Here is a 452,473-nt window from a genome sequence, read left to right on the forward strand (position 1 = left end):
TGCTCGTGCTCTCCAACTTCACCTACCTCTGGGTCGAGATGCCGGGGTCGCGGTTCGTGCTTCGGCTCTTCAATCGCCGCCCCGTTCCCGCTGTGGTCGCGGCGGAGTGACGGGCATGTCCAGCAACTCTTCGGCTCTACCGAGGTCGGACTGGCGCATGGTCGATCCGGTGGCCTTGCCCCGGCATTACCAGCAGGAGGGCAGTGCATTCTTCAGTCTCGAGGCAATCGCGCTCTTGCTTTATTTCTACCGCGATGCGCTCGCAGGCGCGCTGCGCTATTATCTGGCCGTTCTCAAGATCAGCCCGCTGTGGTTCCTGCCTGACATTTTCGCGCTGGTCTGCATTTTTGCCTTCGTGCAGCGCTACATCCTGATGGGACGTAACCTCGTCGCGATCCTCACGCTGTTCTACATCTGCTTTGCGCTTTACCTCGGATACGTGTTCCTGGGGTATTTCAGCGGCATGATGTCGTCGTTCAAGATGATCGCGCCGGTGTTCGTAGGCTTCTGCTTCTGCGGGCGCAATTTCGGCGACTACGATCGACTGCTACGGTGGCTTCACCCGATCTTCTACCTGACGCTCGTCGGGATCATATTGTCGTCCCGCATGCAGTTGCCTTGGGTGGGATATGCCTACGAGACTTTCGGCACGACGCGGCAGGCGACGCGGCTGTGGTGGTCGGCGTCCGAGACGCGCCTGGCGGGGCTGGCCGCCGACAGCACGATGGCCGCATTCTTCGTGTTCATTTCGTTCGTGATCAGCTCGGTGCGCCGGAGCCTGCTGTGGTGCCTGTTCTGGGCGCCGATCGGTCTCTACGCCATCAAATTGACCACGAACAAGACGTCGCTGGGCGTGATGGTGATCTACATCGCTTGCCTGATCATCGTTCGCCTCGTTCCCGAGCGTGAGAAGTTTCCCATGCTCCGGCGCATGGCGCTGCTGTCGTTCCTGTCGATCCTCGTGCCTGCGGTGCTGATCGCGCTGTTTTCCGGCAACGGGCTTGTCAGCATGTCGCGCGGTCTGTTCAGCCTGCAGGACCGCGTCAACAACAGCTGGCAGTTGCCGTTCGTCTACATGGCTGATCTCATGCCGGTCGGCTTCTTCGTCGGCTGCGGCCTCGGTTGCTTCAACTATCCGCAGCTGCTGTTCTCGAACAAGCTCAGCTATTACGTTCCGGTGGACAATTTCTACCTCGGCACCTACCTGATGTTCGGGCCGATCTTCGTGTTGTTCATGGTCATGGTCATCCTCGCGGTCGCAAGGACCAGGGACATCTACAAGCTGTCTTTTGCGGTGGCCATGAATCTCTTCACCATCACCGTTCTGGCCTATGGTCCGGCAAGCGGCCTGATCATGCTTGGCGTCGCCTTCAGCGAAGTCTTCGCCCGAGAGAGACGTGACGAGACCGTCGCGGACGCGGCGCCGCTCGCGCCTGACGTCGACGATCTGGTTTCGCGGCCGGCATGATGGCGATGTTGCCGCACGCAATGAGCTGCAATGCGCAGCACGGGCTCTGGTCCGCAACTTTCCTTCATCTTGATATCGGATCGCGGCGGTGAGCGCAGACAGCAAGAATTTCGTGGAGGCGATCCAGGGGCTGCGCGGCGTCGCCGCGCTCACCGTGTTGATCGTCCATCTTCAGGACATGCCGCTTCTGGCAGGTTTCCTGCCTCCGATCTGGCCGTGGCTGGAATCGACGGTCAACATGGGCGGGCACGGCGTCGAGCTGTTCTTCATGATCAGCGGCTTCCTGATTCCGGCGAGCCTGATGCGTCACCGCAGCGTCGGGAAGTTCTTTCTCGATCGCGCCCTGCGAATCCTGCCCGTGTTCGTGATCCTGCACCTGATCCTGTTCACGGCAGGCCCCCTGGTTGGCTACAAGTTCTTCAAGGGGATCGATCTGCCGACGTATCTCAAGCTGTTCTTCGTCAATCTGGCGTTCCTGCCGGACGCGTTGGGATTGCCGATCGGCCAGCAGAATGCGTGGACACTGAGCTACGAATGGGCGTTCTACATTCTGTTCGCGGTGATCTTCGTGATGTTGGTGCAGCGGAGGAACTGGTTGCTGGCGGCGCCATTCATCCTGCTCGGTCTCGCGGGCATCGCCTTTCGGCCGATCGCCGCGTTCTTCCTGGTCGGGCTGTTGTTCAGCCTGATCGATTTGCGGATCCGCGTCGTCGGCTGGCCCGGATTGCTGGCGGGCATCCTTTGCGGGATCGCGATGTACGTGTCGATCGAATATGCGCATCCGCTGGTCGGGCTGCTGCCGGGCGCGCTGCTGTTTGGAATGGTCCTTGCTCCGGACTCCGGTATTGCCGCCGCTTTGAGCGGCAAATTCCTGCAGTTCCTCGGAAAGATCAGCTATAGCCTCTATTTGGTCCATCCTTTTGCGCTATTTCCGTTGCAGGTCATCGGAGTGAAGCTGGCCGCGCATGGCGTCAATCTCTGGCTCCTCTGGGCCGGGTTCGCGGGCCTCGGCCTGATTGCCGCACTGATAGCGGGAACTGTCAGTTACGAGCTGATCGAAGTGAGACTCCGCCGCTTGCTCGATCCGGCACTGCGGGGCCTGTTGTTCGGAGTGCGCCGTGAAGCCCGCTATGTCGCCTGAGCGCATCCCTTCGCAATCTTTTCAGCCGGATCACGTACGAGAGACGTCATGATCATCAAGAATCTGCTCTCGATGTCGAGCGTGAACGTCGTGAAGTCGGCCGTTCAGTTCCTCATCACGCTGCTGATCACCTATTTCGTGACGCCCACGGAATTCGGGCTCGTGGCGTTTTCGCTACCGTTCATCGCCTTCATCTCCATGCTGACCGACCTTGGGCTGTCGAGCGCGATGATTCAGCGGACCTCGCTCACCAGGGAGGAAGCCGGCGCGGCGACGACTCTGATGGTCGCGATCGGGATCGGTTGTGCCCTGGTGCTGGCCGCCGCCTCGAAACCGCTGGGGGCTGCCGTCGACATGCAGGGGCTGCCGGCCGTGCTGGCTGCTCTCTCCGGTTCGGTCGTCTTGTCCATTTCCGCGATGGGGCCGCGCGCGGTCCTGGAGCGCTCCCTGCAATATCAGACCATCGCCTTGATCGAAGCCGGCGCGGCTCTGGCTTCCGCGACGGTGGGCTTGGCCGGAGCCCTGCTCGGATGGGGGATCTGGGCGCTGATCGCATACTATGTCCTGATGCAGGCGGTGCGCGCCGTCGCCTTCTATGTGAACACCAGACGCCACATCCATCTGTCCTTCAAATGGCGCGGCGTCGCGCTGATGCTGTCGTTCGGCGGTTGGGTGCTGGCCTCGAACGTCCTCAACTTCACTGCGAGAAACGTCGGCAATCTCATGATCGGCGCCAAGCTGGGCGCGGCGGCGGTCGGCCTGTTCGGTCTCGCCTTCCAGTTCATGACGCTTCCGCTGATGATCCTGTCGTGGCCTGGCGGCGGAGTTCTGATGGCCACCCTGAGCCGAATGAACGGCGAGCGGGAACAGGAACGGCGCAGGGCGGCGATCTGCGCGGTGCTCGGCATGACCGCGATGATCACATTCCCGGCGATGATCTATCTGACATTCGGGCTGAAATATCCCGTTGCGACGTTCCTCTCGCCGCATTGGCAGGAAGTCCTGCCGCTGATTGCCATCCTCGCGCCCGCAGGCGCGGCGCAGTCGATTGCGGCCTATGCGGGACCGATTCTGCTGGCTCACAACAAGGCCCGGCTCCAGTTCTGGGTGAGCACCGCCAACAGTGCCAGCATGATCCTTGCCTTCGTCGTGGCGTTGCCGTTCGGGCTCACGGCCGTGGCTGTCGTGTACCTGATCGTATCGATCCTGGTTTGCGCCCTCATGCTGATGATTGGAGCCCGCAACTGCGAGGTCTCCTATGCCTCTTTGCTGGGCGCCCTGATGCCGGCCACCGTCGCCACCGCGCTCGGCGCATTGTGCGCGCTCGTCGCCACGAAGGCAGACGTCGCAAGTCTGTCACATTGGCTGTTGGCGACGGTCGTCTATGCGCTGATCGTGCTTGGCAGCTACGTGATATTCAGGCGTCGCATCTGGAACAGCATGCAGTCGCTGCTCGGCGGGTCGGTTCCGTCGATACAGGCGAATGTTTCCTCGGCAGGTTAGTAGAGATCGTTTGATGTCATCAGTTGAGGGAATGAGCGGCAAGTCCCAAGCGGGATTTCCGTGGCGCGAGGACCTGATGGCAAACACCGGCAGGTCCGGTGTGGGTGCCGCTTTCGTCGCCATGCTGACGAGCCCGGGCTTTGCCGTGATCACGACCTGGCGCATCGCCAGGATGCTGCGATTCCAGACACGCTGGGGACATCAGATCACCTGGCTGCTCGTGCGGGCGCTGATGCGGCGCGGCTGCTACATCTCGGTTCTCGCGGAGATCGGTCCAGGGCTGATCTTGCCGCATCCGACCGGCGTCGTGATCGGCGAGGGGGCGCGGATCGGTCGTTCCGTGATGCTGTATCACAACGTCACGCTCGGCCGGCGTGCCTGGGATGAACCGGGTTGCCCGACCATCGGCGACGGCGCCGTCATCTACACCGGTGCCGTGATCGTTGGCCCGACTTCGATTGGTGCGGGAGCAAACGTCGCCGCCAACGCGGTCGTGACGCGTGACGTCCCGCCGCATTCCGTCGCCGCGGGAGCACCAGCGCGGATCGTGCGCTCGGATGCACCAGGTCGCTTGCGCGCCTGACGGACCGCGAACCGACGGCGAGGTTCCCGGCGATCCGCGATCCGCGTTTCGTCAGCCGGCGCAACCCGGTCACAATTCTGATTGCTTGCCATGTATAGTTGTGTCCGGAAACGTCTCAGACACAGGAAGCAAGCCCATGTCGTCGATCATTACCGATTTTTCGCAAGTCTATCCCTATCTCGACGGCTCGAAGTTCAAAGACACCATCGTCGTACAATATCGGGGCGACGGCGACGTCAGATACAGATGCGACGTCCTCGTGGACATCTGTCGGGGCAAGCGCGTCCTGCATGTCGGATGCTGTGACCATCTGCCGCTCATCAAACGAAAGATCGAGAACCGGGACTGGCTGCACGGGCTGATCACCGAGTGTTCCGAATACACCGTCGGCGTCGACATCGATGCGGATGCGGTGCGGGAGGCGTCGCGGATTTCCGGGCTCGACAACATGGTCGCGGGCGACGTGACGTCCGGCCAGAAGATCGACGCAATATCCGGCCGGAAGTTCGACATCGCCGTGTTTGGCGAAGTCGTCGAGCACATTCCGAATCCGGTCTCGTTCCTGTCGCGCTTCAGGGAGAATTACGGCGACGTCGTCGATCAGATCGTGATCACCGTTCCGAACGCCTTCAGGGGTGGCAACATCAAGGGCATCTTGAAGAACGTCGAGACGATCAACAGCGATCACCGGTTCTTCTTCACGCCCTACACGATCGCCAAGGTCGCAATCGACGCCGGCTATGCGCCGGTCGAGGTGAAGATGGCGACCTTCATGCGCGCCGGAAAGCTGAAGTCGATGCTGCTGCGGCAGCTGCCGCTGCTTGCCGAGGATATCATCTTCATCGGTGCGGCCACACCCGCGCGGCCGCACTGACGTTGCTTCCCCCGTCGTACTGTTCAGCTGGCAGGGGGACCTGCCAGCTGGTTCGGCATCAGACGAACAGGAAGTTGCCGTGATCCAGGTTGGCCGAATTCACATTCTTCAACAGGATGGAATCGGCCGAGGTGAGCTGGATCAGCGTGTCGGACCCTGATTGCGAAATCTGCAGGTGGCTGTAGTCGGCCACCAGTGATTTCAGGATTTCGATCGTGTCGTGATTCGCCGCGGTCCCGGCGTGGAAGCTCTTGATCTGGTCGTTGCCGCCGTCGAACATGACGGTGGTCGTGCCAGGCGCCGCGGAGAAGATGTCGTTGCCGCTGCCGCCGGCCAGTGTCAGTCCCGCAGTCACCGCCGTGACGGCGTGGGTCCCATCGGTATTGAGGACGTCGATCGAGAGCAGCGAGCCGCTGGTATTGTAGCTGTCGTGCTCGACGGCGCCCGGCAGGCCGGCGACCTTGAACTTGAAGACGTCGGACGTTCCATCGGCGTTGTTGATGGTTTCGGTCGTCTTGACCCCGGTGCTGTCGTAGACGTCGGAGACCTTGCTGCCGTCCGACTTGATGACCTGCGTGTAATCGAGCGTGCCGTCCGCGTGCGACCGGGTGATCGAGGTCATCTTGCCCGCGGCGTCGATGTGCTGCTGCTCCGTGACGTAGCTCTTGCCGGTGATGTTGTAGATCGTGTTGTCGTGCGAGCCGTCGGCGTTATTGGCGTAGACCGCGGTCTTGACGCCCGACGTGAACACCGTGGTCGAGTTTGAGCCGTCCTTGTTCAGCACGTAGTCGCTGGTGAGGCTGCCGCTGCCGTCGAACAGCTTCGTTTCCTTGGTGCCGTCGGCGTTGACGACGTAGATCGACGAGTTCAATCCGTTCACGTAATTCGTCGTCGTAACGTCACCGCCCGCCGTCTTGTGAACGTCCTGGACCAAAGCTCCCGACGAGTTGTACGTGTCCGTCGTGGTCGATCCATCGGCGGCATTCAGGATCTCGCTCGTCTTGTGGCCGGTGCTGTCGTAGAGGTCGGTGACCTTGCTGCCGTCGCTGTTGATCACCTGCTTGTAGGCAAGCGTGTCATCGGCATGAAGGCGGGTGAGGGCCGTAAGCGCGCCGGCGGCGGTGAGGTGTTGGATCTCGGTCGTGTAGCTCTGGCCCGTGATGTTGTAGAAGGTGTTGTCATGGCTGCCGTCGGCATGGGTGACATAGAGCTTCGTCTTGACGCCGGAGGAGTAGACTGTGTTCGAGGACGAACCGTCCTTGTTCTGGATGAGGTCGCTGGCGATGATCCCGCTGGAATCGTACAGCTTGGTATCCTTTGACCCGTCGGCGTTGACCACGTAGACCGACGCCAGCTTTGCGCCGTTGTAGTTGGTCGTCGTGGTGTCGCCGGAGCTCGTCTTGGAGATCTCCTGCTTCAATGCGCCGGTCGATGCATCGTAGATGTCGGTCGTCGTGCCCGACGATGTGACGGTGATGACCGAGATCTTGTGGCCCGTGGAATCGTACTGGGTCGTGACCTTGCTGCCGTCGCTGTTGATCACCTGGCTATAGGCCATCGAGCCGTCGGCATGGGTACGGCTGACCAGAAGCAGCTTTCCGCTCGGATCGATGTGGTCGTGCTCGTTGGTATAGGACTGGCCGGTGATGTTGTAATAGTAGTTGTCGCGGCTGCCGTCGGCATTGGTGCCATAGACCTTGGTCTTGACGCCGGCCGTGTAGAGCGTGTTCGAGGACGAGCCGTCCTTGTTCTGGATCAGGTCACTCGCGATGATGCCGTTGGAATCGTACAGCTTCGATTCCTTCGACCCGTCGGCGTTGACCACGTAGACCGACGCCAGCAGCGAGCCGTTGTAGTTGGTCGTGGTCACGTTGCCGGAGGTCGTCTGCACCACCTGCTGCTTGAGCGTGCCCGCGGTGGTATAGAAGTTGGTCGTGGTGGCCGTCGACGTTATGGTGATGGCCGAGGTCTTGTGGCCGGTGGAGTCGTACTGGGTGGTGACCTTGCTGCCATCGCTGTTGAACACCTGGCTGTAGGCCATGGTGCCGTCCGCATGGGTGCGGCTGACCGACAGCAGCTTGCCGCTCGCGTCGAGATGATCGTGCTCGCCGGTATAGGACTGGCCGGTGATGTTGAAATAATAGTTATCGCGGCTGCCGTCCGCGTTGGTGACGTAGGCCTTGGTCTTGACACCCGCCGAATAGAGCGTGGTCGACGACGAGCCGTCCGCGTTCTGGACCACGTCGCTCGCGATGACGCCCTTGGCGTCGTACAGCTTGGAGTCCTTCGACCCGTCGGCGTTGACGACGTAGACGGACACCAGCAGCTCACCATTGTAGTTCGTGGTGGTCACGTTGCCGGAGGTCGTCTGCACGACGGTCTGCTTGAGAACGCCGGCTGTGGTGTAGAAATCGGTGCTGGTCGCCGTCGACGTCACGGTGACGACAGAGGTCTTGTGGCCCGTGGCGTCGTACTGGGTCGTGACCTTGCTGCCGTCGCTGTTGTAGACTTGGCTGTAGGCCATGGAGCCGTCGGCATGCATCCGGACGACTGACAGAAGCCTCCCGCCCGCGTCGAGCTGGTCGTGCTCGCTGGTATAGGACTGGCCGGTGATGTTGTAATAGTAGTTGTCGTGGGTGCGGTCGGCATTGGTGACGTAGACCTTGGTCTTGACGCCGGCCGAATAGAGCGTGTTCGAGGACGAACCGTCCTTGTTCTGGACGAGGTCCGCGATGAGATTGCCGCTCGTATCGTAGGTCTTGGTGTCCTTGTCGCCGATCGCCGAGACGGTGACGTCACGCACCATCTTGCCGCCGGTATAGGCGATGTTCTCCGACGAGCCGTCGGTATTGAGCGTCACCTTGCTGGTGATGACGCCGTCGGTGAAGTTGGACGTGCTGGTCGACAGAAGCTTTGCGGAGGAGTCGTAGACCCTGGTCACGCTCCAGGTGTCGGTCGAGTTGGTGACGGAGAACTGGTAGCCGCCCTGGATGGCTGCGAGCGCCTTCCCGTAATGCGAGATCATGTACTCCATGGTGGCATTGGAGGCGACCGGAAGCACGTGGGTGTCGGTGAGCGTGATGGTCTTAAGCGAACCCGAGGCGTTCAGGTCGGACATCTGCGACACGATGTCGGCGGCGGTTCCGCTGACGTCGGTCACGGCGGGCGGTGCAGTGCCGCCTCCTGCCGGAGCGTCGATCTCGATGACGAGCGGGTGGTCCGTGATCGGAACCACGATCTGGCTGACATCGGTGTAGGTCGCGATCGGCGAGCTGCCCTTTAGCGGGTCATAGACGTTGATCAGGTGGTGGACGCTGCCCAGGTTGACGGTAACCGACGTCGTCGGATTCGCGATCTCGGTGTCGGTGGCGTCGTTCCAGACCTTGGGTTCCGCCCAGACCACGAGCTCATAGGCGCCGTTGCTCTTGCCGAGAACCATGCTGTTCCCGCTCGCCGGCATGTCGTCGAGCGTATAGTTCAGCGAGGCAGTCGGCGTGTGGCCGCCCTTGCCGTCGTCGGCCAGGATCGTCGTCAGATTGTGGACTGCAGTCGCCGCGAGCTTCGGGGTTCCGTCGGCGTTGAACAGGCCCCAGTGCGATTCGGGATCCGTAGGGTCGTTGCTCGCCGAGGCGTCGAGCAATTGATAGAGATAGGTGGTGCTGACGCCGTCCTTGTAGGCATCGACCAGCGTGTTCAGGATCGATTTCGCCTGTACGTTCTCGCTGGCGCCGACATACGGGGTATCGCTCTTGGTCGTATAGCCGGTCTCGGTGATCACGACCGGTTTGCCGCCGGTGACCGACGTGGCGTTACCGAGCAATTGCTCGAGAGCGGTTTCGGGTGTCAGGCCGGTGCTGACATAGGCGTGAGAGTTGGCGTAGTCGGTCGACCCCGACATGTTTCCGAGATTGGCGTAGTCGGCCGAGTCATTGTAGCCGATCGACAAATTGTAGACGGGGATGTCCTTGAGCGCGGCGTCCGCCTTGATGGCGCTGTAATAGACAGCCTGGAACTGCGCTGCGGCCGAGACGCTCGAGCTCCCATTATAGCTGAAGCCCTGGATGTTGACCTCGTTCAGGCCTTCCAGCGCGATGACGCTGCCGGGATGGCTGGCCGCGAACTCCTTGACGGATTCCAGATAAGACTGGAGCGCAGCCGCGCCGCCGGCCGGAACGCCCGACGGAACCACGAGGTCGAATTTGTAACCGTCCCTCGCAAGTCCCTCGACGATCGGTTGCGCTTCCGGGCTCGTGGCGAGTCCGCCCCGCAGTTTCGTCACCCCGAGATATTTGAGATTGTCCTCCACGAGGGCGAGGTTGTCGTAGGCGCCCCAGGAATATCCAACGTGAACATTGACGCCGATGGAACTGACAAAGGTGCTCGCCGACAGGATCGTCTGATCTGGTGATGCGGTAGTCATCGGTATTTCGGAGCCTTTTCTGAAACGCGAGAGTTCGGTGCCGCCTGCGTCTGTCGTATCGGCCAATCTCTGTTTTTCGAGTTGGTGAGATCGGTAAAAATGGAAGCACCCGGAGATTTTCTCACCGACGCTTCCTGCGCGACGCCCACAGCGCACGAATCTGCGTGGACTGAGATTGATCGATGAAGACCACGGCAATGTGCTTGCAGCGTGACGTTCGAATGGCGATGCAACGACGATGTTCGATCGATGTTGTGCCGGTGCCTAATCGAAACGCATTTGCTTGTCGCGCGAGCAGCCTTGCTTCGAATCTATTGTGCTTCGAATCTATTGTGTTAAGCGCCGTTAAGCCTGTGGCGTGGGCGGATCGAGTTGCCTGAGAGTCACGATCGCAAAAAATATCGATCGAATTTCGAATGTGACAGTTGTTCGGGCGTTGAAGGCTTGCAGCGCGCTTCCGAATTTTCCCGCGTGCAGTCGGGAAACGAGAAAGTACATCTATGGAACTCGCTACCGGAGTTTTGTTTTCTCTCCTGGTCGCTGCGACATTCGTGTCGACGTCAATGCAGAAGGATATCGAGTCCGTCTTTGGCCGATGAAGAGACGCCTCGTCGAGGTGCAGGGTCAGTCGAACGAACGACACCGACGAGATGAGAGGTCCAATCTTTGTGCACGAGGTGCGGCGATCGGTGCGTTAACGGCGGGACAATCGGTCGCGGACTCGGCGGGCAAGGGGCCGGGGACGTTTCAACCGGGCGTTGCTTGCGGAATTTGAAGGGAACGCCGACTTCGGACGGAGGCGCCGAACCCGAGAAGCGGAGTTTTGGACGTCGCCCGCGGTGCCGGTGCGGAGTGTCGCAGATCCGCAACGTCAATATGTTAGGCGCGCAACGCTGTTGCGGGCAAACCGCTGGCACGGCATGGAATTTGCCGCTAAGCACTGACCGAAATGTCGTCGATTGAACGGAGTAAGGCCATTCTCATGCAAGATCCCGCCCCGAATGTCATGTTTCTGGTTGAGGTCGTGAATTGCAATGACGGGATTGCATCCTATTGCGAGACCCTGGCCACGGGATTGCATGGCCGGGGCGTGCAGATCCACCTGGTCTCCGGTGCCGTGCGCTCGGACGAGAAGTCCGAATACAAGCGTCAGAAGCTGGCGGCGGCCGTCAAGGAATGGCACGTCATTCCGGGACTTCGGAAGTTGCCCTCGCTGTCGATCTTCATGCAGCTGTTGAAAGTGATCCGGAAGAACAACATCACCGTAATCAACGTCCACGGGCTGGGCATGCTGATGTGGGGCAGGCTGCTCGCGCTGCTCACCGGCGCGCGCTGCGTTGCGACCTATCATCCCTCGGTGCTCGGGAACATCGAGAAGGTACAGAATGCGCCGCAATCGACCTTCAGCCCGGTCCAGGTCCTGTTCTTCAACCTCTTCTTTCCCCACACCCTCATCCTGATGTCGGAGGAATCGCTCCGGCATCTGCGCCGCTACGTGCTGTTCGGCAAGAACCGGATCGCCAAAGTCTATGGCGGCGTCGACACGGTTCATTTCCGGCCGCCCTCGGATGCCGAGCGCCGCGATGCGCGCGCGAAATTCGGCGTTGCCGACGGTGAGTTCATGTGCCTGCTGGCGGCCCGTCTCGCCTGGGTGAAGGGCCACGACCTCCTCATCAAGGCGGCGCGCAAGATCCGCGACGGCGCCAGTTCTCCGCCGATCGACATCAAATGCTACTTTGTCGGCAGCGGCGGAGCCGAGCGCGAGAAGGAAATCAAGTCGTTCGCTCATGCCGGCGAGAAGGACAAGGACACGTTCAAGTTCCTCGGGTTCATGGGCGACGTCCGCGAAATTCTCTGGGCCGCCGACGTGTTCGCGCTGCCGAGCCGGTTCGAGGGATTCCCGCTCGGCGTTGCCGAAGCCATGGCGACGGGCCTCGTTCCGGTCCGGACTCCGGCGGGCGGCGCGACTGATCAGATCATCCAGAGCCAGACCGGCTTCATCGTCCCATTCGAGGACGTCGACGCGCTCGTCGGTGCGCTCGAGAAGGTGGCCGACCCCGCGATGCGCGCCGCGCTGTCGCGCAATGCCCTTGCGCGCGCCCAGCAATATTTCGGTGTCGGGCCGATGGTCGACGAGACCCTCAGGATCTACGGTTTGACCGGCGATACCAGCGGCAACCCGCTGGCTCACGCGGTGAAGGCCTGATCTTAACTGCGTGCCGAGGCCAGCAGATCGCCTCGCCACGTCACCAGAACGACGGCGAGGCCGGCAAAGACGATCTTTGCCGCGAGCCAGGTCAGGGAGTCCGACGGAGCTGCCGCGAGCATCGCGATCGCGGCGGCCGCGACGGTAGCTTCCAGGATCAGCAGCGCCCTTGGCGCCGCCCTGAACCGGATCAGCGGACCGCTGGCGAAGAGGATGATGAGCGCGGTGGCCAAGGCCGCGCTCGCGATCTGTCCCGCCACCGATATGTGCAGCAACGCGCCGATCGAAGACGCCGCCGACACCAGCAGCAGCTGGCACGCCGCGACGACCACCAGCCTCGTCGCCGATTTGGTCAGATGCGGCACGATCGCGAGCGTGGCCTGAAGGTGGGTGTGGAGGAAGTAGAAGATCGCCGCGACCGGCGCCGCGTTGAGGAAATCGACCAGCAGATCGGCGGGCACGAACAGATGCGCCGCGTCGGGCAGGAGGCCGATCAGCCCGCCCAGCATCACGATCGTCGCGCAGAGGATGAATTCGAGCATGCGGGCGGTGGCCCTGCGCGCTTCGCCGTCGACGCCGCGCTCGAACCGGACCACGACGTTGGGATAGCAGACGGTGTGAATGGCGGCCACCAGGACCGAGAACGGGCGTTGCAGAAGGTCGATCGCCATCGAGAAGCCCGCCGCTCCGGTCGACGCCCGGCCGAGCGTGGCGATCACGATCAGGCGCAAGGTGACGGGTACGGAGAGATGAATGACGGAGGCGGCCGCAGCCATGATGCCATAGCGGCAGAAATTGCCCCAGTCGGTCAGCATGGCGTGTCGCGACGCGCGCCGTAGCGAGGTGCGATGCACGACCAGGCTCAGGAGAAGCACCGCGCCGTAGCTCGCGGCCATGCCGCACAGCGTCGCTGCAGCCGTGCCGTGGAGCAGCGCGCCCGCGACGGCGCCGGCCAGAAGCACGCTGGCACGCAGGATCAGGAGGACGGACGCGGTCCCCAGCCGGTCGGACACGCGGACGATCATGAAATAGAGGTCGGTGGCGCCTTGCAGCACGGCCATCGCCAGCGCGAGGGCGACGACGCTCGTCTCGAGCGTGCCCAGCAGTCCCGCCACGCCGCCGACGAGCAGCAGCACCAGCGCGCTGAGCAGCCCGGCGCTGAACAGCGAGAACCGCAGGCGCGCGGCCTCTTCTCCGGAAGCTGCGGCGAGGAAACGAACGCCGGCCAGTTGCAGCCATTCGAACACGAAGACGCAGAACAACTGGCTCGTCGCCAGCGCCAGCGAGAACGAGGTGTACTGGGCCGGCGAGAGAATATGGCTGACGGCGAAGATCAGAATGATCGCGGACGCACTCTGGTAGATATAGCTGCCGAATGCGAGCAGGCTGATCATGTCTGGCGATGCGTGAGAAAGAACATGGTGGGATGGTTGAGGGCCATTGGCGGCATCTGCGTCAGCGCTACGTGCGAGGCGTGCCGCGGCCGCGCGTGAGCTCGTCGTAGACGCTACGATAGCCGGCGACGACGTCGTCAAAAGCCCATTTGTCGATGCCGGACTTCAATCGCTCGCTCATCTCCACGATCTGCTGCGGCGCTTCGATGATCGCCGAAATGCTCTTGGCGATCGAGGCGGGATCGGGCGACGTCAGCCAGCCGGTCACGCCGGGCTTGATCGCTTCCTGAATGCCGCCGAACGGCGTGCCGAGCAGGGGTTTGCAGGCGGCCTGCGCGTCGGCGACGACGAGCGGGCAGGGATCTTCCCAGACCGAGGGTACGACCACGACGTTCACCTGTTCGTAAAACTGCTTCGGCTGTACGAAGCCGAGAAATTCGATCCGTGCATTCGGAGCGAGCGCCTTGAGCTGCTTCTGCTGGCTCTCGGTCGTGTGGCCTGCGATGACAAGCCGAAACCGGTCAGGCGGAATCGTCGCGATGGCGCGAACGAGATTGTAGATGCCCTTCTCTTCGGTCAGACGTCCGATGAAGCCGAACGTGACGGTGCCGTCGACCATCGCGGCGTCCGCGTTGCCGACGTCGGCGGTCGAGGCGTTTCGAATGACGATCTTCAGCGGTGTCTGCGTGAACAGGCCGAGCTGCGTATGGATGTCGAGAATACGCTGGCTGACGCCGACGACGGCGTCCAGATGTCGCGTCGCCCCGCGACGGCGAAGAGTCAGGATCTGACAGCTCATGCAGCTCGACTCGCAGGCATGTCCGTCCGAGAAGCGCGAGCAGCGCGGGCAGGTGAGATAATAGTCGTGAAGCGTGTGCAGGACCGGAATGCCGAGCTGGGCGGCGGTCCGCCACACCGCGGTCGTCAGGCCGGAGAGATTGTTCGAGTGCAGGATGTCAGGCTTGAAGGCCTTGATGCGCGCCGCAACGAGCTCCGACATTGTCTGCCAGTCCTCGATCGCGTGCCAGATGCCGCGCACCGGCGAGCTGTGCTGCTTGGCGAAAGGGAAATAGATGTTGTGTACGGGCGCCGAATACACGTCGATGCCGTTGCAGGTCTCCATCTGCTGGTTCGATGCGGATGCGGCACGTATCACTTCCACGCCGTCGTTCTGCCCCACCAGGGTCTCGGCGAGGCGGCGGACGAACGTTTCCGCGCCCCCGACCACTTTCGGTGCCAACGGCGTCGGATAGAGGGATGACGTGATAAGGATCTTCATCGAAAAGGTCTGTCCAGCTATCCTGCCAAAGGGCTTTGCTGAAATCTCCGTTTCGGCTTATTGCCGGTTGGTTCGATTGTTGTTCAAATAGACGTCCAAATATTGTCCTGTCACTGAATCCGCCGAAAACCTCTCGGCAAATCCTGGCTGCGGAGGCCGGGCGATTTTCCAGCGCGACCTCTCGTTGACGGCCTTCAGCATCAATTCTCCCAGTCGCTTATGATCGCTGGGCTCGTAGGACCCAACCATATTGGAAAACCCCGCGATCTCGGGAATCCCGCCGGCCGTCGAGCAAATCGTCGCCCGGCCGGCGTTGATGCTTTCGATCAACGTGCGCGGCAGCGGCTCCGGCCAGACCGAACTCACCAGGCAGACGTCGATGCTGGCATAGAATTCAGCTGCCTTGGCAAAGCCAAGCCATTCGACCTTCTTTCCGCTGCGGCTTTTTAGCCCCCGCACGTAATCCTCAAGCCCCTTTCCGGCAATTTTCAATTGCCAGCCCTCGTCGGGAAGCTGCTCGGCCGCCTTGAGGACTACCTCGATACCTTTTTCGGCCTCAAGCCGCCCGATGAACCCGAATATCAGGTCATCCGAGCTCGAAGCTGGTGAGGGCACCACGGAGCTCGGATCGGCGATGTTGAAGATGACGCGGCCATCGGTGCCGGGGAAATATTTCAGCCTGGTGTGCTGGTCGAGCACGAATTGGCTGTTCGAGACCACCGCATCGACCATACGCGAGGCCAGCAGATAAGGCGACGTCATGGCGGCGCAGACGGTGCAGCGCTGCGCGCAGGTCGCATCGCCCCGAAACAGCGTCGAGCGTTTGCAGAGCAGGGAATAGTCGCGCAGGGTGTGCACGATCCTGATGTTGCGCCGCCTGGCTTCCGACCACAGCGAGACCGAGAAGCCCGTGAGGTTGTTGGTGTGGACGACGTCGGGCTTCTCAATGTCGAGAATTTCGGCGAACCGCGCCGCGGATTTGCGATTCCATGTGTCCTTGAGATGCCACTTCAGGCGTTGGACCGAGGAGGGCTTCCTGTCGTTGCCGAACGGCCAGTAATCGTTGTCCATCGGCACACGGTATACGCGCACGCCCTTGAGCTCGTCGATCGTACGTTCCTGCTTGTTCTGAAGGCAGACCACCGACACCTGATGGCCGCGCTGGACGAACGCCTCCGCGAGCAGCGACACAGACACTTCGGCGCCCCCGATGATCTCGGGCGGATAGAGCGTGTTAACGATCAGTATTTTCAAGGATAGCCTCGGATTAGCAGCCCGCCGCAGCGTCAGTTCGATGGCCGGATCTCGAAATCCGGCACGGCCGTGCCCTTGACGCTGACAAGCAACGGCGTTGTCGACAACGCCGTCCAGGCGCCGGCGGCAGGGCCCGGCGCTTGCTGACATACATAGCTGATCTCGGCATTAGGTTCCGCATTTTTTAATCGAACTTCGAAGCGCTTCGACGCAGTCTCCGACCAAAGCGCGAGTTTCGTTTCCGATCCACTGTCACTGCGGATCTGCACGACGCCGGGCGCCGGCGTGGTTCGTGTTGCCTTCAGGCTGGTGCGGATGAAGGCCCAGCTTTCGCGAATGGAACACACGGCAGGCTTCGGCGAATTGTCGAAATGATAGATGCCGAAATTGTCCTCCAGTTCACCAGGCTTCGTCCCGCTGTCCTTCAGCTCGTAGAGCCATATCCCCTTGAGCCACGGACCGGCGGTCGAGGCCCAGAGGATGATCTGCGCCATGTTGTCGGCGGCAAGCTGCTCGGTCACGCCGCATTTCGCGGTTGGTGTGGGCCAGCCCGTTTCGGTCAGATAGATCGGATAGTCGGGATTGCCGGTCGCCTGTGCGACGCGTTGATGAAGATTTTGCAGTCGTTCGATCGCCTCAGCTGCGGTCCGCCCGGCCGGTGATAAGCAATGGTTGTAGATGTGAATGGACATCCCGTCCGCGATACGAAGCAGGTCGGTCTTCAGCAGGGCGTCGGTCCATTTCCAGCCGGGATCGTCGCCCAGCGCTCCGACCACGAAGGGCGCGGACGGCGCCGCCTGCTTGACCGCGGGCTGCACCGATCGGGCGAGCGTCACATAATTTTCGACGGTGAACAGCGCCTCCGCGCGTGCTCTGAGATTGTACTCGTTCCACAATTCGAAGATCGGCTGCCGTGATGCGACCGCTTGCGCGGCTGCCGCGGCATAGGTGACGAATCTTTGGCGCGCTTCGTCGGTCGTCGGCGGATCGGAATTCGGGACGAGATGATGGCCGGTCCCGAGAATGAGCAGCGGGATTCCGACACCGGACCTGATCTGGGTCTCGAGGCGGCCGTTCAGGGCATTGAAGCCGAGCCGCTTGCCGGGCAGCTCGAAATCCGACCAGGGGAAGTCGTCGCGGAACGAGGTGACCCCCAGCTCCTTCATCTGCTTGACGGCGGTCGCGGGCACATAGCCGCGGGCGCTGGTGACGCCGCCGAGGCCCTGGTGGGTGCCGACGCCCAGCAGGAAGCGCTGATCGAGCGGCTGCGCATTCTGTGCGTTGGCAGGATATGAGAGGCCGGCCGCGACGCAGAGCCCGCACATCAACATCCGGAAACGACGCAAGGCGCGTTTCCTGTTTTGCTCGGTCACGCTCGTGTCCACTCCTGCTCGCGTCAACCCGACAAGGCTAATACTCTTCTGTGGCCCCAATGGGGTGGGGCCGCCTTGTCTGCGCGCTCGTCATTGAGCGCGCTGAGTTGGGCTATTTGGAGTTCACGACCACCGAGCTGATGTTGTCCGCGTTGGCGGTTGCCGCGTTCAACGGGAGCATGAGCTTGATGAATTCGGTCGACGGCGATTCCGCCACCGAAATCACGTCGTGATCGCGCATCCTGAACGTATCAGCCTGGAACCAGCCGTCCGGCTTGCTCATGTCGAACTTGTAGACGGCAGGGACCGACTTGGTCGGGAACTGGGATACGGCGATGCCGATCTTCTCCAGCAGCGGCTTGGGCTCGAAACGGTAGACGTAGATGGACTTGGAGTCCGCACGGGCGCCGTCGAGACCGCCTGCCTTCGCGATGGCTTCAGCCAGCGACATGTTGTCGTTCTCGAACGAGAAACGACGGTTGTTGGTGCCGCCGATCGATCCCGGCGACGGCGTCGAACCGAACACCATGTAGACGCGCGGAATGCGGGTCAGGAAGACGACATCACCTGGAGCGAGCAGCGCGTCCTCGTTGGGGTTGTGCACGACCGAGGACATCGTCTCGCTGTAGGTGCGGCCCTCGCGCTTGATCGTGATCGTGCTCTCGTAGGACGGATATTTCGGGCCGCCGGCGCGTGCGATCGCGCCCATCAGGCGAATCCCGCCTGGATCGATCGGGAAGCGGAGCGGCGAGTTGACTTCGCCGAGCACGCTGATCTGGTTGCCGCGCTGTTCCGCCACGCTCACGACGGCCTGCGGGTCGATGGCGCGGTCCTTGAGACGCTCGCGGATGATGTTCGAAACGGCGCGCGGCGTTAGGCCTGCGACCTTGATCGATCCGGCGTAGGGGATGTTGATGTTGCCGGACTGGTCGACCTGCTGTCGCGGAATGTCGACGAAATTGCCCGGTCGCACGCCTGCTTCGCGCGGAATGAACAGGCCGCCTGCCTGCGCTTCGTACACGGTCACGGTCACGATGTCGCCGATGCCGATGGTGACGTCGCGGTAGTTGCCGCCGGGAAGGCGGGAGAACATCATTCCGGCGGAGTCCGTGAATGCGTTGGTGGCCTGCAGGATCGCCGGATTGACCGGCATCAAGGCATAGGCCAGCGGCGCGCTCGGCTCGGTGATCAGCGCCGCATTTGTTTGCGTTGCGACGGCATCAGGAGCGTCTAACGGAATGAAGCTACCGCAACCCGCCAAGGAGACGCTGATCGCAGCAACGGCCAGGATTCGGCTAATACCGAAATCAAAATTCAATAGTTCGGTCTTAGCCACTGGAATTCCCTCGTACTCATCTAAAATCGGAATCACCGTACAAATCCCGTGCTGCGGAGTCACTGCTACGTCTTCGACTTTATGGTAAAGCACTTGTGGCTGTGACCTTATTGCCACTTGTGAACGTGGATACACGCCGAAATCGCTGTCCAAAATTTGTGCGGAACATCCTCTTAAATAAGCAGTTCGCGAACCGGACATACACGTGTCAGATCGTTGTCACGATTGGGGCCCGCGATCGAACCAGTGAGCAGCGCGCAGCGATGGACCGCAGATGCGACGGCGTCGTCGCGAGATGATGTCGCAATAAACTTCAAGTGATGGATCTCGTCCTGAGTGATCCTGCGTTGTGTTTTCGTCGTCGTGCGGCGGGCATGGCGCCCGAGCGGACGTTTTCGCGGGGTCATCGGACCAATGTTTCTGCGACGGGATTCCACCTCCGTTAACGCTTAGATTTGGAAGCTGGCGTCACGCTGGCGTCCGTAAGGTCTTCCTAATCCTGATCCGGCTAGTGGTCCGCCAAACAAAAGGAAGGCGAAGACGATGTTGCACACCGGATCACTGCTGTTCGCGGCCGGCTTTCTCACCTGCGCGATGATCGTCGCATCGGCCATTGCGTGGTCGTTCTCCGATAACCGCGTGAATGATGGCGAGTTCGCGCAGGGCGATGTCCGCCGGCTGGCCTGATCGGCCGGTCGCTACGATCGCAGATTGTTCGGCAAATCGGACTGCAACTTCGCCTGCTGTCCGGATTCGCTCATCCGCACATGCAGGACGTCGGCATAGACCTGGCTGAGCGTACGGTGGGTCTGTTCGATGTCGTAGAGGCGGGTGAAACGCTCATATCCGGCACGGCCGACCGCAGCCAGGTCAAGCCCGGTTGCGCGTTGAAAACCTTCAACCAGCTTTTCGGCCGAGACCTCGTCGCATAGCACGCCCGTCGCATTGTCTTCGACGATTTCTGGCAGGGCGCCGATGCGGAAGGCAATGATCGGCTTGGCCGCCCGCATCGCCTCGATGGCGACCAGGCCAAACGCCTCCCAGCGCGAGGGAATCGCGACCATGTCGGCCTGGTCGAGCTCGGCCTCGATCTGGTTGCGGTTCATCCAGCCCAGAAAAGAGACGTTGGCGGGCAGATCGCTTCTGCGGAATTTGCTGACGACGGAGGCGCCGATCAGGCGCACGTCGAGCTTGTCTCCGAGTGTGCGCGCGGCCTCGATCAGGAGATCGTAGCCCTTCTGACGGTCGAGGCGCCCGATGAAGAGGACCTTGATCTTCTCCGACCGCCACTGCGCTGCGCCCTTGTCGAGCGCAGGACGCTGCTTGGAAATCCCGTTGTGCACAAGAACCAGGCGATTCGCCGCGATTCCGACCTGCTTGGCGTCGGCCTGCTCGCTTTCCGAGATGCAGACGATGCGATGGGTGAATTTCGACAGCACGAGCTCGGTGAACTTCGTCACCTCGCGGCTGAGGCGGCCGGTCTCGCGGCCGAAGGCCCAGCCGTGCGGGCAATAGACGATGCGCGAGCGCCGATAGGTGAGCCAAAGCACCGGGCGCACCACGAGCCCGGCGAACGACGAGTGCAGGTGGATGATGTCAGGACGAAGCTGCCGGACCGCGCGCATGGTTGCAAACAGCATGCGAAACAGGCCGACCGCGTTGCGTCCGTCGCGCGGAAACGTGGTGACCGCGTCGTCCTCGATGTTCACCAGGTCGCTGCGATGGTCGGAGGGAACGACATAGTTGACGTTGCCGGGGCCGAAGCTCGCGCTCTGGTGCGGATGCAGCTCGTTGAGGTAAGTCGCGATGCCGCCACGGACCGTTTCGGCGACGTGCAGAATCTTCAGGCCGCTGGACAACGGTCATTCCTTCCTTGTCTTGAAGGCGCCAGATCTTGGAGACGCACGTCTAACCTCGCTAAGCAGCAATAATCGGGCCGCGTCATTGTTTCGCACGGTCGGATGTGGATCGGGATGCCGGTTTGGCGAGGAATTCGAGCATCGCTGCGGCGGACTTGGCCCAGGAATATGTCATAAGGCGCTGCCGCTGCTTCTCCTGTTCCACCGGCGAGATCCTGCCGAGTTCGATTCTTTCGCGCATCCGTGCCGACAGTTCGTCCGCGTTGAGCGGATCGAAATAGACGGCGGCATCGTCGCAGGTCTCGCGCACGGCATCGGCGGAACTCGCGATCACCGGACAGGCGAAGAACATCGCCTCCAAGGGAGGCACGCCGAATCCCTCATAAAGGCTCGGAAACACGAATGCCGCGGCCTGGGAGAACAGCGCGGCAATCTCCTCGTCCTTCAGCCGCCCGGCGATGACGACGCCGACCCTCGATTCCGTGGCCGCGCCCCCGAACACTTTGCTGTTATCGCCGCCGACCACGACCAGCGGAAAGTCGGCGCGGCCAAGCTGCTCGGCGGCGCGAATGGCCGTATCGACATTCTTGTTCTTCGTCATCGAGCCGACGAAGAGGAAGAATTGATGGGGCGCAAGACACAGCTTGTCGATGATCGAGACGTCGGGCGCGACGGTCGCGAAATGTTCCGCGCTGTTCGCAATGACGGGGATCGAAGCCGGATTCAGCGACAGCACCTCGGCAAGTTCGTTGCGTGAAAACGCCGAAACTGTTGCGATCGTTGCCGTGCGCGCCAGCAGATGGCCGAGCGTCCGGTGCAAGGCGAGGTAGCGCCAGCTGAAGAAGTCCGGCCGCCGGAAAACCTGTGCGTCGTGAATCACGACGAGATGGTCGCGGTGGAGTACGGGGCCCGAATTGGCGAGGCTGACGAGACGGGTGCCGGCCGCGTCGCGCGCCAGATCGATCTGGTCCCACGCGTGCCCCTGCAAGGATCCTATCTGCTTGATGGCGATGCGGCGAAGACCTGGAAGCGTCTGCGCATTCGGCGGCGCAAGGATTTGCCACTCTGCATCCAGCAGTTGCCGCGGAGCCTCTCCGCTCGCGAGCAAGCGGTCCATCGCCTTGACGATCTCGGCGGCGTAGCGCTGCACGCCCGTGAGCGATTGTGACAGGAACCTGCCGTTGATGGAGAGTTTCAAAGTCGATCTTTTTCTTTGCGGGTTCTTGCGCGAACAATGCCCGAAGACTGAGCATCAGGCGCCGAATATACGTTCTATGACGTCTAGCACATGTGGCGCTATCGTCCGAGCATCCTTGCAGGCGGATAGCATGCGATGGTGCATGACGCCATCATGTTTCCTACACATTTCGATGCGCTTACATGGGCCGACTGATTTGATGATGTCGTGACTGTCCAAACCTTGCCTCTCATGTCCTGGTCTGGCAATGCTCCGCGGAATGAATGAGATGACAACTTTGCGGCCAGTGATCGTTACCGGTGCTGCCGGCTTTATCGGAATGCACGTTTGTGAACGGCTGTTGGCGCGTGGCGAGCAGGTCGTTGGCATCGATGCAATCACTCCGTATTACGATCCCGCGCTGAAGCGCGCGCGTCTCGCAACGCTCGAACACCATCCAGGGTTCAAATTCCACAAGATCGATCTCGCAGACTTCGCCGCCGTGACGCGCGTCTTCGACGAGGTCTCGCCCGATCGCGTCGTGCATCTGGCGGCGCAGCCCGGCGTGCGCGCGTCGATCGACGATCCCATCACCAGCATCCGGGCCAATTGTGACGGCTTTGTCACCGTGCTCGAAGCCGGCCGGCGCCATGGTCTGGCGCATCTCGTCTACGCTTCTTCGAGTTCGGTGTATGGCGCCAACCGCACCTTGCCGTATTCGACCGAGCATTCGGTGAACCATCCGGTCAGCCTTTATGCCGCAAGCAAGAAAGCCAACGAACTGATGGCTCATACGTTTGCACATGTTCACAAGCTGCCGGTGACCGGGCTTCGCTTCTTCACCGTCTACGGCCCGTGGGGCCGGCCCGACATGGCCGCCTATCTGTTCACGCGCGCGATCTTCGCGAATGAGCCGATCAGGATTTTCAATAAAGGCGACATGTGGCGCGACTTCACCTATGTCGACGACATCGTCGAAGGGGTGATCCGCACCCTCGATCGGCCCGCGGCGCCGAATCCCGCGTGGAATGCCGAGCGGCCGGAAAATTCGTCGAGCTATGCGCCGTATCGCGTCTATAACATCGGCAACAACAGGTCGGTCAACCTGATGGAGTTCGTCGAGACGCTGGAGAAGATCATCGGCAAGCCGGCGATCCGCCAGCTGTTGCCGATGCAGGCCGGCGACGTCCTGGAGACGCGCGCCGACATTTCCGCGCTCCAGCGCGACGTCGGTTTCTCGCCGTCGACGTCGATCGCGGATGGCCTCGGCCGCTTCGTCGAATGGTATCGGATGTACCACTGCGTCTGATCCCGCGGGCGGCGGCACCTGCGTGTCGCCCGGGGAACGCCGGTTCTTCAGCCGGTTCTTGCGCTGGTTCTTGCGCTTTTGACCGCCGGCGGCCTTGTCAGCGGGCGCGAACGGTGGTTATCCCGTCCCTCTGAACCTCTTTGACCCCGAACCAGGCGCGGGCCCATGGCTGAGCGGATCGCTCTCATCACCGGCGTGACCGGTCAGGACGGCGCCTATCTCGCCGAATATTTGCTGTCGCTCGGCTATGTCGTGCACGGCATCAAGCGGCGTTCGTCCTCGTTCAACACCGCGCGCGTCGATCACCTCTACCAGGACCCGCATGTCGGCAACGTTCCGTTCCTGATGCACTATGGCGACATGACGGATTCGACCAATCTGATCCGCCTGGTGCAGCAGATCCGGCCGACCGAGATCTACAATCTCGCCGCCCAGAGCCACGTCGCCGTCAGCTTCGAGAGCCCGGAATACACCGCCAACGCCGACGCCATCGGCGTGCTGCGCCTGCTGGAAGCGATCCGCATCCTCGGCATGGAGAAGGAGACGCGGTTCTACCAGGCCTCGACCTCCGAGCTCTACGGCCTGGTGCAGGAGATCCCGCAGAAGGAGACGACGCCGTTCTATCCGCGCTCGCCCTACGGCGTCGCAAAACTCTACGGCTACTGGATCACGGTGAACTACCGCGAAGCCTACGGCATGTTCGCGTCGAACGGCATCCTGTTCAACCATGAGAGCCCGATCCGCGGCGAGACCTTTGTGACCCGCAAGATCACCCGCGGCGTCGCGCGTATCGAGGTCGGGCTGGAACAGACGCTCTATCTCGGCAATCTCGAAGCCAAGCGCGACTGGGGCCATGCCCGCGATTATGTCGAGGGCATGCACAGGATCCTGCAGGTCGACAGGCCCGACGACTTCGTGCTCGCCACCGGCGAGATGCGCTCGGTGCGTGAGATGGTCGAGCTGTCGTTTGCCCATGTCGGCCGCCGCATCGCCTGGCGCGGCAAGGGCGTCGAGGAGACCGGCGTCGACGAGACGAGCGGCAAGATTGTGGTGAAGATCGATCCGACCTATTTCCGTCCGACCGAGGTCGATCTCCTCGTCGGCGACGCCAGCAAGGCGCGCGAGGTGCTCGGCTGGACGCCGAAGCGCAGCTTTGCCCAGCTCGTCGAGGAGATGATGGCAAGCGATCTGGCGGAGGCAAAACGGGATGCGGCCAGTGGCAAACGCACCGTTTGAGCTGAGGGGCAAGAGCGTCTATGTCGCCGGCCATCGCGGCATGGTCGGAGCCGCGCTGGTGCGCCGGCTGGCGCGGGAGGATGTGCGGCTCGTCACGGTCGACCGGCGCGAGGTCGATCTCTGCGACCAGGCCGCCGTGTTCGACTGGTTCGCCAAGACGCGGCCGCAAGTGATCTTCCTTGCCGCGGCCAAGGTCGGCGGCATCGTCGCCAACGACACGCTGCGCGCCGAGTTCATCTACGACAACATTGCGATTGCCGCGAACGTGATTCAGGCCGCGCATCAAAACGGCGCCGAGAAGCTGATGTTTCTGGGCTCGTCCTGCATCTATCCGAAGCTGGCGCCGCAGCCGTTGCGCGAGGATTCCGTGCTCACCGGTCCGCTGGAGCCGACCAACGAGCCCTATGCGATCGCCAAGATCGCCGGCATCAAGATGGCGGAGGCCTATCGCAGCCAGTATGGCAGCGACTTCATCAGCGTGATGCCGACCAATCTGTACGGCCCCGGCGATAATTATCACCCTGAATTGAGCCACGTCGTCGCCGCCCTGATCCGCCGCTTCCACGAGGCGAAGGTTTCGGGGGCAAAGAGCGTCATCGTGTGGGGCACCGGCACGCCGCGGCGCGAGTTCCTCTATGTCGACGACATGGCGGATGCCTGCGTGCACCTGATGAAGACCTATTCGAGCGCGGAGCTGGTCAACATCGGCACCGGCGAGGACATCACCATCGCCGAGTTCGCGCGCGTCGTGGCCGACATCGTCGGCTACGGCGGCGAGATCGGTTTCGATACCTCGCGTCCCGACGGCACACCGCGCAAGCTGCTCGACGTCAGCCGTCTCGCCAAGCTCGGCTGGCGCGCCACGACCTCGCTCGAGGACGGCGTGAGACGCGCTTACGCGGCGTATCTGTCGCATACGTAGAATGCAACCAATGCATGTCGCGTATTTCAGGAGATGACCGCAACGCCTGTCACGCGCGGCGGTTAAGGTTTATTCGGTTCGCGAAGCAACCTGCCCTAATGTTGGGCGTGCGGCCGGATACAGAAATGGTCTAGGGTGTTCAGTGGAGCATCCGTCTTCAACGGAAAGAGTTTTTCATGCGAATCGCGATGATCGGAACGGGCTATGTGGGACTGGTGTCCGGAGCCTGCTTTGCGGATTTCGGTCACGACGTCACCTGCGTCGACAAGGACGAGAAGAAGATCGCGGCGCTTCATCGCGGCGAGATTCCGATCTACGAGCCCGGGCTCGACGAGCTGGTCGCGACCAATGTGAAGGCCAAGCGGCTCGACTTCACCACCGATTTGTCGAAGCCGGTCGCGGACGCCGATGCCGTCTTCATCGCGGTCGGCACGCCCTCGCGCCGCGGCGACGGTCACGCCGATCTCTCCTATGTCTACGCCGCCGCGCGCGAGATCGCGCAGTCGCTGTCGGGCTTCACCGTCGTCGTGACCAAGTCCACCGTCCCGGTCGGCACCGGCGACGAGGTCGAGCGCATCATCCGCGAGACCAACCCCGCGGCCGACGTCGTCGTCGCCTCCAACCCCGAATTCCTGCGCGAGGGCGCGGCGATCCGCGACTTCAAGTATCCCGACCGCGTCGTCGTCGGCACCTCCGACGAGCGGGGCCGCAAGGTGATGGGCGACGTCTATCGCCCGCTGTCGCTGAACCAGGCCCCGCTGATGTTCACGGCGCGCCGCACCGCCGAGATGATCAAATACGCCGCGAACGCGTTCCTCGCGACCAAGATCACCTTCATCAACGAGATCGCGGACCTCTCGGAAAAGGTCGGCGCCAACGTGCAGGAAGTCGCGCGCGGCATCGGCCTCGACAACCGCATCGGCACCAAGTTCCTGCACGCGGGTCCCGGCTTCGGCGGCTCCTGCTTCCCGAAGGACACCAAGGCGCTGATCAAGATCGCGCAGGACTATGACGTGAGCCTGCGCATCGTCGAATCCGTGCTGGCCGTCAACGAGAACCGCAAGCGCGCGATGGCGCGCAAGGTCAGCCAGGCGCTCGGCGGTAGCTTGCGCGGCAAGACCATCGCCGTGCTCGGCCTCACCTTCAAGCCCGACACCGACGACATGCGCGATGCGCCGTCGATCCCGCTCGTCACCGGCCTGATCGACATGGGCGCGACGGTCAAGGCTTTCGATCCCGTCGGCATGGAGCAGGCCAAGGGCGAGTTGCCGAACATCACCTATTGCGAGGACGCCTATTCCTGCGCGCAAGGCGCCGATGCGCTCGTCATCGTCACCGAATGGGTGCAGTTCCGCGCGCTCGATCTCCACCGGCTGAAGGCGGCCATGACCCAGCCCGTCGTGGTCGACCTCCGCAACATCTACCCGCCCGAAGAGATGGAAGCCGCCGGCTTCACCTACGAGAGCATCGGGCGATCGTCCCAGGCTTAAGCCAGTCGTTTGAAGTTCGGCTTCGCCCGCCTCATCCTGAGGTGGGCGAAATCGTCTCTGATGCGATATGATCCGGTCGCATCGGGTCGCAGCGTTTGGCCTCGTTGCCGCGATGGAGATTGTCATGACCGACGACACGCACACGATCCGCAGTGGCGGGCTCAGCGCGACCGTCAAGGCACACGGCGCCGAGCTGTGCTCGTTGAAGGACGGCCGCGGTGTCGAATTTGTCTGGCAGGCGGGGCCGGCCTGGCCACGCCACGCGCCGCTGCTGTTTCCGATCGTCGGGCGTCTCGCCAATGACGAAATGCGGCACCGGGGCAAGACCTACCGGATGACCCAGCACGGTTTTGCGCGCGACAGCCGGTTCGCATGGGCAGAGCGCGGCGAGAACCGTTGCACGTTAGCGCTCGAAGACAGTGAGACAACGCGCGCACTCTATCCGTTCGCATTTCGCCTGACGGCCACCTATGCGATCGACGACGCCGGTCTCGATCTCTCGCTCACGATTGTGAACACTGGCAAGGAGACATTGCCGGTGTCGCTTGGTGGCCATCCCGCCTTCAACTGGCCGCTTCAGGCCGGAGTGTCGAAGGAGAGCTACGCGCTGACGTTCACGAACGAGGAGCCGTCTCCGGTTCGCCGTGTCGAGGGCGGACTCCTGCTCGCGGCAACGGATCCGAGCCCCGTCAGAGGCACCGTGCTTCCTTTGTCGGAATCCCTGTTCACCAATGACGCCGTCATCCTCGATCCCGTCAACAGCCATGCGGTCCGGTATGCGGCCGGGCAGGGGGCCGGGCCCTGGCTCAAAATGTCATGGCGCGGTTTTCGCGAGCTCGGCGTCTGGTCGAAACCGACAGGCGCGCCGTTCCTCTGCATCGAGCCGTGGCGCGGCTATGCCAGTCCCGTCGGTTTCGATGGCGAGTTCAGCGACAAGCCGGGTCTGATGCACATCGCGGCCGGCGCGAACGAAGAACTGTCGTACCGGATCGAGGTCGGGTCGTCCTGAGGCAGGCCTTCGCGCGCCTGTGGCCCTCAGACCTCGATCCGCGTGAGGTCCTCGCCGAGCACGACAGGACCTGCGTAGTCTCGGCGGACGTCCGCGAGAAGTGCGTTCAGCATGGAATCGTCAGTGCGCGGCCGGTGATGGGTCAGCGCGAGCTTCTTGACGCCGGCCTTGGCGGCGACCTTGCCGACCGTATCGCCGCAGGCGAGCGTATATTTCGCGAGCCGGCGGAGGTGGTCGTTGGTGATCTCAGGCGTCGCGAGAAAGCAGCACTGGACCAGCAGGTCGGCTCCCTGTGCCAGCCGCTCGAGACCGGGGCAGGGGACCGTGTCGCCTGAGATCGCTATGACCTTGCCCTCGGCTTCGAAGCGGAAGCCGAGACACATCCAGCGCGCGATAAACGCCGGCGACATGTCGAGACCGTCGCCATGTGAGACGAACTCGGCGCTGATCTTCCAGCGACCGGTGTCGAGGATGGGGCCGGGAATGATGTCCGTCGCGACGACCGGCTTCCAGCCGCCAAAGGTCGGCTCGCCCTGATCCCGCCAGGCGATGTCCTTGTCGTAGACCTGCGTGATCAGCGTGTTGACGAGCCGTTCGGTATCGGGCGGGCCGTAGATGCGCAGATCGTCTTTGCGGCCATGCATCCACGAATTCAACATCACATCGTAGAGGTCGCCGATGTGGTCGAAGTGGTGATGGGTGAGAAAGACCGTGTTGATGGCGCCGAGCGGCACGCCGGCTTTGTGGAGCTGCACCATGACGCCGCGGCCTGCGTCGAACAGGATGTTCTCCTCGCCGAGCCTGATCAGCGTGGTCGTCGCCATGCGGCGCGGGTCCGGGCGTGGGCCGCCGGTGCCGAGCAGTATGACTTCCATGGCGCCTACTCCAGCGTGAAGCCGGTCGACCTGATCACGCCGCCCGGGCGTGTCTGAAGATCTTTCGTGGCGTACTTTAGATTCGAAGGCGTCAGCTAGACAAGTCGCGCGTCAGTGCAGACCGGCCGCAGTGGCAGCGATGGTCGGCCGGATCGGCGAGCGGTCCGATCCCTTGGACGTCAGGCGATGCGCAAAATCCTGCGCGCGCCGCTCGACCAGATGCCAGGTCGCGCGCGCGACGAGATAGCTGAGCGCGGCGGTGACGGCATAGGCGATCAGCAGCGAGACCAGTCCGTCCGTAAGCGGCCAGATCTGGCGCAGGCCGTAGATCACCGCGAAGTGCGACAGGTACATCGAATAGGAGTTGCGGCCCAGCGCCTCGATCGGCCGGCAGCGGATCGCGAGGCGGATGCAACCTGCAACCAGCGCACCGAGCACGAGGTTGATCATCAGGTAGTTGAATTCATGCGAGCCGGTCGCGCGGTCGGCGATGAAGGAGAGCGCGATGAAGACGGCGAAGATCGCGGCGTCCGACTTCGCAAAGCCGTCGCGCAGCGAGAAGAACAGCGCGCATCCCACGAGGAAGACCGGCAACTGGTTCAGGAAGCTGATGTGCAGCGCATTCCAGACGAAGGCCTCGTGGCCGGGCCCGTAATAGGCCGAGAACAGTGCGAACGCCCATGGCTTGAACAGGCAGACATTGACCAGATGCAGCACGATCGCGAGCGCAAGATAGAGATGGCGGCGCGATCCGAAGGCCGTGATCACGAAAGGGAAGACGAGATAGAACGTCATTTCCGCCGCGATCGACCAGTCGCCCGGCACGACGCTGTTGACGCTATCCGGCCAGAAGCCGTGCAGGAACGTCGCGGTCAGGATCACCTGGAGCGGCCCGATGCCGTTCGGCGCGTTGTAGCTGGGACCCGTGCCGTTGATGATGAGGTAAACCGGGATCGCGAGCCAGAACAGCGGCGCGATGCGCAGGAAGCGCCGGATGTAGAATTTGCGCGTCGGATCGGTTTCGGTGCGCTGCGTCCACATCAGGCACATCGTCATGGCGCTGACGAAGTAGAACACGTTGACGCCGGTCCAGCCGCACATGAAGGCGAAGTCGACGGGCTGGATCTTTGAAGGAAAAGATTGTGAAACGTGGATCGCCATCACGCCGACGATGGCGAGGCCGCGCAAGACGTCGAGCGTGTGCGAACGACCGAAAGGCGTTGCACCTTGCTCGGGTCGTTCGGCGGCCAACCGGGCCTGCCCCTGCATCACGCCTGCTCCGTGGTTTCGCATCTGCAAGCGGAGACCATAGAGGCGCGGCCGGCTGTTTCGAAGCCGAAGCCTTTCTTTACGTTAACCAGCGGTTGAGTCCGATGCCGAATGTACGGGATCGGCGGTGTCGAGGAGGCCGGTCGGCGCTCGAAAGAGCCACGCCGGCGTGATGATGCGCGCGATGAGAATTGTGGGGCAATTCATACTTAATGCGCCAATACCATGACCAATATTGTTCGGGCAGCACAACACGCCTAGTATTCCAGCAGGCAATTTCGGGGGCTCGAATAAGTCGTGAATGTTCGTTCACAGGACAGTGCGCTGCGCGACGACTTGAACTTTCAAGCCGCGCCACAAGCACACAGGACATCCAACAACGTGGTTGATTCCGGACGTCAGGAATTGAGGCCTGCCGGCCGCGAGCGGCTGATCGTCGTCGAAGACGATCCCGTGACGCGGACGATGCTGGTCGGCTATTTCAACGAGAACAATTTCGACGTGGTCGGCGCCGGCTCCTGCGCGGAATGCCGCCAGGCGCTACGCTCGCGCACCGATCTCGTCTTCCTCGACGTGCAGTTGCCCGACGGCGACGGCTTCGAGCTCGCCAAGGAGATCCAGGCGACCAGCAACGCGGGCATCATCTTCGTGACGCGCCGCGACACCGACGTCGATCGCATCCTCGGCCTCGAGATCGCGGGCGACCATTACGTCACCAAGCCGATCAATCTGCGCGACCTGCTGGCGCGGGCACGCAGCGTGCTGCGGCGGCGCTCGATCGACCGCAAGGCGGCGCGCAACCACAATTCGATTGCCTTCGGCGACTGGATCATCGACCTGACCCGGCGCGAGCTGCTCGGCAGCGACGGCAAGCCGGTGGCGTTGACGCGCGCCGAATTCGACCTGCTCGCGGCGCTGGTCGGCGCCGACGGCCGGCCGCTCAGCCGCGACTATCTGATCGAGGTCGTCAGCAACCGCCAGGCCGAGGTCGATATCCGCACCGTCGATGCGCTGGTGGCGCGGCTGCGCCGCAAGCTCGTCGGCAGCGGCACGCCCGTGATCGCGACCGTCACCGGCGTCGGCTACAAGCTCGCGCTCAGCGAGCGGCTCTAGTCGTTCCGGCCAGCCGATCGTCGACCGCATACAGCGTGCAGGTCGGCGACCATTTCATGCAGGCGCTAAGCGAATCGCGCCGGGCGTCGTCGGCGGTGGTGCGCCCCGAGCGCCAGCCGTAACTGCCGTTCGGCGACACCGCAAAAGCCTTGTGCGGCATGGTGCTGGCGAGATAGCGCGAGAATTCGGCGCGCGCGGCCTCGTTGAGCTGGCCCGGCGGCGGCAGCGGATCGGGAGGGCTCAGGATGTCATGGCCGAGCCCGCGCTCGCGCAGAAAGGCGTCGAGATAAGGCGTCCATTGCGGGCGGCCCACCACCGAATAGAGATAGTGGCCGTCGTCGCCGTAAGGCGGCGCCGCAATGAATTTCGCGTGACCGCCATTGCCGCGAAATCCGTCATAGAGGCGGCGCGCGAGATCGGGACCGAAGAACGAATCATTGGCCGCATAGACCCATAGCATCGGCACGCGCGAGGTCTTGCCGAACGTGGCGAAGGCCTGCCCCAGCCCATCCTTGTTGCAGACGTCGTCGTCATCGCGCGAGCCGCGGCCGCCGGCAAAGCTGATCGCGGCGACGAGACCCGGCGGTGCCTGCGCGGTCAGCGCGACGGTGGCGAGCCCGCCGGCGGAATGGCCGGCCGCGATCATGCCCGATGTCGTGACGTCGGCCCTGCGCCCCATCGCGTCGATCGCGGCGCGCAAGTCCGCGACCGCAACTGCCGCCGCCGGCAGATAGGCGGCATTCGCGCAGCCGCCGACGCTGTCGACGCGCCCGCCGGGCGAGGTGCCGTAGCCGCGTCGCATCACGATCAGCGCGGCAAAGCCGCGCCGGGCATATTCGAGCGCGATCCCGTAATATTTGTGCGCCGACATGGTCGCGCGGTCGTCGAAACTGCGCGGTGAGCCGTGGCTGAGCAGCGCGAGCGGATAGCGCTTCGTTCCGGCCGGCCGGACCAGAAAAGCCTCCAGCCCCTGCGGCCCGGCCTCCGTCATCGGGATGCGTAGGTCTTCCGTGTAGAACTCCGCGGCCATCGCATCGGGCACGATGCCAGCCGTCGCAAGCCAGGCCATCAGAACAACCAAGAGCCTGTGAAACAACGTCATGCCCCGACTCGAAAAAGCCCCGATCTGAAAGACCATAGCATGATCTCAGGAACGGCCAGCCCGCCGCGCGTGTTGCTCTTGGCGGGGACCCGGCCGATGCTATGGTATTCCACAAACTCTGCACGACAGGACGAGGATATTTCAGTGGCTGATGTTCATCCCGCGGCGGGCAAGCTGGTCTCGCCGGACGCGCTCACCAACGTTCCGCGGCTGGTGACAGCCTATTTCGCCGGCAAGCCCGATGTCGGCGATCCCGCGCAGCGGGTGGCGTTCGGAACCTCCGGCCATCGCGGCACGTCGTTCAAGAACAGCTTCAACGAGGGCCATATCCTCGCGACCACGCAGGCCATTTGTGACTACAGAACGGAAAAGGGCCTGACCGGCCCGCTCTTCATCGGCATCGACACCCATGCGCTGGCCGAGCCGGCGCTGGTCAGCGCCGTCGAGGTGTTCGCCGCCAACGGCGTCGACATCATGATCGACAAGGACGGCGGCTACAGCCCGACGCCTGTCATCTCGCACGCGATCCTGACCTACAACAAGGGCCGCGCTAGCGGCCTTGCCGACGGCGTCGTCGTCACGCCCTCGCACAATCCCCCCGAGGACGGCGGCTACAAATACAATCCGCCGCATGGCGGCCCGGCCGACACCGACGCGACCTCCGTGGTCGAGAAGCGCGCCAACGCCTATCTCGCCGACGGCCTGAAGGGCGTGAAGCGCATCGACTACGCCAAGGCGCGCAAATCCGCGAATGTGCACGCCTACGACTTCATCACGCCCTACGTCGCCGATCTCGGCAATGTCGTCGATCTCGATCTCGTCAAATCCGCCGGCATCAATATCGGGATCGATCCGCTCGGCGGCGCCGCCGTGCATTACTGGCATCCGATCATCGAGCGCTACGGCCTGAAGGCCACGGTCGTGAACGAGGCGATCGATCCGACCTTCCGCTTCATGACCGTCGACTGGGACGGCAAGATCCGCATGGATTGCTCCTCGCCTTACGCGATGGCGAGCCTGATCGCGATGCGCGACCGCTTCGACGTCGCCTTTGCCAACGACACCGATGCCGACCGCCACGGCATCGTGACGCGCACCGGCGGCCTGATGAATCCGAACCATTACCTTGCGACCGCGATCGCCTATTTGTTCGCGAACCGCCCGAACTGGGGCAAGGATGCCGCGATCGGCAAGACCGTGGTGTCGAGCTCGATCATCGACCGCGTTGCCAAGAAGCTCGGCCGCAGGCTGGTCGAGACGCCGGTCGGCTTCAAATGGTTCGTCGACGGCCTCCTCACGGGCGGCTTCGGCTTCGGCGGCGAGGAGAGTGCAGGGGCCTCGTTCCTGCGCCGCGACGGCGGGGTGTGGACCACCGACAAGGACGGCATCATCCTCGGCCTGCTCGCAGCCGAGATCATGGCCAAGACCGGCCGCGACCCCAGCCAGCTCTTCAACGATCTCACTGCCGAGCTCGGCGTGCCGCACTATGCGCGCATCGACGTCGCCGCTACCGCGCCCCAGAAGAACATCCTCAAGTCCGTCACGCCCGAGCAGCTCGGTCTCAAGGACCTCGCCGGCGATCCCGTCCGCGCCACGCTGAGCAAGGCGCCGGGCAACGGCCAGCCGTTCGGCGGCATCAAGGTCGAAACCGATTTCGGCTGGTTCGCCGCAAGGCCGTCGGGCACGGAGGACGTCTACAAGATCTACGCGGAAAGTTTCCGCAGCACCGAGCACCTGAAGCGGATTCAGGAAGAGGCCCAGGCGGGCCTGAAGAAGGTGTTCGGGGCGTAGCTGCGGGGCCAAAGCGCCGTTTGCACTGTCCCGGTCCGAGGGGGGGGGCGCCGTATTGGTGTCATCACCCGCGAAAGCGGGTGATCCAGTACTCCGCGGCGCGAGTTGCGTGGACCAATGACTGCCGCGGAGTACTGGATTCCCCGCCTTCGCGGGGAATGACAGCAGAGTTATTCTTGTATACATAACATCTCATATAGGTAATATATTACGGCACTTTTCGCTCTTGAACGATTCTATCGCTCCGCTATTGTATACATAACGTATTCATAAGCCTTGGGAGAGCGACCCGTGACAAAACCCTTCCCGATGAACGCCTGGTACGCCGCGGCCTGGGACGCGGACGTCAAGCCGGCGCTGTTGCCGCGGACGATCTGCGGCAAGCATGTCGTGATGTATCGCAAGGCCGACGGCTCGGTGGCCGCGCTGGAGGATGCCTGCTGGCACCGGCTGGTGCCGCTGTCCAAGGGCCGGCTGGAAGGCGACACCGTCGTCTGCGGCTATCACGGCCTGAAATACAATGCGCAGGGGCGCTGCACCTTCATGCCCTCGCAGGAGACCATCAATCCGTCGGCCTGCGTCCGCGCCTATCCCGTGATCGAGCGGCACCGCTACATCTGGCTCTGGATGGGCGACCCCGCGCTCGCCGATCCTGCGCTCGTTCCTGACATGCACTGGAATCACGATCCGGCCTGGGCCGGCGATGGCAAGACCATCCACGTCAATTGCGACTACCGCCTCGTGCTCGACAATCTCATGGACCTCACCCACGAGACCTTTGTGCACGGCTCCTCGATCGGCAACGATGCGGTCGCCGAGGCGCCGTTCGACGTCACCCATGGCGAGAAGACGGTGACGGTGACGCGCTGGATGCGCGGCATCGAGGCGCCGCCGTTCTGGGCCAAGCAGCTCGGCAAGCCCGGCCTCGTCGACCGCTGGCAGATCATCCGCTTCGAAGCCCCGTGCACGATCGCGATCGATGTCGGCGTGGCGCCGACGGGCACCGGCGCGCCGGAAGGCGACCGCTCGCAGGGCGTCAACGGTTTCGTGCTCAACACCATCACGCCGGAGACCGAGAAGACCTGCCACTATTTCTGGGCGTTCGTCCGCAACTACCAGCTCGGCGAGCAGCGCATCACCACCGAGATCCGCGAGGGCGTCTCCGGGATCTTCCACGAGGACGAGCTGATCCTCGAGGCGCAGCAGCGCGCCATGGACGAGAACCCTGACCGCATCTTCTACAACCTCAACATCGACGCCGGTGCGATGTGGACGCGCAAGCTGATCGACAGGATGGTGGCGAAGGAAAACCCGCCGCAGCACCTCCAGGCCGCGGAGTAGGCCAGGTGAAAGCAGCGCCCGAGCGAGAGGTCGACCGCTCCGTCTCGCAGACCGTGAAGGCGCAGCTCGCGCTGCGCGACCAGATCCTGTCGGGTCGCTTACGGCCCGGCGAGCGCATCTCCGAGTTGCAGGCGGTGGAGACGACCGGCGCCTCGCGCACCCCGGTGCGCATGGCGCTGGTGCGGCTCGAGGAGGAAGGCCTGCTGGAGGCGATTCCCTCCGGCGGCTTCATGGTGAAGGCGTTTTCCGAGCGCGACATCTCCGATTCCATCGAGCTGCGCGGCACGCTGGAAGGACTCGCCGCGCGCTTCGCCGCCGAGCGCGGCGTTTCGGCGCGCGAGCTCGAGCCATTGAAGGAGTGTTTGGCCGCGATTGACGAGTTGCTGCGCCAGGTGCCGATCTCGGTCGACGCGTTCTCCTCCTATGTCACGCTGAACGCGCGCTTCCATGCACTGCTCACGGAATTGTCGCGCAGCCCGCCGCTGATCCGGCAGATCGACCGCGCTTCGGCGCTGCCGTTCGCCTCGCCCAGCGGTTTCGTGATGGCGCAATCGGCGTTGCCCGAGGCGCAGCAGATTCTGATCATCGGGCAGGAGCACCATCGCGTCGTGATCGACGCCATCGAGAACCGCGAAGGCGCCCGCGCCGAGGCCGTGATGCGCGAGCACGCGCGGCTCGCGGTGCGAAACTTGCGGCTTGCGCTGCGCAACCGCACCCATCTCGACCTCTTGCCGGCGCTCGCGCTGATCAAGACCGCAACCGACTAGGGCCGTCACCATGCGCTTCATCGAAACCTGGATTCCGGCAACGCTCGTCGCGACGCGCGATCTTGCGCCGGGCATCCGCGAATTCCTGATCTTGCCGGATCAGTTCGACGGCTCAGCCTATCCGGTCGGAAGCCACATCAATGTCAGCGTGACCATCGACGGCCTGCCGGAGACGCGATCCTATTCGCTGGTCGGCGAGGCGTCCTCGCGCGGTTTCAAGATCGCGGTGCGCCGCACTGATGATTCCCGCGGCGGCTCGCGCTATATGTGGCAGCTCGCGCCAGGCGCCCGGCTCGACATCACCCGGCCGGCTTCGCTGCTCGCGGTCGACTGGACGCGCGAAAATTATTGCCTGATCGCCGGCGGCATCGGTATCACGCCGATCCTCGGCGCCGCACAGGCGCTGGCGCGTCGCGGCGCTGATGTCACGCTGCATTATGCCGTGCGCTCGCGCACCGATGCCGCCTATCTCGACGATCTCGCCAATATGCTCGGTGAGCGCCTGGTCGTTCACGCGAGCGACGAGGGCCGGCGGCTCGACCTCGATGCGCTGTTCGGATCATTGCCGCAAGGTGCGCTGGCGCTGTTCTGCGGCCCGATGCGGATGCTGGATGCCGCGCGCCACGCCTGGATCGGCGCCGGCCATCCGCTTCCCGATCTCCGCTACGAGACCTTCGGCTCCAGCGGCACGCTGCCGACCGAGACGTTTCGCGTGCGCCTGAAGGGGACCGATGTCGAGCTCGAAATCCCGCGCGAGCGCTCGATGCTTGATGTGCTCAATGCCAGCGGCCACGACGTGATGTACGATTGCAAGCGCGGCGAATGCGGCCTGTGCGCCATCGACGTGGTCGAGGTCGACGGCGAGATCGACCATCGCGACGTCTTCTTCAGCGACCACCAGAAGCAAAGCAACCAGAAGATCTGCGCCTGCGTCTCCCGCGCCCGCGGCACCATCACCGTGGACACGCTGCTGCGGGCGGACGCGGTCTGACCGCGGCTGGAAGGCGTACTCGGAAAACGCGATCAGCCTGAGCGCATGCGCATCCGCTTTTCTCTCGGGAGCGGACAGGTGCAGGTTGTCCTGGCGAGGCAGCTAAGGGCGGTGACGAAGCGGGCTTCGTTTGCTGCGTCAACGGGCCGGCAAGAGTGCTTCGTGCGGTCCACCAATCATGATAGGTTTGCTCTCGGCAATAAAAGTGTTCAGCCGGTCTTGGACAGCAAGGGTGGAGATTCTGCCATGAAATCCAATTCTGTCTCGCTGGGAGTCGATGCGTTCGCCACAGGGCGAGCTGACGCGCTGATTTTGATCGGCCGCATTCTCCTCGCGTGGGTATTCGTCGGAAGCGCGTATGGAGCAATATCCAACTTCAGCGGCTCTGTCGGTTATTTCAGGTCCCTGAACCTTCCAGCGCCTGAGCTGTTCACGATGACGACCATCGTACTGGAAGTACTGATATCCGTTGGCTTGATATTGGGCGTCGGTACGCGCTACTGCGCAATCCTGACGTTTGTGTTCGTATTGGCGGCAACGGCTATTGCGCACCGCTACTGGGAGTATCCCGCGGGTGCGCAGCAGATCGGTCAATACAACCACTTCTTGAAGAATATCTCGATCATGGGAGGCGCGATGTTGATCTTCGTCACCGGAGCAGGCCGGTTCAGTTTCGATCGGGCATCGTAGCCGGCATCACTTCAAGTCGGGCTTGAAAGCTTCCTCTATCGCGCGTCGGATGCTCTTTGAGAGCTGCTTCAGGGTCTTGCTCACGAGGGCGAAGAGAAGCATCAGCCATGTCGCAAGCGCGGCACACCACAGTACGACTTCCAATATCTCAGGCATGATGTGCCCCTTGAAAATATCTACTCTGAAATGCGGCAAGTGTTGCTTAATGGGGCCGACACGGCAAGCCGTCTTGAGAGTGGTAGCGCGCCGAAACACTCGGAAAAGCGCGCTCAACAGGCGGGCAGCCTTAGGTCAGGGAGGCAGACCAACTCTATGGCCGCGAAGACTGGCGCGGGACGCAGAACCTGCCCGGTAGCGATCATTTGCAAAGGCCGGCTTGAGGACATTCTGCCTTGCGCGAGTCTGCTTCACCGCTGGAAGCGGACCCCCTCACACTTGCGAGTATTGCCCTACGCCGCGTAGGTCGCCCGCAGCTTCCTCGTGTTCAGCAGCGCCAGAACGCCATCGACCGACACCGGCCGGCTGATCAGATAGCCCTGCGCTTCGTCGCAACCGAACTGGCGCAGAAATTCGAGCTGGTCGACGGTTTCGACGCCTTCGGCAACCACGCCGATGCGCAGGTCGCGCGCCAGCGAGATCACAGACTTCACGATTGCGGCGCAGTCGGGCTGCACCAGCATGTCGCGGATGAAGGACTGGTCGATCTTGATACGGCTGAACGGCAGCTTGCGCAGATAGGTCAGCGAGGAGAAGCCGGTGCCGAAATCGTCCAGCGCCACCGTGATGCCGAGCTCGAGCAGCGCGTTCAGGATCGACGCCGCGGAGCCGTATTTCGACAGCAGCATCGATTCCGTGATCTCGATCTCGAGCCGGTGCGGGGCGACCTCCGCGTCCGCGAGCGCCTGCACGATTGTCTGGAGGATGCCGGTGCTGTGAAACTGCGCGGCAGAGAAGTTCACGGCGACCCTGACGTCCTCCGGCCAGTCCGAAAGCGTCGCGCAGGCACGCCGGATCACCCATTCGCCGATCTCGTGGATCAGCCCGGTCTCCTCGGCGATCGGGATGAATTCGCTCGGCGGCACCAGTCCGCGCCGGGGATGCTGCCAGCGCAGCAGCGCCTCGAATCCGGTGATGCGGTTCTCGCCGAGATCGAGGAACGGCTGGAACACCAGGAACAGCTCGTCCCTGGCGATGGCGCCTTCGAGGTCCGCCTGCAGCGCCTTGCGATCGCGTGACACCCTGTCATCGGCTTCCTCGAAGAAGCAGACCGTGCCGGGACCTGCCTTCTTGGCGCGATACAGCGCGGCGTCGGCATTCTTCATGATGTCGAGCTGCGTGGTGCCGTCGCGCGGCGCCAGCACGATGCCGACGCTGGTTGCGCCGACGATCTGGCGGCCCTCGATCTGGAACGGTTCGTCGAAGGCCGCGACGAAGCGTTCGGCGATCTCGAGCGCATCCTCCGGCCGCGCCAGATTGGCCATCACCAGCGCGAACTCGTCGCCGCCAATTCGCGCGGCGTGCTCGGCGGCGCGCGTGCAGCGTTGCAGCCGGCTTGCGACCTGGACCAGGAATTCGTCGCCGGCGGGGTGGCCGAACTTGTCGTTGACCTCCTTGAAGCGGTCGAGGTCGAGCAGGAGCACCGCGAACTCCTCGCCGGACAGGGCCAGCCGCCGGAGCGCCGCTTCGAGCGTCTCGTTGAAGGCGAAGCGGTTGGGCAACAGCGTGAGGGGATCCTGCCGGACCGTGCGCTCGGCCTCGATCTGCCGGATCACGCGCCGTGCGAACGCGAATGAATTGACGAACACCGCGCGCAGCAGCACGCTGCCGTAAACCACCACCAGGATGGCCATCAGCACATAGGCGGGATCGCCGTCGCGGCCGAGGCAGATGGCGATGCCGACGAAGATGGGGCTCGTGAAGGCGATGGCCGCAATCGGGATCGTGGCGAAGGCCAGCGCGCCGCCGGCCAGCATTCCCGAGCAAAGGCAGGTGATGACGAGCTGGCCGCCGGTCGCGGCATTCGCGAAGAAGGCGACCGGGACGATGCCCCAGGCGACGCCGAGCACGAAGGCGTTGCGCACCAGCCGGTGCATCGCCCGGCGCGAAACGAATTGCGGTTTTGTGATCCGGCGCGAAGCATGGGATTGCAGGCCGAATGCAATCGCGGCGCCGGCCACGATCGTGGCCCAGGCCAGCGCAAATTTCCAGTCCGGCGAATGCCAGAGCGCGATGGCGAGCACGGCCGCGTTGCAGGCATTGGCCAGCATGATGCCGACGGAATAGCCGAGCACCAGTGACATCTGGTCGGCGCGGATATGTCCGGCGACGGCCTCGTCGGTTGCAGGACCGCCAAAGGCCGACAGATCGCCGGCGAACAGCCGCGCGACATAGCTGGTCAGTTGAGTCCGCATTACAGGGCCTAGCAGCATGGGCCGTTCTTGTTCGGCTCGATCGGGAGAATTCGCCGCAAACCTTTGACGAACTATGAATTATCCCCGTTCACCACGCCCGCCGTGACCACTTCTGCGTGTTCGCGCGCAGTATCGATAACAAATCGATACAAATGCGGCGCCTCGCGTTACGGCTGTAACGAGAGGCGCACGTTCGCCACGAGCTCGCTGTCATGCCCCGGCTTGACCGGGGCATCCAGTATGCCGCGGCCTATCAAGGATTCACAAACGTCTCGGAGTACTGGATCGCCCGCCCCAGTGCGCAAGCGCGCACAAGGCGGGCGATGACACCTGTATTTGGGAGGCGCAGTGACCACCCCGGCTGCTTCGAGCCGCAGCCGCTCCTCGATCCGCTCATCGCAGCGCCAAGCCTGTCACGGTTCTCACTGAGCGCACGAACGTCGCTTCATCGCCGCCTTGTGCGACGAAATACAGCGGTTGGTATCCGATTGCCGCCCAGTGTTGCTCATCGGACATAGTGTGAACTTAAGGTTCCCTTTACTCTATCTCAGCGCGAATTTTTGCAATTTTGGAATTGCCGGTGGTTGGAATGGGAATGAAGCGTCTGCTGCTCGCGAGCTCAGCCTTGGCGAGCTGCCTGTTTTCAGTTTCGGCTCAGGCCCAGAGTGTGTGGCACGGCTTCGGCAACTCGACAGCCACCAGCGATTATAATCTCGACACGAACTGGTCGAATCCGCCGGCGGGCGCTCCGCCGATCAATGCCGGCCAGTCCGCTCAATTCAACGGAGGGGGCAGTGCGACCATCACGGTCACTGCCGGCCCGATCACCCCGGATTCGTGGACGTTCGGAGCAAACGCCAGCAACTATGCCGTGTCGGGCTCCGACGTGAACTTCAACGGCGCCGGACCGAACCTCGTCAACAACGCCAATACCAATCAGAGCATCTCGATCAGCAACAACATGACGGGAGCGGGCATCTCACAGGCCGGCGCCAGCACGCTGACCCTGAGTGGGACCAACTCGTTCACGACGACGAGCGTCAGCGGTGGCACCTTGGTCAACAGCGGCACCCTGACATCTGCCGTGTCCGTTACGAATATGAGCGCGACCTACGACAACACCGGCACGCAAAATGGCGGCCTCGCCAACAATGGCGTCACGCATAATTCGGGCACGCTGAACGGCGGTCTGACCAACTTTTTCGGCTACATCCAGACGGCCGGTTCAACCAATGGCGGGGTGACCAACATCGGCTCGATCGGTGCCCATGCCGGCGCGTTCAACGGCGCGATCGACAACAGCACCGGCGGCCTCTTCGAAATCTTCGGCACGGTCACCAGCGACAGCACGTTCAACAACAGCACCGCCACGTCTGTCCTGTTTTTTTCCAGCGGCTCGTACACCGTCGCCGGACTGATCACGAATTCGGGCACCGATCCGGCCGGAGGCATCGTGGTCAACGCGGGCACGACCCTCAACGCCAACGGCGGTCTGACGAACAATGCCAACGCGACCATCGTGAACAACGGCGGTACCGTGACCGGCAACCTGAGCAACGCCGGCATCGTCACCAACACCGGCGCCATGGGGCCGGTGACCAACACCGGGACGTTCAACAACAACAGCGGCGGTTCGATCACGACGCTGAGCAACAGCAGCGGCACCTTCACGAACGCGAGCGGCGCAACGGTCTCCGGCGCGGCGACGATCTCCGGCGGCACCGTGACCAACGCCGGGACGTTCTCCAGCACGATCGGCGTAACGGGCGGCTCGTTCACCAACAACACCGGCGGCCAGGTTCAGGGCACGACCACGAACAACGGCGGCACGGTGGACAACTTCGGGACGATGGCCGCCGTGATCAGTACGTCGGGCACGTTCGGCAACAGTGGGACGATCACAACGCTGAACAACAACGGCGGCTCGTTCATCAACGCGGCGAGCGGCACGGTGTCGGGCGCAGCCACGATCTCGTCCGGCTTCATCTCCAATGCCGGCACGCTCTCCAGCACGCTTGGTTTGACTGGCGGTACGTTCCAGAACAACCCCACCGGCCAGGTGCAGGGGACGACCACCAACAATGGCGGCCTGGTGAACAACGGCGCGGCCATGGCCGGCGTCGTCAACCAATCGGGGACGTTCAACAACAACAACTTCGGATCGGTGACCACGCTGAGCGTCAGCGGCGGCACGTTCGCCAATGCGTTTGGTGCGTCGGTCACCGGCGCGACGACGATCACCGGCGGCACGGTTACGAACAGCGGTGGCACGTTCGCCGCAGTTGGCAACAGCGGCACCGGCACGTTCAACAACACCAGCGGCACCGCGGGTGCGGTGAGCAACTCGGCGACCGCGACCAACAACGGCACGATCGCATCGCTGACCAACACCGGGGGCACGTTCGGCAACACCGGAACCGTCTCGGGCGCGTCGTCGATTTCGGGCGGCACCGTGACCAGCGCCGGCACGTTCTCCAGCACGCTCGGCCTGACGGGCGGCACGTTCACGAACAACGCCGGCGGCCAGGTCCAGGGCGCGACCACCAACAACGGCGGCACGGTGAACAACAATGCCGCGATGGCCGGCGTGACCAACACGACAGGCATCTTCAGTAATAATAGCGGCGGTTCGATCACGACGCTGAACAACAACGGCACCGGCAGTTTCAGCAACGCTATCGGCGCAACGATCTCCGGCGCCGCGACCGTCTCGGCGGGTACCTTGACGAACTACGGTACGGTAGCCAGCACGGTCAACCTGACGGGCGGCAACCTCAACAACTTCAACGGACAGATTCAGGGCACCACCACCAACAACGGCGGCCTTGTGAACAACAACGCTGCCATGGCCGGCGTGATCAACACCTCCGGATCGTTCAGCAACAACAATCTCAGTTCGATCACGACATTGAACAATAATGGTGGCAGTTTCTTCAACTCTGGAACGGTCTCCGGTGCGGCGACGATCTCTGCGGGCAGCGTGATTAACGGGGCCACGTTCTCCAGCACAGTCAGCATGACAGGCGGCACGTTCAACAACGGCGGCACGATCGGTGGAGCGGTGACGATCGCGGGCGGCACGATGTCCGTGACCGGCAGTGGCACCATCGGCGGCGCGGTGAGCCTCACCAATGCGGCGGGCACGCTCGATATCTCCGGCGTCACCACCGGGCTTTCGGTTGCAGGCCTCTCGGGTGTCAGCGGCAGCACCGTGAACCTCGGCGCCAAGACGCTGACGATCTCGGGTGGCACGCAGGTCTTTGCCGGCGCGATCCAGGGCAGCGGCAATCTGATTATTTCCAGCGGCGTCGCAGAGGGGTTGACGGGCACCAGCGGCTACACCGGGACGACCACGATCAACGGCGGCCTGCTCATGGTCAATGGCTCCATTGCCAGTTCGTCGATGACGACATTGAACAGCGGCTCACTCCTGGGCGTCGGCACCGTCGGGAATCTCACCGTCAACGGTGGCCTCTTCACGCCTGGCGGCGGCGTGGTCGGTGGGTCCATGACCGTCTCCGGAAGCCTCGTCTTGGCGGCGGCCGCGACCTACCTCGTGGAAGTGACCCCGGCGACGTCCACCTCCGGCATCGTGACTGGCAATGCGAATCTCGGCGGCGCGACTCTCGGTGCCAACTTCGCGGCCGGCAGCTACGTCGCGAAGCAATACACGATCCTCACCGCGGGCAGCATCACCGGCGCGTTCAATCCCACCGTCCTCAGCCTTGGCCTGCCTGCGGGCTTCAGCATCAGCGTGAGCAATGACACCACCCACGCCTATCTGAACCTCGTGCTGAACTTTGCGCCGCCATCCGGCAACTTGAACGTCAACCAGCAGAATGTCGGCAACGCGATCGTCAACTTCTTCAACACGACCGGCGGGATCCCGATGGCGTTCGGCGGCCTGACGCCATCAGGGCTGACGCAGCTCTCGGGGGAGGTCGGCAGCGCGCCGCAGCAGACGACGTTCAACGCGATGACCCAGTTCATGGGCGTGATGACGGATCCGTTCGTCGCCGGACGCGGCGATCCCGTCAGCGCAGGCGGCGCGCCGAATGCGTATGCCGAAGAGAGCATGGCTTACGCGGCGACCGGGAAGGGCCGCTCGGCGAGTGCACGCGATGCCCTGGCCGCCTACACCAAGGCGCCGGTCGCGCAGTCCTTCGAGCAGCGCTGGAGCGTCTGGGCGGCCGGCTTCGGCGGTTCGCAGCAGACCGACGGCAACAATGCGCTCGGCTCCAACACCACCACGAGCAGCCTCTATGCGACCGCGGTCGGCGCGGACTATCGCCTGTCGCGCGACACGCTGCTCGGCTTCGCGCTCGCCGGCGGCGGCACCAATTTCTCCGTCGCCAACAATCTCGGCGGCGGGCGCTCGGACCTGTTCCAGGCCGGTGCGTTCTTCCGTCACAATGCCGGTCCCGCCTACATCACGGGTGCGCTGGCCTATGGCTGGCAGGACATCGTCACCGACCGCACCGTGACCGTTGCCGGCGTCGATCGCCTGCGCGCCGAGTTCAACGCCAATGCCTGGTCGGGCCGGCTCGAAGGCGGCTATCGCTTCGTCTCCCAAGGCATCGGCCTGACGCCCTACGCGGCGGCGCAGGTCACGGCGTTCGACCTGCCGGCCTATGCCGAGCAGGCGATCAGCGGCAGCAACCAGTTCGCGCTCGCCTATGGCGCCAAGAGCGTCACCGACACCCGCAGCGAGCTTGGCCTGCGCACCGACAAGGCGTTCGCTCAGAATGACGGCATCGTCACGCTGCGCGGGCGTGTCGCCTGGGCACACGACTTCAATTCCAACCGTGCGATCGGGGCCACGTTCCAGACCTTGCCCGGCGCCAGCTTCGTCGTGAACGGCGCCGCGATGGCATCGGAGACGGCGCTGGTCACCGCATCAGCCGAGAAGAAATGGCTCAACGGCTGGGCGGCGGCTGCGACGTTCGAGGGCGAGTTCTCCAACGTCACGCGCAGCTATGCCGGCAAGGGCGTGGTGCGTTACGCCTGGTGAGGCGCATCTCGGGGCGCTACCGCCCGAGCTGCTTCGGATCGTAATAAAACCGCTCCTCGATCAGCTTGTCGCCTTGCCAGGTCTGCCAGGCGATCTCCTCCAGCCTCCAGGTGACGCCTTCGGCGTTGGTGAAGCTGAAGATCCAGCGCGAGGCGACGTGATCGCCCTCGATCAGGCTCGGCCCGATGCGGACAGCCTTGACCTCCCTGGATGCCGCCAGCACGCCGCGCTCCTTGGCGACGAGCTTGTCGCGGCCGACCGTCGGGGCGGCGTTGTTCTCATAGGTCGCGGCATCGGGCGTGTAGTACTGCTCGATCGCTTCGACAAACTCCCCGTTCTCCAGCCGCTTGGCAAAGGCTTCGACGACGTCACGGCTCGGCATGGATCACCTCGCGATTAAAACCGACTGATAGTCGGTAAATACTGACCAGTAGTCGAAAAGTCAACTGGCCGCCTCGCCTGAATTCGATTAGACGAGACCCATGGCAAAGCAGGCGGAGCGGCGGGCAGCGACATCGGAGGCGATCCTGACGGCGGCGCGCCGCCTGTTCGGGACGCAAGGATTTTCCGCGACCACCATGGACGAGATCGCGGAAGGCGCCGGCATCGCCAAGGGCGCGGTCTATCATCACTTCAAGACCAAGGAGGCGGTGTTCGAGGCCGTGTTCGACCTGGTCTCGCGCGACCTCGTTGCCGAGATCGACAGTACCGCGCGCGCAGAGAAGGACGTGCTCGCCGCGATGGTCGCCGGCACCCAGCATTATTTCGCCGCGACCGCGAAAGGTCCGACCGGCCAGATCATCCTTCGGGACGGCCCCGCGGTGCTCGGGTGGGAACGCTGGCGCGAGATCGACGCAAAACACTTTGGCGGCAAGCTGCCGCGTGCGATTGCGGCGGCGATGGAGGCCGGTCTCATCGCAAAACAGCCGGTCGAGCCGCTGGCGCGGCTGCTGCTTGGCGCGGTGACGGAGGCGGCGGTCGCCTGCGCCGGGCGCGCGGATATCGCAAGGGCAGGGGCCGAATATGCCCGTGCGTTCAAGTCGCTGGTCGAGGCGCTGCGTCTGCGCGCATGATTGTGCTAGTGACGAACTGGAAACGCCCACACCAACAAGAAGAACAGTAGCGCATGAACGCAAATTCCCTTGCTCCGTCCGATCCTGAGTTCGACTACATCATCGTCGGCGCCGGTTCCGCCGGTTGCGTGCTCGCCAACAGGCTCTCTGCGAACGGCAAGCACAGCGTGCTGCTGCTCGAGGCCGGGCCGAAGGATTCCAACATCTGGATCCACGTGCCGCTCGGCTACGGAAAGCTGTTCAAGGAAAAGACCGTCAACTGGATGTACCAGACCGAGCCGGAGCCCGAATTGAAGGGGCGCCAGGTGTTCCAGCCGCGCGGCAAGACGCTGGGCGGATCGAGCTCGATCAACGGTCTGCTTTATGTCCGCGGCCAGCACGAGGATTACGATCGCTGGCGCCAGCACGGCAACGCCGGCTGGGGCTATGACGACGTGCTGCCCTATTTCAAGAAGGCCGAGAACCAGGCGCGCGGCGCCGATCAATATCACGGCAGCGGCGGACCGCTGCCGGTCTCCAACATGGTCGTGACCGATCCGCTGTCGAAGGCTTTCATCGACGCCGCGGTCGAGACCGGTCTGCCCTACAATCCCGACTTCAACGGTGCCACGCAGGAAGGCGTCGGCCTGTTCCAGACCACGACGCGCAACGGCCGCCGTGCCTCGACGGCGGTGGCCTATCTCGGCCCCGCGAAGACGCGCGGCAATCTCAGGATCGAGACCGAGGCGCTCGGCCAGCGCGTGCTGTTAGAGGGCCGCCGGGCGGTCGGCGTCGAGTATCGGCAAGGCACAACCCTGCGCCGCGCCCGTGCGCGCAAGGAGGTCGTGCTGTCGAGCGGTGCCTACAACTCGCCGCAGCTTCTTCAGCTCTCCGGCGTCGGCCCTGCCGATCTCCTGCGCAAGCACGGCATCGATGTCGTGCTGGACGCGCCGGGCGTCGGCCACGATCTCCAGGACCACATGCAGGTCCGCATCGTGATGCGCTGCTCGCAGAAGATCACGCTGAACGACACCGTCAACAATCCGTTCCGCCGCACGCTGGCCGGTGCGCGCTATGCGCTGTTCCGGAAGGGCTGGCTGACGATCGCGGCCGGCACGGCGGGCGCGTTCTTCAAGACCAATCCGCGGCTGGCGTCGCCCGACATCCAGGTGCATTTCCTGCCGTTCTCGACCGACAAGATGGGAGAGAGGCTGCATGATTTTTCCGGGTTCACGGCGTCGGTGTGCCAGGTCCGGCCCGAAAGCCGCGGGACCTTGCGCATCAAGAGCGCGGACCCGACGGTGCCGCCGGAAATCCGCATCAACTACATGTCGACCGAGACCGATCGCACCACCAATGTCGAAGGTCTGAAGATCCTGCGCAAGATCCTGAATGCGCCGGCGCTGAAGCCGTTCGTGGTCAATGAGTACGATCCCGGCGCGAAGGTATCCACGGATGGAGAGCTGCTCGATTATTGCCGCGAGCGCGGCAGCACCATCTACCATCCGACCTCGACCTGTCGTATGGGCAATGACGCGCTGGCGGTGGTGGATCAGCGGCTGAAGGTGAGGGGGCTCGAAGGCCTTCGTGTGGTCGACGGCTCGATCATGCCGGACCTCGTCTCGGGAAATACCAACGCGCCGATCATCATGATCGCCGAAAAGGCCTCCGACATGATATTGGAGGATGCGCGCTAAACGTTGCGCTGAAAGGACATTCGACTTGGCTACGCGACTGAAGATCGGCACACGCAAGAGCGCGATGGCGCTGGCGCAGACGGAAGAGATTGCGCGCCGCCTGACCGCCGCCATGCCCGATCTCGATGTCGAGATCGTCAAGTTCGACACCACGGGCGATCTCGATCAGACCAGCAAGCTGCTGCCGCATGGCGGAAAGGGCGGCGCGTTCGTGGCGCAGATCCGCGCTGCCGTGCTCTCCGGCGAATTGCAGGCGGCGATGCATTCGCTGAAGGACATGCCCGGCAACGAGGACACGCCCGGTCTCGTCATCGGCGCCACCCTGTCGCGTGATCCGCCCAGCGATGCGCTGGTACTGCGCGATGGGGTGACGCTGGAAGCGCTGCGCCAGTCGCGCGGCAAGGGTTTCAAGATCGGCACCAACGCCGTGCGTCGCGCCGCCTATGCGCGGCGGCTGTTTCCCGATGTCGAAGTGATCCACTTCCGCGGCGCCGCCGACACCCGCGTGCGAAAACTCGACAATGGCGAGAGGCAGAAGTTGCCGGATGGCGGCGCGGTTGGTCCCGCCGATGCGCTGATCATGGCGCGTTCCGGCCTTGACCGCGTCGGCCTCTCTCACCGGATCGCCTATGAATTCTCAGCGGCGGAGATGCTGCCCGCGGCAGGGCAGGGCATCGTCGCCGTGGAATGTGCTGCTCAGGACTGGCAGACGCGGCAGATCCTGGCATCGATCGACGATCCCTCCGCGCACGCTTCTGCCGATGCCGAGCGCGAGGTGCTGTGGGTGCTCAACGGCCACTGCAATTCGCCGGTGGCGGGTTTTTCGACCATCGCAGGCGATCGGATGTCGCTGACGGCGTCCGTGCTCGACCTCTCCGGCAACACCATCATCGAAGCCTCGCACACGGGCCCCGCCAACCGCCCGCGCGAGCTCGGCCGTGCGGTGGGACTGGACCTGCTGACGAAGGGCGCCGCCGAGATCATCGAGCGCAGCCGGCCGCGCTAGCTGGCCTGTGAAATCGCAATCGGCGGGATGATGCCATCCTGCTCCTGTTTTGCCCGACGTGTCAAACGTCGGCGCAATCTAGCGCGATGACCGCGCATCTGATTTCAATGCCCTCTAAGTCATTGATCGGGCGTGGTCTCCCTACTGTGCATGGGGTTGTTTTCGCGTTTTTTGTTTGAGCCGACCACAAGAGGCCGTCATGCCCGGGCTTGTATCCACGTTCTTCGTGCTGCGTGGTTAGGCGTGGATGGCCGGGACATAGGCTAGCGGAAGCAACGCCGTCCTTCGGACGACTATGCCCGGCCATGACACTGTGGAGAGACCGCTCGTCCCTCAGCCCCGCACGCGCTTCAGCATCTGCTCGACATGGGCGATCGGCGTTTCCGGCTGGATGCCGTGGCCGAGATTGAAGATGAAGCGCCCGGCAGCAAAGTTCGCCAGCACGTTGTCCACCGCGCGATCGAGCGCAGCGCCGCCCGTGATCAGCACCAGCGGATCGAGATTGCCCTGCACGGCGACGCGGCTCTGCACGCGCTCGCGGATGAAGGCCGGCTCGGCGGTCCAGTCGATGCTGACGGCATTGACGCCGGTCGCTTCGACATAACCGGGCAGTTGCGCGCCGGCGCCGCGCGGAAAACCGATGATCTTTGCGTCGGGCACTTTTGCGCGCACGCCTTCGACGATGCGCCGGGTCGGCTCGACTGACCAGCGCGCGAACTCGGCTGGCGGCAGCACGCCAGCCCAGGTGTCGAAGATCTGCAACGCATCGGCACCGGCCGCGAGCTGCGCCAGCAGATATTCGATCGAGTTCTCCACGAGCACGTCGATGATTTTCGCAAACGCCTCCGGGTGCCGGTAGGCCATCATCCTTGCCGGCGCCTGGTCGGGCGTGCCTTGGCCTGCGACCATGTAGGTCGCCACCGTCCACGGCGCCCCGCAGAAGCCGATCAGTGCGGTCTTGGGATCGAGCGCACCGCGCACGATTCTGAGCGCCTCGAACACCGGCTTGAGCTTGCCGAAGTCGGCGTGCGCGGCGAGTGTCGCGACTTTTGCGGGATCATCCAGCGGCTCCAGCCGCGGACCCTCGCCAACCTCGAACCGCACGGAACGGCCGAGCGCGTAAGGGATCACCAGGATGTCGGAGAAGATGATCGCCGCATCGAAGCCGAACCTGCGGATCGGTTGCAGCGTCACTTCGGCGGCAAGCTCCGGGTTGAAGCAGAGATCGAGGAAGCCGCCGGCCTTGGCCCGCACCTCGCGATATTCCGGCAGATAGCGCCCGGCCTGCCGCATCATCCACATGGGCGGGGTAGCCTGGCGCTGGCCGGAGAGCACGTCGATGAAGGGCTTTGTCGCAGACTGGGGCACGGACGGTCCTATCAAGATTGAGGTTCCTGATACACCGCCGGGAGCCGGAGCGGAACAGTGGAACCAGCGCAAATGCGCCGCGTTGACCTCCCAATCGAGGAGGACTCCATGGCTGAGACATTCAATCCCGCGCCGCACGACAAGCACGCTGATGATCTTGGCAAGGCGCTGGCTGCCGACCGCCATACCAAGCTTGAAGCCGGGCTGGAGGACAGCTTCCCTGCGTCCGATCCCGTCAGCGCTGCGCAGCCGACACCATCGAAGGCCGATGCGGATGCCGACAGTCCCTCGCTCTGGGACAAGGTTAAGTCGATCTTCAGCTAAGGCCGATGTTCGGCGAGCGCAGCGGCGCCGGTTTCCGATAGCGTCGCTAACGCATTGTTAGCGATCCAGCGACGCTCCAGTCCGTAGGAGTACGGGAAAACCCGCATAACGCTGCGAATGTCGGCAAGCGTTTCAGGGTTCAATAACAGAAGCGGTGGAAGTTCCGGCGATCGGAGATTTTCTGCCGCATGACCGTCGCCTCACAAAGAGCCGGATGGAGCCGTCTGCCGTTGCGCGCGGCGGCGTTCGTCGTGCTCACTTGCGCGACCATCCTCGGCGTCAGCGGCTGGCGTGAATGGGCCGCGCGCGATGCCGTGCTCAAGGGCGCCGAGACCGAGATGGCGAATGTCGCGCGCTCGCTGACGCAGCATGCGGAGGACAGCCTCGACCTGCTGGATTCCGGCGTCGTCGGCGTCGTCAGCCGACTGGAGATGGACGGCGCCGAACCCGCCACGATCGCCAAGCTCAGGAACCTGCTGGAGGCGCGCAAGAAGGCGATCGCGCGCATTCACAGCCTCGCCATCATCGACGACCAGGGCAATTGGTTGACCTCGCCGGGCACGATCGGCTCGACGCTCAGCGACGACGCCTTCTTCCGTCATCACCAGCTCTCCCCGAAACGGGAGCCTCATGTTGGCCATCCGGTGCGGAGCCAGCTCGATGGCGAATGGGTCGTCACCCTGTCGCGCCGCTTCAACAAGCAGGACGGCAGTTTCGGCGGCGTCGTGCTTGCGACCATCAGCGCCAACTACCTCGCGCATTTCTACGAGCAGTTCGAGCTCGGCCGCAACAGCTCCGTGGCGCTTGTGCATGGCGACGGCATGATCATCGCGCGCAATCCAAGCAACGACAGGTTCGTCGGCCGCAGCGTCGCCGACACCCCGCTATTCCGCGACGCGAGCCTGCAGCAGCCGGGCGGCGCATACCATTTCAGGTCGCCGCTGGACGGCGCCGAGCGCGTCAGCTTCTTCAAGCGCTCTGGCCGTTATCCGCTCGTCCTGCTTGCCATGGTCGACAAGGCCGAGCTGCTGGCGCCCTGGCGCGCCGCGGCGATCTCCCGCATGCTCTACGTGCTCGCGCTGGTCGTGCTGATCGCGGTCATCGGCGCGGTGCTGGTGCGGCAGTTGCAGCGGGGCCAGCGCATGGCCGCGGCCCTGGTCGAGAAGGAGGCCCATTTCCGCCTGCTCGCGGAAGGCTCCAGCGACATGGTGACCCGCATCGGGCTCGACGAGCGGCTGCGCTATGTCTCGCCCTCGTCGGTCCGCGTCGTCGGCTGGCGGCCCAATCAACTGATCGGAACGCCGGCGCTCGCCGGCATCCATGCGGATGACCGGCCGCAGGTCCAGGCGCTCGTCGATGCCATGAAGCGTGGCGAAAAGGACGAGGCGCGCGTCACCTATCGCAACGCGCATCGGCAAAACTCGGAAGTCTGGCTCGAATCGACCATGCGGGTGACGCGCAAGGAAAACGGCAACGTCGACGGGGTGGTCGCGATCTCGCGCGACATCACCGAGCAGAAGAAGCTGGAGACCAGGCTCGAGACGCTCGCGATCGAGGACAGCCTCACCGGGCTCGCCAACCGCCGCCGCTTCGACGAACGGTTGAAGGAGGAATGGGCGCGCGCCTATCGCGACCGCTCCAGCCTCGCCTTGCTGATGATCGACGTCGACCACTTCAAGGCCTACAACGACGAGTACGGCCACCCCGCAGGCGATGCCTGTCTGCGCGTGGTGGCGAAGGTCATCGCGGCCGAGATGCAGCGCGCCGGAGATCTGGCTGCGCGCTACGGCGGTGAGGAATTCGCCATGCTGCTGCCGAACACCGATGCCGCCGGCTGCGCGCGGATCGGCGAGCGGATCCGCCGGGCGATCCGCGAGGCGGGCCTCGTCCACAGCACCCATCACGCGTCGGGCTGCGTCACAGCTTCACTCGGCGGCGCGGCCTGCCGGCCCGCGCTGGAACGCACCGCCGGCGTGGGCTCGCTCGTCGAGGCTGCCGATCAGGCGCTCTATGCGGCGAAGCAGCGTGGGCGCGACCGCCTGATGATGTCGGTCGAGGTGGCGAGCCTGCTGCCGAAGGCATCAGGGCTGTAGCTCATCATCCTCAATAATGCGGCGGGGGCTCGTTGGCAGGCCCCGGCGCATTCGTCTCGGCTTCCTGAAGTCGCTCGCCGAGCTCCGCGATCTTCCGCGTCAGCGCGTCGATCTGCTTCCACTGCGCGGTGATCGTCTGGTTGAGCGTCTCGATCGTATCGTCCTGATAGGCGACGCGTGTCTCCAGCGTGTCGATGCGCTCGCCCAGCGTCTTGATGTCACTCGTCACGGCCGTGCCCCAATTCTTGTTCGCGTAGGCCCCGTTCGCGCAAGCCATGACCGAGTGCGACGCGCTCGTCGAATACAAAACATTCGCCGCGCCAGCGGCTCTGCGCCTCAGGCACCTCTTCCAGATATTTGAGAATACCGCCCTTGAGGTGATAGACCTCGGCAAAGCCGCGCGCGAGCAGATGCGCGCTCGCCTTCTCGCAGCGGATGCCGCCGGTGCAGAACATCGCGATCCTGCGGTGCTTCGCCGGATCGAGCTGCTCGGCGGCAAAATCCTTGAACTGGCCAAAGCTCTTGATCTCAGGGTCGACCGCGCCCTCGAACGTGCCCATCGCAACCTCGAAGGCGTTGCGGGTGTCGAGCACCAGCGTGTCGGGTGCTGCGATCAGCGCGTTCCATTCGGCGGCCGCGACGTAAGTGCCGACCTGCCGCGTCGGATCGGCGGCCTCGTCGCCGAGCGTGACGATCTCCTTCTTCAGCCGCACCTTGAGCCGGCCGAACGGCATCGCCTCGGCGGTCGAGAATTTCAGCTCGAGATTGTTCAGCCGGCCGCCGAACAGGGTGCCGTGCGCGAGCTCACGGACGAAGGCGTCGATCGCCTCGGGCGCCCCCGCAATCGTGCCGTTGATACCTTCCTGGGCGAGCAGCACGCTGCCCTTGAGCGCGAGGCCTGCGCAGAACGCGCGCAACGGCTCGCGCAGCGCGCGGTAATCGGGCAGGGCGGCGAATTGGTAAAAGGCGGCGACCTTGTGGATCATGGCGGCTCGTTTAGCAGGCGGCCGCCGCCCAGAAAACCCGCATGGTCCCGGACGGCAAAAGGTCTATACGCCCAGCGGATGGCAGCTATTTCGCTGGTATGCCAGCATTGCCCCGGCGGGCTGGAATGTGTCATGTAGGCGCGGTTTTTCCGAGACGGCGCGCCCTCCGCGCCGACGGCCCAAGAGAGCCCCCCAAGAGAGCCCTGAGAGAGCAGAACTTCGATGAGAAACTTCCATTTCCCCGGCAGGTCCACCGTCCACGCCACCAACGCGATGGTCGCGACCTCGCATCCGCAGGCCTCCCTGGCCGCGATCGAGGTGCTGCGCGAGGGCGGCACGGCGGTGGACGCGGCGGTGGCGGGTTCGGCGCTGCTCGGCGTGATCGAGCCGCAATCGACCGGCATCGGCGGCGATTGCTTTGCACTGATCCAGCCGCGCGGCGAGGGCAAGATCATCGCCTATAACGGCTCCGGCCGGGCCCCGAAGGCGGCGAACGCCGACTGGTATCTCGAGCGCAAGATCAATTCCGTGCCGCTGACCTCGGCGCATGCGGTCTCGATCCCCGGCGTGATCGACGCCTTCGCGACCGTGCTGCGCGATCACGGCAAGTTCGGCTTCGACCGCCTGCTCCAACCCGCGATCAAGGCGGCGGAAGAGGGCTACGTCGTCGCCCCGCGCATCGCCTTCGACTGGAAGAACCAGTTCGAGAAGTTGAAGGGTGGCACCAACACCGTGCGTTACCTGTTGCCGGGGGGCAAGCCGCCGGTCGCCGGCGACGTCATCCGCCAGGCCGAACTCGGCAAGACGTTGCGCGCGATCGCCAAGGACGGCCGCGATGCCTTCTACAAGGGCGCGGTCGCGGAGGACATGGTCGAGACCCTCAGGGGGATCGGCGGCCTGCACACGCTCGACGATTTCGCCGCCCACACCACCGAGACGACGACGCCGATCGGCACGAATTACAAGGGCTATGACGTCTGGCAGTGCCCGCCGAACGGCCCGGGCGTCACCGCGCTCTTGATGCTCAACATCCTGTCGCGGTTCGACCTGACCAAGTATGCGCCGCTCAGCATCGAGCGCTTCCATCTCGAAGCCGAAGCCGCGCGCATCGCCTACATGAATCGCGAGATGCATGTCGCCGATCCCGAGCATATGAAGATCGACGTCGCCGAAATGCTCGCGAAGGGCTTTGCCGACGAATACATCAGCAAGATCCGCATGGACGGCATGCTCGACCTGCCGAACGTCGCGCCGCCGATGAATCCCTCGACCATCTACATCACGGTTGTGGACAAAGATCGCAACGTCTGCTCGTTCATCAATTCGATCGCGCATTCCTTCGGCTCGGCGATCGTCTCGAACAAGACCGGCGTGCTGTTCCAGAACCGCGCCGGCGGTTTCCGCATCCAGCCCGGCCATCCCAACTGCATCGCCGGGGGCAAGCGCCCGCTGCACACGATCATGCCGAGCCTCCTCACCAAGGGCGGCCGCTCCGTGATGCCGTTCGCGGTGATGGGCGGACAATATCAGCCGGTCGGCCAGACCCACGTCGTGACCAACATTCTCGACTACGGCTGTGACGTGCAGGAGGCGATCGACATGCCGCGCGGTCTGCACTACGAGGGCCAGTACCAGCTCGAGGACAGCGTGCCTGCCGATATCGTCGAAGGGCTGAAGAAGCTCGGCCACAAGACCACCAGCGTGGTCGGCCCGCTCGGCGGTGCGCAGGCGATCTGGATCGACTGGGACAAGGGCACGCTCACCGGCGGTTCCGATCCGCGCAAGGACGGCTGCGCGCTGGGCTATTAAGGGCCGAGGGCTGGAAACGATTGCTTCGTTGCGCTAGACACCTTCCGCCTCAAACGGAAGGTCTCCTATGCAGCGTTTCCAGCGCGCACTCCTCGCCATCATGTCGGCACTCGCGATCACCGTGATCGGCAGCGTGTCGACATTCGTCTCCACCACGGCATCGGCCCAGACCGCAGGAAAACCCATGACAACAGCTTCAGGCTTGCAGACCATCGACAGCGTCGTCGGCACCGGCGCTTCGCCAAAGCCCGGCCAGATCTGCGTGATGCACTACACCGGCTGGCTCTACGAGAACGGCCAGAAGGGCAAGAAATTCGACTCGTCGGTCGACCGCAACGAGCCCTTCGAGTTTCCGATCGGCAAGGGCCGTGTCATCGCCGGTTGGGACGAGGGCGTTGCCACGATGAAGGTCGGCGGCAAGCGCACGCTGATCATCCCGCCGCAGCTCGGCTACGGCGCCCGCGGCGCCGGTGGCGTGATCCCGCCGAACGCGACATTGATGTTCGACGTGGAATTGCTCGCGGTGAAGTGAAGTTCGTTCTCTCCACATCGTCATGCCCGGGCGTGGGCGTCCACGTTTTTTTGCGCAGCAAGGCGTGGATGGCCGGGACAAGCCCGGCCATGACGGAGAGTTCAGCAAACAAAAAGACCGGCCTCGCGGCCGGTCTTTTCGCTTTCAGATTGACGCGCGTCACTCCGCCGCGCGCTTTGCCGCAGCCGCGGCGCGATCGATTGCTTCCTTCGCGGCGTCCTTGGCGTCGCCCATGGCCTGCTGGCCCTTGCCCTTCACTTCCTGGACCACACCTTCGCCCTTCAGGCGATCGGAACCGGTGGCTTCGCCGATGCCCTGCTTGGCCTTGCCGATGGCCTCGTTGGCGGTGCCCTTGATCTTGTCGCTCGTGCTACCCATGAAACTCTCCTTCCAGTTGGCTCGCGAAAACAACGCCTGCCGACTACGAGAGTTCCGATTTTGGGTATGGCCTGATAGGCCCGCTTTGGTTAGCTTGCCGCGCACGGAACCAACAGAAAGCAAGTCCCATGACCGGCCATGACCACACGCATTCCCACCATGACCACGATCATGATGATCGCTGGAAACATGACGGCGTGCGCGTCATTCCCGGCAATCAGCTCGATACCAACGTGCCGTCGACGGCGGGCATGGACCGCGCGGCCGCGATCAATTTCGCGCGCGTCGGCGCGCAGAAATTGTGGGCGGGCACGGTCAGCATCAAGCCGGACGCCAAGACCGGTGCGCATCACCACGGCCATCTCGAAAGCGTCATCTACGTGGTGAAGGGCAAGGCGCGGATGCGCTGGGGCGAGAGCCTGCAATTCACCGCGGAGGCCGGCCCCGGCGATTTCATTTTCGTCCCGCCTTACGTGCCGCATCAGGAGATCAATGCCAGCCCCGACGAGGTGCTGGAATGCGTGCTGGTGCGCAGCGACGGCGAGGCGGTCGCGATCAACCTCGACATCGAGCCGGTTGAGAAGCCCGAGACCGTGCTGTGGATCGATCCCGTGCACCGGGATCCCAACGAGAAGAAGTAAGGGCCTGAAAGCCTGCTGGTTCTGTGCGACAGAACCACGCAGGCACAGCCTTCAAAAAATATCCGGAAGCGGTGTCGGATGGCTGTCGGGCCATCCGTCCTTGGGCAGAACCCCGCCCAAGGAGCCTCCGATGCCCAAAATGATCTTCGTCAATCTGCCGGTGACCGACCTCAAACGCGCGACGGCCTTTTACGAGGCGGTCGGCGCGGTCAGGAACCCGCAATTCAGCGACGAGACGGCGAGCTGCATGGTCTTCTCCGAGACCATCTTCGCCATGCTCCTGACCCACGACAAATTCCGCAAGTTCACGCCGAAGCCGATCGCGGATGCCAAGACCTCGAACCAGGTGCTGCTCTGCCTCTCGGCCGACAGCCGCGACGAGGTCGATAACGTCGTCGGCAAGGCCGAGGCCGCGGGCGGTGTGGCCGATCCCAGCCCGAAGGATGAGTACAGCTTCATGTACGGCCGCAGCTTCGAGGATCCGGATGGTCATATGTGGGGCGTGAACTGGATGGACATGGCAGCCTTCGCCGCGCAGTCCGACATGGCGAACGCCTGATCGAAGCCAACGAACATCGACCATCTGAAGAGGAGCATCCACGATGTCCAAGCTCATGCCCTGCATGTGGTTCAACGGCGATGCCGAGGAAGCCGCGAAGTTCTACGTCTCGCTCGTTCCGAGTTCGGAGATCACGCACGTCCAGCGCAACGTTTCGGACGGTCCGTCCGGCAAGACAGGCTCCGTGCTCGTCGTCGAGTTCACGGTGGCCGGGCAGCCCCTGGTCGCGCTCAATGGCGGCATGAAGGTGGAGTATACCCACGCAATCTCGCTGATGATCCATTGCGACGATCAAGCTCAGGTCGACAGCGTCTGGAGCGCGTTCCTTGCTCATGGCGGCAAGGAGCAGCAGTGCGGCTGGATCAGCGATCGCTGGGGCGTATCCTGGCAGGTGGTGCCGAAGGTGATGTTCGAATTCCTGTCGAGTCCTGACAAGGCTGCGGCCGCGCGTGCGATGCAAGCCATGATGAAAATGGTCAAGCTGGATGTGGATGTCTTGCGTCGCGCGTTCGAGGGCAAGTCGGCGGCGTAGTGCGGAAGCCGTAGGGTGGGCAAAGGCGCGTTTGCGCCGTGCCCACCATCTTGCAATCAAGAGAGAGAAGTGGTGGGCACGCTTCGCTTTGCCCACCCTACGAGACTGTGCCCGGCGAGGCGTCTCAATAATTGATCCTCAGCCCCACGCCGCCATGGATGGTGTTCCCCACCGGCTGCGGGCCCAGCGTGCCGTTGGCGAACAGGTCCACGATCCAGCCCTTCTGCACGCGGAAGCCGAGGCGGCCGCCATATTCGAACCAGCCCTGGTTGCCCATGGTCGGCACCACTAGGCCGTCGCCGGTCACGGTGGCGACGATGCCGCTATGGCTGGCGAAGGACTGCACCCAGCCGCCATTGATGTTGGTCTCGATGTTGCTGCCGAAGAGGTGCGTCCACTGGCCGCCGATCTTGACCAGGCTGGTACGGTCGGTGCCGGTCGCAATGGTGGCGTCGAACGGATTGAACGCGACCGCGCTATCGCTGTAGCCGGAGACGCGCTGCCAGAGCTGCCAGACTTCGATCGAGGCCGCGAATTCGTCGCGCGGGGACACGCGGCTCATCCAGCCGGCACGGCCATAGACGGCGTAGTTCGACGCGTTGGTCGAGCCCGTGACGCTCACCGGCCCGAGGCTGGTGTTGTAGCTGCGGGTGTAGCGCGCCTTCTCCCACGGCGTCAGGATGGTGCCGACGTCGAAGAACGGGCGCGACGAGCCCCAGTCGGTGAAATCATAGCGCAGAGCAAAGGCGCCGATCGGCGCGCTGGTGATGCTGTAGCCGCCCTCGCTGTAGTGCGTGTAGGCGATGCCGGCGAGCAGCGACAGGTTGTTGGTCAGCTCCTTGCGGCCATGAATGCCGGCCGAGAACGAGCCGGCCGAGCCGAATGCGCTGATGCAATCGCTGCAATTGACCTGCTCGTTGACGCCGAGCAGCACCGTGCCGAGCACCCGGTTGGTGATCATCTGGTTGAAGCGCTGGTTGGCGAGGCCGCCGATCGAATTGCCGCTGGAGTCCGCGCCGGTCGGGCCCGAAGGTGGATACGGGCTCGGCGAGGACGACGGATAGGGGCTTGGCGAAGGGGAGGGGGTCGGTGTGGGTGTCGGCGACGGTGAATAGGTCGGTGACGGTGAGGGCGTCGGCCCACCGCATTCGGACTCGCAAGCCGCCTGCGCTGCTGCCGGCCGCGCATCGAACGCGAAGAACGCAAACGCAGCGGTTGCGGTCAGCGCGGCGGCGAGGACGAGGCGTCTCACGTCGAGTTTCGCCATCATCACCGCCCGCACAGCATGCCATCGTCGTGGACGGCAGGCGTGATGGTCGGAGAGGCGTCCGCATACTGGTTGACCGAGCACAGCCCGGCGCTTGCGGCGCAGTTGGCGGCAAAGGTCCAGGGCGGCGTGTTGGTCTTGGTGATGCTGACCTTGCCGCCGGCCGAGGTGATGATTGCGGTGTCGCCGGGCTGGGTGAGCTGCACGCACTGGGAGCTCGTCGTGCAGACGCTGGCGGCGCCGTCCTGGAGCACGACGACGGAGCGGCCGCGCTGGGAGAGGATGTCGAGCGTGGTGCCGCGCACGCCGATGGTCGCGAGCGGTGTCGTGATCTTGTAGGCAGTCTTTTCCGAATGTCCGGTGACGAAACGGAATGCGCCCGTGGTCATGCGGATCGCGACGTCGCGATAGCTGTGCTCGTCGTTGAAGACGGTGCGGTCGAGCTTCAGCGTGGCGCTCGGGCCCAGCGAGAGGTTGGTGCTGTCGGCCATGACGAAGCGCGCAGCGCTGTCGGCGCCGGTGCGCACGGTCTCGTCGCGCAACATGCTGTCGCCGACACTGATCGGCGTCGTGGTCGCGGCCACGCGCACCACGTCGTTCTGGATCACGACGGCTTCGCCGACGCGCGTCTGCGCCTGCGCGCAGGGCGCCGCGCACAACGCGGCCGACAACAGAGTGGGGAAAAGCCAGAAACGCAAATTCATTTCGCAACCGATCGATATGTCCCTGATCGTACCGGATCGCGCGCGCTTCTGATGTGGCGAAATTATCACAAGCGGCGCTGGACGTGCGTTATGCTTAGTGACAGTTGCGGCAGAATGCGTTCAATGAAAAGTGCCGTCTTTGTTTTTCTCCGCGGTGAAGCAGATTTGCCACGCAAAATAGCCCCACAGCAGCCGTTCGAATTGCCCGCGGTTCCGAAGGTGTCGCAGAGCGCAGTGATCGCTGTCGCGATTTTCCTGGTCGCGCATCTCGCGCTGCTGATCGGCCTGACGTCGCCGGAGAAGTTCGTCTTCGACGAGGTGCATTACGTGCCGGCGGCAAGGCAGATGCTGGCACCCACGATGTCGCAGCCGATGCTCAACCCGATGCATCCACCGCTGGCCAAGGAGCTGATCGCGGCATCGATCGCCGTCTTCGGCGACAATGCGCTGGGCTGGCGCTATCCGTCGACCTTGTTCGGCGCACTCGCGATCGTCGCGATCTATCTGTGCGGGCTCGCGCTGTTCTCCGCGCAAGGGCCGGCGATCGCCGCGGCGGCGATCGCCGGCTTCAACCAGATGCTTTACGTGCAAGCGCGCATCGCCATGCTCGACATCTACGCGCTCGGGTTCGGCCTGCTCGCGATTGCCGCCTTCATGCACGGCTTTCGAAGAGAGCGCCCGCATGCGCTGTTCGCGCTCGCGGGCGCTCTGTTTGGTCTCGCCGCGGCTTGCAAATGGAGCGGCCTGTTTCCGCTGGGCATCTGCATCGTGATGGTTGCGGTGATCCGGCTGATGCAGGGCTGGCGCACGCTGTTCGCCGACGCGAAGCCGAGCGACTGGTATCGGCCCGATCTCTGGCCCGATCTTCGCGTGCAGCATGTCGCGCTCTGCTTCGCCGTGCTGCCGGCGATGACATATCTTGCCGCTTTCGTGCCGCTCTACGGAGCGTCGCTGCCGGATCTGATCGAGGCGCAGCGCCGGATATTCGCCGACAACACCACGACCGCGATCGCCGGCCACACCTATATGAGCGCGTGGCCATCCTGGCCGCTGCTCGCGCGCCCGGTGTGGTTCCTGTTCGACAAGACCTCGGAGAACAATGTCTCCGCGATCGTCTTCCTCGGCAATCCGCTGGTCGCGTGGCCGGCGCTGCTCGCGCTCGCCGTCGTGCTGCGCGACTTCATCGTCGCGCGGCGCTGGGATGCGTTCCTGATCGCGACGTTCTATTTCGGCTCCTGGCTCGCCTGGGCTTTGCTGCCGCGCACGCTCGGCTTCCTCTACTATTATCTGCCGGCCGCAACCGTGGCGTCGCTTGCGCTGGTCTATGTGCTGCGACGAGAGGGGCTGCCGCGCTGGCTGCTGTGGGCCTATGTCGGGGTCGCGGCGATCGGCTTTGCAGTGATGCTGCCGATCTCGGCGGCCTTCCTCGGCACGTCCATGCAGACGTTCAACCGGTTGATGCTGTTCCAGAGCTGGATATGAATTCGCCGCGTGTCACGATCGTGGCAGGCGGCGTCTTTCACGCGGCGATGACGTGAAGCTCACTTGGACGCCGTCGTCTTGGCTTCCATGTTCACGACCTGGACGCGGCGGTTGATCGGGTCGGCGCCGTTGGCGGTGTCCTTCAGCTTGGACTTGCCGTAGCCGACGGTGACGAGATCGGTGCCGTTGAGACCATAGTTCTGCACCAGGTACTTCTTGATGGTGTCGGCGCGCCGTTCGGACAGTCCTTGATTGTACTCTTCGCCGCCGATCGCATCGGTGTGGCCGGCGACCACGAACGTCGAGCCCTTCAGCGACGGATCGGACAGCGCCTTGCCGAGCGCCTGCACCGACGGCACCGAGGTCTTGGCGATGTCGGCCGAGTTGTAGTCGAACTGGATCTCCAGATCGATCTTCGGCTTGGTGGCGGCGAGCTCGGCGATCTGCTCGCGCTCGCCGGTCGAGAGCGACCGAGTCGAGCGGTTACGCACGGTATTCAGGAACGTCGCTTCCTTGGTCTGTGCGGCCGGATCGGCCTGCGGAGCGACGGACAGGCCGCGGGTCGCCGGCTTCGGCTTCAGCGCATCCAGGATCTGGTTGGCAGAGACGTTATCGCCGGCGAAAGCCACGCCCGCCGTCATCGACAGTGCGGCCGTGATTGTGATCGCCTTCAGTCCAAAAAATTTATCAAAACGGGTCATTGTCGTATCCTCGCTGTTACGCCTGATGGCGATTTGATGTTGCGAGCGTAGGGAAGGTTCAAAGGCCTCGATGTGATGCGAGTCACATTCCAGATGGCCGAAATGACCCGTGCATCCTAGCGCCGGCGCCGGTCGGCATCCATGGCGTGTCGCGCCAGTGGCGGTGCCCTGCCACCGGGAAGAAGCGCTATCTCATTCGGTATCGACAGAGGATTGCTGAACCGGCTGGACTCGGGGCCCGAGCAGGTACAATCTTTCGGTTATTGTTCGTCACCAGCCGTATTGCCCGCTGCGTCAGCAGCCCGAAAAGCGACCGTCGCAGCGACTCTCAGCTCGGTTCGAGCATCAGAAATCCCCGAGTGATCCAGATCACAGTGCGTCGTTGTGAACTGGATCAGATTGCTCTCATCGGATCGGCTCAGGCCGAACCGAGAGCAGCGAGGAAGTTTGGATCAGGGGAGAATGATCATGCGCTTCTTGATCGCAGCAATTTCAATCGCAGTATTTCTCGTCAGCGGCGACGCGGCGTTCGCGGACAAGCGCGTCGCCTTCGTGGTCGGCAATGCCGCCTACAAGAATGTCCCGCAGCTGCCCAACCCCGCGATCGATTCCAAGGCGATGGCCAGGGTGCTGCGCAATGTGGGCTTCGACGTCGTCGAGGGCGCCAACCTCACCCGCGATGCCATGACCGCGAAGCTTCTGGAGTTCGGCAAGAAGAGCGAAGGCGCCGATGTCGCGGTGTTCTTCTATGCCGGCCACGGGATCGCCGTGAACGGCGTCAACTACCTGTTGCCGGTCGACGCCGACCTGAAATCCGAGATGGACGTCAAGCTCGGCGCGGCGATCAATGTCGACCTCACGCTCGATCAGACCATGTCGGACGCCAAGGTGAAGCTCGTGTTCCTGGACGCCTGCCGCGACAATCCGTTCGCGGCGAAGATCCGCTCGGCCAAGGCCACCCGCTCCGTCAACGTCCAGACCGGTCTTGCCGAGATGAAATCGGGCGAGGGTACGCTGATCGCCTTTGCCACCGGCCCCGGTCAGACCGCGCTCGACGGCGAGGCCGGCACCAACAGCCCGTTCACCCGCGCGCTCGTCGCCAACATTGCCCAGCCTGGGATCGAGATCCAGCAGGCGATGACCAAGGTCCGTGCCCAGGTCAGCGACGAGACCAGCAAGGGGCAATTGCCCTGGGGGCACACCAACCTCACGGGCAACGTCTATCTCAATCCGGTTGGCGCGCCGGCTGCGGCCACGACCGATCCGTCGAACGCACCGGTGTTGGCCGCGAGCAAGCAAGGCTCCGACGTCGAGCTCGAGTTCTGGCGCTCGATCAGGGACTCCAACAAGGTCGAGGAGCTCAACGCCTATCTCACCAGCTATCCCAACGGCACGTTCAAATCGATCGCGCTCGCCCGCATCGCGGCGCTGCAGGATGGCCCATCCATCACCACCCGCAACCTCTCGGCCGGGATCGATCCCGCGACCTTTACGGAAGAAGCCAACCAGGTGTCTGAAGACCAGATCGGTCTGGACAAGAACCAGCGCCGCGACGTGCAGCGCCGCCTCACCGGGCTCGGCTTCGACGTCAAGGCGTCGGGCAAGTTCGACGATGAGACCCGTTCCGTGATGAGGCGGTGGCAGGCTGCCCGTGGCTATCCTGCGACCGGTTATCTCAACAAGCTCCAGCACAAGGCCTTGCTGTCGGAGATTGTCTCGACCCGCGCCGCCTCCTCCGAACAGGCAGACGACGAGCCGGCGCGTCGCCGGTCCTCCGGCGGTGGCGGCCGGCGCCATTACGGCGGCGGTGGTGCCGGTCCGGCGGGCGGCCCCGGCGGTCTGTTCGGCGGTATGATGGGCGGGTTGTTCGGCCGCCGCTGAGCCGGTAGGCAAGCAACAGGCGGTCCGGTCCGGGCCGCCAATTTGTTCCGGAAACCCTTGCTCACCGTTCGTCGCAAAGCCGTCGCGTGATGGCCCGCGTGCGAACAAGAATTCGGCCAGTTGCGCGCCTAGCAGGACTCCGCGTCCAATAACCGCCGAGGAAGGGAGCCGAGTTCAGTCCAGTGCCCAGGCCGAGTGATTACCAGTTCTATCGTGGCGGCCCGCCGGATCGGACAGTCTTTCTGAACTCAATGCCCATCTATATCGGTGCGGCGATGATCGCGGTGGCGATCCTGCTGTCTACGCTGATCACCGGGCTGACCAGCCGATATGTCGGCCTCGACGGTCCGAACGACGAGAACATGTGGCTGGTCGACCGCCTCACCGGCAGCGTCTATCGCTGCCAGGCGGAGGGGCGTGGCAGGGCAACCTGCGAGCCTGACGTTGCCACCGGCAGCCTCGGTGACCGACCCAAGCCGCAAAAGAATGGCCCTTGAGGAAATGGCCATGGCCAACACCGACATGAGCAATGGCAAGATGAAGAGTGCCTGCATGCACTACATGAAGTCGCAGAAGGCCATGTCGATGAAGTGAGGCGCGCGGCGCGCACGGTTCGGCCGCGCTGTCAGCAGTTGGCAGTGCGGCTTTTTCTTGCGAAAGCTTCTTTGGCGTCTCTCTTTTTCCTGGCGCGAATCCGGCTACATTGCCTCTTGCAATGTCACGCGCGCCCAAACCTTTTCCGATCCCCACGACACAGGCCCGGCAGATCTGGCTGCATGCCCAGCGGCTGGACGAGCGTGCGCCGTTCGGGGAGGGGGCGCCCGCGGTGGCGGATGCGATCGCCCATCTCGGTTATGTGCAGATCGACACCATCAACGTCATCGAGCGCAGCCACCACCACATCCTGTTCAGCCGCATCCCGTCCTACCGGCGTGCCGATCTGCGCCAGGCCCAGAGCGTCGACAGGAGCGTGTTCGAATACTGGACCCATGCTCTGTCCTACGTGCCGGCGATCGATTTTCGCTTCTTCCTGCCGGCGATGCGCGAGCACCGGCGCGAGGGACACAAATGGTACGCCTCGGTCAAGCCGGCCGATACGCGCAAGGTGATGCGGCTCCTGCGCGCCGGACCGCTGACGATCCGCGACATCGAGGACGACGTGCTCACCGAGAAGGAGCATCTCTGGCAGAGCCGAAAGCCCTCGAAGCGGGCGCTACAGCTCGCTTTCTACACCGGCGTCGCGACCGTCAGCGCGCGCCAGGGCATGCTCAAGACCTATGAGCTGATGACGCGGCACTTTGGCTGGGACAAGCTGCCGAAGCCGGCGTCGGCGAGGGACATCACGGCCTATCTGCTCGACCGCGCGCTGCGGTCGCAGGGCGTGGTCAGTCTGGATTCGATCTGCCACCTCGATGCGCCGAGCAAGAAGGCGATCGCTCAGCTGGTCGCCTCACGCGTCCGCCGCGGTGAGCTCGTGCCCGTTGCGATCGAGGGCGCCGGCAAGCAGGAGCATTGGGCCGCGCCCGCGGCGCTGGAGCCGGGTGAGGGCGCCGCGCCCGATCTGGTTCACATCCTCTCGCCGTTCGATCCCCTGATCATCCAGCGCAAGCGCACCAATCTGTTCTTCGGCTACAACCATCTGTTCGAAGCCTATGTGCCGAAGGCCAAGCGCAAGCTCGGCTATTTCGCGTTGCCCGTGCTTGTGGGCGACGAGATCGTCGCGGCGCTTGACCTCAAGACCGACCGTCAGGCGAAGAAGCTCTTGATGCAGAAATGGACCTGGGTCGGGCAGGGGAAGAAGACGGCGGGGCGCAAGGAGCTGAAGCGCGTGATCGAGGAGGAGCTCGACCGCTTCGAGCGGTTTCAGCTCGCGGAGTGAGGATCGTAGGGTGGATTAGCCGAAGGCGTAATCCACCACTGTTCATATCCACAGAGACAGAGAGGTGGATTACGCTTCGCTAATCCACCCTACGCATCGCGACGAGACGATCGATCCAAACGCCGAACGCAATCCCCACCCCATACGCCACCAGATTCCACACCGAGAATATCCGTCCTAACAGCAGCGCGCCCGCAGTGGTGAGCCGAAACGCATCGAGCCAGGGCAAATGCACCAGCCGGGAGAACTCGACGGCGATCGCGATCGCCACGGCGGTGGCTGCAAGTCGGCTCCGCGACATCCCCGGCAGCAAAACCCCGACCAGCAGAAACACCATCGTCGCCCACAGCAGCGAGCCGCCATATTTCACGACGAAGGCGGGAAGGCCAAGCGGAAAGCCGTACCAGCGCAACGACAGCCCGCAGACGATGACCGCAAGGGCAAGGCCGGCGCGGATCAGCGATGTCTGTAGCGGCGCAACAGGTTTATCCGGTTGCGCCCCGTGCATTGCTTGCTCCATTGACTCTTTCGCGGCGATGCTGAAAACCCCGGATCAGCCCATAAAAGCAACAACCCCGGGGGGAAGCCATGAGCCAGACCACGACCTATGCCGGTTCCGCCGGCTCAGCCAAGTCGGAAATCGAGACCTCGACGATCCGCGCCATCTCCTGGCGGCTGATTCCGTTCCTGGTGCTGGCCTACTTCTTCTCCTATCTCGACCGCGTCAATCTCGGCTTCGCCGCGCTGACCATGAACGCCGAGCTCAAGTTCACGCCGCTGATCTTCTCCTGGGGCGCCGGCATCTTCTTCATCGGCTATTTCATTTTCGAGGTGCCGAGCAATCTGGCGCTGGAAAAGTTCGGCGCGAGCCGCTGGATCGCCCGCATCATGGTGACGTGGGGCATCATCTCGGCGCTGATGGCGCTGGTCAGCGGGGTGACGAGCTTCTACGTGCTGCGCTTCCTGCTCGGCGTCGCCGAGGCCGGCTTCTTCCCCGGCATCATCCTCTATCTCACCTACTGGTACCCGGCCGAGTATCGCGCCCGCTTCCTCGCCGCCTTCGCCATCGCCGTCCCGGTCTCCACCGTGATCGGCGCGCCGGTCTCGGGCCTGCTGCTCGGGCTCGACGGCGCGATGGGGCTGAAGGGCTGGCAGTGGCTGTTCATCATCGAGGGCATCCCCTCGGTGCTGCTGGGCATCGTCACTTGGTTCTATCTCACCGACAAGCCGGAGAAGGCGGACTGGCTCTCGGCCGATCAGAAGGCCTGGCTCAAGTCCAGGCTCGATTCGGAAATCGCGGCCAAGCAGGCGGTGAAGCATCTGTCGCTCGGCGAGGCGCTGTCGTCGCCAAAGGTGATCATGCTGAGCCTGGTCTATTTCGGCTTCGTCGGCGCGCTCTATGGCATGCAGTTCTGGCTGCCGCAGATCGTCAAGGCGTTCGGCCTCACCAACGCGCAGACCGGCTTCGTCACCGCGATCCCGTATCTGTTCGGCACCATCGCCATGATCCTGTGGGCGCGGCATTCCGATGCGACGCGCGAGCGCGTGATGCATGTCGGCGCGCCGCTGCTGCTCACCGCCGTCGCGCTTGGCGTCTCCTCCTATCTCACCGATCCCACCATGACGATGGTGGTGCTCACGGTCGCGGCGATCGGCGTGTTCTGCTGCTTCGGCGTGTTCTGGACCCTGCCGACCGCCTGGCTGTCCGGCACGGCGGCGGCCGGCGCCATCGCGCTGATCAACTCGATCGGCAACCTCGCCGGCTTCGGCGGGCCGTACCTGATCGGCTGGGTCAAGGAAGCCACCGGCCAGACCTCGACCGGCCTGCTGGTGCTGGCGGTCCTGCCCCTGATAGCCGGCATCCTTGTGTTTGTCGGTGGCCACGAGAGCAAGCACGAGTTCGCCGGGCAGGGGCGGTAGTCTCTCCAGCGTAGCCCGGATATCGCTTCGCTGATCCGGGCTACGGGCTAATCTGCGCTGGCGCTTCTCTGCGGACCAGCCAGTCCAAGGAACACCAGCATAGCGCGGTTGAGACGCAAGAGGTCGTCATCGTCCAGGCGTCCCACCAGCGTTCCCACTTCGGCTTTCGGCACGGTGGTAATCTTGTCGACCATCAGCCGGGACGGCACTCGAAGGCCGTTGTCGTCGTTTGGCTCGACCTTGAGCCGGAAAAGCGGCGCCTCGGTTTCGTCGGTTGTGAAAGCGCAGATGGTGACGGAGTTCGTGGCGTCGAAGCTGTCGTCCTGCACGATGACGACGGGGCGCGGCTTGGCCGCATAGTCCTTGCCGCCCGCCACCGTCCAGATCTCACCTCGCTTCATTCATCCGTCCAATCGGATACGGCGTCGATGAAGCCCTGGTCTTCGGATGCATGTACACTGGTCGCGACCGCAAGCGATTGGCGATGGGCTTCCGATCGGAAGGACGGGGAGCGGATATCCGGCACCCAAATCTGAATCGGCCGCAGGCCTTGTGCACGCAATCGATCACGGTGGGCCTGCACCTTCAGACGAGACGGCTTGGGCTTTGAAGGGCTCATATGTGCTCTCGTTGGTTACATGTAACCCTATCAAGAAATGTCCCAAGTTACCAGCGGGAGGTGGGCAGCAATCCTTACCGCCCCTTAACGATCACGCTTTCCTGATGACTGACGATTATTGACTTTTATCAGTGATTAGTTGACATTCCTCTCATTGCAGTCGCGGGAGTGTCCTCCGATGTTCGTTCGGTCAGTTTTGTCCAGCTATTCCAAGCTCTTGGCGGGTGTCTCGCTGGCCCTGATGGCCGCGGCGCTGGCCGGGTGCAATGACACCGTCGCTGAAAAGGCCGAGCCGCCGCGGCCGGTTCTGGTCGCAGCCGTCCACTATGATGCCGAGACGCCGGAGCGCAGCTTCGTCGGCACCGTCAGGCCCCGGATCGAGAGCGATCTCGGTTTCCGCGTGGCCGGCAAGGTTGCCAAGCGCCTGGTCGAGGTCGGCCAGACCGTCGAAATCGGCCAGCCGCTCGCGACCCTCGACGAGGTCGATCTGAAGCTCCAGGCCGAGCAGTCCGTCGCCGAGCAGACCGCCGCGACCGGCGTTCTGGCCCAGGCCGCTGCGGCCGAGCAGCGCGCCAAGGATCTGAAGGCCAAGGGCTGGACTACCGATGCGGCGATGGATTCGAGCCGCGCCGCCGCCGATGAGGCCCGCGCGCGTCTGGACCGGGCCGTGCGCTCGGTCGAGCTGACCAAGAATTCTCTTTCCTACGCGACGCTCAACGCCGACGCCCGTGGCGTCGTCACCGCAACGCTGATCGAGCCCGGCCAGGTGGTCGCCGCGGGCCAGGCTTCGATCCGTGTCGCCCGCTTTGCCGAGAAGGAAGCGGTCGTCGCGATCCCTGAGACGCTGGTTGGACGTGCCAAGTCGGGCGCCGCCAGCGTCACTCTTTGGTCGGAGCCGGACAAGAAGTATGCGGCCAAGCTGCGCGAGATCGCGCCGGCGGCCGATCCGGCCACGCGCACCTATCTTGCAAAGTTCTCGCTGCCCGAGGCCGACGACAAGGTTTCGCTCGGCATGACCGCGACGCTGACGCTGTCGGATGCCGCGACCGAGCGCGTCGCGCGGCTGCCGCTGTCGGCGCTGTTCAACGAAGGCGGCAAGCCCTCCTTCTACGTCGTCGACGACAATGGCGCCGTCGCGCTCAAGCCGGTCGTGGTGAAGTCCTATGAGAGCAACGACGTCATCATCACCAGCGGTGTCGAAGAGGGCGCCAAGATCGTGGCCCTCGGCGTCCAGAAGCTCGATCCGAGCCAGCGGGTGCGGATCGTCTCGTCGCTGTCTTTCTAGTTTACGAGTTACGTCGTGTGAGGTGAGTTTCGGCCAAAGCGCAAATGCTGGGGCTGAAGCGGCGAAGCGATCCAGAATCTGCCCAGCCCCCTGGATTGCTTCGCTGCCTCGCGACGACGGTTTGAACAGAGTGGCTGTGGTTTTTTTGCAATTGGATCATCTTTGGAGAGTGCGATGAAGCGCTTCAATCTTTCGGCCTGGGCCGTCAGCCATCCGACGCTGGTCCTGTTCCTGATGATCATACTCGGCGTCGCCGGCTTCTTCTCCTACCAGAAGCTCGGGCGAGCCGAGGATCCGTTCTTCACGGTGAAGGTGGTCAACGTCTCCGTGATCTGGCCGGGTGCGACCGCGCAGGAGATGCAGACGCAGGTCGCCGATCCCATCGAGAAGAAGATCCAGGAGCTGCCCTATTTCGAGAAGGTGCAGACCTATTCCAAGCCGGCCTTCACCGCGCTCCAGGTGACCTTCCGCGATTCCACGCCGCCGAAGGACGTGCCGTATCTGTTTTACCTGCTGCGCAAGAAGCTCGCCGACGTGCAGGGCCAGTTGCCTTCGGGCATTCTTGGACCCGTCGTCAACGACGAATTCTCTGACGTCGATTCCATCCTCTACATGATGACCGGCGACGGCGCCGACTATGCCCAGCTCAAGAAGGTCTCGGAAGGCTTCCGCCAGCGCCTGTTGAAGGTGCCGGGCGTGACCAAGGTCGACGTCTACGGCAACCAGGACGAGCGCATCTTCGTCGAATTCTCGCACGCCAAGCTCGCCACTCTCGGCATCACGCCGCAGGCGCTGTTCGATTCGCTCGCCAAGCAGAACAACGTGACCCCGGCCGGCACGGTCGAGACCTCGTCGCAGCGTGTGCCGCTGCGCGTCACCGGCGCGCTCGATGGCGCCAAGGCCGTCGCCGAAACGCCGGTCGAGAGCAACGGCCGCGTGTTCCGTTTGGGTGATATCGCCACCGTCACCCACGGCTATGTCGACCCGCCGAGCTTCGTCGTGCGCCAGGAAGGCAAGGCCGCGATCGGTATCGGTGTCGTCACCGCCAAGGGCGCCAACATCCTCGATCTCGGCAAGGAGGTCGAGAAGGCCACCGCCGAGTTCATGAAGGCGGTGCCGCAGGGCATCGACGTCAAGCTCATCGCCGACCAGCCCAAGGTGGTCGAGCACGCCGTCGGCGAGTTCGTGCACTCCTTCATGGAAGCGCTCGTCATCGTGCTGTTCGTGTCGTTCCTGGCGCTCGGCTGGCGCACCGGCATCGTGGTCGCGCTGTCGGTGCCGCTGGTGCTCGGCATCGTCTTCGTCGTCATGAACACGATGTCGCTCGATCTGCACCGCATCACGCTCGGCGCGCTGATCATCGCGCTCGGCCTGCTGGTGGATGACGCCATCATCGCGGTCGAGATGATGGTGGTGAAGATGGAGCAGGGCTGGGACCGTTTCCGCGCGGCCTCCTTTGCCTGGGAATCCACTGCGTTTCCGATGCTCACGGGAACGCTGGTCACGGCCGCTGGCTTCCTCCCCATCGGCTTTGCCAATTCCGCGGTCGGCGAATATGCCGGCAGCATCTTCTGGATCGTCGCGATCGCGCTGGTCGCGTCCTGGTTCGTGGCGGTGATCTTCACGCCCTATATCGGCGTCATGCTGCTGCCCAACATCAAGGTGCACCACAATCACGATCCGCACGCGGTCTACGAGACCCGCATGTACCGCGGCCTGCGCGCCATCGTGCAATGGTGCGTCAACCATCGCATCACCGTGGTGGCCGCGACCGTCGGCGTCTTTATCGCCTCGATCGTCGGCTTCGGCCATGTCCAGCAGCAGTTCTTCCCGCTGTCGGAGCGGCCCGAGCTGTTCCTCCAGCTCCGCCTGCCCGAGGGCACCGCCTTCAACGTCACCGAGAAGGCGGTGAAGAAGGCCGAGACGCTGCTCAAGGACGACAAGGACATCGAGACCTATACGTCCTATGTCGGCCAGGGCTCGCCGCGCTTCTGGCTCGGCCTCAATCCGCAGCTTCCGAACGAGGCCTTTGCCGAGATCGTCATCGTCGCCAAGGGCGTCGAGGCGCGCGAGCGCATCAAGGCCAAGATCGAGAACGCGGCTGCGGAGGGCATGCTGACCGAGGCGCGCGTGCGCGTCGACCGCTTCAACTTCGGTCCGCCGGTCGGCTTCCCCGTCCAGTTCCGCGTGATCGGCCCCGACGCCAACAAGGTGCGCGAGATCGCCTATCAGGTCCGCGACGTCATGCGGCAGAACAAGAGCGTCAAGGACGTCCAGCTCGACTGGAACGAGCAGTCGCCCTACCTCAAGCTCGTCGTCGACCAGGATCGTGCCCGCGCCATGGGCCTGACCCCGCAGGACGTCTCGCAGGCGCTGTCCATGCTGATCTCGGGCGCACAGGTCACGACCATTCGCGACGGCATCGAGAAGGTGGCCGTGGTCGCTCGTGCGATCCCGTCCGAACGTCTCGATCTCGGCGGCGTCGGCGATCTGACCATCACCTCGAAGAACGGCGTCGCCGTGCCGCTCCAGCAGATCGCCAAGATCGAGTATGCCCATGAGGAGCCGATCATGTGGCGGCGTAATCGCGACATGGCGATCACCGTGCGCTCCGATGTCGTCGACGGCGTGCAGGCGCCCGACGTCACCAGCCAGATCACGCCGAAGCTGAAGGCAATCAAGGACAATCTCGAGCCGGCCTACCGCATCGAGCCGGGTGGGGCGTTCGAGGAATCCGCCAAGGGCAACGCCTCGATCTTCATCCTCTTCCCGCTGATGGTCATGGTGATGCTGACGCTGCTGATGTTCCAGCTGCAGAGCTTCTCGCGCCTGATCCTGGTGTTCCTCACCGCGCCGCTCGGCATCGTCGGTGCCTCGTTCGGCCTCAACGTCGCCAATGCCCCGTTCGGCTTCGTGGCGCTGCTCGGCCTGATCGCACTCGCCGGCATGATCATGCGCAACACCGTCATCCTGGTCGACCAGATCGAGACCGACGTTTCCCACGGCCTGACCCGTCGTGAGGCGATCGTGGAGGCAACCGTCCGCCGCGCCCGGCCGGTGGTGCTGACGGCGCTCGCCGCGATCCTGGCCATGATCCCGCTGTCGCGCTCGGCGTTCTGGGGCCCGATGGCGATCACGATCATGGGAGGCCTGTTCGTCGCGACCTTCCTGACGCTGCTGTACCTGCCGGGTCTCTACGCCCTGTGGTTCAGGAAGAGCCTGGACGAGGCGGGCACCCCCGAGCAGCCTGCCGCGCCGCAGCATGGGAGCGATGACCAGCACGCAATTCCGCTTGCTGAAGCGGCTGAATAAATGAGAAGACTGCTGACGGACGAGTCCTGACACATGACACTGGTTGCGGAACATATCGAAGGCGACACCCGGGATCGTATCCTCGAGGTGGCCGAGCGGCTGTTCCGCCAGATCGGCTACCAGAAGACCACGGTCGGGGACATCGCCAAGGAGCTCAGGATGAGCCCCGCCAACGTCTATCGCTTCTTCGAATCGAAGAAGGCGATTCACCAGTCGGTGGCGCGGGCCTTGATGGGCGAGGTCGAGATCGAAGCGCAGCGGATCGTGGCGCGGCCCGGTCCGGTGCTCCCGCGCTTCCGCGAGCTGCTCACCACCATCCATCGCATGAACACCGAGCGCTATGTCGGCGATAACAAGCTGCATGAGATGGTCGAGATCGCGATGCAGGAGGACTGGGACGTCTGCGTCGCCCATATGGAGTGCATTGCCGGCGTCATCGGCCAGGTGATCGCGCAGGGAGCCGCGTCCGGCGAGTTCGAGGCGCCGGACCTGCAACTGGCCTCGCTGTGCGCCTGCACCGCGATGATGCGCTTTTTCCACCCCCAGATGATCGCCCAGTGCGCCACCAAGCCGGGCCCGACCATCGACCAGATGATCGATTTCGTCATCGCGGGTCTGTCCCCGCGCCACTGACGGGCGCTGGAATTTCCCCTATAAACTGCTTGGCGCCGCCCTCAACGGGTGGATGGCGGGCAATGACGAAAAGGAAGCAGCGCGTGACCGACAAAGACCTCTATTTCTACGAGCCCTCCAAGGGCCACGGCCTCAAGCACGATCCCTTCAACGCCATCATCGCGCCGCGGCCGATCGGCTGGATCTCGTCTCGTGACACCAAGGGCCACGTCAACCTCGCGCCCTACAGCTTCTTTAACGCGTTCTGCTACGTGCCGCCGATCATCGGCTTCTCCTCCACCAACTGGAAGGACACGGTCTCGAACATGGAGCAGACCGGCGAGTTCGTCTGGAATCTCGCCACCATGGACCTCGCCAGGCACATGAACGCGACCGCCGCGCATGTCGCCCCCGAGGTCGACGAGTTCGAGATCGCGGGCCTCACCGCCGTGCCCGGCAAGCTCGTCAACGTGCCGCGCGTGGCTGAGAGCCCCGTCGCCTTCGAGTGCAAGGTCTCCGACATCGTCCGGCTCAAGGGTGCCGACGGCAAGGAGGCCGACGCTTGGCTGACGCTGGGCGAGGTCGTCGCCGTCCATATCGACAAGGCCATGATCAAGGACGGCGTCTACCAGACCGCCGCCGCCCGCCCCATCGTCCGCGCCGGCCGCCAGGGCGACTATTTCGAGATCAAACCGGAAAACATGTTCGAGATGGTCCGGCCGGATTAAGGCCCGGCCACCGCTCTCTCGTCATTCCGGGGCGACGCGTAGCGTCGAGCCCGGAATCCATAACCACCATCGCGAGTATGGATTCCGGGCTCGCGCCAAGAGGCGCGCCCCGGAATGACGTGGGGAGACATCTAGCACTCATCATCCCCGGAACTGCCCCCGCGCCCCGGCCGTTATGGCCCCCGGGGCGGCCGCCCGGCCGCGTCAATTCGCTTCTTTTTGCTCGCGAAGTGTTCCCTTACCCCGGCCACTTTCCGCTAAAATGCCGATAACCGCGCCGATGCATGAGGTCAGCCATGAGCTTCCGCCGCGACAAAATCACAAAGCCGATCTTCTCCTGGGCGCGCGGCGTGCTGCCGGCGATGTCCGACACCGAGCGCGAGGCGCTGGAGGCCGGTGACGTCTGGTGGGATGCCGATCTCTTCACCGGCAACCCCGATTGGTCGAAGCTGCTGAAGGTGCCTCAGGCGACGCTCACCCCCGAGGAGCAGGCCTTCCTCAACGGCCCGGTCGACGCGCTCTGCGCCATGCTCGACGAGTGGAAGATCTTTTGGGAATGGCGCGACCTGCCGCAGGAGGTCTGGCATTTCGTCAAGCGCGAAAAATTCTTCGGCATGATCATTCCGAAGGAGTTTGGCGGCCTCGGCTTTTCGCCCTATGCGCATTCGGAAGTGGTGCGAAAAATCTCGACCCGCTCGATTGCGGCGGCCGTCACCGTGATGGTGCCGAACTCGCTCGGGCCGGGTGAGCTTCTGATGCGCTTCGGCACGAAAGAGCAGCAGGAGCGCTGGTTGCCGCGCCTTGCCGACGGCCGCGACATTCCCTGCTTCGGCCTGACCAGCCCCGAAGCCGGCTCCGACGCCGCCTCGATGGTCGACATCGGCATCATCTGCAAGGGCGATTTCGAGGGCCGCGAGGTCATTGGCCTCAGGCTCAACTGGCACAAGCGCTACATCACGCTCGGCCCGGTCGCGACGCTGCTCGGCCTCGCCTTCAAGGCCTATGACCCCGACCACCTCGTGGGCAGCCAGGACGAGCTCGGCATCACCGTCGCGCTGATCCCGACCAATCTGCCGGGCGTCAAGATCGGCCATCGTCATCTGCCGTCGATGCAGGTGTTCCAGAATGGCCCGAACTGGGGCCGCGACGTCTTCATCCCGCTCGACTATGTCATCGGCGGCAAGGAGAGACTCGGGCAGGGCTGGAAGATGCTGATGACGGCGCTTGCCGCCGGCCGCGGCATTTCCCTTCCATCGTTGTCGGCGGCCGGTGCCGCCTATGCCGCCCGCACCACCGGCGCGTATGCCCGCATTCGCGAGCAGTTCGGCATCTCCATCTCCAAATTCGAGGGCGTCGAGGAGCCGCTCGCGCGCATCGTTGCGACCGCCTACCAGCTCGACGCGGCGCGCCGGCTGACCTGCGCGGCGCTGAACGCCGATGTCCACCCTGCCGTCATCTCCGGAATCATGAAGCTGCACGCGACCGAGCGGATGCGCACCGCAGTCGACGACGCCATGGACATCCATGGCGGCAAGGCGGTGATCGACGGTCCGCAAAACTATCTCGGCAATCTGCACCGCGCCGTGCCGGTCGGTATCACGGTCGAGGGCGCCAACATCCTGACCCGCAACCTCATCGTGTTCGGGCAGGGCGCCATCCGCGCGCATCCCTATCTGCTCGACGAGATGAACGCGTTGGCCGACACCGATCGCGAGCGCGGGCTCGCCGCATTCGACAAGGCGTTCTGGAAACATGTCAGCCATAGCTTCCAGACGCTGTTGCGTGCGTTCGGCCGGAGCTGGAGCTTCGGCGCCTTCGCGCTTGCGCCGGATGCGGGCGATGCCACGCCATTCTATCGCCAGCTCGCGCGCTACTCCGCGGCGTTCGCGCTCTGCGCCGACATGGCGCTGCTCACGCTCGGCGGCGCGCTCAAGCGCAAGGAGATGCTGTCGGCGCGCTTCGGCGACATCCTCTCCGAGCTCTACCTGCTCTCGGCCGCGCTGAAGCGCTGGCAGGACGAAGGCCGGCAGAAGGAGGATTTTGCTGCGCTCGAATGGTGCATGGCGACCGGCTTCAAGACCATCGAGAACCGGCTTGCCGAGATCCTCGCCAATCTGCCCAATCGTTTTGTCGCTGTCATCCTCAAGCTCATCGTCCAACCCTTCGGCGCGCGGGTGCTCGGCCCGTCCGACCGTGTCGTGCACCAATGCGCCAGCCTCGTGCTGGAGCCGTCGGCCGCGCGCGAGCGTCTCACGCCGGATCTCGCTTATGTCGATGACGACTGCGGCTTTGCCCGGCTGGAGCGCGCGTTCAAGCTGGTTGCGGGCTCCGATGCCATCGCCAAGCGCATGCGCGCGGCGCATGTCCGGGACTGGAAAGATGGCGTCGCCAAGGGCGTGATCACGCAGGCCGAAGGCGAGCAGCTTGCGGCCGCTCATGAAGCCGTCACAAAAGTGATCGAGGTTGATGATTTTGCGCCGGAGGCGCTGTCGCCGATTTACAAGAAAACCGGAGATGTGCATCAGTTCTTCCAGGAACTCGGTGAACAGAGGGCGGCGAGCTGATGGCACGACCGGTTTTCATCGTCGACGGCAGCCGGACGCCGTTTCTCAAAGCGCGTTCGGGGCCGGGACCGTTCACGCCGGTCGATCTCGCCGTGCAATGCGGCCGGCCGCTGCTGGCGCGTCAGCCGTTTTCACCCGATGATTTCGATCAGGTCATCCTCGGCTGCGTCAACGTGATCGCGGACGAGATGAACCCGGCCCGCGTCGCCGCGCTCCGTCTCGGCATGGGCGAGGACATGGTCGCCTTCACCGTGCAGATCAATTGCGGCTCCGGCATGCAGTCGATCGACACGGCCTACCGCTACATCCGCGAGGGCCATGCCGACATGATCCTCGCCGGCGGCACCGAGGCGCTGAGCCACGCGCCGCTGGTCTGGCCGAATTCCGGTGTGCGCTGGTTCGCCGGCCTTGCCACCGCCAAGGGCGTGGCCGCGAAGCTGGCGGCCGCCTTCAAGCTGCGGCCGCGCTATCTCAAGCCGATCATCGGCCTTGAGCGCGGCCTGACCGATCCCATCACCGATTTGAACATGGGCCAGACCGCCGAGGTCGTCGGCCATCTCTTCGGCATCACGCGGGCACAGTCCGACGCCTATGCCGCCGAAAGTCATCGCCGGCTCGCGCATGCGCAGGCCGAAGGTTTCCTCAAGGGCGAGGTCGAGACCGCGTTCTCTCGCGATGGAAAATTCTTCGACCATGACGACGGCGTGCGGCCGGACTCGACGGCCGAGACGCTGGCAAAGCTCCGGCCGGTGTTCGAACGCCCCTGGGGCCAGGTCACCGCCGGCAATTCGTCGCAGATCACCGACGGCGCGTCCTGGGTGATCCTCGCCTCCGACGCGGCGGTCGCAAAACACAAATTGATGCCGAAGGCTGTGATCGTCGACAGCAATTGGGCCGCGCTCGATCCCAGCATTATGGGGCTGGGTCCCGTGATGTCGGCGACGCCGCTGCTTCAACGCAACGACCTCACCGTCAAGGACGTCGAGACCTGGGAGCTGAACGAAGCCTTCGCGACGCAGGTGCTCGGGTGCCTCGCCGCCTGGAACGACGACAAATTCTGTCGCGAGATCCTGGGCCTCGACGGCGCGGCCGGCGAGATCGACCGTGACAAGCTCAACGTCGATGGCGGCGCCATCTCGCTCGGCCATCCCGTCGGCACGTCCGGCAACCGCATCGTGCTGCATCTCGTCAATGCGATGAAGCGGCTCGGCACGCGCCGCGGCGTCGCGACCGAATGCATTGGCGGCGGGCTCGGCGGCGCCATGCTGATCGAGGCGGTGTGACCATGGATTCCAGGATCATGACGGCGCTCGGCGACCGCGTGCTGGAGCTTGGGCCCAAGCCCGCGACCGACAGCCCCTACAAGCACTTCAAGCTGACGCACGATGCCGACGGCGTCGCCTGGCTGCTGTTCGACCGCGCAGATGCTAACGCCAACACGCTGTCCTCGGATGTGATGGAGGAGTTCGATGCCGCGCTCGCGGCGATCGAGACCGAACGTCCCGCAGGCCTCGTGATCCGCTCGGCAAAGCCGTCCGGCTTCATTGCCGGCGCCGACGTCAACGAATTCCGCGGCGCCAGCGATCCCGAGATGGTTGAGACACGCATCCGCGCGGCGCATGCGGTGGTCGATCATCTGGAGGCGCTGAAGCTGCCGACGGTCGCGGTCATCCACGGCTTCTGCCTCGGCGGCGGGCTGGAGGTCGCGCTGGCCTGCCAGTCGCGCATTGCGATCGATGGCGCGCGCTTCGGCTTCCCGGAGGTGATGCTCGGCCTGCATCCCGGCCTCGGCGGCACCGCGCGCTTCACCACACTGGTGAACCCGACCCAGTCGATGGCGCTGATGCTGACCGGCCGCACCATCGATGCGCGCCGCGCCAGATCGCTCGGCCTCATCGATACCGTGACGCAGGAGCGGCACGTCCGCAACGCGATGAAGGATGCGCTGTTCGGCCGTCTGAAGCGGGCGCGTCCGGGCCTTCTGACTCACGCCGCGAATTTCGGTCCCGTGCGCTGGCTGCTGGCCAGGCGCATGCGCTCGGAGGCGGCGAAGGCCGCGCCCCGCGAGCATTATCCGGCGCCCTACGCACTGATCGATCTCTGGGAGACCCATGGCGGCAGCAAGGCCGCGATGCTGAAGGCCGAGCAGGCCTCGTTCGCCAGGCTGATGGTGACGCCGACGGCGCAGAATTTGATCCGCGTGTTCTTCCTGCGCGAGCAGATGAAGAAAACGGCCGGCGTCGGCAATTCGGTCAAACATGTTCACGTCATCGGTGCCGGCGCCATGGGCGGGGATATCGCGGCCTGGTGTGCGGGGCAGGGGCTGCGCGTCTCGCTCGCGGACATGAAGGCGGAGCCGATTGCCGGCGCGGTGAAGCGCGCCGCCGAGCTCTACGGCAAGATCATCCGCAAGCCGACCGAGGTGCGCGACGCGCTGGATCGTCTGATCCCCGATATGGACGGCGAGGGTGTCCGCAATGCCGATCTCTTCATCGAGGCGGTGCCGGAAAAGCTCGAGCTGAAGCAGAAGGTCTATGCGGGCCTCGAGCCGAAGATGAAGCCGGGCGCGATCCTCGCGACCAACACGTCGAGCATTCCGCTCCAGGATCTGCGCACCACGCTGGCGCGGCCGGAGCGGCTGGTCGGCCTGCACTTCTTCAACCCGGTGTCGCGGCTGCAACTGGTCGAGGTCGTCAGCCATGACGGCAACGACCCGCAGGTGCTCAAGGAGGCGCTCGCCTTCGTCGGCGCGATCGACCGTCTGCCGCTCTCCGTGAAGAGCTCGCCCGGCTTCCTCGTCAACCGTGCGCTGACTCCCTACATGCTGGAAGCGATGGTGATGCTGGACGAGAAGATCGACCAGCGCCTGATCGACGCCGCGGCCGAGCAGTTCGGCATGCCGATGGGACCGATCGAGCTCGCCGACCAGGTCGGGCTCGACATCTGCCTCGACGTCGGCGACATGCTGCGTACCAAGTTCGGCGATCTGCTCCCGCCGACGCCAGCCTGGCTGCGCGAGAAAGTCGCCAAGGGCGAGCTTGGCCGCAAGTCGGGCAAGGGATTCTACACCTGGAAGGACGGCAAGGCGGAGAAGGCGCCGTTGCCCGAGGCCGGCCCGCGCGTCACCGACCAGATGATCGACCGCCTGGTGCTGCCGATGTCCAATGTCTGCGTCGCGGCACTCCGCGAAGGTATCGTCGACGATGCCGATGCGGTCGACGGCGCCATGATCTTCGGCACCGGATATGCACCGTTCCGCGGCGGTCCGCTGAACTACGCGCGCACGCGCGGCGTGGAAAATGTCATATCCACCCTGCGCGCGCTGGCCGAGCGATTCGGCGGGCGCTTTGCGCCCGATCCGGGCTGGGACAATTTCAAGTGAGACCGACATGACCGAAACGTCCGACATCGAGCCGCGCGGCGATCTCTGCATTCGCACGCTGGCAATGCCCGCCGACACCAATGCCAACGGCGACATCTTCGGCGGTTGGCTGCTCAGCCAGATGGATGTCGGCGGCGGCGTGTTCGCATCGAAGCTCGCGAGGTCGCGTACGGTCACCGTGGCGATCGAAGCGATGAATTTTCGCAAAGCGGTCTATGTCGGCGATCTCGTTTCGGTCTATGCCAATCTCGTCCGCGTGGGCCGCACCTCGATGACCGTGCATCTCGAAGCCTGGGCGCTGCGACGCAGGGAGCTCCAGCCGATCCTCGTCACCGACGGTCATTTCACCTACGTCTCGATCGATGATGACGGCCGTCCGCAAGCGATCCAGCGCAACGATCCGCCGATCGCGACGTAATCGCGCGCGACGCTCTGCCCCATCTCACGAAAACTTGCGGCACGCCAAACGCGGCGCGGCTGAGTCATCGCGTCGCGGCTTCGCCAAGAACAAGTCATAAAACGGATGAGGTCCCGGCGTACTCAATTGCGTGTCGATTCGGGGTGGAAACGGCCTCAAATGCTCAGGAACCTTTGGGCAGGACTGCCGTTATTTGCCCGCACTGAGGAATCCACGGACCATGCCGGACAGCTACATTATCGAAGTCGACTCGCAAACCGCAGGTATCGTCGTTCGTTCTCAGGGAGGCTATTGCTTCTTCGCCTCGTCCGACCGCTTCAATCGCCTTGAAGGCCAGCTTTTCCGCAACGCCCGCGAAGCCGAGCGCGCCGCGCGCAAGCTGGTTAACGGCGATGTGAAGGAAGCGGCGTAGGCGCCGCTGTCATTCCGGGGCGCGCGGAGCGCAGGTCGGAATCTTTTTCCGGGCACTCTGCTCTTCTCTCCACCCGTCTCGCCGCTGTGCGGCGAGCCACCCTCTCCCGCAAGGGGAGAGGGTGGATAGTCGCATCACAGCTTTGTCGCGGAGCGCGACAACAGCTTCCAATCGTCGCCCTGCTTCAGCCAGTTCATCAGGATATGAAGGCTGTTTGCCACTTTCTGTCCGCCGGTCATCATCTCGGCCAGCCAATGGAAGCGAACGATCGCGGCAGGGCCGACGATCTTGATGGTCGGGTCCTTGTACGTAATCGACAGGAATTCCGTCTTGCCGTCGGTGGCGTTGGCGACGAAGGCCGCCTTGTCCTCGAGGAAGCCGTTGGAGTGGCTGTAGCTCAGATCATCCGCGCAGAGCGCGCTCAGCGCCTTCGGGTCGGCCGCGATCTGGGCGAGACGAAATGCCTCGACGTTTCTTGCCACCGCCTCGTGGTCCGTCGTGGCGGCATGATCGCGATTCAGTGTCATCGTATCCTCCGTTCTTTATCTTGCGCGAACTGTTGCAGCCGCACCTGATTTTGTCGAGCGTCAGTCGCAATACGCTGCATTGCGCCAGCAGGCGCGAATTCTGACGCGCAAAGCATGGTCGGAATTTTTTGCAGCCCTTGATACGGCTGCCTTTTTCCTTCTCCCCTTGCGGGAGACGGTGGCATAGGCCGCCCCCGGCGGCCATTCTTAAGAGAACGCCGAAGCAAAGCTTCGGCTATGGCGCCGGATGAGCGGTATCTCTCCGCGCATTCCGATCGAAATGAGTTCTGGGAGACATACCCTCTCACCCGCCTCGCCGCGATGCGGCGAGCCACCCTCTCCCGCAGGGGGAGAGGGTCAGCAGTCGCATCACAACTTCGTTGCGGCCCGCGACAGCAGCTTCCAATCGTCGCCCTGCTTCTGCCAGTTCATCAGGATGTGAAGATTGGTCGATACTTTTTTCCCATCGGCCGCCATTTCCTGTTCGCCCATCCAGTGGAAGCGCACGATCGCGGCCGGGCCGACGACCTTGATGGTCGGGTCCTTGTACTCGATCGACAGGAATTTTGATTTGCCGTCGGTAGCGTTGGCGACGAAGGTCGCCTTGTCCTCGACCTTGCCGTTGGAATGGCTGTAGCTCACTTCGTCGGCGCAGAGCGCACCGAGCGCCTTGGGATCGGCCGCGATCTGGGCGAGGCGGAAGGCCTCGACCTTCTTCGCCACGGCTTCCTCGTCCGCCGCGGCCGCCAGCGCCGGTGTGAGAGCAAGCGCAGAGACCGCAAGGCTTGAGACAGCAAGAGTCGAGAGAGCCAGATCGCGTCGGTTGATCGTCATCGTTTCCTCCTTTTTGATCTTGCGCGGAGTGTTGCAGCCGCGCGCGACTTTGTCGAGTGTCGCGTGGCGGTCATGTCGATGCGTCATTGCGCGATCGGGGCTGCATTGATACGTGTTTCGCATTGATGCATCGTGCATTCGGGAAAGTACGGAAATGATCGAGGCCAAAGGGCAAGCGCAGGGGCAAGTGACGGGGAGGGCGCTGCTGTTCGACATCGACGGCACGCTGGCCAACACCGACCCGCTGCACCTCAAGGCGTTCAACCAGGTGCTTGGGCCGCGCGGCCATGTGTTCGATCACGCGCGCTTCTCCAGGGAGCTGCAAGGCTTCGCCAATGCGTCGATCGGCGAGCGCTTTCTGCCCGACGAAACCGTGGAACGGCGCGCCGTGATCCTTGGAGAGAAGGAGGTCGTCTTCCGCACACTCGTCGCCGGACAGATCGAGCCGCTTCCGGGTCTGATGGCGCTGCTCGACCGCGCGGATGCCGCCGGCATTCCCATGGTCGCCGTGACCAACGCGCCGCGTCCGAATGCCGAGCTGCTGCTCTCCGGTCTCGGCATCACGCACCGCTTCAGGGCGCTTGTGATCGGCGATGAGCTGCTGCACGGCAAGCCGCACCCGCTGCCCTATCAGGAGGGGCTGCGTTTCGTTGGCGGGAGCGCGACGGCTTCGATCGCGTTCGAGGATTCCCGCTCCGGCGTGCAGTCGGCGACGGCCGCCGGCATTCCGACCATCGGCATCCGGACGAGCCTCAGCCATGCCGACCTTGTTGGCGCCGGCGCGGTCGCCTCCGCCAGCGCGTTCGACGATCCGGAACTGCTCGCGCGTCTCGCCGCCGCGATGGCATGGTGAGAGGCTTTGTCCGTTAACCGTGATCGCCGAGCGCATTGACCGAACGTGCGAACCGCCGCACCATGGACCTTCCTGATTTGAGGCCATCGCCGTGACCGGATTGACCCATCGCCAAGCCGAAATCCTCAACATCGCGCGCGCCTCGGGGCGCGTCATGGTCGAGGAGCTGGCGCGCCGGTTCGAGGTATCGGCGCAGACGATCCGCAAGGATCTCAACGATCTCTGCGAGCGCCGCTCGCTGACCCGTATCCACGGCGGCGCCATCATCGCCTCCGGCGTCGAAAACCTCGCCTACGAGGCGAGGCGGTTCGTCGCCGCCGACGAAAAGAAGGCGATCGGGGCTGCTGCCGCCTCGCTGATCCCGAACGGCTGCTCGCTCTTCATCAATATCGGCACCACGACCGAGGAGGTGGCGAGCGCGCTGACCTCGCACGAGGACCTCCTCGTCATCACCAACAATCTCAACGTCGCGATGCTGCTCTACCGCCATCCCCGCATCGAGGTGGTGGTCGCCGGCGGCACGGTGCGGCGGGCCGACGGCGCCGTGGTCGGCTCGACCGCGACGCAGCTCATCGGCCAGTTCAAGGTCGACTACGCCATCATCGGGGCGTCCGCGATCGACGAGGAGGGCGCGCTGCTCGACTTCGACTATCGCGAGGTGCAGGTGGCGCAAGCCATCATCGCCAATGCCCGCAGCGTCATGCTGGTTGCCGACTCCACCAAACTGCGCCGCAGCGCGCCGGTGCGCATCGCCCATATCACCCAGATCCAGACCTTCGTGACCGACCAGGAGCTGCCCGAGCGCCTCGCCACCATCTGCCACAGCAAGGGCATCGAGGTGATGGCGGCGATGCCGAAGGGGGCGGATATCGATGATGCGACGGCCGATGCTCAGGATGCGGCACCGGAAGCCGCGCCGGTGGTGCGGCTGAGATAGCGGCTTAGGCGTCGCTCCATGGGTTGAGCAGCGGAACGCCGAAGGCCGCGAAATCCTTCACATTGCGTGTGACGAGCGTGAGATTGTTGGCGAACGCGGTGGCCGCAAAGAAGCCGTCCATCACGGATAACGCAACGCCGGTGCGACGGCTCTGCGCCATCAGGTCGCCCCACCGCTCGGCGACCGCGTGGTCGATCGGCAGGATACGCTGCGCGAACCGAGCCGGCAGGTCGTGGGCGAGCCAAGCGGCCAGCGCGGCGCGGCGACGGCCATCATCCAGCAGGGCGATGCCGCGGCGCAGCTCGGCGATCGAGGCAATGCTGATGAACGCGCGATCCTCATCGACCGTATCGAGCCAGGCCAAGACTTTCGAGGAAGGCGCCGGCCGCTGAACCTCCGACAGCACGTTGGTGTCGAGGAGCAGGTTCACGGCATCTCGTCGCGCGGTTCGTCCGGCACACGCTCAAGTTCGAGCTCGACACCGCGCAGCGGCGAAGCCAGCAGGAATTCGGCCAGCGTGCCTTTGCGCACCGTCTTTCGCGCCCATTCATCCGCGGAAACGACCACGGCATTGGGCCTGCCGTGTCGGGTGATGATCTGCGGGACAGTTTGGGCGCGATCGACCACCTCGGACAGGCGTGCCTTGGCATTGGCAAGCGTCCACGTGTCGGTGGGCGACGAATCGGGAGCGGTACTACGGTCTGTCATGCTGATGTAACCATAGTGACCATTATGACTAATTATAGCCCCAGGGATGATTGTTCAAGTTCGATACTGCGGTTCGAATCGACATCCGAAGCGCCCATTTCGATGGCAGATTGCCCACGAGAAAGTTCCTCTTTCACTTCCTTTCGCCTCTCTTTCATCTTGCTTTCGTTTTTCGGTGTGATCTAATCAAAAACGAAAGTAGTCGCTCGAAGGAACGAGCGGTCGCCGGGGGATGCGTCTGTTGGAGCGTATTTTCGACCTCGCCATTATCGGAGGCGGTGTTAACGGCTGCGGCATCGCGCGCGACGCGGTGGGTCGCGGCAACACGGTCTTCCTGTGCGAAATGAACGATTTGGCGAGCGGGACCTCGTCCTGGTCGACCAAGCTGGTCCATGGCGGCCTGCGCTATCTCGAATATTACGAGTTTCGCCTGGTCCGCGAGGCGCTGATCGAGCGCGAGATCCTCTGGGGAATCGCGCCCCATATCATCCGTCCCCTGCGTTTCGTTTTGCCGCATCACGCCGGCCTGCGCCCGGCCTGGCTGCTGCGCCTCGGCCTCTTCCTCTATGACCATATCGGCGGCCGTCATCTGTTGCCGGCGACGCGTTCGGTCGATCTCAGGCGCGACGAGGTTGGCCGTCCGCTGATCCCGAACCGCTACAGCCGCGCGTTCGAATATTCGGACTGCTTCGTCGACGACGCCCGTCTCGTCGTGCTCAACGCGCGCGATGCCGCCGACAAGGGCGCCGAGATCCGCACCCGCACTCGCGCGACGGATATCAAGCAGTCCGGCCGCATCTGGACCGTCGGCATGGTCAACACGCTGACCGGCGAGCGTTCGTCGATCCAGGCCCGCGCGCTGGTCAATGCCGGCGGCCCCTGGGTCGAGGATGTGCTCGGCCGCGGCGCCGGCGTGAACGCGAAAGCCAAGGTGCGCCTGGTGCAGGGCTCGCACATCGTGGTCAAGAAACTCTACGACCACGACCGCGCCTACATGTTCCAGAACGCGGACGGCCGCATCATCTTCGTGATCCCGTACCAGGACGACTTTACGCTGATCGGCACCACCGATCGCGATTATGACGGCGATCCCTCCAAGGTGAAGGCGACGCCCGAAGAGATCGAGTACCTCTGCGCCGCCGCGAGCGAGTATCTGGCCAAGCCGGTGACTTCAGCGGACGTCGTCTGGACCTATTCCGGCGTGCGACCGCTTTATGACGACGGCGCCAGCGAAGCCAAGGCCGCGACGCGCGACTACGTGTTCGAGCTCGACACACCCGGCGGCGTGCCGCTGCTCTCGATCTATGGCGGCAAGATCACGACCTACCGCCGGCTCGCCGAAGAGGCGCTGGAACGGCTCGCGCCCTATCTTCGCAGTGCAAAAGCGCGCGAAGGTTGGACCGGCAAATGGCCGCTGCCCGGCGGCGACATGGGCGTGTCCGACGTCGACGGCCTGATCGCCGAGCTCCAGCGCGGCTATCCCTTCCTCAGCCTCGAGCACGCCCGGCGTCTCGCCCGCGCTTACGGCACCCGTGCGATCAAGCTGCTCGGCGACGCGAAATCGTCGGCCGATCTCGGCCAGGCCTTCGGCGCGACGCTGACCGAGCGCGAGGTCCGCTACCTCATGGTCAATGAATGGGCGGTCACGGCGGAAGACATCGTCTGGCGCCGCTCCAAGCTTGGCCTGCGACTATCTGCCGATGAGATCGCTGCATTGAACGACTGGATTGCAACCCATACTGTGCCGCAAAGTCCCCTGCTGGAAGCGGGAGGACGCCCATGACCGTGACGCTCGATCATGTGACCCGAACCGTCGAGGGGATACCGCACATCCGCGACGTCTCGCTGACGCTCGAGAGCGGCACGCTCAACGTGCTGCTCGGGCCGACGCTGTCGGGCAAGACCTCGATCATGCGGCTGCTGGCCGGCCTCGACAAGCCGACCTCGGGCAAGGTGCTGGTCAACGGCAAGGACGTCACCGGTGTCGACGTGCGCCAGCGTTCGGTCGCGATGGTCTATCAGCAGTTCATCAACTACCCCTCGCTCTCGGTCTACGAGAACATCGCCTCGCCTTTGCGCGTGCAGGGCAAGTCGCGCGAGGAGATCGAGAAGCGCGTGGCGGAAGCCGCGCGGCTGCTCCGGCTCGAGCCGTTCCTGAAACGCACGCCGCTCCAGCTCTCCGGCGGCCAGCAGCAGCGCACCGCGATGGCGCGCGCGCTGGTGAAGGGCGCCGATCTCGTGCTGCTCGACGAACCGCTCGCCAACCTCGACTACAAGCTGCGCGAGGAGCTGCGTACCGAGCTGCCGCGCATCTTCGAGGCGTCCGGCGCGATCTTCGTCTATGCCACGACCGAGCCGACCGAAGCGCTGCTGCTTGGCGGCAACACGGTCTGCATGTGGGAGGGGCAGGCGCTCCAGATCGGCGAGACGCCGAATGTCTACCGCCGCCCGCAGACGCTGCGTGTCGCTCAGGTGTTCTCCGATCCGCCGCTCAACCTCGTCGGCATCGAGAAGAAGAACGGCTCTGTGCAATATGCGGGCGGCATCGCCGCGCCGGCCTCCGGTCTCTATTCATCGCTCGCAGACGGCGCCTATCGCGTCGGCTTCCGCGCCCATCAGCTCGCCCTCGCCAATGGCGAGGCCGACCGCCACGCCTTCCATGCCACGGTGACGGTGACCGAGATCACCGGTTCGGAGAGTTTCGTGCACCTGACCCGCGACGGATCGAACTGGGTGGCGGTGCTGCACGGCGTGCACGAGTTCGAGCCCGGCCAGACCATCGATGCCGTGCTCGATCCCAACGACGTTTTCGTGTTCGACGCGGCCGACCGCCTGGTCGCGGCACCCGTAGCGTTTTCAAGCGAAGCGCGTAGCGGTTCGCGTGAAGAAAACGCGTCAACAAGTAAAAGCTCTTGAGGGAGATGCGACATGGCCCGCATTGACCTCGTCGATCTCGCCCACTCCTACGGCGGCAATGATGCGCCGCAGGAAAGCTTTGCGCTGAAGCCGGTGACCATGACCTGGCGGCAGGGCGGTGCTTACGCGCTGCTCGGTCCGTCCGGCTGCGGCAAGACCACGCTGCTCAACGTCATCTCCGGCATCATCACGCCGTCGCGGGGGAAAATCCTGTTCGACGGCCGGGACATCACACCGCTGTCAACCCAGAAGCGCAACATCGCCCAGGTGTTCCAGTTTCCGGTGATCTACGACACCATGACGGTGGGGCAGAACCTGGCGTTTCCGCTGAAGAACCGCGGCGTGCCGAAGGCCGAGATCGACAAGCGCGTCGCCGAGATCGGCCGCCTGCTCGACCTCGAGCCCTATCTCAATCGCAAGGCCACGCGCCTCACGGCGGATGCCAAGCAAAAAATCTCGCTCGGCCGCGGCCTGGTCCGCTCCGACGTCGCCGCCGTGCTGTTCGACGAGCCGCTTACCGTGATCGATCCCGAGCTGAAATGGCAGCTCCGCTCCAAGCTGAAGGCGCTGCATCGCGAGCTCGACCTGACGATGATCTACGTCACCCACGACCAGACCGAGGCGCTGACCTTCGCCGACACCGTTGTCGTCATGCATGACGGCCGCGTGGTGCAGAGCGGCACGCCGGCCGAGCTGTTCGACAAGCCGGCGCACACCTTCGTGGGCTATTTCATCGGCTCGCCCGGCATGAACATCCTGCCGGCCGAGGTGAGGGGTCGCGAGGCCCGCATCGGCGGGAATGTCATCGCGCTCCACCGCAGCTATGACAACCTGCCGGCCGGCGCCAAGATCGAGATCGGCGTGCGTCCGGAGTTCGTCGATGCCGTCGCGCCCGCACCCGGATTGCTTACAGCGAAGATCGATCGCATCGACGACCTCGGCCGCATCCGCTTCGCGCGCGTCCGCATCGGCGAGGCCAAGATCGCGGCGCGCGCGCCGGCGGGCTTCACCAGCGCGGACGGAACCGCCGGGCTGAAATTCGATCCGTCGCATGTCCACGTCTATGCCGACAGCCTTCTGGTGGAGGGAGCCGCCTGATGGACAAGACCGTCAACCAAAAAGCCTGGTTCCTGGTGCTGCCGGTGTTCCTGGTCGTGGCCTTCTCGGCGGTGCTGCCGCTGATGACGGTCGTGAACTATTCGATGCAGGATACCTTCGGCAACAACCAGTTCTTCTGGAACGGCGTCGGCTGGTTCAAGGAACTGCTCGATCCCTCGACCGATCTCGGCGGCCGCTTCCTCGCCTCGCTCGGCCGCAATCTGTTCTTCTCGCTGGTGATCCTCGCGATCGAGGTGCCGCTCGGCATCGTCATCGCGCTGTCGATGCCGCGTCAGGGCTGGACGGTGGCGGCCTGCCTCGTCATCCTCGCGCTGCCGTTGTTGATTCCGTGGAACGTGGTCGGCACGATCTGGCAGATTTTTGGCCGGCCCGACATCGGTCTGATGGGCTATGTGCTCAACCACATCGGCCTCGACTACAATTACGTCTCCAACGAAGTCGACGCCTGGGTCACCGTCATCGTGATGGATGTCTGGCACTGGACCAGCCTCGTCGCGCTGCTTTGCTATGCCGGCCTGAAGTCGATCCCGGAGGCCTATTATCAGGCTGCGCAGATAGACGGCGCCTCGCGCTGGGCCGTGTTCAAGGCGATCCAGCTGCCCAAGATGAACCGCGTGCTGTTGATCGCGGTGCTGCTGCGCTTCATGGACTCGTTCATGATCTACACCGAGCCGTTCGTCGTCACCGGCGGCGGACCCGGCAACTCGACCACCTTCGTCTCGATCGAGCTGGTCAAGATCGCGCTCGGCCAGTTCGACCTCGGCAAGGCCGCCGCGCTGTCGCTGGTCTACAATCTGATCATCCTGATCGTCTGCTGGATCTTTTACACCGTCATGACCAATGCCGGCGTCGAGCGTAAGGCACAGGCGGAGAAGGAGCCGGCGGCGGAGCCCAAGGCCGCAGGCGCGCTCCAGCCCGCGCCCGCGCTCAAGCCGAAGGAAGGAGTGGCCTGATGCATTCGATTCCCGGCCGTCGCGTCATCATGGCGCTGTTCTTGATCTTCCTGCTGTTGCCGATCTACTGGCTCGTCAACATGAGCTTCAAGACCAACGCCGAGATCGTCTCGACGATGACGCTGTGGCCGCATTCCCCGACGCTGCAGCATTACAAGCGCATCTTCACCGACGAGAGCTGGTATTCCGGTTACATCAATTCGCTGGAATACGTCGTCCTCAACACCATCATCTCGATCTCGGTGGCGTTGCCGGCGGCCTACGCGTTCTCGCGCTACCGCTTCCTCGGCGACAAGCATCTGTTCTTCTGGCTGCTGTCGAACCGCATGGCCCCGGCGGCGGTCTATGCGCTGCCGTTCTTCAATCTCTATTCGGCGATCGGGCTCTTTGATACTCCTTGGGCCGTTGCGCTCGCGCATTGCATCTTCAACGTCCCGCTGGCGGTGTGGATCCTCGAAGGCTTCGTCTCCGGCGTGCCGCGCGAGATCGACGAGACCGCCTTCCTCGACGGCTATTCGTTCCCGCGCTTCTTCATCAGGATCCTGGTGCCGCTGATCGCGAGCGGCATCGGCGTCGCCGCCTTCTTCTGCTTCATGTTCTCCTGGGTCGAGCTCCTGCTCGCGCGGACGCTGACCTCGGTGCAGGCAAAACCGATCGCGGCGATCATGACGCGTACGGTGTCGGCTGCGGGCATGGACTGGGGCCTGCTGGCCGCAGCCGGCGTGCTCACCATCATCCCAGGCGCCCTCGTGATCTGGTTCGTCCGCAATTACATCGCGAGCGGTTTCGCGCTCGGTCGGGTCTAGGGAGGCATCGATGGAATCTATTGCATGGATGGCCTGGACGCTGCCGACCGCGATCTTCTTCGTGGCGCTCGCTAGCACCCTCGCGGTCATGACGTACCTCGCCGCGGTCTATCCCGAAGCCGAGCGCGTCGGCGTGCTCAGTATTCCGACGACGCGGGGCGACCGCCTGTTCATCTCCCTGATCACGGCGGCCGTGATCCACCTTCTGTGGATCGCCTTCGCCGGCACCGATACACTCGCCACCCTGCCGATCGGCGAGGAAGGTTTTGAGATTTCGAGCCTGTGGCTCGCAAGTGGGATTTCGCTGGCCACGGCCGTGCTCATTTTTCGCACGGTCTGAAGCTCGCGAAGGGACGGCCAGATCCGGGGGCAACCCGGGCCTGTATAAAATTTTGTCGCTGCAACGGAGGAACAACATGCGACAGTTTAGGAGAAGGAAAGGTCCATTGACCAAGAATAGCTTTCTGACCATGTCCAGCGCCGCCGCCATCGTTGCGGTGTCGTTCGCCGTCTCGGCGCCGGTCCGCGCCGCGGACGACGCCGCGATCCAGAAGTGGATTGCGGAATTCCAGCCCTCGACGCTGTCGAAGGACGAGCAGAAGAAGGAGCTGGAGTGGTTCGCCAAGGCCGCCGAGCCCTTCAAGGGCATGGAGATCAACGTCGTCTCCGAGACCATCGCGACCCACGAATACGAGTCGCAGACGCTGGCAAAGGCGTTCTCCGAGCTCACCGGCATCAAGCTCAAGCACGACATCATCCAGGAAGGTGACGTCGTCGAGAAGCTGCAGACCCAGATGCAGTCCGGCAAGAACGTCTACGACGGCTGGATCAATGACTCCGACCTGATCGGCACGCACTTCCGCTACGGCCAGACCATCGCGCTGTCGGACTACATGACCGGCGAAGGCAAGGACGTCACCGATCCCCAGCTCGACGTCAACGACTTCATCGGCAAGTCGTTCGGCACCGCGCCGGACGGAAAGCTCTATCAGCTGCCCGACCAGCAGTTCGCGAACCTCTATTGGTTCCGCTACGACTGGTTCACCAACCCGGACTACAAGGCCAAGTTCAAGGCCAAGTATGGCTACGAGCTCGGCGTGCCCGTGAACTGGTCCGCTTACGAAGACATCGCCGAGTTCTTCACCAACGACATCAAGGAGATCAACGGCGTCAAGGTCTACGGCCATATGGATTATGGCAAGAAGGACCCGTCGCTCGGATGGCGTTTCACCGACGCCTGGCTGTCGATGGCCGGCAACGGTGACAAGGGCATTCCGAACGGTCTGCCGGTCGACGAATGGGGCATCCGCATGGAAGGCTGCCGTCCGGTCGGCTCCTCGGTCGAGCGTGGTGGCGACACCAACGGCCCGGCTGCGGTCTACTCGATCACGAAGTATCTGGAGTGGATGAAGAAGTATGCTCCGCCGCAGGCCCAGGGCATGACCTTCTCCGAGTCCGGTCCCGTGCCGGCTCAGGGCAACATCGCCCAGCAGATGTTCTGGTACACCGCCTTCACCGCCGACATGGTGAAGCCCGGCATCGCCGTGATGAACGCGGACGGTACGCCGAAATGGCGTATGGCTCCGTCGCCGCACGGCTCGTACTGGAAGGAAGGCATGAAGCTCGGCTACCAGGACGCCGGCTCGCTCACGCTGTTGAAGTCGACCCCGGCTGACCGCCGCAAGGCGGCCTGGCTCTATCTCCAGTTCATCGTCTCCAAGACGGTGTCGCTGAAGAAGAGCCATGTCGGTCTCACCTTCATCCGTGAATCCGACATCTGGGACAAGTCGTTCACCGAGCGTGCGCCGAAGCTCGGCGGCCTGATCGAGTTCTACCGCTCGCCCGCGCGCGTGCAGTGGACCCCGACCGGCAACAACGTGCCCGACTATCCGAAGCTCGCGCAGCTCTGGTGGCAGAACATTGGCGATGCGTCGTCCGGTGCGAAGACGCCGCAAGCCGCGATGGATGCACTCGCAGCCGCTCAGGACTCCGTCATGGAGCGCCTCGAGAAGTCCGGCGTGCAGGGCGCCTGCGGTCCGAAGCTGCACAAGAAGGAGACCGCCGAATACTGGTACGCCAAGGCCCAGAAGGACGGCACCATCGCGCCGCAGCGCAAGCTCGCCAACGAGAAGCCGAAGGGTGAGACGGTCGACTACGACACGCTGATCAAGTCGTGGCCGGCGTCCCCGCCCAAGCGCGCGGAAGCGAAGTAAGCGGCGCGTAGCGTCATCAAATACGAAAGGCCGGGAGCGATCCCGGCCTTTTTTCTTTTGGTGAGTTAGGCGCTGTCCCCACATCGTCATTGCGAGCGCAGCGAAGCAATCCAGAGTCTTTCCGCGGAGGCAGTCTGGATTGCTTCGTCGCTACATTGCAAAATTGCTTTGCAATCTTGTCACGAGCTCCTCGCAATGACGGAGGATGGAGCGACGGCGCAGCCTTACTCCGCCGGCTCGGCCGCGAGCGTCGGGTAATCCGTGTAGCCCTTGGCGCCGCCGCCGTAGAACGTGTTCTTGTCCCAATCGTTCAGCGCGGCGCCCGTCTTCAGCCGTTCGACGAGGTCGGGGTTGGAGATGAACGGCTTGCCGAACGCGATGAGATCGGCGGCGTTCGCGTCCAGCACCTTGGTCGCGAGATCGAAGTCGTAGCCGTTGTTGGCGATGTAGGCGCCGGAGAAGCGCTTGCGCAGGCCCGCATAGTCGAACGGCGCGATGTCGCGCGGACCGCCGGTGGCGCCTTCGACCACGTGCAGATAGACCAGCTTGAGCGCGCTGAGGCCGTCGACGATGTGATCGAACAAGGCCTGCGGATTGGAGTCGGAGAGATCGTTGGCCGGCGTCACCGGCGAGATGCGGATGCCGGTGCGGTCGGCGCCGCCCTCGGCGGCAACAGCCCTGGAAACCTCCAGCATCAGCCGCGCGCGGTTTTCGATGGAGCCGCCGTAAGCATCGGTGCGCTTGTTGGCGCCGTCCCGCGCGAACTGGTCGAGCAGATAGCCGTTGGCGCCGTGGATCTCGACGCCGTCGAAACCGGCTTCGAGCGCATTCCTGGTGGCGCGCTTGAAGTCGTCGATGATGCCAGGAAGTTCGGAGAGCTCGAGCGCGCGGGGCTCGGAGACGTCGGCGAAGGTGCCGTTGACGAAGGTTTTGCCCTTGGCGCGGATCGCGCTCGGCGCCACGGGTGCTGCGCCATTGGCCTGGAGATCGACATGCGAGATGCGGCCGACATGCCAGAGCTGGATGAAGATCTTGCCGCCGCGCTCATGGACGCGGTCGGTGACTTCGCGCCAGCCGGCGACCTGGTCCTTGCTGTAGATGCCGGGCGTGTCCTGGTAGCCCTGGCCCTGCTGTGAGATCTGGCTCGCTTCGGTGACCAGGAGACCTGCGGAGGCGCGCTGGCCGTAATAATCGGCGGCAAGCGGGCTCGGCACGAACGTGCCGGGCGCGGCGCGGTTGCGCGTCAGCGGCGCCATCACGAGGCGGTTGGCCAGCGTGATCGGGCCGAGCTTGTAAGTCTCTAGCAATTTGGTCGGGCGGCTCATGGGAATGCTTCCAGGCGGTGAGAGATCTGGAACACTTGTGCATCGCGGCAATCAGCGCAAGTGAGGAGCCATACGGAAAGTGCAAGCGAGCTGCGCGGCAAGGCCCGCGCAGCACAATTGATGCGCAATTTTGGCCGCGGCAGCAGAATTCCGCTACGCGGCCGTGCGATTGCGCAAATCAGTTCAGGCCCATGAAATCGCGCTTGCCGACCTCGACGCCGTTGTGACGCAGGATGCCGTGGGCGGTCGCGCAGTGGAAATAGAAGTTCGGCAGCGAGAACGCGCTGAAGAACTGCTGGCCCTTCAGGGTCGTGGTCTTGTCGGGTCCGGTCGGGAAGGTGACGTCCTTGGCATCGGCGCCCTCGAACTGCGCGGGCTTGAACGACTTCACATAGTCGATGGTCTTGGCCAGGCGCTGCTTCAGCTCTTCGAAGGTCTTTTCGGTGTCGGGGTTGGAGGGCACTTCGCTATGCGTCAGCCGCGCGCAACCCTTGGTGGCGAAATCGCTGACCAGCTGGATCTGCTTCGACAGCGGCAGCATGTCCGGGAAGAGGCGGGAGCCGAGCAGCACGCTCGGGTCGATCTTCTTGGCCGCGCAATGCGCCTCGGCTTTGGTGAGCAGGCCGGTCAGGCTGTTCAGCATTTGCAGATACGCGGGGACGACGGCGTCGTAGAAGGACATGTGATGCTCGCTTCAATGGTGGGAATTTTCAGGAGAAAACCTGAGCCACACACATGGGAGCCTGATGGGAAAATACAATCGCGAAAGCGGCTTGTGCGGTGCGAAAATTCTATCGCGCCACCCTCCGCTGTCGTCGCCCGGCTTGACCGGGCGATCCAGTACGCCGAGGCGGCTGTGATTGGACCGAGACGCCGCGGAGTACTGGATGCCCCGCCTTCGCGGGGCATGACAGAGGGACTTAGCGCACCACCGCCCCCGGCTGCGCCTGGGCCGTGCCGCCACGCATCCGCGCCAGCAGCTCCGCCGTCGGCCAGGAATCGGCGGGCAGGCCGTATTTGATCTGCATCGCCTTCACGGCGGCGCGGCTCTGCTGCCCGAGCACACCGTCGACCTTGCCGACATTGAAGCCGGCCTGGACCAAAAGCTGCTGCAATTGCTTGAGCTCATTGAACGGCAGTTGCGCGACCGGTTGGGCCGGCTTGCGCATCGGCGCCGCGCCCGCGATGCGGGTGGCGAGATAACCCGCGGTGGTCGAATAGATCAGCGAGTTATTCCACTCGGTGTAAGCCGCGAAATTCGCATACGCCATGAAGGCAGGTCCGTTGCGTCCCATCGGCAGCAGCACGGACGCCGCGAGATTGTCGTTCGGCAGCGGACGGCCGTCGGGATAGGTGACCCCCAACTGCGACCATTTCGAGCGCGGCTGCTGCACCGTGAGGTCGGTCTGATCCCAGGGCAGGTTTTGCGGCACCTTGATCTCTTCGAGCCACGGCTCGCCGCGCCGCCACTTCAATCCGTTGGCGATGTAGTTCGCGGTCGAGCCGATCACGTCATCCTCGCTGCGCAAGAGATCGCGCCGTCCGTCGCCGTCATAGTCGACGGCGTAGTTGACGTAATGCACGGGCAGGAATTGCGTCTGCCCGAGCTCGCCGGCCCAGGAGCCAACCATCTCGTCGGGCGTGAGATCGCCACGGTCGATGATCTTCAGCGCGGCGATGGTCTCGTTCACGAACATCTCCGAGCGGCGGCAGTCATAGGCCAGCGACACCAGCGATTTCAGCGTCGGCAGATTGCCCATGTTGACGCCGAAATCGCTCTCGAGGCCCCAGAACGCGGCGATCACCGCCGGCGGCACGCCGTATTCCTTTTCGGCGCGCGCGAACGCAGCCGCGTGGTGCTTGATGTGCTGCTGGCCGTTCTGCATGCGATAGGGCGCGGCCATGCGGCCGGCAAATTCGGTGAAGAGCTGGCCGAACACGCGCTGGCCGCGGTCGCGGTTGACGATGCCCTGGTCGTAGACGAGATAGGGCGAGGCCTCCGATATCGTCCGCTGCGACACGCCGGCGGCGACCGCCTGTTGCTTCACGTCAGCCAGGAAGCGATCGAAGCTCGCGCCGTTGTGGCACGACGCTGCGCGCGGCGACGGCGCGGTGGCCCTGGGCGCTGCAGGCTTGGCGGGTGGTGGTGCGAACTGGGCGGAGGCGGTCGCGGAGCATGCGAGGAGCGCGACGATTGCGATCGCAAATCGGGTCTGGAGCATAGGGGTTCCGGCGGGGAGGGCAGGCGTGGATTCGCCCGAAGTCTAGGTGAAGTGACGGCCTCAGGCCATCCTTTCCATGCCATGCCAGCGGAGGGATTGCGAGCGAGCAGATGTCGCGCCGGCCTAGCCGAACAGACGCATCAGCAGCGCCTTTCCGACCGGAAGCGCTCTGACGCCGCGATAGGCGCGGACATATTCGCCGGCATAGAACGCCCTGATCGCATGCACGCGCGTGTCCATGCCTTCCTCGAAGCGGACTGCGAATCCATCCGTCGTTCGCCGCACCACGATGGCCGCGATCGAGCGGCCGTAGATCCGGCATTCGATCGTGCTGCCGGGGAGCGGCGGATCGGGATCGATCAGCCGGGCGCCGGTGATGGAGATGTCGGCGAGCCGCGCGAGATGCGACTTGCCGTCCTGACGCAGCAGCACCGCTTCACTGCGATTGAAGCGTTCCGCCTTGCGCTTGCGCGGCTGCTCGATGCAGACGAAGCAGACCACGGTGAGGATGAGCGCGTTGTAGAGGCTCCAGGCCAGGGCCAGTCCGCCATAGGCGATGTTCTCGCCGCGCTGGTGCAGGATGAAGGCATAGGCGATGGCTGTGAGCGTGATGAGAAGCGCGCAGCCATAGATCCGCAGCAGCGGCCATTCGACGAATCGCCTGTCGCGGTCGCCGCCCTTTGCCGTGACCTTGAATTTGTGTCCCTTCGGCTTCGCCAGGCCGGCGACCATCGCCCTGAGCACCGCGGGCGCGGCGATGAGTTGCGAGACGTCGGTCATCATGGCGAGCGAACGGCCGTGCGACAGCCAGGCCATGCTGAGACTGTGCCAGACGTAGAACGGCAGGAAGAAGCGTAATAGCTCGGTGAGATCGGCCTGCACCGCCTTGATGCCGAACAGCAGGAACAGCCAGGGCACGACGAGACCCGCGACCTTCGATGCGTAAACCGCACTCCAGCTCATGAAGGAATCGACCAGCGAGAGCCGGTCGATGAAGGAGAGTTTTGATTTCTGCGAGAACGGTCCGCTGCGGCCACGGATGATCTGCATGAAGCCGAGGCACCAGCGGGCGCGCTGGGTGATGTATTCCTTCAGCCCCTCCGGCGCGAGCCCGATCGTCAGCCGCTCGTTGAGATAGATCGTGGTGAGGCCGCATTCCTTCAGGCGCAGCGTGACGAGATAGTCTTCCGTCACCGAGTCGGTCGGAAAGCCGCCGATCTGCATCAACCCTTCGTAACGAATGAGGGATGAGGTGCCGCAGCAGAAGGCGACGCCCCAGGCGTCCTTCGCCGGCATCAGGATGTCGAAGAAGAAGCGTTGCTCGTCGGGCCACACATCTGTCGCGGCGAGGTTGGTCTGGATCGGATCGGGATTGATGAAGTGCTGCGGCGTCTGCACCACGCCGACCGAAGCATCGTCCATCAGCGAGATGGTGCGCGCGAGGAAGTCGGGTCGCGGCACGAAATCCGCGTCGAGAATGGCGACGAAGGCGGGTGGTTCCGGCAGCTTGCCGACGTGCCGGAGCGCGTGGTTGATGTTGCCGGCCTTGGCATGGTGGTTGTCGGGCCGCGTCAGATAATGGCAGCCGAGTTCGCCTGCGAGCCGCCGCAGCCACGGCCGTCGGCCGTCGTCGAGCACCCAGACGCGATAATTGCCATACTCCATACCGGTCGCGCCGATGATCGTGCGCTCGAGGATCGATCGTTCCTCGTTGTAGGTGCAGATGAAGACATCGATCAGCGGCGCGTGCGGGTCGATGGCGCGGCCGTCGATTCTTGCCGCACGGGTGCGGTCGATGGTCCGGCTCAGAAACAGCAGGGACAATGCGACCGCGACGAGCGAGGCCGCCTCCAGCAGCATGAAGGGATAGCCGATCACGGCGTCGGCCGTCAGATGCGGCGGCGGGAGCGTCGCCGTGACGCGCCAGTAGAGATAGCGGAACAGGAATACCAGCGACACAACGGCCAGGAACGAGCGCGCCATCGTGCTGTCGCGCCTGAGCAGCGGCACGACCGCCATGAAGGCGCCGAGCACAATCAGGCCTGGCGTCAACGCCATCATCACGGCGCGGTCTCGTGCCGGGCAAACACGACGCGGCCGGTGCGTCCCACGGTGCAGGCGTGGGCGGCGGCATCGCGCGGCGCCACGGTCACGCGATAGGGCTCCTTGCTGAGCGCATCCGGATTGATGGCGAGATTGGCGGGCGCGCCGGCGGCGCCGGTCAGATTGACGACGGTGCCGGAGATCGGCTCGCCGCCGTCATTCGGCTCGAAGCTGGCGCGGTCGCCGAGCTGCAGGCGGTTGTAGACGCTCTCGGTGACATTGGCCGTGATGACGGCGCCGCTGCAATCGAGCACCTTGAGCAGGGGCTGGCCGGCCTGCACGTCCTCGCCCGGCGAGGTCATCATCTCCCAGACGCGGCCCGCGACGGGAGTCGTGATGTTGGCTTCGGACAGATCGGCGAAGCGGACCTCCTCGATGATGATCTCGTTCGCGAGCCAGGCGATCTCGGTGTCGGTGCGGGCGAGATCGGCCTCGAGATCGCCGGCGCGCTGGCGCATTTCCTCCTCGCGCTGCACTGAGCTTGGTCGGTCGTTGTAACTGTCGCCGAGGAACGAGCCGTTCTGTGCCGCAGCAAGCTCGACCTTCGCAGCATCCAGCCGCTTGCGCGCGCCGAGCTCGGTTTGCTGTGACACGGACAGTTCGCGCGTCAGCCGCGCCAGCTCGACCGTCGAGACATTGCCGGACTTCGCCAGCGAGGATGCGCGTTCGACCGCGGCGCTGGCTTCGTCCCGCCGCGCGGCCGCCGCCTCGATCGAGGTCTGGATCTCCGCGATGCGGGCCTCGAGCTGCAGCACGCGCCCCTCGCGGAATTGCGAGGCCTGCCGCGCCAGGTCCTTTTGCGCTGCGTGGGCCGAAGCGAGCTTGGCAGCAAGGCTCGGCCGCTCGTTTTCCATTCGCGATTTCTGCCGCCGGAGATCGTCGAGCCGGGTGCGATCGCCGCGCGAATTCACGACGCGCAGGACCACGGTTCCGGCGTCGAGCCTGGCCTGATCGGCGACACGTTGAGCGGCTGCCACGCGGCCGCCGATCGGCGTGCGCAGGGTGACGAGGCGGGAATTCAGCACGGCCTCGACGCTCGAATATTCCCAGATCGCGCGCAGCGGCAGCCAGCCGAACACGGCGATGATGGCAAGCCCGATGGCGATCTTGGCGCCGCGCCGCAGATGCGGCCAGCGATGCCCTGACTCCGATGCCGTCCGCGCCTCGGGTGCGTGGCCGGACTCGTCATTGGCGAACAGCTGTTCCTGCAGCGCCTCCTGCAATCCTTTCGCGTCAGACTTGCTGTCGTGAGGGGAAGGAGCCGATGCGGGGTCGACGGAAGCGGCGCGCGAGCGGTCTACCATGACGGTCACCTTGCTGACGGAAGCCAACGGAACCGGTCAATGCGCGAGGGCCGCGCGGTGTGCCCGGTTACGCGGATTAAGCCGAAGCTGCGCTTTCCAGGTTGCTAAACGTCCGCGTGTGTTTTTGCGCAAATCCCGGTCAAGCTTTAGCGAGGCGGGAAAGGTTGGCCGCGCTGCCATGTAGCTGCCATTGATCTGCGGCTCCGCGACGCATGAACCTTGCGGTATCAGGCAGCATTCATACCTCGAAGGCGCCGGCCAGAGGTTTGCCCGCGGCCGCCTTGGGAGACGGCCATGAACTATCTTCGGACCGCAATGCTGCTCGCCGGCCTCACCGCCCTGTTCATGGGCGTGGGCTATCTGATCGGCGGCGCCGCCGGCGCCATGATCGCGCTCGTCATTGCCGCCGCGACCAATCTCTTCACCTACTGGAACTCCGACCGCATGGTGCTCAGGATGTACGGCGCCCATGAGGTCGACCGCACCAGCGCGCCGGAACTGGTCGGGCTCGTCGCCGAGCTTGCGGGCCGCGCCTCGCTGCCGATGCCGCGCGTGTTCGTGATGGACGAGGCGCAACCCAATGCGTTCGCGACCGGCCGCAACCCGCAGAATGCCGCGGTCGCCGTCACCGTCGGCCTGATGAACCAGCTCAGCCGCGAGGAGCTCGCCGGCGTGATCGCGCATGAGCTCGCGCACATCAAAAATCACGACACGCTGCTGATGACGATCACCGCGACCATCGCGGGCGCGATCTCGATGCTGGCGCAGTTCGGCATGTTCTTCGGCGGCCACCGCGACAACAACAACGGCCCCGGCATCGTCGGCTCGATCCTGATGATGATCCTCGCCCCGCTCGGCGCCATGCTGGTGCAGATGGCGATCAGCCGCACCCGCGAATATGCCGCGGACAATCTCGGCGCACGGATTGCGGGTCAGCCGATGTGGCTGGCGTCTGCGCTGGTGAAGATCGAGGGCGCCGCGCATCAGGTCCCGAACTACGATGCCGAGAGAAACCCCGCGACCGCGCACATGTTCATCATCAACCCGCTGTCGGGCCATGGCGTGGACAATCTGTTCGCCACCCATCCCTCGACGCAGAACCGCATCGCGGCGCTCCAGCAGCTCGCGGCCGAGCTCGGTGCGCAGGCGCCGTCGGTCGGCGCCAACGAAAACTATCCGCCGCGGAGCCCGTGGGGGCAGTCGTCCTCGAGTGGTCCTTCGCGTGGCCCTTCACCTGGTCCTTGGGGCTGATGCGGAACCGGCCGGAATTGCGCCCGGCTTTGTGACCAGCTTTTGTGACCTGGCGCACACAGGATGGTCCCGGCCGGTGTTAACACCATGGCGAGACTGTTCCTTCGAAAGGGGATGCGTGGCCGGTCCTCTGCCTGCCACGGTCGAAGATGACCAAAGCTGCGGTACCATTGTTGATCGTCCTTGGCGTGCTCATTGGCCTGTCCACGCACACGGTCGTCAATTGCGGGGACGAGGACGATCCCGACATCTGCTCGGCCGTGATCGGCTTCTCGCCGCTGCGGGGATCGCTGATCGCGTTCGCCTATGAAGGGCGCGGACGGATCGCGTTGCGCCACGCCGACTGGCGGCGGGCGATCGCGGATTTCGACGAGGCCATTCACCTCAATCCCAACCGCGCCTCGCTGTATCGCGACCGGGCGCAGGCGCGCCGGCAGAACGGCGACCTGGAGCTTGCCATCGAGGATTACGACGAGGCGATCGCGCATGATCCCAGGCACGCCGCGCCCTATCACCAGCGCGGTCTCGCGCTCGCCGCCACCGGCGATCTCGATCGCGCCATCCTGAGCTACAACACGGCGGTCCGTCTCGACCCGTCGGATGCGCAGGCCCGCCTCGACCGTGGCCTTGCATTCCTCGCCCGCGGCCAGGCCGACGACGCACGCGCCGATTTCGAAGCGGCTCTCGCGCTGCCGGCCGGCAAGGACGGCCGCACCCGCGACGCAGCCCGCGCCAAGCTCGCCGAGCTCGCGAGCGCCGAGCCGCGGCGGTGAGAGGAGTTTTTCTCCCTCTCCCAGCAAGCGGGGCGAGGTGAAGCGCGCGAGCCGCGCTTATTTCGCCTTCTTGGCTTTTGCCTTCTTCGCCGGCTTCTCCTTCGCCTTCTTCTCCACCTTCGCCGGGATCGGCGTGCTGGCGGCGAGGCGCATCGAGCGGGCGTAGCTGTCGGCGACGTTGTCGGCGGACATCTGGAGGCGCTTGGCGGCGGCGGTGGCCTGCTCCATCGTCGCCTTGGCCATCAACTTGAAGCGGTCGCCGGTCTCCTTGCCCTTGGCCTTGGCCGCAAGGCCGTTGAAGCGATCCCGCCGCTCCTTGGCGCGGGTCAAAAGGCCCGTATGCAGCTGTCTGGCCAGTTGCCGGATCACGACATCCAGGTCGGCGTCCGCCATGTTGTTCTATCCTCTTAAAACGGTATCGATGCGGGCGGGACTATGCAGATCGGGCCCCGCCTTGGCAATTCCCGGCGGTGCGTCATCCGCAGCTTCCGGTTACCAAAACAAAAAAAGCCGCGCATTTTCGCGCGGCTTTCTGGGGTGGCTTGGCGCAGGCGCCTTACTTCAGCGAGGCAACCGGACCGCTCGCCGGTGCCGGATCGGGATCGAAGCCGAACACGCCGACCAGATATTTGTAATAGTCCGGCATCTTCTCCTTGAGCGCCTCGCGTGACTTCGGGTCGTGGAATTCGCTCTTGCCGGCCAGGAAGATGCTGGCCGTCACGGCAAAGAACTCCATGGGGTTCTTCAGCGCATAGGATTCCTTGGGCAACAGGTCCTTGGACTTTGCAAGCGCGTAATAGCCGATCACGCCCTTGTTGGCGTAGCCGTCCGGCAACAGCCGCGCGTGATAGGCGTGCAGCAGCTCGTGCAGCAGCACGGCTTCCTTCTCGTAGCGCATCATGTCCGGCCGCAGCATGATCACGCCGAGGCCCGAATCGACCGCGAGGTCGACGGCGTTCGGATTGATCCAGCGCTGCTTGTCATGGTCCCAGACCGTCAGCGTCCGGGGCGCGGTGCGCTGGATGTCCGGCGTCACGCGGCCGTAGCACGCGGTCGCGGCGCCTTCGTCGAGGCAGGCGAGCTCGCTCGCGACGATCGGGACGGTCCGGAAGAAGCGCAGCACGCGCGGCGACAGGCCGGAAGCTTCGACGACGTCGATCTGCTGCTTCAGATTGTCGGTGAGCTTGTCGACGTCCTTGCGCTCGGAATTCTCCGTCAGGTCGAACATGTAGCCGCGGTAGCTCTGGAAGCCCGGCGGCAGCGCCTGCGCTGCCCCGGCCGACGCGTCGAGCGATCCGGCATGGGATGGATTGGCGAAGAGCGCGCCCACAACGGTCGCGGTCAGCAGCAGCGCAACGCGCATGATGAACCCCCTGATGTCACTTCACCCGGCAGAATAGGCCGCCGCCGTTTGCGAAAAGTGAGTGCGGCGAGACTAGGGCAGCGATGTTGAGGCGTGCTTAACCGTTGGTTGCAGATCGCGGAGGCGGATTAGTGCCGGGTTAACCAAGCGTGGATCGGCGGCGCGCTTCGGCGTAGGATCGAAGCCGGGCACCATGCCCGACAGCAATAGCCGGAGGAGGAAGCCATGTATGCCGCCATCCGTCAGGCCAAGGCGAAAAGCGGGAGCGCGGAAGAGCTGGCGCGCCGCATCAAGGACGGCGCCGTTCCGATCATCAGTGACGTCGATGGTTTCCGGGCCTACTACGTCGTCTATGCCGGCGACGACACGGTCACCGCGATCTCCATCTTCGACAAGTTCGAGCAGGCGGAGGAGGCGAACCGGCGCGCGATCGCCTGGATCGAGAAGGATCTGGGGCCGCTGCTCGCAGGGCATGCGAGCGCCGCCGCCGGGCCGGTGATCGTGCATACGCTGGCGTGAGTTCTCGTCATTGCGAGGAGCGAAGCGAAGCAATCCAGGCTGTCACCGCGGAGACAGTCTGGATTGCTTCGCTTCGCTCAAAATGACGAGGAGGCAGATGCGCCCCCCTCACAACTCCCGTGCATTCGAGAACGCGAAACTCGACACCCGTCTCGTCGTCTCGTCCAAAATCAACGTGCGCGTGATCGGCGGCTCGGCGCGCTGGGCGCAGTTTTCGCGCTCGCAGAGGCGGCAGTTGACGCCGATCGGCGTGCCCTCCGTTTTCTCCAAATCCAGGCCGGAGGCGTAGACGAGGCGGGCGGCGTGACGGATCTCGCAGCCGAGGCCGATGGCGAAACGCGGCTGCGGCAAGGGATGCGGCGCGACGGGGCGGCGCACCATCTGCGCGATCGAGAAATAGCGCGTGCCGTCGGAGAGCTCGATCACCTGCTTCAACAGGCGATCCGGCGTGTCGAAGGTCGAGTGCACGTTCCACAACGGACAGGTGCCGCCGAATTTCGAGAACGGGAACGTGCCGGAGGAGAAGCGTTTCGATACGTTGCCGGCATTGTCGACGCGCAGCAGGAAGAACGGAATGCCGCGCGCGTTCGGCCGTTGCAGCGTGGTGAGGCGATGGCAGACCTGCTCGAAGCCGGAATTGAAGCGCTGCGCCAGCACGTGGATGTCGTAGTTCAAGGCCTCCGCCGCGGCGAGGAATGCCGGGTAGGGCATCATCACGGCCGCCGCAAAATAGTTGGCGAGCGTGATGCGGAACAGGCGGCGCGGCGCGTCGTCGAGCGGGCCGGCACGGCCGATGATGGTCTCCAGATGCTGCGCGCATTCGCCCAAGCCCAGCTGGAAGGCGAGCTGGAAGGCGCGGCCGGGCGGATCGACCAGCTCGGAGATCAAGAGCTGGCGGCGATGGCGGTCGAAACGCCTGAGCGTCTCGCGCATCACGTCGACCGGCATGATGCGGGTCTGGATCGAATGCTTTTCGCGCAGGCGAGTGGCGAGCGCGGCATAGAGCCCTTCGGCCGGCACGTTCAGTTCGTCGCGAAGAGTCTCCGCGGCCTGCTCCAGCTCCGGAAAATAATTGCGGTTGGCCTCGATCAGCTCGCGCACGCGCTCGACGGGATTGGCCTCATAGCGCGTGCCGACGTCGCGGTCGGCCATCTGCGCCGCGGCCAAGGTCTCGCCCTGGCGGGCCTCGGCATAGGCGGCATAGAGCCGTTGCAGCGCATGGGTGACGCCGGGACAGAGTTCGGCAAGGTCGCGCAGTTCCTGCTTGGGAACGTCGATCTGGCGGAACAGCGGATCGGAGAAGATCTCGTTCAGCTCGGCGAAGAAGCGGTCCTCGTCGGCGGTCGCGAGGTCGCGCAGGTCGAGGTCATAGGTCTCGGCCAGCCGCAGCAGGATCTGCGCCGTCACCGGGCGCTGGTTGCGCTCGATCAGGTTGACGTAGCTCGGCGAGATCCCGAGCCCTTCGGCGATCTGGGTCTGCGACAGCCCCAATTGCTGCCGGATCCGCCGGAAACGCGGGCCGACGAACAGTTTCTTTCCTGATACGGCGGGCATTTCAGATCTCCCAACGGAACTTCCAGACGCATCAAGGACAGTCTTACTGACCTATATGATTTACAAGATTTACAAAATAACATCTATTACATGTTCCGATGTTACATGACATCACCATTCGAATACAAGGCCTCTGTACGAACTTCGCTTTCTGGCGTTTAGCTCATGACACGCATTTCGCAATGCACTGTCAAAAATGTCGATGACAAGTTGAATTGTCATCAGCGAAAGGATCGATCAGATGAATTACCAGCCCCGTGGCATCAACGCCCTGCAGAGCCCGGCCTCGTATCAGAGCGAGATCGAGGCGGCCCAGGCGCTCCTCAAGACCCAGCCGACATGGAACGGGGTGTCGGCCGAGGCCGTCGCGCGCATGCGCCTGCAGAACCGTTTCAAGACCGGTCTGGACATCGCCCGCTACACGGCGGCGCTAATGCGGGCCGACATGGCGGCCTATGACAACGATCCGACCAAGTACACCCAGTCGCTGGGTTGCTGGCACGGCTTCATCGCCCAGCAGAAGCTGATCTCGGTCAAAAAGCACTTCGGCGGCAAGACCGATCGCACCTATCTGTACCTGTCCGGCTGGATGATCGCGGCGCTGCGCTCCGAATTCGGCCCGCTGCCCGACCAGTCGATGCACGAGAAGACCTCGGTGCCGGCGCTGATCGAAGAGCTCTACACCTTCCTGCGCCAGGCCGACTCGCGTGAGCTGAACGACATCTTCCGCGGCCTCGATGCCGCCCGCAAGGAAGGCGACAAGGCGAAGGAGAAGGCGCTGATCGAGAAGATCGACAACTTCCAGACCCATGTCGTGCCCGTCATCGCCGACATCGACGCGGGCTTCGGCAACGCCGAGGCGACCTATCTGCTCGCCAAGAAGATGATCGAGGCGGGCGCCTGCGCGCTCCAGATCGAGAACCAGGTCTCGGACGAGAAGCAGTGCGGCCACCAGGACGGCAAGGTCACCGTGCCGCACGAGGTGTTCATCGCGAAGATCCGCGCCTGCCGCCACGCCTTCCTCGAGCTCGGCGTCGAAGACGGCGTCATCGTGACCCGCACCGACTCGCTCGGCGCCGGCCTCACGCAGCAGATCGCCGTCAGCCACAAGCCCGGCGACCTCGGCGACCAGTACAACAGCTTCCTGGATTGCGAGGAAATCACGGCCGCGAACGCCCGCAACGGTGACGTCATCATCAACCGCGACGGCAAGATGATGCGTCCGAAGCGGCTGCCCTCCAATCTCTACCAGTTCCGTCCCGGCACCGGCGAAGACCGCTGCGTGCTCGACAGCATCACCTCGCTGCAGAACGGCGCGGACCTGCTCTGGATCGAAACCGAGAAGCCGCATATCGAGCAGATCGCCAAGATGGTCGACCGCATCCGCAAGGTCGTCCCGAACGCGAAGCTGGCCTACAACAACTCGCCGTCGTTCAACTGGACCCTCAACTTCCGCTGGCAGGTCTACGACGCAATGAAGGAAGCCGGCCAGGACGTCAGCAAGTACAATCGTGCCGAGCTGATGAAGCCGGAATACGACGATACGCCGCTGGCGAAGGAAGCCGACGAGCGCATCCGCACCTTCCAGGCCGATTCAGCCAAGCGTGCCGGCATCTTCCACCACCTGATCACGTTGCCGACCTACCACACGGCGGCGCTCTCGACCGACAATCTGGCGAAGGAATATTTCGGCGACCAGGGCATGCTCGGCTACGTGAAGAACGTGCAGCGCGCCGAGATCCGCCAGGGTATCGCCTGCGCCAAGCATCAGAACATGGCCGGCTCCGACATCGGCGACGACCACAAGGAATACTTCGCCGGCGAGGCTGCCCTGAAGGCGGGCGGCGCCCACAACACGATGAACCAGTTCGGCTAACGCACCACGCTATCCAAGAGGAGACTGACAATGACCGAAGGCAGCAATTTCTGGGTGATCGGCGGCGAGTTCGGTTCGATGAACTTCCACAAGCTCGTGGAAGGCTCCGCCCAGGTGCAGGGTCCGTTCAAGACCCGCAAGGAAGCCGAGGATGCCTGGCGCTCGGTCTCGGAAGAGAACCGCCACAAGGCCGGCGTCCGCTTCTCGATCGTGGAAGAGCCGTCGCGGGTCTCGGCCTGACGGCTGCCCTGGAGCATGATCCGGAAAAGTGGGAACCGGTTTTCCGAGAAGATCATGCTCAAACAAAATTAGATCGTGATGCGTGATCGCATCACGATCGGATCAAGAAACGTCCAAGGACGGAGGGTCCCATCCGGCGCAAGCCGGGTGGGATCGTCTGTTTTTGGTACAGGTCAATCGGCTGTGGGCGCCGTAAGTCTCTGGAATTGTGGGCCCTTTGCGGACCGTTTGGTTGCTGATAGGTTAACGGCGGAAAGTCGAGGACGAGGCCGACAATGTCAGAGCCTGAGACCAGCGGGACCCATCCCATCCAGCCGCGCCCGGTGCGGCTGCGCGACGCGCTGCTGCGTGCACGGATCGAGGCCGCCGACCGGACCGGTGTGGTCGTCGATTTGCGCGATGCGGAGGTGGCGCGGCTGGAGATACTCAACGACGCGCTCGATCCCCTGTTCGCGCAGGTGCCCGACCAGATCGACCTGTTCGATCGCGGCATCAGCCAGGGCGATACGCCCAGGCTCTGGATCGATGTCGTCGCACACATCATGATGGGGCGCGACAAGCGGATGTACCGCTTCGTCCAGGACACCCGCTTCGGCCGCATCGTGCTCGCCGAATCGCACGACACCGCAGTGATCGTCGAAGCCGTGACCGACTACGTCGCCCGCCGCATGATCGAGCGCGAGCACGCCATGGTGGTCCCGCCGGAGCCGAAGCCCGCGGCCGCCGAGCCGCCGCGCCGTTCGCGCCTCTGGCCGTTCGTGTTCGGATTCATCTTCGGCGCGGCCGCCTTGTTCGGCCTCGCCGTGCTGGCGGCCCTGCGGAGCTGGTGAGACGCCCTTCGCTCGCAATGACGGCGAACTAGATCAACCTGGCCTGCTTGATCTGCCGGATCTGAAATCCGGATCCGAGGCCCCGCACCGTCTGCTCGCAGCGCCAGCCGGCATTGTCTTTCTCGATCGTGAACAAATTATACGCTGCCGCCGGGTAGCGCCCGTGGGCAAGTGCGGAGGCCGACGGCACGCCGAGCGCGGGGATGTTGCCGTTGGGGCCCTCGAACCACATCGTCGAATGAATGTGGTCGTGCCCGTGCAGGATCAGCTCGACGCCGTGGCGCTTCAGCAGCGCCTGCAGATCGGCGGAGTCGGTCATCCGCTTCTGGCGCGCATTGGACTTCAGCGGATGATGCACCAGCAGCACGCGAAAGACGTCCTCGGTCGCCAGCCGCTCGAGGACCCGTTCGAGGGCAGCGAGCTGATCGCGCCCGAGCGCGCCGGTCGCCATCAACGGCAGGGTCGGCACCGCCGTGGACAGGCTGATCAGCGCGAGCGGCCCGCGCCGGCGCACGGAAGGAAAGCCGATGCTGCCGTCGTCGCCCGCAAGATAGGGTGCAAAGGTCTCGCCGAAGCGGTGAGAGGTGGCGTGGACATAGGCATCGTGATTGCCGGGAATGGTGGTGACGCGGTCGGGCGGACCGACGCCGTCGAGCCAGGCGCGCGCCGGCGCGAACTCCGCCTCCAGCGCCAGATTGACGAGATCGCCTGTGACCGCGATGTGGTCAGGCGTATGCGCCTGGACGTCGGCGACGAGCGCGTCGAGCACCTCGCGGCGCTGGTACTTGTGACGGTTGCGCGTCCAGTTGACGTAGCCGAGCGCGCGCTTGCCCGCGAGCTCGATCAGCCGTGGCTTCGGCAACGGCGGCAGATGCGGGTCGGACAGATGGGCGAGCGTGAAGGGGGCCATGGCGCGCGATTGCCTCGCTATTCGTCCGCTGTAATGGCAAGGTCGCGAGGACTGTGCAAGCGGGGCCCGGACCGGGGCCTCATGGCAGTTTTCTTAAGAGTTTTTTTGGGAGCCTGATGGGGGATCGTCTGAACAGCGTCCGACGGACATTCGAACCGCTGCTGCGGCGAATCTTCCACGCCTATTTCCTGCTGGTCCGCGGCATGACGCTCGGCGTCCGCGCCGTGGTGCTGGATTCCGAGAACCGGGTGTTCCTGGTCAGGCACAGCTACATCACCGGCTGGTATCTGCCCGGCGGCGGCGTCGATCTTGGCGAGACCATGGAGCAGGCGATGCGGCGCGAGCTCAAGGAGGAAGGGGACATCGATCTCACCGGTGACGCGGTGCTGCACGGCATCTTCCTCAACAGCCACGTCTCCCGCCGCGACCACGTCGCGGTCTATGTGGTCAGGCAGTTCAAGCAGGACCGCGTCCCTGAGCCCAACCACGAGATCGTCGAATGCGGGTTCTTCGCGATCACGGCGCTGCCCGAGGGTACCACGCACGGCACGCGGCAAAGGCTCGCGGAAGTGCTGGACGGCAAGCCGCTGACCGCGACGTGGCGTTGAAGGATTTGGCGTTTTAGCGACGTGACGTTGAAGCGGTCTGGCCTTGAAGCGATCGGGCCGAATCCTCAAGCCCGAACCGGCTGCCCGATCCCCAGCAGGTTACCTTCGCTGTCGCGGAACCAGGCGCCCCGCTCGCCAATACCCTTGCTCGGATAGTTTCCCGTGATCTCCGCAATTCCATCGACGGTCTTCAAGTCGGGCAAATCATAGTCCTCGAACGCGACGCCGCGTGTGCGAAGTTCGCGCACGGTTGCCTCGATATCCTCGACTTCCCACCCCATTTGCGTGTGCGTGCCGGATTGCGTGCCGGCCGAGACGAATATCGCAAACTCGCCGGCCGCGCAGACGTAGCGCAGCCCACCCTCGCGCTGTTCGACCGGCTCGAGCCCGAGCTTTTCCGAATAGAACGCCCGCGCGCGGTCGAGGTCTCTGGCCGGAAGCCGGGTTGCCACCTTCGCGTTCTTCAGCATGCCCGCTCTCCTTGTCCTTGCCTCGCGACGACGCTGGATAGCTACGCGCTCACGACTCGACGCCCTGACGGCCCTGCTTCGCCTGCAGCTCCAGCACCAGCAGGCTCTGCTCCTGGATCAGCGCGCAGTTCTGCCGCTCCAGCCTGTGCAGTCGCGCCGTCATGTTGTGCATGAACGCGAACACCACCAGGAACAGGGAGCCGAACATCACGACGAACGGAAACGCGACGCCGGTCAGACGGCTGACGAGATAGGCCAGTGTCGGAAACAGCGTGAAGCCCGCGGGGATGATCGCCACCATGGACAGCATCAGGAAGTCATAGAGGTCGAACTTGCCTTGCAGCGTCTTGCGCAGCAGCACCAGCATGTAGATCAGCGCAAAGGCGGAGACGACGACGACCGTCTCCGGACTTGGAAGGGCATCTGTCACGGCTGCTCCTCAGAATGTTCGACGAGATGATGAGACCACAAATCGGAACGGGCCCGCTCGGCGTCATGATGCCCTCACGAGGCGCGAGAGCAGGATATAACCGAGGACGCGGATCATGTAACTCGCCGACTTCAATCCGTCGATCGAGCTGACGCCGGTTTCCCGCGCCCGCATCTCGACCGGAACTTCGCTGACCGTGAGGCCTGCGCGCATGGCCCAGGCCAGCGAGATCGGCTCCGGAAAATCCGTCGGATACGCTTTTGCGAAGAAGGCGATGGCGGAACGGTCGAGCAATCGCATGCCGCTGGTCGGATCGGTGATGCGGCCGCCGCTGAAGAGGCCGTTGAGCGCAAGCACGATCAGCCTGATGCCGGCGCGCCGCATGCGCGTGGAGCAGAAGCCGGCATGGTCGATGAAGCGGCTTCCGATCGTGATGTTGGTCGGGTCGTTGCGATAGGCCTCCAGAAGCGTCTCGATGGCGCGCGGATCATGCTGGCCGTCGCCGTCGATCTGGATGCAGAAATCAAAATCCTGGCGCGCCGCGTATTTGATGCCGGTCTGCACGGCGCCGCCGATGCCGAGATTCTGCGCGAGGCGGGCGACCGGCGAGCGGCAGCTTGCCACCGCGGACGTCGCGTCCGACGAGCCGTCGTCGACGACCAGGGTGTGGTAGCCGCGGCCGGTCGCCGCGATCTCGCTCAGCAGACCGCCGACCGAGGCCTCCTCGTTGAAGCAGGGAATGATGATGAGGACTCGCGACGTGCCCTGCTGCGGTGCGGCGGCAGCGTTGCGGCACGTGTTAGTTGATCCCAAGCCCAGTCCCATATCGACCACGTCTGCCTCACCTCCAGAATCCCCACTCTGCTATACTTGCCGGTGCTTTTCCTGTACAGGCGGGCCATTTCAAGCTGTGTGGGGCCGCCCGGCGAATGCCGATGAGAGCTGTTAAAGTATTTTTTTCAATTGTGTTTCTGGCAATTCTGGCCAGCAACATCAGGCTGATCTCGCATTGGAGCGAGAGCCGTGGCGTCTATGACGACATCTGCTATCTCAGGCAGGCGCATCTGTTCCAGCGCTTCGGCTGGCAAGGGCTCGACACCAGCCTCGCCCGCGAAACCGACGGCTATCTCGCGGCCAAGTTGCGCAGTATCGATTTTCCGAACTGGAACGAACCGACGCGGGCACCCTGCCACACCCAGACCGCCGACGGCAGCAAATGGGTGATGACGCCGCCGCCGGGCACGGGCTTCGTGCTGGCGCTGTTCCCGGAGGGGGTGCAGGTCGTTCCGCTCTATATGCTGGCCAACGCGATCGTCGTCGGCCTTGCGCTGTTCGGCTTGTGGCGGGCGCAGGAGAAGGTCGGCTTGACGTTCGCCGTATTGCTCGGCGTGCTCTCGATCTACTTCATGATCAATCCGACCAAGGCGAGCTATTCGATGGCGCCGACCATGGTCGTCTGCGCGCTGGCGGGTCTGTTCACTGCAAGACTGTTCGTCGATGAAGGCCGGCGCCGCCTGCTGATGGTCGCTGCCGTCGGCGTGCTGCTCGGCCTGTCCGCGAGCTTTCGGATCGCGAACGTGGTTCTGTCGGCGGGCTATTTCCTGTTCTTCGGATTGTCGTTCCTGATCTGGCGTACCCGCGAGACGTTCGTCTCAGGTCTCGCGCTCGGCCTTTCGTTCCTCGCCGGGCTGTTGCCGGTGTTCGCGGCGAACCTGGTCAATTCAGGCAATCCGCTGGTCTCAGCCTATGGCGGCCAGGATACGGCCCCACCGAGCCTCGACCCGGCCGTGCTGCTAGCCTATCTCCGCGACACGCAGTTCCCGTTGATCGTGATTGCCTGCGTCGGGACCGCGCTGTTGTGGCGCTTCGCCGGCCATGGCGGCGTCAGGAATCTCGCGTTGCTGGTGGCAGGCAATCTCGCGCTGAATCTGGCGTTCTTTGCCACGCATCCGGTCTTCACGCAGTACTACGTCATCCCGATCCTGATGCTGTCGCTCTGGACGCTGCTGTTCGCGGCGGTCCTCAGCCGCGGTCCGGCACAGGGTTTTATCGCCCACGAGGCCGATGGACCGCGGCCGTCTGAGATGTTATCCCGCATCTCGCATTGACGCGTTTTCCTGACGCGAACCTGAAACCACTTCGCTCGAAGACGCATGCCGACATGACCGATCTCTCGCTCACCATCCTTCCGGAAGCCGCCGGCGACGCCCAGGCGATTGAACGGCTGCACGAGCGCACCTTCGGCCCCGGCCGTTTCGTGCTCAGCGCTTACCGCATTCGCGAGCATGTCGACCATCTGCTCGACGTCTCCTTCACGGCCCGCATCGGCACGCTGCTGGTCGGCTCGGTCAGGCAATTGCCGGTGCTGGTCGGCGAGACGCAGGCCCTGCTGCTCGGGCCGCTCACCGTCGAGCCGCCGTTCCGCGACCGCGGCATCGGCCGTCTCCTGATGGAGCGCGCGCTGAAGGACGCCAAGGAGAAAGGTCACCGCCTGGTGCTGCTGGTCGGCGACGAGCCCTATTACAGCCGCGTTGGCTTCAAGCCGGTGCCGAAGGGCCGCGTCTCCATGCCGGGGCCGGTCGACGCCGCGCGCGTCCTGGTGTTCGAGCTCGTCGACGGCGCTTTCGAGGGCGTGTCGGGGCAGGTAACGCCCGACTGGAGCAAGGCGCGGGCGGGGTAGGGTCGTTCCATCCGGGCTACGATACCTCTTGCGGAGTATCCATGATGCAGGTGCGGCCCGTTGATGCCGGTGAAGTCGATCATCTCGCTCAGTTGTGGCACGATGCCTGGCATGGGTCGCATGCCTCGCTTGCGCCGCCAGAATTGGTCCGCCTCCGCACGCTCTCGAGTTTTCGCGATCGGCTGGCGGTCATGCTTCCCGACATTCGCGTCGTCGGCCCGGCCGGCGCGTCGCTCGGCTTCTGCGCCGTCAGGGCTGACGAATTGTATCAGCTCTTCGTATCGCCGAAGGCGCACGGCGCGGGCGTCGCCGCGGCGCTGATCTCCGACGCAGAGGCCCGCCTTGCCGCGCGCGGCGTGGAACTGGCGTGGCTGGCCTGCGCCGTCGGCAACGCGCGCGCTGCGCGGTTCTATGAGAAGAGCGGTTGGCGCAACGCCGGCACCTTCGTGATGATGACGGAGACCTCGAACGGGCCGTTCCCCGTCGATCAATGGCGCTTCGAGAAGCGGCTGACGCGCTCCATCCGGGCTACGACGCCGTAAATTGCGACAGCGATGGCCGTGCCTCATTCTCCGTCATTGCGAGCGCAGCGAAGCAATCCAGAGTCTTTCCGCGTTGGCAGTCTGGATTGCTTCGCTGCGCTCGCAATGACGGTGCCAACCGGGGCCCGCGGGCCCCGGCTGTCGCAAGGCTAGAACTTGAAGTTGGCGAACGCCCGCACGCCGATGCCGGGCATCAGAACCTCGTCCTTGGTGTAGGACACCGAGTTGCGGATGTTTTCGTTGAGGAGATTGTTGCCGACGATACCGGCCGTCATCTCGCGCGCGCCGAACAGACGCGGATCGAGCTTCGTCTTGTAGCTGACCTCGGCCTTCAGCAAATTGTAGCCCGCCGTTGGCGTCTCCGCGATCACGGCGACGTTGTTCTGCGCGAAGGCGTGCAACAGATTGACGCGCATCAGCCAGTTGTCGTCACGCCAGAACACGCCGCCGCCCAGCCGCACCGGCGGAATGCGCGGCACGTTGGTGCCGTCGGTGAAGGTGGCGCGGACGAAGTCGAGCTGGTTCTCGATGCCCCAGATGCCGCCCTGGAATGCCCCGACATCGAGCTGCGACTGGAATTCGCCGCCGCGGAAATTCGCATTCGCTTGCGAATAGACAGCCTGGTTCAGCTCGGCGCCGGGCGTGCCGCAGGACGCAAAACTGTCGTCGCACATCACGCCGGTCAGGCGGCGAAAGATGAAATTGTCGAAATGCGTGTAGTAGACGGTCGCCTCGAAGCGGAACGGCCCCGTCGCCTTGCGGACGCCGACCTCGACCGACTTCGCGGTCTCGATCTTGAGGTTCGGATTGCCGATGTCGAACGTCGCAGTGGCATCGTGTGCGCCGCGGGAAAACAGCTCGGCCGGCTTCGGCGCGCGCTCGACATATTGCGCGGTGATGCTGCCGACCATGCCGCCCGGCAGGTCCTGCAACAGGCCGATGCTGCCGCTCTTCGGCGTGAAGGACGGATTGCGTGCGATGCCCACCTGCGGCGTGCCGTCGGGTAGATAATCCGGCGGGAAGTTCGGCGTCGTGCCGTGCAGCTCGACATGCTCGATGCGGCCGGCGATCTGGGCCCGCGTCGCGTCCGAGAACTTGAACTCGTTGAAGGCGTAGGCAGCAACGCGGGTGTTGTTATTGGGGTCCCACAAGCCGTTGAACAGCGTGCCGGGATTGTCGGGGCTCGGTGCCGTCAGCTCCTGATGGCCGACCTGGAAGCCGAGCGCCGTCGTCACCTCGGCGAAGCGCGCGTTGAACGGCATCAGCTGCACCTCGGTGCGAATCTCCTGCTCCTTGTTGGTGAAGGTCTGCCGCACGCCGTCGGTGTTCGGATCGGCGGGATCGGCAAGGCCGATCTCGTTGTGCCGATAGTCGGTCGCACCGGCCCAGAAGCGGATGGCGTCGATCGCGGCGGCGTCGGGATGGTACTCGCCCTTGACGTTGATCTTGGTCTGATGACCGTCGATCCGTGTGTTGTGGTCGGCGCCGTCGATGCCGGGGATGTGGTAGAGCGAGTCGTTCTGCGTGATCGATGCGCCGATATAGCCGCCCTGGAAGAAGTAGGAGCCGCCCATCGATGCGCCGTCCGTGCGCGACGCCGAATTGGGCTGGCGCCCGTTTGTGATGGTCCGGGTCTGGTCGGTCAAATAGGGGTAGCTCGGGATGCCGTAATCCGTCGTGTTGCGGCCGTAGACGTCGGCATGGAAGGCGAAGTTGCCGGCGCCGGTGTCGAGCAGCACGCCGCTCTCGACCCCGCGGTCGACCGAGCTGAACGCGGAACGTGTCTCGGCCGTGACGCAGGGCGATGTCCCGGCGGTTGCGAGTGGCGCCTTCACCGGCATGCCATAACTCTGGAACGGCTGGGCACCGCAGGTTGGCAGCGCGTCCGGAATCCGGTTGTTGGTCGCGCTGACGACGCCGCCGATCGAGGTCGATCCATAGCGCAAGGCGGCCGGCCCGCGCACCACTTCGACCTGATTGGTCGCGAGCGTATCGACCGGGACGAAGTGATCCTCGCCGAGATCGGATGCGCCGTTCGAATTGGTGCCGTTCTCCACGATGCCGACGCGGTTGACGTCGAGCCCGCGGATGACCGGCCGACTGGAGGCGCCGGGCGCGAAGCTCGAGCCGGTGATGCCGGGCTTGGAGAACAGCAGATCGCCGAGCTGCCCGCCGCCCTCGCGGCGGATCTCCTCGTTCGGCACCACCGTGACGGTGGCGAACTGGTTGGTCACGATCGGCAGCACACCCTGCTGAGGCGCGGCCGGCGCCGTCGCTGGCGCTGCCGGCGTGGCTTCCGCCGTGCGTTGCTGGCTGCGCGACCGTCCGGTGCGCGCGACATGGACCGGGCTGCGGGTCGGTACCACCCTGCGCACGATCGGGCTCGGCGCCGTCACGGTGACGGAGGGGAGCTCGGTCGATGATTTATCCTGCGCAGGCTGTTGTACCGGCTGTTGTACCGGCTCTTGGGCGAGCGCCGATGTGGCGGCGGCGCCGAGCAGGAGCAGGCTGGCTCCACCCAGACGCTGCACGCGTCGCAATTCAAATGACATGGTCCTGATTCCAGTCAGGCGCCGTCCGCGAGATTTGGTGCTGATCGGAGGCGGCCTGCCGTCGCAGCGCGACGGAATTCGACTTCAACTGCTCCCGTGCGTTCGCCCGAAAGCGGCGAGCCGGGTGTGATCAAGCGCTGTTGGAAGTCAGGACGCGGGAGGGGCGCGGGGCTGAAACGCCGTGCCGGCCGATTTCAGATGGACGAATTCGGCATCGGTGGTGAGGTGAAGCAGCTCGATCGCCTGCGGCAGCAGGAGCACAGGCGGCGTCGCGGATACGACGGTACCCGCCATCGCGACCACGGCGCAGATCGCGCAATTGTCCTCGCCCGGCTGCTCCCGGTCCGGGCCGGCGGGCGATTGCTTCTGGACCGCGGCGCGGTCGATCGAAGCGATGCTCTTGCTGCTGTCGGTCTGCTGGAGCAAGGACTGGGCGAAGGGAGCGGCCTGGGCGAACCAATGGCTGTGGCCGAAGGTCAGCGCGAACTGCACCAGCATCGCGAACAAAGCGAGCCGGGCGCCGTGCCTGATATTCGACCGGAACCACTTCATCTGGAAATGCCACCCCACATCGCGAGGCGCCGATCCCCTCGGCTTCCTGCGATGTTATAATGTAACATCGCAGGAACGGTCAGCTCATGTCAACGGAAGTCGGACGATCCCGCGCGGGTGGCCGCGCGATGTGTCGTTCAGGCAACTAGCGGCCTTCGCGGACCCAGGTGGCGGCAAACGCGCCGAGCAGCAGCAGCAGGCCGATCAGGCCGGCGAAGATCGGCAGCACGCCGACGCCCTTCACGACGCTGGCGTCGCGCATCCGCACGCCCATCCAGCCATCGCCGGCGAAGACGCTCGCCGAACGCACCGGCACGATGCGCGGCAGCTCGACGCTGGTGCCGTCGACCACGCGCACGGCGTTGCCGCCGGTCGCCTGCGTCAGCGGCTTCAGGGTTTCAGTCGTGGAGGTGACTTCCGAGAACTCCTTCGGATTGGTCGGGCCGACATTGATCAGCGCCTTCAGCGTGCCGTCGGTCGCCTGCCACAGGCCGAGCTCACTGGCCGGCAGGGTGGCGCGCCACTCGCCGGGATCGGCAGGGCTGAGCGTCAGGTCCTGCGACACGCCCGACGGCGAGGTCACGCTGACCGGCTGGACGCTGTCCGACATGGTCTGGCGCACCACGACGAGGTCCTTGCCCTGCACCTGGAGGCGCAGCGCCTCTTCATCGAGGTCCGGCTGCTTCATCAGCCAGTGCGACATCCGCCGCAAGAGATCGAGATGCGGACCGCCGCCTTCATAGCCGCGCGCCCACAGCCAGATGTGGTCGGAGAGCAAGAGCGCGACGCGGCCCTCGCCGAAGCGCGACAGGAACAGTAGCGGCTTGCCGTCGACGCCCGTCATCACCGGCGGGTTGACCGCATTGCGGGTGTCGACGGTGCGGAAGAACCGGCTCCAGCGCGGCGGCTCGCTGGCGGAGCCTTCGAGGCCGCGCGTGACCGGGTGGCGTTTGCCGATCTCCGACAGATGCGCATAGAACGGCTTTTCCGTCACGCCGACGGGTTCTGCCGGCAGCACCGAATCCAGCGGCGTGCGCCAGATGCTGGTGTTGGAGGCATAGTCGGGGCCGGCCGAGACCAGCACCGCGCCGCCCGCGCGGACATAGCGCGCGATGTTGTCGAAATAGGCGATCGGCAGCACGCCCTGGCGGGCGTAGCGGTCGAAGATGATCAGCTGGAATTCGTTGATCTTCTGCTGGAACAGCTCGCGGGTCGGAAACGCGATCAGCGACAGCTCGTTGATCGGCGTGCCGTCCTGCTTCTCCGGCGGACGCAGAATGGTGAAGTGCACGAGGTCGACGCTGGCGTCGGACTTCAGCAGGTTGCGCCAGGTGCGCTCGCCGGAATGCGGCTCGCCGGAGACCAGCAGCACGCGCAGCTTGTCGCGCACGCCGTCGATGGCGACGACGGCGCGGTTGTTCACCGGCGTCAGCTCTTTCTCGAGCGGCGAGGCCTCGATCTCGACGATGTTGGGGCCGGCATGCTTGATGTCGACGTCGACGCTTGCGCTCTGACCGCTTCCCAGCGTGCGCTCGCCCAGGACCTCGCCGTCCCTGCGGATCGTGACTTTGGCGCGCTCGCCGGTTACGCCCTGGTCGTCGAGGCGATAGGTGATGGTCTGGGTCTGCCCGACGATGCCGAAGCGCGGCGCCGCCGTGATCGCGATGCGGCGGTCGCGCTCGTCCTTCTGCCCGGTGATCAGCGCGTGCACCGGCGCCTGGAAGCCGAGCCCGGCGGTGTTGGCCGGGATGTCGTGGACCCGGCCGTCGGTGATCAGGAACGCGCCGGCGACGCGGTCGACCGGCACGTCCGACAGCGCGGTGGCCAGCGCCCCGAACAGTTTTGTGCCGTCGGTCTCGCCATCGGCTTGTCCGGCGTCGACGACGCGGACCTCCAGGCCCTTGATCTTCTTCAGGCTGTCGACCAGAGCTTCCTGCGCTTGCGCGGCTTCGCGATTGCGGTTGCCGAAATTCTGGCTCGGGCTCTTGTCGACCACGATGGCGGCGACCGAGGTGAGGGGATCGCGGTCCTCGCGGGTGAAGGAGGGATTGGCGAGCGCCAGCAGGAACAGCGCCAGCGCGGCGACGCGCACGGCGGCGCCGCGCGCACGCGCCACCAGCAGCACGAGCGCAACGACGACGATCGCTGCGAGCGCGAGCCACAGGACGATCGCGGGAACAAGCGGCGTGAACGCTATGCCGTAATTCATGTCGATCCTATTGCCCCAGACGTTCGATCAGGGCCGGTGCGTGCACCTGGTCGGCCTTGTAGTTGCCGGTCAGGGTGTACATCACGATGTTGGCGCCGGCGCGGTAGGCGAATTCGCGCTGGCGGGCGTCGCCGCCGGACATCGGCAGCATGAACTGACCGTCGAGCCGCTGCGCCCAGGCGCCGGCCAGATCGTTCGAGGTGATGATGATGGGCGAGACGCCGTCGCCGCCGCGGGCCGGCCGCTGCGCGCTGTCGTCGTCCTCATCGCGCGGCAACGCCTCGACCCAGGTCTGGCCGGTGCTGAAACGGCCGGGGAAGTCGCGCAGCAGATAAAAAGTCTTGGTCAGCACGTGCTCGCGCGGCACCGGCTCGAGCTCGGGCACGTCGAGCGACGACAGGATCTCGCGCAGCGTCTGCATGCCCGGGGTCTGCGCGGCGCCGTTCTCGCCGGGCGGCGCTTCGATCGCGTCGCGGGTGTCGAACAGCACGGTGCCGCCCTGCTTCATGTAGGCGTCGATCTTGTTGATGGCATCCTGCGGCGGCTTGGGCGCGCCCGGCACGATCGGCCAGTAGATCAGCGGGAAGAAGGCGAGTTCGTCGCGTCCGGGATCGATGCCGACGGGATCGCCGGCCTCCAGCGCGGTGCGCTGCGCCAGGAACTGCGTCAGACCGGACATGCCGGCCTTGACGATGGAATCGACGTCGGCATTGCCGGTGACGACATAGGCGAGGCGGGTTTGCGACACCGCCTTCATGGCGAACTCGTCGGAGGCGCCATCGGCGCGCGACGGCGCGGGCACAAGCGACACCAGGCCCGCAAGCGCCAGCCCGACGACGATCATGGCTGTCGCGGCGCGCCGGCGCAGCAGCGCGGCGATCCCGCCGCCGAGCACCGCGACGATGATGGCGTCGATCAGGAACAGTGCGAGCGCCGTCGACAGCAGCCAGCCGCGCAGGTCGCGCGGCTCGGCATTGGTGTAGGTCGCGTGCCGGGCGCGCAGGCCTGCGGTGTTCAGCGCTGCGATGCGGTCGGAAGCGGCGAGCGTATTCACGGCGAGCGGTCCTTCTGCCGGACCATAGAAGCCGGGCGGATGATCGGGCGTAGCGCGGTCGCGATAATCGGCGGGCAGCGGCTTTGCGGTGGCCGGCGGCGGACCGAACGCGCCGAAGCCGTCGAGGATGTGCAGCGGCGCCACCGTCTCGGTGCTCGCCTCGCCCGCGACCCCGGGTCCGGGCTTGGCTGTGTAGCCGGACATGTCGACGACCCGGCGCAGCATTTCGACGAAGGTGCCCGACATCGGCAGATCAGACCAGCGCATGTCGGCGCTGACGTGGAACAGGCTGACCAGGCCCTTGCCGCGATGCTCGCCGGTGACGAGCGGCGTGCCGTCTTCCAGCGAGGCCCAGCTCTTGGTGGCGAGCACCGCGTCGGGCTCGGCCAGCACCTGGCGGTTCACGGTGACGTCCTTGGGGACGGCGACGCCGGCGAACGGGCCGTCCGCCGCGAAGGCGGCGAGATGCTGCGGCTTCTCCCAGGTCAGGCTGCCGCCGAGCGTGCGGCCGCCCTTGCGCAGCTTGACCGGCACGAGATCGTCCTCGGCCTGCGCCAGCCTTGGACCGGCGAAGCGCACCAGCACGCCGCCCTGGTCGATCCAGGCGTTGAGGCGCTCGCGGATTTCAGGGGCGACGGTGCCGACATCGGCGAGGATGATCATCGGCAGCTTCTGGTCGAGGAATTGGGTGATGCCCTGCTGCGGCGAGCCCCGGTCGGCGAGCCGCACGTCGGCGAACGGCGCCAGCGCACGGGTCAGGTAGAAGGTCGGCGCCAGCAGCGGCTGCGCGGTCTCGCTGGTCGTGCCGGTGACGATGCCGATGGCGCGGCGGCGCCATCGCTTGTCAAGCAGTTGCACCGCGCCGGCCGAGCGCTCGCCTGATATATCGAGCCGCGTGATGTCGTTGCGCAGCTCGACCGGCAGGTCGAACGAGGCTTCGGTTTCCTTGTCCTGCGGGCCGAACGAATAACGCGCTTCGCCGATCGGCGAGGACTTCTGGTCCAGCGCGCGCACGGTGCCGACGGCGATGCCGCTGTCGGTGCGCAGCACCTTCACCGTCATCTTGGCGGCGGCGTTCTCGGCGGCGACGAGCGCCAGCGGGGAGGACGTGCCGCCTTCGAACACCGTCAAGCTGCGATCTCCGATGGTCTTGCCAAGGCCCTGCACGAAGTCCTCGCCGCGGCCGGTATCGACGCCATCCGACAGCCAGGCGATCTCGCAGTCGCCGGTGGCCTTCAGGAAGCGGTCGATGGCGGTCAGGGTTTCAACGCGATCGATCGAGTAGGGTTTTGGCGCGAGCTGGCGCAGTGCGACGCGGGCCGCACCCGCCGGCATCAGGGTGATGTCGCGGTTCGGCTCGGACAGCGGCACCAGCGCGATGGCGCGGCGGTCGTTGTCGGCATTGGCGATCAGCTCGTCGGCGGCCCTGACCCTGACATCCCAGTGCGATGCGGCGCTCCAGCCGTCGTCGAACATGATCATCAGCGGCGCCTTGCTGCCGGCGGCGCCGGTTTGCGGATTCCAGATCGGGCCGGCGGCGGCGAAAATGACGAGGGCCGCAGCCAGGAGCCGCAGCGCGGTCAGCCACCACGGCGTCCGCGAGGGCGTCTCCTCCCTTGGCGCGATGTCGAACAGCAGGCGCGTCGGCGGAAACTCGATGCGGCGCGGCCGCGGCGGCATCACGCGCAGCAGCCACCAGAGCACGGGCAGGCTGACGAGGCCGATCAGGAGCAGCGGTTCGGTGAAGGCGAGCGGCAATCCCATCATGCGGCCGGCCCCACCTTGATCGTCGTGCGGGTGCCCGACTTGCTCACCTGCATGCCGGCATGCAGGAACAGCAAGAGCTCGGCGGCGGAGCGGTCGGTTGCGTGGGTCGTGAACAGCCAGTCTAGCCTGCTGGTCTCGGCGCGGATCTGGTCGCGGTGCAGCGCGAGCCGCGCGGTGTAGTCCTGCGCCCAGCTCTCGGCGCGGCCCGCCGTGATCACGCCGAAGCCCTCGGGCTCGACGAACTCGACGCGGCCGGAATAAGGGAACGACTCCTCGGCGGGATCGACCACCTGCACCATCGTGCCATGCGCGCCGGACCCGGACAGGCCCGCGAGCGTGGATTTGATCTCTGCGATCGGCGACCAGAAATCCGACAGCACGATGATCTCGGCGAGCGCGGAAGGCACGAAGGACGGCGGCAAACTCAGCCGGTCGGCATCGTCATGCAGCATCGCCTGCGCCATCTTGTCGATGACGCTGCGGCTCGCGGTCGGCGCCATCAGTCCGGGAATGCCGACGCGTTCGCCGCCCGAGACCAGCAGTTCGGCCAGCGCGAAGGCGACGATCAGCGTCCGCTCGAGCTTGGATTCGCGCGCCTGCTTTGAAGCGAACGCCATCGAGGGCGAGCGGTCGGGCCAGATCCACACCGTGTGCGAGGCTTCCCATTCAAGCTCGCGCACATACAGATGGTCGTCACGCGCCGAGCGCCGCCAGTCGACGTTCTGCGCCGGCTCGCCGGAGACGAAGCGGCGGTATTGCCAGAAATTTTCGCCGGAACCGGCGCGGCGCCTTCCGTGCAGGCCGTGGATGACGTTGGCGGCGATACGGCGGGCTTCGAGCACCAGGCGCGGCAGCGAAGCGGCGAGCGTACGGCTTTCGCCATCGGCACGTCGGATCGCGATGATCTCCTTCGCTGTGTGCCCGTTGTCTGCGGCCATCAACCGATCCGAGCCTTCAATTGTCTGATCACGTCCGGAATCGTGCGGCCTTCGGCGCGCGCCTGGAACGTCAGCGCCATGCGGTGCTTCAATATGGGCTCGGCGAGGTCGAGCACGTCGTCGATCGAGGGCGCCAGGCGTCCGTCGATCAGCGCGCGTGCGCGCACGGCGAGCATCAAGGATTGGCTGGCGCGCGGGCCAGGACCCCAGGCGATGAACTTGCCGGTCTCGCCGCTCTCCTCGCCCGGACGGGCCGAGCGGACCAGCGACAGGATCGCCTCCACCACGGAATCGCCGACCGGCAGACGGCGGATCAGCCGCTGCGCGGTGATCAGCGCATCTGCGTTCATCGAACCCCTCGCCAGCGTCTCCTCGGCACCCGTGGTCTCGAACAGGATGCGGCGCTCGGCGTCGCGATCGGGATAGTCGACGTCGATCTCCATCAGGAAGCGGTCGAGCTGGGCTTCCGGCAGCGGATAGGTGCCTTCCTGCTCCAGCGGGTTTTGCGTGGCGAGCACGTGGAACGGCTTCGGCAGGTCGTGGCGCGCGCCGGCGACGGTGATGTGCTGCTCCTGCATCGCCTGGAGCAGCGCCGACTGCGTGCGCGGGCTGGCGCGGTTGATCTCGTCAGCCATCAGCAGCTGCGCGAACACCGGACCGGAGATGAAGCGGAAGGAGCGCTTGCCGGCGGTGCTCTCGTCGAGCACTTCGGCACCGAGAATGTCCGACGGCATCAAATCGGGCGTGAACTGGATGCGCTTGGCGTCGAGGCCCAGCGTGACGCCGAGCGTCTCGACCAGCTTGGTCTTGGCGAGGCCGGGCACGCCGATCAGCAGCGCATGGCCGCCGGAGAGGATGGTGACGAGCGTGTTCTCGATCACCCGATCCTGGCCAAAGATGACGGACGCGATTGCGTCTTTCGCCGCGCGAATCTGGCTCGACACCTGCTCGGCCGAACGGACGATTCCGTCTTCCAGTTTCTCGACACTTTCCGCCATCCGTCAGCTCCTTAAAGTCCGCCACGCGGCCCGCTTGCGTCGTCAAGTCATCAAAAGTCGCACATGGGCCCTATGCTAGACTTGCAGGAAGGCCATGTATTCGTTGAATTAACCTATCCCCACCTTATCGGCTTAGGGATATGTAGGGCATCACGAAGTGGCGACCTTCACACCGGGTTAATCCGGAGTGGAACCGCGCACCCGGGTACAACGTAAAACCTGCACCAATCGTGCCAACGGACAAAGTCAGGGCAAACCATGGCGAACCAAGGGCAGAGCGCCGATCGAGGTCTTGAGGGGCTGACTGCCGCCGCCAAAAGTGCCGCCAATGCCGAAGGCGCCACGAAGGGCCTGCCGCCGGTGCATCTGTGGAATCCGCCGTTTTGCGGCAATCTCGACATCCGTATCGCTTCCGACGGTACTTGGTTCTACATGGGTACGCCAATCGGCCGCCCTGCGCTGGTTCGCCTGTTTTCGACGGTCCTGAAGCGCGAAGGCGACAAGCATTTTCTCGTCACGCCTGTGGAGAAGGTCGGCATTCGCGTCGACGACGCGCCGTTCATGGCGGTCGAGATGCAGAAGGACGGCGAGGACAACCATCGCGTGCTCCGCTTCCGCACCAATGTCGACGACTGGGTCACCTGCGATGCCGCGCACCGGCTGCGCTTCGAGCAGGCCAGGGAGGGCGGGCTGACGCCATACCTGCATGTCCGCGCCGATCTCTGGGCCAAGGTCACCCGCGCACTCTACTACGATCTGGTTGACATGGGTGAGGAGCGGATGGTCGATGGCCAGCCGATGTTCGGCGTCGAGTCGGCCGGCGAATTCTTCGCCATGGCCGACGCGGAGCAGGTGAGGGCCGCACTTTGAACAAGCCTATCCTGAAAAACGGTCCGGTCGTGATCGGCGCGGCCGATTTCTTCGCCCGATCCGGGGCGAGGCTCGGCTTCGACGTGCCGCCCGGCCTCTACGATCCGAACATCATCCCCGCCTCGGGCGATCCCGGCACCGACAAGATGCTCGAGATCGTCGCGCGCGAGCAGCCGGTGCGGCCGGCGGCGGTGCTGATCGCCGTGGTCGACCGTCCCGAGCCGACCATCCTGCTGACGCAGCGCTCGGCGCATCTCAACGACCACGCCGGCCAGATCGCTTTCCCCGGCGGCAAGATCGACGCGACCGACGCCTCGCCGCTCGATGCGGCTTTGCGCGAGGCCGAGGAGGAGGTCGGCCTGTCCAGAGACTTCGTCGAGCCGATCGGCTACCTCGATCTCTACGGCACCGCTTTCGGCTTCCGCATCCTGCCGACGGTCGCCAAGGTGCGGCCCGGCTTCGAGCTCGCCATCAACCATTCGGAGGTTGATGATGCCTTCGAGGTGCCGCTATCCTTCCTGATGAACCCGGTGAACCACCAGGTGCACAGCAAGGAATTCCGCGGCATGGAGCGGTTCTACTACGCGATGCCGTTCGCGGAACGCTACATCTGGGGTGCGACGGCAGGAATGCTGCGTGTGCTGTATGAGCGGATCTACTCATCATGATCCGGCCGGTTCTGACCGAGATCGGAATCTTCCTTATCCCCTTTGCCGTCTATGCGTTGTTCCTGGCCGCCACCCGCTCCGGCCTGTTCGCGCGATCGTCCTGGCCGGTCACCGTCGTCGCGCGCCTGGTCCTGGCCGCGCTCGTGCTTGTCATCGCGGGGCTGATCGGCTTCGCGCATTTCTCCGGCGCCGCACCGGATTCGACCTACGTTCCCGCCCATATCGAGAACGGCAGGCTCGTGCCGGGCGTGGAAAAATAGGGGCTGCACCATGAGCGCAGAGCCGTTACTCGCCAATGCGCCCTGGCTAACCTCCGGCGGGACGGCGCGCGTCCTGGCGCTGCTCAACGCCAACGGCGAGGAAGCGCGCGTGGTCGGCGGCGCCGTGCGCAATGCGTTGCTCGGTCTCGTGCCCGGCGACATCGACATCGCGACCACGGCGCGGCCGGACGAGGTGATGCGGCGCGCCAAGGCTGCCGGCATCAAGAACGTGCCGACCGGCATCGACCACGGCACCATCACGCTCGTCATCGACGGCCAGCCCTTTGAGGTCACGACGCTGCGCGAGGACACCGAGACCTTCGGCCGCAAGGCCAAGGTCGCGTTCGGCCGCGACTGGGTGAAGGACGCCGAGCGCCGCGACTTCACCATGAACGGATTGTCGGCCGATGCGATGGGCGTCGTCTACGACTATGTCGGCGGGATCGCGGATGCGGCCGCGCGGCGCGTGCGCTTCATCGGCGATCCCGACCAGCGCATCGCCGAGGACTATTTGCGCATCCTGCGCTTCTTCCGCATCCACGCCGCCTTCGGCGCCGGCGAGCCCGACCGCGACGGCTATCTCGCCTGCATCCGCGGCCGCGCGGGTCTTGCGAGCCTGTCTGCCGAGCGGGTGCGCATGGAGATGCTGAAGCTGCTGGTCGCTCACGGTGCCTCCGACGCCGCGGTCGCGATGGCGGATGGTGGGTTGCTGCAAGCGCTGAGCGGAGGCGTCGTCTATACCGGGCCGCTGTCGGCAATGATCGCGATCGAGGGCGAACTTGGCTTGCCGGCAAGCAGCACGCGGCGGCTCGCCGCGCTGACGGTCGCCGTGACCGAAGATGCCAAGCGCGTCGCGACGCGCTTGCGGCTCTCCAATGTAGAAAGCAAGGCGCTGGATTCGATGGGGCACCGCTGGTGGCGCTTCGCCACCAAGGACGAGGCCAATGCGCGGCGGTTGCTCTACCGGCTCGGCGCGGAGCGCTATCACGATCGCGTGTTGCTCGGCTGGGCGCGGGCCGGCGGCGACGTCGGATCGTCGCACTGGCGTGCGCTCGCCGAGCTGCCGCAGCGCTGGACTGCGCCGAAATTTCCGCTTCGCGCCGCCGACTTCATCGCCCGCGGCATGTCCGAAGGACCCGCGCTCGGGCATGTGCTGACGCTTGCCGAGGACGCTTGGCTTGCGGCGGATTTTCCCCTAGAGGAAGCCGCGCTCGCTTCCATCGCCGATCAAGCAGCGGCACGCGTCAGCCGCGATGAGAGAACGTGACGATCGTCTCAGGCTTCGCCGACATCTCGATCCTTCAGCTCCTGCTGGTCGCGTTGATGGCGTTGTTTGCTTCGATCATCGGTGGTCTCGCCGGCTACGGCACCGGCGCCCTGATGCCTCTGGTGCTGGTGCCGCTGGTCGGCGCCGAGCCCGTGGTGCCGATCATCGCGATCTCCGCGATCTTCACCAATTCGAGCCGCGCGCTCGCCTATCTGCGCTATGCCGATCGCCGCCGCGCGCTGATCGTGCTGGCCTGCGCGGCGCTGACGACCGCGCTCGGTGCCTACGGCTACACACGGCTGACCAATGCGGGCGCAGCGCTGGTGATCGGCTCCATGCTGATCCTGAGCGTGCCGCTGCGCCGCGTGTTGCGGCGGCGCCAGGTCAAGATCGGCGACACCGGTCTTGCCGCCGGCTCCGTCGGCTACGGCGTGCTGGTCGGCGGCACCTCCGGCTCGGGCGTGATCCTGCTCTCGCTCTTGATGGCCGCGGGCCTCGAAGGCGCCGCCGTGATCGCGACCGATGCGATGATCTCGCTCGGCACCGGTCTCATCAAGATCTCGGTGTTCGGCCTTGCCGGCGCGGTGAATGCGCAGGTGCTCGCCTTCGCTCTTCTGATCGGCGCGATTGCGATCCCCGGCGCGTTCCTCGCAAAAGCCTTCGTCGAGCGGATGCCGGTGCACATCCACACCGCGATCCTCGACGTTGCCGTGATCACGGGCGGGCTGGTGATGATCTCGGCCGCGGCAAGGCAGCTGATCGCGTAGCGACAGACGTCGGCGAAATAGAAAAAGGTCAGCCAGTTATTCGAGGCCGCTCTTGAGATCAAATGAACTTGCAGCCGAATGGGGAAAGATGATCCAACGGTCAAAGCGGCGCTTTTGACCCTTGAAGCATGATCCGGAAAAGTGTGACGCGGTTTTCCCTCGCGACAAACGCGGAACGCGTTTGCGCGGAGATCATGCTCAAACGACAACCTAACGCGCGGTGACGATTCATCCTGATCTCATCGCGCTCTAGCCGCCTCTTACCTCTCCGGGAAGAGCAGAGACAATTCGGCTCGCAACTGCCAATTTGGCGTGCCGGTTGGACGAACGACGTTGTAATAGCCGGATATATATGCACTCACGGGCTGGTCGCCGAGCTTGAAGATTCGACCAATGCCGCCGCCGATCGGTACGGTCCACTGCTGGCCCGGTGCTGCCAGCCAGTTCGAGGTGATCACTGGCGAACTTGTCAGGAACCATCCGTGCGCCATGTTGTAGTTGACAAATGGCTGCGCGAGAAACTGGTTCACGCTCTGCCGCAACGGGTCCCCACCAACTGACCACTGATTGTTCACCAATACGCCAATCACCCAATGTCCCGGCGTTGTCAAAAAGACGGCCGTGGGACCGAACAGCACTTTTCCCTGTCCAAGAATCGGATCGGTCGCGGACGGAACCGTAAAGACGGGACCGAGGCCCCAGATCAGAGCGCCTGGGTGGGTGGGGGTGAAAAAGAACTGCTGAGTAATGTCGCCAATTCCATTCGTGCTGTTGTTAAAAAATGGACTGGGTTGACTGATCACGGGCATGATGGTGCGCGAGATCACATTCCAGTCCGCGTTGATGCGCAGCGGTATGACTGGCTGAATGTTGAGTACTTCCTGGGTCCGGTTGAACGGCCCAGCGTTGAAATTCGTATTGCTTTGGAACGGGACGCTGACGAGATCGGCGATAGGGTTCTGCGATTTTTTGGCGAGGTCTTCGTCTTCGGAGGGATCATGCCCGGTTCTTGTCGGCGCGACCGCGTCGGGAAGACCGCGCTCGAATTTGTAGTTCGCACCGAACTTGACCATTTGAAGGTCGCGGTTCAGCGGGATTTGCGGCACGGTGGGCGAAGTCCAGCTTCCCAGCCCAATGTAATCGTATTCGAGTTTGAGCGTCCAATTCGATTTGAAGCCGTACTCGATACCCACGCCAGCTAGCCAGCCGGAGCTGGTGTTGGATCCCTGCCAAATGACGCCGGGAAAGTTCAACGAGGCATTGCTTTGCACCCAGCCACCGCCAAACTTGCCGTAGACAAGCCAACGATCCTCCACGAGGCCGACGCGGCCTGCAATCGTTCCAATCCAGTTCTGCCTCACGGTGCCGAGCGTAGGTGTCGGAAGCGCGGGATGACCGAAAGTCGCCCCGTCAAAATCACCTTCCACGCCGAACAAGAAATGGCCCGCCTGGAAATTATAACCTGCCTGAACACCACCGATGAATTCGGTGGTGCCGCCATACAAATTGTTGCCTGGAATGTTCAGGCTGCCGTTGGTCCAAGCCCCACCGAGATTTACGCCAAGATAAAATCCTGACCAATTGTACGCCGGTGATGGAAGTGGCGGAGCCTTCACCGGCATATCCGCAGCACGCGCGGTGACACTCACACAGACTGCAAGCAGCGCAACGCTTCCAAGGAACGGCTTCATGACGCCCCCCAAAATAGGGTAACGATACTGCCAGTTTTTCCCGTCTCTGCCCCACTTAACTACAAAGCGTTTCCTTTCCTTGTCTCTCACCGGCCACACTTGCGGAAAATCGTATGGGGCGAGACCGCGTCCAAAACAGATGCAGCGGAAATCACGTCGTCGCGAAATTAGTCCCTCATCAAAGGGGTCATGGGAGGCCAAATGACGCAACAATTTTCGCTATTCGTAGGCACGTTCACAACCTTGCTGGCGATTATCAATCCTTTTGAGGTTCTACCTGTGTACCTCATGATGCTGTCCGGGAAGGACGACGCGGCGCACCGATCGGTTGCCCGGAGATCCTGCCTCTACGCGCTGCTCCTTTGCTTTTTCTTCCTGGTCTTTGGCGCGTTGCTGCTGCGGTTGTTTGACGTGCCCTGAGCATGGTCCGTATTGTCGGAGGATTGATCATCATGAAGATCGGGTTTGAGCTTTTCTCTCCATCTTCATCCGGTGGGATCGCGAGACCTGCTGCGGAAGCGAACGGGACCGACGGCGCCTTTGTGCCACTGGCGATGCCGCTAATGTTCGGACCTGGCGCGATCGCCACCATCCTCGGAATGACGGCCACGTTCAAAAAGTCCTCAAATGAGCTTGCCTCCTTCATGGCTATAGCCGCTGCGATCGTCGCCACAATGCTGATCACCTTCCTATGTCTTGCCTATGCAGCGAAGCTGACGCGGGCTTTGGGCCGCCTTGGAATCGACGCGGCGACGCGAATTGTTGGCTTCTTTGTCGCAGCCATGGGCGTCGGGCTGGCGTTTGATGGGGTCATCGAGGCCTTAGTGAGCCACGGCATGTCGTCGCTGCACTAGCCCGACGACGGGCGCAACCAGCTCCGCGCGCTTGGCGCAGCCTCGTTCTAACCTCCCGTCAGTTGAACAGAGAGATCGCCTTCGGGAGATGTCTCCTGGGCCCATCAGTGAAGTGGCGATACCACTCAACGAGGTCAGATTAGCGGGGCGTAGCGGACGAGATTTGCTCACGCTTAGTTCTTCGCCTTTTGACCCACAGCAGGCCCGGTTGATCTGAAGAAAGCAATAGGCGGCTCGAAAGAATCCGAAGTCGCCTATGCTTGCCGAGCCCACGGAGAGCGACTTCGATGGGCGCAGCGTCGCAGACTATCGATGTTTGACGCGACGGTTATATTTCCCCCTAGGGGCGGCGCGTTTCTGGCAAAAGCCTTCGTCGAGCGGATGCCGGTCCATATCCACACCGCCATTCTCGACGTCGCCGTGATCACCGGCGGGCTGGTGATGATCTCGGCGGCTGCGAAGCAGTTCTTCGCGTAGGCGACGCCGGCCCAATCGGCGTCGCGCGCGAGGAGCCGCTTTATTGCTCGTTCGCCCGCAGCTAGTCTCGACTCATCGGTTCAGGCGACATCCACCTTGCTCCCGCTCCGAGGGGGACATCGGTGCGTTCGCTTATTTCGGAAAGGCGACAGCATGCGTGCCGTGATCGTCGGTGCTGGAATGGGCGGGTTGATGACGGCGTTGGCGCTGCGGCAGTCCGGCGTCTTTGCATCGGTCGATATCTACGAGCAGACGAAAGTGCCCAGCACCGCAGGCGCCGGGTTGAACATTCCGCCCAACGGGGCGCGGATATGCCGTTGGCTGGGTGTCGATCTCGATGGCGGGGATCCCAAGGGCCCTGATGGAATGATCGACGGTGGCCGGGCGGCAATTTTGGAATCGACACGGCAGTTCAATGCGGATGGAAGCGTGACCAAGCGGCCGTTCGATCATGTCACCGCCGCAGGCGACGGCGCCGGGTTTCACCACATGCACAGGCTGGACCTGTTGATGTGCCTGTACAAGCGGGTGTTCGAGTTCGGTCCCGACAACGGGGTGCCGTGCCCGATTACCGTGCACATGGACTGCAGGCTGACACAGCTGCATCAGACCGCCGGCGAGGTGACGGCGACCTTTTCGAACGGTCGAACTGCCACCGGAGAGGTTCTCGTGGGTGCCGACGGGATCAACTCCGCCACGTTGCAGCTGGCTTGGCCGAACCCGCGTCCCAGGCGCTGGACCGAGGTGACTTGCTTTCGTGGACTCATTCCGCGGACGGCGGTCGCCGCACTCCGCAGGGCCGACGGCAGCCCGCTGGACCACAATCCCGTCGATTCCTTCAGCATGGACCGCCATCGGAACGACAGGAGCGGGGCGACGACGTATTGGGTGCGCGGCGGCGAGTTGTTGAACGTGTGGATCGCCCGCTATGAGCCCGACTCTGCCGCGTTTGAGCAGGAAGAAGGCGACTGGTTTCCCGTCACGCAGGACGAGATCCTTCGCGAGGTGGGCGAGGCGTTCAAGGGGAGCGCCAGTCGGGACGACCTGCTCGCTCTCGCGGGAGCGATCGTTCGTCCCACGAAGTGGGGCCTCTACGATCGTGACGCGCTCCAAACCTGGGTGCAAGGCCGTATCTGTCTGCTCGGGGACGCGGCGCACCCGATGCTTCCCACGTTTGGCCAGGGTGCCGCGCAGTCTTTCGAGGACGCCGCCGCGCTCGCCTGCGCCTTCGCCCTGCACAAGCGCGATGTGGCGACAGCGATGCTGCATTACGAACGCGTGCGGCATTACCGCGCCACCCGCTTCCAACTTGGCTCCAAATTCGCCTTCGATCACTTGCGGGCCAAGGACACCGCTGAGCAGAAGGCGCTGCTCGAGACGCTCGACGAGCGGGTGAGCCCGGCCTTTGCCCACGACAAGCGTGGCGGCGATGACGATTCCTGGATCTACGCGTACGACGCCCGTAATATCGGCACTGAGCTGCCTTCCAGGAGATTGGGGCCGTGGGACTTCCGCCGGGCCGCCAAGGCCAGCTACGCCGCGATCACCAGCAAGCTCTGGACGCCGGATGCTCCCGCCAGGGCTACACGCCCCGTCACACGCGAAGAGGTCGCCCTGCACAACACGCGGGACGACTGCTGGGTCATCATTTCAGGGAAAGTCTACGACATCACCGAGTGGGCACCTCATCACCCCGGTGGCGCTGGAATCGCCCGAATGTACGCTGGCAAGGAAGCCACTGCCGAATTCGGTGACTACCACAGTGCCGAGGCTGTCGCGCACATGGCTCATTTCTGCATCGGTGACCTCGTCGAGGCTCCAGCCACCTTTCCGTGACGTGCTGACTGAGCGGCATGTACAGCGCCGATAAGGGCGCCTTTGTTTGGCGCAGGAGACGCTTTCTTACAACTGCAATCGGGCATGTCAGGACTGAAATGCTTCAGTAGCACCGTCGAGGCAGGTTTGAGACTTCATATCAACGGAAGCGGGCGCAGGCATGCGCACGCATCGTGGTCTCGACGTGCACGGAGGAAGGTGAGGCATGGGACGATCCAACGCAGAGTACCAATGGCCTGAAGAAAAGTCGACCGACCGGTCCGGGATTCAGATTGCCTTCCGTGAGATCAGTGTCGTTCTTGTCCTCATTCTTGCTCTCCCGGGTCTTTCCCTCCCTTCCAGTGCATGGGCGCAGACCGGGACCGACGCGAAGCCGGACCGCATCAAGGCGAACATCTCGAGAGTCGACAGCGACTTCATTGAAGCCAATACGAAGACATCCAGGGATTGGCCGACCGTCGGCCTCGACTACGCCGAAACGCGGTTCAGCAAGCTCAATCAGATCAACACTGACAACGTCAGGGATCTCGGGCTCGTCTGGAGTTACAACCTTGAATCATCGCGCGGCATCGAAGCAACGCCCCTCGTCGTCGACGGCATCATGTATCAGTCGGCCCCCTGGAATGTGGTCCATGCCATTGACGCGCGGACCGGGACAAAAATCTGGTCATTCGATCCGGGTGTTGACCGGTCAAAGACCTATCGCGGGTGCTGCGACGCTGTCAGCCGTGGCCTCGCACTCTACAAGGGCAAGGTCTTCGAAGCCGCCTATGATGGACGCCTGATCGCGCTCGATGCCGCGACCGGAACCAAGCTCTGGGAAACGGACACGCTGGTCGATCACGAGCATTCCTACACGATCACCGGCGCGCCCCGCGTCTTCAACGGCAAGGTCGTGATCGGCCAGAGCGGTGCCGAGTATGGTGTACGCGGCTATGTCACGGCGTACGACAGCGAGACGGGCAAGCAACTCTGGCGCTGGTTCACCGTGCCCGGAGATCCGTCGAAGCCGTTTGAGGACGCTTCGATGGAAGCGGCTGCGAAGACCTGGGATCCCTCAGGCAAATATTGGATCAACGGCGGCGGTGGCGCGCCATGGGACTCGATCACGTTCGATCCTGATCTGAACATGGTTTATGTCGGCACGGGAAACGGCGGTCCCTGGAATCGCAAGCTTCGCAGTCCGTCGGGTGGCGACAATCTTTATCTGGCCTCTATCGTCGCGCTCAACGCCGACACGGGCCGGTACATCTGGCACTATCAGGAAACGCCCGGCGACAATTGGGACTATACATCGACCCAGCCGATGATCCTGGCCGACATCAAGATCGACGGCGCACCGCGCAAGGTGATCCTGCACGCGCCGAAAAACGGTTTCTTCTTCGTCATCGATCGCACCAACGGCAAGTTCATCTCGGCGAAGAACTTCGTCGATGTGAATTGGGCGACGGGATACGATGCCAACGGACGGCCTATTGAGCTGCCGGCTGCGCGCGACGCGGATCAATACGAGTCCATTCCGGGACCGGACGGAGCTCACAACTGGCAGCCGATGTCGTTCAATCCGCTGACCGGCCTCGTCTATCTTCCGGCGCAGCATATTCCGGTCAATCTGACGCCGGAAAAGTCATTCGTGCAGAATGGCGCTGCGCCGGGCAAGCTCGGCGGCTTAATGGGCGGGAATATCGGTTTCGTTTTCAACCCTCCGAAGTCGGCCCCATTCGGACGTCTGCTCGCGTGGGATCCGGTGCATCAAAAGGAAGTCTGGCGCGTAGAGCACGTGTCGCCGTGGAACGGCGGTACGCTGACCACCGCCGGCAATCTGGTTTTCCAGGGGACGGCGGATGGCCGCTTCGTCGCTTATGATGCTGCAAAAGGCACCAAGCTGTGGGAGATGCCGACCGGAATTGGTGCGGTGGCGGCTGCCGCAACCTACATGGTCGACGACAAGCAATACATCTCGATTGCGGTCGGCTGGGGCGGCTCTTACGGCCTTGCTCATCGCGCGACCGACTATCAGAATCCGGGAACGATCTATACATTCGCGCTCGGCGGCACGGCGAAGCTGCCGGAGTTCGTCAAGTATCAGACCGATGGCCTGCTGCAGGGCGTGAAGTACGATCCGAAGGATGTCAGGGAAGGCAGGGACATCTATGTCACGGCGGCCTGCATAGCCTGCCACGGCGTGCCTGGCGTCGGCCGCGGCGGCAACATCATAAATCTCGGCTATGTCGGCGCCGAAGAGATTACCAATCTGAGGCATATCCTCTTCCACGGTCCGTTCCGCGATCAGGGCATGCCGGATTTCAGCGGCAAGTTGACGGAAGGGGACGTCGGGAAACTCCAGGCCTTCATACAGGGAACGGTTGACGCCATCAGACCGAAGAGCAGGTGATAGCCAGCAGGCGCTGCGGCAGCGAGCGGCCCGTTTGACCGTGGTCGCCCGTCACGCACCTTTGTCGATCTTCACCCAGAGCGCACTGCCCAGCGTCGATGAGTTCCTGGCCGCGTAGGCCCATGCCGGCAAGCGTAATGGTGCAAGCGCAAGTGCGATCACGGCTTGCCCAATCCGCTGCGCTTTGCTTCGCGGCAGGCCGCGCACGAACTCACTGACGCTGCCTGGTTTCTCTGCCCTGCGCAAAAAGCTGTCGACGATGTCCTCCCTGAGGAACTTCAGGAGGTTGAATGGCTCCCGCTCGCAAATGCTCAATTGCAGGCCGTGTCGTCGACATACCGCATCAAACGCGTCCTTCGTCCAGCGGCCAATGTGGTTCGGCGGCATGTCGATGAGCGATCCGTGGCCCTCCATGTAGTGCGTTCGGATGTCATTCGGCACGGCGATGAAGACAGAGCCTTGCGCCTTGAGAAGGTATTTCAATCGCGCGAAGACGTCATCCACCCGGTCCATGTGCTCGAACACCTGAAACATGAAGATGATGTCGAAGGCCTCCTTCATCGGGGTGAATCCATCCTCCCGAAGGTCGACCGAAAAGGTCTTGTAGCCTTTCGATCGCAATGTCTGTTGCGCTGCTTCGTTGTAGTCGACCGCGTAAATATCGGACGCGTGAAAGAGTTTGTCCTTGATGTGATCGAGAAAATAGCCAAACCCGGCCCCGACATCGATCGCCGTTTTTCCGGCAGTGCCGAGGCCGTTCAGCTCCTCGATCGTCCTTGCATACTCCCATTTCATGGTTGGATAGGAAGGGTGCGGCGCGGCCAGGTTATAAAACTCGGCGCCGCCCGCGACGAACGGATCTGCAAATCCAAATCCGCAATCCGCGCATTTGCGGATATCGCAGGTGTCGCGGCCCCAGAGCAGCGACAGGTGGCGGATTAACTTTCGAGAGCGATCCGGATACTGGCGTGGACTGACGAAGGATCGAGATGCCTGATCAGCGGTCACTTCAAACAGTTTGGCAGTTGATCCACTGCCGCATGCTGGACAGGTGCTCATCTCTCCAGACCTCATTCAGGCCTTTTGGCGGAGAGTGGTTGCGTTCAACTATCTCGTCATCATTCAAATGAAGGCTGGCGCGAACAGGCTGCGAATCCTTACACCAACCTGACAAGACATGCTCTGTCGTGCGGCGCATCCGGGCAGAGACAAGCTGGCACCTCAGCGCAATCCCGGGCCGCGCGGCGCGGTCTGCAACTGCTAAAGCGCTGTGGCCAAGTTCGGCTTCCGATATCACCGGTCCTCTCGGTCACATTCCGGGGACGACCGCTTGTGGCCCAAAGCAGAAGTCGCCGTTGAAACCAATCATTGCCCGCAATCCATCGGTCCGTCGGCACCTCACGCTTATGTGTCCTCGGCGAGTCTGTCACTTCTATTGAATTACGATCGTAATTTAATATTGTGACCGTAATGGCATCGAGCTGAGCCGCTGTTGGGCGGCGGCCGGGGTGCCGCCAAACAGCGCCTAGCGAGGATTTCATGGACGACACGACCACGGCCTCACGCCACATCGCATCGCGACAAACCACAGATGTCGTCTCGCTTGGGCTCGCAACCGCTGCAGCAGCGGTTCGCAACGGCGATATCACCTCGGAGGCCTACACCGCGGCGCTTTTACAGCGGGCCCGAGCGCTTGCCGAGCTGAACGCCTTCATCACCATCGACGAGGCCGGGGTGCTGGCGGCCGCGAGGGCCGCAGACAAATCGCGTGCGGCCGGATCGGCGGCCCCGCTCCTTGGTGTGCCGCTTGGGGTGAAGGACAGTTATTTGACGAAAGGACTGGCTACGAGCCTGGGTCTCGATAGCCTCGCTCACTTCGTGCCACGCGAAGATGCCGATGCTGTTCGCGCTATCAAGCGTGCGGGCGCTTTGGTCTTGGGCAAGAACAACCTCGTCGAGATGTCGTACGGCTTGACCGGTCACAACGCACGTTACGGCCAGGTGAAGAATCCGCGCGCACGAGATCGCGTGTCGGGCGGCTCCTCGAGCGGCTCCGCCGCATCCGTGGCCGCCGGCATCGTTCCCGCGTCCTTGGGCGGTGACACCGTTGGGTCGATCCGGGTGCCAGCATCGTTCTGTGGCGTCGTGGGCTTCAAGCCAACCACTGGACGTTGGCCACGCGACGGCGTTGCGCCGATCTCCCATACGCTCGATACGACGGGCGTGTTCGCCCGAAGCGTTGAGGATTGCATGCTGGTGGATCAGGTCGTGACCGGTGAACAGGCAGAGTCCTCCGACGTCGGTTACGGCCTGAAGGGAGTCCGGCTGGCCTTCGCGCCGCGACAGTTCCTGGATCTGGTGGACCCAGAGGTCGAGACCCGCTTCCGCGAGGTGGTTCGGCGCTTGCAGGACGCCGGCGCCGAGATCGTTGAAGTAGACCTTGGCGACGATTTCAATTCCCTCGTCCAAACCGCAACATGGGGCATCTTCGCTCATGAGACGATGGGCGAAATTTCAGAGTTTCTTCGCCGCCATGACATTCCGACCACGTTCGAGGCCATTTACGAGGGCCTTAAGCCCCAACTTCGGCAGGCGTGGGGGCACATCGTACTGCCGGGTGGTGCAGGTGCTACCTCGGCAGAGGCCTATCAGACTGCGCTCGACGTGAGCCGGCCGGAAATCCAGCGCCGGCTCAACACAGCGTTCGTCTCTCATGGGGCGCTGGTCATTCTGCAACCGACCACGCCCTGCACGGCGCCTTTGATCGAGGAGCAGGCGACCGTCCATATCGCGGGGCAGGAAGTTAGCTACCTCGCTTTGGCGAACCACACTGTGTCGGCAAGCAGCGTGGGGCTGCCCGGTGTCAGCCTTCCTGTTGGCTTGTCTCGCGCGGGGCTGCCGATTGGGCTTGAGCTGGATGCCCCCTTGGGGAGCGACCGGGGGCTTCTAAACCTTGCCCGCGGCATCGAAGGCATCTTGGGCGCAGAGTCGAGTGCGATCTAACGTCGTGATCGACCAGCATCCGGTTTCAGTCAGCTTGGCAGCGATAATGTCGATCCGGTAGCCCAGCAACTTGATCGCGACCTCCAAGCTTTGCTGGAAGCGGCCGCAGCGTAAGGGCCGCGGGAAATTGGTGGAGAGGAGAGAAGATGCGCTTCGAGAAAGGTCATAAGGCGGCGACGCGACGGCACATCATCGATGTGGCGTCGAAGTGCATGCGCCGGAACGGCATCTCCGCCGCCGGGATCGCCGGGATCATGGACGAGGCCGGCCTGACCAAAGGCGCATTCTCTCCGCACTTCGAATCCAAAGACGCGCTCGTTCGCGAGGCGCTGGCGAGCGCGCTCGACGACCAGCAACATCGCCTCGATGAGGATCAGCGGAGAGGCCTTGACCTTGAGGGCGCGATCCGGAGATACATGAACCGCGCTCACCTCGAAGACCCGACGGGCGGATGCCCCTCGGCGGCGTTGCTCCCCGAAATCGCCCGACAGCCCCTGTCCACCAGGAAAGATTACGAGAAAGGGCTGCGAAGCTACGTTGCGACATTGGCCGCACTGCTTCCTGACGCAGATGCATCAGCGAGCCGCCGCCGCGCGACCGCCATCTTCGGCCTCATGGTGGGCACCCTTCAGTTCGCGCGGGCCGTGCCCAACGCTGCGCACGCGGAGCAGATCCTGGAAGGCGGCGTTGAGGCCGCCTTGCACTTGGCACGAGCTCATTCTCCCTAGATTAGGAAGCCGGGAGAGGCAGTCCCTCGAGGTCCGCTTCACCAAACAGAGCAGACATAGCGTCGCATTGTCCGCCCCGAGCAGCGAAGGGCGTCGCCGGCTCTGAGCGCAACGATTGGGCGATCTGATTCGCGCATTCAATCACGCTTTGATGCTGCTTTGGTTTTGCTTCATATGATTGGCAGGCCGCCAGGGCGGCTCAATAAGGGGGTATTTGAAATGAGGAAGTTTTCGCTTGTATTGCTGTCGACAGTCGCTCTCGGCCCGATCACGGCCCAGGCTGCGGATCTGGCGCCGGTCCGTATGTCGTCGAAGGCTCCCGCTCAGGTGGGCAACTGGACGGGATTCTATATCGGCGGCAACGTTGGTTATGGCTGGGGCAGCTACGGCGCGTCGAACGCCACCGGGACAATCGTGAACTCGAATGGCGGTTCGGGCATCTATGGCTTCAACGCTGTATCCGGCAACGGCAATGGGCTCAGCGCCGGTATCCAGGCCGGCTACAACTGGCAGATTGAGCAGACGGTGCTCGGCATCGAGGCTGATTGGCAGTATCTCAATTCAAAGGCCAGCACCGGCAACTCGGCTATTGCTGTTCCCGTCTTCATCGGCGGCAATTTCAGCGGCAGCACGTCCGTCAGCACCGATTGGTATGCGACCTTCCGTGGCCGAGTGGGTTATGCGTTTGGGCCGGCGTTGCTCTACGCGACCGGCGGTATTGCGTTGGCCGATACCAAGGTCAGTGCGAACGCTACGGGCAGTATCGTCACTGCCCTCTTCCCGCCAACCCTGGGACCGCTGGGCTCCATGAGCGCTTCTGACAGCGCCGTCCTGATCGGCTACGCGGTTGGCGGCGGTTTCGAATATGCTCTGGGGGCAGGGTGGTCGGTCAAGGGCGAGTATCTGCACATGGGTTTCGGCACCAAAGTCTACAACTTGACCGGCTCGCTTCAATCGCCGGCTGGATTGACGGGCGTCATCGCGACTCACGTCGATATCAAGCCGAGCTTCGACGTCGCCCGCGTTGGTGTGAACTATCGCTTCTGATCAGCGGATCTGAAGACGTGAAGAAAGGGAGACTTCAGGTCTCCCTTTCCCCCGCAATCGCACGCCGCTTAGGCGTGCCTATTCGTCATCCTCGTCTTCGTCCTCATCCTCGTCGTGGTCTTCCACTTCCAGGCGGTCGAGCGCGGCCAGCGGCAGCGTCTCGCGGAACAGATCGCCTTCCGAGCCCATCCAGAGGCAGAGGATGTCGTCGCCTTTCACCTCTGCGACGGTCAGCGGCTGGCCGCCGGATTTCAGCATCACGACGTCGCCGGTTTTCAGTTCCATGGATGGTCCTTTCGGGGTTGATCGACGAGGGGGGAGGCTAGCAAGCCGTCATGACAGGCCGATCACGGGCTATGGGACCCGTGAATTCGCTGCGGCTTGCACAGACTGCCGAAACGTCGATGGCAGAGGTTCGAGTGGGGGATCGCTCGAGGTCACCAGGGGCTATTCCGTCCCAGGCACGGCGATGATGGCATCATGCGCCTGTTTTGCCCGACGCGTCAAATGATTTCGTAAAATCAGCAATTAGTTGCGTTTGCGGCAAGCCGTTGAAATTGCAGCGGCCGGCTACTGTGCATGGGGTTGTTTTTCGATATTTTGTTTTTCGCCTGGGTTACGGCTGGTCCGGCACGAGTTCGGTCAGCGAGCGGATGATGCGGTCGGGCTTGACGGCCGAGCCTTCGGGCAGGCCGTCGCCATGCACGTCGATCCAGATCGAATAGATGCCGAGGCGCTGCGGCGTCACGACTTCCCATTCGAGATTGTCGCCGATCATCCAGGTGTCTTTGGCGGTGACGCCGAGTGCCTCCATCGCGTGCAGATAGGCGCGCTCCTCCGGCTTGCCGAAGCCGTGCTCGCCCTCGATCTGGATGTGATCGAAGCGATGCGTGAGCTCGAAGCGCTCGACCTTGGCGCGCTGCATGTCGGCGGCGCCGTTGGTGACCAGCGCGAGTTTGACGCCGCGTGCCTTGAACGCGTCGATCGCATCATGCGCACCGGGGAACACGAAGATCGCTTCTTCGCGATAGGTCGTGAAGCGGTTGGCGAGGCGATCGGCGAGATCGTCGGAGAGGGCGCGGTGGCCGTCGGCGGCGAGCGCGGCGAAGCCGCCCCGCACCGTGAGCCGGCGTGCCTCGCCAAGCTTCATCCGCCACGCGGCTTCCGCATTCGCCCAGAAGTTTCGTGCGAAGGCCAAAACTGCGGTCGCGACCTGCTGCGGCGGCAGCGGCGCGAGCTCGTCGGCAAATTCTTCTGCGATTGTATTCCAGGCGATCTCGGGCCGGCCGTAGGCCGACAGGATGGTGTCGTCCATGTCGATCAGCATGGCGCGCGGCAACGGAGGCATCGCGGTGCTCATGGCCATTTCACCTCCGGCGGCAGCGACGAAAGGATGGAGTCCACGTTGCCGCCGGTCTTGAGCCCGAAGATGGTGCCGCGGTCGTAGAGCAGGTTGAATTCGACATAGCGTCCGCGCCGGATCAATTGCTCATCGCGGTCCGCAGCGGTCCAGGCGCTCGCGAAATTGCGCCGCACGATCTCGGGGTAGATCTTCAGGAAGGCGCGGCCGACGTCCTGGGTGAAGGCGAGGTCAGCGTCCCAGTCGCCGCTGTCGTGCCAGTCGTAGAAGATGCCGCCGATGCCGCGCGCCTCTTTCCGGTGCGGCAGGTAGAAATACTCGTCGCACCATTTCTTGTACTTGTCGTAGTCGGCAACGCCGTTCGGCCCGGTGCAGGCCTCCTTCATCGCGGCGTGGAAGGCGAGCGTGTCGGCGTCATCCTGCGTGCGCCGGCGCTCGAGCACCGGCGTGAGATCGGCGCCGCCGCCGAACCAGGCTTTTGTGGTGACGACGAAGCGGGTGTTCATGTGCACGGCGGGCACGTGCGGATTGCGCAGATGCGCGATCAGCGAGATGCCGGAGGCCCAGAATGTGGGGTCGTCTGCTGCGCCCGGGATCTGGGCGCGAAACTCGGGCGCGAATTCGCCGTGCACCGTCGAGCAATGCACACCGACCTTCTCGAACAGGCGGCCGGACATCATCGACATCACGCCGCCGCCGCCGGGCGCGCCGGTATGATCGGTGCGCTGCCAGGGCGTGCGTTTGAAGCGCCCGGCCTCGCCCGGATAAAGGCTTTGGGGGGCGTCGTCCTCCAGCCGCTCGAAGCGCGCGCAGAGGTCGTCGCGCAAAGCTTCGAACCAGGCGCGGGCGCGCGTCTTGCGGTCTTCGATCGTTGAGGCGTCCATGTCCAATTCCAAAACCGATCTCGTAGGGTGGGCAAAGGCGCCTTGGCGCCGTGCCCACCAACCCTCATCGTCGTCTTCATTGGTGGGCACGCTCCGCTTTGCCCACCCTACGAATTTCACCCCTGCGGACCGTAATAGGTGCAGCTCTCGTTGCAACTGTCGCGGTGGATGCTGACGCGGGTGAGCTTGCCGATATGCTCGAGCCGCTCCCAGACGAAGCGCGAGAGGTTTTCCAGCGTCGGTGTGCCCAGCGCCTCGATCTTGTTGAGGTATTTGTGGTCCAGCGTCAGCCGCACGTCCTCGATGGCGCGCTGGACGAGGCCGAGATCGACCACCATGCCGGTCGCAGGATCGGGCGTGCCGCGCAACGTCACCTCGGCGCGGAAGGAGTGGCCGTGGATCTCCTCGCTCGCGGCGCCAAAGGTCGTTCCCGACAATGAATGCGCCGCCTCGAAGCGGAACGATTTCGTCAATTCCCACATCTGTCCGAAAACCAATCCTATCTGATGCCAAGCGATTTATGCGTCTGCACGCTCAGCCGCCATTGCGGATGGCGCAGGCAATAGTCGATCGCACGCACGGTGTTTTGGGCAACCTCGGGTCCATCCATCGGCTGCAGCGAGAAGCGCTCGAACGCGAGACCCTCGAAGGTCTCGGGGGCGGCGAGGGCCTGCGGATAGACCAGCTTCAGTTCGTGGCCGCGGCGCTGGATGAGCTCGCTGCCGCCCTTGGGGCTGACGCAGATCCAGTCGAGCCCCTCAGGCGCCGCAATCGTGCCGTTGGTCTCGACGCCGATCTCGAAGCCGCGGGCGTGGAGGGCGTCGATCAGCGCGGCATCGACCTGGAGCAGCGGCTCGCCGCCGGTGAGCACCACGTAACGGTTGCTGTCGGCGGCAGCCGTCCATTGCGCGGCGATGGTGTCGGCGAGTTCCGTGGCCGAGGCGTAGCGGCCGCCGAGCGTGCCGTCGGTGCCGACGAAATCGGTGTCGCAGAATTTGCAGGTCGCGGCCTCGCGGTCGGCCTCGCGGCCACTCCAGAGGTTGCAGCCGGCAAAACGGCAGAATACGGACGCGCGCCCGGCATGGGCGCCTTCGCCTTGCAGGGTCAGGAAGATTTCCTTGACCGCGTAACTCAATGATCTCTCCTCAACATCTCAAACTTGCGGGTTCCGGAGCTGCCGCAGCGCCTCGCCTGCGGCCATCGCCGCGGTCATGGCGACATTGAGCGACCGCAGCCCCGCCGTGATCGGGATCACCAGCCGCGCGTCCGCAGCCTCGACCACCGCGTCGGTGACGCCGGCGCTCTCGCGCCCGAATAGCAGGATGTCCGCCGCCTGGTAATGAAAATCGCGGTAATCGGTGGCGGCCTTGGTGGTGAACAGCAGCAGGCGATAGCCCTGTGTCGCACGCCAGTCCTCGAATTTCGACCAGGAGTCGTGGCGGGTCACGCTGACATGATCGAGGTAGTCCATTCCCGCCCGGCGGAACAAGCGGTCGGAGAACGGGAAGCCCGCCGGCTCGATGATATGGGCGGCCATGCCCAGGCAGGCGCAGAGCCTGAGAATCGTGCCGGTGTTCTGGGCGATGTCGGGTTGGAAAAGCGCGATCTGCATGGGATGTGCAAGGGCTGTATCGGGGTCGGTGCGGGCCGGAAATGTCTCAATAAAACATCGCTGGCCGCGGAATTCGTGCATTGCACGCCCCCACGCCGTTAGCGGGCTTGCGCTCGCCCGGCAAGGGTGCCAATAGAACGATTCTGGACTGCTGTTTTCGCCCTGTTTCGGTGGGGACAAGTGAAGTTCTGCCGCCGCGGGGGGCCGCGGGCGCCGGCACACTGTTTTGGGGACCTTGGGGGCTCCCGGAACGGTTCCGTCGGCAGCATAAGAAGAAAGGGTTGGAATCGTGACGACAGCGTCTTCGGCGGACCATCCGACACGCCGTGATTTCTTATTCGTTGCAACGGGGGCAGCTGCAGCAGTAGGGGGCGCAGCTGCGCTCTGGCCCTTCATCTCTCAAATGAATCCTGATGCGTCGACCATCGCCGCCGGTGCGCCGATCGAGGTCGATCTCAGCCCGATCGCCGAGGGGCAGGACATCAAGGTGTTCTGGCGCGGCAAGCCGATCTACGTCAGCCACCGCACCAAGAAGCAGATCGACGAGGCGCGCGCCGTCAACGTGGCGAGCCTGCCCGATCCGCAGTCCGACGAGGCCCGGGTCAAGCCGGGCCACGAGCAGTGGCTGGTCGTGATCGGCATCTGCACCCATCTCGGCTGCATCCCGATCGCTCATGAGGGCAATTACGACGGGTTCTTCTGCCCCTGCCATGGTTCGCAGTACGATTCGTCCGGCCGCATCCGCCAGGGGCCCGCGCCCGCGAACCTGCCGGTGCCGCCGTACCAGTTCGTTTCCGACACCAAAATCCAGATCGGCTGAGCTTCGGGCCTTCGTCCGAAGCTTCGCGCCGTCTCGTCGTTATATTTCCTCAGGATCGCATCATGAGCGGACCATCCGACTACCAGCCGAGCAATCCGGCCCTGCAATGGATCGAGCGACGTCTGCCGATCATCGGTCTCGTCCATTCCTCCTTCGTCGTCTATCCCACCCCGCGCAACCTGAACTACTGGTGGACCTTCGGCGCCATCCTCTCCTTCATGCTGGGGATGCAGATCCTGACCGGCGTGGTCCTGGCGATGCACTACACGCCGCACGCCGATCTCGCCTTCAAGTCGGTCGAGCTGATCGTCCGTGACGTCAATTACGGCTGGCTGCTGCGCAACATGCATGCCTGCGGCGCGTCGATGTTCTTCTTCGCGGTCTACATCCACATGCTGCGCGGCCTCTATTACGGCTCCTACAAGGAGCCGCGCGAGGTGCTGTGGATCCTCGGCGTCATCATCTACCTCCTGATGATGGCGACGGGCTTCATGGGCTACGTGCTGCCGTGGGGCCAGATGAGTTTCTGGGGCGCCACCGTCATCACCAATCTGTTCTCCGCCATTCCCTATGTCGGCGAGAGCATCGTGACGCTGCTGTGGGGCGGCTATTCGGTCGGCAACCCGACGCTGAACCGCTTCTTCTCGCTGCACTATCTGCTGCCGTTCCTGATCGCTGGCGTCGTCGTGCTCCACGTCTGGGCGCTGCATGTCGCCGGCCAGAACAATCCTGACGGCGTCGAGCCGAAGACGGAAAAGGACACGGTGCCGTTCACGCCGCACGCGACCATCAAGGACGGGTTCGGTGTCGCCTGCTTCCTGCTGCTCTACGCCTGGTTCATCTTCTACATGCCGAACTATCTCGGCGACGCCGACAACTACATTCCGGCGAACCCGGGCGTGACGCCGCCGCACATCGTGCCGGAATGGTATTACCTGCCGTTCTACGCGATCCTGCGTTCGATCCCGAACAAGCTTGCGGGCGTGATCGGGATGTTCTCGGCGATCATCATCCTGTGCTTCCTGCCCTGGCTCGATGCCGCCAAGACCAGGTCGTCGAAGTACCGGCCGCTGGCCAAGCAGTTCTTCTGGATCTTTGTCGCGGTCTGCATCCTGCTCGGCTATCTCGGCGCGCAGCCGCCGGAAGGCATCTACGTGATCGCGGGCCGGGTCCTGACGTTTTGCTACTTCGCCTATTTCCTGATCGTGCTGCCGCTGCTCTCGCGCATCGAGACGCCGCGACCGGTGCCCAACTCGATCTCGGAGGCGATCCTGGCCAAGGGCGGCAAGGCGGTGGCCTCGGTCGCCATCGCGCTCGTTGCCGCCGGCGCGCTGTTCCTCGGCAGCCTTCAGGACGCTCGCGCCTCCGAAGGCAGCGATAGGCCGCCGGGCATCAAATGGTCGTTCTCCGGCCCTTTCGGTAAGTACGACCGCGGTGCGCTCCAGCGCGGCCTGAAGGTCTACAAGGAGGTCTGCTCGAGCTGCCACGGCCTGTCCTACATCGCCTTCCGCAACCTCGCGGAAGCCGGCGGCCCCGGCTATTCGGTGGCACAGGCGGCGGCGTTTGCCTCCGACTACAAGGTCAAGGACGGCCCGAACGATGCGGGTGACATGTTCGAGCGCCCGGGCCGGCCGGCGGACTATTTCCCCTCGCCATTCCCGAACGAGCAGGCGGCCCGTGCGGCGAACGGCGGTGCGGCGCCGCCCGACCTGTCGCTGATCACCAAGGCGCGCTCCTACGGCCGCGGCTTCCCCTGGTTCATCTTCGACTTCTTCACCCAGTACCAGGAGCAGGGCCCGGACTATGTCGCGGCGGTGCTCCAGGGCTTTGAGGACAAGGTGCCTGAGGGCGTCACCATCCCGGAAGGCTCCTACTTCAACAAGTACTTCCCGGGCCACGCCATCAAGATGCCGAAGCCGCTCAGCGACGGCCAGGTGACCTATGACGACGGCTCGCCGACCACGGTCGCGCAATATTCCAAGGACGTCACCACGCTCCTGATGTGGACCGCCGAACCTCACATGGAAGCGCGCAAGCGCCTCGGCTTCCAGGTGTTCGTGTTCCTGATCATCTTCGCGGGCCTGATGTACTTCACCAAGAAGAAGGTCTGGTCCGACTCCCACTGAGCAGATCGAGACGAAAATGAAGAAGCCCCCGCAAGGGGGCTTTTTTGTTGGACACGAGCGTGTGTTGTTTGGCGCGATTGCCTATCGCTCGCTCAAACGCCAAAATACCGCCAACCGCTCCCCCAGAAACTCATCGGAGGACACCATGGGAACCGCCATCACCTTCAAGCGTCCGGACGGCAAGGACGCCTCGGGCTATCTCGCCAACGCCGCGCGCGGCAACGCGCCGGGCGTGGTGGTGATCCAGGAATGGTGGGGCCTGTCGGACCAGATCAAGGGGCTCTGCGACCGCTTTGCGCTCGCCGGTTTCGATGCGCTGGCGCCCGATCTCTACAAGGGCAAGGTGGTGCCGTACCACGACATGGACGCCGCCGGCAAAGAGATGAACTCGCTCGACTTCATGGATGCCACCACGCAGACCGTGCGCGGCGCCACGCAATATTTGTCGCGCAATGGCGCCAAGGTCGGCCTCACCGGCTTCTGCCTCGGCGGCGCCGTCACCATCATCGGCGCAACCAAAATTCCGGAGCTTGCGGCCGGCGTGGTCTTCTACGGCATTCCGCCCGAGCAGGCGGCCAAGCCCACCGACGTCAAGATCCCGCTCCAGGCCCATTTCGCCAACAAGGACGACTGGTGCACGCCGCAACTGGTCGATGCCTTTGAAAGCGGCATGAAGGCCGCCGGCAAGTCGCTTGAGCTGTTCCGCTATGATGCCGAGCACGCTTTCGTCAACGAGCAGCGCCAGGCCGTGCACGACCGCGAAGCCGCCGAGCTCGCTTGGGGCAGGGCGACGGAGTTTTTCAGGAAGCATCTTGGGTAGGGGACTGTCGGGCGGCGCGCTTGGGTCATCAACGCTCTGGCAGCGTCGCTATTGAAATGCATTTGACGCAATCATAGGCTGTAGTCGCGTGGCTTGTCGCCATGGCGACTGCGGAGGTGGGGCTATGATTGTGGATGGTCGCTTGACGACGGTTGTAGTGCCTCGCAAAGCGCTGGAAGCGGCTCGAGACCCCGAGGAGGCCGACTCTCTCACTGGCGCTGTGGTCGACTACGTCAACCAAATTCAACGCGCCGGCGTCTACACGCGACGTGAGCTGCCGGCTGTGGCCATGCAGGCCTACCATGCCGACTACTATCTCGCTCAGGTCAACAACGGCGGTCACAGCCAGTTCATCGGCAACACGGGCGTCGCGATGCTTCCGACGACGTCCGGCGATGCGCTCGCTGGACTGAAGGCCATGGGAGCGAGCGCGCAACACCAGATATTGCAAGAGATGATCGCCTGGGTGGAGGAACATCCCAGCGAGGCTGCACAGCAGAACGGTTTCGAAAATCGTCCCGCGGCGCTCAATGCGCTTGATAGCCGCTTCTATGAGGCAGAACGACAACAACCAATGACAGAACTTGCGGCCCGATGGATCGCAAGCTGGCCCGAATTGCACACCGTCGCGCAGGAGCAATACTCTTCCGAAATCGAGCGGCTCGCCCAACTTCACCCGCATCGGTCGCATCGCCGGATCTGGCAAAGCGTTCGCCAGATCAGCTTCCAGATGACTGACAGCCTGCAGATTACGGTCGCCGCGGCATGCGGAGCGGTGGCGCCCGAGCCGGAGCTCAAGCTCATGGTTCTTTCAGGAAGCAATATGGAAGGGCAGCAATCCATGGCCTTCGGCGTTAAGACCGACAAGGGCCCGCGACTGTGCGTTTATGAGGAGGCGGGTGGACAGCTTTATGAATACGGCCCAGGCAGCCAGAGTCCGAAGCCTGCGGAAATGCATGAAATTCTGAAGAGCTTTCCGCCGGCACTGGTGGGCGCGCGGCTATCTGTTGTGGAGGCCGACACGCTTCGGAACTTCTCGAGAATTGCCGAGCAAAATCTGGCGGCGGAAGCCATCGACCTGTTGCTGCGAAAGTCAGATCTGGATCCATCTGCGCAGATCACGGCGTTGAGAGTGAACGATGACTGGGCGGCATGGTATGCGGTCACCGGAAAGACCTCCGTTATGGTTGCGACCCTCGGCGACCGCGCCGACCTGGTCGGATCTGATGGCAAGGCCGCGCTCACGGTGACACGAGCCGAAATAGAGCGTCATGCGGCCGAGGCGGCCGCTGGTCGCGACAGCCTGCGAGCCCAGGCGTGATCAGCAACGGCATTTTGTCCCGTTTTAGCGACCGAGGGTGATGTGGCCGCCCTTGACGTCGTCCCCGCGCCATGGTGAGTATCCGGCCCATGAGCACCGCCGTCCGCCCAGCCCGTCTTTGGTGGCGCACCTCCTAAAGAGGTGGCCGGTGCGATTTCATTTCTCAAAATCGTCGAAGGTCGCCACGCAGTGCGGCGGCCTGATCGTTTGTCCTGTGTGGCGTTTCCTCGGCAAGTTTCGTAAGAGGACGACATGAACAGGACAGTCTTTGCCCTCCCGGCTCGAAGCGACTACGTGACCCGCGGCGGTCTCGTGATCACGCGCGTGGCGGAGCAGTTCACCGGCGGCGCCAACAGGCTCGACGATCTCATCAACCTGCTCGACCGCCGCCGCGGCGTGGTGCTGTCCTCGGGCACGACCGTGCCCGGCCGCTACGAGAGCTTTGACCTCGGCTTCTCCGATCCGCCGCTCAAGCTCGAGACCACCGGCGTCAATTTCAAGCTGGAAGCGCTGAACGAGCGCGGCCAGGTGCTGATCGCCTTCCTCGCAGACGTGCTCCACGAGCCCTGCGTCGTGATCGCCGAGAAGACGGCCACGCGTCTTGCCGGCCACATCATCCGCGGCGATGCGCCGGTCGAGGAAGACCAGCGTACGCGGCGCGCCAGCGTGATGTCGCTGGTGCGCGATCTCGTCGCCGCCTTCTCCGCCAACGATGACGGGCTGCTCGGCCTGTTCGGCGCCTTCGCCTACGATCTCGTGTTCCAGATCGAGGACCTCGTGCAGAAGCGCGCGCGCGAGCAGGACCAGCGCGACATCGTGCTCTACGTCCCCGATCGCCTGCTCGCCTACGACCGCGCGACCGGCCGCGGCGTGGTGCTGAGTTACGATTTTGCGTGGAAGGGCAAGTCCACCGAAGGTCTGCCGCGCGAGACCGTCGAGAGCCCCTACCTCAAGACACCGCGCCAGGGCTTTGCCGATCACGCGCCCGGCGAATATCAGGCGACCGTCGAGACCGCGCGCGCGGCTTTCGCGCGCGGCGATCTGTTCGAGGCGGTGCCGGGACAGCTGTTCGCCGAGCCCTGCGATCGCTCGCCGGCGGAAGTGTTCCAGCGCCTCTGCGTCATCAACCCGTCGCCCTATGGCGCGCTGATGAATCTCGGCGAGGGCGAGTTCCTCGTCTCCGCCTCGCCGGAAATGTTCGTGCGCTCGGACGGGCGTCGCGTCGAGACCTGTCCGATCTCGGGCACGATCGCGCGCGGCACCGATGCGATCGGCGATGCCGAGCAGATCCGCCAGCTCCTGAACTCGGAGAAGGACGAGTTCGAGCTCAACATGTGCACCGACGTCGACCGCAACGACAAGGCGCGCGTCTGCGTGCCCGGCACGATCAAGGTCTTGGCGCGCCGTCAGATCGAGACCTACTCAAAACTGTTCCACACCGTCGATCACGTCGAGGGCATGCTGCGTCCCGGCTTCGACGCGCTCGATGCCTTCCTTACCCATGCCTGGGCGGTGACGGTGACTGGCGCGCCAAAGCTTTGGGCGATGCAGTTCGTCGAGGATCACGAGCGTTCGCCGCGGCGCTGGTATGCCGGCGCGATCGGCGCGGTGAATTTCGACGGCAGCATCAACACCGGCCTCACCATCCGCACCATCCGCATGAAGGATGGTCTGGCCGAGGTGCGCGTCGGCGCCACCTGCCTGTTCGATTCCGATCCCGCGGCCGAAGATCGCGAGTGCCAGGTCAAGGCCGCAGCCCTGTTCCAGGCGCTGCGCGGCGATCCGCCGAAGCCGCTGTCGGCCTTCGCGCCCGATGCGACCGGCTCGGGCAAGCAGGTGCTGCTGATCGATCACGACGACAGCTTCGTCCACATGCTGGCTGATTATTTCCGCCAGGTCGGCGCCGACGTCACCGTGGTCCGCCATGTGCATGCGCTCGACATGCTCAAGCGGAAGGCGTGGGATTTGCTCGTGCTGTCGCCCGGACCAGGCAGGCCCGAGGATTTCGGGATCAAGAAAACCATCGATGCGGCGCTGGAGAAGAAGCTGCCGGTGTTCGGCGTCTGTCTCGGCGTGCAGGCGATCGGCGAATATTTCGGCGGCGAGCTCGGTCAGCTCACGCATCCCGCGCACGGCCGGCCCTCGCGGGTGCAGGTGCGCGGCGGGCGCCTGATGCGCAATTTGCCGAACGAGATCGTCATCGGCCGCTATCACTCGCTCTATGTCGAGCGCGACAGCATGCCCGAGGTGCTTGATGTCACCGCCAGCACCGAGGACGGCGTCGCCATGGCGCTCGAGCACAAGACCCTGCCGGTTGCCGGCGTGCAGTTCCACCCGGAATCGCTGATGTCGCTCAGCGGCGAGGTGGGCCTGAGGATTGTCGAGAATGCGTTCCGGCTGGATGCGCGCGTTGATTGAGAGGCACCAATGACCTTTGACCACGATCTGAAGGCGAGCGTCCGCACCATTCCCGACTATCCCAAGCCGGGGATCATGTTCCGCGATATCACGACCTTGCTCGCGGATGCGCGCGCGTTCCGCCGCGCGGTCGACGAGCTGGTCAATCCCTGGGCCGGCAACAAGATCGACAAGGTCGCCGGCATGGAAGCGCGCGGCTTCATCATCGGCGGCGCGGTGGCACACCAGCTTTCCGCCGGCTTCGTGCCGATCCGCAAGAAAGGCAAGCTGCCGCACACCACCGTGCGCATCGCTTACTCGCTCGAATATGGCATCGACGAGATGGAGATGCATGTCGACGCGATCCGGCCCGGCGAGCGCGTGATCCTGGTCGACGATCTCATCGCCACCGGCGGCACTGCGGAGGGCGCGGTGAAGCTGCTGCGCCAGATCGGCGCCAATGTGGTCGCCGCCTGCTTCATCGTCGATCTGCCTGATCTCGGCGGCGCCGCCAAGCTGCGCGCGATGGACGTGCCGGTGCGCACGCTGATGACGTTCGAAGGGCATTGAGCCCCGTCGGCGCCGCTGCGATCTCAGATCGCCTCGGCCTTCAATGCTGACCGCCAGTGCAGCATGCGCTCCTTCAGGAGCGCGTTCTTGACATAGGCGGTCTCCTCATCTTCCAGACGCTCGCATTCGCCGAATGTCAGGCCAGCCTCGCCATGCGCGTTCCACGCAGCTTGGAGCGTGCGGCAGGTGTGGTTGCCTTGGCGCAGGGAGAACCAGATGCGGTTCTGGATCGTCTCGAGGTTCGGCGCCTGGCCGACCCAGGCCTCGCCTGAGGCCGCGCAGCGGACGACGTAGATGCCGGCAATGGTTTTCCGCTCCTTGTAGGCGGCGATCGCTGCTTTCCGGTCGATGGTCACGGTGGGGAGCCTTCCTGAGGGACGATGATGCGTCGTCTCAGTAACGGCAGGGACGCGCGGCGTCAATATTACCCGGGTAAAATATATCAGGACCGTTGCAGGATCAGGCTGAGCTCGAGCTCACGGAAGGCGAGGTAGTTCCGCCGGGTCCATTGGTGCAGTTCGGTGGAGGCGTCCTTCTCCTGGCGCAGATAGCCGGTGAAGGAGAAGTTCAGCCGGTCGATATAGGTCTTGAGGAAGCCGGGCAGCGCGGGCAGGCGGAACACCCGCCCGGTCGCCATCGCGGCCGGCAGCTCGCCGCGCACGACGTGCTCATTGTCCACCGTGATCAGGTTCACCCGAGGGATCTGCCCGCGCAGCATCTCGTGGGCGCGGGCCGAGACGCGATCGGTATCGGCGACGAACAGGATCATCGGCGCGACGTGGCGGCGCGCGGCCTCCTTCAACAGGCCGATCTCGTCGGTCATCTTGAAGAACTCGTCGAAGGCGTGGAAGCCGAGGTCGATCACCTTGGCCATGCCGTCATCGACGATGACGCGGTCCATCAGCTGCATCTTGCCGTAGGTGTCGATCACATCAGCCGTTTCGGTGACCTTCGGCAGATAATCGAGTAGCGACGGTTCCTTCAGATTGACGTCGAAGGCCGCGACGTCGCCGTTCTTGAGCAGCAAAAATTCGCTCAAAAGCCGCGCCAGCAGCGTCTTGCCGACCTGCGGGCGGGGCGAGCAGATGATGTAAAGGGGCGTCGCGGGCATCGGCAGCTATATCAGGCGAACTCACCGCCCAATCCAGCCGTATCCGCCCTTGCTCCGCAACTATTTTTCGCTGTTGCGGGTGGCGGGTTTCGAACCGACGATGTCGGTCAGCCGGATCCGGTCGAACTCGCTCCAGACATTCGCCAGCCAGTGGCGGACATAGCCGCGCAGCACGAAGGAATAGTTCGCCGCCTCGTCGTTGATGCCCTTGTTGGCGACGAATTTCAGGAACGGGACGGAGGACACCTCGACCTGCTCGTAGGCCATTTCGTTGAGCTTGGGGATGGTCAGCTCGGTCGCGTCCTTGATGCGGTGGAAGTAGGAATTGTAGGTCGCCTGGTCCCACTGGAAGAACTGGGTGTCGTTGATGAAGTTCTTCACCAGGAAATATTTCGCGCCGCCCATGAAGCCCGCGGTCTCGGCGATTTCGTCGAGCGACGCGATCGAGGGGCCCAGGATGTGGAACACTGCGAAGGTGATCTGGCCGGCCTTGGCGGCGTCGAGGAAGCCGATGTCGCGCAGCGAGGCCAGCGCCGGCGACAGCAGGCCGGCGCGGACGTCGATCACGGTCACCGACGGGCTCGCCGCGTTGAGCGTGTCGAAGATCTTCATCTGGTCCGAGGTCGTCATCATGTCGACGATCTCGGTGATCTCGGGGTGGAAGCGCTTCAGGGTTCCGCGCGGCGACTCCGTGTCGAAAGCGCGCGTCGGTACGTTGTTGGCGGAAAAATAATCGAGCAAGGTGCGCGACACCGTGGTCTTGCCCACCCCGCCCTTATCCGCGCCCACCACAACCACTGCCGGCTTTGCCATTGCTGTCCCCTAACGCGCGCCCCCGATCGCGAGGTCGCAATCGGCCGGGCCCCAAATCGATGTCCCAAGGATGTCCCAAGTCTGCTGTTGGGCGCGAACATGGCAGAAACAAGGGAGAATTCAAATCCTCGGCCTATGGTTGTGGCAATTTCCGAGGTTTTTCCCAATCGCGACGCAACCCTCCGCAAGTCGCTTAAAATCCCACCGTTAACGACGGCCCCATGGACCCATCGGATTGCCGGCCGCCGTTCCGGAGGGGGTGGGTACGGGCGGCGGACCGGCCGAGCCGGCTGCATCGTCCCAAGGCCCCTGGCGCAACGGCGGCGGGCCGTCCTGGCGCTCCACCTGTGCCTCAGGCTCGTCCGCCTCGTCGGGCGGCGGCAGCGGGCCGGGATCATGGCCGCCGGCGAACTTGACCAGCGCGTCGACCCGGGACTGCACCGAGGGATGGGTTGCGAACAAATCGGCAAAGCCCTCGCGCGGATTGTCGACGCAGAGCTCCATCACCGCCGAGGTCGCGCCCTGCAGCTCGCCGTGGTTCTCGATCTTGCGCAGCGCCGAGATCATGGCGTCCGGATTTTTCGTCAGCTCGACGGAGCCTGCGTCGGCGAGATATTCGCGCGAGCGCGACAGCGCGAGCTTCACCACCTGCGACAACAGCCACGCCACCACGATCAGCACGACCGCGATGATGATCACGATCACCGCGCCGCCGCCGGAGCTCTTGCTGTCGCTCGATGACGAGGACGATCGCGACGATGAGGACGAGCCCGACGACCACGAGCCGCCGGAGCCGGAGCTCCAGTTCAAGCTCGTGAACAGGCGGAAGAACAACTCGCCGAAGAAGCCGACCACGCCGGCGATGATGACGGCGACGACCATCAGCTGCACGTCGCCGTTCTTGATGTGGGTCAGCTCGTGGCCCAGCACCGCCTCGATCTCCTTGTCATCAAGCGCATTGAGGAGACCCGTGGTCACGGTGATCGAATATTGCCGCGGATTGAGGCCGGTCGCGAACGCGTTCAGCGCCGGGCTCTCCATGATCTTCAGCTTCGGCATGGTGATGCCGCGCGAGATGCAGAGGTTTTCGAGCAGATTGTAGAGCCGCGGCTCTTCCTGCCGGGTGACGTCGTGGCCGCCGGTCACGGCATCGATCATCGACTGGTGGAAGAAATAGGCGTTGACGATCCAGACCGCCGCCGCGATCGTCGCGAACGGCGCGGCGACGATGAGGTCGTGGAAAGCGCGGTTCAGATAGTAGGCGACAGTGCCATTGCTGTTGATGACGACTTCCGCGACCAGCGCGCCGGCATAGACCAGCACGTAGACCAGCATGAACAGGCCGGCGAGCAGCAGCATCGAACGAAACTTGTTCGAGGCGATGTGCGTGTAGAGACCATACGCGGCCATGACGCGATGCCCTGCCGGCCTATCGGCTCAACTCAGAACTTCACCTGCGGAGCGGCCTCGACTTCGGTGCGGCTGGCGCCGAGATCGAAGAAGTCCTTCTTGGTGAAGCCGAACATGCCGGCGAACAGGGCGGCGGGCATCTGCTGGATGCCGGTGTTGTACTCCTGGACCGCGTTGTTGAAGAAGCGGCGGCTCGCCGCGATCTTGTTCTCGAGGTCGGAGAGCTCACTGGCGAGCTGCTGGAAGTTGGCGTTGGCCTTGAGGTCCGGATAGGCCTCCGACAGCGCGATCAGCCGGCCGAGCGCGCCGGAGAGCTGGTTCTCGGCGGCGGATACCTGCGCCGGCCCCTGCGCCGACATCGCCGAGTTGCGCGCCTTGATGACGTCGTCGAGCGTGCCACGCTCATGCGAAGCATAGCCCTTCACCGTCTCGACCAGGTTCGGGATCAGATCGTGGCGCTGCTTGAGCTGCACGTCGATGTCGGCAAAGGCCTGGCCGACGCGCTGGCTCAGCGCCACCAGTCGGTTGTAGGCGCTGAACGCCAGGAACACGAGGACGACGATGACGCCGAGAACGATCCAGCCGGTCGACATGGAGAACTCCTGAAGGGGGAAGAAGGCGGGCGCAGCCTAGACCAAATTGGCGCAGGACGAGAGCCCGGCACAGAGGAAGGTAAGACTTGGTCGAATGGGGAACCATCCGAGTTCAAGGCAAAAGTGTCCGACGAAGTTAACTTTCGGCAATGACCGCGTCGCCCCAGCGCCAGCGCCGGGCGTTTGCATAGGCGGCCTTGTCGCGCCGCGGGACCTTGGTGATGGCGAGGCCGCCCTCCGTGCAGAGCTTTGCGGTGATCTCGGCCTTGCCGACATCCGGCGGCGCCAGCACGCGCGCGGCGCGTGTCGTGGGCGCTGTCCGGGTCAGAGCGATGTAGATGAAGCGCTCGTCTTCGAACGGCACGTCGGCGCCCTTGATCTGGCGGTGCGCTTGCGAGCGCGGCAGGCGCTGGCTGAAATGGCACCAGTCGGGTGCGGTGAGCGGGCAGGGCTTTTCGTGTGGGCAGGGCGCGGCGACGTAGGCACCTCGCGCGATCAGCTGCTGGCGCAGCGCGAGGATGCGCGCGTAGCCGGCGGGTGTGCCGGGCTCGATCACCACCAGCGCATGGCGTGCTTTCGCCCACATCGCTTCCGCCAGCTTGCGCTGATCGGTCTCGCTGAGCTCACCGATGACGTAGCTCGCGACGACGAGATCGGCTTGCGAGGCTTCGGCGAGGTTGGTGCTGGCGTCGCCCGGCAGATAGCGGCAATCAGCGAGCCGCGTGCTGTCATGCGCCAGTTCGAGCGCGAGACGGCTGAGCGTGGCGTTGGCATCGAGCAGGGTAAAATCTTGCAGCGATGGGAACGCCTCAGCGGCGGCCCAGCTCGCGGTGCCCGGGCCTGCGCCGACGTCGAGCAGGGTTTCCGGGGCGAGGTCCGGCGCCATCTCGGTCAGCGCATTCAGGCTGGCGGCCACGGCCGCATAGGTCGCCGGCATTCGCGCCAGCGCATAGGCGAGCGCATCGGCGTCCGATTTGATGGTGCCGGAGGTGCCGCCTGCGCGATAGGCGGTCGAGATTTTTTGCGAGCGCTGTGCGGCGTCGGTGCGGGAGAAGCCCTGAAGCTTGCCGTCGAGGGCGGCTTTCAGTTCGGCGGGGAGGGTGGGTGAGATCATATTCTCATCGTCATGCCCCGCGTAGGCGGGGCATCCAGTATTCCGAGACGGCGCCGTCAACCGAAAGGCCGCGGCGTACTGGATCATCCGCTTTCGCGGATGATGACGTCAATGGGTGTGGAACGACCGGAGGCTTAAGCCACGTTCTGGTCGAGGATGTCCACCGCCTCTGCCAGGCTCACCGACACCAGTTGCGAGACGCCGCGTTCGGCCATGGTGACGCCGAACAGCCGGTTCATCCGCGCCATCGTGATCGGATTGTGCGTGATGATGATGAAGCGGGTGTCGGTCGAGCCGGTCATCTCGTGCAGCAGGTTGCAGTAGCGCTCGACGTTGTGGTCGTCGAGCGGCGCGTCGACTTCGTCCAGCACGCAGATCGGCGAGGGGTTGGTGAGGAACACCGCGAAGATCAGCGCCATCGCGGTCAGCGCCTGCTCGCCGCCCGAGAGCAGCGACAGCGTCTGCGGCTTCTTGCCCGGCGGCTTTGCGATGATTTCGAGACCGGCTTCGAGCGGATCGTCGCTCTCGATCAGGTGCAGCGCCGCTTCGCCGCCGCCGAACAGCTCGACGAACAGGCGCTTGAAGTGGTTGTTGACGACCTCGAACGAGGTCAGGAGGCGCTCGCGCGCTTCCTTGTTGAGGCTCTGGATGCCCTGGCGCAGCCGCTTGATGGCTTCGACGAGGTCATCGCGCTCGGTGACGAGGCCGGTGTGCTGGGTCTCGACCTCGCGCAGCTCTTCCTCGGCGCGCAGGTTGACCGCACCCAGTCGCTCGCGGTCGCGGCGCATCTTTTCGAGGTCTTCCTCGATGTCGTGCAGCGGCGGCAGCTCGGCGCCGGGCTCGATCTCGGCGAGGCCGGCAACGGCCTGCGGCTCGACCTCCAGCATGTCGCGGATCTCGCGCTCGATGTCCTCGAGCCGGCGCCGTGCGCCTTCCATGCGTTCCTCGGCGCGCGCGGTGGCCTCGCGGGAGCTCGACAGCGCTTCGAGTGTCAGCTTGGCGACGCGATCGGTTTCGGCCATCGCGGTCTCAGCCGAGGCGAGCGCGTCGGCGGCCATGCGGCGGTCGTTTTCAGCGTATTCGATCTCGGTGATCAGCGCGCTGCGCTTCTCGGCGAACACGGCGGGCGCGTTTTCGAGATCGCTGCGCTCGATCGAGACCTCGGTGATGCGGGTCTGGATGGTGTCGATGTGAGAGGCCGCACTCTCCTTGCGGTTCTGCCACTCGGTGCGTTCGGCGAGGATCGCCTGCACGCGGCGGTCGGCGAGTTCCGCCTCGCGCGCCAGCGCCTGCGCCTCGGCGCGGACCTGGGCGGCCATGCGGCGATGGCCTTCGATGTCGCTGCGGACGGCGGCGAGACGGGTCTCGGTGTCCTCGCTCGACGGCAGCTCGGTGATGCCGGCCTCGGCATATTCGTACGCGGCCTCGGCCTCGGCGCGGTCGGCGGCGAGACGGCTATGGGCTTCCGACAGCGTCGCCTTGCGCGCTGCGCGGCGGCTGATCTCGCGTTCGGCGGTCGCATGGCGTTCGCGCGCGACGTTCACCTCGCGCTGCGCGGCGCGCCAGGCCTCGCGGCTGGCACCTTCGGTGCTGGCAGCCATCTGCAGTTCTGACTCGGCGTTCTCCAGCGCCTGACGCTTGATCTGCGCGTCGATGCGGGCCTGCTCCAGCTCGTTCTCGATGTCGACGAGGCGGGCGCGCTCGGCAAGGCGCCGTGCCGCGCCAGTCGGCGCGTGAGCCGCGGCGACAAAGCCGTCCCAACGCCAGACGTCGCCTTCGGGCGAGACCAGCCGCTGGCCGGTCTTGAGCTGCGAGACCAGCTCGGCGCCGCGCTCGCGCGGCACCACGCCGATCTGCGCCAGGCGGCGCGCCAGCTCGGCGGGCGCCTGAACGTGGCTCGCGAGCGGCACGACGCCCTCGGGCAGCTCCGGATCGCCGTCGGTGACGCCGGCATTGGTCCAGCGCATCGGCGCGGACGGATCGACCGGCGCATCGAGATCGTCGCCGAGCGCTGCGCCGATCGCCTTTTCAAAACCCTTGTCGACGGTGATGCCGTCGATGATCGGCGGCCACAGATTCTTGGTCTCGCCGTTGACGATCTTGGAGATCGTGCGCGCTTCGGTATCGAGGCGCTGCACGCGCTTGTCGGCTTCGACCAGCGGCGAGCGCGAGGATTCCAGCGTCTGGCGCGCGGCAACGTGGGCGGCTTCGCTCGCCTGGGCCGCGGCTTCCGAAGCAGCCAGCGTTTGCTCGGCGGTCTCGACCGTTGCGGTCAGCTCGTCGAGATCGCCGAAGCCGCCGGTCTCGTCGGCAAGCTTCTGCTCCTCGGCCGCGACATTCGAAATCTCCTGGTCGAGCCGGGCGAGCTTGTCGCGATGGGTGCGGACATTGGCTTCGAGCTGGTTGCGCTTGGCGGTGAGGTCGGCGAGCGCGGTGGTGAGCTCGGCGAACTGCTGCTCGGTTTCGGTCAGCACCGCCTCGGCTTCGCCGACGCGTTCGTCGACGCCGGAGCGCTTCTCGACCCGCGACTTGATCTCTTCCTTCAGCTCGGCGTCTTCGGTGTCGAGCCGCTGGAGCGCGACGTCGGCGTCCATGGTCTGCTGCTGGGCGCGGGAGATGTCGCCCTCGAACTGGGCGAGGCGCCGCTCGAGCTCGGCGACACGCTCCTTGGCGCGCTCTTCCTCGCGGTCGAGCAGCTCGCGCGCATTGGTCAGGCGCTGCAGCCCGGCCGCGGCGCGCGCTTCGGCATCGCGCAGCGCCGGCATTTCGGCGGCGCGGATCGCCTGGATGCGGGCGGCTTCGGCCTGGTGCTGAGTGCGCTCCGCCATCTCGCGAACCGCGAGATCATGGGTCTGGCCGGATTCGTTGACGTCGGCATGCGCGCCGATCCAGCGCAGGTGGAACAGGGTTGCTTCCGCCTTGCGGACCTTGGCCGCGACCTCGCGATAGCGCACGGCCTGACGGGCCTGCTTCTTCAGGCCTTCCATCTGGCCGGCGAGCTGGCCGATCACGTCCTCGACGCGGGTGAGGTTGGTTTCGGCCGCCTTCAGCCGCAACTCGGCCTCGTGGCGGCGGGCGTGCAGGCCGGCGACGCCGGCAGCGTCTTCCAGCACGCGGCGGCGCTGCTCGGGCTTGGCCTGGATGATCTCGCCGATCTTGCCCTGGTGGACGAGGGCCGGCGAACGAGCACCGGTGGCGGCGTCCGCGAACAGGATCTGCACGTCGCGCGCACGCACGTCGCGGCCGTTGATGCGATAGACCGAGCCTGCCTCGCGCTCGATGCGGCGGGAGATTTCGAGCAGCTGGCTGTCGTTCATCGCCGCCGGCGCGGTGCGATCGGTGTTGTCGATCGTCATCGTCACTTCGGCGTGGTTACGCGCAGGACGGTTGCCGGAGCCGGCGAAGATCACCGCGTCCATGTCGGCCGCGCGCAGCGACTTGTACGAGGTCTCGCCCATCGCCCAGCGCAGCGCCTCGACAAGATTCGACTTGCCACAGCCGTTGGGACCGACCACGCCGGTCAGGCCGGGCTCGATGACGAAGTCCGTGGCCTCAACGAAGGACTTGAAGCCGTGAAGGCGCAGGCGGGTGATTTTCATAAGCACGCATCTCTGTTGGCAGGCGCGAATCCCCCTGCCGGGACAATACCATGGAAGGCAATGTCACTCTCTGGGTGAGTCGCGCGAGGCGCCTCATGCGGTCGGACAATGGCCGCGGTGCGCCGCGAGGGCAACCGGCGAAAGCCGCTTTTCCCAAGGGATTTATGCCGGGAAAGATACGGCTTTCGAGATGCGAATCAGGTGTTGAGCGGAAAAATCAGCTCTTCAGCAGCGGATTGATCTTCTTGGCGAATTCATCGAACGAGGCTTCGCCCTTGATCTTCTCGCCGTTGATGAAGAAGGTCGGCGTCGAATCCACCTTCAGAACGTCGCTGGCGTATTTCTGGTCGGCGGCGATCTTGTCGAGCAGCGCCTGGTCCTTCAGGCAGGCCTCGACCTGCTGCTGGGTGAGGCCGGCCTGCTTGCCGATTCGCGTCAGCGTCTCGGTGGTGTTCTTCAGCACCCAGTCGTTCTGCTGGCGGAACAGCATGTCGGTGACCGCGAAATATTTCGGCGCGTCGTCCTTGGCGATGCAGCGCGACAGCATCGAGCCGGCGGCGGCTTTGATGTCGAGCGGGAACTCGCGGAAGATGTAACGCACCTTGCCGGTGTCGATGTATTCCGACTTGATCTTGGGGAACACTTGCTCGTTGAACGCCGCACAATGCGGGCAGGTCATCGAGGCATATTCGGTGATGGTGACGGGGGCGTCCTTGGGGCCGAGTGCCATGTCGGGCAGCGACACGGGCTTGGCCACATCGGCGGCCGACTGCGCCATGGCTTCGGAGATGAACCGCAGCGGCGACAGCCCGGCGAGCGCGGCAAGACCGGTCAGCGACAGCATCGTGTTGAAGGCGCGGCGGGTGATGATCAAGGTCGGCTCCCGGATTGATGTGGTCTCGCCCCAAGGGTCCTATTGAGTTCCCGTTCAGGCGGCCTGTCGCTAGCTTGAAACGTAGTTTGAGGCAATGGCGAGCGACAGGGACGGGTCCAGATTACCGGCGGAATGAGGCTCAATTTCGCTTGATGGCGGCCCCAAGCCGCGCCAGCGCCGTCTTCAATTCTTCATCTTCGATGTCCCCCAGGCTCTCCGCCACCTTGGCCACCGATTTGGGATCCGGCGGACCGGGCCGGACCGGCGGCCGGGCGCGCGACAGGGGGGCCTGGCGGAAGGCGAGCTTGCCGACCGCGCTCCAGCCGAAGAAGCGATTGACCCGCTCCAGGATCACGTCGGCGGAGTGCTGGATCTCCAGCGCCATCGGCCCCTCGACCCGCAGCACCAGGGTCGCCGGCTCCTGCGGCTGGCCCTCGACCGGCCGCGGCCATTGCATCTTCAAAGGCTCGGCATGGGCCGCAATCTCCGGCCCGGCAATCTGCGCCCACCGCGTCACCAGCTCGCGCGCGGCAAAACCCTGCTTGGCATAGGCCTCGGCAAAGACGTCGTTGAGCAGCAGCGAAAGCGGCTTGGCGCTGATGGGACCGGGTTTGGGAGGGAATTTGGACATGGACCCTTATAGCACCCTGGGGCGCGGGCCACAGGCGTTTCGCCGTCATGGCCGGGCATAGCCGTCTGAAGGACGGCGTCGCTTCCGCTCGCCTGTGTCCCGGCCGTCCACGTTCTTCTGCGAAGAAAGACGTGGATGCCCGCGACGAGCACGGGCATGACGTGGAGAGATTGGCGTGACGTCGCTACACTGAGAGCATGAGCCCCAGATCTGCCCTCAAGGCCAAGTCGGAACCAATTCAGTCGGAGGCATCGGCTCGCCCAACGCTGCTGCTCGCCTGGTACGACCGCCATCGCCGCCGTCTGCCATGGCGCGCGATGCCTGGCGAGACCTCGGTCCCTTACCGCGTCTGGCTGTCGGAGATCATGCTCCAGCAGACCACCGTGAAAGCCGTCGGCCCCTATTTCGAAAAGTTCGTCGCGCGCTGGCCGGATGTCGCGGCGCTGGGGCGGGCGTCGCTGGATGACGTGCTAAGGATGTGGGCCGGGCTCGGCTATTATTCGCGCGCGCGCAATCTCCATGCCTGCGCGGTGGCCGTGACGTGCGAGCACGGCGGCGTGTTTCCCGACACGGAAGAGGGGCTGCGCGCGCTGCCGGGGATCGGACCCTATACGGCGGCGGCGATCGCGGCGATCGCCTTCGACCGCCACACCATGCCGGTCGACGGCAATATCGAACGCGTGGTGTCGCGGCTCTTTGCTGTTGAAGACGAGCTCCCGCAGGCAAAGCCGCAGATCCAGCAACTGGCGGCGACACTGCTCGCGAACTCTCGCGCCGGCGACAGCGCGCAGGCGCTGATGGATCTCGGCGCCTCGATCTGCACGCCGAAGAAGCCGGCCTGCTCACTGTGCCCGCTCAATGAGGATTGCACGGCGCGTGCGCGAGCGACGCAGGAGACCTTCCCGCGCAAGGCGCCGAAGAAGAGCGGGACGTTGCGCCGTGGCGCGGCTTTCGTCGTCACCCGCGGCGACGAGCTCCTCGTCCGCACCCGGCCCGAAAAAGGCCTGCTCGGCGGCATGACCGAGGTCCCGGGCTCGGATTGGCTGGCCGGCCAGGACGAGGCGACGGCGAAGCAGCAGGGGCCGGAGCTGAAAGGGTTGTCGCGCTGGCAGCGCAAGCTGGGCGTCGTTACCCACGTCTTCACGCATTTTCCGCTGGAGCTGGTCGTCTACACCGCGAAGGCCGAAGCCCGCACGCGCGCGCCCGAGGGCATGCGCTGGGTGCCGATCGCGACCCTCGCAGGTGAGGCGCTGCCCAACGTCATGCGCAAGGTGATCGCGCACGCACTGGGCCTCTCGCCGGCCGCACCTTCCTGACACTATGCTGGCAGCAGGGCTGCGCTATCAGAGCGAAACGGAGATTTGGCATGGTCAAGACCGCGCTCGACAACTTTCGAAGGCCGCCCTGCGCCGAACTGTTGGGTTGGCGCCTGCTCGATGCCCGGCCTAAGGACGGCTGGATCAAGCTCGGCTTCGAAGGCAAGCCCGAATTCTGCAACCCGGCGGGCTTCATCCAGGGCGGCATGCTGTCGGCCATGCTCGACGACACGATGGGGCCGGCGGTGGTCGTGATGAGCGAGGGCCGGCTTTACTGCACCACGATCAACATGACCGTGAACTTTCTGAACCCAGCCAGGCCGGGGCCGATCGTCGCCGAGGCGACGGTGACGCAGCTCGGCAAGACGATTGCGTTCGTCGAGGCCAAGCTGATGGCCGAAGACGGGACCGTGCTCGCCACAGCAACCGCGAGCGAGCGGCTGCTGGAGGCGGCGAGGGTGGTGCGGTGAGACGAGCACCTGTCTCTCGCTTCCTCGCTCGGGGAGAGGGCGGGGTGAGGGGCAGGAAGCCTTCTCTCGTCCTTCGTTAGTTGAACACAGCGTCTTTGTTGTCGACGGTCGCAGCATCGCACGGCTCGTCTCTAACCTGAGTGATTGCGCTTAGCGCAGCTCTAAAAGATCCGTGGGAAACAAGAGCAACGACCGCGTCAACAGGCGGTGTGGTGCCTTCCGCTCCAAAGAGGGCGACTAGAATGCGAGTGTCGAATTTCTTCTTGTTAAGCCGGCGAACAGTAGCCTGAATCTTGCCGGTAGATGGTTGGCCGGCGTAGCAAACGCACGCCAACGACGTATCCGTCATATCGAGCGAAGCGAATTTCGACATTGACAAGGCGTCGGCCTCTTCTGCGGTCGCTGCGATACCACGGTGACGCAGCAAATAGGCCAGTACTAGCGCTGCTGCTTCGTCGAGTTTGTCGGATCCTGGAACACAGAGAATAGGAGGCGCTCCGCTGCTCTTCTTGGTCAACTCGAGCTGCGCTCTTGTTTGTTCAATTGCGATGGCTGCTCCGGGGTTCGCGCTCAAGTCTATAGACGGAGCGCCCGTCGCTCCTGCCTCGTGGTTCAATTCCAGGTCAGCCACGAGTTCGCGGACAGTTGAAGCAATTCGATTCAATCGCTCTTCGTCGAGATGGCCCAACTGACGGTCCGCTTCCGCGAGCCTCAATCCCTCCAGTAAAATAGCGTCACAGTAGTCCTCAAGTGACGCATCTCTGAGGAAGTCATGGGCTTGTTCTGCCGCCTCAAGAGGATCAGCGGCCAGAAGCCGTTGGTAAAACAGCTGAGGCGGTTTCAACGGAGGTCGGTCGCCAAGCATGATTTCCAGGAACTTGAGCCGCTCGACATGCCGTCCCGCGACGACGAGGCATACCGTCAGAGGCGTTGCCATGACCAATCCGATCGGGCCCCAGAGCCAGGTCCAGAATGATGCAGACAGGATGACCGCGACAGGAGACAGGCCAGAGCTGTGGCCATAAATCAAAGGTTCGATCACTTGTCCGGCTAGAAATTCCAAGGCCACAAACAAGAGAGCAGTCAGCACCAACATCTCCCAGCCAGAACCAACGGCTGCAGCGAGGATAAGCGGGAATATGGCTGAGATGAGTGCACCAATATACGGCACGAACCGCAAGATCATCGCTAACAGACCCCATAGCGGAGCCGAAGGCACGCCAATGAGCTCAAGGCCTATGCCGATTGCCAATCCAAATACTGCATTGAAGATCATTTGAGTTAGAAAGAGTCTACTCAGTCGCTTGCCGGCGTCATCAAGGGCTGCAGTTGTGCGCTGAATATCTCCCGAGCCAGCGAGGCGAACGAGCCGGTTCCTCAGATCTTCGCGTTGCAGCAAGATAAAAGCCACGAAAATCACGACGACTCCCGTCGTCGTGAGTGGCGAAAGCAATGGTTCGATGATCTTGGCGAGCGTCGTCAGAGCGCCGGGGTCGGGCTGCTTGACTTCGACAGGTATCGGAATCGCTTTACCCGGTCCTTGCTTCGCAAGACCGTTGTCAGGTTGGTCAGCCGTGTTCCCATGTTGCAGCTGCGTCCCTAATTCCTTGAGAACAGTGGATGCCTGCTCCAACGTTCCTGAACCACCGACCAAACCACGAATGCTTTCGACCTTATCGCTCAACGTCCGCTGATATTGAGGCAGTCTCGCAGCAAGGTGAGTTGCCTGCGATACCATCAGGCCGCCCAAACTGAATATGATCGCAAAACCAAAGAACACCACGACAAGAACAGAAGCGGTGCGCGGAATTCGCCAGGAATGCAGTCGTATGACAAAGGGCGCGAGTACAAAGCTCAAGAGGACAGCGAGTGCGATCGGGACGAAAATTTCACGACCTACATAAAGCGCGGCAACTATCAGCGCCGCTACGGCCATATTTACCAGCGCCGCACCTCGTTGCTGTATTAGCCTTACTTGATTAGGCTTCTCTTGCAACTGCGTAGCCCTCGCGTTTAACCGAGCCTGCACTTGTTGCGTTTCGATTGATTCAGTTCATTGCCCCAAAATTAGTCCCAAGATGCACTCACCATCGGCAGAGCCTGTGCTCTGGACCGATCCTCTTACTCCTCCGGCGCGGAAGAAAGACCCTTTTCATTGAGTCACCTTGCGATAGATCAAGGGACCTTGCATCGGCTCTCCCCACCCCACTCCAGCAGACGTTCGAGGCATCAGGACAGGTTTGTTTACGCACTTGCCCAAGTCTGTGTCGCGCGCGCAACCTGATCGAACGGTTCTTCAACAAGATCAAGCAGTGTCGGCGCGTCGCGACCCGATACGACAAACTGGCGGCCACCTATCTGGCATTCGTCAAGCTTGCATCCATACGCATTTGGCTGCGTGCAAGTGAGTCCGCGCCCTAACTCACGCCCCCACCCGCTTCGCGTCTCTGCTCACGATCGGCGGCTTCGCATTCAGCGCCTCGACCTGGAAGCCGGCGACGCGCTTGTAATTGGCGGCGATGTTTTCCAACTCCTGCTGCGACAGCACGTCGGTGACGACGCCGTAACCATCCGGCGCGCGCTCCTCGACGAGCTGCATCACCTGCTCGGGGCCGTTCTTGCGATTGAGCAGGACGAGGTCGGTGGTCGCGGGCCTGCGCTCGGCCTCATAGGCGAGCAGGGCCGCGGTCGTCGGGCCATGCGCCAGGATTTCCCGCGTGATGGTGCGGGCATCGAGGATCGCCTGCGAGGCGCCGTTCGAGCCGATCGGGTACATCGGATGCGCGGCGTCGCCCATCAGCGTGACGCGGCCGAAGGTCCATTGCGACACCGGATCGCGGTCGACCAGTGGATATTCATAGGCGTGCGGGCAGTTTTTGATCAGGCCGGGGACGTCGAGCCAGTCGAACTGCCAGCTCTCGAACCAGGGCAGAAACTCCTCCAGCCGCGCGGTGCGGTTATAGTCCTCGCGCCGCCACTGATAGGTCGGCGGCATGTGGCGCTCGGCAACCCAGTTGATTAGATGGTTGCCCGCAGCATCCGGCGCCTTCGAAATCGGATAGCAGACGAATTTCAGGATCTCGTGCCCGGCCATGATCATGGTGCGGCCGGTGAGGAAGGCTTTTGACGGCGTGACGCCGCGCCACAGGATGCGGCCGTTCCAGATCGGCGGTCCCTCCTGCGGATAAAGCTTTTCTCGCACGGCGGAATGGATGCCGTCGGCGGCGATCAGGATCGCGCCGTCGTAGCTGCCGGCAGCCTTGCCGGTCGCCCTGTCGATGAAGTCGGCGCGCACGCCATTGTCCGTCTCGGTCCAGCCGGTCAGATGGTGGCTGGTCAGGATATTCTCGCGGCCGAGCCGCTCGATCGCGGTGTCGAGCAGGAGCTGTTGGAGGGTGCCGCGATGGATCGAGAATTGCGGCCATTTATAGCCGGCTTCCAGCCCGCGGGGCTCGCTCCAGATCGGCTTGCCGTGCTTGGAGAAATAGGCGAGCTCGCGGGTGCGGACGCCGCTGGCGTCGAGCTTGTCCATCAGCCCGAGCTCGATCAGCTCGCGCACGGCATGCGGCAGCACATTGATGCCGACGCCGAGCGGCTTCAGTTCCGCGACGCTCTCGAACACTTTTGCGGGAACGCCGATTCCGTGCAGGCTGAGCGCAAGCGTCAGCCCGCCGATGCCGCCACCGGCGATGAGTACGGTCATGACAAAACCCCTCCGATTGCGGGCGTCTTGGCACAGGCGGGCGGCGGTGGGCAACTGCGAAGAGCAAAAGCACGGAGAACGTCGTGCTATGGACCTGGCGGCCCGCAGCCGTTAGTTTCCAATTTTCCCATGAGGTCCGACATGCTCAAGCTCTACTACGCCACCGGCACCTGCGCGCTCGCCACCTACATGACCCTGGAGGAGGCCGGCGCCGACTACACGGCTGAACGGCTGAGCTTCAAGGATAACCAGCAGAACAGCCCGGACTATCTCGCGATCAATCCGAAGGGCCGCGTGCCGGCGCTGGTGACCGATCGCGGCGTGCTGACCGAGACACCTGCGATGCTGGCCTACATCGCGCAGACCTTCCCCAAGGCGAAGCTTGCCCCGCTCGACGATCCCTTCGACTTCGCCCAGGTGCAGTCGTTCAACTCCTATCTCTGCTCGACCGCGCACATCAACCATGCCCACAAGATGCGCGGCGCGCGCTGGGCGACGCAGGAGAGCTCGTTCGCCGATATGAAGGCGATGGTGCCGAAGACCATGGGCGCCTGCTTCTCCTTGATCGAGCAGAAGATGTTCAAAGGTCCCTGGGTGATGGGCGACCAGTTCACGATCTGCGATCCCTACCTCCACACGCTCTCGCTCTGGCTCGAGGGGGACAGCGTCGACATCAATGCCACGCCGAAGATCGCCGATCACTTCAAGCGCATGTCCGACCGTCCCGCCGTGCGCAAGGTGATGGACGCGCAGAAGGCGTAGGGTTCTTGTAGGGTGGGCAAAGGCGCGAAGCGCCGTGCCCACCATCTATCCGCGCTATGAAAGAAGTGGTGGGCACGCTTTGCTTTGCCCACCCTACGAGAGCTTGCGCTTGGCTTGCTCCAATTCCCGCCCCGTCGCCAGCATCAGCCGCCTGAGCCAGATCGAGCCCGGATCCATCTGCGCCCGCGTCGGATGGAACATGAACTGCTCGTCGATCCCGGGATCGAGCGGCGGCGTCACCGCGACGAGGCCGAACTGCTTCGACAGCGCCGTGATCAGCCGGCGCGGCACGAAGGCGACGAGGTCGGTGCGGGCGGCGACGTGCAGCGCTTCGAGATAGCCTGACACCACCAGCGAAATGTGCCGCTCGATGCCCTTCGTCCGCAGCCAGGTGTCGATGAGATCCTCCGGTTGGCCGCGGATGATCACGCCGACATGGCGTGCTGCCAGGAACGTCTCGCGCCGCTTCAGCTTCGCAGCCATGGGATGGCCGCGCCGCACCGCCAGCGCGTCGCTGTCGGTGTAGAGCAACTGGCGGTGAAAGCCCTTGAAGGCATTGCCGATCGAGATCACGAGGTCAATGGTGCGGGCGAACTCGGCGTGAAAGATCGCGGGGCCCCGCCACGGTACGACGTCGATGCGGACGTTGGGCGCGGCCCGCGTCACCTTCTCCATCAAGGGCGGCATCAGCAGCTCGACCGCGAGATCCGGCATCATCAGGCGGAATTGCCGCTCGCTGCGCGCGGCGTCGAAGTCGTCGGGTATGAACAGCCCGCGCACCTGGTCGAGCGCCTGGGCCAGCGGTGCGCGGAGCGCTTGCGCCCGCGGCGTCAGCTCCATGCGCGCGCCGGTGCGCACCAGCAACGGATCGCCGAAGATGTCGCGCAGGCGTTGCAACGCATGGCTCGCGGCCGGCTGCGACAGCCCGATCCGAAGCCCGGCCCGGCTGACATTGGCCTCGCGCAGCAGCGCGTCGAGCGCGGTCAGGAGATTGAGGTCAAGCGAATTCAAATTCATAAGGCGAATAGATATCATATCCACTATCGATTTGAAGAATTCTTATCCGGCAGGGATGATCTCCGTGTTGCCACCAAACGGAGATGCCGCCATGAGCGCGAGCGCCAACAAGAAACTGATGCAGGATATTTTCGCCGCCGCCGCCAATCCCGATCCGGCCGCGCGCGACCGGGCCCTGTTCGTCGCAAGCCTTGCCGACGATGCCAGATGGGTCGTGACCGGCCAGTATTCCTGGTCGCGCACCTTCACCGGCAAGGAGGCGATCCTCAACGATCTGCACGCTTACGTGCGCACCCGCTTGCGCGACCGGACCCGCACCGTGGCTCACCGTTTCATCGCCGATGGCGACGTCGTCGTGGTGGAAGCCAAGGGCGACAACGTCACGCCCGAGGGCGTTCGTTATGACAACGACTACTGCCTGGTGTTTCGCCTCGAGGACGGAAAGATCAAGGAGATCCGGGAGTATTGCGACTCGACCCTGACCGAGAAGGCGCTCGGTCCGTTTCCGCAGACGCCCGTGAGGGCTGCGAGCTGACCGGATTGAGGACCATCTCGTCCGCCGACTGGTGTCGTCGACCCCGGTCGGCGATGGTCGTGGCGATCTGGCGCAGGTTGGCAGCGATCGTTCGTATCAGGCGCGAACGGTCCCGGGCCCGATATCAGCTCGCCGCCATGAGCGACCGGGAGCTTCAGGACTGCGGCATGACCCGGGCGGAGATCGCGTACGAACTGAGGAGACCGGTGCGACGGAATTAGACAAACGGACGAGATCCAGGCGCCGCCTGCCTCCCATTTTATCGTAGCCGGCGGAACCTTCGGGTTCCGCCGGGCGTTTGCTCGGTTCGGGGGCAATCGCGCCCCGGCATCGCGCGCGTTTGGGAAATTTCATGCTGGCTGGGGTTTCGGACGTTTCAACACGGGTGGGCCGCAGCTTTCCCGGACTCCGCGAACGATTGAGAGATGCGACTGCGAATGCGCACCGGGAGCTCGATGCGCAGTTTTCGTCGTTTGATCTCACAGTCCTGTCCGGTTACCGCCGCTTCCTGCAAGCCAGCGCCGGCGCACTTCTTCCGCTCGAAGCAGCCCTTGTGCAGGCTGGCGTCGCCAAGATGTTTCCGGATTGGCTGGAGCGGGAGCGTAGCGCCGCGATCGCGGCCGATCTCGCGCAGCTCGGCAGCGCCGCGCAATCCACCGTGTCCGTGCCGCCGTTGACGCGGAGTGGCATGCTCGGCACGTTGTATGTTCTGGAGGGCTCCCGTCTCGGCGCAAAGTTTCTGCTGAAGGCGGTCGCCGATGCGGGCGATCCGCGCATCGGCGAGGCCACCGCCTATCTCAGCCATGGCGCGGGCAAACGGCTCTGGCAGAGCTTCCTGGCGAAGCTTCAAGACGACGAGGCATGCGACGAGGACGAGACGATCGAGTCGGCACGTGTCGCTTTCGCGGCCTTCGAGCAGGCGGCGGACCGCGCATGAACGAGGCGGTCAATCTCACCAATTGCGATCGCGAGCCGATCCACATCCCCGGCAGCGTCCAGCCGTTCGGCTTCCTGCTCACGGTGCTGTCGGATTTCACCATCTGCATGGCCTCCGACAATGTCGGCGGCTTTCTCGGGACCGACGTCTCCGACCTGCTCCAGCAGCCGCTGTCGCGCGTCATCTCGGAAGCCGCCGTCGAGACCATTCGCAAACGCGTCGATCATCTCAGCGGCCCCGATACGACCGAGCGCATGTTCGGTGTCGAGCTCCAGCCCGGCAAGCCGATTTACGATCTCTCCATCCACTTCTCCGGCGCCTATCTGGTCATCGAGGCGGAGCCCAGCGTGGACGAGCCCGGCGTCAATTCCGGCGAGCTCGTCCGCCTGATGCTGGAGCGAATCCGCAAGACCCGCGGCATGACCGAGCTCGCCCGCGAGGCGGCGCGCCAGCTCAAGGTCCTGACCGGATTCGACCGCGTCATGGTCTATCAGTTTCACCCGGACGGATCGGGCGAAGTGATCGCTGAAGCTGCGGAAGCCGGCCTCGAACGGTTCCTCGGCCTGCACTATCCGGCCTCCGACATCCCCAAACAGGCCCGCATCCTTTATCAGCGCAACTGGCTGCGCATCATCGCCGATATCAATTCGACACCAGCCGCGTTGTTTTCGACGGCCACGCACAATGCGGGGCTGCTCGATCTCTCCATGAGCGTTCTGCGCTCGGTCTCGCCGATCCACATCGAATATTTGCGCAACATGGGCGTCGGGGCCTCGATGTCGGTGTCGATCCTGCGCGATGGCAAGCTGTGGGGCCTGTTCGCATGCCATCATTATTCGCCGCGCTACATCTCGTTCGAGAAGCGTACCGCGTCCGAGCTGTTCGGGCAGATGTTCTCCTGGATCGTGGAGGGGCGCGAGCGCGAGGGCGATGTCGCCTATGAGATGCGCGCTCACCAGGTGCAGGAGCGGTTGATCGAGACCGCGGCCTCGCACGAGCACAGCCGGCGCGCGATCGTGGACTTCCTCGGCGACTATCGCGGGATGATCGATTGCGACGGCGTAGCGGTGTGGTCCGACAACAAGATCACGCTTCAGGGCCAGACGCCGACCGAGGACGAGGTGAAGGAGCTGGTCGCCTTCATCAATCGGACCTCGCCGGGACGGATTTTCGCCAGTGCCGAGATTGCCAAGGTCTATGCTGCCGGCCAGTCCTTTCGCGACCGCGCGGCCGGATTTCTCGCCATTCCGATCTCGCGGACCCCGCGCGACTGCCTGATCTTCTTCCGGCGCGAGGTCGTGCGCTCGGTGAACTGGGCCGGCGCGCCCGACAAGGTCTATGACGAGGGTCCGAACGGACCGCGGCTGACGCCGCGCAAGAGCTTTGAGCTCTGGCAGGAAACGGTGGCGGGCCAGTCGAAACCGTGGTCCACGGCCGACATCCGCATCGCCGAGAGCCTGCGCGTCACGTTGCTCGAAGTGATCCTGCAACTGTCCGACCTTGCCGCCCGCGAGCGTCGCGGCGCGCAGGAGCGGCAGGAGCTGATGATCGCCGAGCTCAATCACCGCGTCCGCAACATTTTGAGCCTCGTCCGCGCGCTGGTTGCGCAAAGCAAGGACACTGCGACTTCGGTCGAGGAGTTCGCCGGCGTGCTCGGCGGCCGCATCCAGGCTTTGGCCCGCGCCCACGACCAGATCACCAATTTGAACTGGGCGCCGGTTGCGCTGCGCTCGCTGGTCGAGTCCGAGGCCGGCGCCTATCTCGGCGCGCGCGCCGGCCGCGTGAAGATGGGCGGGCCCGACGTCGCGCTCGATCCCAAGGCGTTCGCGACGCTGGCGCTGGTCGTGCACGAGATGATGACCAATTCCGCCAAATACGGCGCGCTCGCAGATTCCACCGGCCAGGTCGAGGTGGTCTGGCGGCTCGATCCGAATTCGAGCCTCGAGATCGAGTGGAAGGAGAGCGGCGGGCCGCCGGTGCAGCCGCCGTCGCGCCGCGGCTTCGGCACCACCATCATCGAGCGCTCGGTGCCGTTCGACCTCAAGGGCGAAGCCGAAATCCGCTTCGACCTGCTGGGTGTCCAGGCCAAATTCGTCATCCCGCCCAATTTCGTCGAACTGGTACCATCAATCGCAGGAGCCGCCATGCGCGTCGAGGAGCAGCAACCCGCCCGTCCGCGAATTTCCGAGACGGCACTGATCGTCGAGGACAATCTGATCATCGCCATGGCGGCGGAAGTCATCCTGCTCGATCTCGGTGCCCGCCATGTCGACACTGCAGCGAGCGTCGACCAGGCGTTGCGCGCGATCGAGCGCACGCGTCCGGGGTTTGCGCTGCTCGATCTCAACCTCGGCAACGAGAGCAGCATCAAGGTGGCCGAGAAGCTGAAGGAGATCGGCGTGCCCTTCATGTTCGCGACCGGCTATGGCGAGCGCGCGCCGATCCCGGAAGAGCTGGCGTCCGCGCCGGTGGTCCAGAAGCCCTACACGCTGGAAGTCGTCGAGAACGCGCTCGGCAAATTGCAAGGGACGGTCGCCCAATAGACATCGATCCCGGCAAATGCGTGCAGCGCTCCTGCATGCGGCTGCGGGCTTTGCGCCGAAACCTGCGCAACTGCCGATAAAATCAGCAGGTTTTGTGCGGGCCGGCGCACACATGCGCGAAAAATCGGAAGGTTCAATTAACGAGTGTCCCTCATTGTACCGCGGTGCAGCGTGGGGGCCGAAAAGCGACTCGCGGCTGCCGGGGGTGGCCGTGACGATTGCCGGGGTCGTTCGTCCGCCCGAATTCACATGCACCTGGGTGGACAGTGGGAATGCCGAACTTTCGTTTGCGGATCAGGGGGCGCCTGTACGCGGGCTTCATGGCCTTGGTGGCTGTTGGTCTCGTGATGGCGGTGGTCGCCATCTGGAATTTGCGGTCCGTGCAGGACCAGGTCGCAAAGGCTTCGGCGTTTTCGGACAGCACCGCGCGGGTCCTGGAGGTCTCGACCCATCTCCAGGCGATCCAGCGCGCCAATCTGCGCTACATCTACGACGCCAGCGAGCCCGCAATGAAGGAGGCCGCAGAGCGGGAGACCGCGGCGACCGAGCTGTTGAAGGTCGGGGCGCAGGGGACGCTCTCCGAGGAGCGGCGGAAGCTCTACAACGATCTGATCGCCGACATCGCGAAAATGCGAAGCCTGCGTGACAATCTCGGCGACGCCGTCAATGAGGCGCGGACCGGCAAGGCGACGCTGCTGCCGAGCGGTGACGAGCTGACTGTCAAGATGGGCAAGCTGGTCGATGTGGCGCGCGCAGCCGTCGACGAAGACACCGGGGCCCTCGTCGCGGACCTCGAATCCAGGCTCCTTCTCGTCCAGATCGCGAACTGGCGTTTCCTGGCCCTGCGCGACAGCAAGGGGCCCGCCAACTTCAGAACCAATGTGGACAGGGCGTCGCAGCGCCTCTCGGCGCTCGAAAAGAGCCCGCAGGCGGCGGAATTGCGGACCACGCTCGCGCCGGTGAAGACCTCGCTCGGAATCTACAAATCCGCGTTCGAGACGACGTCGGCCGCGATGCTCCAGGCCGACGAGATCTACCACAAGAGCCTCGCGCCCCTCATCGTCGACAGCATCGCCAAGCTCAAGGTCGCGGAAGCCGCCTTGAAGAAGGACTACAAGGAGTCGCGCAGCCAGGCCGAAGCCGTGATTGACGGCACGACCACCGTGCAGACGATCGCGGGCGGCCTTGCCACCCTGTTCGGATTGATCGTTGCCTTCCTGATCGCCCGCAGCATCGTCGGTCCCCTGACGTCGATGACGCGCGCAATGGGGCTGTTGGCGGGCGGCAATCTCGACATCGAGATTCCCGGGCGCGGCAAGGCCGACGAGATCGGCGACATGGCCAAGGCGATCGAGGTGTTCAAGACCAACATGATCGACACCGAACGGCTGCGCACGGAGCAGACCGAAACCGAGGCGCGGCAGGCGGAGAGCCGCAAGGCCGACATGGTCCGGCTCGCCGACCAGTTCGAGCAGGCGGTCGGCGAGATCGTCAACACCGTGTCGTCGGCATCGAACGAGCTGGAGGCTTCGGCCGGCACCCTGACGGCGACCGCGACGCGCGCGCAGAATCTGTCGACCGAGGTGGCGTCGGCGTCACAGGAGGCCACGGCGAATGTGCAGGCGGTGGCGTCCGCGACCGAGCAGCTGTCCTCCTCGGTCACCGAGATCGCCCGCCAGGTGCAGGAATCCGCCCGGATCGCCAACGAGGCCGTCGGGCAGGCGAGCAGGACCAATGAGCGCGTCGGCGAGCTGTCCAAGGCGGCCGCCCGCATCGGCGACGTGGTCGAGCTGATCAGCACGATTGCCGGCCAGACCAACCTCCTGGCGCTGAACGCCACCATCGAGGCCGCGCGCGCCGGCGAGGCCGGCCGCGGCTTTGCGGTGGTCGCCTCCGAGGTCAAGGCGCTCGCCGAGCAGACCGCGAAGGCGACCGGCGAGATCGGCCAGCAGATTTCGAGCATCCAGGCCGCGACCGAGCAGTCGGTCGGCTCCATCCGGGAGATCAGCGGTACGATCGAACGGCTCTCGGAAATCTCGTCGGCGGTTGCCGCCGCCGTGGAAGAGCAGGGCGCGGCGACGCAGGACATCTCCCGCAACGTCCAGCAGGCCGCCCATGGCACGCAGCGCGTCTCGATCAATATCGGCGACGTCCAGCGCGGCGCGTCCGAGACCGGCTCGGCCTCCTCGCAGGTGCTCTCGGCGGCGCGCTCGCTGTCTTCAGACAGCAACCGGCTGAAGCAGGAAGTCGCGAAGTTCCTGAATTCGGTCCACGCCGCCTGACCGGCGGGACCCGCAATAGCAAAGGTCCACGCGCATGCGCGTGGACCTGCCATGGCGGCGCGGTGGGATGACGACATCGATCGCGCGCGTCACCGCTTGATGTCCGGAATACGGTGGTGTCTTCGTCGGCTTCTCCGTATTCGACACCGGTAAAATACAGCCGCAATTAACAATTGTTCCGCATTGTACGGCAGCGCAGCGCGATTCTCGGAGGCATGGTTGCAATGATCAGTCGTTGCAATCGCACGAAGGTCTTCGGCTGCTTCTGCTTTTTTGCTGCAATGGGTGGACAGTGATGCCGAGCTTGCGTTTGAGAATTCGGGGGCGTCTCTACGCCGGATTTTCGATTCTCGTGGCCGTTGGTTTGATCATGGCCGCGGTTGCGGTCTGGAATTTGTGGGCCGTCCAGGGCCAGATGGCGCGGCTCTCCGCGCTCTCGGACAACACCGCCCGCGTTCAGGAAATCTCGGTCAACCTCCAGGCGCTGCGGCGTGCCAATCTGCGTTACATCTATGACGCCAACGAGCCGGCCTTCAAGGAGGCTGCGGAGCGGGAGGCGGCGACGGCCGAGCTGTTGAGGGCCGCGGCCAAGTCGACGGTCTCCGAGGAGCGGCTCAAGATCTACAATGGCCTCGTCGGCGACGTCGACAAGATGAAGTCCCTGCGCGAGCGCATGGGCGCTGCCGTCAACGAAACGACGAAAGGCAAGGCCACTTTGCTCGCCGGCGGCGACGAGCTCACCGCCAAGACCGGCAAGCTGGTCGACGCCGCGCATGCAACCGGCGACACCAGCGTGACCGCCCCCGTCGCCGATCTCGAATCCAGGATCCTGCTGGTTCGTGTCGCAAACTGGCGCTTCCTCGCTGTCCGCGACGCAAAGGGGCCGGCGACCTTCAGGACCAATGTCGATCGGGCGCAGCAAGCGCTCAAGTCACTTGAGGGGGCCGGCCTGCCGGACGAGGTCAAGGCCGCGTTCGGGCCGATCAAGAGTTCACTTTCGACCTACAAGGGGGCCTTCGAGACGACCTCCGCTGCAATCCTCCAGGCCGATGAAATCTACCGCAACGAGATCGCCCCTCTGATCAGCGATAGCGTCGACAAGCTCAAGGTGGCGGAGACCGGATTGAAGGCCGACTACCAGAAGTCGCGCGCGGCCGCCGATGGCGTCATTGCCAGCACGACCTGGATTCAGGAAGTCGCCGGCGGCCTTGCCGTCTTGTTCGGCGGCCTCGTCGCCTTCCTGATCGCGCGCAGCATCGTCGGACCGCTGACCACGATGACCCGGGCGATGGGAGCCCTCGCCGGCGGCGATCTCAAGGTCGAGATCCCCGGCCGCGGCAATCGCGACGAGATCGGTGACATGGCCAAGGCGATCCAGGTGTTCAAGGAGAGCATGGTCGAGACCGACCGCCTGCGCCACGAACAGGTCGAGGTCGAGGCGCGGCAGGCGGAGAGCCGCAACGCCGACATGCGAAACCTGGCCAATCAGTTCGAACGAGCGGTCGGCGAGATCGTCGACACCGTGTCGTCGGCATCGAACGAGCTCGAGGCTTCCGCGGGCACCCTGACCACGACGGCCACGCGCGCGCAGGATCTGTCGACGGAAGTCGCCAGCGCCTCCCAGGAGGCCTCAGCCAATGTGCAGGCCGTTGCCTCGGCGACCGAGGAGCTGTCCTCCTCGGTCTCGGAGATCGCCCGCCAGGTGCAGGAATCCGCCCGCATCGCCAGCGAGGCTGTGGGTCAGGCAACGCGGACCAACGAACGGGTCGGTGAGCTCTCCAAGGCCGCTGCCCGCATCGGCGACGTGGTCGAGCTGATCAGCACGATTGCCGGCCAGACCAACCTCCTGGCGCTGAACGCCACCATCGAGGCGGCGCGCGCCGGCGAGGCCGGTCGCGGCTTTGCCGTGGTCGCTTCCGAGGTCAAGGCGCTGGCCGAGCAGACCGCGAAGGCCACGGGCGAGATCGCCCAGCAGGTCTCCGGCATCCAGGCCGCGACGGAGGAGTCGGTCGGCTCGATCCGGGAGATCAGCGGCACCATCGAGCGGCTGTCGGAGATCTCGTCGACGGTCGCGGCGGCCGTGGAAGAGCAGGGCGCCGCCACACAGGAAATCTCCCGCAACGTCCAGCAGGCCGCTCACGGCACGCAGCGCGTCTCGACCAATATCGGCGACGTCCAGCGCGGCGCCTCCGAGACCGGCTCGGCCTCCTTGCAGGTGCTCTCGGCGGCGCGCTCGCTGTCTTCAGACAGCAACCGGCTGAAGCAGGAAGTCGCGAAGTTCCTGAATTCGGTCCACGCCGCATAAAAGCAAAAGGCCACGCGGGTGCGCGTGGCCTTCAAATCGTGTCGAGATGTGATCAGGCAACCTTCGTCGTCATGTGCTTGAACATGTTGGCGCGCGCCTCGTCGTCCATCTCGGCCTTGAAGGTGAACTTGTCCTTCAGGGCGATCGCACGCGCCGCCGCCGGCCGCGCCGAGATCTCGTCCACCAGCCGCTTCACGTTCGGGTAGCGCGCAAAGGCATCGTCGCCGAGCTTGAACGGCACCATCCGTGCCCAGCCCCACAGCGCCATGTCGACGATCGAATAGCTGTCGCCGACCATATAGCTGCGGCCTTTGAGGTGAGCGTCCAGGATCTTGTAGTGGCGATCGGTCTCGTACTGGTAGCGGTTATGGGCGTAGTCGTGGTTCTGGTCCTTCGGCGCAAAATGCTTGAAGTGCACGGCCTGGCCCGAATACGGCCCGACGCCGGTGGCAATGAACATCAGCCATGACAGCGTCTCGCCGCGGACGTTGGCGGCGGGAAGGAACTTGCCGGTCTTCTCGGCGAGGTAGAGCAGGATGGCGTTCGAGTCGAACACGATGGTGCCGTTGTCGTCGATCGCCGGCACCTTGCCGTTCGGATTGATCTTCAGATAGTCCGGCGCGAACTGCTCGCCCGTGCGGGTGTCGATCTTGACCGGCTCGAAGGCCAGGCCGGCTTCCTCGAGGAACAGCGCGACCTTGGTCGGGTTCGGCGATCCGTTGAAATAGAATTTGAGCATGTTTGTCTCCCCGATTCCCTTTTTAGAGAATGAATGCAGCGTCGCGGCCTTCTGTGCCTGAACATGGCCGGGGGAGGCAACCGGCGAGTTTGCCGTGAGGTGTCTGCGCGGTACGCAGATCAGCCGGCGTAACAAAGGCCGATCGTCGCCGTAATGGCGATTCAAGTCCGGCTGAGCCGTTCCCGCAGGAATTCGATGAAGCGCTGCGTCTTGGCTGGCAGCAGGCGCGTCTCGGTGACTGCGTAGACGGTGACGGGCGAACCCTGCCATTGCGGCATGATGCGACGCAGCCGGCCATCTGCCACTTCGTCGGCAACGATCTCTTGCGGCAGAAAGGCGATGCCCATGTCGAGCGTTGCGAGGCGGCGGATCAGCCCCACGTTGTTGAGCCGAAAACGGCCGCCGACGTCGGCCTGCTCCATTTGCGTGCCCCTGTGTAACGTCCACGCACTCACCTTCGTCATGCACAGGCATTGATGATGGGTCAGGTCCGCAGGTTCATGCGGCTCGCCGTTGATGTCGAGATAGCGCCGCGAGGCGTAGAGATATCCCGGCATACGGGCGAGCGGCCGCGCGATCATGTGGGACGGCTCGGATTCTCCGACGCGGATCGCCAGATCGAACGGCTCCGATACGAGATCGACACGTCGCGGCGTCAGGTCGAATTCGAAATCGATGTCGGGATATTGCTGCGCAAATTCGGCGATCAACGGTGCGAGGTAGGTGTTCGCGAAATCCACCGGCAGCGAGACGCGGAGCATGCCGCTCGGCTGCGCCAGCATCCCGTCCAGTTGCTCGTGCGCCAGGCGCGCCTCGTCCACGATGCGCTTGCAGCGCTCGAAGTAGATCTGGCCGGCTTCGGTCAATTCGATCTTGCGGGTCGTCCGGTTCAACAGGCGAAGCCCGATCTCCTTCTCCAAGAGATCGATCCGGCGCGACAGCGTCGAATTGGGCATGTCGAGGGTCTTGGCGGCGCGACGGAAGCTGCGGGCCTTCGCGACCTCCACGAACAGCGCCATATCGTTCAGCAACGCCATTTAATTATTCCATCAATGGATCAATCAGTTTCATTTTACGGCATTTATTCCATTGAGTGGAAGGTCCATCTGCCCTTTGCTGACATTGCAGGGCAAGCCATCCATGAAACGCGTAGAACTCGACAAGAATCTGAAGGTGAATTCGCCGGCACTCGAAGGCCTCAGGCTCGCTGGATTGAATGTGGCGGTGATCGGCGGCACCGGCGGCATTGGCCGGGCGTTCAGCCGCCAATTGGCCGCCAAGGGGGCGCGTGTCCTCGTCGTCGGCCAGACGTTCCGCGATCAGAAGGTGCCGGGCATCGCATTCATGCAGGCCGATCTGAGCCTGATGCGGGAAGCCAGGCGGATCGGCCGAGAGCTTCCCGCCGAGACGCTCGACATCGTCGTCTTCACGACCGGCATCATGGCGGGGCCCAGGCGTGAGGTGACGGCGGAAGGCATCGAACGCGATCTTGCCGTCAGCTATCTGAGCCGCTTCGTCATCCTGAACGCGATCGCCTCTCGTCTTGGAAAGGACCGGGCCACGGCCACATTCAAGCCTCGGATATTCGTCATGGGATTCCCCGGGACGGAGCAGAGGGCCGATGTCGGCGATCTGAATTCGGAGCAGAGCTACAAACGGTTCGCAGCCCACTCGAACACCGTGGCGGGTAACGAAGTGCTCGTTCTCGAGGCCGCCAGGCGCTTTGCCGATGTCGATGTGTTCGGCCTCAATCCCGGCTTCGTGAAGACCGATATTCGCGCCAATCTGCTCGGGTCGCGCGCGCTCGTCTCGCTGATCAACTGGCTGACCAGCTTCATGATGGTCGAGCCGGACGCCTATGCCGAGCGACTGGTGCCGCTCCTGGTGTCGCCTGATCTCAACGGCCGCAGCGGTGTCATGTTCAACAACAAGACTGAGGCGATCCTGCCGAGCCCTTCGTCTACTGAGCGATCCTACGCGACGGCGCTCATGGATGCCTCCGATCGATTGATCGCACGTCTGGCGCCGTGAGGCAGCGCCTCGACGCTCAACTGGAATAGAGCAGGCCGACGACGGCGATGACGATCATCCCGGCGCCGACAGCGTCCAGCCGCATCGCGAGCCGCGTTGCGGCGTGCATGCTGGAGGCCCGCGCCTTGCGCTCCGATCCGCGCGCGTAGCCGTGCACGATGACGTCGTGGTTGAAATTGTCGTGCGCCTCGTTGCTGCTGGCGAGCCCGACGCAGACCACCAGCACGCCGAAGATGGCGAGGCCGAAAAAGCCGAGCAGGGCGATCAGGAACATCGGAAACATGCCGAGCAGGAAGATCGGCAGCAGCGGCACCAGCAGCAATGTCTCGGACTGTCGTCGCATGGGAGCCGGACCGGTCAGGACGGGGCTGATCGGTCGAATGTAATCCTGGCTGTGGCGGCGTTCAAGGAGCCGTAGGGTGGGCAAAGGCGCGAAGCGCCGTGCCCACCGCGTCGCTTGCGGCATTCTAGGTGGTGGGCACGCTTCGCTTTGCCCACGCTACGGGACCGCGGAGAAAACTACTCCGCCCCCATACCCGCACGGATCTCGGCGCGGAACTCGTCGATCAGCTTGAGACCCTTCTTGGTCTCGACATGCCAGAAGGTCCAGCCGTTGCAGGCTTGCGCCCCCTGCGCCACCGCGCCGATGCGGTGGATCGAGCCGACCTTGTCGCCCAGCATGATGGCGCCGTCGGCGCGCACGAGTGCGCCGAGCTTCTTCTTGGCGTCGAACAGCTTCGTGCCGGGCATGATCATGCCGCGCTCGATCAGCTCGGAGAACGCGACACGCGGCGCCTCGCGTGCGGTCATGAACGGAGCGAGGCTTTCTTCCGGCAGCGGCTCGACCGCGGCGATGCGGGCTTCCGCCGCCTTGGCATAGGTCTTGTCGCGCTCGAAGCCGATATAGGAGCGGCCGAGACGTTTCGCGACCGCGCCGGTGGTGCCGGTGCCGTTGAAGGGATCGATCACGAGATCGCCGGGTTTCGACGACGACAGCAGCACGCGCGCGAGCAGGCCTTCCGGCTTCTGCGTCGGATGCACTTTCTTGCCGTCGGCGCCCTTGAGGCGCTCCTCGCCGGTGCAGAGCGGGATCAGCCAGTCGGACCGTGCCTGCACGTCCTCGTTGGCGGCCTTCAGCGCTTCGTAGTTGAACGTATAGCCCTTGGCCTTCTCATCGCGCGCGGCCCAGATCATGGTCTCGTGCGCGTTGGTGAAGCGGCGGCCGCGGAAATTCGGCATCGGGTTCGACTTGCGCCAGACGATGTCGTTCAGGAGCCAGAAGCCGAGGTCCTGCATGATCGCGCCGACGCGGAAGATGTTGTGATAGGAGCCGATCACCCAGATCGTCGCCGACGGCTTCATCGCGCGGCGGGCGGCAAGCAGCCAGGCGCGGGTGAAATCGTCATAGGCGGAGAACGAATCGAACTTGTCCCAGTCGTCGTTGACGGCGTCGACATGGGATTCGTCGGGGCGCTTGAGATCGCCCTTGAGCTGGAGATTGTAGGGCGGATCGGCGAACACGAGGTCGACCGAACCTGCCTGAAGCTTCGACATCTCGGCGACGCAATCACCGAGGATGATGCTGTGCGAAGCGGACTCAAAATTTGTGCGGGGCGCCCTTGCAGACGCCCCGCGACGCGACACTACCATGACTCAAGAACTCTGACTCAGGCGACGCTGTCGGCGACGCGGGACCAAACAACCGACTGACCGTTACAATGGAGCGGCAAAGTAAAAATCGACTTAACCCGCCGCTTTCGTGAGCAGCCCTCGCATCGCGCATGGCGCGCGTTTCACTCTGCGCATTCGTCGTGTTTTCCAGTGTATTTCGCATTTCTTCGCGTTGCGGGAGCAGTCAGGTCGCCAAATTTCTCTCGGAAAAAATTGCACGACCCAGGAAAAAATTGCTGGCATCGGCATGCTGTCGCACTAGGCAATAATTGCCGAGCGGGATATTGATTAACGCATTGGAAATTTTACGTGTGTGGCGCGTTGAGCTTTCGCGCTTCTGCGCCCAAATGACGCCAATTGAGGACTGAGGGAAACCCGCCATGCGTTACGATGATTTCCGCCGCAGCGACGACATCGAGGATCGTCGCGATGACGGTGGCGGCATGGGCGGCGGCGGAGGCGGAGGCGGGTTCGGCCTGCCGATGGGCGGCGGCGGTCTGGGCATCGGCACCATCATCGTGCTCGGCCTGGTCGGCTATGCCTTCGGCATCGATCCGCGCATCCTGATCGGCGGCGCCGAGATCCTCACCGGCGGCGGCCAGGCGCCTTCCTACCAGACCGATCGCCAATCGTCCTCGACCGCCAAACGCGGCGCGCCGACCGACGAGATGGGCAGCATGATCTCCGGCATCCTCGGCGAGATCGACGATCGCTGGAGCGAGATCTTCCAGGCCAGCGGCCAGTCCTACACCGGTCCGAAGGTTGTGTTGTTCCGCAACGTCACCAATGGCGGCCGCTGCGGCCGGGCGGAGTCGGCGATGGGGCCGTTCTATTGTCCGCCGGACCGCACCATCTTCCTCGACACCAGCTTCTTCCGCGAGGTCGAGACGCGCTTCCGCGGCTGCTCCGGCAAATCCGCCTGCAACTTCACCACGGCCTACATCATCGCCCATGAGGCCGGCCATCACATCCAGAATCTGCTCGGCATCATTCCGCGCGTGACGCGGCTGCAGCAGCAGGCCGGCAGCAAGGCCGAGGCCAATGCGCTCCAGGTCAAGGTCGAATTGCAGGCCGACTGTCTGTCCGGCGTCTGGGTCAACCGCGAGTCGAAGAAGCGTCCGAATTTCCTCGAGCCCGGTGACATCGACGCCGCGCTGACCACGGCGAGCGCGATCGGCGACGACACGCTGCAGCGCCAGGCCACGGGACGTGTCGTGCCGGATTCCTTCACCCACGGCTCGGCGGCGCAACGCAAGCAGTGGTTCATGACCGGCTACCAGCAAGGCACCGTCCAGGCCTGCAACACGTTCGGCAGCGGGTCGTAGTAAGCTATGAGTGGCGTCATCCTGAGGTGCTCGCCTTTTGGCGAGCCTCGAAGGATGGCGGAGTCTCCGGCCCATCCTTCGACGCGCGCAAGGGCGCGCACCTCAGGATGACGGCGGTGGGCGGGATAGAAGGTGCAGCGCAATGGCCTCCATCGACGAGTCAAAACAATTCATCCCGCTCAACATCGCGGTGCTCACCGTGTCCGACACGCGCGCGCTCGTCGACGACAAGTCCGGCCAGACGCTGGCCGACCGCCTCACCGCTGCGGGCCATCATCTTGCCGCGCGCGAGATCGTCACCGACGACGTCGAGGCGATCCGCGCCGTCGTCCGCCGCTGGATTGCTGATGCCGGCATCGACGTCGTCATCACCACCGGCGGCACCGGTTTTACCGGGCGCGACGTCACGCCGGAGGCGATCGAGCCGCTGTTCGAGAAGCGCATGGACGGCTTCTCGATCGCCTTCCACATGCTGAGCCACGCCAAGATCGGGACCTCGACGATCCAGAGCCGCGCCACCGCCGGCGTCGCCGGCGCCACCTACATCTTCTGCCTGCCGGGCTCGCCCGGCGCCTGTCGCGACGGCTGGGACGGCATCCTCGCGGCTCAGCTCGACTACCGCACGCGCCCCTGCAATTTCGTCGAGATCATGCCGCGCCTGGACGAGCATCTGCGAAGGGCGAAGGCGCAGGGCGCGACGGTGTAGCGCGGACGCTGAGGCTCCTTTTTCCCTTCCCCCCTCATGTCCGCCGAAGCCTTGGCGAAGGCGGATGTGGGGGAAGGTGGCATAGGCGGCCTTTGGCCGCCGTTCATAAGAGAACGCCGAAGCGAAGCTTCGGCTACGGCGCCGGATGAGGGGTATCTATCGGCGAGTGCGATGCGAGAGAGTTGCGTCCGTAGAGACCTACCCCTCACCCAAGTGAGCTTGCATTTGTCAGCGTCGCTGCCCTCTCCCAGAGGGGGCGAGGGCACAGTCATGCGCACCGTGCTTCGCTGATCCGCTAGCTCTTCCGTCTCAGCGAGCTCCACACCATCAGCCACATATGCCGGCACGCTTTCGCGTGCAGCCGTCGTGCGCGGCGCTTGTAGAGATCGACGAGCTCTCCCGTGATGAGCGCGTGCCGCCGCATCAGAGATCGCGCTCCCAGGTTTCGCCGGTGAGGTTCTGGCCAAAACTGCGATGCGGCTCGGTGGCGGTCAGCTTGAAGCCTGCATCCTGATAGATTTTTCGCGCGGCGACCAAATTGCTCTGCGTCCACAGCGTCATCCGCCGATAGCCGCAGGCGCGCGCGAAAGAGACGCATTCGGCGACCAGTCGTTGGCCCAGCCCTTGGCCGCGTGCGGCCGGATCGAGCAGCAACAGGCGCAGCTTGGCGACGTCGTCGCTGGCCTTGACCAGAAACACCGAGCCGACCGGCCGGCCCTCGATGTCGGCGATCCAGCAGCGCTCGCGCGACGCATCGTAGGAGGTCATGTATTTGGCGACGATCTCGGCCACCAGCGCCTCGAAGCCGGAGTCGAAACCGTATTCGCTGGCGTAGAGCGCGCCGTGGCTCTGCACCACCCAGCCCATGTCGCCCGGGCGGGGCTCGCGCAGGGTCGCGCGCGGGGATGGCGTGCGCGGCATGGCGAGCAGCCGCTCGATCGTCTCCATCGCGCCGGTGAGCTTGCTGCGCTCCTCGCCCGGCAGCGGCCGCAGCATCGCGGCGACGTCGTCCTGGGACGAGCGTTCGAGCTTGGCGAACGCCTGGCGGCCCTTCGCGGTCAGGCTCAGCTGAACCTGCCGGCGGTCGCTCGGAAGCGGCTTGCGCGCGATCAGGCCGCTCTCGTCGAAGTTCTGCACGATGCGACTGAGATAGCCGGCGTCGAGCCCGAGCGCGATGCCGATCTCCTTGGCCGACTGCTCGCCACCATGGGCCAGCTCGTAGAGCACGCGCGCCTCGCTCAGCGAGAACGGGCTCTTCAGGAGCTGCTGGTCGAGCACGCCGAGCTTCTGGGTGTAGAAGCGGTTGAAGGCGCGAACCGCCTGGACCTGGTCGTCAGCGACCTGTTCGGTCGAAGAAGGGCCGGATGGCGAAGGGCTGGATGACGAAAGGGCTGATGGCATGGGTCACCTCGATACTTGCCATTGTCAAACAATTATTTGACTTTGGCAAGTATCAGGTCGGTGACCTCAGCCGACCATGACGATCCGGCTGCGCAGCATGGTCCGGGACGAGCGGCCGAGCCGCCGGAGCAGCCGCGCCTCGGAACGGCGGGCCTGGGGCGGGTAGCCGCCGATCCGGTCGTAATGGTCACGCGCGATCAAAAGTCCCTGATCGCCGAGCGGGCCGACGAGCTTGCGCGCCACGGCGCGGAGCATGTCGCGGAACCCGGTATCGGAGTAGGGCGAGCGCGCGTAGCGGAACACCGCCGCACGATCCCGACCGCTGGTCGCGACGGCCTGGATGAACTGGGTGGTCTCGTCGATCCAGCCGGTTTCCAGCACCGCGCCGGCGGGGAGGAACATCAGCCAGGGCGAACGGGCCTGGAGCGCGCCGGCGGCGAGCGCGGCGCCCTGCGAAGATCCCTCGAAGCCGATGAAACGGCAGCCTGCAACGTCGGCAACGCGCTCGATGACGCCGTTGCGGGTGCCGTCGACCAGCAGCACTTCGCGGATGACGCCCGCGGCGGCACCGGGTACCAGCGCGGCGAGAGTTGCGACCGCCGTCTGCTCGACGCCTTCGGTCGGAATGATGACGCTCAGCATGATTGAGGCTTCAGTGTCCGCACTTCGGGAGAAGCGTAGCTTGTTATGAATGTGTCATAAACACGCGGCATCGCCGAGTGCAACTTTTGGACGGCGCTTCGGTCCGCGATGGAAAGCCACGGGCAGTCCATCGCACCCGAATATGTCGCGCGCGGGGTAGCGTAGTTGCCGAATGTTTCGGCGAATGTCGTTTTCGTGAGCCTCAAACCGGGCATTCTCTGCCGATATGATCGGGACGAGGATGGCACGTCCGCAAGGCTGCACCGGCAGTCTGACACAAACCTTACGACGGGAAAAACGTGCAACGCTCGCCGCGCAAAATGAGATAGTCCAGTGAACGCAGATCAACTTCCCGTTGGCATAATGCCAACATCGCCGAAGCCGGAAGCCGCGCCGATCTTGCGGATTCGCGCCGTGATGCTGGGTGAACGCATCAATCCGTCCGGGCTCGAGCTTGGCGCGGCCGTTTCTTCGACGCCCGCCGCCTTTCGCGTCCATGCCGGCCTCGTCGTGATCTTCCGCTATGGCGTCGTGGTGCTGATCGGCCTCCTTCCCTCAGAGGAAAAGGTGCTGATCGACAGCCTGAAATCCCGCGTGACTGGCGAGCTCAGCCCTTACGAGGAAGAGATCGCGCAGGCGCAGCTCTGCAAGGATGAAAGCACTGAAGCGATCCAGCCGGGCGGACCGATCTGCCTCGCAAAATTCTCCGACGACCGGCTGTTGCTGATTGCGGATGCGCTCGCCAAGAGCACCTCGCTCGCCCGCGACGAGCGGCGCGTCGCCGCGGTCTTCGACGTGATCGAGCCCTTCGCGCGCAAGCTCGCCGAGCAGGGCCGCACGCCGCCCCGGCGCAAGGACATCCTGCAACTGATCGGCAATGCGCTTCTCGTCCAGCAGCGCGTCGCCGGTCGTGTGGCGGTGGCCGAGAAACCGGACGTGCTCTGGGAGAAGCCCGAACTCGACCGGCTCTATGCCCGTCTCGAAGACGAGTACGAATTGAAGGAGCGCCTCGACACGCTCGAGCGCAAGCTCACCGCCGTGTCGGAAACCGCCAACGCGCTCACCGACATCATCGACACCCAGCGCTCGCTCCGCCTCGAAATCGCGGTAGTGGTCCTGATCGTGATCGAGGTCGTGATCGGGTGCATCCAGATCTTGTCGGGCACGCATTAGCTCGGCCTGAACGCCGCTCTGCGGGCGGCGCGAAGGAGGAACCGTCGTTCATGTAGATGAACGTTGAGGTTTGATCCAAATCAAAGGCGCGAAGCTCCAGCGCACGAGACTTCGATCGGACCCGCGGTCAACGCGATGTGCAGGTGTCCGCGGCTTTCTCCCTCGAAGAAGGAGTACGCTGATGTTGCGTCAAGCTCTCATCGCTTCGGCAGCCGCAGCTATGCTGGTTGTCGCCTTCACTCCCGATGACGCATTCGGTCGCGGCGGTCGCGGCGGCGGCATGCACGCAGGAGGTTTCCACGGGGGTGCCGTGCGAGCAGGAGGCTACCGCGGGGGCGCGGTCGCGGCTCGTGGATACCGGGGCGGTGCCGTCGCCGTGCGCGGCGGGCGTTACGGCTATCGGGGCGCTTATGCAGGGTATCGCGGATACCGCTATGGCGTCGGTGCGGCGGCAGTGGGGGCCGCCGCGATCGGCGCAGCTGCGACGGGGGCCTACTACCGCAGCGGCTGCGGCTATGACGCTTACGGAAACTATGTTTGCCCGGGCGGGTACTCTCCGTACTGAGCGGAGCGACGTAGTTGGCCCATGGTGCTCGAAGCGATGGCGAAATCATTTGCTTTGCGCACCATGGTCATTTCGACAGTGGCGCAGCAGCGCTGCGACAAGTCATAGCCCGCTGAAATTCTCCCATGGGGGAGAAGGGAAAGATGCAGCGGTCGACCGGGCTTTCATTTCGCTCGCAGCACAGCCGCGCAATGCCGAGCGATCGTCAGCTCCTCATTCGTCGGAATGACGAACACATTGACGGTGCTGCCATCGCCGCTGATCCGCTCGCGTGCCGTGTCATTCACACCCGCGTCAATATGCACGCCGAGCCACCCAAGCCGCTCACCAATCGCGGCGCGGATTTCCTTCGCATGCTCGCCGATGCCGCCGGTGAAGACCAGACAGTCCAGTCCGCCCAGCGTGGTCGCCATCACCGCGACCTGCTGCGCCGCACGGAAGGTGAAGAGCTCGACCGCCTGCCGCGCCGCAGCCTCACGGCTCACCAGCAGCGTGCGCATGTCGGCGGAGATGCCGGAGACGCCGAGCAGGCCTGACTCGTGATAGAGCAGGTGCTGCACATCCTCGACCGACATCCTCTCGTGCTGTTGCAGATAGAGCAGCACGCCGGGATCGATCGTGCCACAGCGCGTACCCATCACGAGGCCATCGAGCGGCGTCAGCCCCATCGTGGTGTCGACGCTGCGGCCATCGCGCAAGGCGCACAGGCTGGCGCCATTGCCGAGATGCGCGATGACGGTGCGCTTGGCAACGAGCTGCGGCGCGATTTTCGCGAGGCGCCCCGCGACATATTCGAACGAAAGGCCGTGAAAGCCGTAGCGCCGGATACCGCGCTCTTCATAGCGCCGCGGGAGCGCGAAGCGGCTCGCGGGCGGCGCCATGCTGTGATGAAAGGCGGTGTCGAAACAGGCGATCTGCGCCAGGTCGGGCTTTATTGCCCTGATGGTGCGGACTGGTTCAAGGCACCGCGGCTGGTGCAGCGGCGCCAGTGGCGTCAGTGCGTCCAGCTCTGCGTAGACGTCGTCAGTCAGCTCAACCGGACCCGAATAATCCGGCCCGCCATGAACGATGCGGTGACCGACGGCGCGCAGGCGGTGGTCGGCAAAACGCTCCTCGATGAAGCCGAGCACGTCAGCGAACAGATGGCCGCTGTCCGCATCGGATGCCTTCCTCTGCGTCTCGAACAGTTCTCCGCCCGCGGGGCTTTTCACGACAAGCCGCGGCTGCGCCTCGTGCTCGTCGAGCAGGCCGTTGCAGAGCAGGGCAGGCTCGGTCGCCGCGATGTCGAACAGGCCGAACTTGATGCTCGACGAGCCCGAGTTGAGGACGAGGACCGACGCCGTCATCACATCAGCCCGTCTTGCCCGGCCAGACCCAGTCGCGGATCTCAGGCATGTCCTCGCCGTGTTCGCGCACATAGTGCGAATGTTCGATCAGCTTGTCGCGGAACTGCTGTTGCACCTGCGCGGCCCTGGTCGCCAGACCCGGCACCCGCGCGATCGCCTCGATCGCGAGGTGATAGCGGTCGAGCCCGTTGAGCACGACCATGTCGAAGGGCGTCGTCGTGGTGCCTTCCTCGGCAAAGCCGCGCACATGCATTCCGGCATGGTTGGTGCGGTTATAGGTCAGACGGTGGATGAGATAGGGATAGCCGTGATAGGCGAAGATCACGGGCTTGTCTGACGTGAACAGGCTGTCGAAGTCACGGTCGGACAGGCCGTGCGGGTGCTGGTCTTTCGGCTGCAGCGTCATGAGGTCGACGACGTTGACGACGCGGATCTTCAGGTCGGGCAGCGCCTTGCGCAGCAGATCGACGGCGGCGAGCGCTTCCAGCGTCGGTACGTCACCGGCGCAGGCCATCACCACGTCGGGCTCGCCATCCGCATCCTCCGTGCCGGCCCAGGTCCAGATGCCGATGCCGGCATCGCAATGCGTGGCGGCGCTCTGCATCGACAGCCATTGCGGCGCCGGCTGCTTGCCGGCGACGATCACGTTGATGCGGTCATAGGTGCGCAGGCAGTGATCGGCGATCCACAACAGCGTGTTGGCGTCGGGCGGGAAGTAGATGCGGACGATATCGGCCTTCTTGTTGGCGACGAGATCGACGAAGCCGGGATCCTGATGGCTGAAGCCGTTATGGTCCTGCCGCCAGACATGCGAGGTCAGGAGATAGTTCAGCGAGGCGATCGGTCGCCGCCAGGGCAGATGTCGCGTCACCTTCAGCCATTTGGCGTGCTGGTTGAACATGGAATCGACGATGTGGATGAAGGCTTCGTAGCAGGAGAAGAAGCCGTGACGGCCGGTGAGGAGGTAACCTTCGAGCCAGCCCTGGCAGAGATGCTCGCTCAAAACCTCCATCACGCGGCCGTCCTGGGCGAGATGCACGTCGTAAGGCTCCGTCGGCTCCATCCAGACCCGTTCGGTGGCCTCGAACACGGCGTCGAGCCGGTTTGACGCGGTCTCGTCCGGGCCCATGATGCGGAAGTTGCGCGCCTCGGCGTTGAGGCGGATGACGTCGCGCAAAAATTTGCCGAGCTCGCGCGTTGCTTCGCCGGTGACGCTGCCGGGCTGCGGCACGTCCAACGCAAAACTGCGGAAGTCCGGCAGCTTCAGCTCCTTCTTCAATAGGCCCCCATTGGCGTGCGGATTGGCGCCCATGCGGCTGTTACCTTCGGGCGCCAGCGCCTGAAGCTCGGGAATGAGCGCGCCGCTGCCGTCGAACAGCTTCTCGGGCTCGTAGCTGCGCATCCAGTCTTCGAGGATTTTCAAGTGCGCCGGGTTCTCGCGACAGCTCGCAACGGGAACCTGATGCGCGCGCCAAAAGCCCTCGACCTTTTTGCCGTCGACCTCCTTCGGGCCGGTCCAGCCCTTCGGGCTGCGCAGCACGATCATCGGCCAGCGCGGCCGCTCGACGCTTCTGCGACCGTCGCGGGCATGCTGCTGGATCGAGCGGATGCTTGCGAGCGCGACGTCGAGCGCGTCCGCCATGGCCTGGTGCATCAATTTGGGATCGTCGCCCTCGACGAACAGCGGCTCGTGGCCGAACCCGCGGAACAGGTCGCGGATCTCCGCGTCGCGCATCCGTCCGAGCACGGTCGGGTTCGCGATCTTGTAGCCGTTGAGGTGCAGGATCGGCAGCACAGCGCCGTCATGGGCGGGACTGAGGAACTTGTTCGAGTGCCAGGACGCCGCGAGCGGGCCGGTTTCCGCCTCGCCATCGCCGACGACGCAGGCGACGACCAGGTCGGGATTGTCGAATGCGGCGCCATAGGCGTGGACCAGCGCGTAGCCGAGCTCGCCGCCTTCGTGGATCGAGCCCGGCGTTTCCGGCGCCGCGTGGCTCGGAATGCCGCCGGGGAAGGAGAACTGCCTGAAAAGTTTGCGCAATCCGTCCGTATCCCGCGCGACGTCAGGATAGATCTCGCTGTAGCTGCCTTCGAGATAGGTGTTGGCCACCATGCCCGGGCCGCCGTGGCCGGGACCGCAGATGTAGAGCACGCTGACATCGAGCGCGCGGATGACGCGGTTGAGATGGGCGTAAATGAAGTTCAAACCGGGCGTCGTGCCCCAATGGCCGAGCAAGCGCGGCTTGATGTGCTCCGGCCGCAACGGCTCGCGCAGCAGCGGATTGTCGAGCAGATAGATTTGCCCGACGGAGAGGTAGTTCGCGGCGCGCCAATAGCGATCGAGCAGATCGAGGTCGCTGCTCCCTGAGGCCGATTGTCGTTGATTTGTCATGTTCCTGCTGACCTTCACCCGGCGATCGTCACCAACTTTGTTCCGGTGCGATTGATCCCTGTCCGGCATCGAACAGGATCGTCGCGACGGGTGTGTTGCGTGAGGTCAAAGGAACGCGCCCGAAATTTGGACGGCTACTGTGCATGGGGTTGTTTCTCAGTTTTTTGTTTGTGTTCTTGATTTGTTCCTTTGGCGTGCTATCTTGGCTTCATGAGTCCAGCATCCTCTCATGCTCTCAAGCACCCGCCGGTCACGGCGCCCTCCGAGCCGGCGGGTGCGGACTCTGATTTTCCCGAACTGGCGGTCGCCATCGGCAAACAGCGCAGGCGAGGGCGGGGTGCGCAGTCCAATGCCAGCGGCCGCTTCGAGGCCGAGGCCCGCGTCGCCTTCGACGATGGCTGGCAGAGCCTGGAGGAGCTGCCGCCGTTCAAGACCAGCGTCGGCGTCGACACCTCGCGCAAGGTGATCACCCACAACGAGTCCCCCGATATCGGCTTCGACCGCTCGATCAATCCCTATCGCGGCTGCGAGCACGGCTGTGTCTATTGCTTCGCGCGGCCGACGCACGCCTATCTCGGCCTGTCGCCGGGGCTCGACTTCGAGTCAAAGCTGTTTGCCAAGCCCGAGGCGCCTTCGCTGCTCGAGAAAGAGTTGGCCGCGACCGGCTACGAGCCGCGGATGATCGCGATCGGGACCAACACCGATCCGTATCAGCCGATCGAGCGCGAGCACAAAATCATGCGCGGCATTCTCGAAGTGCTGGAGCGCGCCGGCCATCCCGTCGGCATCGTCACCAAGTCGGCGCTGGTCGTGCGCGACATCGACATTCTCGCGCGGATGGCCAAGCGCAACCTCGCCAAGGTCGCGATATCAGTCACCTCGCTCGATCCAAAGCTCGCGCGCACTATGGAGCCGCGCGCGGCGACACCGCCGAAACGGCTGGAGGCGCTGAAGCAGCTCTCGGAGGCCGGCATTCCGACCACTGTGATGGTCGCGCCCGTGATCCCCGCGCTGAACGATTCCGAGATCGAGCGCATCCTTGATGCCGCCGCCCATGCCGGCGTCAAGGAAGCCTCCTATGTGCTGCTGCGGCTGCCGCTGGAGGTGCGCGATCTCTTCCGCGAATGGCTGATGGCCAACTATCCGGACCGTTACCGCCACGTCTTCACCCTGATCCGCGACATGCGCGGCGGCCGCGACTACGACGCGAAATGGGGCGAGCGGATGAAGGGCACCGGACCGATGGCCTGGACCATCGGCCGCCGCTTCGAGATCGCCTGCGACAGGCTTGGGCTGAACAAGCGGCGCTCCAAGCTGACGACGGATCACTTTGCGAGGCCGAAGCGGAACGGCGATCAGCTCAGCCTGTTCTGATCGGGAAACGGAAGAGGCGTAGCATGAGTCAGGAACTTACCGCGCCGGTGCCGCGGCTCACCGTCATCACACTGGGTGTGAGCGACATTCGTGCCAGCATCGCCTTCTATGACGCGCTCGGCTTCTCGCGTCGGCTGAAGGCGACCGGCGAGGCCGTCGCCTTCTACGATACCGGTGGTCCGGTGCTGGCCCTGTTTCACTGGGATAAACTCGCGGCCGACGCCAAGTTGCCGGACAATCCGAGGCCCGCGGCCTTCCGCGGCATGACGCTCGCCTGGAACTGCGCCACGCGCGACGAGGTCGATGCGGTTCTGGCCTTCGCTGTCGGCAAGGGCGCGGCGCTGCTGAAAGCGGCGCATGAGACCGACTACGGCGGTTATTCCGGCTATTTCGCCGACCCCGACGGCCATCCCTGGGAAGTCGTGGTCGCGCCAGGCATCGAGGTCGCTGAGGACCGGCGGGTGCATCTGGCCGAGTAGGCGGCTGGTCTGAATAACGGGAATTGTCAGAGGTTCCCGGTTGCGCCGGCCGGGCTGCTTGCGCACGATCCCGGCCATGATTCGGGACAAGTCCACCAGGAAGCCGGCCAAAGACGCGCCAGAGAAGGACGCGCCGAAGAAGGATGCCGCCAAGAAGGCGGCCAAGGGGTCGGCCGTTAAGGCCGCGGCCGGCAGGCAGGGCGCCATCATCGCCGTCGCATCGCCGACCTTCCGCCGTGAGCGCGCGCTGATCAAGCGCGGCGTCTGGCCGGTTGCCGGCTGCGACGAGGCCGGCCGCGGGCCGCTCGCCGGACCCGTGGTCGCGGCCGCCGTGATTCTCGATCCCGACCGCATTCCCCGCGGCATCGACGATTCCAAGCGCCTGACGGCCGAGGAACGGGAAAGACTGTTCGACAAGATCTGCGCCACCGCGCAGGTCTCGGTCGCCGTCGCCTCGCGCTCCCGGATCGACCGCGACAACATCCTGCGTGCCTCGCTGTGGGCGCTGAAGCGCGCCGTGGTGGCACTCCCCGACGCGCCGCGTCATGTGTTTGTCGACGGCCGCGATCGGCTCGACACCGCCTGCGACTGCGAGGCCGTGATCGGCGGCGACGGCATCGTCCTGTCGATCGCCGCAGCCTCGATCATCGCCAAGGTGACGCGCGACCGGCTGATGTGCGCGCTGGCGCAGGACTGCCCCGGATATGGCTTCGAGCAGCATAAGGGCTACGCCGTTCCCGAGCACCTCGACGCGCTCGACCGCCTCGGTCCCACCATCCACCACCGCAGCTTCTTCGCTCCCGTCGCCGCGGCGCGTGCCAAGCATATGCCCTGGACCGTCGAGCCGGTGCGGGACTTGTTTGCGGTGACAGAGGTCGAGGTGCAGGTGGAAGCAAGCGTTGAAATTGATGCGTCAGCAGGCCTGTAGGGCAGACGGTCGTTGCCACAACGCGCAGCGCCCTTTATCAAAACAGATGTGAGCGAATAGGGCCGGCTGGACGGGTTGGCTGCATCTTTCGGACGTTGCATGCGGTTTACCTCCCTGGTCATCGAGCTCATTCGCGCCCGGCCGCGGCTGATCGTGTGGATCGCCGTGCTGCTCCAGGCCGCGATGTGGCTGTTCGTGGCGCTGGTGTTTTACCGCAGCCCGCCCGGTACCCTCGCGACCCTGCTGGCCTTCGGTCGCGAGTACCAGATCGGGACTGATCTGGGCCCGCCGCTACCGATCTGGCTCGCCGACATCGCCTACCGCGCCGCCGGCGGCCACATGTTCGGCGTCTATGTCCTCGCCCAGCTCTGCGAGGTCGCGACCTTCATCGCGCTCTATCATCTCTCCCGCGCCGTGGTCGGCTCACAGCAGGCGGTGCTCGCCGTGCTGCTGACCATGACGGTGCTGGCCTTCTCCTCGCCGGCGCTCGACTTTGGCCCGCTGGTGCTGGCACGGCCGCTCTGGGCGCTTCTTCTCTTGCATTCCTGGCAGATCATCGGCCAGCGCCGCGGCAATGCCTGGTTCGCCTGGTCGATCGAAGCGGGCCTCCTGCTGCTGACGACGCCCGCGGCGATCTTCCTTCTCCTCCTGCTCGTCGTCTTCGCGGTCTCGACCGCCGGCGGACGCCGGACGCTGCGCGCGCTCGATCCGCTGTTCGCGCTGATCGTCGTCGCCGTGCTGGCGCTGCCCTATGCGGTCTGGCTGATGCGCGCCGAGACGCTCGTCATGCCGACCCTGCCAGTGGTCGCCGAGCTGAACGCCCGTGCGCTGCAAGCGGCCTGGCTGCTCGGCGGGCTCGTGCTCGGCGCGGCGGCGATCCCGGCGCTGACCTTTCTCAATAGCGGCCTGTTCGTCGCCAAGGGCGAGGAAGCGCCGATCATCTACCGGCCGCCGGTCGAGCCGCTCGCGCACAACTTCGTCTATTTCTTCGCGCTGGCGCCTGCGCTCGGCGCGGTCCTGATCTCCGGGCTGCTCGGGCTCGATGCCGCCGTCGGCGGCGCCGGCGTCGTGCTGGTCATGTCGGGACTTGCCGTGGTGGTGACGGCCGGCGACCTCATCGCGATGCGCCGCGCGCGGGTGCTGCGGACGGTCTGGGCAGCCGCCGTCGTGGCGCCCGCAGCCGGCGTCGTGCTCGCCGTGCTGTTCCTGCCCTGGACCGGCGCCAACGAGATTGGAACCTCGATGCCGGCGCGCGCGATCTCGGACTTCTTCGATGAGAGCTTTGCCCGCCGCACCAATCATCGCCTGCGCGCGGTCGCCGGCGAGACCCAGCTCGCGAGCCTGATCACGCTGCATTCCGGCCGGCCGCATCTCTTCATCGATGCCCAGCCCGCGCGCACGCCGTGGATCAATCAGGCCAAGTTCAGCGAGACCGGCGGCGTCGTGGTCTGGCGCGCCTCCGACACCGCCGGCACCCCGCCGCCGGAAATCCTCGCGCGCTTTCCCGGCATCGTTCCCGAAGTGCCGCGCGCCTTCGAATGGCTGGTGACCGGCCGTCAGCAGCTGCTGCGCATCGGCTGGGCCATCGTGCGGCCGAAGGGGACGTAAGTCGGGCGCGTACTCTCTCCGTCGTCATTGCGAGCGTAGCGAAGCAATCCAGAATCCCTCCGCGGAAATAGTCTGGATTGCTTCGTCGCTTCGCTCCTCGCAATGACGGGGAGGGAGAGCTTAGTCCCTCACGCGCCCGCCAGCGCCTTCGCGATCGCGCGCAGATCCTGCCAGGCCAGCCGCTTGTACGATGGCGACCGCAAGAGATAGGCCGGGTGGAAGGTCGGCAGCGCGCGGATGGTGCGCCCTCTCGTCTCGTAGTCGAACCAGCGGCCGCGGGTGCGCATGATGCCTTCGCGCGTCGACAGCAGCGTCTGCGTCGAGGGATTGCCGAGCGTCACCAGCACGTCGGGATTCACCAGCTCGATCTGGCGCTGGATGAAGGGCAGGCAGATCTGCGTTTCCTGCGGCGTCGGCGTGCGGTTGCCGGGTGGCCGCCACGGAATCACGTTGGCGATGTAGGCGGTGGTGCGGTTGAGCCCGATCGCGCCGATCATGAGGTCGAGCAGTTTGCCGCTGCGCCCGACGAAGGGCAGCCCCTCGATGTCCTCGTCGCGGCCCGGCGCCTCGCCGACGAACATGATGCGCGCCTGCGGATTGCCGTCGGCGAACACCAGCCGCGTCGCGGTGTGTTTCAGCGCGCAGCCTTCAAAATTCTGCATCAGCTCGCGCAGTACCTCGAGCGTCGGCGCGGTGCGCGCGGCCTCGCGTGCGGAGGCGATTGCAATGTCCGGCGCAGGTGCGGCCTCGCCGCGCATTACCGCGGGCGCGGCAACGGGCCGTGGTGCCTCGACCGGAGGTGCGGCGCGCGGGGCCGGCGGCGGAGCATCCAATTCCGCCAGGCGGTCGATTGGTTCCTCCGCGAGCGCGCAATCGACCCCGGCCTCCAGATAGAAGGCGAGAAGCTCTCGGACGGTGGGTGCGGGTTCGGGGATCATTTGGAAAGTCAGACTTTTTATATCAGTTTGGGGCGCCTTGCATCCCAGTGGAACGCATTTCCGTGGTTGTCCTACCCGGAAAAATCGGAAACAAGGGGGCGCAAATGACGAGGAACCGTCTCAAGGGCTGAGATCAGATGAGCACCGAAGAACTTCCCCCGCGCGAATCCATGGAATTCGACGTCGTCATCGTCGGTGCCGGCCCGTCTGGCCTGGCGGCTGCGATCCGGCTGAAGCAGCTCAATGCCGATCTCAACGTCGTCGTGGTGGAGAAGGGCTCCGAGGTCGGTGCGCACATTCTCTCCGGCGCCGTGATCGATCCGGCCGGGCTCGACAAGCTGATCCCGGACTGGCGCGAGGATTCCGATTGCCCGCTGAAGACGCAGGTGAAGGACGACCGCTTCTACTGGATGACGGGAGGCGGCGCGATCAAGCTGCCGAACTTCATCATGCCGCCCCTGATGGACAATCATCACTGCTATATCGGTTCGCTCGGCAATGTCTGCCGCTGGCTGGCACGCAAAGCCGAGGCGCTTGGCGTCGAGATCTATCCGGGCTTTGCCGCAGCCGAGGTGCTCTATGACGAGCAGGGCGCGGTGAAGGGCATCGCCACCGGCGACATGGGCATCGGCCGCGATGGCAGGCCGAAGGACTCCTTTACCCGCGGTATGGAATTGCTCGGCAAGTACACCCTGTTCGCCGAGGGCGCGCGCGGCAGTCTGACCAAGCAGCTGATCGCGAAGTTCGCACTCGATTCCAACAGCGAGCCGCCGAAGTTCGGCATCGGCCTTAAGGAAGTCTGGCAGATCGATCCCGCCAAGCACCAGAAGGGCATGATCCAGCATTCGTTCGGCTGGCCGCTCGACCTGAAGACCGGCGGCGGCTCATTCCTCTATCACTACGACGACAATCTCGTCGCCGTCGGCTTCGTCGTGCATCTAAACTACGACGATCCGTATCTGTCGCCGTTCGACGAGTTCCAGCGCTTCAAGACCCATCCCTCGATCCGCGGCACCTTCGAAGGCGCCAAGCGGCTCGCCTACGGCGCGCGCGCCATCACCGAAGGCGGCTATCAGTCGGTGCCGAAGCTCACTTTCCCCGGCGGCGCGCTGGTCGGCTGCGCGGCCGGCTTCGTCAACGTGCCCCGCATCAAGGGCGTGCACAATGCGATGGGCACCGGCATGCTCGCCGCAGAGCATGTCGCGGCGGCCGTTGCTGCCGATCGCGCCAATGACGAGATCGTCGATTACGAGAGCGCCTGGCGGTCCTCGTCGGTCGGCAAGGATCTGTTCCTGGTCCGCAACGTCAAGCCGCTATGGTCGAAGTTCGGCACCGTGCTCGGCGTCGCGCTCGGCGGCTTCGACATGTGGTGCAACACGCTGTTCGGTGCCTCGCTGTTCGGCACGCAGGCGCATGCGAAGCCCGATCGCGCCACTCTCGATCCGGCCAAGCAGCACGCGCCGAAGAACTACCCGAAGCCGGACGGCAAGATCTCGTTCGACAAGCTCTCGTCGGTGTTCCTGTCCAACACCAATCATGAGGAGGACCAGCCGGTCCATCTCAAGGTCGCCGACATGAGCCTGCAAAAGACCTCGGAGCACGACGTCTTCGCCGGTCCCTCGAATCGCTATTGCCCGGCCGGCGTCTATGAGTGGGTCGAGGAAGGCTCGAGCCCGCGCTTCCAGATCAATGCCCAGAACTGCGTCCACTGCAAAACCTGCGACGTGAAGGACCCCAACGGTAACATCACCTGGGTTCCCCCGGAGGGCGGCGGTGGCCCGAACTACGAGGCCATGTAAGCTAGGCCATGTAAGCCGGGATCATTGGACCAAAGCGATCAAGCCGGGGCCAATGTGACGTGCCCCCGGCATTGTGACGCACGTTCGCGTGAGAACTGGCCCGGGGGTGCGGTCCGCGGCCACGATAAGGCCATACTGGCAGCGTCTTGGGGCGTTGTCGGCCGATTTGGGGCGTGCGGAGGGGATCGCATGCCCGAATCCTTGCGGTGAAGCGCCAAAAGCGGCATTGTCGGCCCGACGGTTCCGGGTCCCCATGCCACCGGCCGCGTTCGCATGCGATACGGCCTACTGCTGCAAACCCAGGCACTACAACTCAAGGCGAGCCCCTGATGTTCTCAAATCGTTTCAACCGCTGGACTGTTGCTGCCATCGCCCTCATGGGCACAGCGATCGCGACGGTCCCCGGCGCGGTGCTGGCGCAGACGCCGGATCATCCGTCCGACACGGCGGCGCAATTTCCGACCCGGAACGATCTGAAGTCGCTGACGACCTCCGGCAGCTATCTCGCCGCCCGCCACGCCAGCGTCGAGCGCGATGCGGCCTCGGCCGCCGCCTTCTACCGCTCGGCGCTCCGCACCGATCCCAAGAACAACGAACTGCTCGATCGCGCCTTCATCTCGTCGGTGGCCGACGGTGACATCGACGAGGCGGTCAAGCTCGCCGAGCGCATCCTGACCATCGACAAGACCAACCGCGTCGCGCGCCTCGTCGTCGGGGTGCATGATCTCAAGATGAAGAAATACGCGACCGCGCAAACCAATATCAACCAGTCGATCCGCGGTCCGATCACCGATCTCGTCGCCACGCTGCTGTCGGGCTGGGCCGCCTATGGCGCGGGCGATGCCAAGGGCGGCGTCGCCACCATCGACAAGCTCGCCGGTCCGGAATGGTATCCGCTGTTCAAGGACCTCCATGCCGGCATGATCCTCGAGCTCTCCGGCAAGGAGAAGGACGCCGGCATCCGCTTCGAGCGAGCCTACAAGCTCGACGATTCCATGCTGCGTGTCACCGAGGCCTATGCGCGCTGGCTGTCGCGCAACAAGGATTCCGCGGCCGCGACCACCGTCTACCAGGCTTTCGACAAGAAGCTCGCCCGCCATCCGCTGATCGTGGAAGGCCTGCGCGACACCAAGGCCGGCAAGAAGATGCCGCCGCTGGCCGACTCTGCACAAGCCGGTGCCGCCGAAGCGCTCTACGGCATCGGCGCCACGCTGACCCGCCGCGGCGGCGAGGATCTGGCGCTGGTCTATCTCCAGCTCTCGCTCTATCTCCAGCCGACCCATCCGCTGGCGCTGCTCTCGCTCGCCGATCTCTATGAATCGGTGAAGCGGCCGCAGATGGCGATCAAGGTTTATGAGCGGGTGCCCGCGACCTCGCCGTTGAAGCGCAACGCGCAGATCCAGCTCGCGATCGATCTGGATTCCGCCGACCGCACCGACGAGGCGATCAAGATCCTCAAGGGCGTCACATCGGACGATTCCAAGGATCTCGAAGCCATCATGGCGCTCGGCAATATCGAGCGCGGCCGCAAGAAGTTCGGCGATTGCGGCGCGACCTATTCGCGGGGCATCGACGTGCTGCCGGCCGGCAACGACAAGGCCAACAGCGTCTGGTATTATTATCGCGGCATTTGCGAGGAGCGCTCCAAGGAGTGGAGCAAGGCCGAAGTCGACATGAAGAAGGCGCTCGAACTCCAGCCCGACCAGCCGCATGTCCTCAACTATCTCGGCTATTCCTGGATCGACCAGGGCGTGAATCTCGACGAAGGCATGAAGATGATCAAGCGCGCCGTCGAACAGCGTCCCGACGACGGTTACATCGTCGACTCCCTCGGCTGGGCCTATTACCGCATCGGCAATTACGAAGAGGCGGTGAAGAACCTCGAACGCGCGATCGACCTCAAGCCCGAGGATCCCACCATCAACGATCACCTCGGCGATGCCTATTGGCGCGTCGGCCGCACGCTGGAAGCGAAATTCCAGTGGGCCCACGCCCGTGATCTCAAGCCCGAGCCGGAGGAGCTTCCGAAGATCGAGGCCAAGATCGCCAACGGTATGACCGACGATTCGAACTCTTCGGCCGCGCAGGCGGACAAGAAGAAGGACGACGGCAAGGGCGGCTAAGAGTGCGTTTGGGGGCTGATCGCCAATGTCGGCGTTGATTGAAGAGGGGCGCGCGAAGGTCAATCTGAGCCTTCGCGTGGTCGGCCGTCGTGCCGACGGCTATCATGATCTCGAGAGCGTGGTCGCGTTTGCCGACTGCGCGGACCAGCTGACGCTGGAGCCGGGGGGCGAGCTGAAGCTCGTCGCCACCGGTCCGCTGGCCGCGGCCTGCGGCGACACCGCGGACAATCTCGTGGTCAAGGCGGCCAGGCTTCTGGCCGAGGCCGTGCCGAACCTGAAGCTCGGGGCCTTCGCGCTCGACAAGGTGCTTCCCGTCGCGGCCGGCATCGGCGGCGGCTCGGCCGATGCAGCGGCGGCGCTGCGGCTGCTCGCGCGTCTCAACAATCTGTCGCTCGATGATCCGCGCTTGCAGAAAGTCGCGCTCGCGACCGGCGCCGATGTGCCGGTGTGCCTGGTCTCGCGTGCCTGCGACATGACCGGCGTCGGCGAGCAACTGCTGCCGCTCGCGCTGCCGAGCATGCCCTGCGTGATGGTCAATCCGCGCGTGCCGGTCGCCACCAAGGACGTGTTCCAGGCGCTGGGCCTGCGCAACGGCGAATTGCTGGTGGGCGCCACTTCCGTCCTCGACGCGCCGGCCTGGCCGGACGAGGGCGCCTCCATCGCCGATTGGGTCGACGTTCTCGAAACCGTGGCCAACGATCTCGAAGCCCCTGCGTTGCGGATCGAGCCCGTGATCGGCGAGGTGCTGGAGGCCTTGCGTGACTCCGCCGGCGTCAAGCTTGCCCGCATGTCCGGCTCTGGCGCGACGTGCTTTGCGATCTACGGCGCAGCGAACGAGGCGCATGCCGCCGCGGAAAAGATCCGGCGCGACCACCCCGGCTGGTGGGTGCATGCGGGGACGTTGAGCTAGGTTTTTCGCCGACGACGGTGCCGTAGGGTGGGCAAAGCGAAGCGTGCCCACCAAACTTATTCTCGCAATCTGGCTTCGTGGTGGGCACGGCGCTTTGCGCCTTTGCCCACCCTACGGCAGTGAAGCTAGCCGCCGTCTTCGGCCAGCCCGAGAAACCGCCGGATCTCACTCAACACCTCTTGCGGCTTGTCATGCTGCAGCCAGTGCCCTGCGCCGGCGATGGTCTCGATACGCGCCTGCGGGAAATAGCGCTCCAGGCCTGCGGCCCTGGCGCCCGCGAGAAAACTTTCTCCGGCATTCAGCAGCAGCGTCGGACTGGTGATGCGCGACCACAGCGCCACGTGATCGTCCGGCCAGAGCCGGTGCGGCGCAGAGGCGCGCTGGTAGGGATCGAACTTCCAGCTATAGGTACCGTCCTCATTCCGCCGCGAGCCGTGCGTTGCAAGATGCAGCGCGAGGTCGCGGGCGAGGCGCTTGTTGTGAAGCACCATCTGCGCGGCCGCGTCTTCGAGGGTCGAATAGCGGCGCGGCGTGCGGTCGTGCAGCCTGTCGAGCTGGCCGACCCATTTGCTGATGCGCTCATGCGTCGGCGCTTTGGGGGTGTCCGGCAACATGGTGACGCCGTCGAGGACGACGAGCTTCGTGACCAGCTCGGGGAACGACCCCGAAAAGATCAGGCTCACCATACCGCCCATGGAATGACCGATGAGAGTCACTTGAGGCGCTGCGATGCTGCGAATGAGCTGCGCGAGATCATAGACATACTCGGTCAGCGCGTAGCTGCCGCCCTTGGTCCAGTCGGAATCGCCATGACCGCGCAGATCGGGCGCGAGCACGTGAAAATGCGGCTGAAGCGAGCGGGCGATGGCGTCCCAGCTTCGGCAATGATCGCGGCCGCCGTGGACCAGGATGGCGACGGGCGCGCCGTCATTGCCCCAATCGGCATAATGCAGCCGCAGGCCGTGTGACTCGTAAGTGCGACTTTGCGGGGCAAGCATCGGGCGCCGATCCTTCGAAATGCCGGACGAGATAACAGCGCGACTGGAGTAGCCTGCTGCCGGCCATTCCACAAGCAAGCCGCAGGTCACGGGCGCTTCGGCGGCGAGCTCGTGCCGGCAAGGCGGCGCATGGCGCGTCGGTGCTGCCGGGTTTTGCGCATCTTCGCGTCGTGACAGCGACGCGCGGTGCGCGACAACGACCTTTTCAGGAGGCGATAACGCGACCAGGACATCATCCGCATCGAACTCTCCATCGCAACAACCATGGGTGAGCCGCGAGCGATGGGTCGTTCGAATTCCGCGCGTTACATCTTGGTCATTACGGGTTGGAGAGTCTTTCGGGGCGATGGCGACAATGTTGCGCGCACACCGTCATCGCGAGCGGATCGGCCTCATCGAATTCGTTCATCGGTATTAAACCTGCGTAAGGCGCCGAACGCAGGACGCACTCGTCGCCTCCAACGGATGTTAGGAGGTGAACATCATGAAACTTGTATCTGCGTTTGTCGGCCTTGCCGCGCTTGGCGGGGTCACGCTGTCGAGCGGGGCTGCGTCAGCAGCACCGATCGAGGTGCCGACCGGCTATGTCTGCAATGAATGGGGCCATTGCTGGCAACGCCACTACCATGGAGGCTACTACCATCCGCACTACTGGGGTGGTTACGGCTGGCACCATCATTGGGGTGACGGCTGGCGCTGGCATCATTGGGCTCGCTGGCACCGCTGGCATCATTGGCACCACTGGTGAAATCCGAGAAAGGGGCTTCGGCCCCTTTCTTTCTTCGGCTATCGCGTTGCCGACGAGGCTGCTTGTCTCGTTACAGCCGTCAGATTCATGGTCAGCATGACGCCAGGTTTCGGAAGCTCCTGCACGGCAAACACGGTACGAGCGGGCCGGTGCTCCCCCATCATATCGACATAGGCTGCGTTCATCGCGTCGAAGTCCGACATGTGCTTGAGAAATACGTTGATGTGGGTGACGTGGTTGAGGTCGGAGTCCACCGCAGCCAGCATCGCCTCGAACGATCTGAAGATTTGCCGCGTCTGGGAGGCGACATCGGCGCCGGCCAGCTGTCCCGTCTCCGGATCGAAGCCCGCGGTCCCGCCGATCCAGATGTGTTCGCCGACCTTGGCAATGTGATTATAGGGTCCGATTGGTTTTGGCGTGTTCGGTGGAGTTAGCGTTTCTACCCGTGATGTCATCGTCGACCTCGCTCCATGGATCGCCTTCCAATGTACAATGGAAGATGGAGCAAGCGCATCTGCTAACCATCGCTAGCCTTGCACCGGCCGCCGCGCCAGCGCGAGCGAGAGGCCAAGGCCGGCGATGAAGACGCCCGAGCCCTGCGTGAGACGCCGCATCAGATGCGGCCTGCCAATCAACTGCGTGCGCGTTGCAGTTGCCATCAGCACCACGACGACATCGGCGAGCGTGTTCAGGATCACCGAGATCGCGCCGAGCACGATGAATTGCAGCGTGGGGCCCGACCCCGCGGGATCGAGGAACTGTGGAATGAAGGCGAGGAAGAATGCGGCGGTCTTCGGGTTCAGCGCCTCGACCAGCACGCCGTCGCGGAACGCGCGCCTGTCGCCGACAGGCTCGCTCTCCAGCGAGAGCGCGCGGCCGGCGCTGCGGAAGGTCTTGATGCCGAGCCAGACCAGATAGAGCGCGCCGATGAATTTTACGACGGCAAACAGCTCCGCACTGGCAAGGATGATCGCGGAGATGCCGAGGCTGCCCGCGACGACATGAACCAGCCCGCCCAGCGCCGTGCCCGCGGTTGACGCAAAGCCGCTGGCGCGCCCCTCCGACAAGGTCCGTGCCGCGACGTAGAAGATGCCGGGGCCGGGAACGGCGGCAATGAGACACGCTGCGGCCAGGAACAGCCAGAAATTCGTTTCGATCATCCCGTTTTGGTAACGAAGCGTGCTGCGATTGCAAGGCCTCTTGTTCAGCCCATCCGGCGGAAGATCACGCTGGCATTCACCCCGCCGAAGCCAAATCCGTTGGAGATGGCGTTGAGCATCGGCATCGGCCGCGCGCTGTCTGAGACGATGTCGATGCCCTCCGCGCCGGGATCTGCGTTTTCGAAGTTGCGCGTCGGCGGCGCGACCTGGTCGCGCAAGGCGAGGACGGTGAAGATCGCCTCGAGCCCGCCGGCGGCGCCGAGCAAATGGCCGGTGGCCGATTTCGTCGCGCTCACCGCGATGTTCCGGTTGTGGCCGAACAGCGCGGCGATCGCGCCGAGCTCGCTTTCGTCGCCGGCTGGCGTCGACGTCGCATGCGCGTTCAGATGCTGCAAATCCGCGGGCGCGAGCTTCGCCTGGCGCAGCGCAATCTCCATGGCACGGCGGGCGCCATCGCCGTCGGGCGGGCCCGACGTCATGTGATAGGCGTCCGCCGTCGTGCCGTAGCCCACGACCTCCGCAATCGGGGAGGCGCCGCGCGCCAGTGCATGCTCCAGCTCCTCGATCACGAGGATACCGGCGCCTTCGCCCATGACGAAGCCGTCGCGGTCGCGATCGAACGGGCGCGAGGCGCGCGCGGGCTCGTCGTTGAATCCGCTCGACAGCGCGCGGGCCGCGGCAAAGCCGCCGATGCTGACGATATCGATGCAGGCCTCCGCGCCGCCGCAGATCGCGACATCGGCTTCGCCTGCGCGGATCATGCGCGCGGCATCGCCGATCGCCTGGACGCCGGCGGCACAGGCCGTCACCGGTGTGCCCAGCGCGCCCTTGTAACCGTATTTGATCGAGACGTGGCCGGCGGCGAGATTGGCGAGAAACGAGGGGATGGTGAAAGGCGAGAGCCGGCGCGCGCCGCGCTGCTCGGTGATGCGCACCGCCTCCGCCATTGCCGGGAAGCCGCCGACGCCGGAAGCGATGATCGTCGCGGTTCTCTCCAACGACGTCGTATCCTGCGGCGTCCATCCGGCCTGCGCGACCGCCTCTGCGGTCGCGAGCAGGGCGAACAGGATGAAGCGGTCCATCTTGCGCTGGTCTTTTGGCGCGGCGGCTTGTGCGGGATCGAAGCCGCCTTCGGCATCGTCAGCCTTGTCGGGCACGAGACCGGCTATGCGCGCGGGCAGCGCCTGCGACCATTCCGGCAGAGGGCGCAACCCGCTCTGGCCGGCCAGCAGCCGGCGCCAGGAGAGTTCAACACCGCAGCCGAGCGGCGACACCGCGCCCATTCCCGTCACGACGATACGACGCATGTCAGTCTCCAGCCGGCGCAACGGCCGGGTTCATGGCTTTGAGCGAGCCGAGCCGCTTGCGCATCCCGCGACTGGCGCGGGGACCCGGGACGACGACCGCATTGGCGAGGGTGATCGGACGCATGTCGGCGGCATCGACCACGATCGGATCGAACGGGCGGGCGTCGCTCCGATTCGCCAGCACGATGGATTCGCCCTTGGGCGCGAGATGCCTGTTGCCCCAGGCCAGCAGCGCCACGACCACAGGGAAGAAATCCCGCGCCTTCTCCGTCAGCACGTATTCGTACCGCGGCGGCCGTTCATGATAGCGGCGGCGGACGAACATGCCGCTCTCGGTGAGATGGGCCAGGCGCCGCGACAGGATGTTCGGCGCGATGCCGAGGCTTTGCGAGAACTCGTCGAATTTCGTCGCGCCCTGGAAGGCATCCCGCAAGATCAAGATGCTCCACCATTCGCCGACCGTCTCAACGGCGCGCCCGACCGGGCATTCCAGGATGGAGGGGGATTTGGGCTGCATGGCGGGAAGGTAGGGGAGTGGCTTGCAAAATGCAAGCTACTGGGTGAGCAGCAGCAGGTGTGGAGGAGTGTTTGGTGAGAACGCCGTGGTCGGGTTAGTGGTGGGATGTGCGGCGGGGACCTGCGCAAATGCTCTCGTGCCCTGGACGCAGCGCAGCGCCTCCTGGCGGTGCGCTGCAGTGCCGGGGCCCAAATTGCTGATCGCTGCGTGTCGCGTGGGTCCCGGCTCTGCGCAGCAGCGTTTCACGCTGCAGCGCGTCCGGGAGAAGAGAGGGAATGCGCCGCTGCCTAGCTCTCCGTCATTGCGAGCGTAGCGAAGCAATCCAGACTGTCTCTGCGGACGGATTCTGGATTGTTTCGCTAGGCTCGCGATGACGACGTGGAAAGAGAGTCAGCCTCTGTCGCCTAATGCGACCGGGCCAGACAGAACGCGACCACCTGCTCCAGCGCGCTCTTCATCGGCGAGGACGGGAACAGTGCCAGCGCGTCGACGGCCATGGCGCCGTAGTGCTGGGCGCGGCTGAGCGTATCTTCCAGCGCACGGTGCTTGTTCATCAGGCCGAGGGCGTGGTCGAGATCGGTGTCGCCGATCTCGCCGCGCTCCAGTGCGCGGATCCAGAAGGCGCGCTCGGTGTCGTTGCCGCGGCGGAAGGCGAGCACGACCGGCAGCGTGATCTTGCCCTCGCGGAAATCGTCGCCGGTGTTCTTGCCGAGCTTTGCGCTCTTGCCGCCATAGTCGAGCACGTCGTCGACGAGCTGGAAGGCGATGCCGAGATTCATGCCGACCGAGCGGCACGCGGTCTGTTCCGCCTTGGGGCGGTTGGCGATGACGGGGCCGACCTCGCAGGCGGCCGCGAACAGCTCCGCGGTCTTGCCGCGGATCACGGCGAGATATTCGTCCTCGGTGGTGGCGGTGTTCTTGGCGGCGGCAAGCTGCATCACCTCGCCCTCGGCGATGGTGGCGGCGGCCGCGGAGAGGATGTCGAGCGCGCGGAGCGAGCCGACCTCGACCATCATGCGGAACGCCTGGCCGAGCAGGAAGTCGCCGACCAGTACGCTCGCCTCATTGCCCCAGAGCATGCGCGCCGACAGCTTGCCGCGGCGCATCTCGCTCTCGTCGACCACGTCGTCGTGGAGCAGGGTCGCCGTATGCATGAACTCGACGCTTGCTGCGAGCTTGATGTGACCGTCGCCGGTGTAGCCGGCGAGGTTGGCCATGGCGAGCGTCAGCATGGGCCGCAGGCGCTTGCCCCCGGAGGAGATCAGATGGTTGGCGACCTCCGGGATCATGGTTACGTCCGACCCGGTCCGCGACAGGATCGTGGCGTTGACGCGCTCCATGTCACCGGCGACAAGGGCAACCAGCTCTTCGATCGACGCGCCGGGAGTTTCGAAAGGTACGATGACGGCCACGCCGGTCTCCAATATTTGCCCCGGAAGGGCTATTCTGATGGAAAGACAATAGAAACTGGCAGCGGATGCGGCAAGTGCCGCGGAACCATTGACATTTGCCGCTTTAGCCCCTTTCAGGCAGGAGACCTGCGTTTTGCGTGAACTGGTTCGGACCAACGACATGGTGCTGGTGTCGGCGATCGGCGCGCTGCTCGACGGCGCCAACATCCATCATCTGGTGCTGGACCAGAACATGAGCATTATCGAGGGCTCGCTGGGTATTCTGCCGCGGCGGATCCTGGTCCATGAGGACGACGCCCAGGAGGCCAGGGAGCTTCTCACCGAGGCCGGCCTCAGCCATGAACTGCGCGGCGATGATTGACGTCGTCACAGACTTCACCGAAGACGCCTTTCTCGGCGGGCAATTGCGCTTGAAGCAGAAGCGGTCCGGCCACCGCGCCGGGCATGACGCCATCCTGCTCGCGGCGGCGACAGAGGCTCAGGCGGGCGACCGTGTCGTCGATCTCGGCGCCGGCGTCGGCACGGCCGGGCTGGCGCTCGGCCGGCGCGTCGCCGGTATCGGGCTGAGCCTGGTCGAGATCGATCCGGAACTGGCGGAGCTTGCACGCGCCAACGCGGCGGCGAATGGAATTGCCGCGGACACGATCGTGCTCGACGTCACGGCGGACGCGCAGGCGTTTGCGGCAAATGGCCTCGTGCCCGACAGCGTCGACGTGGTGCTGATGAACCCGCCCTTCAACGATCCCGCACGCCATCGCGGTTCGCCCGATCGGGCGCGCCGGACCGCGCATGTTGCGAGCGAGGAGACGCTGAATGCATGGGTGCATGCGGCGCGGCGCATCCTCCGATCGGACGGCGCGCTGACCCTGATCTGGCGCGCCGATGGGATCGCGGAGGTTTTGACTGCGCTGTCACGCGGCTTCGGCAGTCTGTCGATCCTGCCGGTTCACGGCGAGGCGGGACGACCCGCGATCCGCGTGCTGGTGCGCGCAGTCAAAGGCGGCCGGGCTCCGACGCGACTTCTGCCGGGCCTCATGCTCAACGACGAGTCAGGCGTGCCTAAAAATCAGGTGACGGAGATTCTGGAGGGGAGGGCGTTCTTGCCGCTGGCGGAGCCACGACGGCTTACTGCGGAAGCGATTCCGACTGCTGCTCTTGCGGGGTCGTCAGGCGGATCGCCATGAACAGCGCACCGACCAGCAGCAACAGCAGATAGATTTTCATGGTGTTCTCCGCTGCCTCATTGCAGCTTCCCAACGGGGAATCTGCAAAACACGTTCCGGGCACTTCCAATGACAGTCGCGTGATAAGAAATGGTTAAGCAGAGGTAACGGCATGGCCGAACAATTGAACGATCGTGAGGGTTCCGGCCTGGCCGACAAGCTCATGCAATATCTGCCGGCGCGCTTCCGTCCCGGCACGGCGGTGGTGCCGGTGGTGCGGCTGTCCGGTGTCATCGGTGCGGTGACGCCGCTGCGCCCGGGCATGACGCTTGCTGGCGTCGCGCGGGTGCTGGAGCGAGCGTTTTCGTACCGGAACGCCAAAGCGGTGGCGCTGGTGATCAATTCGCCCGGCGGCTCGCCGGTGCAGTCGCGCCAGATCTATCTGCGCATCAAGCAGCTCGCGGCGGAGAAGAAGCTGCCCGTGCTGGTGTTCGTCGAGGACGTCGCGGCGTCCGGCGGCTACATGATCGCCTGCGCCGGCGACGAGATCATCTGCGATCCGTCCTCCATCCTCGGCTCGATCGGCGTGGTCGGCGGCAGTTTTGGTTTCCAGGAGGCGATCAAGCGGCTCGGCATCGAGCGGCGGCTCTACACGGCCGGCGCGCACAAGGCGATGCTCGATCCGTTCCTCCCGGAAGACCCCGACGACGTGGCGCGGCTGAAGGCGCTCCAGCGCGAGATCCACCAGATCTTCATCGCGCTGGTGAAGGAGAGCCGCGGCGCGCGGCTGAAGGGCGCCGACGACACCCTGTTCACCGGCGAATATTGGGCCGGCGAGAGTTCGATCGCGCTGGGGCTCGCCGACGGCATCGGCGACCTCCGCTCAACTCTTCGTGCCCGCTATGGCGAGAAGGTTCTCACCCCCGTGATTGCCCAGCCGACCGGTTTGCTCTCGGGCCTTCTGGGGCGGAAATCTCCCGGTGCGGGCCAGCTTTCGGCCATGGAAACAATGGCCGGCCTGCCGGACGAGCTGATCTCGGCGGTCGAGACGCGGGCGATTTGGGCGAAATTCGGGTTCTAGGCGACGCGCTCCCGCGCCATTTGGTCCGGGCCGAGACAATTGCGGCGCGGCCCGGTCTGCGCAAGAATGTGCGTGGGGGCTGAGTACTAGACAAGGATCGACCGATGCCGCCGTTCGTCGCTTTCGCGGGCGTCTTGGGCGGGCTTGCCGTGGTCCGCTGGGCCTACAAGACCGCTGTCCGGATCAACCAGGAGCTGGAGGAGATGCGCCTGTCGCGCGTCGCTGAAGCCGCCCATGCCGGGGATATTCAGAAGCTGAAACGTGACCCCGTGACCGGAGCTTATCGGCCCGGCTAGGCCGCACTGCCGTAGGGTGGGCAAAGGCGCTCTTGCGCCGTGCCCACCATTCCCTTTGCAATTGGGGTGACGATGGTGGGCACGCTTCGCTTTGCCCACCCTACCGCACCGTCTCCGGACGAGGGCGATCGGCCCGAATCCGCCCCCCTTTGCCTTGATTCCCATCCCCGCCGTCGATACGGTCCCGCGCGATTCAAAACCCCCCGCGAGAGCCTGATCTGACGATGGACGCCTCATTGCCCGCCCATATGCGCCCGGAACGCTCGTTCCAGGGCTTCATCCTCGCGCTCCAGCGGTTCTGGGCCGAGCAGGGCTGCGTGATCCTGCAGCCCTACGACATGGAGATGGGCGCGGGCACCTTCCATCCGGCAACCACGCTGCGCGCGCTTGGGCCGAAGCCCTGGAACGCCGCCTATGTGCAGCCCTCGCGCCGGCCCAAGGACGGCCGCTACGGCGAGAATCCGAACCGGATGCAGCACTACTACCAGTTCCAGGTGATCATGAAGCCGTCGCCGCCGAACCTTCAGGAGCTGTACCTGAAGTCGCTCGCCGCGATCGGCATCGATTCCGCCGTGCACGACATCCGCTTCGTCGAGGACGATTGGGAAAGCCCGACGCTGGGTGCCTGGGGCTTGGGGTGGGAGTGCTGGTGCGACGGCATGGAAGTCAGCCAGTTCACCTATTTCCAGCAGGTCGCCGGCTTCGAATGCGCGCCGGTCGCGGGCGAGCTCACCTACGGCCTCGAGCGCCTTGCGATGTATGTGCAGGGCGTCGACCGCGTCTACGACCTCAACTTCAACGGCCGTGAGGGCGACGCCAAGGTGACCTATGGCGACGTGTTTCTGCAGGCCGAGCGTGAATATTCGAAGCACAATTTCGAAGTCGCCGACACCGCGATGCTGTTCGAGCAGTTCAAGATGGCGGAAGCCGCGTGCCGGAAGTACCTCGACGCCGGCTGGCAAAAAAACTCAGAGTCCGGCAAGCGCGAGGCACACCTGATGGCGCTGCCGGCCTATGACCAGTGTATCAAGGCGAGCCACGTCTTCAACCTGCTCGACGCGCGCGGCGTGATCTCCGTGACCGAGCGGCAGAGCTACATTCTTCGCGTGCGCGAGCTGGCCAAGGCCTGCGGCGAGGCCTGGATCCACACTGAAGCGGGCGGAGCGGCCTGATGCCCGATCTTTTGCTTGAACTGTTCTCGGAAGAAATCCCCGCGCGCATGCAGGCCAAGGCGGCCGACGATCTGCGCCGCATGGTCACCGACAAGCTCGTCGCCGAAGGTCTCGTCTACGAAGGCGCCAAGGCGTTCGCGACGCCGCGCCGCCTTGCGCTCACCGTGCATGGCATCCCCGCGCGCCAGCCCGATCTGAAAACTGAACGCCGCGGTCCGAAAATGGGCGCGCCCGATGCGGCCGTGCAGGGTTTTCTGAAAGCGACGGGTCTAAATTCGCTTGACGAAGCCAAGATCCAACGCGATCCGAAGGGCGACTTCTACATCGCGCTGATCGAAAAGCCCGGCCGCGACGCGATCGACGTGCTCGCGGAAATCCTGCCCGTCATCATCCGCACTTTCCCCTGGCCGAGATCGATGCGCTGGGGCGCGCGCTCCGGCAAGCCCGGCTCGCTGAGCTGGGTGCGTCCGCTGCACGCGATTACCGCGACCTTCGGGCCCGAGACGGAAGAGCCTGATGTCGTCAAATTCTCGGTCGACGGCATCGAGACCGGCCAGACCACCTACGGCCATCGCTTCATGGCGCCGGCGGCGATCAATGTGCGCCGCTTCGAGGACTATGAGGCGAAGCTGAAGGCTGCAAAAGTCATCCTCGATCCGGAGGCGCGCAAGGACATCATCTTCGCCGACGCCAAGGAGCTGACGTTCGCGCAAGGGTTTGAACTGGTCGAGGATCAGGTGCTGCTCGACGAGGTTTCGGGCCTCGTCGAATGGCCTGTCGTCATGATGGGATCGTTCGAGCCGGAATATCTCGCGATCCCGGAAGAGGTGATCCGCGCCACCATCCGCAACAACCAGAAGTGCTTCGTCGTCAGGGATGCCAAGACGGGCAAGCTGACCAACAAGTTCGTCCTCACCGCCAATATCGAGGCAGCCGACGGCGGCAAGACCATCGTCGCCGGCAACGAACGCGTGATCCGTCCGCGCCTGTCGGATGCGAAGTTCTTCTACGAGACGGACCTGAAGACGAAGCTTGAAGACCGCTTGCCGAAGTTCGAGCAGATCGTGTTCCACGAGAAGCTCGGCACGCAGGCGGAACGCATCAAGCGCATCGAGCGTCTCGCTGCCGAAATCGCGCCTTTGGTCGGTGCCGATGTCGCCAAGGCGACGCGCGCTGCGCATCTGGCGAAGGCGGATTTGCTGACTGAAGTCGTTGGCGAATTCCCGGAGGTGCAGGGCCTGATGGGCAAGTACTATGCTCTGGCCCAGGGCGAGGATGCTTCCGTCGCTGCAGCTTGCGAAGAGCACTACAAGCCGCAAGGCCCGGCCGATCGCGTGCCGACCGATTCGGTCAGTGTCGCCGTCGCGCTTGCCGACAAGGTCGACACGCTCGTCGGCTTCTGGGCGATCGACGAGAAGCCGACGGGCAGCAAGGACCCGTATGCGTTGCGGCGTGCGGCGCTCGGTGTGATCAGGCTGATCGCTGAGAACAACCTGCGTCTGTCGCTCATGAAGGTGGCGGCATCTGCATTCGCCGGCTTGTCGGTGAAGTCGGCCGATGCGGAGAAGCTTCCAAGCGATCTCCTCGCCTTCTTCGCCGACCGCCTGAAAGTCCAGCTCCGCGAGCAGGGCGCGCGTCACGATCTCGTCGATGCCGTGTTCGCGCTCGGCGGCCAGGACGATCTTCTCATGATCGTCCGTCGTGTCGAGGCGCTCGGCAAGTTCCTCGAATCGGACGACGGCAAGAACCTGCTCGCCGGCATCAAGCGCGCCGGCAACATCCTCGGCATCGAGGAGAAGAAGGACAAGCGCGCGTTCGACGGTGCGCCCGATGCTGCGCTCTATGGCCTCGACGAGGAGAAGGCGCTGGCGAAGGCGATCGGTGAGGTGCAGGCGGAAGCCGGCGCCGCTGTCGCCAAGGAAGACTTTGCCGCCGCGATGAGCGCGATGGCGAAGCTGCGTCCGCCGGTCGATGCGTTCTTCGAGAAGGTTCGCGTCAACGACGACGATCCGAAGGTGCGTGAGAACCGACTGAAGCTGCTCAACGAGATCCGCAGCGCCACGCGTGCGGTCGCGGATTTCTCGAAGATCCAGGATTGAGAGCGCTCTCGCGCGGCAAACACCGCCGTCATTCCGGGGCGCGCCACTTGGCGCGAGCCCGGAATCCATTTCTCCACATCACGCGCGGCATGATGGATTCTCAGATGCGCAATTGCGCATCATAGCTCGCGCTTCGCGCGCCCCGGAATGACGGCACCCAAAAAAGCCCCGCCCGGCGGGGGGAGAACCGGGCGGGGCCTGATGTCCGCACTACGCGATGCGCGCCAGCCTGATTGAAGTGACGCGCCGGACATCGAGTTGATCGGAAGCGTTTTCAAGCGAAGTGGATACCGGTTCGCGTGAAGAAAACGCGTTCAGACGAGAATCTAATCCATCACCTCGACGATACGCCGCGAGCGCGGCTCGACCAGCACGGTTGCGCCGTTCACGACGGTGTAGCGGTAGGTGGTGGCGCCGAAACGTTGCGGCACGTCATAATAAGTGACGCCGCTTTCAGGTAAGGTGGCGCCGACCACCACGCGATCCGGGACACGGAAGGCCGGCACACGTTGCTCGACGACATATTCGCGAAATGCCGGCCTCTGCTCGACTGCAATCGTCGGGCCGCTGTCGACGACAACAGGCGCGCGGCCAACGGTGAGACCGGATTGCGCAGACGCTGCGATCGGCGAGCCGAGCGCGGCGCCAAGCGCAGCGAGGGCGAGAATCCTGTTCCGCATGGGCAACTCCTTCGAACTGATTTCAGCCGGCGCCACTGGCGCGACCGGTTGCCAATGCATGTCCCCTTCGCAATGTTCCGGGAAAAGCCCTGCCGCATCAGCGGCAATTTCGGGCAGTTTTCGCGAAGCCGGGAACCTGTTCGCGCCTTGTGCGTCTCTACCCGCGGAACCCGGTCCGGTATGATCCAGCCGCGATTCGCCTCACGTCACGGAAAGACAATTCATGCACATCACCATCGCCCACATCTCGCCGCTTCTGTCGCTGCTTGCGGGCGTGCTCATCCTGATCATGCCGCGCCTTCTCAACCTGATCGTCGCGATCTTTCTCATCATAAATGGTGCGATCGGGCTCGGATTGTTGAAGTGGCTCCATCTCTAGGCCTTCATTTTCCGGAACTCTTCGACTTGCGCGGGCCTGCCCAAAGTGGTGTAAGGCGCGCGATTTCCCATTCCTCTCGCAGGTTGTGTGCAAGCTATGGCCAAAGCCGCCTCGAAGCCTAAGAAAATACCAGCGAAATCAAAGTCCTCCGGCAAGGCGAAAGCCGCGCCGGCGGCCCGCAAGGCGCTCGCCAAGAGCGCCCCGAAGCCGGTCGCCAAGACGGCTGCAAAGACGGCGGCGAAGGCTGCGACCAAGTCGGCTGCGCCGAAGGTTGCCGTGAAGCCCGCCCCCAAAAAGGCCGCGCCCGCCAAGGCGGCGCCAGCCGCGGCCAAGGCCGGCAAATGGGTGTTCACGTTCGGCGACGGCAAGGCCGAGGGCCGCACGGAGATGCGCGACCTGCTTGGCGGCAAGGGCGCCAACCTCGCCGAGATGGCCAATCTCGGCCTTCCCGTGCCTCCCGGCTTCACCATCCCGACCTCGGTCTGCACCTACTTCTACGCACACGACAAGTCCTATCCGAAGGAATTGCAGTCGCAGGTTGAGAAGGCGCTCGACCATGTCGGCAAGTTGACCGGCAAGGTGTTCGGCGACGTCAAAAACCCGCTGCTCGTCTCCGTGCGCTCCGGCGCGCGTGCCTCGATGCCGGGCATGATGGACACCGTGCTCAATCTCGGCCTCAACGACGAGACCGTGGAAGCGCTGTCGGAACTGTCGGGCGACCGTCGCTTCGCCTATGACAGCTACCGCCGCTTCATCACCATGTATTCGGACGTGGTGCTCGGCTTCGAGCATCATCACTTCGAGGAAATCCTCGACACCTTCAAGGACAGCCAGGGCTATACGCTCGATACGGACCTCAGTGCCGAGGACTGGGTCGGACTGGTCGGCAAGTACAAGGACGCGGTCGCGCGCGAGACCGGCAAGGATTTCCCGCAGGATCCGCACGATCAGCTCTGGGGCGCGATCGGCGCGGTGTTCTCATCGTGGATGAACGCGCGCGCGGTGACCTATCGCAAGCTGCACGACATTCCGGAATCCTGGGGCACCGCCGTCAACGTGCAGGCCATGGTGTTCGGCAACATGGGCGAGACGTCGGCGACCGGCGTCGCCTTCACCCGCAACCCTTCGACCGGCGAGAGCAAGCTCTACGGCGAGTTCCTGATCAACGCGCAGGGCGAGGACGTGGTGGCGGGCATCCGCACGCCGCAGGACATCACCGAGGAAGCGCGCAAGGAATCCGGTTCCGACAAGGCGTCGATGGAAGCGGCGATGCCGGAAGCCTTCAAGGAGCTGACGCGGATCTACACGCTGCTCGAGAAGCACTACCGCGACATGCAGGACATGGAGTTCACGGTCGAGCAGGGCAAGCTGTGGATGCTCCAGACCCGCGGCGGCAAGCGCACCGCCAAGGCGGCGCTGCGCATCGCGGTCGAACTCGCCAATGAAGGGCTGATCTCGAAGAAGGAAGCGGTGACGCGGATCGATCCCGCCTCGCTCGACCAGCTGCTGCATCCGACCATCGATCCCGACGCCAAGCGCGACGTGATCGCGACCGGCCTGCCGGCCTCGCCCGGCGCGGCCTCCGGCGAGATCGTGTTCTCCTCGGACGAGGCGGCCAAGCTCCAGGCCGACGGACGCAAGGTGATCCTGGTTCGCATCGAGACCAGCCCGGAAGACATCCACGGCATGCACGCCGCCGAAGGCATCCTGACCACCCGCGGCGGCATGACCTCGCACGCGGCGGTGGTCGCGCGCGGCATGGGCAAGCCCTGCGTCTCCGGCTGCGGCACCATCCGCGTCGATTACGGCCGCGGCACCATGAGCATCGGCTCCCGCACCTTCAAGACCGGCGACGTCATCACCATTGACGGCTCGCTCGGCCAGGTGCTCGCCGGCCGCATGCCGATGATCGAGCCGGAGCTGTCCGGCGAATTCGGCACGCTGATGAAATGGGCCGACCAGGTCCGCAAGATCGGCGTGCGCGTCAACGGTGATACGCCGGAGGATGCGCGCACCGCGATCAAGTTCGGCGCGGAAGGCATCGGCCTCTGCCGCACCGAGCACATGTTCTTCGAGGAGACACGCATCCGCACGGTTCGCGAGATGATCCTCTCCGAGGACGAGCAGTCGCGCCGCGCCGCGCTGGCCAAGCTGCTGCCGATGCAGCGCGCCGACTTCGTCGAGCTGTTCGAGATCATGAAGGGCCTGCCCGTCACGATCCGCCTGCTCGACCCGCCGCTGCACGAGTTCCTGCCGCACACCCATGCCGAGGTCGAGGAAGTGGCGCGCGCCATGAACACCGACCCGCGGCGCCTGGCCGACCGCGCGCGCGAGCTCTCGGAGTTCAATCCGATGCTCGGTTTCCGCGGCTGCCGCATCGCGATCGCCTATCCGGAGATCGCCGAGATGCAGGCGCGTGCGATCTTCGAAGCCGCAGTCGAGGCCGAGAAGCGCACCGGCAAGGCCGTTGGCCTCGAGGTGATGGTGCCGCTGATTGCCACCAAGATGGAGCTCGACCTCGTCAAGGCGCGCATCGATGCCACCGCGAAAGCCGTGATGCGCGACGCCAACACCAAGCTGACCTATCAGGTCGGCACCATGATCGAGCTGCCGCGCGCCTGTCTGCTCGCGGCAGAGATCGCCGAGAGCGCCGAGTTCTTCTCGTTCGGCACCAACGACCTCACGCAGACGACCTACGGCATCAGCCGCGACGACGCGGCGAGCTTCCTCGGTCCCTACGTGTCGAAGGGCATCTTGTCGGTAGATCCCTTCGTCGCGCTCGACCAGGAAGGCGTCGGCGAGCTCGTCAAGATCGGCGTCGCGCGCGGCCGCAAGACGCGCCCGCGGCTCAAGGTCGGCATTTGCGGCGAGCACGGCGGCGATCCCGCCTCCGTCGCCTTCTGCCACAACATCGGCCTCGACTACGTCTCCTGCTCGCCCTACCGCGTGCCGATTGCTCGCCTCGCGGCGGCGCAGGCGGCGCTCGGCAAGGCGATCGCGAGCCAGGCGTAAGCGAAGCGTTGAAGTGTTGAATGCGAAGAGGCGAGGCCAAACCCCGCCTCTTTCATTTGAGGCGACACTCCACCCACACTTCATTGCGAGCGCCCCACACTCACTGTCATCGCCCGGCTTGACCGGGCGATCCAGTATTCCGAGACAACAGTGATTGAATCGAGAAGCCGCGGCGTACTGGATGCCCCGGTCAAGCCGGGGCATGACAGCGGTGTTTGCGGGACCTGGTTCCCGTAAACGATGGAGCCGTCGCGCGTCCCGTAATGATACGCCCGCGCAAGAGTTCCTTCACCGTTCGCGTTGACCGAATGTTTACCGCTTTACGAGAGGCGGCGTTTACCAGCGTGCATCATTGCCCGTGAAAACACCTGCAATCGCTTGAGTGTGCCGCACGCGCAACGCCGATTAACGCCCCGGCAACCTAAATTGGATACTTACGATAAAGATCGAATTGTACGGATGTACTGCGGTTCGATTTTTCTGGCGTAAGCGTAGCGTGAGCGTGTCGATGTCAGTGTTGCGTAACCATCCGAAGGGCGCGCGGTTCGCGTCCTTCGGAATCGGTCTCTGCATCTTCGCATTGATGCCGAGAGAGACCGGCTATCAGGATATCGCGTCGTTGCTGGCGCGTCAGCCCGGCGTCGCCGAGCGCTGGCAGAAGCAGGTGTTTTCTGCCGCGTCCTCGATCCAGCTCGCCACTTACAGCTTTTCCCGTCCGATCGGCACTTCGCTTCCGCAGAGCGCGATGGTTCGCCTCGCGAGCCTCGATGGTCGCGACGTCACCGGCGCGATCAGCCGCAATCCCGCGCTTCAGGCGCCGCCGCGCTACCAGGCCGCCGATTTTCCCAAGGTCGATCGCTCCATGAAGGGGGATCGCCTCGCAAGCGTTACGCCCACGCAGGCGCCCGAGACGACCGCACCATCGGCCGCACCGGCACAGCAAGATCCCGCGACATCGAACAGCTCGGTGTTCGGCGCCAAAACCGCCGCGTTGCCGCAAATCATGTCGCCGGAGTCCGCGGCCGCGCTCGATCCCGAGCTTCAGGAAGCGCTACGCGCGCCGCCGCTGCCGCAGTATGCCAATCCGCCACAAGCCAGTGACGCAGCGCGCGCATTCGCGGTGCAGCCGCTCGAGGCGCTGAAGCAGGCGACCCTTCCGGACGCAGCGCCGCGCGATCCCTTCCGCGTCAAGACCTCGAACCTGTTTTTCGGCAGCTCCTCGCTCGGCGGCAATCTCGAGAGCATCGAGAGCTGGCAGCCCGGCGCCGAGCCGCTGATCGTGATGCCCGATCCTGATATGAAGGTGACGGCCTCGCTGTCGCCGCCGTCGGCCGATATCGCCAAGGATATCGAAAGCGGCGAGAGCGTCGCGCCGAAGGGCGAGGTCAACGCCGACAACCAGCGCGCCAGATCGCCGGCGGAGCGGCTCGCGCTCGACGAAAAGTCGCGCACAAAGTCCGAGAAGTGTCTCGCCGAAGCCGTCTATTTCGAATCGCGCGGCGAGGCCGTACGTGGCCAGATGGCGGTTGCGCAAGTCGTGATGAACCGCGTCTTCTCCGGCAAATATCCGGACACCGTGTGCGGCGCGGTCTATCAGAACAAGCACCGCCACCTGGCGTGCCAGTTCACCTTCGCCTGCGACAACAATGCCGACGTCATCCGCGAGCCCGAGATGTGGGAGCGCGCGAAAAAGATTTCGAAGGCGATGCTCGACGGCCAGATCTGGCTGCCTGAAGTGGGCAAGTCCACGCACTACCACGCCTACTGGGTGCGTCCGTCCTGGGTCGCCGAGATGAAGAAGATGTACAAGACCGGCGTCCACACCTTCTATCGCCCGCGCGCCTGGGGCGACGGCAGCGAAGAACCGAGCTGGGGCACCCCGGCCCAGACCGCCGCGCTCTCCGCCGAGCTCGCCCAGGAAGCCAAGAGCTCCGCCGAGATGGGTGTGAGCGAGCGAAGGTAGCGTCTCCACAGAGAGACCGTCATGCCCGGGCTTGTCCCGGGCATCCACGTTCTCTGTGCTGTGCGGCAAGACGTGGATGGCCGGGACAAGCCCGGCCATGACGTCGTGGGGGTGTTAGTGCTCCAATCACGCCTCGATATCCAGCGCGCAGTCGAAGTTCGGCGCCGAATGCGTCAGCGCGCCGGATGAGGCGTAGTCGACGCCGGTCGCCGCGATGGCCGCGATCGAGTCCAGCGTGACGCCGCCGGATGCCTCCAGCTGGAGGCGCCCCTCGTTGAGCCTGACAGCCTCGCGCAGCGTCGCAAGGTCCATGTTGTCGAGCAGCACGGCATCGGCGAGCCCGGTGCCGAGCACCTCGCGCAACTGCGCGAGCGTATCGACCTCGATCTCGATCTTGACGAGGTGACCGGCATGGGCGCGGGCACGCTCCAGAACCGGGCGGATGCCGCCGGCGACCGCGATGTGGTTGTCCTTGATCAGGATCGCATCGTCGAGCCCGAAGCGGTGGTTGAAGCCGCCGCCGCAGCGCACGGCGTATTTCTCCAGCGCGCGCAATCCCGGCGTGGTCTTGCGCGTGCAGCAGATACGCATTGTCGTGCCTTCGGTCCGCGCGACGTAGTCGGCCGTGAGCGTCGCGACGCCTGACAGCCGGCCGACGAAATTCAAAGCGGTCCGCTCCGCAGTGAGGATGGCGCGCGCCGGGCCCGTGATCGTCAGCACGTGCTGGCCGCGCGCAACCCGTGCGGCGTCGCGGACCTGCGCGCGCACCTCGATGTCGGGCGAGAGTTTTTGCAGCGTCGCCAGCGCCAGCGGCAGGCCGGCGATCACGCCGGACTGACGCGCGACCAGGATCGCCTGCGCCTTGGTCGCTTCCGGGATCGTTGCAAGCGAGGTGATGTCGCCGGCGCGGCCGAGATCCTCGTCGAGCGCGCGATGCAGGGCCTCGTCGATCGCAAGCGGCGACAGGAAGGCGTCGGGATAGAGCAGTGAGGTCGGGGTGATCATGAAGGACTCCATCAGGCGATCATCGGTCGGGCGGTGCGTGGCAGCGGACGCTCGCTCAGGCTCTCCGCGGTCTCACGTGCCTCCGCGAGCGTCGTCATCGTTCTCTGCGCCAGCGTCGGGACATCCGCCGGATGGTCGGAGCGGAAATGCGCGCCGCGGCTCTCGCGCCGGCTCCAGGCGGAAGCAGCAACGAGCAGCGCTGACGCCGCCATGTTGCGCACGGCGATGCTTGCGGGCCCGCGTTCGACTGCGGCGAAGCTGTGCACGGCCTCCGCAAGCCCGTCACTGTTGCGGATCACGCCGACATGCGCGCTCATCATCGTTCGCAACCGCTTCACGGCGGCAGCGTCCGGCGTGCCGCCACGCGACGTCACCAACGCATCGGGAAGGCGGGCGGGCGAGGGGATCGCGCGGCCGGCGATGTCGTCGGCGATGCGGGCGGCGTAGACCACCGCCTCCAAGAGCGAATTCGACGCCAGCCGGTTGGCGCCATGCGCGCCGGTGGAGGACACTTCGCCGCCGGCCCAGAGCCCGTCGATCGAGCTGCGGCCGTGCTCATCCACCGCGATGCCGCCCATGTGGTAATGCGCGGCCGGCGCGATCGGGATGGCCTGCGTGGCGGGATCGATGCCGGCAGCGATGCAGCTTGCATGCACGGTCGGGAACTTGTCAGCGAAGCGCGTGCCGAGCGCCTGCCGTGCATCGAGGAAGGCACCGCGCCCGGCCGCGATCTCGGCGAACACGCCGCGCGCTACGATGTCGCGCGGCGCGAGCTCTGCGAGCGGATGGCGCGCGAGCATGAAACGTTCGCCATCGCCGTTGATCAGCGTCGCCCCTTCGCCGCGCAGCGCCTCGGTTGCGAGCGGCGCCGGATCGCGGCCGACCATGATAGCGGTGGGGTGGAACTGCACGAACTCGGGATCGGCGATCACGGTGCCGGCGCGTGCTGCGATCGCAAGGCCCGAGCCGCTGGCTTCGAGCGGGTTGGTGGTGACGGCATAGAGATGGCCGAGGCCACCGGTCGCCAGTACCACCGCGCGAGAGGCGAGCAAGAGCGGACGTGCAGCGGGATTGCCGGCCTCGCGCAATTGAAGGCCGGTGACGGCGCCGTCCTCGGTCAACAGCGCTTCGGCGACGAGCCCTTCGATCAGCCGGATCGACGGCGTGCGGCGTACGGCCTCGCTCAGTGCCGCGATGATCGCGGCCCCGGCTCCGTCGCCGCGCACATGCACGATGCGCCGCGCCGAATGCGCGGCCTCGCGGCCGACAGCGAGCTTGCCTTCGAGGTCGCGGTCGAAGGGCACGCCATAGGCGAGCAGGTCATGGATTCGTGGCGCGGCCTCGCGCGCGATGCCGAGTGCGACCGCTTCATCGACAAGACCGCCGCCGACGGCGATCGTGTCAGCGGCGTGCGCCTCCGGCGTATCGCCTTCGGCCACGGCCGCAGCGATGCCGCCCTGCGCCCAGGCGGATGATGCGCCCTGTCCGAGCGGTGCGGCCGAGATCAGCGTCACCGGCCGCGGCGCGAGCTTCAGCGCACAAAAGAGTCCGGCGAGGCCACCGCCGACGATGACGACGTCATCGGTGCTGCGGGTGAGGTTGTGAATGTTGTCTTGCATGTTCTGCGCTCAATTCTTCAGATTGATCATCCGCTCGACCGAACGCCGCGCGCGTTCCGCGAGCGCGGGGTCGATCGTGACCTGCTCGCCAAGCGTGAGCAGGCTGTCTAGAATGTTGGCGAGCGTGATGCGCTTCATGTGCGGGCAGAGATTGCAGGGGCGCAGCATCTCCACATCAGGCAGCTCGGCGCGGACATTGTCGGCCATCGAGCATTCCGTGATCATGACGAGCCGCCGCGGCCGCCGCTCGCGCACCCAGTTGATCATGTGCGCGGTCGAGCCGGTGAAATCGGCTTCCGCCAGCACATCAGGCGGGCATTCGGGATGCGCAATGATCTGCACCGACGGGTCGGCCTCGCGATAGGCGCGCAGCTCCTCGCCCGTAAAGCGCTCGTGCACCTCGCAGGCGCCCTTCCAGGCGATGATCTTCACGTCGGTCTTGGAGGCCACGTAAGTCGCGAGATAACGGTCGGGCAGGAAGATCACGCTCGGCGCGTTCAGGCTCTCGACCACTTGCACCGCGTTCGACGAGGTGCAGCAGATGTCGACCTCGGCCTTCACCTCTGCGGAGGTGTTGACATAGGCGACGACAGGCACGCCGGGAAATTTTTCGCGGAGCAGGCGAACGTCCGCGCCCGTGATGCTGTCCGCGAGCGAGCAGCCGGCGCGCGCGTCCGGGATCAATACCATCTTGTCCGGGTTGAGCAGCTTCGATGTCTCCGCCATGAAGTGCACGCCGCATTGCACGATGATGTCGGCCTTCACCTTGGTCGCTTCGACCGCGAGCTGAAGCGAGTCGCCGCCGATGTCGGCGACGCAATGAAAGATCTCCGGCGCCTGATAGTTGTGCGCGAGGATGACGGCGCCCCGGGCCTGCTTCAGTTCGTTGATCGCCTTGATCGTCGGCGCCATCAGAGGCCACTCGATCGGGGGGATCACGTGCTTCACGCGCTCATAGAGCGGCGCAGTGGCCCGCTCGACGTCCGCAGTCCATTCCAGTGAGGGTCTCGGTAGCGTGGGGCCGGTTCGCGCCGGTATGGCGCGCGGAGGGGCGGGGACTTGGCCCTGAGGCCGGTTGGCGAAGTCGTCGGGGCCGTAAATTCCAGTGATGGGCATCGAAGCCTCCCGTGAATCGAATTATGCTCCATATGAGTATATATGGAGCCTGAGAAATCCGGCCGAGAGGCCGGTAGGGTATCGCCAGAGCTTACATATACTCAATATGAGTAAATCAAAGATAACACGCGCCGGAGGATGCCGCTAGCCCCAGCCGCACACATTCCCGTCAAATCGCGCTCGGCGCGTCAGGCGAGGCTGCGTTGAAACGCAATGCTCCCGCGGCAGCCCTTCGTGGAACGCAATCATTTTGGACTTGGGATCTTCATGCATCTGCATTAAACGCGTGACTCGCGGTTGCCTATTCCGGATCCGCCAGCGACTGATGAGGAACCCATGTCCACTCAAGCGGGCGAGCTCGGTCCGGTCTCGCGTTCCTCCTCCTGGCGTACCCCGGCGATCATCATTCTCTGCGGCTGTGCCATCGGCATGCTCGGCTTCGGCCCGCGCTCGGCGCTCGGCTTCTTCGTGCAGCCGATGAGTCACGAATTCGCCTGGGGCCGCGACGTGTTCGGCCTCGCGATCGCTTTCCAGAATTTGCTGTGGGGACTGGGCCAGCCCCTTGCCGGGGCGGTCGCCGATCGCTTCGGCCTGTTCCGGGTGATGTGCGTCGGCGCGCTGCTTTACGCCGGCGGCCTGCTGCTGATGCGCTATTCCTCGACGCCGCTGTCGCTGAATCTCGGCGCGGGCGTGATGGTGGGATTCGGTCTCGCCGGCTGCTCGTTCAACCTGGTGCTGTCGGCCTTCACCAAGCTGTTGCCGGCGGAGAAGCGCGGGCTTGCGCTCGGCGCCGGCACCGCGGCGGGCTCGTTCGGGCAGTTCCTGTTCGCGCCGATCGGCGTCGCGCTGATCGACAATTTCGGCTGGCAGCAGGCGCTCACCGTGTTCGGCTTCCTGATGCTGCTGATCATCCCGCTGTCGCTGGCGCTCTCGACGCCGCCGGTCGCAACCACGGCCAACACGGCGCCTGCGGATGAGCAGACCTTTACGAAAGCGCTCGCCGAAGCCTTCGGCCATCGCTCCTATGTGCTGCTGGTGCTCGGCTTCTTCACCTGTGGCTTCCAGCTCGCCTTCATCACGGTGCATCTGCCGGCGTTCTTGGTCGATCGCGGCATCTCGACGCAAACCGGCGGCTGGGTGATCGCGGCGATCGGCCTGTTCAACATCATGGGATCGCTGAGCGTCGGCTATCTCCAGAACTCGCTGCCCAAGCGCTACATCCTCTCCGCGATCTATTTCACGCGCGCGCTTGCGACGCTCGCCTTCATCTCGTTCCCGATCACGCCGTTCTCGGCAATCGCATTCGGTGCGGTCTCCGGTCTGACCTGGCTGTCGACGGTGCCGCCGACCTCGGCGCTGGTGGCGCTGATGTTCGGCACGCGCTGGCTCGCCACGCTCTATGGCTTCGCCTTCGTCAGCCACCAGGTCGGCGGCTTCCTCGGCGTCTGGCTCGGCGGCATCGTGTTCGAAAAGTTCGGTTCCTATACGCCGATCTGGTGGCTCTCGATCCTGTTCGGCGTGCTGTCCGCGCTGATCAATCTTCCGATCGTGGAGAAACCGGTTCAGCGAGCGGTTGCGCAGCCTGCCTGATCGGCTAAACATCCCCTGAAACAGGTCTAGGGAGTTCAGTCGTGGCCACATTCAAGGCGATCCGGATCGACAAGGCGGACAAGGGCACCACCGCCGCACTCACGCAGTTCGACGACGCCGAACTGATGGACGGTGATGTCACGGTCCGCGTGGAATGGTCGACGCTGAACTACAAGGACGGCCTCGCGCTCACCGGCAAGGCGCCGGTGGTGCGTCGCTTCCCGATGATCGCCGGCATTGATTTCGCCGGCACGGTTGAAACCTCCGCCCATCCGCAATGGAAGGCGGGCGACAAGGTCGTCTGCACCGGCTGGGGCATGGGCGAGACCCATCTCGGCGCCTATGCCGAGAAGGCGCGGGTCAAGGGCGACTGGCTGGTCGCCTTGCCGCAGGGCCTGTCGGCGCGTGACGCTATGGCGATCGGCACCGCCGGTTTCACCGCGATGCTGTCGGTGCTGGCGCTGGAGAAGCACGGCCTGTCGCCGAAGAGCGGCCCTGTGGTGGTGACGGGCGCGGCCGGCGGCGTCGGCTCGGTCGCCACCGCCGTGCTTTCGAAGCTCGGTTATCACGTCATCGCCTCGACCGGCCGCGCCTCGGAAGCCGACTATTTGAAAGAGATCGGTGCGGCCGAGATCATCGACCGCAATGAATTGTCCGCGGCGGCCAAGCCCCTCGCAAAGGAGCGCTGGGCGGGCGGCGTCGACAGCGTCGGCTCGACCACGCTCGCGAATCTCCTGTCGATGACGAAGTATGGCGGCGCCATCGCGGCGTGCGGCCTGGCGGCCGGCATGGACCTGCCGTCTTCTGTCGCACCCTTCATTTTGCGCGGGGTGTGCCTTCTCGGCATCGATTCCGTGATGTGCCCGATCGAGCCGCGGAAAGCCGCCTGGCAGCGTCTGGCCTCGGACCTGGATCGGACAAAACTATCTGAAATTACTCATGAAATTTCGCTCGAAGAAGTTTCGGAATGGGGCGCGAAAATCCTCGCCGGCCAGGTCCGCGGCCGCATCGTGGTAAAAATTGTCTAACGGCGTTCAGACTTTACCAACCAAGCTGCTTCAATGTCGCCATGGTTAGTATGGTAAGCAGCGGGTAAAGAGATAAGGCATCGCCCGCGCTGGGGTTGGTTCGGAGTTGAGCATGCTTGCGCGTATTGTGTTGGGGGCTGTCACGGCGGCAGCGACGTTTGCGCCGGCCATTGCAGGAAGCATGAACGCCGACGAGGCACGCCGCTTCGTTGCCGGTAAGGTGTTCGCCTTCACCTGCTTCGACGGTACCCGCGGCGCAGGCCGCATCCTGGACGATCTCGGCGCCGCCGGCGCGGTGCAGTTCTCGGGCGCAGGCCCGGTGAAGCATCTCCGCCTGCCCGGCAACACGCTCCAGATCCGCGGGCAGAACGTCTGCGCCTCGATCAAGGGTATTCCGTTCGAGCCCTGCTTCAACCTGGAAAAGACCGACGATCGCAGCTTCCGCGGCTCGGTGTCGGGCATGGGCTTCGCCTATTGCGACTTCCACCACCAGGGCGGCAATCAGATGCTGATGGCCCGCGCCGTGGCGCGTCCGCGTTCGCTGCGCTCTTCGGAGCGCACCGGGTCGGTCGCTGCGTCCAACACTGAAGTCGCCGCGCGCGTCGAGACGCCGCGTGTCGAGAGCAGCCGGCTCGAGCCGGTGAAGTCCGAAGCCAAATCGGAGCCCGCCAGGAACGACGCTCCGCTGGAACTGCGCCGCTCGACCCAGTGAGCCGGCTGCGCGGGCGGCCCGCGCATTCTGTCGTTGAAAATATTCATCGGTCACCAAGCCGCCGCGCCGTAGTCATACGGACGGCGGCTTTCATGCCTTGGTAGCGACTCGCGCCCCAGTTTGCGCAGGGGCCGGGGGGTGCAAGGGTTCTACGATGTCGCTGTATTTCTTTCGCATCAGCACCGGTCGTTATTCCGGCGCCGCCGACCAGCCGTACGAGTTCGAGGATCGCGCCGCCGCCTGGGCCGAGATGAGCGAGGTCTGCGCCAACCTGCTCGGCAACATCGCGCGCAACCTGAAGCCGAATGCGAAGTGGAGCATGGAGCTGCTCGACGAGAACAAGAAGCCGGTCTTCCGCGTCAGCCTGGTCGGTGAGACCGTGTGCTGATGACCGCGAACGGGCAACCGTTAACGGACGCCAGCGCGTGCAAATCCGCGAAATCCATCCCGTTACACGTGAAAAGTGCGCAACTGCAGTAGTTTAAGCATCATTTCAGTATTTTTACCCAGGCTGCCGCGGCCACCCTTAACGTTAATGAGCAACCTCGCGGTTAGCCTTCCCGGACTGTTCACGCGCGTCGGCGCGGCAATGCGTATCCGGGGATTACGTCGATGATGTTCATTCAGAACCTGCGAATTGGCACCAAGCTCGCCATCACGTCCGCGCTGACCATCGGGCTCGTCACGCTGATGATCTTCCTCCAGATGAGCGGCGGCGCCGAGGTTCAGAAGCTCAGCAATGCCGCATCGGCGCAGCAGGCGATCGCGCAGAACGCTGCAGAAGCGAAAGCCTCGGTGCGCGGGATGCAGATCGGCATTCGCGACATCCTGACATCATCTTCGTCGGCCGAAATGCAGAAGGCCGCCACCTATTTCAATGATCGCCTGACGGCGGCACTGAAGTTCTCGGGCGAGATGGCGAAGCTGTCGCACTCGCCGGAGAACCACAAACGAATCGACCGTTTGACTGTGCTGATCGGCAACTACCAGAAGGGCGAGCAGCAAATCGAAACGATCCGCAAGCAGGAGCTCGCGCTCGAAGGCAAGAAGGACGGCGAAGCGGCGGCGCAGTACGCAAAGCTGGTGTCCGATATCGACCGCATCCGCAAGGAAACGCTGGCGCCGATCAACGACGAGATCTCGGAGCTGACCAACGAGATCATCAACTTTGCCAAGCAGAAGAGTGCCGAAGCCCGCACTGAGGCCGAAGCAGAGGCCGCGTCGCTGGCGCGGACCTCGTTCGTCGCCGGCGTGCTGGTCGCGCTGGTTCTGATCGGGGCGTGCATCTTCTCCGTCTTCAGCATTGCGCGGCCCATGCGCGCATTGACGGCGGCGATGGAGAAGCTCGCCGGCGGCGATTTCTCCGTGGTGCTGCCGGGCCTCGGCCGCAAGGACGAGGTCGGCGAAGTCGCCGGTGCCGTCGAGAAATTCAAGATCGTGTCCGAACAGAAGGCGCGAGAGGACGCGGAAGCCAAGTCGCGGCAGGATCAGCTCGCGGCCGAGCAGCGCAAGTCCGAGATGCGCAGGCTCGCCGACAGCTTCGAAGGCGCCGTCGGCGAGATCGTCGGTACGGTGTCGTCGGCTTCCACGGAGCTTGAAGCATCCGCCACCACGCTCACCTCGACCGCGGAGCGCACGCAGCAGCTCACCACCGTGGTCGCGGCGGCCTCCGAAGAGGCCTCCACCAACGTGCAGTCGGTGGCGTCGGCAACGGAGGAGCTGTCGTCGTCGATCACCGAGATCAGTCGCCAGGTGCAGGAATCCGCGCGCGTGGCGAGCGAAGCCGTCGGCCAGGCCCGCACCACGACCGACCGTGTCAGCGAGCTGTCGAAGGCGGCGACGCGGATCGGCGACGTCGTGGAGCTGATCAACACCATCGCCGGCCAGACCAACCTGCTGGCGCTCAACGCCACGATCGAGGCTGCGCGCGCCGGTGAAGCGGGCCGCGGTTTTGCCGTGGTCGCCTCCGAGGTCAAGGCGCTCGCCGAGCAGACCGCGAAGGCGACCGGCGAGATCGGCCAGCAGATCGCCAGCATTCAGGCCGCGACCGAGCATTCGGTCGGCGCCATCAGGGACATCAGCGACACCATCGAGAAGCTGTCGGAGATCTCCTCGGCGATCGCGGCTGCAGTGGAAGAGCAGGGCGCGGCGACGCAGGAAATCTCCCGCAACGTGCAGCAGGCGGCGGAAGGCACCCATCAAGTGTCGTCCAACATCACCGACGTGCAGCGCGGCGCGAGCGAGACCGGCTCGGCGTCGTCGCAGGTGCTTTCGGCGGCGCAGTCGCTGTCCGGCGACAGCAACCGCCTCAAGCTCGAGGTCGGGAAGTTCCTCACCACGGTGCGCGCCGCCTGAGGTCGACCGTCCTCACCCCATCATCGGCCGATTGCAACCGCCGCGCGAGGACGCGCGGCGGTTCGCATGCGTCCGCGGCCGATGCCGCGGTGAGAAGGTCTGCACGGTTAACCTTCCGGAAAACCGATGCAGTCATGATCTTGCAATATTCGGGTGCCGAGTCGCCCTCCCTGTATTGCGTATCGAACGTATCGGAGCACATTCAATGAGCGGCCTTTCCATTCGCCTCACCCACAAGGTCATGGCGATCGGACTCTTCGGCCTTGTCGGTCTCGTTGTCTTCGGCGCGATCTACGAGATCGGCAGCCTCTCTCAGGACGCCTCCCGCACCGTTGCCAACCGCGCCCGCGCGATCGCTGACCTCAACAAGCAGCTCACGATCGAGATGCTGGAGGCGCGGCGCAACGAGAAGAATTTTCAGCAGCGCCGCAACGAAAGCTACGCCAAGGCCCATGCCGAGCTGATGGGACCGATCAACCGCGATTTCGATGAGGTCGAGCGGTTGATGGCGGCCGGCGGCATGAGCGCGCTGTCCGACAAGACCAGGCAGGCGCATGACGGCTTCAAACGATACGCCGAGCATTTCAAGGCGCTCGTCGTGGCCGAGACCAGACTCGGGCTGAACGAGACGCTTGGCCTGTCCGGCTCGCTCCGCGCCGCCGTGCACGACATCGAGGTGAAGCTCAAGGAGATCGACGATCCCAGGACGACGAGCTGGATGCTGATGATGCGCCGGCACGAGAAGGACTTCATGCTGCGGCGCGACCCCAAATACATTGCCGAAGTGAAGAAGGCCGCGGTCGAATTCTCCAAGGCGATCGAGGTGGTTGCAGTCCCGACGGCGGTGATGAACGACATCACGGCCAAGCTGCAGAAATACCAGTCCGAGTTCGCGGCCTGGGCCGAGACCGCGCAGCAGAGCGCCGCGCTGGACGCCAGCATGATGAAGACATTCCGCGAGCTCGAACCCTCCATGGTCGAGGTGCGGACCGCCGTCGACGCCATGTACAGGCAGGCCGACGCCGCGGAGGCCGCAACGCGCGATGCCGTGCGCATGTGGATGATGATCGCCTTCGCGCTCACCGTCGTCGTGCTCGCCGTGGTCGGCTTCTTCCTCGGGCGCTCGATCTCGAAGGCGCTGTCCGGCATGGTCGGCGCGATGACGCGGCTGGCGCGCGGCGAGCTATCGATCTCCGTCCCCGGCGTCGGGCGCAAGGACGAGATCGGCGAGATGGCCGGTGCGGTCGAGGTGTTCAGGACCAACATGGCGGAGGCCGAGCGGCTGCGTGCGGAGCAGGCCGAAGCTGACGCGCGCGGGCGCGAACGGCGCAAGGCGGACATGCAGCGCCTCGCCGACGGGTTTGAAGGCGCCGTCGGCGAGATCATCGACACGGTGTCGTCGGCGGCAACCGAGCTCGAGGCGTCCTCCAACACGCTGACGCAGGCCGCCGAGCGCGGTAACGGGCTTGCCACGGCGGTGGCGGCGGCCTCCGAGGAGGCGTCCGCGAACGTGCAGTCGGTGTCGTCCGCGAGCGAGGAGATGACCACATCGATCTCGGAGATCAGCCGCCAGGTGCAGGAATCGGCCCGCGTCGCCGACGTCGCGGTCGGGCAGGCACAACGCACCAACGCGCGCGTCGCCGAGCTGACCAAGGCGGCAGGCCGCATCGGCGACGTGGTCGAGCTGATCAACACCATCGCCAGCCAGACCAACCTGCTGGCACTGAATGCCACGATCGAGGCGGCACGGGCGGGCGAGGCCGGCAAGGGCTTTGCAGTCGTCGCGACCGAAGTGAAGGCGCTTGCCGAGCAGACCGCGAAGGCCACCGGCGAGATCAGCCAGCACATCGGGGCGATCCAGACCGCGACGCAGGATTCGGTCGGCGCGATCAAGGAGATCGGCGACACCATCGCGCGGATGTCGGAAATTTCCTCGGCCATCGCCGCGGCGGTGGAGGAGCAGGGCGCCGCGACGCAGGAGATCTCCCGCAACATCCGGCATGCCGCGCACGGCACCTCGGAAGTCTCCGCCAATATCGGCAACGTCCAGCGCGGCGCAGGCGAGACCGGGGCTGCGTCGGCCCAGGTGCATTCGGCGGCGCAATCGCTCTCGCAGGAGAGCAACCGGCTGAAGAGCGAGGTCGCGCGCTTCCTGGAGTCGGTGCGGGCGGCGTGAGGTCGTCAGTTGCTCGGTTCGAGCCGCGCATCGCGGTGCGCCGGTGTGCCGTCGCGCGATGTCCTCTGCACTGCAACCAATAATTGCGGAAGATATAACGGCGGCGACAGCGAATTCCGTAGTTTCACGTAGGTTCCTGTTAACGCCTGTTTGCAACTATGAGCGCAATCTTACGGGATAAAAATCAGCCAGCATTGTTGAACTGACTTCCGCCCTGTCGTCCGTCGTGACGATGGCGGCGCAGGTGATTTGCGCGTTGCTAGGTATCATCGGGATTTGCTGTGATGTCGAAGTTGTCGATCGTGTTCAAGCTTCTGACCGTGCTGTCGGTTCTCGTGCTGTCGCTCGCCGGCGTCGGCGTGATGGCGATCGGCACCATGCAGAGTATCAATTCCCACACCGTCGAGATCGCGGAGAGCTGGCTGCCGAGCGTGCGTGCGCTCGGCTCGCTTCGCGCCGACATCAACGAGCTGCGCGTCGCGCTGCGCCTGCACCTGATGCAGGACACCGCCGAGGGCAAGGAAGCTGCCGAGAAGCGCCTCGCCTCGCTGCAGGCGCGCATCGACCAGACCCGCAAGGTCTACGAGCCGCTGATCACCTCCGCCGAGGAGCGTTCGCTCTATGAGCAGTGGAGCAAGGCGTGGGCCGAGTACCTGAACGGGGTGCAGGACGTCATGGCGCTGTCGCGCAAGGGCGTCGGTCGCTTCCCGTCCGATGCCAACGAGCTGTTGCAGACCAAGGTCGCGAAGATGGCCCAGGCCGCCGACCCGCTGCTCCAGAAGGGCATCGAGATGAACAACCGGGGCGCCGAGCTGGAGACGAAGCAAGCGGCCGACAGCTACGCCACGATCTTCCGCGTGCTGGTCGGCATCATCGTGTTCTCGGTCGTGATCGCGATCGGTGCCGCCTATTATCTCGTGCGTGACGTTTCTCGCGGGATTGCCTCGATCATCCATCCGATGCAGTCGCTTGGCGAAGGCGACCTCTCCGCCGAGGTGCCGCATCGCGGCGAGAAGACCGAGATCGGCTCGATGGCGGATGCGCTCCAGATCTTCAAGGAGGCGTTGATCGCCAAGAAGGCCGCCGACGAAGTCGCTGCGGCCGACGCCGAGGCCAAGATCGAACGCGGCCGCCGCGTCGACGCCATCACCCGCAAGTTCGAGGCCATGATCGGCGAGGTCGTCGGCACCGTGTCGTCGGCCTCGACCGAGCTCGAGGCCTCCGCGACCACGCTGAGCAGCACCGCGCAGCGCGGGCAGGAGCTTGCGACCGTGGTCGCCGCGGCGTCCGAGGAGGCCTCCACCAACGTCCAGGCGGTTGCGTCCGCATCGGAGGAGCTGTCGTCCTCCATCACCGAGATCAGCCGCCGCGTGCAGGATTCGGCGCGGATGGCCGCGGAGGCCGTCGAGCAGGCCACGCGGACCAACGACCGCGTCAACGCGCTGTCGCAGGCGGCATCCCGCATCGGCGACGTGGTCGAGCTGATCAACACCATCGCCGGTCAGACCAACCTGCTGGCGCTCAACGCCACCATCGAGGCGGCGCGTGCCGGTGAAGCCGGCCGCGGCTTCGCGGTCGTCGCCTCCGAGGTCAAGGCGCTGGCCGAGCAGACCGCGAAAGCGACCGGCGAGATCGGGGCGCAGGTCTCCGGGATCCAGGTTGCGACGCAGGAATCCGTCAGCGCCATCCAGGAAATCGGCGGCACCATCGAGCGGCTGTCCGAGGTGGCGGCGGCCATCGCAGCCGCCGTCGAGGAACAGGGCGCGGCCACGCAGGAGATCTCGCGCAACGTGCAGCAGGCTTCGGTCGGTACGCAGGAGGTCTCGATGAACATCACGGACGTGCAGCGTGGTGCGATCGAGACCGGCTCGGCGTCGACGGAGGTGCTGTCGGCGGCGAAATCGCTGGCGACCGACAGCACGCGGCTCAAAGTCGAGGTCGCGCAGTTCCTGGAGTCGGTCCGAGCGGCCTGATCCTCAAGTGCTCGCCTGCGGAGCCGGCGGCGGTGCGACCTGCCGCCGGAACAGGATGCGCTGGTAGAGCCAGCCGATCGCGACCAGCACGATGCCGAGGCACATGAATGACAGCGCGCGGTAGACGCCTGTCAGCGTCGACATGTCGATCACGAAGGCCTTCAGGATCGTCAGCGCGATCACCGCGGCCGACGCCAGCCGTGCCCGCTCGGAGTTGACGAGAATGCCGACGCCGAGCAGCACCACGCCGAAGGCGAGCCAGCCGATCGAATAGGTGTATTGCTCCGCGCCCGTGGTGGCGCCGTAGAGCAGGACCGGGCCGTGATAGAAGCGGCGGATCTCCAGCGTCAAATAGGTGAGCGCGAACACCAGCGCACCGCCGGCAATCGTGTTCGCATAGGCGACAGGGCGATGTCCGGCCACCGCATAGGACAGCAGCAGCATCAGCACCGCCGGGAGCGCGTAGCCGAGCAGCAGCAGGTTGAAGACGAGACCGCCGACATTGACGCTGGACAGCAGCCACGGATTCTCCAGGATCAGCAGGCCGAACACGCTGATGAGCCCGGCGATCGCGGTGAGCACGACCGCGCCGACATTGTGAACGATGCTGTGGCTCCTCAGCCGCAGCCGCTCCAGCCCGATCGCCATGGCGAGCGCGACGCAGACTTGCAGGGCAAATTCGAGCAGCGAGGGCGGCGACGTCATGCGGCCGCCGGTGGCGAGATGCCGGATCTCCACGAAGGCGAGCAGCGCGGTGAACAGGATCGCGGCGGCTTCCACGATGCGCAGCGGCGGATCGTCACCGCGGCGCCGCAGGAAGATGCTCGCGCCCCAGAACGCGGCCGCCGGCAGGCCGTAGCCCCACAACAGCCAGTTGAAGATCGGCGTGGTACCGACGGCATCGCCGACGATGCGCGGATCATAGCCGATGCGCGCGGTAACGATCGCGGCAAAGATGGCGGCGAGCCGGCGCAGGACCGGGATCGGACGCTGCAGCGAGATCCAGGCCGTGCCGAGCGACATCAGCGCCAGCGCGATGGTGAGCCAGCCCTTTTCGAGGGCGAAGGTCAGCGCCAGCGCCAGCGCGCCGAGCGTGCCGGTCGCGAACAGCGCGACGGAGGTCGCAGCCCCCGGCCGATCTTCGCGGCGCGCCAGCGCTTCGGTCGCAGCGCCAAAGGCGGCGGCGAGCAGCACCGCGAGGATCGCGAACGGGATCGAGCGGTCGAGATGGGCGATGCGCGCGTAGAGCGCAACGAGGATCGCGATCGGCGTCGCAACGGCTGCCGCCGACCACACCACCGGGATGACTGCCGAGTTCGACCGGCCCTGCGCGAGAAAGCCCGCGATGCCGAAGCCGGCAGCGAAGATTGCGGCCATCACCAGATGCAGCGTCACCGAGCTGTCGGTGGCGACCGGTCCAACGCCGGGCATCGGGCCGCCCGGCAGCACCAGCATGTCCGGATTGGCGCGCACCGCCCATTCGGCGAACACGATGAAGACGGTCGCTGCGGCCGCGCCCAGTGCGCCTGTTGCCGCCGGCGCGCGCCAGGCGACGAACAGCGTCGCTCCGACGAGCAGCGTGAAGGCGATCAGCGCAAGGTCCGCATGCCCGCTCGACAGCACGATCAACATCGCGCCGAACAGATAGGCGCCGAGCGAGCTCGACGACACCGGCTCGATCTCGCCGTCCTCGACGGTCGGGCCGAACATGAAGCCGCAGACGACGAGGAGGGCGGCGAGCACGAAACCCGCGATCGCATGGAAGGCGTGCGGCGCGACCTGCAGCTCGCTGGTATCGAGCCCCGGGAAGATCCAGAGCACGGCGAAGGCGATGGTCGTGACCGCGAGCCAGCGCCACAGCCGGATGCGGGCGAGACCGAAGCTCGCGGCGGTGACGATCGCAAGATAAATATAGAGCGCCCAATAATCCGGCTTGTCGCTGGAGACGAGGATCGGCGTCACGAACGCGCCGACCACGCCGAGGCCCGCGAGTGCGGGCCCGTGCAACAGCGCCGCGGCGAGCGTGCCGAGCGCGACGAGGCCGAGCAGCACGAAGGCCGTCGCTGGTACGAGGAAGCCATAGAGCGCATAGGCCGCGTAGATGGTCGCGAACGACACGGCCGTTCCGGCCGCGGTTAGGATCGCGGGGATGTTGGCGATCGGCAGCGCCGCGATGTTGGAGATGTTCTCCTTGCGCCGCGACCATTCGCCGGCGCCCAGCAGCGCGGCTGCGAACAGCCCACCGAGGAACACGCGCACGCCGGGGCCGACGAGGCCCGCCTCGATCGAATAGCGCACCATGAAGAAGCCGCCGAGCGCGAGCGCAAGGCCGCCGATCCAGACCACCCAGCGTGTGCCGAGCCGCTCCTCGAAGCCGGGCTCTCTAAAATCAGCTGCCGGCGCGGGCAGGGGCGGCGGTGCGTCGACCTCGGCGCTCGCCGCGAGCGGCGGCGGTGAAACCTCTTCGGTGACGAGCGGAGGCGGTGCTGCCTCGGCTTCGGGCGCGAGCGGCGGCGGCTGGGCGGCCGTCGTCGCGGGCGCCTCGGCCTGCACCTGCGCGGGCATCAGCGGCGGCGGCTGCACCTGCCGCTGCGCGTAAAACACCTCTTCGAGCGAGCTCAGCCGGCGGCGCAGCTCGGCCGCCTGGCTGGAGGCTTTGATCGCGATCAGGACAGCGACGATCGCAATGATCAGCGCAAAGACGTCAAACGGGCCGTCGAACATGAAGCCTCCAGGCAACCGGCGGGCAGGGGCCGGTCACGCAAATCCTAGGATCTAGCGCCGGGAGCGTACGCGCAAGCCCGGCGCGGGTCGTTCCTGGAGCACGTCGCGGCGGAAGCGGTAGAGCGCCGCCGGCCGTCCGCCGGTCTGTGTCGACATCACCCCGGTCGGTTCGACCAGGGCTTCGGTTTCGACCAGGCGGCGGAAATTTTGCTTGTGCAGGTGCCGGCCGGAGATCGCCTCGACCGTGTACTGCAATTCAGTGAGTGTGAACTCGGCGGGCAAAAGTTCAAAGACCACAGGACGATACTTCAGTTTCGCACGCAGCCGCGCGATCGCGGTTGCGAGAATCCGGCGGTGATCGAATCGCATCGAGGTGCCGAGCGCGGGCAGCGCCTTGCGCGCCAATGCCGCAGGGCGGCCGTCGCGCCGCGCCTCCTCGATCAGCCCGGCCTCGTACAAAAGCTCGTAGCGGTCGAGCACGCGCTCCTCGTCCCAGGGCGCGCCGTCGAGACCGAAATAGAACCGCACGCGATCCCGGCGCGGCAGCGCGCGTGTGGTCTCCGGCGTCTCCTCCTCGGCCCATAGCGTCAGCGCCGGAATGATGTCACGGGCGATGATCGCGGGCGGCTCCTCGCGCCAGTCTTCCCAGGGGAGGAAGCGATACCACGGTTCGAAGCTCGCGCCGGTCGCTGCGAGCTCGCCACCCACCGCGCGCGTCAGCGCGAGATAGCCGATCGACACCATATGCGCACCGGTGTCGCCGGCCTCGGCGTGACGGCCGCGATCGCCGAACGTGTAGAGCTGCTCGACATAGCCGAGCCGCAAGCCCGCCTGCGCCTCGACCCAGGCGCGCAGGCCGATCTCGAACGTGCGATGGCTCAGCGCATCGAACGGCCCGAACGGCAGGCCCGCCAACCCATCACTGCTGTGCGCGGTGAGGATCAGCGGCTCATGATCCTCGATCGCGACGATCGCCGCTGTCAGGCCGATCTCGATCGGCGTCAGCTGCGTGTCGCTCATGCGGCTGATGTCGCAGTTGTCATTCGAGCTCGATCACGAAGGGGCGGCCTTCGACCATCATGGCGCCCGGGCCCATCTCGTCGAGCGCGCGCAGCATGCGGCCGTTGCGTCCGAGCGCACGGTCGGCAAGGCCGACGATGCGGCGGTTCGGCGAGGCGATCGGGGAAGCCGCGCGGATCTTCTTGGCGATCTCGATCTCATCGCGGTCCGGATTGAGGGCGCAGACGGCCGCGAACGCGCTCGCAGTGGAGCGGCTGATGCCGGCATAGCAATGCACCACCAGCGGGGCGCTGCGGTCCCAGCCGCGCACGAAATTCAGCACCTGGTCGATATGTGCTTCGGATGGTGCGGTGAAGCCGTCCATCTCCTCGGTGATGTCGTCCATCGACACCTTGAGATGGTTGGCCGGCAGCACCGACACCGGACGTGCCACCTGCTCGACATTGGCCATGACGGTCAGCACATGGCTGGCCCTGGTGAGGCGGACGGTTTCGGGAAGGGCGGCGAGGGAACAGACGTGGATCATGGCGGACCTTTTTGCCGCTGATTATAGCGAGCGCTCGTAGGGTGGGCAAAGGCGCATCGCGCCGTGCCCACCGTTTCGCACTGCGCACATCTCGGCTAGTTTGGTGGGCATGCTTCGCTTTGCCCACCCTACGAAGGGATGATGCTACACGAACACCGCGTTGAACCGCTCCAGAAACTGCTTCTCGGCCCGCGCCGCGGTCCAGGGCGTGAGGTAGTCGCGGCGGACGCTGTCGGAGAGGCCGGGGTCCCTGCCGAACAGGCGCTTCGCCTCGCTTTCGCTGAAGCCGGCAAGCTCGGTTGCCTCCAGATAGGCCGCACCGCGATCGGCGGCCTTGATGGCTTGCGTGATCTCGTCGGGCAGCGCCGGCGGCAGGCCGAAGCGGATGTGGATGGCGCCGAGAAGGCGCTTCTCCACCGCCTTGTAGTGGCCGTCGAGCACGGCCTTGAACGGCGAGATCATGTCGCCGATCACGTATTCGGGCGCATCGTGCAGCAGCGCGGCGAGCCGCATGCGCTCGTCGACGCGCGGCATCTCGTGCCGCATCACGGTCTCCACCAGAAGCGTGTGCTGCGCGACCGAGAAGATGTGCGCGCCGGTGGTCTGCCCGTTCCAGCGCGCCACGCGCGCCAGCCCATGCGCGATGTCGGCGATCTCGACATCGAGCGGAGAGGGATCGAGCAGATCGAGCCGCCGGCCCGACAGCATGCGCTGCCAGGCGCGGGATGCCACGTCGCGTGCCGTTTTCTTCGCGGTCATTTGGCCTTGAGGCGCGGCTTGCGCTGCGTCTTGCCGCAGCTCGCGTGACAATGGCAGTCGACGAGATGGTCGTTGACCATGCCGGTCGCCTCCATGAAGGCATAGACGATGGTCGGACCGACGAATTTGAAACCGCGCGAGGACAGTTCCTTGGAGATCTGCACCGACAGCGGCGTCGAGGCCGGCACGCTCGCAGTGGTCTTGAAATTGTTGACCTTGGGCCGTCCGTCCATGAAGTCCCACAACAGCTTCGAGAAGCCCGGGCCCTTCTCCATGATGTCGAGATACGATTTCGCGCTCAGGATCGCGCCGTCGATCTTGGCGCGATTGCGCACGATGCCGGCATCGTTCATCAGCGCGTGCACCTTCTTGTCGTTGTAGCGCGCGATCTTCTCCGGCTGAAAATCATCGAAGGCTTTGCGGAAATTGTCCCGCTTGCGCAGGATCGTGATCCAGGAGAGGCCGGCCTGAAAGCCGTCGAGGATCAGCTTTTCATAGAGCGCACGGTCGTCATATTCCGGCACGCCCCATTCGGTGTCGTGATAGGCGACATAGAGCGGGTCTTCGCCGGGCCAGGGGCAGCGGGTCTTTCCGTCGGGATGCAGGCGGGGGGCTCGGCTCATGCGATGGGCTGCTTCAGGGGAATGCGGACGACGTCAGGTTCGGCGAGCCTCACGGCGAGGCCGCCGGCGGTGAGCGGCTGGCCGGCATCGAGCGCGTCCGCAACGCGGTCGATGCGCACCAGCGCGATGCCCTTGCCTTGCGCGGACGAGCCCATCGTGCCGACCGGCTTGTCGCCGGCCATAACACTGACGCCGGCCTCCGGCGAGAGGTCATCGAGCAGCACCTTGACGCTGCGGGTGCGCGCGGTGCCGCGATGCTGCATGCGCGAGACGACCTCCTGGCCGACATAGCAGCCCTTGTCGAAATCGACGCCGGCAAGGCGGTCCATGTTGGTCTCGTGCGGGAACGCATCGCTGTACATGAAATCGAGCCCGCCGCGCGGCACGCCGAGCGCGATACGATGCGCCTCGTAGTCGGCGGCGTCGACCAGCTCGGCGCCGATGAGATCGGACAGCTTCTGCTTGAGATCTTCGGGGATCAGGATGCGAGTGCCGAGCGCATCATTGCGCGGATCGGCGAACGCAAGGTCCGGCTGCGCCGCAAGCTGGCCGTCCCAGGCCGCGAGCACACCGAGATCGAGGTTTTCCACCGTGACCTTGGCGCGCAGCTTGTAGAATTTCAGCTTGGTGGCGAGGCCCTCGGCCAGCGCCTTCGGACAGTCGATCAGGAACCCGCCGCCATGGCCTGCGGGCACCTCTGTGATCAGGAAATCCACGATGATCTTGCCCTGCGGCGTCAGCAGCGCGCCGAATCGCCCCAGGCCCGGCTTCAGCCTTTCGAGATCGGTCGTGATCAGGCCGTTGAGGAAGTTGCGCGCGTCCTCGCCCGCGACCTTGACCACGCTCCGGTCGGGAAGAAACGCTGATTTCATGTGAAAATCTCTTGCGACATGTTGCTCCGGAACGTAAGCCCGCAAGGCATAAACGACAAGACCTCAAGCCCCGCGCTTGGGGATGAGAGAGGCCTTCAGCCATGACCCAGCGCTTCGATGTGATCCTCAAAGGCGGCACCGTCGTCAACCAAGACGGCGAGGGTGTTCGCGATATCGGCATCACCAACGGCCGCATCGCGGAGCTGGGCCCGTTGTCGCAGGCCTCCGCCGCCGAGATGATCGACTGCACGGGCCTCCACATCCTGCCCGGCGTGATGGACACCCAGGTGCATTTCCGCGAGCCCGGGCTGGAGCAGAAGGAAGACCTCGAAACAGGGTCGCGCAGCGCCGTGATGGGCGGCGTCACCGCCGTGTTCGAGATGCCGAACACGTCGCCATTGACCGTGACGGAGGCCACCTTCACCGACAAGGTGAAGCGTGCCCATCATCGCATGCATTGCGATTTCGCCTTCTTCATCGGCGGCACCCGGGAGAACGTGCAGGATCTGCCGGTGCTGGAGCGCGCGCCCGGCTGCGCAGGCGTCAAGGTGTTCATCGGCTCGTCGACCGGCGCGCTGCTGGTGGAGGACGACGAGAGCCTGCGCCGCATCTTCCAGGTGATCCGCCGCCGCGCTGCGTTCCACGCCGAGGACGAATACCGCCTCAACGACCGCAAGTCGCTGCGCATCGAGGGCGATCCGCGTTCGCATCCGGTCTGGCGCGACGAGACCGCGGCGCTGATGGCGACGCAGCGGCTGGTCAAGCTCGCGCACGAGACCGGCAAGCGCATCCACGTGCTGCACATCTCGACCAAGGAAGAGATCGAATTCCTGCGCGACCACAAGGATGTCGCGTCCTGCGAGGCGACGCCGCATCATCTGACGCTGGTCGCGCCCGAATGCTACGAGCGGCTCGGCACGTTGGCGCAGATGAACCCGCCGGTGCGCGGGGCCGATCACCGCGCCGGCATCTGGCGCGGCATCGAGCAGGGCATCATCGACGTGCTCGGCTCCGACCATGCCCCGCATACACTGGAAGAGAAGTTGAAGACCTATCCGGCATCGCCCTCCGGGATGACCGGCGTGCAAACGCTGGTGCCGCTCATGCTCGACCACGTCAACGCCGGCCGCCTGTCGCTGGCGCGCTTCGTCGATCTCACCAGCGCCGGCCCTGCGCGTCTCTACAACATGGCCTGCAAGGGCCGCATTGCCGCAGGCTACGACGCCGACTTCACGGTCGTCGATCTCAAGCGCAGCGAGACCATCACCAACAAATGGGTCGCCTCGAAGGCCGGCTGGACCCCCTATGACGGCGTCCGCGTCACCGGCTGGCCCGTCGGCACCTTCATCCGCGGCCGCCGCGTGATGTGGCAGGGCGAGATCGTGACACCGTCGCAGGGCGAGCCGGTGCGATTTCTGGAGACGCTGAAGCAGTAGAGGGCATGCTTCAGTCTCGTCATTGCGAGGAGCGCAGCGACGAATCCAGAATCTTTCCGCGGTGGCAGTCTGGATTGCTTCGCTGCGCTCGCAATGACGAGGGGAGCGGTCTACACTTCCTCTCGAACGGGAGAGCAGTCCGATGTCCCAACCGACACCCCTCATCACCACCGAGCAACTCGCCGCGATTCTCGGCGATCCCAATCTCCGCCTCTACGACTGCACGACCTACAACGAGCCGGTGCCGCCCGGCAGCGACGTACCCTATCGCGCGGTGCCCGGCGACAAGACCTTCGCGGCCAGCCACATCCCCGGCGCCGATTTCTTCGACCTGCAAGGCGAGTTCTCCGACATTTCTGCGCAACAGTTCTTCATGATGCCCAGCGTCGCCCAGTTGGAGGCCGCCTTCGGCCGCCACGGCGCTGACGCATCCAAGACCATCGTGCTCTACAGCATCGGCACGATGATGTGGTCGACACGGTTCTGGTGGATGCTGCGCTCGCTCGGCGTCGATGCGCAGGTCCTCGACGGCGGTTTTGACAAATGGAAGGACGAGGGGCGGCCGGTCGAGACGGGTGCGCCGAAGGGCTATCCCGCCACCACCTTCAAGGCCGCGCCGCGCGCGGGCTTCTTCGTCGACAAGGCCACGGTGAAGGCGAGGATCGGCGATCCCTCGACTGTGATCGTCAACGCGCTTGGGCCGCAATTTCATCAAGGCCTCGAGCCGAGCCGCTACGGCCGGCCCGGCCGCGTGCCCGGCAGCGTCAACGTGCCCGCGGCCACGCTCGCCAAGGCCGACAAGACGCTGACGACGCTTGCCGATGCCGAAGCGAAATTCGCGGCCCAGGGCGTTACGCGCGACAAGAATGTGATCTGCTATTGCGGCGGCGGCATCTCGGCGACGATCGACCTGCTCATGCTGACAAGGCTCGGCTACGACAAGCTGACGCTGTACGATGCCTCCATGGGCGAATGGGCGAGGGATCCGGCGCTGCCGATCGAGACAGATTAGCTCTTACCCTCCCCTGGAGGGGGAGGGTCGATCGTGCGCAGCGCGAGCGGGGTGGGGTGACAGTCTCTCCTTGAGGCAATGTCCGTGTGGAGAGATCACCCCACCCCGCTTCGCATTACGCTTCGCTCCATGCGTAGCGACCCTCCCCCTCCAGGGTCCTCCAGGGGAGGGTGAGAAAGTCGGGAACCTTTATCGCAGGCCTGCATCCAATGTCCGGAACGAATGGAAACAGGTGACCACCATGCAGCGGACCGCAGCCGGCCTTTCCGCAGGCGCCAGAGCCAGAGCATCGGAAGCCGAACTGGTCGACCGCGCGCGGGGCCGTGACGAGGCCGCGTTGCGCGAGATCATGCAGGCCAACAACCGCAGGCTATACCGTCTAGCGCGCGGTATCCTGCGCAGCGATAGCGAAGCCGAGGATGTGGTGCAGGAAACCTATGTCCGGGCCTTCACACATCTCGACGGCTTTCGCGGCGAGTCCGGGCTCTCGACCTGGCTGTCGCGCATCGCCATCAACGAGGCGCTTGGCCGCGCGCGAAGCCGCAAGCCGCATGTCGAGCTCGGCGCGCTGCCGGAAGAGGCGCTCGACGCGCAGATCATAAAATTTCCCGTTTCTCCCGCAGGCGATCCGGAAAGGACCATGGCCCAACGTGAAATCCAGCGCGTGGTCGAACGCGCAATCGACGAACTGCCGGATGTGTTCCGCATGGTCTTCGTCGCGCGCGTCATGGAGGGGATGAACATCGAGGAGACCGCTGATCTGCTCGGCGTCAAGCCCGAGACCGTGAAGACGCGACTGCACCGTGCGCGCACCATGCTGCGCGAGAACGTCGAGAAGGAGATCGGTCCGGTGGTGATGGATGCGTTCCCGTTCGCCGGGTGGCGCTGCGAGCGGCTGACCGTATCGGTGCTGAAGCGGCTCGGCAGCCGCGGTTGAAGTTTTTCGGGAACGTTTGCGCGAAAATCCCATCCAATGCCTGTGAAGCAACGCCGGCAAACCGTCCGGCAGCACAGGAGTGTCAAACATGTTCACCCGATGGAGCGCGGCGCTCGCCGCGGCAATTCTGTTGTCGAGCCCCGCGCTGCTTCGGGGCGCCGGCGCGGCCGACAAGCCCACCGATCCGCAGATCGCTCACATCGCCTACACCGCGGGCGTGATCGACATCAACGCGGCCAAGCAGGCGCAGAAAAAGGCCAAGAACAAGGACGTCAAGGCGTTTGCCGAGGACATGCTGCGTGACCACGAGGCGGTCAACAAGCAGGCGCTGGCGCTGGTCAAGAAGCTGAACGTTACGCCTGAAGACAACGATACCAGCAAGGCGCTGTCGAAGCAGGCGAGCGACAAGCTGGCTGAGCTCGACAAGCTGAGCGGCGCGGCCTTCGACAAGGCCTATGTCGCGAACGAGGTCGCCTACCACAAGGCGGTCAACGGCGCGCTGGAAACCCAGCTCATCCCGTCCGCCGGGAATGCCGAGCTCAAGAGCCTGTTGCAGACCGGCCTGAAGATTTTTCAGGGCCATCAGCAGCACGCCGAGCATGTCGCGGCCGAGCTGAAATAGGGGGTGTGGGATGAAGCCGGGACACCTCGCTTCGATCGCGCTTGCGGTCGTCTTGCTGTCGATCGTCGTCCCGGCGCGCGCCGCGACCATTCAGATCACAATGGAAAATCTCGTGGTCTCGCCGACTGAGGTGTCGGCGAAGGTCGGTGATACCATCGAATGGATCAACAAGGATGTGTTCGCGCACACCGCCACGGCGAAGAGCGGCGATTTCGACGTGATGCTGCCGCCGAAGAAGTCGGCGACATCGGTTCTGAAGAAGGCGGGAACAATCGAATATTACTGCCGCTATCATCCCAACATGAAAGCGACGCTCAAGGTCGAGCCGTGAGGGAGGAGGGAACGCGTTCCCGATCTCGGCGGGAACATCTCCCGGTCATCGCGAGACTAATGCTTGTCCGGGGAAAACGGCATCCGTGCGATAAACGCGTCAGACTTCGCGAACCTGTTCGTCAATTCCCGTTCGCAAGTCATTCATCCGTAGACTGGCCCCGCCCGCGTGGCGGGGTCATTTTTCGCAAAAGGCTTACTGCCTTGCGAGCATGACCGAGAATTCGCCGTTGCGAATGCGACCCGGGAAGCCCTCGACGAATTTCGCCACCGCATCCTCGCCGTAGGTGCCGACCAGCTCGGCGAACGCCGCAAACAGGCTCGCCTGCGCCAGGCAGTCGCCGTCGACGCCATCATGGCGCGCTTCGGCCCAGGCCTCGTTGAGATAGCTCAGCGCGGCCTGTTTCTGCTCGTGGTCGGGCAGCGGCGCGCGGGCGGGGGCGTAGGACACTGAATGGCTCATGAAACTCGATCAGGGCTGGGGCGCGATCCACGGCGATGCGCTGTGCGAAAGGTGTAGCACGCGCATTAACGCCCGCTAGGCCACATCTTTAGGAACGGTTAACGGCTGTGAACAAAGTCGATGACAGGGTTCCACCGGTTGTCATTCCGGGGCGCGACGAAGTCGCGAACCCGGAATCCATTGCGCCACCAACTCTGCAGCCCGATGGATTCCGGGCTCGCGCTGCGCGCGCCCCGGAATGACAAGGGGAGGAATCAGTTCGCGTAACGCGCCGTGAGATCGCGCGAGATCTTCGAGCCTTCCTCGATATAGCGGCGGATCGCCACCGTCGCGGCCGGCGTGCAGCTCCGGTAGGTCTGCTGGAAGCCGTTATAGCCGCGGTTGAAGCCGGCAATCATGCGGGTGCGGCGCTCGCCCGAGGGGGTTTCGGCATCGATCAGCGCCTGCATCTCGCTGCGCCATTTGTTGCCCTCGTTGGACCCGCAGATGCCGCGCAGATAGTGCAGGCCGCCCAAAATCTCCGCCAGCCGCTGCAAATCGGCGTCAAACGGCGCCGCCACGTCCTGGGCCCTCGTGGGCACGGAGGCGCAGGCGAGAATCAGGGCAAAAATGGCCAGAAATCGCGTGGACATCGGCGGGGTGTATGCCCCCTCGGGGCGGATGACGCAAGACGGGGCGGTCAGGGCCCGATCAGCCGGGCGGCCGACTGGATGACCTCCTCCAGCCCCCCGGTCAGCTTGAGGTCGCCGAGGCTCGCTAGGGCGTCGGGGGCGATCCAGCGGTAATCGTCGAGCTCGTCGTTGAGAGCCGGCTCCTTGGCCACCCAGCGGGCGCCAAAGGACATGATCAGGTAGTGGCCCGCGCCGGCTGCGGCCGGCAACACCTCGCGCCAGCCGGCAAGGCCAATGATTTCGATGGCGAGCCCGGTCTCCTCGTCGACCTCGCGTGCCAGCGCCTGGTGCAGCGATTCGCCGAACTCGACCCGGCCGCCCGGCAGCGAATAGAATCCCTTGGCGGGCGAGCGGGCGCGGCGGGTCAGAAGCACCTTGCCGTCACGGAAGATGGCGGCGCTGACCGCGATCTGGGGGTGGGTGGGCTGGATGACCGCAGACATATCTTCAACAACCCTTGGCTCAATTCGCCATGATGGTGTCGACGTCGGCTTCCGCGCCGCCATTGATGATGCCGCCGCAGGCCGCGATCAGCGGCTTGACCCAGAGCGTGGCCTGCTCGGCGAGGCGGACGCGGGTCGCGTCCTTCTCGACCTCGCGCATGGCCGAGCCGACCGCTGTCAGGATCGAGGTCATGGTATCCGTGATGTGGTCGAACTGGGCGCGCACGTTCGGATCGGCCTTCTCATAGGCTTCGATGGCCAGATCCCGTGCCTTGAAATTCGACGCGGTGAAATGCTCGGCATAGGACAGCGGCGACCAGGTCAAAAAATCTTCGGCGCATTCCGGCATGTCCGGGACCATCTCCAGCAGCATCACGGCTTCATTGAAATGGTTGAGATAGTCGGTGGCAAGCCCGGTTCGCGGGTTGATGTTGGCCACGCGCAGCCGCTCGGCCCAGGCGGCGGCCTCGGGGCCCGTCTGTGCTTGCGTCCGCGCGGGTTGGGAGGCCGTTGAGCTCATCTGCCGCAGTGTTAACGTTCGGGGTTAAAAGGACCTGAACGGACCCTATATAGGCCCCCAAGGATGTGTGGACGCTTCGTCATAACTTCGGCCCCCGCGGCTTTACGGCAACTGTTCGGCTACATCGAGCAGCCGAATTTCCCGCCACGGTACAACGTCGCGCCGACACAACCGATTCCGGTCGTGCTGTTCGAGAACGGCGCGCGCCATTTCCGCTTGATGCGGTGGGGATTGTTGCCGGGCTGGGTCAAGGATCCCAAGGGATTTACGCTCCTGATCAACGCGCGCTCCGAGACGGTGCTGGAAAAGCCCGCCTTCAAGAACGCGATTCGGAGGCGCCGCGGCCTGATCCCGGCCGACGGCTATTATGAATGGAAGGCGGAGGGCGGCCGCAAGCAGCCCTTCTTCATCCACCGCGCCGACGGCGAGCCGCTCGGCTTTGCTGCGGTATTCGAGACCTGGGTCGGGCCAAATGGTGAGGAGCTCGACACCGTCGCGATCGTCACGGCGGCGGCGGGCGAGGATCTCGCCGCCCTGCATGACCGCGTGCCCGTCACCATCAGCCCGCGCGATTTCGAACGCTGGCTCGACAGCCGCGGCGACGATGTCGACGCCGTGTTGCCGCTGATGTCCGCCCCGCGCATCGGCGAATTCGCCTGGCACCCGGTCTCCACCCGCGTCAACCGCGTCGCCAATGACGACGATCAGCTCGTGTTGCCGATCAGCGCGGAGGAGATGGAGGCCGAGGCAGAGGCTGCGAAGCCGAAGAAGGCGGCCCGGAAGGTTGCTGCTAGCTCGTCAGATGACGGGCAGGGGTCGTTGTTCTAGCGAAGCTGGCGCGTCTTACTCCGCTGTCGTCCCGGACAAGCGAAGCGCAGATTCGGGACCCATAACCACGGGGAGGAGTTTGGCGAAGACTCGGAGTTATCAGCTCGCGCCATAAGCGCTCCCTGTGGTTATGGGTCCCGGGCTCGCGCTGCGCGCGCCCCGGGACGACGAGGAGAGTGTGAGGCTGCACTGCCCTCACACAATCTCCCTTGCCCGCAGCGCCGCGATCTCCGCTGCATCAAATCCCAACTCGCCCAGCACCGCATCCGTATCCGCACCCAATTCCGGCGCCATCCGGTCCAGCCGGCCGCCGCCATGGGCGAGCTTGAAGCCGCTGCCGGCAAAGCGCAGGCGGCCGTAGGGCGTATCCAGCTCCTGGATCGCGCCGCGGGCCTTGATTTGCGGATGATCGATGACCTCCTCGACCTTCCAGATGCTGGCGCAGGGCGCGCTGGCATCTTCCAGGATTGTCTCCCACTCGCGCGCAGGCCTGGCCGCCAGCGCCTCCTCGATGATGGAGCGCAATGCGCCCTCATTCTCGTTGCGCGCGAACCAGTCGGCGAAGCGCGGGTCTGACAGCGTGTCCTCGCGGCCGAGCGCGGACATCAGCGCGCGGTACTGCTTCTCGTTGTTGACGGCGAGCAGGATGTGGCCGTCGCCGCACTTGAACAGATTTGCCGTGGTCCTTCGGCTGACGGCCTGGTTGCCCGACAGCTGCTGGCGATGGCCGGCGACCGACCAGTCCGCGATCTGCCCCGAGAGAAACGCCATCGTCGCCTCCAACATCGAGACATCAATGAGCTGTCCCTTGCCGGTGCGGTCGCGCTGATACAGCGCGCTCGACACGCCGAAGGCGGCCGTGGCGCCCGAGAGCACGTCGCACACCGCAAAGCCCGCGCGCGTCGGCCCCGTCTCGGGATGGCCCGTGATCGCCATGATGCCCGACAGCGCCTGCATCTTGCCGTCATAGCCGGGCCGAAGGCGGTCCGGGCCGGTCTGGCCGAAACCCGACACCGCGCAATAGATCAGCTTTGGATTGATCGCAGAGAGCGCCTCATAGCCGATGCCGAGCTTGTCCATCACGCCGGGGCGAAAGTTCTCCATGACGACGTCGACTTGCGCCACGAGCTTCTTCACGATCGCGATGGCGTCTGGCTTTTGCAAATCGAGCGTCAGGCTGCGCTTGTTGCCGTTGATGGCCTGGAACGCCGGTGCGAGCCCGCGCTCGGCCCATTCGCGGCTGAGCGGCGTGCGGCGCATGTCCTCGCCCTCGCGCCGCTCGACCTTGATGACATCAGCCCCGAGCAGCGCGAGCTGGTAGCTCGCATAGGGGCCGGCCAGCACCTGCGTGAAGTCCAGAATCTTCACGCCCTCGAACGGTCGCGTCACGTCGCTCTCCCCATTGTTTGTTGTTGTCGGAGGACGTCAGGCGGCGCGGTTGCCGCGCGCGATCTCCTTCTGCTTGTCGAATTCGGCGCGGCGGCGCGCCAGCTCCTCAGGGGAGAGCTGTGCGACGTTGTTGTAGTCGAGCTTCCAGGAGGCGTCTTCGCTCCAGCGCAGCGGCGACTGCATCGTGGTCTGCGGACCGCTCGCGCTTTCCAGCAGCGTCAGCGCGAGCTCCAGCGTCTGGGCCTGCGAGGCGACGTCGTGCGGCTTGCCGGCCGAATTGCCGAGCGGGAAGTCCGAGAACAAAAAGCGCGGCGCGGCGGCATGCTCGATGATGTCCTTGGCGCAACCCATCACCACGGTCGGGATGCCGTTGGCTTCGAGATGCCGTGCCACCAGTGCGGTGGTCTGGTGGCAGACCGGGCAGTTCGGCACCAGCAGGGCGACATCGACCTTGTCCGCGAGGCAGCGCGCCAGGATTTCCGGCGCGTCGGTGTCGAGCGTGACGCGATGGCTCCGGTTGGTCGGTGCGCCGAAGAAGCGCTGGCTCACTTCGCCGATGCGGCCTGCGGCAGATGCCTTCAAAAGCTGCGGCAGCGGAAACCAGGTGCCGTTGTCGGTCGCCGTGGTGTGCTTGCGGTCGTAGCCGATGTGCGAGATGCGCAGATCGTGCTGCTTCGAGGTGTCGCCGTCATAGACCTGGTAGAATTTCGCCCCGCCATTATACGCCGCGCCCGGCCCCTGGTCGCCCTTGGCGGGATCGTACGGCGCGGCCGTGGTGATGATCGTCACGCGCGATTGCGACAGCGGCTTCTTCAGCGGCTGGAACGGCGCCTGGGTGTAATGCGCCCAGCGATACGGCGTGGAGTAGCCGATCGCGGTGTAATAATCGCGCGTGCGCTGCATATAGGGGACGGGGGAGTCGTAGTCGGGCGCAAAGCCGAATTCATCGTCGCGCGAAGCGGACATGGGGCGCGTCTCCTGGTTCTTGGTTGGGACCAGATTAGAGATAGTTTTGGGGTTGCTCAACCGGGGCGGGGCGGCGCAGGGCAGAATTGCAGGCGACGATGAAGCCGCGCGGACGGTGCCGCTTACCCTCCCCTGGAGGGGGGAGGGTCGATCGCGCGAAGCGCGAGCGGGGTGGGGTGATCTCTCCACACGGGCACTGTCGGACGCGGAGGGACCGTCACCCCACCCCGTCTCATATTTCGCTGCGCTCAATGTGAGCCGACCCTCCCCCCTCCAGGGGAGGGTAAGCAACCTACCTGAACACATGCAGCGCCGCGTATTGCAGCAGCATGATCGCCTTGGCGTCGATGATGCGGCCATCCGCGATCATCGCCAAGGCCTCGTCGATCGAGAGCTCCAGCACCTCGATGTCCTCGCCTTCGTGCTCGAGGCCGCCGCCGTCGCTGACCCGCATCTCCGGCTCGTATTCGGCGACGAAGAAATGCAGCTTCTCGGTGATGGCGCCGGGGCTCATGAAGGCCTCGAACACCTTGTGGACGTGGTGCAGGCGATAGCCGGTCTCCTCCTCGGCCTCGGCGCGGATGCGTACCTCGGGGGAGGCATCGTCCAGCACGCCGGCGGCGGCTTCGATCAGGAGATCGTCGTAGCCGCGGATAAAGGCCGGCAGGCGGAACTGGCGCACCAGGATCACCGTACGCCGTGCGTGATTATACGGCAGCACGGCGGCGGCGTTGTCGCGCTCATAGGTTTCCCGGTGCTGCGTCTGCCACTCGCCATTGGCGCGCCGGTACTCGAACGTCGTGGTCTTCAGCGTGGTCCAGCCGTCCGAGAGCACGCGGACGTCCTTGATGCGGACGCGGTCGGATACGGTCATTGCTGTTTTCCAGCTACGTTGTGGAAGCGCGGCCGTCGAGCCACTTCTGGAACATCACCGAGGTGGATTCCTCGAAATCCAGCGACTGGTAGAACGCATTGGCCTGCGCGTTCTCGCGCCGGACCAGGAGCTGCAGCTTCAAAATGCCGGCCTGGCGCAGCCAGCCCTCGGCCGCGGCCATGATGACGCGGCCATAACCGCGTTTGCGCCCATCAGGATCGACCGCGACGTAATAGACCCAGCCGCGATGGCCGTCATGGCCGACCATGGCGGTGGCGACGATCGCGCCGCCGTCGCGGCCGATCAGCACGGTGGAATTGTCGCGCCGCCGCGCCAGCGCGATGTCGGCATGCGGGTCGTTCCAGGGCCGCGTCAGGCCGCAGCGCTGCCACAGCGCGACGACGGGCTCGACATCGGCGTCGGTGATCGCATCGATCGTAAGTGAGACGCTCATAGCACCTTCCCCGGATTCATGATGCCCTGCGGATCGAGCATCGCCTTGATCGCGCGCATCAGCTCGATCGCGGTCTTGTCCTTCACCTCGGGCAGTTCGTCGCGCTTGAGCACGCCGATGCCGTGCTCGGCCGAGATCGAGCCGCCCATGCGCAGCACGATCTCGAACACGACCGCGTTCATCTCGTGCCAGCGCGCCAGGTAATCCGCGGTGTTGGCGCCGATGGGCTCGCTGACATTGTAATGCAGATTGCCGTCGCCGAGATGGCCGAACGGCACCGGCCGCGCGCCGGGGATCAGCTTGACCACGGCGGCATTGGCTTCGTCGATGAAGGCGGGCACGGCGGCGACGGGAACGGAGATGTCATGCTTGATTGAGCCGCCCTCCGGCTTCTGCGCCGACGACATCTCCTCGCGCAGCTTCCAGAAGCCGTTGCGCTGGGTGAGGTTGGCCGCGATCACGGCGTCGTCGACGATCTCCTCTTCCATGGCGCGGGCGAGGATCGTCTCCAGCGGTGTGCGGGCATCGTCGCCGGGGGAGGACAATTCCATCAGCACGTACCAGGGATGTTTTGCTTCGAGCGGATCGCGCACGTCGATGCCGTGGCGGACCGAAAAGTCGACCGCCATCTCCGACAGCAGCTCGAAGCTCGTCAGCGCGTTCGCGGCTTCGCCCTGCGCGATCGTCAACAGCTTCAGCGCCGCCGCCGGCGATTTCAACCCGACGAAGGCTGTCTCGACCGCCCGCGGCTTTGGAAACAGTTTTAGCGTAGCCGCCGTGATGATGCCGAGCGTGCCTTCCGCGCCGATGAAGAGGTTGTGCAGATTGTAGCCGGTGTTGTCCTTCTTCAGCTTCGACAACACGTTGAGCACGCGACCGTCGGCGAGCACCACTTCGAGCCCTAGTGCCATCTCGCGCGCAACGCCATAGGCGAGCGCGGCGGTGCCGCCGGCATTGGTCGAGAGATTGCCGCCGATGGTGCAGCTTCCTTCCGCGCCGAGCGAGAGCGGAAACAGCCGGTCCACGTCGGCCGCCTTCTGCTGCGCGACCTGGAGCACGACGCCGGCCTCGCAGGTCATGGTGTTGGAGGCGGTGTCGATCTCGCGGATCTTGTCGAGCCGGCGCAGCGACACCACCACCTCGCCGTTGTGCGGCGTCTGGCCGCCGACGAGCCCGGTGTTGCCGCCCTGCGGCACCAGCGCGATTCTGTGCGCGGAGGCGAGCTTGCAGATCGCCGAGACTTCCGCGGTCGTGCCCGGGCGAAGCACCAGCGGCGAGCGGCCGTGAAACAGGTTGCGCTCCTCGGTGACGTAGGCCTCGATGTCGGCCGCGTCGGTGATCGCGTGGCGGTCGCCGACGATCTTGCGGAATTGTTCGAGCAGCTCTGGCGCAAGCGGCGGGGTGGCAGATGTATTGACGTTCATGCTCTTGTCTCGTCTTCGCTTTTCTCTCTTGCGCATGATCTTATCGGAAAACCGCTGCACACTTTTCCGGATCATGCGCTATCTGGCGACCGCGGCCCGGCGCAGCCGGTCGTTGATGGCCTCGCCAAGTCCTTCTTCCGGCACCGCCATCACCGCGATCGCTCGCGGGCTCTTCGCATCGAGGGCGCGAAGATAGCCGAACAGATTGGTGGCGGCTTCATCGAGATCAGCCGCGGGCGACAAATTCATGACAGCGGCGGCGGCCTCCAGGCCCGGCAGGCGATCGGGGCCGAACGCCAGCAGCGCTTCGCCCGCGGCCACATCGCGCGCATTGAGCCGCACGCTGGCGCGCGGGGCGTAATGCGAGGCCAGCATGCCCGGCGCCAGCGGCTGGCTGTCGTCGCTCTCGGCCTCTACAGGTGGCCGCGCCAGCGGCACGCCGAGCACGGCCTCGATCCGCTCGCGTGACAGCCCGCCGGGGCGGAGCAGCATCGGGGCGTCGAAACAGCCGACGATGGTCGATTCGACGCCGACCGCGACCGGTCCGCCGTCGACGATCAGGTCGATCCGCCCGGCAAGGTCGCTTTCGACATGGGCTGCCAGCGTCGGCGAGACATGGCCGGAGATGTTGGCGGACGGCGCCACCACGGCCCCGCCGAAGGCGCGCAGGATCGCCTCCGCCACCGGATGGGCGGGAATGCGGATCGCGACCGTGTCGAGCCCGGCGGTGGCCAACTCGGCCACCGGACAGTCGTCCGTCTTCGGCACCACCAGCGTCAGCGGCCCCGGCCAGAACGCTTCCGCAAGCCTCAACGCACGCGCGTCGAACCGCCCGATCCGCCGCGCGGCTGAGAGGTCGGCGACATGGGCGATCAGCGGATTGAAGGCCGGCCGCCCCTTTGCGGCGTAGAGATGGGCGATCGCGGTGGCATTTGCGGCGTCCGCCCCGAGCCCGTAGACCGTCTCGGTCGGAAACGCGACCAGCCCGCCGGCGGCCAAAATCCGGGCGGCAGCTTCCGCGCCGGCCTCGCCGGCCGGTAAAATCAGCGTTTCAAGACCCGTTTTCACAGGGACAAAATTCCTCATGCCGGCCGCTTGCGGTGCGTCAAACCCGACGCTATAAGCCGCCTTCTTGTCGGAGTGTGGCTCAGCCCGGTAGAGCACTGCGTTCGGGACGCAGGGGTCGCAGGTTCGAATCCTGCCACTCCGACCAGAAATCATTAGGCTTTTTCTTCTGATTTCGATCCTCGGTCAAGTTGACCACCGTTTCGGCCACCGAAACGTACCGGCTCTTTTGGCCAATGGCCGCAGCCGCCCCCTGGAGGAAGTCCGGGTGGTGATGGCCATAAGTGTCCTGCAGGACCTCGGGTGACATGCCCAGGAACCCTGCCGCCTCCCAGATTGGCACGCCACGCTGCATGAGCCACGTCGCAGCCGTATGGCGCAGGGTGTGGGGTGTGACCCTCCCGGGCAGGCGGGCAAGCCCTACGGCGGTCTTGAAGCCCTTTTTCACCGAAGCTACCGGCTTGCCGTTGAACTCAACAAAGCACTCTGTGATCAGCTTACGGTTCCACCAACGCCGAAGGTGGGTGAGCAGCCGAGGCGGAATGGGGGCTGGCGTCTGTCGCTTCTTTGTCGCGCGCTTGCCAATGGCCTTACGATAAAAAATGCCGCGCTCCAGATCCACGTACGAACGTCCAGTTATCGCATATGGCGACGCCGATGCGATCGCGCCTGCCCGAGTGCCAGTATATAGGCCGATCAAGATAAACCGCGCGATATGACGCAGAGGCCTTCGGTTCGTGGCGACCGGGCCGCCCTTCGACGTTCCCGAGTGGATCGTCTGCTTCTCGCGATACCTCCAACAATGCCAAAGCAACGCTGCGGCCTCCTTGCGAGTCAGCCATCGGTCGCGGGCCTCACCTTTGGGAGGGAGCGACACTCGCACTATGCCGCGGTGAAAGCCTTCCTTTGCGTGGTGATTGATCGCGGCGCGCAGTGTCTCAAGGTCGCGGCGAGCACCACCCGGACTGCCACGATGCTTGGTGTAGCCTGCACAAGCCTGGGCATTAACCTGCGCCAGCTTCTTGCCACCCCAATACTCGTTGAGTCGCTCAATTCGGGCCTCGATCTCGAACTGGTCGCCGGGCTCGCCAATGTCGGTCAGATAAATCGAGAGGACATCAGCACAATCGATGTCCTCAATGTCTTGGCGGCGCCGTTCGGGTTGATACTTACGAGCGATGTAGTCTGCTAGGGCCTGCTCTGCTTTTACAGGCGGCTTTTTTTCAGACGTGCTCGCAACGCATCCTGTGGCGATATGGCGATTCCCGTCCTTGATGATCCAGACGGCTTGGTGGACGAGCTTTCCCTCAGTGTATCTCGCTTTTCGTCGGTAGAGGCGGATTCCCTTGCTTGGACGCGACATAGCTCCCTCATCTGCCTAATGTTTTCGAGCGTCGTGTAGTCTTTGCCGGCAATACGCTCTACGACCAATCGGCCGCGTGCCGCCTCACGTCGCAATCCCGAAGCCGTCATCGAGCCATCCGGGAACGCAAGCTTAGCCGCAAGCCCTAACCGAATGGGCGCGGTGATATCAACAGACTCTAACGTTTGGATTGATTGACCGGTCACAATGCCCATCGCCCAAGAGATGAGCTAGAGCATTCACCAGTCCAGCAGTTTTATCAGTCCCAAATCTACAATATCCTCTAGGAAAATCACTATTTCCTAATCCTAGGTGGACCGCATCTCCCTCACAAGCTCCTTATAGCTTCTCATGAATTCTAATTGACTTGGCTTAAGTGCGGTAGTCTTGGGTGCCTTGGGCACCACGCGAAGCTCTTCGATCCAATCATCTTCATCAACATGTTCGATTTTACTCGCAACATACGCCGCGGCTTGAAGGAAGTGTCGCAGCTTCGCGCGATTGACGCTTTCAAGCTCTAATTCGTCTCCGTCGAGTTCGGGGGGCAAAAAATCGAAACCAAGCCGTTCGCTTGCATAGAGAAACGGTGCGGCCTGTTTGAGATTCTTCCAGCGTTTGCGAACCGTGCGCCAACTCCGCTTCTCAGGGCCTTGCTTGAGGCATACGTAGAGCTCGCCAGCACCGATGTTCGCCTTTTTAGGGGTCAGTGCGCCGTGCTCTACTGCCCGAAACCGAAAATCGATCATGTCACACACTGTGTCGACTTCGCCTCTTCTCGTCTGTATGCAACGGTTCAATTCCCCGAACCTAGGCGTGTCTACCAGCGACGTCCATCCTGTAGTCCCGAACATCGCGTCATATAATCTCGCATACGAATCGTCCTTTAAAAAACCGACAAGAATTTTCGACGTGCGATCAGATGGCCGTCCAAAACCTCCGCGAGGTCCATGATCCGACTCGTACTCTCTCAGAATTGAAGTCGCTGCCCATTTTCCGACCGCATCAACGTACTCGCTCTCCTCCGGAAACAGTAGCCAGACCCGAAATTGTAAGAAACGAATTCCATGCTCATGCGAGAACATCTCGGGCTTCCCTGAGATAATTTGCCGTAGCATGCTTAAATTGAATTCTTTCAAGGTGAGTTCTCCCGCAAGCGATTTATAGGAAAATAGGGAATTCCTCGTGGTAAGTCGAGGCTTCAATAGAAGCTCTCCTTTTCTTTGTGCGATGATGACGCCTGAGCGGAAATGCTCATCCTCAGCCGCAGGCTTAAAAGGGTGTCAATGTGAATCAGAAATGGAAACAATTTTCGAGTTATGACCCACAGACAAAGGAGTTCCTTGATGACACGCGATCTAAAGCGAAAGAATTTCAGTGCGTGCGAGAATATGGCATTTCTGAATTTATCTGCGATCTCTACGGACAGCTGCTGCGCCTCAAAAGCGAGAAACGTCTCAACAAGACGCTCCGCAAGTTGAACCGGGCCACAAATGTAAAATCTGGAGCTAGCCGCATGTTGGGGCTGGTGAGACGCGCATCCGATCCGGACTGGGATACTCGCCGTGCAAGCTATACGGCCGGGTTGCTTGACAGCGCCCTGAAAGCCGGAACGCCTCTCACTAAGATCGAAGAGTTTCGGCTAGAGTATGCCCGGTCGCGATCTCGGAAAGAGTAACCTCCCGCGAGACGGGTAACGGTGCATGAGAGAGTAATCAACTAAGACGTCTTAGTTGATCACTCTCTCCCCATCCGGTCGCGAGTTCGAACTATAAGCGATTGGAGCGGAAAGAGGCGCAACCCGGTGATGACGTGGCCCCGCAGCAAGCGGTAGCTTCTATCTGTTGACACACTTCACAATGCCATTCGCAGAGCTTTGAGCTCAATCTGCACGGTTTTAAAGCGAAATTGCAGGACTTTTCCAAAAGTCACAGCCGACAATAAAAGCTGTAAATGATCGTCAGTTCTACGAAAGGCGATCATCATGAATTTGTTCAAGCATACGGAAATTGTTGCGGCGGAAGAAATTGCGTGCGGAAAACTGCTCTCTGCGTTTGAGGCATCGCCCAAGCGAAACTTGGTCAACTCAGGCGACGAAGAGTTAGTTCTAGATAGCGCAGGCGCGGGGCTGAGTGCCGTTTGTCACTCTGCGCGTATCTGCTGGGCCCATTTCCTCTGCGACGAATTGGAGCGCTATTTCGCCTACGGAAGCGCCACTAGGGCGACTAATCAGAAGGTGTTCTTTTTCACGCTGGCCGACATCGGGTGCGCGCGGTCGCTCGACCAGCTCAAAGTTAACCTCAAACCCATCGCTCAAAAGCTAAGGAAGGGATTGCGAGGATACGATTTCATTGGCGTGATCGAACCTGGTCTGTACAGCCACGTCGACGCCGCGGCCAAGAGCCCATTCGGCGCATCATGTATATCGTGGCATCTGCATGTTCTGCTCTGGGGCGTATCGCGTAAAGGTGCAAAACGTCTTGCCGCGGGGCTGAACCGGTCTCAAAGATATGTTGCGCTCTCACCTGGACAGGATGGTGTCTTTCAGCGTCAGGTCCGCGAAGGCGAGCTTTCTCGGGCGTTAGGCTACATTCTAAAACCGCCGAAGTCGGCTTATCGCCTGGGCCGCCGCAGCAAGTCGATTGATGCGGCAGAACCGTCATTCATTCAGTATCGCAGCCACCTCCGCCCAGGAGAACGGATGACGGTTTATCTGCACATGCGACATTTGTCGCTTGCGGAGACATGGATCGCGGGAGGTGAGGGATCCGCCTTGCTTGGAATGGCCAAGCGCCGTTCGCGGGCAGCTATCCGTCGCTTCGAGCGGTTGTCTGACCTGGGTCAGCGTGACTCTCGTCGGTCCCTGCCGCGCTACTCGTCAGTCTTATCGATGATTGCCGCAGCAAAGATCCGAAAAATAATCTTGTAAATGCACCGTATCTACTCAGCAACAGAAGGACGGTGCGCAAATGGCAAAAACTCCTAGCTATCTTGACAAGCTGAACAAAGAACAGAGAGCCGCAGTGGTTTGCGGAATTCGTCCGGGGAAACCTCGGCGAAAGAAGCCTTTGCTGATCAACGCTGGCCCAGGCTCCGGAAAAACGAGAACGTTAGCAGCGTGCATTGCTTATACCGCCGAGTGCGGCGCAAATCCGGATCAAATGATGATCTGCTCATTTACTCGCAAAGCGGCCACTGAACTGATCGAGCGGGTAAGAAGGTTGCGGAGAATGTCCCGTGGTGATTCCGATGGATTTTCCCTCGCTGGCACGTTCCACTCCATTGCGTTGAAATTTTTGCGGCGATTCGGGCAGGAAATCGGGCTGCGCAACGATTTCTCAGTTCTTGGAAAAAGCGATGCAATCGAGTTCATTGCTTCTATCCAGCGTCAACTGAAGTTACCGCGATCATTCCCGCGGGCGAGGGATTGCATTGGTATTTTTTCCTACCGTATGAATGCCCGAATGTCGCTCGCGGCGACGTTAGAACGACGATACATAAGGTATCGTCGCTTCAAACGCGGATTAGCCAGCTTGCTGGAACGATACGAAATGGTCAAGAAGGAACAGAATCTGGTCGACTATGACGATCTCCTTTTTCACTTTTCTCGCCTTGTCCGTCATCCATTCGCTCGGGATGAAGTACGCAGGCAGATTAGGTTCGTCTTTGTCGACGAGTTTCAGGATACGTCGCGTCTTCAGTGGCAGATCATAAAACGCCTTACGCCCCGCGGAGAAGGGTTGACGGTCGTTGGAGACGACGCGCAGGCGATTTATGGATTTCGAGCCGCGAGCGTCACCAACATTCGCAGATTCAAGAGGCGGTTTAGGCGTGGTGCTCGGAGAGTCACACTTTCTCAGAATTACCGCTCGACGCGGCGGATAGTTGCGGCGACCAGCGACATCATGACGTCTGCAACTGATGACCGGCTTGATAAGGAACTATGGTCGAAAAACGAGCGAGGACCGCAGCCGCGCCTCATCGCCGTATTCGATGAACGAGCTCAGGCAAGGTACGTCATCAGTCATGCCAGAATGTTGAGAAAGCGGGGAGTCGCCTTCAATAACCAAGCCGTGTTGTTTCGGACGTCTCGGGAGGCCGCCGCTTTGGAGAACGAACTAGCCAAAGCGCGCATTCCATTCGTTAAATGGGGCGGGCGCGCTCTTTCGGAAAAATCCCACGTGCGGGAATTCATCTCTCTTCTGCGGTGGTACGAAAACCCCAGGTCTGAATTCGACGCCACTCGTGTATTTCAAAAGTTTCCGGGCATAGGTAAGGCGCGAGCGAAAGCGCTTTTTCGGCAAATTGACCCGCTGAACGTCAAACATTCGCTGCGGGTGGCCGAGGTTCCGGAGGCAGCCAGGGCGAAATGGGATTCCTTAAGGAGGCTGATTGTCGGAGCGAAGCGGAGTCGGAGAACCTGGCCAAGCACAATCCGGTCGCTGAAACGATGGTTTTTAACGCTCGATTCGCGTGCGTCCAAAGAGTTTGCTGGCCGAGCAGCTGACGTTGAAAGGTTCGTCGCTTTGGGCGAAACACATCGCTCCTGCAGGGCATTTCTATCCAGCATCCTGGTCGATTCCGCAGAGACCGATCTGCCGGGTAATGACGCGCTGATCCTGTCGACCATTCACTCCGCGAAAGGGCACGAATTCAGGGCCGTCACAATTTTATCGGTCGTGGAAGGTTGCATTCCTTCGAACAATGCGCAATCGCCCGAAGCGATAGAAGAGGAGCGCCGAATTTTGTATGTCGGAATGACCCGAGCCCGGACGTTTTTAGAGCTGATTGTGCCCCAGCATGTGTCTCTTCGCAGTGGCGTCGCGGGCGACAAACATCAGCTTTTGAGTCGCTCGCGCTTCTTGGATGGCAGGGTGTCTCGACGGCTTCGGAATGGTTTTGGGGGACTCTAAAGTCGCAACCCAGGCGATATTTCGGGCGAGTGACGTTCAAAAAGAGCAATCTTTGGCGTGGAAAACCGGGAAATCAAAAAAGTTGATCGCGATGCCGGGCGAGGAGACTTGGTTTCGTTTCCGATGTCAATGAACGATATACGGTGACATTTGGTCGGCGCCGCGATGGAGTAGTCTTACTTGCTAAGTCGGCGCAGCCAGAGATCCCGTTGTTGGCTCGGAAAAATCGGTGTAAGTCGTTGGGCGTCACATTCTTCATGACGGCGTACTGCAACGCGCGTGTCCAGCGGCTCCGCATGCGGAGGTCGGAGTGATCGCAAGAAGCGTCAACTATGGTTCGTAGCGAATGTTGGCCAGAGCGCACCGGTGTCATCAGCACGCTAGGAGCAATTTCAGCAAGGTGATCCAGCAAGTCGTTACCCTCGAAATAGTCGTATGCGCGGAGAACTGACCGAAGGTATCGATAATCCGCGAACCGGTGTTTCCGTGCTGCCGCCTTTTCTGCGGCTTTTCGCACCTTTTTAATCCGGGCAACAATCTTACGGGTCGACGGCCCCAACGACGCTACTGACGATTTCATAGGCACCTCCAAAGTTGAGATGCTGTAAATTAGAGTCGCTTGCGACGTTTCAGGCGATGGTCGAGGCGAAATGTCGACGTTTTTGGAGTCCTTTTGGTCGGCCAAGGTTTCTGAGAGTTATTTGAGGTCGGTGAGTAGGAGGAGTGGCGAGCGCGCGTCCTTCAAATATCAAGCAACCTACGGCGCCGCGTTTTCAAGCATTCGCGCAAAGAATTCCCTTGTTCGTTTAAATGAACCCTCGGCAACTTGCGGATTTCCGCTGATTTTGTGTTTCTTCAAACCACCTCCTATGCTCCAGCCGGCTACTTCGGTCATGCCCTGTAATCGATCAAAGCCATGTGCGCGCCAGGATAAAACACCATCTCCACCGGAGCGACTTTCGATACGGCGGCCTGTAATTCGCGGCACAACGGTGCGGGGGTCCAGTCATCATCCTCGCCGATGAGAACGAGGAGAGGCACATCAATATTGGCGTCAAGTTTGGGATTGCAATACGGGTAGTAGGCGGCGGCACCTCGGACGCCAAACAGCTTCAATTGGTACTTCACTTGAACAGCCGTCATGATCGTCTAAGCGCCATCCGAAAGGCAAGCCGGCCCGGTCCTTTGCAACATACGGCGGCTTCCGGAGATATTCCGCAGTGTCATAGATGTCCGAAACGCGCATCTCGGGCGTAACGGAGCTAGTCTCTTTGCAGATGTTTCCGAAACCAGCGGCGCAAAGCTGTCAACGACAACGGCAACATGGCCCCAGGAGATCAGCCTTTCGGCCCAAAGCTTGTGATGGGCGTCAAGGGCGCCGCAACCATGCAAGACCATGATTGCAGGAAAAGTGCCGCTGCCGGAGGGACGTATATCTCTGCATGTTCAGTCGTTGGCTCAACATCGGACACTCGGAGATCGACTCGAATTGCCATTCGGCCAATGGCTTAAATCTGAGCCGTTCCGCCGTGGATTTGGCCCTCGGTCGGCAGGCAGCATCCGTAACCGGCCCGACATGCTCGACTGTTCATCGAACGAAACGCTCAAGCAACGCTTGCGACCCAGTCAACTACCAACCTTAGCAATTGATGAAGAAGACGCACACATGGCAATCGTGGGCGATAGACAGTCAAGGAAATCGATTCAGAAATGGGCCAAAAAGAATGAAAGAAGTCCTGCTGGGCTCGGTAACCCTTGTCGCGCTGACCGCTTCGGCCTCCGCCGCTGATCTGGCGGCGCGGCCCTACATAAAAGAACCTCCGATGGTCACTCGGATCTACGACTGGAGCGGCTTTTACATCGGCATTAGCGGCGGCGGTGGCTCCGCGCATCAGTGCTGGGACGTCGTCAACGCCGGGGGCTTGGTCGTTGCTCCGCCCCTTGCCATGGGGTGCAACAATGCGACTGGAGGTACTGCTGGTGGTCAAATCGGCTACCGCTGGCAGATAGCGAACTCGGTGTTCGGCCTTGAGGCCCAGGGCAACTGGGCCGACTTCAAGGGCTCCAACGCTAACCTCGCCTTTGCGGGCGTCCAGGATGAATCCAAGATTGGTGCATTCGGCCTGTTCACGGGTCAGGTCGGCTATGCCTGGAATAACGTACTGCTTTACGTGAAAGGTGGCGCTGCGGTCGCCAGCAACAAATACCGGGTTTTCGATTTTGCGACCGGGCTGACCATTGACAACGGGAGCGAACCCCGTTGGGGCGGCGCGGTAGGAGCGGGCCTTGAGTTCGGCTTCGCTCCGAACTGGTCCGTCGGCATCGAGTACGACCATTTGTTCATGGGCCATCGGGACGTGGACTTCTTTTTTTCAGCTGGAATCGGAGGGGTTCCGGTGGGCGCTCGTGCGGGGACCGCCCGCATCGGTCAGGACGTCGACGTCGGTCTGGTCCGTGTGAACTATCGCTGGGATGGTGCGGTCGCAAAATTTTAATCTTCGCCAATCGTGTCCAACAGGTGAAGTGCAACTATTTCGCCGGTGCGGCGCGAAGCGCACCTTTTTGCTCTCTTCAAGCATGGCCGCACAATTGTGGTGCGCCGGTTGGTGCGGCGCCGTGGCGAGGCGACAGCACCTTCGTGGAGGCAAAAATGTGCGAGTCTAACAACCGATCTGGAGAGTTGCCAGCGGAGGCGAGAAGGCCTCGCGAGCCTGTCCTTGTGGATGTGGCCCTGCAGGGCGGTGGCTCGCACGGCGCCTTTACTTGGGGCGTGCTCGATCGTCTTCTTGAGGAGAACTGGCTTCGCATCATCGGCCTATCCGGCACCTCGGCCGGCGCGATGAACGCAGCCGTGATGGCCTATGGCTATGCCGCGGGCGGAGCGGAAGGGGCGCGGGCCGCCCTCGACGCCTATTGGGAGCTCGTCGCGGAGGCGGCACGCTTAAGCCCGTTTCAACGCAGCCCGATCGACGTATGGCTCGGCCGCTGGACGCTCGATTATTCTCCGCTGCTTATCGCAATGGACATGATCTCGCGTCTCTTCTCGCCCTACGATCTCAACTTGACCGGCGCCAACCCGCTCCGTTCCATACTCGAACGGGCGATCGATTTCGAGTTGCTCAAAAGGTCGCCAGTTCGGATCTTCATCACCGCGACCAATGTCCGAACCGGTCGCGGCCGGGTGTTCCAGAACTCTGAGATCACGCCGGATGTCCTGCTTGCCTCCGCCTGCCTGCCGACTCTCTTCAAGGCGGTGGAGATCGACGGCGAGAGTTATTGGGACGGCGGCTACGCCGGAAACCCGACGCTGACGCCGCTTGTGCGAGAGCTGGATTCGAACGACACAATTCTTGTGCCGATTAATCCGATCGAGCGTCCCGGCACGCCCCGGACCGCGGCCGAAATTCTGAACCGCCTCAACGAAGTGTCGTTCAATGCCACCACACTGAAGGAACTTCGGATGATTGCCCTTCTGCGCAAGGTCGCGGATCTCGGTGACAGCGAGGGCGCGCGCTGGGGGAGGATGCGCATCCATCTCGTCCGTAACACCATTATGAGCACGCTCGGCTATTCGTCCAAGCTCAACGCCGAGCGGGCGTTTCTCCGCATGCTGCGGGATGAGGGGCGGAAAGCGGCGCATGAGTTTCTGGACGTCGATGGAGACAATCTTGGGAAACGGTCTTCGGTCGATCTGGACATCCTCCTGGAGGGAGTCTGATCCTTGGGCTTTCTCGGCATTCTGCTGGGCCTCGGCCTCTTAGTGTTGTTCGCATATCGAGGCTGGAGCGTCCTGCTCCTCGCGCCAATCGCCGCGCTCATCGCGGCGTTTTTTTCGGGCGAGCCTCTGCTCGCTAACTGGACCCAGACCTTCATGGTCGGCGCGGCTGGCTTCATCGGGCAGTTCTTCCCACTGTTCCTCCTCGGGGCTCTATTTGGCAAAGTTATGGAGGACAGCGGCTCGGTCAGCGCGATCGCGGATTTCATGACCGCGAAGCTCGGTGCACAGCGGGCAATCCTCGCCGTGGTGCTCGCCGGTGCGATTGTGACCTATGGCGGCGTCAGCCTTTTCGTCGCCCTGTTTGTGCTAGCCCCGATGGCCGAGGCCTTGTTCCGTGCCGCCGATATCCCGCGGCGGCTGATGCCGGCAGCGATTGCGCTTGGCACGTTCACCTTCACCATGATGGCGCTCCCGGGCACGCCGGCGATCCAGAACGCCATCCCAATGCCCTTCTTCGGCACCACACTCTTCGCCGCGCCAGGGCTCGGCATCATCGCGTCGGCGATCATGCTCGGCTTCGGCCTTTGGTGGCTCACGCGGGCCGAGGCAGGCGCGAGGCTCAGGAAGGAAGGGTTCTCTGGCGACACGATGCTGCCCAAGCATCGCCTCGCCGATCCCGCGCTGCGTGAGCGCGCCGCCACCGCGCGGGAGTTTGATCCTGCCGAGATCGAGCGGGGACATCTTAGCCTGGATCTGCCACCGGTCATCCTCGCCGGGCTGCCGCTGATGCTCGTGATCGTGGTCAATTTAACCTTGTCGGTCGTCGTCCTTCCGCGAATTAATTTCGACTTTCTCACCGAGGAACGCTGGGGCGAAACGCCCTTCGCTGCGGTGAGCGGTGTGTGGTCGGTCGCCGTAGCGCTCATCGTCGCTATTGTAGCGACGATCCTGTTGAACCGGTCTCGTCTGCCGAGGCTGCGCGACACACTGGACGCTGGTGCCAACGCCTCGGTGCTGCCCATCTTCAGTGTAGCGAGTCTCGTCGGGTTCGGCGCCGTGATCGCCGCATTGCCGTCCTTTACGCTGGTGCGTGATTGGGTGCTCTCGATCGGCGGTGGTCCGCTCGTCTCCCTCGCCGTAGCCACGAACATCCTCGCCGCGCTAACCGGCTCGGCGTCTGGCGGCCTGACCATCGCGCTCGACGCGCTCGGCGCGACCTATTTGTCGCGGGCACTTGAACTGAACATCGATCGGGAACTCCTGCATCGCGTCGCCGTGATGAGCGCCGGCACTCTCGACAGTCTTCCCCATAGCGGGGCGGTGGTCACCTTGCTTTCGGTCTGTGGCGCTACACCCAAGGAGAGCTATCGAGACATTATCATGGTTGCTATCGTAGGCGCTCTGCTCGCGCTTGCGGTTGTCATCCTGTTGGGCTCGATCGTTGGAAGCTTCTGAATGAGACGGGCCCCCGATCCGGGGCTGAACGATCACACAAGATGCAAGTGTGGCTGACCGATATGACTCGGTGCAAGATCTTTGAGGAAGCCCTGGTCGGACTGCAAACGTCCGGAAGCTGAACCGTGTCATGTCCGTGGTCCCGCTGTTCAAGTTCATCATTCTGACCTTCTTCGGGTTTTTCGACCTTGGGCTGCCATTGGGAACGCTCGGCCCCCGATGTTCTCCGCCTCGGCTTTGGGCCGAAGATGATCTTGACGGTAATCGGCATCCAGTCGATCGTTAGTCGCCATCGCGACGGCATCCTTTGCGACGAGCTCTGGCGAGCGTCGCACGGTATTTGCTCATCGCTGCGATCCTCGCCGCCCTGTTCTATTCGTGGAATGGCGGTCGGCGTACATTGAGGGGCATTCGTATACGGACGAGGCTATGGGCGCGCCGCCCGAAATCAGGGACCTGGCTGAGATGATCCCGCGTGTCGATGCGCTCATAAAAGGCGCTAAGCAAGTCAGGAAGGCCGCAGTTAGCTGCGGCGGCCCTCTCAAAGTGAGTAGTATGACATGCTTCCATATCAGGTGCGCAGTATCTCGTGCTCGAACGCGCGCATGAGGGGCGAAGTTTTGCCGAAAAGCAGCGTTCGTGTCTCTTTCGAGTTAGCGGCATGGCGCGATCTCCGCTGCCGCGTTAACGCAAGTATGCCTTGATAGGCCAAACTGGAGATTACGCCGCCTCCATGTTTCCAACCACCTTTGCCCCACCGTCGACGCGCGCTATTTCCTTCTTGATCGAACGTTAGTTGAGCGGTGCCATTGAGAGTCGTGCCTAATACTCTTCGGCAAGCATCAATGTGATCACGCGCGTTGTTACTGCTGGGTCAGCGGGATCCGGTGAGTGTCTCGACATCGACGGGTCATAGTAGTCGATCTTAAAGATGACGTTCGCTCCTTCAAAGTCGAACATGCCAAAGTCATGTTCTTCGTGAGGATCGTTTGCGTTACAAAAGTCGTCGAAGACCGCGATTGTGCGGACCAGGCGGTCAACCGCTTCGGGGCCAAGCGCGGCGATCCCCGGCGTCATGACGGCGTTTCCGCCCAGAAGATGTTGGCGTAGCTCGTCGTTAAGCGCACGTATCCGATCCGTGTCCAAGGACATGGCTGCTCCTAATGAGTGATGAGTGGAAAAGGATGGTAAGGAGTGATTGGAATGGCGCGGGACACGCGCCATTCCAAGTTTACCGAAGCGTCACTGCGTGTCGCGACTTAGCAGTGCGACCGCTCGGCAAGGCCGAAAGAATTGTGGCAACTTCGGGTAGTCGCGGTAGCGGAGGGCCAATAGACCATCCTTACGTCCAACGACGATTGCTTCTGCCCAACCGTATTCGGGTGACTCTTGCGCAATGACGAGGTGTCCGGGTTCGATCACGTCCCAGTTTTCAGGAGAGCCCTTCTGTTCAGGCAGAGGACTTTGGATTTTGCCCCGTGGCACGGCATCGGGCTCGTCGGCAAGATCCACAATGACTTCGCTGTACACGGATTGCCGGATTTCAGGGAGGGTGAGGAGGCCCGTCAAGGGAAGCTTTCCGACCGGAAGCGATTCTGACAGACTGATCGAAGCGGTGGTTCTCAGTTCGTATAGATTGAGCTTCGCTTCAGTTGACAATTTGATGAGGCGATCTTCGTCGGGGTCCTGAAATTTCGCTCCGCGTGGCTTGAGAGTTTCATCGAAGCCGAGGACAATGAAGACCTTGCGCTGCCTTTTGGGATCCATTGCTTTTGTTGGATGGACCTTGGTGGCAGCAGCAGCTTTCGATCTGGCTGGCCGCGCAGCGGCCGATAGTTCATCGTACAAGGCTTGCTTGATGTAAGGCAGAAACGCTCTTCCCGTACTGTGGACGCGACCGGTCGGGATTTTCGCAACGATCTCGACCAGACTTGGTCGGTCGACATTGCAAGCAACCAGCTTGAGCGAGCGGGCGGCCTTTCTGGCCATTGTCGCATGTTGCTTGGGGAAGCGTCCGGCTTTCGGCTTACCGTTCTCGTCGAGGCCGAAGACAATGATTGCCGACGTGGAGGGGGCGTCTTGCTTTGAAGATTTGAGCTTAGTCATTGTGCGCTCCCTGAAAAGCAGAAGGGGCCCGATTTGGGCCCCTTGCTGAAACAGTATCCTCGCTGGTTATCCGGGCGAACCCCGGCCATCTCGTTCTTGTCATTTGGACCACTCCTTTGCCTGTTTAGACGAGATGTATTAAGTTGATCTCGTCGCGAGTACAGTATAAGTAGAATGCCAAAAATGCAATAAAATCAATACTTTATGACTCGTATCACTGCTTGTATTAATCGAGAATATACTGCTACTTCGGCGCAATTTTGTCGCAAATACTGTAAAGTTTGCAAAATTGTACTGAGCATGACTTGCGATCATCAGTATTATTGCCGTTGCAGATGTTTAAAGCGTCTGCAGCACAGTAACGCCAAAGAGCGTGTTGAATAAAGCGCGGAAAATCGGCCGGAAAATCGCGATCAAACTGCCGCGCATCGATTCTGGCCGAGATAAGCCGCAACGCTTCGGCGCAGCCGCCAAGTGCGTAGCAACGCGGACCGTAGGAATGATCGGTGCCGAGCCGCTCCAAAATTCCGGTGCGGACGAGGAGGTTGTGCACCAGCCGGTCCACGACAATCATGGCACTGCCGACTGCGAACCAATCGGGGCGGGCCTCACGATCTGCCATGAGAATCGACGAGAGTGTCATCGTCAAAACTTTATCCGAAACCCCAAAGACGTGACGGGTCGGACCGACTAAGGCCTCTTGAGCGGACACGTAGCTAACCTGATTTGCGGTTGAGAGTTGGTGATCGATCCAGGCAAAAAGATCGGAATCGGCGACGTCTCTGACAAACAGAAAGAAGCTAAAGGCGGTTTGGTTGAGGTGACCGTTCCTCAGCGGAGCCTTAGGGACCGGACACCTGTCGATAAGTTTGAGATGGCTGCAAGTACGCCGGGTCTTGTCGTAGCGGCAGTTCTCGTAGGTCCAGTAACTGTCCAAGAGATGGCATGCTGGGTCACATGCCGTCTGACTGATCTCTTGCCAGGTTATTCCGCCGTGAGCCTGAAGGTACGACTTCGCGACTCTGTCTGAAATTCCCTGGAAGGAGAACGCTTCGACCATCCAGTTGAATAGGAGCGGCGTTTCTCGAGCTCGCACGATTTCATGAAGGTCGGGATCTGGCGAGCTGATACTGAGTTGAGGAGCGGACGAGAGTTGGCCACTGCTATTGCGGCATATGGCCTCGATCAGGCCGGTTGCGTACCTGACCGCCGCTGCGGCGGTGGACCGAGAGTTCTCCGTCGCTGCTAATGATTGAGACTTTGCTAGATCAAAGATACGAGCCTCCTCTGGGCATCGCTGTCACCATCGATGTATCGCTGGGTTGTTTGGATCGAGCGATGGCCAGCCAAGAGCTGCACGTCTCTTAGGGAGCCGCCTGCCTTGTGAACGAGCCGCGCGGCTCGCGTAATAAAGGTTCGTCGGCCCGAATGTGAGGAACAGCCACTGAGACCGATCGCCTGAAATGCCCGATTGAACCAGACTACGATGCTGAGTGGCGTCATCGGTCCGCCGCGCTCAGATCGCACGATTGGCCCGTGTCCTGGAGATAGCCTTCGTAAGACGAGCAGTGCTTGTCGGAGATCCTTTTGAACCGGGATTCGTCGACCGTGGCGCTTCTTTGCGACGCTGTCCCGTACTTCAATCGTCGCGCCGATCTCGCCTTCTGCGCTTTCGACCATGTCCCATGTCAGTTTGGCAATCTCGGCGGCGCGTAAGCCGGCCTTCAACGACAACAAGATGATGGCGCGGTTTCTATCCGGGTGTCGGGTCATGTCGGCGAATGAGAGCAAATCTCGCGCCGCTTGATCAGAAAGTATCTTGGCTTGCTTGCCTGCCATCTCGATCAAACCGAATGCTAGATTCTAGCTGTTCGGCTGAACGCTGCAACAGAATAAATGCTTATCAGTTTGTTCGATGCAGCGAGCGCGCGAGAAGAGGTCGGCGATGAGGAAATGAATGGCGCTTGGCCACTGATAAGGAATTGAGAGAAACCTTATCAGTTGCCGATGAGGTAGCCACGAAGCAGTTGTTGTGCACACATAACGCCTCTATGACCGGTAGTGATGAATCCGCCATTCGATCGCGAGCTACATGTACCGCGCGCTCGTCGATTGCTCGCCGCCCTCTCGGTGGTCTCCACTGCTGAGCATCGCGCAGGGACGCGCGAGGTTGCCCGTGCCGGCGCTCGGCTCGAGAATGAGAAGCAGCGGGTCATCCTTGCTGCGATAGAGCGGCGTCTGGTCGATGATGCGGTCCGCGACACCATCGGGCGTCGGATAGAGCCCGTGGTTCTTGGCGAAGCTTATCTTCGGGCTGAACAATCCGCCGTCGTAGCCGGATGCCCCCAAACGGGCGTGCTTCATTTCTTTAACTAGTAGCTAATCGACCGATGAGCCGTATGATGCTATTGATACTTTCTTATCTCCTAGCGTTCGCTGGCCTGCAAGCGCCGCGGACCTCGTGGGCCGCGCATCGGTGGTGGACGGCGATACGATCGAGCTGCATGGCACGCGCATTCGGCTGTACGGGATCGATGCCCCGGAGTCCGCGCGACTGTGTCGCGACAAGTCAGGGAATGGAGTATCGCTGCGGCCAGACCTCGGCCAATGCGCTAGCGGATTTCATCGACGGCAAGCCGGTCGGCTGTAATCCTCGTGGGCCTGACCAGTATGGAAGGACGGAAGCGGTCTGCGCGGTCTCGGGCGTCGACCTTAGTGACTGGCTCGTGCGACGGGGGCTCGCGGTTGACTATGCTTATTTCTCGAGGGGGAAGTACCGAGCGGCGCAGGACGAAGCGTCGAAGGCTCGCATAGGCGTTTGGTCGGGCGATTTTATCGAGTCGTGCTACTTTCGGTCGTGTCTAAAAAGTGGGAGATTGCCCCCGGATTGCTCCTCCCCCTGACGAGGTAAGCCGATGGCGTTGCCGCCGCTCTACAAGTACATGGATGTCGAGGGCGCGAAGTTGACTCTCGGCAATCGTACGTTCAAGCATGCGAAGCCTTCGGACTTCAACGATACGGAAGACCTGACAATCCAGTCGATTTTTCCGGAGGATCTGCCGACAGCGCTCAAGCGCGCCAGTGACGGCATGCTCGACGTCATTCTGAAACACTTGAACGATCCGCCGACATGCGCCTCGCCGATGCGCGAGAAGCTCGCGCAAATCCAGGCCCTGCTACGCGCCGACCCCAACCTTGCCGAATGGATGCGCGCTGAGATCAAAAAGGGTGGGCTCGACGGGGCCTACGATCCGGCGCACATGCAGGCTCTCGCCGAAGCGACGATCGCGGACGTCAACGAGTTTATGCAGGGGTGGCGTGTCCTATGCGTCACCACCCATAAGGATTCAGAGAAGATGTGGTCAGGCTATGCCAAGAACCACACCGGTATCGCCCTGCGTATCGAACCGAACATCCAGAAGGATTCCAAATTCCAAAAATTTGTCCCGGTCGTTTATCAGGCGAAGCGTCCCCCGCTTCATGACGATACTCTGGAATTCGTCGCGGGAGGCCTTTTCGGTGACAGGGATGCCCGGTCCATGCAGATGATGAACAAGATCATCTATGCCAAAACTCTTCCTTGGCAGCATGAAGGCGAGTACCGCCTTGCCATTCCAATCGCGCCCGGCGAGGAGCCGTGGAACACATTGCCGTATCATCCGGAGGAAATCACCGAGCTCAACATCGGCGCAGCCATGACAGATGCCGACAAAGAAGACATCATCGCCAAGGCAAAAGCGGTTAATCCGGACATCAAGGTCTTTCAGGCGAAGAAGGACAACGAGGGGCGGATCAGTTTCGACCAGATTTGACGCCGTCTACCCGACGGCCTCTGCGGCACTGTCGATCGGGTCCGTGGGGGCCCCTGCGGGGTTGGTGAGCTCCATAGCCTCGCGGAGAGCAGCGATTGCAAGCGCTATCTCCGGATTCCCAGACGAAACATCTTCGATGTTGACGCCGCTGCAGTAGGTCTCGGCCGGTGATCGAGGTGTCACTTCCCAGCCGGGAGACATCCACAGGATCGATCCGGCTCGTTGCATGGTGCTCCGTGTGGCACGGCCTGGATGAGCGGAGTTCCACGCTCGCATCGAAATAGTGAGCTTCGCCATGGCAGACGCGAGTGCCGGCGCGCGTGTGCCGATTGCAAATCCGGCGTTTTGCAGAATAACGCTTTTCGCGAGCACCGAACGTTGATCGGGATGCGACGTCGCGACGAGGTCCGTGCATCCCATGACGTCAGCGATCGCATTGGCCTGCTGGATCGTCGCTCCGAGAGACGGGGCGACTGGTTTGGCAAGTGCTGCGAGCAGCACCGTATACAGCGCGCCATCACCCACCGACTTCAGGAATTCGGCTCGTTTTTCCGGACTAGCATGACGTGCCTGAACCTGGCGAAAGAGGCCGCGCGGCTTGTCGCGACCGTAGGTCTTCGAGAACATCGTCGTGACCACCCGACACGCAACTGATGCGAGGGCGTAATCGGGAAGCCAGCCTTTCTCGTTGAGCTTGATGGCAACCAAAATAGGGAAGACAACGGCTTGCGAGAACGCCTCCGCGGGGCAGCGCTCGGCAAAGCTGGGCTTTGCGAGGCCGAACAGAAACTGTTCGATTTGATCGTGGAGGATTGCGAGCGCTTCGGCATCGCTTCTTTGCACCGGAGGAGGCGGTGGTGGCGGTGGACCGGTGTTCAAACCGTCGACCGCGCCTCCGCTCGCGTCGTTTACCTCCGGTTCGTCCGCGGTCCATCGCTCCTGCGAAAGATCCACTTCGTGCTCATCATCCGAGGCGAAAAAAAGCAGCATGACACCCCGGAGCGAGACGCCATGCATCGCGTCCTGCCCGGGCGAATACGCTCCACCTGTTGCGCCTTGGCCGTTTAAGCTGTAGGTCATCTTCGACGGGTCGACGGGGCTTGCCGGTGCGCCATCGTCGTCCGCCCCAGCGTCATTGTTATTCGTTCCCTTGGAGTCTTTAGTCAGATTTTCGACGTCCGGCGTTTCGAAATTGAAAAGGCTCGCGGAAATCGATTGAATAGCCTCGATTATTTGCTGTTCGCTGGCTCCTGCGAACCCGCGTCCCGAGAACACCGCGTGGTCAGGATTGCTATTCCTATTTTGAGCCGCGTTTTCGATAGCGCGCTCGTTATCGATCCAGCGGGGAGGCGTGGTCTGCAAGCCCGAGCCCAACGGAATTTCGAGCGCAGCAAAAACCGTCTCCGCTCCCAAAGACATATCTTCTGCAAGCCGCCCGAAATAGCGATTGCCCAGCCGGGTCATCGCGACACGAATTGGCTTTCGCTTTACGTCCAGAACCAGCGTTGCGTTCCTCGCGTCCGGAACAGGCTCGACCACGGCTTCAATGGTGCGGCCCGAAGCTCGCAAGCGAAGACTTGTTAGGCAATAACTCGCGGCTCCTTGTTCGGCACCTGGTAATTCTTCGGGTTTGTCGGGAGCGCTCAGAACATCCTTCGGAAGATGCTCGGCGCCATCGAAGTCGGCGAGCACTGGGGCGAAGTCTTTCTGGTCGGCGGTGTCGTAGACGGTGACCAGCTCGACATTTCCGTTGGCGTGGTTTGCGAGCCATGCGGCCGCGGAGCAATTCGCCGAGCCCATGACGGCGGCGTCGCCGTCGGGCCCGGAGAACCAGCAGAACTTCGCATGCACGCGCCGCTTCGGATCGCGTTCGACGAAGCGGACTTCCAAAGGGAGCTTCGCCAGCTGCTTTGCGTCGAAAGAGGCAAAGGACGGCGTAAGGCAGATTGTTGCCTTCCTGACGCCAAACGACTCATGCGCCCAGCGAAGAAAGGCGCCGTCCACATCGGTCGAGCCAGTATACATCTTGAGCGTTTTGAAGCTGCGTCCCTGCCAGCGTTGCAGTAGCTGAGGCGCAAGAGGACGCCCCGGCATTCCGAGAAGAACGGGGCTCGGTGCAGAACCGCCGGCGGCTCTGCTTAGCCAGGGAATAGTCGAGCGAATGATCTCCGTCTGCGTGTGAAAGTATTCGGACGCCGTTACCGTCGCGGCTGAGCGCAAAACGTCGGATAGCCATCCCCCGCTGTCATCCGAGCCAGGGCCGATGGGCCATGCAGCGGCGAGTTCATGATTGCCGCCCCATCCCGTGTAAGTGAGGTTGCCGGACCCTATCCAGACCTTGCCGCGCTCGGGCGACAGGCGAACGATCAGTTTCGGGTGAAAGAGATTCGAGGCCTTTGCTTCCGCGAGCGTGTACCGGCGACCGAGATAAAAAATCTGGCCGGCGCAACGCTGCATGGCTCCGCGGATTTCCGCTGCGTCTCCCAGGATGATTATGCGCCGAGTGCCTCCGATGCCGAGATCCTCAAGCGGAATGCGTTCGAAGAACAGGGGATCGAAAGCGTATGTCAGGAATATCGTGACGGGGTATCCGGTCTCCTTGCAGAAATCACGAGCGCTGATCATGCCTTCTCCAGCGCTTTGAGAGAACGCTCGAGAATGCGCTTGCCGGATTTGGTCAGCCCGTCTTTTGAAGTGAGCTTTAGTTGATCGAGCCAATCGATCGCCATCGGAAGGCGGGATCCTGTCCGGCCCGGCCTGAAGGCGTTATTTCGCGCCCAGCTGTCGGTGTCGGCGATCAAAACCGACACATCCTTTCCCTGCGGCACCGAGAAGCGGTTCCATGCCACGCGGAGGTGCTGCTGCACGGTTCGCAGGATCAGCTCGGCCATCACGTCCCGGTAGCTTCGGTCTTCGGCCAGAAATTCCGCGACTTTCGGCTTTATGACGGCGTCGATGCCGATCAGGTGCTGGGCGATGCGTCCGAGCGGAACCCGTTGCGCCGTGGCGGACGTGTCTTCGGAGCAGGTCCGTTCGCATGCAAGGCACCACGCAACCGGCAGCAGGGTTACCGCCGCATCTCCCGAGGATGCGGCATGCTCATAAAGCTCGGTGTCGGACAGGCCTCCGGTCCAGCGGGCAATGCCGTTCGTTTCAATTCGAGCATTGCCGCAGCGCTTTCGGACGCGCTCATGCACAGTACGGAAGGATAATTCGCCAGTTGTCTCGCCCGGCTTCAGGAGGCGAAACGTACGCAGGGCCTCGTCTTTGTCGGCAGCGGCGGCGACAAGGGATGCGATGACCTCGCTCGATAGGGCAGCGGAAGCTCGCTCCTGAAAGATGCTGTCAACTTCCCTCATGACCGCCGCGAAGACGTATTCGTGGCAGACGGCAAGGCAGTCTCTCACGACGAAGGCGAGAAAGCCGTCCAGGCTCGCGGCAAGAGAGGCAGGGAGCCCGGCGGGCGGCCGTTGAGCTGCCTCGAAGATGTCCGCCTCTTCGATCGGGCGATCCCCGGCCTGCGTGAGCCACAGCATCAATGCGTAGTGCCGAAGCCGCCGCCATTCAGCGGGGCTCAAGGGCTTTTCAGGCATGATGACGTCGATCAGGATGTCGCGCTCGCCGCGCGGTATCGACAGGATCGACATGGGCTCGGCGAGTTCCTGAAGTTCCTCGCGCGTTATCTTGTCCGTGTCCGGCTTTTTCGAAAGGCGAGCACCATACGCGGTGCCGTGAAGCACCTTGTCGAATTCCTTCGCCAGCACCAGGCCGCGCTGCTCGCTGAGCTTGTTGAGACCGTGTTCGGCTTGCTTGGTGAGGTTCAATTGGCGGGTGGAGGCGATATAGGCGTTCAGGGCAATGTTTTGCGCGAGCTTCTTCAGCGGAAGCGTCCTTTTTCCGGTAGCGAGCGCCTCGTTCGCGCCATCGACACCGACGAGATTGTTGACGGCAAGGCCCAGCGTCCGGTTCGCCATAACGAACGCCGCCTCCTGCGCGGCGGCGAATTTGAAGAAGGCTGACCGATCCTCCGGCAGCCGCGCTTCGGCAAAGCGCCAGACGATCCAGGAAATCACGGACATGTAACGCAGCTTCGGCGTGATTGTGGTAACGCCGTCGAAGAGATCGTTGCCGAGTGACTGAACGGGCGCGCGAAGGCCGAGCAAATCAAGGCCGCCCGTCTTGACGGCATCAAAGGAAACCCAGTCGGGTACCGGCATGCTCATTGGTGTATCGCCCCCGTCGTCAGCCTATCGTGCGATCGCGCCGCCGCAAGACCTCAAAAATCATCGGAAAGCCCAAGAGCGGGCAATTGGCGGCTAGCGCAGCCTCTCGCCGCTGGCGGACTCCAGATCATACTCCCAGATCTCGACACCCGACGGCACGAGATGGCCGTGCGTCTTAAGATAATAGGCCGCGAGGCTCTGCTCCTTACGGTAATGCTTCAGCACGAAGAAAATCTTGCGATAGGACGAGGGCGCAACGTGGAAGTAGTACATCGCTTCGTTCCACACTGTCATTTTCGCGCTCGGCATGTTGCCGCCTTGCGTCCAGGTGTGGGATTTGCATTCGACGAGCACAGGCGGGTCTTCGCTCCCCAAATCGAAGCGATGAAGCTTCTTGGTCTCGCCGACGCCGACAGGAACAGAAAAGTTTTTCGTCAGGGCGACGCCCTGCGTTGCGAAGAATGACTGCGTGGCGGCCTCGAAGTCATTGCCCGCATGCGCGTTGCTGACCGAACCGACCCTTTGAAAATTGTTAATGTCCATAAGTCGCCCTGCGTAGCCACAAAGATCAGATTACAAAATTGAAGCGCGAACATTTGGATCGCGAGGCCCTACAAAGCATCGGTCGGACGTCGGTTCATGGCGATAAAGCTGTCGCCGCCGAGGTCAGGCCGCCATAGGACCCGCGTCGTCGCTATCCGCCTGTACACTTTCGAGTAAGGGCATTGCCAAACCCTCGATTTCCTCAATGGCTTTACCAGCAATGCCTTGCAGGTCGCCCACCATGCCAGCCATGGCATTGATCACTCCCCGAATCTGCTGGTCCCGCTTGGCAAATTGCTTTGTGGCCAATCGCCGTTCACGTTCCAGATCCGATTGCATCTCGATAAATCTCTCGACAACAGCTCCAACACGATGGCGGAACTGCGGTCCAGTGAGATACTGATACATGAGCTCCATCTTGCTTTGCTGCCCTTCACTCGCTTGTCGCGCCGCAGCGACGCTGATGAGCCATTCGCGAAGCATTATTGCGACCGGGATTGCGCAGCGAGGATCGATCACCCAAATCCCCTCGATAAGGCAGAAATTCTGAACGCCTTTTGGCAGTGCCGTCGTCACAATCAGCGCAACTTCGGCCCCTGATGTACGCTGATCCTCGCGTAGCTTGGGTAGCCAGCCGTCACTAAAGTTTTTCGTCCGCTTGGACTCCCAAAGAATAGTTCCGCAAGGCTGATCAGCTGGTCCCACAACTCGGTGAAGAACGTCACCGCCATGCTCGCCCTTCGGCACAGGGTCGATAACGTCGCGCGTGAAGTTTGCGCGCAGTAAGCCTTCCAGGTGGAGTTCCTGAGCCTCGCCTTGCGCCTGCTGTGAGCCTTGCTCGGCCTTCCGCTTCAACTCTTCGATCTGCTTTTGCATTGAAGCGATCTGCTGCTCCTTTTCGATAAGAGGCAGCTTTGCTTCGGCCTCAGCATCCTGCCGAGCCTTGGCGCGAATGTCGGCCAGCTCCGACTGAACCTTGTTCTGAATTGTCAGATCGATTTCACGGCGGGCTTCTTCGAGCTCCCGCTCTTTCTGTATGACGTCGGCCTGCGCTTTCTGCGCAGCCGCGAGTTTTTCGTTATTTTCCTCGAGCCGACGCTGCATTTCTGCCATTTCGGTTTCCTTCGCAGAGATACGAAGCTGGGCCGTCTCTTCAGCTTCCCGCCGGGCTCTTTCGCGAACGGGCCTAAGCTCGGCCTGCAACCGGGTCTGGACCGTGAGTTCTAGCTCGCGGCGGGCGTCTTCAAGTTCGCGCTCCTTCTTGGCCAGCTCGGCTTGCGCTTTCTGCGCAATAGCAAGCTTGCCGTCGCGATCGGCAATGACGGCATTCAGGTCGGCAATCTGTTGCATCTTAGCTTCGACGTCGGCCGCAGCGAGACGTTTAGCTTTCGCCGCCTCATCGGCCGAGATGCGCTTACGCTCAGTATCGAGCTTCTCGGCAACTTGATCGTCGATCAAAGCGCGCTCCTGCTGCAGAGCGGCTTGCTGGTCACGGACGGCTTTCTCCCGCGTCTCCAGGTCCCGATCTTTTTGGGCCAGCTCGCGTTCATGTTTTTCCTTGGTCGCCTTAAGCAGCGGCGCAGCCAAAGATTCAGTTAGCGGAATCTGCGTGCTGCAATTGGGACAGGCGATGATCATGTCAGACATGGTGGCCTCAAGAAGAAGGTGGGCGCGAAGAGACGCCGAGCTACAGCTTACAGGGTGTTCACGGTGTGTTCACATCAAAAAACACCGGCAAGTGGTAGAATTCACAGGTTGTTTTGGCACGGGACGGGTCCGGTGCATGGAAAGGCCCTATCGTGCGAGCCATGCCAACAACCTTTCCCACAGCCCTTTCGGTGGCTTTGGTGGCGCAACTTCACGCGCCGCTGGCTGCGCTTGCGGTGGTGCGTAGTGCTGCGCAGTCCGCTGCCGTTGTGCATTTCTGGCCGCCGCGATGCGGGCGTCAGTCCAGGGCTCAGCCCATTGCACGGCGTTACCGCGTATCCAGTAATGCGACCTGCACGGCAAATTCCAACTACCCACGGACGGATCGAGGGAAACGCGGCCGTCATAGATGAGTCGCCACTGAGTGGGATCGAGTGGTGTCATGACCTCGCTGCGGCAACCGCAGCAACAGAGATGAGCAACCGTGCGGTTCTCCGGCGAGATGTAGACAACGCCCTCTTCGAGTGTTTCGGGGACATACTGCACGAAGGCAGGTCGTAGCGATGTGCGGCGTGTCATGGCTTGTCTTCGTTCACAAGAGCGTTGCAATTGATGGCGTAGGCGCTGAAATGCTCGCGCGCGTGATCCGCATAGAAGCCGAACAGCTTCTTCCACTTGATCACGGCAAGGGCCGCATTAAGCGCGTTCAGGTCGGCAACCTGGATGTTGTTGTAGACGTCGTTGCCGTCCCCTTCGAATGAGATGCGATGATTGCCGCGCACATGGTCGCGCTTTGCCGCCGTGCTGGCCGTCGTGCGAATGAGGCCGACCAGCGTGTCTTCATCGGTGATTTCAAGGCCCATGCCGACATCGATGAAGGGAATGCCACTTTGCTCCAGCCGCGTGATAAGGGCTTCCTTGGCTTTACCCGGATCCATGCAGATGAACACGAAATCTGCGCCATCCAGTTCGGCGACAGTATCTGCCGTCAGGTGATAAGGATGAGGGACGACACCCCGGCGCATGCGGGCGTAGATGCCGGCGAAGTAATCGACCTTGAATGGGCGCGCCTTGAGGTCCGCGATCGAGGCTGCACCGGGTGCCCGGAACGCGTTGTGCTGGCCGAAGCGGTCGCCGTCGTAGAGATGAATTTCATGCACCGGCGTTTTCGCCGTGAGGTCCAACACGTAAGAGCCGGTGCCGCCAAGACCGGCAATGACGATGCGGCGCAATTCCAGCTTGCGCGCGACATTCGTGATACCGGCGCGGCTGGAAGCCGTATCGGGATAGAGAAACACGGAATCGGGATCGTGGCTCTCGACAACCTGCCACGTGCGCGGGGTGGCGTTCGGATCGAGAATGGCGGCAGGACCGGAAATGTTCGCAACGTAGATCGTCACGAGGTGATGGTAATCGCGGTATCCTCCGGGCGGCTTGTTAGAGAAGCTGTACCGCGTCACCAGATCGGCGGAGATCGCCGTCTTGTTCTCGCCGTGGCGGAGTTTCTCAAGGGGCTTGCCGTTCTGGTCACAAGGAAACTCGCCCGCGAACATCACGACATGCGTGTTCGGCGGCAGCGTCACGTCAATGTTGAGGTTGAGCGGCACGACCAGTATGCCGCGCTTCACCTTGCCGGCGCAGTTTACGTAGGGGACGCTGCGGACGAGGAGATGAGGCGAGGCGATCTCGATCTCGTACCCCTCTTCCAGCAGCTTCGTCAGGTCTGGGCTACGACTGATTAGTGGGTGTGACATTGAAGATCATTCCGTTGCGAACCTTCACCGATTGGCCGGGAACCACCGTGCCGTCCGAATGGTCCGGCCCGTTGTGGTAGGTGATCGTGAATCCGGGGTTGGGTCCTTCGGGAAGCGGCAGGCCCGAAAGCGCGACGAGTTCGTCGTAGCTGATCTTGTCCTTGGTCCACTTCTTCGAGCGGCCGTTGACGACGATCGTGAACTGATCGTCATGGCCTTGGCCGTTCGAACCTTCGTTGGTGCCCGAGCCTTGCTGGCCTTGGTCGCCGTGGTCAGCGCCGCGGCCGTCATTGTTGGTCATGTGTATCTCCTCGAGAAAGGGGCGAGCGCCCGCCGAAGCGGGCGCTCAGTTCAGGCGTACTGGGTCAGCACCCAGGTGACGGCCTTGCCGTCGTAGGGCGGCATGCGGTTGCCCTTGGCGATCGGAGCGGTCGTGCTCGGCGAGCCCTCGACCTTCCACACGCCACTTTCGGGGCAGATTTCACCGGTACGGGCCTTCGTGCCGATCGGGGCACGCTTGGTTGCAGCAACACTCATTTTAGTAACCTCATAGGTTTTGACAGGTCGCCCTGCCGGGGCGCGCCCCGGCAGGTCCGGCGGCCATGCGGCCCGCCGGAAGGCCTGGCCCTGCGCCTGCCTTCAAGAGGTCAATCGATGGGAGAAAAGGCGACCGGTAAGCCGATCGCGCTAGAAGCTGAACTTTTTTTCCAGCGTGCCGGCTGGGACCGGGCCGCATATGAAAAAAGCCGGGCAGCGGGGACAGGTGCGCGGGGAATCCTCTCGCGGAAACCGGCCGGCCCGGATTTCACCTATCATCTCCTCGGCGGTGGTCTGCCGGTTTCCCAGCACACGCGGGGTCATCGATACCGCCTGAACGGTGGCATCGCCGAGGTGGACGAATTCTACAATGCAGCCCGGGAAGGTTTTGTGCGCTGCGAGAGTGAACACCGCCGCGGCGACATTCTCAAGATCCTTGGACCCGGCGTGCCCCGTGCGAACCGCCCGCACGTGCCGCCTTCCATCCTGGGCTGTCAGTACGTCGTCAGGGCGAACGATGATTTCGCTGCTGCCCAGGGGAAATCGCATGACCGACGGTGCGGAACGGGCATACCCGTCCCGTGAAGACAAAAAGAAGCCGATCAGTTGCCTGGCAATTCGCCGGTAATCATCGGAGTAGCCGTGATCGCCGAGCTTCTGCGCATCCCATGCTTCTGCAAGGCGCGCCTCGATCTCGGATTGTGCCGCTGTCGATGCAGGATCGAGGGTCAACCAGTCGATGACCTCCCGCACGGTGCCGTGCATCTGCATGAATGAAGTTTCGCGTCTTCTGCCGCCGATTTCAAGAATGTGGGTATAGAAGAAGCGTCGCGGGCAGCGCTGGAAGAGGGCGAGCTGGTGATCGGAAAGAACGATCCCTGACGGAAACGACATGGTGATCGGGGCATCATCGGCTGAGACTGGCAGCGCGCGCACGGTCTTGAGATTCATGGTGGCGAGCGTGCCCCCAAGCCGGTCAAGGAAGCCCGAACGGCCGCGAGGCCGGTTGTTCATTGTCCGCGTCGGCGAGTAGAGCGTCAGGCGGTCACGCGCGCGTGAAAGGGCGACGAAGAACAGGCACTCTTGTTCTTCAACGTGGCCGTTTTTAAGAATTTCAAGCCCGGTGCCCTCTACACCTTCAATCAAGCCATCGGGTGGAATGCATCCGCGCACATGATTGGGCGAACGCGGAATGGTGTCGGCATTCATGCCGGGCAGGTGAACGGCCCGGAACTCGAGGCCCTTGCTGCCGTGGATCGTCATAAGCCGCACGGCATCGATACTTTGTGCCGCGGTTGGCAACTCACGCAAATCCCGCTCGTCGGCCAGCAAGACAAGGCGGCGTATCCGGTCCAGCAATCGCGCGATGGGTAACCCAGCTGCGGCGGGCTGGGCCCGCACGAAGTTCATGAATTGCCAGGTCGCGACCCCGCGCGTGCGATCCGCTATCGCGTCGGAGCTTGCGATGTCGGCCGCGAGCCGTGTGCGATCAAGCAGAAGCCGCACCAGCACATCCCATGGGTCGGACGACACGCCAAAGCCATCCAGCGCCAAGCGCAGATGGACAAGTGTCGGCGCAGCCGCTGCGGATACGCCTGCGATGGGCGGACCGTTTAACCATGCAAGGGCTTCGGCGCCGTTATCCTTGAGATGCGCGATGATCGCTGCTGCATCCGCGAGCGTGAGTGGAAAATCCTTCATGGTTCCGATGCGCGTGAGCCCCATGGCGCGGCGGTCGATGAGCAGGGAAAGAAAAGACAGCAGTTGCTGGATTTCATCGCGCTCAAATAGGCTGCCGAGGTACAGCAGGGGTATGCCCAAGCTTTCCAGTCCCGCCGCCATGCGCCCGAGACGCTCATTGCCTGTGCAAAGAAGCGCTTGATCGCGGTAATTTACGCCCGCTGCCCGGTGCGCCTCAATGGCTTCAGCCATGGCGACGATTTCATTCGGAGCCACATCGACTGCCCGGTAGTCCGGCTTGAACCCGGAAGGTCCGCGCTTGGCTTCCAAGCTGACATCGGCTCCGGCTGCCGCTTTCATGTCATGGGCGGCGAATGCCACGAACGCGTTCACGATCTCTTCGGAGGACCGGTAGTTGACTTTGAGACGCCCGCTCTTGCCTCCCGGAAAGTCGTTCTTGGCAAATCGCGCGATGTTCACGGAGGACGCGCCGCGGAACCGGTAAATGGATTGCTTGGCGTCTCCCACGACCCAAAGGTTTTCTCCAGCTCCGCAAAGCGCCTTCAGGAGGCGCACGCTGGCTCGGTTAACGTCCTGAAATTCATCCACCAGAACATAGCGGTGGCGCGCCTGGAGTTGCGTTCGGACTTCCTCGTCACCTTCGATCAGGCGTACGGGCACGGCGACGAGGTCACCGAAATCGAGGCAACGCCGCTCCTCCTTGAGCGCTTCATACGCGGCGTAGACTTTGGCAACCTCCTGGCATTTCCCGGCCGCTTCCTTCGCTTCCACCGTCGCGGCGGCGGCGTGCATGGCATCGGAAAGCTCAGCATAACGTTGCGGTGACGCCACCTCATCCTTGGCTCGCGATATTGCGGAAAGGATGTCGCTTAGCGCCATCGATGGGTCCCATACATCTCGATAGTACTGTAAATCGAGCTGCGGAAAGCGATCTGCGAGAAGATCAATTGCCTCGGTGCGGTCCATCAACCGTGGATTCGCGGGTAGCTTCAGCCGCTCATGGAAACGGCGAATGACGTCGAGCCCAAAGGAGTGAAACGTGCCGATCCACATCGCCGCTGCGGCTTCGGGCCGGCGCGCGGCAAGGCGGTCCGAAAGTTCGCCGGCTGCCTTGTTCGAGAAGGTCAGTACCAGGACTTGGTCGGGTGGAATTTTCTTGTGCTCTAACAGCCATTCGACCCGGCCTACTAGCGTTTGCGTTTTTCCCGTGCCCGGTCCCGCTTCAAGGAGGTAGGGCGAACCCCAGTGTTCCGCGGCGACTTGCTGCTCTTCGTTCAAAGGCTTTTCGGTCCGGTCCTCTTTGCTGGAGGCGACCGGCGGCAGAAGCGTGGCATCAAGCAACTGCTGCGCGACTACCGCAAACGGGGCACCGAAGCGATCCGCGATGGCGCCGGCGGTCAACTGTTCCTGAACATGCAGGTTGCGAACGACTGAGCGCGGCAGAAGAAATTCACGTCCGAAGAGGTCCATTTGAACTTCTCGGCGCTCGCGGCGTCCGTAATCGATGACGCGATCAACGCCGATTGGTGCGGCTTCCGCGGAGCGCGTGGGATCTACCTCGAAAGATGACGCGGCTTCGTGAGCTCCACCGAATTCCACGTGGCCGAGCTCATGGGCGACGAGGAATGCGTCAAGAAATACATCGCCAGTATCTTCGTGAAGGATCGTCAAGGCGCTCGGATCGTAAGAAGCCCGCGCACCGCGCAACCGCGCGTCACCCTTCGGGAGCTTCTCAACCTCGATGGAACGGCGCAGTGCTTCGTTCCGTACAAATTCGTAAGGACGCTGCGGATCAGCGCCTTTTTGGACGGCCGCGAGATGCAGGCCTTCGGCGGTACGGCGCGTGATTTCGAGGTTGTCCATTATTCCGTCGATGTGAAAATGTCGCGCTTCTCATCGGCGCTGATGCCCGAGTTATCCAAGAGCTGTGTGAAATCAATTTTCGCCGGCGCGGTAGGTTTTTCATTGGACTTGTAGCTGGCGCCGGCGGAAACGATTGCCGGCAGATTAAGGTAGGCTCGAAGCTTTTCGGCGGGAAATTGTGTTGCATGTGCGAGCCGGTTCAAGAATGGAGCCGGGATAGATGACGCGTCAATGAGGCGATCCCGTAGCGCTATGAGGATGGAACGGCGAATACGAAGTCCTTTTGCCAGCGCCACGAAGCTTGGCCCGGTGAAGCCAGCAAAGGGGTTAGCGAAGGATGTTGAATCGAGGCCCGGCGGTGATACTGCCGTGAGCGTCTTCCACGCGCGTTGAACGGCATCCTCGTCGTCCACGACGTCACTCCGGAGCGCTGGCGGGCTCCTCAGCTCGCCCAAGAGATCGATAAAATCCTCCGCATACTGCGGATAGAGTGCGAGGTAGCGCTCGACCGTCGCCTTGTCATGCAAGGGCTCGACGGAGAAGGCGAGGAGGACATTCTCGCGTTTGGTTTCAGAATCTATGGCGCTCATGTCTGTTCCTCACCAAGCGTCTTCCTGATCGCGACGTAAGCTCTGTTGCGGCGGTTGCGAACGGTTTGTTCTACGCACCCAATGATTTGGGCGATCGTCTGCACGCCTGGCTCCTTTGAATCGATTTGGAACCCGCGCAGCAGTAGATCAATCACGCGACGCTGGTCGTCTGGTAAGGAGTCAATCGCTGCATAGAGCCGCGACCGGTAAGCGGGATCGTCAAGTTTTGAGTCAGAGAGAGGATTTTGTGCTGCGGCTGCCTCCTCGATTTCGGCGTTCAGCTCGGTCGTTTCGTCGTCATAAGTCATTGGTTCGGAACGCTTCTCCTCCCGGAACGCCTTCTTGCGGCCATCGAGCCGTAGCGTGGCCAGTGCCCCATCAAAATTGACTTCGAAGTAGTCCAAGCGCTCGTCGTATCCGGCGCGGTCCTTCACCAGCATGCCCATGAAGCGGTCCATGACATACTCTCGAATTTTAAGATTTCGCTGGGACGCTAGGGGTTTTCTATCGACTCGCCCCAGAATATCCGGGTTAGGCATGCGAGCGAGGAGCCGCTGCCGCAGCGCACGGAATGTCGATTCAAAGAAGCGGTCGGAATTGTCCGAGCGGCAGGCTCGAATCAAGTGCAATAGGCATTCGGGGGGAAGATAGGCGGGATCGCCTGGATCGTTGATCTTGCAGCGTTCCCCAAGCTCGGAGCGTGAGAGCTGGAACAGCTCGCCGAGGCTCCGCTCGATGTCGAGCCGGCGCTGGTACAGCGTTCCATCTGCCGTTTGTTTGCGAAGCGGAACTGGCATGTCGCCCCAAGTTGCGAAAGGACCTCAGCAGGATAGCCGGATGGTAATGGCGTTTACAGGCAGGTTCTAGCGAAAGCTGCGGCTCTGGCGCATTGCACGCGATAGCATGCGCTGGGTGACTTCGCGCCTTAGCCGAGCCCCCGTCAGGGTAACCTCATGAAAAGATACGTGTTTTACAGCACCGCGGCCGATGGCTTCTAGCCCCGCCCTCTCTCGAAAGAACGAACGCTTAGTCCAATCGGCGTGCGCTAACGGGGCCGCGTTGAGCACATCCCGGGCGTGCTTCCATTGAGGTAGGTGCCGGTCAAGAAGGCCGGTAAAGCGATCGTCATGGCGGCGCACGATGAGGTGCAGCAGCTCGTGCACAAGGATGTACTCAAAGCATTCAGGCGCCTTTTTGGCTAATTCGGTGTTGAGCCGAATGCTCTTTGAGAAGGTGTTGCAGCTTCCCCATTTTGTTTTCATTTTCTGCACGAAGAGCCGCTGTGCCTTGACCCCGAGGCGCGCCTCCCATTTTTCGATTAGCGCCTCGACGGCCTCTTTCAGCTGCTCCCGATACCACTCCGCCACAATGGCCTCGCGCTTTGCCTCGCTGGTGCCGGGCCGAACGGCGAGAACCATGCGGCTGTGCTGAAGCGCCACCGATGACGGTGCATCCTTCTCGATGACGCGCAAAAGATAGCGCTTGCCCCATAAGTAGTGGCTTTCACGGCCGAGATATTCGCGAGCGGCTCCGGTGCGGCGCGGAGATGAGCACGCGGCCAGCAGGTGGATAAACGCTGAGATGGATATTCTTAATATCCTTCTTCACGACCTCAACGGCGATTTGTCCTAGTTCGAGCGTCGTCATCAATATTCCGACTGCTGCATGATGATGAGGAACAAGCGCTCGACCTCGTTGATGTCGCCTAGCACCTTGAAACAAGGCGGCCTTGATCACCTGCTTGCGTGCCTGAACGCCGCGCCAGCTAATGCGAATCGAGCTCGACCATGAGCCCGGGCGAAATGAGATCTCACGCCAGACAACCGAACGCCGCTTCAACGGCAGAACAGCGACGATGCCAGCTTCACACCATGCCGCATCGGCGAGGTTTTCTCCTGAAAGCGACCGCGATAAATCGACGACGTTTGCTCTGAAAGTGCATCGCTCGCGAAGCATCGTTCTGAGCCGAACTCGCTTCTGACTAATAAGGTTGACCGCAAGCGGACTCAGTTCTGCAACTGATAAGGTTTCTAACAAAAGCTAGCCAGTCGGCAGAGAACGAAAATCATAATTCTGGTCGAGGGGGCGCGACCATCCCCCCGCTACGAAAAAAACATCTGCCGAGCGCTTGCGGCTAATGCACCTCTCCAGATGACCACCGGTCGAGCTTGACGAACTCGTGGAAGGAACAGCCATCCGCGGGACAAACGACACTCGGGTGAACGGTTCCATCGGCCGCCACCGTATGGCCACCGAGTGTTAGGCCATGACCATTTGGGCAGGTCATAGAGGCTTTAAAGCGCTTGAGTACCGAGGGATGACATGCCGCCCAGTGCATCCGCGGCGGATCGGTCGTCACCCGGTCAAAACGCGCGATACGAACGTATCGGTCACCTGGCCCTACGCTCGGCATGGGCTGCCGACCGAAGAGTGATCTCAACCATTGATAAATTGCGGCGAGGAATCGCCAGATCATCAAAGGCGGCCGCGCGACAGAAGGTTTACAAGGCGGATCGTCATGGCTTGCGCGCTAACCTGATAGCGCTTGGCGAGAGTTTTCACGCGCTCCTCGTCGTCGATGTCGAAGACGAGCCCGTCAATGTCCTTTCGTAGAAACGCCTCCGGCATCAAGATGGCGGCGGCGAAGGCGTTGGATTCGATCTCCTCAACGTCTTCAGCAGTCGAAGATTCAGGCGAACGCAAGTTAACCCGAAACGCCGTGTCGACCCGCACCTCTTTACCATGGTGCAGCATCAGATGTCCGCATTCATGTGCGACCGTAAATCGCTTGCGCGTGGGGGGCTGATTCTTTTCAACAGCGATAATCGCTGAACTTCCTTCCCGAAGCAGAAGGCCTGAAACTTCGTTGTTGAACTGACGGACGACGATTGTTGCGCCTTCGCCGCGGGCAATGTCCTCGATCGGCACGGCCGGTGCCTTGATCTGATATTTGCGCAAAAGCTCCGTGACGAGCGCGTCGATCTTGGCGTAGCGGGGACGAAGGATCTTCATGTTCGATCCCGTGCAGCACTTTTCTTCACCGAAGTGATCCATTGCTGGACAGTCGGCATCGCTGTTATCCGCGCGTCCCCTTGCTGCCTGCGCTCATCTCCGTCGGGCGGAAGGAGCGCCGACGTCGAAATACCAATCGCATCAGCAATTTGAACAAGTTGGTCGACGAGCAGGCGCTGGCGGCCACATTCGATATTTGTAATGGCGGTGCGCGAAAGCCCAACCAGCTCACCGAGTTTTGCTTGAGTCAGTTTCCCTTCGCGCGCCGCACGGATGCGGCGGCCGAGTTCTTCATTGAAAGTTTGCGACATTATCTCGCTGATTCTGTAACGGAATTCATCAGCAGCATAGGCTGTCCCGCGGGAATGTCAATGTGGCAAACATCGAGCAGGTCTACCATGTTTGTATTATTGCCAATTAAGCCTGCCGGGTTTATAAACTCGTCATCCGCCGAGTCGCCTTGAGAGATTCGGCATCTAACCGAAGGAGAGATGGATGGATCAGGCAGTATCAGACCAGGCGCAGGAGGCCGACAAACATAAGGGGCACGATGTCGCCGTGGCGGTCATCACGCCCGTTGGCATTTACCCCGACGAGGACGACTTCCGGCGCGAGCCCGAATCCACCGTCATCGAGCAGGTGTTGAAGGCCGCCGCCGAGAAGCTCAAAATCACCAATACGTCGGACTGGGTGGCCAAGGTCGATGGCCGGAAGCTTGACCCGCACAAGACCTTCAAGCAGGAGCACCTCAGCGGCATCGTGGAGATCGAGTATCACAAGCATGAGGGCGGCGGCGGTGCATGAGGCTCTCGCAAAAGCCAATTTTGAACACGACGTGGCGGTGCTCACCGACAGCTTCGCCGCGCGCCAGAAATTGATCGTGCACACGCGCGACTATCCCGTCCTTGACGTGACGGTTGAGCACACCAAGCCGATCCGGTTTCGCCTTCGCGGCGACAGCTTCGACGAACTGCCGCCCGCGATCACAATCCTGAAGCCAGATGGCCAACAGTGGACCGATCCTCTGCCGGGCGGTGTCTTCAACGGCGGACCGCACTCATCCCAGGGAGGACCGTTCATCTGCATGCGAGGAGCGCGCGAATACCACACGCATTCGAGCCACGTGAATGACCGCTGGGAAAACTACCGCGGCCAAGACGGCATGGGTATCGTCGGCATCCTCATGCAGTTGGTTGGCGTTTGGCGCCGGGACGTGAAATGACCTCTTTGCGTTGTCCAGCCGGATTGATCGAGCAAACGCTCGCTAGCCTTCGCGACGCCGGGCAACGCGGCACCGAAGGCGTGGTGCTTTGGCTTGCGAAGCGCCCCCCCGTCCAGGGCGCCGTGATCGTCGAAGCCTTCATTCCCGAATACACCGCACGAGCAGATGTGTTCCGCATCCCGCCATCCAGTATGACTGCATTGATGGCACACCTTCGCACCCAAAAACTCGCCTTGGCCGCGCAGGTTCATTCGCATCCGCAGCTGGCGTTTCATTCGAAGGCCGACGACGCCTGGGCGATCGTCAGGCACGAGGGAGCGCTCTCCGTTGTCGTGCCCTACTTCGCCCGAGGGGTGACGGCAGAGAGCTTTCTCAAAGAGACCGCGACCTTTCGGCTCTCGGCAGACGACCGCTGGCTTCCCGTGTCGCCCCATGATCTCCCGAGGCATTTGGAACTTTCATGGTGATCACCCCCGCGCAGGAAAACAGCCGGATGCTCGCGCGCATCCTCGGCATTGGCGAGGACGAGGCAGTCGCACGCCTCGCGCAAAGCTTCTGTGTCACCGCCGGAGCCGGCGAGGCAGCCCTTTTCGCGGATGAGTTGGTGGCGCAGCTGGAGCGCACGGTTACCCATACGCCACAACCGGATCGCTGCGACCTTGAAATCGTGGTCCATGCCGAACCGCGCCAAAGCACGGGCACGCGTCTTTACGTTACGATCGAAGCGGACCGCGTGTCGGTCTCCCGACAGCCGCTCCACTCAGCTGCAGGAGCCCCGGCTGATCTGCACGGGATTCAGCGCATGATTGCGGGCTGCTATACGGCCTCCGTTGCCCTCAGCGCCTTAGTCGAGGGGATCGAGCAAGCGTCGTCGGCTGATCCGTTCGTCATCCGGTTCGAAGCCCTCGGGGCGACCCGCGACGTGCTCGCGACCCCGGTTCGTCTTCACGACACTGTGCTGGCCGGCGCCGGAGCCGTCGGCAACGGCTTCTTGCGCGCGGCAAGGCACCTCGCGATCTCTGGCGAGCTAACGATTGCCGATCCCAAGGTCGTCGGTGCCGGCAATCCTAACCGGTGTCTTTACTTCAAGGATGGCGACACCGGTCCGAAAGCCGACACTCTCGCTGCGCGCGCCCAGCCTGACTTTCCGGGACTGACATTGAAGCCCTACATCGGCACTTTTCAGGAGATCGTTGCGGAGCAAAGCCGTGTGCGCCGCGTGATCGTCGGCACGGACAGCCGGGCTGCTCGGCGCTCCATTCAGAATAACCTGCCGCTTGAAGTCCTTGACGCTTCCACAACCGGAACCAGTGAGGTCATCGTGCATTCACATCGGCAGCCGAACCTTCATGCCTGTCTGAGCTGCATCTATCCTCACATTCCTGACGAGCTTGCGCGCGCCCGTGATATTGCCGCGGGTCTCGGGCTTGAACTCGACGACGTGATCTCGAATGAGCGCATTGATGCTCGCATTGCCGGTGTCCTTGCGGCAAAGCACACTGGCCTCGATGAAGCCACGCTGGTGGGAAAGGCCTTCGAAAGCCTCTTCAGGGAGCTGTGTGGCGAGCAAGCCCTGTTACTGCCGACCGGCGAACAGGTTCTTGCGCCTTTCGCCTTTGTATCGAGCCTCGCGGGCGCACTGCTCGCCCTAGAACTTGCGCGCTTCGAAACCGGGAGGCGTTTTCAGGACGGTAGGAACTATCTCTTTCTGAGCCCCTGGGCGCCGCCTCACGCGCGCGTGCGGCGTAAGCGGCCACGCCTGCTAAATTGCGAATTCTGCGGACGCCCGACGACGCGCGACGCACTGGAGACCGTCTGGCCAGAGGTGATGACGCCCAGCGTGGTGCCATCCCGCTAGAGCGCGATCCTCCGAGGTGCGCCAAGCTCTTTGGTTGCCTTCTCACGTTGGCCCCAGCAGTTGATTAGGAAAGCGAAAATGAAACGTCTCACGATCTTTCTGGACGGCACTTGGAATACGCTGAACAACAACACCAATGTCTGGCGTCTGAAGTCGTTGACGCCAGAGATTGCCGATCAACGCGTGTACTACAGCCAAGGCGTCGGAACCCGGCGCGGCGAGGTCGCCCGCGGTGGCATCACGGGATGGGGAATCGACGACGAAATCATCGAGGCCTACACTTGGCTCATCCAGAATTTCGACTATGGCGACGAGATTTTCATCTTCGGCTTCAGCCGCGGCGCCTACACGGCGCGGAGCTTGTCCGGCCTGATCTGCAAATGCGGGGTCCTGAAATTGGGTGCGCCCCTCTCGATCGAGCAGCTCTATGCGCGGTATCGCCTCTACAGCGCGACGACGATCAGGACGCTGATTGCAGACGGTCTTCCCAAGAATCCGTCGATCGAAGAGCAGTGGTTGTTGAAATACTCCCACCCGACGAAGGTCAAATTCGTCGGCGTCTGGGACACCGTCGGCTCTCTCGGGCTTCCGGTGTGGAGCATGGCAGCCAAGGTCCACAGGTACCGGTTTCTCGACACGCATCTGCGTCTCGATAACGAGAACGCCTTCCACGCGCTGGCACTGGATGAGCATCGGAAGGATTTCGAACCGACCTTCTGGACCAAGACCGTTAGAACGGGCCATGAGGGGCCGGCCGATCGACCGATCGAGAGGGTCGAGCAGCGCTGGTTCGTCGGCGCGCACGCGAACGTCGGCGGTGGGTACGCCAGCGATCCGCTGGCCCAACGTCCTCTGAAGTGGCTAATGGACAAGGCCGCCGCGCTCGGGCTCGTCTTCGACCAGGTCGAGATCGACAGTTCGCAGGTCGCGCCGCCCGTGACGGACTCCTATCGCGAGTTCGCGTACGGGCTCTACCGCTTCGTCTCGCGAGCGTTCTATCGGCCGATCGGCCTCGCTCCAGACGAGGGGACGCAGGCGACGACGTCGCGGATCAACGAGACCATCGACGGCTCGGTGTTCGATCGTTGGCGGGCCGACCCGGCCTATCGTCCCGCAAACCTGTCCGAGTGGGCGAAGGCGAAAGGCGTCGACCCCGCCAAGCTTGTCGGTGCCGTCCGGGCTGCAGATCCCAACGTAAGTGTGCCGTGACGAGTGCCCCGCCTCCGAATGCGGCGAGCGTCGCCGAAATTTTTGGACCGAATTGGACATCTTCAGGGATAGGCCTTACGAAGGAGCTCCTGTGTAAGATGGCGGGGAGCGGTGCTTGTTGATAGCACCGTGTTCACGAGGGCAAAATGGTCAGTTGACTCGTGGCGGAGCGATACCTCCACAGATGGATCCATCGGTTTCAAGTTGGTCAGGCGGGGCCACTCTGACCACTGATAAGCTTTGGTCGCAAACCTTATCAGTCGGACTGTGTCGCTTCTTGCAGGAGCTTGGGAGCGAATGTCAAAGCCGGAGCGACGCCCTCTGCTTCGGTCCGAGCACGTCGGCCATATCCTTTGAGATCGCTAGTTTAGGTGTCCTTAGCGGAGTAGGCCATTCTTTTTAAGCCCGTCTATTGGGACTGGTGGGGCGGGGCGAGCTTGTGAAGCAGTCGATTGCAGCGATCGCTGCGACGCCGCGCCGTTCGCTGACGTCGATCATCTGGTCATCGGCCGGGAGGTCCTGCGCCAACAGGTCGCCAACCAAATCAGAGGCCGCCGTCGATTACGATTTCCGCCTACTTCTCCAGGCGTATTTTCAGCGAACGGCGTCCCGGCATATGGCTGATCCTATACTACGCCGCCAGCACGACCTACCGTCGTGACAGGAATCAAAGTGTGTGCGGCTGGAATACTCGGTTAGGGTGTGATAAGAGCGAGAGGCTACTTTTAAATCTGCGCATTTGCTTTCTGACGGGGCGGAGCTGGAAGTTGAGTCGCCGAATTTCGCGAACAATTGTTTCCTGCGTCATTACGGTGATGCTTTTTGCGTCGGCCGCAGGTTCTCAGGAAATGTCTCCTACCGATCGCAATTTCCTGAGCCTTCAGGTTCAGTCCGTTCTGCCGCGCGCGCCGATTGAAGAGCTCATTATCGAGACGGAGCTTACGCTCCCGGGTTCGGCCCTCTACGCCAAGCGTGTTGTTTTCAAGGAGGGCGGCGTCCTGGTCATCGACGGAGCAACCGTGCGTGCCGAGTTGCCTGTCGTTTTGGCGATTAAGGAATTGTCGATCGAGACCGAGACGAGCAGGGGACGCCCCCAGGTAGTTGTACGCTGGCCGAATGTGCCGGAAGGCCGACCGGGTGAGCGGGGTCAGCCCGGAGACGATCGTGGCTCACGTGAAGGCCGGCCCGGCGCAGATGGCGGGGCTGGCCAGCCAGGCGGGCCAGGTGCCAACGGCAAGCACGCGCCGGCCGTCATTCTTATCGCCGGGTCAATCAAGGGCCGATTGGTGACCAATCTGTCAGGCCAATCGGGTGCGAAGGGTGGCCCAGGCGGGGAAGGCGGGCGCGGCGGTGCCGGCGGATACGGCAACCCTGCCAGCCAATCAGCGTTCGATTGCAGACGAGGGCCTGGCAATGGCCAACCGGGTGGAAAAGGAGGCGCCGCGGGATCGGGCGGGCAGGGCGGAAATGCGGGCAACGGCGGCGTTCTGATCGCGATCCTATCCGATCCGGCAAAGGTTCAAGAAAATACGCTGCTTCTCGCGGATGCCGGCAATCCCGGTCTCGGTGGCGAAGCCGGAAGGCCGGGCATCGGCGGTTCGGGTGGACGTGTGGGTCAAGAGGCTCTCCGACTACCGTGACGAAGCCAACCGCTATTTTTCCGCTGTCTGCGATGCCGGAAAGAGGCTTGCGAGTATAGGCGCGGTGCCTGGTGCCTTCATGCCCTCGACGCTGAGCTTAAAGGACTGTCCCAAACGGTCGGTCAATCTAGCCCCGGGGGCCGTCTCAACAGACGATGATCCCTGCGAGCGCATTCAAACGGTTCGCGCCGTGCTGGATCATTTTAATGTTCTGGCGAATTCGTACATGCTTCCCATTCTCTTCGGAATGCTTGGCGCTCTAACGTTTGCCATCCGCGACATCGTAACTTCGCCCGAAAAGATGGGAAATCTGCCGATTGTAACCGGATATATTCTGCGCGTTTTTCTGGGGGCGATCCTCGGCTTGATCATCGGCTACGTGAACGTGACAGGGACGCCGGCCGCAGGCTTGGCGGCCTCGCCGTTGCTGTTGTCGCTCGTGGCCGGGTTCGCCACCGATGCGGTGCTGTCGTTGCTCGATCGCATTGCGCTCGCCATAAGTTACGATCGAAACGTGAATGCAAAGAATACGCCGGCTCCAGCTGTCAGCCCTCCCGGCGCTGCACCCCGCACCGAATAATCTTCTACCGCTTCCACTTGCGTGACCGACCGCGGGCAGGCGATGGCATCAGCGGAACATCCTCGAGACGCTCCGGACGCGTTCTTACTGACTGCTCCGGATATCGTCTTTCCGTACCGCCGTGCCACAATGAAGCCCGGTCAGCGCCTCGGTCTTTAATCGATGTCAAGAAGTCGTCCACGCGCCCGAGCTCGTCTTTGTCCTGATACGCTTCCGAAACGCCGGTCAGGTCGATCGACTCCGAACCGAAGAGCGCTTTCGGGCAGGGACCGAAAACCGGCCGTTGATCCGTAATTATGCCGAGCGATCGCAGGCCTTCTTCATCGGGCCCAAACCGCGATCTTGAAAAAGCGCCCCGGCACCTGGATGAGCTGGCCGACTCATAAGCAAATGGCAAATACATTGTCAGTTTGATTTACCCGCCATACGTCGTTCCTTCATCGGACGTGAGGCGTCTGGCGGCGTCGCGGCCCATTTGAATCGCATTTCTTACTGCTCTCACGCCGTAATCGAGCGTCGGACGCGCCGACGGGTGCAGAATGACCGGTGCAGGAATGACCGATGCAAGCACGACAATCCGGGAGAGGCATCTAGCTCGTAGGCCGCTGGCTGGCCTATGTCATCATGCCTGATCGGCGAACGTCTGATGCCTCGTTCAGTCAGGGCTGTCGCAACACGACATAATGCCCCGGAACAACTATCCGGGGATAGAGGGTCGGTGGAGGCCAGTTTCGGTCGAGCTAGTGTTTCAGAACGCTTACGTTTGATATCGTTTGTCCCTTGCTAGTTTCGATGCAGACGAACGAGGTTAGTATAAGCTTCAGGCGGCATGACTGGAAGTAGTACCCAGAATAGGACGCTTGTCCCGTTTATCGCAGAAAACGTCCCGACAGCGAAAGAGGATCGGATGTGCGACCTACGCGAGCACGTTTTCCAGTGTCTGTCAGACCGGCAGCTCCTGAGCTTGATATCCTACCGCTGGTTGACGAAATGACGCAGCGAATAATTTTCGCTTGCTGGTTGAATTGATTCCTGTTTCAATCATTTTTTAGTTTTTCAATCGATTTCAAGAATAGTGCGATTTGAGGGAGTGGTGGCAGATCGGGGACACGATAGCTCAAGGGCTCTCCACGAAAGCCTAACGGCACACTCGGAACCAACCGGCTTTTCTCTCTCCAGACGTGATGTCTTGATTGGAGCGGCGGCGAGTGCGCTCGCAAGCCCGCTGTCGGCAACAGAACTATTTCCCAACATTGCGGTAGACTACGAGGATTCCTCGCGGCGGGCGCTGCTCATCACGTATGCCAGAGAACCGGGCGAGAACGAAGACGGCAAGCCCGCCAAGTATGGGCGCATTAGACTGTCGGCTTCCACGTTTGGCGATCAGGACGCGCCTGGAGGTGTTGGACGTTTCGTACGCAAAAGAACGGCTGACGGTTGGTTCGCTTCAATTGCCAACGCCGGGTTTCCCGGGAGCTTTGCCTTCCAGCTTCGGATTGAGGTAATTTGGAAGCCGGTTGGGCAAGACGGCAAGAGGCCGTCTCCGTCGCTGGCATTTCACATCGTCAAGTCGGGACTGAAGGCGATAACGCTCTCGACCGCTGATCTTCCGGGCCTGCTGCTTGGTGAAGGGACGACGGCGATCGAAGGATCGCTTGACGCCGCACAGTCCGCTGCCTTGTCGAAGGCCTTGTTTGGCGAGACGTTGGGGTTGAACGAGGCCGAGGGGATCAGTCTGGCGTTTCATCGCGACGGCCACTGGTTGCTGAGCGCGAAGAAAGGAAAGTTTACGGGGCTTGGTGAGGAAGGTGCACGCATCGGCTTTTCCGACCTGCGTTTTGGGATGTTGACGTCTCAAACCGGATTGCCAGGGAAATCGTCGAACGTTTTCAATCTGAAAGACCGGCAAGGGGATGTGCGGTCTCTGTTTGAAGGAGCCGGTGCACCGCCTGCTCCCGACGCTTCATCCATCGCCGGAGAGGCCGCTATTGAGCAGGCCGCCTCCAAGACTGGCGCCGGGAATGTTGGCAACAACACCGCCGCGGAGGGCCCATCCAAATTGCCGCGCGTGCTTTACGCGATTGCCCAGCCTGTCCGATTTGGCGACAAATTCACTCTGGGTGCGGCGCCGGAGGTCGACACATTCCTCGAATTCGACACGAGTATCGGTGTCTCGGCTGTCGCTGCGTGGCGCAATTCCGGGGACGGGCGGCCCGTGTTCGCTCTCTCCGCCGGTATGAAATTGACCGTGCAGCGCAAGGGCAAGAATGTGCGGGCAACCCGGTTTGAATCGCTGAACGGAACGCTTTGGCGTGTTCGGGCAACGAATGGGACGGTGCAGTTTACCGCGGCACTAGAGCCTGCCAAAGCCGGCTGCGAACTCCAGACCCGCTTCGGCCCGTTTGTTGTGGCGCCATTGCCCCCCTACGCACGCCGTCCAGGCATAAAGGTGCGGGTGCCGCCGATCATGATCGGCGGTGTGGGCCAGAAGGATCGTCGGCTGACGCATTTCGCTGCGCCGCTGGCGCTGGAATCGGCCGCAATCGGCCTGGACGACGGCTCAGACGTGTTTAGTGCACTCACTTTCAATGAGGTCGAGTGCCTGTTTCGTCTTGCCGGCGTGCCCCTCTCGAATAATTGGAGCGGACCGCCCCCGCCGCTGACAGATCCAGCGCAAGCCGAAGCCATCGTGCACATTGGCGCGTTGCCCGACGCCGGCCCTCCGGTGCGGATCTCCCTCAGCCGCGCAAGCCTGAAGGTGAAGCGACCTCGCGATCTGCTGGATCTGGGTTACAGATTCCAGGACCTCATTCTTGAGCGCGACGGCGTCGGGACGGATGGTCGCTGGTGGGTCGTGCCGGACCGGCGGCTGGCTGCGTTTGTCGCGCACCGCCCCCCAGTCTCAAAGCCGGCTGTCGCTGCTGATTGCAAGGATTTGCCGTTCAATAACAGCACGCCGTCGCGGTACGATGCGGGACAAGATCCGCGACCGTTGATGGTGGTGGAATTCCCGCCGCAACACATCGCTGAACGGGCCTTCTTCCGACAGTTCATCGCGGAGCCGACGCTTCCTCTGCTTCCGAGGGACGTGCTCACGGATGAAGAAGCCGATCAATTGCGCACAGCTGGCGAAAGCAAGCGCGCGGAACTGCGTGGGCAAATCCAGACTCGTGTGACCGATCCGGCCTTCAAGAACTTTGCCCAGAAGTTTGCGGAAGCTGCAAAAGACCTCACGCTGCCAAAAGATCAGAAGATCTATCTTGGGCCAGCCTTGCTCGATCCCGAAGCGGCCCGGATCGCACGTAAGGTCGGCCGGGATATCGAATTCGCCGAGGCAGAAGCTGCTCCCAACGACGCGACCGGGCGCACCTACAAGCTGCGATCGTTGCCGGAAATCGAGTTGCCGCAGGGGCAGACCGAGGAAGTATGGAAGGACAATAAAGGCGCGCAGCCGTTTGACCCAATCGCTGCTGCCAAGTTGCAGCCGGGCGATGCTTTCGTGAACAAGCGCGAGGAGCGCAAGGATCGCTTCGATTTTGACTACAAGGCGTTTCGGGAATTCTATCAAACGAAACGCAGCCCCACGCAGCCGTCGTCCTATGCCGGGCGTGCAAACTACACGGCGTTTGTCGAAGCCCTCCCGGTCCCGGAGGAGTCAAAAAAGTCCGCGGTGGAAGACATCGTGAGAATAGTCCGGGCATTCGATGCCGCCAATGAAACTGACGACAAGGAAAAGTTCGTTGTTCCCGCGGAAGCGCGGGTATCAGGCCGATCTCGCCTCGCATTCCGTGTTGTCGCGGATGATTTCGAGGGCGGGCGCCCCGATGCTGAAACCGGCCGGCCGGCGGGAGCATTCCGGTTCACGCTGCAGGCGCTGACCAATTGGGGATCCTTTGACCTCGCCGTTGTTCGTCGCGCGGAAAAGGTGTTTGAGCCGCTCGCCGGCTGGAGTCCGGCGTCCGATCCGCTCAATTCCAGGCCCAATGGCCGGGCCGCCAGACGTTGGGGACGCAACGAGACCCGGGATGAAGCCGAGAAGCTGCTCTATCAGGGGCTGACTCGTGGGGACGCTTGGTCAATTCGTAAGGACGAGGGCCGCGACGATACTTGCAAGCCTGCGTTGGCGCGGTCAGGCTTGGTCAAGGGTGCGCAGCGTCTGGCCGAGATCGCCGCTTCGGCTCGCGATGCGCCGCGCTGGCATGAAACCGCGATCGAGATGCCGTTCCGGCTGATGCTGTCGCCGGCCCAGGATGCATTGTGGCGAACCCCGCTGAAGCTTCCCGAAGATTTGAAACTGACGCCTTCTGCCGATCTACCCGTTCCGCTCTGGTTCGCGCGGCTCGACGAAGCCCCCGGCAGTTCCAGTCTGCGCGCGATTTGGTCGCCGGATTTTCGCTCGGAGGCGCTGCTTGATCCGGAGATCGGTGGGCCACCGCGCGGCCCGTGGGCGCCGTGGGCGATGTCGCGGAGCGTCACCTCCGCGCATCCTTTTGGAAAAGATGAGGATGGGAATCCTGAAGATCCCAACAGCATCGAGAGATTTCGGACCAGTCTTGACGCGTATGATCGCCACGAATTGGTCGCGCTCACGTCTCTGCATGGCCTCCCGGCGCGGGGCCGGCGCAACAAGGATGGCAGTCTGACCGATGGCAGCCAGATAATCCCGCCGCCAGGCTTCCGGTTGCGCGACGCCATGCCGGAGGTGCTCGATCCCGGAGCCACCGATCCTCCCCCTGGAACAAAAGATCCGGCGGATTGGTCCGCAATCTACAAGCCGAAGTCGATTGATGCGTCGGAATTGACACTGACTGCACTGGGCGGTTCGTTCGAAGCCGAAACCAACTTCGTCCCACCGGCCTCCGCGAAAGTTCGCGGGCCCAATGCGCCGAGGGGAGTGAATCTGTTCGACGCATTGTCGATCGAACGCTGGCGCCACAGCGCCATTCTCGGGCGCGATACCAAAGTCGAGGTCGTCTACAAGGGTTTCCTCTACCCGCTGGGCCATCGCGCCTCGCTGGTCAAGCTTACCGAGCGGCGTTTCCTTGCTCATCCGGACTTTCCCAAAGAGCGCTACCCCGTTGCCTTCCTCGTGCAGCGGATGTTCCTTCGGGTCGGCCTGCCGGAAAAGAAATACCCGGCGATCGGCCAGCCGAACCGCGGCCGCCGTTGGCCTGCCGAGTACCTCGAAATCGTAACTAAGGTTACCCCGGACCTTGTAGATCCCACCGACGCGTTGGATTCGGTGACGCCGCCGAATCCTGAAACACCTAACGGTCGCCTTTTTCTTCATGACGAAAAGACAGGGCGGGTGTTGCCCGGTCTGGTTTTCTGGCCTCGGGTCCGCAGGAGATCTGGCGGCGAGGTTCAATTCGAGCTGCAAATTGATCGGCGCGGTGCCCGCGTACGTATGCCCCTGATTTTCGTCGACAACGCCGCTGCCAACGACGAGCCCACCATGAAGGCGCTGACCGCCTATTACAACCGTCTTACGGACGCGGTCGACGATAACGGCAACGCCAGAACGATCGATGGGCGCTGCGTTATGCAACATCACGGCGCCAAACGTCGCTATGCCGCGGAAAAGGAGCCTGATGGCACCACTTTCGAAACGTTGCAATGGATCGTGGCCGCCGAGGGACGCGAAGTCGCAATTCCGGACGTCAGCGCGGATCGAAAATTCACCTTTGACAACACTTCTTATGATTTCGGCTCGCTGCAGCAAGGCGCGGATCAGCCGCCGTTCTATCCCGTGATGCGGCAAGGAAAGATTCGCATTGCGCAAGTGGACCGCATGGTCGGTTCGGCTACAGAGCCGATCGCGGTGCGCTTCGACCCGGAATACCAGGCGTTCGGATTTCCGCCAGATGAAAGGCTGGACACCGTTCCTGCGCGGCTGCCCGCCGATTCTCCGATCAACAACAAGAGAGAATTTGCGGCCAAGACCGACATCTATCTGGATTTTGAGAAGGTGGTGTTGCTGAGCCCGGGATCATCGGGTGACCGCACCGGCGGCGCAGCACGGCCCAATACCCGGCTTGTTGGATTGTCGCGCTCGCGCGGACCTGTGGGAGCGCAGGACGTAACAACTGAACCGCAGGTTCGGACAAATGCCGAGCAGCCCGGCCAAACGCCCCCGTTACCAGCAGCCTCAACGGGCTTCGACAGGCCGAACGTAAAGAATTTCTTTGACCCCGAAGCTAAGCTGCTCGGTATCCTTACCTTCACGGAGGCACTGCAATTCATTTCCGAAGGACTGTCGCAGACGCCCGAATTCAAGGAGGTGACACGGTACGCGTCGTCGCTGATCAATGATGCACAGGGAGCCGAGCAGGACGTCGGGGCCGCGATTGCCAAGGTGCGCGATGCGCTGCTGATCCCCTTGCGCGAAGCACTGACGACACTGGCGCGCGAGTTCGATAGCGCAGTTTCCAAGGCGGGCAAGCAGTTCAACGAAACCAATGCTGTCGAGCGAATGCAGCGCCTGTACCCTGATGTCGGCCGCGCTTACTCTGATTTGCAATCGGCGCTCGACGGCGCAATCGCCGCGAGCTCCGCAATCCGGGACCTCGCGGATCTGCTGAAGCATTTTTCCGGAATCTATGCTGCCGGCCGCCGCTTCCTGCGGGCCATCGAGCGCATTGCGGCCGATCCGGTGGCACCGGTGCGCGCCGCGCTGCGCGACGCCTTCAATACTAGGATAGCGGACCTGATCGGGCTCGCAGAATCGGTGCTCGGCCAAATCGGAGAGGACCTGAAGAAACAGCTCGCGGCGCTGGAAACCGAATTCCGCAAGCAAGTCGAGCGGTTGCTCTCCGAACCTGCCTTCGTTGCGTGGCGGCGCATCGTATTCGCCTTGCCGGGCGCGCATGCCGTTGCGAGCGCCGGCGATTCAGTGTCGATTTCCATCGACCGGGCTATCGATGCCGCATTCGAACGCGCGGTCAAGAAAGATGGCGCCTGGCTAAATGCGCTGGCTAACGGCACGTATGACGACTTTGCCGGCGCGCTTGAAGAGGAGCTCAACAGACAGATCGACAGCGCCATTGCCGATGCTAGGGCCAATGCGAAAAACGAACTCGCGGATGGGCTGACCGCCGCGCAGCAAGCATGGAATGCCGGAAAGCTGAAGGCCGGGGAGCGCATCAAGGGACTTCTCTATGCGGAAGTGTTGCCGACCTTGTCGGCGGTGCTCGCCACTGCCGCGAAGGTCTCGAAATCGGTGAGAGAGGGTAAGCTTCAGGTCAATCGCCTCATCCAGGATCTGAACGACCTCGGGGTCGCCGCGTCGAAATTCGTCCAGCCTTTCATTGAAAACGCGGTCGACGGAGCCAAAGCCCTGTGCGGACAGGCGGTCAATGTCATTGTGGCGCTGCTCAAAGAAACCATCCCCGCGTCCGCAGTACCTCAGTCTTTTCGTAACGGCACGTTGCCATTGAAAGCAGCGCTCGATTTGGTCGTCACCCGTGTTGGAACATATGAGGAAGAGGTCCTTGGCAATGCCGCAAAGCCGGTTGCGTCGGAGATTGCAGGTTTTCGCGACTTGCTCTGGTCCGAATTCGGAAAGGTGCAGGCTGCACTCGATTCCCTGACACAGGCCGCTGAAGTATTTCGGGCGCAGGCGGCAACCTCACTATCGATACAAGCCTGCACGGCGATCGACCCCGGCGCGGTCGTCACTCTGCCGCTTGACGCGATGGCCGCTCTCGCGGCTCCGCAACGCGCGGTGATCGATACCGCTCTCGACGCAGCTGACAGGATTTCCAAGGCGGTCGGCGATGCGACAACAAAATTCTCGGTGTGGGCGGACGCGCTGAAGCCGAGAGCCGGCGAATTGCCTGGCGAGGCCACGCAGCGGAACAATGCGCTGCGCAGTCTTGTCGAGAGCGCTCAGAGGGCCGCCTCTGCCGCGGTTGCGGTGAGCGAACTGGCGCGTGATATCACGTCAATCAAGACCGTTACTTTCGTGGCGCCACCCGCTCCTCCCGGCGCTCCACCGGCTGCGCCTGGCGCTCCGACCGCTGCGCCCGGTGGTCCGCCGGGGCCTGCTGCCCCACCGACACCGCGCGCGCTTCCCCTGACCGGTGCTGCTATCGACGATCTCGAAACGGCCCTTGCTGGGGCGATAGGCCCGGGTCGGGCCGGGGCGATCGCTGGCGCGCTGAGAGACAACGTCAAGGCGATCACAGCCACGGCAGGTGATTTGAAGAAATCAGAAGATGCGACGCGCATTGTCTTGAACAATCTGGCCAACGAGGTCGTCGGCGCCGGCGTCACCGCGGCGCAAAGTTACTTCGCGAGGCTCCGGCCGGCCATCACGCCGACATTGGATATTCTGACGAAGGTCATGGATGATCTTGTCCGGCAAGGTGAGCAAGTCTTGCTGCGGACGGCGGCAAAGGGATTGGTCGTCGGGGAAGTCTACCGTGACGAATCCATCGTCATCCTCAAGACGGTGCTTCGACCGGTGGTGGCTGCGCTTGCGGTCGCGCAAGATGCATTGGAAAAGAAGCGCAATGAGATTTACGATGACCTGGGGCGTGGTGCTTCAGGCGATCCGGTCCCCGAAGGGGACTTGCTCGGGGACATCAGCAACTTGACACTGGCGGGTGTGCAGCGGCTCCTTTTGGTGGCGCGGCCCGAGAAGGCACGACCGGGGAAGGGAAATCCGCCCAAGCCGCGCGATGACTATCTCACAGCCGAGGCGGTCGAACTTAAGCAGCTTGCTGCGCTTCTCTCCGGCGGCAACGTGCCTGCTGCGGTTGACGTAGCGAACCTCGTTGCGCTGTTCAACGACTGGCGGACAGGCTTTGCGTCAGCCGTGGTATTTGGCCGCCAACTCAAGGACGCCGCCGAGCGCGTGCTGAGCGGCGATCTCCCCCGCCTGGTGGATCTCGATGGTGCCCGGCGGCGCATCGAGGGCAAGCTGAAGGAGATGATTCCATCCAAGGTCTCCCTGAGCTACGGCATCAGCGCGAAACTCGTCGAGTTCCGGAAGATCTTTCAGCCTAAGCCGGACAGCCGCCTCATCATCGATGCGGGAGCGTCTTACGATCTGCTGGAGCCGCAGACGCCACCGCTGTTCACGGCAACTGCCACCGTCGAAGCGTTCGATATCAACCTGTTTGACGTGGTTACGTTGATGTTCAACGGGGCCCGCTTCGTCAATGACAGCCGCAAGGGCTCGGATTTCAAGCTTGCCTACAACGACTTCAAGCTCGGGCCGAAGGCTGAATTCATCAAGCCATTGGAAAGTTTTCTGAACCCGTCAGGGAGCGGACCCTACGTTATTCCGATGCGCGGCTCGCCGGGTATCGAGGCGGGTTACGGCCTCGATCTTGGCACGATCATGATCGGGAGCCTGTCGTTCGCAAACGTATCGCTGAACGCTGCCTGCCGGTTGCCATTTGATAGCCGCCAGGCGATCTTCACCACCTCGATCGGGCGCCGCGACAAGCCATTCCTCATTTCGTGCTTGCCATATACCGGCGGCGGATTTCTTGGGCTGCTCTCCACTAGCAAGCGGATCATCGGCTTCGAGGCTTCGTTCGAATTCGGCGGCGGGGGTGCCTTCAAGTTCGGCCTGCTCGAAGGCAAGGGTCGCATCTGTCTTGGTATATATGTCAGCCAGGTCGAAAGCCCCGAACCGGGCGGGCAACAAGGTGCCCTGATAGATGGCTTCTTCTATGCCGGCGGAGAGGCGCACATCACCCGCTTCAGCGTCAGTGCGACATTGGTCGTGCGCATCTCGCAGCAGCCCGGCGGATCGATGCAGGGTTCTGCGGTTTTCACATATTCTTTCTCGCTTGGAATAGCGGATATCGAATTCAAGATCGGTGTGCAAAAAAAAGAAGGCAAGGGGTTTTCCGGCAGCAAGAGCAGCTCATTGGCCGGGCCTGTGCGCTACGCAGCGATTGGCCGCGCTGTATCGTCTGGGGCCGGCGTGAACAATGACGGCGCGCTCATTCAGGCCCTGGCGGTGTCACAACAGACCCACTGGACCCGTTATCAATCTTATTTCACCGACGATCTCGACGGTTTTGCAGCATGACCATTTTTGCGCAGGCGACTGCCGGACCCCCGCCAGCTGTGCAACCGCCTTCTGTGCCGGTTGATGTCGCGGCTCGGATCATCGCGGCCGGAATAGCACCGCAACTCGATGCGAGAGGCAGGCAGGTCCGCAGCCCCGACAACAAGCCGGTCCTACTCGCCCGGTTAACGCTCGCGCTTACGCCGGTAAAAGCGACGGCAGCCGATGCCGGAGCGATCGATCTTGTGAATTGGCCGACAGCAATCGGCGCCTTGCTGGCTCCCGGCTCGACGGTTCAGGTGCAGGTCGTTCCCATTGGTGCGGACGGTGGACGTCGTAAACCCACACCCGGGAATCCTTCGGAGATCAAAACCACGCCGAAGGCCACGCTACAGCTCAAGGTCCGTCCGCATCCGATCCCGGACAGCGATCTTTCTGCTTATTGGCAAAAAGTGATGGGGTCTGCGCAGGAAATCAACAGTCTGACGGCTGCATTGGGCACCGGTAAAGCAGCGCTGGAGCAGGTGCTGCGCAACACGGCCCTTGGGCCAACGCCAAACATTCATGGCGCTGGGCGCAGCGAGGTAGCCGTAGAGCTGTCGCTTGAGCGCGCCAAACAGATACTTGCGCGGCTTTCCGGATCTTCCGCCGAGACGCGTCCGCCTGCTCAGGACAGCATGACAACGCGTGTACGGGACATCGTCGTGCCGTTGCTGCTGGCGACTACCCCGGAGCAGATCGAGGCCGCACTTGCTGGCCTTAGCGATCAGGGCAAGGCGGCGGCAAAGGAGGCCCTGAACAATATCGACGCCGCGATCGCCCGCCTAGTTGCCCAAGGCGCAACTCAGGCCGACGCCGGCCTTCAACGTGGCGACTGGGCGGCTCTGGCGGTACGAAAGGTATTGGAAGAGGAAGACGCTTGGAAAGCGCTCCGGACCAGCGATGCCCGCGCAGATGCCGCGGCGAAGGCGCGGCTCGATTATCAGACGGCGGCCTCGGCGGCGGCCGCAATCACCGCCTTGACCGGTTCGAATTGCCATATCGGTCGCCGCGTCCCATTCCAGGTCGCGGCGGAATGGCAGAAAGAAAAGCCCGCCGGGCCAAAGATCGAGGAGCCGCATGCAAGTCACCGCCTTGCATCGCGAACGCCGGGACCCGAGGGGACCGAAATTAAACCTCTCGACGATGGGCCGAACCGGGAGTTTGCCCGGCGCCGCTTTTTCGCGCTGCAGGCCAATCCATCGCTCGCCCGGTTATTTCGTTTTGTCGTCGACCTGGAATGTCCTGTCGAGGTTCTCGACAAGGTGATGGCTGCGGCGCATCCCTTTCCGGAGGAGAAGTCTTTCGATCTTGACGCGCTCAGCCGCGTCGCGGCATCGGGTTCGAAGGCCGCCCCGGCGCGGTACCTTTTCCTTGGCGCGCAAATACAGCAATTGCATGGTGCGTCCCCTCGGTTGCCGGAGATATGGTCTACTGCGAAACTGCGATGGCAGACAGGAGCGAGCGAAGGTCACTTCTATCCTTGCACGCGCGAGGAAATTGACGCTCGAGCGGCGAACAAGGAGTTGCGGGCCCTAGCCATTTCCGAACAGATCGACTGCATGGTCGATCTCGGTCAGGCGGCGCAATGCAATAACGCGACCGAGCCGCGCTTTGACATTCTGACGTTAGACGCAATCACCTCGACCGCCGCGGATATTCATTTCGAGCAGATGCGGGCACAGAGCACAACGATCTTGCAACGTGCCAAAGCGGCGAATGAGCCGCTCCCTCCGGAAATCATCGCCGACATGCAGGATCAGCGGCGTGCAACGTTACGGACCGGTGGCCTCGCGCTTGCCGACCGCTGGAGACAAAATCACGCAATTGCTCGACATCGCGCCGCCTTACGCCAGCATGAGGCGAAGGCAAACGATCCCGTTCTGCTTGACGCTTCCGACTTGACCGTCGGTTACAAACTCGACGTCGGAGTAAAATCACGGCCTCACGGTGCGCAGTCGCGGCGTTATTGGCATACGCTGATGCGACGCAACGTCGTCTTCAACGACGAGGGGGGTGGGCACGAGAAGGTGTGGCAAGGAAGCCGCCCGCTCGATACAACCATTAGCGAGCTGTATGCTGACCGTTTGTCGCGATTGCGCGCGGATGACGGGCTTTTGACGGTACCTGCCTCGCTCCGCGAGCTCAATTCATCGAAGGCGGCGGCATTTGCCGAGGAGATCATCGGCGCTTGGCGGGGAGATCCGCTGGGCCTGTCCGCTGGCGAGGAAAAGCATCGCCTCGACAATCGCGATCTTCGCATCGGCATGACGCTAGATCTGCCGAAGCGCACAGATGGTCCCAACGCGGAGGAATTTACACCACCGCCGCTCCGTTTCGGCTGGCGCTATCATTTTGGAATGCGCGCTGTATTCGCGGGCGGCGTTTCGATGCCGCTGGAGCGCGCGCTCAACCACTATGAGCTTAGCCATGACGGCGCTCTCGTGCTTCCCGCCGCGAAGAAGCCGGGCCGTGCTTTCCGTCGCCACGAACGCATCGATACACCACACATAGCTACTCCCGATTGGGTATTTGGCCAGATTATTTCCAAACCCGGCACCAGCAAAAAGACCGTGTTGCTGCGCAATCACTTTGGATCGGAACAGGCGCTTCGAATGGTCGTGCGCACCGTCGGCGATCCGGAGAACCGCAAGATGCTCGGGTTGCCAGCAAATGTGGCGGAGGATACCGGGACGTCGGGCGTCTCGATCTCTCGGCGTGTTCTGATGGTCCCGCCCGTAGCGCTCGACTTCGCAGGATTGCACGACGCCTTTCGCAAGGTGGCGACCGACAAGAACATCACGCTATTCGAGCCACGCGTGCTGCGCGACGAGGATCCAGAAGATCGCCTCGACACGAACGAAATGCCGGAGCCCGGCGAGGCTGTCCGCGTCGAACTGGTACCTGCGCCAGCCGTTGGCAAGAAAGGAGAGTTTTGGAAAGCCGCGCGCGTCGCATGGCGGCCGATTCACGTGGCCGACCGACCACGGGGCGGCCTCGTCGGCGTTGATCATCACGCGGCCTGGGGGGGCTTTCCGACATTCCAGATGTTGTCCGTGACCGGAGCGAAGATCAAGCCGGAGCGCGACAAGCCGGTTGTGCGCAGCGAGGGGACGGTGACCGATGAGGGCGAAATCGTAGACCGGGTAGAGGGGCTGGAGCCGGTCGTTTTTCCGGTCGCACCGACGGCCACCGGCGCGGGCCGCCACGGCCAGCCGGCTTCGCGAAGCGTTTCTATCGAGTGGAGCGCGGTCGCGGGCAATCCCTCCGGCAGTGCCGTGTTCCGGCCACTTGATGCATCCAGGAAGAACGAGTCCGAGCGACTTCCGTATTACCCGGATCCTGCGACCTCATCCATTGTGATCGAAGTCAGAGTTAAAGGCGCGTCCAAGAAACGTCCGATCAGGGTCGGCGCACTGGTCGCCAAAGTCTATTCCTCCGAACCGAGTGGTCCGGTCCCTACTGGCTATCCTGATGCGATGCCTGTTGTGCTGGACGTCATACGCGGCAATCTTGACAGCGGGCCGCTTATTTCATTTGGCCGCGGCGGGGAAAACGGTACGGCGGATTATCGCTCTCTTGCCTATACACCAAAGGGCATTTTTTCAGAGACGCCGTCGAAACAGTCGGCGGCGATACCGGTTCGGCATGTCGTGGTGCGTCTGGCGCCGGGCGAAGAGGCGACGATCCGGGCCTGGTGTCTACCGAACCTGAGCTTCCTCAATCATATGTTTGAAGGCACCGAGGCCATCGCGGCGTTGTCCGTGGCGTGCGGTTGCGTGTCCGCCAGCGCGCTCGACAGTCAGCAAGCGGTGGATGACGCCTGCGTCGCGGGGATGAAGGCGCTATGCAAAGGCGTGAATTTTCCGAAGGTCAAGCAAGGAAACCCGAGCGGTCCAGCGGTTGGCGGTCTTTCGACTCCGACCCAGCCGTTGATCGAGGCGATAGGCGAGCTGATCCACACCTTCATGGCGCAAACACCATTGCCCGAAATCGCAGCGCCGATTGAAATCGAGGCCGCCCACGTCGTCGACCTGCCGCTCGCGGAGCCTTTCTTTGAGCCGCCGCAAAAGCCGCTTCCGCTGCTGCGCCTGGATGATGAACTGCTGAATACGCTCCTTGAGCCTCCCGCGGATCCAAAGAATCCGCCGCCACTCTATCAGCCGGAGTCATGGGAACTCTCCGCGCAGATTCCCAGCGCGATGGGATTGATCTTGGCGGGGACGGTGAAGCTTCACGGGGTGTCGAGCGGCGCGATAGAAATTTATGCGTCAGGCGCGGCTGCGGCCCGGGGGCGTTTCGACGACCCTGACCGGGGCCGCAGCCGCGACGATCGCGTAAGGGGCTTATGGCCGAAGCCAGACGGCATCAAAGACATCGATCCAGCCGCACTTTTCGGCTTCAAGCCAAGCTCCAGCGGACGCGTGACGCTACAAAGCGAGAACGTGACTCTGCTTCGTATCGAGGGCTTCACGCCGAACAAAGATAGCCTGGATCTCCTCGATGCCCAGCGCGCGGCGCTCAGATCTGAAAAGGCGCATCGACTCGGGCAGGAGGCATCCGAAGAGGACAGCTCGTTGCGTGTGCAACGTCCTTCCGCTTTCCCGGACAGCCGTGCTCGACATATCAACCTGTTTGCGGCGGCGATCGCCAGGAACACCGGCTTGCTCCGGACACGATACGACGAAATTCCGGAGCGGCTGGCCAGGCCCACGACGGACTCGATCAGGAAACTCGACCCCGTAAAGCAGCCGAAGCGGGTGGCACGGCAGTGGCTCCCGGCGACCATCCGGCCGGGACGCGTCGTTTCCCAGAGCATGATACCTTCCTTCCGATGGATTTACGAAACGACCAGCATCAAAACGACCGGAAAGCAGAAGCTGACCGTAGCGACCAGCCGCAAAATGAGCGTGCGCGTGCGAATGCGGCGGCCGTGGTTCAGCTCGGGTGAAGGCGAGCGGGTCGGCATCGTGCTATGGCCGCCGCATCTCTTCACGCTCGAGTCCGAAGATATTCAACAGGACGTTATTCGCGCACTTGCAGCTGGCCGTGACCCGATCAGTCTTCGGTTGCTCCCGTCGGACGGCAGCTCGATCGCCGAGTTGCAGGACAGCGACCTCGGTCCTGGTGGAGCATGGGTATCACGCTGGGGAGCGGATCCGATCCGCCCCGGCAATCCCGTTCAGGGCGCCCTGCTGTCCCCGTCGAATTTTGGCGATGCAGTAGCCGCAAAAAAGGTTTGGGATACGGCGCCTCCCGAAAATTACAAGTCATTGTGGACGGCCGGCGATCAAGTGTGGGATTCGCCGCCTGAACGGCTGCTGCCGGACCGGGCGATCGTTCCCAATGTCCTGATGCCCCTTCCTGCCACTCCCGACTCGCCTGAATCGCGAGAGGCGGAGCCTGCCGGCGGGTTCATGACAGTGGCACTGCTCACCCACGAAGCGCGCTTCGACCCGGAGCAAGAGCTTTGGTACGCCGATGTCGACATCGATCCGCTGGACGTTTCCTACCCCTTCGTTCGCGTCGGCCTCGTCCGATATCAGCCGCACGCCCCGCGAAAGCTTCGCACGTCCGAGCCGATTACCGAATGGATTCAGCTACTGCCGGAGCGCACGGCAAGCGCCTCATTTGAAGAAGGCAGCCAATTTTCGGTCCTAACCATAACGGTTAAAGGACCTGCTTCGAAACGCGGCGATTCCAAAAATGCCCCTGAGGTCTCATCGGCGCAACGTCCGCTCATGCGGATCAGCCTGTTGCGGCGCGTTCCCGGCGAAGATGGTGCAGCTGGCGCTGAGACGATATTCACCACGGTCGAAGCGCACTCCGAGTTGATTTCGGGCGGTCTGGAATGGAGTTTCAGCATTAGCCTGACGCCGGAACATCTCACGGAAGAGGGTGTCGTATGGTCACTGTTCGCCGAAGAAGTCGAACGAATGCGGCCCGCGACTTACCCGGATGAGCCGCGGTATGCGACGAGCAAGGATACCTTGTTTGCCGAAACAGGCCCTCGCTTTGCAGCCAAACTGGAACTCGGCGAATTGTGGAACTGGATGAAGCAGAAGCGGCAGGAGCTGAAGTTGTAGGTGATGAACGGGGGAAATTACAACGAGTTAGGATAGTACGGATTTAACGGGGTTGAAAAAATCGGAGGTCAATTGATGTTCAGAGCAGTCGGATTTGTAGCCGCGGTTGCCGTCGTCGGCAGTCTTCTTTCATCCGCGCCCGCCTTCGCAGATGGCGAATGCAAGCAATGCATTAAGGAAAAACTGGATCCTGTCGGTGCAAAGGTAGCCTTGGGCGCGTTGGTGGGAGCGGCGGGCGGTGCGGCAGGTTTGTTGCCTGGAGCCGCATGCGGCGCAATTCTCGGTGCCACTGGCGTTGCGCTGGAGAGCCTCGTGGAAGTGGCCCAGTGCGCCGATACGTGTACGAAGGAAGCCAAAGCGCGAAGCGACAAGAGTGCGAGCAAATGCACCGACCTGATGACGAAAGTGCAGAAGAAGTAGAACGTCGACCCCGCGAGTAGAGCATCGGCTAACGGTCGCGGACATGATTGACCTGCCGCGTTCAGCGGCAGTGCATGCAGGTGCTCTACTCTCGAAGCGGAGATGATCTCCATGGAGCGCGACATGAGTAGAGATGTGAATCACATTGCGATGATTTTTATCGCAGCACTTGCCAGCGGCGCCACGGCCTGTCCGTCGGATGCGTTTGAACTAACTGGCTCCAGCTGGGCCCATCTCGCAAAGCCCCGAGAAATCAAATTTATCGTATGCAGCAAGGGTATTGATGCCGATGCGCGGCTGCGGATCCGCGAAGCTGCCGCTGTATGGAGTAACGGCGATAAAATCAAATTCACGATCGACGAAACCAAGTCTTGTGAAATCAACGAGAATTTCAATAAATGTCAGAAGATCAATGTGGTAGATAGAGGTCCCATCGCAGCGACAGATCCGTTCTCTCGGCCTGCCGCCGCAACGTCGCCTTGCCCAATGGCCGAGGATAAGAAGAAGCAGATCAACAACAATCGCTCCTCCGCACCTATAGCCTCGAAATGGCAATGACGAGAAATTTCCGATGAGGACATCGCCTTTCGGCCAGAGGTCCTAGCGACCTCAACAGCCAAGCAGGTGATCCCATTGGCAGCGGATTCCCGAAATAGCGAATCTCTGTACTCCTAACGGGTCGTCCTTCGAGATGGCATGCCGCTTTGACCAACTCGACCAATTGCGACGGAGCATAGGGTCTCTCAGTACCTAACCGATAACCGGGAACGAAGTTCAGAATAGGGGATCGCAACGCACGAGCTTTTTGGATCGCAAATGATCCAAAGTTCGGCACTCCCACGGCCAGATAGCCACCGTCAACTGTAACTCGGCACATCTCTTTCAGAATTTGCAGGGCTGCTCCAGCGTGATAGTGTTCTAGAACACCAATATTCCATGTTAGGTCGAATGACCGCTCCTCGAAAGGTAGCTTAAACAAGTCACCGTGGATGAAATCAACATTTTGGCATCCAAACTTATCGGCGAGGTATTTTGCGAATTGGAGCGCGCTCGGAGATATATCTAGCAACACCCGCCTCATATCCGGTGATAACAGTAGAGACGCTTTCCCGGATCCACTTCCGGCTTCCAAGACATAGGGGGCGGGTCGGGCTCTGAGGATGTGTCCTATATGGTCCGTTATCTCTCTATAGTAGAGCCGCCACCAATCTGACGAGAAGTCGATTGGTTCTTTTCTGTCCCTTGCAACTTCCTTTTGGAATTGAACACTCCAAAACAAATTCTCCTGCTCAACTAGATGCCTGATGTCATCGCGCTTAGTCATGGCGAGTTCTTGTTGGACGTGAGCGATATCCCGAACAAGCGCAGGTCACGTCGCAGCCGCGCCGCCGAGAAAAATTGAAGGGTATGCATTCCAATCATTGAGGCTGCATCGAGATTTCCCGGCATGTCGTCAATGAAAAGGGCCTGTTGAGGCCGGCATCTCAGTCGCTCAAGGATCATTGCAAAAGACTGGGCGGCGGGTTTGCATGTGCCCGTTTCGAAAGAGTAGCTAACCTCGTCAAATAATTCTCGAAATGAAAATCTATCTTCGCAATAGCTGATCCATTCTCGGGCATGGACGGAGAGCAAGCCTATCCGATAGCCGGATCGTCGAAGTTCCGAAATTATCGCGCGCGTGCCAGGGATTTCACGAAATCCCTGGCGAACGAGGTCGTGAAGCTCTTCTGAGGTTATGGCCCAGCAGTGCTTATCGACCAGTGCTGACCAATACTCGTGCTCGCTGATCCGCCCTTCGAAAAGAGCTTTAAGTTCGGGAATCTGCAATTCGAGTCTGCTCGGAGAGACGCCGATGCGACTGCCGAGCTGCTCATGAACTCCAAGCAGGCCCTGCAAGAGAACCTCTGAAAGATCAAATATGATCGCTTGGATCGCTTTTGACAAGCTCGTCACCTTGGATCGACATGACGTTGACGTTAAGTTTGGCAGTTTCCAACAGATCAAGGGGCGTTCTTCAAAATCTTGCGATCATGCTTCCACTGAGAAACTAACCGAGTTGTTTGGTGCGACGCGTGAGTTCTTCAGGGGCCTTCGACCGAGAATCTGCGGGTTCGCGGCTCCTATGCGTATCTTGATCTAATTTCCGCCTGCACAGACTGGATCGGTATCGGTGGCTGCGTCCCTTGCTCTTGAGATCTGACACCATCGATAACTGCAATTCGCGGAAATGGACTGTCCACTAGGGGTACGTGATAACGTTCTTCAATCTTGGGTAGGCAATGACATCCCGGATGTTCGTTCTGCAAAGCGCCCACGCCAGGAATCTCTCTATCCCGAGACCGAAGCCGGAAGTAGTGGAATAGTTGGGCAGCCGTCTTAAATCGATGTACCATTCATACGCTTTGGGAGATATGCGTTGCCTCGCGAGCGATTCGATCAACTCGTCCGCGCTATCTTGGCGCTCGCCACATCCCACAACCTCACCACCAAAACATCCATCAGCGAGGGGGGGGAAGATGAGATCAGCGTTTATCGCCTTGTCCGGCTGCAGGCGATCAGGCTTTTGGTAGAACGGCACTTGGTCTCGGTCATAGTTGGTGATCCAAAAGGGTGTCTCCTGCCTCAAGAGACTAGCTAGGCGAATCTCTCCCGCGGCGAATATTGTTCGGCGGTGCGGGGCCAGTTCGATAACGCCCTCTCCACCGTGCTCCCGGAGGAGTTCGAACGCCTCATCGAAGGAAACGCGAGGGAAGGACTCCGCCGCAACGACGGAGTTGATCGCATTCCTGGTTTGTCTGGGATTCGCACTGAGCTTCTCGACGATGTTGTCCATCAGATTCAGTGCACGACATAGTGCTTTTATGTAACCTTCGACGAGCGGGAACAATTGATCAATGTTCCCACGAATCTCTGCCTCACAGTGGAAGAATTGGTTAAGGTGCCTACTGTCCGCATCCTCGCCTCTCATAGATGGGAGGTAGCAGTAGACCATCGACATGCCGTTCAAGATGAGCGGTTCGAATCCGAACTGCGAGGAATCAACGAGGTAGGAATCGATTTCACCAAACTTGATTGCAATTGCCTCTGAATCTGACCCCGCTCCCATTGGTGATGATATGCTGGGGGTTAGCATGAACAGATCCACACATCGTCCTTCGTGCATTGCCGCAAAGTAGTAATCAGAGACCGCGCGAATCTGATGGCGAAGAGTGAGCAGCGCGTGGAAGTATTTGTTTCTCGTCAGTTCGATATAATGAGTCAACGGGTTATACTCTGGCATCGAGAATAGCGACCGGTCCTGGAGAGCGTAGGATGCATCGTCGCGCAGTATGGCGCCTTTGAAGTGGCTATCGAACATCGCGCTGCTTTCCTTTTCGCTAGTGTTTGTTGACCCAGATTCGTGGTGTACCGACTTTTGCTTCGATCCGGGCTTCTCCTCCAATCGGGAGCGTCACGACTGGGGTGGTGTGACCAAAATCCACATTGGCCACAACCGGGATAGATTGGAGTTCTGGTTTATCTGCTACAATTGCTCGCAGAGTGGACTTTGACATTCCGCTTGCCACTTGAAACCGACCAATCAACACCCCTCGGACGCCTTCAAAATCCCGTTGCAAGATCAGCGATTGGAGTTGCCTGTCGAACTGTCGTGGGGTCGTATCGGCAGTGTCTTCAAGGCACAAAATGCTGCCGAGAAGACTTGGCCAGTAGTCGCTCCCCTGCAGGGCATTCAGTGAACGACAGTGCCCGCCAACTAGCCTTCCATGTGCAATGCCGGGATTAAGAACCCAGTAGCCTTCGTTCGGCATCCATTTTCGTTTTTCCTGGTCAATGTACCACTCATCATCGCTCCATGTGTGCGAGGGGGTAAGTTCAAACGGTTCACTCCTCATGCAGCACCTCTGGAAACTCTCTGCGATAAACGCAAGCCCGTCCTTCATGCCCCACGTTGAGAAGTGAGGTCCGGAATACGTCACCAGCCCCGTTCGCGCGAGAATCGCATTCGTGAGGGTGGTCGTGTCAGAGAAGCCGCATAGCACTTTTGGATTTCTTTCGATGAGTTTGAAATCGATGTGGCGCAGGAGCTGACTGGCATTGTACCCGCCAATGGCGGTGAGGATGACCGTGACAGATTCATCAAGGAACGCTTCATGAAGGTCGCTGACTCGAGCGGCCACTGATGAGGATTGAAAGCTATCCATTTCGGCAGCATGCCGCCCAAAACTGACGCGCATTCCGTATGATCTCAGCAGTTGCGTCGCCCTGTCTTTGACACTCGGAATGATAAAGCTCAAACTGCGAGACGGCGCTACCACACGCAAACCGGCTCCTTGAACAAGACGGGGCGGATACGTTGTATCAAAGTCGCTCATCGGCGATGTCTGCCAACTTATGACCGTAGCTGATTGCGTAATCGGGGCGTGCTAGAGGGCTTCCCAAGCTAGCGGGGCGGGCCGCCATTCCTCAATGGTCTCCCAAGCGACACCAAGCTCGGCTAGGTCACCTCGAAATACTATGCGGCGTCATCGGGTTCATGCCGACTGCAAACGCTCGGCGTCAGTCGATGATCGCCCTATGAATTTCTGCCGCTTCACGGCGAGATTCAATAAAGGCCAGGGTTGAGCAAAAATTGGGGGACCGGTGATGGGGTGGCGAAAGGTTTGCTTCATGGAGTCCTCGGGTTAGTTTTGGGGGAATTGAAATTGCGCAAAGAGCAGAAGCAGCGCGGGCGACTCGGCACCGCGGCTTTCAGAAGGCGCGCTGAAGTGGCGGCGCTGTCCATTCCGCCCGTGTGTTATCTAACTAGCTTCCAGTTGCAGTCTATTCCGCGTCCGTGAATGAGCCCCGGCAGATGTCTTTCCGCATATTCCTCCCGGCGGTCCCTGAAGCCAATTCCAACGTCCCCTCCTAAGCAGCTGGCCTTGTCTCATTGAAGCTTATAGACGTACGTCCAAACAACAACCATGAAATCGGGAAGCCTACCAAAACTAATGGGTCCAGGACCTCCTGCACTTGAAATGAACCTTTGGGCGCCGCGCATCGGAGCGGCGCTCCAATGACGGAGAGACTCGTTCAGTTGGATCGCAGCCAATCCCCCCAGGATTTGTCGACCTGGCGCCAATCGACCAGGCAACGCGCTGACGACGAACTTGTCTCTCCAGATACACCCGTTCCTGCGGACTCAGCACCGACGCTACGCTCGGCTGGCCTCTTATACTCGCATTCGCCACAGCGCAGCGCGCTGCTGTTCGGAGCCAAGCGCGCCCGGTGTTCGGAAGCCGCCAAGTTAATTGCACAGGACATTCGGATGCAAAACCAGGAACAATTCTCTGGTTCGCACTGGCCCAAATCCTGCAGGGTGACAGACTGGGCGCGTTTGAGTCTCGATCAGGGAATCTGATGACAGCATGGCTGTTGACTGTCTCACACCTACAAAGACGGCGGCGAAACAACCGCAATCCAGTTGTCCGGCCATATGCCACAGAGGATTGCGAACTACCGCATGAACTTACAGGACCGCTGTTTCGCGAAGTTCGTCGATGTTTCGTAACGCTGAGACCGTTTGCATGATCGTGCCCTCTAGGATGAGGTGGACTTGTGAGCCTGGACATGGACAAGAACTATCAATTGTCAGACTGGGTGTTGCCGACCGATGATCCGTGGCTGCTTCGGGGTAATCCGCTCGAGTGCGACCGTCACAACGGCTCTGGCTGTCGTTTCCGGAAGAAAACATCACAATGCGCTCGTCCTGTGCCCGTCGGTCGCATTCGCCGAAAAGCGAGCCCCTTAGTGCGAACAGCTCACAATGGTCGACATAATGCCGCGAGAAAACGGTGCGGCATGCCGACGGACGAAGAGATGGACGCAGATCCTAGTCTCCGACATTCTGAGTTCTCGATCATGGAGCTGTTCGGTCTGAACCTCGTGAGAGCAGTTCCTCATATGCCAATGAGCGAAATGGGTGCTACCATCCGCGGTCTAACGCGGATGCTTGCACCAAGTGGATGGCCGGTTCTCCGATCGGTGCTTGATGCTTCTTTGTCGGCACTCGGTCACGCTGCTGACGCGGCGATCATCGCCATGCGGAATGACAGGTTGCTCGAAATCGACCGCACTGCAGTGCCACCGTGTGGTCAACTACGTGATTGCCTGCCCGTCCTGTTTTCGGATTGCGATTTCGAGCTTGAATCTTCCAGGTTAGATATGGTGGAACTATGCGCATCTGCGGTATCAAGCTGACGCATGACGGGGCAATCGCTCTGATCGAGGATGGAAGACTTGTTTTTTGCGTCGAGCAGGAGAAACGAGGCAATAATCCTCGGTATCAAGACATCGACAATCTCGATGCAATTGTCGTTGCTTTGGCGGAGCACGGTCTGGATGCCCGGGACGTCGATGAGTTCGTCGTCGACGGCTGGGTTGGGCACACAGAGTCGCAATTGGAGGTTGTTAGCGGTACGGAGCCTATCACGCTCAAAGGGGCGCCATATCTTGAACGCCATGCCGAAGACCCGCTCACGTCGCGCGACGGCTTTGGCCTGATGCTTGAGGGCAGGGGCTATCCTTACAGAAGCTATCCCCACGTCACCGGCCATATGGCCTCCGCATACTGCACCAGCCCCTTTGCTAAAGCAGGCGAACCCGCGTTCTGCCTGGTTTGGGACGGCGCCATGTTTCCACGTCTCTATTATGTAGAACGCGACAGAGCCCGGTTCCTCGAATACCTGTTCCCGATGATTGGGCATATCTATCCTGCGGCGAGCCAGCACTTTGGACCTTATAAGAGGAGAAACCGCTCCGGCTGGGGTGACCGGGCGATCTCCGGCAAGCTGATGGCCTACATCGCTCTCGGGTCTGTGGATGAAGATATTGTGGCGGTGTTTCAAGAGCTATACGGGAAGCGCTTTGGGGACGATACGGACCTTGCCCACCGTGTCGACTTCAACAATATGGAGTCGGCGATTTCCACTGTGCATGATTTCTTCGAAGCGAGTGCGCTCCGGTTGAAGGCTAAACCACCAGAAGATGTGCTTGCATCCTTTCATTCCTTCATCGAGCGTCTGCTCGTCCAACAAATGAAGATTGCTTTGCAACGGCTTATTCCGGGACGACGAAATTTGTGTATAGCTGGCGGTTGCGGCCTTAATATCAAATGGAACAGTGCACTGCGCGCAACAGGCTTGTTCGATGCTGTCTGGGTCCCACCGTTTCCTAATGACAGTGGCTCGGCAGTCGGCGCCGCTTGCTCCGCAATGGCGGCGCGCAAGGGCTTCGTGCCGTTGGAATGGTCCGTCTACAGCGGCCCGGCGTTGAAGCGGGGCCATGTGCCGCCCGAGTGGAGGGCCGCGCCGTGCAGCATGCGCGAACTTGCGATCATTCTCGTCGGTAACAAGCCCGTGATTTTCCTTGCCGGACGCGCCGAGCTTGGACCGCGGGCGTTAGGTAGCAGAAGCATTCTCGCAGCCGCGACATCGGCGGGAATGAAAGACTATCTCAACGATATCAAGCTTCGTGAACAGTTTCGGCCGGTGGCGCCGATCTGTCTGGAGGATCGTGCACCGGACATTTTCAGCCCTGGAACGCCGGATCCTTACATGCTTTTCGATCACCGGATACGTGCAAAATGGCGCGACAAAGTTCCTGCGGTTGTTCATCTCGACGGATCTGCGCGATTGCAGACCATTCATAGAACCTCTCAGCACGTAGTCGCCGAGCTTCTCGTCGAATATGAAAAGCTCACGGGCATCCCGCTGCTTTGCAATACGAGCGCCAACCTCCATGGCCGTGGTTTTTTTTCGGATACCGCAACTGCCTGCCAGTGGGGACGTGTCGAACACATATGGAGCGACGGTCTACTGTGGACGAACGCGCCGTGAGTGGACATGGCTAGACCCTATGTTCGCCCTCTGAGGTGACGGGCGGCCCGCCCCGCGGCAAGCTCCTATCGAGGGTTGCGCCGGATGGTCTGGCGCCGAGCCTTATGCATGGGGAGCGGGCCTGATGAACGATAGCATCTTCGTGGGGCTGGATGTGCACAAGCCGACGATTTCGGTTGCGGTGGCCGAAGGGATGCGCGGCGGGGATGTTCGTAACTTGGGGATCATCGCCAATCGCGCCGATCAAATCGCCGAGCTGGCGAAGGAGCTTGGCAAGGGTGACCGGCAGGTAAGCTTTTGCTACGAAGCCGGTCCCTGCGGATACGGGCTGCATCGACAACTGACGGGACTGGGACACACCTGCATCGTTGTGGCCCCCTCGCTGATCCCGATGAAGGCCGGGGATCGGGTTAAACCGACCGGCGCGATGCGGCGATGCTGGCCAAGCTGCACCGGAGCGGCGAGCTGACAGCCGTGTGGGTTCCGGATGCGGCGCATGAGGCCATGCGCGACTTGGTGAGAGCCCGCGCCACGTCGATGCATGTGCTCGGCAAGGCGCGGCAACATCTCCATGGCTTCCTGCTGCGACATGGGCGTATCTATGCCGGCAAGAAGGGTTGGACCCTGGCTTATCGTCGCTGGCTCACCACGGTGCGCTTCGATCACCCGGCGAGCCAAATCGTTCTGCAGGACTACATTCATGCCGTGACCGACGCTGAAGCCCGTGTGGCCTGCTTGACCAAGTCGGATCGAGGAGCTCAGGTCTGATTCCGGGTACTAGTCTAGGTGTGTGCAGATCTGTCGCGACGGGCAGGTTGGCGAGATAGTATTTCGTCTCCCCGGAGGCGCGTTGCTCGCCGATGAGCCAGGCTTCGTCGCCTGGCAGATGCTGCTGCCCCGTATCTGTTTTCACCTTCGCGAACTCGCAAAAGCAATGGGCCGCCGTCAAGATAGCATTTGACGAAATCAGGGTCCCGGTGCAAAGGGCCGATGAGCCATGTCCCGGCCATGCATACGCTATTTGCGCCACGGATGGATAATCAACCGTAGCTGCCGTTCCTGGGCCAACAACAAACGGTGTCAACGTCGTGGGACCCACCACGCTGGGTCGCTGAAGGTGCGGCGGAGCGGGCAGAGTGCTGCCGTCAGGGCCTAGCTGAAGCAATTGTTGCAAGTCGGTGGGTACGACGACAGCGTCAAGCTTCCTCCTTGCTTCCAAAGGAGAAAGGGTGGCTATCTCATTACTTAGTTGACGCACATTCTTCGCAAAGCTCTCAAGGTCGCGTTGATGGTCCCTCAAGAAATCCAGCTGGGCGGGACGCAACGCAGATTCCAGCCCTTCAAGGCGCATCATATTTTCGAGCGCTTGCGTAGCGCCTAGCTGTTTGAGTCCGGACAGCCCTCCATCCGCCGCTCGGGCACTTTCGGTCGATTGTTTTGTTGCGGAACGATTGAGGGATTGCACCTTCTTCAGGTGTTGGTCGACGAAGCCTGAAAGACTCTGCATTCGGCTGGCTGCCTGCCGAAGCGGATCAGGACCCTTCAGCTCTTGACCGGCGGATGGATCGATACCGTGGCGCTTTATCCGCTCGACAGAGCGAATTTCCCAATCAGTCCGTCCGTTGAAAATTACGGAGGCGTGCTAAATGCCACGGACAATCGACATGGAATTGTCGGTTATTTGAACGATCCAGACGTGGCCAAGCATGTGCTAGATGCTCTTGGTGTTTGAGTTCATCGGGTTCGGACCTCCGGAATCGGGCTTCGTCGCAGCTAGTTGCGCGATGGTAGGCCAGTGTTCAGCGGAGCACTCATAGCTCGATTGCGGCCTATCTACGCAAGTTTGTCAAAATTCGTTGCACAACCATTGCGCGATCAGTCGGAGCGCGGTAAAGTTGCTTCCATTGTTCTAATTGCTATTTCGGTGGTGCAGCGCGAGGGCGTTGGCCGCAGGCCTCGTAAAAGCCTTTCGTCAACCTGTATCCGGACCTTCGAGGCTGCAATGACGATCAGCAGGCGTGAGCTTGTCGGTGGGTTGGCCTTTGCAACTGTTGACTTTGCTGCAATCGTATCGTCCCCGGCTTCCGCGCAACAGGAGACCAATCCGAAGATTGAAATTGAGATCAATAACACCTTGACTCTCGACGACGACTATCTCACTTGGGCGCCCACGCCGGCAAGGATCAAGCTCGCCGCGCCCGGACCAAGCGCCGTCACAGTGACACTGACCAACGATCCAGACCAGGCAATACCAGCAGGTCGCTCTCAACCTTTGGACGGCAGGGTCGCTTTTGCTGAGAAGGTTGCCGCGGGGCAGACCGCGCAGCTTTCGAGTCTGACATTGACGCTGCCGCCTGACGGCAGTTGGGTCCCGTTCGTGGTCGCGGGCGCGTTTCCCCGAGCCAGCAGCGCGGACAAAGACACGGGTATTGAAATTCACCTTGGTGACGCAACGGGACCTATCATCGCGACACACGCCGTGATGGTCCGTATTAGAAAGAACATTGAGAGTCTGACGAGTGCCGAGCGTGAAGCCTTTCTCAAGGCTATGCGTGATCTACACATGGGAGCAAAAGGGTTTGAATATTTTCCGCAAATGCATGATCTCGCCGCGCAGGGCAAGAGCCCTTATCAAGAGGTTAAACTACCAGACGGATCGTTCAACCCAAAGTTCTGGCCTGATCAAGCCCACCAAGGCGCCGCTTTTCTAGCGTGGCACAGAACGTTTTTGCTGTTGTTCGAACGACGTCTCCAGGCGATCAATCCTGCAGTGACAATTCCTTATTGGCGCCAGAACGTCGCTACGACAGCGTTTGATCGATTGTTCCTCGGCACAAATCAGCGTCCGGTAGGCACCTTTCAGACGGAGGTGATCTTCTCGCCGGCCAATTGGCTCTACGGCTGGAGCATCTCCTACAAGAATCTCAAGACCGTCATACGATCTCCCAAGGATACTTCTTGGTTGAAGCGGGGCAATGGTACGCCCTTGATCGGCGACAATGATCTCTTCGGGACAACCCCGCCTTATCCCGATGCGGAAAAGTACATAAACTTCTCGCGCGCTATCGAGAATGACCCACACAACGTCGGCCATGCACTACTCGGCGCCTGGCACGCAAGCTGCCTGATTTCTCCGTCAGATCCGTCGTTTTGGCCATTCCATGCAGAGGACGACCGTCTATGGGCAAAGTGGCAATGGTTTTATGGCCGGTTCGATACAGAAGGAAAGACGGAGGATAGCTATCATTTCACGAAGACGTTTGTTCCCAATGATGCATCAACGACAACGCTCGGTCACAATCTAAAAGATACGATGTGGCCGTGGGACGGTACTAAAGGACGGGTGTTTGAAGACGACAACAGTCGCGCGAACCATCCGGATCAAAATCCATTTAGCCCGTTTCCAAAGGCAACTGCCGGGGGCATCTGGCCGTCGGCCGATGCGAAGCCGCGTCCGGCGGATATGATCGACTATCTGGGACTCGGCGGAACACTGCCGCACGGGGTCGCATACGACGACGTACCTTATGGAGTAATGCCACAGCCTCCGGTGACTTCGATCGCCGCTTTGCCGCCGTCGTTTGCAAGTGTTCTGGCTGAAACAGCTCTGGACAATCAGGCGCCAGCGAGCCGCCGTATCGTAGCCTTGTCGTCCCTGCGGGCCGCTGGCCACGCGCAATCTCAGTCAGTGCTTCAGTCGGTGGTGTACGATGTCGCATCACCGCCGAACGTGCGCCAATTGGCGGCGACAAATCTGATTGGGGCTGACCCCACAGGAGGGGCCGAACATGTGTTGGGCGAGATTCAACGCAACCCGCAGCAAGCTCTCCCGTTACGCGCCGCGCTGATCGAAACTGCAGCGCTCGTTCACCATGGCCAGGTTTCCGGCCACGTTGCGCACCAAGTTCACCACCTGCTGACGCAAATTGCGGGCAATGTCGCGGATGGACAGGCCGTGTCAGCGGCGGTATCGCTTGCCGAGATGGGAGATCCAAAGGCGGGCACCTATCTCGTGAATCTGCTTCGAACGCCAAGTCGCGCTTCTGGCGAAAGAGCACGAGTTGTTGCGGCGCTGTCGCTGACGTCCTTTGCAGGGACACCAGTTACGTTACGGGAAGTGCTCGAACAAGCAATCCGGGAAAACGATACCGAAACTGCGTTGGCAGCCGTCAGAGTGCTGGCCGGCGATCCAGACACGCGTGCCATGAGACTAAAATTGGTCGACGAAGATCCGAACGTTGATCCGCTGGTTAATCAAGCTGCAATTCGCAGCCTGATGCTGGAAACGACGGATGTCCTTCCGAAGCTCCTTGCATATCTCGAAGGCTCTCTGAACCCGGCGCAGCGCAACAGCAAGCTGGAATCTGCGGGCGCGTTCCGAGTGATCATACAGGCGTTCAAGCCGTTTCCACGGGCCGATGTCGACGGCTGGAAAGCCAAGCTTCGCGCCGTGCGTGACGGGGCGCCGGGAACAGCTACAGAGCTCAAAGAGGCGCTCGACAAGACGCTGGACATCCTAGAGACCGCATCGACCTAAGGAGCCGGTCATGGTGACATTTTCTGACGTCAAGACGACGCTGGGTCAGCTCGTCGAAGGCAGGGATATCCCGCGCATGAAAATTACCCATGGCGGGAATGCATTTAGTTGGGACACGGCTGGAGAACTCCGAAATGCCGTCGCAGTCATATTTGGCACGACTTACAGGCTGATAGATCCTGCGCTTGTTGGGAATGGTCGAGCGGACGAGACCTTTCTAGTGCAGGTATTGATGGGCCCTCTCGACGATCAGGATATACCGAGGATGCCTTTTCGCGGTCCGTTTGCGACAGCTGATCAGATCAAGGTGATCCGGGATTGGATCAACGACGGCGCAGGGGATGACGCGTCAGCTTGCACATGATCTTCTCAATCATTGGGCTCACCAGCAGCCGACGGTACGGACCGAGTCGTGGTGGAACCAGATGCACGGCGATTTGCATATTGTCCAATTTTCGATGGCTTCGGAACAATATTGGGGGCGATGATATTCGGCCTGCCAATAGGGCCGTGGAGTAGGGTTATGGGAAAGCTCAACCTGACCGTGCTCACGTTCATTGCCTATTTCGTCTTTATCAATCCAGGCCCCTCAGCCGAGATTGTGGATCTTCAGGGGCGATGGACTCTTGTCGCGATCTCCGGAGCACCGACCGGCAGTTCCCCCTCCGTTCATTTCGAAATCCAAAGCACGGCGATTAGTGGCTTCGACGGCTGCAATAGTTTCGCAGGATCACTCGACAAGCCGGACGCCATCATCGCGACACAGCGCGCTTGTGCCGACGGCCCTCCCTTCGATGTGTCTGATCTTGTCCGCAACATGCGGCTTGCAACACTGGTCGCGGGACGCCTGACCGTTACGTTGGGGCCAACACGTCAGCAATTCGAGTTCAGCAAGCAAGACCAATGAATTGGCGAGGAGGCAGACTCATCGCTCACGAAGCATCACGGTTTGAATGTTGCTGAACGCGATCTTCCGGCTACTCAGCAACGCGCTGTCGTAGAACTGGAAGATGGGCGAAACATCGTCGGCGACGTCGCAATTGCGCGGCATCTCGAACGTCTTGACGCCATCGCGCGGGTTCGAGAAAAATACCTGGAACGTCGTTCCCTTGCCGTCCGGCGTTCGACCGACGCGGTCGATGCGGTAGATGCGCTTGAGTTCACGTGGGCTACCGCAGGCGCCCGAGAACGGGATTTTCGCGTTCAGATCGAGCCGCCCTTTCGATCTCGACACCGTCGCCTTCCCGCCACTTGTGGTTAGCTCGTCGATGATGTCGTTGTAGATGGCGAGCGCGGCTTCGGGATCGAGCTTCGCGCCGAAGCGCGCTTTCCCTTCGCGACTCTTATCATGCTCCGCCGTCACCACGATGCGCCGCTTGACGTCGGGCGTCGGCAAGCCTTCCGCCTTCAGCAGTGTGGCGACAAATGTGACTATCGGCGCTGCGAAGGATGTACCATGCTCCTTCTCGACGACGAGTTGATCACTACCGTCACGCTTCGGTACCGGTATGAAGCAACCGGGGGCTAGGATATCGACATAATTCGGACTCCAATTCGAGAAGTCGGCAACCGAACCGTCCTCCCGAAGCGCACCGACAGTGATAATCGACGCTCCCTTGCTCGCAAGTTCTCCACCGAGATTGGCAGGATACCGAGGGTCCGTATCCAGTTCCAATCCGAAATTTCCTGAGGCCACGACGGCCAACATTTTCGGGTTCTTTTCCAGCTCAATCCGAAGGTTTTTGATCGTCTCCTTCGACTCGAAACTCATATTGATGATATCGATCTCGTTGCGCTGTGCGTAAGATATGAGAACAGACAAGTCCTTGTTCGCCATTCCGGGCGGAGGGCCAGCTTCCATCAGGTTGGCGAAGTGCAAGCGGATCGGCAGCGGCCGAAGCATCCGATAGCGGTACAGTTGGATGCCGCCGATCGCCAAGGATGCCACGGACATACCGTGATCCCTGTAGGTATACGACTTCAGCGCGCCGATCTCCCCCGTGCTGCTGGCGAGCGAAAAGCCGTACTCGTTGCCGAACATGCCGTCGCCGTTCTGATCGGCGAGGGGCGATCCCGGATCCTGCCCGCGTTCGTCGTCGATGCCGAAGAAATCCTCTGCGGAGAAGAACTGTTGCGGCTCGGAAATCCTGTTCTGCGCTTGGTCGGGTTTGAGAAAGACGTTGATGTCGAATCCGGTGTCGGCGATCATGACAGGGACCGTTCTCAGCGACCGTCCGCGCCGTGTCCGCTCGGAGGCATTAAGCAGAAAGGTATCGAGCAGCCTGGACGTGTCGAACGGCCAATTCAGGTAGTTGCTCGCCCTGCCGTTCTGCCATCCCTTCTGACAGTCCGCGGTCGATGCCGGCAAAGCGGCCGGAACCACGATGTTGGTCTCATAGTAGGAGACGGCGTTGTCTGGCGGAAATGCTCTTGCGATCGTGTCTGCGTTACCGGCCCTCTCGAGATTGCGCGCGGGGATCGCGGTGACGCTGCCATGCTCGCCATCGCGCATAGTCTGGGCGGCAAGGGCGGGGTCCTTGACGAGCCGCTCTGCGAGGTCGGTCGTGGCCGTTTCGAAGGCCTGCCGCCTGGACTCAGTGGTGATGCCCTTGATCTGCGCCTCCTTCGCCGCCGTCAGTTGCTTCTCTATGATGGCTGTCGTGGCGGCCGCAGTGGTTGGTGCGCTCTCCTGAAGTGTCGGCAATTCCTTGGAAGCATTCAGAGCGGTTTCGACCTGCTTGTCGAGGTCCCCCGCCACGGGTGCCTTCCCGATACTCTGAACGATGGCGGTCGATGGCGTGTATTTGACGCAGGCCGGGTATTTTAACGTCTTCCGGCCCGAGAGGTCGGCGGTCAGATCGTCGACCCCATTCAATTTCTTGAATTCTTCAAGAATGAGCGGATCGAGCCATCCGCACCGTGTCTTGATCTGGGCGAGGTAATCCTGGGCCGGTCCTTCAGTCGCTTCCAGCTTGAACAGTTCCTTGACAGCTTCCTGATTGGGCAGCTGCTTCGCCGAAAGCTCGATCATGGCGCGTGGCTGATTGGCCAATTGCCTGACGACGTCGCCCAATAAACCCCCAGCGGCGGCCGGCTCGAGGCCGGCGAACGTCGCTGCTATGGCTACAATACCAGTTGCTGTTCGCGTGCGTCTCATTGGTGGTGCTCCTGCACGAGGCGGAGGTCACTGGAATGCGCCCCGAGCGGGGGACCCGTACCCCCGCCGGCGCACGATATCAGCTAGTTGCAGAAGCCCGGGTTGGCACCGCAGGCGCTGTCGACCAATGATTGAATGTTTGATTTCGTCGTGTAGATCGAATTGCGCGCAAAGCGAGACGCGCCTTGCACCATGACCTTTCCGGTATTGTAGCCCCAGCTCGTCGTCGCGACGACCTGATTTGGATCACCGGCGTTCGGCGCCGGGCCTACGTAAGAGGACGACGGCGTGCCGAAATTCAGGATCCAAGGACAGCCGCTGGAGCCGCCGGTCTGGGCAGACCCGATGATCACGTTGGATGGACTATCCTGATACCCGAGCGAATCCGTACGCAGCATTCTGGCACCGTCATAGTTCTTCTGCGGGTATCCGAGTTGCGTGATTTGCGTCGCCTTCTTGCCGAATAGGTCGAAATACCCCCAATCGTCGGTTTTGAATGAGTATTTGCCGACGACCTCTGCCACGAATTTATCGTTGAGCTTCTCGAGCACGATAACGGCGACGTCGTTCTCGCAAACGATACCTGCGACCGTGCACTTGTCGGTGCCATCGTAATACGCTTTCGATATCCACCACTCCTTGGCGCGCCAGGTGCCGTAAGGCCGCTTGTCGGCATATCGGGCCGGCTCGAAACTGATGGAGTGAGCGAAGCCTGCCGCTTGCTTGCCGAAATTGTGAACGCAGTGCGCGGCAGTTACGACGAGTCCTTGGCCGATGACCGATCCGGAGCACACGTAGCTGCCGTCCGCAAACGTCATCAAGATCTTGCCCGTCGCGCGCCAGGGAGCCTTGTCGACAGGTGTTATTTCGCCCACGGCACTCGCTTCCATCGTAGTGAACGGATGACCGCCGTCGCCAGCGGCCGCTGGGTTGGGTGTGCCGTCATCTTTGAGGCCGAGGGCCTGCTTCAAGGTCGGCGGAAGATCGCTAGGGTTTTCGATGATCGGAAACCGCGACTTCTCGTTTCCGGGCTGGACCGACGAGGGTCCAGGAGTAGGGCGACCCACGACATTGTCGTTTGCAGTTGCCTGACTTGTCCCAATAAGGGCCGTGATGAGAATTGTTGCTTTCAATGAGGTGCGTGTGAACATCACTTCCTCCTGCTATTGATTGCTAAAACAAATTTCTCGGCGTCCAATACTCTGTCACTCTCCAGACGAGTGTCCTCCTTCCTCCAATCGTCCGTCGAAACCGTCCGGGCGTTCGATGCTAAGCAGCTTAAGATTGCACAACCGGCCGCGTCGATGCAATACTTTGGATTGCGACCATGCGACGGCGTGAAGCCGATCGGTCGCGGCCATGCATGTTTGTTCGTGGAGAGGGCTGAGGGCCGGGACCACTTGGCCCGGCGCGCTGGCGCGTAGAGCCCGGTCGGCTAAGCGACGCGCCCCAATCGTTAGCAGGCCATCTCCAGTGTTGGCTGGGGTAAACGGGGTTCCCCTTGTCGTATCTTGCAACTTTTAGTATGTGTGGGCGATTTCAATGGAGTACCGCCATGTCAGCCGACAGTTCAGATGGCCGCGAAGTATTCATTCGTCAACTCGTGAATGATGTGGCACCGGCCGAAGCGCCGTTGGTCCCCGATTACATCGCGGCTGTTGACGCGGCCAAAGCCAAGTCGGTCGATGGTCTCGAATTCGGGATCGAAGGTTTCGTCGAAGCGCTCGGGCCGCTTGTCGTTTTGGTATCAACGACCCTTTTTACGGATTTGGGAAAGTGGGCTCTCTCCGGCACCGAGGAGGCTATCAAGACCCTGATCAAGCAAGGCGGCCAACGTCTGCTTGCGGCTTGGTTAGGCGCTCCGAAGAAGGGAGGTCTGAAGGATGTTTTGACCGATCAGGGGAAGTCCGAATTGTTGGCGATGGTTCGGGCTTCCCTAAAGGGTAAGAAGATCGAAAAGGAGAAGATAGACAAGATCATGGCGGCGCTCGAAAAGAGACTTTTTGAGACTTGAGAAGGAACATCATCTGGGGCGCGGGCCATGCTGAAGCGGTTGCGCCGAGAGAACGCACTGAGGTCCTGGTCGGTCTCACTGCTGTGCTTCGTTATTTCCGTGATGTATTTTGGCACCACGATCTACCCGGTGCTCCGAGGCAGTTGGATCGAAGCCACGATCGCTGAGCACCATCTCATCGTTGCCGCGCTAACCTACGGGCTACTCTTCTTCCTCGTCTTTTATGTGGGGACATTTATTTCGATTTACAATTTCAAGCGGCTGGCTCCTCGGCGTATCCGAAGTCGTTTCATTGTGGAGGCGAGCACACAACTATCTCGTAAGTTGGCTATCAAGCCGCTTCTCTTTTCCTTCGGCAACTTTGAGGAAAAACGGATTGTAGCTACGTCAATCCGGTCAAAATCCATCGTGCTGATCGGGGCTGGCGTCTTGCCCCTGGCGGCAGTCGCCCCTGGTGATTTTGCATTCCGATTGGCGCACGAGCTGACGCACTTGGCGGCGAACGACTACCGGGCAGATCGCATTGTAAGGACGCACTATGTCTGCTTTGCAGTGCTTATGGGGATAAGTCTCGCGGACGCCGTTTATGGCTACATCGGGCATGCAATTCGCTGGATCCACATCATATCCCGTCCAGGAATGGTTGGCAGTGGCACCCCGATGAATGCGATTCTCTCAGGCCTCGCAAGTAGCTTAGAGATTTCATCACTTTTTGGGCTCGTGCTGACGCTATTGCTTTTAGAGCGCATCGCTACTCGCCGGTCACGTGAACTCCATGCGGACGGTATCGCCTCGCGCATCACCAAAGCGAGTTTTCCGACGTTTGGCGCCGTCGAACCCGCACGCAAAACCAACCGTATAGTTCGCTCGATCAATGAGTGGTTCGCGCCGCATCCGGATCGGTCAGAGCGAGCCTTGGCGCTTGAGGAACAAAATCCGTTCACCCGGATGAGCAAGTTGTTTCTCGTCACACATTGTTTTCTGCTCAGCTATTTCATTGACGTAACCCTACAACTCGTGAGTTCGGATGCGCGACACCGGGCCATGTTGATTGCATGGAGATGGCGTGACGAACCAATCGCCGTCTTCACCCCATCGTTAGTGGCTGGACTTTTCTATATTGCGTCAACTCACATGATGGTCAGCAGGGTAACCCTTGCCGGGCGCGGCGAGGGCAAATTCTCTTTCGTTAAATTTGTCGGCTACCTGGCCTGTGCCATAGCGGGAGCAGTTTTGATGATCCTTACAAGTCAATCCATTTGGTACTCCTGGAGGCCTGTCACGAGCGGAGTTGTCAAATTGTGGACAGCCCAATGGGACCTGTTTCTTCTTTTGGCGGCAAGCAGCTTGGCCGTAGCCGTTGCTTTGGGTCTTGCGACGACCTTTGGCAATTCGAAAAGAAGTTTCAGCTGGGTTTCAGTGCTGCCAATCTCGATCGTGCTTGCAACTGCATTGGGGATAGCAATCGCGACGCCGACACCACCGGCACCGTGTACAGAGCGCGACTACATGCACAGAAGCGATTGTTAGCAAAGTGCCCCGGGGCAAGCAGCTCTGCACCTTGCGGGTCATCAGCTCTCAACGGACTTCAACCATCCGGGCCTCACCGATGGTCTCCCTTGCCACGCCAGCGTGCCTCGCCGCTGCTTCGGGATGAATCGCACAGAGCCACGTCGGTGTCCTCAGTTCATGATCAGCCGGTGGCTTCCTTGCGCTCGCGGATGACGAGCCTTCCGCTCACTGGCAGGGCGATCAGTTCGACGTTGAAGCCCTTGCCGTCGTCGTGCGGCCAGACCGCACCGATCTTGGTCCAGAACGCACTCTCGCCTTCGCCCGAGATGACGAAGGCCTCGTGGCTCGGCTTCTTGGCGTTGGGTTTTGCAGGCATTGTATTCTCCAGGTTGGGTTTGCCGCGAGGGCAGGACCGGCCGGGAGACAAAAACGTTCTGGTGCCGATCGTTGCCGGCATGCGGTTGGAAACAATTTCAGCGGTGACGGCTCTTCACGCAAATCGCATTATCCCGCCAGGTCAGGTGCCGCAGGCGGGACACGGTTTGTCGGATCCGCTGCCCCGAACGAGAGGCGCCTGCCTGGGTGGCTCCTGAGCGCTCAAGGCGAGGAACTGGACTCCAGGTCCGGCGCGTCCGCGATTGCGCCCGCGCGTTGTCCGACGCTCGCTAAGGCGTAATGCTGAAAAGCAGAAATTAGGCTTGCTCCGTCGGGCAGAATCAGGTGGTCGACGGAAAAAAGACGATCAGCCTGGGCGGTACTACGCTCGAACTGATCTACGTCGGTCGAAATCATTCGGACAACACGCTTGTCAGCGGCTATCGAAGGAGCGGGTGGTGTTCGCGGTTGACTTTGCTCCTATGGAGCAGGTCCTGTTCCGCAACATCCCGGACAATGCATCTCCGCTCGAATATATCGATTCACTCAAGAAGCTCGCCGCGCTGGACTGGGAGCGGGTGCTTCCCGGCCATCCCAAACGTTTGTCGGAATGACGTTTGATTTTGTTGCGAAATCATACGCCTCTTAATCAGCGGGTCTCCCGCCTCTCATCAGGATGCACAGTCGAAAGCTGACCACCGATTAACCACCGAAACCCCGCGAACAAACGGCGATAAAGGTGGTCAATAGCGAACGAACTTCATTGTTTTTATTGATCTTTTAGGCCGCTATTTACGTTCGGGACGCAGGGGTCGCAGGTTCGAATCCTGCCACTCCGACCATTCTTCCAAAAGTCGACGTTTTCCAGAGGCTTGGCGGACCGGCCGCCAGCGCCTCGGGAGCGCCTTTTTGCAACGATTTTCGGGGCGGGTCCACGGCCGATTTGGATCGGTAGGGCGGCTTGTTGTGGTGGCATGGCTCAGCGCTCGCCGGCCGATGGTCCAGCACCGCGTGGTAGATCAGAAGCCTACCGCCGCGCCACCAGCACGCCCACCAGGAACGCCACCATCAGTGCCGGCAGCGGCGCCTCGCGCACCATGCCGCGAACGATGTCCGGCCAGTGCTGGTCCGGGACGAGGCTTGGAGACCTGACTTCGGCCATCGGTGTCATGCCCCAGTCGGAGGCAAGTTCGGCGATCTCGCTCGAGGCCAAACGCACGCCGTCGCGGACGCGGAAGATGGCGGCGTCGGATCGCTCGCGCGGTGCGAGCGCCATCAGAGTCGCGACGGCGGTGCGCAACGTCATCTCGCCAAAACCTTGCAGCCTCACCGACTCCTCGGGATCGGACGTCATGCGAAATCCCTCACAGCGCCAAATTCTTCACGTCGCAAAGTGGTGCGCGATGGTGAATGCCGCCGTCGCGCACAGGACCAGCGTGGACACCGCGCCGGCCACCCCGCGCGCGAGATGGGCTCGCGTCAGGTGCCTGGTCATGATCTTGCTCCATGCTCTGCATGGCAATGGCGGCGAGGAAGGTTGGTTCCTTCCGCGTCGCTCGAATCGCCCGAAGCTCTACTTCCGCAAGAGCTCGCTCAAGGCCGCCGTCGCCTCGGCGCAGCGAATGTCGTCGATCTCGCGCGACAGGCTCAGCGCGCTGGATCTCAGTTCTTCGAGCTTCCAGCTCTCCGGATGCTGGCTTTCGAGCTGACCGAGACGCTTGTTCAGGTCATCCAGTCTCGATTGGAGCTGCCCGATGCTGGCGGCCCCATTCACTTTCCAAACGCGCTGTGCACGCATCGTAGTTCCCCTGCTAGTCTCACGGCGTTGTGAGCGGGGTTCGTGGCTGGAATGGGAGTTTCTTTTGTTCGGCTTCAGACGGTGGGGAACCGTTGCAAAAGGGCAACGCGGTTCCTGCGCATTGACCGGCGCCGACAGAGCTATCGCCCATCGCCCGCGCCCTTCTGCATATGCCGTCGCGTTGCCTGGTCGGCCCGGCGCGATCCGCGTCAGGCGGCGCTCGGCCACCCGGTTGATCGCTTTTCGATGCGGCTTTCCAGGATCGCGATGCTCACCTGGAGATTGTCGCGCCGGGCTCTCAGGTTCTGCGCGAGCATCGGGTAGGCGAGATTGTTTGGATCGGAGATTCCGGCCCTCCGCTCTTCCTCCAGAATGTCGGCGTCGAGCATTTGCGCCCGCCAACGCAGATCGGAGATCAGGACGTGGAGCTGTGTCGGGATGGTCGCTTCGAAACGGGACGTCGGCTGCATAGGATCGCCTCACTATGAAACAGACCCACTGCGGGTCTGAGGGATTGGCGGACGAGCAGCAAGGAGAGTGCCAGCGCCGGCTGAGGGCGAAGGCCTGCCGGGCTGTGTGGTGCTGACGCTACGCGTCGAGGTTTGTCACCTCCGCGCCACCAACACACCCACCAAGACGATGAGTGCCGGGGGAACAACCGAGGCCGAACCAAACTGGTTCTTGCCCGGCGAGATTGCTCGATGCCTCAGCGGAACGATCGCCATTCTTTCCCGTTGCCGCAAAGACCTCGGTATCGAGGCGATCGGGGAATTCATGCCGCTCATCCGCTACTTCGTCTTCACTGGCGGCGCTCTGCTCGTCCTTCTGCTTCTCGTAAACCGATACATGGCCGCTCCCGTGAGCGCAGCCGCACCGGCCGAGCCGGGCCGGTCGATTGCGCGCGTTCATTCGGCGCAAACCTGGCCCGAGAAGATCGTGCTCGATACCAGCGTGCGGCAAATTCCGCTGAACAGGGATGCGGCGGCTACGCCGGCCCCTGCCCCTGCCGTCCCCGCAGCAGCGGTCGAGCAGAAGAACCAGAGCCAGGCTTTTGCGATGGTCACGCAGCCTGCCGCGGCACCGAAGCAGGCCGCGCCGGCCGTTCCAAACAAGCGCGTCGCGCAGCGGCACCGTCAGCGCCAGCCGTCGCGCGTGGCTGCGCGCGATCAGACGATGGTCTTCAACGAGCCTGTTTCGGCGGGATGGTAAGTCGCGCTCTGGCGGAGCCCGGCTTGCCGCTGGGCCTCGCATCTGAGGGGCCGTAGGACGGGTAGAGCACCTGCGAAACCCATCGTGTTGTCGAGCGGGCAAAGAGTGACGGGGGTTCGCTTCGCTCCACCCATCCCACGGCGCCCGTCGCGATGCGATTTGAAGGATGGCGATGCCTAACAAAATGACGGAGGGGTCGACCGACCATCCGTCCCATCCCCATTCACAACTCCGTGCCTTGATTCGGGAACAATCATTCCCTATTGTCCCGCAATGCAAAAAACCGCGCGCCGTCCCCAGCCTGCCGCCCGTCCGCCCGGCCGTCCCCGGGAATTCGACATGGACACCGCGCTCGACCGCGCCGTACGCGTATTTTGCGAGCGGGGCTATCATGCCACCTCGATCGGCGACCTGACCGCCGCGATGCGGCTTGCCACCGGCAGCGTCTACAAGGCGTTTCGCGACAAGCAGGCCGTGTTCCTGGCCGCTTTCGAGCGCTATGCCGCGGTGCGCCGGGAGCAGACCCGCAGCGCGGCCGCGCGCGGCGCCAACGGTCGCGAGCGACTGCGCCATATGTTGTTGTCTTATGTCGAGCACTCCCAGGGGATCGAGGGCCGTCGCGGCTGCATCGTGGTTGGCGGCGCGGTCGAGCTCGCCGCGCTCGATCCGGACGTCCGCGCCCGCGTCAACGCCCAGCTCGAGACCAACGAGACCTTCATCGCCGGCCTCATTCGCGAGGGCCAAGCCGATGGCTCGATTCCCGCCCATGTTGCGACCGACGACACCGCGCGGCTGATGATCTGCATCACGCAGGGAATGCGCGTCGTCGGCAAGGCGCGCCTGCCGCTCGACGGCGAGCGCCTGGTCGGCGTCGCGATGAAACTGCTCGTCTGAATTTATGTCCTATTAGGGAATGATCATTCCCGATGCCCGGAGTCTGTTGGAATGACGATGAATGCCACGATCGAGACCGCACCCGGGCCGGATGCGGTGTCGCAGCGACTGACCTTCGTGCTTGCCGCGGCCTGTGGCATGGTCGCCGCCAACATCTACTACGCCCAGCCTCTGATCGCCCCGATCAGCGCCGCGCTCGGCCTCTCGCATGCGGCGGCCGGACTGATCGTGACTATGACGCAGATCGGCTACGGCGTGGGGCTTCTCTTCATCGTGCCACTCGGCGACCTCGTCGAGAACCGCGCGCTGATCTGCTCCGTCATCACGCTCGGCGCGGCTTCGCTGCTCGCCGCTGCGTTCGCTACCCACGCGCTGCCGTTCCTGATCGCTGCGCTGTTCATCGGCCTAGGCTCGGTCGCCGTGCAGATCATCATTCCCTACGCGGCACACCTTGCGCCGGAAGCCATTCGCGGCCGCGTCGTCGGCAATGTCTCGACCGGATTGATGCTGGGCATCATGCTGGCGCGGCCGGTGTCGAGCTTCGTCACGGCAGCGCTGTCATGGCACGCAGTGTTCTTCATCTCCGCCGCGCTGATGATCGTGCTCGCGGCGGTGCTGTGGACGACGCTGCCCAAGCGCAAGCCGGTCGCGCGCATGCATTACGGCACGCTGCTGCTGTCGATGCCGCATCTGGCCCGGACCACGCCGCTGCTCCGGCGCCGCGCGCTCTATCAGGCGAGCCTGTTCGGTGCCTTCACCCTGTTCTGGACGGTGGCGCCACTCCAGCTCGCCAGCGAATTCGGCTTCTCCCAGCGCGGCATCGCGCTGTTCGCGCTCGCCGGCGTCGCCGGCGTGTTCGCCGCCCCGATCGCGGGACGGCTCGCCGACCGCGGCCATAGCCGCATCGCGACGCTGGTCGCCATGCTGCTCGCGGGCGCCGGCTTCCTGGTGACCTATATCGGTGCGACCGGCTCGATGCTGAATCTCGCCTGCCTGGTCGTGGCCGCGATCGCCATCGATATCGGTGTCCAGGGTAACGTCGTGCTCGGCTTCCGCGCCATCTTCGTGCTCGGGCATGAGCACCGCAGCCGTCTCAACGGCCTCTATATGGCGACGTTCTTCGCCGCCGGCGCTGCCGGCTCTGCGGTCGGCGCCTGGGCCTTCGCGCAAGGCGGCTGGACGCTGGCGTCGGCCATTGGCCTTGCTCTGCCCGTCGCAGGCTTGCTCTATGCGGCGACAGAGTAGCGGTACGATCGTGCCCGCGGCTGTTTACCAAGCCCTGGATACGCAGCCCAGCACCGTGCGATTTCCGTCTCGCGGTTTCCCTGCGGCTGTAGTACTTTGGTCGCAAGCGAGCCCGGTTAACGGGCGGCAGGGGGAGGCTGATGAGGCGTGCGGGACTGGTTGGCGTACCGCGAGTACGGCCATGGTCGTGGCAGGCGTTTCTGCTCGGATTTGTCGTCGTCGCCATGTCGGCCGCGCTTCAAGGCGTCTGCGTCGCGCTCGGCGCAAAGCTCTATTTCGCGGCGTTCCTGCCCAGCTTGTTCGTGCTCGGAATCGTCGCGGGCGCGCCGGCGGCGGCGTTCGCCGCGCTGCTCACCGTTCCGCTGGTGTGGTGGGCGTTCATCCCGCCGTTCTTCCAGTTCATGCCGCTCTCCAGCGCGGGCGCGGATTCCATCAACCTGTTCTGCCTGCTCGCGGTGCTCTTGATCGGCCTTGCCGATCTCTGCCGCGAGACGATGGCAATGATCAGCCGCGGCGGGTTGAAGCCCTCGGGCGAGAGCCCGGCAACGAATTCGCAATAAATCCGCTTCGCGCGGAAGCGGCGCGTTGCGCCGGCGCAACAGTCCGGCAACCATCCGCGAGCTTGGTGCGCGCCGCTAACTTTTCGAAAAAGATTTGGCCGCAATTTCTCCCCCGGGAATGACGAGGGAGTTTTTGAACATGAACGGTCACGCCATCTTTGAGAACGTGCGCCGCTATCGCGGCATCGCATCGCTCTATCGCCAGACCGCTGCATTCCGCCCGGGCCAGAGCTGGTCGCTCCTGGAGCAGGCGAGCGAGTGGGAAGCGCGGGCGCTGTCGGAGCTGGAAGCCTATTTCGCCGCGTGCGCGGATTACGCCGCCGTCCAGCGCGCTGCCTGATCGTTAACCATCACAGGTATTCGTATCGATGACGAACGGCGCGAACGACACGCGATGGGACGCAGACGTTCGCGCCATAGCCGTCAGAAGCGGTAGCTCGCCTGAACCCTCACGGTGCGGCCCTGGCCGGGCGAGATGTTGTTGTTGCCGTCGGCGGACGCCCAATAGCCGCGGTTGAAGATGTTCTCGACCGTGAGCTGTGCGCGCCAGTTGGCGTCGATCGTGGCGTAGACGCCGGCATCGAAGCGCACGAAGCCCGGCAGTCTCACCGTGTCATCCGACGATGCAAAGGAATCGCCGAAATAGATGATGCCGAGCGCGGCCGCCCACATCGGCGTGAACTGGTACTTGTTCCACCAGGCGAACTGATTGTACGGCACGAGCTGCACGCGATTGCCCGGCACCACGGTCGCCGACGTCGCGCCGGTGATCTTCGCATCGGTATAGGCATAACCGAGAGAGGACTGCCATTGCTCGGTGACGTAGCCGACGAGGCTCGCCTCGAAGCCGCGCGTCAGCGTGCTGCCGGAGGGCAGGAAGAAGCCGGGATTGTTGCCGTCCGCGATCGGCTGGTTGGTGCGGTTGAGGTTGTAGATCGCAGTCGAGAACAACAGCTTCGGGTTGATGTTCCACTTCATCCCGACCTCGGTATTCTCGAACTTCTGCGGCTGGAGGATCAACGTGCCGTCGTTGAGTGAGGAGAACTGGTCGCCGGAGGCGGGCAGACAGGAGATGCTGTAGGCCGTGTAGACCGACATGGTCTGCATCGGCTTGAGGAGAACGGCCGCCTGCGGCGACACCAGGTTGTCGGTGCGGTTGCGGTTGAGGTTGGTGTTCATGTCCAGCGCGGACATCTCGAAGCGGTCGAACCGCGTGCCCACGATGAGCTGGAGCGCGCGCGAGAACTCGATGGTGTCGCGCAGGTAACCGGACTCGACGTTCAGCGCATATTTGCTGTTGGAATCCGGCGTCGTGACGCCGTCGGTGTTGGTGCCGGTGAAGTGGTGGACGAAGTTGACCGGTCCGAAATAGGTCGGCGCGAACGGGTTCTGGACGATGGTGTTGGTGCCGTTCGGGAAGATGCCGGTGTTGCGGATGTCGACGCCGGTCTGGCGGCCGAACTCGGTGCCGAAGCCCACCGTGTGCGCGATCGGGCCGGTCCAGCCCTTGTAGGTGAAGTCGGTCTGGTTGAAGAAATTGTCGCGGTTGGTCGTGTGCTGATAGGCACCGAGGTTGACAGCGGTGTCGGCAGCGTTGACGGCACCGGCGAGCGGCCCCCCGGTGGGATAGACGTTCTGGTAGAACTTCTGGTAGTCGGCCGCGAACGTGCCGTTGCGCACCGATAGTCCGTTCTGGAAATCGTGCTCGATGATCGCCATGCCGGTCTGCACCGTCGCTTGCGCGGTATTGAGGCTGGGGCTGCCGAAGAACGTCTGGAGATTGCCGTTCGGCGCAAACGGCGTCGTCGGATTGAAGCGCGTGACGCCGCCGGGAAGGCTCTGCGAGGGATTGCCGCGATCTGCGGTGCGGCCGTCGTGGTAATACTCGTAGGACAGCTTGATCTTGGTGAAATCATCAGGCTTCAGCGTGACGGTCGGGTTGATGCCGTAGCGCTCGAGATGATTGAAGTCGCGGAAGGCGTCGCTGCCCTCGTAGAATACGTTAAGCCGCGCCGCGACGTTCTCGTTGATCGCTTGTCCCGCGTCGAGCGAGACGCGGCGGTCGCCCCATGATCCCGTCTGCGCGGTGGCCTGGTAGATGCGGTTGCCGTCGGCCTCCTTGAGGGTGCGATTGAGCACGCCACCGCCGGCGCCGCGGCCGAAGGTCAGCGCACTCGGGCCCTTCAGCACCTCGATGCTCTGCGCGTTGTACAGGTCGCGGAAGTACTGCACGTCATCGCGAAATCCGTTGACGAAGAAGTTCGCGCTGGAATCGACGCCGCGGATGACGAGCTCGTCGCGATTGCCCTCGCCCTGGTGGACGGCAACGCTCGGAACGTAGCGGGTGACGTCGGTCAGGCCCTGGTAGTTCTGGTCGCGGATCTGCTGTTGGGTGATGACGGACAGGGATTGCGGGATGTCGACGATGGGCGTGTTGGACTTGGTCGCGACGGAGGTGCTGTTGGCGAAATAGCCGACGGTGCCGGTGCGCGCGTCCTGCGATGGCGCGAAGGGCTGTGGCGCGGCGGTCGTCTCCGGCCGCCGTGCCGTTTGCGTCCGGCGCGTCCGCGTGCCGCTCGACCGGCGTGCGGCCGAAGCGGGATTGGTACGGCGCTGTGTTTCCGGCGCGGTCACGGTGACGGATGGAATCGTCACGCCCTGTGCGGGCGTGGATTGCGCAAGGGCCTGCGGACTGGCGAAGAACGCAGCTGACGTCATCAGCGCGGTCAACACGCCTCCGATACCCGAAAAATTGCGCTTGGACATGTAGCTTGCGGCAGGCAACAGCTCTCCCGCGGCGGCGATGTGGTTCATCGCGCCCCCCTCACTCTGCAAAACTCACCCGGATTCCCCATTGCGCGGCCGGATGCGGGGCAAGGCGCATCCGTGCACGCGAAGTCACTGTGTGCATGAACACGGCGACCCCGCGGCCATTCCGCGCAGGATGATTTGAATCGTTCGAAACTTGTCAGGTTCCAGGCGATCACATGTTTCGGCACGCCGGCAGGATCCGTGGCGACTACGGAGTTATCCCGGCGCCCGCGTGTGCTAGCACCGGACCGATCGAGATCTCCCACGTCGGCCGGGGCCAGCGATGACCACCTTCAACCGCATTTTCACGACGGAACGTCTGCTCCAGATCATCGTCATTCTGGCGGCAACGGTTGCGATGAAGCTGATGGGGTGAGTATTGGCTGGCTATTGCCCGCCGAACTCGGGCACGTCGGGCAAATAGTTCGAGCCCTCGGAGCCCAGGAAATCGAACATTGCCTGCGCCGGTGGCAGCAGCACCTTGTCGCTGCGGCGGATCACGTACCATTGCCGGACGATCGGAAGGCCCGCGACATCGAGCACGATGAGGCGGCCTTCCGCGAGCTCGTGCGCCACCGTGTGGGCCGAGATGAAGGCGATGCCGAGCCCGGCGATGACGGCCTGCTTGATGGTCTCGTTGCTGCTCATCTCCATGCCGATTATCGGCTCGAGATCGGATCTCTGGAACATGCCTTCCATCAGCGTGCGCGTCCCTGACCCCGGCTCGCGGGTGAGGAAGGTCTCGTGCACGAGGTCGGTCAGGTTGAGGCCGGAATCCTTCCCCAGCCAGTGTCCCTTGCGCGCGACGATGATGTGCGGATTGCGCCCGAGCTGACGTACGTCGACGCTGACGTCGGCCGGTGGCCGACCCATCACGGCGAAATCGAGATCGTAGCCGTGCATGGCCTCGCGGATCTCTTCGCGATTGCCGATCGTGAGCTTGATCTCGATCTTCGGATGCCGCTTCGAGAACGCCGCGATCGCATGCGGCACGAAATATTTCGCGGTCGAGACCGCGCCGAGATGCACCGTGCCGCCGGTCCGTCCAGCGAGCAGATCGAGCGCGCCCTGGCAGTCCATGATCGCGGCCTCGACGCGCTCGGCGAGCGCCAGCACCTCCTTGCCTGCCTCCGTCAGCAGCATGCCGTCGCCGGTCCGCTGCACCAGCGGCAGGCCGGCGAGGTCCTGAAGCTGCCGGAGCTGCTGGGTGACGGCCGGCTGGGTCAGACCAAGCTGGCTCGAGGCCGCGGTGACGCTGCCCTTCGCCGAGAGCGCCGCAAGCGAGCGGAGCTGCCGGATCGTCAGATGCCGGAGCTGGGCCGCCGCGTGGCCGGGGCCATTATAAGAAAATTCTTTGGCGCTCATTATGAATAGAAATTTTCCTTATTAAGCCGCCCCTGTCAATCTCCTCGTGTTGGGACCGACCGCACCGACCTCCAGCGGGGAGGGAACTGGATGCGGCGCCCGCAAGGGGATGGACGCAGATGACCGGGCAACTCAGGTTGGACGACCACCTTCAACGGTATTCCGAGACGGCGCCGCACGCGCTGGCCGTGGCAGCCGCAGTCGACGCCATCGCGGCGGCGGCGATCGAGATCGCCGACCTCATCGCCACCGGCGATTTCGCGGACGCGTCGGGCCTGACCACCGGCCGCAACAGCGACGGTGATCTCCAGCGCGATCTCGACCTCCAGGCCGACGCGATCCTGCGCCGTTGTCTCGGCAAGCTGCCGATCGCGGCGCTTGCGTCGGAGGAGATGCGCGAGCCGCAAATCGGCGACCGCGAGGCAAAAATCTGCGTCGCGATCGATCCGCTCGACGGCTCCTCCAACATCGACATCAACATGACCGTCGGCACGATCTTCTCGATCCTGCCCGCCCCGGATGACCTGGCTCTCGCCTTCCATCAGCGCGGCTCGGCGCAGCTTGCTGCGGGGTTCGTCACCTATGGGCCGCAGACCTCACTGGTGCTGACGCTCGGCGACGGCGTCGACATCTTCACGCTCGACCGCAAGGCGGGCTGCTTCCGCCTCGCGCGTAGCGCCGTGCAGATCTCCGAGACGTGCGAAGAATTCGCGATCAATGCGTCGAACCGCCGCCACTGGGATTCGCCGGTCCGCGCCTTCGTCGACGAATGTCTTGCCGGCGTCGAAGGGCCCGCCAACCACAATTTCAACATGCGCTGGATCGGCTCGCTGGTTGCGGAGGCCTACCGAATCCTCACCCGCGGCGGCGTGTTCCTCTATCCCTCGGACGCTCGCCCCGGCTATGGCGACGGCCGCCTGCGCCTCACCTACGAGGCGCACCCGATGGCCATGATCATCGAACAGGCCGGCGGCTCCGCCACGACCGGGCGCGAGCGCATCCTCGAGCTATCGGCGCAGAACCTGCACCAGCGCGTGCCGCTGATCATGGGCTCGAGCAACGAGGTGCGGCGCGTCGAGGAACTGCATTGCGATCCGCTGCTGGTCGCCAGCATCTCCGCACCGCTGTTCGCGCGGCGCGGCTTCTTCCGGCTGTGAGCGAGGCGACCCATGTCCAGGAAGCATCCGATCATCTCCATCACCGGCTCCTCCGGCGCCGGCACCACCTCGGTCAAGAAGACGTTCGAGCAGATATTCTTCCGCGAGAAGGTCAACGCCGTCTACATCGAGGGCGACGCCTTCCATCGCTATGATCGTGCCGAGATGCGCACGCAGATGGCGAAGGAAGCCGAACGCGGCAACAAGCATTTCAGCCATTTCAGCCCCGAGACCAACCTGTTCGAGGAGCTGGAGCGTGCCTTCCGCGACTATGGCGAGACCGGCACCGCGACGACGCGGCACTATGTCCACGATGCCGAGGAGTCCGCACTGCACGGTGCGGCGCCCGGGACCTTCACCGAATGGGAGCGGCTGCCGGAAAACTCGGACCTGTTGTTCTACGAGGGCCTGCACGGCGCCGTCGTCACCGACAAGGTCAATGTCGCGCGCTACGCCGATCTCAAGATCGGCGTCGTGCCGGTCATCAATCTCGAATGGATCCAGAAGCTGCACCGCGACCGCAGCGCCCGCGGCTATTCGACCGAGGCCGTCACCGACACCATCCTGCGGCGGATGCCCGACTACATCCACTACATCTGCCCGCAATTCACCGAGACCGACATCAACTTCCAGCGCGTGCCGACGGTGGACACCTCAAATCCGTTCATCGCGCGCTGGATTCCGACGCCGGACGAATCGATGGTCGTGATCCGCTTCAAGAATCCGCGCGGCATCGACTTTCCCTATCTGCTGTCGATGCTTCCCCACAGCTGGATGTCCCGCGCGAACTCCATCGTGTGTCCCGGCGCGAAGCTCGATCTGGCGATGCAGCTGATCCTGACGCCGCTGATCATGCAGCTGATCGAGCGCAAGCGAAATCTGAAGTGAACAGGGAGAGAATCCGATGAACATCTCCGTCCACGCTGAAGCCGACATCACGGCAGTCACGCACAACGATCTCGCCAATGCCGTCCGCTTCCTCGCGGTCGACGCGATCGAGACCTCGCAGTCCGGCCATCCAGGCCTGCCCATGGGCATGGCCGATGTCGCGACCGTGCTGTTCTCGCGCTTCCTGAAATTTGACTCGGCGCATCCCAACTGGCCGGACCGCGACCGTTTTGTCCTCTCGGCGGGTCACGGTTCGATGCTGCTCTATGCGCTGCTGCATCTCACCGGCGGCGACGTCAGTCTCGATGACATCAAGGTGTTCCGGCAGTGGGGCTCGAAGACGCCGGGACATCCGGAATACGGCCACACGCCGGGTGTCGAGACCACGACCGGGCCGCTGGGGCAGGGGATCGCGACCGCGGTCGGCATGGCGCTCGCCGAGCGCATGGCCAATGCACGGCATGGCGACGGCCTGGTCGATCACTTCACCTATGTGATCGCGGGCGACGGCTGCCTGATGGAAGGCATCAGCCAGGAGGCGATCTCGCTCGCCGGTCATCTTCAGATCGGCCGGCTGATCGTGCTGTTCGACGACAACGGCATCTCCATCGACGGGCCGACATCGCTGGCCACTTCCGATGATCAGCTCGCGCGCTTTGCGGCGTCCGGTTGGTCGGTCCGCAGTGTCGACGGCCACGACCCCGAAGCGGTTGCGCAGGCGATTGCCGAGGAGCGTGGGAGCACAAAACCGTCGCTGATCGCCTGCCGCACCATCATCGGCTATGGCGCGCCGGACCGTCAGGGCACCGAGAAGGCGCACGGTGCGCCGCTCGGCACCGAACAAACGGCGGCGGCGCGGCGGACGCTCGGCTGGGACTATCAGCCTTTCGTGGTCCCGATCCCGATCCTCAAGGCATGGCGGATGATCGGACAGCGCGGGCAGGTCGAGCGTCTTGCCTGGCTCGACCGCTACGAATGCGCGACGGCTGCGCAGCGCGAGCTGTTCATCGAGGGCAAGGCCGTTGCCCTGCCGGAGGCCTATGCCCAGGCCTCGGCAAAATTGCGCGAACGCTTTGCCAGCGAGCGTCCGAAGCTGGCGACGCGGCAAGCCTCGCAACAGGTGCTCGACGGCATCGCCGGGACAATTCCCGGACTGGTCGGCGGCTCGGCGGACCTGACGCATTCGAACCTCACGCATGCCAAAGCGCAGAATCCGGTGACGCGTGGTGCGTTCGCGGGCGGCTACATCCACTACGGCATCCGCGAGCACGGCATGGCCGCCGCGATGAATGGCCTCGCGTTGCACGGCGGATTCATCCCCTATGGCGGCACCTTTCTCGCCTTCTCCGACTACAGCCGGCCGGCGATCCGTCTTGCGGCGTTGATGCGGCTGCGCGTCATCCATGTGATGACCCACGACTCCATCGGTCTTGGCGAGGACGGTCCCACGCATCAGCCCGTCGAGCATCTCGCAGCGCTGCGCGTCATCCCGAATCTTCTGGTGTTCCGCCCCGCCGATGCGGTCGAGACGCTGGAAGCCTGGGACTGCGCGCTCGAGGCGGAAGATCGCCCCTCCGTGCTGTGTCTGTCGCGTCAGGCGTTGCCGACATTCCGCAGCGACGTGCGCGGCAGGAACCGTGTCGCGCGCGGCGCCTACCTCATCGTCTCGCCGGACGGCGGTCGCGACGTCACGTTGATGGCGACCGGCTCCGAAGTCTCGATCGCGCTGGAAGCCGCTCGCCTGCTCGCGACGGAACATATCCGCGCCGCCGTGGTCTCCGCGCCATGCTTCGCGCTGTTCGAGGAGCAGCCGGAGGACTACCGCGCCTGCGTGCTCGGCACCGCCCCGCGCGTCGGCATCGAGGCCGCAGTCGCCGGCGATTGGCATCGCTGGATCGGCACTGACGGCGAGTTCGTCGGCATGCGCGGCTTCGGCGCCTCTGCGCCGGCGCCCGTGCTCTACCGCGAATTCGGCATCACGCCGCAAAGCATTGCCGAAGCCGCCCGGCGGGTGATCACCCGCGCCGGCAAGCCATAACAGGAGGAACTTTCGTGGCCCGTATCACCCTTCGTCAGCTGCTCGATCACGCCGCCAACCACGGCTACGCGGTGCCGGCGTTCAACATCAATAACATGGAGCAGGGTATTGCGATCATGCAGGCCGCGGCCGAAGTCGATGCGCCCGTGATCATCCAGGCCTCGCGCGGCGCGCGCAGCTATGCCGGCGATCTCATGCTCTCGCACATGATCGACGCGCTGGAGCGGACCTATCCGGACATTCCGCTCTGCATGCACCAGGACCACGGCAATGACGAGGCGACCTGCGCGTCCGCCATCGCCCACGGCTTCACCTCGGTCATGATGGACGGCTCGCTCAAGGCCGACGCCAAGACCGCCGCCGATTACGACTACAATGTCGCGATCACCCGCCGCGTTGTCGATCTCGCGCATTGGGTGGGCGCCTCCGTCGAAGGTGAACTCGGTGTGCTCGGCTCGCTCGAGCATGGCGGCGGCGAGCAGGAGGACGGCCACGGCGTCGAGGGCAAGGTCAGCCACGACCAGCTCCTCACCGATCCCGACCAGGCCGTCGACTTCGTCCGCGCCACCAAGGTCGATGCGCTCGCGATCGCGATGGGTACGTCCCACGGCGCCTACAAGTTCAGCCGCAAGCCTGATGGCGACATCCTGGCGATGCGGGTGGTCGAGGAGATTCACCGCCGCCTGCCGAACACGCATCTCGTGATGCACGGCTCCTCTTCGGTGCCGCAGCCGCTCCAGGACATGTTCAACCAGTTCGGCGGTGAGATGCCGCAGACCTGGGGCGTGCCGGTGGAGGAGATCGTCCGCGGCATCAAGAGCGGCGTGCGAAAGGTCAACATCGACACCGATTGTCGCCTGGCGATGACCGCGGTGTTCCGTAAGGTCGCCGCGCAAACGCGCTCGGAGTTCGATCCGCGCAAATTCCTCAAGCCTGCGATGGATGCGATGCGCGAGCTCTGCCGCGATCGCTTCGAGCAGTTCGGCACCGCGGGCCACGCCAGCAAAATCAAGGTCATTCCCTTGAGCGAGATGGCGCGGCGCTATCGCGCCGGCGATCTCGACCCGCGTATCGGCACCCGCGAACCGGTCGCCGCCTAATCATTCAGAGAGAGAAGAGCAGGAGAGAGCCATGAATGCACACGCAGGAACCGTCCGGGGCAAAGAGCGCTATCGATCAGGCGTGATGGAATACAAGCGCATGGGCTATTGGGAGCCCGATTACACGCCCAAGGACACCGACGTCATTGCGCTGTTCCGCGTGACGCCGCAGGAGGGCGTGGACCCCATCGAGGCGTCAGCGGCGGTTGCCGGCGAATCCTCGACCGCGACCTGGACGGTGGTGTGGACCGATCGCCTGACCGCAGCGGAAAAGTATCGCGCAAAGTGCTACCGCGTCGATCCGGTGCCCGGCACACCGGGCTCGTATTTCGCCTACATCGCCTATGACCTCGACCTGTTCGAGCCGGGCTCGATCGCCAACCTGTCGGCCTCGATCATCGGCAACGTGTTCGGCTTCAAGCCGCTGAAGGCGCTGCGGCTGGAGGACATGCGCTTCCCGGTCGCCTATGTGAAGACGTTCCAGGGGCCGGCGACCGGCATCGTGGTCGAGCGCGAGCGGCTCGACAAGTTCGGCCGGCCGCTGCTGGGCGCGACGGTGAAGCCCAAGCTCGGCTTGTCCGGGCGCAACTATGGCCGCGTGGTCTACGAGGCGCTCAAGGGCGGGCTCGACTTCACCAAGGACGACGAGAACATCAACTCGCAGCCCTTCATGCATTGGCGTGACCGTTTCCTCTATTGCATGGAGGCCGTGAACCGCGCGCAGGCGGCGTCCGGTGAGGTGAAGGGTACCTACCTGAACGTCACCGCGGCGACGATGGAGGACATGTACGAGCGCGCGGAGTTCGCGAAAGAGCTCGGGTCGTGCATCGTGATGATCGATCTCGTGATCGGCTACACCGCGATCCAGTCCATGGCGAAATGGGCACGGCGCAACGACATGATCCTGCATCTGCATCGCGCCGGTCATTCGACCTATACACGGCAGAAGAGCCACGGCGTGTCGTTCCGCGTCATCGCGAAGTGGATGCGGCTCGCCGGCGTCGACCACATCCATGCCGGCACGGTGGTCGGCAAGCTCGAAGGCGATCCCAACACCACGCGCGGCTATTACGACGTCTGCCGCGAAGACTTCAACCCGACCAAGCTCGAGCATGGATTGTTCTTCGACCAGTCCTGGGCGAGCCTCAACAAGATGATGCCGGTCGCCTCCGGCGGCATCCATGCCGGTCAGATGCACCAGCTGCTCGATCTGCTTGGCGAGGACGTCGTGCTGCAATTCGGCGGTGGCACCATCGGCCATCCAATGGGCATTGCTGCCGGCGCGATCGCCAACCGCGTGGCGCTCGAGGCGATGATCCTCGCCCGCAACGAGGGGCGCGACTACGTCCATGAAGGTCCGGAGATCCTGGCCAGGGCGGCAGAGACCTGCACGCCGCTGAAGGCTGCGCTCGAGGTCTGGAAGGACGTCACCTTCAACTATGAATCCACCGACACGCCGGACTTCGTGCCGACCGTGCTGGAAACCGTTTGAGGAGTTTTGACATGAAACTGACCCAAGGCTGCTTCTCGTTCCTGCCTGATCTGACCGACGACCAGATCTATAAGCAGGTGCAGTATTGCCTGACCAACGGCTGGGCGGTGAATATCGAGTTCACCGACGATCCGCATCCCCGCAGCACCTACTGGGAAATGTGGGGCCTGCCGATGTTCGACCTCCAGGACGCCGCCGGCGTGATGATGGAGCTCGCCGAATGCCGCAGGGTTTACGGCGACCGCTACATCCGCATCAGTGGATTCGACTCCAGCCATGGCTGGGAGTCAGTGCGGATCTCGTTCCTCGTCAACCGCCCGCCGCAGGAAGCCGAGTTCGAGCTGGTGCGGCAGGAGGTGGGCGGACGTGCGATCCGCTACACCACCGTGCGCCGGCCGGCCGCGCACGCGTCGACCTAGTCACTCCTCTCCGCGCGGAGCACTCCCTGCTCCGTTTCCTTGGCGGACTACTGCTTCGCCGCTCCCCCCGCGGCGAAGCTCTTTTCTTCGAGGTGCCGATGCTTGATGTCCCTCATGCGACGACCGCTGAAGCGAGCGAGACCAGTTTCGATCTCCGCAAGGAGGCCGAGGCGGCCGGAATCACCGACACGCTGCAACAGCTCGAGCAGGAGCTGATCGGCCTCCGGCCGGTCAAGAACCGCGTGCGCCAGATCGCGTCACTGCTGCTGATCGAGCGCATCCGCCAGCGTGCGGGACTGGCATCGTCCCCACCGACGCTGCACATGTCGTTCACCGGTAATCCCGGCACGGGCAAGACCACGGTGGCGCTGCGCATGGCGAAGATCCTGCACGGTCTCGGTTTCGTGCGGCGCGGGCAGGTGATCTCGGTGACGCGCGACGATCTCGTCGGCCAGTATATCGGCCATACCGCGCCGAAGACGAAGGAGATATTGAAGAAGGCGATGGGCGGCGTGTTGTTCATCGACGAGGCCTACTATCTGCACCGGCCCGACAACGAGCGCGATTACGGCCAGGAAGCGATCGAGATCCTGCTCCAGGTGATGGAGAACCAGCGCGAGGACCTCGTCGTGATCCTCGCCGGCTATGGCGAGCGGATGACGAGCTTCTTTGCCTCCAACCCGGGCTTTCGTTCACGCATCGCCCATCACATCGAATTTCCGGATTATGCCGAAGCCGAGCTGCTGGTCATCGCCGAGCTGATGCTGAAGGAGCGCGGCTATCGCTTCTCGGCCGCCGCGCGCGAGGCCTTCGAGAAATACATCGAACTGCGCCGGACCCAGCCGTTCTTCTCCAATGCGCGCTCGATCCGCAACGCGGTCGACCGCATCCGCCTGCGGCAGGCCGATCGCCTCGTGTCTGATCTCAACCGGATGCTCGATGTCGTCGATCTCGAAACGATCGATCCGACGGATGTCCTTGCGAGCCGCGTTTTCAGCGGTGGTGCGGACGCGCAGAGGAGTGCGAAGCCATGACGGGAGAAATCCTCATCGCGCCTTCCATCCTGGCCGCAGATTTCGCGCGCCTCGGTGAGGAGATCAAGGCTATTGATGCCGCCGGCGCAGACTGGATCCACTGCGACGTCATGGACGGACATTTCGTGCCGAACATCAGCTTTGGCGCCGACGTCATCAAGGCGATCCGGCCGGCGACGGCGAAGATCTTTGACGTGCATCTGATGATCGCGCCGACCGATCCCTATCTGGAGGCGTTCGCAAAGGCAGGCGCCGACGTCATCACGGTTCATGCCGAGGCCGGCCCGCATCTGGACCGCTCGCTCCAGGCCATCCGCGCGCTCGGCAAGAAGGCTGGTGTCAGCCTGTGTCCGGCTACGCCGGCAGCTGCAATCGAATACGTGCTTGATCGTCTCGACCTCGTGCTGGTGATGACGGTCAATCCCGGCTTCGGCGGCCAGTCCTTCCTCGACTCCCAGATCGAGAAGATCAGGCGCATTCGAAGCATGATCGGCGGCCGGCCGATCCGGCTCGAGGTCGATGGCGGCATCACGCGCGACAATGCCGCCGCCGTGGCTGCCGCGGGCGCCGACACCCTCGTGGCGGGATCGGCCGTGTTCCGCGGCAAGAGCAGCGCCGATTATGCGGGCAACATCGCCGCCATCCGCGCTGCTGCCGAAGCCGGCAGCGTTCCGAAGCTGCAACATGGTTCGGCGCAGACGATCCGGGCCGGCGAGACCGCGCTCACCCGGTAGAATACGGCGTACAGGCGCGGCAGAGCCGGCGTCGCGCTGGCTGTGTCATGGCGTGCCATTCCGTCCGAGGTTCTACAGGGCATGCCGCACAGCGCAGCGGGCCTTCCTCGCGCGAGAGTTCTGCGCAGAAATGCAGGGCGATCTCATCGGGTGGCCAAAATCGATCGAACGGTATCTTGATCTGATCGGCGTCTCCGTCGCGCGCCAGCGCTACGCCTGGCCAATGAGTTCCACGTGGAGTTCTCCGATAGGAACCAATGGGGGCCTGCGCGTTTCCCAGACGTTAACCCAGGTTGCGCGGGGTGCTTCGCACGCAGTAAATGTTTTGCATAACCGCCATCGGCCTGACGTAAATCAGGGCAATAAGCTCAGTGAATGCGAGGGAGGGTCTCATGGAGAACGTACGTCGCTACCGGGCGCTGGCGTCTCTCTGTCGTCAGCAGGCGGCCTATCGGCCGCTCCAGAACTGGCAACTCCTTGGCCAAGCCGAACATTTCGAATATCTCGCCGAGATTGCGCTGAAGGCGCATTTCGATGCGTGCAATGCGCAGCCCGAGGACGACGCCATCCCCACCGCGCCATTTGAGACCCCCGCCGCGGCGTGAGGGTGTCGGTCCGTTGCGGATCATCTCTCGATCAATGCGACATCAGCGTCGGGACCGTCATGGCTTCCAGCATGGCGCGGGTGACGCCGCCGAGGAAGCGTTCCTGCAACCGTGAGTGGCCGTAGCCGCCCATGACCAGGAGATCGAGGCTCTCGTCGGCGGCCAGCGACAGGATGGTCGGCTGGATGTCGGCGCGCGCCGCCGACAGGCCGACCGTGCGGGTCGACAATCCGCGCCGGCCGAGGTGTCTTGCCAGATGGCTTGCCGAGACCTCGTCGGGAACGGCGTCGGCTTCGTTGATCGTGATGATCACGATCTCCTCGGCACGGGCCAGCAAGGGAGCGGCGTCGCGCATCGCGCGGGCGGCGAGGCGGCTGCCATCCCAGCAGATGCCGATCCGGTTCGCCCTGAATGACCCACGAAAGGTGTAGGGCAGGAACAGCACTGGTCCGCCCGCCTGGAACAGGATCTCGCCGGGCATATCGTTGTCGAATGAGCCTTGCGCCGGATCGGGCTGCAGCACGATGCTGAGATCGTGGAGCCGCGCCATCTCGCCGAGCGAGCCGGCTGCATCCGCCGGGATTGCGCCGAGCGGGTGGCAGGTGGAGGAGATGCCGGCGCTCCTGGCTTCGCTCTGAAATATCGCCAACGCGGCCTCGGCACGCTCCAACGCGCGCTCGCGCTCCATCTCGAACACGGCCGCTACGGCGGCACCGCCATCCAGGACGTAGGCAGTGCTGCTCGCGACGTACCCGACGGCGACCGCGTCGATGTGTGCGTTGAGTCTCGCCGCGAGCGAGATCGAGCCGTCGATCACCGCGTGCATCGGGCGCTCGGTCGGGATGTGGACGAGAATGTCTTTGTACATGGCGTGCCTCCGATGGACATCATCCAGTGGCCGCAGTCTATCACTGCGCACGTGGCCTGTGTTGAGCCGCATCAAATATGCAGCCCTGAATTTCGGCCGGGCCGCTGGCCGCGGCACCTTTGCCAAGATTTAATCGGACGGACGGGACGCCGTAAGGTGACGATGTCCATGTTGGGTGCAAGGCGACTTACCCAACATGGACATTTCGACATGAACGATCGCGTCAATTCCGACACCACCACGACCCGCAAGATATTGAAGCCGCGCCGGCTTGCGCTGCTGGGCACCGTGGCCGCGCTTGGCGTGGCCGTCCTCGCTGCCTCTCCCGCCTCTTCGCAGTTCGGTCTGAATTCCTTCGTCGGGCCGGCCCAGGCGGCGGAAGCCGCCGCGACGCCGCCGGGCTTCGGCGATCTCGTCAGCAAGGTCAAACCCGCCGTCATCTCGGTGCGGGTCAAGATCGACCAGGACAATGACAAGAGCGCGATGCTGCAGCAGAACCGGATGGATTCGGACGAGGATTCGCCGTTCGACCAGTTTTCGCGGCAGTTCGGCTTCCGCGGCCCGGGTGGCATGAACGGCATGCCGCGCCAGCGCCACCAGATGATCACGGGCGAAGGTTCCGGCTTCTTCATCTCCGCCGACGGCTATGCCGTGACCAACAACCACGTCGTCGATCACGCCGAGTCGGTACAGGTGACCATGGATGACGGCACGAGCTACACCGCGAAGGTGGTCGGCACCGATCCGAAGACCGATCTCGCGCTGATCAAGGTCGAGGGCAAGAAGGACTTTCCGTTCGTCAAATTCTCCGACCAGAAGCCGCGGATCGGCGACTGGGTGGTCGCGGTCGGCAATCCCTTCGGCCTCGGCGGCACCGTGACCGCCGGCATCGTCTCGGCCAATGGTCGCGACATCGGCAACGGTCCCTATGACGACTTCATCCAGATCGACGCGCCGATCAACAAGGGCAATTCCGGCGGTCCGGCCTTCGACATGAACGGCAACGTGATCGGTGTGAACACCGCGATTTTCTCACCGTCGGGCGGTTCGGTCGGTATCGGCTTCGACATTCCGGCTTCGACCGCGAAGCTCGTCGTCGCGCAGCTGAAGGACAAGGGCTCGGTCACCCGCGGCTGGCTCGGTGTGCAGGTGCAGCCGGTGAGCGCCGAGATCGCCGACAGCCTCGGCCTCAAGGAGGCGCGCGGCGCGATCGTGGACAATCCGCAGGACGGCAGCCCCGCGGCGAAGGCCGGCATCGAGGCGGGCGATGTCATCACCGCCGTCAACGGTACCGCGATCAAGGACTCCCGCGATCTCGCCCGCACCATTGCCACCCTGGCGCCGGGCACGTCCGTGAAGCTCGACGTCTTCCACAAAGGCGCGAGCAAGACAGTGACGCTCGCCCTCGGCGAGTTGCCGAACGAGCGGCAGGCCAAGGCCGGCGAGGGCAAGGCGCAGCCGAACACCGGCACGCCGCGCCTCGGTCTCAGCCTGGCGCCGGCCGGCGATGTCCAGGGCGCGGGCCAGAAGGGCGTCGTCGTGACCGAGGTCGATCCGCAGGGACCCGCCGCGCAGCGCGGCATCCAGACCGGCGACGTCATTCTCAATGTCGGCGGCAAGGCCGTCGCCAATGTCGGCGACGTCCGCTCGGAGCTGGCGCAGGCCAAATCGTCCGGCAAGAACAGCGTGTTGTTGCAGGTGAAGAGCGCGGAAGCGACGCGGTTCGTCGCGGTGCCGCTGGCGTAAGCCTCGCGCTTCCTGCGGCAAACTCAAAAGGCGGCCTGCGGGCCGCCTTTTTCGTGCGCGTCTGGAAGATTCCCACAGACGCGGATAACATTCTCGTTAACGGCAGTCTTGATGACGGGTTCGTCCGAAAAAGCCGCGTTCGCTCGTCACAGTTCGGAATCGCGTGTTGGGCTTTGGCGTCAATGAAGACGCCCAGGCGAATTGCAGGAGTGGAACTTCGAACGCCCGGCCTTCTTGTGGAACCGGTGGTTCGCATTTGATCGGTGCCGACATGGATCGATTGAAGCTCTCGCTGAGGTGTGCGCTGCTCGTGGCGCCGCTTTTCCTGACGACCGGAAGCGCCCTGGGGCGCGACGATGGCCGCTATGCCAACTCGCCCCTGAAACCCTGGTTCGACAGTTTGCGCAGCCATCTCGGGCCCTGCTGCTCGGATGCAGATGGCTTTGCGGTATCCGACCCCGATTGGGAATCGCACGATGGGCACTATCGCGTGCGGCTCGACGGGCAGTGGGTGGACGTGCCTGATGAGGCCGTCATCACCGAGCCAAACCGGGCTGGCCACACCATGGTGTGGCCGGTGAAGACTGCGTTCGGGATTTCGATCCGCTGCTTCATGCCGGGCAGCATGATCTGACCCGGGTCGGCGTTACCGCTTGCTGGATTTGCGCTTCGAGGTGTTTTTCGTTTTCTTAGTTGTCTTCTTGGCCGCCTTCTTCTTGGAGGTCTTATTCTTGGAGGTCTTTCGCTTCGACGCCTTCTTGGGGACCTTCTTGCCCTTCGCGCGCGCTTCCGACAGGCCGATTGCGATCGCCTGCTTGCGACTCTTCACGCGTCCACCACGACCGCCGGGGCCGCTTTTCGCGGTGCCCTTCTTGTAACGGCGCATCTCGCGCTCGACATCACTGCCGGCGCTGCGTGAGTAGCGGCGTTTCTTTGCCTTGCGTGCCATCAACTCTCTCCCTTGGCCGGGGAAAGAACCGCATCACTGACCCAACGTTCCAAATGGGCTCGTTGCGCCCCTCAGAAGGAGTTCGCCAACTCGATCTCGTCTTCCAGCGCTCGGATGCGGCGCGCAGCCTCAGTGGAGGACAGAGCCCGATCGTATTGAGTGGGCTGATAGGCCTCCTCGCTCAGACGCTTCAGCCTCAGCCCCTGCGCTCGCGTCATCTGCTCCGTGAGGAAAACCCTGGCGTCGTATTTACCCTGAACCTGCATCTGGCCTCTCCGTTCTCAAATCGTGACTTGACTATATGTTCTTATTTTGTTCTAACAAGCCATGGATAATAGAATTAATGAAATTCGACGCAAAATCAGCGCCTTGAGGCTCGAAATGGCCGACATCGAGGTGTCTGTGCGCGACCTCGTCGGTCGCGATCGCGACTGCACAGAAAAGGCCCTGGCGCAGATGGATCTGCGCCAGAAAATCAACCTGCTGATCGGCGAATGGAAGGCGGCCGGCGGCGGCGATGTCTTGCCTGACGTCCGCGAGCGGGTACGCCTTCGTCCTGCAACGACATCCGGTAGTCGGCTGCGCGTGATCGCGCGCCGCTGAGCATTTTGGGAGCGTGCGGTGGAGGAAGACCCGGACACGTACCGGATTCTAAAACTGCGCGCCGAAATTCTCGAACTCGGCTCCGCCATCCGGCAATTGCAGCGCGAGGGTCTCGACGATGCCGCAGCGCAGCTCCTGATCGCACGCAAACGTGCACAGCTCGAGCATCTCGTGAAGGCGAATGCCGCGGGACGGCCGCTTTAGCGATGTGACGCTGGAAGGATTCCCAATCTAGCTCCACGCTCCAGCTCCAAACCGAAAGACCCCGCGTCGCCGCGAGGCCTTTGATTGTCGGCGTCGGAGCTCACTTGGTGTTGCTCATGCCGCCCTTGTTGTTCGTCATGGTGCCGCCTTGGTCGGAGCCGGGGCCAGAACCACCTTGACCGGAGGGATCAGCGCCCTTGGAGGACTTGGTGTTGGCGCCCGTGGTCTGCGACGACGACATCGCGGATCCATGCTTGGCCTTATGCGACTTGGCCTGCGCGGCGAACGGAGCGGCGGCGAGGCCGGTTGCCAACATCACGGTGAGAGCGAGCTTGGTGGTTTTCATGCGCGGGAACTCCCTGAGTTAAATTGACGCAGGCAGCCAACCGCCATTTGCCGCAGGAGTTCCGAACGAAAGCGCCCGGTGCGCGTCACGCGCGCTTCAAAATTCCTTGTCCTCGGCGAGGATGAACACGAGGCCCGTGAGCGTTGCGCCGATCGCGAACGTCGTCACCAGTGTGATGATGAAGACCATGGCGGCCGAATGTCCGCCGTGGTTCAGCAGATTTGCGACGGCCGGATTGAACAGGACGAGGGCGAGACCGAAGACAAGGCCGAGGGCTGCACCCATCATCGCATGCGTCATCAGCTTGATGACGCCGGTCGGAGAGATGAGGCTCGGCGACTTTTTCCCGCGCATGGAACCGCCTCGCGGTGTGGCATAAAACGCGCACGACGATTGCGAGTTCCATTCTCATGACGATTTTGTCATTCCCCGCTTCATCCGACGTTCATGGCGGTCTTGCGAGGATGAATGCCATCAACACGGGAACATTCGATATGGGTAAGGTCGTCTTTCTCTATCGCTCGCTGGCCTATCGCAACGCGGCTGCGGACATGCTGCGCAAGGCGCGCAAGCTGCCACGCGGCGCCGAGCGGAGCGCAGCCCGCCGTTACGCGCGGGCGCTGCGCGAGCTTTCGCAAACGGAAGCCTGGCTGGAAGGACGTGTCGCTGACGAACCGCAGGCGATGCAGCCGATGAGGGTCGCTGCGGCGCGCTAGAGCATGATCGGTTCTGAGTGAATCAGAACCGAAGCCCCAGATTCTTGTCTTTACACGCGAACTGGCGCCCACTTCGCTCGCAAACGCTTAGCCTGAGGCCCGCTGAAGGGGCTCGGACGGAGCCGCGTCGAACTTGCTCGCGGCCGACGGCGCTACGGTCTTCCGCGTCAGCGGCACCTCGAGCCGGCACAACAGGCCTTCGGCACGCCAGTCGAACTCCGCCTGTCCGCCGAGTTGCGATTCCACACTGGCAAGCAGGCTCCGCGTGCCGAAGCCACGGGATTTCGGCGTCCTCACCAGCGGACCGCCGGTTTCGTCCCAGGTCAGTGTGAGGTGGTCGTCCTCGACCTGCCAGCCGATCGCAAGCCGCCCCGACCGCGTCGAGAGCGCGCCATATTTCGCCGAGTTGGTGAAGAGCTCATGCAGCGCCAGCGCCAGCGTCTGCGCTGTCGCCGGCACCAGCTGAACTTCCGGACCGGCCAGCTTGATCTGGCCGCCGAGCGAGTAGGGCGCGAGCTCCTCGTCGATCAGCTTCGAGAGTTCGGCGCCCTGCCAGCTCGACAGCGACAGGATCGTGTGCACGCGCGCCAGCGCGTTGATGCGCCCCTCGACGGCGTTCACGTAAGCCTTGACCTCATCGGCGCGGGTGAGGCGCACGATCGATTGCGCCAGCGCCAGCGCGTTCTTGGCGCGATGATCCACCTCGCGCGCGAGCAGGTTTTGTCTCTCTTCCGCGCGTTTGCGTTCGGTGATGTCCACGGTGACGCCGCTCACGCGTACCACGCGGCCACCTTGGTCCACCGTGGCGGCTGCCGTGCCGACGCACCAGCGTACCTCGCCATCGGGCCGGCTGACGCGAAACTCGCCTTCATAGGCGTGCGCGCCGGTATTGAACGCGGCAATCGCCTGGCCGAACTGGTCGACGTCATCAGGGTGCAGCAGCGCCTGGATGTTGGCAGAGGTGACATTGAAGGTCTCCGGCGTCACGCCGAAGATGCGGTACTGGCCTTCGTCCCACATCCAGTCGCCGTTGACCCAGTCCCAGTCCCAGGATCCCATCTTGCCGGCGGCGATCGCCATGCTGCGCCGCTCTTCGCTCTCACGCAGCTTCGCGGTGGAATTCTCCAGCTCGGCCGTGCGTGCGCGAACGCGGTCCTCGAGCTCCTGGTTCAGCCGTTCGAGCTCGCGGGTCTTGCGGTAGAGTTCGGCAAACACCTTGATCTTGGCGCGCAGCACCTCCGGTACGACCGGCACCGGAACGTAATCGACCGCGCCCATCTCGTAGCCGCGCAGGCGGTCAATGTCGCTGACCTGAATGGCCGAGATGAAGATCATCGCGGTCTTCTGGAAGCGCGGGTGCTCGCGGATCATCGCGGCGAGCTCAAAGCCGTCGAGCTCGGGCATGCAGACGTCGACCAGGATCACCGCGATCTCGGTCTTGAGCAGCACCTCCAGCGCCTCGCGGCCCGATGATGCGATCACTAGGTTCTCGCCGAGTTCCTTCAGGATCACCTCGTAGGCGAGCAGCTTGGCCGGCTGGTCGTCGACGAGGAGGATATTGACCTTTTCGTGGTCCATTCGCGGATCCAAACTCACCGGTGCAGCCACATGCGGATCGCAAGCAGCAATTGATCGGTGTTGACGGGTTTGGCGAGGTAGTCGGACGCGCCGGCTTCCAGGCATTTCTCACGGTCGCCCTTCATCGCCTTGGCTGTCAGCGCGATGATCGGAAGGCGGGCGAAGGCCGGATTTTCGCGAATGACGCCGATGGTCTGATAGCCATCCATCTGCGGCATCATGATGTCCATCAGCACGATGGCGATCTCCGGATTGGATTCGACCAGCGTCACCGCCTCGCGCCCGGTCGTGGCCGTCAGCACCTTCATGCCCCGCCGTTCCAGGACGCTCGACAGCGCGAAGATGTTGCGGGCGTCGTCGTCGACGAGCAGGGCGGTCTTGCCGATCAGGTCTTCGTCGGAACTGTTCAGCTTCTCCAGCATGCGCTGCTTCTCGACCGGCAGTTCCGTGATCACGCGATGCAGGAACAAGGCGGTCTCGTCGAGCAGGCGCTCCGGCGATTCCACGCCCTTGACCACGATGCTGCGCGCCATGGTGTGGAGTTCCGCATCTTCCTCCGCCGAGAGCTCGCGGCCGGTGAAGACCACCACCGGAACGTTCGACAGCGCCTCGTCGTTGCGGATCTGGTCCAGCACCTCGAAGCCGCTCATGTCGGGCAGCCGCAGGTCGAGCACCACGCAATCGCAGGGTGCCTCGCGCAGCGTCGAGAGCGCGCCGGCGCCGGTATCCGTCGTCACGATCTCGATGTCGTCGTGATGCAGCAGCTCGCGGATCGAGAGCTGCTCGGCCTCGTTGTCCTCGACGATCAGGAGCCGCTTGCGCCTGGGACGCGCATATTCCTTGATCTGCGTCAGCGCGGCTGAGACGCCCTCGGTCGTGGTCGGCTTGTTGACGAAGGAGAAGGCGCCGCGGGCCAGCGCATGCTGGCGGTCCTCGTCGAGCGTGATGATCTGCACGGGAATGTGGCGCGTCAGCGGATTGTGCTTGAGCTGGCTCAGCACCGTCCAGCCCAGCATATCAGGCAGGAACACGTCGAGCGAAACGGCCCGCGGCTGGTACTGTTTCGCAAGCTCCAGCGCCTCCGCGCCGCGCGCGGCGACCAGAACCTTGAAGCCCTTGTCGCGGGCGAGATCAACCAGCACACGCGCATAGTGCGGATCGTCCTCGACGATGAGTAGGATAGTGTCGCCGGGCTCGAGATTGAGCCTGTCGTCGGCAATCTGCTCGATGACGCGCTGCTGTTCGGGCGCGGCCGCTTGCAACGCCGGTGGCTGACTGTACTGCTGCGGCGCGGGCGCACGCGGCGCGAGCGTCGGGCCGGAATATTTCAGCGGCAGATAGAGCGTGAAGGACGAGCCCTTGCCGGGCGCGCTGCGCAGATGGATCTCGCCGCCGAGCAGGCTCGCGAGCTCGCGGCTGATCGCAAGTCCGAGACCGGTGCCGCCATATTTGCGGCTGGTGCCGGCGTCCGCCTGCTGGAACGCCTCGAAGATCAGCTTCTGCTTCTCCAGTGGAATGCCGATGCCGGTGTCCGTCACTTCGAACGCGATCACCGCCGGCGCGGCGTTCAGCACCGGATGATCCGTGCCCCAGCCGCCGACCGCGGCGACGACCTTCAGGCGCACCTCGCCTTCAGCGGTGAACTTGAAGGCGTTGGAAAGCAGGTTCTTGAGGACCTGCTGCAGGCGCTTGGAGTCGGTGACGATGCTGCGGGCCAGGTTCGGGTCGACGTCGATCTTGAACGACAGGTTGCGGTTTTCCGCCTCGTGCCGGAACGGCCGCCCGACGGTCTCGAGCAGGTTCGCAGTCAGAATCTCCTCGGCGTCGACCGTCACCGTGCCGGATTCGATCTTGGAGAGATCCAGGATGTCGCTGATGAGGTTGAGCAGGTCGGTGCCGGCGCCATGGATGGTGCGGGCGAACTCGACCTGCTTGGCCGAGAGGTTGCCATCCGGATTGTCGGTGAGCTGCTGTCCCAGGATCAGGATGGAGTTCAGCGGCGTGCGCAGCTCGTGGCTCATATTGGCGAGGAATTCGGACTTGTACTTCGAGGTCAGCGCGAGCTCGGTCGCCTTTTCCTCCAGCGCGCGGCGGGCCTGCTCGATTTCCTGGTTCTTGCGCTCGACCTCGACATTGCGCTCGGCGAGCTGCTGCGCCTTCTGTTCGAGCTGGTCGTTGGTCTGCTGCAATTCGCGCTGCTGGGTTTGAAGCTCGCCGGCAAGCTGCTGCGACTGCTTGAGCAGGCCTTCGGTCTGCATCGTCGCCTCGATCGAGTTGAGAACGATGCCGATGGAGTCGGTAAGCTGCTCGAGGAATGTCATCTGCGAGGTCGTGAACGAGGTCAGCGAGGCGAGCTCGATCACCGCCTTGACCTGGCCTTCGAACAGCACCGGTAGCACGACGAGGTTCTTTGGCGCGACGCGGAACAGCGCTGAGTTGATCGGCACCACGTCGGGTGGAATGTCGGCGATGACGCGCGGCCGTCTGTCGAGGGCGCATTGGCCGATCAGGCCGTCGCCGAGCGGGAGCACGCGCTGATAGGGATAGACGCCGTCGCCGGCATAGGAGGCGAGCAGCAGGAGCCGCGGACTATCCTCGCTCTCGACCTGATAGATCACGCCGGTATGGGCGTTCACCAGGGGCGACAATTCGGTCAGCAGCAGCCGGCCGACGGTGGTGAGATCACGCTGGCCCTGGAGCATGTTGGTGAATTTGGCGAGGTTGGTCTTCAGCCAGTCCTGCTCGGTGTTCACGTCCGTCGTGAGGCGGAGGTTCGTGATCATCGTGTTGATGTTGTCTTTCAGCTCGGCGAGCTCGCCGCGGGCGTCGACCTGGATCGACGGCGTCAGGTCGCCCTTGGTCACTGCGGTCGCAACTTCCGCGATCGCGCGCACCTGCGAGGTGAGGTTGGCCGCCAAGAGGTTCACGTTACCGGTGAGGTCCTTCCAGGTGCCGGCAGCACCTGGCACGTCGGCCTGGCCGCCCAATCGTCCTTCGACGCCGACCTCGCGCGCCACCGACGTCACCTGATCGGCGAAGGTCGCGAGCGTCTCGGTCATGTTGTTGATGGTGTCGGCGAGCGCGGCGACCTCGCCCTTCGATTTCACGGTGAGATTCTGCTTGAGATCGCCGTTGGCGACCGCGGTCACCACCTTGACGATGCCGCGGACCTGCTCGGTGAGGTTCGCCGCCATGAAGTTGACGGTGTCGGTGAGGTCCTTCCAGGTGCCGGCCACACCGGGCACCTGGGCCTGGCCGCCGAGCTCGCCTTCGGTGCCGACTTCACGCGCGACGCGGGTGACTTCGCCGGCAAACGCGTTGAGCTGGTCCACCATGGTGTTGATGGTGTTCTTCAGCTCGAGGATTTCGCCCTTCACGTCCACGGTAATCTTGCGCGACAAGTCGCCGCGCGCAACCGCGGTCGTGACTTCGGCGATGTTGCGGACCTGCGTCGTGAGGTTCGCGGCCAGCAGGTTGACGTTGTCGGTGAGATCCTTCCAGGTACCGCCGACGCCGGGCACGACGGCCTGACCGCCGAGCCGGCCCTCGGTTCCGACCTCGCGCGCCACGCGGGTCACTTCGGCGGCGAAGGAGCGGAGCTGCTCCACCATCGTGTTCAGGGTGTCCTTGAGCAGCAGGATCTCGCCGCGCACGTCCACCGTGATCTTCTTCGACAGGTCGCCGCCGGCGATCGCGGTCGCGACCTCGGCGATGTTGCGGACCTGGGCCGTCAGGTTGGAAGCCATGAAGTTGACGTTGTCGGTGAGGTCCTTCCAGGTGCCGGCAACGCCGGGCACTTCGGCCTGGCCGCCGAGCTTGCCCTCGGTGCCGACCTCGCGCGCCACGCGCGTCACTTCGCCGGCAAAGCCGTTGAGCTGGTCCACCATGGTGTTGATGGTGTTCTTCAGCTCGAGGATTTCGCCCTTCACGTCCACAGTGATCTTGCGCGACAAGTCGCCGCGCGCCACGGCGGTGGTCACTTCGGCGATGTTGCGGACCTGTGCGGTCAGGTTGCCCGCCATCGAGTTGACGCTGTCGGTGAGGTCCTTCCAGGTGCCGGCGACGCCGGGCACGTTGGCCTGACCGCCGAGCCGGCCTTCGGTGCCGACCTCGCGCGCGACGCGCGTCACCTCGCCCGCGAAGCGGTTGAGCTGGTCGACCATCGTGTTCAGCGTGTCCTTGAGCTGAAGGATCTCGCCGCGGACGTCCACCGTGATCTTGCGCGACAGGTCGCCGCCGGCGATGGCGGTTGCGACCTCGGCGATGTTGCGGACCTGGGCGGTGAGGTTGCCCGCCATGGAGTTGACGTTGTCGGTGAGGTCCTTCCAGGTGCCGGCGACGCCCGTCACCTGGGCCTGGCCGCCGAGCTTGCCTTCGGTGCCGACCTCGCGCGCGACGCGGGTGACTTCGCCGGCGAAGGCGTTGAGCTGGTCCACCATGGTGTTGAGCGTTTCCTTCAGCTGAAGGATTTCGCCCGACACGTTCACGGTGATCTTCTTCGACAAGTCGCCCTTCGCAACGGCGGTCGCGACCTCGGCGATGTTACGGACTTGGCCGGTCAGGTTCGAGGCCATCGAGTTGACCGAGTCCGTCAAGTCCTTCCAGGTACCGGCGACACCGCGCACTTGGGCCTGGCCGCCGAGCTTGCCTTCGGTGCCGACCTCGCGCGCGACGCGGGTGACTTCGCCGGCGAAGGCGTTGAGCTGGTCCACCATCGTGTTGATGGTGTCTTTCAGCTCCAGGATTTCGCCGCGCACGTCCACGGTGATCTTCTTCGACAGATCGCCGCCCGCGACAGCCGTCGTCACCTCGGCGATGTTGCGGACCTGTGCGGTCAGGTTCGACGCCATCGAGTTGACGCTCTCGGTGAGGTCCTTCCAGGTGCCGGCGACGCCGAGCACGTTGGCCTGACCGCCGAGCCGCCCCTCGGTGCCGACCTCGCGCGCGACGCGCGTGACTTCGCCGGCAAACGCATTGAGCTGGTCCACCATGGTGTTGAGCGTTTCCTTCAGCTGAAGGATCTCGCCCGAGACGGTCACCGTGATCTTCTTCGACAAGTCGCCGCCTGCGATCGCGGTCGCGACGTCGGCGATGTTGCGGACCTGCGCGGTCAGGTTCGACGCCATGAAGTTGACGTTGTCGGTGAGGTCCTTCCAGGTGCCGGCGACACCTGGCACCTGGGCCTGGCCGCCGAGCTTGCCCTCGGTGCCGACCTCGCGCGCCACGCGCGTCACTTCCGAGGCGAAGGAGTTGAGCTGGTCCACCATGGTGTTGATGGTGTCCTTCAGCTCCAGGATCTCGCCGCGCACGTCCACCGTGATCTTGCGCGACAGGTCGCCGCGCGCCACGGCGGTCGTCACGTTGGCGATGTTGCGGACCTGGGCGGTGAGGTTGCCGCACATCGCGTTCACGGAGTCGGTCAGGTCCTTCCAGGTGCCGGCGACGCCGGGCACGATCGCCTGGCCGCCGAGCTTGCCGTCGGTGCCGACCTCGCGCGCCACGCGCGTCACTTCGGAGGCGAAGGAGCGCAGCTGGTCCACCATCGTGTTGATGGCTTCCTTGAGCTGAAGGATCTCGCCGCGGACGTCGACGGTGATCTTCTTGGACAAGTCGCCGTTGGCGACCGCGATCGTGACCTCGGCGATGTTGCGAACCTGGTTGGTCAGGTTGTTCGCCATCGAGTTGACGCTCTCGGTCAGATCCTTCCAGACGCCGGTCACCTCCGGCACCTGGGCCTGGCCGCCGAGCTTGCCTTCGGTGCCGACCTCGCGCGCCACGCGCGTCACCTCGGACGTGAACACGCCGAGCTGCTTGATCATGGTGTTGACGATGGTCGCCGACTGCAGGAATTCACCGCGCAGCGGACGGCCGTCGACGTCGAGCTTGACGGTCTGGAGCAGGTCGCCTTGGGCCACCGCTGCGACCGCGCGCGTCACCTCGCGGGTCGGCCACAGGAGGTCGTCGATCAGCGTGTTGACGGAGCCTTCCATGTCGGCCCAGGAGCCTGAGGCGAGGCCGAACTTCACGCGCTGGCGGGTCTTGCCCTCGCGCCCCACGACCTGACCGACCAGCTCGAGCTGCTGCGCCATGCGCTGGTTGGCGGCGATGATTTCATTAAAAGTGTCGGCGATCTTGCCGTCGATGCCGAGATAGTCCCCGCTCATCCGCACCGAAAAATCGCCGCTGCGCATGGCCTGCAAGGCAAGCAGCAATTCCGGCCGCGAATCCGGGTCCGACATACCGTTGGTTTTTGGCTTTGGGACGCGACGACCGGAGCGCGATGCAGTTCCGGGATCGAGGTCGCTCATACTGATTCCCCCGCGGCGTCGGCCGAATCCAAGGCGTGACGCAGTTGTCAAAATAGAGCGTCAGCCAAATTCGAAATCAAGCGCCAACGTTAAGGCGCCAGGAATTGGAACCTGCCATGCTCAGCCCGGCCAAAATAACGGTGAGGAGTGACGATGGTTCCATCCCGTTCGGGAAAAAGCCGTCCTGACCGCTGGCATTCTGGCCTGCACCAGAGCTCTCAGCCGTCCCAGGAGAGGGGGATGGTGTGCCCAGCGGCGCGGGGCTGTTACCGGCGACCCCGCCGCAAGCTCCGCCACACGCTGATTCGCAAACCACGGGGACCGCGACCAGATCGAACCCCAGCGGCAGCGGCACCTCGACCTCGGACGGCAGGGACGACAACGGCGATGCCGGCCGGGACAAGATGCCCGACAGTAACCATGCGGTGCGGCCGGAGAGCTGGCCGCATCATCCGGAGGACAAATAGAGCTGCTATTTGTCCGCCATGGTGCGCTCCGCATCTTTCACCTGCGTGCGCAGCATCGGCAATTGCTCGCGCGCGAAGGCGGCGAGGGCAGGATTGTCGGGCGCTTTCAGATAGCGCTCGAGCAGGCTGATGGCGGATTCATATTCGGGGATTTGCGCGGCATAGAAGCTTCTGACGTAAGTAGGTCCATCCGCATTTTCGGGCTCGACGAGGCTTGCGCTCACTGACGTTGTCTTGCCGGCGTGCGGCTCCGCACCGATCGCGTCCTGAATCCGCTTCAGGGTCTTGTCGCGCTTGCCTGCTTCCTCGGCGCGCAGGGCCGCGAGATTTTTCACCTCCGCATTGCCTTTCAGGTCGGTGCTTTCCAGCAGGCCCTGCTGGAAACGGCTGAACGTGTAGAGGCCGGTGATGACATCGGTTGCGGTCGGCACGCGGTCGCCGGCCGTTCGCTCACCCGTATTGTCGGCAAGCGCCGAGGTGCTGATGAAAGCCAGGATGATCGCGACGAGTATCCTCATGCATCTCCAATGACCGATGGCGTGCGAAGTTCCCTGGCGTTACGATCCGGTAAGGGCGATTGCGGAGCGGGAGTTCCGTCCCCACATCTTTTGTATGAAACAGTCTGACACGTTCAGGGATAACGCCGACAACTGCCTTCAGCTCGCCGAGCGCGCGGAAGGGCAGCCCGCCCACAAGCGCTATTTGCGTATGGCGGATGCCTGGATGGCTTTGGCGAACGAGCAGGACTGGCTGGACGGTGAAATCCCGCCCGTAAAGGTCCGCGTCCTCCAAACGCAGGATGCGTGAGCGCTCTCACTGTCGTGAATCTGCGTGTGAGACCGCTCACGGAATGCAAGCAACCAATCCAGGATCATCCACGAACAGTCGATCGCGTTGGTTTTGATTCCAGAAGGAGGTTTTGCGATGGCTCCACGTCTGGCCCTTCTTTCGCTCATTCTCGCCTTTGGCGTCTCGGTCGCGTTCGCGACCGTGACGACGGTGCGGCAGGTGCATCTGGAGAATGCATCGGCGGCCATCCACGCCGTGCGTAGTTAGCGCTGCGGGGGCCTCTCGCGCTGGAACATTCGTGGTGCCGGCGCGTAACCGCTTCGAGACATCAGCAGAAGCGAGAGGATATCATGGCGCATTCCGACCACGGCATCATCAAGGACAAGCGCGCTGAAGAGCAGCCGCGCGACAAGCAGCGCGCGCAAACCGTGCACAAGACGGATCCGAAGGGTTCGCCGTCGCGCGAAGCGACGCGCGATCCCAAGCTGAACGACAACAGCAAGACGCCGGGCTCCGGCATGACGCCGGATGATTCCGGCGCAGCGCCGAGCGGGTAGAGCATGCTCGAACAGTAGAAGATTTCTCGCGAGGAACGAATCCCCGCGCGAAGCGTCGACAGGATGCTTCCGGTTGTCATACCCCCGGTGAGCCGGAAGCAATCTCCAAGGACGGCCCTGGCACCCACCGTGCCGGGGTCGTTTGCTTATGGATGGCCTTACAGATCAGTTTCGTTGCCGTTTTCAGGATCGCCCTGGGTGTGTCCCTCAGGGCCGCGGCCGAACACGCCGAAGCTGCTCGATTTCACGCCGGCTTTCGCATCCACGCCCACGGATGCCAGTCCGAACTTGAGGAGTTCGCGGACCGCTGCCGCCCGCGTCGGCATGCGATGTTTGAACCGGAAATCGTCGATGGCGGCCAGCTCTTCCGGGGAGAGCATGACCTGAAGACGCTCGGCGCGAAGGTCATTCATGGTCGATCACGCAAAGTGAGTAAGTTGAGTAGTTTGCTCAACGAACGAGTTTGGCGCGAGTTCCACAAGAGTCGGAAAAATCGCCAGATGAGTAAAAATAATCAATAAAATCAATAAGTTATTATTGAAACAACTCTGGCGGTAGCGCATTCTTTCGGAGAGGGAGAAGAGGCCATGACGGAGGAAGTCAGGTTACCCCGCAAGCTTTCCGAAGAGCCCGAGGCGCCCAAGCCGATGCGTCCGAGTCACCAGAAGGTCATCGAGCAAGTCGAGCGCTGGGCCAACAGCCCTGGGCTGCAACCACCGAGGACGGAAGATGCGAAGACGATCTGAGCCGCATACATTCGAACAACGTCTCAAAGCCGAGCAGCTGCGGCTCGAGCACGAACTGTCGGGTTTGCCGGATGGACAGCAGCGCGATTCTGTCATGGCGCGCATCGATCAGCTTCAGACCGCTGCCGCGATGCATGATTTCCTGATGCTAGGCGAGGCCGCTCGCTGATGGCCCCTGGCATCCGTGCTCCGTGCGGCGAGAGGTGATGCGAAGCTTCCGCCTCAGCCACCACGCCGACACCGAAACCATGGCCCAGACCAGAATGGCGATGGCGAACGCGCCGACGATGCTAGCCGATACCGTGACGTAGAACGCGGCCGCGAAAGCTGCGAGGCCGATACTTCCAAGGCCAGCGCCCGCGGCGTCCAGCGCTGCCGCCTGCTGTCCGCGTCTCCGTCCGCTGAAACCGGCCTTCTCCTTGGCGCGGCGCTCATGGCTTTCGATCAGTGTTGCGCTGGCGCAGAAGATGGCGGGCAGGGCGAGGAAGAGCCCGCCGACGGCTACGCCGAAGCGCGCGCCCATGACGCCTGCGAACACCGTTGCCAGTCCGCCGAGCAGGAAGCGAACGCCGTATTCGTACCATCGCGTTCGCTTGAGCGCCGAGGATGACAGCTTGATCAGCATCAGGCGGTACCTCCGAGACCCGCGAGCAGGCCGAAGGCGACCGCAAGCCATACGGCAAAAGCGATGATGGTGGCGGGCAGCGCCGCGAGCCGAAATCTTATCAGAAGGTGGCAGACGACGAGGCTGTAGCAGGCGAGAGCGACCGCGCCGTAGATCATGGTCCAGCTTTCGGCCGCAGCGTAGGCCGGGCCGTGCTGAACGACCGCGATGCCGAGCGTGGCGAGCGCGACCGACGGCGCTGCGCCGAGGAGGCCGCCAAAAGTCTTGGGCTTGAGCATGTCACCGAGGATTGCGAAGGCGGATACGATCACGCCGCCGGCGATGAAGCGCACGACATATTCAGTCATGGCGACGCCCGCCATTGCCCTTTCCGCATCGCGATTTGGCCAGCGTCCATGGCCGCATCAGTCGCTCCACCGCCGCACCAAGGGCGAAGCCCGCGACCACGTCGCTCGCCCAATGCGCGAGCACCGCAATCCGGGTCAGCGAAAGCCCGACCGCAACCGCGCGCAGCAACCGACGCGGCGTTTTCGGCAGCAAGTCGGCCGCGGAGGCAAGGGCGCCCATATGGACCGCGTGACCGGAAGGGAAGGCGTCGCGCGCCTGTCCCGAGATCGGAACTCCATGTCGGTGCCCGCGTATCATCAGCCGGTCTGGTCTGATCTGATCGAACACGGATTTCAGGACGTGGGGTAGAACGGCCGTCGCCAGTGAAACAGCCAGAACGTGATTTGCAATGGGCCGCTGTTGCGGCTGCCGAAGATGAGCGTAGAGCCAGCCCGCGGCAGCCAGCGCGAGCAGCACGTGCTCGTCGGCGGCCCAGGCCAGTGTTTGCGCGGTGTGCTCGAGGCCTGAATTGGTGTGATCAGCGATCTCATTCGCGATCGCGGTGTCGATCCGGGTAGGTTTGACCTCGACGAATGCCATCGGTTTTCAAGCGCTCCGCTCCTGTGGATGGCGTTACGGCTGTCCCGATCCGCCCGCCGAGCCATACGAGCGGAGAGGTTGCCAACATCAGGACGCCGGTGAGGCCGGCGTCCTCAGGCGATGATTACCTGGACTGCCCGACGCTGGGCGCCTTGCCGAGCTGCTTGGCCATATCGAGATGATGCTTGAGTGCCGGCAGCGTCTTGCCGGCCCAGTCCTTCAGCGCCGAGTTGTCGCCACCCTTGGCGTAGCGCTCGAACAGCGAGACCGCGTCCTCGTGCGCGCTGACCTGATAGGAATTGTAGTCAGAGGTGAAATCCTTGCCCGTAACGCCCTTGAGCTTGTCGAGCTTGCTCTGGTGCGAACTGTCGAGCGCCGTCGGCAGGGCCGCCTGCACCTTGCCGTCGCCGACCAGGCCCTTGAGCTCGCTGCTGGTCTTGGTGTGGTCGGTTACCATTTGCTGCGCGAAGGATTTCTCCTGCGCGGTGCCCTTCTGCTCGGCGAGCTTGCTGGACTCGATCTCGAACATGTCGCTGATGGCGACCTCCTTGACGAAGTCGGCGGTAGCAGGCGCGACGCCAAGCGCCGAGTTGATGCCGGTCTTCTCGCCGAGCGACTGGGCGAGCGCGGGGCCTGCGAGAAGCACACAGGCAAATGCGATGACGGTACGTTTCATAGTCCGGTCCCTCTGGATTGCGCGGCTGCCCGCCGCGCGGCTCTCTTCGCCGACCAACACCGCGACGGGACCGTGGTTCCTAATCCGCTGGATTGCGGCCGGTGCGCGGGTTGATCGGATCGGTCGGCTTGCGCCGTAGTCTCTCAGGCAGGAACGGTTCTGCCGGCGAGGTCGTCGGAACAGCGCGCACATCGGCGTGTCGCTGCGCCCGCTCATGCGGGGTCTGGTTGGTGTTGATCTGTCGCTTGACGTCGACCCCGTCGACGGGATCGTTGATGCCGTGCTGGATATCGCGAAAATCGCTCATGCTTCACCTCACGCCAGGTGTCCTGATGTCAATATGAGAACGGCGCGTCTTCCGCGATGTTCCTGTTTGGCTGCGAGATGCCGCACCTGCCCGCAGGAACGATCACCCCTTCACGCAAGTTGATCCACACATTGGCTGAGTGGAGAATCGAGATGCTGAAACAAGGCGAGTTGGACCGCAGCGAGATGGGAAGGTTGATCGGCAGCGACAAGGTCGAGGGAACATCGGTCTATGGCGCCGATCGCAACAAGATCGGCTCGATCGAACGCGTGATGATCGACAAGGTCAGCGGCAAGGTGTCGTACGCCGTGCTCGGCTTCGGCGGCTTCCTGGGCCTCGGGAACGACCACTATCCGCTGCCTTGGCAGTCGCTGAAATACGATACGGAGCTTGGCGGCTACGTCACCGGGATCACGGCGAAGTCACTCGAAGGCGCGCCGAAATACGGCGAGCGAAGTGATTGGAACTGGGGTGACGACGCGGCAGTCCGTGGCATCAACTCGTATTACGGGGTTCCCTTCGCGTAAGCTTGCATGGAGAGAGAGCCGATGAGCAAGGAACGGCCCACCGACGATCCCCGGCATCAGAATGATTGGGGATCGCATACCCAGACCGACAAGCCCTGGAAGGGCAATCCGGAGAAGGAGCAGAAGTCGGGCGAGACAAAGCCTGACCTCGAGAAATGGCAAGAGACCAAGACGCACTGAGCAAGTGCGCCGACAATGGCATTCGAGACGAGCGCGGCACGGCACGGTGCCGCGCTTCTTTTTTGGCAGCGCATTCACGAATGGCAGCGGTGCTCGCCACAGCCGGAACCATGCCTCCACGCTGCGGTTAGGCTCGCGGTGCGCGAGCTGGCCTTAGCCGCCCTGCCGCCGGCTAATCCCGAGAAAGGCGTTCGCCGTGGATGCTCAAACCCGGGAGCGTGGCCCGTCCGCGGAACAGCCGCAGACGGTGGAGGACGCTCCGAAAACATTCCCTGATCAGACTAGCAAGGACCAGCGGCCGGCGAACACGCCAACGCTGCGCGAACGGCTTCGGGAGCATTGGCTGCTCGCCACCGTCGGTGCCATCGTGCTGATCGCGGCTCTCGTCGGCGGTCTGCTCTATTGGCGGGAGGTGCGTCACTATGAATCGACAGACGACGCATTCATTGCCGCACGCAGCTTCTCCGTGGCCTCGAAGGTCGGCGGCTACGTGACCGATATCCCCGTCACCGACAACCAGCATGTCAACGCGGGCGATCTCATCGCCAGGATCGACCAGCGCGACTATCGCATCGCCGTCGATCAGGCGACGGCGCAGGTTGCCGTCTCGGCGGCCAACATCGCGAATGTCGAGGCGCAAATCGACTCCCAGCAGGAGCAGATCAAGCAAGCCCAGGCGCAGCTCGAACAGGCCCAGGCCCAGCTCCGGTTCGCTCAGGAAGAATTCGCGCGCGCCCAGGATCTGGTCGAGAAGGGCGCCGGCACCGTGCAGCGCCAGCAGCAGACCCGCTCCGATCTTCAGGCGCAGCAGGCCAACACCGAGCGCGCCAAGACCGCGGTGACGGCCGCGCAAGTCGGCATCAAGACACTGCAAGCGCAGCTTGAAGGCGCCAAGGCGCAGCTCAAGCAGTCGCAGGCGCAGCTCGACCAGGCCAAGCTGAATTTGCAATATACCAGCGTCGTCGCCGCGCAATCCGGCCGGATTGCCAAGCTCAGCGGCGCCAAAGGCACGTTCGTGACGGCGGGGCAGAGCCTGATGATGTTCGTGCCCGACGAAGTCTGGATTGTCGCCAACTACAAGGAGACGCAGCTCAACGACATGCGTCCGGGGCAGCCGGTCGAGATCCGCATCGATGCCTATCCCGGGCGCAAGCTGACGGGACACGTCGATTCCGTGCAGCCGGGATCGGGCACCGCGTTCAGCCTGCTGCCGGCGGAGAATGCCACCGGCAATTACGTCAAGGTGGTGCAACGCGTGCCGGTGAAGATCGTGGTCGACAACTGGCCGGCCGATCTGCCGGTCGGTCCCGGCATGTCGGTCGTGCCCTGGACCAGGGTGCGATGACGGACGCAGCGCAAGGTGACGCAGGTGGTTGGTCGCCGGAGCGCTCGGCTGCCGGCGGACACAATCCTTATCTCATCGCCTTCGTGGTCTCGATCGCGACCTTCATGGAGGTGCTCGACACCACCATCGCCAATGTCGCGTTGCGTCACATCGCCGGCGGGCTCGCCGTCGGCATCGACGAGAGCACCTACGTCATCACCAGCTATCTCGTCGCCAATGCCATCGTGCTGTCGATATCCGGCTGGCTGTCGACCGTGATCGGCCGCAAGCGCTTTTACATGATATGCGTGGCGACGTTTTCGGTCGCGTCGCTGCTGTGCGGCTTCGCCTGGAATCTGGAGGCGCTGGTGCTGTTCCGCATCCTTCAGGGCCTCGGTGGCGGCGGGATGGCGACCAGCGAGCAGGCGATCCTCGCCGACTCCTTTCCGCCTCACAAACGCGGCCAGGCCTTCGCGATCTACGGCGTCGCGGTTGTGGTCGCGCCGGTGATCGGCCCCACGCTGGGTGGCTGGATCACCGATACCTACAGCTGGCACTGGGTGTTCCTGATCAACGTGCCGATGGGAATGCTCTCGCTGTTCCTGGTCGGCACGCTGGTCAAGGAGCCGTCCGGCGCGGAGACGGAGCGGGATAAGCTGCTGAGCAAGGGCCTGCGCGTCGATTATGTCGGCTTCGCACTCGTCGCGATCGGGCTTGGCTCGCTCGAATATGTGCTCGACGAAGGCCAGCGCAGCGACTGGTTCGGCTCGAACGTGATCGTCTTCTTCGCAGTGGTCGCAGCCGTCTCGTTGCTCGCGCTGATCCCGTGGGAGCTGACGCGCGAGGATCCCATCGTCGACCTCCGCCTGCTCGGCCGGCGGCAGTTCGCCGCCTGCTTCCTGGTCATGCTCGGCACCGGCGCGGTGCTGATCTCCACCACTCAGCTTTTGCCGCAACTGCTCCAGACCGAGCTGAACTACACGGCGCTGCTGGCCGGCCTCGCATTGTCGCCCGGCGGCGTCGCGACCCTGGTGCTGATGCCGGTGGTTGGTCGCCTCGTCAGCACGGTGCAGCCGAAATACCTCATCATGCTAGGGGCCGCCATCGTCGCGTTCTCGATGTGGCATCTGACGGGGCTCACCGGCGACATCACCTACGGCTACGCCGCGCTGTCGCGCATCTTCCTCGCGCTGGGCCTGCCGTTCCTGTTCCTGCCGGTGACGACCGCGTCCTACGACGGCGTGCCGCCTGACAAGACCAACCAGGCATCCGCGCTGATCAACGTCGCCCGCAACATCGGCGGCTCCATGGGCGTTGCGCTGGCGCAGACGATTCTGGCGCAGCGTCAGCAATTCCATCAGAGCCGCCTGGTCGAGCACGCCGCGCCATCCGACCTCGGCTATCAGCAGACCATCGACGCCATGACGCGCTATTTTCATGCGCAGGGTTCAAATGCGAGCGATGCCGCGTCACAGGCGGTCGCATGGGTCGGGAGGACCCTGCAGCAGCAGGTCGATTTCCTCGCCTATATCGACGTGTTCTGGACGCTGGCGATTATCGCCCTGCTGATGATCCCCACGGCCGCCGTGCTCCGCCCGATCGATCTCAGCGCGCCGGCGCGGGGGCATTGAGGTGCAGCACACTCGGTGTCATCGCCCGCCTTGTGCGCGCTTGCGCACTGGGGCGGGCGATCCAGTATCCCAGAGGCGCCTGAGAGATACGGAGAAGCTGCGGCGTTCTAGATGCCCCGGTCAAGCCGGGGCATGACAGCTGTGTTCGGGACTGCTTATGCAATCATCTTTGGCCGCCCCGGCCCCGCATGCACATGCACCTGTTTCGCATGCAGCGGCTCACCGCATTCCGAGCAGACCATCACGGGGTCGAACTCCTTGCCGCAAGTCTTGTGCTGGTGCAGCAGCGGGCGGCCGCGCTCGTCACCCATGTGGGTGTCGCCCCAATGCACCATCGCCATGATGATCGGGTAGAGGTCGAGGCCCTTCTGCGTGAGGATGTATTCGTAGCGCTTTGGCGCCTCGGAATAGGGGACGCGGCGCAGGATGCCGAACCGCACCAGCTTCTTCAGACGCTCCGAGAGCAGGTGCCGCGTGATCTGGAGCGAGGACTGAAACGCCTCGAACCGGCGCACGCGTAGAAAACATTCGCGCAGGATCAGCAGCGTCCAGCGGTCACCGACCACGGCGACGGTGCGGGAGAGCGAGCAGGGCTCTTCGTCCAGCGTGTCCCACTTCATGTCGCGATCTCCGGCAAAGGGCAGTAAGTCAGAAAAAGGAACTGACTTGAATGATCAGTGCTATTTTCAATGAAGAGTATCATTCACCCCTGCAGTTTGACAGTTCTATTTTAGAACTATAGCCTTCGACCCAATCACATGCCGTTCTCACCGGAGGAGGTGACCTTGCCCAAGCGAAACGCGACAGCCGCCGTGATCGGGGCCGGCGATTTCATCGGCTCCGAGATCGCCAAGAAATTTGCCGCGGAAGGTTTCACGGTCTTTGCCGGCCGCCGCAACGGCGACAAGCTGGCGCCGCTGGTGAAGGACATCGAGGCTGCCGGCGGCGAGATTCACGCGCGCTCGCTCGATGCACGCAAAGAGGAGGAGGTGACCTCCTTCCTCAATGACGCCGACCAGCACGCGCCGCTCGAGGTCTGCATCTTCAACGTCGGTGCCAACGTCAATTTCCCGATCCTCGACACCACCGAGCGCGTGTTCCGGAAAGTGTGGGAGATGGCCTGCTATTCCGGTTTCCTCGCCGGCCGGGAAGCGGCGCGGCTGATGCTGCCGCGCGGTGGCGGCAACATCTTCTTCACCGGCGCGACGGCAAGCTTGCGTGGCGGCAGCGGCTTCGCCGCCTTTGCCAGCGCAAAATTCGGACTGCGCGCGGTGGCGCAGGCGATGGCGCGCGAGCTCGGGCCGAAGAACATCCACGTCGCCCATCTCATCATCGATTCCGGCGTCGACACCGAGTGGGTACGGCAGCGCCGGCTCGAAGCGCTCGGGGCGAATGCGCTTGATGATCCCGATCTTCTGATGCCGCCGTCGTCTGTCGCGGATGCCTATTGGCAGCTCTATCAGCAGCCGAAGAGCGCCTGGACCTTCGAGATGGAGATCCGCCCGTTCGGCGAGAAATGGTGACCGCGGCGTAAAAGTCCGGCTAGACTGAACCCAACTTAAGCAAAATTTCCGGGAGGTATTTGAGTGAAGACCGCGATCACCGAACTGTTCGGCATCGAGCACCCGATCATCCAGGGCGGCATGCATTTCGTCGGCTTTGCCGAACTCGCCGCTGCCGTCTCCAATGCCGGCGGGCTCGGCATCATCACGGGCCTCACGCAGAAGACGCCGGAATTGCTCGCGAAAGAAATCGCGCGCTGCCGCGACATGACGGACAAGCCGTTCGGCGTGAACCTCACCTTCCTGCCGACCTTCTCGGCGCCGCCTTATCCGGAATACATCGCGGCCATCGTCGAAGGCGGCATCAAGGCGGTGGAGACGGCAGGGCGCAGCCCCGAACAATACATGCCTGCGCTGAAGGCCGCCGGCATCAAGGTGATCCACAAGTGCACGTCCGTGCGCCACTCCCTGAAGGCCGAGCGCATCGGCTGCGACGCCGTCAGCGTCGACGGCTTTGAGTGCGGCGGCCACCCCGGCGAGGACGACATTCCCAACATGATCCTGCTGCCGCGTGCGGCGGAGGAATTGAAGATCCCGTTCGTGGCCTCCGGCGGCATGGCCGACGGGCGCAGCCTCGTCGCGGCGCTGTCGCTGGGTGCGTCGGGCATGAACATGGGCACGCGCTTCATCGCCACCAGGGAAGCACCGGTGCATCAGAACGTGAAGAACGCGCTTGTTGCGGCCACCGAGCTCGACACCCGCCTGATCATGCGCGCTCTGCGCAACACCGAGCGCGTGCTGAAGAACGCCAATGTCGATCGTCTGCTCGAGATCGAGCGCGAGAAGGGCGCCAAGCTGAGCATCGACGATATCCACGATCAGGTCGCGGGCGTCTATCCGAAGATCATGCTGGACGGCCAGATGGACGCGGGCGCTTGGAGCTGCGGCATGGTCGCAGGGCTGATCCACGACATCCCCTCGTGCAAGGAACTCGTCGATCGCATCATGGATGAGGCGGAACAGATCATCCGCAGCCGCCTGATGGGGTTCCTGGACGGGACGGGTGCGGCGCGAAAGGTCGCCTGACACCACCAAACTTCCTTAACCACGGCGGCACTTGGCCGCTGGAATTGCGCGTGACGCCTCCTAAATAGAGGTAAATTACCCTTGAAATGAGCAATTTCAGGAGGCGTCCGTGGTCCTGAAGAGCGTTCCTTTTGCAGTTGCCATTGCCCTCGTGCTCGCATGGGGCGGCATCGCACGCGCTGACGACTACAAGCCTGACGAATATCTCGGTCTCGATCTCTCCAAGGCGGTGCTGTCGCCGAAGCGGCTCGGGCCCGAGACGCAGTTCGCCCCGGTCGCGTTGGAGGCGAAGGGTGGCAACGAGGCGCAGGCGCGCGCTGAGCCGATGGACGTGCCGAAGAAAGTTGCGGCCGAGCGCGTGCACGTGGCCGAGCCGAAGGCTGTTCATGCCAAGAGCGCCCAGCCACGCGGCGCAGCGCGCACCAAGCTTGCGCATGGTCGCGGCAATCCGCTGGACGCGCAGGCGATGGACACCCGCATCCAGACCTGGCCGTGCCGCACCGGCGGCATTTGCAACTGGAAGCGCTAGCCGGGTCTGTCGCGTCATCCCCGCGTCGCAAAACCGTAGGCGTGGAGTCAAGAAACCGTCAGGATAGGAGTCAAACGGCGCAGGCACCTTCCGTCGCGATTCGACGAAGGTTTCCTGAATGGCAACGCTCCGCGCTTCTCGCGCATGGACCCGGCGGCAGTTCCTGGTCCGCTCGACTTCAAGCCTCGCCGTTGCCGCGCTCGGCACACTCGCAAAGCCATCCATCAGCCGCGCCGCCGATCGCCCGCAAATCGCGGGCGGCATTCAGTCCGGCGATGTCTCGGACGGCTCCGCCGTGATCTGGGCGCGCGCCGACCGGCCCGCGCGGATGCAGGTGGAATGCGCGACCGTCGAGAGTTTCAAGACGATCAGAGCGTCAGCTTCGCGCGACGCGCTGCCCAATGCCGACTTCACTGCAAAACTGCTGCTGAACGATCTGCCGCCCGGGCAGGATATCTTCTATCGCGTGCGCTTCGACGACATCGCCACCGGCATTGCCGGCGAAAGCCGCGTCGGCCATTTCCGCACCGCGCCGGCCGCAGGGCAATCTATCTCGTTCGTATGGTCGGGCGACGTCGCGGGGCAGGGCTGGGGCATCGACATCTCGCGCGGCGGCTATCGCAGCTATCGCACCATGCTCGACAACCGCCCGGATTTCTTCATCCACTCCGGCGACCACATCTACGCCGACTGCACGATCCCTTCCGAACAGAAGCTCCCGAACGGCGAGACCTGGCGTAATCTGGTGACTGAGGAGAAAGCCGAGGTGGCGCACACGCTGGCGCAGTTCCGCGGCAACTACAAATACAACCATCTCGACGCGCATTTTCGCGCCTTCCACGCGGAGGTGCCGATGTTCGCGCAGTGGGACGACCACGAGGTCACCAACGACTGGTCGCCGACCGGCAGCTACGACGACGCCGGCTATGAAGACGACGGCACCCCGCGCCTGGTCTCGCGCGCTCGTCGCGCCTTCTTCGATTTCATGCCGATCCGCGACATCGGCGCACGACAGGGCCGGGTCTATCGCAAGCTCGCCTACGGTCCGCTGCTCGACGTCTTCATGATCGACATGCGCAGCTACCGTGACGACAGCTGGAACAAGGGCGAGGACCATCGCGGCTGGATTCTCGGTGCCGAGCAGCTCGCATGGCTGAAGCGGGAGCTCGCCGCGTCGCGTGCGACCTGGAAGGTGATCGCGGCCGACCTGCCGATCGGCCTCGTCAGTCTCGATGCCGTCGCGCTCGGCAATGGCGCGCCCGATCGGCGTGAGCACGAAATCGCTGATCTGTTGGCCTCGATCAAGCGCGCCAGCGTGCGCAACATCGTCTGGCTCACCGCCGACATGCACTACACCGCCGCGCACTATTACGATCCGAACAAGGCGCAATTCCAGGATTTTGAGCCGTTCTGGGAATTCGTCTCAGGACCCCTGCATGCCGGCACCTGGGGTCCGGGCGAGCTCGACAACACGTTTGGCCCGGTCGCGATGTACCAGAACGGCTGCAGCGAGGCGCAGGGGGAGAACCTCGCGCCGTGCTTCGGCCTGCAGTTCTTCGGCAGGGTCGATATCGACGGTGCAAGCGGCGTGATGACGGTGACCTTGAAAGACGTCGACAACCGCGACCTCTGGTCGGTCGACATCGTGCCGCAGCCGCAGGCGCGCCCGGCCGTGGTGGCGCAGCATTCGTAGGCCGCTAACCCGATCTTGATTGGCCGCCCCGCGTTTGCGGCGCTATACTGTTCATTCCCGCCACCTCTTTTCCATCACCGAAGAGTCCACCCTCGCGGCCCCACCGCGTGTTCGGCGGCTGAAATACGTCAGGAGTTGACCCATGGATCATCTGAAGACACAGGGCATCAGCATGCCCAAGCTCGGCCTTGGCACCTTCCGCATGCAGGGCGATGCCTGCCGCGCGGCGGTCGAGAGCGCGCTGTCGATCGGCTATCGCCACATCGACACCGCCGAGATGTACGCCAATGAAGAACCGATCGGTGCGGCGCTCGCTGCGGCCCGGCTGCCACGCGGCGAGCTGCACGTCACGACCAAGGTCTGGCACGAGAATCTCAGCCCCGATGCGATCCGCCGCGCCTTCGACGCCAGCCTGACCAAGCTCCGGCTCGACCACGTCGATCTCTACCTCGTGCACTGGCCGTCGACTTCCGCGAACTGGGGCGCGGTGTTCGAGACGCTGATGAAGCTGAAGGAGGAGGGGCGTACGCGGGCGATCGGCGTTGCCAATTTCACCACGGCGCTGCTCAAGATCGTGGTCGAGGACATCAAGGCGCCGATCGCCTGCAACCAGATCGAATATCACGCCATGCTCGATCAATCGAAGGTGCTGGCCTATCTCAACGCCAGGTCGATCCCGCTGGTCGCCTATTGCCCGCTCGCGCAAGGACGCATCGCGTCAGATCCGGCGCTGGCCGAGATCGGCGCCAAGCACAATGCGACCGCCGCGCAGGTCGCGCTGAAATGGCTGCTCGACCAGAACGGTGTCGCTGCGATCCCGAAGGCCTCGCGCCGCGAGAGCCAGCAGGCCAATCTCGATGCGCTGAAGATCACTCTCGACGATGCCGACCGCAACAAGATCGCGGCGTTGCCCAAGGACAGGCGTTGCGTCAATCCAGGCTTTGCGCCGATGTGGGATTAGTCTCGCCGAACGTTTCGAACGCGCAAAGAAATGGCCCCGCGAGGGGCCATTTCCATGATGTGTTACGCATCAATCCCAATGGTGGCGGTGACCGCGCTTGACCACGACGACCCGGTCGCGATGGTGCCAGCCGCGATGCCAGCCGTGGTCGCGATGCTCGCGCATTTCGGCGCGGGCGCCGTAGCCATGATGATGGCCGTTCCTGATCACCACCGTTTCGGCATTCGCCATCGTCGGCGCAACGATCGCGAGCGCGCCGAGAGCAGCAACCACATAACCAAGCTTCTTCATGATGTCCTCCTCCAATTCAATGCACATGAGAACGGCGCATGTGTGCGAACGTTCCGGAGAAACTGGAAGAGAATTCTGAATGGATGTTCAGACAGAGCATGATCGGGAAAAGCGCGAAGCGATTTTGCGAGAGATCACGCTCAAACGTGATGGTTAATCGCAGCGTTGCTGCACTGGTGTCGGCGCGCCGGTCGCGACGTATTTGCCGTCCTTGATCGTGTACACACCGCGCTCGCTGCGATTGTAGATCGCACGCAGGCTGCCATCCTTCGCCAGCAGCAACCCAAATTCACGCGCCTGATGCAGCGAGGGGAAGTAAACCATCACATTGAGCAGGCCCTCGGCGTCGACCGTGGCGGACACCACTTCGCTCTCGTCCCTGGCCTCGCCGAAATCACGCCGGTACATCACCCGGCCGTCGTTCCTGATCTCGTAAGTCAACAGCGAGCCCTTGTCGCGGTCGGGCCGGGCCGCGCAATCGACCGCCCATGAGCCGAGCAGGCCCCATTGTTCGACCGTTGCCGCAAGCGTCTCGGCGCCGGCCGTGGGCGCGAACGCAATCCACAGCATCGCCGCCGCGATCCAGCAGCCTAGACAACGCGTCATGTCCTGAAAAACCCCGCCTCGAACAAGTCCAAGTGTAGCATCCTGCGCGCGATCGTCCACGCGAGCTGGCAATCACGCACGAATTTGATCCGCGTCAATGAGGCCGGTCGTATCAAGGGTAGGATGGCGCTCCCGAAGGCGAAGTTGGTGAGAGCGATGCTGAATCAAGTCGTGGATTTCGCGGGCGAGGTACTGCCGGGGAGCTGTGCGGTGCCGCCTTATTCCGAGACCGCGTTCCTGGCCGAGCTGGGCGAGCGCTTGAGGTCCTCGCGCGCGCGGTGCGAGCTGTCGCGCCGGGAGCTTGCCCGCCGCTCCGGGATTTCCGAGCGCTACATCGCCCAGATCGAGGCCGGCAAGGGCAACGTCTCGATCGTGCTGCTGCTGCGGCTGGCCTCCGCCATCCACGGCAGCCAGCCCCAGGTGGCTTGAAGCGAGCCTTAGGCCCGCTTCTCCACGTTGGCGCTGCGGGCCGGCACGCCGAACTCCTTGCGGCAGACCTCGGCGAGCACGGCGACGCCCTCACGGATCTGCTGATGCGATGGGCTCGCAAAGCAGAGCCTGAGGCGCGAGCTGGAATGGGGCTTGTTGGTCGACCATTCCGGTCCCGGATTGATCGACACGCCGGCGGCGAGCGCGGCCTGATAGAGTTTTAGCGTATCGACCTGGTCGGGCAGCTTCACCCACAGGAAGATGCCGCCCTTGGGCTCCTCGAACTCGGCCGCCGTCCCGAACTGCTCGTTCAGCGCCTCCATCAGGGTATCGAGCTTGGTGCGCAGCGCCTTCGTCAACGCGGGCACGTGGGTCGAGAAATGCGGCTTGCAATAGGCGGCCAGCACCATCTGCTCCAGCGCGCCGGAGCCGGCGTCCGTCTTCAGCGCCAGCATCCGCGACATCACATCCCAGGGCGCGACGATGAAGCCGACGCGCAGCGCCGGCGCGATCGATTTCGAGAACGAGCCGATATGGATCACGCCGCCGTTCGGGCTCATCGCGTGGATCGCCGGTGGCCGCTGTCCCGACCAGACGAGATCGGCGTAGCAATCGTCCTCGAAGATGGGCACGCCATATTCGGCCGCGAGCCGTACCAGTTCAGCGCGGCGGCTCTCCGGCATGATGCTGCCGGTCGGGTTCTGCACGGTCGGGATGGTGTAGATGTATTTCGGCCGGATGCCGCGGCTCTTCAAATCGGCCAGCGTCGAGGCCAGCGCGTCCATACGCATGCCGTCCTTGTCGAGGGGGATGCCGACGACGTTGACCCCAAGCCGCGCCAGGCGGGTCAACGAGCCCTGATAGCTGTCCTGCTCGAAGATCACGGTATCGCCGCGCGTCAGCAGCGTCGCGTTGACAAGGTCGAGCGCCTGCAGCGAGCCGGAGACGATCAGGAGATCGTCGACCGTGCAGTTGATGCCGGCGTCGCGCTTCAGTTTTGTCACCAGGAATTCGCGCAAGGGCAGGTAGCCCTGCGGCCCGTGCGCCAGCCCGTAAGTGGCAAGCGAGCGGCCTTCCTTTTGCAAGGCGGAATTGGTCGCCTCGATGAGGCCATCGAGCGGCAACTGCTCGGAGTCGTTGTTGCCGCCGACAAAACTGTACTTGGCGAGGCCCGTCCAGCGCGCGGAAGGGGCCGGCAGCCCTGCGGGAAACAGGGGCGCGAAATCGAAGCTGGACGTCATGGGGGCGTTCCTCGTTTTGTTCTTGTTGAGCGGCCGGCCTTGCGCCGGCGTGCCTTACTTCTTGCCGGCCGTCCTCGTCGGACGGCCCTGGCTGATGAAAGCGTAATGCGCATTGGCTACGCCGCCAACCATCAAGGCCTCGACCACGGGCTCGGCGATCTCGCCTGTTGCAGCCCAGTCGACAAGGAAATTGGCCCCGGTCCCGCCGCGCACGTCGTCGGTCGGAATGAAGATCGAGACGGTGGCCAGAGGCTTCAGCGCCACCTGACCCTTCAGGTAGGTCTCGACCTGCTTGCCTGCGGTGTCGAAATAGGCGATGCGTTTGACCACCAGCGGCTGGGTCTCGGAGGCGTTGTGAACGCTCAGCGTCACCGAGAAGTCGACACGTAGTTTGCCTTGGCTCATCGCGACGCTGGAATAGGCGGGCACATAGAACCCGCCGGAGACAGCGAGTTCCTCCTTCGGCAGTGTGGTGAGCGAATCGGCAAAGTTTTGTTCGATATTGACCTTGGATTGCGCGGCTGCGGGCACGGCAGAGGCGAAGGGGCATAGCAGCATTGCTGCAAAAACCCCTGCTCGCATGTGACGAATTGCTCGCTTGCCGCGCCGCAACCTGCCTCTAGGGTGCGGCAAAACGGACCAATTTGGTATGCACGAACTCATTCGCGACATCACTCTCTGTATTCTGTTTGCCTGGATGCTGGGCCTGCTCGCCCATTTCTCCCGACAGCCGCTGATCCTGGCCTACCTTATCGCCGGCTTCTGCATAGGTCCATTCGGTGCCGGCTGGGTCAAATCGCAGGAATCGATCAGCGTCATCTCCGAGCTCGGCCTGATCTTCATGCTGTTCATGATCGGGCTCGAGATCGACCTGAAGAAGATCGTGCGGGCGGGAAAGGTGATCCTGTTCGCGGCGGGCGGCCAGCTCATCGGCGGTTGCCTGCTCGGGGTGCTGTTCTTCGTCGGCATCGGCTTGTCGCTCGGCGGTGGGCATTTCGATGCGGTCTACCTCTGCGTCGCCTGCGCGCTGTCGAGCACCGTGATCATCGTCAAGGTGCTCTACGAGAAGCGCGAGCTCGACACGCTGCCCGGCCGCATCACGCTAGGCGTGCTGGTGCTCCAGGACATCTTCGCCATCCTGTTCCTGGCGGTGCAGCCGAGTCTCGCCAATCTCGAGGTCAGCGTCATCCTGCTGTCGATCGGCCGTGTCGCGGTGCTGGTCGCCGCCGCGCTGCTGGTCAGCCGCTACGTGCTGCCGCGCCTGTTCCATCAGATTGCCCGCCGCCCCGAGCTGATCCTGCTTGGCGCGCTCGCCTGGTGCTTCCTCGTCGCCGAGACCGCGGAGCGGCTATCGCTCTCGCGCGAGATGGGTGCGCTGATCGCCGGCGTTTCGCTGTCGACCTTCCCTTACGCCCTCGACGTCACCGCCAAGGTCACCACGCTCCGCGACTTCTTCATCACGCTGTTCTTTGTCGCGCTCGGCATGACCATTCCCGTGCCGGGCCTCTCCGTGATCGGGCTTGCCTTGATGATCGCGGCGTTCACGGTGGTGAGCCGCCTCGTCACCACCTTCGCCCCGCTCTACCTGATGAAGCAGGGCTTGCGGGCCAGCCTGTTGCCGGCCCTTAACCTCGCGCAGATCTCCGAGTTCTCGCTGGTGGTGATCCAGACCGGCGTTGCCGACCATCACATCGCGGCCGAAACGGCGAATGCGGCCTCCTTCGCCTTCGTGGTGCTGGCGGTGCTCTCGACCTTCGTGATGACCCGCAGCGACGAGATCACCCGCTGGGCGATCGGCCCCCTGAAGCGGATCGGCCTGCGTGACCTCGACCATGGCAACGGCCATGCCGAGGAGGGGCAGGAGGGCGGCCATGGCGAGGCCCGCCGCATCGTCATCCTCGGCTTTTTCCGTGCGGCGAGCGCGCTGCTGGCCGAGATCGAACGGCAGGCGCCGGTGCTGCTCGAGCAGATCACCGTGATCGACTTCAATCCCAATGTGTACAAGACGCTGCTGTCGCGCGGCCTGCACGTGATCTATGGCGACATCAGCAGCGCCGACACGCTGCTCCATGCCGGCGTCGGCAAGTCCGAGATGATCATCCTCAGCGTGCCGGACGCCCTTCTCAAGGGCGCCAGCAACGAGAAGCTGGTCCGTCACGTCCGCACCCTCAACCCGACCGCCATGATCGTGGCCACGGCCGATCTTTTGTCGGATGTGGGCGAGCTCTACGCGGCGGGCGCCAGCTACGTCACCGTGACCCGGCTCAGCGACGCTCATGAGCTGTTTACCGTGATCGAAGCCGCCCAGGCCGGGCTACTGCCCGACAAGCGGGCCGAACTCGATGTCCGGCTCGGCGAGCGGCGCGAAGTGCTGCCCTGAAGGCGGCGCGGCGCTTTCCGTCCGGACCGTGTGCGCCTATATCCCTGGTATCTTCGGTGCAAGCCTCAGACCCGCGGGCCGGCCCGCCATCAGGCATATGCGGTTGCGTCCAGGACACTAGCGCTTGGGGCCAAGTCCGGCTAAGGCGTCCGGCTAAGCCTCCCGGCCATAACCGATAGAGATTGGGAAATGCCCGATAACGTTCAGGAAGTCTTGCAGGCCTTTGCCCGGGGTGAGCTCGTGGTCGTCACCGACGACGAGGACCGCGAGGGCGAGGGCGATCTGATCGTCGCCGCCTCGCTCTGCACCGCCGAGAAGATGGCGTTCATCATCCGCCATACCTCCGGCATCGTCTGCGCGCCCGTGACCACCGAGGACGCGCGCCGCCTCCGGCTCGATCCGATGGTGGCCCACAACGATTCCGCGCACACCACCGCATTCACGGTCTCGATCGACTACAAGCCCGACGGCGGCACCGGCATCTCGGCCGAAGAGCGCGCCTCGTGCTGCCGCGCGCTGTCCAATCCCAATGTCGGCGCCAACGATTTTGCCCGTCCCGGCCACATCTTCCCGCTGATTGCCAAGGACGGCGGCGTGCTCTTGCGCTCCGGCCATACCGAGGCCGCGGTCGATCTGTGCAAGCTCTCCGGCCTGCCGCCGGTCGGCGTCATCAGCGAATTGATGAACGACGACGGCAGCGTGATGAAGGGCGAGCAGGTCGCCCGCTTCGCGGCCCAACACAAGCTCAAGCACGTCACCATCGCCGACATGATCGCCTACCGCCAGGTGCGCGAGAAGCTGATCGAGCGGGTCTCGACCTTCGTCACTGACAGCCCGATCGGGCCGCTTCAGGGCTATGCCTACCGCTCGCCGTTCGATTCCATCGCCCACGTCGCGTTCGTCTATAACGGTGTCGGCGACGGCAAGAACGTGCTGACGCGCTTCCACAAGCCCAACATCGTCAAGGACATCTTCACCGGCCACAAGCGCATGGCGGCGGTGCTCGAGCACTTCAAGAAGTCCGGCCGTGGCGTCTTGGTTTACCTGCGCGACGGCGCCGCCGGTGTCCCCGTTGCCCCGCTGCCCGATGAGAGCGCGACCGAGGCGGACCGCAACCGCCAGTGGCGCGAGGTCGGTGTCGGCGCGCAGATCCTGCGCGACCTCGGCGTCACCTCGATCCGCCACCTCACCTCATCGGTGCACGACTACAAGGGCCTGTCAGGCTTCGGCATCGAGATCGTCGCCAACGAGCAGCTTGAAAGCTGACACGTAGTGTCATTCCGGGATGGCGCTGAAGGCGCCAGACCCGGAATCTCGAAGTGTTGGATAAAGAGATTCCGGGTTCGATGCTTCGCATCGCCCCGGAATGACCGAAACCAGGATGCAATTGCACTTGTTGCCGCGGCGCTTTACTTTGTCGGGCAAATTTTGACGGAACCAGACGAAAGGACGTTTCATGAGCGTGCGCCCTCAGACCAAGGACAAGCCGGCTGCGGCTTCTTTCCAATGGGACGATCCGTTCCTGCTCGACGAGCAGCTCACCGAAGACGAGCGCATGGTGCGCGACACCGCGCGCGCCTATGCCCAGGACAAGCTGCTGCCGCGCGTCACCAAGGCCTATCTCGAGGAGAAGACCGACCGCGAGATCTTCAACGAGATGGGCGAGCTCGGCCTGATCGGCATTACGCTGCCTGAGGAATATGGCTGTGCCAATGCGAGCTACGTCGCCTACGGCCTCGTCGCGCGCGAGATCGAGCGGGTCGATTCCGGCTATCGCTCGATGAACTCGGTGCAGTCCTCGCTGGTGATGTACCCGATCTACGCCTATGGCGACGAGAACCAGCGCAAGAAGTATCTGCCGAAGCTCGCCAGCGGCGAATGGGTCGGCTGCTTCGGTCTCACCGAGCCCGACGCCGGCTCCGATCCGGCCGGCATGAAGACCCGTGCCGAGAAGGTCTCGGATGGCTATCGCCTGACCGGCAGCAAGATGTGGATCTCGAACGCGCCGATCGCCGACGTGTTCGTGGTCTGGGCCAAGTCGGCCGAGCACGACAACCAGATCCGCGGCTTTGTGCTGGAAAAGGGCATGAAGGGCCTCTCCGCGCCGAAGATCGGCGGCAAGCTGTCGCTGCGTGCCTCGATCACCGGTGAGGTCGTGATGGACGGCGTCGTGGTTCCCGAGGACGCGCTGCTGCCCAACGTGTCCGGCCTCAAGGGCCCGTTCGGCTGCCTCAACCGTGCCCGCTACGGCATCTCCTGGGGCGCGCTCGGCGCCGCCGAGGACTGCATGCACCGCGCCCGCCAGTACACGCTCGACCGCAAGCAGTTCGGCAAGCCGCTCGCCGCGACCCAGCTCGTGCAGAAGAAGCTGGCGGACATGGAAACCGAGATCGCGCTGGGCCTCCAGGGGTCGCTTCGCGTCGGCCGTCTGATGGACGAAGGCAAGTTTGCCCCCGAGATGATCTCGATCATGAAGCGCAACAATTGCGGCAAGGCCCTCGATATCGCCCGCGTCGCGCGCGACATGCACGGCGGCAACGGCATCTCGGCCGAGTACCACGTGATGCGCCACGTCCATAACCTCGAGACCGTCAACACCTACGAGGGGACTCACGACGTCCACGCCCTGATCCTGGGACGTGCGATCACGGGCATTCAGGCCTTTTTCTAGTCGCAACGTTCTTCGGCCGCGGCTAGTTTGCTCCGCTGTCATCGCCCGCGAAGGCGGGCGATCCAGTATCCCAGAGACCTCGCCTTCGCCTCAGGCGCCGCGGCGTACTGGATACCCCGCTTTCGCGGGGTATGACGGCGAGGGTTGGGGCTGCAGTGCACAGGAAGTCCCATGTCCGACAACGACGACATCCCGTTCAACCGCAACTTTCCGCTCAGGGCCGGTGTCGTCGAGGAAGTCCGTCCCGGCGTGCGGCGCGTGCTCTGTAACAATCCGAGCCCGTTCACCTTCACCGGCACGGTCAGCTACGTCGTGGGCCAAGGCAACGTCGCGATCATCGATCCCGGCCCGGACGACGAGGCGCATGCGGCGGCGCTGCTCGATGCCGTGCGCGGCGAGACGGTGAGCCATATCTTCGTCACCCACACCCATCGCGACCATTCGCCGAACACCGCGCGGATCAAGCAGGCGACCGGCGCGCCTGTCTATGCCGAGGGCCCGCACCGTGCCTCGCGACCGCGCTTCGAGAGCGAGAAGCACAATCCGGAGTCCGGCGCCGACCGCGATTTCGCGCCCGATATCAGGATCGCCCATGGCGATGTCATCGAGGGTGCCGGCTGGCGTCTGGAGGCCGTGGCGACGCCCGGCCACACCGCCAATCATCTCGCCTTCGCCTGGCCCGAACGGAAATTCAACTTCGTCGGTGATCACGTGATGGGCTGGTCGACCTCGATCGTGGCGCCGCCCGACGGCTCGATGATCGACTACATGGAGTCGCTCGACCGCCTCGCCGCGCGCGAGGAGGATCTGTATTTCTCCGGCCACGGCCCGGAGATCCCGGACGGCCAGCGCTTCGTGCGCTTCCTGATCCGCCACCGCAAGGCGCGCGAAGCCTCGATCCTGCACCGCTTGGCCAAGGGCGAGGCCGATATCCCGACCATGGTGCGCGCGATCTATATCGGCATCGATCCCAGGCTGACGACGGCCGCCGGCTATTCCGTCCTGGCGCATCTGGAAGATCTGGTCGCGCGTGGCGTGGTCACGACGGATGGCGATCCCGTGATCGGCGGGACGTATCGGATGGCTTAGAGGGCGAATGGCGAATGGGGAGTAGCGAATAGGCGGTCTTCCACTCGCTATTCGCCACTCCCCATTCGCCTACTCATTTCTTCACCGTCTTTGCGGGTGCCTTCGGCGGCGCGACCGGCGTCTTCTTCACCGGTTTCAGCGCGTCGGCATCGGCGGCGGTGTCGAGATCGTCGATGAATTTTTTGACGCGCGCGGCGTTGCTGCCGAGATCACTGTCGAAATAGCGCGACGCCGAGCGGATATCGACGCGGGAATCGTCCCCGTCGGGCACGACCCGGATCGAGATGTCCTCGCGGAACCCCATGATCGGCGTCCGTGCCACCGCCTCGATGCGGCCGATACGGCGCGGCGGCTGCGGCTCGCGCTCGTCGATGACGAGCCATTTGCGCTTGATGACGAGCCGCCGCGCGATCGCATAGGCCCGATCGACCGGGATCTCCAGCTCGATCGGCTCGATGTCGGGATAGAACTGGCGCTGCTGCTCGGCCGAATAGAGGCCGGCATAGACCGCGGTGTTGGTGCCATCGCCGGTGCGCAGATGCGCCAGCGCGTCGAAGCGCGGCGGGTCGATCGGGTTGGTGGTGATGTCGTAGATCGGCGGCAGCTTGCGGTATTGCAGAGCCAGATAAGCGGGATAAGCGAGGATCGCGCCGTTGATGAGGAAGGCGAGCAGAATCCGCCCCATGCCGCGCGAGCCGTTCTGCCAGATCGCGGCAAAGCCCGCGAGTCCGAACAGGATCGAGAGGCCGGCGATCGCGAGCCCGCCGAAGAACGTCATCAGCGCCGGCTTCATCTCCAGGAAGTCGAAGCGGACGATGATGATCGAGACCACCACCGCCACCACGGCGAACACGGCCAGATTACGCGCCCAGCTCGCGAGGCTGGACACGGGCTCCGACTGATAGGGAGCGGAAAACCTGCGGGCCATCGGGTGAAGCTCTGCCGGGGTTTTGGGCGATGTCGGCCGATTTGGCGCGACGATGGGCCGTTGAGACCACGGCCCGGGGGCAAATTCAAGGGTCGTTCACCCTCCCCTGGAGGGGGAGGGTCGATCGCGCGGCGCGCGAGCGGGGTGGGGTGGTCTCTCCACACGGGCACCGCTTTTGGGGAGAGACTGTCACCCCACCCCGCTCACATCGCTGACGCGCTGCGAGCCGACCCTCCCGCTCCAGGGGAGGGTGCAGCACGCCTACGCCGCCGCGTTCGGGAAGCGGTAATCCTTGAACTGGTCGCGCAGTGCGGTCTTCAGGATCTTGCCGGTCGCGGTGTGCGGAATGCCGTCGACGAAGGCGACGTCGTCGGGCATCCACCATTTGGCGATCTTGCCGTCCATGAACTTCAGGATGTCCTCGCGGCTGGCCTGCTGGCCCTGCTTGAGCTGCACGATCAGCAGCGGCCGCTCGTCCCATTTGGGATGATAGATGCCGATGACGGCAGCCTCCGCCACGGCGGGATGGCCGACCGCGAGGTTTTCGAGGTCGATCGAGGAGATCCACTCGCCGCCGGACTTGATCACGTCCTTGGAGCGATCGGTGATCCGCATGTAGCCGGCTTCGTCGATGGTCGCGACGTCGCCGGTGTCGAAGAAGCCTTCCTCGTCGAGGATGTTGCTGTCGACGCGGTAATAGGCGCTGGCAACGGCGGGGCCGGAGACCTTGAGACGGCCGAAGGTCTTGCCGTCCCAGGGCAGCTCCTTGCCGGCATCGTCGGTGATCTTCATCTCCACCGCGAAGGGCGCATAGCCCTGCATCTGCAGCACGTCGAGCCGCGCCTCACCGGTCGCATTCTGGAACGGCGGCTTCAGCGCCGCGACGCTGCCGATCGGGCTCATCTCGGTCATGCCCCAGGCGTGGCGCACGTTCGAGCCCATGTCGAGGAAGGCCTTGATCATCGAGCGCGGCATCGCCGAGCCGCCGCAGATCACCATCTTCAGGTCCGGCAGCTTCAGACTGTTGGCGGTCATGTGCTGCAGCAGCATCAGCCACACCGTGGGCACGCCCGCCGTGTGCGTCACCTTCTCGGTCGAGAGCAGCTCGTAGACGGAGGCGCCGTCGAGCTTGGCGCCGGGCATGACCAGCTTGGTGCCTTGCGAGGGGGCCGAGAAGGCGATGCCCCAGCTATTGGCATGGAACAGCGGCACCACCGGCAGCATTGTCTCGGACGCGCTGGTGCCGAGCGCATCGACATTGTTCGCCATCAGCGCGTGCAGCACGTTGGAGCGATGCGAATACAGAACACCCTTCGGATCGCCCGTGGTGCCGGATGTGTAGCACATCGCGGCTGCCGTGTTCTCGTCAAAGTCCTTCCATTTGAACTTGCCGTCGGCCTCCGCAATCCAGTCCTCGTAGGCGACCACGTTCTTCAGCGTGGTCTCAGGCAAATGCGCCTTGTCGGTGAGCACGACGTAGCGTTCCACGCTTGGCAGCTTGTCGGCGATCTTTTCCAGGACCGGAACGAAGGTGATGTCGGTCATCACGATGCGGTCCTGCGCATGGTTGATGATCCAGGCGATCTGCTCGGGGAAAAGGCGGGGATTGACGGTATGGCAGATGGCGCCGATCCCCATGATGCCGTACCAGACCTCGAGATGACGCCAGGTGTTCCAGGCGATCGTTGCGACACGGTCGCCGAGCTTGATGCCGTCTCGCTCCAGCACCTGCGAGACCTTGAGCGCCCGCTTGTGGATTTCGCCGTAGGTGGTGCGATGGATCGGTCCCTCGACCGATCGCGTAACGACCTCCTGCTTGCCATGAATCTTGGCGGCGTGTTCGATGATCCGGTGGCAGAGCAGGGGCCAATCTTGCATCAAACCAAGCATTCAGACATTCCTCCGAGGTGGGCTGGACTTTTTATAGCTCTCAGCGCTGGGCCAAAGAATTGTCATGAGTTTTAGCCTGCCGGACTTTCGCCGCAAATGGTCTTGTCGCGGCTATATGTCCGCGGGCGCGGCAATGGTTACCGCCGCGCTGGGGCTGTCGCTTGTGCTGGCCGAGAGGGCAGAGGCGCGAAAATATGCTGCGCCGCTCGATATCTTTGGCTTTGGTACACCACGGCCGCGCGCGACGGTTCATTCCACCAAGATGCCCGCCAGGATACCGCTACCAAAACCGCGCCCTGAAGAAGCCCCCAAGGCAACGGACGAAGCCCCCCCGGAGACCGAAGGAAAACCTTCTCCCGACAAGCCGAGCGCCAACAAGCCCGCCGAGGCCGCGCCGCCGCCCGAGAAGCAGCCCTCCGCCTGCCGGCTCGCCTTGACCGAGGAGATCGCGGTCGCGCCGTCCATTCCCGATATTCGCGGCCCCGGCGCCTGTGGCGGCGAGGATCTGGTGCGGCTGGAGGCGATCGTGCTGCCGGACAGGCGCAAGGTGGCGGTCAAGCCGGCGGCGATCCTTCGCTGCACCATGGCCTCCGCGATCGCCGATTGGGTGCGCAAGGACATGGTGCCGGTGGCGGCGAGCCTCGGCTCGACCATCAGCGACCTCGACAATTTCGACAGCTTCGAATGCCGAGGCCGCAACCGCGTCGCCGGCGCGATGCTGTCCGAGCACGGCAAGGCCAACGCGCTCGACGTCCGCGCCATCAAGCTCGCCAACGGGCAGTCGATCGGCCTGACCGACCGCGGCATGCCGCGCGACGTGCGCGAGCGCGTGCTGCATTCGGTCTGCGCGCGCTTTTCCACCGTGCTCGGTCCGGGCTCGGACTGGTATCACGAGGACCACATCCATCTCGACCTGGCGCAGCGGCGCAATGACTACCGGATTTGTCAGTGGAACGTCTGGGATCCCCTGCCGCAGGTCGCCCCGTTGCTGCCGGCGGAGCGGCCCGAGGAGGCGCCGCCGCGCGAGGTCGCGGCCAGGCCTGAGGCCAAGGAGGGAGCTAAGGATGGAACTGATGACGAGGCGGCGCAGAAATCCCCTGCGCCTGTGGGCAAGTCGGCCGCCAATGGCAGCAAAGCCGAGCCACACAAGCCGGCAACAAAAAAGCGCCGGTAAAACCGGCGCTTTTGAATGTCCGAGAGCAGGAGGCGATCAGTAGCTGCCCGCCTGGCCGGTCTGGCTGCCGCCGAGCGCGAGGCGTGAATTGTAGGGCGAGTCGCCGTGCTTCGGCTCGAGCACCACGACAATGGTGCCAACCTTGACGCGGTTGTAGAGGTCGATGGCATCCTCGTTGGTCAGGCGGATGCAGCCCGACGAGATCGAGGCGCCGATATATTCCGGCTGGTTGGTGCCGTGAATGCGGAACAGCGTGTCCTTGCCGCCGGAGTAGAGATACATCGCGCGGGAGCCCATCGGATTGTCCGGACCCGGCGCAACGTAGGTCGGCACGCCCAGTCGCGAAATCTCGCCCGGGGTCGGATGCCAAGCCGGCCACTCGGTCATGCTGCCAACCTTGGCAATGCCCGACCAAGCCATGGCTTCTTCGCCGACGGTGATGCCGTAGCGGATCGCCTTGCCGCCATCCAGCACCCAGTAGAGGTAATGGTTGTCGGAATCGACCACGATCGAGCCCGGCGATTCCTTGCGGTGGTAATCGACGATGGCGCGGCGGAACGGCTCGGCGACGGGGGTGTTTTCGTACCGGACCTTGGCGAGGAGTTCCTTGTCCTTCGGTTTGAAGGCCTTGGTGTCGGTCGCTTCAAAATGTGTGGCCTGCATGCAGCCCGACAGCATCAGGCCAGCGGCCAAAATACCCAGCATAACTTTCAGCGACGACATGATTTGGTTCCAATCGACAACAACAAGCTTTCCCGGGGCTTGAGGCACGCCCAAACCACGACTCCGTTGGGCCCTATTATCGTTGAAATCTGCCACAATTCCAGCGTTTCGGACCTTTTCCCGCGCTGCAAGAGCCGAGCTGTGGCTTTTTTGCCGCAAGTTTTGCACTCCTGCGCTGGTTTTTGGGCAAAGGACGCCCGACTGTCGATTCCGTGCCACGGTTGGGCCACGGTGCCGCCACAAATGCAAACGCCCCGTTAATGTGCTTGTCATCATGAACTTGTCAGAATCGCGCTAAGGGCTGTCAGTCTGTCGCAGGCCCCTGCTGGAGTTGTGCATGTTTTCTGTGTTCGTTCCCTCCGACTCCTCCCTCAAGAAAGCGGTCGTCGAGGACCTCGCGGCGGTTCCGGAGCACGCCGTGTGGATCGACCTGGTCAACCCGACCGCGGCTGAGGACAAGGCGGTGGAGCGGCTCTCGGGCATTGCGATCCCGACCCGGGAGGACATGCAGGAGATCGAGATCTCCAGCCGCCTCTACATCGAGAACAGCGCGCGCTACATGACGGCGACGCTGATGTGCCAGTCCGACACCGACATGCCCCGGACCACGGCTGTCACCTTCATTCTCGGCGACCATCGCCTGGTGACGGTGCGCTACGACCAGCCCAAGCCGTTTGCGCTGGTCGAGGCCAAGCTGGCCCGGTCCTGCGCGCCCGCGATCACCGGCGAGATGGTGCTGATGGAACTGCTGGACGCCGTGATCGACCGCTGCGCCGACATCCTTGAGCGCTGCGGCGCCGAGATCGACCAGGTCTCGCACGACATCTTCGAGCCCGAGAGCGAGCGCCACGGCCACGCCAAGCAATATTCCCAAATCCTGATCTCGATCGGGCGCAAGGGCGATCTCACCTCGAAGGTTCGCGAAAGCCTGGTGTCGATCGGCCGCGTCGTCACCTTCCTCTCTGCGGTGGTGGAGGGCGTGAAATGGTCGAAGGACATGCGCGAGCAGCTCAAGACCATGCAGCGCGACGTCGCCTCGCTGACCGACCACGCCTCCTATCTCTCCAGCAAGATCACCTTCGTGCTCGACGCCATGCTCGGCGTCGTCAATCTCGAGCAGAACAACATCATCAAGCTGTTTTCGGTCATGGCCGTTGTCCTGATGCCGCCGACGCTGATCGCCTCGATCTACGGCATGAATTTCAAGGCGATGCCGGAACTCGAATGGGTCCACGGCTATCCGATGGCGCTGGTGATGATGCTCGCCGCCGCGATCGTCCCGTACTGGCTCTTCAAGTGGAAGAAGTGGCTTTAATACCTACCGAGACCTTACGCCGTTCAACGAGACACGGTGGTTGGTGTCGCAGAATAGAGCGGGATTGAGGCCACGCGGTGATGTGTGCCCGCCGCCCCAATTCCTCCGGTAAAATTTGAGCAGTGGGCTGAACGTTTGCGCGAAACTTGTCTGCGATAAGCAGCATGTTAGCCGCGAGGAACAGCCATGGTTGAAAAACACATAACGTCGCCCCGCAACGTCATCGATCTGGCGAATTACCGTCAGGTCCTGGCGAGCGGCAAGGCGTCGTCGATGTCGGCACGCATGTGCCGGCACTGTGGTGCTCCGCTGCTCGACGGTGAGAACGACGACGACTGCTCGACTGCGTTCAGCACGGCCGCTCCGCGGCTGCGCGATCGGTCGCGTCGGATTCGAGTCGATTGAGGAACGGAAGGGTAAAGGCGATCCAGGTCCTGCGGCGGCGTTGTCTGGATCGCCTTGCTTCCCGCCCTTCGAGCGGGAAAATCATCTAGCGCTTCACGATCTGGGCCGTCGAGACGACGGTCTCGGCGATGGCGCCGTCGCGACTGAAGGCGGCGAGATGCTGCCCGACATCGCGCAGCATCGCGTCGGCATTTTCGCCAAGCGCTTCCGGCGATGACGACGAGTAGGTGAGCGTGCGTTCCGCCAAGTCGTGCAGGCCGACCAGATGGCTGGTCTCGATTGAGACGAGTTCAGCGGGCTGAAACGAACTGCCGCGAAAGAATGCTGGGAGGTCGCGGTGAGTTCGCGTGCCCCGACCGGCCTCCTCCCACAGCTTGGCCGGTGACCATCGGCGCCGCGCTTCATTGTAGCCGTCAAGCCACGGGTTGCGGCCGTCGGTAGCCGAGAATGAGGCGCAGATGGCAATTGCGCCGTCGTGCGCGACCAGCCGGTCGAGCAGTGCAAGCGTCAGGTCGCGATCCATCCAATGCAGGGCGCGCCCGATCGTCACGACATCGAAGCTGCCGATGTCGGGAGCAAGCGTTTCGGCCTTGCCTTCGATCAGCGTGATATACCGCCCTGCGCCCGCTGCGGCGCGTCGCGCCGCCTCGATCATCTCGGGCTCGGCATCGACGCCGACAACGCGGCCGACATAGGGGCCGAAGCCGAGCGCCAAGAGTCCGGGTCCGGTGCCGAGGTCTATCAGGCTGCTCTGTTTGGTGAGACCAAGCTTGTGCGCGACGCTGTGAAAGAATTCGCTCGGGTAGGGCGGCCGCAAATGCTCGTAGAGTGACGCAGTGCTCGCGAACCGGCCCATGCTTCGCCTGCCTAGCCTTACACGTGCTGGCCGCCGTTGATGTGGATCTCGGCGCCGTTGACGTAGGAGCTGGTGTCCGTGCACAGCACGTAGATGATCTTGGCGACCTCGTCGGGCGTGCCGAGCCGGTGCATCGGGATCTGCTGGTCGACGATCTTCTCGGTGCCCGGCGACAGGATCGAGGTGTCGATCTCGCCCGGCGCGATCGCGTTGACGCGGACGCCGACGCGGCCGAAATCGGAGGCCATTTCGCGCGTCAGGGATGCAAGCGCAGCTTTCGATGTGGCATAGGCGGCGCCCGCAAAGGGATGCACGCGCGAGCCCGCGATCGAGGTGACGTTCACGACCGAGCCCCTGGCCGCCTTCAACTCCTCGATCAATCCCCGCGCGATCATGATCGGCGCGAAGAAATTGACGTGGAAGACGTGCGTCCAGGTGTCGAGGTCGGTGTCGACCGAGCCAAGCCGCGAGCCACCCGGGCCCTTCGGCGAGATCGCGGCGTTGTTGACGAGCGCATGCAGCATGCCACCTTCCAGCCGGTTGCGGATGTCGGTGATCGCGCGCGCGGTGTCCTGGGGGTTGCCGAGGTCGACCTGGATATGATCCTCGGGGCCGGCGTCCCACGGACAGTCCTCGGGGAAGGGATGCCGCGAGCAGGTGATGACGCGCCAGCCCGCCGACGAGAAGCGGATCACGGTGGCGTGGCCGATGCCGCGGCTCGCTCCGGTCAGGAGCAGCGTGCGGCGCGGCGCATTGGACGAATGCGGCATGGACATCTTTCAGGTCGGCCTAAGCTTAGGGATACATCCGCGTCTTGGACCATGGCTGGCCGGCCGCGTCACGGCGAAATTCGATACGGTCGTGCAGGCGGAACGGGCGGTCGTGCCAGAACTCGATACGCGAGGGCGTGATGCGCCAGCCGCTCCAGCCCGGCGGCCGCGGCACCTCGCCGATGATGTGCTTGGCCGCGACCTTGGCGATGGCTTGTTCGAAGGCGAAGCGGCTTTCTAGCGCCTCGGACTGCTTGCTTGCCCAAGCGCCGATCTGCGCCTGCTTGGGGCGGGTGGCGAAGTAAGCGTCGGCCTCGGCGTCGGTCACCGGCGTCACGTTGCCGCGGACGCGGACCTGACGGCGCAGTGACTTCCAGTGAAAAAGTAACGCCGCCTTAGGATTTGCGGCGAGTTCGCGGCCCTTCTGACTGGCGATGTGGCTGTAGAAGACGAAACCGTCGGTGTCGAAGCCCTTCATCAGCACCATGCGCACGTCTGGCAGCCCGTCGGGATCGACGGTTGCGAGCGCCATGGCGTTCGGATCGTTCGGCTCGCTCTTGATCGCCTCGTTCAGCCAGGCCTCGAACAGCGCAAATGGCTCGTCGGCGGCGGTGAAATCACCGGATGTTAAGGGTGTCTGGTGTTTCATCGAGGTCGTGTCGGTCATGTCTGGAGTCCGAATTGCGTCCCGCGGCCCAAAACGCGTTGTTGTCCGCTACCGCCCTATATAGGGCATGGGGACGCGTTGGCCTATTGGCGATCCGGCCGTCCGGCTTTGTCATGACTATGATTCTGATCGGGCTCGGCTCCGGCGGCTGCAGCTTTTCCCGCAACGACACCAGCGCCTACGCCAAGGCCGACGACAGCGACCTGACTGGCTCGATCGCGCGGCCGGCAAAGGACGCGCCGCCGACCGACACCGATCTTGCCTTCGCCCGTAACGCCGCCTCCGACGTGCTGAGCAAGGGCGACAAGGATTCGAGCCAGCACTGGGAGAATCCGGAAACCGGAGCGCGCGGCTCGGTGACGCCGATCGCGCAGTCCTACGCCGCCGAGGACGGCCGCAAGTGCCGGGACTTCCTCGCGAGCTACGTCAACGGCAGCACCGAAAGCTGGCTCCAGGGCGCCGGCTGCCAAAGCAGCCGTGGCCGTTGGGAGATTCATACGCTAAAGCCGTGGCGGAGCTAGGAATCGGCTCCGCGGCTAGTTGCAAAAATGCCACTCGCCTCCCACATGACTAGCAGATGGGGCGGGGAGCCCTTTGAACAATTCGATTTCCTGAAGGAGACGTGACGGATGCGCGACCCCTATGAGGTCTTGGGGGTGCCGCGGAGCGCCAACGCTGCCGCGATCAAGAGCGCCTATCGCAAGCTTGCCAAGAAGCACCATCCCGACAGCAACAAGGATGACCCCAAGGCCGCCGAGCGCTTCTCCGAGATCAATTCGGCGAACGAGATCATCGGCGACGAGGACAAGCGCAAGCAGTTCGACCGCGGCGAGATCGACGCCGACGGCAAGCCGCGCTTCCAGGGTTTTCCGGGCGGCGGCGGGCCGCGCGGCCGTGCGGGTCCCGGCGGGTTCGAAAGCTATACGTTCCGCAGTGGCGGCGCGGGCCCTGGCCAGGGCGGCGGCGCGTTCGAGGACATCCTCAACAGCATGTTCGGCGGTGGGACGCGTGGTGCGCGGCCCGGGGCCGGCGGCGCCGGGCAGTTCGAATTCGACACCGGCGGGATCGGCCTCGATCTCGACGTCAACGTCGCCATGTCCGTCTCACTGGAAGAATCGGTCAAGGGTGGCGAGAAGCGCGTCCGGCTGCCGACGGGCAAGGAGCTCAACGTCAAGATTCCGGCCGGCGTCACCGAAGGCCAGCAGATTCGGTTGCGGGGGCAGGGCGAGAGCGCTCAGGGCCATCCGCCGGGCGATCTCCTGATCACGATCAGCATCGCGCCGCACCCGTTCTTCAAGATCGAGGGTGCCGATCTCAGGATCGACCTGCCGATCACGCTCTACGAGGCGGTGCTCGGCGGCAAGGTCCGCGTGCCGACCCTTGGCAATGCCGTGGAACTGTCGGTCCCGAAGAACACCTCGAGCGGCCGGACCTTCCGCCTCAAGGGCAAGGGATTGCCAAAAGCTGGCGGAACCGGGGATCTCTTCGTCACCATCAGGATTATGCTACCGGACGGGAACGACGCCGAGCTTGAGGCATTAATGGAGAAGTGGCGGGACCAACACCCCTACAATCCACGTAACGGGCTTGGCTAAAGCATGATCCGGACCCGGAGGGCCGCGTGAGCGCGAGGCGTTCATGTGGCGTTCAGCGGTTTTCCGAAAAGATCATGCGCAGAGAAAATTGCTAAAGCGCGAGCCATCGCGCTTTAGGGCGAGATCGCAACTGAAGGGGGGTCTCCCAGAGATCCAGAGCATCTCTCGACAGATGATGCTCGTCATATGCCTGAAGCGTGAGAGCGCCCCTCGGCCGATGAAGTTCGACGTGTCGGCTGTCCGGCGGGGCAGTCGATAAATAGGTGCGGCCTCGAGAGGGGGACCAGCGCGGTACCAAAAACCCCAATCGAGGCCGCCCGCGTCGATCGGCGGATCGAACGCTACTCATTTTCTCGTGAGCATCCGGTGCGATAATGAGACGCGCCCATGTCTTGATTCCAAATTTTCAATGTCGGAATCGAGGCACCGCCTTCAGGCGGTTGCTCAGGTACCGTTTTTCTCGGCCTGGTCGTAGACCGCCTGCGCTACCTTGGTCAGGCGATCGCGATCGCTGCCGCCGCTGACGACGTAGCCGACGCCGCGCTCGGCCCAGAACAGCGCCCCGTCCTTGTCGGCTTTGGCGTAGCGCATCTGAGTCGCGCCGGTCTCGGTCTTGGCGGTGTAGATCGTGTACCGCTCGCCCGAGGCGCCCTCATACATCAGGAACGACGCCGGACCGTTCGGCCCCGGCAAGAGCCGGCCGCCGACGAGCTTCAACCCGCTCGCCTCTAGGTTCGGCGCGAACACGGTCCAGCCGCAGCGCCTGGTCAGCCAGGCCTGGAGATGGTCGCGCTCGTTGCCGCCGACCTCGACGGGGTGGCGAACCTCGACGACATAGAGGCGGTGGGCGTCGAGCGCGTCCGCCGTAAAGCTCTGGAAGGTCGAGGGAGCGCTGGCGGCGCCATGCGCCACCCAGCCGGCGGTGCCGCCGGCGACGAAGGCAACCAGCACAGCCGCCGCGGCGCTATAGAGCCATTGCCGGGGGCGGCGCTCCAGCCGCTCGAGCTCCAGCCGGGCCGGCACCGGCTCCTGCGCGACGCCGTCATAGCGGGCGTGCAGCATCTCGGCCATGGTCTGCCAGGACTGCACGCGCTCGGCATCCTCAGGGTGCGCGGCAAGCCAGGCCTCGACGTCGGCGCGGCGCTCGGCCGGCAGCTCGCCGTCGACATAGGCGTGCAGTTCGTCCTCGGTCACTGGAATCCTGTGGTCGTTCATATCGATCGTCTCTGGCTCTGCGGCCCAAAAAATCTTACGCGGTTCAACTGCGTTGCTTCCCACTCCATGCAGCGGAAGCGACCTGCGCGATGCATCAACCCCGCCATCATTTCACCCGCTTGAGCGCCGGGCGCTCACCTTCCAGCGAGGCTTTAACGTGGGCTCTCGCCCGCGCCAGGCGCGACATCACGGTGCCGATCGGCACGCCCTGGATGTCGGCGACCTCGCGGTAGCTCATGCCCTCCAGCATCACCAGCAGAAGCACCGAGCGCTGCTCCTCGACCAGCGTCGCCAGCGCCTTCTCGATGTCGCGCCCTTCGGCCTCGGTCCCGCTGGCATCCGGATTGTTCTCCGTCAGCTGCGTGAATTGCGGGCGTCTTGCCAGCGAGCGCCGCCGGTTCTTGTTGAGGTTGGTCAGGATCGTATAGAGCCAGCTCCTGACATCGCCTCCGAGGAACAGGCGCTCCGAACGCAGCGCCCGCACCAGCGTATCCTGCACCAGGTCGTCGGCCGCATCCGCATCGCGCGTGAGCGCGCGGGCGTAGCGGCGCAGCGCCGGGATCATGGCTTCCACACTCTGGCGAAACGCACTCATGCCGTCTTGACGTCCTGGTGTTCGGCGCGAGCGCCTCAATCATCATAACACCCGAACGGAACGGCTATTCCGGCGCTCGAAACAGCGTTAACGCCGCGTATTAGGACTGTACCGCGAAGGAGGGCTGGTGTACCTCCAGACCTTAACGAGAGCTCGACGGGACGTTAGCAAATGGCGCAGAATTCAGGTCTGATGCAGGGCAAGCGCGGGGTGATCCTCGGCCTTGCCAATAACCGCTCGATCGCCTGGGGCATCGCCAAGGCATGCCACGCAGCCGGCGCCGAGCTCGCCTTCACCTATCAGGGCGATGCGCTCAAGAAGCGCGTCGAGCCGCTCGCCGCCGAGATCGGCGGCCTCGTGCTCGGCCATTGCGACGTCACCGATGCCGCGACCATCGACGCCGCCTTCGCAGTGCTGAAGGAGAAGTGGGGCAAGATCGACTTCCTGGTGCATGCGATCGCCTACGGCGAGCAGCTCGACGGCCGCTACGTCGACACCACGCCGGAGAATTTCTCCAAGTCGATGCTGATCTCCTGCTACTCGTTCACGGCCGTGGCGCAGCGCGCCGAGAAGCTGATTACCGATGGCGGCTCGCTCATCACGCTCAGCTATTACGGCGCCGAGAAGTGGATGCCGCACTACAACGTGATGGGCGTGGCGAAGGCCGCGCTGGAGGCCAGCGTGCGCTATCTCGCGGCCGATCTCGGCGAGAAGAACATCCGCGTCAACGCGATCTCGGCCGGGCCGATCAAGACGCTCGCGGCCTCCGGCATCGGCGACTTCCGCTATATCCTGAAGTGGAACGAGAACAACGCGCCGATGCGGCGCAACGTCTCGATCGAAGACGTCGGCGGCAGCGCGCTGTATTTCCTCTCTGATCTCTCGCGCGGCGTCACCGGCGAGGTGCATCACGTCGATTCCGGCTATCACGTGCTGGGCATGAAGCGTCCGGACGCCCCGGACATCTCGTTCGGCGGCAAGGACTAGCTTATAAATCTGGAATGCCCGTGCCCACGATCTATTATCTTCGCCACGGTGAGACCGAGTGGAATGCGCTCGGGAGGCTTCAGGGCACCAAGGACGTTCCGCTGAACGCGCGTGGACGCGGTCAGGCCGTGCAGGCCGGCGGCGTGCTGGCGGATCTCTTCAAGCGCGACGGCAAGGACAAGGCGGCGTTACCCTACGTGTCGAGCCCGCTCGGGCGTGCACGCCAGACCATGGAACTCGCGCGCGGCAAGCTCGAGCTGCCGCCGGCGGACTACGCGCTCGACGATCGCCTGCGCGAGATCGGCTACGGCAGCTGGGAAGGGCTGACGCTGGCCGAGAGCGAAGCGGCCGATCCGGACGTCTACGCCCGGCGCCTCGCCGACAAATGGACGGTCGGCCCCGCGGGCGGGGAGACCTACGCCGATGTGCAGGTCCGCGTGCGGGCCTGGTACGACCAGCTCCGGACCGATACCGTCGCGGTCGCCCATGGCGGGACTTGCCGGGCCCTGATGGTTTCGCTCGGCCTGGAGACGCCGGCCAGCGCCGCCGAGCTCTATATCGAGCAGGGCGCCGTCTACGTCTTTCGCGACGGACGGCTGGAGAAGTACAGTTAAGCCAATTCGCCGTCATCCCGGGGGTTGAACGCCGTGTTCCCGGGCGCTACCACAAGTCAGAACTGACTTACGAGCCAGCGAGCAGCGATGTCCTTCAACACCTTCGGCCATATGTTCCGCGTCACCACCTTCGGCGAGAGCCATGGGGTCGCGATCGGCTGCGTGGTCGACGGCTGCCCGCCCATGATCCCGCTCACCGAGGCCGATATCCAGCAGGATCTCGACCGCCGCCGGCCCGGTCAATCGCGCTTCACCACCCAGCGTCAGGAGCCGGACCAGGTGAAAATCCTGTCCGGCGTGATGGCGCATCCGGAGACCGGCGTGCAGGTGACGACGGGCACCCCGATCGGGCTCCTGATCGAGAACACCGACCAGCGCTCGAAGGACTATTCCGAGATCAAGGACAAGTTTCGGCCTGGACATGCCGACTTCACCTATGAGGCCAAATACGGCCTGCGCGACTATCGCGGCGGCGGCCGCTCCTCGGCGCGCGAGACCGCGATGCGGGTTGCCGCCGGTGCGATCGCGCGAAAAGTGCTGCCCGACGTCAAGGTGCGCGGCGCGCTGGTGCAGATCGGCCCGCATAAGATCGACCGCGACAAATGGGACTGGGACGAGATTGCGAAAAATCCGTTCTTCTGTCCCGACAAGGACAAGGCCGCGTTCTTCGAGACCTATCTCGACGGCATCCGCAAGAGTGGCTCCTCGATCGGCGCCGTGCTCGAGATCGTCGCCGAAGGCGTGCCGGCCGGCCTGGGTGCCCCGATCTACGCAAAACTCGATTCTGATCTGGCGGGCGCGATGATGACCATCAACGCCGTGAAGGGCGTCGAGATCGGCGCCGGCTTTGGCGCAGCCGAGCTCACCGGCGAAGAGAACGCCGACGAGATGCGCACCGGCAATGATGGCACGCGCTTCCTCTCCAACCATGCCGGCGGCGTTCTGGGCGGCATCTCCACCGGACAGCCGGTGGTGGTGCGCTTCGCGGTGAAGCCGACCTCGTCGATCCTCCAGCCGCGTTTGACGGTCGATCGCAAGGGCGCCGACACCGAGATCTTCACCAAGGGCCGCCACGACCCCTGCGTCGGCATCCGCGCCGTCCCCGTCGGCGAAGCCATGATGGCCTGTGTGCTCGCCGATCATTTCATTCGGGATCGCGGGCAGGTTGGACGCTAGCGCACGGTCCTCGTGTCGCGGTACCAGCCCACCGCGCAGCTTGACGTCCCCACAACTTCGTCCGCAAATGCGGACATGCAAAACTCCGAGATCCAGCGCATCACCAACTGGCTGATCGACGGTGCGAGGTCGTCCGGGACCCCTTCCGAGATGATTGCCGAGGTCTGCGAGCATCTGGTCGCGGCCGGCCTGCCGCTGTCGCGGTTCGGCATCTTCATTCGCACGCTGCATCCGGAAATCTTCGGCCGCAACTTCATCTGGCGCCAGGGCCAGAAGGTCGAGATCGGCACCGTCGATTTCGAGATCCTGGACACGCCCGAATTCGCCCGGAGCCCGCTCCGGATCGTGTTCGAGGAGGGGCTCGAGGTCCGGGGACGGATGGACGATCCGGACAGCAAGCGGTTTCCGTTCCTCGACGACATGCGCGCCGAAGGCGTGACCGACTACCTCGCGATGCCGATGCACTATCTCGACGGCTCGATCCACGCGACGAGCTGGGTCACGCGGCATCCCGGCGGCTTCAGCGACGACGACATCGCGGCAATCCGCTCCATCGTGACACCGCTCGCGCGCGTCAGCGAGATCATCAGCCTGCGCCGCACCGCCGAGATGCTGCTCGACACCTATGTCGGCAACCGTGCCGGCGCGCGCATCCTCGGCGGCCAGATCCGCCGTGGCCACAACGACACCATGCAGGCCGCGATCTGGCTCTCGGATCTGCGCGGCTTCACCGCATTGTCGGACCGGCTGCCGGCCGAGACCGTGGTCGAGATCCTCAACCACTATTTCGACTGCCAGGTCACCGCGATCCGGGGCCATGGCGGCGAGGTGCTGAAATTCATGGGCGACGGCCTGCTCGCAGTGTTCCCGATCGACGAATATATCGGCGATGCCGCGCATGTCTGCGCGCGCGTGCTGGAGGCCGCGCGCGAATCCCGCGCCAGCGTCGAGGCACTCGCCTTTCCGGTGGGCGACGTCGTCGAGCGCTTCCGCTTCGGCGTCGCACTCCACGTTGGCAACATCCTCTACGGCAATATCGGCGGTGGCAATCGCCTCGACTTCACCTGCATCGGCCCCGCCGTCAATCTCGCAGCAAGGCTGGAGAAGATCACGGGCCGGCTGGGGCGGACTGTCGTCGCCTCGGAAGGCTTCGCGAACGCCTGCCGCCATGACTGGCGCGAGCTCGGCGAATTTCCGATCGCGGGGTTTTCGAAGGCACAGCGCGTGTACGGGCTCGCCGAAGAGACGCCGGTGGTGATGGCCTGATGCGCGATGAGATCAAGATCATTTTCATCGTCGCAAGACGAAGCCTATTCCTCGGGCTCCGTCGTGAACAGCAACGGATAGCCCTTGGCGCGGCCGGCGTCGGTAGCGCGGGTGGCCTTGGTTTCGGCGACGTCCCTGGTGAACACGGCAACCACGCAGGCGCCGAGCTTGTGCGCGGTGATCATGACCTTGTAGGCCTGATCCTCAGTCATGCGAAACTCGGCCTTGAGGATCATCGTGACGAACTCGCGCGGCGTGAAGTCGTCGTTGATCAGGATGACCTTGTGCAGCTTGGGCCGTTCGACCTTGGTCTTCGTCCTGGTTTTCGGCTTGGTAACGGTGTCGTTCATTCCGCCTCCCGGAAACGGCGGGCTCGGTTCAGCCGCGGTGCTCAGTGTGCGGCCCTCTCACCATATTGCAGGACCTGCACCTTCTCCAAGGTGATCAGGCCGCTCGACATCATGCCATCCAGGATGGGCAGGAATGCGTTGATGCTGTCCTCGCTGTCGACGATCTCGATCAGCAGCGGCAGGTCTTCCGACAGCCGCAGGATCTTCGAGGTGTGCAGCCGGCTCGACTTGCCGAACCCCATCGGGCCGCGCAGCACGGTGGCGCCCGCGAGATGCCGTTCGCGCGCCGTCGTGACGATCGCTTCGTAAAGCGGCTTGCCGTCGAAATGGTCGCTCTCGCCGATGAAGATCCGGAGCGAAACAGCCTGATTGGGGATTTGCATGGTCAGCTCCTCGTCAAGCGGTTGTAGCGGCTTGCCATCATATGGCCGAGCCACACGGACACCAGCCAGCAGATGACGGATGCCGCGATATAGGCGAGTGCCGTGTATTTCATGCCGCCGTGGAACAGGCGGAAGGTCTCCAGGCTGAAGGCCGAGAAGGTGGTGTAGCCACCGCAAAACCCGGTCATGACGAACTGCCGGTGCTCGGGCCGCGCCAGCACGCGGCCGTCGGGGCCGGTCAGCGTTGCGTAGAAGCCGATGATCAGCGATCCCGTGGCATTGATGAACAGCGTTGCGACGGGGAAGCCCGGGCCAGTGTCGAGCGCGAGGGAAACGAAATAGCGCGCGAGGCCGCCAAGGACGCTGCCGAAGGAAACCCAGGCATAGAGCATCGCGCTGCGCCAGCGGTCGGTGGAGGAGGGAACGGCCATCCGCTTCTAGCCCCCAAGACCGTCAGCGAGGACAAAGCCGCAACTGACGGCGGCAACGCACAGCCCGACCGAGAGCGCGACATTGCCGAGCGCATGCAGTGGCTCGCCGTTGCGCGCCAAGGTCAGCGTTTGCAGGCTGAACGAGGACACCGTGGTGTAGCAGCCGAGGAACCCGGTCACCGCGAACAGCCATGGATTGGGCGCGGCGAAGAGCGAGCCGGGATGGGTTGCCAGCGCGCCGAAAATGCCGATCAGGAAGGCGCCGGTGATGTTGATGGTCATGGTGCCCCAGGGAAAGGTCTCGCCCAGCCGCCGCGCGATCGCGCCCGAGACGAAATAGCGTGCGCAGCCGCCGAGAACGCTGCCGACCACGATTGCGATCACTCCGCTCAACACGACGAACGCCCCTCCATCATCATTTGTCCTCCGCTGCCAGACCATTGCCGACGGCGAGCAGCCCTGCGAGCGCGACCAGCGCGAAGCCGAGCCCGGCCAAAAACGTGCCCGCCGGACCGTAGGCATCCCACAGCGCGCCGGCGATCACGCTTGCGGCCAGCAAGGCAAGCCCGGTGAACAGGTTGAAATAGCCGAATGCGGTGCCGCGCAGGTTCGGCGGCGCGGCGTCGGCGACGAGGGCCGACAGCAGGCCCTGGGTCAATCCCATATGCAGCCCCCACAGCACGACGCCGAGTGCGAGGCCCGCGAGGCTCGGCAGCAGTGCGAGCGCGAGGTCGGCGGCCGCGAGGAAGACGAGGCCGAGCGCGAGCAGGCCGGTCCGGTTGATCCGGTCAGACAGCACGCCGGCCGGATAGGCCGACAGCGCATAGGCCACGTTCATCAGCACCAGCACTGCCGGTACCCACATCGCCGAGAGACCGATGTTCTGCGCGCGAAGGATCAAAAAGGCCTCGCTGAAGCGCGCGAGCGTGAACACCACGCCGACCGCGACGACGCGCCAGTACACGGATCCGAGCTGCCGCATGGCGGAGGTGTTCAGCGGATTCTTCGCGGGCTCCCGGCTTGGGTCCGGCTCCGGCTCGCTCACCGCGAATGCGATCAGGCCGAAAGACAGGAAGGCCGGCAGCACCGCTACCCAGAAGACAAGGGCAAAATTATCCGCCGTCCACCACATCAGGCCGATCGCCACGAGCGGTCCGACGAATGCGCCGATGGTGTCGAGCGACTGCCGCAGGCCGAAGCTCGCGCCGCGCAGACCCGCAGGTGCGATATCGGCGATCAGCGCATCGCGCGGTGCGCCGCGAATACCCTTGCCGACGCGGTCGATGAAGCGCGCGGCAATCAGCCAACCGACGCTGGGCGCAAGCGGGAACAGCGGTTTTGTCAGCGCGGCCAGCCCGTAGCCGAGCGCTGCGAGGAGCTTGCGCCGGCCGAGCCAGTCGGACAATGCGCCGGAGAAGATCTTCGTGATCGAGGCGGTCGCCTCCGCAATGCCCTCGATGAAGCCGACCGTCAGCGTGGAGGCCCCGAGCACGGTGACGAGATAGACCGGCAGCAGCGCGTGGATCATCTCGGAGGAGACGTCCATCAGCATCGAGACGAAGCCGAGCACCCAGATCCCCCTGGGCAGCCCCGCACGTACAGCATTCGGTGTCGTCGTCGTCACGCCCTGACCTTCGCCTTCAGGCAACAAAAAACCCGCCATCGGCGGGTTTGTCCATGCTCCCGCCAAAGGCCGAGGCTTTGAGATTGCCCCTCCTCGAGCAGGAGTCATCAGCCCACTACGGTTACAGGCCGACGGGCGGTTGTCGGGGGACTCCATCCCCATCTGTATGGTCAGCCTAGCATGGAAATCGCACCGGACAAGTGGGCGGGGAAGGTCTGTCCTCGGCTCGATGTTGCTGGACGCCCCGGAATGATGGTGTGAGCGATCGCGCATGTCCCCGTGGCGCAAGCGCGGCAACACGGCGGCAGCTTTGCGTGACGTGTGCATTCCCAACTCGCGAATTCCTAACCGGAATGTGAAGTGCAAGCAATCTTCGGACTTTGCGGCAAGGCGATTGCATGTCACCATCGCGTCATACGACGGGAGACTGCGATGCGCATGCTGTTCTCGATCGGGGCTGTGCTGGTGGCCGGCGTGCTCGCCGGAGGGGACGTCGCGGGGATCGCGGCACCAGGGCCCAAATTTGAACCGACTAGGAATCCGCCACAACGGCTAGCGGCCGACCGGGACGCGCAGACGGTCGATGTCGAGCTGGTCCTCGCGGTCGACGTCTCCTACTCCATGGACATGGACGAGCTCGCGATCCAGCGCGAAGGCTATGCGCAGGCGATCCAGTCGAAGGAATTCCTCCAGGCGCTGAAGCTCGGGCCGAATGGCCGGATCGCGGTGACTTACTTCGAATGGGCCGCTTCCAGCGATCAGAAGATCATCATCCCGTGGCGGCTGGTCGACGGACCGGAGACGGCGGATGCGGTCGCCGCCGAGATCTTGAAGACGCCGATCCGGCGCGCCTCGCGCACCTCGATCTCCGGAGCGATCACGTTCGCGATGCCGTTGTTCGACGAGGATCCCTATCGCGGCTTGCGCCGCGTGATCGACATTTCCGGTGACGGCCCCAACAACAATGGCGGCCCGGTCACGGCGGCGCGCGACGCCGCGCTTGAGAAGGGCATCGTCATCAACGGCCTGCCGATCATGGTCAAGGAGCCGTCCTATTCGACCATGGATATCGACAATCTCGATTATTACTACGAGGACTGCGTCATCGGCGGTCCCGGCTCCTTCGTCATCACGATCAAGGATCGCGACAAGTTCAAGGAAGCGATCCGCACCAAACTCCTGATGGAGGTCGCGGGCCGCGTGCCGGAGCGCCCCGTGAGGCGCGTTGCCGACAAGGAGCCGCGGGTCAGCTGCTTGATCGGTGAGAAGATCTGGTCGGACCGCTGGGGGCGCTGATCCGCACCACCCCGAATGAGACCTTTTGCCCTGTCCCGCGCGCGGTCGAATTTAACCACGCGTTAACTGCTGCTCGGCCCTAATCGGCCAGCTTCCCGTTGTTTCCGGATAAAGTTCTGACTTCGCCGTCCGGCGCGCGAACAGAAGCGGGTCTGTCAGACAAATCCGCCGAGCAATCCAATGGCCATCGTCACATCGAGCACCAGCCAGATTTCGCCCGCCAACGAGCGGGTGTATCACCAGAGCAATCTGATAGGTGACTGGAAGGGCAATTGGGCAGGCAACAACCAGGCCGTCGGTTTCAAGGTCGTGAACATCCGCGGGCCCAGGGCCCAGATCGAGTACACCCATAACGGGCACACCGAGCGCGGCATCGGCGAGGTCAATGGTGCAACCATAAGCTATGGCAACGTCACGGTCGGCACCAAGGACGGCAAGAATCTGGTGCTCCTGTACTCCTCGGGAGTTGGCAAGCAGAGCGCGACTTTGCAGAAACAGGCGGCGCCGGCTTCCGACAGCATCCTCATGGGAAGCTGGGGCGGCTATGCTGCCGACATCGGCAAGAGCGCGAGCTTTCGCGTGCTGGCCATCAACGGCAAAGAGGCGACGGTCAGCGTCACCACCGACGGTATTAGCCGCCAGGGCACCGGCTACGTCTACAGGAACGTCATCATGTTCGGGCAGTCGCAGATCTCGACCGACGACGGACAAAGCGGCAAGATCATCTACCAGGTCGGCTCCAAATCCTTCATTGTGCCGGTGACGAAATATCCGTCTGCGGATTCGTCGTCCTCGGTGGACAAGACGGCCTGAACCTCAGCCGCGCTGGGCGGCCTGCGGCCCCCTCACCATTTCGGCGCCCGCTTCTCCACGAACGCCCTCAAACCCTCCTGCGCTTCGCCCGACGTCGCGACATTGCAGAAATCGTCCACGGCACTTGCGATGCTGCGCCGGTAGTCGAGATCGATCTGGCGCATGAAGGCGGCGCGGCCCATCCGCAGCACGGCGGCCGACTTGCCGGCGAATTGCGCCGCGAGCTTGAGCACCTCGGCCTCGAGCTCGGCATCGTCGATGACGCGGTTCACCACGCCGAGCTCGCGCGCCTCCGTGGCGGTGAAGACGCGGCCGGTGAACAGCAGCTCGAACGCGCGATGACGTCCGACGATGCGCGGCAGATGCGCGTAGTGGATCGCGGGAATGACGCCGACGTCGATCTCGGGATAGCCGAACGTGGCGCTCTCGGCTGCCAGCACCACGTCGCAGGACACCGCCATGGTCATGCCGCCGCCGCGCGCTGCGCCTCCGACCGCGGCGATCGACGGCTTTCCGAGCCCATACTGGGCGTCGTAAAGGTCGATATGGAGCGCCTGGAGGAATTCGCGGATCTCGGCGCCGGATTTGCCCAGCAGGATGTCGAGGTCGAGGCCGGCCGAAAAGCGCTTGGCGATCGCGCTCGAGAGCACGACAACGCGCGCTTCCGGATCGTTCGCCGCGCGACGCAGGGCCGCGACCACCGCACGGATGACCTCGAGGCTCAGTGCATTGACGGGCGGGCGGCGCAACGTGATGCGGGCGATGTTGCCTGCGCATTTGTAGGCGACGGGATTGTCAGATGTCACCGGCTTCTCCATGCTTCCGGGAAACGTGCGGCAGGTGGTGGCGCGGTTATTTCGCGGCGAGCGGCGGGCCGCTGTCGTTCGGCGCTTCCGCCTTGTCCGGGCGACAGCTTACGGTGCGGCTTGGGCCGTGCAAGACCTGCAGCGTGCATGCTAGACTGCACGCCGGAATTGCTTACCGGATGGAGGGACCAATGACCGACGAACACCCGATGATGGCCGGCTCCGCCACCGTCTTCGTCGTGTCCGACATCACAGCCAGCCTCGCCTATTACCGCGATGTGCTCGGCTTCGAGGTCACCTTCGAATACGGTCAGCCTCCGTCCTACGCCTGCCTCTGCCGTGACGAGGTCGGCCTGCATTTGCTTGCGGCGGCGGCAACGAAGCGGTTGCCCGGGCAGGGCGGCATCTGCATCTTCGTCGGGGACGTCGATCAGATCTATGCCGAACTATCGGGACGCGGTGCCAGGCTGCTCAACCGGCCGGAGGACCGTGACTATCGCATGCGCGATTTCGACGTCGTCGATGCCGACGGCAATCAGCTCACGTTCGGTATGGGAACGGACGACGCGGCCTGACATCGCGGGCCGCGCGCGTCCGCCGTTGGATCAGATCCGGGCCTCCAGGATCAGGTTGAAGGGTGTTTCGGCGGCGCGGCGGAAGCGCGACAGGCCGCCTTCGCTGGCGACCTTGCGCAGCCTTGCCTCGCCGGCTTGAGCGCCGAGCGCGAGGCCCACCTCCTGATCGAGCGAGGCCGGCGTGCAGATCATGGTCGATGCCGCGTAATAGACCCGCCCGACGGGATTGAGATTGTCTTCGAGGCGGTCGCCTGCGAACGGCTCGACCAGCATGCAGGTGCCGTCCTTGGCCATGGTCTCGCGCACGTGGCTGATCGCGCCGACGGGATCGCCCATGTCGTGCAGGCAATCGAAGAAGCAGACGAGATCATAGCCCTCGGCAGGATAGGTCTTCGCCGAGTGAACCGCGAAGCTGACGCGATCGTCCAGCTTCGCCTCGGTGGCCGCCTTTCGTGCGGCCGCGATCGAGCCCTCGTGATAGTCGAAGCCGTAGAAGCGGGAGTTCGGGAAGGCCTCCGCCATCAGCCGGGTCGAGACGCCGTGCCCGCAGCCGACATCGGCGACCTTGGCGCCGCGCTTCAGCTTGTCCACGACGCCTTCGAGCGCGGGCAGCCACTCCTGCACCAGATGATGCATGTAGCCGGTGCGGAAGAACCGGGCGGTGCCGCAGAACAGGCACTCGCTGCGACGATTCCAGCCGACGCCCTTGCCGGACTTGAATGCGTCCGTAATTTTCGGCTCGTCGAGGAACGCCGCGGCAATGACATTGCCGACTGCGCCGAGGAAGACCGGGCTGTCATCATCGGCAAGCGCCATCGCCTGCTCCGGCAGCATCGAGAACTTGCCGGAAGAGGAATCATATTCGACGTAACCAGAAGCCGCCTGGCTCGCCAGCCACTCGCGGACGTAGCGTTCGTTCGTTCCGGTGGCGCTTGCGAGCTCGGCAGAGTTCATGGGTCCCTTGGCGGCGAGGGCGCGGTAGAGGCCGAGCTTGTCGCCCAGCAGGACCAGCGATGCGTTCATCGCGGCCCCGACCTCGGTGATCATCTTGCCCATAAAGGCATTCAACCTGTCGGAATTGACCTCCATGACAGCCTCCATGCAATGTCAGGCATTTTCAAAGGTCTGCGCAATTGTGCGTTGCCGGACCGGACCGGCCGATCACGACCGCAGTGACGGCTCGCGCTTGCGCGTCCTCTATGTGGGTCAGCCCGGCGCGCGGGAGGTTCAACACGTCAGGATAACGTAATTCTGGAACTCGATGGCGCGACCAGTCACTGGTATTCGCGTGATCCCCGACATATAATTTCCGCTCTTTCTGACGGTCACCTGAATGTCCAGCCTTGCACGTTCCTGCGGTCTCGCAACTCTCTTCGTGGTGTTCTGCCTCGGCGGAGCGCCGGCTCACGCGCAGGTCGCGCCCCTGCAATATTGGATCCCGGGCGGGCCTTTCGGTTTTGGCGGCAGCGCCGGCCAGAGCTCCGATGGCTACGGCAATTTTCCGAGCTTCAAAGGTGGCGATGCCAACGCAGGCTATGATTTTCGTCCCGGTTTCTTCGTCGGAAGCGAACGCGGCAATCTAGGCCTGGGCGGCCTCAGCCAGCCTGCGCCCGCCGGCAATTTCAGCGCGCTCTCTTATGATGGCACGCAGTTCGGTTACAACACCAAGACCGCGGGCGGCATGCCCGTCACGTTCTTTGCCGGGTTCGACACGCTGAAATACAGTGGCGGCATCGGCAGCTCGCTCGCCCCGCTCACCTCCAGCGCCTCGCCCGGCTACGGCGCTTTCGCGGGTGTCGAGTTCAAGCCGACCTCCAACCTCAGCCTGTCGTTCGGCGCCGGTTTCACCCAGCAGCAATCGGGACGCATGGACAGCGACATCAATTCGTCGATGCTGCCCGGCGAGTCACCGGCGTTGGGCGGCTTGCGTCGTTGAGCGCTCACACGTCCGTTTCGCCGCCCGCTTGACCGCGGCCGCGTCGGCCTACGACAAGCCCGCCACCAGCGGGCGTTGCAGGTGCTTCGCCATCAGCTCCGCCGCTTCGGCGTAACGCCGCGTTTCCAGAACCTCGAGCAGGCGCAGATGCTCGCGCACGTGCCGCCGCATGCCGTCGCGGTCGGCGAAGCTGCGATAGGCGAACAGGCGTCTGATCGAATTCACGCGCCGGAGCGATTCAAGAAAGAAGGGATTGCCGGCGCCGCGAATGATCTCCTCGTGGAATTCGCAACCGGAAAGAAAGACCTCGCCGATCGTCATCTTCTCGAGCTCGCCTTCGAACACGCGCAGCTGGCGCTCGCGCAAGCGTGCAATCACCTCCTGCGGCAGCGCAAAGCCGGGCTGCGCGATCGCCGCGGGCTCGATCACCGCGCGAAACGCCATGGCCTTGGCCTGAGCTTCGGGGCTCGAGACCGTCTCCGCGAAGCGCCAGCCATAACCCGGCAGGCGTGCAATCCAGCCCTCGGCAGCGATCCGGTCTAGCAGCCGCTGCAGCTCGGCCCGGCTGAGGCCATAGCGGCGCATCAGCTCCGCCTCGGTGACGTCAGTCGGCAGCCGGCTTGCGAGCACGTCGCCTGCGATGGACGTATAAACCTGTTCGCTGCGCCTGACTGCCGCGAGGGCTGGCTGGGCTGCGCCGCTGGTCGGATGCTTGGCCAGCACGAACCCGCGATGCGGCTCGCCGCGCGCGAGCCCTGCCGCTTCCAGAGCCTTGAGGCCGAGCCGGATCGGCGCGCGCGAAAGATCGAGCGCATCGGCAAGCCTTTGTTCGATCAAGCGATCGCCAGCCTTCATGCCTTCGCGTCGGGCGAGCGCCATGATCAGCCCGGCGAGGTGCTCCGCGCGCTTGGAACCGCCTTTGCTTGACGCGGGCTGTCGGGAATCGTTGGAGGCGGTCATTGCAGTGCACGCAGATTTTGAGCTTGACAGACTGTCCCACGGATTGTTCTTTAATGCAATAATATACAATCGAGCCAGGGAGAGCGTGATGGCGCATGCGCCGGATGTCCTGATTTGCGAGGTCGGCCCCCGCGATGGGCTGCAAAACCTGGACGTGTTCGTTCCCACCGAGGCCAAATGTGCGCTGATCGATATGATCGCCGCCGCCGGCATGCGCGAGATCGACGCGGGATCCTTCGTGCCGCCGAAGGTCGTTCCGCAATTCGCCGATGTCGATGCGGTGATGGCGCACGCGCTCGCGCACAGAACCGCGACCATCGGTGCACTTGTGCCGAACGTGAAGGGCGCCGAGCGCGCCATCGCCGCCGGCGTCGACGCCATCTACTTCGTCATCTCCGCCAGCGAGACGCACAACCGCGCCAATGTGCGCCGCTCGATCGAAGAGCAACTCGACGGGTTTCGCGCGGTCCGCGCCGCGATCGACGCTTGTCCGGCGGACCGGCGGCCGCATCTGATGGGCGCGATCTCCACCTCCTTCGGCTGCTCGCTGGAAGGCGAGGTGAGCGAAGCGGCCGTGTGCCGGGTGGCGCGTGCCTTTGCCGAAGCCGGTGCCGACGAGATCGGGCTCGCCGACACCGTCGGCTATGCCACCCCGAAACTGATCAGGCAGATCGTCGAGGCCGTCAGTCGCGACGTCGGATCGCAGATGACGCTGCGGCTGCATCTGCACGACACCCTCGGTGCGGGCCTCGCCAATGCCATCGCCGGCCTCGAGGCCGGGATCCGGCGTTTCGACGCCGCGGTATCAGGACTTGGCGGCTGTCCTTTCGCGCCTGGTGCCCGCGGCAACATCGTCACCGAGGATCTCGTGTTCATGCTGGAACGGATGGGACTTTCCACTGGCATCGACCTCGATCGCCTGATGCAAACGCGCGAGATTCTGGCCCGCCATATCCCGGCAAAACATCTGACCGGGCACCTGCACGAGGCCGGCATTCCCAAGGTGCTGCGGAGGGCGGCATGACGGCGGCCGCGCCCGAGGCGGCATCGGAGCTGCGCCCGCTGGCCGGCCTTCGTGTCGTCGAGTTCAGCCAGATGGTGATGGGGCCGAGCTGCGGCTTGATCCTCGCCGATCTCGGCGCCGACGTGATCAAGGTCGAGCCGCCCAAGGGCGACCGCACCCGCTATTTCAAGGGGCCGGCTGCCGGCTTCTTCGCCACCTACAGCCGCAACAAGCGCAGCATCGCGCTGGATACGTCGACCGCGGAAGGCCAGAACGTTGCGCGGCGGCTGATCGAGAGCAGCGACGTCCTGATCGAGAATTTCCGACCCGGCCTGCTGAAGCGGATCGGTCTCGACTACGAGTCGGTTGCCGCTTTTGCGCCACGCCTGATCTACTGCTCGCTCAAGGGCTATTTGCCCGGCCCGTACGAGAATCGCCTCGCGCTCGACGAGGTCGTGCAGATGATGGGCGGCCTTGCCTACATGACCGGCCTGCCGGACCGGCCGATGCGCGCCGGCGCCTCGGTCAACGACATCATGGGTGGCATGTTCGGCGTGATTGCGATCCAGGCCGCGCTGGCCGAGCGGCAGCGCACCGGCCGCGGTCGCTACATCCAGAGCGCGCTCTACGAGAACAACGTGTTCCTGATGGCGCAGGCCATGATGTGCGAGGTGGTTAGCGGCCAGCCCTCGATCCCCTATTCGATCAAGGACAGCCCCTGGCCGGTCTACGACCTCTTCGACACCAGGGACGGCTCGAAGCTGTTCGTCACCATCGTCGGTGAAGAGCAGTGGGAGGCGTTCTGCCGCGCCTTCGATCGCGAAGCCTGGCTCGCCGATCCGCGCTTTGCGACGAGCAACGACCGTGTCGATCATCGCGGCTGGCTGATCCCGGAGATCGCGAAGATCTTCAAGCAATGGGACAAGGCCGATCTCGCGGCACGCCTCGAGCAGCTCGATCTGCCCTACGCGCCGGTGAACAAGCCCGGCGATCTCTTCGACGACCCGCATCTGAACCAGTCGGGCGGGCTGACCAACATTCACCTGCCTGACGGCGGCGAGGCAAAAACGCCGCTGTTGCCGATCTCCATGGACGGCCGCCGCCTGCCCAACCGCTACGATCCGCCGCAGATCGGCGAGCAGACGCGCGAGATCCTGGGTGAGATCTGCGTTTCGTCGAACGAAATCGAAGCGCTGCGAAAGGCAGGAACCATCCGGATCGCGCCTGAGCCGTCCTGACGAACGGATTGATCAAACAAGAATCAAGGGAGGAGCACATGAACATCACCAGGCGCCAGGCGCTGATCGCGGGCTCCACATTGGCCGGCGCATCGATGCTGCCCGGCCGGCTCCGCGCCGAGACCAAGCAGGTATCGCTCGCCTTCGGACCGGTGTCGCCGGTCTACGCCATCGGCATGATTGCCGAGCTGAAGGGTTACTTCAGGGACGAAGGTCTCGACTCCAAGCTCGTCACCGGTAACGCCGGCACGTTCGGCCGTCAGACGCTGGCGGCGGGACAAGCCCTGTTCGCGCATGGCGATGCCAGCCATCCGCTCCAGCTCAGTGCGCGCGGCAAACCCTGCAAGATCCTGCTCGCGACCGAGATGGTGTGCTCCTACGCCAACATCGTGGTCCGGCAGGACCTTTACGACGGCGGTATCAATTCGGTCGAGAAGCTCGCCGAGCACAAGCGGCCTGACGGCGCCAAGCCGATCGTCGCGGCCACCGCGATCGGGTCGGGCACCTGGGTGTTCGGCACCTATGTGTTCGAAACGCGCGGGCTTGGCGACAGGGTGAACTGGGTCGCCGGCGGCGGACCCAACACGATGTTCCCGTCGCTGCAGACCAAGCAGTTCGACGCCATCATGGCGCCGCCAAGCTGGATCGTCGAGGTCGAGAAGAAGGGCTTTGGCAGGACGATCTACGACACCTCCAAGCCCGGCGTATTCGAGAAGGATTTCGGCGGCACGCTGCCCGTGCTCGTGATCTACACGCTCCAGGACACGATCGAGCAGGACAAGGCGATGGTGCAGGCCTATGTGAACGCGATCCACCGCGCGATGGCTTTCGTGAAGGCGACGCCGCTCGCGGACGTGCAGGCACTGGTTACGCCGAAATATTTCTCGGGCATCGACCCCGATGCGGTTAGCGCCGAGCTCGGCTTCGACAAGTCGACCTGGGCCTATGACGGCGTCATCGACAAGTCCTCGTTCGAACGCGGCGCCAAGCCCTGGTACCGCAAGGGAACGGATATTCCCGAAACGAAATACGAGGATGTCGTCGACATGAGCTTCCTCCAGGCGGCGAGGGCGAAATACAAATGATCGCCGCGCCAGGCCCGGGATTCGCGCTCGCGCGAGACGAGGTTCAGAGAGCGGAGGCGCGAACCCGCATCGCGGTGCGAGGTCTCGCCAAACGCTTCAACGCGTCCGGCCGCGAGTTCGTGGCGGTCGATGACGTTTCCTTCGAGGTCAAGCAGGGCGAGTTCGTCGCGCTGCTCGGTCCATCCGGCTGCGGCAAGAGCACCATCCTCAACATGGTCGCGGGGCTATTGCCGCGCTCGGGCGGACGCATCCTGATCGATGAGGACACGGTTGAGACCGGCAAGGTCAACCCCAGGGTCGGCTATGTCTTCCAGCGCGACACGCTGTTTCCCTGGCGAACCGTGGAGCAGAACATCGGCTATGGGCTGGAGATCGCGGGGCTGCGAAAGGCCGAGCGCGTCCGGCGCGTCGCTTTGGCCGTCGAGAAGGCCGGGCTCTCCGGCTTTGCTCAGAGCTTCCCCAGCACGCTGTCCGGCGGCATGCGCCAGCGCGTCGCCTTGATGCGCACGCTGATCATGGAGCCCGAGATCCTGCTGATGGACGAGCCGTTCGGCGCGCTCGACACCCACACCAAGCTCGAGATGCACAAGACGCTGCTGGAGATCTGGGAACGCGAGCGGCAGACCGTGCTGTTCGTGACCCACGATCTCGGCGAGGCCTTGACGCTGGCGAGCCGCATCATCCTGCTCTCGGCTCGGCCCGGAAGGCTCAAGGAAGATTTCGACGTCGCCATTCCGCGGCCACGCGACCCCGTGGCCGTGCGCGAAACCGCCGAATTCGGCCGCCTCTACTCGCACATCTGGCATTCCCTCGGCGAAGAATTCCGCCGCACCAGGGCCGAATGATCATGTCCAACAGCCGTAGCGCCGTCCTGTTCTGGCAAGTGGCCATTCTCGTGGTGGTTCTCGTCGTCTGGCAGTGGGGCTTCGAATGGAGCAAGGCGCTGTTGCCGAAGGCCTATGTGCCGAAAATCCTCGATCCGTATTTCGTCGCCAAGCCGTCGTTGATCTGGCAGAGCTTCCTGCGGCTTGGCTGCTTTGCCGATCCCGCCGGCTTTGCCGCCTGCATCAACGACAACGACAACAATTTGTGGCTCGCTACGCTCGTCACGCTGAAGAACACCTGGTGGGGGTTTCATTTCGGGTCCGCGAGCGGAATCGCGGCCGGCCTGGTCCTCGGCCGTTCGGACTTCCTTGCCCGCGTGTTCGGGCCCTATGTCGTGGCGCTCAACTCGATACCGCGCATTGCGCTGGTGCCGCTCGTCATCCTGATCTTCGGCCTTGGCGATCTCTCCAAGATCGCCACTGCATGGCTCGTCGTGTTCTTCGTGGTGTTCTTCAACACCTTCGAGGGAACGCGTGCGGTCGACCGCGACCAGATCGCCGCCGCCCGTCTGCTCGGCGCCAGCGAATTCACCGTGCTGCGCACGGTCGTGATCCCGTCCGCGCTGGCCTGGGTATTCGCTTCGCTGTTACCGGCGGTGTCTTTCGCGCTGATCGGCGTCATCGTCGGCGAGTTCATCGGCGCCGAGCGCGGGCTCGGCAAGCTCATCATCGAAGCCGAGGCGCGCGCCAACGCCAGCGAGATGATGGTCGCCATCTTCGTCATGATGTTCGTCGGAATTCTGCTGGCGATCGCGGTACGCTCGCTGCAGTCCTACCTGCTGCGATGGCAGCCGCAATTCGAGCCGCCGGCATAGCAGTCTGGAAGCAATCGGACGGTGAGCGGCAATTAGCGCATCAGCGCGCGAACCGCGCCACCAATTCCACGTGCGGCGTGTGGCGGAACTGGTCGACCGGGACCACGGTCTCGATCCTGTAGCCGCCGTCGATGAGGAGCCGGGCGTCGCGGGCGAAGGTTGCGGCGTTGCAGGACACCGCGACCACGACGGGGACCTTGCTCGCAGCGAGTTTCAGCGCCTGCGCCTGCGCGCCCTGGCGCGGCGGGTCGAACACCACGGCGTCGAAGTCGCGCAGCTCCGGCGGCACCAGCGGGCGGCGGAACAGGTCGCGCGGTTCGGCCTTGATCGGCTTCAGCCCTGGCGCGCGCGCCGCCCTCGCGAGCGCCGCGACGGCGCCGGCGTCGTTGTCATAGGCGGTGACGCGCGCCTTTTCCGCGAGCCGGAGAGCGAACGGCCCGACGCCGCAGAAGAGGTCGAGAACCTCCTTGGCCTTGCCGACACGCTCGGCGACGAGCGACGCCAGCGTCTCCTCGCCCGCGACCGTTGCCTGCAGGAACGACCCCGGCGGCAGCGTCACCTCGGCGCGGCCCATCCGCACCGTCGGCGGCAGACGTTGCAGCACCAGCTCGCCGTGCCGCGTCAGCCGCGCCAGCCGATGCTGCTCGGCGACGCGCGAAAGCGCCGTGACCAGCGCCGTCGGCAGCGGGCCGGAGCCGCGCACGTCGACATCGAGGCCGTTGGCGGTCGCGGTGACCTGGATGTCCAGCGGCTTCGTCACCGACATTCTGGACGTCAGGGATTCGGCAAGCGCCCAGGCGGCATCGAGCGCGCCCTCGAGCCCGGGATCGAGGATCGGGCAGCGGTGGATCGGGATCACGTCGTGCGAGCTCGCCGCCGAGAAACCGACCTTGAGGACGTCATGCGTGCCGAACCGGCCGTGCAGCGTGACACGCCGGCGGCCGGCCCCATGGGCATCGACCAGCGGCGCCACCTCGCAATCGATGCCGGCCTGGGCCAGCGTCTCGACCACGATACCGCGCTTCCAGGCGTGGTACGGCGCGGGCGCCCAGTGCTGGATGGCGCAGCCGCCGCAGATGCCGAAATGCGGACAGAACGGCTCGATGCGATCGGGGCTGGCGATATCGACCGCGAGCAGCTTGCGGCGGTCGGGATGGTTGCCGGCGACGTGGTCGACCTCGACGGTCTCGCCGCCAAGCGCGTAGGGCACATAGACGGCATCGCCCGCAGCGAGCGAGACGCCGTCGCCGCGATGGCCGACGTGATCGATCATCACGCGTTCAACCACGGCGCGCGCCCAGGAAGAATTCGATATTGCCGTCACCGCCCGTGATCGGGGAGGGGAACACCTCGATGTCGGTGCAGCCGAGCGAAGCGGCAAAGGCCGCGATGTCGTCGCAGATCTCCTGATGCACGGCGGCGTCGCGGATGATGCCCTTCTTGTTGTGCTTTCGCTCAGCCTCGAACTGCGGCTTGATCAGCGCCAGCAGGCTCATCGGCGCCGCTGCCAGTGACAGCGCCACGGGCAGCACCGTCTTGAGCGAGATGAAGCTGACGTCGATGACGACGACGTCGGGTCGCGCCGGCAGCCGTTTGCCGTCGTAGCTGCGGATGTCGGTCTCCTCCATCGACACGATCTTGGAATGGTCGCGCAACGAGGGATGCAGCTGGCTGGTGCCGACATCGATGGCGAACACCAGGCTGGCGCCGTTCGCCAGCAGCACCTCGGTGAAGCCGCCGGTGGAGGCGCCGACATCGAGGCAGACATGGTCCTCGATCTCGATGGGGTAGCGCTCCAGCGCGCCGGCGAGCTTGACGCCGCCGCGCGACACATAAGGATGCGCAGGCTCGGCCTGGATCACCGCGTCCTCGGCGATCGTCTCCGAGGGTTTTGCGACCTGCTTGTCGTCGGCGGTGACGAGCCCGGCTTCGATCGCCGCGCGCGCCCGCGCTCGGCTCTCGAACAAACCGCGCTCGACCAGCAGAACATCCGCGCGCTTGCGGGCAGGGGACATCGGATCTCCGAAAGGCGACTGAAACGTTTATGTCGCGATCAATCGCGCGGCCGCCATCCGGACGCAAGCCTCGAACGCGGCCAGATCGTGCCAGACGTCGATCGGCATCTGCGCCGGCGTCACCAGCGGGCAGCCATGCAACTCCAGCGCATGGATCATCATGAGGTTGTCGACGAGGCCAAAATCCTCGACCGTCAGCCCCTGTGCATCGACCAGCCGTCCGTCCTCGGTGGTCACGTCCATGAAGCGGCCGACGCGGTCGGCATAGACGGCGCCGTCGTTGGAATAGGCCAGGCAAAACTTGCGGCGGCCGGCCATGTAGCCGAGCTCGTAGACGGTGCCGGGGTCGGCGCCGGCACCACGGAACGGGGTGAGGTTGGCGATGATGGCATCGGCTTCGTCCATCATCGCCTCGTTGCCGCAAAAGATCTGCCGCGAGGCGTCGGGCGAGGTGAGATCGATGGCGTTGTCGAGCGGATAGAGGCCGGTGAGCCCGTGTGCGGCGCAAATCGCGACCTTCCGCCGGCCGATCTCAACCGCATCCGGCAGGAACACGTCGGGCCCTGCCAGATAGATTTTCATGAAGGTCTGGTTCGCGAAGGTCGAAGCTCGCCGTCAGGCGAGCTTGACCGTCTCGGTCTTGACGTCCTTGCCCAGCGCCTCGAACACCTTGGCGACGATGCCCTTGGCGTCGAGACCGGCACGGCCATACATCGCGGCCGGCGTGTCGTGGTCCTGGAACACGTCGGGCAGCACCATCGAGCGGAACTTGACCATGCCGCCGTCGAGCGCGCCCTGATCGGTCAGGTACTGCGCGACATGCGAGCCGAAGCCGCCGACCGAGCCTTCCTCGATCGTGATCAGGATCTCGTGGTCGCGGGCGAGCTTGAGAACCAGCTCGGTGTCGAGCGGCTTCATGAAGCGCGCATCGGCGATCGAGGTGGAGAGGCCGTGGGCGGCGAGCTCGTCGGCCGCCTTCTCGCATTCGGCGAGGCGCGTACCGAAGGAGAGCAGGGCGATCTTGCTGCCCTGGCGAATCATGCGGCCCTTGCCGACCTCGAGCGGAACGCCGACTTCGGGCATCTCGATGCCGCGGCCTTCGCCGCGCGGATAGCGCAGCGAGCTCGGACGATCGTCGATCGCGACCTGGGTCGCCACCATGTGCACGAGCTCGGCTTCGTCGGCCGCCGCCATGATCACCATGTTCGGCAGGCAGCCGAGATAGGCGTTGTCGAACGAGCCGGCATGCGTCGCGCCGTCGGCGCCGACGAGGCCGGCGCGGTCGATGGCGAAGCGGACGGGCAGGTTCTGGATCGCGACGTCATGCACGATCTGGTCGTAGCCGCGCTGCAGGAAGGTCGAGTAGATCGCGCAGAACGGCTTGTAGCCTTCGCTCGCAAGACCGGCGGCGAACGTCACCGCGTGCTGCTCGGCGATGCCGACGTCGAAGGTGCGGTCGGGGAAGGCCTTGTTGAAGATGTCGACGCCGGTGCCCGACGGCATTGCCGCGGTGATGGCGACGATCTTGTCGTCTTTCTCCGCTTCCTTGACGAGGCTCTGGCCGAACACGTTCTGATAGGCCGGCGCATTCGGCTTGGCCTTGGCCTGGGTGCCGGTGGCGACGTCGAACTTGACGACCGCGTGATACTTGTCGGCGGAAGCTTCCGCCGGGCCGTAGCCCTTGCCCTTCTGCGTCACGACGTGGACCAGGATCGGGCCGGTCTCCATGTCGCGCACGTTCTTCAGCACGGGCAGCAGATGGTCGAGGTTATGACCGTCGATCGGGCCGACGTAATAGAAGCCGAGCTCCTCGAACAGCGTGCCGCCGTCCATCATGAAGCCGCGCGAATATTCCTCGACGCGGTTGGCGCGGTTGGCGATGATCTTGGGCAGGCGCTTGTTGATCTGCTTGGCCGCATCGCGCAGCGTGCGATAGGTCTTACCGGAGTAGAGGCGCGACAGATAGGCGCTCATGGCGCCGACCGGCGGCGCGATCGACATGTCGTTGTCGTTGAGGATCACGATCAGGCGCGAGTTCATGGCGCCTGCGTTGTTCATGGCTTCATAGGCCATGCCGGCTGACATCGCGCCGTCACCGATGACCGCGATAACGTTGTTCTTGCCGCCGGAGAGGTCGCGCGCGACCGCCATGCCGAGGCCGGCGGAAATCGAGGTTGAGGAATGCGCTGCGCCGAACGGATCGTAATCGCTCTCGCTGCGCTTGGTGAAGCCGGACAGGCCGCCGCCGGTGCGCAGCGTGCGGATGCGGTCGCGCCGGCCGGTGAGGATCTTGTGCGGATAGGCCTGATGGCCGACGTCCCAGATCAGCCGGTCGCGCGGCGTGTCGAAGACGTAATGGATCGCGGTGGTGAGTTCGACCACGCCGAGGCCCGCGCCGAAGTGACCCCCGGTCACCGAGACGGCATCGATGGTCTCTTGCCGCAGCTCGTCGGCGACCTGGCGAACCTGCTCGATCTTGAGCTTGCGCAGGTCATCCGGCGTATGGATGGTGTCGAGAAGCGGCGTCTTACTGTATGCGTTCACGGCGATTTCCAATTTGTCAGCGCCGGAAGATCGTTCCGGTGCGCGATGGGTTTGCACAATATCGGCGCAGCGCGAGTCCTTAAACCGTCGGAGCCACCTGCATGGGGCAGGGCCCCGTCTTCAAGCTTAGGTGAGCTTAGGTGCGCTCCGGTTCAGTCTCTGTGATCCCTGTCACTTAGATCGGCTTCGTCCGTCCCAGCCAATTTCATTAGCAGTTTGAAGCGCTTGTCGTCGGAATTCTTTGCCCACGCAAGGCTTACAAAAAGCCACACTCCGCGCAGCTTTACACCAAAGCTTGGGCCAAAGCCAACCCACAGGGCCGCTTACGGGCATGCACGTGCAACCGCGGGCCAGCTTGGTTAATCTTGGCGCCGGCGGATAGGTTCCAGTCTTGCCCGGTTCCTCGGGGACATTTTGGGCGAGAGGAAGGCCGTTTTGGCCAGATTCGCGGAGCCCAAGAGGCCTTGGCGGGGGAACTCGTCGATGTCAGTACTTGGCCGCCGAGGGCTGTGGGCCCAAACAGCGGCGTGCGATCATGAAAAATTGCAGATGGCCGATGCTTGAGGCGGGCGGCTTGAAACGGGGACCTTACTGCACGTCGAGCGGTGCGGTGCCGGTGGCCTGGCCGCTGGCATCGGTGGTGATCTTGTCGACGCGTGCCTCGGCCTGGCGCAGCAATTCTTCGCAGCGGCGCTTCAGCGCTTCGCCGCGCTCGTAGATCGTCACGGATTCCTCGAGCGGCACCTTGCCGTCCTCGAGCCGCTTCACGATGGTTTCGAGCTCCTCGATGGCGCGTTCAAAGGTGAGCCTGGAGACGTCGACTTGGGTATTTTCGGCCATATCCGATTCCGATTGCCCCGCTTCACGTGGGAGAAAGCACAGTTTTACGAGCGTAATGTGGCGGGTCTGTCTAAGCGCCCATCAGGGCGCCGACATGCGCCGTAACAGATTCTTTCAACCCTTGCAGGTCATAGCCGCCCTCGAGCACCGAAACAATGCGGCCCCCTGCGGACTTGTCGGCAAGGTCCATCAGCTTGCGCGTGACCCAGGTGTAGTCCTCCGCGCGCAAATTCAGCGAGGCCAGCGGATCGCGGTAATGCGCATCGAAGCCCGCGGAGATGACGAGAAGCTCGGGGCTAAATTTTTCGAGCCGCGGCAGGATCAGCTGCTCGAACGCGGCGCGGAATTCGGGTCCGCCGTCTTCGGAAGCGAGCGGCGCATTGACGACGGTGTCGTGGTCGCCGCGCTCGCCCTTCGCGCCGGTGCCCGGAAACAGCGGCATCTGATGCGTCGAGCAGTACATCACGGTCGGGTCGGACCAGAAGATGTCCTGCGTGCCGTTACCGTGATGCACGTCGAAATCGACGATGGCGGCGCGCTGGATGCCGTATTTGCGCTGCGCATGACGCGCCGCGATCGCGGCATTGTCGAAGAAGCAGAAGCCCATCGGCTTGCCGATCTCGGCATGATGTCCGGGCGGGCGCACCGCGACGAAGGCGTTGCGATGCTCGCCATTCATCACCGCTTCGGTCGCAGCCACTGCGCCGCCGACGCCGCGCATCACCGCTTCCCACGTGCCTGGAGACATCGAGGTGTCGCCGTCGATATAGACCTGACCGCTGGTCGGCGCGATGTGGCGCAGCTCGGTGACGTAATGCTCGTTGTGGCACAGCGTCACGAGATCGAGATCGCCTTCCGGTGCCAGGTCGCGCGTCAGGAACTGGAAGCGCTCCTGCGACAGCGCTTCCTCAACCGCCCGCAGGCGGTCGGGCCTTTCAGGGTGTCCCGGCGGCGTGACGTGGTCGAGGCAGGCCTTGTGGGAGAGGAGAAGCGTGCTCATCAGGTCGGCCTCACAGGGAACGGGCTCTTGACGTCGCTTGGCGCATCCCGAGCCAAAACGCAATGCAAAACGCAATCTAAGCGCTTAGGCGGGGATGGCAAAGGGTGGTCCCGGACAAGTCCGTTTGATCCGGATCAATTCACGCGCAGGATGCGGGTGGGCGGCAGCGGACCGATCGGTCCGTGCGCCCTGAAGAACGCGAACAGCGCGTCCGCGTCGTAGCCGCCATATTGCGGCGCTATGCCTTGTTTGGCGGCGGTAAAACCGTCGCCGCCGACGGCGAGGTAATCGTTGACGGTGACGCGGTAGCCGCTCCCAGGCTCGATCGGCTTGCCGTTGAGCGTCATCTTCTCAAGGCTGATTCGCTCGCCGAACGGTTTCGTCGCATCCCAGGTGTAGCTGAACCCGTTCGAGACCTGGAGAATCCGCGGGCGCTTCGGATCGAGCCATTGCTGTTCCAGCATATCCTTGAGCTGGCTGCCCGTGAGCGTCATCGTAACGAGGCGATTGCGGAACGGCTGGCTCGCGAACAGTTCGCCGAACGACACCGCGCCGTTCTCCTTCGGGACAATGTCGGTGCGGATGCCGCCGGGATTGGTGAGCGCGATGACAGCGCTGCCATCCTTGGCGTCCTTCGTCGCGGCGAGCTGCGCGTCCGCGATGACGTCGCCGAGCGCGCTCTCGCCGGCCTCGTTCGGCACGCGCGACAGCGTCTGCGTCACCGATCCGGCCGGGCGATTCGCAATCGGTGCCGACAGCTTGTCATAGGCCTCGATCAGGGCGGTCTGTTCCGGGTCCTTCGCCAGCGAGGCATTGGCGACGATGACGTTGTCGGCTTTGGCGCTGACGATGTCGCGGGTTACAGGATCGAGCTTGAGGTCGATCGCCGTGACCAGCGTGCCGTATTTGTCGCCGCTGGTGACGAGCCGCCCGTCGATGTCGCAGACATAGGCGCGGTGGGTGTGGCCGCTGACGACGACGTCGATGGCGCGGTCGAATTTCTTGACGATGTCGACGATCGGCCCCGTAATGGCAGGGCATTCATTGTAGTCGCCTGAGGGCTCTCCGCCCTGGTGGATCAGCACCACGATCGCTTCGACACCGCGCGCCTTCAGCTGCGGCACCAGCGCATTCACCGTCTCGGCCTCGTCGCGGAATTCGAGCCCGGCAATGCCTGAGGGCGAGACGATGCTCGCGGTCTCCTTCAAGGTGAGGCCGATGAAGGCGACGGGGATGCCCTCGAACTCCCTGATCTCGTAGGGCGGCAGCACGCTTTTGCCGGTCGCGGTTTCGATGGTGGAGGCCGCGAGATAATGGAATTTGGCGCCCGTGAAGGGATGCGGCCCCTGGCAGCCGTCGACCGGATGACAGCCGCCGTTCTGCATCCGCAAGAGCTCGGTCTTGCCTTCGTCGAACTCGTGATTGCCGACCGATGTGATCGCAAGCCCCATCATCGAGAGTGCCTCGACCGAGGGCTCGTCGTGAAACATTGCCGACAGGAACGGGCTCGCGCCGATCAAATCGCCGGCGGCGACGAAGATCGTGTTCGTGTGCCCCTCGCGCAGCTGCTTGACCAGCGTCGCCATGTACTCCGCGCCGCCGGCCGCGACCGTCACCTTCTTGCTCTTGTCCTCGGGATCCCCGATCCGGATGCCGCCCGGCGGCGGACGCAGATTGCCGTGGAAATCGTTGATGGCGAGAATGCGCAGCTCGACGGGCGCGGCGGTCTGGGCCGAGGCGGGGAGGGTGGCAAGAGCCAGTGTAAGGACGGTCAGGCGGAAAAGATGTCGCATGGAACCAAGATTAGTCTTTCCGCGCGAAGATTTCACGAAACCTTTTGTTGAAGCGGATCGCATGCCACGCGCTCCACCCGCCCCTTGAGGGGGCGGGTCGGTTCGCATGAAATGCGAACCGGGGCGGGGTGACAGACTATCCTGGCAAAAAGGTGCAGAAGAGTTTCCGCATACGAGTGAGAGTCTTTGTGTGGCTCCACCCCACCCCGCTCGCGCCTCGCGCGAACGACCCTCCCCCTCCAGGGGAGGGTGGCAGCAGAGCCCCTACCGCTTCTTCCGGTTTGCAAACGCCTTGAACGCGGCAATCGCCTCGTCCGACTTCAGCCGCTCGCCGAACAGATGAGCCTCCTGGTCGATGCGGCGGGTGAGCTCCTCGGGCGCGGTGCGCAGCAGCTTGCGCGAGGCCGCGACCGCCTCGGCCGGCAGCCGGCAGATATCGCGCGCCACCTTGCGCGCCTCGACCTCGGTATGTCCCGGCGAGACCACGGTGTTGACGAAGCCCGCCGCGTGCGCCTCCGCGGCGGTGAAAGTCCGCCCCATCACCAGCATCGCGAAGGCGCGCTGGTAGCCCATCGTGTTCGGCATCAGGAGGCTGGCCGCGCCGACCGGAACGAGCCCGAGATGGATATAGGGCGCGGAGAAGGTCGCAGCGTTCGAGGCGAGCACATAGTCGCAATGAAACAGCATCACGGTGCCCATGCCGATCGAGGCGCCATCGACGGCTGCGATGATCGGCTTGATGTTGAGGGCGAGCGAATAGAGAAATTTTGCGCCGTCCGAGAGCGTCTCGGAATTGGATTCGGCCTGCATGAAGTCGTCGATGTCGTCGCCGGCGGTGAACACGCCGGAGCCGCCGGTGATGATCATGCAGCGGATATCGGGGTTGTTCTGCGCGGTGTCGATCGCGCGGCTCATCTCGCGATACATGTCCTGCGTGATCGCGTTCTTCTTGCTCGGACGGCGCAGGGTGATGACGCGCGTTCCGCGCTCTTCGGTGACGACGATGTTGCCATTCGGCATGAGAGCCCCCTGCGGTCGCCGCGGCGCTTGCCTTTGGCGAGTCTCGCAAGCCTCAGCCTACATTATCTTGCAAGCCTGCCAATCCGCCCGCTCGACCTTTTCGAGAACGTCCCCGTGAGTCCGCCGCATGGCGCGCTGTCGTTTTTCTGATCGGGAACCGCACCGGACTATGCCGGTTGTATTGCTTCGCACATGCAGTTGCGCATTGCAACAAATGGCTACAATGTTTCATTTGAAAAACCGGGGGTTGTAGGGCACGATTGCCCGATGCCGGTTCCTTTGGCCGATTGTTCGTTTGATGATTGCCGCAACGGGCGTTGACGAATCCTCGCTGCGTTATCGCGGCTGGCGCGTCGTGCTGGCCTGTTTCCTGATGGCCTTCTTCATGTTCGGCTTCGGCCTTTATGGCCAGGGCGTCTATCTCGCCGAGCTCCAGCGCGCCCATGGCTGGCCGGGTACGCTGGTCTCTGCGGCCAGCACCTTCTCGTTTCTCCTCACCTCCGTGCTTGTCATCTTCACCGACGATCTGCTCGCCCGCATCGGGCTGCGCGCGCTGATCCTGTGCGGGCTGTCGGCGCTCGGCGCCTCGACCGTGCTGCTGGCGCTGATGCAGACGCCGTGGCAGCTTTATCTCGCCTATGCACTGATGTCGGTCGGCTGGACCGGCATGGGCACCGTGGTGATCGCCACCGTGCTGAACGCCTGGTTCGAGCGGCGCCGCGGGCTCGCGCTCAGCCTCGCCTTCAACGGCGCGACCTGCGGCGGCATCGTCCTCGTTCCGCTGTTGCTGTCGCTGACCGGCAGTATCGGCTTCCGGTCCGCCATGCTCGCCGCCACGATGGCGATGGTGGTGCTGGTGCTGCCGGTGGTCGTTGTCTTCATCGGCTGGCCGACGCAGATGTCGCCGGCATCGGGCGGCCGTTCGTCCGCTGGCATGTCCGCACCGGCGCATTCCCGCAAGACGCTGCTCGCCAACGCGGCGTTCTGGACCATGGTGCTGCCGATCGCGATCGCGCTGCTGGCGCAGATGGGATTCATCATCCACCAGGTGACGTTCCTCGAGCCGCTGATCGGGCGTTATGCCGCAGGCCTTGCGGTCACGATCATGGCGGCAATGGCGGTGGTCGGCCGCCTGTCGCTCGGCCTGTTCGTCGACCGGCTCGATCCGCGGCTCGCTTGCGCGGCGTCGATGACGAGCCAGGCGGCGGCGCTGTTCGTGCTCCTCCAAAGCACGAACCCGACCGTGCTGCTCGTCTGCTGCGCCGTCTACGGCTTCTCGATCGGCAACATGATCACGTTCCCGCCCTTGATCATCCAGCGCGAGATCGGTGCTGCCGCCTTTGCCGCCGCAATGGGACTGGGCACGTCGATCAGCGGCGTCGTCAGCGCCTTCGGCCCCGGCATCATCGGCCTCGCGCGGAGTTTCACCGGCAACTACACGAGCGCGTTTGCGATGTGTGTGATGCTCGATCTCGTGGCTGCAGGAATCGTGCTGTGGCGGCCGGGGAGAAGAGCGAAGCTCGCGGCGTCGTAGCCGTCACACTCGGTGTCATCGCCCGGCTTGACCGCGCGATCCAGTACGCCGAGACGTTTGTTGTTTTATCGAGAGGCCGCGGCGTACTGGATTCCCCGCTTGCCGCCTACGCTAAAGCTTCGGCGGCCCTGGACCTCAGCCCCGGCGAAGCCTTGGCGTAGCCGGGTCGCGGGGAATGACAGCGGAGGGGAGGAGACGCCTCGCCTCACATCGCGGTGGCATCCGGGCTACAACAACACCGCATCCGCCGCAGCGACCGACTCCGCGCTCTCTGTCACCGTGCGCTCCAGCGCGCCAGCCTGCACCGTGATGTTCTCGGCGAAGAAGCGCGCGAGCGAGACGTAGCGCGCGGCGTCGGTGTTGCCGTCGGCCTTCGCGGCGAGCGCCTCGGAGGCCAGCATGCAGCCGCCGAGCGTCGAGCCGAACTGCTGCAGATACGGCGTCGCGCCGGCGAGCGCCTCGTTCGGCGCGGATGCAACGCGTTCAAGCAGCCACTTGCTGGTGCGCGTCAGCGCCTCCAGCGCCTCGCGCAGCTTGGTACCCGTGGTGCCGAAAGCGGGATCGTTGGAGGCTTCGACCTGCTTCACGGTGGCCGCGAGTTCGTCGAGCAGCGCCCAGACCGCAGCGCCGCCATTGGCCGCGAGCTTGCGCGTGACGAGATCGATCGCCTGGATGCCGTTGGTGCCCTCGTAGATCGCGGTGATGCGCGCATCGCGATAGTGCTGCGCAGCGCCGGTCTCCTCGATGAAGCCCATGCCGCCGTGCACCTGCACGCCGAGATAGGCGACCTCGTTGCCGATATCGGTGGAATAGCCCTTCGCCATCGGCGTCAGCAGCGCCGCGCGTGCGGCGGCGTCCGCGCGGACCTTCGGATCCCTGGCGCGCGTGGAGACGTCGATCGCGACCGCAGTCGCATAGCAGATGGTGCGCGCGGCCGCGGTCTGGGCCCGCATCCGCATCAGCATGCGCTTGACGTCGGGATGCACGAAGATCGCGTCCGAGCCGTCGCCCGTCTTGCCGATGGCGCGTCCCTGCTTGCGCTCCTGCGCATAGGCCAGCGCCTGCTGGTAGGCGCGATCGGCGACGCCGACGCCCTCCAGCCCGACGCCGAGGCGGGCCTGGTTCATCATCGTGAACATGCAGCGCATGCCCTGGTTCTCTTCGCCGACGAGAAAGCCAATCGCGCCGCCATGATCGCCCATGGTCATGGTACAGGTGGGGGAAGCATGCATGCCGAGCTTGTGCTCGACGCCCGACGCATAGATGTCATTGCGCGCGCCGAGCGAGCCGTCGGCATTGACCATGAACTTCGGCACGAGGAACAGCGAGATCCCCTTGGTGCCGGCGGGCGCATCAGGCAGGCGTGCCAGCACGAAATGCACGATGTTGTCGGTCATGTCGTGCTCGCCATAGGTGATGAAGATCTTCGTCCCCTTGATGCGATAGGTACCGTCGGCCTGCCGCTCCGCGCGGGTGCGCAGCGCGCCGACGTCGGAGCCGGCCTGCGACTCGGTCAGCTGCATCGTGCCGGTCCATTCGCCGGAGACGAGCTTTTCCAGATAGATCTTCTTCAGCTCGTCGTTGCCATGGGCATCCAGCGCCTCCATCGCCGACGCCGTGAGCAGCGGGCAGAGGCCGAAGGCGAGGTTCGAGGCGCTCCAGATCTCGGTGCAGGCGGCATTGATCGCGAGCGGCAGGCCCTGGCCGCCGAAATCCTCGGGGCCGGAGACCGCGTTCCAGCCGCCCTCGGTCCAGCGCTTGTAGGCGTCCGGCCAGCCCGGCGCAGTCGTGACCTTGCCATCGCCAAGCTTGATGCCGTGCTCGTCGCCGACACGGTTGAGCGGCGCCAGCACGTCGGTTGCGAACTTGCCGGCTTCCTCCAGCACGGCACTCACGATGTCTCCGTCGAAATCGCCGTAATGGCCGGCCTCCACGGCGGCCTTCAAGCCGGCGCCATGGTTGAGCGACAGCAGCATGTCAGAGATCGGCGCGCGGTAGGTCATGGCTAACTCCCGTGGACAGGTATTGGCGCCGTATTCCCATGAAACGGGGGAGGTCTCAATGGCCGGAACGCCGGGACTGCGCCGGCCCAAAACGGCACCGCCGCCCGGCCTATTATTTATAAAGGGTGGCACGGCGAGCACCGGGCCCGGTCCTGGACCTGTGGTATTTTGCCCCTCCAGGCGGTTGAAATGCCGCGCCGCTCCCTATAGACCGGCTGCGACCAGCGGGAATCTGCGGTAGCCGGTTCTTCCGCCCGTTCCCTGGTCGCCTGTTGGGGCGTAGCCAAGCGGTAAGGCAGCGGATTTTGATTCCGCCATTCGGAGGTTCGATCCCTCCCGCCCCAGCCAGCGCAACGCCCTGAATTTTCTCGTTAAACAGCTTTGTTCTCGAGCGTGTTGCGGGCGTATTTGGAAACTCGGTTGCCCCGGCATTTGGAAATTCTGTGCTGTTTTCGTTTCCACCCAAATTGCGAACCCACGTTGGGTGCATCTAGCCTGCCGATTGTGCCTCCAACGCCAATGGTGACGGGTTACGGGCGCGGCGCATCACATGCGCAGCTGAGCGCAAGCATCGACTTGATTCCTTCAATGCTAGGGTCAGCCGCAGGAGGTGGGGCTCGGAGTGCTACTCAAGAAGCGTTGTGGCGGACGCCAGTGTCGCTCATCTGATCTTGAGCTTCAGCTGCATCGCTATGCGGGTGTTCAAACTGCTTTTGCGCCAGGAGATGCGCATGCCGCTTACGGGTCGCCGCCAAGGCTCGCTGCATCGTTTCCTTGGCGTAGCCACGGTAGGCTTGTGCCGTTTTGTGCCCTGACAGCGCGCGGCCCTGACCATCCGTCAGCTCGGCTTCTTCCAATTCGGTCATGCCGCCGTGCCGGCATGAATCGAGCGTGAACAGCTCCGACACGCCGTCGATCTTCTTGCGCATCTGCTGCACGACTTTTTCCATGCCAGGGTAAGACCAGACCTTAGCCACACCCTTATATTCCCCTCGCTCGATTTGACGCATAATCATGGGAACACCGAGCTTTGGAAGATGGCCTAAGATGTCTTCCGCTTCGGCATAGAACTTGACAATCTCACCATCCAGATTGTCCTCAATGGGATGCCAGACCAACGTCTTGTTCTTGTGGTGCTCGATCCGCACCGCGTGTGGCCAGTTCTTGCTTCGATAGTCTGGCCAGCTCAAAAAGCCGGCCACGACATTCTCTGGCCGCTGCAACCATTCAAAGCAAATTACCGCAACCGCGGCCGGCTCAGGTCGGCCGTGTTTGATGCACCCCCAGGCAAACCGGTAAACCTCTTCGCGCGTGACCGCATGCTTCTTGGTCTTGGTCCGAGACTTAAGGGTGAAATCATCCCAGGGATTCGGGTGCTTCTTGTCGAACAGATCTGGGTGCAGCCGACGCATGATACGCCAGACCTTGCGGCATAGCCCGACGACCTTTTCACCTTGTCGAAGCCTGACACCGTTCGGCCCGTTGATGATCCTGTCGTAGATCTTATCAGCTGCTCGCGGGGTAACTTCCCGGATCTGCCGCTCGCCGATGCGTCGGCCGCTCTTGCCGACAGTATCGCAAATCATCTGCATAATGCGTTCGTAGTCGGGACGAGATCGCGATGAGACCTTCTCGGTGTAGGCCTTCTCCGTCTTGTATTGTCGAAACAGCCAATCGATTGTGCCATACCGCGCGATCTTGCCTGGCTCGATTGGTCCTCCCTTACGGCGGTCGTTCCAGGCATCGAACAGGGCATTGAGTGTCGCGGCGCGCCCTCCTTTGCCGTCGTCACCGCACGCTACTTCGTACCTTGTCCCCAATGGCTCGTTGGCCATTTCACATCCAAGCTTGCGATAATGTGTGGGAATGCGGAAGTAGAAACCAAGAGGGCTGCGGGCGAGCCGGCGCACCTCCACAAACCGCGGTAGAGGGCGCTCGAGCGTCACAAATCCTCGGCGAGGTCGCCCGGCGCGAGGTCCGGGGCAATGGCCCGGTCCAGATCGTCTCTCAGCCACAGCTGACGTCTTCCTTCCTTTACACGTGGCTGAGGATACTCGATGCCGACTCGTTTGAGAAATGCTTCGACGGAAGATTCTCCGCAATATCCTGCTGCGATTGCAGCCGGCATACGGCGAGGCCACGAACCGGCTGGAATGATGGCAGAGCGTCGCATTATCGGGCCAGAAACGCTGACGTCAAATGAAGCAGAATGAGTAATTTCGGGATCAGCAACGACGGCTGGGTGCTTCATAGAAGAGTCTATCGGTGCTTGTTCCCGGGGCCGAGCTGTCGATCGCAATCAAACATGCGCGCAGGAACTGCTCAACTGCAAGCCAAGCAAGGTTACCGCAGCTTGCGCTTGGATCGGGTTGCTAACGTCATCTGGATATGACTGGCCGCTGATTGGTCTAGTCGATCATATTCATGTTATCGCACTGCTCATGGGGCTCAATCGTATGGGCGCGTGCGGCTATCGCCGCACCGGGCTCTCGTGAACCGAGCCGCGTTGCGTCTCGGCCTTCGGCTTCGATCCCTTGCGCAAGTACTAGATCAATAATGTGTCGCTCGCCGGAGGCACTCGCACGAAGGGCCGCCGCTTCGCGGCACCGCTATCACTGCCCGTCGCGCGGGTGCCTTCTTAACCGGTCTTCTCTAACCGGGGTTGAGACGTCAAGTACGAAATCTGATCCAATTACCGCATTGTGGTTGTGCCTTCCGAACCTACCGTGGTGTCAAAGCTATCCGGCGATCGCGCTTCTCTTCGAGGTCGGGATCCCCGCCTCATGATGATGTTCGTGAAGAAGTGGCGGGACCATCTCGGGGACGCAGTCGCGGAGCGATTTGCTCGCGCTGCAGACCGGTTATCACCCTCGCCATTCCTCGTCCTACCGGACTCCTTGACAGCCTTTCGGCCGTGTTCTGCTGATCAGTGCATTCGGATGTTAGGCTGCCGCTGCGACCTCCGATCTTTCCCACCGGAAGTCGCTGCCGTCGCACCACATACGGTGCAGGATGACGGATATCTTGCGAGCCACGGCTACCAGCGCATTTTTCATTGAACTACGCTTAGCGATGCGGATGCCCCACGCCTTCAACGAGCACCACCGTTTAGTGTTGACCATTAATGAGTGCGCGGCTTCAAAGAGGTGTTCTCGAGCAAAGGCATCGCCGCACCGGGTGATGCGCCCGTTGTAATCGACCTCTCCCGACGCGTATTTGCCTGGGGTCAGTCCAAGATGGACACCAACATGCCGTGATTTACGGAAGCGGCCTGGATTATCGATAGTCGTCTTGAATGCCAAAGCTGTCAGGGGACCAACGCCAGGAACCGTCATGAACCGACGGCAAGTAGCATCGCTCCGAACCAGGCGCCCAATCAGGCGCGTCAACACGCGTGCTTGTTCGCCGAGCATGCGCCGGGCTTCGAGCAATGGAACGACGAGGGCCTGTAAATCTCCATCAGCCACGATCAGCCCGCGGACACGTTCTTCAAAGCGGCTTTGGCCGATAAGCCCCACTTTGAATCCGAAGGTTCGAAGTGCCGCCCGAATATGATTGTTGAGGTCGCGTTGCTTGTCGAGCAGGCACCGGCGACTGCCCATCAACGCGCGCAGCTTTTGGCTGTCTTCAGATTTGATGTGAACCGCCTTAAACCACCCTGTTCGCATCATTTGCGCAAGCGCACGAGCATCGTTGCGGTCCGTCTTGACAGTTTGGGCTTGCATCACGCTCTTTGCGTGCCGGGTCTCAACACAAATGACGGGTAATCCGCCTTCCGAAAGCCCCTTGTGCAGCCAGGAGGAACATTGGCCGGCTTCTAGCCCAATGCGCTGCAAAGCGAAGCGGGTATTTCTCAGCCAGGAAATTAGCGCCTCGGGTTCGGTATCCGTCACTCCTTCCCGGACGATATTTCCATCTCGATCAACGATGCAGATCGCGGTGCGCTTCAGAGACACGTCGAGTCCAGCGAAGTAATTCATCAGGATCTCCAGCTCATCTTGTTGGGCGAATCGATCGACGTATTATGCGCCCGAGAGGTCGGTGCCCGGTTACTTCATCTCGCGACTGCACTCGGTCCCGGGTCCCGCCGCTACGCGTCGGCGCTATGCTGACCCTCTTGCGGGTGCCTCTTTTGATTGTCTCACTTTTGCTCTTGTTTCCGACGTCCTGCTTTCACCCGCGGAGACTTGCTCAACATTCTAATGCTTGAAGTCTATGGGGCTCCGCCCCTCGCGCGCGCCAGGGTGAAGCGCCGGCTATCGCCGACGCCGCCCCGGGCGGTCTCCCCGGTCTTCCGTGCTTTTGCTGGGTCTTCACCTTCTCGAACTGCTGACATGCGCCCGTGCAGACCCGCTTCTCACGAGCGGCCCTTGCGGGCGGGTGATCCCCTCCGCCCGGGGCGCCCTGGCACTTGCTACCCCCGGTCTCGCCGACGGGCAGGGGTACAGGCGCGTGGTGCGCCTTGCACCCATGGAAGCAAAAGGAAGAATGATCATGTCGGCCAAGTCAGTTGAAATCATTCCCGCGAGCGGGACGGAGACTTTCATTCCGCTCAACAAGCTGAAGAAGTCACCGAACAATGCGCGCAAGACGCCGCATAGCGAGGCGGCGATCGAAGCCTACAGAGGACCGCTTCTGGCCCATCAGCGAAGTGGCGACACCTTTCATTGAGGTCCGCTTGGTGGAGTAGAGCGGACTGATTTTGCTCACTCTGAGTTCTTCGCATTTTGACCCGAAGGCGAAGTCGCCGCTGTCCGTATGCATGTCCGATAATAGGGGCCGAGCCTACTAGTTGTGCTCGCGGCGAGTCTTTCCGTTGATGAGTGCGGCCCATCGCCTGGATATCCAATACGTCGCTGAGCGAGGCGACCGATCATACGTCGGGCGGCAGTGGATGGCATTGTGGCCTGATCAGTCATTCACGCCGATGTCCGTAAAGAGGAACCCCGTTGGCGTCTTGGTAAAGACGTAGATGGTCTCGCCGCAGAAAATGGAGTAATAGTCATTTTTGTCTTGATCACGATCGTAGACGGCCTTGCCGCGCTGGATACACGCGCGATCTTTCGTCGTGAACGAGGTCCGATAGGTTTTGGCGTGAAATTGCGCGGCGTCGCGAATTGCGCTGTCGTTCATGAACGGCAATCGTGTCATACCGGCGACGGCGGCGGGGTCGTTTGCTTTCAGCGCCGCGCGAAACTTCTCGATGAAGCCATCGAATTCCTTCTGCAAGGCAGGAGAAGCGACGGCGTTCTTCGGCGCCGCGCCGACGACTGGAGCAAGGTTCACGAGAGCGATTGCAAGCATAATTCTCAGCAAAAATTTCACGGGTCGGCTCCGTCCATCGACTAATCAAGGTCTTCCGGCTGAAAGAAGTCCCTGGTGTTCTGTCGCATGAAGGACTTTCTGGTTCACCGGCGCCGCGTTGACCCCGCCCAGGCGTGGACCGACAGCATTCGCCGGAGCATGCGCTGGCATGTTTTGCCGCGCCTGCTTAAGGCAGAAATTGGCCCATAGCTGATCTTGCCGCGCTGCGCGCCCAACGTCAGCTTGTGACCCAAACCAGAAGTCTGGCATCGCCTCGTTAAGTCGAGGGAACACTCGCCAAAGCATTCATTCTTCCGGCATCCCGGCCTTACGCAGACCCTCGATAGCCCGGTCAAATGTTGCACGAACGCGTGGATCGGCGGAGGAAGGTGGTGCGATCGCCTTGAGCGCCGCGACATTCTTGACTTTAGACAGCACAGCGCGGCGCTTTTCAGCGTCACGAGCCTCCGCATCATGGCCGCTCAATGCAAGCGCGGCGGCGATTGTGCCGAGCGGATTTGATCCTATGTTTGGATTGATCGCGATCGACCGGCGCGCCCATTCGATCGCCTGATCGTACTGCTCCAGCCCGAAAAAAGCGTGACCTTTGCCCATATACCAAAATGCCAATTGTTGATTCTGCGGACTGAGCCGTATCGCCTTGTCGAAAAATTCGTTGGCCTTTTCATATTGCCCGATGTCAACGTGTATATGGCCCAAAGCCCCGTAAGCCTCTGCAGCGTTGGGGTCGAGTGCCAGCGCACGTTCGAAGTCAGCAATCGCATCGTCGAAGCGCCGCTCGACAATGAGTACATTGCCTTTAGCCACATGACCCAACGCGTTGTTGGCATCAACGGCGATCGCGCGCGACGCCAGTTCGTCAGCTCGCTTTAGGTCGGTCCGGGGATCGGTACTGCGGCCGAACAGGATCGGCACAGAGTACCGGATAGACGACATGGACAACGCAGTTACATTGTTGGGATCGGCGTTGAGCGCCCGCTCGCAGGCCATTCTCGCTTCCTTACCGACTAGTCCGGCTTTATCTACAACTGAGACGAGGCACTCCGTGGTCAAATCTAGAACGTCGGGGTTGGTGGCAATTGCGCTTCTTTGTGCCTCAGCTTTTGTCAGCTCATAGCGTGCGCCCGAGTTGATGCGCGCGACGATTTCGTCCTGCATCTGCATCAGATCGGCCCGAGCGGTATCAAACTGATCCACCCAGAGATGCGCACCGCTATGGGCATCGATGAGCTGGGCATTGACCCGCGCCCGGTTCTGGTGTCGCTGCACCGAGCCTTCGAGCACGTATCGAACGCCGAGATCCCTGCCGATCTGCTTGACGTCGATATCCTTGCCCTTGTAGGTGAAGGCGGTGTTGCGCGCGATCACGCGGAGTTTGAAAACGCGCGACATGCCGGTGGTGAGATTTTCGGTAATGGCATCGGCGAAAAAGTCCTGGCTCGGATCGCCCGAGAGATTGGCGAAAGGCAGCACCACGAGGGAAAAACGCGCGGCCTCGGCCTGCGTCGGCCCTTGCTTCATGGGCGCGAACAGTTCCGTTGAGACTGTGCGGTACGTCGTCCAATAGCCGGTTAGCCCGGCCAGCACCGTGCCCACGGCGGCGAGACCGGCTACGAGGCCGCTGATCCTTCCCCACGTCCACCGCCGAACGTCCGCCTTTGGCGCTGACGTGCCGGATCGAAGTACCTCGATCTCTGCTTTGGGTTCTTCCGTGGTCATGAGCTGATCGCCCATCACATCGGCGGCGATAATAGCGGCAGTTCGCGTTTTGATCTACGTCAAACTCGACCGTCAATTCGGACGGGCGGCATCTGTAAGGGAGTGTGAGCCCCGTCAATGGAACGAGCGCTGGTACTGAAAGGTCCGCTGGCAGCGTTTAAGTGGAGTCTACAACGCTTGCCGAGTGTTGCCCGGAAAAGGGGGCTCGAAATGTCTCTTGTTGGCCCGTTTGAGACCTGGCGAGGGGTAACTAAAGATGTCCGCTCACTGGGGCTGACCGGACGTCGTCTCGGGAGAACCAAACCGACGCGATTGACCCAAAGCGGACCTCTGCTGAGATCCGCTATTGCGCCACTATCAGGGGCACAGCGGACCTCATACGCACCCTGACTGCCGGACGTTCTGCGAGTACAAGCCTCGGTGCGCCTCGTGAAACCGGCTCAAGAACCTTCAGCCGTTTCGCTGCGCGGCTGGCGGATGGCTTCCTCGGGCGTGCCGATCCTCTGCCATGATGCCGGCATTCATGAAGCCGACGCAGGTCGAGACATCGGACGAAGGCCATCTCGTGCGTGACCAGCATGATGATGCCTTCGGCGCTTCTGGCCCCGGTCACCCCTTGGCAGCAACGTACCCATAAAAATTCATAAGAAAGTCCCGAACGGCGAGGGGCTTGACGGCACCGGTTTTTTCCTGCGGATGCGGTATCACGTAGTCTCCATCGCCATATGAGAAGACCTTCGCCTTCACGTACCCGTTCATCACTTGTATCTTCTCGCGCAGCACGACCCAGTGCATTGTAAACGCGGAGCCTTTATCGGACTGGTCGTCATAGTCGATCATATTGGCGCTTATGAAAAGACATACGCGATATCCGCTGTCGAGCAGCCGGTTGGCTTCGTTTACATCGTCGATGTCTTTGTTGTATCGCGAAATGTTGGTATTCTCCCGCACGTCCCGGTACCCTGCCTTGCGAAACCATTGCTCCATTTCGCTCGGCAGGGTGACACCCGCAAGATCGCTGATCTTGCCTGTGTCGTCGAAATCGAGGAACCAGTTCTCCGAATCGCGTATGGAGGCGCATGTCAGCCAATCGACGTGGTCCAGCGACCAGGGTGGCGTGAAGTTCCTCACATCCTTTCCCGGCTTGATCAGTAGGCGGCCAAGGTTCGCCTGCCCCTTCTGATAGAGATCGATCGCGAACCGCGCGTAAGACCCTGGCTTGTCGGACGCGTAGCCGAACATCAGGGCGGATGGCCCGCACAGACTTCCCTGATCTTGATTGATGAGGCTCGGCTTCGCAATGCGCCTGAGAATACCTATGCCGACGCGGTGGGGGTCGAGCTTCGGAAAGAACGTCGTCCTCGTGTTTTTCAGGAAATCGCAGACCATTTCCGCGGCTAGTTTTTTCTGGTCGGAATTGAGGTCGTACGGTCCGATCCCGCGCTTCTCCTTGTATTCTTCTCCGACGAAGAGCGTGATGAGCTTTTTCGAGGTGGGGGAGAGCGTTCTGGAGGTGTTCGCAATGGTGGCCAGGTCGTCCAGCTCGAATGCGGTGACCATGCCGTCTGCGACGGTAGCCCGGATAATGTCAACGATCTCTGCGTAGTCCAGCTTTGAATCGTCGATGAGGCCTTTGCGAAGTGCAGCATCGACGGAAGGAGTCGCGATTGCGTCCCATTGGCCCTTTGGCAGGGCGGGCTTGGCAGCCGCCTTCGTCGACAGTTCAACGAGCCGACTGAATGTCGGGCCGGCAGGCCGAACATAGCCGTCAGGCGTGCCGGGAAAGTTCTTCTTTTGGAAGTACAGAATCGAGTTGTAAAGGCCGTCGCTGGCATAACCGGTCACGACCATCTGTGGTTTAAGCGTGTTCTCGGCGCCGCCGTCGGAAATGGCGATCTTGTTGAGCAGCGAAATGACCAGCTCCTGATCCTTTTTCCAGTTTTGGCAGCTGCGCCCTGTCGTCGCGAACCGTCCGACCTTGTCTTTCAACTGCAGCATATCGCGCCTCCCCGGAACGGGAATGCTGCCTCGAAGGTCCTGACATGCAGCCGAGGCAGGCGTTGTGGCAAGTCTTCCCGCTGTAGGGTTGGTCGCCCCTGCCGTCCCTTGTGTTCATTCGCACGGACAGCGGTCGCCCTGTGGCGAGGTTCACGAATGCGTCATGTCTGCCTATCGGGGTAGACCGGAATTCGTCGGCGCATCGCTAGAATGTCGCGAATGGCCCATTGCGGAATCCCAAGACTCGAGAATTTATTTCCGAACTTAGATCCTTAGCGGACGTGTCGCTTGTTGCGAGGGAATGACAATCGTGGGTGCGAGCCGCCTTCACTTACGAACGAAAAGCGGACGTATCTGGTGCGGTTTCTGGTGCGGTCGTCGCGCTGCGGGCAACGAGAACGAACTAAGCTATTGATGACGCTGGTGGGCCCGGCAGGACTCGAACCTGCAACCAGACCGTTATGAGCGGCGAATATCGATCGGCCTCGCTGATTTTGCTGCGGTTTTGTCCGATTTAGATTGTGTTCGTTGTTGTTTGGCGAGGTCGTTTCGGATGCGAAACGGTGGCGGCTTCCATGCCGGGGTGATCGGTCGCCTCCGAAGGCTCCCTGGGCGAAAATCCGCCGTCCGGGCTTTTGCCAGCGTGGCTGCCCCGGCTCTCGCTGGTGAGAACGATCGCCAAATGGTGTTTTTCCCATCCACACTCGCCGGACTGTGGTAGGTTGAATTTTTTCCGTCATGCAGGTGCTGCATGCAATGCCCGAACTGTCGGGCGCAAGTGCCCGATGAGAAGCGGTTCTGCACGGAATGCGGGGGAGCGCTGCCCTCCGCCTGTCCGCGATGCGGGTGCATCAACCCGTTAAGCTCAAAGTTCTGTGGCGATTGCGGTGCCCAGCTGAGTGCCGGGTCGGCTATGGCACGGCCGGAACTGCAACCAGACGCCTCGCTGCGATCAAGTGTCTCCGCCGAGCGGCGGCAGTTAACCGTGATGTTCTGCGATCTGGTTGGCTCGACGGTGCTCGCCTCACGTCTTGATCCCGAGGACTTGCGCGACGTGATCGGCGCATATCATCACTGCGTTGCAGAGACTATTCGCCGTTTCGATGGCTTTGTAGCCAAGTATATGGGTGACGGGGTGCTCGTGTACTTCGGCTATCCCGCGGCGCACGAGGACGACGCTGAGCGGGCGGTCCGCGCCGGTCTTGTACTTGTGGACGCGGTCGGCTCTCTTCCTGTCACAGAGGAGCCGCTGCGGGTTCGTGTCGGTGTCGCGACTGGACTAGTCGTTGTCGGTGATCTCATTGGAGCCGGCGCTGCCCAAGAGCAGGCCGTGGTCGGCGAAACGCCGAACCTTGCCGCTCGGCTGCAAGCTCTTGCCACGCCTAGCGCGGTCTTAGTCGACCAACGGACGCATCGCGCGGCCGGCGGTCTCTTCGAATACGACGACCTCGGCGCGGTCGAGGTAAAGGGGTTTCTCGAACGGGTGGCGGCTTGGCGTGTCCTTCGCGAGAGCACGGTCGAAAGTCGCTTCGAAGCATTGCATCCTTCCCGTGGGGAAGTGCCCCTGGTGGGGCGCGAAAGCGAACTCGATCTATTGCTCCAGTGCTGGCAGCGAGCCAAGACCGGCGAGGGTCAGGTCGTATTGCTATCGGGCGAGCCAGGCATCGGAAAGTCGCGCGTGGCCGCTGCGTTCGCACAGCGGCTTGCAGACGAACCGCACGCAAGATTGCGTTATTTTTGCTCTCCACACCATCAAGATAGCGCAATGCATCCGACCATCGCGCAGTTGGAGCGCGCTGCTGGTTTCGCGCGCGATGACCTGCCCGAGATCAAGCTCACGAAGCTGGAAACCCTGCTCACTCCGACGCACGCCTCGAATGAGGATATCGCGCTCCTTGCCGAACTGCTGTCGATCCCGACCACCACCACTGGCCGTTACGCGGCCCCGAACCTCACGCCTCAGCGCAAGAAGGATCTGACTTTCGAGGCTCTGCTGCGGCAACTCGTCGTGCTCGCACAGCAGCGGCCGGTGTTGATGGTCTACGAGGACGCCCATTGGATCGATCCGACATCGCGGGACCAGCTCGATCATATCGTGGAGCGGGTGCAGGGGTCGTCTGTGCTGCTGCTCGTCACCTTCCGCCCCGAGTACTCGCCGCCCTGGACTGATCAGGCTCACGTGACCACTCTGACCCTCAAACGGCTCGACCTGCGCGAAAGTGCAGCGCTGGTGCAGCGCATCGCAGCCAGCAATGGGACCTTGCCGGGCGAAGCGGTAGATGAAATCGTCGCGCGGACGGACGGCGTGCCGCTCTTCGTGGAGGAGCTTACCAAGGCCGTCGTCGAGGCCAAAAGCGGTACGAAGGCTCTCCTGTCCGGGACTTCTGTTTCCGCGCGCGCTGTGCCCGCGACGCTGCACGCCTCACTGATGGCTCGGCTTGACCGATTAGGCCCAGCGGCAAAGGAAATGGCGCAGATCGGCGCGGCAATCGGACGAGAGTTCTGTTACGAACTCATCGCGGCAGTCGCCACCCCGCGAAGCCAGGCGGAGGTGCAAGGTGCGTTGGGCCGCCTGGTCGAGGCCGGGCTACTTTTCCAAACCGGCATCCCACCACAAGCGTCCTATGTCTTCAAACACGCGCTGGTGCAGGACGCCGCCTACAGCACGCTGCTGCGCAAGCAGCATCGGCAGCTGCACCGGACCATCGCGCAGAGATTGGAGCAGGACGATACGGCCGTCGCCCAACGCCATCCCGAATTGCTGGCCTACCACTACGGCGAGGCCGGACTTCACAAAAGCGCCATCCCCCACTGGACCGTCGCCGGCGAGCACGCGGCGCGTCGTGCCGCCAATACGGAGGCGGTTCGACATTTTCGCCGAGCACTCGCATTGCTCGAAGTCGAACCCGAGACGCCGGGGCGAGCGGCCGCAGAACTCAAGATTCTCGCTCAGCTCGGACCGGCGATGATGAACGTACAGGGATGGACCGCGCCCGAGGTGGAAAGAGTCTACGACCGCGCGCTCGGGCTTGCACGTGCGATGGACAGCTCGGCCGATTTGGTGGCGCCTCTCATTGGTCTGTGGCTGTTCCACAATACCCGCGGCGAATTCGGGAAGGCACGGGAATCGATCCAGGAACTGTTCCGGGTCGCTCACACCTTGAACGACACAAATCTCCTGCTCCAGGCGCACCATGCTGCCTGGCCGACGCCCCTGCTGTGCGGCGACTTCGCCACAGCGTATACGCAGGTCGAGCAGGGCCTCGCGCTGTACGATGAGCGGCAGCATCGCCATCACGCGTTCCACTACATTGGACACGACCCGGCGGTATGCGCCCACGCGCTCGGTGCGATCATGGCGTGGATGTTAGGTCATCCAGAACGGGCCGCGCAGCACGCCGAGAGCGCGGTGCGCTTCGCACGACGAATGGAGCATGCGCCAACTCTCTCCCACGCGCTGTGGTTCGTATGCGCGTACCACATCTTGCGAGCGGACGTGGCGGCGGCCCTGGTGACAAGTACCGAGACCTTGACGCTCTGCGAGGAGCATCAGCTCGCCCAGCCGAAGGCCGCAGGAATGCTGTTCCGCGGCTGGGCTCTGGTGCGCAGCGGCGAGATCGAGGAGGGCCTGCAATTCGCGCGCAGTGGGTTGGCAGCATGGGAGCAAGGCGGGGTCGGCGCGTTCCTCCAGCAAGGCAGATTTATTCTTGCCGAGACTTGTAGCGTCGCCGGTCGTCGCGATGAGGCAATGGAGCTGCTGGAAGCGGCTCTTAGTCACGGCAACGTAACCGGTGAGAGATGGTGCGAGGCGAGGATTCATCATCTTCGAGGTGAGCTTTGTATTGCGTCCGCAGAGTGGCAACAGGCAGAGCAGTGCCTGCGGAAGGCACTTGATGTCGCGCGTCAGCAGAACGCGCGCGCAATCGAACTGCGAAGCGCCACCAGCCTCGCCCGCCTGTGGCGCGATCAGGGCCTAGGCCGCAAGGCCCACGACCTCCTGGCGCCAATTTACACCTGGTTCACGGAAGGCTTCGATACGCCGGATCTGAAGATGGCAAAGGCGTTGCTTGAGAGTTGCGCTGATTGAATCTGTCCGTGTAGGCATTAGCGGCCGAGTAAGCGACAAAGCGAGGCCGGAGGCTCTCTGCAGGGCGCTGACTGGTGGTCCCGGCAGGACCGGACCGTTATGAGCGGTGAGACCAACCCGACTCGCATAGGACAGTGCTCTCCTACTGCGGTCGGGCCAAAGGTACTTTTGAGCGCGAAATGCACCAAACTCGTTGACCTCCACTCTAACCCGTTGAAATCACCGAAAATGCGAGCGCCCTCCGAGCGCACCATAAACCCACGTTTGCCAGTGCCTATATCCGCATCCGCGACAAACAGAGCCGCGTGAGCTGATGGCCTCTTTCATATCCTGCGACCGACTTTCAACCTTTTGCGGACGCTTGACGGCAGTCAACCCGAACCCATTTTGCGGCCCTTGGTATGCGACGCTGCTGCCTTCGTCCCGCACAGACGTCCAGGCGATCGCAAGGGAGAAGAGCCGCGGGCTCTCATATTCCGGCAATACGGGGCCAAAGCCCAATCGTATTTACGTCTTTCGACGACTGTTGAACAACCTGAAACGCCATCAAGGCGAGCGCGATCATCACGGCAAATAGTATCGATGTCACTGGCATCGGCGGGCTTGGCGTTTTCGGACGCCTGCTTCAGCTTTTCGTGACGAAGCCAGCGCAGTTCTCTAGCGGGGTCCAGCAATCAGACGTGGAAATTTCATGCTGCGAGGTAGATCTCGAGGATGAGAGGTCAATCCGCATCAATCGATCTATTTAAAATTATAGGTACTATCGCGGTTTGTATCGGGAGCGGCGGGACAATGCGAGGGGCATATCGAGATGTTAGACCCGCCAGCCCGGTCGAGCGATCGAAGATCATGTTTCGTGCAGGGTTGACCGAACTCGTCTCGCCAAGTCCGCTAAACTGAAGGGTTTGTCGATAATAGGAAATTCTCCGACGGCATTGCTTCGTTGCAGCACTCCGTCAGCATAGCCCGAGGTGAGCAGGATCTTGATGTCTTTGCGCAGCCGTTTCGCCTCGCGGGCAAGCTCAATGCCGTTCATTCCGTTCGGCATTATGATATCGCTGAACAGAAGTTCAAATGGTTGGTCACCCTGGAGTGTTCGAAGGGCATCTGCTCCGTTGCGGGCGCAGGAAACCTGATAGCCGACTGTGGACAGCATTGTCGAGGTGACGTCCAGGAGATCGTCGTTGTCGTCGACAACTAGAACTCTTTCAGAGCCCGCGGGCAAGGTGTGCGTCTCGGTCATATCGGGTTCGATGTCGGGCTTACTTCTAGCCGCAGGTAGATATAAAGCGATCGAGGTACCTGATCCTAGCGTACTCTCGACAGTTATATGCCCTCCGGACTGTCGGACAAAGCCATAGACCATGCTGAGCCCGAGCCCAGTACCCTTGCCAGGCTCTTTCGTCGTGAAGAAGGGTTCAAAGACCCGATCTCGCACTTCGGGAGACATTCCGCTGCCATTATCTGTGACAGACAGCCGAATGTACAATCCGGGCAAACATGCGGCCATACTTTCCCCCATCTCAATGTTCTGCGTCTTGATCCGGAGAACGCCTCTTTCTGCCATGGCGTCCCGCGCATTCAGGGCAAGATTAAGGAGAGCCGTCTCCAATAGCGCGGGATCGACGTGGCACGGCCACAATTCCTTATCTGTCTGTAGCTCGACTTCGCATCCGTCCCCGACGGCTTGGTGGACAAGCCCTTGAAACTCGGAGATGAGCTCGTTTACGTCGACTATTTTTGGCCTTAGTGACTGCCGCCGGGAAAAGGCGAGGAGTTGCGCCGTCAGCTTTGCTCCCCGATCAGTGGCACGTCGCGCGGCCTCGGCACCCCGGCGGACTTTGCTGAGATCTGACGTGCTATCGATGAGCTCGAGGTTCGCAGAAATTACCGTAAGGAGGTTATTGAAGTCGTGAGCAACGCCACCGGTAAGCTGTCCGACGGACTCCATCTTTTGACTCTGATGGAGTTGTTCTTCCATCGAACGCCGTGCATCCAGTGCGTGCTTGTGTTCGGTGATATCCCGGAGAAAGACCGCGAGGCCTTGACTTGAAGGGAACGCACTAATCGTGTACCAGGCCTGGGAATATGGACAAAGGACTTCGAGGAAGATCGGACGCAGCTCTGACGTTGCATCGCGAATTTGCTTCAAGACCCCCAGATCGGAGGCGGCAGGAAAGGCTTCCGTAAGAGGCATGCCGATGATGTCGCGGTCTTGGGCCAGTTGTAGCTTGGCTGGCCGGTTGAGATAGCTGACGGACCAGTCTCGGTCGATTATGAGCACGCCGTCGGTAGTGCTCTCGAAGATCATCGTGATCCGAGCTGCGGCTTCCTCGGCTTTTTCCTTTGCCTCGGACAATTCGTGCTCACGGTGTTCCAGCGCATCGGCCATCGTGTTGAACGCGCTAGCTACCCGGGTGATTTCTGATGCTCCGCGGATGTCCACGCGCTGGTCGAATTTACCGAAGCGCCATTGATTGGCGGCGTCGACAAGTTTTCCAAGCGGGCGATGAATGAATCGATGGGCGCTCAGCGATGTCAGGGTCAAAACCAGCGCCGTGCTCAGTACAATCTGAAGGATACCCCGCTGCGTACCGCGTTGGATCTCAGCGAACGCCCGGGCCTTGTCCAGACCAAAGCTGATCAGAAGCCCTCCGGAATCATCCCGCAGTTTAGAGTAACCGACAATCCGCTCGATGCCGTCGAGGTCAACGATATTCGCTGTGGTACCCTCGTTGCGACTGGGATCATGGCTGCCGGCCATCTTCCGGCCGACAAACCGGGCATTGTCAGGGTAGTGGGCGAGGTACGTGCCATTCCGGTCGACAATGGCAAGCGCGGCCCCAAGCGGCACATTCCGCCGAATGAGGGAGTCTGCGAGCCAATCCAGGCTGAGAGATGCTATTACGACGCCGCCGACGCGGCCATCATCTCCGGAGAAGGGCAGAGCGAAATGAAGGACGTTCCGGCCGGTCTGACGACCAATCGCGAACTCTCCAACTGTAAATTCTCCGGTTCTCAGAACATCGGCGAGGTAGGGTCTACCGGCCGCGGTCGACGGCTTATGGTCGTTGGTTGTATCGCAGAACGAGCTGCCACTTTTGTCGACCACGATAAAGCTGATAAATCCCGGATATCGTTGCTTGATCTTGGCTAGGTAAGCATTGCACCCTTCGACGTCCTTCGTCTTTATCGTACGAAGCTCAGATAGCGCAATCAGCGCCTGATGAATCCCTTGAACAATCTGAAGTTGCTCTGCGGCGGCGAGTTCCGCTAGGTTGAGAGCCTGGCCCTGCACTTCAATCTGGCGCGTGCGGCGCAGATCGAACTCATTGTAGACAAGCAACGCGATCGCGGGCAGCAACGCGACAGCAATCAGAACATGTAGTCGAAATAGGAGCGTCACCTCTCATCGTGCTCCCATCCTGGCGTTCGAACCCTGCGGAAATAATGCCGCTCTCATCTCGATCGATATCGCTACGCTGTTGTTGATTTGTCCGTCGTCCACTCGGCCTGACCCCACAATACGTTCGCGCGGTACGCGCCAAGTCGAATTGTCCTGCTTCATGCAAGCCTCCATGCTACCCACCGCAAGATCTGGAGGCCGTGCTACAGTTCCATTACAATCGAGGAAAACTTGGTTACGCGAGCAACGCGGCTACTTGGTGACGGTCTCGGTTGGCTCGCCGACTTGCTAACGCACGCGCTGTCCTGGCGACGATTGGGACTACCGCGGACTATTGCGTGACGCCCGGATCCGACCTCTGAAATGAACTATCTTGGGTGTGTCGCGCGCAAACTCGCCGGGATGCCCGGGGGCCGCGCCCGGACGACCTTGTCGCAAGACGTCCTGGTGAGTACTCTGGAACGCACTCCTAATCGCTGCAGAACTGTTTGCCGCCTCTGCTGGAATCCATATGGCCCGTACACGAAATGACTCCTTAGTCCGCGACCCACTCGTAAGAGAGCAAGGATGAACGTTCGCGAAGGAACCGCACTCATCAGAATAGAAACGGCGGAAATGCACGTCCCCACCGGTCACGTTCTCTTCATCGACGGCGTTCCGGGTATTCGGCGGTCATTGACCAGCTTCTTCGCGGTACATGATATGCCAGTCCGTGCTGTTCCAGACTGGCGCAAGGGCGGCCAAGATTTCGAGACAAGTAATCCAAGCCTGATCGTCCTTGATCTGCCGTTGAGAGCCGATGATCGCCTTCGGCCTTTCCGAGATATACAATCGCGCTCAGACGTGCCGGTCATTGTGACCATCGATCACAAATGCGACGGGAGTGATCGTGTCCTCCCGTTAGAAATGGGGGCCGATGATTACCTGACCAAACCCTTAAGCATGAGGGGGCTGCTCGCCGCGTTCGCGCGGTGCTCAGGCGAAGGAAAATCGGAAGAATAGCCCGCGTGCGCGCCCCGAACGGGGTGGATTCAGGTTCGATGGCTGGCAGCATCATAGACGCGCGCGGCACCTTCTCGGTCTCAAGGGCAATACTGTTTTGCGGACCAAAGGCGAGTACGCTTTGCTCCTCGCCTTCCTTGAGACACCGCAGCGGCCGCTCTCGCGCGAGCATCTGCTGCAGGCGACCCGGCTCCTTGAAGACGTTTTTGATCGAAGCATCGATGTCCAAGTGATGCGTCTCAGGCGCAAGTTAGAAGAGGATCCGAGTGCACCTCAGATCATCAGAATCGAACGTCGCAACGGCTATGTCTTCATTCCTACCCGCGCGGCAAGCTGGAAGTTCCTAGACGTGACTTAAACCGTACTAGAGTGGGTCAACCGCGAGGAGACGCGGTCGGAGTGTCCCTTCCGCTCCACGCGTGCGTTCGCAAGTCCGTTGGGCCGACGCCGCGTTCGCATCGCCCGGGGCATACCTTTCGGGATAAAAACGGTGTCGTCAGCAACCCATTAATGAAGAGCTGCACAAGTTCGCTCCAGAGCAGTGGATCCTTGAGGTAGCGGTTCGCGCGCTCGGATGCGCGCAAACCCAAGCGGCAGCTCCGAGGCAGGAAAGTGACGAACGCGATCGGAATCATGACCGATTATCCGACAAAGAGTCACACTCAAGCATCAGGTGGCGACGACAGCTCTATACGCGCGAGAGCGTTGTCGTGAGTATCACAGTTCATCACGATTAGAAGAGTTCTCCTAAACAACCCGAGAATGACCCAACTCATTCGATAGTAGTGAACCTGTGATTGCGCCTCATGGACACATATCGGCGTGCATTCGTCTCGTGGATATGCTCGCAAGCAGGTGATCCAAGATTTCGTATGAAAGCGGTCTCGGTAGCGGGGGCAGATTTTGTCCTCCCCCAAACAGCCCAAAGAATAAAGAATTATGGCTCAAGCCCCGGATGCGAGTTTACTTACCAATTGCATCGATCAACTCAAGAGACCAGTTATGTTGGCAGATGCAGGTGACATCATCGTCGTTGATGACGATTCCACATTGCGGCAGATGGTGATCAGATATCTGGAAGAGCACAACGTGTCGACCAAGGCTGCATCCAATCGGGCGGAATTGCACCGCCTTCTCCAGGGAACACAGCCGAGCTTGATTATTCTTGATCTTCGCCTCGGTCAGGACCATGGGCTGGATCTGCTGCGCGAAATCCGGGCGCATTCTGATGTGCCTGTCATCATTGCGACCGGGCATTGGCCGGACGAAATCGATCGCATTGTCGGCCTTGAGCTCGGCGCCGACGACTACATCATCAAGCCCTTCAGCCTGAGAGAGCTGCTGGCGCGCGTCCGCGCTGTGTTGCGGCGTCAGGAGAGGGGACGCTCGGCGCGCGTCCGTGATCCGGAACGCGGCGGCTATCGCTTCAACGGTTGGAAGCTCGAACGTCGCGGTCGCAAGTTGATAGACCCGAAAGACGCGCCGGTTCTCTTGAGCAAGGGCGAGTATGCGCTGCTGCTGGCCTTTCTCGAAGCGCCACTGCGTCCGCTGACACGCGAGCACCTTCTCCAGGCAACGCGCATCCATGAAGACATATTTGACCGTAGCATCGACGTTCAGGTGTTGCGGCTGCGGCGCAAGCTGGAAACCGACCCGAGCGCGCCGCGCGTCATCCAGACCGAGCGCGGGGTTGGCTACGTCTTTGCAGTATCGGTCGAGCCGTTCTAGGGCGCGACTGACTATACGCGTTCGGTTTCGCGCGCAGCGCGCAACCACACGTAAGATGCCAGAGACGTCAAATCGGCCGACTGCAGTTGTAACCGTATTTTCCGGTGATGGTGACAGCGGCGTAACAGCGGGGCTTCATATTGTCTCCTGCAAACATCGTACAGGAGAATTTAGATGTTGAAGCAGCACCGCTCGCCGGGCGCGAATCGTGTCGTTCGGCTGTCCCAGAACGGGCTTGGCAAAACTGCGTCCTCCGTCCGACCTCACGACTTCGGAAGTCACCGTCCAGACGTGGGACGTGCGGTGTCGGGCAATCTGCAAGGATGTCCTGAAGTTTCGATTGAGGAAGCAGAACCGCCGTTCACCAATCTGTGCCTGATGGCGTTGGCGTTCTTCATGGAAGGCTTTGCTGTCTACGGCGCGTCGTTCCATCCGACCGCTGCGATGCCCGTGCACATAATCCGGGCGTCCGCAACGCCGGGCTTGACCGGCCCCCAACGAACCGCAGCTGACGGCGGGCGCTGCGGCTCGCAGCAGCAGGAAAGCGGCAATGCCATCGAGTTCGAGCGCGCCGCGTGGGCATCCGCATATTCATTGCGCAATTGGACTTGGCTGGAATCGCTTGCAGTTACAATCTCGACGTTCTGGGCGCATTGGCGACGGGAGCGGGAGATCACGAGGGCTGTCGCTGCCTTGTCGCAATATGATGATCGGACCTTGCGAGATCTGGGCATCTGCGGCCGAGCGGAAATCGAGCGAGTCGTGAGGTTCTGCCATGATTGCTGAGACCGTGTATCTCCTCGTCGCAGCATTAGGCTTCTATCAGGCCGCCAGCCGCTCCATCATCTCGCGCGGCCTCAGGCTACGCATGGCTAGCCCGACGCCGAATGTCCGGGTCGAAGGCCATTGGCGGCTAGCCAGCTCAACGGCGCTTCATCAATCAAGAAATGTTGAAGGAGGGGCTGGTCGTTCGCGGCAACAGCATTGCTGAAATGCCATGTGGAGTCCCTTTGCAGCACTTGTCCCGGTGTTCTGAGATCAGAGCTATTCGTGAATTGGTGCGTCGACGCCGCGTCGTTGCGGCGTCGGCATTGATTTTTGCTTGTCTTCAACCCTCCTCGGCGCCGTCCCAGTTGCGTGCACTGGCGCCGGTATCGAAAAGCATCGAAGAGCCTATCACACCGATACCCGTTCCTCCGGCTCTCGATCCGCTAAAGGTCAGACTTGGCGAGCGCCTATTCGACGATGTCCGCTTGTCGCACGACAATTCGCGAAGCTGTTCGTCCTGCCACGACGTCGGTACAAATGGCGCGATCGCAAAGCCGCACGACGTGGATGCGGATGGTGCTGAACTGCCGGTCAATACCCTCACCATCTCAGTTCGTTGCTCAACTTTCGGTTGGGCTGTGAAGGAAAGCTCCGAAGTGTAGAATTTGACGCCAGGGCGTCGCTGGAAGACCCGCGCATCATAGGTAGCGGTGTCGCCGAGGTCAGGACAAGATGAACCTCGATCCCGGACTGCGTGCCAACTTCGCCTCTACCTACGGCCGCCGGCCCGACGCCAACAATATCGTCGACGCCATCGCAAGCTTCGAGCGCACCCTGGGCACACCTCGCAGAAGATTCGACTGTTGGCTGGCGGGAGAGTCTGGTGCGCTGTCAGTTGAGGAATTGAATGGATACCTTCTGTTCAAATCACTGGGCTGCATCTCCTGCCATCAGGGTGTCAATGTCGGCGGCAATCTGTTTCAGCGTCAATGCATCTTTCATCCGCTGGCCTCGCCCAATCCAGCCATTCTGCGCGTACCAAGCCTGCGCAATGTTGCTCCGACGCCTCCTTGCTTCCATGACGGCAGCGCGCCCATTCTTGAAGATGCGGTCCGTAAGATGGCGTGCACACAACTGAACGCGAAGCCAACATGTATCGATCAAGGCGCTGGTCGCGGAAGCAACGACACTGCTCGCCGCGTCGTTACCGTCACATGTGAAAGTCGCGGTGAGCGAAACGGGTGAAGGGGCAACAGCAACTGTCTCGGGCGAACCGGCGCAATTGCAGCAAGTCATTCTGAAACTATGAAACAACGCTGCCCAGCCGATGAAAGAGCCGGCTTTATTGAGCTGCGCATCGCTGCCCACGAAATCTCGCATCCGCAGCGAATTCGACAGATCGAGCTGGATCCCGCCCGCTTCACGATTATTTCGGTATCCGATCCAGGATCGGGCATGGATCAAGCAACGCTGGAGCGAATCTTCGAGCCGTTCTTCATGACACGCGCCGATGGCAATGGTCTTGGGCTCGCAACAGTCCGCGAGATCGTCGAACAGCATGGTGGAGCCATCGCCGTGAAGAGTGCGCCTGGCGCAGGAACACACTTTGTTGTGTGGCTGCCGGCCGGCGGGCTTGGTGCGCCGATAACCCTGCAGCCTGCGCCCGACCTGGCGCTTCGTGGTACTGGTGAAAGCGTCCTGGTGCTCGAAGCTGACCATAGGCGCCTGCTGCGCTACGAGGAGAGTCTGGCCGCACTTGGTTACGAGCCGATCGGCTTTACAAAGCGCGCCGAGGCCGAGACAGCCTGCCGCGCCGGACGGGCTGGTTCGACGGAGCCTTGATGTGTCACGTGCCTGGAGGATCCTCGCTCGACCTCGCGGCGTCGCTCCATGAAGTCGCGCCGGGCTCCCGATCATTCTCGCAAGTCCGTCGACGCATGATCTCGACGCCCCCTTGCTGGCGGCTTCGGGAGTAACCGACCTGGTCCATCACGCGCTGGTGTCTGCTGAGCTTGCTGCCGTATTGGCGCGACGCCTCGCGATATCGTCCGCCGGCGAAACGTCCACCGCGTCGTGTCCGCGCGGCAGCGATATAGCTAGCTCGATGGTTGCTCCGTTGCACTGGTAACGCGTTATCGCGCACGCGAAGTGATCATGTAGCGCAGCTCTCCTATCCATCGCTTTCAGTCGTTCACCCGAGAGCGACCTGACACGATCGTGATAGGGGAATATAATGTTGAAACGACTTGGGCACTCTGTTGTCGCTGCCTCGTTCCTATTCGGGTCAGCGCCCGTCTTTGCCGGCGCGTCCGTGTATGACGACGCCCCGGAAAAAATCACGATCTTGGCCCGCCAGGCTCCCGTAGGTCATCGGCAGCCGCGCCCACGTGACATTCCTGGAACCGTGCAATTGTCTCCAATCGAAACCGAATTGAAGCGGCTTGACGACGAAGTTGACAAGAAATTGATCATTTGTCGTGGGTGTTAGCGATAGACATCTGCTCTGCTGCTCTCCGCGCCGAAACGCGCGCGTGACGGCATTTCGGCTGCAAGACGTACGTATGGGTGAGCTGCGCGTCGTTTTGACCCGTATGGAAGATATCGTGCGCTTCTAATCCTTTCCCGAGCATTGCGGCGGTTTGCAGCAGTCGCTGACAAGCCCGTGCTGACGAACGCTCTTGAAAAGCGAGGCCTTCGCGACTGGTTCGCTCATTCGACAGTGCCATCAGAAAGAATAGTGATCTTGGGGCAACTGTTGCAACGAAATCGACCCTCTGCGGGGCGGCGTATCGTCGAGATGGCGAACCGTTATCGCAAGTGAGGCGCCAGAGCCGCACGTATTTCGCTGTCACAGGGGCGCCCCCCAGGTTGGGGGGCGTCTAGTTGGACCTGTTTCTAGCAGCCGCGCACTGTGGCCAAATCGACATTTGGGCTGGCCTTAAGGGGGCGACTGGTTGGTGCCAAGCAAATGAGTCAATTCTCCACACTGGTGTCAGCGACAGTCGACGTTTGCAAACGTCAACGAACGATGACATTTTGGATTGCCAGCAAGGCAGCAACTCGCGTTCATCGCGGCAGCTCGATCCAACCATGCAAGAGCCGTGAGTGTGCTATAGCTTGGCTTTGCCAGTCTTATTAGGCAGAACGCTTGTGGGCGCCACGCGAACGTTTCTTGCGACGCCGCTGGCGACGCTCAAGTGGGCGTTTTGGTGGTGAAGGCAACGCAGCTTGCGAATGCCGTATATCGCTGGCGCTTGGATCATCGCGATTAACTTCGGAATTCGTTGCTGCCCTGAGTTCTAGCTCGGCCAGGAAAACGCGTCCCTCGTTCGTAATGATCCATGTGCCCCGCTCACGTGTCACAAGTTGTTGGCCAAACAGATCGAGGTTCGGGGCGAATTCGGCAAGCCGCCTCATGCGTCTCACCCAATCCGGCCCGCTGGTATAGAAGATCGCGAGGTGCTGCTTAACCACCTCGATAGTGCCGCGCCCATCGGGCTGTCCGGCGAGGATCTTCAATATCGATAGCTGAAAACTCAAGAGCGCGACTCAAACGCTACGACCAAGTCCTCCCCCTTAATCGAGCTCGGTTTGATCTTGAAGCCTGCTCAGAGCGTTTCCAAGCGAAAACCTTGATCGGTAAGCCTAACTGTCAGGGTTAAGCGGGCAGCCAGTGACGAGGGAGGAGGCGCGCCCGCGAAGCGAGCCAGGCTCTCAGCGCTGCGCGCTTACCGAGCCAATTTGTCTCGGTCCTTCGGGTTACGATCCTTCGCGTAAGGAGCAATGAGCTCCTCGCCGGGGGCACTCGGGAAAGGGGCTCGCCTTCGGCGATCGCTATCACTGCCCCTGTCCCGGGTGCCGCTGTTAACCGGTCTTCTCTAACCGGGGTTGAGACGTC

Annotated in this window: 407 protein-coding genes, 2 tRNA genes, 5 pseudogenes and 1 riboswitch (1 of these 415 only partly in view); of the genes and pseudogenes, 225 read left to right on the forward strand and 189 right to left on the reverse strand. The window is 63.2% G+C overall.

Annotation, left to right across the window (positions count from 1 at the left end; all coding sequences use genetic code 11):
- The 6 genes from ACKWRH_RS09435 to ACKWRH_RS09460 form a co-directional block, all read left to right on the forward strand.
- Positions 1–110, forward strand: partial view of an acyltransferase family protein gene (locus ACKWRH_RS09435; RefSeq protein WP_445220282.1) — the 3' portion only. 1,081 nt of this gene lie to the left of the window's left edge; 110 of the gene's 1,191 nt are visible here — the last part of the coding sequence; its start codon lies off the left edge, out of view; it ends in the stop codon at positions 108–110.
- A 5-nt stretch (positions 111–115) separates the two neighbouring features.
- A complete protein-coding gene (locus tag ACKWRH_RS09440) occupies positions 116–1,468 on the forward strand; it encodes a hypothetical protein (protein ID WP_445220283.1) in 1,353 nt (450 codons plus the stop codon).
- A gap of 88 nt (positions 1,469–1,556) precedes the next feature.
- Positions 1,557–2,609 (forward strand): acyltransferase family protein, encoded by a 1,053-nt coding sequence (locus tag ACKWRH_RS09445; RefSeq protein WP_445220284.1) that lies wholly within the window; start codon positions 1,557–1,559, stop codon positions 2,607–2,609.
- A gap of 48 nt (positions 2,610–2,657) precedes the next feature.
- Positions 2,658–4,112 (forward strand): lipopolysaccharide biosynthesis protein, encoded by a 1,455-nt coding sequence (locus ACKWRH_RS09450; protein ID WP_445220285.1) that lies wholly within the window; start codon positions 2,658–2,660, stop codon positions 4,110–4,112.
- Positions 4,113–4,188: 76 nt separating this feature from the next.
- A complete protein-coding gene (locus ACKWRH_RS09455; RefSeq protein WP_445220286.1) occupies positions 4,189–4,695 on the forward strand; it encodes a serine O-acetyltransferase in 507 nt (168 codons plus the stop codon).
- 136 nt (positions 4,696–4,831) lie between these two features.
- A complete protein-coding gene (locus ACKWRH_RS09460) occupies positions 4,832–5,569 on the forward strand; it encodes a class I SAM-dependent methyltransferase (protein WP_445220287.1) in 738 nt (245 codons plus the stop codon).
- A 58-nt stretch (positions 5,570–5,627) separates the two neighbouring features.
- Here the strand turns inward: ACKWRH_RS09460 and ACKWRH_RS09465 are convergent, their stop codons facing one another.
- Complete coding sequence (locus ACKWRH_RS09465; RefSeq protein WP_445220288.1) at positions 5,628–9,989, reverse strand: RHS repeat protein; 4,362 nt, start codon at positions 9,987–9,989, stop codon at positions 5,628–5,630.
- Between the two features lie 982 nt (positions 9,990–10,971).
- Between ACKWRH_RS09465 and ACKWRH_RS09470 the strand changes: the two genes are divergently transcribed.
- Positions 10,972–12,195: a glycosyltransferase family 4 protein gene (locus ACKWRH_RS09470; RefSeq protein WP_445220289.1), complete on the forward strand. Its 1,224-nt coding sequence runs from the start codon at positions 10,972–10,974 to the stop codon at positions 12,193–12,195.
- A gap of 2 nt (positions 12,196–12,197) precedes the next feature.
- Here ACKWRH_RS09470 and ACKWRH_RS09475 read toward each other — a convergent pair whose 3' ends face one another.
- From ACKWRH_RS09475 to ACKWRH_RS09495, 5 genes are all read right to left on the reverse strand, one after another.
- The gene (locus ACKWRH_RS09475) at positions 12,198–13,589 is read right to left on the reverse strand and encodes a hypothetical protein (RefSeq protein WP_445220290.1); all 1,392 of its coding nucleotides are present in this window, start codon (positions 13,587–13,589) and stop codon (positions 12,198–12,200) included.
- Positions 13,590–13,656: 67 nt separating this feature from the next.
- The gene (locus ACKWRH_RS09480; protein ID WP_445220291.1) at positions 13,657–14,868 is read right to left on the reverse strand and encodes a glycosyltransferase family 4 protein; all 1,212 of its coding nucleotides are present in this window, start codon (positions 14,866–14,868) and stop codon (positions 13,657–13,659) included.
- A 57-nt stretch (positions 14,869–14,925) separates the two neighbouring features.
- Positions 14,926–16,122, reverse strand: a complete 1,197-nt coding sequence (locus tag ACKWRH_RS09485; protein ID WP_445220292.1) for a glycosyltransferase family 4 protein — start codon at positions 16,120–16,122, stop codon at positions 14,926–14,928.
- A gap of 32 nt (positions 16,123–16,154) precedes the next feature.
- Positions 16,155–17,447, reverse strand: coding sequence for a hypothetical protein (locus ACKWRH_RS09490; RefSeq protein ID WP_445222361.1), 1,293 nt, complete (start codon positions 17,445–17,447; stop codon positions 16,155–16,157).
- Between the two features lie 160 nt (positions 17,448–17,607).
- A complete protein-coding gene (locus ACKWRH_RS09495) occupies positions 17,608–19,032 on the reverse strand; it encodes a polysaccharide biosynthesis/export family protein (protein ID WP_445220293.1) in 1,425 nt (474 codons plus the stop codon).
- Positions 19,033–19,374: 342 nt separating this feature from the next.
- Between ACKWRH_RS09495 and ACKWRH_RS09500 the strand changes: the two genes are divergently transcribed.
- Positions 19,375–19,518, forward strand: a complete 144-nt coding sequence (locus ACKWRH_RS09500; RefSeq protein ID WP_014497502.1) for a hypothetical protein — start codon at positions 19,375–19,377, stop codon at positions 19,516–19,518.
- 11 nt (positions 19,519–19,529) lie between these two features.
- On the opposite strand, the gene ACKWRH_RS09505 is transcribed toward ACKWRH_RS09500, so the two are convergent.
- Both ACKWRH_RS09505 and ACKWRH_RS09510 read right to left on the reverse strand, forming a co-directional pair.
- The gene (locus ACKWRH_RS09505) at positions 19,530–20,690 is read right to left on the reverse strand and encodes a glycosyltransferase (RefSeq protein WP_445220294.1); all 1,161 of its coding nucleotides are present in this window, start codon (positions 20,688–20,690) and stop codon (positions 19,530–19,532) included.
- 82 nt (positions 20,691–20,772) lie between these two features.
- Positions 20,773–21,888 carry a glycosyltransferase family 4 protein gene (locus ACKWRH_RS09510; RefSeq protein ID WP_445220295.1) on the reverse strand — a complete coding sequence of 372 codons (1,116 nt, stop codon included), beginning with the start codon at positions 21,886–21,888 and terminating at the stop codon, positions 20,773–20,775.
- A 268-nt stretch (positions 21,889–22,156) separates the two neighbouring features.
- Between ACKWRH_RS09510 and ACKWRH_RS09515 the strand changes: the two genes are divergently transcribed.
- The 5 genes from ACKWRH_RS09515 (at position 22,157) to ACKWRH_RS09535 (ending at position 27,833) form a co-directional block, all read left to right on the forward strand.
- Positions 22,157–23,176: an NAD-dependent epimerase gene (locus tag ACKWRH_RS09515; protein ID WP_445220296.1), complete on the forward strand. Its 1,020-nt coding sequence runs from the start codon at positions 22,157–22,159 to the stop codon at positions 23,174–23,176.
- Positions 23,177–23,341: 165 nt separating this feature from the next.
- On the forward strand, positions 23,342–24,412 hold the full coding sequence (gene gmd, locus ACKWRH_RS09520; RefSeq protein WP_445220297.1) for a GDP-mannose 4,6-dehydratase: 1,071 nt from the start codon (positions 23,342–23,344) through the stop codon (positions 24,410–24,412).
- Positions 24,384–25,334, forward strand: coding sequence for a GDP-L-fucose synthase (fcl, locus tag ACKWRH_RS09525; RefSeq protein WP_445220298.1), 951 nt, complete (start codon positions 24,384–24,386; stop codon positions 25,332–25,334). The genes gmd and fcl overlap by 29 nt, the downstream gene beginning before the upstream one ends.
- 176 nt (positions 25,335–25,510) lie before the next feature.
- The gene (locus ACKWRH_RS09530) at positions 25,511–26,824 is read left to right on the forward strand and encodes a UDP-glucose dehydrogenase family protein (RefSeq protein ID WP_445220299.1); all 1,314 of its coding nucleotides are present in this window, start codon (positions 25,511–25,513) and stop codon (positions 26,822–26,824) included.
- Between the two features lie 124 nt (positions 26,825–26,948).
- A complete protein-coding gene (locus tag ACKWRH_RS09535; RefSeq protein WP_445220300.1) occupies positions 26,949–27,833 on the forward strand; it encodes an aldose 1-epimerase family protein in 885 nt (294 codons plus the stop codon).
- 26 nt (positions 27,834–27,859) lie between these two features.
- Here ACKWRH_RS09535 and ACKWRH_RS09540 read toward each other — a convergent pair whose 3' ends face one another.
- Together ACKWRH_RS09540 and ACKWRH_RS09545 are read right to left on the reverse strand one after the other, a co-directional pair.
- Positions 27,860–28,708: an MBL fold metallo-hydrolase gene (locus tag ACKWRH_RS09540; RefSeq protein WP_445220301.1), complete on the reverse strand. Its 849-nt coding sequence runs from the start codon at positions 28,706–28,708 to the stop codon at positions 27,860–27,862.
- Between the two features lie 111 nt (positions 28,709–28,819).
- Complete coding sequence (locus ACKWRH_RS09545) at positions 28,820–29,977, reverse strand: acyltransferase family protein (protein WP_445220302.1); 1,158 nt, start codon at positions 29,975–29,977, stop codon at positions 28,820–28,822.
- 297 nt (positions 29,978–30,274) lie between these two features.
- Between ACKWRH_RS09545 and ACKWRH_RS09550 the strand changes: the two genes are divergently transcribed.
- Positions 30,275–31,090: a response regulator transcription factor gene (locus tag ACKWRH_RS09550; protein WP_038936894.1), complete on the forward strand. Its 816-nt coding sequence runs from the start codon at positions 30,275–30,277 to the stop codon at positions 31,088–31,090.
- On the opposite strand, the gene ACKWRH_RS09555 is transcribed toward ACKWRH_RS09550, so the two are convergent.
- Entirely contained in the window at positions 31,074–32,192 is a 1,119-nt protein-coding gene (locus tag ACKWRH_RS09555) for an alpha/beta hydrolase family protein (RefSeq protein ID WP_445220303.1), read from the reverse strand. The genes ACKWRH_RS09550 and ACKWRH_RS09555 overlap by 17 nt on opposite strands.
- Before the next feature lie 144 nt (positions 32,193–32,336).
- Here ACKWRH_RS09555 and pgm point away from each other — a divergent pair, with 144 nt between their 5' ends.
- The 5 genes from pgm (at position 32,337) to ACKWRH_RS09580 (ending at position 37,772) form a co-directional block, all read left to right on the forward strand.
- Positions 32,337–33,983, forward strand: coding sequence for a phosphoglucomutase (alpha-D-glucose-1,6-bisphosphate-dependent) (gene pgm / locus ACKWRH_RS09560; RefSeq protein ID WP_445220304.1), 1,647 nt, complete (start codon positions 32,337–32,339; stop codon positions 33,981–33,983).
- Positions 33,984–34,274: 291 nt separating this feature from the next.
- A complete protein-coding gene (locus ACKWRH_RS09565; protein ID WP_445220305.1) occupies positions 34,275–35,324 on the forward strand; it encodes an aromatic ring-hydroxylating dioxygenase subunit alpha in 1,050 nt (349 codons plus the stop codon).
- A gap of 5 nt (positions 35,325–35,329) precedes the next feature.
- Positions 35,330–36,091: a GntR family transcriptional regulator gene (locus ACKWRH_RS09570; RefSeq protein WP_166084425.1), complete on the forward strand. Its 762-nt coding sequence runs from the start codon at positions 35,330–35,332 to the stop codon at positions 36,089–36,091.
- Between the two features lie 10 nt (positions 36,092–36,101).
- Positions 36,102–37,082, forward strand: a complete 981-nt coding sequence (locus ACKWRH_RS09575; RefSeq protein ID WP_445220306.1) for a PDR/VanB family oxidoreductase — start codon at positions 36,102–36,104, stop codon at positions 37,080–37,082.
- A 246-nt stretch (positions 37,083–37,328) separates the two neighbouring features.
- A complete protein-coding gene (locus ACKWRH_RS09580; RefSeq protein WP_445220307.1) occupies positions 37,329–37,772 on the forward strand; it encodes a DoxX family protein in 444 nt (147 codons plus the stop codon).
- Between the two features lie 6 nt (positions 37,773–37,778).
- Here ACKWRH_RS09580 and ACKWRH_RS09585 read toward each other — a convergent pair whose 3' ends face one another.
- Positions 37,779–37,928, reverse strand: coding sequence for a hypothetical protein (locus tag ACKWRH_RS09585; RefSeq protein ID WP_193375987.1), 150 nt, complete (start codon positions 37,926–37,928; stop codon positions 37,779–37,781).
- 293 nt (positions 37,929–38,221) lie between these two features.
- The gene (locus tag ACKWRH_RS09590) at positions 38,222–40,183 is read right to left on the reverse strand and encodes a putative bifunctional diguanylate cyclase/phosphodiesterase (RefSeq protein ID WP_445220308.1); all 1,962 of its coding nucleotides are present in this window, start codon (positions 40,181–40,183) and stop codon (positions 38,222–38,224) included.
- A 595-nt stretch (positions 40,184–40,778) separates the two neighbouring features.
- On the opposite strand from ACKWRH_RS09590, the gene ACKWRH_RS09595 reads away from it, so the two are divergent.
- Positions 40,779–45,194, forward strand: coding sequence for an autotransporter domain-containing protein (locus tag ACKWRH_RS09595; RefSeq protein ID WP_445220309.1), 4,416 nt, complete (start codon positions 40,779–40,781; stop codon positions 45,192–45,194).
- A 16-nt stretch (positions 45,195–45,210) separates the two neighbouring features.
- On the opposite strand, the gene ACKWRH_RS09600 is transcribed toward ACKWRH_RS09595, so the two are convergent.
- A complete protein-coding gene (locus ACKWRH_RS09600; protein WP_445220310.1) occupies positions 45,211–45,576 on the reverse strand; it encodes a nuclear transport factor 2 family protein in 366 nt (121 codons plus the stop codon).
- Between the two features lie 100 nt (positions 45,577–45,676).
- Between ACKWRH_RS09600 and ACKWRH_RS09605 the strand changes: the two genes are divergently transcribed.
- From ACKWRH_RS09605 to hemC, 3 genes are read left to right on the forward strand one after another with little or no spacing between them, the layout of a single operon-like run.
- Positions 45,677–46,267: a TetR/AcrR family transcriptional regulator gene (locus ACKWRH_RS09605; protein WP_445220311.1), complete on the forward strand. Its 591-nt coding sequence runs from the start codon at positions 45,677–45,679 to the stop codon at positions 46,265–46,267.
- Between the two features lie 53 nt (positions 46,268–46,320).
- The gene (locus ACKWRH_RS09610) at positions 46,321–47,943 is read left to right on the forward strand and encodes a GMC family oxidoreductase (protein WP_445220312.1); all 1,623 of its coding nucleotides are present in this window, start codon (positions 46,321–46,323) and stop codon (positions 47,941–47,943) included.
- Between the two features lie 25 nt (positions 47,944–47,968).
- Entirely contained in the window at positions 47,969–48,949 is a 981-nt protein-coding gene (gene hemC, locus ACKWRH_RS09615; protein WP_445220313.1) for a hydroxymethylbilane synthase, read from the forward strand.
- A gap of 333 nt (positions 48,950–49,282) precedes the next feature.
- On the opposite strand, the gene hemE is transcribed toward hemC, so the two are convergent.
- Positions 49,283–50,317 (reverse strand): uroporphyrinogen decarboxylase, encoded by a 1,035-nt coding sequence (gene hemE / locus ACKWRH_RS09620; protein WP_445220314.1) that lies wholly within the window; start codon positions 50,315–50,317, stop codon positions 49,283–49,285.
- Positions 50,318–50,425: 108 nt separating this feature from the next.
- On the opposite strand from hemE, the gene ACKWRH_RS09625 reads away from it, so the two are divergent.
- Positions 50,426–50,641 carry a hypothetical protein gene (locus ACKWRH_RS09625; protein WP_014497480.1) on the forward strand — a complete coding sequence of 72 codons (216 nt, stop codon included), beginning with the start codon at positions 50,426–50,428 and terminating at the stop codon, positions 50,639–50,641.
- Positions 50,642–50,829: 188 nt separating this feature from the next.
- On the forward strand, positions 50,830–52,734 hold the full coding sequence (locus tag ACKWRH_RS09630; RefSeq protein ID WP_445220315.1) for a diguanylate cyclase: 1,905 nt from the start codon (positions 50,830–50,832) through the stop codon (positions 52,732–52,734).
- A gap of 10 nt (positions 52,735–52,744) precedes the next feature.
- On the opposite strand, the gene ACKWRH_RS09635 is transcribed toward ACKWRH_RS09630, so the two are convergent.
- Together ACKWRH_RS09635 and trhO are read right to left on the reverse strand one after the other, a co-directional pair.
- Complete coding sequence (locus ACKWRH_RS09635; protein ID WP_445220316.1) at positions 52,745–52,963, reverse strand: SlyX family protein; 219 nt, start codon at positions 52,961–52,963, stop codon at positions 52,745–52,747.
- Positions 52,953–53,720: an oxygen-dependent tRNA uridine(34) hydroxylase TrhO gene (gene trhO / locus ACKWRH_RS09640; protein WP_445220317.1), complete on the reverse strand. Its 768-nt coding sequence runs from the start codon at positions 53,718–53,720 to the stop codon at positions 52,953–52,955. The genes ACKWRH_RS09635 and trhO overlap by 11 nt, the downstream gene beginning before the upstream one ends.
- A 222-nt stretch (positions 53,721–53,942) precedes the next feature.
- Between trhO and ggt the strand changes: the two genes are divergently transcribed.
- Complete coding sequence (ggt, locus tag ACKWRH_RS09645) at positions 53,943–55,529, forward strand: gamma-glutamyltransferase (protein ID WP_445220318.1); 1,587 nt, start codon at positions 53,943–53,945, stop codon at positions 55,527–55,529.
- Between the two features lie 67 nt (positions 55,530–55,596).
- Positions 55,597–56,061 (forward strand): FKBP-type peptidyl-prolyl cis-trans isomerase, encoded by a 465-nt coding sequence (locus ACKWRH_RS09650; RefSeq protein WP_028148582.1) that lies wholly within the window; start codon positions 55,597–55,599, stop codon positions 56,059–56,061.
- Positions 56,062–56,220: 159 nt separating this feature from the next.
- On the opposite strand, the gene ACKWRH_RS09655 is transcribed toward ACKWRH_RS09650, so the two are convergent.
- Positions 56,221–56,439, reverse strand: a complete 219-nt coding sequence (locus ACKWRH_RS09655; protein WP_028148583.1) for a CsbD family protein — start codon at positions 56,437–56,439, stop codon at positions 56,221–56,223.
- Between the two features lie 128 nt (positions 56,440–56,567).
- Between ACKWRH_RS09655 and ACKWRH_RS09660 the strand changes: the two genes are divergently transcribed.
- The 3 genes from ACKWRH_RS09660 to ACKWRH_RS09670 all read left to right on the forward strand — a co-directional run bounded on the left by ACKWRH_RS09660 (position 56,568) and on the right by ACKWRH_RS09670 (position 58,171).
- On the forward strand, positions 56,568–57,080 hold the full coding sequence (locus ACKWRH_RS09660) for a cupin domain-containing protein (RefSeq protein WP_014497473.1): 513 nt from the start codon (positions 56,568–56,570) through the stop codon (positions 57,078–57,080).
- Between the two features lie 130 nt (positions 57,081–57,210).
- Positions 57,211–57,639: a VOC family protein gene (locus ACKWRH_RS09665; protein WP_445220319.1), complete on the forward strand. Its 429-nt coding sequence runs from the start codon at positions 57,211–57,213 to the stop codon at positions 57,637–57,639.
- 43 nt (positions 57,640–57,682) lie between these two features.
- The gene (locus ACKWRH_RS09670) at positions 57,683–58,171 is read left to right on the forward strand and encodes a VOC family protein (protein WP_445220320.1); all 489 of its coding nucleotides are present in this window, start codon (positions 57,683–57,685) and stop codon (positions 58,169–58,171) included.
- Positions 58,172–58,295: 124 nt separating this feature from the next.
- On the opposite strand, the gene ACKWRH_RS09675 is transcribed toward ACKWRH_RS09670, so the two are convergent.
- Together ACKWRH_RS09675 and ACKWRH_RS09680 are read right to left on the reverse strand one after the other, a co-directional pair.
- Positions 58,296–59,438, reverse strand: a complete 1,143-nt coding sequence (locus tag ACKWRH_RS09675) for a hypothetical protein (protein WP_445220321.1) — start codon at positions 59,436–59,438, stop codon at positions 58,296–58,298.
- Between the two features lie 2 nt (positions 59,439–59,440).
- The gene (locus tag ACKWRH_RS09680; RefSeq protein WP_445220322.1) at positions 59,441–60,142 is read right to left on the reverse strand and encodes a FecR family protein; all 702 of its coding nucleotides are present in this window, start codon (positions 60,140–60,142) and stop codon (positions 59,441–59,443) included.
- 51 nt (positions 60,143–60,193) lie between these two features.
- Here ACKWRH_RS09680 and ACKWRH_RS09685 point away from each other — a divergent pair, with 51 nt between their 5' ends.
- Positions 60,194–61,624 carry a phospholipid carrier-dependent glycosyltransferase gene (locus ACKWRH_RS09685; protein ID WP_445220323.1) on the forward strand — a complete coding sequence of 477 codons (1,431 nt, stop codon included), beginning with the start codon at positions 60,194–60,196 and terminating at the stop codon, positions 61,622–61,624.
- A 59-nt stretch (positions 61,625–61,683) separates the two neighbouring features.
- Here the strand turns inward: ACKWRH_RS09685 and ACKWRH_RS09690 are convergent, their stop codons facing one another.
- Positions 61,684–62,325, reverse strand: a complete 642-nt coding sequence (locus ACKWRH_RS09690) for an OmpA family protein (RefSeq protein ID WP_445220324.1) — start codon at positions 62,323–62,325, stop codon at positions 61,684–61,686.
- A 468-nt stretch (positions 62,326–62,793) separates the two neighbouring features.
- Here ACKWRH_RS09690 and ACKWRH_RS09695 point away from each other — a divergent pair, with 468 nt between their 5' ends.
- The 3 genes from ACKWRH_RS09695 (at position 62,794) to ACKWRH_RS09705 (ending at position 66,085) form a co-directional block, all read left to right on the forward strand.
- Complete coding sequence (locus ACKWRH_RS09695) at positions 62,794–64,206, forward strand: caspase family protein (RefSeq protein ID WP_445220325.1); 1,413 nt, start codon at positions 62,794–62,796, stop codon at positions 64,204–64,206.
- A gap of 251 nt (positions 64,207–64,457) precedes the next feature.
- Positions 64,458–64,703 (forward strand): hypothetical protein, encoded by a 246-nt coding sequence (locus ACKWRH_RS09700; RefSeq protein WP_445220326.1) that lies wholly within the window; start codon positions 64,458–64,460, stop codon positions 64,701–64,703.
- Between the two features lie 218 nt (positions 64,704–64,921).
- Complete coding sequence (locus ACKWRH_RS09705) at positions 64,922–66,085, forward strand: winged helix-turn-helix domain-containing protein (protein WP_445220327.1); 1,164 nt, start codon at positions 64,922–64,924, stop codon at positions 66,083–66,085.
- Between the two features lie 79 nt (positions 66,086–66,164).
- On the opposite strand, the gene ACKWRH_RS09710 is transcribed toward ACKWRH_RS09705, so the two are convergent.
- On the reverse strand, positions 66,165–66,593 hold the full coding sequence (locus tag ACKWRH_RS09710; RefSeq protein ID WP_445222362.1) for a ribosomal maturation YjgA family protein: 429 nt from the start codon (positions 66,591–66,593) through the stop codon (positions 66,165–66,167).
- Positions 66,594–66,673: 80 nt separating this feature from the next.
- Between ACKWRH_RS09710 and ACKWRH_RS09715 the strand changes: the two genes are divergently transcribed.
- Positions 66,674–68,005 (forward strand): MFS transporter, encoded by a 1,332-nt coding sequence (locus ACKWRH_RS09715; protein ID WP_445220328.1) that lies wholly within the window; start codon positions 66,674–66,676, stop codon positions 68,003–68,005.
- A gap of 47 nt (positions 68,006–68,052) precedes the next feature.
- Here ACKWRH_RS09715 and ACKWRH_RS09720 read toward each other — a convergent pair whose 3' ends face one another.
- Positions 68,053–68,406, reverse strand: a complete 354-nt coding sequence (locus tag ACKWRH_RS09720) for a type II toxin-antitoxin system PemK/MazF family toxin (RefSeq protein WP_445220329.1) — start codon at positions 68,404–68,406, stop codon at positions 68,053–68,055.
- Positions 68,403–68,624, reverse strand: a complete 222-nt coding sequence (locus ACKWRH_RS09725) for an antitoxin MazE family protein (RefSeq protein ID WP_080583987.1) — start codon at positions 68,622–68,624, stop codon at positions 68,403–68,405. Before ACKWRH_RS09725 ends, ACKWRH_RS09720 begins: the two co-directional genes overlap by 4 nt.
- A 178-nt stretch (positions 68,625–68,802) precedes the next feature.
- On the opposite strand from ACKWRH_RS09725, the gene ACKWRH_RS09730 reads away from it, so the two are divergent.
- The 9 genes from ACKWRH_RS09730 (at position 68,803) to ACKWRH_RS09770 (ending at position 81,337) form a co-directional block, all read left to right on the forward strand.
- The gene (locus ACKWRH_RS09730) at positions 68,803–69,909 is read left to right on the forward strand and encodes an efflux RND transporter periplasmic adaptor subunit (protein WP_445220330.1); all 1,107 of its coding nucleotides are present in this window, start codon (positions 68,803–68,805) and stop codon (positions 69,907–69,909) included.
- Positions 69,910–70,083: 174 nt separating this feature from the next.
- On the forward strand, positions 70,084–73,221 hold the full coding sequence (locus ACKWRH_RS09735) for an efflux RND transporter permease subunit (RefSeq protein ID WP_014497458.1): 3,138 nt from the start codon (positions 70,084–70,086) through the stop codon (positions 73,219–73,221).
- A gap of 33 nt (positions 73,222–73,254) precedes the next feature.
- The gene (locus tag ACKWRH_RS09740; RefSeq protein WP_282524424.1) at positions 73,255–73,854 is read left to right on the forward strand and encodes a TetR/AcrR family transcriptional regulator; all 600 of its coding nucleotides are present in this window, start codon (positions 73,255–73,257) and stop codon (positions 73,852–73,854) included.
- A gap of 83 nt (positions 73,855–73,937) precedes the next feature.
- Positions 73,938–74,561 (forward strand): flavin reductase family protein, encoded by a 624-nt coding sequence (locus tag ACKWRH_RS09745; protein ID WP_445220331.1) that lies wholly within the window; start codon positions 73,938–73,940, stop codon positions 74,559–74,561.
- Between the two features lie 296 nt (positions 74,562–74,857).
- Positions 74,858–77,125: an acyl-CoA dehydrogenase gene (locus ACKWRH_RS09750; RefSeq protein ID WP_445220332.1), complete on the forward strand. Its 2,268-nt coding sequence runs from the start codon at positions 74,858–74,860 to the stop codon at positions 77,123–77,125.
- Positions 77,125–78,408 (forward strand): acetyl-CoA C-acetyltransferase, encoded by a 1,284-nt coding sequence (locus tag ACKWRH_RS09755; protein ID WP_445220333.1) that lies wholly within the window; start codon positions 77,125–77,127, stop codon positions 78,406–78,408. Before ACKWRH_RS09750 ends, ACKWRH_RS09755 begins: the two co-directional genes overlap by 1 nt.
- Positions 78,409–78,410: 2 nt before the next feature.
- Positions 78,411–80,507 carry a 3-hydroxyacyl-CoA dehydrogenase NAD-binding domain-containing protein gene (locus tag ACKWRH_RS09760; protein WP_445220334.1) on the forward strand — a complete coding sequence of 699 codons (2,097 nt, stop codon included), beginning with the start codon at positions 78,411–78,413 and terminating at the stop codon, positions 80,505–80,507.
- A 7-nt stretch (positions 80,508–80,514) separates the two neighbouring features.
- On the forward strand, positions 80,515–80,925 hold the full coding sequence (locus ACKWRH_RS09765; protein WP_445220335.1) for an acyl-CoA thioesterase: 411 nt from the start codon (positions 80,515–80,517) through the stop codon (positions 80,923–80,925).
- Between the two features lie 220 nt (positions 80,926–81,145).
- Positions 81,146–81,337: a hypothetical protein gene (locus tag ACKWRH_RS09770; RefSeq protein WP_014497451.1), complete on the forward strand. Its 192-nt coding sequence runs from the start codon at positions 81,146–81,148 to the stop codon at positions 81,335–81,337.
- A gap of 134 nt (positions 81,338–81,471) precedes the next feature.
- Here the strand turns inward: ACKWRH_RS09770 and ACKWRH_RS09775 are convergent, their stop codons facing one another.
- Together ACKWRH_RS09775 and ACKWRH_RS09780 are read right to left on the reverse strand one after the other, a co-directional pair.
- Positions 81,472–81,864, reverse strand: coding sequence for a nuclear transport factor 2 family protein (locus tag ACKWRH_RS09775; RefSeq protein ID WP_445220336.1), 393 nt, complete (start codon positions 81,862–81,864; stop codon positions 81,472–81,474).
- Positions 81,865–82,233: 369 nt separating this feature from the next.
- Positions 82,234–82,698 (reverse strand): nuclear transport factor 2 family protein, encoded by a 465-nt coding sequence (locus tag ACKWRH_RS09780; protein ID WP_445220337.1) that lies wholly within the window; start codon positions 82,696–82,698, stop codon positions 82,234–82,236.
- A gap of 154 nt (positions 82,699–82,852) precedes the next feature.
- Between ACKWRH_RS09780 and ACKWRH_RS09785 the strand changes: the two genes are divergently transcribed.
- Together ACKWRH_RS09785 and ACKWRH_RS09790 are read left to right on the forward strand one after the other, a co-directional pair.
- Positions 82,853–83,551: an HAD family hydrolase gene (locus tag ACKWRH_RS09785; protein WP_445220338.1), complete on the forward strand. Its 699-nt coding sequence runs from the start codon at positions 82,853–82,855 to the stop codon at positions 83,549–83,551.
- A 91-nt stretch (positions 83,552–83,642) separates the two neighbouring features.
- Entirely contained in the window at positions 83,643–84,488 is an 846-nt protein-coding gene (locus tag ACKWRH_RS09790) for a DeoR/GlpR family DNA-binding transcription regulator (protein WP_014497447.1), read from the forward strand.
- Positions 84,489–84,492: 4 nt separating this feature from the next.
- Here the strand turns inward: ACKWRH_RS09790 and ACKWRH_RS09795 are convergent, their stop codons facing one another.
- Complete coding sequence (locus ACKWRH_RS09795; RefSeq protein ID WP_445220339.1) at positions 84,493–84,918, reverse strand: type II toxin-antitoxin system VapC family toxin; 426 nt, start codon at positions 84,916–84,918, stop codon at positions 84,493–84,495.
- Positions 84,915–85,196, reverse strand: a complete 282-nt coding sequence (locus ACKWRH_RS09800) for a type II toxin-antitoxin system Phd/YefM family antitoxin (protein ID WP_445220340.1) — start codon at positions 85,194–85,196, stop codon at positions 84,915–84,917. The genes ACKWRH_RS09795 and ACKWRH_RS09800 overlap by 4 nt, the downstream gene beginning before the upstream one ends.
- A 232-nt stretch (positions 85,197–85,428) precedes the next feature.
- Between ACKWRH_RS09800 and glpD the strand changes: the two genes are divergently transcribed.
- The 7 genes from glpD (at position 85,429) to ACKWRH_RS09835 (ending at position 93,203) form a co-directional block, all read left to right on the forward strand.
- Positions 85,429–86,979, forward strand: coding sequence for a glycerol-3-phosphate dehydrogenase (gene glpD / locus ACKWRH_RS09805; RefSeq protein ID WP_445220341.1), 1,551 nt, complete (start codon positions 85,429–85,431; stop codon positions 86,977–86,979).
- A complete protein-coding gene (locus ACKWRH_RS09810) occupies positions 86,976–88,112 on the forward strand; it encodes an ABC transporter ATP-binding protein (RefSeq protein WP_445220342.1) in 1,137 nt (378 codons plus the stop codon). The genes glpD and ACKWRH_RS09810 overlap by 4 nt, the downstream gene beginning before the upstream one ends.
- Before the next feature lie 12 nt (positions 88,113–88,124).
- Entirely contained in the window at positions 88,125–89,210 is a 1,086-nt protein-coding gene (locus ACKWRH_RS09815) for an ABC transporter ATP-binding protein (RefSeq protein ID WP_445220343.1), read from the forward strand.
- Positions 89,210–90,184, forward strand: coding sequence for a carbohydrate ABC transporter permease (locus ACKWRH_RS09820; RefSeq protein WP_445220344.1), 975 nt, complete (start codon positions 89,210–89,212; stop codon positions 90,182–90,184). Before ACKWRH_RS09815 ends, ACKWRH_RS09820 begins: the two co-directional genes overlap by 1 nt.
- Complete coding sequence (locus ACKWRH_RS09825; protein ID WP_014497440.1) at positions 90,184–90,990, forward strand: carbohydrate ABC transporter permease; 807 nt, start codon at positions 90,184–90,186, stop codon at positions 90,988–90,990. Before ACKWRH_RS09820 ends, ACKWRH_RS09825 begins: the two co-directional genes overlap by 1 nt.
- A gap of 10 nt (positions 90,991–91,000) precedes the next feature.
- On the forward strand, positions 91,001–91,330 hold the full coding sequence (locus tag ACKWRH_RS09830; protein ID WP_135216342.1) for a DUF2160 domain-containing protein: 330 nt from the start codon (positions 91,001–91,003) through the stop codon (positions 91,328–91,330).
- A gap of 130 nt (positions 91,331–91,460) precedes the next feature.
- Positions 91,461–93,203 carry an ABC transporter substrate-binding protein gene (locus tag ACKWRH_RS09835; protein ID WP_038937251.1) on the forward strand — a complete coding sequence of 581 codons (1,743 nt, stop codon included), beginning with the start codon at positions 91,461–91,463 and terminating at the stop codon, positions 93,201–93,203.
- Between the two features lie 224 nt (positions 93,204–93,427).
- On the opposite strand, the gene ACKWRH_RS09840 is transcribed toward ACKWRH_RS09835, so the two are convergent.
- The 5 genes from ACKWRH_RS09840 to ACKWRH_RS09860 form a co-directional block, all read right to left on the reverse strand.
- Positions 93,428–94,528: an alkene reductase gene (locus ACKWRH_RS09840; protein WP_445220345.1), complete on the reverse strand. Its 1,101-nt coding sequence runs from the start codon at positions 94,526–94,528 to the stop codon at positions 93,428–93,430.
- A 178-nt stretch (positions 94,529–94,706) separates the two neighbouring features.
- On the reverse strand, positions 94,707–95,210 hold the full coding sequence (locus ACKWRH_RS09845) for a DUF1993 domain-containing protein (protein WP_445220346.1): 504 nt from the start codon (positions 95,208–95,210) through the stop codon (positions 94,707–94,709).
- A gap of 238 nt (positions 95,211–95,448) precedes the next feature.
- Positions 95,449–96,750, reverse strand: coding sequence for a lytic murein transglycosylase (locus tag ACKWRH_RS09850; RefSeq protein WP_445220347.1), 1,302 nt, complete (start codon positions 96,748–96,750; stop codon positions 95,449–95,451).
- Positions 96,751–96,873: 123 nt separating this feature from the next.
- Positions 96,874–98,811 (reverse strand): glycosyltransferase, encoded by a 1,938-nt coding sequence (locus ACKWRH_RS09855; protein WP_445222363.1) that lies wholly within the window; start codon positions 98,809–98,811, stop codon positions 96,874–96,876.
- Positions 98,811–100,157: an HlyD family secretion protein gene (locus tag ACKWRH_RS09860; protein ID WP_445220348.1), complete on the reverse strand. Its 1,347-nt coding sequence runs from the start codon at positions 100,155–100,157 to the stop codon at positions 98,811–98,813. Before ACKWRH_RS09860 ends, ACKWRH_RS09855 begins: the two co-directional genes overlap by 1 nt.
- Before the next feature lie 294 nt (positions 100,158–100,451).
- Here ACKWRH_RS09860 and htpX point away from each other — a divergent pair, with 294 nt between their 5' ends.
- Both htpX and ACKWRH_RS09870 read left to right on the forward strand, forming a co-directional pair.
- Complete coding sequence (gene htpX, locus ACKWRH_RS09865) at positions 100,452–101,408, forward strand: zinc metalloprotease HtpX (protein ID WP_445220349.1); 957 nt, start codon at positions 100,452–100,454, stop codon at positions 101,406–101,408.
- 149 nt (positions 101,409–101,557) lie between these two features.
- On the forward strand, positions 101,558–102,181 hold the full coding sequence (locus ACKWRH_RS09870) for a tetratricopeptide repeat protein (protein WP_445220350.1): 624 nt from the start codon (positions 101,558–101,560) through the stop codon (positions 102,179–102,181).
- A gap of 57 nt (positions 102,182–102,238) precedes the next feature.
- On the opposite strand, the gene ACKWRH_RS09875 is transcribed toward ACKWRH_RS09870, so the two are convergent.
- The gene (locus ACKWRH_RS09875) at positions 102,239–102,574 is read right to left on the reverse strand and encodes a hypothetical protein (protein WP_445220351.1); all 336 of its coding nucleotides are present in this window, start codon (positions 102,572–102,574) and stop codon (positions 102,239–102,241) included.
- Between the two features lie 163 nt (positions 102,575–102,737).
- Positions 102,738–103,544, reverse strand: a complete 807-nt coding sequence (locus tag ACKWRH_RS09880) for a hypothetical protein (RefSeq protein WP_445220352.1) — start codon at positions 103,542–103,544, stop codon at positions 102,738–102,740.
- Positions 103,545–103,769: 225 nt separating this feature from the next.
- Here ACKWRH_RS09880 and ACKWRH_RS09885 point away from each other — a divergent pair, with 225 nt between their 5' ends.
- Entirely contained in the window at positions 103,770–104,063 is a 294-nt protein-coding gene (locus tag ACKWRH_RS09885; protein ID WP_014497428.1) for an antibiotic biosynthesis monooxygenase, read from the forward strand.
- A gap of 108 nt (positions 104,064–104,171) precedes the next feature.
- On the opposite strand, the gene ACKWRH_RS09890 is transcribed toward ACKWRH_RS09885, so the two are convergent.
- Positions 104,172–105,617, reverse strand: a complete 1,446-nt coding sequence (locus tag ACKWRH_RS09890; protein WP_445220353.1) for a helix-turn-helix domain-containing protein — start codon at positions 105,615–105,617, stop codon at positions 104,172–104,174.
- A gap of 241 nt (positions 105,618–105,858) precedes the next feature.
- On the opposite strand from ACKWRH_RS09890, the gene ACKWRH_RS09895 reads away from it, so the two are divergent.
- From ACKWRH_RS09895 to ACKWRH_RS09905, 3 genes are all read left to right on the forward strand, one after another.
- Positions 105,859–107,493, forward strand: coding sequence for an isocitrate lyase (locus ACKWRH_RS09895; RefSeq protein ID WP_445220354.1), 1,635 nt, complete (start codon positions 105,859–105,861; stop codon positions 107,491–107,493).
- 30 nt (positions 107,494–107,523) lie between these two features.
- The gene (locus ACKWRH_RS09900) at positions 107,524–107,733 is read left to right on the forward strand and encodes a DUF4170 domain-containing protein (protein ID WP_445220355.1); all 210 of its coding nucleotides are present in this window, start codon (positions 107,524–107,526) and stop codon (positions 107,731–107,733) included.
- 275 nt (positions 107,734–108,008) lie between these two features.
- Positions 108,009–108,563 carry a hypothetical protein gene (locus ACKWRH_RS09905; RefSeq protein ID WP_445220356.1) on the forward strand — a complete coding sequence of 185 codons (555 nt, stop codon included), beginning with the start codon at positions 108,009–108,011 and terminating at the stop codon, positions 108,561–108,563.
- 28 nt (positions 108,564–108,591) lie between these two features.
- On the opposite strand, the gene ACKWRH_RS09910 is transcribed toward ACKWRH_RS09905, so the two are convergent.
- Positions 108,592–109,473 (reverse strand): metallophosphoesterase family protein, encoded by an 882-nt coding sequence (locus ACKWRH_RS09910; RefSeq protein ID WP_445220357.1) that lies wholly within the window; start codon positions 109,471–109,473, stop codon positions 108,592–108,594.
- A gap of 116 nt (positions 109,474–109,589) precedes the next feature.
- Between ACKWRH_RS09910 and ACKWRH_RS09915 the strand changes: the two genes are divergently transcribed.
- Positions 109,590–110,081, forward strand: a complete 492-nt coding sequence (locus ACKWRH_RS09915) for an NUDIX domain-containing protein (protein WP_282524396.1) — start codon at positions 109,590–109,592, stop codon at positions 110,079–110,081.
- A gap of 65 nt (positions 110,082–110,146) precedes the next feature.
- Here ACKWRH_RS09915 and ACKWRH_RS09920 read toward each other — a convergent pair whose 3' ends face one another.
- From ACKWRH_RS09920 to ACKWRH_RS09930, 3 genes are all read right to left on the reverse strand, one after another.
- Entirely contained in the window at positions 110,147–110,551 is a 405-nt protein-coding gene (locus ACKWRH_RS09920; protein ID WP_445220358.1) for a VOC family protein, read from the reverse strand.
- A gap of 49 nt (positions 110,552–110,600) precedes the next feature.
- On the reverse strand, positions 110,601–110,981 hold the full coding sequence (locus tag ACKWRH_RS09925; RefSeq protein ID WP_445220359.1) for a DUF2304 domain-containing protein: 381 nt from the start codon (positions 110,979–110,981) through the stop codon (positions 110,601–110,603).
- 63 nt (positions 110,982–111,044) lie between these two features.
- On the reverse strand, positions 111,045–111,806 hold the full coding sequence (locus ACKWRH_RS09930) for a glycosyltransferase family 2 protein (protein ID WP_445222364.1): 762 nt from the start codon (positions 111,804–111,806) through the stop codon (positions 111,045–111,047).
- Between the two features lie 110 nt (positions 111,807–111,916).
- Between ACKWRH_RS09930 and ACKWRH_RS09935 the strand changes: the two genes are divergently transcribed.
- Genes ACKWRH_RS09935 through ACKWRH_RS09945 form a run of 3 tightly spaced genes read left to right on the forward strand, consistent with a single transcriptional unit; the run spans position 111,917 to position 114,203 of the window.
- Positions 111,917–113,089: a hypothetical protein gene (locus tag ACKWRH_RS09935; RefSeq protein WP_445220360.1), complete on the forward strand. Its 1,173-nt coding sequence runs from the start codon at positions 111,917–111,919 to the stop codon at positions 113,087–113,089.
- A gap of 53 nt (positions 113,090–113,142) precedes the next feature.
- A complete protein-coding gene (locus ACKWRH_RS09940) occupies positions 113,143–113,661 on the forward strand; it encodes a GNAT family N-acetyltransferase (RefSeq protein WP_445220361.1) in 519 nt (172 codons plus the stop codon).
- A gap of 44 nt (positions 113,662–113,705) precedes the next feature.
- On the forward strand, positions 113,706–114,203 hold the full coding sequence (locus tag ACKWRH_RS09945) for a GNAT family N-acetyltransferase (protein WP_445222365.1): 498 nt from the start codon (positions 113,706–113,708) through the stop codon (positions 114,201–114,203).
- Positions 114,204–114,352: 149 nt separating this feature from the next.
- Here the strand turns inward: ACKWRH_RS09945 and ACKWRH_RS09950 are convergent, their stop codons facing one another.
- The 6 genes from ACKWRH_RS09950 to ACKWRH_RS09975 form a co-directional block, all read right to left on the reverse strand.
- The gene (locus ACKWRH_RS09950; RefSeq protein ID WP_445220362.1) at positions 114,353–116,755 is read right to left on the reverse strand and encodes a TonB-dependent receptor; all 2,403 of its coding nucleotides are present in this window, start codon (positions 116,753–116,755) and stop codon (positions 114,353–114,355) included.
- Between the two features lie 147 nt (positions 116,756–116,902).
- Positions 116,903–117,307 carry a DUF2946 family protein gene (locus tag ACKWRH_RS09955; protein ID WP_445220363.1) on the reverse strand — a complete coding sequence of 135 codons (405 nt, stop codon included), beginning with the start codon at positions 117,305–117,307 and terminating at the stop codon, positions 116,903–116,905.
- 145 nt (positions 117,308–117,452) lie between these two features.
- Positions 117,453–119,516: a hypothetical protein gene (locus ACKWRH_RS09960; RefSeq protein ID WP_445220364.1), complete on the reverse strand. Its 2,064-nt coding sequence runs from the start codon at positions 119,514–119,516 to the stop codon at positions 117,453–117,455.
- Positions 119,517–119,523: 7 nt separating this feature from the next.
- Positions 119,524–122,337 carry a DUF4159 domain-containing protein gene (locus ACKWRH_RS09965; protein ID WP_445220365.1) on the reverse strand — a complete coding sequence of 938 codons (2,814 nt, stop codon included), beginning with the start codon at positions 122,335–122,337 and terminating at the stop codon, positions 119,524–119,526.
- The gene (locus ACKWRH_RS09970; protein WP_445220366.1) at positions 122,334–123,275 is read right to left on the reverse strand and encodes a DUF58 domain-containing protein; all 942 of its coding nucleotides are present in this window, start codon (positions 123,273–123,275) and stop codon (positions 122,334–122,336) included. Before ACKWRH_RS09970 ends, ACKWRH_RS09965 begins: the two co-directional genes overlap by 4 nt.
- A complete protein-coding gene (locus ACKWRH_RS09975; RefSeq protein ID WP_445220367.1) occupies positions 123,275–124,273 on the reverse strand; it encodes an AAA family ATPase in 999 nt (332 codons plus the stop codon). The genes ACKWRH_RS09970 and ACKWRH_RS09975 overlap by 1 nt, the downstream gene beginning before the upstream one ends.
- A 258-nt stretch (positions 124,274–124,531) precedes the next feature.
- Between ACKWRH_RS09975 and ACKWRH_RS09980 the strand changes: the two genes are divergently transcribed.
- Genes ACKWRH_RS09980 through ACKWRH_RS10000 form a run of 5 tightly spaced genes read left to right on the forward strand, consistent with a single transcriptional unit; the run spans position 124,532 to position 128,105 of the window.
- Positions 124,532–125,143, forward strand: coding sequence for a DUF1285 domain-containing protein (locus tag ACKWRH_RS09980; RefSeq protein ID WP_445220368.1), 612 nt, complete (start codon positions 124,532–124,534; stop codon positions 125,141–125,143).
- Positions 125,140–125,811 carry a CoA pyrophosphatase gene (locus ACKWRH_RS09985; RefSeq protein ID WP_445220369.1) on the forward strand — a complete coding sequence of 224 codons (672 nt, stop codon included), beginning with the start codon at positions 125,140–125,142 and terminating at the stop codon, positions 125,809–125,811. The genes ACKWRH_RS09980 and ACKWRH_RS09985 overlap by 4 nt, the downstream gene beginning before the upstream one ends.
- Positions 125,808–126,071: a DUF6111 family protein gene (locus tag ACKWRH_RS09990; RefSeq protein WP_014497409.1), complete on the forward strand. Its 264-nt coding sequence runs from the start codon at positions 125,808–125,810 to the stop codon at positions 126,069–126,071. The genes ACKWRH_RS09985 and ACKWRH_RS09990 overlap by 4 nt, the downstream gene beginning before the upstream one ends.
- Before the next feature lie 10 nt (positions 126,072–126,081).
- Positions 126,082–127,338 carry a CCA tRNA nucleotidyltransferase gene (locus ACKWRH_RS09995; protein ID WP_445220370.1) on the forward strand — a complete coding sequence of 419 codons (1,257 nt, stop codon included), beginning with the start codon at positions 126,082–126,084 and terminating at the stop codon, positions 127,336–127,338.
- Entirely contained in the window at positions 127,335–128,105 is a 771-nt protein-coding gene (locus ACKWRH_RS10000) for a sulfite exporter TauE/SafE family protein (RefSeq protein WP_445220371.1), read from the forward strand. The genes ACKWRH_RS09995 and ACKWRH_RS10000 overlap by 4 nt, the downstream gene beginning before the upstream one ends.
- 260 nt (positions 128,106–128,365) lie before the next feature.
- Here the strand turns inward: ACKWRH_RS10000 and ACKWRH_RS10005 are convergent, their stop codons facing one another.
- Positions 128,366–129,796 (reverse strand): outer membrane protein, encoded by a 1,431-nt coding sequence (locus tag ACKWRH_RS10005; RefSeq protein ID WP_445220372.1) that lies wholly within the window; start codon positions 129,794–129,796, stop codon positions 128,366–128,368.
- 201 nt (positions 129,797–129,997) lie between these two features.
- Between ACKWRH_RS10005 and ACKWRH_RS10010 the strand changes: the two genes are divergently transcribed.
- From ACKWRH_RS10010 to ACKWRH_RS10030, 5 genes and pseudogenes are all read left to right on the forward strand, one after another.
- Entirely contained in the window at positions 129,998–130,216 is a 219-nt protein-coding gene (locus tag ACKWRH_RS10010; protein WP_445220373.1) for a MarC family protein, read from the forward strand.
- Between the two features lie 2 nt (positions 130,217–130,218).
- Positions 130,219–130,650 carry a MarC family protein gene (locus ACKWRH_RS10015; protein WP_445220374.1) on the forward strand — a complete coding sequence of 144 codons (432 nt, stop codon included), beginning with the start codon at positions 130,219–130,221 and terminating at the stop codon, positions 130,648–130,650.
- Positions 130,651–130,998: 348 nt separating this feature from the next.
- Positions 130,999–131,127, forward strand: a pseudogene (locus ACKWRH_RS10020) (sulfite exporter TauE/SafE family protein); the annotation flags it as partial.
- A 153-nt stretch (positions 131,128–131,280) separates the two neighbouring features.
- Entirely contained in the window at positions 131,281–132,963 is a 1,683-nt protein-coding gene (locus ACKWRH_RS10025) for a cytochrome b5 domain-containing protein (RefSeq protein WP_445220375.1), read from the forward strand.
- 205 nt (positions 132,964–133,168) lie between these two features.
- Positions 133,169–135,358: a PQQ-dependent dehydrogenase, methanol/ethanol family gene (locus ACKWRH_RS10030; RefSeq protein ID WP_445220376.1), complete on the forward strand. Its 2,190-nt coding sequence runs from the start codon at positions 133,169–133,171 to the stop codon at positions 135,356–135,358.
- Positions 135,359–135,409: 51 nt separating this feature from the next.
- Here the strand turns inward: ACKWRH_RS10030 and ACKWRH_RS10035 are convergent, their stop codons facing one another.
- On the reverse strand, positions 135,410–136,417 hold the full coding sequence (locus ACKWRH_RS10035) for a class I SAM-dependent methyltransferase (protein WP_445220377.1): 1,008 nt from the start codon (positions 136,415–136,417) through the stop codon (positions 135,410–135,412).
- Between the two features lie 480 nt (positions 136,418–136,897).
- Between ACKWRH_RS10035 and ACKWRH_RS10040 the strand changes: the two genes are divergently transcribed.
- The 3 genes from ACKWRH_RS10040 (at position 136,898) to ACKWRH_RS10050 (ending at position 140,136) form a co-directional block, all read left to right on the forward strand.
- Positions 136,898–138,361: an amidase family protein gene (locus ACKWRH_RS10040; RefSeq protein WP_445220378.1), complete on the forward strand. Its 1,464-nt coding sequence runs from the start codon at positions 136,898–136,900 to the stop codon at positions 138,359–138,361.
- 146 nt (positions 138,362–138,507) lie between these two features.
- The gene (locus ACKWRH_RS10045; RefSeq protein WP_445220379.1) at positions 138,508–139,089 is read left to right on the forward strand and encodes a TetR/AcrR family transcriptional regulator; all 582 of its coding nucleotides are present in this window, start codon (positions 138,508–138,510) and stop codon (positions 139,087–139,089) included.
- Between the two features lie 219 nt (positions 139,090–139,308).
- Positions 139,309–140,136, forward strand: coding sequence for an outer membrane protein (locus ACKWRH_RS10050; protein ID WP_445220380.1), 828 nt, complete (start codon positions 139,309–139,311; stop codon positions 140,134–140,136).
- Positions 140,137–140,214: 78 nt separating this feature from the next.
- Here ACKWRH_RS10050 and ACKWRH_RS10055 read toward each other — a convergent pair whose 3' ends face one another.
- The 6 genes from ACKWRH_RS10055 to ACKWRH_RS10080 form a co-directional block, all read right to left on the reverse strand.
- Positions 140,215–140,421 (reverse strand): YodC family protein, encoded by a 207-nt coding sequence (locus ACKWRH_RS10055; RefSeq protein WP_028153663.1) that lies wholly within the window; start codon positions 140,419–140,421, stop codon positions 140,215–140,217.
- 331 nt (positions 140,422–140,752) lie between these two features.
- Entirely contained in the window at positions 140,753–141,502 is a 750-nt protein-coding gene (locus ACKWRH_RS10060; RefSeq protein ID WP_175618024.1) for an HAD family hydrolase, read from the reverse strand.
- On the reverse strand, positions 141,493–142,380 hold the full coding sequence (gene hemF / locus ACKWRH_RS10065; protein WP_445220381.1) for an oxygen-dependent coproporphyrinogen oxidase: 888 nt from the start codon (positions 142,378–142,380) through the stop codon (positions 141,493–141,495). The genes ACKWRH_RS10060 and hemF overlap by 10 nt, the downstream gene beginning before the upstream one ends.
- A 116-nt stretch (positions 142,381–142,496) precedes the next feature.
- Entirely contained in the window at positions 142,497–142,862 is a 366-nt protein-coding gene (locus ACKWRH_RS10070) for a 6-pyruvoyl trahydropterin synthase family protein (protein ID WP_445222366.1), read from the reverse strand.
- Positions 142,863–142,879: 17 nt separating this feature from the next.
- Positions 142,880–143,515, reverse strand: a complete 636-nt coding sequence (gene queE / locus ACKWRH_RS10075; protein WP_445220382.1) for a 7-carboxy-7-deazaguanine synthase — start codon at positions 143,513–143,515, stop codon at positions 142,880–142,882.
- Positions 143,516–143,533: 18 nt separating this feature from the next.
- Complete coding sequence (locus ACKWRH_RS10080) at positions 143,534–143,992, reverse strand: tRNA (cytidine(34)-2'-O)-methyltransferase (protein ID WP_445222367.1); 459 nt, start codon at positions 143,990–143,992, stop codon at positions 143,534–143,536.
- A 289-nt stretch (positions 143,993–144,281) separates the two neighbouring features.
- Between ACKWRH_RS10080 and petA the strand changes: the two genes are divergently transcribed.
- From petA to ACKWRH_RS10110, 6 genes are all read left to right on the forward strand, one after another.
- Entirely contained in the window at positions 144,282–144,812 is a 531-nt protein-coding gene (gene petA, locus ACKWRH_RS10085) for a ubiquinol-cytochrome c reductase iron-sulfur subunit (RefSeq protein WP_028153668.1), read from the forward strand.
- Positions 144,813–144,874: 62 nt separating this feature from the next.
- Positions 144,875–146,938 carry a cytochrome b/c1 gene (gene fbcH / locus ACKWRH_RS10090; protein ID WP_445220383.1) on the forward strand — a complete coding sequence of 688 codons (2,064 nt, stop codon included), beginning with the start codon at positions 144,875–144,877 and terminating at the stop codon, positions 146,936–146,938.
- 145 nt (positions 146,939–147,083) lie between these two features.
- Positions 147,084–147,758 carry a dienelactone hydrolase family protein gene (locus ACKWRH_RS10095; RefSeq protein ID WP_445220384.1) on the forward strand — a complete coding sequence of 225 codons (675 nt, stop codon included), beginning with the start codon at positions 147,084–147,086 and terminating at the stop codon, positions 147,756–147,758.
- Positions 147,759–147,900: 142 nt separating this feature from the next.
- The gene (locus tag ACKWRH_RS10100; RefSeq protein ID WP_445220385.1) at positions 147,901–149,079 is read left to right on the forward strand and encodes a DMP19 family protein; all 1,179 of its coding nucleotides are present in this window, start codon (positions 147,901–147,903) and stop codon (positions 149,077–149,079) included.
- Between the two features lie 252 nt (positions 149,080–149,331).
- The gene (locus ACKWRH_RS10105) at positions 149,332–151,497 is read left to right on the forward strand and encodes an anthranilate synthase component I (protein WP_445220386.1); all 2,166 of its coding nucleotides are present in this window, start codon (positions 149,332–149,334) and stop codon (positions 151,495–151,497) included.
- A 9-nt stretch (positions 151,498–151,506) separates the two neighbouring features.
- Positions 151,507–152,046, forward strand: coding sequence for an adenine phosphoribosyltransferase (locus ACKWRH_RS10110; RefSeq protein ID WP_445220387.1), 540 nt, complete (start codon positions 151,507–151,509; stop codon positions 152,044–152,046).
- A gap of 23 nt (positions 152,047–152,069) precedes the next feature.
- Here the strand turns inward: ACKWRH_RS10110 and ACKWRH_RS10115 are convergent, their stop codons facing one another.
- From ACKWRH_RS10115 to ACKWRH_RS10155, 9 genes are all read right to left on the reverse strand, one after another.
- A complete protein-coding gene (locus ACKWRH_RS10115; protein ID WP_445220388.1) occupies positions 152,070–152,402 on the reverse strand; it encodes a GIY-YIG nuclease family protein in 333 nt (110 codons plus the stop codon).
- 86 nt (positions 152,403–152,488) lie between these two features.
- Complete coding sequence (locus ACKWRH_RS10120; RefSeq protein ID WP_445220389.1) at positions 152,489–153,157, reverse strand: hypothetical protein; 669 nt, start codon at positions 153,155–153,157, stop codon at positions 152,489–152,491.
- Positions 153,158–153,217: 60 nt separating this feature from the next.
- Positions 153,218–153,970 (reverse strand): hypothetical protein, encoded by a 753-nt coding sequence (locus ACKWRH_RS10125; protein ID WP_085402523.1) that lies wholly within the window; start codon positions 153,968–153,970, stop codon positions 153,218–153,220.
- Positions 153,971–154,177: 207 nt separating this feature from the next.
- Positions 154,178–155,380, reverse strand: a complete 1,203-nt coding sequence (locus tag ACKWRH_RS10130) for a M48 family metalloprotease (RefSeq protein ID WP_445220390.1) — start codon at positions 155,378–155,380, stop codon at positions 154,178–154,180.
- A 32-nt stretch (positions 155,381–155,412) separates the two neighbouring features.
- Complete coding sequence (locus ACKWRH_RS10135) at positions 155,413–155,973, reverse strand: LemA family protein (protein WP_282524354.1); 561 nt, start codon at positions 155,971–155,973, stop codon at positions 155,413–155,415.
- A 136-nt stretch (positions 155,974–156,109) separates the two neighbouring features.
- Complete coding sequence (locus ACKWRH_RS10140; RefSeq protein ID WP_445220391.1) at positions 156,110–157,087, reverse strand: small ribosomal subunit Rsm22 family protein; 978 nt, start codon at positions 157,085–157,087, stop codon at positions 156,110–156,112.
- A 134-nt stretch (positions 157,088–157,221) separates the two neighbouring features.
- Positions 157,222–160,686, reverse strand: coding sequence for a chromosome segregation protein SMC (gene smc, locus ACKWRH_RS10145; RefSeq protein WP_445220392.1), 3,465 nt, complete (start codon positions 160,684–160,686; stop codon positions 157,222–157,224).
- A gap of 217 nt (positions 160,687–160,903) precedes the next feature.
- Complete coding sequence (locus ACKWRH_RS10150) at positions 160,904–161,560, reverse strand: DsbA family protein (protein ID WP_028158224.1); 657 nt, start codon at positions 161,558–161,560, stop codon at positions 160,904–160,906.
- Between the two features lie 139 nt (positions 161,561–161,699).
- The gene (locus ACKWRH_RS10155; RefSeq protein WP_282524350.1) at positions 161,700–162,191 is read right to left on the reverse strand and encodes a DUF721 domain-containing protein; all 492 of its coding nucleotides are present in this window, start codon (positions 162,189–162,191) and stop codon (positions 161,700–161,702) included.
- 197 nt (positions 162,192–162,388) lie between these two features.
- On the opposite strand from ACKWRH_RS10155, the gene mutY reads away from it, so the two are divergent.
- On the forward strand, positions 162,389–163,507 hold the full coding sequence (gene mutY, locus ACKWRH_RS10160; RefSeq protein ID WP_445220393.1) for an A/G-specific adenine glycosylase: 1,119 nt from the start codon (positions 162,389–162,391) through the stop codon (positions 163,505–163,507).
- A 50-nt stretch (positions 163,508–163,557) separates the two neighbouring features.
- Positions 163,558–163,977, forward strand: a complete 420-nt coding sequence (locus ACKWRH_RS10165; RefSeq protein ID WP_445220394.1) for a PaaI family thioesterase — start codon at positions 163,558–163,560, stop codon at positions 163,975–163,977.
- 76 nt (positions 163,978–164,053) lie between these two features.
- Here ACKWRH_RS10165 and ACKWRH_RS10170 read toward each other — a convergent pair whose 3' ends face one another.
- Entirely contained in the window at positions 164,054–165,913 is a 1,860-nt protein-coding gene (locus tag ACKWRH_RS10170; protein WP_445220395.1) for an AI-2E family transporter, read from the reverse strand.
- A gap of 326 nt (positions 165,914–166,239) precedes the next feature.
- Here ACKWRH_RS10170 and ACKWRH_RS10175 point away from each other — a divergent pair.
- Positions 166,240–166,398, forward strand: a pseudogene (locus ACKWRH_RS10175) (IS5/IS1182 family transposase); the annotation flags it as partial.
- A 1-nt stretch (position 166,399) separates the two neighbouring features.
- Here the strand turns inward: ACKWRH_RS10175 and ACKWRH_RS10180 are convergent.
- Positions 166,400–167,680, reverse strand: coding sequence for a flavin-dependent oxidoreductase (locus tag ACKWRH_RS10180; protein ID WP_445220396.1), 1,281 nt, complete (start codon positions 167,678–167,680; stop codon positions 166,400–166,402).
- Between the two features lie 141 nt (positions 167,681–167,821).
- On the opposite strand from ACKWRH_RS10180, the gene ACKWRH_RS10185 reads away from it, so the two are divergent.
- Entirely contained in the window at positions 167,822–168,442 is a 621-nt protein-coding gene (locus ACKWRH_RS10185; RefSeq protein ID WP_038943450.1) for a glutathione S-transferase family protein, read from the forward strand.
- Positions 168,443–168,535: 93 nt separating this feature from the next.
- Here ACKWRH_RS10185 and ACKWRH_RS10190 read toward each other — a convergent pair whose 3' ends face one another.
- A complete protein-coding gene (locus ACKWRH_RS10190; protein ID WP_445220397.1) occupies positions 168,536–169,459 on the reverse strand; it encodes a LysR family transcriptional regulator in 924 nt (307 codons plus the stop codon).
- 91 nt (positions 169,460–169,550) lie between these two features.
- Here ACKWRH_RS10190 and ACKWRH_RS10195 point away from each other — a divergent pair, with 91 nt between their 5' ends.
- From ACKWRH_RS10195 to ACKWRH_RS10220, 6 genes are all read left to right on the forward strand, one after another.
- The gene (locus ACKWRH_RS10195) at positions 169,551–169,994 is read left to right on the forward strand and encodes a nuclear transport factor 2 family protein (protein WP_445220398.1); all 444 of its coding nucleotides are present in this window, start codon (positions 169,551–169,553) and stop codon (positions 169,992–169,994) included.
- A gap of 53 nt (positions 169,995–170,047) precedes the next feature.
- Positions 170,048–170,215 carry a DUF1127 domain-containing protein gene (locus ACKWRH_RS10200; RefSeq protein WP_445220399.1) on the forward strand — a complete coding sequence of 56 codons (168 nt, stop codon included), beginning with the start codon at positions 170,048–170,050 and terminating at the stop codon, positions 170,213–170,215.
- 131 nt (positions 170,216–170,346) lie between these two features.
- Entirely contained in the window at positions 170,347–170,931 is a 585-nt protein-coding gene (locus ACKWRH_RS10205) for a biliverdin-producing heme oxygenase (RefSeq protein WP_445220400.1), read from the forward strand.
- On the forward strand, positions 170,928–173,474 hold the full coding sequence (locus ACKWRH_RS10210; protein WP_445220401.1) for an HWE histidine kinase domain-containing protein: 2,547 nt from the start codon (positions 170,928–170,930) through the stop codon (positions 173,472–173,474). The genes ACKWRH_RS10205 and ACKWRH_RS10210 overlap by 4 nt, the downstream gene beginning before the upstream one ends.
- A 272-nt stretch (positions 173,475–173,746) precedes the next feature.
- Positions 173,747–175,756: a HAMP domain-containing methyl-accepting chemotaxis protein gene (locus tag ACKWRH_RS10215; protein ID WP_445220402.1), complete on the forward strand. Its 2,010-nt coding sequence runs from the start codon at positions 173,747–173,749 to the stop codon at positions 175,754–175,756.
- Between the two features lie 295 nt (positions 175,757–176,051).
- Complete coding sequence (locus ACKWRH_RS10220) at positions 176,052–178,061, forward strand: methyl-accepting chemotaxis protein (RefSeq protein ID WP_445220403.1); 2,010 nt, start codon at positions 176,052–176,054, stop codon at positions 178,059–178,061.
- Positions 178,062–178,113: 52 nt separating this feature from the next.
- Here ACKWRH_RS10220 and ACKWRH_RS10225 read toward each other — a convergent pair whose 3' ends face one another.
- Positions 178,114–178,800, reverse strand: coding sequence for a glutathione S-transferase family protein (locus ACKWRH_RS10225; protein WP_028150727.1), 687 nt, complete (start codon positions 178,798–178,800; stop codon positions 178,114–178,116).
- Between the two features lie 161 nt (positions 178,801–178,961).
- A complete protein-coding gene (locus ACKWRH_RS10230) occupies positions 178,962–179,837 on the reverse strand; it encodes a LysR family transcriptional regulator (RefSeq protein ID WP_445220404.1) in 876 nt (291 codons plus the stop codon).
- 103 nt (positions 179,838–179,940) lie between these two features.
- Between ACKWRH_RS10230 and ACKWRH_RS10235 the strand changes: the two genes are divergently transcribed.
- The gene (locus ACKWRH_RS10235; protein ID WP_445220405.1) at positions 179,941–180,831 is read left to right on the forward strand and encodes an SDR family NAD(P)-dependent oxidoreductase; all 891 of its coding nucleotides are present in this window, start codon (positions 179,941–179,943) and stop codon (positions 180,829–180,831) included.
- A 16-nt stretch (positions 180,832–180,847) separates the two neighbouring features.
- On the opposite strand, the gene ACKWRH_RS10240 is transcribed toward ACKWRH_RS10235, so the two are convergent.
- Together ACKWRH_RS10240 and ACKWRH_RS10245 are read right to left on the reverse strand one after the other, a co-directional pair.
- Entirely contained in the window at positions 180,848–181,174 is a 327-nt protein-coding gene (locus tag ACKWRH_RS10240) for a hypothetical protein (RefSeq protein ID WP_028158214.1), read from the reverse strand.
- Positions 181,175–181,350: 176 nt separating this feature from the next.
- On the reverse strand, positions 181,351–182,481 hold the full coding sequence (locus ACKWRH_RS10245; RefSeq protein ID WP_445220406.1) for a site-specific DNA-methyltransferase: 1,131 nt from the start codon (positions 182,479–182,481) through the stop codon (positions 181,351–181,353).
- Between the two features lie 401 nt (positions 182,482–182,882).
- Here ACKWRH_RS10245 and ypfJ point away from each other — a divergent pair, with 401 nt between their 5' ends.
- Both ypfJ and moaB read left to right on the forward strand, forming a co-directional pair.
- Positions 182,883–183,827 carry a KPN_02809 family neutral zinc metallopeptidase gene (gene ypfJ, locus ACKWRH_RS10250; protein WP_445220407.1) on the forward strand — a complete coding sequence of 315 codons (945 nt, stop codon included), beginning with the start codon at positions 182,883–182,885 and terminating at the stop codon, positions 183,825–183,827.
- 142 nt (positions 183,828–183,969) lie between these two features.
- A complete protein-coding gene (gene moaB, locus ACKWRH_RS10255) occupies positions 183,970–184,533 on the forward strand; it encodes a molybdenum cofactor biosynthesis protein B (RefSeq protein ID WP_445220408.1) in 564 nt (187 codons plus the stop codon).
- Positions 184,534–184,828: 295 nt separating this feature from the next.
- Here the strand turns inward: moaB and ACKWRH_RS10260 are convergent, their stop codons facing one another.
- The 3 genes from ACKWRH_RS10260 to ACKWRH_RS10270 all read right to left on the reverse strand — a co-directional run bounded on the left by ACKWRH_RS10260 (position 184,829) and on the right by ACKWRH_RS10270 (position 186,576).
- Positions 184,829–184,957, reverse strand: coding sequence for a hypothetical protein (locus tag ACKWRH_RS10260; RefSeq protein WP_445220409.1), 129 nt, complete (start codon positions 184,955–184,957; stop codon positions 184,829–184,831).
- Positions 184,957–185,934, reverse strand: coding sequence for a bifunctional helix-turn-helix transcriptional regulator/GNAT family N-acetyltransferase (locus ACKWRH_RS10265; protein WP_039146538.1), 978 nt, complete (start codon positions 185,932–185,934; stop codon positions 184,957–184,959). The genes ACKWRH_RS10260 and ACKWRH_RS10265 overlap by 1 nt, the downstream gene beginning before the upstream one ends.
- A gap of 66 nt (positions 185,935–186,000) precedes the next feature.
- Positions 186,001–186,576, reverse strand: a complete 576-nt coding sequence (locus tag ACKWRH_RS10270; protein WP_445220410.1) for a glycosyl transferase — start codon at positions 186,574–186,576, stop codon at positions 186,001–186,003.
- A 333-nt stretch (positions 186,577–186,909) separates the two neighbouring features.
- On the opposite strand from ACKWRH_RS10270, the gene ACKWRH_RS10275 reads away from it, so the two are divergent.
- Both ACKWRH_RS10275 and ACKWRH_RS10280 read left to right on the forward strand, forming a co-directional pair.
- Complete coding sequence (locus tag ACKWRH_RS10275; RefSeq protein WP_445220411.1) at positions 186,910–187,749, forward strand: RMD1 family protein; 840 nt, start codon at positions 186,910–186,912, stop codon at positions 187,747–187,749.
- Positions 187,750–187,930: 181 nt separating this feature from the next.
- Positions 187,931–188,314, forward strand: coding sequence for a hypothetical protein (locus ACKWRH_RS10280; protein ID WP_445220412.1), 384 nt, complete (start codon positions 187,931–187,933; stop codon positions 188,312–188,314).
- 164 nt (positions 188,315–188,478) lie between these two features.
- Here the strand turns inward: ACKWRH_RS10280 and ACKWRH_RS10285 are convergent, their stop codons facing one another.
- Positions 188,479–189,660 carry an acetate/propionate family kinase gene (locus ACKWRH_RS10285; RefSeq protein WP_445220413.1) on the reverse strand — a complete coding sequence of 394 codons (1,182 nt, stop codon included), beginning with the start codon at positions 189,658–189,660 and terminating at the stop codon, positions 188,479–188,481.
- Positions 189,661–189,664: 4 nt separating this feature from the next.
- On the reverse strand, positions 189,665–192,052 hold the full coding sequence (locus ACKWRH_RS10290; protein WP_445220414.1) for a phosphoketolase family protein: 2,388 nt from the start codon (positions 192,050–192,052) through the stop codon (positions 189,665–189,667).
- A gap of 210 nt (positions 192,053–192,262) precedes the next feature.
- Here ACKWRH_RS10290 and ACKWRH_RS10295 point away from each other — a divergent pair, with 210 nt between their 5' ends.
- The 4 genes from ACKWRH_RS10295 (at position 192,263) to ACKWRH_RS10310 (ending at position 196,441) form a co-directional block, all read left to right on the forward strand.
- The gene (locus ACKWRH_RS10295; RefSeq protein ID WP_445220415.1) at positions 192,263–193,426 is read left to right on the forward strand and encodes a PA0069 family radical SAM protein; all 1,164 of its coding nucleotides are present in this window, start codon (positions 192,263–192,265) and stop codon (positions 193,424–193,426) included.
- 23 nt (positions 193,427–193,449) lie between these two features.
- Positions 193,450–193,905, forward strand: coding sequence for a VOC family protein (locus ACKWRH_RS10300; protein ID WP_445220416.1), 456 nt, complete (start codon positions 193,450–193,452; stop codon positions 193,903–193,905).
- A gap of 76 nt (positions 193,906–193,981) precedes the next feature.
- Positions 193,982–194,833 carry a ribonuclease HII gene (locus tag ACKWRH_RS10305; RefSeq protein ID WP_445220417.1) on the forward strand — a complete coding sequence of 284 codons (852 nt, stop codon included), beginning with the start codon at positions 193,982–193,984 and terminating at the stop codon, positions 194,831–194,833.
- A 99-nt stretch (positions 194,834–194,932) separates the two neighbouring features.
- Positions 194,933–196,441, forward strand: a complete 1,509-nt coding sequence (locus ACKWRH_RS10310) for a glycosyltransferase family 39 protein (RefSeq protein WP_445220418.1) — start codon at positions 194,933–194,935, stop codon at positions 196,439–196,441.
- A gap of 128 nt (positions 196,442–196,569) precedes the next feature.
- On the opposite strand, the gene ACKWRH_RS10315 is transcribed toward ACKWRH_RS10310, so the two are convergent.
- Positions 196,570–197,379: a uracil-DNA glycosylase gene (locus ACKWRH_RS10315; RefSeq protein ID WP_445220419.1), complete on the reverse strand. Its 810-nt coding sequence runs from the start codon at positions 197,377–197,379 to the stop codon at positions 196,570–196,572.
- Between the two features lie 137 nt (positions 197,380–197,516).
- Here ACKWRH_RS10315 and ACKWRH_RS10320 point away from each other — a divergent pair, with 137 nt between their 5' ends.
- The 3 genes from ACKWRH_RS10320 (at position 197,517) to ACKWRH_RS10330 (ending at position 202,211) form a co-directional block, all read left to right on the forward strand.
- A complete protein-coding gene (locus tag ACKWRH_RS10320; RefSeq protein WP_445220420.1) occupies positions 197,517–199,178 on the forward strand; it encodes an electron transfer flavoprotein-ubiquinone oxidoreductase in 1,662 nt (553 codons plus the stop codon).
- A 329-nt stretch (positions 199,179–199,507) separates the two neighbouring features.
- On the forward strand, positions 199,508–201,301 hold the full coding sequence (locus tag ACKWRH_RS10325) for a tetratricopeptide repeat protein (RefSeq protein ID WP_445220421.1): 1,794 nt from the start codon (positions 199,508–199,510) through the stop codon (positions 201,299–201,301).
- Between the two features lie 25 nt (positions 201,302–201,326).
- Positions 201,327–202,211 carry a 4-(cytidine 5'-diphospho)-2-C-methyl-D-erythritol kinase gene (locus tag ACKWRH_RS10330; RefSeq protein ID WP_445220422.1) on the forward strand — a complete coding sequence of 295 codons (885 nt, stop codon included), beginning with the start codon at positions 201,327–201,329 and terminating at the stop codon, positions 202,209–202,211.
- A 125-nt stretch (positions 202,212–202,336) separates the two neighbouring features.
- On the opposite strand, the gene ACKWRH_RS10335 is transcribed toward ACKWRH_RS10330, so the two are convergent.
- Positions 202,337–203,209: an alpha/beta fold hydrolase gene (locus tag ACKWRH_RS10335; protein ID WP_445220423.1), complete on the reverse strand. Its 873-nt coding sequence runs from the start codon at positions 203,207–203,209 to the stop codon at positions 202,337–202,339.
- A 484-nt stretch (positions 203,210–203,693) separates the two neighbouring features.
- On the opposite strand from ACKWRH_RS10335, the gene ACKWRH_RS10340 reads away from it, so the two are divergent.
- A complete protein-coding gene (locus ACKWRH_RS10340; protein WP_085402592.1) occupies positions 203,694–203,957 on the forward strand; it encodes a hypothetical protein in 264 nt (87 codons plus the stop codon).
- A 38-nt stretch (positions 203,958–203,995) separates the two neighbouring features.
- Here the strand turns inward: ACKWRH_RS10340 and ACKWRH_RS10345 are convergent, their stop codons facing one another.
- The 5 genes from ACKWRH_RS10345 to ACKWRH_RS10365 form a co-directional block, all read right to left on the reverse strand.
- The gene (locus ACKWRH_RS10345) at positions 203,996–204,412 is read right to left on the reverse strand and encodes a RidA family protein (protein ID WP_445220424.1); all 417 of its coding nucleotides are present in this window, start codon (positions 204,410–204,412) and stop codon (positions 203,996–203,998) included.
- Between the two features lie 72 nt (positions 204,413–204,484).
- On the reverse strand, positions 204,485–205,117 hold the full coding sequence (locus tag ACKWRH_RS10350) for a LysE family translocator (protein WP_445220425.1): 633 nt from the start codon (positions 205,115–205,117) through the stop codon (positions 204,485–204,487).
- A gap of 44 nt (positions 205,118–205,161) precedes the next feature.
- A complete protein-coding gene (fabF, locus tag ACKWRH_RS10355; RefSeq protein ID WP_445220426.1) occupies positions 205,162–206,424 on the reverse strand; it encodes a beta-ketoacyl-ACP synthase II in 1,263 nt (420 codons plus the stop codon).
- A 1-nt stretch (position 206,425) separates the two neighbouring features.
- Positions 206,426–206,941 carry a winged helix-turn-helix transcriptional regulator gene (locus tag ACKWRH_RS10360; protein WP_247314264.1) on the reverse strand — a complete coding sequence of 172 codons (516 nt, stop codon included), beginning with the start codon at positions 206,939–206,941 and terminating at the stop codon, positions 206,426–206,428.
- A gap of 404 nt (positions 206,942–207,345) precedes the next feature.
- Positions 207,346–208,353, reverse strand: a complete 1,008-nt coding sequence (locus ACKWRH_RS10365; RefSeq protein ID WP_028153885.1) for a polyprenyl synthetase family protein — start codon at positions 208,351–208,353, stop codon at positions 207,346–207,348.
- Between the two features lie 133 nt (positions 208,354–208,486).
- On the opposite strand from ACKWRH_RS10365, the gene ACKWRH_RS10370 reads away from it, so the two are divergent.
- The 6 genes from ACKWRH_RS10370 (at position 208,487) to glyS (ending at position 214,164) form a co-directional block, all read left to right on the forward strand.
- Positions 208,487–208,714 (forward strand): putative signal transducing protein, encoded by a 228-nt coding sequence (locus ACKWRH_RS10370; protein WP_014497336.1) that lies wholly within the window; start codon positions 208,487–208,489, stop codon positions 208,712–208,714.
- The gene (locus ACKWRH_RS10375) at positions 208,707–209,537 is read left to right on the forward strand and encodes a tRNA1(Val) (adenine(37)-N6)-methyltransferase (protein WP_445220427.1); all 831 of its coding nucleotides are present in this window, start codon (positions 208,707–208,709) and stop codon (positions 209,535–209,537) included. The genes ACKWRH_RS10370 and ACKWRH_RS10375 overlap by 8 nt, the downstream gene beginning before the upstream one ends.
- A 151-nt stretch (positions 209,538–209,688) precedes the next feature.
- Complete coding sequence (locus ACKWRH_RS10380; RefSeq protein ID WP_445220428.1) at positions 209,689–210,597, forward strand: S49 family peptidase; 909 nt, start codon at positions 209,689–209,691, stop codon at positions 210,595–210,597.
- 104 nt (positions 210,598–210,701) lie between these two features.
- Positions 210,702–210,893, forward strand: coding sequence for a hypothetical protein (locus tag ACKWRH_RS10385; protein WP_445220429.1), 192 nt, complete (start codon positions 210,702–210,704; stop codon positions 210,891–210,893).
- A 224-nt stretch (positions 210,894–211,117) separates the two neighbouring features.
- Positions 211,118–212,065 (forward strand): glycine--tRNA ligase subunit alpha, encoded by a 948-nt coding sequence (locus tag ACKWRH_RS10390; RefSeq protein WP_028153882.1) that lies wholly within the window; start codon positions 211,118–211,120, stop codon positions 212,063–212,065.
- Positions 212,065–214,164: a glycine--tRNA ligase subunit beta gene (gene glyS / locus ACKWRH_RS10395; protein WP_445220430.1), complete on the forward strand. Its 2,100-nt coding sequence runs from the start codon at positions 212,065–212,067 to the stop codon at positions 214,162–214,164. The genes ACKWRH_RS10390 and glyS overlap by 1 nt, the downstream gene beginning before the upstream one ends.
- A gap of 326 nt (positions 214,165–214,490) precedes the next feature.
- Here glyS and ACKWRH_RS10400 read toward each other — a convergent pair whose 3' ends face one another.
- The gene (locus tag ACKWRH_RS10400; RefSeq protein ID WP_014497330.1) at positions 214,491–214,844 is read right to left on the reverse strand and encodes a DUF1236 domain-containing protein; all 354 of its coding nucleotides are present in this window, start codon (positions 214,842–214,844) and stop codon (positions 214,491–214,493) included.
- A 223-nt stretch (positions 214,845–215,067) separates the two neighbouring features.
- On the opposite strand from ACKWRH_RS10400, the gene ACKWRH_RS10405 reads away from it, so the two are divergent.
- From ACKWRH_RS10405 to ACKWRH_RS10415, 3 genes are all read left to right on the forward strand, one after another.
- The gene (locus ACKWRH_RS10405) at positions 215,068–215,223 is read left to right on the forward strand and encodes a DUF3096 domain-containing protein (protein ID WP_445220431.1); all 156 of its coding nucleotides are present in this window, start codon (positions 215,068–215,070) and stop codon (positions 215,221–215,223) included.
- A 96-nt stretch (positions 215,224–215,319) separates the two neighbouring features.
- A complete protein-coding gene (gene ppdK / locus ACKWRH_RS10410; protein ID WP_445220432.1) occupies positions 215,320–218,235 on the forward strand; it encodes a pyruvate, phosphate dikinase in 2,916 nt (971 codons plus the stop codon).
- 508 nt (positions 218,236–218,743) lie between these two features.
- A complete protein-coding gene (locus ACKWRH_RS10415) occupies positions 218,744–220,198 on the forward strand; it encodes a cell wall hydrolase (protein ID WP_445220433.1) in 1,455 nt (484 codons plus the stop codon).
- 126 nt (positions 220,199–220,324) lie between these two features.
- Here ACKWRH_RS10415 and nadC read toward each other — a convergent pair whose 3' ends face one another.
- Genes nadC through nadA form a run of 3 tightly spaced genes read right to left on the reverse strand, consistent with a single transcriptional unit; the run spans position 220,325 to position 223,938 of the window.
- Positions 220,325–221,203 (reverse strand): carboxylating nicotinate-nucleotide diphosphorylase, encoded by an 879-nt coding sequence (nadC, locus tag ACKWRH_RS10420; RefSeq protein WP_445220434.1) that lies wholly within the window; start codon positions 221,201–221,203, stop codon positions 220,325–220,327.
- 11 nt (positions 221,204–221,214) lie between these two features.
- The gene (locus ACKWRH_RS10425) at positions 221,215–222,822 is read right to left on the reverse strand and encodes an L-aspartate oxidase (protein WP_445220435.1); all 1,608 of its coding nucleotides are present in this window, start codon (positions 222,820–222,822) and stop codon (positions 221,215–221,217) included.
- A 9-nt stretch (positions 222,823–222,831) separates the two neighbouring features.
- The gene (gene nadA / locus ACKWRH_RS10430; protein WP_445220436.1) at positions 222,832–223,938 is read right to left on the reverse strand and encodes a quinolinate synthase NadA; all 1,107 of its coding nucleotides are present in this window, start codon (positions 223,936–223,938) and stop codon (positions 222,832–222,834) included.
- A 336-nt stretch (positions 223,939–224,274) separates the two neighbouring features.
- Here nadA and ACKWRH_RS10435 point away from each other — a divergent pair, with 336 nt between their 5' ends.
- From ACKWRH_RS10435 to ACKWRH_RS10465, 7 genes are all read left to right on the forward strand, one after another.
- Positions 224,275–225,528, forward strand: a complete 1,254-nt coding sequence (locus ACKWRH_RS10435; protein ID WP_445220437.1) for an MFS transporter — start codon at positions 224,275–224,277, stop codon at positions 225,526–225,528.
- Positions 225,529–225,569: 41 nt separating this feature from the next.
- Positions 225,570–226,556, forward strand: a complete 987-nt coding sequence (gene acuI, locus ACKWRH_RS10440) for an acrylyl-CoA reductase (NADPH) (RefSeq protein WP_445220438.1) — start codon at positions 225,570–225,572, stop codon at positions 226,554–226,556.
- Between the two features lie 112 nt (positions 226,557–226,668).
- Positions 226,669–227,268 (forward strand): hypothetical protein, encoded by a 600-nt coding sequence (locus ACKWRH_RS10445; protein WP_063985095.1) that lies wholly within the window; start codon positions 226,669–226,671, stop codon positions 227,266–227,268.
- Between the two features lie 154 nt (positions 227,269–227,422).
- The gene (locus ACKWRH_RS10450) at positions 227,423–227,656 is read left to right on the forward strand and encodes a DUF6894 family protein (RefSeq protein ID WP_445220439.1); all 234 of its coding nucleotides are present in this window, start codon (positions 227,423–227,425) and stop codon (positions 227,654–227,656) included.
- A 224-nt stretch (positions 227,657–227,880) separates the two neighbouring features.
- Positions 227,881–229,623 (forward strand): methyl-accepting chemotaxis protein, encoded by a 1,743-nt coding sequence (locus ACKWRH_RS10455; protein ID WP_445220440.1) that lies wholly within the window; start codon positions 227,881–227,883, stop codon positions 229,621–229,623.
- 205 nt (positions 229,624–229,828) lie between these two features.
- Positions 229,829–231,799, forward strand: coding sequence for a methyl-accepting chemotaxis protein (locus tag ACKWRH_RS10460; RefSeq protein ID WP_445220441.1), 1,971 nt, complete (start codon positions 229,829–229,831; stop codon positions 231,797–231,799).
- Between the two features lie 284 nt (positions 231,800–232,083).
- Positions 232,084–233,772, forward strand: a complete 1,689-nt coding sequence (locus tag ACKWRH_RS10465) for a methyl-accepting chemotaxis protein (RefSeq protein WP_445220442.1) — start codon at positions 232,084–232,086, stop codon at positions 233,770–233,772.
- Between the two features lie 3 nt (positions 233,773–233,775).
- Here the strand turns inward: ACKWRH_RS10465 and ACKWRH_RS10470 are convergent, their stop codons facing one another.
- From ACKWRH_RS10470 to ygfZ, 6 genes are all read right to left on the reverse strand, one after another.
- Positions 233,776–236,496 (reverse strand): DUF2339 domain-containing protein, encoded by a 2,721-nt coding sequence (locus ACKWRH_RS10470; RefSeq protein WP_445220443.1) that lies wholly within the window; start codon positions 236,494–236,496, stop codon positions 233,776–233,778.
- Between the two features lie 51 nt (positions 236,497–236,547).
- Positions 236,548–237,516, reverse strand: coding sequence for an NUDIX hydrolase (locus ACKWRH_RS10475; protein WP_445220444.1), 969 nt, complete (start codon positions 237,514–237,516; stop codon positions 236,548–236,550).
- A 19-nt stretch (positions 237,517–237,535) separates the two neighbouring features.
- Complete coding sequence (locus tag ACKWRH_RS10480; protein WP_028152156.1) at positions 237,536–238,042, reverse strand: tyrosine phosphatase family protein; 507 nt, start codon at positions 238,040–238,042, stop codon at positions 237,536–237,538.
- A 144-nt stretch (positions 238,043–238,186) separates the two neighbouring features.
- Positions 238,187–238,801, reverse strand: coding sequence for a YfbR-like 5'-deoxynucleotidase (locus ACKWRH_RS10485; RefSeq protein WP_445220445.1), 615 nt, complete (start codon positions 238,799–238,801; stop codon positions 238,187–238,189).
- Positions 238,798–239,424, reverse strand: coding sequence for a DNA-3-methyladenine glycosylase I (locus ACKWRH_RS10490; protein WP_028158167.1), 627 nt, complete (start codon positions 239,422–239,424; stop codon positions 238,798–238,800). The genes ACKWRH_RS10485 and ACKWRH_RS10490 overlap by 4 nt, the downstream gene beginning before the upstream one ends.
- Positions 239,421–240,296, reverse strand: a complete 876-nt coding sequence (ygfZ, locus tag ACKWRH_RS10495; protein WP_445220446.1) for a CAF17-like 4Fe-4S cluster assembly/insertion protein YgfZ — start codon at positions 240,294–240,296, stop codon at positions 239,421–239,423. Before ygfZ ends, ACKWRH_RS10490 begins: the two co-directional genes overlap by 4 nt.
- A gap of 101 nt (positions 240,297–240,397) precedes the next feature.
- Between ygfZ and ACKWRH_RS10500 the strand changes: the two genes are divergently transcribed.
- The 5 genes from ACKWRH_RS10500 (at position 240,398) to ACKWRH_RS10520 (ending at position 244,634) form a co-directional block, all read left to right on the forward strand.
- The gene (locus tag ACKWRH_RS10500) at positions 240,398–241,732 is read left to right on the forward strand and encodes a dihydroorotase (RefSeq protein WP_445220447.1); all 1,335 of its coding nucleotides are present in this window, start codon (positions 240,398–240,400) and stop codon (positions 241,730–241,732) included.
- A 142-nt stretch (positions 241,733–241,874) separates the two neighbouring features.
- The gene (locus ACKWRH_RS10505; protein ID WP_445220448.1) at positions 241,875–242,744 is read left to right on the forward strand and encodes a sulfurtransferase; all 870 of its coding nucleotides are present in this window, start codon (positions 241,875–241,877) and stop codon (positions 242,742–242,744) included.
- A gap of 241 nt (positions 242,745–242,985) precedes the next feature.
- A complete protein-coding gene (locus ACKWRH_RS10510; protein WP_445220449.1) occupies positions 242,986–243,681 on the forward strand; it encodes an RNA polymerase sigma factor in 696 nt (231 codons plus the stop codon).
- Positions 243,682–243,769: 88 nt separating this feature from the next.
- On the forward strand, positions 243,770–244,303 hold the full coding sequence (locus ACKWRH_RS10515; RefSeq protein WP_445220450.1) for a DUF4142 domain-containing protein: 534 nt from the start codon (positions 243,770–243,772) through the stop codon (positions 244,301–244,303).
- A gap of 10 nt (positions 244,304–244,313) precedes the next feature.
- On the forward strand, positions 244,314–244,634 hold the full coding sequence (locus ACKWRH_RS10520; RefSeq protein WP_445220451.1) for a cupredoxin domain-containing protein: 321 nt from the start codon (positions 244,314–244,316) through the stop codon (positions 244,632–244,634).
- Positions 244,635–244,829: 195 nt separating this feature from the next.
- Here ACKWRH_RS10520 and ACKWRH_RS10525 read toward each other — a convergent pair whose 3' ends face one another.
- The 4 genes from ACKWRH_RS10525 to ACKWRH_RS10540 form a co-directional block, all read right to left on the reverse strand.
- Entirely contained in the window at positions 244,830–245,096 is a 267-nt protein-coding gene (locus tag ACKWRH_RS10525) for a hypothetical protein (protein WP_254116944.1), read from the reverse strand.
- Positions 245,097–245,350: 254 nt separating this feature from the next.
- Positions 245,351–245,728, reverse strand: a complete 378-nt coding sequence (locus tag ACKWRH_RS10530) for a TIGR02301 family protein (RefSeq protein WP_011085347.1) — start codon at positions 245,726–245,728, stop codon at positions 245,351–245,353.
- A 47-nt stretch (positions 245,729–245,775) separates the two neighbouring features.
- Positions 245,776–246,210 carry an NUDIX hydrolase gene (locus ACKWRH_RS10535; RefSeq protein ID WP_445220452.1) on the reverse strand — a complete coding sequence of 145 codons (435 nt, stop codon included), beginning with the start codon at positions 246,208–246,210 and terminating at the stop codon, positions 245,776–245,778.
- Positions 246,211–246,229: 19 nt separating this feature from the next.
- Positions 246,230–246,730, reverse strand: coding sequence for a hypothetical protein (locus ACKWRH_RS10540; RefSeq protein WP_445220453.1), 501 nt, complete (start codon positions 246,728–246,730; stop codon positions 246,230–246,232).
- Positions 246,731–246,793: 63 nt separating this feature from the next.
- Here ACKWRH_RS10540 and ACKWRH_RS10545 point away from each other — a divergent pair, with 63 nt between their 5' ends.
- The gene (locus ACKWRH_RS10545) at positions 246,794–247,558 is read left to right on the forward strand and encodes an SOS response-associated peptidase (protein WP_445220454.1); all 765 of its coding nucleotides are present in this window, start codon (positions 246,794–246,796) and stop codon (positions 247,556–247,558) included.
- 195 nt (positions 247,559–247,753) lie between these two features.
- Here ACKWRH_RS10545 and ACKWRH_RS10550 read toward each other — a convergent pair whose 3' ends face one another.
- The 6 genes from ACKWRH_RS10550 to ACKWRH_RS10575 form a co-directional block, all read right to left on the reverse strand.
- Positions 247,754–248,947 (reverse strand): CaiB/BaiF CoA transferase family protein, encoded by a 1,194-nt coding sequence (locus tag ACKWRH_RS10550; protein ID WP_445220455.1) that lies wholly within the window; start codon positions 248,945–248,947, stop codon positions 247,754–247,756.
- A gap of 36 nt (positions 248,948–248,983) precedes the next feature.
- Positions 248,984–249,913 carry a glycine reductase gene (locus tag ACKWRH_RS10555; protein ID WP_445220456.1) on the reverse strand — a complete coding sequence of 310 codons (930 nt, stop codon included), beginning with the start codon at positions 249,911–249,913 and terminating at the stop codon, positions 248,984–248,986.
- A 292-nt stretch (positions 249,914–250,205) separates the two neighbouring features.
- The gene (locus tag ACKWRH_RS10560; protein WP_445220457.1) at positions 250,206–250,787 is read right to left on the reverse strand and encodes an NUDIX domain-containing protein; all 582 of its coding nucleotides are present in this window, start codon (positions 250,785–250,787) and stop codon (positions 250,206–250,208) included.
- Between the two features lie 13 nt (positions 250,788–250,800).
- Positions 250,801–251,241, reverse strand: coding sequence for a GNAT family acetyltransferase (locus tag ACKWRH_RS10565; RefSeq protein ID WP_445220458.1), 441 nt, complete (start codon positions 251,239–251,241; stop codon positions 250,801–250,803).
- Complete coding sequence (locus ACKWRH_RS10570; RefSeq protein ID WP_445220459.1) at positions 251,238–252,665, reverse strand: FAD-binding oxidoreductase; 1,428 nt, start codon at positions 252,663–252,665, stop codon at positions 251,238–251,240. The genes ACKWRH_RS10565 and ACKWRH_RS10570 overlap by 4 nt, the downstream gene beginning before the upstream one ends.
- Before the next feature lie 78 nt (positions 252,666–252,743).
- Positions 252,744–253,733, reverse strand: a complete 990-nt coding sequence (locus ACKWRH_RS10575; protein WP_445220460.1) for an L-threonylcarbamoyladenylate synthase — start codon at positions 253,731–253,733, stop codon at positions 252,744–252,746.
- Between the two features lie 68 nt (positions 253,734–253,801).
- On the opposite strand from ACKWRH_RS10575, the gene ACKWRH_RS10580 reads away from it, so the two are divergent.
- Positions 253,802–253,878 (forward strand) — tRNA-Pro (locus ACKWRH_RS10580).
- A 219-nt stretch (positions 253,879–254,097) separates the two neighbouring features.
- Here ACKWRH_RS10580 and ACKWRH_RS10585 read toward each other — a convergent pair.
- Positions 254,098–254,613 (reverse strand): annotated as a pseudogene (locus ACKWRH_RS10585) (site-specific integrase); the annotation flags it as partial.
- Between ACKWRH_RS10585 and ACKWRH_RS10590 the strand changes: the two are divergent.
- Positions 254,533–254,922: a hypothetical protein gene (locus tag ACKWRH_RS10590; RefSeq protein ID WP_445220461.1), complete on the forward strand. Its 390-nt coding sequence runs from the start codon at positions 254,533–254,535 to the stop codon at positions 254,920–254,922. The pseudogene ACKWRH_RS10585 and the gene ACKWRH_RS10590 overlap by 81 nt on opposite strands.
- Positions 254,923–255,401: 479 nt before the next feature.
- Here the strand turns inward: ACKWRH_RS10590 and ACKWRH_RS10595 are convergent, their stop codons facing one another.
- Positions 255,402–256,229, reverse strand: coding sequence for a hypothetical protein (locus ACKWRH_RS10595; protein ID WP_445220462.1), 828 nt, complete (start codon positions 256,227–256,229; stop codon positions 255,402–255,404).
- 149 nt (positions 256,230–256,378) lie between these two features.
- Here ACKWRH_RS10595 and ACKWRH_RS10600 point away from each other — a divergent pair, with 149 nt between their 5' ends.
- The 3 genes from ACKWRH_RS10600 to ACKWRH_RS10610 all read left to right on the forward strand — a co-directional run bounded on the left by ACKWRH_RS10600 (position 256,379) and on the right by ACKWRH_RS10610 (position 260,003).
- A complete protein-coding gene (locus ACKWRH_RS10600) occupies positions 256,379–256,768 on the forward strand; it encodes a hypothetical protein (protein WP_445220463.1) in 390 nt (129 codons plus the stop codon).
- Positions 256,769–257,074: 306 nt separating this feature from the next.
- The gene (locus ACKWRH_RS10605; RefSeq protein WP_445220464.1) at positions 257,075–258,019 is read left to right on the forward strand and encodes a hypothetical protein; all 945 of its coding nucleotides are present in this window, start codon (positions 257,075–257,077) and stop codon (positions 258,017–258,019) included.
- A gap of 40 nt (positions 258,020–258,059) precedes the next feature.
- Positions 258,060–260,003: an ATP-dependent helicase gene (locus ACKWRH_RS10610; RefSeq protein WP_445220465.1), complete on the forward strand. Its 1,944-nt coding sequence runs from the start codon at positions 258,060–258,062 to the stop codon at positions 260,001–260,003.
- Between the two features lie 891 nt (positions 260,004–260,894).
- On the opposite strand, the gene ACKWRH_RS10615 is transcribed toward ACKWRH_RS10610, so the two are convergent.
- Entirely contained in the window at positions 260,895–261,146 is a 252-nt protein-coding gene (locus tag ACKWRH_RS10615) for a dienelactone hydrolase family protein (protein WP_445220466.1), read from the reverse strand.
- A gap of 581 nt (positions 261,147–261,727) precedes the next feature.
- Between ACKWRH_RS10615 and ACKWRH_RS10620 the strand changes: the two genes are divergently transcribed.
- The 3 genes from ACKWRH_RS10620 (at position 261,728) to ACKWRH_RS10630 (ending at position 265,176) form a co-directional block, all read left to right on the forward strand.
- Positions 261,728–262,498, forward strand: a complete 771-nt coding sequence (locus tag ACKWRH_RS10620) for an outer membrane protein (protein WP_445220467.1) — start codon at positions 261,728–261,730, stop codon at positions 262,496–262,498.
- A 155-nt stretch (positions 262,499–262,653) separates the two neighbouring features.
- Positions 262,654–263,721: a patatin-like phospholipase family protein gene (locus ACKWRH_RS10625; RefSeq protein WP_445220468.1), complete on the forward strand. Its 1,068-nt coding sequence runs from the start codon at positions 262,654–262,656 to the stop codon at positions 263,719–263,721.
- 3 nt (positions 263,722–263,724) lie between these two features.
- Positions 263,725–265,176 (forward strand): GntP family permease, encoded by a 1,452-nt coding sequence (locus ACKWRH_RS10630; RefSeq protein WP_445220469.1) that lies wholly within the window; start codon positions 263,725–263,727, stop codon positions 265,174–265,176.
- Between the two features lie 822 nt (positions 265,177–265,998).
- Here ACKWRH_RS10630 and ACKWRH_RS10635 read toward each other — a convergent pair.
- The 5 genes from ACKWRH_RS10635 to ACKWRH_RS10655 form a co-directional block, all read right to left on the reverse strand.
- A complete protein-coding gene (locus ACKWRH_RS10635) occupies positions 265,999–266,328 on the reverse strand; it encodes a DUF3768 domain-containing protein (RefSeq protein WP_445220470.1) in 330 nt (109 codons plus the stop codon).
- A 90-nt stretch (positions 266,329–266,418) separates the two neighbouring features.
- Complete coding sequence (locus tag ACKWRH_RS10640; RefSeq protein WP_445220471.1) at positions 266,419–267,282, reverse strand: hypothetical protein; 864 nt, start codon at positions 267,280–267,282, stop codon at positions 266,419–266,421.
- A 244-nt stretch (positions 267,283–267,526) separates the two neighbouring features.
- Complete coding sequence (locus tag ACKWRH_RS10645) at positions 267,527–268,219, reverse strand: hypothetical protein (RefSeq protein ID WP_445220472.1); 693 nt, start codon at positions 268,217–268,219, stop codon at positions 267,527–267,529.
- A 326-nt stretch (positions 268,220–268,545) separates the two neighbouring features.
- Complete coding sequence (locus ACKWRH_RS10650; RefSeq protein ID WP_445222368.1) at positions 268,546–269,121, reverse strand: tyrosine-type recombinase/integrase; 576 nt, start codon at positions 269,119–269,121, stop codon at positions 268,546–268,548.
- Positions 269,122–269,370: 249 nt separating this feature from the next.
- The gene (locus ACKWRH_RS10655) at positions 269,371–269,646 is read right to left on the reverse strand and encodes a hypothetical protein (RefSeq protein ID WP_445220473.1); all 276 of its coding nucleotides are present in this window, start codon (positions 269,644–269,646) and stop codon (positions 269,371–269,373) included.
- A gap of 212 nt (positions 269,647–269,858) precedes the next feature.
- Here ACKWRH_RS10655 and ACKWRH_RS10660 point away from each other — a divergent pair, with 212 nt between their 5' ends.
- Both ACKWRH_RS10660 and ACKWRH_RS10665 read left to right on the forward strand, forming a co-directional pair.
- The gene (locus ACKWRH_RS10660) at positions 269,859–270,185 is read left to right on the forward strand and encodes a thermonuclease family protein (RefSeq protein ID WP_445220474.1); all 327 of its coding nucleotides are present in this window, start codon (positions 269,859–269,861) and stop codon (positions 270,183–270,185) included.
- A gap of 12 nt (positions 270,186–270,197) precedes the next feature.
- Positions 270,198–271,094, forward strand: coding sequence for a DUF2971 domain-containing protein (locus tag ACKWRH_RS10665; protein WP_445220475.1), 897 nt, complete (start codon positions 270,198–270,200; stop codon positions 271,092–271,094).
- 6 nt (positions 271,095–271,100) lie between these two features.
- On the opposite strand, the gene ACKWRH_RS10670 is transcribed toward ACKWRH_RS10665, so the two are convergent.
- The 15 genes from ACKWRH_RS10670 to ACKWRH_RS10740 form a co-directional block, all read right to left on the reverse strand.
- Positions 271,101–273,719: a hypothetical protein gene (locus tag ACKWRH_RS10670; RefSeq protein WP_445220476.1), complete on the reverse strand. Its 2,619-nt coding sequence runs from the start codon at positions 273,717–273,719 to the stop codon at positions 271,101–271,103.
- Positions 273,716–275,317 (reverse strand): hypothetical protein, encoded by a 1,602-nt coding sequence (locus ACKWRH_RS10675; protein ID WP_445220477.1) that lies wholly within the window; start codon positions 275,315–275,317, stop codon positions 273,716–273,718. The genes ACKWRH_RS10670 and ACKWRH_RS10675 overlap by 4 nt, the downstream gene beginning before the upstream one ends.
- Positions 275,318–275,410: 93 nt before the next feature.
- Positions 275,411–275,860: a hypothetical protein gene (locus ACKWRH_RS10680; RefSeq protein WP_445220478.1), complete on the reverse strand. Its 450-nt coding sequence runs from the start codon at positions 275,858–275,860 to the stop codon at positions 275,411–275,413.
- Between the two features lie 123 nt (positions 275,861–275,983).
- Positions 275,984–277,507 (reverse strand): DUF2130 domain-containing protein, encoded by a 1,524-nt coding sequence (locus tag ACKWRH_RS10685; RefSeq protein WP_445220479.1) that lies wholly within the window; start codon positions 277,505–277,507, stop codon positions 275,984–275,986.
- A gap of 147 nt (positions 277,508–277,654) precedes the next feature.
- Entirely contained in the window at positions 277,655–278,086 is a 432-nt protein-coding gene (locus tag ACKWRH_RS10690) for a DUF6527 family protein (RefSeq protein WP_445220480.1), read from the reverse strand.
- Positions 278,083–279,261, reverse strand: coding sequence for a ThiF family adenylyltransferase (locus ACKWRH_RS10695; RefSeq protein ID WP_445220481.1), 1,179 nt, complete (start codon positions 279,259–279,261; stop codon positions 278,083–278,085). The genes ACKWRH_RS10690 and ACKWRH_RS10695 overlap by 4 nt, the downstream gene beginning before the upstream one ends.
- Positions 279,236–279,562, reverse strand: coding sequence for a multiubiquitin domain-containing protein (locus ACKWRH_RS10700; RefSeq protein WP_445220482.1), 327 nt, complete (start codon positions 279,560–279,562; stop codon positions 279,236–279,238). Before ACKWRH_RS10700 ends, ACKWRH_RS10695 begins: the two co-directional genes overlap by 26 nt.
- 50 nt (positions 279,563–279,612) lie before the next feature.
- Positions 279,613–279,798: a hypothetical protein gene (locus tag ACKWRH_RS10705; protein ID WP_183233601.1), complete on the reverse strand. Its 186-nt coding sequence runs from the start codon at positions 279,796–279,798 to the stop codon at positions 279,613–279,615.
- 150 nt (positions 279,799–279,948) lie between these two features.
- Positions 279,949–283,362, reverse strand: a complete 3,414-nt coding sequence (locus ACKWRH_RS10710) for a UvrD-helicase domain-containing protein (protein WP_445220483.1) — start codon at positions 283,360–283,362, stop codon at positions 279,949–279,951.
- Positions 283,362–283,952, reverse strand: coding sequence for a hypothetical protein (locus ACKWRH_RS10715; protein WP_445220484.1), 591 nt, complete (start codon positions 283,950–283,952; stop codon positions 283,362–283,364). Before ACKWRH_RS10715 ends, ACKWRH_RS10710 begins: the two co-directional genes overlap by 1 nt.
- Positions 283,949–284,749: an RNA polymerase sigma factor gene (locus tag ACKWRH_RS10720; RefSeq protein WP_445220485.1), complete on the reverse strand. Its 801-nt coding sequence runs from the start codon at positions 284,747–284,749 to the stop codon at positions 283,949–283,951. The genes ACKWRH_RS10715 and ACKWRH_RS10720 overlap by 4 nt, the downstream gene beginning before the upstream one ends.
- A 66-nt stretch (positions 284,750–284,815) precedes the next feature.
- Positions 284,816–285,550 (reverse strand): M48 family metallopeptidase, encoded by a 735-nt coding sequence (locus ACKWRH_RS10725; protein ID WP_445222369.1) that lies wholly within the window; start codon positions 285,548–285,550, stop codon positions 284,816–284,818.
- The gene (locus ACKWRH_RS10730; RefSeq protein ID WP_445220486.1) at positions 285,456–285,908 is read right to left on the reverse strand and encodes a hypothetical protein; all 453 of its coding nucleotides are present in this window, start codon (positions 285,906–285,908) and stop codon (positions 285,456–285,458) included. The genes ACKWRH_RS10725 and ACKWRH_RS10730 overlap by 95 nt, the downstream gene beginning before the upstream one ends.
- A 519-nt stretch (positions 285,909–286,427) precedes the next feature.
- Positions 286,428–286,964 (reverse strand): ImmA/IrrE family metallo-endopeptidase, encoded by a 537-nt coding sequence (locus ACKWRH_RS10735; RefSeq protein ID WP_445220487.1) that lies wholly within the window; start codon positions 286,962–286,964, stop codon positions 286,428–286,430.
- Positions 286,961–287,275: a helix-turn-helix domain-containing protein gene (locus tag ACKWRH_RS10740; RefSeq protein WP_445220488.1), complete on the reverse strand. Its 315-nt coding sequence runs from the start codon at positions 287,273–287,275 to the stop codon at positions 286,961–286,963. Before ACKWRH_RS10740 ends, ACKWRH_RS10735 begins: the two co-directional genes overlap by 4 nt.
- 184 nt (positions 287,276–287,459) lie before the next feature.
- Here ACKWRH_RS10740 and ACKWRH_RS10745 point away from each other — a divergent pair, with 184 nt between their 5' ends.
- From ACKWRH_RS10745 to ACKWRH_RS10795, 11 genes are all read left to right on the forward strand, one after another.
- Positions 287,460–287,768, forward strand: a complete 309-nt coding sequence (locus tag ACKWRH_RS10745; RefSeq protein WP_445220489.1) for a hypothetical protein — start codon at positions 287,460–287,462, stop codon at positions 287,766–287,768.
- Complete coding sequence (locus ACKWRH_RS10750) at positions 287,746–288,186, forward strand: putative metal-binding protein (protein WP_445220490.1); 441 nt, start codon at positions 287,746–287,748, stop codon at positions 288,184–288,186. Before ACKWRH_RS10745 ends, ACKWRH_RS10750 begins: the two co-directional genes overlap by 23 nt.
- A complete protein-coding gene (locus tag ACKWRH_RS10755; RefSeq protein ID WP_445220491.1) occupies positions 288,183–288,653 on the forward strand; it encodes a Mov34/MPN/PAD-1 family protein in 471 nt (156 codons plus the stop codon). Before ACKWRH_RS10750 ends, ACKWRH_RS10755 begins: the two co-directional genes overlap by 4 nt.
- The gene (locus ACKWRH_RS10760; protein WP_445220492.1) at positions 288,647–290,044 is read left to right on the forward strand and encodes a ThiF family adenylyltransferase; all 1,398 of its coding nucleotides are present in this window, start codon (positions 288,647–288,649) and stop codon (positions 290,042–290,044) included. The genes ACKWRH_RS10755 and ACKWRH_RS10760 overlap by 7 nt, the downstream gene beginning before the upstream one ends.
- A 78-nt stretch (positions 290,045–290,122) precedes the next feature.
- Complete coding sequence (locus ACKWRH_RS10765; RefSeq protein WP_445220493.1) at positions 290,123–291,253, forward strand: DUF2235 domain-containing protein; 1,131 nt, start codon at positions 290,123–290,125, stop codon at positions 291,251–291,253.
- Positions 291,254–292,020: 767 nt separating this feature from the next.
- Positions 292,021–292,893 (forward strand): hypothetical protein, encoded by an 873-nt coding sequence (locus ACKWRH_RS10770; protein ID WP_445220494.1) that lies wholly within the window; start codon positions 292,021–292,023, stop codon positions 292,891–292,893.
- Positions 292,856–293,473, forward strand: a complete 618-nt coding sequence (locus ACKWRH_RS10775) for a hypothetical protein (RefSeq protein ID WP_445220495.1) — start codon at positions 292,856–292,858, stop codon at positions 293,471–293,473. Before ACKWRH_RS10770 ends, ACKWRH_RS10775 begins: the two co-directional genes overlap by 38 nt.
- Before the next feature lie 1,189 nt (positions 293,474–294,662).
- Complete coding sequence (locus ACKWRH_RS10780; protein ID WP_445220496.1) at positions 294,663–303,521, forward strand: hypothetical protein; 8,859 nt, start codon at positions 294,663–294,665, stop codon at positions 303,519–303,521.
- A complete protein-coding gene (locus tag ACKWRH_RS10785) occupies positions 303,518–309,625 on the forward strand; it encodes a hypothetical protein (RefSeq protein WP_445220497.1) in 6,108 nt (2,035 codons plus the stop codon). Before ACKWRH_RS10780 ends, ACKWRH_RS10785 begins: the two co-directional genes overlap by 4 nt.
- 75 nt (positions 309,626–309,700) lie before the next feature.
- Positions 309,701–310,045, forward strand: a complete 345-nt coding sequence (locus ACKWRH_RS10790) for a hypothetical protein (protein ID WP_445220498.1) — start codon at positions 309,701–309,703, stop codon at positions 310,043–310,045.
- Between the two features lie 111 nt (positions 310,046–310,156).
- Entirely contained in the window at positions 310,157–310,603 is a 447-nt protein-coding gene (locus ACKWRH_RS10795) for a hypothetical protein (protein ID WP_445220499.1), read from the forward strand.
- On the opposite strand, the gene ACKWRH_RS10800 is transcribed toward ACKWRH_RS10795, so the two are convergent.
- The 4 genes from ACKWRH_RS10800 to ACKWRH_RS10815 all read right to left on the reverse strand — a co-directional run bounded on the left by ACKWRH_RS10800 (position 310,581) and on the right by ACKWRH_RS10815 (position 314,418).
- A complete protein-coding gene (locus tag ACKWRH_RS10800; RefSeq protein WP_445220500.1) occupies positions 310,581–311,369 on the reverse strand; it encodes a class I SAM-dependent methyltransferase in 789 nt (262 codons plus the stop codon). The genes ACKWRH_RS10795 and ACKWRH_RS10800 overlap by 23 nt on opposite strands.
- The gene (locus ACKWRH_RS10805; RefSeq protein WP_445220501.1) at positions 311,366–311,989 is read right to left on the reverse strand and encodes an HAD family hydrolase; all 624 of its coding nucleotides are present in this window, start codon (positions 311,987–311,989) and stop codon (positions 311,366–311,368) included. Before ACKWRH_RS10805 ends, ACKWRH_RS10800 begins: the two co-directional genes overlap by 4 nt.
- A 295-nt stretch (positions 311,990–312,284) precedes the next feature.
- On the reverse strand, positions 312,285–313,403 hold the full coding sequence (locus tag ACKWRH_RS10810) for an amino acid--tRNA ligase-related protein (protein WP_445220502.1): 1,119 nt from the start codon (positions 313,401–313,403) through the stop codon (positions 312,285–312,287).
- A gap of 19 nt (positions 313,404–313,422) precedes the next feature.
- On the reverse strand, positions 313,423–314,418 hold the full coding sequence (locus ACKWRH_RS10815) for a S66 family peptidase (RefSeq protein WP_445220503.1): 996 nt from the start codon (positions 314,416–314,418) through the stop codon (positions 313,423–313,425).
- A 1,237-nt stretch (positions 314,419–315,655) separates the two neighbouring features.
- Between ACKWRH_RS10815 and ACKWRH_RS10820 the strand changes: the two genes are divergently transcribed.
- The 4 genes from ACKWRH_RS10820 to ACKWRH_RS10835 all read left to right on the forward strand — a co-directional run bounded on the left by ACKWRH_RS10820 (position 315,656) and on the right by ACKWRH_RS10835 (position 318,690).
- Complete coding sequence (locus ACKWRH_RS10820; RefSeq protein WP_445220504.1) at positions 315,656–316,285, forward strand: hypothetical protein; 630 nt, start codon at positions 315,656–315,658, stop codon at positions 316,283–316,285.
- Positions 316,261–317,922 carry a nodulation protein NodU gene (gene nodU, locus ACKWRH_RS10825; protein WP_445220505.1) on the forward strand — a complete coding sequence of 554 codons (1,662 nt, stop codon included), beginning with the start codon at positions 316,261–316,263 and terminating at the stop codon, positions 317,920–317,922. Before ACKWRH_RS10820 ends, nodU begins: the two co-directional genes overlap by 25 nt.
- A gap of 124 nt (positions 317,923–318,046) precedes the next feature.
- Positions 318,047–318,391 carry a hypothetical protein gene (locus ACKWRH_RS10830; protein WP_445220506.1) on the forward strand — a complete coding sequence of 115 codons (345 nt, stop codon included), beginning with the start codon at positions 318,047–318,049 and terminating at the stop codon, positions 318,389–318,391.
- Complete coding sequence (locus tag ACKWRH_RS10835) at positions 318,358–318,690, forward strand: hypothetical protein (RefSeq protein ID WP_445222650.1); 333 nt, start codon at positions 318,358–318,360, stop codon at positions 318,688–318,690. Before ACKWRH_RS10830 ends, ACKWRH_RS10835 begins: the two co-directional genes overlap by 34 nt.
- 169 nt (positions 318,691–318,859) lie before the next feature.
- Here ACKWRH_RS10835 and ACKWRH_RS10840 read toward each other — a convergent pair.
- Positions 318,860–319,429 (reverse strand): annotated as a pseudogene (locus tag ACKWRH_RS10840) (hypothetical protein); the annotation flags it as partial.
- A gap of 495 nt (positions 319,430–319,924) precedes the next feature.
- Here ACKWRH_RS10840 and ACKWRH_RS10845 point away from each other — a divergent pair.
- The 3 genes from ACKWRH_RS10845 to ACKWRH_RS10855 all read left to right on the forward strand — a co-directional run bounded on the left by ACKWRH_RS10845 (position 319,925) and on the right by ACKWRH_RS10855 (position 323,366).
- The gene (locus tag ACKWRH_RS10845) at positions 319,925–322,459 is read left to right on the forward strand and encodes a tyrosinase family protein (protein ID WP_445220507.1); all 2,535 of its coding nucleotides are present in this window, start codon (positions 319,925–319,927) and stop codon (positions 322,457–322,459) included.
- A gap of 10 nt (positions 322,460–322,469) precedes the next feature.
- Positions 322,470–322,823: a hypothetical protein gene (locus tag ACKWRH_RS10850; protein ID WP_445220508.1), complete on the forward strand. Its 354-nt coding sequence runs from the start codon at positions 322,470–322,472 to the stop codon at positions 322,821–322,823.
- Between the two features lie 159 nt (positions 322,824–322,982).
- Positions 322,983–323,366, forward strand: coding sequence for an META domain-containing protein (locus tag ACKWRH_RS10855; RefSeq protein WP_445220509.1), 384 nt, complete (start codon positions 322,983–322,985; stop codon positions 323,364–323,366).
- An 18-nt stretch (positions 323,367–323,384) separates the two neighbouring features.
- Here ACKWRH_RS10855 and ACKWRH_RS10860 read toward each other — a convergent pair whose 3' ends face one another.
- Positions 323,385–325,616, reverse strand: coding sequence for a S8 family serine peptidase (locus tag ACKWRH_RS10860; RefSeq protein WP_445220510.1), 2,232 nt, complete (start codon positions 325,614–325,616; stop codon positions 323,385–323,387).
- 83 nt (positions 325,617–325,699) lie between these two features.
- Positions 325,700–326,767: a trypsin-like serine peptidase gene (locus tag ACKWRH_RS10865; protein WP_445220511.1), complete on the reverse strand. Its 1,068-nt coding sequence runs from the start codon at positions 326,765–326,767 to the stop codon at positions 325,700–325,702.
- 404 nt (positions 326,768–327,171) lie between these two features.
- Here ACKWRH_RS10865 and ACKWRH_RS10870 point away from each other — a divergent pair, with 404 nt between their 5' ends.
- Complete coding sequence (locus ACKWRH_RS10870; protein ID WP_445220512.1) at positions 327,172–327,630, forward strand: hypothetical protein; 459 nt, start codon at positions 327,172–327,174, stop codon at positions 327,628–327,630.
- Positions 327,631–327,657: 27 nt separating this feature from the next.
- Entirely contained in the window at positions 327,658–329,160 is a 1,503-nt protein-coding gene (locus tag ACKWRH_RS10875) for a M48 family metalloprotease (protein ID WP_445220513.1), read from the forward strand.
- Between the two features lie 163 nt (positions 329,161–329,323).
- On the opposite strand, the gene ACKWRH_RS10880 is transcribed toward ACKWRH_RS10875, so the two are convergent.
- On the reverse strand, positions 329,324–329,518 hold the full coding sequence (locus ACKWRH_RS10880) for a hypothetical protein (protein WP_445220514.1): 195 nt from the start codon (positions 329,516–329,518) through the stop codon (positions 329,324–329,326).
- 457 nt (positions 329,519–329,975) lie between these two features.
- Between ACKWRH_RS10880 and ACKWRH_RS10885 the strand changes: the two genes are divergently transcribed.
- Entirely contained in the window at positions 329,976–330,131 is a 156-nt protein-coding gene (locus ACKWRH_RS10885; protein ID WP_445220515.1) for a hypothetical protein, read from the forward strand.
- 413 nt (positions 330,132–330,544) lie between these two features.
- Here the strand turns inward: ACKWRH_RS10885 and ACKWRH_RS10890 are convergent, their stop codons facing one another.
- From ACKWRH_RS10890 to ACKWRH_RS10900, 3 genes are all read right to left on the reverse strand, one after another.
- Complete coding sequence (locus ACKWRH_RS10890) at positions 330,545–330,871, reverse strand: hypothetical protein (RefSeq protein WP_028154397.1); 327 nt, start codon at positions 330,869–330,871, stop codon at positions 330,545–330,547.
- A 219-nt stretch (positions 330,872–331,090) separates the two neighbouring features.
- Complete coding sequence (locus ACKWRH_RS10895) at positions 331,091–331,315, reverse strand: hypothetical protein (RefSeq protein ID WP_445220516.1); 225 nt, start codon at positions 331,313–331,315, stop codon at positions 331,091–331,093.
- Positions 331,316–331,524: 209 nt separating this feature from the next.
- Complete coding sequence (locus tag ACKWRH_RS10900) at positions 331,525–331,704, reverse strand: hypothetical protein (RefSeq protein ID WP_409363863.1); 180 nt, start codon at positions 331,702–331,704, stop codon at positions 331,525–331,527.
- A 148-nt stretch (positions 331,705–331,852) separates the two neighbouring features.
- On the opposite strand from ACKWRH_RS10900, the gene ACKWRH_RS10905 reads away from it, so the two are divergent.
- From ACKWRH_RS10905 to ACKWRH_RS10925, 5 genes are all read left to right on the forward strand, one after another.
- Entirely contained in the window at positions 331,853–332,524 is a 672-nt protein-coding gene (locus ACKWRH_RS10905) for a hypothetical protein (RefSeq protein WP_445220517.1), read from the forward strand.
- A gap of 273 nt (positions 332,525–332,797) precedes the next feature.
- The gene (locus ACKWRH_RS10910) at positions 332,798–333,418 is read left to right on the forward strand and encodes a TetR/AcrR family transcriptional regulator (RefSeq protein WP_445220518.1); all 621 of its coding nucleotides are present in this window, start codon (positions 332,798–332,800) and stop codon (positions 333,416–333,418) included.
- A gap of 51 nt (positions 333,419–333,469) precedes the next feature.
- A complete protein-coding gene (locus ACKWRH_RS10915; protein ID WP_445220519.1) occupies positions 333,470–334,663 on the forward strand; it encodes an MFS transporter in 1,194 nt (397 codons plus the stop codon).
- Positions 334,664–334,803: 140 nt separating this feature from the next.
- Positions 334,804–335,223 (forward strand): DUF4118 domain-containing protein, encoded by a 420-nt coding sequence (locus ACKWRH_RS10920; protein WP_445220520.1) that lies wholly within the window; start codon positions 334,804–334,806, stop codon positions 335,221–335,223.
- A gap of 139 nt (positions 335,224–335,362) precedes the next feature.
- Positions 335,363–335,563, forward strand: coding sequence for a hypothetical protein (locus ACKWRH_RS10925; RefSeq protein ID WP_445220521.1), 201 nt, complete (start codon positions 335,363–335,365; stop codon positions 335,561–335,563).
- 83 nt (positions 335,564–335,646) lie between these two features.
- Here the strand turns inward: ACKWRH_RS10925 and ACKWRH_RS10930 are convergent, their stop codons facing one another.
- Together ACKWRH_RS10930 and ACKWRH_RS10935 are read right to left on the reverse strand one after the other, a co-directional pair.
- Positions 335,647–338,037 carry a TonB-dependent siderophore receptor gene (locus ACKWRH_RS10930; RefSeq protein ID WP_445220522.1) on the reverse strand — a complete coding sequence of 797 codons (2,391 nt, stop codon included), beginning with the start codon at positions 338,035–338,037 and terminating at the stop codon, positions 335,647–335,649.
- Between the two features lie 384 nt (positions 338,038–338,421).
- Positions 338,422–339,399: a LysR family transcriptional regulator gene (locus ACKWRH_RS10935; RefSeq protein WP_028148254.1), complete on the reverse strand. Its 978-nt coding sequence runs from the start codon at positions 339,397–339,399 to the stop codon at positions 338,422–338,424.
- Positions 339,400–339,518: 119 nt separating this feature from the next.
- Between ACKWRH_RS10935 and ACKWRH_RS10940 the strand changes: the two genes are divergently transcribed.
- The 9 genes from ACKWRH_RS10940 to ACKWRH_RS10980 all read left to right on the forward strand — a co-directional run bounded on the left by ACKWRH_RS10940 (position 339,519) and on the right by ACKWRH_RS10980 (position 348,866).
- The gene (locus tag ACKWRH_RS10940) at positions 339,519–340,556 is read left to right on the forward strand and encodes a class 1 fructose-bisphosphatase (RefSeq protein WP_445220523.1); all 1,038 of its coding nucleotides are present in this window, start codon (positions 339,519–339,521) and stop codon (positions 340,554–340,556) included.
- Positions 340,557–340,568: 12 nt separating this feature from the next.
- Entirely contained in the window at positions 340,569–341,444 is an 876-nt protein-coding gene (locus ACKWRH_RS10945; RefSeq protein WP_028158112.1) for a phosphoribulokinase, read from the forward strand.
- Positions 341,445–341,460: 16 nt separating this feature from the next.
- Positions 341,461–343,482 (forward strand): transketolase, encoded by a 2,022-nt coding sequence (gene tkt, locus ACKWRH_RS10950; RefSeq protein WP_445220524.1) that lies wholly within the window; start codon positions 341,461–341,463, stop codon positions 343,480–343,482.
- A gap of 14 nt (positions 343,483–343,496) precedes the next feature.
- The gene (gene fba, locus ACKWRH_RS10955; RefSeq protein ID WP_028158110.1) at positions 343,497–344,582 is read left to right on the forward strand and encodes a class II fructose-bisphosphate aldolase; all 1,086 of its coding nucleotides are present in this window, start codon (positions 343,497–343,499) and stop codon (positions 344,580–344,582) included.
- Positions 344,583–344,613: 31 nt separating this feature from the next.
- Positions 344,614–346,074, forward strand: coding sequence for a form I ribulose bisphosphate carboxylase large subunit (locus ACKWRH_RS10960; RefSeq protein ID WP_445220525.1), 1,461 nt, complete (start codon positions 344,614–344,616; stop codon positions 346,072–346,074).
- Positions 346,075–346,085: 11 nt separating this feature from the next.
- Positions 346,086–346,493: a ribulose bisphosphate carboxylase small subunit gene (locus tag ACKWRH_RS10965; RefSeq protein ID WP_014497270.1), complete on the forward strand. Its 408-nt coding sequence runs from the start codon at positions 346,086–346,088 to the stop codon at positions 346,491–346,493.
- Between the two features lie 98 nt (positions 346,494–346,591).
- Positions 346,592–347,527 carry a CbbX protein gene (cbbX, locus tag ACKWRH_RS10970; protein ID WP_445220526.1) on the forward strand — a complete coding sequence of 312 codons (936 nt, stop codon included), beginning with the start codon at positions 346,592–346,594 and terminating at the stop codon, positions 347,525–347,527.
- Positions 347,524–348,261 (forward strand): ribulose-phosphate 3-epimerase, encoded by a 738-nt coding sequence (gene rpe, locus ACKWRH_RS10975; RefSeq protein ID WP_445220527.1) that lies wholly within the window; start codon positions 347,524–347,526, stop codon positions 348,259–348,261. The genes cbbX and rpe overlap by 4 nt, the downstream gene beginning before the upstream one ends.
- Before the next feature lie 392 nt (positions 348,262–348,653).
- The gene (locus ACKWRH_RS10980; protein WP_445220528.1) at positions 348,654–348,866 is read left to right on the forward strand and encodes a hypothetical protein; all 213 of its coding nucleotides are present in this window, start codon (positions 348,654–348,656) and stop codon (positions 348,864–348,866) included.
- 31 nt (positions 348,867–348,897) lie between these two features.
- Here the strand turns inward: ACKWRH_RS10980 and ACKWRH_RS10985 are convergent, their stop codons facing one another.
- Entirely contained in the window at positions 348,898–349,734 is an 837-nt protein-coding gene (locus ACKWRH_RS10985) for a universal stress protein (protein WP_445220529.1), read from the reverse strand.
- Between the two features lie 210 nt (positions 349,735–349,944).
- Here ACKWRH_RS10985 and ACKWRH_RS10990 point away from each other — a divergent pair, with 210 nt between their 5' ends.
- The gene (locus ACKWRH_RS10990; RefSeq protein WP_445220530.1) at positions 349,945–351,480 is read left to right on the forward strand and encodes a Do family serine endopeptidase; all 1,536 of its coding nucleotides are present in this window, start codon (positions 349,945–349,947) and stop codon (positions 351,478–351,480) included.
- Between the two features lie 271 nt (positions 351,481–351,751).
- The gene (locus ACKWRH_RS10995) at positions 351,752–352,114 is read left to right on the forward strand and encodes a hypothetical protein (RefSeq protein WP_445222370.1); all 363 of its coding nucleotides are present in this window, start codon (positions 351,752–351,754) and stop codon (positions 352,112–352,114) included.
- 12 nt (positions 352,115–352,126) lie between these two features.
- On the opposite strand, the gene ACKWRH_RS11000 is transcribed toward ACKWRH_RS10995, so the two are convergent.
- Complete coding sequence (locus ACKWRH_RS11000) at positions 352,127–352,429, reverse strand: DUF6496 domain-containing protein (protein ID WP_445220531.1); 303 nt, start codon at positions 352,427–352,429, stop codon at positions 352,127–352,129.
- Positions 352,430–352,500: 71 nt separating this feature from the next.
- Entirely contained in the window at positions 352,501–352,695 is a 195-nt protein-coding gene (locus tag ACKWRH_RS11005; protein WP_028148240.1) for a DUF3072 domain-containing protein, read from the reverse strand.
- Between the two features lie 115 nt (positions 352,696–352,810).
- On the opposite strand from ACKWRH_RS11005, the gene ACKWRH_RS11010 reads away from it, so the two are divergent.
- Both ACKWRH_RS11010 and ACKWRH_RS11015 read left to right on the forward strand, forming a co-directional pair.
- Positions 352,811–353,032 carry a hypothetical protein gene (locus ACKWRH_RS11010; protein ID WP_445220532.1) on the forward strand — a complete coding sequence of 74 codons (222 nt, stop codon included), beginning with the start codon at positions 352,811–352,813 and terminating at the stop codon, positions 353,030–353,032.
- 18 nt (positions 353,033–353,050) lie between these two features.
- On the forward strand, positions 353,051–353,236 hold the full coding sequence (locus tag ACKWRH_RS11015) for a hypothetical protein (RefSeq protein ID WP_014497260.1): 186 nt from the start codon (positions 353,051–353,053) through the stop codon (positions 353,234–353,236).
- Between the two features lie 100 nt (positions 353,237–353,336).
- On the opposite strand, the gene ACKWRH_RS11020 is transcribed toward ACKWRH_RS11015, so the two are convergent.
- On the reverse strand, positions 353,337–353,582 hold the full coding sequence (locus tag ACKWRH_RS11020) for a hypothetical protein (protein ID WP_028158099.1): 246 nt from the start codon (positions 353,580–353,582) through the stop codon (positions 353,337–353,339).
- A 96-nt stretch (positions 353,583–353,678) separates the two neighbouring features.
- Positions 353,679–353,936: a hypothetical protein gene (locus tag ACKWRH_RS11025; RefSeq protein ID WP_247314168.1), complete on the reverse strand. Its 258-nt coding sequence runs from the start codon at positions 353,934–353,936 to the stop codon at positions 353,679–353,681.
- A gap of 56 nt (positions 353,937–353,992) precedes the next feature.
- Between ACKWRH_RS11025 and ACKWRH_RS11030 the strand changes: the two genes are divergently transcribed.
- Entirely contained in the window at positions 353,993–354,298 is a 306-nt protein-coding gene (locus ACKWRH_RS11030) for a hypothetical protein (RefSeq protein ID WP_445220533.1), read from the forward strand.
- Positions 354,299–354,385: 87 nt separating this feature from the next.
- Here ACKWRH_RS11030 and ACKWRH_RS11035 read toward each other — a convergent pair whose 3' ends face one another.
- From ACKWRH_RS11035 to ACKWRH_RS11045, 3 genes are all read right to left on the reverse strand, one after another.
- Positions 354,386–355,876, reverse strand: a complete 1,491-nt coding sequence (locus ACKWRH_RS11035; protein ID WP_445220534.1) for an HWE histidine kinase domain-containing protein — start codon at positions 355,874–355,876, stop codon at positions 354,386–354,388.
- A gap of 14 nt (positions 355,877–355,890) precedes the next feature.
- Complete coding sequence (locus tag ACKWRH_RS11040) at positions 355,891–362,184, reverse strand: HAMP domain-containing protein (RefSeq protein ID WP_445220535.1); 6,294 nt, start codon at positions 362,182–362,184, stop codon at positions 355,891–355,893.
- A 472-nt stretch (positions 362,185–362,656) separates the two neighbouring features.
- Positions 362,657–363,169: a DUF4142 domain-containing protein gene (locus tag ACKWRH_RS11045; protein WP_445220536.1), complete on the reverse strand. Its 513-nt coding sequence runs from the start codon at positions 363,167–363,169 to the stop codon at positions 362,657–362,659.
- A 94-nt stretch (positions 363,170–363,263) separates the two neighbouring features.
- Here ACKWRH_RS11045 and ACKWRH_RS11050 point away from each other — a divergent pair, with 94 nt between their 5' ends.
- The 3 genes from ACKWRH_RS11050 (at position 363,264) to ACKWRH_RS11060 (ending at position 363,997) form a co-directional block, all read left to right on the forward strand.
- Positions 363,264–363,458, forward strand: coding sequence for a hypothetical protein (locus ACKWRH_RS11050; protein ID WP_445222371.1), 195 nt, complete (start codon positions 363,264–363,266; stop codon positions 363,456–363,458).
- A gap of 117 nt (positions 363,459–363,575) precedes the next feature.
- On the forward strand, positions 363,576–363,707 hold the full coding sequence (locus ACKWRH_RS11055) for a hypothetical protein (protein ID WP_445220537.1): 132 nt from the start codon (positions 363,576–363,578) through the stop codon (positions 363,705–363,707).
- A gap of 83 nt (positions 363,708–363,790) precedes the next feature.
- Entirely contained in the window at positions 363,791–363,997 is a 207-nt protein-coding gene (locus ACKWRH_RS11060; RefSeq protein WP_445220538.1) for a hypothetical protein, read from the forward strand.
- A 158-nt stretch (positions 363,998–364,155) separates the two neighbouring features.
- Here ACKWRH_RS11060 and ACKWRH_RS11065 read toward each other — a convergent pair whose 3' ends face one another.
- Positions 364,156–364,410 (reverse strand): hypothetical protein, encoded by a 255-nt coding sequence (locus ACKWRH_RS11065; protein ID WP_445220539.1) that lies wholly within the window; start codon positions 364,408–364,410, stop codon positions 364,156–364,158.
- 174 nt (positions 364,411–364,584) lie between these two features.
- On the opposite strand from ACKWRH_RS11065, the gene ACKWRH_RS11070 reads away from it, so the two are divergent.
- A complete protein-coding gene (locus ACKWRH_RS11070; RefSeq protein ID WP_445220540.1) occupies positions 364,585–364,743 on the forward strand; it encodes a hypothetical protein in 159 nt (52 codons plus the stop codon).
- A 148-nt stretch (positions 364,744–364,891) separates the two neighbouring features.
- Here ACKWRH_RS11070 and ACKWRH_RS11075 read toward each other — a convergent pair whose 3' ends face one another.
- The 5 genes from ACKWRH_RS11075 to ACKWRH_RS11095 form a co-directional block, all read right to left on the reverse strand.
- Positions 364,892–365,368 carry a hypothetical protein gene (locus ACKWRH_RS11075; protein WP_445220541.1) on the reverse strand — a complete coding sequence of 159 codons (477 nt, stop codon included), beginning with the start codon at positions 365,366–365,368 and terminating at the stop codon, positions 364,892–364,894.
- Positions 365,368–365,715: a DUF3147 family protein gene (locus ACKWRH_RS11080; protein ID WP_445222372.1), complete on the reverse strand. Its 348-nt coding sequence runs from the start codon at positions 365,713–365,715 to the stop codon at positions 365,368–365,370. Before ACKWRH_RS11080 ends, ACKWRH_RS11075 begins: the two co-directional genes overlap by 1 nt.
- Positions 365,708–366,295, reverse strand: coding sequence for a phosphatase PAP2 family protein (locus tag ACKWRH_RS11085; protein ID WP_445220542.1), 588 nt, complete (start codon positions 366,293–366,295; stop codon positions 365,708–365,710). Before ACKWRH_RS11085 ends, ACKWRH_RS11080 begins: the two co-directional genes overlap by 8 nt.
- 124 nt (positions 366,296–366,419) lie before the next feature.
- Positions 366,420–366,971: a DUF4142 domain-containing protein gene (locus ACKWRH_RS11090; protein ID WP_445220543.1), complete on the reverse strand. Its 552-nt coding sequence runs from the start codon at positions 366,969–366,971 to the stop codon at positions 366,420–366,422.
- Positions 366,972–367,050: 79 nt separating this feature from the next.
- Entirely contained in the window at positions 367,051–367,278 is a 228-nt protein-coding gene (locus ACKWRH_RS11095; RefSeq protein WP_445220544.1) for a hypothetical protein, read from the reverse strand.
- Positions 367,279–367,430: 152 nt separating this feature from the next.
- On the opposite strand from ACKWRH_RS11095, the gene ACKWRH_RS11100 reads away from it, so the two are divergent.
- The 4 genes from ACKWRH_RS11100 to ACKWRH_RS11115 all read left to right on the forward strand — a co-directional run bounded on the left by ACKWRH_RS11100 (position 367,431) and on the right by ACKWRH_RS11115 (position 370,940).
- Entirely contained in the window at positions 367,431–367,805 is a 375-nt protein-coding gene (locus ACKWRH_RS11100; protein ID WP_445220545.1) for a PRC-barrel domain-containing protein, read from the forward strand.
- 21 nt (positions 367,806–367,826) lie between these two features.
- Entirely contained in the window at positions 367,827–367,985 is a 159-nt protein-coding gene (locus tag ACKWRH_RS11105) for a hypothetical protein (protein WP_445220546.1), read from the forward strand.
- A 196-nt stretch (positions 367,986–368,181) separates the two neighbouring features.
- Complete coding sequence (locus ACKWRH_RS11110) at positions 368,182–369,330, forward strand: HlyD family secretion protein (protein ID WP_445220547.1); 1,149 nt, start codon at positions 368,182–368,184, stop codon at positions 369,328–369,330.
- On the forward strand, positions 369,327–370,940 hold the full coding sequence (locus tag ACKWRH_RS11115; protein ID WP_445220548.1) for a DHA2 family efflux MFS transporter permease subunit: 1,614 nt from the start codon (positions 369,327–369,329) through the stop codon (positions 370,938–370,940). The genes ACKWRH_RS11110 and ACKWRH_RS11115 overlap by 4 nt, the downstream gene beginning before the upstream one ends.
- A 155-nt stretch (positions 370,941–371,095) precedes the next feature.
- On the opposite strand, the gene ACKWRH_RS11120 is transcribed toward ACKWRH_RS11115, so the two are convergent.
- Complete coding sequence (locus tag ACKWRH_RS11120; protein WP_445220549.1) at positions 371,096–371,560, reverse strand: winged helix-turn-helix transcriptional regulator; 465 nt, start codon at positions 371,558–371,560, stop codon at positions 371,096–371,098.
- A gap of 165 nt (positions 371,561–371,725) precedes the next feature.
- Between ACKWRH_RS11120 and ACKWRH_RS11125 the strand changes: the two genes are divergently transcribed.
- The 5 genes from ACKWRH_RS11125 to ACKWRH_RS11145 all read left to right on the forward strand — a co-directional run bounded on the left by ACKWRH_RS11125 (position 371,726) and on the right by ACKWRH_RS11145 (position 376,711).
- Positions 371,726–372,463, forward strand: coding sequence for an SDR family oxidoreductase (locus tag ACKWRH_RS11125; protein ID WP_445220550.1), 738 nt, complete (start codon positions 371,726–371,728; stop codon positions 372,461–372,463).
- Positions 372,464–372,526: 63 nt separating this feature from the next.
- Positions 372,527–373,528 carry an NAD(P)H-dependent flavin oxidoreductase gene (locus tag ACKWRH_RS11130; protein ID WP_445220551.1) on the forward strand — a complete coding sequence of 334 codons (1,002 nt, stop codon included), beginning with the start codon at positions 372,527–372,529 and terminating at the stop codon, positions 373,526–373,528.
- A gap of 109 nt (positions 373,529–373,637) precedes the next feature.
- A complete protein-coding gene (locus ACKWRH_RS11135; protein WP_445220552.1) occupies positions 373,638–374,057 on the forward strand; it encodes a hypothetical protein in 420 nt (139 codons plus the stop codon).
- 118 nt (positions 374,058–374,175) lie between these two features.
- On the forward strand, positions 374,176–375,750 hold the full coding sequence (locus tag ACKWRH_RS11140) for an alkaline phosphatase D family protein (protein WP_445220553.1): 1,575 nt from the start codon (positions 374,176–374,178) through the stop codon (positions 375,748–375,750).
- Between the two features lie 142 nt (positions 375,751–375,892).
- Positions 375,893–376,711 carry an aldo/keto reductase gene (locus ACKWRH_RS11145; RefSeq protein ID WP_445220554.1) on the forward strand — a complete coding sequence of 273 codons (819 nt, stop codon included), beginning with the start codon at positions 375,893–375,895 and terminating at the stop codon, positions 376,709–376,711.
- A 69-nt stretch (positions 376,712–376,780) separates the two neighbouring features.
- Here ACKWRH_RS11145 and ACKWRH_RS11150 read toward each other — a convergent pair whose 3' ends face one another.
- Both ACKWRH_RS11150 and ACKWRH_RS11155 read right to left on the reverse strand, forming a co-directional pair.
- Positions 376,781–377,002, reverse strand: a complete 222-nt coding sequence (locus tag ACKWRH_RS11150) for a hypothetical protein (RefSeq protein ID WP_445220555.1) — start codon at positions 377,000–377,002, stop codon at positions 376,781–376,783.
- A gap of 153 nt (positions 377,003–377,155) precedes the next feature.
- Positions 377,156–377,608 carry a hypothetical protein gene (locus ACKWRH_RS11155; protein ID WP_445220556.1) on the reverse strand — a complete coding sequence of 151 codons (453 nt, stop codon included), beginning with the start codon at positions 377,606–377,608 and terminating at the stop codon, positions 377,156–377,158.
- Positions 377,609–377,764: 156 nt separating this feature from the next.
- Here ACKWRH_RS11155 and ACKWRH_RS11160 point away from each other — a divergent pair, with 156 nt between their 5' ends.
- On the forward strand, positions 377,765–378,037 hold the full coding sequence (locus ACKWRH_RS11160; RefSeq protein WP_014497240.1) for a helix-turn-helix domain-containing protein: 273 nt from the start codon (positions 377,765–377,767) through the stop codon (positions 378,035–378,037).
- 8 nt (positions 378,038–378,045) lie between these two features.
- On the opposite strand, the gene ACKWRH_RS11165 is transcribed toward ACKWRH_RS11160, so the two are convergent.
- Together ACKWRH_RS11165 and ACKWRH_RS11170 are read right to left on the reverse strand one after the other, a co-directional pair.
- Entirely contained in the window at positions 378,046–379,278 is a 1,233-nt protein-coding gene (locus ACKWRH_RS11165) for an aminotransferase-like domain-containing protein (protein WP_445220557.1), read from the reverse strand.
- A gap of 54 nt (positions 379,279–379,332) precedes the next feature.
- Positions 379,333–379,860 (reverse strand): DUF3124 domain-containing protein, encoded by a 528-nt coding sequence (locus tag ACKWRH_RS11170; RefSeq protein ID WP_347343423.1) that lies wholly within the window; start codon positions 379,858–379,860, stop codon positions 379,333–379,335.
- A gap of 67 nt (positions 379,861–379,927) precedes the next feature.
- On the opposite strand from ACKWRH_RS11170, the gene ACKWRH_RS11175 reads away from it, so the two are divergent.
- From ACKWRH_RS11175 to ACKWRH_RS11190, 4 genes are all read left to right on the forward strand, one after another.
- A complete protein-coding gene (locus tag ACKWRH_RS11175) occupies positions 379,928–381,658 on the forward strand; it encodes a cation:proton antiporter domain-containing protein (RefSeq protein WP_445220558.1) in 1,731 nt (576 codons plus the stop codon).
- A gap of 189 nt (positions 381,659–381,847) precedes the next feature.
- Positions 381,848–382,924, forward strand: a complete 1,077-nt coding sequence (gene ribB, locus ACKWRH_RS11180) for a 3,4-dihydroxy-2-butanone-4-phosphate synthase (protein ID WP_014497236.1) — start codon at positions 381,848–381,850, stop codon at positions 382,922–382,924.
- A gap of 190 nt (positions 382,925–383,114) precedes the next feature.
- Positions 383,115–384,329 carry an acyl-CoA dehydrogenase gene (locus ACKWRH_RS11185; RefSeq protein ID WP_028148218.1) on the forward strand — a complete coding sequence of 405 codons (1,215 nt, stop codon included), beginning with the start codon at positions 383,115–383,117 and terminating at the stop codon, positions 384,327–384,329.
- Between the two features lie 171 nt (positions 384,330–384,500).
- Entirely contained in the window at positions 384,501–385,418 is a 918-nt protein-coding gene (locus tag ACKWRH_RS11190; protein ID WP_445220559.1) for an MBL fold metallo-hydrolase, read from the forward strand.
- Between the two features lie 73 nt (positions 385,419–385,491).
- Here ACKWRH_RS11190 and ACKWRH_RS11195 read toward each other — a convergent pair whose 3' ends face one another.
- A complete protein-coding gene (locus ACKWRH_RS11195; protein ID WP_445220560.1) occupies positions 385,492–386,346 on the reverse strand; it encodes a DUF1499 domain-containing protein in 855 nt (284 codons plus the stop codon).
- Positions 386,347–386,607: 261 nt separating this feature from the next.
- On the reverse strand, positions 386,608–388,236 hold the full coding sequence (locus ACKWRH_RS11200; RefSeq protein WP_445220561.1) for a fatty-acid--CoA ligase: 1,629 nt from the start codon (positions 388,234–388,236) through the stop codon (positions 386,608–386,610).
- A 64-nt stretch (positions 388,237–388,300) separates the two neighbouring features.
- On the opposite strand from ACKWRH_RS11200, the gene ACKWRH_RS11205 reads away from it, so the two are divergent.
- The gene (locus tag ACKWRH_RS11205) at positions 388,301–389,410 is read left to right on the forward strand and encodes an extensin family protein (protein ID WP_445220562.1); all 1,110 of its coding nucleotides are present in this window, start codon (positions 388,301–388,303) and stop codon (positions 389,408–389,410) included.
- Between the two features lie 36 nt (positions 389,411–389,446).
- Here the strand turns inward: ACKWRH_RS11205 and ACKWRH_RS11210 are convergent, their stop codons facing one another.
- Positions 389,447–390,133 carry a L,D-transpeptidase gene (locus ACKWRH_RS11210; protein ID WP_028148213.1) on the reverse strand — a complete coding sequence of 229 codons (687 nt, stop codon included), beginning with the start codon at positions 390,131–390,133 and terminating at the stop codon, positions 389,447–389,449.
- Between the two features lie 337 nt (positions 390,134–390,470).
- Here ACKWRH_RS11210 and ACKWRH_RS11215 point away from each other — a divergent pair, with 337 nt between their 5' ends.
- Positions 390,471–391,448, forward strand: a complete 978-nt coding sequence (locus tag ACKWRH_RS11215; RefSeq protein ID WP_166087661.1) for a magnesium transporter CorA family protein — start codon at positions 390,471–390,473, stop codon at positions 391,446–391,448.
- Between the two features lie 186 nt (positions 391,449–391,634).
- Positions 391,635–391,853: a hypothetical protein gene (locus ACKWRH_RS11220; protein ID WP_028148212.1), complete on the forward strand. Its 219-nt coding sequence runs from the start codon at positions 391,635–391,637 to the stop codon at positions 391,851–391,853.
- A gap of 85 nt (positions 391,854–391,938) precedes the next feature.
- Here ACKWRH_RS11220 and ACKWRH_RS11225 read toward each other — a convergent pair whose 3' ends face one another.
- Genes ACKWRH_RS11225 through pdxH form a run of 3 tightly spaced genes read right to left on the reverse strand, consistent with a single transcriptional unit; the run spans position 391,939 to position 394,146 of the window.
- Positions 391,939–392,709 (reverse strand): class I SAM-dependent methyltransferase, encoded by a 771-nt coding sequence (locus ACKWRH_RS11225; RefSeq protein WP_445220563.1) that lies wholly within the window; start codon positions 392,707–392,709, stop codon positions 391,939–391,941.
- A gap of 17 nt (positions 392,710–392,726) precedes the next feature.
- Positions 392,727–393,479 carry an SDR family NAD(P)-dependent oxidoreductase gene (locus ACKWRH_RS11230; RefSeq protein WP_282521452.1) on the reverse strand — a complete coding sequence of 251 codons (753 nt, stop codon included), beginning with the start codon at positions 393,477–393,479 and terminating at the stop codon, positions 392,727–392,729.
- A gap of 25 nt (positions 393,480–393,504) precedes the next feature.
- Positions 393,505–394,146: a pyridoxamine 5'-phosphate oxidase gene (gene pdxH / locus ACKWRH_RS11235; RefSeq protein ID WP_354174250.1), complete on the reverse strand. Its 642-nt coding sequence runs from the start codon at positions 394,144–394,146 to the stop codon at positions 393,505–393,507.
- 113 nt (positions 394,147–394,259) lie between these two features.
- On the opposite strand from pdxH, the gene ACKWRH_RS11240 reads away from it, so the two are divergent.
- The gene (locus ACKWRH_RS11240) at positions 394,260–394,667 is read left to right on the forward strand and encodes an RT0821/Lpp0805 family surface protein (RefSeq protein WP_028158074.1); all 408 of its coding nucleotides are present in this window, start codon (positions 394,260–394,262) and stop codon (positions 394,665–394,667) included.
- A gap of 108 nt (positions 394,668–394,775) precedes the next feature.
- Entirely contained in the window at positions 394,776–395,741 is a 966-nt protein-coding gene (locus ACKWRH_RS11245; protein WP_445220564.1) for a DnaJ C-terminal domain-containing protein, read from the forward strand.
- A gap of 444 nt (positions 395,742–396,185) precedes the next feature.
- Here ACKWRH_RS11245 and ACKWRH_RS11250 read toward each other — a convergent pair whose 3' ends face one another.
- The gene (locus ACKWRH_RS11250) at positions 396,186–396,956 is read right to left on the reverse strand and encodes an anti-sigma factor family protein (protein WP_445220565.1); all 771 of its coding nucleotides are present in this window, start codon (positions 396,954–396,956) and stop codon (positions 396,186–396,188) included.
- Between the two features lie 106 nt (positions 396,957–397,062).
- Entirely contained in the window at positions 397,063–397,551 is a 489-nt protein-coding gene (locus ACKWRH_RS11255) for a sigma-70 family RNA polymerase sigma factor (RefSeq protein ID WP_014497222.1), read from the reverse strand.
- Between the two features lie 171 nt (positions 397,552–397,722).
- Between ACKWRH_RS11255 and fabI the strand changes: the two genes are divergently transcribed.
- The 4 genes from fabI (at position 397,723) to ACKWRH_RS11275 (ending at position 401,594) form a co-directional block, all read left to right on the forward strand.
- On the forward strand, positions 397,723–398,538 hold the full coding sequence (fabI, locus tag ACKWRH_RS11260; protein ID WP_445220566.1) for an enoyl-ACP reductase FabI: 816 nt from the start codon (positions 397,723–397,725) through the stop codon (positions 398,536–398,538).
- Positions 398,539–398,552: 14 nt separating this feature from the next.
- Positions 398,553–399,152: a histidine phosphatase family protein gene (locus tag ACKWRH_RS11265; protein ID WP_445220567.1), complete on the forward strand. Its 600-nt coding sequence runs from the start codon at positions 398,553–398,555 to the stop codon at positions 399,150–399,152.
- An 87-nt stretch (positions 399,153–399,239) separates the two neighbouring features.
- Positions 399,240–400,328, forward strand: a complete 1,089-nt coding sequence (aroC, locus tag ACKWRH_RS11270; RefSeq protein WP_445220568.1) for a chorismate synthase — start codon at positions 399,240–399,242, stop codon at positions 400,326–400,328.
- 75 nt (positions 400,329–400,403) lie between these two features.
- Positions 400,404–401,594: an adenylate/guanylate cyclase domain-containing protein gene (locus ACKWRH_RS11275; RefSeq protein ID WP_445220569.1), complete on the forward strand. Its 1,191-nt coding sequence runs from the start codon at positions 400,404–400,406 to the stop codon at positions 401,592–401,594.
- A gap of 44 nt (positions 401,595–401,638) precedes the next feature.
- Here ACKWRH_RS11275 and clpS read toward each other — a convergent pair whose 3' ends face one another.
- The 5 genes from clpS to ACKWRH_RS11300 are packed head-to-tail and all read right to left on the reverse strand — an operon-like array spanning position 401,639 to position 404,421.
- Positions 401,639–401,944 carry an ATP-dependent Clp protease adapter ClpS gene (clpS, locus tag ACKWRH_RS11280; protein ID WP_014497217.1) on the reverse strand — a complete coding sequence of 102 codons (306 nt, stop codon included), beginning with the start codon at positions 401,942–401,944 and terminating at the stop codon, positions 401,639–401,641.
- Between the two features lie 41 nt (positions 401,945–401,985).
- Complete coding sequence (locus ACKWRH_RS11285) at positions 401,986–402,327, reverse strand: DUF190 domain-containing protein (protein WP_282521445.1); 342 nt, start codon at positions 402,325–402,327, stop codon at positions 401,986–401,988.
- A 2-nt stretch (positions 402,328–402,329) separates the two neighbouring features.
- Positions 402,330–402,758 (reverse strand): fluoride efflux transporter CrcB, encoded by a 429-nt coding sequence (gene crcB / locus ACKWRH_RS11290; RefSeq protein WP_445220570.1) that lies wholly within the window; start codon positions 402,756–402,758, stop codon positions 402,330–402,332.
- 6 nt (positions 402,759–402,764) lie between these two features.
- Positions 402,765–403,199, reverse strand: coding sequence for a fluoride efflux transporter CrcB (crcB, locus tag ACKWRH_RS11295; RefSeq protein WP_445220571.1), 435 nt, complete (start codon positions 403,197–403,199; stop codon positions 402,765–402,767).
- Positions 403,174–404,421: an MFS transporter gene (locus tag ACKWRH_RS11300; RefSeq protein ID WP_445220572.1), complete on the reverse strand. Its 1,248-nt coding sequence runs from the start codon at positions 404,419–404,421 to the stop codon at positions 403,174–403,176. Before ACKWRH_RS11300 ends, crcB (ACKWRH_RS11295) begins: the two co-directional genes overlap by 26 nt.
- Positions 404,422–404,473: 52 nt before the next feature.
- A riboswitch (Fluoride riboswitch) is annotated at positions 404,474–404,551 on the reverse strand.
- Between the two features lie 263 nt (positions 404,552–404,814).
- On the opposite strand from ACKWRH_RS11300, the gene ACKWRH_RS11305 reads away from it, so the two are divergent.
- Positions 404,815–405,678: a DUF1194 domain-containing protein gene (locus ACKWRH_RS11305; protein ID WP_445220573.1), complete on the forward strand. Its 864-nt coding sequence runs from the start codon at positions 404,815–404,817 to the stop codon at positions 405,676–405,678.
- Between the two features lie 180 nt (positions 405,679–405,858).
- Complete coding sequence (locus ACKWRH_RS11310; RefSeq protein ID WP_445220574.1) at positions 405,859–406,491, forward strand: hypothetical protein; 633 nt, start codon at positions 405,859–405,861, stop codon at positions 406,489–406,491.
- 32 nt (positions 406,492–406,523) lie between these two features.
- Here ACKWRH_RS11310 and ACKWRH_RS11315 read toward each other — a convergent pair whose 3' ends face one another.
- Positions 406,524–407,297, reverse strand: coding sequence for an enoyl-CoA hydratase/isomerase family protein (locus ACKWRH_RS11315; RefSeq protein ID WP_445220575.1), 774 nt, complete (start codon positions 407,295–407,297; stop codon positions 406,524–406,526).
- Positions 407,298–407,488: 191 nt separating this feature from the next.
- Between ACKWRH_RS11315 and ACKWRH_RS11320 the strand changes: the two genes are divergently transcribed.
- Positions 407,489–407,872 carry a bleomycin resistance protein gene (locus ACKWRH_RS11320; RefSeq protein WP_445220576.1) on the forward strand — a complete coding sequence of 128 codons (384 nt, stop codon included), beginning with the start codon at positions 407,489–407,491 and terminating at the stop codon, positions 407,870–407,872.
- A gap of 30 nt (positions 407,873–407,902) precedes the next feature.
- Here ACKWRH_RS11320 and ACKWRH_RS11325 read toward each other — a convergent pair whose 3' ends face one another.
- Positions 407,903–408,961: a class I SAM-dependent methyltransferase gene (locus ACKWRH_RS11325; protein ID WP_445220577.1), complete on the reverse strand. Its 1,059-nt coding sequence runs from the start codon at positions 408,959–408,961 to the stop codon at positions 407,903–407,905.
- A 244-nt stretch (positions 408,962–409,205) separates the two neighbouring features.
- Here ACKWRH_RS11325 and ACKWRH_RS11330 point away from each other — a divergent pair, with 244 nt between their 5' ends.
- Complete coding sequence (locus ACKWRH_RS11330) at positions 409,206–409,808, forward strand: hypothetical protein (RefSeq protein ID WP_445220578.1); 603 nt, start codon at positions 409,206–409,208, stop codon at positions 409,806–409,808.
- Positions 409,809–409,856: 48 nt separating this feature from the next.
- On the opposite strand, the gene ACKWRH_RS11335 is transcribed toward ACKWRH_RS11330, so the two are convergent.
- Positions 409,857–410,687 (reverse strand): GntR family transcriptional regulator, encoded by an 831-nt coding sequence (locus tag ACKWRH_RS11335; protein WP_445220579.1) that lies wholly within the window; start codon positions 410,685–410,687, stop codon positions 409,857–409,859.
- On the opposite strand from ACKWRH_RS11335, the gene ACKWRH_RS11340 reads away from it, so the two are divergent.
- From ACKWRH_RS11340 to ACKWRH_RS11360, 5 genes are read left to right on the forward strand one after another with little or no spacing between them, the layout of a single operon-like run.
- A complete protein-coding gene (locus tag ACKWRH_RS11340) occupies positions 410,686–411,792 on the forward strand; it encodes a hydroxymethylglutaryl-CoA lyase (RefSeq protein WP_445220580.1) in 1,107 nt (368 codons plus the stop codon). The two genes, ACKWRH_RS11335 and ACKWRH_RS11340, sit on opposite strands and share 2 nt — an antisense overlap.
- On the forward strand, positions 411,789–413,009 hold the full coding sequence (locus ACKWRH_RS11345) for a CaiB/BaiF CoA transferase family protein (protein WP_445220581.1): 1,221 nt from the start codon (positions 411,789–411,791) through the stop codon (positions 413,007–413,009). Before ACKWRH_RS11340 ends, ACKWRH_RS11345 begins: the two co-directional genes overlap by 4 nt.
- Positions 413,010–413,047: 38 nt before the next feature.
- Complete coding sequence (locus tag ACKWRH_RS11350; protein WP_445220582.1) at positions 413,048–414,094, forward strand: ABC transporter substrate-binding protein; 1,047 nt, start codon at positions 413,048–413,050, stop codon at positions 414,092–414,094.
- Positions 414,091–414,939: an ABC transporter ATP-binding protein gene (locus ACKWRH_RS11355; protein ID WP_445220583.1), complete on the forward strand. Its 849-nt coding sequence runs from the start codon at positions 414,091–414,093 to the stop codon at positions 414,937–414,939. Before ACKWRH_RS11350 ends, ACKWRH_RS11355 begins: the two co-directional genes overlap by 4 nt.
- A 2-nt stretch (positions 414,940–414,941) precedes the next feature.
- Complete coding sequence (locus ACKWRH_RS11360; protein ID WP_445220584.1) at positions 414,942–415,793, forward strand: ABC transporter permease; 852 nt, start codon at positions 414,942–414,944, stop codon at positions 415,791–415,793.
- A gap of 40 nt (positions 415,794–415,833) precedes the next feature.
- Here ACKWRH_RS11360 and ACKWRH_RS11365 read toward each other — a convergent pair whose 3' ends face one another.
- The 8 genes from ACKWRH_RS11365 to ACKWRH_RS11400 form a co-directional block, all read right to left on the reverse strand.
- A complete protein-coding gene (locus ACKWRH_RS11365; RefSeq protein WP_445220585.1) occupies positions 415,834–417,081 on the reverse strand; it encodes a class I SAM-dependent RNA methyltransferase in 1,248 nt (415 codons plus the stop codon).
- Positions 417,074–417,808, reverse strand: coding sequence for a TlyA family RNA methyltransferase (locus tag ACKWRH_RS11370; protein ID WP_445220586.1), 735 nt, complete (start codon positions 417,806–417,808; stop codon positions 417,074–417,076). Before ACKWRH_RS11370 ends, ACKWRH_RS11365 begins: the two co-directional genes overlap by 8 nt.
- A gap of 27 nt (positions 417,809–417,835) precedes the next feature.
- Entirely contained in the window at positions 417,836–418,390 is a 555-nt protein-coding gene (locus tag ACKWRH_RS11375) for a nucleoside 2-deoxyribosyltransferase (protein ID WP_445220587.1), read from the reverse strand.
- Between the two features lie 33 nt (positions 418,391–418,423).
- Complete coding sequence (gene dxs / locus ACKWRH_RS11380; protein WP_445220588.1) at positions 418,424–420,352, reverse strand: 1-deoxy-D-xylulose-5-phosphate synthase; 1,929 nt, start codon at positions 420,350–420,352, stop codon at positions 418,424–418,426.
- Positions 420,353–420,940: 588 nt separating this feature from the next.
- Positions 420,941–421,192, reverse strand: a complete 252-nt coding sequence (locus ACKWRH_RS11385; RefSeq protein ID WP_008132970.1) for an exodeoxyribonuclease VII small subunit — start codon at positions 421,190–421,192, stop codon at positions 420,941–420,943.
- A gap of 70 nt (positions 421,193–421,262) precedes the next feature.
- Positions 421,263–422,192 (reverse strand): histone deacetylase family protein, encoded by a 930-nt coding sequence (locus ACKWRH_RS11390; protein WP_445220589.1) that lies wholly within the window; start codon positions 422,190–422,192, stop codon positions 421,263–421,265.
- Between the two features lie 134 nt (positions 422,193–422,326).
- Positions 422,327–423,985, reverse strand: coding sequence for a bifunctional metallophosphatase/5'-nucleotidase (locus ACKWRH_RS11395; RefSeq protein WP_445220590.1), 1,659 nt, complete (start codon positions 423,983–423,985; stop codon positions 422,327–422,329).
- Between the two features lie 264 nt (positions 423,986–424,249).
- Positions 424,250–425,005, reverse strand: coding sequence for an enoyl-CoA hydratase-related protein (locus ACKWRH_RS11400; RefSeq protein WP_445220591.1), 756 nt, complete (start codon positions 425,003–425,005; stop codon positions 424,250–424,252).
- A gap of 298 nt (positions 425,006–425,303) precedes the next feature.
- Between ACKWRH_RS11400 and ACKWRH_RS11405 the strand changes: the two genes are divergently transcribed.
- Positions 425,304–426,539, forward strand: a complete 1,236-nt coding sequence (locus tag ACKWRH_RS11405) for an MFS transporter (RefSeq protein ID WP_445220592.1) — start codon at positions 425,304–425,306, stop codon at positions 426,537–426,539.
- Between the two features lie 227 nt (positions 426,540–426,766).
- On the opposite strand, the gene ACKWRH_RS11410 is transcribed toward ACKWRH_RS11405, so the two are convergent.
- The gene (locus ACKWRH_RS11410) at positions 426,767–428,542 is read right to left on the reverse strand and encodes an acyl-CoA dehydrogenase (RefSeq protein WP_445220593.1); all 1,776 of its coding nucleotides are present in this window, start codon (positions 428,540–428,542) and stop codon (positions 426,767–426,769) included.
- A gap of 273 nt (positions 428,543–428,815) precedes the next feature.
- Between ACKWRH_RS11410 and ACKWRH_RS11415 the strand changes: the two genes are divergently transcribed.
- Positions 428,816–428,890 (forward strand) — tRNA-Gln (locus ACKWRH_RS11415).
- Positions 428,891–429,171: 281 nt separating this feature from the next.
- Here ACKWRH_RS11415 and ACKWRH_RS11420 read toward each other — a convergent pair.
- Entirely contained in the window at positions 429,172–430,488 is a 1,317-nt protein-coding gene (locus tag ACKWRH_RS11420; protein WP_445220594.1) for a hypothetical protein, read from the reverse strand.
- 996 nt (positions 430,489–431,484) lie between these two features.
- Positions 431,485–432,522: an IS110 family transposase gene (locus tag ACKWRH_RS11425; RefSeq protein WP_445216676.1), complete on the reverse strand. Its 1,038-nt coding sequence runs from the start codon at positions 432,520–432,522 to the stop codon at positions 431,485–431,487.
- 472 nt (positions 432,523–432,994) lie between these two features.
- On the opposite strand from ACKWRH_RS11425, the gene ACKWRH_RS11430 reads away from it, so the two are divergent.
- On the forward strand, positions 432,995–433,213 hold the full coding sequence (locus ACKWRH_RS11430; protein ID WP_445222651.1) for a hypothetical protein: 219 nt from the start codon (positions 432,995–432,997) through the stop codon (positions 433,211–433,213).
- A 240-nt stretch (positions 433,214–433,453) separates the two neighbouring features.
- Here the strand turns inward: ACKWRH_RS11430 and ACKWRH_RS11435 are convergent, their stop codons facing one another.
- The 3 genes from ACKWRH_RS11435 to ACKWRH_RS11445 all read right to left on the reverse strand — a co-directional run bounded on the left by ACKWRH_RS11435 (position 433,454) and on the right by ACKWRH_RS11445 (position 437,584).
- The gene (locus ACKWRH_RS11435; RefSeq protein ID WP_445220595.1) at positions 433,454–433,867 is read right to left on the reverse strand and encodes a hypothetical protein; all 414 of its coding nucleotides are present in this window, start codon (positions 433,865–433,867) and stop codon (positions 433,454–433,456) included.
- A gap of 285 nt (positions 433,868–434,152) precedes the next feature.
- Positions 434,153–435,586, reverse strand: a complete 1,434-nt coding sequence (locus ACKWRH_RS11440; protein ID WP_445220596.1) for a tetratricopeptide repeat protein — start codon at positions 435,584–435,586, stop codon at positions 434,153–434,155.
- 609 nt (positions 435,587–436,195) lie between these two features.
- Entirely contained in the window at positions 436,196–437,584 is a 1,389-nt protein-coding gene (locus tag ACKWRH_RS11445) for a hypothetical protein (RefSeq protein ID WP_445220597.1), read from the reverse strand.
- A gap of 751 nt (positions 437,585–438,335) precedes the next feature.
- Between ACKWRH_RS11445 and ACKWRH_RS11450 the strand changes: the two are divergent.
- Positions 438,336–438,461 (forward strand): annotated as a pseudogene (locus tag ACKWRH_RS11450) (double zinc ribbon domain-containing protein); the annotation flags it as partial.
- A 36-nt stretch (positions 438,462–438,497) separates the two neighbouring features.
- The gene (locus tag ACKWRH_RS11455) at positions 438,498–441,671 is read left to right on the forward strand and encodes an AAA family ATPase (RefSeq protein WP_445222373.1); all 3,174 of its coding nucleotides are present in this window, start codon (positions 438,498–438,500) and stop codon (positions 441,669–441,671) included.
- 847 nt (positions 441,672–442,518) lie between these two features.
- Here the strand turns inward: ACKWRH_RS11455 and ACKWRH_RS11460 are convergent.
- Complete coding sequence (locus tag ACKWRH_RS11460) at positions 442,519–445,077, reverse strand: ATP-binding protein (RefSeq protein WP_445220598.1); 2,559 nt, start codon at positions 445,075–445,077, stop codon at positions 442,519–442,521.
- A gap of 567 nt (positions 445,078–445,644) precedes the next feature.
- Between ACKWRH_RS11460 and ACKWRH_RS11465 the strand changes: the two genes are divergently transcribed.
- The 7 genes from ACKWRH_RS11465 to ACKWRH_RS11495 all read left to right on the forward strand — a co-directional run bounded on the left by ACKWRH_RS11465 (position 445,645) and on the right by ACKWRH_RS11495 (position 450,417).
- Positions 445,645–446,079 (forward strand): response regulator, encoded by a 435-nt coding sequence (locus tag ACKWRH_RS11465; protein ID WP_445220599.1) that lies wholly within the window; start codon positions 445,645–445,647, stop codon positions 446,077–446,079.
- Between the two features lie 121 nt (positions 446,080–446,200).
- Positions 446,201–446,437 carry a winged helix-turn-helix domain-containing protein gene (locus tag ACKWRH_RS11470; protein ID WP_445220600.1) on the forward strand — a complete coding sequence of 79 codons (237 nt, stop codon included), beginning with the start codon at positions 446,201–446,203 and terminating at the stop codon, positions 446,435–446,437.
- Positions 446,438–447,081: 644 nt separating this feature from the next.
- Entirely contained in the window at positions 447,082–447,807 is a 726-nt protein-coding gene (locus ACKWRH_RS11475) for a response regulator (protein ID WP_445220601.1), read from the forward strand.
- A 174-nt stretch (positions 447,808–447,981) separates the two neighbouring features.
- The gene (locus tag ACKWRH_RS11480; protein WP_445220602.1) at positions 447,982–448,593 is read left to right on the forward strand and encodes a DUF1127 domain-containing protein; all 612 of its coding nucleotides are present in this window, start codon (positions 447,982–447,984) and stop codon (positions 448,591–448,593) included.
- A 161-nt stretch (positions 448,594–448,754) separates the two neighbouring features.
- On the forward strand, positions 448,755–449,237 hold the full coding sequence (locus tag ACKWRH_RS11485) for a cytochrome c peroxidase (RefSeq protein WP_445220603.1): 483 nt from the start codon (positions 448,755–448,757) through the stop codon (positions 449,235–449,237).
- Positions 449,238–449,307: 70 nt separating this feature from the next.
- Entirely contained in the window at positions 449,308–449,820 is a 513-nt protein-coding gene (locus tag ACKWRH_RS11490; RefSeq protein ID WP_445220604.1) for a cytochrome-c peroxidase, read from the forward strand.
- A gap of 60 nt (positions 449,821–449,880) precedes the next feature.
- On the forward strand, positions 449,881–450,417 hold the full coding sequence (locus tag ACKWRH_RS11495) for an ATP-binding protein (protein WP_445220605.1): 537 nt from the start codon (positions 449,881–449,883) through the stop codon (positions 450,415–450,417).
- A gap of 1,293 nt (positions 450,418–451,710) precedes the next feature.
- On the opposite strand, the gene ACKWRH_RS11500 is transcribed toward ACKWRH_RS11495, so the two are convergent.
- Entirely contained in the window at positions 451,711–452,115 is a 405-nt protein-coding gene (locus ACKWRH_RS11500) for a hypothetical protein (protein ID WP_445220606.1), read from the reverse strand.
- Positions 452,116–452,473: the final 358 nt, after the last annotated feature.

Source organism: Bradyrhizobium sp. Pa8, from assembly GCF_052588265.1.

What these genes read in the sequence shown, in the direction of transcription:
- ACKWRH_RS09440 (WP_445220283.1), top strand. Translation starts at nt 116, where the DNA reads ATGTCCAGCAACTCTTCGGCTCTACCGAGGTCGGACTGGCGCATGGTC.
- ACKWRH_RS09450 (WP_445220285.1), top strand. Translation starts at nt 2,658, where the DNA reads ATGATCATCAAGAATCTGCTCTCGATGTCGAGCGTGAACGTCGTGAAG.
- ACKWRH_RS09455 (WP_445220286.1), top strand. Translation starts at nt 4,189, where the DNA reads ATGGCAAACACCGGCAGGTCCGGTGTGGGTGCCGCTTTCGTCGCCATG.
- ACKWRH_RS09460 (WP_445220287.1), top strand. Translation starts at nt 4,832, where the DNA reads ATGTCGTCGATCATTACCGATTTTTCGCAAGTCTATCCCTATCTCGAC.
- ACKWRH_RS09465 (WP_445220288.1), bottom strand. Translation starts at nt 9,989, where the DNA reads ATGACTACCGCATCACCAGATCAGACGATCCTGTCGGCGAGCACCTTT.
- ACKWRH_RS09470 (WP_445220289.1), top strand. Translation starts at nt 10,972, where the DNA reads ATGCAAGATCCCGCCCCGAATGTCATGTTTCTGGTTGAGGTCGTGAAT.
- ACKWRH_RS09475 (WP_445220290.1), bottom strand. Translation starts at nt 13,589, where the DNA reads ATGATCAGCCTGCTCGCATTCGGCAGCTATATCTACCAGAGTGCGTCC.
- ACKWRH_RS09480 (WP_445220291.1), bottom strand. Translation starts at nt 14,868, where the DNA reads ATGAAGATCCTTATCACGTCATCCCTCTATCCGACGCCGTTGGCACCG.
- ACKWRH_RS09490 (WP_445222361.1), bottom strand. Translation starts at nt 17,447, where the DNA reads ATGTGCGGGCTCTGCGTCGCGGCCGGCCTCTCATATCCTGCCAACGCA.
- ACKWRH_RS09495 (WP_445220293.1), bottom strand. Translation starts at nt 19,032, where the DNA reads ATGTCCGGTTCGCGAACTGCTTATTTAAGAGGATGTTCCGCACAAATT.
- ACKWRH_RS09500 (WP_014497502.1), top strand. Translation starts at nt 19,375, where the DNA reads ATGTTGCACACCGGATCACTGCTGTTCGCGGCCGGCTTTCTCACCTGC.
- ACKWRH_RS09515 (WP_445220296.1), top strand. Translation starts at nt 22,157, where the DNA reads ATGACAACTTTGCGGCCAGTGATCGTTACCGGTGCTGCCGGCTTTATC.
- gmd (WP_445220297.1), top strand. Translation starts at nt 23,342, where the DNA reads ATGGCTGAGCGGATCGCTCTCATCACCGGCGTGACCGGTCAGGACGGC.
- fcl (WP_445220298.1), top strand. Translation starts at nt 24,384, where the DNA reads ATGCGGCCAGTGGCAAACGCACCGTTTGAGCTGAGGGGCAAGAGCGTC.
- ACKWRH_RS09530 (WP_445220299.1), top strand. Translation starts at nt 25,511, where the DNA reads ATGCGAATCGCGATGATCGGAACGGGCTATGTGGGACTGGTGTCCGGA.
- ACKWRH_RS09535 (WP_445220300.1), top strand. Translation starts at nt 26,949, where the DNA reads ATGACCGACGACACGCACACGATCCGCAGTGGCGGGCTCAGCGCGACC.
- ACKWRH_RS09540 (WP_445220301.1), bottom strand. Translation starts at nt 28,708, where the DNA reads ATGGAAGTCATACTGCTCGGCACCGGCGGCCCACGCCCGGACCCGCGC.
- ACKWRH_RS09545 (WP_445220302.1), bottom strand. Translation starts at nt 29,977, where the DNA reads ATGCAGGGGCAGGCCCGGTTGGCCGCCGAACGACCCGAGCAAGGTGCA.
- ACKWRH_RS09555 (WP_445220303.1), bottom strand. Translation starts at nt 32,192, where the DNA reads ATGACGTTGTTTCACAGGCTCTTGGTTGTTCTGATGGCCTGGCTTGCG.
- ACKWRH_RS09575 (WP_445220306.1), top strand. Translation starts at nt 36,102, where the DNA reads ATGCGCTTCATCGAAACCTGGATTCCGGCAACGCTCGTCGCGACGCGC.
- ACKWRH_RS09580 (WP_445220307.1), top strand. Translation starts at nt 37,329, where the DNA reads ATGAAATCCAATTCTGTCTCGCTGGGAGTCGATGCGTTCGCCACAGGG.
- ACKWRH_RS09585 (WP_193375987.1), bottom strand. Translation starts at nt 37,928, where the DNA reads ATGCCTGAGATATTGGAAGTCGTACTGTGGTGTGCCGCGCTTGCGACA.
- ACKWRH_RS09590 (WP_445220308.1), bottom strand. Translation starts at nt 40,183, where the DNA reads ATGCGGACTCAACTGACCAGCTATGTCGCGCGGCTGTTCGCCGGCGAT.
- ACKWRH_RS09595 (WP_445220309.1), top strand. Translation starts at nt 40,779, where the DNA reads ATGAAGCGTCTGCTGCTCGCGAGCTCAGCCTTGGCGAGCTGCCTGTTT.
- ACKWRH_RS09600 (WP_445220310.1), bottom strand. Translation starts at nt 45,576, where the DNA reads ATGCCGAGCCGTGACGTCGTCGAAGCCTTTGCCAAGCGGCTGGAGAAC.
- ACKWRH_RS09605 (WP_445220311.1), top strand. Translation starts at nt 45,677, where the DNA reads ATGGCAAAGCAGGCGGAGCGGCGGGCAGCGACATCGGAGGCGATCCTG.
- ACKWRH_RS09610 (WP_445220312.1), top strand. Translation starts at nt 46,321, where the DNA reads ATGAACGCAAATTCCCTTGCTCCGTCCGATCCTGAGTTCGACTACATC.
- ACKWRH_RS09625 (WP_014497480.1), top strand. Translation starts at nt 50,426, where the DNA reads ATGGCTGAGACATTCAATCCCGCGCCGCACGACAAGCACGCTGATGAT.
- ACKWRH_RS09630 (WP_445220315.1), top strand. Translation starts at nt 50,830, where the DNA reads ATGACCGTCGCCTCACAAAGAGCCGGATGGAGCCGTCTGCCGTTGCGC.
- trhO (WP_445220317.1), bottom strand. Translation starts at nt 53,720, where the DNA reads ATGATCCACAAGGTCGCCGCCTTTTACCAATTCGCCGCCCTGCCCGAT.
- ggt (WP_445220318.1), top strand. Translation starts at nt 53,943, where the DNA reads ATGAGAAACTTCCATTTCCCCGGCAGGTCCACCGTCCACGCCACCAAC.
- ACKWRH_RS09650 (WP_028148582.1), top strand. Translation starts at nt 55,597, where the DNA reads ATGCAGCGTTTCCAGCGCGCACTCCTCGCCATCATGTCGGCACTCGCG.
- ACKWRH_RS09655 (WP_028148583.1), bottom strand. Translation starts at nt 56,439, where the DNA reads ATGGGTAGCACGAGCGACAAGATCAAGGGCACCGCCAACGAGGCCATC.
- ACKWRH_RS09660 (WP_014497473.1), top strand. Translation starts at nt 56,568, where the DNA reads ATGACCGGCCATGACCACACGCATTCCCACCATGACCACGATCATGAT.
- ACKWRH_RS09665 (WP_445220319.1), top strand. Translation starts at nt 57,211, where the DNA reads ATGCCCAAAATGATCTTCGTCAATCTGCCGGTGACCGACCTCAAACGC.
- ACKWRH_RS09670 (WP_445220320.1), top strand. Translation starts at nt 57,683, where the DNA reads ATGTCCAAGCTCATGCCCTGCATGTGGTTCAACGGCGATGCCGAGGAA.
- ACKWRH_RS09675 (WP_445220321.1), bottom strand. Translation starts at nt 59,438, where the DNA reads ATGGCGAAACTCGACGTGAGACGCCTCGTCCTCGCCGCCGCGCTGACC.
- ACKWRH_RS09680 (WP_445220322.1), bottom strand. Translation starts at nt 60,142, where the DNA reads ATGAATTTGCGTTTCTGGCTTTTCCCCACTCTGTTGTCGGCCGCGTTG.
- ACKWRH_RS09685 (WP_445220323.1), top strand. Translation starts at nt 60,194, where the DNA reads ATGTGGCGAAATTATCACAAGCGGCGCTGGACGTGCGTTATGCTTAGT.
- ACKWRH_RS09690 (WP_445220324.1), bottom strand. Translation starts at nt 62,325, where the DNA reads ATGACCCGTTTTGATAAATTTTTTGGACTGAAGGCGATCACAATCACG.
- ACKWRH_RS09695 (WP_445220325.1), top strand. Translation starts at nt 62,794, where the DNA reads ATGCGCTTCTTGATCGCAGCAATTTCAATCGCAGTATTTCTCGTCAGC.
- ACKWRH_RS09700 (WP_445220326.1), top strand. Translation starts at nt 64,458, where the DNA reads ATGCCCATCTATATCGGTGCGGCGATGATCGCGGTGGCGATCCTGCTG.
- ACKWRH_RS09705 (WP_445220327.1), top strand. Translation starts at nt 64,922, where the DNA reads ATGTCACGCGCGCCCAAACCTTTTCCGATCCCCACGACACAGGCCCGG.
- ACKWRH_RS09710 (WP_445222362.1), bottom strand. Translation starts at nt 66,593, where the DNA reads ATGCACGGGGCGCAACCGGATAAACCTGTTGCGCCGCTACAGACATCG.
- ACKWRH_RS09715 (WP_445220328.1), top strand. Translation starts at nt 66,674, where the DNA reads ATGAGCCAGACCACGACCTATGCCGGTTCCGCCGGCTCAGCCAAGTCG.
- ACKWRH_RS09720 (WP_445220329.1), bottom strand. Translation starts at nt 68,406, where the DNA reads ATGAAGCGAGGTGAGATCTGGACGGTGGCGGGCGGCAAGGACTATGCG.
- ACKWRH_RS09725 (WP_080583987.1), bottom strand. Translation starts at nt 68,624, where the DNA reads ATGAGCCCTTCAAAGCCCAAGCCGTCTCGTCTGAAGGTGCAGGCCCAC.
- ACKWRH_RS09730 (WP_445220330.1), top strand. Translation starts at nt 68,803, where the DNA reads ATGTTCGTTCGGTCAGTTTTGTCCAGCTATTCCAAGCTCTTGGCGGGT.
- ACKWRH_RS09735 (WP_014497458.1), top strand. Translation starts at nt 70,084, where the DNA reads ATGAAGCGCTTCAATCTTTCGGCCTGGGCCGTCAGCCATCCGACGCTG.
- ACKWRH_RS09740 (WP_282524424.1), top strand. Translation starts at nt 73,255, where the DNA reads ATGACACTGGTTGCGGAACATATCGAAGGCGACACCCGGGATCGTATC.
- ACKWRH_RS09750 (WP_445220332.1), top strand. Translation starts at nt 74,858, where the DNA reads ATGAGCTTCCGCCGCGACAAAATCACAAAGCCGATCTTCTCCTGGGCG.
- ACKWRH_RS09755 (WP_445220333.1), top strand. Translation starts at nt 77,125, where the DNA reads ATGGCACGACCGGTTTTCATCGTCGACGGCAGCCGGACGCCGTTTCTC.
- ACKWRH_RS09760 (WP_445220334.1), top strand. Translation starts at nt 78,411, where the DNA reads ATGGATTCCAGGATCATGACGGCGCTCGGCGACCGCGTGCTGGAGCTT.
- ACKWRH_RS09765 (WP_445220335.1), top strand. Translation starts at nt 80,515, where the DNA reads ATGACCGAAACGTCCGACATCGAGCCGCGCGGCGATCTCTGCATTCGC.
- ACKWRH_RS09770 (WP_014497451.1), top strand. Translation starts at nt 81,146, where the DNA reads ATGCCGGACAGCTACATTATCGAAGTCGACTCGCAAACCGCAGGTATC.
- ACKWRH_RS09775 (WP_445220336.1), bottom strand. Translation starts at nt 81,864, where the DNA reads ATGACACTGAATCGCGATCATGCCGCCACGACGGACCACGAGGCGGTG.
- ACKWRH_RS09780 (WP_445220337.1), bottom strand. Translation starts at nt 82,698, where the DNA reads ATGACGATCAACCGACGCGATCTGGCTCTCTCGACTCTTGCTGTCTCA.
- ACKWRH_RS09785 (WP_445220338.1), top strand. Translation starts at nt 82,853, where the DNA reads ATGATCGAGGCCAAAGGGCAAGCGCAGGGGCAAGTGACGGGGAGGGCG.
- ACKWRH_RS09800 (WP_445220340.1), bottom strand. Translation starts at nt 85,196, where the DNA reads ATGACAGACCGTAGTACCGCTCCCGATTCGTCGCCCACCGACACGTGG.
- glpD (WP_445220341.1), top strand. Translation starts at nt 85,429, where the DNA reads ATGCGTCTGTTGGAGCGTATTTTCGACCTCGCCATTATCGGAGGCGGT.
- ACKWRH_RS09810 (WP_445220342.1), top strand. Translation starts at nt 86,976, where the DNA reads ATGACCGTGACGCTCGATCATGTGACCCGAACCGTCGAGGGGATACCG.
- ACKWRH_RS09815 (WP_445220343.1), top strand. Translation starts at nt 88,125, where the DNA reads ATGGCCCGCATTGACCTCGTCGATCTCGCCCACTCCTACGGCGGCAAT.
- ACKWRH_RS09820 (WP_445220344.1), top strand. Translation starts at nt 89,210, where the DNA reads ATGGACAAGACCGTCAACCAAAAAGCCTGGTTCCTGGTGCTGCCGGTG.
- ACKWRH_RS09825 (WP_014497440.1), top strand. Translation starts at nt 90,184, where the DNA reads ATGCATTCGATTCCCGGCCGTCGCGTCATCATGGCGCTGTTCTTGATC.
- ACKWRH_RS09830 (WP_135216342.1), top strand. Translation starts at nt 91,001, where the DNA reads ATGGAATCTATTGCATGGATGGCCTGGACGCTGCCGACCGCGATCTTC.
- ACKWRH_RS09835 (WP_038937251.1), top strand. Translation starts at nt 91,461, where the DNA reads ATGTCCAGCGCCGCCGCCATCGTTGCGGTGTCGTTCGCCGTCTCGGCG.
- ACKWRH_RS09840 (WP_445220345.1), bottom strand. Translation starts at nt 94,528, where the DNA reads ATGAGCCGCCCGACCAAATTGCTAGAGACTTACAAGCTCGGCCCGATC.
- ACKWRH_RS09845 (WP_445220346.1), bottom strand. Translation starts at nt 95,210, where the DNA reads ATGTCCTTCTACGACGCCGTCGTCCCCGCGTATCTGCAAATGCTGAAC.
- ACKWRH_RS09850 (WP_445220347.1), bottom strand. Translation starts at nt 96,750, where the DNA reads ATGCTCCAGACCCGATTTGCGATCGCAATCGTCGCGCTCCTCGCATGC.
- ACKWRH_RS09855 (WP_445222363.1), bottom strand. Translation starts at nt 98,811, where the DNA reads ATGATGGCGTTGACGCCAGGCCTGATTGTGCTCGGCGCCTTCATGGCG.
- ACKWRH_RS09860 (WP_445220348.1), bottom strand. Translation starts at nt 100,157, where the DNA reads ATGGTAGACCGCTCGCGCGCCGCTTCCGTCGACCCCGCATCGGCTCCT.
- htpX (WP_445220349.1), top strand. Translation starts at nt 100,452, where the DNA reads ATGAACTATCTTCGGACCGCAATGCTGCTCGCCGGCCTCACCGCCCTG.
- ACKWRH_RS09870 (WP_445220350.1), top strand. Translation starts at nt 101,558, where the DNA reads ATGACCAAAGCTGCGGTACCATTGTTGATCGTCCTTGGCGTGCTCATT.
- ACKWRH_RS09875 (WP_445220351.1), bottom strand. Translation starts at nt 102,574, where the DNA reads ATGGCGGACGCCGACCTGGATGTCGTGATCCGGCAACTGGCCAGACAG.
- ACKWRH_RS09880 (WP_445220352.1), bottom strand. Translation starts at nt 103,544, where the DNA reads ATGCGCGTTGCGCTGCTGCTGACCGCGACCGTTGTGGGCGCGCTCTTC.
- ACKWRH_RS09885 (WP_014497428.1), top strand. Translation starts at nt 103,770, where the DNA reads ATGTATGCCGCCATCCGTCAGGCCAAGGCGAAAAGCGGGAGCGCGGAA.
- ACKWRH_RS09890 (WP_445220353.1), bottom strand. Translation starts at nt 105,617, where the DNA reads ATGCCCGCCGTATCAGGAAAGAAACTGTTCGTCGGCCCGCGTTTCCGG.
- ACKWRH_RS09895 (WP_445220354.1), top strand. Translation starts at nt 105,859, where the DNA reads ATGAATTACCAGCCCCGTGGCATCAACGCCCTGCAGAGCCCGGCCTCG.
- ACKWRH_RS09900 (WP_445220355.1), top strand. Translation starts at nt 107,524, where the DNA reads ATGACCGAAGGCAGCAATTTCTGGGTGATCGGCGGCGAGTTCGGTTCG.
- ACKWRH_RS09905 (WP_445220356.1), top strand. Translation starts at nt 108,009, where the DNA reads ATGTCAGAGCCTGAGACCAGCGGGACCCATCCCATCCAGCCGCGCCCG.
- ACKWRH_RS09910 (WP_445220357.1), bottom strand. Translation starts at nt 109,473, where the DNA reads ATGGCCCCCTTCACGCTCGCCCATCTGTCCGACCCGCATCTGCCGCCG.
- ACKWRH_RS09915 (WP_282524396.1), top strand. Translation starts at nt 109,590, where the DNA reads ATGGGGGATCGTCTGAACAGCGTCCGACGGACATTCGAACCGCTGCTG.
- ACKWRH_RS09920 (WP_445220358.1), bottom strand. Translation starts at nt 110,551, where the DNA reads ATGCTGAAGAACGCGAAGGTGGCAACCCGGCTTCCGGCCAGAGACCTC.
- ACKWRH_RS09930 (WP_445222364.1), bottom strand. Translation starts at nt 111,806, where the DNA reads ATGGGACTGGGCTTGGGATCAACTAACACGTGCCGCAACGCTGCCGCC.
- ACKWRH_RS09935 (WP_445220360.1), top strand. Translation starts at nt 111,917, where the DNA reads ATGAGAGCTGTTAAAGTATTTTTTTCAATTGTGTTTCTGGCAATTCTG.
- ACKWRH_RS09940 (WP_445220361.1), top strand. Translation starts at nt 113,143, where the DNA reads ATGACCGATCTCTCGCTCACCATCCTTCCGGAAGCCGCCGGCGACGCC.
- ACKWRH_RS09945 (WP_445222365.1), top strand. Translation starts at nt 113,706, where the DNA reads ATGCAGGTGCGGCCCGTTGATGCCGGTGAAGTCGATCATCTCGCTCAG.
- ACKWRH_RS09950 (WP_445220362.1), bottom strand. Translation starts at nt 116,755, where the DNA reads ATGTCATTTGAATTGCGACGCGTGCAGCGTCTGGGTGGAGCCAGCCTG.
- ACKWRH_RS09955 (WP_445220363.1), bottom strand. Translation starts at nt 117,307, where the DNA reads ATGAAGTGGTTCCGGTCGAATATCAGGCACGGCGCCCGGCTCGCTTTG.
- ACKWRH_RS09960 (WP_445220364.1), bottom strand. Translation starts at nt 119,516, where the DNA reads ATGAATTACGGCATAGCGTTCACGCCGCTTGTTCCCGCGATCGTCCTG.
- ACKWRH_RS09965 (WP_445220365.1), bottom strand. Translation starts at nt 122,337, where the DNA reads ATGATGGGATTGCCGCTCGCCTTCACCGAACCGCTGCTCCTGATCGGC.
- ACKWRH_RS09970 (WP_445220366.1), bottom strand. Translation starts at nt 123,275, where the DNA reads ATGGCCGCAGACAACGGGCACACAGCGAAGGAGATCATCGCGATCCGA.
- ACKWRH_RS09975 (WP_445220367.1), bottom strand. Translation starts at nt 124,273, where the DNA reads ATGGCGGAAAGTGTCGAGAAACTGGAAGACGGAATCGTCCGTTCGGCC.
- ACKWRH_RS09980 (WP_445220368.1), top strand. Translation starts at nt 124,532, where the DNA reads ATGGCGAACCAAGGGCAGAGCGCCGATCGAGGTCTTGAGGGGCTGACT.
- ACKWRH_RS09990 (WP_014497409.1), top strand. Translation starts at nt 125,808, where the DNA reads ATGATCCGGCCGGTTCTGACCGAGATCGGAATCTTCCTTATCCCCTTT.
- ACKWRH_RS09995 (WP_445220370.1), top strand. Translation starts at nt 126,082, where the DNA reads ATGAGCGCAGAGCCGTTACTCGCCAATGCGCCCTGGCTAACCTCCGGC.
- ACKWRH_RS10005 (WP_445220372.1), bottom strand. Translation starts at nt 129,796, where the DNA reads ATGAAGCCGTTCCTTGGAAGCGTTGCGCTGCTTGCAGTCTGTGTGAGT.
- ACKWRH_RS10010 (WP_445220373.1), top strand. Translation starts at nt 129,998, where the DNA reads ATGACGCAACAATTTTCGCTATTCGTAGGCACGTTCACAACCTTGCTG.
- ACKWRH_RS10015 (WP_445220374.1), top strand. Translation starts at nt 130,219, where the DNA reads ATGGTCCGTATTGTCGGAGGATTGATCATCATGAAGATCGGGTTTGAG.
- ACKWRH_RS10025 (WP_445220375.1), top strand. Translation starts at nt 131,281, where the DNA reads ATGCGTGCCGTGATCGTCGGTGCTGGAATGGGCGGGTTGATGACGGCG.
- ACKWRH_RS10030 (WP_445220376.1), top strand. Translation starts at nt 133,169, where the DNA reads ATGGGACGATCCAACGCAGAGTACCAATGGCCTGAAGAAAAGTCGACC.
- ACKWRH_RS10035 (WP_445220377.1), bottom strand. Translation starts at nt 136,417, where the DNA reads ATGAGCACCTGTCCAGCATGCGGCAGTGGATCAACTGCCAAACTGTTT.
- ACKWRH_RS10040 (WP_445220378.1), top strand. Translation starts at nt 136,898, where the DNA reads ATGGACGACACGACCACGGCCTCACGCCACATCGCATCGCGACAAACC.
- ACKWRH_RS10045 (WP_445220379.1), top strand. Translation starts at nt 138,508, where the DNA reads ATGCGCTTCGAGAAAGGTCATAAGGCGGCGACGCGACGGCACATCATC.
- ACKWRH_RS10050 (WP_445220380.1), top strand. Translation starts at nt 139,309, where the DNA reads ATGAGGAAGTTTTCGCTTGTATTGCTGTCGACAGTCGCTCTCGGCCCG.
- ACKWRH_RS10055 (WP_028153663.1), bottom strand. Translation starts at nt 140,421, where the DNA reads ATGGAACTGAAAACCGGCGACGTCGTGATGCTGAAATCCGGCGGCCAG.
- ACKWRH_RS10060 (WP_175618024.1), bottom strand. Translation starts at nt 141,502, where the DNA reads ATGGCCATGAGCACCGCGATGCCTCCGTTGCCGCGCGCCATGCTGATC.
- hemF (WP_445220381.1), bottom strand. Translation starts at nt 142,380, where the DNA reads ATGGACGCCTCAACGATCGAAGACCGCAAGACGCGCGCCCGCGCCTGG.
- ACKWRH_RS10070 (WP_445222366.1), bottom strand. Translation starts at nt 142,862, where the DNA reads ATGTGGGAATTGACGAAATCGTTCCGCTTCGAGGCGGCGCATTCATTG.
- ACKWRH_RS10080 (WP_445222367.1), bottom strand. Translation starts at nt 143,992, where the DNA reads ATGCAGATCGCGCTTTTCCAACCCGACATCGCCCAGAACACCGGCACG.
- fbcH (WP_445220383.1), top strand. Translation starts at nt 144,875, where the DNA reads ATGAGCGGACCATCCGACTACCAGCCGAGCAATCCGGCCCTGCAATGG.
- ACKWRH_RS10095 (WP_445220384.1), top strand. Translation starts at nt 147,084, where the DNA reads ATGGGAACCGCCATCACCTTCAAGCGTCCGGACGGCAAGGACGCCTCG.
- ACKWRH_RS10105 (WP_445220386.1), top strand. Translation starts at nt 149,332, where the DNA reads ATGAACAGGACAGTCTTTGCCCTCCCGGCTCGAAGCGACTACGTGACC.
- ACKWRH_RS10110 (WP_445220387.1), top strand. Translation starts at nt 151,507, where the DNA reads ATGACCTTTGACCACGATCTGAAGGCGAGCGTCCGCACCATTCCCGAC.
- ACKWRH_RS10120 (WP_445220389.1), bottom strand. Translation starts at nt 153,157, where the DNA reads ATGCCCGCGACGCCCCTTTACATCATCTGCTCGCCCCGCCCGCAGGTC.
- ACKWRH_RS10125 (WP_085402523.1), bottom strand. Translation starts at nt 153,970, where the DNA reads ATGGCAAAGCCGGCAGTGGTTGTGGTGGGCGCGGATAAGGGCGGGGTG.
- ACKWRH_RS10130 (WP_445220390.1), bottom strand. Translation starts at nt 155,380, where the DNA reads ATGGCCGCGTATGGTCTCTACACGCACATCGCCTCGAACAAGTTTCGT.
- ACKWRH_RS10135 (WP_282524354.1), bottom strand. Translation starts at nt 155,973, where the DNA reads ATGTCGACCGGCTGGATCGTTCTCGGCGTCATCGTCGTCCTCGTGTTC.
- ACKWRH_RS10140 (WP_445220391.1), bottom strand. Translation starts at nt 157,087, where the DNA reads ATGATCTCACCCACCCTCCCCGCCGAACTGAAAGCCGCCCTCGACGGC.
- smc (WP_445220392.1), bottom strand. Translation starts at nt 160,686, where the DNA reads ATGAAAATCACCCGCCTGCGCCTTCACGGCTTCAAGTCCTTCGTTGAG.
- ACKWRH_RS10155 (WP_282524350.1), bottom strand. Translation starts at nt 162,191, where the DNA reads ATGTCCAAATTCCCTCCCAAACCCGGTCCCATCAGCGCCAAGCCGCTT.
- mutY (WP_445220393.1), top strand. Translation starts at nt 162,389, where the DNA reads ATGAGCCCCAGATCTGCCCTCAAGGCCAAGTCGGAACCAATTCAGTCG.
- ACKWRH_RS10165 (WP_445220394.1), top strand. Translation starts at nt 163,558, where the DNA reads ATGGTCAAGACCGCGCTCGACAACTTTCGAAGGCCGCCCTGCGCCGAA.
- ACKWRH_RS10170 (WP_445220395.1), bottom strand. Translation starts at nt 165,913, where the DNA reads ATGGCCGTAGCGGCGCTGATAGTTGCCGCGCTTTATGTAGGTCGTGAA.
- ACKWRH_RS10180 (WP_445220396.1), bottom strand. Translation starts at nt 167,680, where the DNA reads ATGACCGTACTCATCGCCGGTGGCGGCATCGGCGGGCTGACGCTTGCG.
- ACKWRH_RS10185 (WP_038943450.1), top strand. Translation starts at nt 167,822, where the DNA reads ATGCTCAAGCTCTACTACGCCACCGGCACCTGCGCGCTCGCCACCTAC.
- ACKWRH_RS10190 (WP_445220397.1), bottom strand. Translation starts at nt 169,459, where the DNA reads ATGAATTTGAATTCGCTTGACCTCAATCTCCTGACCGCGCTCGACGCG.
- ACKWRH_RS10195 (WP_445220398.1), top strand. Translation starts at nt 169,551, where the DNA reads ATGAGCGCGAGCGCCAACAAGAAACTGATGCAGGATATTTTCGCCGCC.
- ACKWRH_RS10200 (WP_445220399.1), top strand. Translation starts at nt 170,048, where the DNA reads ATGGTCGTGGCGATCTGGCGCAGGTTGGCAGCGATCGTTCGTATCAGG.
- ACKWRH_RS10205 (WP_445220400.1), top strand. Translation starts at nt 170,347, where the DNA reads ATGCTGGCTGGGGTTTCGGACGTTTCAACACGGGTGGGCCGCAGCTTT.
- ACKWRH_RS10210 (WP_445220401.1), top strand. Translation starts at nt 170,928, where the DNA reads ATGAACGAGGCGGTCAATCTCACCAATTGCGATCGCGAGCCGATCCAC.
- ACKWRH_RS10215 (WP_445220402.1), top strand. Translation starts at nt 173,747, where the DNA reads ATGCCGAACTTTCGTTTGCGGATCAGGGGGCGCCTGTACGCGGGCTTC.
- ACKWRH_RS10220 (WP_445220403.1), top strand. Translation starts at nt 176,052, where the DNA reads ATGCCGAGCTTGCGTTTGAGAATTCGGGGGCGTCTCTACGCCGGATTT.
- ACKWRH_RS10225 (WP_028150727.1), bottom strand. Translation starts at nt 178,800, where the DNA reads ATGCTCAAATTCTATTTCAACGGATCGCCGAACCCGACCAAGGTCGCG.
- ACKWRH_RS10230 (WP_445220404.1), bottom strand. Translation starts at nt 179,837, where the DNA reads ATGGCGTTGCTGAACGATATGGCGCTGTTCGTGGAGGTCGCGAAGGCC.
- ACKWRH_RS10235 (WP_445220405.1), top strand. Translation starts at nt 179,941, where the DNA reads ATGAAACGCGTAGAACTCGACAAGAATCTGAAGGTGAATTCGCCGGCA.
- ACKWRH_RS10240 (WP_028158214.1), bottom strand. Translation starts at nt 181,174, where the DNA reads ATGCGACGACAGTCCGAGACATTGCTGCTGGTGCCGCTGCTGCCGATC.
- ACKWRH_RS10245 (WP_445220406.1), bottom strand. Translation starts at nt 182,481, where the DNA reads ATGGTAGTGTCGCGTCGCGGGGCGTCTGCAAGGGCGCCCCGCACAAAT.
- ypfJ (WP_445220407.1), top strand. Translation starts at nt 182,883, where the DNA reads ATGCGTTACGATGATTTCCGCCGCAGCGACGACATCGAGGATCGTCGC.
- moaB (WP_445220408.1), top strand. Translation starts at nt 183,970, where the DNA reads ATGGCCTCCATCGACGAGTCAAAACAATTCATCCCGCTCAACATCGCG.
- ACKWRH_RS10260 (WP_445220409.1), bottom strand. Translation starts at nt 184,957, where the DNA reads ATGCGGCGGCACGCGCTCATCACGGGAGAGCTCGTCGATCTCTACAAG.
- ACKWRH_RS10265 (WP_039146538.1), bottom strand. Translation starts at nt 185,934, where the DNA reads ATGCCATCAGCCCTTTCGTCATCCAGCCCTTCGCCATCCGGCCCTTCT.
- ACKWRH_RS10270 (WP_445220410.1), bottom strand. Translation starts at nt 186,576, where the DNA reads ATGCTGAGCGTCATCATTCCGACCGAAGGCGTCGAGCAGACGGCGGTC.
- ACKWRH_RS10280 (WP_445220412.1), top strand. Translation starts at nt 187,931, where the DNA reads ATGTTGCGTCAAGCTCTCATCGCTTCGGCAGCCGCAGCTATGCTGGTT.
- ACKWRH_RS10285 (WP_445220413.1), bottom strand. Translation starts at nt 189,660, where the DNA reads ATGACGGCGTCGGTCCTCGTCCTCAACTCGGGCTCGTCGAGCATCAAG.
- ACKWRH_RS10290 (WP_445220414.1), bottom strand. Translation starts at nt 192,052, where the DNA reads ATGACAAATCAACGACAATCGGCCTCAGGGAGCAGCGACCTCGATCTG.
- ACKWRH_RS10295 (WP_445220415.1), top strand. Translation starts at nt 192,263, where the DNA reads ATGAGTCCAGCATCCTCTCATGCTCTCAAGCACCCGCCGGTCACGGCG.
- ACKWRH_RS10300 (WP_445220416.1), top strand. Translation starts at nt 193,450, where the DNA reads ATGAGTCAGGAACTTACCGCGCCGGTGCCGCGGCTCACCGTCATCACA.
- ACKWRH_RS10305 (WP_445220417.1), top strand. Translation starts at nt 193,982, where the DNA reads ATGATTCGGGACAAGTCCACCAGGAAGCCGGCCAAAGACGCGCCAGAG.
- ACKWRH_RS10310 (WP_445220418.1), top strand. Translation starts at nt 194,933, where the DNA reads ATGCGGTTTACCTCCCTGGTCATCGAGCTCATTCGCGCCCGGCCGCGG.
- ACKWRH_RS10315 (WP_445220419.1), bottom strand. Translation starts at nt 197,379, where the DNA reads ATGATCCCCGAACCCGCACCCACCGTCCGAGAGCTTCTCGCCTTCTAT.
- ACKWRH_RS10320 (WP_445220420.1), top strand. Translation starts at nt 197,517, where the DNA reads ATGAGCACCGAAGAACTTCCCCCGCGCGAATCCATGGAATTCGACGTC.
- ACKWRH_RS10325 (WP_445220421.1), top strand. Translation starts at nt 199,508, where the DNA reads ATGTTCTCAAATCGTTTCAACCGCTGGACTGTTGCTGCCATCGCCCTC.
- ACKWRH_RS10330 (WP_445220422.1), top strand. Translation starts at nt 201,327, where the DNA reads ATGTCGGCGTTGATTGAAGAGGGGCGCGCGAAGGTCAATCTGAGCCTT.
- ACKWRH_RS10335 (WP_445220423.1), bottom strand. Translation starts at nt 203,209, where the DNA reads ATGCTTGCCCCGCAAAGTCGCACTTACGAGTCACACGGCCTGCGGCTG.
- ACKWRH_RS10340 (WP_085402592.1), top strand. Translation starts at nt 203,694, where the DNA reads ATGAAACTTGTATCTGCGTTTGTCGGCCTTGCCGCGCTTGGCGGGGTC.
- ACKWRH_RS10345 (WP_445220424.1), bottom strand. Translation starts at nt 204,412, where the DNA reads ATGACATCACGGGTAGAAACGCTAACTCCACCGAACACGCCAAAACCA.
- ACKWRH_RS10350 (WP_445220425.1), bottom strand. Translation starts at nt 205,117, where the DNA reads ATGATCGAAACGAATTTCTGGCTGTTCCTGGCCGCAGCGTGTCTCATT.
- fabF (WP_445220426.1), bottom strand. Translation starts at nt 206,424, where the DNA reads ATGCGTCGTATCGTCGTGACGGGAATGGGCGCGGTGTCGCCGCTCGGC.
- ACKWRH_RS10360 (WP_247314264.1), bottom strand. Translation starts at nt 206,941, where the DNA reads ATGCAGCCCAAATCCCCCTCCATCCTGGAATGCCCGGTCGGGCGCGCC.
- ACKWRH_RS10375 (WP_445220427.1), top strand. Translation starts at nt 208,707, where the DNA reads ATGATTGACGTCGTCACAGACTTCACCGAAGACGCCTTTCTCGGCGGG.
- ACKWRH_RS10380 (WP_445220428.1), top strand. Translation starts at nt 209,689, where the DNA reads ATGGCCGAACAATTGAACGATCGTGAGGGTTCCGGCCTGGCCGACAAG.
- ACKWRH_RS10385 (WP_445220429.1), top strand. Translation starts at nt 210,702, where the DNA reads ATGCCGCCGTTCGTCGCTTTCGCGGGCGTCTTGGGCGGGCTTGCCGTG.
- ACKWRH_RS10390 (WP_028153882.1), top strand. Translation starts at nt 211,118, where the DNA reads ATGGACGCCTCATTGCCCGCCCATATGCGCCCGGAACGCTCGTTCCAG.
- glyS (WP_445220430.1), top strand. Translation starts at nt 212,065, where the DNA reads ATGCCCGATCTTTTGCTTGAACTGTTCTCGGAAGAAATCCCCGCGCGC.
- ACKWRH_RS10400 (WP_014497330.1), bottom strand. Translation starts at nt 214,844, where the DNA reads ATGCGGAACAGGATTCTCGCCCTCGCTGCGCTTGGCGCCGCGCTCGGC.
- ACKWRH_RS10405 (WP_445220431.1), top strand. Translation starts at nt 215,068, where the DNA reads ATGCACATCACCATCGCCCACATCTCGCCGCTTCTGTCGCTGCTTGCG.
- ppdK (WP_445220432.1), top strand. Translation starts at nt 215,320, where the DNA reads ATGGCCAAAGCCGCCTCGAAGCCTAAGAAAATACCAGCGAAATCAAAG.
- ACKWRH_RS10415 (WP_445220433.1), top strand. Translation starts at nt 218,744, where the DNA reads ATGTCAGTGTTGCGTAACCATCCGAAGGGCGCGCGGTTCGCGTCCTTC.
- nadC (WP_445220434.1), bottom strand. Translation starts at nt 221,203, where the DNA reads ATGATCACCCCGACCTCACTGCTCTATCCCGACGCCTTCCTGTCGCCG.
- ACKWRH_RS10425 (WP_445220435.1), bottom strand. Translation starts at nt 222,822, where the DNA reads ATGCAAGACAACATTCACAACCTCACCCGCAGCACCGATGACGTCGTC.
- nadA (WP_445220436.1), bottom strand. Translation starts at nt 223,938, where the DNA reads ATGCCCATCACTGGAATTTACGGCCCCGACGACTTCGCCAACCGGCCT.
- ACKWRH_RS10435 (WP_445220437.1), top strand. Translation starts at nt 224,275, where the DNA reads ATGTCCACTCAAGCGGGCGAGCTCGGTCCGGTCTCGCGTTCCTCCTCC.
- ACKWRH_RS10445 (WP_063985095.1), top strand. Translation starts at nt 226,669, where the DNA reads ATGCTTGCGCGTATTGTGTTGGGGGCTGTCACGGCGGCAGCGACGTTT.
- ACKWRH_RS10450 (WP_445220439.1), top strand. Translation starts at nt 227,423, where the DNA reads ATGTCGCTGTATTTCTTTCGCATCAGCACCGGTCGTTATTCCGGCGCC.
- ACKWRH_RS10455 (WP_445220440.1), top strand. Translation starts at nt 227,881, where the DNA reads ATGATGTTCATTCAGAACCTGCGAATTGGCACCAAGCTCGCCATCACG.
- ACKWRH_RS10460 (WP_445220441.1), top strand. Translation starts at nt 229,829, where the DNA reads ATGAGCGGCCTTTCCATTCGCCTCACCCACAAGGTCATGGCGATCGGA.
- ACKWRH_RS10465 (WP_445220442.1), top strand. Translation starts at nt 232,084, where the DNA reads ATGTCGAAGTTGTCGATCGTGTTCAAGCTTCTGACCGTGCTGTCGGTT.
- ACKWRH_RS10470 (WP_445220443.1), bottom strand. Translation starts at nt 236,496, where the DNA reads ATGTTCGACGGCCCGTTTGACGTCTTTGCGCTGATCATTGCGATCGTC.
- ACKWRH_RS10475 (WP_445220444.1), bottom strand. Translation starts at nt 237,516, where the DNA reads ATGAGCGACACGCAGCTGACGCCGATCGAGATCGGCCTGACAGCGGCG.
- ACKWRH_RS10480 (WP_028152156.1), bottom strand. Translation starts at nt 238,042, where the DNA reads ATGATCCACGTCTGTTCCCTCGCCGCCCTTCCCGAAACCGTCCGCCTC.
- ACKWRH_RS10485 (WP_445220445.1), bottom strand. Translation starts at nt 238,801, where the DNA reads ATGACCGCGAAGAAAACGGCACGCGACGTGGCATCCCGCGCCTGGCAG.
- ACKWRH_RS10490 (WP_028158167.1), bottom strand. Translation starts at nt 239,424, where the DNA reads ATGAGCCGAGCCCCCCGCCTGCATCCCGACGGAAAGACCCGCTGCCCC.
- ygfZ (WP_445220446.1), bottom strand. Translation starts at nt 240,296, where the DNA reads ATGAAATCAGCGTTTCTTCCCGACCGGAGCGTGGTCAAGGTCGCGGGC.
- ACKWRH_RS10500 (WP_445220447.1), top strand. Translation starts at nt 240,398, where the DNA reads ATGACCCAGCGCTTCGATGTGATCCTCAAAGGCGGCACCGTCGTCAAC.
- ACKWRH_RS10505 (WP_445220448.1), top strand. Translation starts at nt 241,875, where the DNA reads ATGTCCCAACCGACACCCCTCATCACCACCGAGCAACTCGCCGCGATT.
- ACKWRH_RS10510 (WP_445220449.1), top strand. Translation starts at nt 242,986, where the DNA reads ATGCAGCGGACCGCAGCCGGCCTTTCCGCAGGCGCCAGAGCCAGAGCA.
- ACKWRH_RS10515 (WP_445220450.1), top strand. Translation starts at nt 243,770, where the DNA reads ATGTTCACCCGATGGAGCGCGGCGCTCGCCGCGGCAATTCTGTTGTCG.
- ACKWRH_RS10520 (WP_445220451.1), top strand. Translation starts at nt 244,314, where the DNA reads ATGAAGCCGGGACACCTCGCTTCGATCGCGCTTGCGGTCGTCTTGCTG.
- ACKWRH_RS10525 (WP_254116944.1), bottom strand. Translation starts at nt 245,096, where the DNA reads ATGAGCCATTCAGTGTCCTACGCCCCCGCCCGCGCGCCGCTGCCCGAC.
- ACKWRH_RS10530 (WP_011085347.1), bottom strand. Translation starts at nt 245,728, where the DNA reads ATGTCCACGCGATTTCTGGCCATTTTTGCCCTGATTCTCGCCTGCGCC.
- ACKWRH_RS10535 (WP_445220452.1), bottom strand. Translation starts at nt 246,210, where the DNA reads ATGTCTGCGGTCATCCAGCCCACCCACCCCCAGATCGCGGTCAGCGCC.
- ACKWRH_RS10540 (WP_445220453.1), bottom strand. Translation starts at nt 246,730, where the DNA reads ATGAGCTCAACGGCCTCCCAACCCGCGCGGACGCAAGCACAGACGGGC.
- ACKWRH_RS10545 (WP_445220454.1), top strand. Translation starts at nt 246,794, where the DNA reads ATGTGTGGACGCTTCGTCATAACTTCGGCCCCCGCGGCTTTACGGCAA.
- ACKWRH_RS10555 (WP_445220456.1), bottom strand. Translation starts at nt 249,913, where the DNA reads ATGTCCGCTTCGCGCGACGATGAATTCGGCTTTGCGCCCGACTACGAC.
- ACKWRH_RS10560 (WP_445220457.1), bottom strand. Translation starts at nt 250,787, where the DNA reads ATGACCGTATCCGACCGCGTCCGCATCAAGGACGTCCGCGTGCTCTCG.
- ACKWRH_RS10565 (WP_445220458.1), bottom strand. Translation starts at nt 251,241, where the DNA reads ATGAGCGTCTCACTTACGATCGATGCGATCACCGACGCCGATGTCGAG.
- ACKWRH_RS10570 (WP_445220459.1), bottom strand. Translation starts at nt 252,665, where the DNA reads ATGAACGTCAATACATCTGCCACCCCGCCGCTTGCGCCAGAGCTGCTC.
- ACKWRH_RS10590 (WP_445220461.1), top strand. Translation starts at nt 254,533, where the DNA reads ATGCCAAAGCAACGCTGCGGCCTCCTTGCGAGTCAGCCATCGGTCGCG.
- ACKWRH_RS10605 (WP_445220464.1), top strand. Translation starts at nt 257,075, where the DNA reads ATGAATTTGTTCAAGCATACGGAAATTGTTGCGGCGGAAGAAATTGCG.
- ACKWRH_RS10610 (WP_445220465.1), top strand. Translation starts at nt 258,060, where the DNA reads ATGGCAAAAACTCCTAGCTATCTTGACAAGCTGAACAAAGAACAGAGA.
- ACKWRH_RS10615 (WP_445220466.1), bottom strand. Translation starts at nt 261,146, where the DNA reads ATGACGGCTGTTCAAGTGAAGTACCAATTGAAGCTGTTTGGCGTCCGA.
- ACKWRH_RS10620 (WP_445220467.1), top strand. Translation starts at nt 261,728, where the DNA reads ATGAAAGAAGTCCTGCTGGGCTCGGTAACCCTTGTCGCGCTGACCGCT.
- ACKWRH_RS10625 (WP_445220468.1), top strand. Translation starts at nt 262,654, where the DNA reads ATGTGCGAGTCTAACAACCGATCTGGAGAGTTGCCAGCGGAGGCGAGA.
- ACKWRH_RS10635 (WP_445220470.1), bottom strand. Translation starts at nt 266,328, where the DNA reads ATGTCCTTGGACACGGATCGGATACGTGCGCTTAACGACGAGCTACGC.
- ACKWRH_RS10640 (WP_445220471.1), bottom strand. Translation starts at nt 267,282, where the DNA reads ATGACTAAGCTCAAATCTTCAAAGCAAGACGCCCCCTCCACGTCGGCA.
- ACKWRH_RS10650 (WP_445222368.1), bottom strand. Translation starts at nt 269,121, where the DNA reads ATGGCAGGCAAGCAAGCCAAGATACTTTCTGATCAAGCGGCGCGAGAT.
- ACKWRH_RS10655 (WP_445220473.1), bottom strand. Translation starts at nt 269,646, where the DNA reads ATGAAGCACGCCCGTTTGGGGGCATCCGGCTACGACGGCGGATTGTTC.
- ACKWRH_RS10660 (WP_445220474.1), top strand. Translation starts at nt 269,859, where the DNA reads ATGGAGTATCGCTGCGGCCAGACCTCGGCCAATGCGCTAGCGGATTTC.
- ACKWRH_RS10665 (WP_445220475.1), top strand. Translation starts at nt 270,198, where the DNA reads ATGGCGTTGCCGCCGCTCTACAAGTACATGGATGTCGAGGGCGCGAAG.
- ACKWRH_RS10670 (WP_445220476.1), bottom strand. Translation starts at nt 273,719, where the DNA reads ATGATCAGCGCTCGTGATTTCTGCAAGGAGACCGGATACCCCGTCACG.
- ACKWRH_RS10675 (WP_445220477.1), bottom strand. Translation starts at nt 275,317, where the DNA reads ATGAGCATGCCGGTACCCGACTGGGTTTCCTTTGATGCCGTCAAGACG.
- ACKWRH_RS10680 (WP_445220478.1), bottom strand. Translation starts at nt 275,860, where the DNA reads ATGGACATTAACAATTTTCAAAGGGTCGGTTCGGTCAGCAACGCGCAT.
- ACKWRH_RS10685 (WP_445220479.1), bottom strand. Translation starts at nt 277,507, where the DNA reads ATGTCTGACATGATCATCGCCTGTCCCAATTGCAGCACGCAGATTCCG.
- ACKWRH_RS10690 (WP_445220480.1), bottom strand. Translation starts at nt 278,086, where the DNA reads ATGACACGCCGCACATCGCTACGACCTGCCTTCGTGCAGTATGTCCCC.
- ACKWRH_RS10695 (WP_445220481.1), bottom strand. Translation starts at nt 279,261, where the DNA reads ATGTCACACCCACTAATCAGTCGTAGCCCAGACCTGACGAAGCTGCTG.
- ACKWRH_RS10700 (WP_445220482.1), bottom strand. Translation starts at nt 279,562, where the DNA reads ATGACCAACAATGACGGCCGCGGCGCTGACCACGGCGACCAAGGCCAG.
- ACKWRH_RS10705 (WP_183233601.1), bottom strand. Translation starts at nt 279,798, where the DNA reads ATGAGTGTTGCTGCAACCAAGCGTGCCCCGATCGGCACGAAGGCCCGT.
- ACKWRH_RS10710 (WP_445220483.1), bottom strand. Translation starts at nt 283,362, where the DNA reads ATGGACAACCTCGAAATCACGCGCCGTACCGCCGAAGGCCTGCATCTC.
- ACKWRH_RS10715 (WP_445220484.1), bottom strand. Translation starts at nt 283,952, where the DNA reads ATGAGCGCCATAGATTCTGAAACCAAACGCGAGAATGTCCTCCTCGCC.
- ACKWRH_RS10720 (WP_445220485.1), bottom strand. Translation starts at nt 284,749, where the DNA reads ATGCCAGTTCCGCTTCGCAAACAAACGGCAGATGGAACGCTGTACCAG.
- ACKWRH_RS10730 (WP_445220486.1), bottom strand. Translation starts at nt 285,908, where the DNA reads ATGCTTCGCGAGCGATGCACTTTCAGAGCAAACGTCGTCGATTTATCG.
- ACKWRH_RS10735 (WP_445220487.1), bottom strand. Translation starts at nt 286,964, where the DNA reads ATGAAGATCCTTCGTCCCCGCTACGCCAAGATCGACGCGCTCGTCACG.
- ACKWRH_RS10740 (WP_445220488.1), bottom strand. Translation starts at nt 287,275, where the DNA reads ATGTCGCAAACTTTCAATGAAGAACTCGGCCGCCGCATCCGTGCGGCG.
- ACKWRH_RS10745 (WP_445220489.1), top strand. Translation starts at nt 287,460, where the DNA reads ATGGATCAGGCAGTATCAGACCAGGCGCAGGAGGCCGACAAACATAAG.
- ACKWRH_RS10750 (WP_445220490.1), top strand. Translation starts at nt 287,746, where the DNA reads ATGAGGGCGGCGGCGGTGCATGAGGCTCTCGCAAAAGCCAATTTTGAA.
- ACKWRH_RS10755 (WP_445220491.1), top strand. Translation starts at nt 288,183, where the DNA reads ATGACCTCTTTGCGTTGTCCAGCCGGATTGATCGAGCAAACGCTCGCT.
- ACKWRH_RS10760 (WP_445220492.1), top strand. Translation starts at nt 288,647, where the DNA reads ATGGTGATCACCCCCGCGCAGGAAAACAGCCGGATGCTCGCGCGCATC.
- ACKWRH_RS10765 (WP_445220493.1), top strand. Translation starts at nt 290,123, where the DNA reads ATGAAACGTCTCACGATCTTTCTGGACGGCACTTGGAATACGCTGAAC.
- ACKWRH_RS10785 (WP_445220497.1), top strand. Translation starts at nt 303,518, where the DNA reads ATGACCATTTTTGCGCAGGCGACTGCCGGACCCCCGCCAGCTGTGCAA.
- ACKWRH_RS10790 (WP_445220498.1), top strand. Translation starts at nt 309,701, where the DNA reads ATGTTCAGAGCAGTCGGATTTGTAGCCGCGGTTGCCGTCGTCGGCAGT.
- ACKWRH_RS10795 (WP_445220499.1), top strand. Translation starts at nt 310,157, where the DNA reads ATGGAGCGCGACATGAGTAGAGATGTGAATCACATTGCGATGATTTTT.
- ACKWRH_RS10800 (WP_445220500.1), bottom strand. Translation starts at nt 311,369, where the DNA reads ATGACTAAGCGCGATGACATCAGGCATCTAGTTGAGCAGGAGAATTTG.
- ACKWRH_RS10810 (WP_445220502.1), bottom strand. Translation starts at nt 313,403, where the DNA reads ATGTTCGATAGCCACTTCAAAGGCGCCATACTGCGCGACGATGCATCC.
- ACKWRH_RS10815 (WP_445220503.1), bottom strand. Translation starts at nt 314,418, where the DNA reads ATGAGCGACTTTGATACAACGTATCCGCCCCGTCTTGTTCAAGGAGCC.
- ACKWRH_RS10820 (WP_445220504.1), top strand. Translation starts at nt 315,656, where the DNA reads ATGGACAAGAACTATCAATTGTCAGACTGGGTGTTGCCGACCGATGAT.
- nodU (WP_445220505.1), top strand. Translation starts at nt 316,261, where the DNA reads ATGCGCATCTGCGGTATCAAGCTGACGCATGACGGGGCAATCGCTCTG.
- ACKWRH_RS10830 (WP_445220506.1), top strand. Translation starts at nt 318,047, where the DNA reads ATGAACGATAGCATCTTCGTGGGGCTGGATGTGCACAAGCCGACGATT.
- ACKWRH_RS10835 (WP_445222650.1), top strand. Translation starts at nt 318,358, where the DNA reads ATGCTGGCCAAGCTGCACCGGAGCGGCGAGCTGACAGCCGTGTGGGTT.
- ACKWRH_RS10845 (WP_445220507.1), top strand. Translation starts at nt 319,925, where the DNA reads ATGACGATCAGCAGGCGTGAGCTTGTCGGTGGGTTGGCCTTTGCAACT.
- ACKWRH_RS10850 (WP_445220508.1), top strand. Translation starts at nt 322,470, where the DNA reads ATGGTGACATTTTCTGACGTCAAGACGACGCTGGGTCAGCTCGTCGAA.
- ACKWRH_RS10855 (WP_445220509.1), top strand. Translation starts at nt 322,983, where the DNA reads ATGGGAAAGCTCAACCTGACCGTGCTCACGTTCATTGCCTATTTCGTC.
- ACKWRH_RS10860 (WP_445220510.1), bottom strand. Translation starts at nt 325,616, where the DNA reads ATGAGACGCACGCGAACAGCAACTGGTATTGTAGCCATAGCAGCGACG.
- ACKWRH_RS10865 (WP_445220511.1), bottom strand. Translation starts at nt 326,767, where the DNA reads ATGTTCACACGCACCTCATTGAAAGCAACAATTCTCATCACGGCCCTT.
- ACKWRH_RS10870 (WP_445220512.1), top strand. Translation starts at nt 327,172, where the DNA reads ATGTCAGCCGACAGTTCAGATGGCCGCGAAGTATTCATTCGTCAACTC.
- ACKWRH_RS10875 (WP_445220513.1), top strand. Translation starts at nt 327,658, where the DNA reads ATGCTGAAGCGGTTGCGCCGAGAGAACGCACTGAGGTCCTGGTCGGTC.
- ACKWRH_RS10880 (WP_445220514.1), bottom strand. Translation starts at nt 329,518, where the DNA reads ATGCCTGCAAAACCCAACGCCAAGAAGCCGAGCCACGAGGCCTTCGTC.
- ACKWRH_RS10890 (WP_028154397.1), bottom strand. Translation starts at nt 330,871, where the DNA reads ATGACGTCCGATCCCGAGGAGTCGGTGAGGCTGCAAGGTTTTGGCGAG.
- ACKWRH_RS10895 (WP_445220516.1), bottom strand. Translation starts at nt 331,315, where the DNA reads ATGCGTGCACAGCGCGTTTGGAAAGTGAATGGGGCCGCCAGCATCGGG.
- ACKWRH_RS10900 (WP_409363863.1), bottom strand. Translation starts at nt 331,704, where the DNA reads ATGCTCGACGCCGACATTCTGGAGGAAGAGCGGAGGGCCGGAATCTCC.
- ACKWRH_RS10910 (WP_445220518.1), top strand. Translation starts at nt 332,798, where the DNA reads ATGCAAAAAACCGCGCGCCGTCCCCAGCCTGCCGCCCGTCCGCCCGGC.
- ACKWRH_RS10915 (WP_445220519.1), top strand. Translation starts at nt 333,470, where the DNA reads ATGACGATGAATGCCACGATCGAGACCGCACCCGGGCCGGATGCGGTG.
- ACKWRH_RS10920 (WP_445220520.1), top strand. Translation starts at nt 334,804, where the DNA reads ATGAGGCGTGCGGGACTGGTTGGCGTACCGCGAGTACGGCCATGGTCG.
- ACKWRH_RS10925 (WP_445220521.1), top strand. Translation starts at nt 335,363, where the DNA reads ATGAACGGTCACGCCATCTTTGAGAACGTGCGCCGCTATCGCGGCATC.
- ACKWRH_RS10930 (WP_445220522.1), bottom strand. Translation starts at nt 338,037, where the DNA reads ATGAACCACATCGCCGCCGCGGGAGAGCTGTTGCCTGCCGCAAGCTAC.
- ACKWRH_RS10935 (WP_028148254.1), bottom strand. Translation starts at nt 339,399, where the DNA reads ATGAGCGCCAAAGAATTTTCTTATAATGGCCCCGGCCACGCGGCGGCC.
- ACKWRH_RS10940 (WP_445220523.1), top strand. Translation starts at nt 339,519, where the DNA reads ATGACCGGGCAACTCAGGTTGGACGACCACCTTCAACGGTATTCCGAG.
- ACKWRH_RS10945 (WP_028158112.1), top strand. Translation starts at nt 340,569, where the DNA reads ATGTCCAGGAAGCATCCGATCATCTCCATCACCGGCTCCTCCGGCGCC.
- tkt (WP_445220524.1), top strand. Translation starts at nt 341,461, where the DNA reads ATGAACATCTCCGTCCACGCTGAAGCCGACATCACGGCAGTCACGCAC.
- ACKWRH_RS10960 (WP_445220525.1), top strand. Translation starts at nt 344,614, where the DNA reads ATGAATGCACACGCAGGAACCGTCCGGGGCAAAGAGCGCTATCGATCA.
- ACKWRH_RS10965 (WP_014497270.1), top strand. Translation starts at nt 346,086, where the DNA reads ATGAAACTGACCCAAGGCTGCTTCTCGTTCCTGCCTGATCTGACCGAC.
- cbbX (WP_445220526.1), top strand. Translation starts at nt 346,592, where the DNA reads ATGCTTGATGTCCCTCATGCGACGACCGCTGAAGCGAGCGAGACCAGT.
- rpe (WP_445220527.1), top strand. Translation starts at nt 347,524, where the DNA reads ATGACGGGAGAAATCCTCATCGCGCCTTCCATCCTGGCCGCAGATTTC.
- ACKWRH_RS10980 (WP_445220528.1), top strand. Translation starts at nt 348,654, where the DNA reads ATGGAGAACGTACGTCGCTACCGGGCGCTGGCGTCTCTCTGTCGTCAG.
- ACKWRH_RS10985 (WP_445220529.1), bottom strand. Translation starts at nt 349,734, where the DNA reads ATGTACAAAGACATTCTCGTCCACATCCCGACCGAGCGCCCGATGCAC.
- ACKWRH_RS10990 (WP_445220530.1), top strand. Translation starts at nt 349,945, where the DNA reads ATGAACGATCGCGTCAATTCCGACACCACCACGACCCGCAAGATATTG.
- ACKWRH_RS10995 (WP_445222370.1), top strand. Translation starts at nt 351,752, where the DNA reads ATGGATCGATTGAAGCTCTCGCTGAGGTGTGCGCTGCTCGTGGCGCCG.
- ACKWRH_RS11000 (WP_445220531.1), bottom strand. Translation starts at nt 352,429, where the DNA reads ATGGCACGCAAGGCAAAGAAACGCCGCTACTCACGCAGCGCCGGCAGT.
- ACKWRH_RS11005 (WP_028148240.1), bottom strand. Translation starts at nt 352,695, where the DNA reads ATGCAGGTTCAGGGTAAATACGACGCCAGGGTTTTCCTCACGGAGCAG.
- ACKWRH_RS11010 (WP_445220532.1), top strand. Translation starts at nt 352,811, where the DNA reads ATGGCCGACATCGAGGTGTCTGTGCGCGACCTCGTCGGTCGCGATCGC.
- ACKWRH_RS11020 (WP_028158099.1), bottom strand. Translation starts at nt 353,582, where the DNA reads ATGAAAACCACCAAGCTCGCTCTCACCGTGATGTTGGCAACCGGCCTC.
- ACKWRH_RS11025 (WP_247314168.1), bottom strand. Translation starts at nt 353,936, where the DNA reads ATGCGCGGGAAAAAGTCGCCGAGCCTCATCTCTCCGACCGGCGTCATC.
- ACKWRH_RS11030 (WP_445220533.1), top strand. Translation starts at nt 353,993, where the DNA reads ATGACGATTTTGTCATTCCCCGCTTCATCCGACGTTCATGGCGGTCTT.
- ACKWRH_RS11035 (WP_445220534.1), bottom strand. Translation starts at nt 355,876, where the DNA reads ATGGACCACGAAAAGGTCAATATCCTCCTCGTCGACGACCAGCCGGCC.
- ACKWRH_RS11040 (WP_445220535.1), bottom strand. Translation starts at nt 362,184, where the DNA reads ATGAGCGACCTCGATCCCGGAACTGCATCGCGCTCCGGTCGTCGCGTC.
- ACKWRH_RS11045 (WP_445220536.1), bottom strand. Translation starts at nt 363,169, where the DNA reads ATGAGGATACTCGTCGCGATCATCCTGGCTTTCATCAGCACCTCGGCG.
- ACKWRH_RS11050 (WP_445222371.1), top strand. Translation starts at nt 363,264, where the DNA reads ATGAAACAGTCTGACACGTTCAGGGATAACGCCGACAACTGCCTTCAG.
- ACKWRH_RS11055 (WP_445220537.1), top strand. Translation starts at nt 363,576, where the DNA reads ATGGCTCCACGTCTGGCCCTTCTTTCGCTCATTCTCGCCTTTGGCGTC.
- ACKWRH_RS11060 (WP_445220538.1), top strand. Translation starts at nt 363,791, where the DNA reads ATGGCGCATTCCGACCACGGCATCATCAAGGACAAGCGCGCTGAAGAG.
- ACKWRH_RS11065 (WP_445220539.1), bottom strand. Translation starts at nt 364,410, where the DNA reads ATGAATGACCTTCGCGCCGAGCGTCTTCAGGTCATGCTCTCCCCGGAA.
- ACKWRH_RS11070 (WP_445220540.1), top strand. Translation starts at nt 364,585, where the DNA reads ATGACGGAGGAAGTCAGGTTACCCCGCAAGCTTTCCGAAGAGCCCGAG.
- ACKWRH_RS11075 (WP_445220541.1), bottom strand. Translation starts at nt 365,368, where the DNA reads ATGCTGATCAAGCTGTCATCCTCGGCGCTCAAGCGAACGCGATGGTAC.
- ACKWRH_RS11080 (WP_445222372.1), bottom strand. Translation starts at nt 365,715, where the DNA reads ATGACTGAATATGTCGTGCGCTTCATCGCCGGCGGCGTGATCGTATCC.
- ACKWRH_RS11085 (WP_445220542.1), bottom strand. Translation starts at nt 366,295, where the DNA reads ATGGCATTCGTCGAGGTCAAACCTACCCGGATCGACACCGCGATCGCG.
- ACKWRH_RS11090 (WP_445220543.1), bottom strand. Translation starts at nt 366,971, where the DNA reads ATGAAACGTACCGTCATCGCATTTGCCTGTGTGCTTCTCGCAGGCCCC.
- ACKWRH_RS11095 (WP_445220544.1), bottom strand. Translation starts at nt 367,278, where the DNA reads ATGAGCGATTTTCGCGATATCCAGCACGGCATCAACGATCCCGTCGAC.
- ACKWRH_RS11100 (WP_445220545.1), top strand. Translation starts at nt 367,431, where the DNA reads ATGCTGAAACAAGGCGAGTTGGACCGCAGCGAGATGGGAAGGTTGATC.
- ACKWRH_RS11105 (WP_445220546.1), top strand. Translation starts at nt 367,827, where the DNA reads ATGAGCAAGGAACGGCCCACCGACGATCCCCGGCATCAGAATGATTGG.
- ACKWRH_RS11115 (WP_445220548.1), top strand. Translation starts at nt 369,327, where the DNA reads ATGACGGACGCAGCGCAAGGTGACGCAGGTGGTTGGTCGCCGGAGCGC.
- ACKWRH_RS11120 (WP_445220549.1), bottom strand. Translation starts at nt 371,560, where the DNA reads ATGAAGTGGGACACGCTGGACGAAGAGCCCTGCTCGCTCTCCCGCACC.
- ACKWRH_RS11140 (WP_445220553.1), top strand. Translation starts at nt 374,176, where the DNA reads ATGGCAACGCTCCGCGCTTCTCGCGCATGGACCCGGCGGCAGTTCCTG.
- ACKWRH_RS11145 (WP_445220554.1), top strand. Translation starts at nt 375,893, where the DNA reads ATGGATCATCTGAAGACACAGGGCATCAGCATGCCCAAGCTCGGCCTT.
- ACKWRH_RS11150 (WP_445220555.1), bottom strand. Translation starts at nt 377,002, where the DNA reads ATGAAGAAGCTTGGTTATGTGGTTGCTGCTCTCGGCGCGCTCGCGATC.
- ACKWRH_RS11155 (WP_445220556.1), bottom strand. Translation starts at nt 377,608, where the DNA reads ATGACGCGTTGTCTAGGCTGCTGGATCGCGGCGGCGATGCTGTGGATT.
- ACKWRH_RS11160 (WP_014497240.1), top strand. Translation starts at nt 377,765, where the DNA reads ATGCTGAATCAAGTCGTGGATTTCGCGGGCGAGGTACTGCCGGGGAGC.
- ACKWRH_RS11165 (WP_445220557.1), bottom strand. Translation starts at nt 379,278, where the DNA reads ATGACGTCCAGCTTCGATTTCGCGCCCCTGTTTCCCGCAGGGCTGCCG.
- ACKWRH_RS11170 (WP_347343423.1), bottom strand. Translation starts at nt 379,860, where the DNA reads ATGCGAGCAGGGGTTTTTGCAGCAATGCTGCTATGCCCCTTCGCCTCT.
- ACKWRH_RS11175 (WP_445220558.1), top strand. Translation starts at nt 379,928, where the DNA reads ATGCACGAACTCATTCGCGACATCACTCTCTGTATTCTGTTTGCCTGG.
- ribB (WP_014497236.1), top strand. Translation starts at nt 381,848, where the DNA reads ATGCCCGATAACGTTCAGGAAGTCTTGCAGGCCTTTGCCCGGGGTGAG.
- ACKWRH_RS11185 (WP_028148218.1), top strand. Translation starts at nt 383,115, where the DNA reads ATGAGCGTGCGCCCTCAGACCAAGGACAAGCCGGCTGCGGCTTCTTTC.
- ACKWRH_RS11190 (WP_445220559.1), top strand. Translation starts at nt 384,501, where the DNA reads ATGTCCGACAACGACGACATCCCGTTCAACCGCAACTTTCCGCTCAGG.
- ACKWRH_RS11195 (WP_445220560.1), bottom strand. Translation starts at nt 386,346, where the DNA reads ATGGCCCGCAGGTTTTCCGCTCCCTATCAGTCGGAGCCCGTGTCCAGC.
- ACKWRH_RS11200 (WP_445220561.1), bottom strand. Translation starts at nt 388,236, where the DNA reads ATGCTTGGTTTGATGCAAGATTGGCCCCTGCTCTGCCACCGGATCATC.
- ACKWRH_RS11205 (WP_445220562.1), top strand. Translation starts at nt 388,301, where the DNA reads ATGAGTTTTAGCCTGCCGGACTTTCGCCGCAAATGGTCTTGTCGCGGC.
- ACKWRH_RS11210 (WP_028148213.1), bottom strand. Translation starts at nt 390,133, where the DNA reads ATGTCGTCGCTGAAAGTTATGCTGGGTATTTTGGCCGCTGGCCTGATG.
- ACKWRH_RS11215 (WP_166087661.1), top strand. Translation starts at nt 390,471, where the DNA reads ATGTTTTCTGTGTTCGTTCCCTCCGACTCCTCCCTCAAGAAAGCGGTC.
- ACKWRH_RS11220 (WP_028148212.1), top strand. Translation starts at nt 391,635, where the DNA reads ATGGTTGAAAAACACATAACGTCGCCCCGCAACGTCATCGATCTGGCG.
- ACKWRH_RS11225 (WP_445220563.1), bottom strand. Translation starts at nt 392,709, where the DNA reads ATGGGCCGGTTCGCGAGCACTGCGTCACTCTACGAGCATTTGCGGCCG.
- ACKWRH_RS11230 (WP_282521452.1), bottom strand. Translation starts at nt 393,479, where the DNA reads ATGCCGCATTCGTCCAATGCGCCGCGCCGCACGCTGCTCCTGACCGGA.
- pdxH (WP_354174250.1), bottom strand. Translation starts at nt 394,146, where the DNA reads ATGACCGACACGACCTCGATGAAACACCAGACACCCTTAACATCCGGT.
- ACKWRH_RS11240 (WP_028158074.1), top strand. Translation starts at nt 394,260, where the DNA reads ATGACTATGATTCTGATCGGGCTCGGCTCCGGCGGCTGCAGCTTTTCC.
- ACKWRH_RS11245 (WP_445220564.1), top strand. Translation starts at nt 394,776, where the DNA reads ATGCGCGACCCCTATGAGGTCTTGGGGGTGCCGCGGAGCGCCAACGCT.
- ACKWRH_RS11250 (WP_445220565.1), bottom strand. Translation starts at nt 396,956, where the DNA reads ATGAACGACCACAGGATTCCAGTGACCGAGGACGAACTGCACGCCTAT.
- ACKWRH_RS11255 (WP_014497222.1), bottom strand. Translation starts at nt 397,551, where the DNA reads ATGAGTGCGTTTCGCCAGAGTGTGGAAGCCATGATCCCGGCGCTGCGC.
- fabI (WP_445220566.1), top strand. Translation starts at nt 397,723, where the DNA reads ATGGCGCAGAATTCAGGTCTGATGCAGGGCAAGCGCGGGGTGATCCTC.
- ACKWRH_RS11265 (WP_445220567.1), top strand. Translation starts at nt 398,553, where the DNA reads ATGCCCGTGCCCACGATCTATTATCTTCGCCACGGTGAGACCGAGTGG.
- aroC (WP_445220568.1), top strand. Translation starts at nt 399,240, where the DNA reads ATGTCCTTCAACACCTTCGGCCATATGTTCCGCGTCACCACCTTCGGC.
- ACKWRH_RS11275 (WP_445220569.1), top strand. Translation starts at nt 400,404, where the DNA reads ATGCAAAACTCCGAGATCCAGCGCATCACCAACTGGCTGATCGACGGT.
- clpS (WP_014497217.1), bottom strand. Translation starts at nt 401,944, where the DNA reads ATGAACGACACCGTTACCAAGCCGAAAACCAGGACGAAGACCAAGGTC.
- ACKWRH_RS11285 (WP_282521445.1), bottom strand. Translation starts at nt 402,327, where the DNA reads ATGCAAATCCCCAATCAGGCTGTTTCGCTCCGGATCTTCATCGGCGAG.
- crcB (WP_445220570.1), bottom strand. Translation starts at nt 402,758, where the DNA reads ATGGCCGTTCCCTCCTCCACCGACCGCTGGCGCAGCGCGATGCTCTAT.
- crcB (WP_445220571.1), bottom strand. Translation starts at nt 403,199, where the DNA reads ATGGTCTGGCAGCGGAGGACAAATGATGATGGAGGGGCGTTCGTCGTG.
- ACKWRH_RS11300 (WP_445220572.1), bottom strand. Translation starts at nt 404,421, where the DNA reads ATGGCGGGTTTTTTGTTGCCTGAAGGCGAAGGTCAGGGCGTGACGACG.
- ACKWRH_RS11305 (WP_445220573.1), top strand. Translation starts at nt 404,815, where the DNA reads ATGCGCATGCTGTTCTCGATCGGGGCTGTGCTGGTGGCCGGCGTGCTC.
- ACKWRH_RS11310 (WP_445220574.1), top strand. Translation starts at nt 405,859, where the DNA reads ATGGCCATCGTCACATCGAGCACCAGCCAGATTTCGCCCGCCAACGAG.
- ACKWRH_RS11320 (WP_445220576.1), top strand. Translation starts at nt 407,489, where the DNA reads ATGACCGACGAACACCCGATGATGGCCGGCTCCGCCACCGTCTTCGTC.
- ACKWRH_RS11325 (WP_445220577.1), bottom strand. Translation starts at nt 408,961, where the DNA reads ATGGAGGTCAATTCCGACAGGTTGAATGCCTTTATGGGCAAGATGATC.
- ACKWRH_RS11330 (WP_445220578.1), top strand. Translation starts at nt 409,206, where the DNA reads ATGTCCAGCCTTGCACGTTCCTGCGGTCTCGCAACTCTCTTCGTGGTG.
- ACKWRH_RS11340 (WP_445220580.1), top strand. Translation starts at nt 410,686, where the DNA reads ATGATCAGCCCGGCGAGGTGCTCCGCGCGCTTGGAACCGCCTTTGCTT.
- ACKWRH_RS11335 (WP_445220579.1), bottom strand. Translation starts at nt 410,687, where the DNA reads ATGGCGCTCGCCCGACGCGAAGGCATGAAGGCTGGCGATCGCTTGATC.
- ACKWRH_RS11345 (WP_445220581.1), top strand. Translation starts at nt 411,789, where the DNA reads ATGACGGCGGCCGCGCCCGAGGCGGCATCGGAGCTGCGCCCGCTGGCC.
- ACKWRH_RS11350 (WP_445220582.1), top strand. Translation starts at nt 413,048, where the DNA reads ATGAACATCACCAGGCGCCAGGCGCTGATCGCGGGCTCCACATTGGCC.
- ACKWRH_RS11355 (WP_445220583.1), top strand. Translation starts at nt 414,091, where the DNA reads ATGATCGCCGCGCCAGGCCCGGGATTCGCGCTCGCGCGAGACGAGGTT.
- ACKWRH_RS11360 (WP_445220584.1), top strand. Translation starts at nt 414,942, where the DNA reads ATGTCCAACAGCCGTAGCGCCGTCCTGTTCTGGCAAGTGGCCATTCTC.
- ACKWRH_RS11370 (WP_445220586.1), bottom strand. Translation starts at nt 417,808, where the DNA reads ATGTCCCCTGCCCGCAAGCGCGCGGATGTTCTGCTGGTCGAGCGCGGT.
- ACKWRH_RS11375 (WP_445220587.1), bottom strand. Translation starts at nt 418,390, where the DNA reads ATGAAAATCTATCTGGCAGGGCCCGACGTGTTCCTGCCGGATGCGGTT.
- ACKWRH_RS11385 (WP_008132970.1), bottom strand. Translation starts at nt 421,192, where the DNA reads ATGGCCGAAAATACCCAAGTCGACGTCTCCAGGCTCACCTTTGAACGC.
- ACKWRH_RS11390 (WP_445220589.1), bottom strand. Translation starts at nt 422,192, where the DNA reads ATGAGCACGCTTCTCCTCTCCCACAAGGCCTGCCTCGACCACGTCACG.
- ACKWRH_RS11395 (WP_445220590.1), bottom strand. Translation starts at nt 423,985, where the DNA reads ATGCGACATCTTTTCCGCCTGACCGTCCTTACACTGGCTCTTGCCACC.
- ACKWRH_RS11400 (WP_445220591.1), bottom strand. Translation starts at nt 425,005, where the DNA reads ATGCCGAATGGCAACATCGTCGTCACCGAAGAGCGCGGAACGCGCGTC.
- ACKWRH_RS11405 (WP_445220592.1), top strand. Translation starts at nt 425,304, where the DNA reads ATGATTGCCGCAACGGGCGTTGACGAATCCTCGCTGCGTTATCGCGGC.
- ACKWRH_RS11410 (WP_445220593.1), bottom strand. Translation starts at nt 428,542, where the DNA reads ATGACCTACCGCGCGCCGATCTCTGACATGCTGCTGTCGCTCAACCAT.
- ACKWRH_RS11425 (WP_445216676.1), bottom strand. Translation starts at nt 432,522, where the DNA reads ATGAATTACTTCGCTGGACTCGACGTGTCTCTGAAGCGCACCGCGATC.
- ACKWRH_RS11440 (WP_445220596.1), bottom strand. Translation starts at nt 435,586, where the DNA reads ATGACCACGGAAGAACCCAAAGCAGAGATCGAGGTACTTCGATCCGGC.
- ACKWRH_RS11445 (WP_445220597.1), bottom strand. Translation starts at nt 437,584, where the DNA reads ATGCTGCAGTTGAAAGACAAGGTCGGACGGTTCGCGACGACAGGGCGC.
- ACKWRH_RS11455 (WP_445222373.1), top strand. Translation starts at nt 438,498, where the DNA reads ATGGCACGGCCGGAACTGCAACCAGACGCCTCGCTGCGATCAAGTGTC.
- ACKWRH_RS11465 (WP_445220599.1), top strand. Translation starts at nt 445,645, where the DNA reads ATGAACGTTCGCGAAGGAACCGCACTCATCAGAATAGAAACGGCGGAA.
- ACKWRH_RS11475 (WP_445220601.1), top strand. Translation starts at nt 447,082, where the DNA reads ATGTTGGCAGATGCAGGTGACATCATCGTCGTTGATGACGATTCCACA.
- ACKWRH_RS11480 (WP_445220602.1), top strand. Translation starts at nt 447,982, where the DNA reads ATGTTGAAGCAGCACCGCTCGCCGGGCGCGAATCGTGTCGTTCGGCTG.
- ACKWRH_RS11485 (WP_445220603.1), top strand. Translation starts at nt 448,755, where the DNA reads ATGTTGAAGGAGGGGCTGGTCGTTCGCGGCAACAGCATTGCTGAAATG.
- ACKWRH_RS11490 (WP_445220604.1), top strand. Translation starts at nt 449,308, where the DNA reads ATGAACCTCGATCCCGGACTGCGTGCCAACTTCGCCTCTACCTACGGC.
- ACKWRH_RS11495 (WP_445220605.1), top strand. Translation starts at nt 449,881, where the DNA reads ATGAAACAACGCTGCCCAGCCGATGAAAGAGCCGGCTTTATTGAGCTG.